Source organism: Streptomyces sp. NPDC103540, from assembly GCF_055584445.1.
On record NZ_JBVJMA010000007.1, the window covers coordinates 112,178 to 456,430 of the forward strand.

Genomic DNA, 344,253 nt, shown 5'->3' on the forward strand with positions numbered 1-344,253 from the left:
ACCTCGCCGGTGGAGCGCATCTCCGGGCCGAGGACGGTGTCGACGCCGCGGCCGTGGATGTCGCGGAAGCGCGACCACGGCATGACGGCCTCCTTGACGGAGATCGGCGCGTCGAGCGGCAGGGTGCCGCCGTCGCCGGTCTTCGGGAGGAGGCCCTCCTCGCGCAGTTCGGCGATGGTGGCGCCGAGCGAGATGCGGGCGGCGGCCTTCGCGAGCGGGACCGCGGTCGCCTTCGAGGTGAAGGGGACGGTGCGGGAGGCGCGCGGGTTGGCCTCCAGGACGTAGAGGATGTCACCCGCCATCGCGAACTGGATGTTGATCAGGCCGCGGACGCCGACGCCGTCGGCGATGGCCTCGGTGGAGGCGCGCAGCCGCTTGATGTCGAAGCCGCCGAGGGTGATCGGGGGCAGGGCGCAGGCCGAGTCGCCGGAGTGGATGCCGGCTTCCTCGATGTGCTCCATGACGCCGCCGAGGTAGAGCTCGGTGCCGTCGTAGAGGGCGTCCACGTCGATCTCGATCGCGTCGTCGAGGAAGCGGTCGACCAGCACGGGGCGGGTCGGGGAGATCTCCGTCGACTCCGCGATGTACGACTCCAGGCGGGTCTCGTCGTAGACGATCTCCATGCCGCGGCCGCCGAGCACGTAGGACGGGCGCACCAGGACCGGGTAGCCGATCTCGTCGGCGATGGCCTTGGCGCCGGCGAAGGTGGTGGCGGTGCCGTGCTTGGGGGCGGGCAGGCCGGCTTCGGCGAGGACCCGGCCGAAGGCGCCGCGGTCCTCGGCGGCGTGGATGGCCTCGGGCGAGGTGCCGACGACCGGGACGCCGTTGTCCTTGAGGGCCTGGGCGAGACCGAGGGGGGTCTGGCCGCCGAGCTGGACGACGACGCCGGCGATGGGGCCGGCGAGGGACTCGGCGTGGACGATCTCCAGCACGTCTTCGAGCGTCAGCGGCTCGAAGTACAGGCGGTCGGAGGTGTCGTAGTCCGTCGAGACGGTCTCGGGGTTGCAGTTGACCATCACGGTCTCGTAGCCGGCGTCGCTGAGGGCGAAGGAGGCGTGGACGCAGGAGTAGTCGAACTCGATGCCCTGGCCGATGCGGTTCGGGCCGGAGCCCAGGATGATCACCGCGGGCTTGGTGCGGGGGGCGACCTCGGACTCCTCGTCGTAGGACGAGTAGAAGTACGGGGTCTTCGCGGCGAACTCGGCGGCGCAGGTGTCGACCGTCTTGTAGACCGGGCGGACGCCGAGCGCGTGGCGGACCTCGCGGACGACGTCCTCGCGCAGGCCGCGGATCTCGGCGATCTGGGCGTCGGAGAAGCCGTGGCGCTTGGCCTCGGCGAGCAGCTCGGGGTGGAGCTTCTCGGCGGCGGCCAGCTCGTCGGCGATCTCCTTGATCAGGAAGAGCTGGTCGACGAACCAGGGGTCGATCTTCGTGGACTCGAAGACCTCCTCCTGGGTGGCGCCGGCGCGGATGGCCTGCATCACGGTGTTGATGCGCCCGTCGGTGGGGCGGACCGCGGTGGCCAGCAGCTCCTCCTTGTCGCCGGGCTCGCCGACGAAGGTGAACTGGGAGCCCTTCTTCTCCAGGGAGCGCAGGGCCTTCTGGAGGGCCTCGGTGAAGTTGCGGCCGATGGCCATGGCCTCGCCCACCGACTTCATGGTGGTGGTGAGGGTGGCGTCGGCGGCCGGGAACTTCTCGAAGGCGAAGCGCGGGGCCTTGACGACGACGTAGTCGAGGGTCGGCTCGAAGGAGGCCGGCGTCTTCTCGGTGATGTCGTTCGGGACCTCGTCCAGCGTGTAGCCGATGGCCAGCTTCGCGGCGATCTTGGCGATCGGGAAGCCGGTGGCCTTCGAGGCGAGCGCCGAGGAGCGCGAGACGCGGGGGTTCATCTCGATGACGATGACGCGGCCGTCGACCGGGTCGATCGCGAACTGGATGTTGCAGCCGCCGGTGTCGACGCCGACCTCGCGGATGATCGCGATGCCGACGTCGCGCAGCCGCTGGTACTCGCGGTCGGTCAGCGTCATCGCCGGGGCGACGGTGATGGAGTCGCCGGTGTGGACGCCCATCGGGTCGAAGTTCTCGATGGAGCAGACGACGACCACGTTGTCCTTGGTGTCGCGCATCAGCTCCAGCTCGTACTCCTTCCAGCCGAGGATGGACTCCTCCAGGAGCACCTCGGTGGTCGGGGAGAGCGTGAGGCCCTGGCCGGCGATGCGGCGCAGCTCGTCCTCGTCGTGGGCGAAGCCGGAGCCGGCGCCGCCCATGGTGAAGGAGGGGCGCACGACGACGGGGTAGCCGCCGAGGGTGTCGACGCCCGCGAGGACGTCCTCCATCGAGTGGCAGATCACCGAGCGGGCGGACTCGCCGTAACCGATCTTGGCCTTGACGGCCTCGACGACGCCCTTGAAGAGGTCGCGGTCCTCGCCCTTGTTGATGGCCTCGACGTTGGCGCCGATCAGCTCGACGCCGTACTTCTCCAGCACACCCTGCTCGTGCATGGAGATGGCGGTGTTCAGCGCGGTCTGGCCGCCGAGGGTCGGCAGGAGCGCGTCGGGGCGCTCCTTGGCGATGATCTTCTCGACGAACTCGGGGGTGATCGGCTCGACGTACGTGGCGTCGGCGATCTCCGGGTCGGTCATGATCGTCGCCGGGTTCGAGTTGACCAGGATGACCCGCAGGCCCTCGGCCTTCAGGACACGGCAGGCCTGGGTGCCGGAGTAGTCGAACTCCGCGGCCTGGCCGATGACGATCGGGCCGGAGCCGATGACCAGGACGGACTGGATATCGGTGCGCTTAGGCACGCTCGGCCTCCATCAGGGCGGTTTCCATCAAAGACGTGAAGCGGTCGAAGAGGTACGCGGCGTCGTGCGGGCCGGCGGCAGCCTCGGGGTGGTACTGGACGGAGAAGGCCGGCTGGTCGAGCAGCTGGAGGCCTTCCACCACGTTGTCGTTCAGGCAGACGTGGGAGACCTCGGCGCGGCCGAAGGGGGTCTCGGAGACCGTGTCTAGGGGCGCGTCGACGGCGAAGCCGTGGTTGTGCGCGGTGATCTCGACCTTGCCGGTGGTCCGGTCCTGGACGGGCTGGTTGATGCCGCGGTGGCCGTACTTCAGCTTGTAGGTGCCGAAGCCGAGCGCGCGGCCCAGGATCTGGTTGCCGAAGCAGATGCCGAAGAGCGGGGTCTTGCGGGCGAGGACGCCCTGCATGACGGAGACCGCGTGGTCGGCGGTGGCCGGGTCGCCCGGGCCGTTGGAGAAGAACACGCCGTCGGGCCGGACCGCGTAGACGTCCTCGACGGTCGCCGTGGCGGGCAGGACGTGCACCTCGATGCCGCGCTCGGCCATGCGGTGCGGGGTCATGCCCTTGATGCCGAGGTCCACGGCGGCGACGGTGAACTTCTTCTCGCCGATCGCGGGGACCACGTAGGCCTCCTTGGTGGCGACCTCGGCGGACAGGTCGGCGCCCTTCATCTGCGGGGCCTCCTGGACGCGGGCCAGCAGGGCGGCGTCGTCGGCCACGTGCTCGCCGGAGAAGATGCCGACGCGCATGGCGCCGCGCTCGCGCAGGTGGCGGGTCAGGGCCCGGGTGTCGACGCCGGAGATGCCGACGACGCCCTGCTTGACGAGCTCCTCGTCCAGCGACCGCCGCGAGCGCCAGTTCGAGGGGACGCGGGCGGGGTCGCGCACGACGTAGCCGGCGACCCAGATGCGCGAGGACTCGGGGTCCTCGTCGTTGACGCCGGTGTTGCCCACGTGCGGGGCGGTCATCACGACGACCTGTCGGTGGTACGACGGGTCGGTGAGGGTCTCCTGGTAGCCGGTCATGCCGGTGGAGAACACGGCCTCGCCGAAGGTCTCCCCCACAGCGCCGTAGGCGCGGCCGCGGAAGATCCGACCGTCCTCCAGGACGAGTACGGCGGGAGCTTTGGCTGCTCCCCTGGTGGAGGTCGTCATCGTTCGGCGCCTTCCGTCGTGATGGATGGGTTCATGTGGTTGATCGCTTCGACCCAGGCGGCGTGTTCGGCCGCCCGGTCGGAGCGGAATCCGGAGTCGATCAGCTTGTCGCCGTGCGCCCAGGTGACGACGAGCAGACCGCCCTCGGTGAGTACCTTGCCCGCGATTCCCTTGTCGAGGCGGGCGCCGCGCAGCTGCGCGGCCGGTACGAAGAAGTCGGTGGCACCCGGTCGGACCACGTCGAGGCCCGCGTCCGTGAGCGTGAGCTCGACCCGGCTGCGCACCCCCAGACCGTGGGCCACGATCCGGTCGAGCCACTGTCCGGCGGTGGTGGACCCGTGGTACCGGCCGGTGAGCGCCAGCCGGTGTTCGGGCAGTCCGTCGGGGGTGGCGGGCAGCTCCGGCAGGTCGTCCTGCAGGGCGCCGCGCCATTTCCAGCCCTGCCGCATCAGCCAGTAGACGAAGGCGATGAAGACGATCAGTCCGATCACCCAGGCGATGCGGGCACCGAAGTTCGTCACCTCCGCCGACTGTCGTTCGGCGGCCTCGACGGCCAGTTGGATTACTGCAGGTGTCACGCCAGATTCCCGTCCACGACCGTTGCCCGGCCCCGCAGGAAGGTGTGAGTGACGCGACCCGGCAGCTCGCGGCCCTCGTAGGGCGTGTTGCGGCTGCGGGAGGCGAAGTGCGCGGGGTCCACGACACCACGGTACGAGGTCTCGACCAAGGTCAGGTTCGCGGGTTCACCTGCCGAGACGGGCCGGCCGTGGTTCCCCAGGCCGCCGATGCGCGCCGGGGCGAAGGACATGCGCTCGGCGACGCCCGCCCAGTCGAGCAGTCCCGTCTCCACCATCGTCTGCTGGACGACGGACAGCGCGGTCTCCAGGCCGACCATGCCCATGGCCGCCGCGGCCCACTCGCAGTCCTTGTCCTCGTGCGGGTGCGGGGCGTGGTCGGTGGCGACGATGTCGATCGTGCCGTCGGCGAGCGCCTCGCGCAGGGCCATGACGTCGCGCTCGGTGCGCAGGGGCGGGTTCACCTTGTAGACCGCGTTGTACGAGCGGACCAGCTCGTCGGTGAGGAGCAGGTGGTGCGGGGTGACCTCGGCGGTGACGTCGATGCCGCGGGACTTGGCCCAGCGGACGATCTCGACGGAGCCGGCGGTGGAGAGGTGGCAGATGTGGACGCGGGAGCCGACGTGCTCGGCGAGGAGGACGTCACGGGCGATGATCGACTCCTCCGCGACGGCCGGCCAGCCGCCGAGGCCGAGCTCGGCGGAGACGACGCCCTCGTTCATCTGGGCGCCCTCGGTCAGGCGGGGCTCCTGGGCGTGCTGGGCGACGACGCCGCCGAAGGCCTTCACGTACTCCAGGGCGCGGCGCATGATCACGGCGTCGTCGACGCACTTGCCGTCGTCGGAGAAGACGGTGACGCGGGCGGCGGAGTCGTGCATGGCGCCCAGCTCGGAGAGCTGCTTGCCCTCCAGGCCGACGGTGACGGCGCCGATGGGCTGGACGTCGCAGTAGCCGGACTCCTTGCCCAGGCGCCAGACCTGCTCGACCACGCCGGCGGTGTCGGCGACCGGGAAGGTGTTCGCCATGGCGAAGACGGCGGTGTAGCCGCCGGAGGCGGCGGCGCGGGTGCCGGTGAGGACCGTCTCGCTGTCCTCCCGGCCGGGCTCGCGCAGGTGGGTGTGCAGGTCGACCAGGCCCGGCAGGAGGACCTTGCCCTCGGCCTCGATGACGGTCGCGCCCTCGGCGGACAGTCCGGTGCCGACCTCGGCGATGGTCTCGCCGTCGATCAGGACGTCCTGCGCCTCGCCACCGAGTACCTTCGCGCCACGGATCAGGATCTTGCTCATGGTTACTTGTTCTCCTCGGTGCGCGCGGCGGCGGGGGCGGGGGTGGTGGCGACGGCGGGCTCGGATCCGCCGAGCAGCAGGTACAGGACGGCCATCCGGGTGGAGACGCCGTTGGCGACCTGCTCGACGGCCGTGCAGCGGTCGGAGTCGGCGACCTCGGCGGTGATCTCCATGCCGCGGTTCATCGGGCCGGGGTGCATCACGATGGCGTGCTCGGGCATCTTGGCCATGCGCTCGCCGTTCAGCCCGTAGCGGCGGGAGTACTCGCGCTCGGTCGGGAAGAAGGCGGCGTTCATGCGTTCGCGCTGCACACGCAGCATCATGACCGCGTCGGACTTCGGCAGCACCTTGTCGAGGTCGTAGCTGACCTCGCAGGGCCAGGTCTCGACGCCGATGGGGACGAGGGTGGGCGGGGCCACCAGGGTGACCTCGGCGCCGAGGGTGTGCAGCAGGTGCACGTTGGAGCGGGCCACGCGGCTGTGCAGGACGTCGCCGACGATCGTGATCCGGCGGCCCGCGAGGTCCTTGCCGAGTCCGGCGTCGCGGCCCACCAGGCGGCGGCGCATGGTGAAGGCGTCGAGCAGGGCCTGCGTGGGGTGCTCGTGGGTGCCGTCGCCGGCGTTGACGACGGCGGAGTCGATCCAGCCGGAGGTCGCGAGCCGGTAGGGGGCGCCGGAGGCGTGGTGGCGGATGACCACCGCGTCCGCGCCCATGGCCTCCAGGGTCAGCGCCGTGTCCTTCAGGGATTCGCCCTTGGAAACGGAGGAGCCCTTGGCGGAGAAGTTGATGACGTCGGCGGACAGCCGCTTGGCGGCCGCCTCGAAGGAGATCCGGGTGCGGGTCGAGTCCTCGAAGAAGAGGTTGACGACCGTGAGGCCGCGCAGGGTGGGCAGCTTCTTGATCGGCCGGTCGGCGACCCGGGCCATCTCCTCGGCGGTGTCGAGGATCAGGACGGCGTCGTCGCGCGTGAGGTCGGCGGCCGAGATGAGGTGGCGCTTCATCTGGATGGCTCCGTAGGTCTGGAGGGCAGGCAGGCTGGGGGCGTGCTGGAGGTGCGGGCGGGCAGGCCTCGGCGCGGACCCCGCGGGTGCGGGATCCGGGTGCGGGAGGGTCTACTGGCCGCCGGCCCGGTCGGTCCGCTGGCCGAGCAGCACGGCGTCCCGGCCGTCCTCCTCCTGGAGCTGGACCTTGACGGTCTCGCGCAGCGACGTCGGGAGGTTCTTGCCCACGTAGTCGGCGCGGATCGGGAGCTCGCGGTGGCCCCGGTCGACGAGGACGGCGAGCTGGACGGCGCGGGGTCGGCCGATGGCGCCGAGCGCGTCGAGGGCGGCGCGGATGGTGCGGCCGGAGAAGAGCACGTCGTCGACGAGGACCACGAGACGGCCGTCGATGTCGTCGCCGGGGATCTCGGTGCGGCCGATGGCCCGCGCGGGCTTCAGGCGCAGGTCGTCGCGGTACATGGTGATGTCGAGGGAGCCGACGGGGATCTTCGCGCCGGTGATCTCTTCGAGCTTGGCCGCCAGCCGGCGGGCGAGGAAGACGCCGCGGGTGGGGATGCCGAGCAGCACCACGTCGTCGGCGCCCTTGGCGCGTTCGACGATCTCGTGGGCGATGCGGGTGAGGACCCGGGCGATGTCCTGCGCCTCCAACACGGGGCGCGCGGCGCCGCCGTCCTGGAACGCGGCGGCCTCGGGGGAAACCTGGCTGTCCATGAAAAGGACCTCCTTCTCCGCCTCACGGGACGGACCTTAAAGGACGTCTGATGTACGCCGACCACGTTACCAGGGCGGCCGGGCCGACCTCGCACGGGGGCCGGTCCGGGGCCCTCGAAGGGGGAGGTCGGTGACCATTCGGCTTGACGCATCCACGTAACGCTGCGTAACCTCACAGTGAGTTACCAGCCGCGCGGCGAAGCCGCATGTCGTAAGCGGCACAGCGTCCATGTCGTCACGGCGTCCATGTCGTCACAGCGTCACAGCGTCCGGGAGCGTTATGTCCAGCGAATACGCCAAACAGCTCGGGGCCAAGCTCCGCGCCATCCGCACCCAGCAGGGCCTCTCCCTCCACGGTGTCGAGGAGAAGTCCCAGGGCCGGTGGAAGGCCGTGGTGGTCGGGTCCTACGAGCGCGGGGACCGCGCCGTGACCGTCCAGCGCCTCGCCGAGCTGGCGGACTTCTACGGGGTTCCGGTCCAGGAACTGCTGCCGGGCACGACCCCCGGCGGAGCGGCCGAGCCGCCGCCGAAGCTGCGCCTCGACCTGGAGCGCCTCGCGGGCGTCCCCGCCGAGAAGGCCGGTCCGCTCCAGCGTTACGCCGCCACCATCCAGAGCCAGCGCGGCGACTACAACGGCAAGGTGCTGTCGATCCGCCAGGACGACCTGCGCACCCTCGCCGTCATCTACGACCAGTCCCCCTCGGTCCTGACCGAGCAGCTGATCAGCTGGGGCGTCCTGGACGCCGACGCGCGTCGCGCCGTGGCCCACGAGGACATCTAGTCCCCGGGGCCCCAGGGCCCGAGCAGAAACGTTACCGGCGGGTGCCGGTGCCCTCGTGGGCGCCGGCACCCGCCGTTCGCGTTCCCGGGGACCGCTCCCCCGTTCGCGGACACACGGAAGGGCCCGCAGCGCGATGCCGCGGGCCCTTCCGTACGGCGTTCGGCCTGCCGGCCGCGCCGGTCAGCTCTCGCTGCGGCGCAGGTTCGGCTTCAGGTCCTTGAAGCGACCCAGCAGCCCGTTCACGAACGACGGCGAGTCGTCCGTGGAGAACTCCTTGGCCAGCTGGACGGCCTCGTCGATCGCCACGGCGTCCGGGGTCTCGTCGACCCAGATCAGCTCGTAGGCGCCCAGCCGCAGGATGTTCCGGTCGACGACCGGCATGCGGTCGAGCTCCCAGTCCACGGCGTAGGTGACGATCAGGTCGTCGATGCGGTTCACCTTGTCGGCGTACCCCTCGACAAGATCCATCGTGAAGGCGCTGACCGGCGGCTGCCGGTCGTCGGACCGCGCGTGGCGGATCCAGTCCGCGAGGACCTCGCGCACGGGGACCCCGCGCTGGTCGGCCTCGAAGAGGATCTGGAAAGCGCGCTTGCGCGCGTTGCTCCGGGCAGCCACGGTTAGCTGTTCACCCGGCCGAGGTAGTCGCTGGTGCGGGTGTCGACCTTGATCTTCTCGCCGGTGGTGACGAAGAGCGGGACCTGGATCTCGTGACCGGTCTCCAGGCGGGCCGGCTTGGTGCCACCGGTGGAGCGGTCGCCCTGGACACCCGGGTCGGTGTGCTCGATGGTCAGCTCGACGGCGGCCGGGAGCTCGACGTAGAGCACCTCGCCCTCGTGCTGGGCCACGGAGGCGGTGAAGCCCTCGATGAGGAAGTTGGCGGCGTCGCCGACAGCCTTGCGGTCGACCATGAGCTGGTCGAAGGTGCTCATGTCCATGAAGACGAAGTAGTCGCCGTCCATGTACGAGAACTGCATGTCACGGCGGTCGATGGTGGCCGTCTCGACCTTCACACCGGCGTTGAAGGTCTTGTCGACGACCTTGCCCGACAGCACGTTCTTGAGCTTGGTACGCACGAAGGCCGGGCCCTTGCCGGGCTTGACGTGCTGGAACTCGACGACGGACCAGAGCTGGCCCCCGTCGAGCTTCAGCACCATGCCGTTCTTGAGGTCGTTCGTGGAAGCCACGGTTGCGGAATCTCCTGCACTGGAAGACCACGGGTGCGCGCCCACAGCCCGGCGAAGGGCTAGAGCGCGAGCAGCTCCTTGGTCGTAATGGTGAGTAGCTCGGGACCGCCGTCCGCCTCGGGGCGCACGACGAGCGTGTCATCGATCCGGACACCTCCCCGGCCCGGGAGGTGAACCCCCGGTTCGACGGTGACCGGCACGCAAGCGTCCAGTTTACCCATTGCCGTAGGTGCAAGCTGCGGGTCCTCGTCGATTTCGAGTCCGATCCCGTGTCCCATCCATCCGGCCAGCGCTTCCGCGTGCCCGGCGGAGTCCAGTACGGACCGCGCGGCACGGTCCACGTCGCGGTACGCGGCACCCGGCAGCAGGGCCTCGCGGCCCGCCCGCTGGGCGGCGAAGACGAGGTCGTACAGCTCGATCTGCCAGTCGGCGGGAGTGGTGCCGATCACGAAGGTGCGGCCGATCTCGCAGCGGTAGCCCCGGTAGTTGGCGCCCAGGCACACCGAGAGGAAGTCGCCCTCCTCCACCCGTCGGTCGGAGGGCCGGTGCCGGCCGCGGCCCGAATGCGGGCCGGTGCCCACGGAGGTGGGGAACGCCGGTCCGTCGGCGCCGTGGTCGACGAGGCGGCGTTCCAGCTCCAGGGCGAGGTGCCGCTCGGTGCGTCCGACCAGGATCGACTCCAGCAGCTCCCCGAGGGCCTGGTCGGCGATCTCGGCGGCGATCCGCAGGCAGGCGATCTCCTCCTCGTCCTTGACGAGGCGCTGCTGTTCGACGGCCGGCCCCAGGTCGATCAGGCGCAGCCGCGGCGCGACCGAGTGCAGGGCCCGGTGCCGGGCGACCGTGAGGTGGTGCTCCTCGACGGCGAGGGACTCCGCCCGGGCTGCCGCCGCGAGGTCGGCGGCGGCCACGGCCGGGTCGGCGCCCGGGCCGGGCAGCACCGACAGGCGCAGGTGCTCGTCGAGGCGCCCCTCGTCGGCTTCGCCGGACGGGGCGCAGGCGCTGAACAGCACGTCCTCCTGCGGCCCGACGAGCAGGACGGCGGACGGCGGGAACGCCCCGGCGAGGTAGCGGACGTTCGCCGGACGCGTGATCAGCGCCGCCGAACCGCCGGCGGCGGCGCAACGGTCGCGGAGCAGGCCCCTGCGGGTCGCGTACACGTCTGACATGTATTCGAGCCTACGAGCGCCCCGCGCATCCGGCCCGGCGAGCGCGTCCGGACGGGGCGGAGCGGGAACGGAGCGGGCGCGGGAACGGGGCGCCGCGCGCGGGTCCGGGCCGGGTCCGCGCCGGTGGTCCGGGCGCCCCGCCGGCGGACGGCACGCCGGCGCCGTACCGGCCCGTCCGGCCCCTTCAGCCGGCGGGGGCGGCCAGGACCCGGGCGAGGGCCTCGTCGAGGGCGCGGGCGGTCCCCTCCACGTCGAGGTGGGAGTTGTCGATGATCGGCAGGCCGGAGCCGTACCAGCCGGCCATCCGGCCGTGGATCCGGGCGACTTCCTCGTCGGACAGGCGCCGGTTGCCGGAGCGGGCCGCGTTGCGCTCCAGGACGATCTCCAGGCCGGGCAGCAGGACGACGGGGAGCAGTCCGGGGCCGACGTGCCGCTTCCAGCCCCCCAGGCCCACCACGGGGCGGTCGGGGAAGACCGCGTCGTCGAGGATGCAGGAGATGCCGTTGGCGAGGAAGTTGCGGGCGGCGAAGCCGCAGGTGCGGCGGGCGAGGCGGTACTGGGCCTCGGAGTGTTCGTTCCAACCGGTCTGCGGGTCGGCGAACCCGGACCGGACCCACTCGCGCACGTCGTCGAGGCTGATGTGCGCGGTGGCCACCGGTCGGCTCGCCGCCCAGTGGCGGGCCACGGTGGTCTTGCCGGCGCCCGCCGGGCCGATGAGGAGCACGGCCAGGGTGGCGCCACCGGTGGCCGGCGCGGGGGGCTGGTGCGGCGCGGGGACCGCGGGCGGCAGGGGGATGTGCCCCGTCGCCTCCGGGACCGGTGTCACCGGCCAGCCCTGCGCCGGGGGTATAGGCGGTTGCGGGGGCGCCGCCGGGTGGTGTCCCGGCGGGCCCCAACCCCCCACTCCGTGCTGCATCCGCGCCACTCCGTCTCGTTCAGGCGACTGATGCGAGAACGTTATCTCAGGAGCCGACCTCTTCCGCCAGCGCGCGCAGCGCCAGGCGGTAGGAGCCCAGTCCGAAGCCCGCCACGGTCCCGGTGGCCACGGCCGCGATGACCGAGGTGTGCCGGAACTCCTCGCGGGCGTACGGGTTCGAGATGTGCACCTCGATCAGCGGCGCGGTGCGCTGGGCCGCCGCGTCGCGCATGGCGTACGAGTAGTGCGTGAAGGCGCCCGGGTTGATGACGACCGGGATCCGGCCGTCGGCCGCCTCGTGCAGCCAGCGCACGATCTCGCCCTCGTCGTTGGTCTCGCGGACCTCCACGTCGAAGCCGAGCTCCGCGCCCAGGGCGCGGCAGCTCTCGACGAGTCCGGCGTACGAGGTGGCCCCGTAGACGTCGGGCTCGCGCGAGCCGAGCCGGCCCAGGTTGGGGCCGTTGAGGACGAGCACCCTGCGGCTCACGCCGACACCTCGCCGTAGGCGGCGACCAGGTGGGCCGGGTCGGGGCCCTCCAGGACGGTCGGCTTGCCCAGGCCGTCGAGGACGATGAAGCGCAGCAGGTTGCCGCGGGACTTCTTGTCGACCTGCATGGTCTGGAGCAGCTTGGGCCACTGGTCGCCGCGGTAGGTCAGCGGCAGGCCGACGGAGGCGAGGACCGCCCGGTGCCGGTCGGCCGTCTCGTCGTCGAGCCGGCCGGCGAGCCGACCCAGTTCGGCGGCGAAGACCATGCCCACGGAGACGGCGGCGCCGTGGCGCCACTTGTAGCGCTCGTTCTTCTCGATGGCGTGGGCGAGGGTGTGCCCGTAGTTCAGGAACTCCCGGATCCCGGATTCCTTCAGGTCGTTGGAGACCACGTCGGCCTTGACCCGGATGGAGCGCACGATCAGCTCGGCCGTGTGCGGGCCCTGCGCGGTGCGGGCCGCGGCCGGGTCCTCCTCGATCAGGTCGAGGATCACCGGGTCGGCGATGAAGCCGGCCTTGATGACCTCGGCGAGACCGCTGACGTAGTCGTTGACCGGCAGGGAGTCCAGCGCGGCGAGGTCGCACAGGACGCCGGCGGGCGGGTGGAAGGCGCCGACGAGGTTCTTGCCCTCGGCGGTGTTGATGCCGGTCTTGCCGCCGACGGCTGCGTCGACCATCGCGAGGACCGTGGTCGGGACCGCGATCCAGCGCACCCCGCGCAGCCAGGAGGCCGCGACGAAGCCGGCGAGGTCGGTGGTGGCGCCTCCGCCGACGCCGACGATCACGTCGGTGCGGGTGAAGTTGGACTGCCCGAGCGCCTTCCAGCAGTACGCCGCGACCTCGACGGTCTTGGCCTCCTCGGCGTTGGGCACCTGGATGGCGACGGCCTCGTAGCCCTGCGCCGCCAGGTCGTCCCGCAGCGCCTCACCGGTCGAGGCCAGGGCCTCGGGGTGGATGACGGCGACCCGCTGGGCCTTGGTGCCGATCAGGCCGCCCAGCTCGCCGAGCAGCTGCCGGCCGACCAGCACGTCGTACGGGTCGTGACCGGCGTTCCCGCCGACGTGGATCCGCGTCACCTGGTCTGTCATACGTCCTTCAACTCCAGTGCGTCGAGGACCGCCTGGGCGACCTCTTCGGGGGTGCGGTCGTCGGTGGCCACCACGACGCGCGCGACTTCGGTGTACAGGTGGCGCCGTGCCTCCATCAGCTCGCGCCACTGACGGCGCGGGTTGACCGCGAGCAGCGGGCGCGCGGCGCCGAGGCCGACGCGGCGCACGGCCTCCTCGACGTCCATCGACAGGTAGGCCACCGGACGCCCGGTGAGCAGGGCGCGGGTGCCCTCGTCGAGGACGGCGCCGCCGCCGAGGGCGAGGACTCCGGTGTGCCCGGAGACGGCGTCCGCGACGGCCCGCCGTTCCAGCTCACGGAAGTACGGCTCGCCCTCGTCGACGAAGATGTCGGAGATCTCGCGGCCCTGGGCCGCGACGATGTCCGCGTCGGTGTCCCGGTAGGCGACCCCGAGCCGTTCGGCGAGGAGGGCGCCCACCGTGGACTTGCCGGAGCCCATGGGCCCGACGAGCACGACCAGGGGACCGCCGGTCACCGGATCTGCAGGTTGTCGAGGTACGACCGGACGTTGCGACGGGTCTCGGGGACGGAGTCGCCGCCGAACTTCTCGACGAGCGCGTCCGCGAGGACGAGCGCGACCATGGCCTCGGCGACGATGCCCGCGGCGGGCACGGCGCACACGTCGGAACGCTGGTGGTGCGCGGCGGCGGCCTCGCCGGTCGCCACGTCCACGGTGGCGAGGGCCTTCGGGACGGTGGCGATGGGCTTCATGGCGGCGCGGACGCGCAGCAGCTCACCGGTGGTCAGACCGCCCTCGGTACCGCCGGAGCGGCCGGAGGTGCGCCGGATGCCCTCGGGGGTGGAGACGATCTCGTCGTGGGCCTGGGAGCCGGGCACGCGGGCCAGGTCGAAGCCGTCGCCGACCTCCACGCCCTTGATGGCCTGGATGCCCATGAGGGCCGCTGCGAGGCGGGCGTCGAGGCGGCGGTCCCAGTGGACGTGCGAGCCGAGGCCGACGGGCACGCCGTAGGCCAGGACCTCGACGACGCCGCCGAGGGTGTCGCCGTCCTTGTGGGCCTGGTCGATCTCGGCGACCATCGCCTTCGAGGCGTCGGCGTCCAGGCAGCGCACCGGGTCGGCGTCGAGCCGCTCGACGTCGGCGGGGGTCGGGTACACGCCGTGGGGGGCCTTGGCCGAGGCCAGCTCCACCACGTGGGAGACGATCTCGATGCCCGCGGCCTCCTTGATGAAGGACCGGGCGATGGCGCCGAGGGCGACGCGGGCGGCCGTCTCGCGGGCGCTGGCGCGCTCCAGGATCGGGCGGGCCTCGGAGAAGCCGTACTTCTGCATGCCCGCGAGGTCGGCGTGGCCGGGGCGCGGACGGGTCAGCGCCGCGTTGCGGCCGGTCTCCTTGAGCAGCGAGGGGTCCACCGGGTCGGCCGACATGACCGTCTCCCACTTGGGCCACTCGGTGTTGCCGATCATGACGGCGACCGGGGATCCCTGCGACAGCCCGTGGCGGACGCCGCCGAGGAAGGTGATCTCGTCCTGCTCGAACTTCATCCGGGCGCCGCGGCCGTAGCCGAGCCGACGCCGGGCGAGGTGGTCGGCCACCAGCTCGGTGGTGACCGGGACGCCGGCGGGAAGGCCCTCCAGCGTCGCAACCAGCGCCGGTCCGTGCGACTCTCCGGCGGTCAGCCAACGCAACCTGCTCAACGATGCTCCTCATGCTCGCGCCTGGCACTGCGACGGGCGCGACCGGGTGCGCTGCCCGGACCCGCCATGCCCTGATCCTCCCACGTCCGGGCGGGTGAACCGGCGCCCGGTCCAGCTATCGGACGCCGGATCCGTCAGGTACGGCGCGGGATCCGTCAGTGGCGGGCCGCGAGCGCCCGCTCACCGGCCGTCCGCATGGCGGCCAGCGGACCCGGGGCGCGGCCCGTCATCCGCTCGACCTGGAGCACCGCCTGGTGCACGAGGAGGTCGAGGCCGCCGACCAGGGCGCCGCCCCGACCGGACCAGGCCGCGGCGAGGGCGGTGGGCCAGGGGTCGTAGAGGACGTCGAAGAGGGTTCCGGGGGCCTCGGGCACGGCCGCCGCGAGCCCGTCGGTGGCACCGGCCGGGGTGGTGGCGATGACCAGCGGGGCCTCCAGGGCCGCGGCCGCCTCGCTCCAGTCGGCGGTGCGGACGGCGACGCCGAGCCGCTCGCCCCACCCGCGCATCTCGTCGGCCCGGGCCCGGGAGCGGACGTACGCGGTGACCTCGCCGGTGCAGATCCGCGCGAGGGCGGCCAGCGCCGAGGAGGCGGTGGCGCCCGCGCCGAGGACGGCCGCGGACGGCACCTTCTCCACGCCGCGCTCGTGCAGGGCGGCGACGATCCCGGGGATGTCGGTGTTGTCGCCGAGCCGCCGGCCGTCCTCGGTGAGGACGACCGTGTTGACGGCCTCGACGGAGGCGGCCGTGTCGCTGATCCCGTCCAGCAGCGGGATGATCGCCCGCTTGAGCGGCATCGTCAGCGACAGCCCCGCCCACTCGGGCCCCAGGTCGGCCACGAACCCGGGGAGCGCGGCCTCGTCGATCTCGAACCGGTCGTAGGACCATTCGAGGAGGCCGAGCTCCCGGTAGGCGGCGCGGTGCAGCACCGGCGAGAGGGAGTGCTCGATGGGCGAACCCAGCACCGCGGCCCGTATCCGTGACATGTCCTGCTACCCGCCGTTCTTCTGCTTCTGCCGCTCTTGGAACTCGTCCGCGAGCTTCTGGTGCTCCTCGTAGGTCTTGGTGAAGGTCGTCTTGTTGCCGTCGACCGACACGAAGAACATCCAGCCGCCGTGGTCGGGGTTGAGCGTAGCGGTCAGGGCGTCCGTCCCCGGGTTGCCGATCGGGCCCGGAGGCAGTCCCTTGACGAAGTGCGTGTTGTACGGGTTGTCGAACACCCGCGCTTCCTTCAGGGAGAAGTTGAGGTTGTTCGTGCCCTTGACGTAGTTGTACGTGGAGTCGAACTCCAGCTTCTGGTTCGTGACCGTGTTGGTCTTCTTGAGGCGGTTGTAGACCACCTCGGACATCTTCCGGAAGTCGTCGTGGTCCTTGCCCTCGGCGTTGACGAGGCTGGCCACGGTGACGACCTGGAGCGGGTTCTCCAGCCCCAGCTCCTTGGCCTTGGCCTCGATGCCGAGCTCGGCGTACTTGCCGCTCGCCCGCTGGACCATTTGCTTCAGCAGGGACTCGGGGGTGACGTCCTTGCCGAGGTCGTAGCGCGCGGGGAAGAGGAAGCCCTCCAACGGGTCCATGAGCTTCGGGTCGTTGCCCACCCAGGCCGGCAGGCCGAGGTTGCGGCCCTCGCGCAGGGCGATGTCGCGGGTGGTGCCGGCGGGCTTCTCCAGCTTCTTGTCGATCAGGTCGTAGATCTCGACGTTGCGCCTGCCCTCGGGAACGATCAGGACGTGCAGCTTGGAGGGGTCGAGCATGAGCGCGACCGCCGCGGCCGCCGACATGCGCTTGTGCAGCGGGTAGACGCCCGGCTGGATGGTCTTGCCCTTGCCCGTGGCGGTGGCGGCGTCCACGAAGGCCTGGGCGCTCGCGACGACGCCGGCCTCCTTGAGGATGCGGCCCATCTGGCCGAGTCCCGCGCCGGTGGGGATCTGCACGTCGACGGTCTCCTCCGAGCCGGAGCCCGCGAAGTCCTCGGCCGCGCCGAAGCGCGCCTTCAGGTAGCCGTAGCCGTAGTAGCCGCCACCGCCGACGACGCCGACGATGACCAGCGCGGCGATCAGACAGGCCGCGCCGCTGCGCTGTTTGCCCTTGCCACCCTTCGAACGGCCCGAGCGGCCTCCTCGGCCCCCGCGTCGACCGGAGCCGTCCTCGTCGCCGGAGCCGCCGCCGGCGGCCGCGAGAGCGGCCTCCTCGGCCTCGTCCGGGTCCAAGGACTCCGGTTCCGCTTCGGGTTCCGTTTCGGTTTCGAGGTGCCGCAGGCCGGGGGGCGTGGGAGGCGGGTAGGCGTCCTCGGTGGTGTACAGGTCGGGGGTGTCGGCGGGGTAGGCGCCGACCGCCTGCTGGGCGTACGGATCCGTGCCCGCGTACGGGTCGGTCTGCACGTCGGCCACCATGTACGGGCCCTGGCCCTGGCCCTGTCCCTGTCCATGGACGTGACCCTGACCCGTGTCCCAGCCCTGGCCGTCGTACACCGGCTGCTGGGGCTGGGGCTGGGCGTGCGTCTGCTGCGGGGCGTAGCCCTGCTGTTGTTCGACGTACTGCGGGTACTGCCCGGGGTACTGCGGGTGTTGCTGGTGCTGCTGCACGTACTGCTGCTGCGCGTACTGCTGTTCGGGGTACTGCTGTTCGGAGTACTGCTGGTACTGCGGCTCCTGCGGGTACTGCTGCTGCGGGTCAACGCCGTAGGGCACCTGGCCCTGCTGGGTCTGGGACGCGGTCCACCCCTGGTCCCCGTAGAGGGGATCAGCAGGGTGCCACGGTTCGGAGCCACCGCCCCGGCCATACTCAGTCATCGGTCCCCTAGAGCCGCGAGACGAAGGCCACGGCTTTTCGTCGGCCGCGACACCCGGTACCGCCTCTTTGGTGGTGGGCGACGGCTGTTCGAATGCCGTCTCATCGCGCGGAACGTTACCGTATCGCGATCAGACAACCACTTCGACGCACTCACCAGGCGGATTACCTGATACCCGTTCGGTCTCCAGAGCGTTCTGGAGGATGACCACAGCGGCCGCCTGGTCGATCACCGAACGCCCCTTCTTGGCGTTCTTGCCCGAGGCCCGCAGGCCCTGGGCCGCGGTGACCGTGGTCATCCGCTCGTCCACCAGGCGGACCGTCACCGGCTTGATGCCCTTGGCCAGTTCGTTCGCGAAGGCACGCACCTTGGCCGCGGCCGGCCCCTCCCGCCCGCTGAGCGAACGCGGGAGGCCGACCACGACTTCGAGGGGCTCGTACTCCTCGACGAGCTGCCGCAACCGCCGGTGGGCGAACGGGATGTCCCGGCCCGGGACGGTCTCGACCGGTGTGGCCAGCACCCCGTCGGGGTCGCAGGACGCGACCCCGATCCGGGCGTCGCCCACGTCGATGGCCAGTCGGCGGCCGCGGCGCAACGTCATCGTCAGACCGTCTCCACTACGAGGCGCTCGACGGCGCTGATGGCCTCCGGGACGGCGCCCGGGTTCTGGCCGCCGCCCTGGGCCACGTCGGGCTTGCCGCCACCGCCGCCGCCGAGGGTCTTGGCCGCGGTGCGGACCAGGTCACCGGCCTTGAGGCCGCGCTCGCGGGCCGCCTCGTTGGTGGCGATCACGGTCAGCGGGCGGTCGTTCGCCACGGTGAACAGCGCGACGACGGCCGGCCGGTCGCCCTGGATGCGGCCGCGGACGTCGAGGACCAGCTTGCGCAGGTCGTCGGCGCCGACGCCGTCCGCCACCCGGCCGACGACGAGGGCCACGCCGCGGATGTCCTGGGCACCGGCGGCGAGACCGGCGGCGGCCTGGAGCACCTTCTCCGCGCGGAACTTCTCGATCTCCTTCTCGGCGTCCTTCAGCTTGCCGAGCATGGAGGCGATCTTCTCCGGCAGCTCCTCCGGACGGCCCTTGACCAGCTCCTGGAGCTGGGCGACGACCGTGTGCTCCTTGGCGAGGAAGTTGTACGCGTCCACCCCCACCAGGGCCTCGACGCGGCGCACGCCGGAGCCGATGGAGGACTCGCCGAGCAGCTTCACCAGACCGAGCTGGGCGGTGTTGCCGACGTGCGTGCCGCCGCACAGCTCCTTGGAGAAGTCGCCGATGGTGACGACGCGGACCTGCTCGCCGTACTTCTCGCCGAACTCGGCGATGGCGCCCTGCTTCTTCGCCTCGTCGATGCTCATGATCTCGGCGGTCACTTCGAGCTCGCGCGAGAGCACGTCGTTGATCTTCTGCTCGACGTCGGTCAGGACCGAGCCGGGGACGGCGTTCGGGGAGCCGAAGTCGAAGCGGAAGCGGCCGGGGCTGTTCTCGGAGCCGGCCTGGGCGGCCGTCGGGCCGAGGGCGTCGCGCAGCGCCTGGTGCGTCAGGTGCGTGGCGGAGTGGGCGCGGGCGATGGCCCGGCGGCGGTTGACGTCGATGGCGGCGTACGCGGAGGCGCCCACCGTCACCTCGCCGACCTGGACGGATCCCTTGTGGACGGAGACGCCGGGCACCGGCTGCTGCACGTCGCGGATCTCGATGACGGCGCCGGTGTCGAGCCTGATGCGGCCCTGGTCGGCGAGCTGGCCGCCGCCCTCGGCGTAGAACGGGGTGCGGTCGAGGACGACCTCGACCTCGTCGCCCTCGGAGGCCGCCGGCGAGGAGAGGCCGTTGACCAGCAGGCCGACGATCGTGGACTCGCCCTGGGTGGTGGCGTAGCCGGTGAACTCGGTGGCGCCGGAGCCGTCGGCGATCTCGCGGTAGGCGGACATGTCCGCGTGACCGGTCTTCTTGGCCTTGGCGTCGGCCTTGGCGCGGTCGCGCTGCTCCTGCATCAGACGGCGGAAGCCCGGCTCGTCCACGGAGAGGCCCTGTTCGGCGGCCATCTCCAGGGTGAGGTCGATCGGGAAGCCCCAGGTGTCGTGGAGCAGGAACGCCTTGTCGCCGGAGAGGACCGTGCCGCCGGCGGCCTTGGTCTCGGTGACGGCGGTGTCGAGGATGTTCGTGCCGCCCTTGATGGCCTTGAGGAAGGCGGCCTCTTCGGCGAGCGCGACGGTCTCGATGCGCTTGCGGTCGGTGACCAGCTCCGGGTACTGCTGCCCCATCGTCTCGATCACGACGTCGACGAGGTCCTTGACCACCGGGCCGGTGGCGCCCATGAGGCGCATGTTGCGGATGGCGCGGCGCATGATGCGGCGCAGCACGTAGCCGCGGCCCTCGTTGCCGGGGGTCACGCCGTCGCCGATGAGCATCACGGAGGTGCGGACGTGGTCGGCGACCACGCGCAGCGAGACGTCCGTGTTCTGGGCGGCGCCGTAGCGCACGCCGGTCAGCTCGGTGGCCTTGTCCATGACCACGCGCAGGGTGTCGGTCTCGTACATGTTCCGCACGCCCTGCAGGATCATCGCGAGGCGTTCGAGGCCGAGGCCGGTGTCGATGTTCTTCGAGGGCAGGTCGCCGAGGATCGGGAAGTCTTCCTTCCCGTCGCCCGCGCCGCGCTCGTACTGCATGAAGACCAGGTTCCAGATCTCCACGTAGCGCTCGTCGTTGACGGCGGGGCCGCCCTCGACGCCGAACTCGGGGCCGCGGTCGTAGTTGATCTCGGAGCACGGACCGCAGGGGCCCGGGACGCCCATGGACCAGAAGTTGTCCTTCTTGCCCAGGCGCTGGATGCGCTCCTGCGGGACGCCGATCTTGTCGCGCCAGATGGCCTCGGCCTCGTCGTCGTCGAGGTAGACCGTGATCCAGAGCTTCTCCGGCTCCAGGCCGTAGCCGCCGTCCGCCACGGAGCCGGTGAGCAGCTCCCAGGCGTAGCGGATGGCGCCTTCCTTGAAGTAGTCGCCGAAGGAGAAGTTGCCGCACATCTGGAAGAACGTGCCGTGGCGGGTGGTCTTGCCGACCTCTTCGATGTCCGGCGTGCGGACGCACTTCTGCACGCTGGTGAGCGTGGACGCCGGCGGCTTGACCTCGCCCAGGAAGTAGGGCTTGAAGGGCACCATGCCGGCGGGCACCAGCAGCAGAGTCGGGTCGTCCGCGATGAGCGACGCCGAAGGGACAACGGTGTGACCGCGCTCCTCGAAGAAGCTCAGCCAGCGGCGGCGGATTTCAGCCGACTCCATCAGTGGTCCTCATTCCGGTTGTACGTGACCGCCGAGCGGTTCGGGCGGTGTGTCGTCTTGTCGTTCTGGTGGTACGCGATGGCCCGCAGGCGCCGCGGCCCGGGGAGGGCGGTGACGTTGTCGGGCCGATCGGGGTCCTGGGTGAGCCCCAGTGCGTCGTTCAGCTCGTCCTCGCGCTGCGTCATTCCCGCCTTGACGTCGAGGGCGAAGTCCTTGAGGCGGTGCCCCGCCTCCACGGCCTTGTCTGCGGCCTGGGCGGCGAGGCTCTCCGGCGTCAGCTTCTTCAGCTGCCGGTTGACCTTGGTGGTGGCCCACACGCCTGCGGCGGCGCCTGCGGTGAACCAGAAGGCTCGGCGGAACATCGGCGGTCTCAGCCCTTCTGCTTGCGGCGTCGCGGCGCCGGCACGGTACGGCCGACGATCACGGAGCGGCGCGGGGTCTTCGCGGGCGCCTGCTCGCCCCGGCCCAGCGCCTTGCGGACGCCGTAGCCGAAGGCCGCCACCTTGACCAGCGGGCCGCCGAAGGTGGAGGCCACGGTCGAGGAGAGGGCGGAGGCGTTGGAGGTGACTTCCTGGACGTCGCTCGCGATGGCGTCGACCCGGTCGAGCTGGGTGCGCGCGGAGCGGACGGTGGTGGAGGCGTCGGCGAGCAGGGGGACGGCCTGCTCGGTCACGTCGGCCACCAGCTTGGTGGTCGCCCTGAGCACCTGGGCGAGCCTCACCAGCACCACGGCGAGGAAGGAGACCAGGATGGCCCAGAAGACGGCCACGAGGATCCCGGCCACCTCTCCACCGGACACTTTGCACCGCTTCCTGAACTGGGGAACCCTACGAGAAAAAGTCTCCTCCGACCCTATCGCGCCGGAGATCCGCCGCAGTACCTGAATTCGGAGGTCGACGCCCACGCGGCCCGTGCCGCCGGACGCCCGCCTTGTACCGAGCGCGTCCGGGTCTGTACTCTCCGTGTCCCATGCGACACGGACCCCTCCCGAATGCGACCCGGGGCAATCTTCCCTCGGAACTGAGTTCCTTCGTCGGGCGGGGTGACGAACTGGCCGGGCTCGGGCGCCTGCTGGAGTCCTCGCGGCTGGTGACGGTGACCGGGACGGGCGGGGTGGGCAAGTCCCGGCTGGCGCTCGCGGCGGCCCGCGCGTGGGCCCGGGGGACGGAGGAACGCTCCTGCGACGGGGTCTGGACGGCCGACCTGTCCTCCGTGCGCGATCCGGCCCTGCTCGAGTTCACGCTGGCCGAGGCCCTCGGGCTCACCGACCACACCACGCGGCCGCCCCGCACGGTCCTCGCGGAGCACCTGGCCGACCGGCGGCTCCTGCTGCTCGTGGACGGCTTCGAGCAGCTGGTCGAGGAGAGCGCCGAGCTGCTGCGGGAGCTGCTCCGCCGCTCCCCCGGCCTGCGGGTGCTCGCGGCGGGCCGGCGGCCGCTGGGCCTGGACGGGGAGGCGGTGTTCCCGTTGGCCCCGCCGGCGCCGGAGCAGGCCCTGGAGCTGTTGGTCGCGCGGGCGACGGAGGCGGATCCCGCCTTCGCGGCGACGGCGACGGAGGCGGGCCGGGCGGCCCTGGTCGAGCTGTGCGCGCGCCTCGACGGGATCCCGTTGGCGCTGGAGCTGGCGGCGGGCCGGTTGCGCACGCTCTCCCCGGAGCAGGTGCTGGCCCGACTGGAGGACCGTTTCGCGCTGCTGACCGGCGGCGCGCGCGGGGCCCTGCCCCGGCACCGGGCGCTGCGGACCGCGATCGGCTGGAGCCACGAGCTGTGCACCCCGCGGGAGCGCCTGCTGTGGGCCCGGCTGTCGGTGTTCGCCGGGCGCTTCGACCTGGACGCCGCCGAGTACGTGTGCGCCGGCGAGGGCCTGCCGGTGGACGAGGTGCTCGACCTGGTCGGGGAGTTGCTGGCGCAGTCGGTGTTGTCCCGGGAGGAGACGCCGGCCGGGGTCCGCTACCGGATGCTGGAGACCGTACGGATGTACGGGGCGGGGTGGCTGGAGTCGACGGGTGACGCGACGCGGCTGCGGCGTCGCCACCGGGACTGGTACGTGGGCCTGGCGACCTGGTGCGAGCTGGACTGGTTCAGCCCGCGCCAGCGGGAGGTGGCGGCCCTGGTCGAAGGGGAGCTGGGCAACCTCCGACTGGCCCTGGAGTGCTGCCTGGACGATCCGCGGGAGGCGCACCTGGCGCAGTACCTGGCGGGCACCCTCTGGTTCTTCTGGGCCGGCTGCGGGCGGCTGACCGAGGGCCGGCACTGGCTGGAGCGGGCCAGGGAGGCGGGCCGGGCGGAGGAGGAGTACGAGGGGTCGCGGCTGAAGACGCTGTGGGTGCTCGGCTACGTGGCGGCGCTCCAGGGCGACGCGGTGGCCTCGATGGGCGCGCTGCACGAGTGCCGGGACGGCGCCGAGCGGACCGGGAACCGGGTGGCCTCCGCCTACGCCGTGCACCGGCTGGGCTGCCTGGCGCTGGTCTCGGACGACATGGCGCGGGCCGGGCGGCTGCTGGGGGCGGCGCTGGAGCTGTACCGGGAGGCCGGGGAGCTGAACAGCAACGTCCTGATGTGCCAGGTGGAGCTGGGGATGGCGCTGGCCTTCCAGGGGGACCTGGCGGGCGCGGTCTCGCTGAGCGAGGAGGTCCGCGAGATCTGCCAGGAGCGCGGGGAGCTCTGGACCAAGGCGTACGCGCTCTACGTCCTCGCGTACGCGGCCCTGGACTCCGGGGACACCGGGGCGGCGCGCCGGCTGCTGACCGAGTGCGTGGGCGTCAACCACGCCTTCCGCGATCTGGTGGGGCTGGTGCTGGCACTGGAGCTGTTGGCGCTGGTCACGGCGGTGGAGGGGCGGCCGGCCGAGGCGGCGGTGCTCCAGGGCGGGGCGGAGCGGATGTGGGACGGGGTGGGGCTGCGCCTCTTCGGCTCGGGGTACTTCAACGCCCCGCGGCTGATGTGCCGGGAGCGGGCGGGCGAGGTGTTGGGCGCGGAGCGGTACGAGGCCTGCGCGCGGCACGGACGGGGCCTGTCGGCGGAGGAGCTGGTCGAGCGGGCGCTGCGGGCCCCCGAGCCGGAGCCGGAACCGCGGCCCGAGCCCGCGCGGCCCGCGGGGCGGCTGCCGAGGCCCCGCGACGGGGAGGCGGCGGGCGCCGGCGCGGCGGCGGGCGCGGTGGAGCGTCCGGACAGCAGGAAGCCCGCCGGCTCCCCCAAGGGGGAACCGACGGGCTGACCAGCCTGTGAGGCTACGTCCGCCGAATCAGCGGGCGTAGTACTCGACGACGAGCTGCTCGTCGCAGATGACCGGGATTTCCTTGCGGTTCGGGTCACGGTCCAGGCGGAAGGCCAGGGCCTTCAGGTTGACCTGCAGGTAGCGCGGGGTCTCGCCCTCGCCTGCGTAGCCACCCTCACGGGCGACCTGGAACGGAACCTTCTCGCGGCTGCGCTCGCGAACGGTGATGACGTCGTCCGGGCGGACACGGAACGACGGCTTGTCGACCTTGGCGCCGTTGACCTCGATGTGGCCGTGGACGACCATCTGGCGGGCCTGGTAGATGGTCCGGGCGATGCCCGAACGCAGCACCAGGGCGTCGAGACGACGCTCGAGCTCGACGACCAGCGCCTCGCCCGTCTTGCCCTCGGCCTTCTTCGCGCGGTCGTACGCGCGGGCCATCTGACGCTCGGAGATGTCGTACTGCGCGCGCAGACGCTGCTTCTCCAGCAGACGGACCTTGTAGTCCGAGTTCTGCTTGCGGCCACGGCCGTGCTCGCCCGGCGGGTAGGGGCGGGCCTCGAAGTACTTGACGGCCTTCGGCGTCAGGGCGATGCCGAGAGCGCGAGACTTCTTGACCTTGGGTCGCTTCTGGTTCACGTGGAACCTACCTCCATGTAAGTTAGGTGAGGCTTACCTTAGCGAGGAGGACGTAATGTCTCGACCACATGGGATCCCCCTGCCCAGTGCGCAGCGCAGTTCGAATTCCAACGAAACGGAATCCGCTTGCGCCGACGATAAGCAAGGTCAGCCGCGTCCCAGGGAAGGCGTTCGGCAGCTCACCGGAGCCGAACGCGTACGAACCCTCGTAGAGTCCAACGCCTCAGTATCCCTCACGCTGCCGGGTGCTCTTGACCAGGCGGAGTTCGGGACGGGGATGCCGGTCGCACGGACCGTCACCCCGGACGGGGACGTGATCCTCCTCGTTTCCGGGGAATCCGCGGCTGCCAGGGCGGCCGCTCACGCCCAGGACGACGACCTCACGGCCGTGATCGAGATCACGGACGTGGCGCCGGTGTCCGTGCCCCATCGTATACGGGGTCGCGCCTGGCTGGCCGGGTGGCTGACGCCCGTACGCGGGGACGACCGCGCCCCCTGCGCCGCCCTCCTCGCCGAGCGCCAACCGGTGGGCGAGCTGCTCGGCATGTCCGAGTCCCTCGACGCCCCCCACACCGGCCGCCCCGCCTGGATGATGCTGCGCCTGGAGGTCGGCGAGATCTCCGTGGACGACCTGTGGGGCGCCGAGCGCGTGGACCCGGAGGAGCTGGCGGCCGTCGAACCCGACCCCGTCTCGGCCCACGAGGCGGAGCTGCTCCAGCACCTGCACTCCGCCCACGCCGAGCGGATCGCCGACCTGTGCGCGCTGCTGGGCGCCCGCGACACCGCCGGCATGACCGCCGTACCCCTCGCCCTGGACCGCCTCGGCCTGCGCGTGCGCTTCACCGGCGCACCCGGCGGCGCCTCCTTCGACGCCCGCTTCGACTTCCCGGAGCCCGTGAAGGACATCTGCGGACTGCGCCGGGCCATGCACACCCTCTTCGCGGCCGCCGCGCATCAGCCGTACGGCGCCACGGACGGGCACTAGGGAGGGCAGGTGGCCAGCAGTGCCCGGAGCGCCGACTGCTCCGGCGGGGTGACGGACAGCGCGTACTTCGCCTTGATGCCGACGTAGCGGCGCCCGTACTCGCACCGGTACGCCTGCCGGGGCGGCACCCACTTGTCCGCGGTCCTGCTGCCCTTGTCCTGGTTCGTCTGCTTGTCCACCGCGAGCAGGACGTCGAGGTCGTTCGCGTACTCCAGCCTGCGCCGCGGGGTCCAGGCGTACGCGCCGGCCCGCCAGGCCGCGCCGAGCGCCACCACGTGGTCCGTCTGGATCTGCGAGGCGCGCCGGTAGGAGTAGGGCAGCGCCTTGCCGGTGTACGGATCGTGCAGCACCCCGGAGAGCACCACGCACGGGTTGCGGTCGCCCTCGCGCAGCTCGGCCAGGTCCCGCCGCAGCACGTCGTCCCGGGTGTCGCAGCCGTTGCGGCCCCCGATCGCGTCGGTCTCGTCCGACCAGGTGCGGCCGAACTCCTCCCGCCGGTACGTCTGCCAGTTCCGGCCCCACTCCACCTTCAGCCCCGCCAGCAGCCGCCCCGCCGTCGCCGCGTCCGGCGGGAATCCCGCGCTCGCGAGCGGCACCCGCGCCACGAGTCCCGCGGCGCTGGCCCGCGCCCGCGCGACCTCGTCGTCGTGGTGGCATCCGGTGAGCGCCGCCACCACCGTCAGGGCCAGGAGCACGGCACGACGTCCCATGCCCGGAGCCTAGGTGCTCCCTCCCCGATCCCGCCCGACCCGCGCCGGTCAGGAACCCGAACCGCCCCGCAGGCGCTCGCGGACCTTGTCCACCACGTCCGCGTACCGCGCCTCGGCGCCGTAGCGGGTGGGTTCGTAATACCGCTTGCCGTGCAGCTCGTCGGGGGCGTACTGCTGCGCCGCGATGGCGCCCGGCACGTCGTGCGGGTAGACGTAGCCCACCGCGTGCCCCAGCTTGGCCGCGCCCTTGTAGTGCCCGTCGCGCAGATGCGTCGGCACGGGACCGGTGAGCCCGGCCCGTACGTCGGCCAGGGCCGCGCCGATCGCCGTCGTGGCGGTGTTCGACTTGGGGGCCAGCGCGAGCGCGATCGTGGCGTGCGACAGGGTCAGGGCGGCCTCGGGGAAGCCGATCATCGCCACCGCCTGGGCCGCCGCCACCGCGAGCGGCAGGGCCGTCGGGTCGGCGAGGCCGATGTCCTCGCTCGCGGAGATCATCAGGCGGCGCGCGATGAACCGCGGGTCCTCCCCCGCCTCGATCATCCGGGCCAGGTAGTGCAGCGCGGCGTCCACGTCGGAGCCGCGGATGGACTTGATGAGGGCGCTCGCCACGTCGTAGTGCTGGTCGCCGTCCCGGTCGTACTTGACGGCGGCCCGGTCGACGGCCTCCTCCAGGGTCCGGAGGGTGATCTCCGCCTCGCCCTTGGCGAGGGCCGAGCCCGCCCCGGCCTCCAGGGCCGTCAGCGCCCGGCGGGCGTCGCCGCCGGCGATCCGCAGCAGGTGCGCCTCGGCGTCGGCCGGCAGGGTCACCGCCCCGCCCAGGCCCCGCTCCTCCGTCAGCGCGCGCCCCATCAGGGCGCTGAGGTCCTCGTCGGTGAGCGGTTCGAGGGTGAGCAGCAGCGAGCGCGACAGCAGCGGGGAGATGATCGAGAAGTACGGGTTCTCGGTGGTCGCCGCGATCAGGGTGACCCAGCGGTTCTCCACGGCCGGCAGCAGGGAGTCCTGCTGCGCCTTGCTGAAGCGGTGGATCTCGTCGAGGAAGAGGACGGTCTCCTTGCCGTAACCGCCGGCGGCCCGCTTGGCGCCCTCGATGACCGCCCTGACCTCCTTGACCCCGGCGGTGATCGCCGACAGCTCGACGAACCGCTTGCGCGTGGCCTGGCTGACCACGTAGGCGAGGGTGGTCTTGCCGATCCCGGGCGGACCCCAGAGGATCACCGACGAGGCCCCGGCCGGACCCCCGGCCCCCTCCCCCACCAGGCGGCGCAGCGGGGAGCCGGGCTTCAGCAGGTGCTGCTGGCCGACCACCTCGTCCAGGGTGCGGGGGCGCATGCGGACGGCGAGCGGGGAGCTCGCGGGGTCCTTCTCCCGGCGTTCCTCGGCGGCGGCGGTGAAGAGGTCTGGTTCCACACCGGAAGCCTATGCGAGGCCACCGACAGCGTTGCCCCGGGCGACGGCCGCGGCCCCGGACGACGGGGTCGCCCGGGGCCGCGGTCGCGCGCGATCGGCTCAGGAGGTCCAGAAGTCCCACCAGCGGGTCAGGATCAGCATGCCGATGATCCCGACGTGGAGCACGGGCAGGACCCAGGTGAACTCGTCGAGGAAGCCGCGCAGCCAACCGGGGGCGGGCAGCAGGCCCTGGCGCACGTTGTGGGAGGTCACGTACCAGAACATGACGATCGTGGCGACCCAGGCCAGGCAGCACCACAGGCACAGGGAGTTGATGTTGTACAGCGACTGGTACATCAGCCAGGCGCAGAAGACGACGCCGAAGAGCATGCCCGCGTTGAGGGTGAGCCAGTACCAGCGGCCGAAGCGGGCGCCGGCCAGCAGGCTCATGCCGACGCAGATCACGATCCCGTAGGCGACGAGCCCCATCATCGGGTTCGGGAAGCCGAAGGCCGCCGCCTGCTCGCTCTTCATGATGTTGCCGCAGGAGACGATCGGGTTCAGGCTGCAACCCGGCGTGAAGTTCGGGTCCTCCAGCAACTTGAACTTGTCGATGGTGATCACCCACGCCGCGAGCAGTCCCGCCGCTCCGGTGATCACGAGCAGCAGGGCCAGGGCCCGGCCGCCGCCGTACGTCCGCGGTGCGGTGTCCGCCCCGGCAACCGTTGTCGTCATACCCGCCCGCTCCACATCTGCAAGGTCATCAAGCACCGGCCATTGTGCCGTACATGCCCGCTCCTCCACCGTTCGGTGGGGATAAGGAAGCGGGGCGGGGCCGGGGATCGCTCCCCCGCCCCGCCCCGTTCCGGGACGGCCTCGATCAGACCAGACGGGCCTTGACCACCTCGACCAGGTCGGCCACGGCGACCGGGGTCTGTTCCCCGGCCTCCATGTCCTTGAGCTGGACGACGCCCTCGGCGAGGTCGCGCTCGCCGGCCACGACGGCGAAGCGGGCGCCGGAGCGGTTCGCGTCCTTCATGGCGCCCTTGAGGCCCTTGCCGCCGTACGAGAAGTCCGCCGCGATCCCGGCCCGGCGCAGCTCGGTCACCTTGCCGAACAGCACCCGGCGGGCCTCCTCGCCCAGCGCCACCGCGAACACGGAGGTGGCGGCCGGGATGTCCAGCTCCACGCCCTCGGCCTCCAGGGCCAGGACGGTGCGGTCCACGCCGAGCGCCCAGCCGACGGAGGGCAGCGCCGGGCCGCCGATCATCTCGGACAGGCCGTCGTAGCGGCCGCCGCCGCCGACCGCGGACTGCGAGCCCAGGCCGTCGTGGACGAACTCGAAGGTGGTGCGGGTGTAGTAGTCGAGGCCGCGCACGAGCTTCTCGTCGTCCTCGAAGGCGACCCCGGCGGCCGTGATCAGCGCCCGGACCTCCTCGTGGTACGCCTTGCACGCGTCGCACAGGTAGTCCCGCAGCATCGGGGCGCCGACCAGCTGCTTCTGGACGTCGGCCCGCTTGTCGTCGAGGACGCGCAGCGGGTTGATCTCGGCCCGGCGGATGGTCTCGGCGTCGAGGTCGAGGCCGCGCAGGAAGGTCTGGAGGGCCTCGCGGTAGACGGGGCGGCACTCCTTGTCGCCGAGCGAGTTCAGCAGGATGCGGAAGTTCCGCAGGCCCAGCGAGCGGTACGCCTGGTCGGCCAGGATGATCAGCTCGGCGTCCAGCGCCGGGTCCTCGGCGCCGATCGCCTCGGCGCCGACCTGCGAGAAGTGGCGGTAGCGGCCCTTCTGGGGGCGCTCGTAGCGGTAGTAGGAGCCGGAGTACCAGAGCTTGACCGGCAGGTTGCCCTGCTTGTGGAGGCTGGCCTCCAGCGCGGCGCGCAGGACGGAGGCGGTGCCCTCGGGGCGCAGGGCGAGCTGGTCGCCGCCCTTGGTCTCGAAGGCGTACATCTCCTTGGAGACGATGTCGGTGGACTCGCCGACGCCGCGCGCGAACAGGCCCACGTCCTCGAAGCCGGGGGTCTCGATGTAGCCGTAGCCGGAGTTGCGCAGCGGGGCGGAGATGGCCTCGCGCACCGCCAGGTACTTGACGGAGACCGGCGGGATCAGGTCGTACGTGCCCTTGGGGGCCTTGAAGGTGCTCACGAAACTCTCGTCACATTCCTCGTCGTGGGGCGGCGGTGCCGTTCCCCAGGCCGGCGGCGACCTCCCGCAGGTACGGGTTGGTCGCGCGCTCGCGGCCGATGGTGGTCTGGGAACCGTGGCCGGACAGCACCACCGTCGAGTCGTCCAGGGGCAGGCACACGCGGGCCAGCGACTGGAGCATCTCGGCGTGGGAGCCGCCGGGCAGGTCGGTGCGTCCGATGGAGCCGGCGAAGAGCAGGTCGCCCGAGAAGAAGACGGGCGGGATGTCGGCCCGCTCGGGCATCCTGAAGGTCACCGACCCCTTGGTATGACCGGGCGCGTGCGCCACCGAGAACTCCATCCCGGCGAGCTTCAGGGTGCTTCCGTCGGTCAGCTCGCGGACGTCGTCCGGCTCGCCCACGGTCAGTTCCCCCATGAGCGGCTGCCCGATGGAGCGGCCGAGGGCCTTCTCCGGGTCGCTCATCATGTAGCGGTCCTCGGGGTGGATCCAGGCCGGTACGTCGTGTGCTCCGCACACCGGGACCACGGAGGCCACATGATCGATGTGGCCGTGGGTCAGGACGACCGCGACGGGCTTGAGCCGATGCTTCTTCAGCGTCTCCTCGACACCCTGGGTGGCCTGGTGGCCCGGGTCGATGATGACGCACTCCTCACCGGCGGCGGGGGCGACCAGGTAGCAATTGGTCCCCCAGGCCCCGGCGGGGAACCCGGCAATCAGCACGTTCGTCCTCAATCGTCGTCCGGCGGGAGGCAGCGGATCGGAATCTGCTGCTCAGAGCCTACCGGCGCCGCTCATTACACAGCGAACCCATATACGGTACGGCCTAACCGAGCCCGGACAGCGGTACCAGAGACGTACAAGGAGACGACCCGGTGGTCACGAGCGATCAGCGGCGGCGACAGCTCGCCAAGGAGAAATTCGAGCGCCAGCAGAAGCGCCGGGCGGAGGCCCGCCGCAAGGCGCGGCAGCGCTGGGCGATCGCGGGGGCCGCCGGGGCCGTGGTGGTGGCGACCCTGGTCGGCCTCGTCGTGGGCGGCGTCTTCGACTCGAAGGACACGAAGGACGCGGCGGCCGAGCCCTCGCCCTCGGCGTCCGCGCCCACCCCCAAGCAGTCGCCGTCCCCGGCGATGGCGATCGACGACAAGGCGAAGTACTCCTTCGACCTGAAGACGAGCGCGGGCGACGTCCGCTTCGAGATGGACGCGGCGAAGACCCCGCAGACGGTGAACTCCTTCAAGGCGCTGGCCGACAAGGGGTTCTTCGACAAGACGAAGTGCCACCGCCTGGTGACCGGCGGGATCAAGGTGCTCCAGTGCGGTGACCCGGAGGGCACCGGTCGGGGCGGTCCGGGCTACAACATCCCGGACGAGAACCTGGATTCCCTGGGCAAGCCGAACGAGCAGGGCCAGGTGGTGTACCCGGCCGGCACGGTCGCGATGGCCAACACCGGTCAGCCCGGCACGGGCGGCAGCCAGTTCTTCCTCGTCTACGAGGACAGCCCGCTGGCCCCCACCTACACCCCGTTCGGCAGGATCGACGCGGCCGGGCTGAAGGTCGTCCAGGACATCGCCAAGGCGGGTACCGCCGACGGCGCCCCGGACGGCGCCCCCAAGACCCCCGTGACCATCGAGAAGGGCACCGTCACCAAGAACTAGACCGGGACCGGCGCCCCGGGCCCGGCGGGCCGCGTGCCCGTACGTCGATATTGCGTCGTGCGGGATGCGGACAGCCGGCCCGGCGGTCGCCTATGTTGGCGTTGTGCAGGGCGGGCGGTGCCCGCCCCAGGAAACTGTGGACGATGCCCGGGGGCGAACCCCTCACGGGCATCAGGTGGAGGAGGCGCTGTGAGCAGCGACCCGTGGGGCCGAGTCGACGAGACCGGCACCGTGTACGTGCGTACTTCCGAGGGCGAGCAGGTCGTCGGCTCGTGGCAGGCGGGCACCCCTGAGGAGGCCCTGGCCTACTTCGAGCGCAAGTACGAGGGCCTGGTGGTCGAGATCGGCCTCCTCGAACGACGGGTGCGGACCACCGACCTGTCCGCCAAGGACGCCCAGACGGCCATCGACCACCTGCGCACGCAGGTGGACGAGCACCACGCCGTGGGTGACCTGGAGGCGCTGCGCGTCCGGCTCGACAAGCTGGTGGCGACGGTGGACTCGCGCCGTGAGGAGCGCAAGGTCCAGAAGGCCAAGCAGGCGGACGAGGCGCGGACCGCGAAGGACGCCCTGGTCACCGAGGCCGAGCAGCTGGCGCAGAGCGACCAGTGGCGCAGTGCCGGTGAGCGGCTGCGGGCCCTGGTGGACATCTGGAAGGGTCTGCCCCGGCTCGACCGCAAGTCGGACGACGAGCTGTGGCACCGCTTCTCGCACGCCCGTTCCGCCTTCTCCAAGCGGCGCAAGGCCCACTTCGCCGCCCTGGACGCCCAGCGCGAGGACGCCCGCAAGGCGAAGGAGAAGCTGGTCGCCGAGGCGGAGTCGCTGTCGAAGTCGACGGACTGGGGTCCGACGGCGGCCCGCTACCGCGAGCTGATGGACAGCTGGAAGGCCGCGGGCCGGGCGCAGCGCGAGGCCGAGGACGACCTGTGGAACCGTTTCCGCGGTGCGCAGGACGTGTTCTTCGCGGCGCGCGGCGAGGTCTTCGCGGAGCGCGACGCCGAGCAGGTCGAGAACCTGAAGCTGAAGGAGGAGCTCGCCGTCGAGGCGGAGAAGCTCGTCCCGGTGACGGACCTGAAGGCGGCCCGTGCCGCGTTCCGCTCCCTCAACGAGCGCTGGGAGGCCATCGGGCACGTACCGCGGGACGCCCGTCCCAAGGTCGAGGGCCGGATGCACGCCGTGGAGCGGGCCATCCAGGAGGCCGAGGAGGGCGAGTGGCGGCGTACGAACCCGGAGGCGCGGGCCCGTGCGGCCGGTCTGACGGGTCAGCTGCAGGCGGCCGTCGACAAGCTGCGTGAGCAGATCGACGCGGCGCGCGCCGCGGGCAACAACACGAAGGCCGACAAGCTGGCCCGGGAGCTGGAGGGCCGGCAGGCCCTGCTGGACCAGGCGCTGAAGGGTCTTGAGGAGTTCGGCGGCTGACGCCGGCCGCCTCGCGCCGCGGGCACCGTCGGACCTCTCCGGCGGTGCCCGTTCGCTTGTGCGGCGCGTCCGGCGGACGCAGCACCCGTATCCCGTACCCCATTTGTTACGTGGTCCGAACACAGGGTGCGCGCCGGCGGCACCTGACACCTGTGTACCGTTGTACGGTGCCGCAGGTGGCGGCCTTCTGCCGGGCGACGACCAGGATTGAATGTGACGCATACCCAGATACGCGCTGATGTCCCAGACGCACTACTCGTTGCCGAGCCGCTCACCAGCAAGAAGGACTCCGGGCTCCGAGGTGTCGGACGGCGCGTACGCGACAGCCTGGTGCGGGCCCGGAAGGCGCTGCTGATCCACATCGCGCTGCGCGCCACCGGACTGGCGGTCATGGCGGTCTGGGCGGAGCGCAAGGACGTGCGGCCGCTGGAGATCCTCGGCGGTCGCTGGGACGCGATCTACTACCTGCACATCGCCGAGAACGGTCTGACCACTCCGCTGGCGACCCCGTCGCCGTGCGCCTTCGCGGGGCCGAGCTGCCAGATGGCGTTCTTCCCCGTCTATCCGATGCTGACGCGCTGGACCTCGTACGCCACCGGGCTGCCCATGAACTGGGTGGGCATGGGGCTGGCCCTGCTCGCGTCGGTGGTCGCGGCCTGGGGCATCTTCGCGGTCACCGACAAGATCTACGGTCGTCGCGTCGCGCTCTTCACCTGCGCGCTGTTCGCGATCGTGCCGGCCGCGCTGGTCCAGTCGATGGCGTACACCGAGCCGCTGTTCCTGGCCCTGTCGGTGTGGGCGATGTACGCGGTGATGACGAAGTCCTGGTTGACGGCGGGCGTGCTGGCCTTCTTCGCGGGAGCCACCCGACCGTCGGGTTCGGCCATCGTCGCGGCCGTGGTGCTGGCGGGCGTCTGGGAGTTCGTCCAGTGGCGGCGCGGCCGTCGTGCGCAGCGGCCGCCGGTGGGCCGGATCGTGGCGGCCTCGCTGATCGCCCCGCTGGGATGGTTCGGCTACGTCGGCTACGTCGGCTGGCACTTCGGGCGTTGGGACGGGTACTTCGAGCTCCAGCGCCGTTGGGGTTCGGTCTACGACGGCGGCTTCGACACCCTGATCGAGCTGAAGAAGACCTTCACCGAGGTGCACACCACCCTCAACCACGTGGTGGTCTCGCTCACGGTGGTCACCGCGGTGGTGCTGTTCGTCCTGATGACGCGCAAGCGGCGGCCCCCGATGGTCGTGTGGATCTTCGCCGCGATGATCATGCTGATGGCGCTGGGCGGCGCGGGCTTCTACTTCTCGAAGATGCGTTTCATCATGCCCGCGTTCCCGCTGTTGTTCCCGTTCGCGCTGGCGCTGGCACGGGCCCGCCGGAGCACCGTGGTGTGGATCATCGGCTCCGCGACGGTGGTCTCGGCCCTCTTCGGCGGCAACCTGAACTTCGTCTGGTGGGGTTGTCCCTGATCCGACCCGGACGCCACCTGTCCTCGTGACGAAGGGCGCCACCCCCGAGGGGGTGGCGCCCTTCGCCGTTCCGGGGCCGGGCCCGGGGCCGAGGCCGGGGTGCCCGGGGCCCGCGGCCCCGGGCGTCGGTCCCTACGGCCTGCGGGCCGAGGTGACGCGGTAGACGTCGTAGACGCCCTCGACGCCCCGGACGGCCTTCAGGACGTGGCCCAGGTGCTTCGGGTCGCCCATCTCGAAGGTGAACCGGGAGGTGGCGACCCGGTCCCGCGAGGTCTGCACGGCCGCCGAGAGGATGTTGACGTGCTGGTCCGACAGGACCCGGGTGACGTCCGACAGCAGCCGGGACCGGTCCAGCGCCTCGACCTGGATGGCCACCAGGAAGACGGAGGACTGGGTCGGCGCCCACTCCACCTCCAGCATCCGCTCGGGCTGCTGCGAGAGGGAGTCCACGTTCACGCAGTCGGCGCGGTGAACCGATACGCCACTGCCGCGGGTGACGAACCCGATGATCGGGTCGCCCGGCACCGGGGTGCAGCAACGGGCCAGCTTCACCCAGACGTCGTCGACGCCCTTGACCACCACGCCGGGGTCGGCGCTGCCGCGCCGCTTGCTTCGCCCGCGCGCCGGCGGAATGCTCTCCTCGATGTCCTCGTTCGCGGCCTCCTCGCCGCCGAGGGCCTGCACGAGCTTCTGCACGACGCCCTGCGCGGCCACGTGGCCCTCGCCGATCGCCGCGTACAGGGAGGAGATGTCGGGGTAGCGCATCTCGTGCGCGAGGGTGACGAGCGAGTCGCCGGTCAGGATGCGCTGGATCGGCAGGTTCTGCTTGCGCATGGCCCGCGCGATGGCGTCCTTGCCGTGCTCGATGGCCTCGTCGCGGCGCTCCTTGGAGAACCAGGCGCGGATCTTGTTGCGGGCCCGGGGCGATTTGACGAAGCCGAGCCAGTCGCGGGACGGGCCCGCGCCCTCGGCCTTGGAGGTGAAGACCTCGACGAGGTCACCGTTGTCGAGGGTCGATTCCAGCGGTACGAGGCGCCCGTTGACCCGCGCCCCTATGGTGCGGTGACCGACCTCGGTGTGGACGGCGTAGGCGAAGTCCACGGAGGTCGCCCCGGCGGGCAGCGCGATGACGTCGCCCTTGGGGGTGAAGACGAAGACCTCGTTGCGGGAGAGGTCGAAGCGCAGCGAGTCCAGGAACTCGCCCGGGTCCTCGGTCTCCTTCTGCCAGTCGAGCAACTGGCGCAGCCAGGCCATGTCGTTGACGGTGTCCTGACCGGCGCTGCCCTTGGCGGCCTGCGGGACGTCCGTGCGGACCTTGGAGGTGCCGGCGACGGTCTGCTGCTTGTACTTCCAGTGCGCGGCGATGCCGTACTCGGCGCGGCGGTGCATGTCGAAGGTGCGGATCTGGAGTTCGACCGGCTTGCCGCTGGGTCCGATGACCGTCGTGTGGAGCGACTGGTACATGTTGAACTTGGGCATCGCGATGTAGTCCTTGAACCGGCCGGGGACCGGGTTCCAGCGCGCGTGCACCGTGCCGAGGGCCGCGTAGCAGTCCCGGACGGTGTCCACGAGGACGCGGATGCCCACCAGGTCGTAGATCTCCGCGAAGTCACGGCCGCGGACGATCATCTTCTGGTAGACGCTGTAGTAGTGCTTGGGCCGACCGGTGACCGTGGCCTTGATCCGGGCGGCTCTGAGGTCGGTCTGCACCTCGTCGGTGACGACGGCCAGGTACTCGTCGCGCTTGGGGGCGCGCTCGGCGACGAGCCGGACGATCTCGTCGTACATCTTGGGGTAGAGGATCGCGAAGGCGAGATCCTCCAGCTCCCACTTGATGGTGTTCATGCCGAGGCGGTGGGCCAGCGGCGCGTAGATCTCGAGGGTCTCGCGGGCCTTCTTCTCCTGCTTCTCCCGCTTGAGGTAGCGCATGGTGCGCATGTTGTGCAGGCGGTCGGCGAGCTTGATGACGAGGACCCGGGGGTCCTTCGCCATGGCCACGACCATCTTGCGGACGGTCTCGGCCTGCGCCGCCTCGCCGAACTTGACCCGGTCGAGCTTGGTGACGCCGTCGACGAGCAGGGCCACGGCGTCGCCGAAGTCGCGGCGCAGCTGTTCGAGGCCGTACTCGGTGTCCTCGACGGTGTCGTGCAGCAGGCCCGCCATGAGGGTGGCGGGGTCCATGCCCAGCTCGGCGAGGATGGTGGTCACCGCGAGCGGGTGGGTGATGTACGGGTCGCCGCTCTTGCGCTTCTGACCGCGGTGCCAGCGCTCGGCGACCTGGTACGCCTGTTCGATCTGGCGCAGCGTCTCCGTGGAGATCTTCGGGTCGTTGCCGCGGACTATGCGGAGCAGGGGTTCCAGTACCGGGTTGTACGGGTTGGAACGCTGTACGCCGAGGCGTGCCAGCCTGGCGCGCACCCGGTTGGAGGACCCGGCCGGCTTCGCCGGAGCGGGCTTGACCGGCGGCGCCGGCGGGGGCGTGGCTGCGGCCGCCGCGGCCGCTTCGGCCTGCGGGTCGGGCTGCGCGGCGGAGAGTGGCTGGACCTCGTCTGGCAAGAGCGCTCCTCACGGGGGTCCCCCCAGACGGAGTCAGGGGGAGGATCCGGGGCCCCGGTCAGGTCCGGATAACCCATGGTAGCGAGGGTTCCGCCGGCCCGTTCCCCCGTGCCCGCCCCGCGGGACGGCGCCCTTGGCGCGGGGCCCGTACGACGAAGCGGCGGTCACCCGGGAGTCCCGGATGCCCGCCGCTTCGCGGTGCGTGGGGTCAGACCACGATGAGCGCGTCCAGCGGGGCGCCGGCGAGGGCGCCCGTGAGCTTCTCGCGGCCGGGGAGGAAGGACAGCTCCATCAGGACCGCCACTCCCGCGACCTCGGCGCCGGCCCGTCGGATCAGCTCCAGGGAGGCCTCGGCGGTGCCGCCGGTGGCCAGGACGTCGTCGATGACCATGACCTTGTCACCGGCCGACAGGTCCTCCGCGTGGACCTCGATCTCCGCGGTGCCGTACTCCAGCTCGTAGGCCTGGGAGAGCGTGGCTCCCGGGAGCTTGCCGGCCTTGCGGACCGGAACGAAGCCGATGCCCGCCTGGACGGCGACCGGGGCGGCGAGGATGAACCCGCGCGCCTCCAGGCCGACGATCTTCGTCGCGCCGTAGCGGCCCGCGAGGTCCACCAGCGCCCCCGTGAGGGCGGCGAAGGCCTTCGGGTCGGCCAGCAGCGGGGTGATGTCCTTGAACATCACCCCCGGCTTCGGGTAGTCCGGGACGTCCTTGATCCGGCCGAGCAGCAGCTCGCGGACCTCGGGGGAACAGGGCGCGGTGGTCACCGGCGACGCCTCCCCTGACCGCCCTGGCCCACGACCTCCGGCGAGTCCTCGCCGGTCTCGTCGACCTCGTCGGTGGACTCGCCCTTGGCACCGGCGGCCGCGCGCTTGGCGAGGACGCGCTTCTTCAGCGCCTTCATCGCCGGCTCGCGCTCCTTCAGGTCCGCCACCAGCGGGGTCGCGATGAAGATCGAGGAGTACGCACCGGCCGCGAGGCCGACGAACAGCGACAGCGAGATGTCGTTCAGCATGCCCGCGCCCAGGAAGCCGCCGCCGATGAACAGCAGGCCGGCGACCGGCAGCAGGGCGACGACGGTGGTGTTGATCGAGCGGACCAGCGTGCCGTTGATGCTGCGGTTGGCGATCTCGCTGTACGTGAAGCGGGTCTGCTTGGTGATGTCCTTCGAGCCCTCCTTCAGACCGTCGAAGACTACGACGGTGTCGTAGAGGGAGTAACCGAGGATCGTGAGCAGACCGATCACCGTGCCCGGGGTGACCTCGAAGCCCACCAGCGCGTACACGCCGACGGTGATCGTGAGGTCGTGGATCAGCGCGACCAGCGCGGCGACGGCCATGCGCCACTCGAAGGCGATGGCCAGGTAGATCACCACGAGGATCATGAAGATCCCGAGGCCCATCCACGCCTTGTTGGCGATCTGCTCGCCCCAGCTCGGACCGACCAGGTCGGCGTTGATGTCGCCGGCGGGGACCTTGAGCTCGGTGGCGAGCTTCGCCTTGACGTCGGCCGCGGCCGACGTGTCCAGACCGGAGATCTGGATGCGCAGGGCGCCGGTACCCAGCTCCTGCACGATCGCGTCGTGCCCCGAGACCTCCTCGGCGGTCTCCGTGGCCTTCGCCACCGAGACGGCCGTCTTCGGGGTGGTGAAGACGGCACCGCCCTTGAACTCGATGCCCATGTTGAGACCCTGGACGGCCAGGGCCACGATCGCCGTGATGGTGATCAGGATGGAAACGCCGTACCAGAGAAAGCGCTTGCCGACGAAGTCGTACCCGACCTCACCTCGGTACAGCTTGGCGCCGAGATCTCCCAGCTTCGACATCTCTCACGCCTCCTTTGCGTCGACGGGGGCGGGGACGGGACCGGTGCGGCGGGACCGGCGCAGCGGCGGCTTCGCGCCGAGACGCTCGGGGTCCAGCCCGGACCACGGGTGACCGCTCGAGAAGAACTTCGTACGCGCCAGCAGCGTCATGATCGGCTTGGTGAAGAGGAACACCACGACCACGTCGAGCAGGGTCGTCAGACCCAGCGTGAAGGCGAAGCCCTGGACCTTGCCGACGGTGACGATGAAGAGCACCGCGGCGGCGAGGAAGGACACGAAGTCGGAGACCAGGATGGTGCGGCGGGCGCGCGGCCAGGCGCGCTCGACGGCCGGACGCAGGGTGCGGCCCTCGCGGATCTCGTCGCGGATGCGCTCGAAGTAGACGATGAACGAGTCCGCGGTGATGCCGATGGCGACGATGGCGCCACAGACGGCGGGCAGGTTCAGGGCGAAGCCGATGCCCTTGCCGAGCAGCGACATGATCGTGTACGTGAGGATCGCGGACACCATGAGGCTGACGATCGCGATGAACGCCAGACCGCGGTAGTAGACCAGCAGGTAGATCACGACGAGGATCAGGCCGATGGCACCGGCGATCAGACCGGCCTTCAGCTGCTCGCCGCCGAGGGCGGCGGTGACGGTGGTGACGCTGTCCTCGCTGAAGGAGAGCGGCAGGGCGCCGTAGGAGAGCATGTTGCCCAGGTCCTGGGCGCTCTGCTGGGTGAAGCCGCCGGAGATCTCGGCGTTGCCGCCGGTCAGCGCCTGGCTGACGGAGGGGTCGGAGATGACCTTGCCGTCGAGGACGATCGCGAACTGGTTCTGCGGGGCCTGCTTGGTGGCGAGCTCACCGGTGATCTTGGCGAACTTGTCGGCGCCCTTGTCGGTGAACTGCATCGTGACGATCCACATGCCGCGCTGCGGGTCGATGACGCCCTTGGCGTCCTTCACGTCCTGGCCGTTGACCTGGGCCGGGCCGAGGACCCACTTGCCCCAGACGTCGCCGCGCTGGCCACAGGCCAGGACCGGGTCCTCGGGCTTGGCGCCCTTGCCCACGGCGGCGCGCTGGTCCTCCTTGGTGCAGTCCAGGGCGACGAAGCGGGCCTGGAGGTCGGCGACGGCGGGGTCCACGGGCGGCGCGCTCGGAGCGGGCGCGGACGCGGAGGGGGTCGCCTTGTTGTCGTCTGCCTTCTTCGACTCGCTCGCCGAGGGCGAGGGAGTGGGGGTGCTCGGGGCCTTGAGGGCCTCGCTGAGCACACGGCCCTGGGAAGTGGCGCTGGACGACGGGGTGGCCTGGCCGGAGGGCTTCGCGCCGCCTTCGGCCTTGGGGGCTCCGGACCCGCTCGCGGAGGGGGTCGGGGACGCGGAGGTGCTCGGCTTCGGCTCGGGCGCCGCGGGGGCGCCGTCGGCGAAGGCCAGCACGGGGCGGAAGTACAGCTGGGCGGTGGTGCCGACCTGCTCGCGCGCCTGCTGCTCGTTCACGCCCTTGGGGATGTTCACGATGATGTGGTCGCGGCCCTGGGTCTGGACCTCGGCCTCCGAGACGCCGAGACCGTTGACGCGGCGGTCGATGATGCCGACCGCCGTGTTCATGTTGGTCTCGTTGATCGCGTCCGGTTTGCCGGGCTCGCTCTTGGCCTTGAGCGTGATGCTCGTACCGCCCGCGAGGTCGATCCCCAGACGCGGGGTCGTCTGCTTCGTGAGGAACATCCCCGCGGTGAGCGCCACCATCGCGATCAGGATGATGGCCAGGGCACGCCCCGGCCTCCCCTGAGCCCCCGTGGGCCGCCGGCCCTTCTTCGGTGCTGCCACCTTGTCGTTTCTCCCTGTCCAACCGTCCCGCGCCGGGTCAGCGCGCGGACGGCCACGAAATGTGTGGTGGGGACCCCTGCCCCCCGCAGAAGTTCACTGCGGGTACCGCGACGCCGCCGGTCGGACGTCGCCGCGGTCCCCGACCGGCCGCTACTTGGCGCCGGTCTCGCCGTCGGACTTGCCGTCCTTGGGCTCGTCGTCCTTGCCCAGGTCGAGCTTGGGGGTCTCGTCCGTGCCGGAGTCCTTCGACAGGTCCGTCTTCGGGGACTCGGCGTCGGTCAGCGAGGAGGCGTCGTCCGGGACGACCGGCGCGTCGCCGGTCAGGACGTCGGGCGTGCCGTGGACGATGCGGTTGTACTCCTCGTCCTCCAGCACGGCGCCGATGGCGTTCTTCGCGAAGATGGCGTGGACGCCGGGCGCCACCTCGAGGGTGACGGTGTCGTCACCGATCTCCTTCACCGTGGCGTACATGCCGCCGATGGTGCGGACACCGGTGCCGGGCGTCATTTCGTCGCGCATCTGCGCGGCCGCCTGCTGCTTCTTCTTGGCGGATCGGGTCATCAGGAACATCGCCCCGATGAGCACGATGAACGGGAGGAGTGTCACGAGATTCACGGGACGGAGATCCTTCGCACGACCGCACGGGAGACGGCCTTTTTCTACGGGGGTGGGCACGCCGACCCGAAGGGTCGGCATCGGCGGAGTCTAGGCGAGTCCGCACCGATGGAACAACGCCCAGCATGTCACCGCAGTTCCTGACCCGGGAAACGCCCGCGCCGTCAGGCCCCGAACAAGCCCTGTTGTCCGCTTGATCCACTCCCGGGGGCGGTGGGCGGGACGAGCCCCAGGTGGGCCCATGCCGCCGGGGTCGCGACCCGACCTCGGGGGGTACGGGCGAGCAGCCCCTCCCGGACCAGGAACGGCTCGGCGACCTCCTCGACGGTCTCGCGCTCCTCGCCGACGGCCACGGCGAGCGTCGACAGGCCGACGGGACCCCCGCCGAACAGCTTCAGCAGGGCCTCCAGCACGGCGCGGTCCAGCCGGTCCAGACCGCGGGCGTCGACCTCGTAGACCTGGAGGGCGGTACCGGCCACCTCGCGGGTGATCACCCCGTCGGCCCTGACCTGGGCGTAGTCGCGGACGCGGCGCAGCAGGCGGTTGGCGATGCGGGGGGTGCCGCGCGAACGGCCCGCGATCTCGGCGGCGCCGGCGGTGTCGATCTCCACGTCGAGGAGGCGGGCGGAGCGGTGGACGACGCGCTCCAGCTCCTCGGGGGCGTAGAACTCCATGTGCCCGGTGAAGCCGAAGCGGTCGCGCAGGGGCGGGGGCAGCAGGCCGGCCCGGGTGGTGGCGCCGACCAGGGTGAAGGGCGGCAGCTCCAGGGGGATGGCGGTGGCCCCGGGGCCCTTGCCGACGATGACGTCGACCCGGAAGTCCTCCATGGCCATGTACAGCATCTCCTCGGCGGGCCGCGACATGCGGTGGATCTCGTCGAGGAAGAGGACCTCGCCCTCCTGGAGGGAGGACAGGATCGCGGCGAGGTCGCCGGCGTGCTGGATGGCGGGGCCGGAGGTGATCCGGATCGGGGCCCCCATCTCCGCCGCGATGATCATGGAGAGGGTGGTCTTGCCGAGGCCCGGGGCACCGGAGAGCAGGACGTGGTCGGCGGTGGCGCCGCGTTGACGCGCCGCCTTCAGGACGAGGTCGAGCTGTTGGCGGACTTTCTCCTGGCCGACGAACTCGCCGAGGTCCTTCGGACGCAGCGCCGCCTCGACGGCGGTGTCCTCGCCGTCCGCGGCGGGCGCCACGATCCGGTCCTCGCTCGCGTCATCCCAATTCACGGTGTCAGTCTGCCTTCTCGGTGCGTACGGGGGTCCCTGCGGCGGCGGCGCGCTCAGCGGGCCCGGTTCAGGGACTGGAGGGCGGCGCGCAGCAGCTGCGGCACGGGGGCGGAGCCGCCGGCGGCGATGGCCTCCTCGGCCTGCGGGGCGACGGCCGCGACCGCCTCGTCCGCGTCCCGGGGGGCGTAGCCGAGGCCGATCAGCGCGGCCTGGAGCTGTTCCGTCCACGGCGCGGGGCCGGTGGCGGCGGCCCGCTGGGCGCCCACGAGGCCGCTCGTGCCCTGGGGGGAGCCGAGTTTGCCCTTGAGTTCCAGGAGCAGCTTCTGGGCGCCCTTCTTGCCGATGCCGGGCACCGCCATGAGGGCCTTCTCGTCGCCCGTGGAGACCGCGAGGCGCAGCGCGTCGGGGCTGTGGGCGCCGAGCATGGCCTGGGCGAGGCGCGGGCCGACCCCGCTCGCGGTCTGGAGGAGCTCGAAGACCTGGCGTTCGTCGTCGTCGGCGAAGCCGTACAGGGTCAGCGAGTCCTCCCGGACGACCAGGGAGGTGGCCAGTCGGGCGGGCTCGCCGGTGCGCAGGGCGGCGAGGGTGTTCGGGGTGCAGTGGACGGCCATGCCCACGCCGCCGACCTCGATGACGGCCTGGGTGGGGGCGAGGGCGGCCACCTGGCCGCTGACGAAGGCGATCATCGGGTACGGCCTTTCGAGGCGTGCTGGGCGACCGCCTGCTGGAGGCGGCTCTGGGCGGGGGCCCGCCAGATGTGGCAGATGGCCAGGGCGAGGGCGTCGGCGGCGTCGGCCGGTTTGGGCGGCGCGGCCAGCCGCAGGAGTCGGGTGACCATGGCCCCGACCTGTGCCTTGTCCGCGCGGCCGGAGCCGGTGACGGCGGCCTTGACCTCGCTGGGGGTGTGCAGGGCGACCGGTATGCCCCGGCGGGCGGCGCACAGCATGGCGACGGCGCTGGCCTGGGCGGTGCCCATGACGGTGCTGACGTTGTGCTGGCTGAAGACCCGTTCGACGGCGACCACCTCGGGGCGGTGGGTCTCGATCCACTCCTCGATGCCGCGTTCGATGGCGACGAGCCGGTCGCCGAGCTCGGCCTCCACGGGCGTGCGCACCACGCCGACGCCGATCATCGTCAGGGGTCGGCCGGCGACTCCCTCGACGACCCCGACACCGCATCGGGTCAGTCCCGGGTCCACACCGAGTACGCGCACCGCCCACCCCCTTCGTCGATCGCCTGTGCGTGTGCGTGCAGGCTATCGGGCGCCACCGACAACGGGCGCCACCGACAGAGCGACGGGCCGACAGGGTGTGCCCTGTCGGCCCGTCGCGTCGATCCGGGGAGGTCAGGCGTCGACCTTCTCCATGACCTCGTCCGAGACGTCGAAGTTGGCGAAGACGTTCTGGACGTCGTCGCTGTCCTCCAGCGCGTCGATCAGCTTGAAGATCTTGCGCGCGCCCTCTTCGTCGAGCTCGACCTGCATGGTCGGCAGGAAGTTGGAGTCGGCCGAGTCGTAGTCGATGCCCGCCTGCTGGAGCGCGGTGCGGACCGCGACCATGTCGGTGGCCTCGCTGATGATCTCGAAGCTGTCACCGAGGTCGTTGACCTCTTCGGCACCGGCTTCGAGCACCGTCTCCAGGACGTCGTCCTCGGAGAGCTCGCCCTTGGGCAGCAGGACGACGCCCTTGCGGTTGAACAGGTACGAGACCGAGCCCGGGTCGGCCATGGAACCGCCGTTGCGGGTCATGGCGACGCGGACGTCGGAGGCGGCGCGGTTGCGGTTGTCGGTGAGGCACTCGATGAGCACCGCGACGCCGTTCGGACCGTAGCCCTCGTACATGATCGTCTCGTAGTCGGCGCCGCCGGCTTCGAGACCGCCGCCGCGCTTGACCGCGGAGTCGATGTTCTTGTTCGGGACCGAGCTCTTCTTGGCCTTCTGAATGGCGTCGAAGAGCGTCGGGTTGCCGTCGATGTCGGCGCCGCCCATGCGGGCCGCGACCTCGATGTTCTTGATCAGCTTCGCGAAGAGCTTGCCGCGCTTGGCATCGATCACGGCCTTCTTGTGCTTCGTCGTAGCCCATTTAGAGTGGCCGGACATCCGCCTGTCTCCTTCGCGTAACCAACAGTGTTCGTCTCCGATCCTACCGGGAGCTCGTCAGAGCCCCGCGCGCACCATGTCGACGAAGTACGCGTGGACGCGGTCGTCGCCGGTCAGCTCGGGGTGGAAGGACGTCGCCAGCACGTTGCCCTGGCGTACGGCGACGGTGTGGCCGTCGTACGTCGCGAGCACCTCGGCGGCGGCGCCGACCGACTCGACCCAGGGGGCGCGGATGAAGACGCCCTCGACGGGGCCGCCCTCTATGCCGGCGAAGTCGATCCTCGCCTCGAAGGACTCGTTCTGCCGACCGAAGGCGTTGCGGCGCACGATCATGTCGATGCCGCCGAGCGTCTCCTGGTCCTCACGGCCGTCGAGCAGCTTGTCGGCGAGCATGATCATGCCGGCGCAGGTGCCGTAGACCGGCATGCCGGCCTTCACGCGCTCGCGCAGGGGCTCCAGCATGCCGAAGAGCACGGCGAGCTTCGACATCGTCGTGGACTCGCCACCGGGGATCACCAGGGCGTCGACCTCGGCGAGTTCCTCGGGGCGCCGGACCGGCCTGGCCACGGCGTCCGCCGCGGCCAGGGCGATCAGGTGCTCCCGGACGTCGCCCTGGAGGGCCAGGACACCGATCACGGGGGTGTTCGTCATGTCCGTACTACCAGCCGCGGTTGGCGTAGCGCTCGGACTCGGGGAGGGTGTCGCAGTTGATGCCGACCATGGCCTCGCCCAGGTTGCGGGAGGCGTCCGCGATGACCTTCGGGTCGTCGTAGAAGGTGGTGGCCTTCACGATGGCGGCGGCGCGCTTGGCCGGGTCGCCCGACTTGAAGATGCCGGAGCCGACGAAGACGCCCTCGGCGCCGAGCTGGCGCATGAGCGCGGCGTCGGCCGGGGTGGCGACGCCACCGGCGGAGAACAGCACGACCGGGAGCTTGCCGAGCTCGGCGACCTCCTTGACCAGCTCGTACGGGGCGCGCAGCTCCTTGGCGGCGGCGAACAGCTCGTTGTTGTCGTAGCCGCGCAGGCGGGCGATCTCGTTCTTGATCTGGCGCAGGTGACGGACGGCCTCGACGACGTTGCCGGTGCCGGCCTCGCCCTTCGAACGGATCATGGCCGCGCCCTCGGCGATGCGGCGCAGGGCCTCGCCCAGGTTGGTGGCGCCACAGACGAAGGGGGTGGTGAAGGCCCACTTGTCGGAGTGGTTGACCTCGTCGGCCGGGGTCAGGACCTCGGACTCGTCGATGTAGTCGACGCCGAGGGACTGGAGGACCTGGGCCTCGACGAAGTGGCCGATGCGGGACTTGGCCATGACCGGGATGGAGACGGCGCCGATGATCTCTTCGATCATGTTCGGGTCGGACATGCGGGCCACGCCGCCGTCCTTGCGGATGTCGGCCGGAACCCGCTCCAGGGCCATGACGGCCACGGCGCCGGCGTCCTCGGCGATCTTCGCCTGCTCGGCGTTGACCACGTCCATGATCACGCCGCCCTTGAGCTGCTCGGCCATGCCGCGCTTGACGCGGGAGGTGCCGATGGCCGACTCAGCGGACGGGGAAGAGGTGGGAAGCGTGCTCACGGGTTGACCTCACTCGAAAGGAAGACGGCGGTACCACCGGTCTGACGGGTGGCACGGGTTCTACCTGGCCGAGAAAACCTCACCGACCAGTCCACTGCAAGGGCCAATGTGGAGCCGGTGGCTCTTTGACTTGTCCCCCGTGGCCCTGGACCCCGCTCCCGGCCCTCAGGCGGGCCGGTCCGCCAGGTCTACCGGAGGCTCGTCGTCCATTTCGAAGGCGAGCGGGAACGGGGCGTGTCCCGCCAGCCTGAACCACCGCACCTTGCGGTGCCGGCGGAGCGCGCGCGCGGCCCGGACGGCGTCGTTCAGGAACCGGCGGGCCATCGGGACCCGGCGCACGGCGGCCGCCAGCTCCTCGGCGGCGGCCTCTCCCCCGGGCGCCGCCTTGAGTACCTCGACCTGGTCGGCGTCGGCGAACACCGCGCGCAGGGCCTGGCTCAGCTCGCTCTCGGCGACCTCGCGGTGTTCCTCCTCGGCCTGCCGGGCCGCGTGCGCGGCCTCGTACAGCACCAGCGAGGAGGCGGGGTCGAGAGCCCCGGAGGTCGCCACCTCCAGCACCACCGACGCCCGCCGCACGAGCTGCGCGTCCAGCGCCGCCCGCGCGGCGTCCATCCGCGTGTGCAGCCGGTCGAGGCGCCCGGCGGTCCAACTCAGATAGACCCCGACGACGCCCAGCGCCACCGCGATCCAGACAAGGTTTTCGATCACGGGCGGCGACACTACCCGGCCGGCCCCGCGCCCCGCTCACCCCGTCCGCCCGCGCGACCCCGCGGGCGGGCGGGCCGGCGGGTCGTCAGTCCCGGGAGAAGCCCAGGCGGGTGCGGAGCGGGACGCGTTCGTCGGTGGCGACGGCGGCCGCGCCGTCCGTGACCGTCTCGTACACCGCGAGGATGTCCGCGCCGACCGTCGACCAGTCGAAGCGGCGTACGTGCGCGGAGCCGCGCTCCCCGAGCTCCGCGCGCCGGTCCGGGTCGCGCAGCAGGGCCACGGCCGCCGCCGCGAGCGAGACGGGGTCCTCGTTCGCGAACAGGTCGCCCGCCGCGCCCTGGTCGAGGACCTGGGCGAAGGCGTCGAGGTCGGAGGCCAGGACGGCGGCGCCCGCCGAGAGGGCCTCCACCAGGATGATGCCGAAGCTCTCCCCGCCGGTGTTGGGGGCGACGTAGACGTCGACGCTGCGCAGCAGCCGCGCCTTGTCCTCGTCCGAGACCATGCCGAGGAACTCGACGCGGGAGCGCAGGTCTTCGGGCAGGGAGGCCACCGCCTCCTCCTCGTCGCCCCGGCCGGCGACGAGCAGGCGTACGTCGGGGCAGGCCTCGACGATGGCGGGGAAGGCGGCCATGAGCACCGGCAGGCCCTTGCGGGGTTCGTCGATGCGGCCGATGAAGCCGAGGGTCTGCCCGCCCCATTCGGGCTTCGGGTCGGCCTTGGCGAAGAAGTCCACGTCCACGCCGTTGGGGATGACCACGGCGTCGCCGCCGAGGTGCTCGACGAGCGTGCGGCGCGCGTACTCGCTGACCGCGATCCGCGCGCTGATCTTCTCCAGCGCGGGCTGGAGGATCGGGTACGCCGCGATCATGGCCCGGGAGCGGGGGTTCGAGGTGTGGAACGTCGCCACGATCGGCCCCTGGGCCGCCCAGCAGGACAGCAGCCCGAGCGAGGGCGAGGCGGGTTCGTGGATGTGGATCACGTCGAAGACCCCGTCGTGCAGCCAGCGGCGCACCCGGGCGGCGGAGAGGAAGCCGAAGTTCAGGCGGGCGACGGACCCGTTGTACGGCACCGGCACCGCCCGTCCCGCCGAGACCACGTAGGGCGGCAGCGGGGTCTCGTCGTCGGCCGGGGCCAGCACCGACACCTCGTGGCCCAGGCGGATCAGGTGTTCCGCCAGGTCACGGATGTGGAACTGGACGCCGCCCGGGACGTCCCACGAGTACGGGCACACGATGCCGATCTTCACTACGGGCGTTCCTCCAGGTCGTCGAGCCACAGGCGCTGCAACATGTGCCAGTCCTGGGGGTGCTCCGCGATCCCCAGGGCGAAGGCGTCGGCCACCGTCTGGGTCATGGCGGCGGTCTTCTCCGCGCGCGTGCCCGTCTTCGGCACCTCCACCTCGGGGTGGACGCGGCCGTACATGTGCGGCGTGTCTCCGTAGTACAGGGTGACCGGGAGCAGGATCGCCCCGGTCTGCTGGGCGAGGAGCGCGGGCCCGGCCGGCATCCGCGCCGCGGCGCCGAAGAAGTCCACCTCGACGCCGGAGGCCGACAGGTCCCGGTCGGCGACCAGGCAGACCAGGCCGCCGGAGCGCAGCCGGCGCGCGAGGGTGCCGAAGGCGGCGCCGCCGTTGTGCGGCAGGACCTCCATGCCCAGGCTCTCGCGGTAGGCCACGAAGCGGTCGTAGAGGGATTCGGGCTTGAGGCGCTCGGCGACCGTGGTGAAGGGGACGCCGAGGTGGCTCGTGACCCAGGCGCCGGCCAGGTCCCAGTTCGCCAGGTGCGGCAGGGCCGCGACGACCCCCCTGCCCGAGGCTATGGCCTCGCGCAGGATGTGGTCGTCCTGGAGGCGGACCTCCCGGGCGAAGCGGGCGGGGTCCATCGCCGGCAGGCGGAAGGACTCCATCCAGTAGCGCATGTACGAGCGCATGCCCGCGTGCGACAGCTCGCGCAGCCGTTCGGGCGAGGCGTCCGGCACGACCCGCGCCAGGTTCGACTCCAGGCGCAGCACGCTCTTGCCGCGCCGCTTCCAGGCCACGTCCGCGATCTTGCGGCCGAGGGCCACGGCGGCCGGCTCGGGGAGCTTCTTCACCCCGGCCCAGCCGAGCCCGTAGACCCCGTCGATCAGTCTGTCGCGTGCCGTCCCCATCAGCGGGAACCCCCTTCGGTGCCGGTCGCGGCGGCGTCGGCCTCGGCGGCCTCGCGGCGTACGGTGACCACGCGCTGGATCAGCGTGACGAGCGAGCCCACCGCGACGATCCACAGGGCGGCGGGGAGCAGCACCCCGATCCACGAGGGGACGCCGAAGGTCTGGAGGCCGGAGAGGCCGGCGGCGACCAGCGAGATCACCAGGCGTTCGGCGCGTTCGATGAGCCCGTTGACGGCGACCGGCAGTCCGATCGACTCGCCGCGGGCCTTGGTGTAGGAGACGACCTGGCCGCTGGCCAGGCAGAAGATGGCGACGGCGCACAGGGCGTTGTCGTTGCCGGAGCCCGCGTACCAGAGCGCGAGGCCGCCGAAGATGGCGGCGTCGGCGACCCGGTCGAGCGTGGAGTCGAGGAAGGCACCCCACCGGCTGGAGGTTCCGGCCTGGCGGGCCATGTTGCCGTCCACCAGGTCGGAGAAGACGAAGAGGGTGATGGTGATCGTGCCCCAGAAGAACTCGCCCCGGGGGAAGAAGACCAGCGCTCCCGCCACCACTCCGGCGGTGCCGATGAGGGTGACCGCGTCCGGGCTCACCCCCCGACGGAGCAGAAATGCGGCGAACGGCGTGAGAACACGCGTGAAGAACGCACGCGCGTACTTGTTCAGCATGGCCTTCCCGGAGGGTCGCTGGGCCGTACGGCCACCACGGCCACCGGCTGGCCCATCGTAGCCGGCAGCCCCGGCCCCGGGCGCCGCACACCCACCGGTTCGCCCCCGGCAACCCCCGCACGCCCCACATGTAAGGGCGACGTAAGGCCCGCGTCGCCCCCGCGGCGCGCTCCGGCCGGTGGCCGGTACGCCGTATGGACGCGCTGTGACGCCGGTGCAAAGCTCGAAGGACCCCGAATCACCCTCCTCACCGCGACACCGGGAGGCACGAGCACCATGGGAGCCACATCACACCAAGCCGGGGCCGCCGGCAGGGCACTGACGGCCGACCGCCCCGCTTCCGTACGGAACGTCGTGCTGGTCGGCCACAGCGGCGCCGGCAAGACCACGCTCGTCGAGGCCCTGGCCCTCACCGCGGGGGCGGTGAAGCGGGCCGGCCGGGTCGAGGACGGCACCTCCGTCTCCGACTACGACGACATCGAGCACCGCCGCCGGCGCTCGGTCCAGCTCTCGCTGGTCCCCGTCGAGTGGGACGGCATCAAGATCAACATCTTGGACACCCCCGGATACGCCGACTTCGTCGGGGAGCTCAGGGCCGGTCTGCGCGCCGCGGACGCGGCCCTCTTCGTCGTCTCGGCCGCCGACGGAATCGACGGGTCCACCCGGATGGTCTGGGACGAGTGCGAGGCCGTCGGCATGCCCCGGGCCATCGTCGTCACCCATGTGGAGGCGGCCCGCGCCGACTACGCGCAGATGACGAACATCTGCGGACAGGCCTTCGGCTCCGACGACCCCGACGCCGTCGTCCCGCTCCACCTGCCCCTCCACGGCCCCGCCGGACCCGACGGCCACGCCCCCGTCGTCGGCCTGCTGGCCCTGCTCTCCCGCCGCGTCCACGACTACTCCACCGGCGAGCGCGTCGAACGCGACCCCGACCCCGCCGAGCTGGCCCTCATCGACGGCGCACGCTCCCGGCTGATCGAGGGGATCATCGCCGAGAGCGAGGACGAGAGCCTCATGGACCGCTACCTCGGCGGCGAGGACATCGACCTCCGGACCCTCGTCGACGACCTGGAGCGGGCCGTCGCGCGCGGCACCTTCCACCCCGTCCTGATGGCCTCCCCCGCCGCGGACGGCGCCCGTCAGGGCCTGGGCACCGTCGAGCTCCTCGAACTCGTCACCGGCGGCTTCCCCACCCCCCTGGAGCGCGCCCCCGTCGCCGTCACCTCCCCCGACGGCGCCGCCCGACCCGCCCTGGGCTGCGACCCCGCCGGACCGCTCCTCGCCGAGGTGGTCAAGACCTCCTCCGACCCCTACGTCGGCCGCGTCTCCCTCGTCCGCGTCTTCTCCGGCACCCTGCGCCCCGAGGCGACCGTCCACGTCAGCGGGCACGGCCTGGCGGACCGCGGCCACGAGGACCACGACGTGGACGAGCGCGTCGGCGCCCTGACCGGCCCCTTCGGCAAACAGCAGCACCCGCTCGGCCAGTGCGTCGCCGGCGACCTGGCCTGCGTGGCGAAACTCACCCGCGCCGAGACCGGCGACACCCTCTCCGACAAGGACGCCCCGCTCCTGATGGAGCCCTGGGCCATGCCCGAGCCGCTGCTGCCGCTGGCCATCGAGGCCCACAGCAAGGCCGACGAGGACAAGCTCTCGCAGGGCCTGGCCCGCCTCGTCGCCGAGGACCCGACCATGCGCCTGGAGCAGAACCCCCACACCCACCAACTGGTGCTGTGGTGTCTGGGCGAGGCCCACCAGGACCTCGCGCTGGAGCGCCTGCGGACCCGCTACGGAGTCCAGGTCGACCCGGTCCCCCACAAGGTCAGCCTCCGCGAGACCTTCGGGGCGGCCTCCGGGGGCCGCGGCCGGCACGTCAAGCAGTCCGGCGGCCACGGCCAGTACGCCATCTGCGAGATCGAGGTCGAGCCCCTGCCGCCCGGCAGCGGCATCGAGTTCGTCGACAAGGTGGTCGGCGGCGCGGTGCCCCGCCAGTTCATCCCGTCCGTGGAGAAGGGCGTACGGGCGCAGGCCGCCCGCGGCATCGCGGCCGGCCATCCGCTGGTCGACGTACGGATCACCCTGCGCGACGGCAAGGCGCACTCGGTGGACTCCTCCGACGCCGCCTTCCAGACCGCGGGCGCCCTCGCCCTGCGCGAGGCGGCCGCCGGGACCCCCATCCACCTGCTGGAACCCGTCGCCGAACTCGACGTCCTGGTCCCCGACGAGTACGTCGGGGCGGTCATGAGCGACCTCGCGGGCCGCCGGGGTCGCGTCGTCGGCACCGAACAGGCGGGCGCGGGCCGCACCCGGGTGCGCGCCGAGGTCCCGGAGATCGAGATCGGCCGCTACGCCGTGGACCTGCGCTCGGTGTCCCACGGCACCGGCCGCTTCGGCCGGGCCTACGCCCGCCACGAGCCGATGCCCCCGCACCTGGCGGACAAGATGCGCGAACAGGCCGAGAAGGGAAGCAAGTTGACATAGCGCCACGGGGAGCCGCCCACCCAACCCGCTTGCGGTGGGCGGTATTTCCCTGTCCCATGACCATGGGGCAGGCTGCGCGGATAGGCTTTTCGGCGCGACGGAACAGGGCGGCACGGCAGGCACGGCACGCACGGCACGGCGACGCGCCGGGCGGCACCGCACGGCGCGAGACGGCACGGCAAAAGCACAGGGGCACGGCGATGGGGGCAGCGGTGGCGGACGACGGCTTCGACTTCAGGCCCGGCGCACAGATTCCACTCCAGGGGGGTGGCGGCCAGACCGCGGCGACCAACGCGCTCGCGTCCGCCGCCTACCGCGACGGCGGCAAGGACACCAAACTCTCCTCCATACTCACGGCCAACACCGACAACCACCCGGCCTCCGTCAAGGAGCCGAGGATCTCCCTCTTCGAGCCCAGCCTCGGCGAGGCCTTCTGCCGCGCCGTCGAGGCCCGCACCCTGGGCGCCGGCCGCAAGCCGCTCATCCAGTCCTTCGGCGCCGACCCCCAGGCGGTCGTGGAGCACTGCCTGGCCGCCTCGCGCATCCGCAAGGAACGCGACCGCAGGCTGCGCCTGATCACCCTGGTCTGCGGCGTGCTGTTCCTGCCCGGCCTGCTGCTGTGGCTCGGCCTCTTCCAGCTCCGCAGGACCCTGTCCGGCGGCGAGGCAAAGAAGAACTCCTGGATCGGCACCGCCCTGCTGGTCGGCGTCGCGGGCATCACGGCCGTGCTGCTCTACCGGGTGCTCCACCGGGAGCCCGGCAGCGGGGTCCTGGAGCTCTACCTGCTCGGCTCGATCATCGCCCCCGTCCTAGGGTGGTACCTGGCCCGGCGCATCTGCGAGCGGACCGCCGCCGACATGCGCTCCCGCTGGGACGGCCTCCTCGGCGGAGGCGGCGCGGTGACCGCGAAGATCCCCGAGGCGGTCCCCGGCAACCCCGACGAGAAGGCCCGCGAGGACCTGCGCCACCAGCTGGCGAAGCTGACCGCCGAGGACCGCAGCAACTCCGTGTTCTACGCCGGCCCCAAGGGCATCCTCGGCATGGGCACCCGCTGGGGCAGCTGGCAGCTCGCGGAGGAGCTCACGCCCAAGAACGAGGGCGCCGAGATCCACCCGTTCCGCAGCTGGGACGTCATACGCGCGATCGACACCCAGCTGCGCAAGCTGGAGCGCGGCCCCCTGCACACCGGGGGCTTCCCGGCGGCCTCGATCCAGCACTGGATCGTCACCCCGGTCGGCGAGGGCGCGGGCGAGGTGGCCCGCCCCACCGGCGAGGACGTGGACACGTTCGTCATCAAGCCGCACGAGATCACCCGGATCTGCAACGAGCAGCAGTTCAGCGCGGGCAACCGGCACTACCTGGGCATCCAGTACCCGCTGTGGGACGGCCAGCTGGTCATCACCATGCTGGTGACCGTCACCGTGCTCTACAAGACGCTGCGCGTGGACGTCACCGCCCACGCCCTCGGCCCGGTGGCCGGCCTCTTCACCACGAAGTCCAAGGCGCCCGTGATCGAGGTCCCCAAGTCGATCCGCTTCTGGGAGACCGTAGAACGCCCGCTCCCCCTGGTGGACGCGCAGGAGGTGGTGCGGCTCGCCGTGCGCGCCCCCCTGACCTGGTACCCGCCGCTGCTGGAGTACTTCGGCGGCAAGCTGGTGCTGCCCGAGCCGTTCGGCCTGCGCCACGTGTGGGCCGGCTCGATGTGGCGCCACCGCTTCATGGCGGACGACGCCCTGCGCACGGTGGCCCCGGTCCTGCGCGCGGTGCACACCGCGGCCTTCAGGGTGCTGGACGAGAACGGCGTGGACACCGCCGCCTTCACCAACCGCTCGTCGATCATGAGCGGCATGATCCAGGAGCCTTCCCCGCGCAAGGCCGACATGTACGACGCCTGAGCCGGCCGCCTCGGTAGGCTGGAAGGGCCGGAGCGTACGGCGCGCGGACGTCGGGCGTCGCCGTACGGGTGGGGAACGAACCGAGGAGGCACCGACCGTGACCGAGCGCAAACCGCCGGGCGTCAGCTTCGAGTCCTTCGTGGACCGCCAGATCAAGGAGGCGGGCGAGCGCGGTGACTTCGCGCGGCTGCCGGGCTTCGGCAAGCCGCTGGCCTCCCTGGACGCGCCGTACGACGAGATGTGGTGGATCAAGGGGAAGATGCACCGCGAGGGCTTCTCCTCCCTGCCCCCGGCCCTGGCGCTGCGCAAGGCCGCCGAGGACGCGCACGAGGCCGCCCTGACCGCCCGGAACGAACGTCAGGTGCGGGAGATCCTCACGGAGGTCAACGAGAAGATCGCGGCGGCCCTGCGCATGCCGCCGCCGGGCCCGCCGCTGAACCTCACCGAGTTCGACGTCGAGGCCGTGCTGGAGCAGTGGCGGGCGGGCCGGCCGGACCGGACGGCCTGATCAGTCGTTCGGCCAGGCGTCGGCGAGCATCTGGCGGGTGTCCGCGAGCAGTTGCGGCAGCACCTTGGTGTGCCCGACGACCGGCATGAAGTTCGTGTCCCCGCCCCAGCGGGGCACGATGTGCTGGTGCAGGTGCGCGGCGATGCCGGCGCCGGCCGCCACGCCCTGGTTGAGCCCGATGTTGAAACCGTGCGCGCCGGAGGCCTTGCGCAGCGCGACCATGGCCCGCTTGGTCAGGTCCGCCAGCTCCGCCGTCTCCGGCCCGTCGAGCTCCGTGTAGTCGGCGACGTGCCGGTACGGGACGATCATGGTGTGGCCGCCGTTGTAGGGGTAGAGGTTCAGCACGGCGAAGACGTGCTTGCCCCGCGCCACGACCAGCCCGTCCTGGTCGGACATCTCCGGAATCCCGCAGAAGGGACAGCCGTCGCCGGCCTCCGGGCCGGTCGGCTTGTTCTCGCCCTGGATGTAGGCCATCCGATGAGGGGTCCACAGCCGTTGGAACCCGTCGTGCGTGCCCACACCGTTCTGCCGCTCCGGCTCAATCGTCATAGGACGCAGCATATGACCTCGTCCGTACGAACGAGGAAGGCCCCCGGAAAGTGATCACTTCCCGGGGGCCCGCACCGTACGCGGCGGCCCGGATCGGGCCCGCGCTCAGACCTGGACGCGACGCTCCACGACGTCGGCCAGCTTCGCCAGCGCCTGGTCGCGCGGGATGCCGTTCTCCTGCGAACCGTCGCGGTAGCGGAAGGAGACGGTGCCCGCCGCCATGTCCTCGTCACCGACGATGATCATGAAGGGGACCTTGAGCTTCTGGTGGTTGCGGATCTTCTTCTGCATGCGGTCGGAGGAGGCGTCCACCTCGACCCGCAGGCCCTTCTTCTTCGCCTCGGCGGCGAACTCCTGGAGGTACTCCACGTGTCCGTCGCCGATCGGGATGCCGACGGCCTGGACCGGCGCCAGCCACGGCGGCATGGCGCCCGCGTAGTGCTCCAGCAGCACGGCGAAGAACCGCTCGATGGAACCGAACAGGGCGCGGTGGATCATGACCGGCCGCTGACGGGAACCGTCGGGGGCGGTGTACTCCAGGTTGAAGCGCTCCGGCAGGTTGAAGTCGAGCTGCACGGTCGACATCTGCCAGGTGCGCCCGATGGCGTCGCGCGCCTGTACGGAGATCTTCGGGCCGTAGAAGGCCGCGCCGCCCGGGTCGGGGGTCAGCGGGAGGCCCTGCTTCTCGGCCACCTGCTGGAGGACCGCGGTGGCCTCCTCCCAGACCTCGTCCGAGCCGACGAACTTCTCCGGATCCTTGGTGGACAGCTCCAGGTAGAAGTCGGTCAGACCGTAGTCGCGCAGCAGGTTCAGCACGAAGGTGAGCGTGCGGTCGAGTTCCTCGGCCATCTGCTCGCGGGTGCAGTAGATGTGCGCGTCGTCCTGGGTGAAGCCGCGGGCCCGGGTCAGGCCGTGGACCACGCCGGACTTCTCGTACCGGTACACGGTGCCGAACTCGAACAGGCGCAGCGGCAGCTCACGGTAGGAGCGCCCGCGCGCGTCGAAGATCAGGTTGTGCATCGGGCAGTTCATGGGCTTGAGGTAGTAGTCGGTACCACCGTCGAGCTGCATGGGGGGGTACATGCCCTCCGCGTACCAGTCCAGGTGGCCGCTCTTCTCGAAGAGGGCGCCCTTGGTGGCGTGCGGGGAGTAGACGAACTCGTAGCCCTCCTCCTCGTGCCGGCGGCGCGAGTAGTCCTCCATGACCCGGCGGATGATGCCGCCGCGCGGGTGGAAGACGGCGAGGCCGGAGCCGATCTCGTCCGGGATGGAGAAGAGGTCGAGCTCGTTGCCGAGCTTGCGGTGGTCGCGCTTCTCGGCCTCGGCGAGGAAGTCGAGGTGGGCCTTCAGCTCGTCCTTCGAGGGCCAGGCGGTGCCGTAGATGCGCTGGAGCATCGGGTTCTTCTCGCTGCCGCGCCAGTAGGCGGCCGCGTTGCGCATCAGCTTGAACGCCGGGATGTTGCGGGTGGTGGGCAGGTGGGGACCGCGGCAGAGGTCCTTCCAGCACAGCTCGCCGGTCTTCGCGTCGAGGTTGTCGTAGATGGTCAGCTCGCCGGCGCCCACCTCGACGTTCGCGCCGTCGTCGGTCGACGCGGAGCCCTTGATGCCGATGAGCTCCAGCTTGTACGGCTCGTCCGCGAGCTCCTCGCGGGCCGCCTCGTCGCTGACCACGCGGCGGGAGAAGCGCTGGCCCCGCTTCTGGATCTCCTGCATCTTCTTCTCGATGGCCTTGAGGTCATCGGGGGTGAAGGGCCGCGCGACGTCGAAGTCGTAGTAGAAGCCGTTCTGGACCGGCGGGCCGATGCCCAGCTTGGCCTCGGGGAACAGCTCCTGCACGGCCTGCGCCATGACGTGCGCGGTCGAGTGGCGCAGGATGTCGAGCCCGTCCGGGGAGGAGATCTCCACCGGCTCGACGGTCTCGCCGTCCTTCACCTCGTACGCGAGGTCCTTGAGCTCGCCGGCGACGCGCGCGGCGACGATGGTGCGCTCGCCGGCGAAGAGCTCCGCCGCCGTAGTGCCCGTGGCCACCACGCGCTCGTCCCGCTCGGAATCGCGTTGGATGATCACACGGACGTCTGACACCGGTCTCTCCTGACTCAGGGGGTGCGCGAGCGATCACTGCGCGCCTGAATCGTACCGAGCCGAGTGCCCCCGCCGCGAAACGGTTGTGCCCGACGCCGTCCCGGCCCGTAGCGTGAGGGGCCCGAACCGCCCCTTCCCGAGGTGAGGAACCCGCCCGTGACCGGCCCGCACGCCCTCCGTGTCCTCCCGCTCGACCTGACCGACGACGCGACCGCCGCCGCCGTGCACCGGATCGGCAGGGCCGCGTACGCCGTGGAGGCGCAGCTGATCGGCTTCGACGGCATCCCCGCCCTCGCGGAGGACCTCGCCGGGATGCGGGCGGCGCCGCTGCGCTGGTCGGGCGCCGTCCTCGGGGAGGGCTCGATCGCCGGGTTCCTGGCCTGGGAGGAGGCGGCCGACGGGGTCGTCACGATCGACCGGCTCTGCGTGGACCCGGCCGCCTTCCGCCGGGGCGTGGCCTCGCTGCTGCTGCGCCACGCGCTGTCGGAGCTGTTCCCGGGCCGCGCGGTGGAGGTCACCACGGGCGCGGACAACGCCCCCGCCGTGGCCCTGTACGCACGCCACGGTTTCCTGCGCGGCCCGGACTTCTCCCCCGCGCCGGACCTGCTGATGGCCTCCTTCCGACACCCGGGCGGCAACCTCCCCGCGCCGACGGACGTGGCTTCCCAATGGAGAAGTCAAGCAGCTCGGGAGTCTTCTGCGGCTGGTGGAGTCGTTCCTCGGATGGCTTCACCATGGCCCCACTGGGCGTCGGGACCCACTCACAATCAGGCGAGTGGGGATGAAGGGTGACTGCGGAGCATTCGGGGATGCCTCTTCACCAGTACGTCTACTTCGCTCTGTCCAGCCGAAGCATTACCGCGCAGGAGATAACTGATGCGCTGGGTATCGAGCCTGATGAGACGAGAGTGGTCAACCCGCGCCGCCTCCCTGTTGATCCGGCGAATCCGTTCTGTCAGATCTGGAAGGTCGTATGCAAGGAACCGGGCTTGTGCGTGGACGAACAGATCGCGCACGTCCTGGGCCGTCTCCGGCCGCAGACTGAGCGTATAGCGGAGCTCATGAAGCAATACAACAGTGCAGACGACGAAGACGGGCCGTACCTCGAAGCCCGGCTGGAGGTGGTGCGCTACTTCAACGACGCAGAGCAGCAGGACGAGGCCGAGCAGCCGCAGGATAGAGACAAATACAACCTTTTCGGCTGGGCGCTCGACCACGAAGCAATCGCCTTTCTTGCCGCTACCGGCACTCTTCTGGACGTCGATGAGTACGACATGACCCCTTCACCGCCGTCGGCCTGAGCGCCCACGAGATGCCCGCCTGCTCCTTTCGTTCTTGGCGCCTTGAAGACACCACCACCAGGGCTTCGGGCCAGGTCAGTACAGCGTGGCCGGTGGCGGTGCGACTTCGTGGAGCCGCCGGTCACGGATGATGTCCCAGAGGACGTTGACGCGGCGTCGGGCGAGGGCGATCACTGCCTGGGTATGGCGTTTCCCCTCGACTCGTTTGCGGTCGTAGAAGATCCGGGAGTCGGGGTCATAGCGGACGCTGGTCAGCGCAGACATGTAGAAGACACGCTGGAGGCCGCGGTGGTGGTGACGGGGCCGGTGAAGGTTGCCGCTCTTCTTTCCTGAGTCGTGCGGTGCTGGAGCGAGGCCGGCGAAGGCGGCCAGCCGATCCGGGGTCGCGAGCTCCTCCGGGGTGCGGACACCCCGAGCGCGGAGCCGGCGGGTCAGCCGGGCGGTACCCATACGGCGGATGGCGGCCGGGGTCTGGTAGCCGTCGAGGAAGATGAGCGGGCCGGTGCTGGTGAGGACGAAAGCCCGTTCCAGTGCGGGGAACATGCCGGTCAGCGCGGAACGCAGGCGGTTGATGGCACGGGTGCGGTCACGGACGAGGTCCGTGCGGCGGCTGGTGAGGATCTTCAGTTCGATGGTGGCCTCGTCGGTGGGCCGCATCGGTTTGGGGTCGCGGCGGATGCATGCCTGGTCGGCGATGACCAGGGCGTCGCGGGCGTCGGTCTCGCCCTCGCCGCGGTAGCCGTCGCCGGCTCGATTGACGACCCGGCCGGGGATGTAGCGGAGCTCCTGGTCGTGGCCGGTGAGCAGGGTCAGGAGGAGGGCTACGTGATCGTGCGCGTCGAGCTGGTGGGAGATCCGGCGGGTGACGAGCTGCGCCGCCCCGAATGGTTCCCGGCCCGTCGCCCGGTAGCCGGCACCGCACCCGGCCCCTCGTGCCCTCTCGACCCTCTCAGTCCTCTCCGTCCTCCGACGGCAGCACCTCGGAGGGGTCGAAGGAGGAGTCGAGGGACTTCAACAGCCGGTCCCGCTCCACCTCGTCCAGCGGGACCGGGGTGACGTCCGCGGCGTCGGTGAGCCGGCGGAATCCGCCCCGGCGTTGCAGCCGGCCGGCCACCCGCACGGGCAGTCCGGCCAGGTGGGCGTGGACGGCGGTGCGGTACGCCTCCTCGTCGAGGGCGACCCGTACGCGCGGCACCTCCGCGCCCGCCAGCACCCGCAGCCGCACGGTGCCCCCGCCGCCGGCCCCGGCGCGCCGCATCCGGACCACCGCCCCCACGATCCGGACGGGGACGGCCGGCTCGTTGTGCGTGTAGCGCTGGGCGGCGTCCCGCAGCACCGGCAGGTCGCCGGGCGAGAACTCCACCGGTTCGGGCCGGGCGGCGCAGCCCGCCGGGACCCCGGCCGCCGGCGCCCAGGCCAGCGTGATCCGGGCCCCTTCGGAACCCTGGACGAGCGCGATCAGGGCGTCGGCGAGTTCCCGGCTGACCCCGGCGGCCACGGCCGCGTCGAACGCCTCCATCCCGCCGGTCGCCCGCCGGTAGTCGACGGCCTCCCGCGCCGCGTGCAGCGCGTGGTGCAGCCGGGTGACCGGGCCCCGCCCGCCGTCGACGGGGACGTACGCGGTCAACCGGCGCCCGTCCGGGGAGGGTCCGACGAGGACGCCGTCCAGGGTGCGTTCGGCCTGGGCCTGGTGGCGGGCCCCGTAGTACCCGGCGCGGGCCCGGTCGGCGAGGGCCCCGGCGAGCAGCGTCCGGCGGGCGGCCGAGCGCAGCCGCTCCTGAACGGGCCAGGCGGCCTCGCCCCGGAACCCGTAGGGCCCTCGCGGCACTTCGCGTTCCCAACGGATCTCGTCGGCGGGCACGCCGAGGCCGAAGAGGACCTCCCGCGCGGAGGGCAGGCCGCTGCGGGCGAGGGCGGTGATCGCCTCCTCCAGCAGGTCGACGCAGTCGGGGAAGGACCGGTTCTCGGGGACGAGCAGGCTGGTCCCGCCGGGTCCGGGCGGGGTCCAACGTCCGTAGCGGCCCGCCGCTCCCCCGCGCCGGAGCCAGCCGTGCCGGTGCAGGAGCGCGCCCAGGACCTGCGGGTCGACCCGCGCGGGGTCGGGGGCGTCCGGCGCGAACCCCGGGGACGGCAGGGGCTCGAGGCGGTGCGGATGCCGGTTCATCAGGGTGTCCCTCCCGACCCGACCCGGGTCATGATCTCGCACAGCGCCCGGTCGTCGAAGATCCGCGTGGTGGGGATCCGTACGGTGGTCCGGCGCCTGCCGGTCACGGGGTGTCCGGCGAGGTTGGTCCAGTAGCAGCAGTGGCGCAGGTCGAGCCGGTCGTGCCCGGCGCCGATCCACTGGTCCCTCTCCCTCGGCACGAGCATCACGACGAGGATCTTGTGCACGGCGACGGGGGTGCGGGCCAGCTTCACGAGGTGCTCGTTGTCGAGGGTGAAGCCGAAGGTGGCACCGGTCGGGTGCGGCGGTATCTGGTAGGTGGCCTTCAGCTGCACCTTGACGGTCACCTCGTCGTCGACGACGTGCTCGGGGGCGCCGTGGCTGACGTGCCAGTCGATGCCGTTGTCGGGGAAGGGTTGGGACAGCGAGCAGCCCGCCGCGGCGGCGACGGCGTGCAGGTAGCCCACCTGGAGCGTCTCCATGCAGGCGGTGGTGGCGAGCGTGCCGCGCAGCGGACCGGTCGACGGACCCGTCCGTTCCTGGAGCACCCCGTCCGGTTCGGACCGTGCGAGCGCCATGGCCGGCTCCCCGTGCCTTCCGGCTCCGCGATGAGGATGGAGGAGTGGGGTGACGACCGGTCATCCGTGCGACCCCCCAGGGAAGTTGTCTCCGTACCGGAGTGCCCGCAAACGGCGTACGGGGCAAACGGCACGGGTATCACCGCTTCGGGCAGGGGCTGCGCGGACCGGGGCATCGGCGCCCGGGTGGGCCCCATCTGCCGATCGGGGACGAGGAGTTCGCCATGACGCGCTGGTACGAGGGCCCGCTGGCCGCATTCGACACGGAGACGACCGGGGTGGACGTCGAGCAGGACCGGATCGTGTCCGCCGCGCTCGTCGTGCAGGAGTGTGCGGGCGGCCGGGTCCGCACCACCCGTTGGCTGGTCAATCCCGGGATCCCGGTGCCGCCGGGGGCCACGGAAGTGCACGGCCTGACCGACGAGCACCTCCAGCGCAACGGCCGTTGGCCGGCGCCGGTGGTGGAGGAGATAGCCCGCGCGCTCGGGGAGCAGCAGGTGGCCGGGCGGCCGTTGGTGGTGATGAACGCGCCGTTCGATCTGACGCTGCTGGACCGGGAGTTGCGGCGCCACCGGGCCTCGACGCTGTCCCGCTACCTGGACAACCGGCCGTTGACGGTGCTGGACCCGCGGGTGTTGGACAAGCACCTGGACCGCTACCGCAAGGGCCGCCGCACCCTGACGGACCTGTGCGCGCACTACGGGATAGAGCTGGAGGGCGCGCACGACGCGTCGGCGGACGCGATGGCCTCGCTGGAGGTCGTGCGCGCGGTGGGCCGCCGCTTCGCGGGGCGGCTGGAGCGGTTGACGCCGGCCGAGCTGCACACGCTCCAGGCGGTGTGGCACGCGGCGCAGGCGCGCGGGCTCCAGGCGTGGTTCACGCGGCAGGGCACGCCGGAGGCGGTGGACCCGCACTGGCCGCTGCGGCCGGAACTGCCGCAGGCGGCCTGAGGGGAGCACCGCGCCGAGGGCCCGTACATGCGGAAGGCCGGTCCGTCGATGACGGACCGGCCTGTCCCGGTGGGCGATACTGGGATCGAACCAGTGACCCCTTCGGTGTGAACGAAGTGCTCTCCCGCTGAGCTAATCGCCCGGGAACGCACTGAACAATACAAGAGGCGTGGGGTCTGTTCAAACCGCTTCCCGCGGGGCGGCCAGGAGGGCCGAGAGTCCCCGCTGTCCGGCGCGCATCATCAGGGCGTGGTTGAGCCGCAGGAGGGGGCGGGCCGGGAGGGACATCCGCCGCAACGGGTCGGCGCGGACCTCGACCTCCTGTTCGTACAGGGCCCGCGTCCCGGGGCCGGCGGGTCCGCGCCGGGCGCGTACGGTCCAGCGCGCCCAACCGTCGATGTCACCGCGCAGGGCCACTTCCAGGACCCCCCGGGCGGGGTCGCGCAGCAGGCCGGTGAGGGTGACGTGGATCCCGTAGGGCAGGACCGAGCGGATCAGCGCGGTCGCGGCGCGGCCGCCCGGCCCGTCCCGCCCTTCGAGGGGTCGGACCTCGCGGACCTGCGGCCACCAGGCCGGGTAGCGTCCGGGGTCTTCGAGCAGGGCGTAGACGCGGGCGGGCGGGGCGTCGAGGTCCCACACGCTGCGGAAGCGGTAGTGCGGTCGGCGCGGCATGGGGCCAGTGTGCTCCGGGGCGGTCCGGCGGCGCAGGGGGTTCGCCACATCGCCACCCTCCCGGGTACGACCCTCCCCCGCGCCCGCCCGCCCACTCCCCTACTCGTCTACTCATCACGGCCGTCGCGCACCTGAGTGCCGATCTGAGTACGCGCACCCATGTCCTGATGGCGTGACGGGCGCCACACTCCGGACATGGACTCCCCCCTGCCCCCGGCCGAGGAACTGGCGCTCATCGACCGCGAGCTCCACCAAATCGACGTCCGACGCGCCCACTTGCTGGCCCGTCGGGACTGGCTGCTGCGCTTCGCCCTCGGCTCCGCGCCCGCGTGGCCCGCACCCGCACCCGCGCCGCCGGCCGCCGCGACGGGCGGGAAGGCGGCGGGCGCGGCGGGCGCGAAGGCGGGTGCGGCCGGCGCGCAGACGGTGCTGCTGACGGCGGGGGCGGTGCTGCTCGCGGTGGCCGCGCTGGCCTTCACGCTGCTGAGCTGGGGCTCGCTCGGGATCGGCGGCCGGGCCGCCGTCCTGGCCGTGGTGACGGCCGCCGCCCTCGGCGCGCCCGTCGTGCTGTCGCGCCGGGGCCTGCGCTCCACGGCGGAGGCGGTGGCGGCGGTGGGGTTGTCGCTGACGGTCCTCGACGCGTACGCGCTGCACGCCGTCGTCCTGCCCGACACCGACGGCCTGGCCTACGCGGCGTGGGCGGCCGCCGTGCTCGCCGCGCTGTGGGCGGCGTACGGGGCGGCGGCGGGCCGGCTCCGGTCGCCGGCGCTCGCCGCGGTGGCCGCCGGGCAGCTTCCGCTGTCGCTGGCGGCGGCCGCCTCGGGTACGGACGCGGTGGGGGGCGGTTGGGCGCTGCTGGCGACGGCCGCGCTGGACGCGGCCCTGGCGGTGACGGTCTCCCGGCGGGCGGTGCGCGTCTGCGCGTGGGCGGCGGCCGGCGTGGTGGGCGGCGCGGCCCTGCTCCTGGGGCTCGGGGCCTCCCTGGCGGCGCCCGGGGCGCTCGCCCCGGCCCCGCTGCTCGGCGCGGGCGCCGCCCTGGGGGTGGCGGTGGCCGTGCGCGAGCCGCGGGCCTGGCCGGCCGCCCTGGTCGGGGGTCTGGCCGCGGTGGCGGCGGTCGGGGCGCTCGCTCCGCAGGGGTGGGGGCCCGGCTGGTCGGTGGCGCTGCGGGTGGCCGCCGCCGCGGCCCTGGCGGCGGTGCCGGCCGCGGCGCTCGCGCCGCCGCGGGCTGCCGGGCCGGGGGCGCGGGCGGCGGCGCGCGGGCTGCTGTGGGCCGCGGCGGGGGTGGCGGCCCTCGCGGCGGTGACGGGGGTGCCGGGCGCGCTGGTGTCGGCGCTCTCGCGGTGGCGGGTGCTGTCCGAGGTGTGGGCGCCGACGAGCCCGGCCCCGCCGGTCGGCGTTCCGGTGGCCGCCCTGGCGGTGACCCTGCTGCTGACGGCGGTGGCCGGATGGTCGGTGGCCCGGGCCCTGCCGGGGCGGGCGCGGGCTTCGGTGGCGTCCGCGGTGGCGGTGGTGTGCGCCTGGGCGGGGCTGTTCGTGGCCCCGCTCGCCGCCGGGACGGCCCCCGCGGTGACGCTCGGGGCGCAGCTCGCGGTGACGCTCGCGTTCGGGGTGTGCGCGCTGCGGGCTCCGGCGCGGTCCGCCGGGGCGGGTGCGACGGCGGCGGTGTGCGCCCTCGTCGGGGGCGTGAACGTGTCCGTGGCCGCCCTGGACGGCCGTCTGGCCACCTTCGCGGTGCTCGGGGCGCTGGGCGTCGCGGGGGCGCTGGGAGCGGCGTACAGGACCGCCCCGGTGCCGGTGCGGGCCGGTGCGGCGGCGTGGGCCGTGGGGTGCGCGGCGGCGACGGTGGTGGCGCTGGGCGCGCTGGTCGGGCTCGGGGTCGCCTGGACGGGGGTGATCGTGCTCGCGGTACCGGCCGCGGCGGTGGCGGTGGCCCCGCGGACGGGTCGGGTGCGCGTGGCCGTCGAGGCCGCCGCGGTGGGGGTCGGGGTGCTCGCGGTGCTGCTCGCCTCGGGCGACCGGCCGCTCCTGGCGCTGGTGCTCGCGCTGGGCGGGGTGCTGTGCGCGGGCGCGGCGCTGCGGGCGGACCGGCGGGCCGCGGGGTGGGCGGCCGGCGCCTTGGGCGTGGCGGCGACCTGGGTGCGCCTCGGCGCCTCGGGGGTGACGGTTCCGGAGGCGTACACGCTGGCCGTGACGGTTCCGGCCCTGGTGGTGGGCCTGCTGCGGCGGCGCCGGGATCCGGGTGCCTCCTCCTGGGCGGCGTACGGTCCCGGGCTCGCGGTGACGCTGCTGCCGAGCCTGTTGGCGGTGTGGGGGGATCCGTACTGGCCGCGCCCTCTGCTGCTGGGGACGGCCGCCCTGGTCGTGACCCTGCTCGGCGCGCACCGCCGGCTCCAGGCCCCGCTGCTGCTGGGCGGCGCGACCCTGGTGGCGGTGGCGGTGCACGAGCTGGCCCCGTACGTGGTGCAGGTGGTGGGCGTGCTGCCGCGCTGGCTGCCGCCGGCGCTGGCGGGGGTGCTGCTGCTGGCGGTGGGGGCGACGTACGAGAAGCGCCTGCGCGACGCCCGCCGGCTGCGGGAGGCCCTCGGCCGCCTGGGGTGAACCCCGGGTGGGCCCCGGGTGGGCCCCGGGTACGACGGAGGCCCGGAGACTCTGACGAGTCTCCGGGCCTCTGCTCCGGGTGGGCGATACTGGGTTCGAACCAGTGACCCCTTCGGTGTGAACGAAGTGCTCTCCCACTGAGCTAATCGCCCGGACGCACCGCAAACATTACCGCATGTCAGCGGTGCTCCATGACCACCCCCGGCGGGCTACTGGTCCTTGAGGTCCCACGGCAGCGTCAGGCCGTACTTCCACAGGTAGAAGCCGATCAGCGCGGCCGCGATGGCGAGGCCCACGCTGGTCAGGATGATGTTGCGGCGGCGGACCTTGGGGTCCAGCGCCTTCTGCGCGGCCTCGCTCACCTTGCGCTTGGTCCAGCGCAGGACGAGGTGGGCCCAGGCGAACTCGGTCGCCCAGATCGCGAGGCCGGCGAAGATCGCCACCCAGCCCGGTCCCGGCAGGACGAGCATGGCGACGCCGGCGCCGATGACGGCCAGGCCGACGATGAAGACGCCGACCTGCCAGCTGAGGTGCAGGCTGCGGTTGGCCTTGATGAAGGCGGGCGCCTTCGAGACGTGCGGCGTCTCTTCGGCGTCCGGTCCGGTGGTCGCGGACGCGTCGGTTCCGTGGTCACTCCCCGTATTCATGGAGCCGAATCTACCGGAGCCCGAAGCACACGTGAATGCCGGTTTGGATCCGCCGTCCGAGGGACCCAGAGGTCCGCAAAACGGTCAGAGGGGTTTACAACGGCACCGTAGGTGGCATGTCGATTTCGCCGACGTGCGAATCCCCGAGCGCACACTGAGCGAAAGGCCCTGGCGCTTATGAACACCACGGTCAGCTGCGAGCTGCACCTGCGCCTCGTTGTGTCGAGCGAGTCCTCACTGCCTGTTCCGGCGGGCCTGCGGTATGACACGGCCGACCCCTACGCCGTGCACGCCACCTTCCACACCGGCGCCGAGGAGACGGTCGAGTGGGTATTCGCCCGCGACCTCCTCGCGGAGGGTCTCCACCGGCCCACCGGTACCGGCGACGTCCGCGTCTGGCCGTCCCGCAGCCACGGTCAGGGCGTCGTCTGCATCGCCCTGAGCTCACCGGAGGGAGAAGCGCTGCTCGAAGCACCCGCCCGAGCACTCGAATCGTTCCTCAAGCGGACGGACGCGGCGGTCCCACCCGGGACCGAGCACCGGCACTTCGACCTGGACAAGGAGCTCTCCCACATCCTGGCCGAAAGCTGAGCCGGCCCCCACGAGTGCCTGACCGCTCGACACCGTCCGACTCGGGGCGACGGTGCGACGCGGACAACCACATACGGCTGTGCCGGCGCTGTCCTCACGGGAGCCACCCGCGAGGGCGGCGCCGGTGCGCTCGGCTCCCCCCGCGGCGGCAGGCGCTAGAGTCGGGCAACCGGTGGCGGCGACACGCCGCCGCAGGTCCGGCCTCCAGGGAGCGACTAGTGCAGATCCCCCACGACACCCGTCGCGCGCTCGACGTCGTCGTCGCGCTGGTGAACACGGCCGCCGAGCCGGACCAGCCCGACGGACTGTCCGACATCGGCGCGCTGCGCGGGTTCGTCCAGGAACACGCGATCAGCGACGTCGGCGAGCTGGGCGCCCGCGACCTCGCCGGGGTGCGCGCGGTCCGCGGGAAGTTCGCCCAGGTCTTCGCGGCGCCCACGTCGCGCGCCGCGGCCTCGCTGATCAACGAGCTGGTCGCCACGGCCGGCACCACCCCCCAGCTGACCGATCACGACGGCTACGACTGGCACGTCCACTACTTCGCGCCGGGCGCCTCGGTGGGCGACCACCTCGCCGCGGACGGCGGGATGGCCCTGGCCTTCATCGTGGTCTCCGGAGAACAGGAACGGCTCCGCCGCTGCGAGGCCCCCGACTGCCGGCGGGCCTTCGTGGACCTGTCGCGCAACCGTTCGCGGCGCTACTGCGACAGCCGCACCTGCGGGAACCGGCTGCACGTGGCGGCGTACCGGGCCCGCCGCAAGGAGGCCGACGCCCACGAGGCGGACGTGCCCGCGGAGGGCTCAGAGCAGGTACAGGTCGTGCACGGCGGCGAGCAGCAGCAGGGTCCCGATCACCCCTAGGAAGATCATCAGGGGCGGCTGGGAGAGCGCGAAGAGACAGCCCCGCCCTTCGTGGGCCAAAGGGGTCTCGGCGACGGGTACGGAAGCGGGAGCGGGGGCCGGCGGCTCACCCTGCGATGTGTCGAGCATGTCGGGGCGATGATCGCGCAGCCCGTGCCCGATCTCGCCCCAACACGCCATTTACGGGGCGGTAGTTCGCCTTCTCTCGTCGGTTCGGGTGGTTTCGCGCGGCTTCCCTTCCCGGGCGGCGCCCCGGTCGGCTATGGCAGCGGCTCCCGGCCTCAGATGCCGTGCTTCTTGAGGATGGCCTCGATGTCGGAGAAGTCGTCCGCCGGAGCCGTCGGGGCGGCCTTCGGCGCGGCGGCCGGCCGGCCTCCGAGGGAGGGGGCGGAGGCGGCCGGAGCCACGGCCTCGCGACCCCGCCCGCGCCGGGCCGCCCCGGCCGCCGGGGCCTCCTTCGGCGCCCTGCCCAGGGCGCGGCGCTCGACGGTCCGGGCACCCGTGAAGAGGAGCCAGGCCACGCCCAGCAGGCCGAAGCCGATCCACACGGTCGGCTTGAAGACGATCCCGGAGACCCACTCCACCAGGCCCGTCAGCACCAGGGCGACGGGGACGAGCGAGTAGGCGGCGATCCGCGTCGCGGCGAGGAACCGCCTGCGGTACGCGGTCACGGCGGCGATGCCCAGGCCCGCCGCGGACACCGCGGAACATATGGTCTCGGCGAGCATGCGGTCCTCCGGGGCTGGGCGGCGGGTGGTCGATCTGTCCCCATCCATCCTGCACCGGTCGCACCCGCCGCGGCCATGCCCGGGAGCGTCCCGGAGCGGATCTCCGGGAGATCTCGGGGTCGGGCCTCCTCCCCAGGTCCCGGTCGGTGCGCCGACCCGGGCCCTGGGAGACTGTCCGCATGACCGATTCCCTGATCCTCGACGTCTGGTGCGAACTCCAGTGCCCGGACTGCCACAGCGCCCTGGACGACGTACGCGCCCTGCGGGCCCGCTACGGCGACCGGCTGGACATCCGGCTGCGCCACTTCCCGCTGGAGAAGCACAAGCACGCCTTCGCCGCCGCGCAGGCCGCCGAGGAGGCGCTGGAGCAGGGGCAGGGCTGGCCCTACGCGGAGGCCGTCCTGGCCAGGACGGCCGAACTCGGCGAGCGGGGCGAGGCCGTCCTGCTGGACGTCGCCCGTGAACTCGGCCTGGACGTCGAGGAGTTCGACACCGCCCTGATCGACGGCCGGCACATCCTGATCGTGGACGCCGACCAGGCCGAGGGCAAGGCCATCGGGGTGACCGGCACCCCGACCTACGTGATCGACGGCGAGCGTCTGGACGGCGGCAAGAGCCAGGAGGGCCTGCGCGCCCGCGTCGAGGAGATCGCCGACCGCCTTCTCGCGGGTTAGGACCCCTCGCGCGCCGCCCGCCGGGGCCCGACCGGGGCGGCCGTCAGATGAGTTCCTTGGCGTAGTTGAAGCCGGTCGGGCGGTAACCCAGCGCTTCGTAAAGGCGCAGCGCCGGGGTGTTGCCGGCGAAGACGTGCAGGCCGAGGCGGCGCCGACCCGCGGCCAGGGCGACCCCTTCCGCGAGGAGCATCAGGGCGCGGCCGTGCCCCCGTCCCCGGTGCTCCTCGGCGACCGCCACGTCGTAGACGTACGCGTCCTCCCCCCGCGGCCCGGTCCAGACGTGGCCGACGGGCACCCCGGACACCTCCAGGACGGTGAAGTCCGTCCCGGGGGTGTCCAGGCCGTGCGCCAGCCGTTCGAGGTGGTCCGCGGCGGCCTTGGCGCGGGCGGCCCCGGGTTCCATCCCGCGGGCGATCCAGCTGTCCGCGTACTCCGCCCGGGAGCGCGCCTCCCACGCCGCGTACTCGGCCGGGGTCATCGCCCGCCCCCGCGACCCGGCGGCGGGCGCGGGCGGCTCCCCCGCGAGGTCCTTGGCGAGGTTGCGGCTCTGTTCGACGTACCCCAGGGCGGTCGCCAGCCGCAGCCCGCCCGGCGAGTCGGCCGGTACGGAGATCCGTACGCGGCGACAGCCCCAGCCGCGCAGCACCTCCTCGGCGGCCAGCGCGGCGACCGTGGCCCGGCCGCGGCGCCGGTCCCCCTCGTCCACGGCCAGCTCGCGGATCTCCCCGACCGTGGGGCCGAAGGGCGTGTCGGAGGCGATCAGCAGCCCTCCGACGCGGCGGCTGTTGACGCGCACCTCGTAGGGGCGTGAACGCGCGCCGCCCTCGCTCTGCTGAAGCGGCCCGCTGGGCCGCAGGGTGGTGGTCATCCGTCGAGTTCTACCCGCCCGGGGGCCTCCTGACCACGGTGCGGGCGCTCACGGGTCGAGGTCGGAGCCCGCGCGCTCGTCGAAGACCCGCATCGCCTTGGCGGTGACGGGGCCGGGGGCGGCGTCCAGGTCCCGCCCGTCGACCCGGTGCACGGCCTGGACGTCGCGCAGCGTGGAGGTCAGGAAGACCTCCTCGGCCCGCAGGAGGGCGTCGAAGGGCAGGTCGGTCTCCTTGGCTCCGGTCCATTCGACGGCCAGGGCCCGGGTGATGCCGGCGAGGCAGCCGGAGGCGACGGGCGGGGTGTGGAGTTCTCCGTCGAGGACGACGAAGACGTTGGAGCCGGTGCCCTCGCAGAGCCTGCCGAGGGTGTTGGCGAACAGCGCCTCCGAGGCCCCGGCCCGGTTCGCGCGGTCCAGGGCGACCACGTTCTCGGCGTAGGAGGTGGTCTTCAGGCCCGTCAGCGGCGAGCGCTCGTTGCGCACCCAGGGGACGGTGATCACGGAGGTGGAGTCGGGTCGCCGGGTGGTCTCGCCGACGGCGACGACGAGCGTGGGGCCGGTGTCGCCGCGGTCGGAGCCGAGGGGGGAGGTGCCGCCCGTGTAGGTGATCCGCAACCGACCGAGCGGCATCGGGTTGGCCTCCAGGACGGCCGCGCAGGCACGGCGCACCTCGTCGAGGTCCGGGTCGGGCAGGCCGAGGCCCCGCGCGGAGCGGGTGAGGCGGTCCAGGTGGCGGGTGAGGGCGAAGGCGGCCCCGTCCCGGGCCTTGAGCGTCTCGAAGACCCCGTCGCCCACGGTGAGCCCGTGGTCCAGGACCGAGACCTTCGCGTCCGCGGCGTCCCGCAGTGTTCCGTCGAGCCAGATCCTCACCGTACGGTTCCTCCACTCAGGTCGCGGGCCCCGTTCGGGCCCGGCTCACGTATACCGGATGCCAGGGCGAGCAGCCGGGAGGCCTTCAGCTCGGTTTCCGCCCATTCCCGCTCGGGGTCGGAGCCCCAGGTGATGCCGGCGCCGGTGCCGAAGCACAGCCGGGGGCCGCCGGGGGCCTCCCGGTCGATCCAGAAGGTGCGGATCCCCACGGCGAGCGCGGCGGTGCCCCGGTCGGCGTCGACCCAGCCCACGCCCCCGCAGTAGGGGCCGCGCGGGCCGACCTCCAGCTCCTCGATGATCCGCAGGGCGGAGGACTTGGGGGCACCGGTGACGGAGCCCGGCGGGAAGGTGGCGTCCAGCAGCTCGGGCCAGCCGGCGCCGTCGGCCAGCTCCCCGCTGACGGTGGAGACGAGGTGGACCAGCCCGGGGTGCTCCTCGAGGGCGCACAGTTCGGGGACCGTGACGGAGCCGGTGGCGCAGACGCGGCCGAGGTCGTTGCGGACGAGGTCCACGATCATCACGTTCTCGGCGTGGTCCTTGGGCAGCAGGTCGGCCGCGGTGCGGCCGGTGCCCTTGATGGGCCCGGACTCGACGTGCCGGCCGTCGCGGCTGAGGAACAGCTCGGGGGAGGCGGTGGCGATCTCGACGCCGTGGGCGGGGAGCCGAATCGTTCCTGCGTAGGGGGCCGGGTTGCCGCGCGCGAGCAGCGCGGTCAGGGCGTCGACGTCGGCCCCGTCCGGATCGGGCAGGGGCGCGGACACCACGCGGCAGAGGTTGGCCTGGTAGACCTCGCCGGCCGCGATGTACGCCCGGACGCGGCGTACGCCGTCCTCGTAGGCGGCGCGGTCGAGGGAGGTGGACCACCGGTCGGCGGCCGGGCCGCGCCAGGCTCCGGGGACGGGCGCCGGGACGGGGTCCGGGCGTATGTCCCCGAAGCGCGCGCAGACCAGTCGGCCTTCGAAGTCCGCGCTCACCGCCCAGAACCCGGTGGAGTCGAGGGCGGAGGGGTCGCTGGTGACATCTCGGAGGTCGGTCGCGAGAAGGCCGCCGAAGCGGGCCAGGGGAGGCAGGTCGTGCACGGCTGCGAGTCTATGACCGGTGGCGCGTCGGCGCCGGTGAGGTGACGGTCGGGTGACCTCCGGTGATCGGGTGGCAGCACGCTGCGGAAACGCGTTTTTGAGCTGGCCCGGGAATCCGCTAGAGTTCAACACGTCGCCAGGGAGCGAAGGGGAAAAACCCCGGAGCGAACACGGTGACACTGCGGACGTAGCTCAGTTGGTAGAGCACCACCTTGCCAAGGTGGATGTCGCGAGTTCGAGTCTCGTCGTCCGCTCGAAGTGGGGGATTTCTTCCCGGGAACCCCCCGCAGCTCCATGGTGGAGTGGCCGAGAGGCGAGGCAACGGCCTGCAAAGCCGTCTACACGGGTTCAAATCCCGTCTCCACCTCCAAGGACGATTAGCTCAGCGGGAGAGCGCTTCCCTGACACGGAAGAGGTCACTGGTTCAATCCCAGTATCGTCCACTGGTCCGCAAGGACCCCCGCGCGATTAGCTCAGCGGGAGAGCGCTTCCCTGACACGGAAGAGGTCACTGGTTCAATCCCAGTATCGCGCACGCAGTACAGTTCCACCCCGTACCACCTGCGGTTTCGCACCGTGGTCCCGCGCGATTAGCTCAGCGGGAGAGCGCTTCCCTGACACGGAAGAGGTCACTGGTTCAATCCCAGTATCGCGCACAGTCCGAAAGCCCCGGCCGTCTCCACGGCCGGGGCTTTCGCGTTGCCGGGACCCGTCGGGCCCCTCGGGTCGAACCGAGGTGCGGTGCGCGGGCGACCGAGGCGCGGTGTGCGGGCGTACGAAATGGGTGTTGCCCGTCCGACTCCCCAGCCGTACGGGCAACACCCTTCACCTGCCGTCCGTCCGCCACTCCCCCGTCCCCACGGGGTGTGGCAGGCCGATGTGTCCCGGTCCGGGCCGCTCTCCCGGACCCGGGGCGCCGCTCAGCGCCCCAGCATCACGCCCACGGACGACGCCTGTGCCGCCACCTGATCGAATCCTCCGAAGAGGAAGAGCAGGAGGGCGGCCAGGGGGAGCACCATGGCCGCGGCCACCAGCGGGTGACGCGTGCCGGACTCATGGCCGTGGAACGCGAATGCCTTGCGTCCGTGCCGTGCGATGTCCGCCATGGTCCTCTCCCTGTCGTCTGGCAGCGGCGGGCTCGTGACCTCGGGGGACGAGTGCGCCACCCGCCGCTTGTCTTCAACACTAGGCCGCCGGGGGGCCGCCGGCCTCATGCCCTCGTACCCATTGCCGGGCCTACGGGAGGATGAGGAGGCCACCCCCGGAGTACTCCCCTGGGTGGAGATCCCTCCCCCGGGATGGGGGTCTTCCCGGAGGGGATGACCGGAGGGTAGTGACTTCCCTCACTTCCGTCACTCCCCGCACACGCGTGTCCTGGTACCGGTGTTGACGCGGAGGACGGACCGCCCCTGCGGGCGACCGCCGGCCGCGGTCGCGCTCCGGGGCGCGCGCGGGGCTCCGACGGGCCCAATCACCTTGATCACAAAGGTCTTTGGGTGCGACGGGCACCGGGGGTGCGGACCGGGTCACAGGCCGCGAAACCCCCAAGTGGCCTGCCCCGCACTGACAATCGATTCCCCGGACGAGGGCGCGGCCTCTGAGCACGCGTGCCGGATGGTCCGTAAGCTGTGCCAGGTCAGCAGGACGACCGGGCAGCGGGGTGGACATGGCGATGATGCGGCTCCGGCGCGAGGACCCGCGTGTCGTCGGCTCGTTCAGGCTGCACCGGCGGCTCGGCGCGGGCGGCATGGGCGTCGTCTACCTGGGCTCCGACCGGCGCGGGCAGCGCGTGGCGCTCAAGGTGATCCGGCCCGACCTGGCCGAGGACCAGGAGTTCCGCTCCCGTTTCGCCCGCGAGGTGTCGGCCGCGCGACGGATCCGCGGCGGCTGCACCGCGCGGCTCGTGGCCGCCGATCTGGACGCCGAGCGTCCGTGGTTCGCCACGCAGTACGTCCCCGGGCCGTCGCTGCACGACAAGGTCGCCGAGGAGGGCCCGCTGACGGCCGCGCAGATCGCCGCCATCGGGGCGGCGCTGTCCGAGGGCCTGGTCGCCGTGCACGAGGCGGGGGTGGTCCACCGCGACCTCAAGCCCTCGAACATCCTGCTCTCCCCCAAGGGCCCCCGGATCATCGACTTCGGGATCGCCTGGGCCACCGGGGCGAGCACCCTCACCCATGTGGGTACGGCCGTGGGCTCCCCCGGCTTCCTGGCGCCCGAGCAGGTGCGCGGGGCCGCCGTCACCCCGGCCACGGACGTCTTCGCGCTCGGCGCGACCCTCGCCTACGCGGCGACCGCCGATTCGCCCTTCGGGCACGGCAGTTCCGAGGTGATGCTGTACCGCGTCGTCCACGAGGAGCCGCACCTCGTCGGGGTGCCCGACGCCCTCGCGCCGCTGGTGCGGGCCTGTCTGGAGAAGGACCCCGAGGAGCGGCCCACCACCCTCCAGCTGTCGATGCGGCTCAAGGAGATCGCCGCGCGCGAGGCGCAGGGGCTGGGCGACGGGCGCCCGCCGGCGCAGCGGGCGCGGACGGAGCGGCCCGCCGAGCGGGCGCAGGCGTACGCCGACCAGCGCACGGAGCGGCGCAGGCCCCCGGGGGCCGCGCCGACCCCGCGGGCCCAGGCGGCGCACAGTGGCCCGCACGCGCGGCCGTCCGGGACCCGCAACCCGGGGTCCACGGCGGGCCGCACGGGCGGCCGTCAGGCCCCGCGCACGACCGGGGCGGGGCGTCGGCCCTCCCGGCCGGACCCGAGGCTGATGCGCCAGCGGCTGATCGTGTTCGTGGTGGTCACGCTGCTGGTGGCCCTGGGCATCGCGCTGGCGCAGCGGCTCTGAGCCCCGTACCGGGGTACGGGGCTCCGCGGCGGTCTCAGCCGGCGCCGCCGGCCACCGCGTAGAAGGCGACGGCGGCGGCCGCGCCGACGTTCAGGGAGTCCACGCCGTGGGCCATCGGGATGCGGACCCACTCGTCGGCGGCGACGAGCGCCTGGGTGGACAGGCCGTCCCCCTCGGCGCCGAGCATCAGGGCGACGCGCTCCAGGCCGCGCGGGGCGGCCACCTCGATCGGGGAGGCCTTCTCGTGCGGGGTCAGGGCGAGGAGCCTGAAGCCCGCCTCCCGGACCGTGTCGAGGCTCTTGGGCCAGGCGTCGAGGCGGGCGTAGGGGACCGAGAACACGGCGCCCATGGAGACCTTCACCGACCGGCGGTAGAGGGGGTCGGCGCAGTCCGGCGACAGCAGGACCGCGTCCATGCCGAGGGCGGCGGCGCTGCGGAAGATGGCGCCGATGTTGGTGTGGTCGTTGACCGCCTCCATGACGGCCACCCGGCGGGCCGAGGCCAGCAGTTCCCGCGCGTCGGGCAGCGGCTTGCGCTGCATGGAGGCGAGGGCACCGCGGTGGACGTGGTAGCCGGTGACGCGTTCGGCGAGCTCCGGGGTGACGGCGTAGACCGGGGCCGGGAGCTCGTCGATCACGTCGCGCATGACGTCGACCCACTTGGCGGAGAGCAGCATCGAGCGCATCTCGTACCCGGCGTCCTTGGCCCGTCTGATGACCTTCTCGCCCTCGGCGATGAAGAGGCCTTCGGCGGGTTCGCGGCGGCGCCGCAGTTCGACGTCGGTCAGGCCCGTGTAGTCGCGCAGGCGCGGGTCGTCGGGGTCGTCGACGGTGATGAGATCAGCCACAGGGTGATACTGCCTTGTCCGGGGTGTGGTGCCAACGGCCTGTCAGGCGCCGGCGGTGGGAAGGGCGCTCGGGGGGTTCACGCGGACGACCTCGCCGATCACGATGACGGCGGGCGGGCGGACCTCCCGGTCACGGACGGTCTCGCCGACGGTGGCCAGGGTGGCGTCCACGCGGCGCTGGGCGGCGGTGGTGCCCTCCTGGATCACGGCGACGGGGGTGTCGGCGGAGCGACCGTGGCCGACCAGGGCCTCGGCGATCAGGCCGATCTTGTCGACGCCCATGAGGATGACCAGGGTGCCGGTGAGCTTGGCGAGGGAGGACCAGTCCACGAGGGAGCGCGGGTCGTCGGGGCCGACGTGGCCGCTGACGACGGTGAACTCGTGCGCCACCCCGCGGTGGGTGACGGGGATGCCGGCGGCGCCGGGCACCGAGATGGAGCTGGAGATGCCGGGGACCACCGTGCAGGGGATGCCGTGCTCGGCGAGGGCCTGGAGCTCCTCCATGCCGCGGCCGAAGACGTACGGGTCGCCGCCCTTGAGGCGGACGACGGCCTTGCCGGCCTTGGCGTGCTCGATCAGCGCGTTGTTGATGGCCTCCTGGGCCATGAAACGGCCGTACGGGATCTTCGCGGCGTCGATGACCTCGACGTGCGGCGGGAGTTCGTCGAGGAGGTCGCGGGGGCCCAGCCGGTCGGCGATGACCACGTCGGCCTCGGCCAGCAGGCGCCGGCCGCGGACGGTGATCAGGTCCGGGTCGCCGGGGCCGCCGCCCACGAGGGCGACGCCGGGGGTGCGGGGGCGGGCGGCCGTCAGGGAGCCGTCGCGCAGCCCCTCGACGACGGCGTCGCGGACGGCCGCGGAACGCCGGGGGTCGTTGCCGCTCAGGACGGCGACGGTGACGCCCTCGACGCGGCCGGTGGCCGGGGTCCAGGCGGTGGCCGCCTCGGCGTCGTCGGCGCGCACGCACCACACCCGGCGGGCCTCGGCCTCGGCGGAGGCGGCGTCGTTCGCGGCGCGGTCGCGGGTGGCGATCAGGGCGTACCAGGCGCCGTCCAGGTCGCCGTCCCGGTAGTGCCGGCGCTCCCAGCGGATCTCGCCGGTCTCGGCCATGGCGTCCACGGAGGGGGTCGCGGAGGGGGAGACCAGCAGGACGTCGGCGCCGGCCGCGACGAGGGCGGGGAGGCGGCGCTGGGCCACCTGGCCGCCGCCGATGACGACGACGCGGCGACCGGTGAGGCGGAGTCCTACGGGGTAGGCGGGGTGTGCCGGGTGTGCCATGGCGGTTGCGGCTCCTGATGCGGCGGTGTCTACGGGCCGCTGCTGCGCTGGAGCGGCTGTGTCGGGGGGTGACGTGCGGTTTCCCTGTTCGGGTCCACGATACGACCCGGGGCCCGCGGCCGACCCCGGACCCCCGCGGGGTCGGGACCGTCCGGGCGGTGCCCCGGCCGACCGGGCCGTGGCCGATCGTCCCCGCATGCCGGTCCGGCCCCGCGCCGCCCGTCGGGGCGGGACGGGGCCGGAGGGCGGGGCCTGATGCCCGGCCCGGGGTCGTGCGGGGCCGGGCCGGGGTGCTGCTACTTCTCGGTGACGCCCGCGGCGTCGAAGGTGGCCACCTCGTGCATCGCGCGGGCCGCGCTCTGCACCAGGGGGAGGGCCAGGAGGGCGCCCGTGCCCTCGCCGAGGCGGAGGTCCAGGTCGACCAGCGGGCGCAGGCCGAGCTTGTTGAGGGCGGCGACGTGGCCGGGTTCCGCGCTGCGGTGGCCGGCGATGCAGGCCGACAGGGCCTCGGGGGCGATGGCCCGGGCCACCAGGGCGGCGGCTCCGGCGCTCACCCCGTCGAGGATGACCGGGGTGCGCAGGGAGGCCCCGCCGAGGAGCAGGCCGACGATCGCCGCGTGCTCCAGGCCGCCGATGGCCGCGAGGACGCCGATCGGGTCGGCCGGGTCGGGTCGGTGCAGCTCCAGGGCGCGGCGTACGACGTCCACCTTGCGGGCGTGCGTCTCGTCGTTGATGCCGGTGCCGCGGCCGGTGACCTCCGCCGGGTCGACTCCGGTGAACACCGAGATCAGGGCGGCGGAGACGGTGGTGTTGGCGATGCCCATCTCGCCCGTGAGGAGCGCCTTGTTGCCGGCGGCGACCAGGTCGCGGGCCGTCTCGATGCCGACCTCGATGGCCGCGATCGCTTCCTCGCGGGTCATGGCGGGGCCGACGGAGAGGTCGGCGGTGCCCGGACGGACCTTGCGCGGGAGCAGGCCCGGGGTGGCCGGGAGGTCGCCCGCGACGCCGACGTCGATGACGCAGACCTCGGCGCCGACCTGGTTGGCGAAGGCGTTGCAGACCGCGCCGCCGCCCAGGAAGTTGGCCACCATCTGCGTGGTGACCTCCTGCGGCCACGGCGTGACGCCCTGGGCGTGCACCCCGTGGTCACCGGCGAAGATCGCGACGGCCGCGGGCTCGGGGATCGGCGGCGGGCAGACCCGGGAGAGTCCGGCGAGCTGCGCGGAGATGATCTCCAGCATGCCCAGGGCCCCGGCGGGCTTGGTCATGCGCTTCTGCCGCTCCCAGGCCTCGCCGAGGGCCTTCGCGTCCAGCGGGCGGATGCCGGCGACGGTCTCGGAGAGCAGGTCGTGCGGCTCCTCGCCGGGCAGCGCGCGGCGCCCGTACGTCTCCTCGTGGACCACCCAGGCCAGCGGGCGGCGCTGGGACCAGCCGGCCTGCGCCAGCTCCGGCTCCTCGGGGAACTCGTCGACGTAGCCGACGCACAGGTAGGCGACGACCTCCAGGTGCTCGGGCAGGCCGAGCTCGCGGACCATCTCGCGCTCGTCGAAGAAGCTGACCCAGCCGACGCCGAGGCCTTCGGCGCGGGCGGCGAGCCAGAGGTTCTCGACGGCCAGGGCGGAGGAGTACGGGGCCATCTGCGGCTGGGTGTGCCGGCCGAGGGTGTGGCGTCCGCCGCGCGTGGGGTCGGCGGTGACGACGATGTTCACCGGGGTGTCGAGGATGGCCTCGATCTTCAGTTCCTTGAACTGCTTCGCCCGGCCCTTGGGCAGCGACTTCGCGTAGGCCTCGCGCTGGCGCTGGGCGAGCTCGTGCATCGTGCGGCGGGTCTCGGCCGAGCGGATGACGACGAAGTCCCAGGGCTGGGAGTGGCCGACGCTGGGGGCGTGGTGCGCGGCCTCCAGGACGCGCAGCAGCACCTCGTGCGGGATCGGGTCGGTGCGGAAGCCGTTGCGGATGTCGCGGCGCTCGCGCATGACGCGCAGGACGGCCTCGCGCTCGGCGTCGGCGTAGCCGGGGGCGGGCTCGCCCGGGGAGACGAACTCCACGGACTCGTCGGCCTCGACCGACTCGGCGGCCTCCGGGGCGGGGTCGACGACCTCGGCGGTGGGCCCGGCGGGGTCGACCGCCCCGGCGGGCTCGGCGGGCGCTTCGTCGAGGGCCTCGACGACCGGCTGGTCGGCGGCCTCGGGCGCCGGCTCCGCCACGGGGGCCGGGGCTTGCGGTGCCTCGGCGGCGGCGACGATCTCGGCGGCGTCCGTCGCCGGCTCGGCCGCGGGGGCCTCGGCGGCCTCGGGCAGCTGCTCGGGGGCGCTCTCGCCGGCGGGCTCCGCGACCGGTTCCTCGGCGGCCTGCACCACCGTTTCTGCGGGGACGGCCTCGGGGACGGCCTCCGCGACCGGCTCCGGGGCGGGGGTCGCCGGGGCGGCCTCGGTGGCCGGGGCGGCGTCCACGGCCGGGGCGACCGGCAGGGCCTCGGGCGCGGGCACGGGCTCCGGCTGCGGCTGCGGCTCGTCGGCGGCCGGGGCCACCGCGACGGGCTCCGGCGCGGCCTCCGGCTCCGGCGCGGGCGCCACGACGGGCTCGGCGACCGCCTCGACGGGGGCGGCGGGGGCGGCGGCCTCGGCCGGGGCGCCGGCTTCGGCGGGGGCGCCGGCTTCGGCCGGGGCGCCGGCTTCGGCGGGGGCGGCCGGGTCGGCGGGCGCGCCGGCCTCGGCCGGGGCGGCCTGGACCGGCTCCGCCGGCCAGGGGGCCCCGACCTGCGGGGTCTCACCGGGCTGCGGGGCCTGGACGGCCACGGGGGCCCCGGCCGGCGGGAAGTCGAGGTACTCGGGCTCGGGCGTGGCCGCCACGGGCTGCGGGGCTGCCGCGGGGGCCGGCTCCGCGGGCATGCCGGGCAGGTCCTGCGCGGCCTCCGGGACGAGGGGCACCGGCTGCGGCGCGACCTCCGGGGCGGGCTCCGGCGACGGCGCCGGCGCGGCGACCGCCTCGGGCGCGGGAGCGGCCACGGGGACCTGGCCGGGCTCGGCGCCCGGGACGGGGACGGCCGGGGCGGCCTGTACGGGCACGGCCACGGGCTCGCCGGCCGGGGCGGCGGCGGGCGGCGCCGGGGCCAAGACGGGGGCCGCCACGGGCGCCGGGGCGGCGGGCGCGGCGGCCGGGCCGCGGTCCGCGAGGGAACGTACGACTCCCCCGGTGGCGTCGGGCACGGGCGGACCCATGTGCAGCGGCCTGCGCGCCGGAGCCGGCTGCGCCACGGGCGCGGCCTGCTGCGGGACGACGAGCCCGCCGAGGTCGAGCGCGCCGGAGTCACGGCCGCCGGTCTCGTGGGCCCCGGCGCTGTAGGCGGCCGGGTCGAAGGCCTCGGGGGCGAGGGGCTGCTCGGCGTAGGGGGCCTCGGGGAAACCGGGGGCGGCGTAGCCGGGGTCGGGGAAGGCGAGGTGACCGGTGTCGGTGTAGCCGACCTGGTGCTGGGGGTACTCGGTGTAGCCGGGCTCGGCCGGGAAGTCCGTCGGGTAGGTCGGGACCGGGGGGACCACCTGCGGGTCGCTCCAGGAGCCCTGCCCGCTCGGCATCAGCAGCAGTTCCTCGTCCTCGGCCTCGGCCGGGTCGTCGACGAGGTCCTGGAAGGCGTAGCCGGCCGGAACCTGCGGCGGCACGGGCGGCAGCGGCGGGAGGGGCGGGATCGGCGCGGGAATGCCGTGCTGGTCCACCATGCCCGTGTTGTCCGGGTGACCCTCGCCCGGGACCTGGCCGGTGTCAGTCATGCGTACCCCTCGCCCATCGGTGTTGCCTCTTCGGTCGCCCGGTCGCCCACTGGGCCGCCGGGCGGAGTGTGCCGTGCGGGGTCGTCGTGCGGCGTCACGCCTCGCGTGCCCCCGCACAACAACTCCTGAGCATTGTCGCGCTCGTCGGTCGCGGTGTCGGCCATAAACCGGCACGGCCCCCTGTGGACTGCGCCACGTCGCGCGTCGGCCGGGGCGGTACGACGATCGGCCAGCCTACCCCGGGCTCCGCGTCAGCGGTTCACGGGGCGTTCGGCTGCCAGGAGGAACACCACGGAACGGTCCTGTTCCGCCCAGCTGCGGGTGTCGAGGCCGACCGACTGGAGGAGCGCGCATTCGACCGCGTACCCGTGTTCGGTGAGGGTGCGTCCGATGGCCTCGGCCTCGTCGCGGGTGGAGGCGTGGCTGACGATCCGTTCGGGGCGCCGGTCGGCGACGGCCGCGACGACGGGGGCGCCGCCGCCGCCGACGCGCACGACGTCGGGCTCGGGCAGGTTCTCCAGGACGTGCGGCGCCCGGCCGGCGACGACCTGGATCTGCACACCGCGCGCGCGGGCGGCGGCCGTTACGCGTTCGCAGGCGCGCGGGTCGGCATCGACGGCGATGACGGCGGCGCCGAAGGCGGCGGCGTCCACCGCGAGCGCTCCGGAGCCGGCGCCGATGTCCCAGACGAGGTCGCCGGGGCGCGGGCCGAGGCGGGCGAGTTGGGCGGCGCGCAGCGTCGCGGACTCCCCTTCCCCGGTGGGCGGTGCGGCGAGGTCGGTGTGCGGCCGGGCCCAGCCGCGGTCGACCGCGGGGCCCTGGCCCTGGCCGAGCCGCCAGACGGGGTCGGCGCCGGCGGCTTGCTGCCCGGCGCCGCCGATGACGATGACCACGTTGGGATCGCGCCAGCTGTGGTCGGCGGCCTTGTCGGAGGTGAGGACGGTGACGCGTTCGCGGTCGGTGCCGAGTTCCTCGCAGATGACGAACGTGCGGTGGACCCGGTCGAGCAGCAGGGCGAGTTCGGCGGGGCCGGCGCCGGGCGAGGTGAGGACGGCGACCTTGGGGTGGGCGCGGCAGACGTTGACGGCGCGGCGCAGGGTCCGGGGGTGGGCGACGACGACCTGGGCGTCGTCCCAGGGCATCCCGGCGCGCGCGAAGGCCGCGGCCACGGCCGAGACGGCGGGGACGACCTCGACCTCCAGGCCGTGTTCGGGGGCGCGCAGGGTCCGTACGACGCCGAAGAAACCGGGGTCGCCGTCGGCGAGGACCACGGCGGTGCCGCGGTGGCCGGCGATGCGGCGTGCGGCGAGGCCGAGGCTGCCGAGGCGGACGCGTTCGGCGCCGGGCGGGACCTCGGGGAGGGCGAGGTGGTGGGCGGCTCCGGCCACGAGGGTGGCGGCGGAGAGCGCGGACCGGGCGGCCGCGGTCAGCGGAGAGCCGTCCCAGCCGATCACCGTGACCCGGTCGGCCATCGTCGTCAGTCTCCTGGGGTGGGGGCAGGCGCGGTTTCGTCGGGAGGGTCGGGCACGGTGAGACTACCTGGTCATCGGCTCAGTACCGGTCGGCGCCGACGGCGCGGGAGGCGCCCGCGTCGGCCCGCCGGCCGTAGGGGCGCGGGCCGTCGTGGTCCGGGCGGGCCTCGTGGGTGGCGGGGCCGGTGCGGCCGGTTTGGTCCCGCGGGGCCGAGGGGTGGCGGGGGTCCGCGTGGTCGCGGTACTCGTCGCGGGGATCGCGGTACTCGTCGCGGGGGCCGTACTCGTACTCGTACTCGTACTCGCCGAAGGCGTCGGCGTCCTCGTCGAGGTCCTCGGGGAGCAGGCTCCAGACGATGACGTCGGTGCGGTTCTGCGTCCAGTCGCCGTCGGCCGCCTGGACGCGCACTATCCACGCGTTGCGCAGGACGCCTTCACTGATGCAACCGATCTTCTGCGCCACCTGCTGGGAGGCGGTGTTGTCGGCGGCGGTGCGCAGTTCGAGGCGCTCGAAGCGCTGTTCGCCGAAGAGCCACCGCGCGACGGCGCGCACGGACTCACTGGCGTAGCCCTCGCCGCGGGCCCAGGGCGCGGTGACGTACCGGGCCTCGGTGGCGCGGGTGCGCCAGTCGGTGTGGTGGAGGTGGACGAGTCCGACGAGGCGGTGCGTGAGGAACTCGGTCACCGCGAAAACGATCCCGCGGCCCTCGGTGCGCTCCTTGTGGGAGAGCCGGGTGGCCCAGGCGTGGGCGTCGGCGAGGGTGTAGGGGTGCGGGACGGTGGTCCAGGCGGTGACCTGCTCGTCGTTCATCATCTCGGCGAGCGCGGTGACGTCCTCTTCCTCGAACGGGCGCAGCACCAGCCGGTCCGTGCTGATGGTGACGTCCGGGAAGGTGGTAGTCATGCGCAGCTCCATGCCTGAGACCGTGGTGCGACCGTGGTGCGGGACCGTCTGTGCGGGTCGTAGGCCACAGCATGCAGCATCGGCCGGGCGATGTGCAGGGCCGGGCCGACCGAAGGCGGGCGGACCGCGGCCCCGCACGCCCGAATGGGTGCGCGGGGCCTGCGATCCGGCGTCCTACCAGGCCGTTTCGGCCTGTTGGCGAACCGTCAGTTCCGTCGGGCCCGTCGGACGGTCCGTCAGGGAGGTCCGCCGGTGGTGGTCCGTCAGGCGTTCTCGCGGGTGGTTCAGGAGGCGGCCGGGGCACCGAAGGCGGGGATGACCGAGCCCTGGTACTTCTCCTCGATGAACTTCTTGACCTCGTCGGAGTTCAGGAGCTTGGCGAGCTTCTGGACGCGGGGGTCGTTCTGCTTGCCCTCCTTGACCGCGAGGAAGTTGGCGTACGGGTTGCCCTCGGCCTTCTCCAGGACGAGCGCGTCCTTCGCGGGCGAGAGGTTGGCCTCCAGGGCGTAGTTGCCGTTGATGATCGCGGCGTCCACGTCGTTCAGGGCGCGGGGGACCGTGGCGGCCTCCAGCTCCTTGAACTCCAGGCCCTTCTTGTCGGTGATGTCGGAGAGCTTCGCGCTGGTGCCGACGCCGTCCTTGAGGGTGATGAGGTTGTTCGCGGCGAGCAGCTGGAGCGCGCGGCCCTCGTTGGTGGTGTCGTTGGGGACCGCGATGGTCTGGCCGGGCTTGATGTCGCCGATGGCCTTGACCTTCTTGGAGTAGAGGCCGAGCGGCTCCAGGTGCACGTTCACGACGGGCACGATGTGGGTGCCGTTCTTCTTGTTGAAGTCGTCGAGGTACGGCTTGTGCTGGAAGTAGTTGCCGTCGACCTGGCCCTGCTCGGTGGCGGTGTTGGGCAGGACGTAGTCCGTGAACTCCTTCACCTCCAGCTTGAGGCCGTCCTTCGCCGCGAGCTTGTCCTTGACGAAGTTCAGGATGTCGGCGTGCGGGCTCGGGGAGGCCGCGATGACCAGCGGCTTGCTCTCGTCGACCTTGCCGCCGTCGGTCTTGGCGGACGAGGACGGGTCCGAGGAGCTGCCGCAGGCGGTGAGGCCGAGGGCGAGCGCGGCGGAGGCGGCGGCGAAAGCGGTGAGCTTGATGTTCTTGCGCACGAAGAGTGCCTTTCTTGCGGTCCGGGTCCTCGTGGGACCCGTTGGTGGTGGCCCAAGCACGACAAGTGCGGGCTCTCGGGGGGGGTGAACCGCGGTGGCGGTTCGGGGGGGTGGTTCAGGGGGTTGCGGGTGGTTCGGCTCAGGCTGTCCGGCCGCGGCGGGCGAGGACGCGTACCACGCCGTCGCCGATCAGCTGGATCACCGTGACGAGGGCGATCAGCACGATGACGGTGGCGACCATGAAGCCGGTCTCGAAGCGCTGGAAGCCGTAGGTGATGGCCTTGGAGCCGAGGCCCTCTCCGCCGACCGCGCCGGCCATGGCGGAGTAGCCGACCAGGGTGATGACGGTCGTGGTGACGGCGGCGACCAGTGAGGGCAGCGCCTGCGGGAGGAGCACCTTGCCGACGAGGGTGGGGATGCCGCCGCCCATGGACTCGACCGCTTCGATGAGACCGTGGTCCACCTCGCGGACGGCCGTCTCGACGAGGCGGGCGAAGAAGGGGATGGCGCCGATGGCCAGCGGGACGATCATGGCGGTGGGGCCGATGAAGGTGCCGACGACGGCCGTGGTGACCGGGATGAGGGCGATCAGCAGGATGATGAACGGCAGCGAGCGGCCGACGTTCACGATCACGCCGAGGACCTTGTTCAGCGGCCGGTTCCGCAGGAGTCCGCCCTTGTCGGTGAGGACGAGCAGGATGCCGATGGGCAGTCCGCCGAGGACCGTCACCAGGGTGGACCACAGCACCATGTAGAGGGTGTCGTAGGTGCCCTGGGTGAGCAGGGGCTGCATCTCGGACCAGGTCACTTGGCACCATCCTTGACCAGTGCGGCCAGTTCGTTGTCGATCGCGTCGTCGGCGTCGGCCTCGTCGACCACGTCCACCTGGAGGCCCTGCTCGCGCAGGAAGCCGACGGGCACGACGTTGTCCTCGTAGCGGCCGGGCAGCTCGATGCGCATGCGGCCGATCTGGCGGCCGGCGACGGTGTCCATCGCGGCGCCCAGGATCGAGATGTCGACGTTGTAGGTGCGCGACAGCTGCGAGATGACGGGGCGCGTCGCGGCCTCGCCGTGGAAGGTGACGTCGACGACGGTGCGGTCGGGGCCGGTGGCGGTCCCGCTGACCGGGAAGAGTTCGCCGGCCAGCTCGGAGCCGGGGGTGGCGAGCAGTTCGGCGACGGTCCCGGACTCGACGATCCGGCCCCGCTTCATCAGCGCGGCGGAGTCGCAGACGGACTTGACGACGTCCATCTCGTGCGTGATGAGCAGGACGGTCAGGCCGAGCTGCCGGTTGAGGTCGCGCAGCAGCTGGAGGATCGAGCGGGTGGTCTCGGGGTCGAGGGCGCTGGTGGCCTCGTCGGAGAGCAGCACCTTGGGGTCGCCGGCCAGGGCGCGGGCGATGCCGACGCGCTGCTTCTGGCCGCCGGAGAGCTGGGTGGGGTAGGCCTTGGCCTTGTCGGCGAGGCCGACGAGGTCGAGGAGTTCCAGGGCCTTGCGGGAGCGCTCGCGGCCGGAGACGCCGAGGATCTCCAGGGGCAGCTCGACGTTGGCCTGGACGGTCCGCGACGACAGCAGGTTGAAGTGCTGGAAGACCATGCCGATGCGGCTGCGGGCCTCGCGGAGTTCCTTGCCGGCGCGGCGGCCCCGACCGGCGAGCGCGGTGAGGTCGACGCCGTCGACGGTCACGGTGCCGGTGGTGGGGCGCTCCAGCAGGTTCACGCAGCGGATGAGGGAGGACTTGCCGGCGCCGCTCTGGCCGATGACTCCGTAGACCTCGCCCTCACGGACGTGCAGGTCGACGCCGTCCAGGGCGGTGACCTCACGGCCACGGGACTGGTAGACCTTCGTGAGGCCCGATGTGGTGATCACAGGGAATTCCGTCGCTGTCGAGTGCACGGCGCAGCGGGTGCCGGGCACGGGGCATACATCTGGGACGCGATACGGGTCGAACCGTCACAAAAAGATGGCATCGACACATGCGCGGGGCAGGAGCGGTCCGGGTTGCGCGGACGGGCTCGGGCCGGTCTCGCTTCGGGGCGCGAGATAGCGGGGAGAGGGCCCTCAGAAGGCGCACATTCGACACATACAACGAGCACCGGGCGTCATCGTCGCCTCGGTCGCAAGGGTGCGGCTGCTCGTCGTGGTCATGGGCCCAGTAAAGCAGACAGTACGACTCACCGATCAACGTCGTCCGAATAGCGGACGGATTACGGCCGCATTCCGGACAGGGCGGGTCACTCCCGACCGTGCGTCCGGAGGGTCACTCCGGCGCCTTCGACCAGCGCGGACACGGCCGAGAGGTCCTTCACGACCACGTCCGCGTCGAGCTCCTCGGCGGGGTGGGTTGTGGCCAAGGCCACGGTCCGCATGCCGGCCGCGCGCCCCGCGGCGAGGCCCGCGGGAGCGTCCTCGAACACCACGCAGCGGGCCGGGTCGACCCCCAGGCGGCGGGCGGCGAGGAGGAACGGCTCGGGGTCCGGCTTGCCGCGCGTGACGTCGTCGGCGGCGACCAGCTCGGGGAAGTCGATGCCGGCCTCGCGCAGCCGGGCCTCGGCCAGCCGGCGGCCCGCGGAGGTGACCACCGCCCAGCGGCCCGCCGGCAGGGCGCCGAGCAGCTCCTTGGCGCCGGGCAGCAGGACCACTCCCCCGGGCACGTCCGCCAGCTCCAGGGCGTCGATGCGGGCCCGCGCGCCCGCCCGTACGGGTTCGGGCAGCAGGTCGGCGATGATCTCGGCGGCGGGGCGGCCGTGCAGCTCCACCCGCGCGAAGGCCTCCTCGGTGATCCCGTACTCCCGGGCCCAGCGGGTCCAGCAGCGGTGCACCGATTCCATGGACGAGACGAGGGTGCCGTCGTTGTCGAACAGCAGGGCTTCGGCGTGCAGCTTCATGCACTCCAGGAAAGCCCGCGCCGAGGGGTGAGCGCATCGGGTCTTTCGGCCCGTAATACCCTCGCTGCATGCTCGACGCCCTGACGGTCGCCATCGGCGCGGCCGCCCTCGCCCTCGCCGCCTGGTGCGGTCACGCCGCCTGGCGGGACCAGCCGACCAAGGACTGGCACTTCATCGGCATGGCCGTGGTGACCGTCCTGGTCCTGGCCCAGCTGGTGGTCGGCCTGGTCCAGCTGGCCCGCGGCGAGAAGCCCGCGCAGGGCACGGTGATCTTCGTGGCGTACCTGCTGGGCGCGTTCGCGGCGGTCCCGGCCGCCGGCCTGCTCTCGCTGAGCGAGCGGACCAAGTGGGGATCGGTGACGGTGGCCGCCGGCGCGGTCGTCCTGGCCGTCCTCGAAGTACGCCTCTACGACATCTGGGGAAACACCGGTGCCTGACACGACGACCGCCGAGCCCGAGGGACGGGGGCGCCTGGTCTCCGGACCGGGGCTGCTGCTGGTGTGGGTCTACGGCGTGATGGTGGTCGGCGCCGTCTCGCGCTCGGCCTACCAGATCTCCACCGAGTTCGACCGGGCCCCGCTGGCGTACGCGCTGTCCGCCGCGGCGGCCCTGGCCTACGCCTTCATCACCTACTCGCTGGTGCGCGGCGGGGAGAGGGCCCGCAGGATCGCGCTGCTGTGCTGCGGTGTCGAGCTGGCCGGTGTGCTGGCCGTCGGCACCTGGACGCTGGTGCGCCCCGAGGCCTTCCCCGACGCGACCGTGTGGTCCGACTTCGGGATGGGCTACCTGTTCATCCCGGTGATCCTGCCGATCACCGGGATGCTCTGGCTGCGCGCCCGGCGCTGATCGTCGGGCGCCGGCGTTCCGGCGCCGAACGTCAGATGCCGAACGTCAGGTGGCCGACCGTCAGGCGCTGACCGCGAAGTCGGTCGCGTCCTTGGCCTCCTTCTCCAGGATGACCAGGCGCACGCCGTCCGAGGCCGTGCGGTTGCCGACGGCCAGGTAGCCGGCCTTCCGGTACATCCGCAGGTTGGCCTCGCTCTTGACTCCGGTGTGCAGGCGGAAGCGGGTGGTCCCGGCGTGGCCGGCCAGCGAACCCTCCACCGCGCGCAGCAGCCGGGCCCCGAGGCCGTGACCCTGGAGGCGCGGGTGCACGCACAGCTTGGCGATGCTCGCCGTGCCGTCCTCGCCGGTGCTCCCGCGCACCGCCCCGACCACCTCGTCGCCGAGCCGGGCGACCAGGACGGTGTCGTCGGCCAGCTCCGCCTTCAGGGAGTCCAGGGACTGGGTGAGCGGCTGGATGAGGTAGTTGCCGTAGATCTCGGCCTCCCGCTGGAACGCCAGATACTGGAGCTTGAAGATCTGCTCGGCGTCCTCGGCGGTCGCCGCCGAAATGGTCACGCTCGTACCCATGTGCGCATGCCTCCCGCTCACCCGGAACCCCTGTGGTCTACCGCTCCCTTCCCCGCAGGCCAGGAGCCGCAACCTCTGCAGCCAGCATTCTGCGCAGACATCCCAGGCAACGGGAACGGACGGGCCCCAAACTTCCTTGTGAGATACCCAACTCTCCTGCGATTTCACGGTAGGTGAGGTCCCTGGGCGAAAGAAGTGCCCCCATCAGTTCCGGGCAACGCCCCGGCAATCGGGCGACCGCCGATCGGAGGGCACGGTTGTCCTCCCCGTGCAGCAGCGCCCCCTCGGGCCGGTCCTCCGGCGCGTCCGCCGCGTCCTCCGAGGTGGCTCCGTAGGGGATCTCGCGTCGCGCCCGCCGCCGGGCGAGCCGGGCCTCCGCGCGCACCGCGCGCCGTATCCACCGGGCCCGGCCCGTGGGATCGGCCTCGCGCGGGTCGCGCTCCAGCAGCCTGACCCAGACGGCTTGTTCCAGGTCGGCGGGGTCCACCCCGGCGGCCGGCGCCTCGGCCGCCGCCTCGGCGGACAGCAGCGGGCCCAGCTCGTCGACGAGTTCGGCCTTCACCTTCAGCAGGTCCATGCCGGGCGGGACGCGGACCCCGGGCCGGGCGGTTTCCCCGCCGCGCCCGGCCCACCCGTACGGGGACGCGTGCCTAGCCGTTGACGCGGCGACCGGGGCGGAAGTCCTCGGCGGCGAGCAGGCCCGTGTCCGGGTTGTCGGTGAAGATGCCGTCGATGCCCAGCTCGAAGTACCGGCGCAGGGCGCCGAGGGAGTCCCCGTACGCGGCCGGATCGGCGCCCTTGCGGTACTCGGCGGGCAGGAAGCTGTTCTCGTTGCGCGCCGTGTAGGGGTGCAGGACCAGGCCCCGGGCGTGGGCGTCGCGCACCAGGGTGGTGGGGGTGCCGAGGGCGCCGGAGGCGTCGCGGGGGACGACGAGGTCGAGGGTGGGGCCGATGCCCTGGGCGAAGCCGGCGATCCACTTCAGGCCCTCGGGCCTGACCAGGTCGGCGACCGTGCGCGGGTCCTTGGCCACCTCGAAGTCCCAGGGCCGGGTGTGCGCGGCCGAGAGCAGCACCACGCGCGGCGCGGACACCAGGCGGGACAGCCGCTGGATGCTGGAGGGCTCGAAGGACTGGAGGAAGACGGCGGCGTCGCGGCCGTCGCGGCGGAACCGGCGCAGGAGCTTGGCCAAGGGCTCCTCCAGGCCGAGGCCGAGGCCCCGGAAGTAGGTGGGGTGCTTGGTCTCGACGTGCAGCCAGACGCGCCGGTCGCGCCGGCGGCCCTCGCGTTCGGCCCAGCGCAGCACCTCCTCGAAGGTGGGGACGGCCCAGCGGCCGTCGTAGAGCGTGTTGCGCTGGCGGACGGCGGGGATGCGCTCCTTGGCGCGCAGGGTCTTCAGCTCGGCGAGGGTGAAGTCCTCGGTGAACCAGCCGGTGACCGCGACCCCGTCGATGGTCTTGGTGGTGCGGCGGGAGGCGAAGGCGGGGTGGTCGGCGACGTCGGTGGTGCCGCCGATCTCGTTCTCGTGCCGGCAGACCAGGTGCCCGTCCTTGGTGGGGACGAGGTCCTGCTCGATCACGTCGGCGCCGAGGTCGAGGGCGAGCTGGTACGAGCCGAGGGTGTGCTCGGGGCGGTAGCCGCTCGCGCCCCGGTGGCCGATCACCGTCGGGGAGGGCAGGTCCCGGAAGCCGCCCTCGCGCCCGACCGCGCGAGCGTCGGGCGCGTCGGCGGCCTCGGCCGCGTCCACGCCGCGCGCGGAGGCGCTCGTGGCCGTCATCGCGGTCATGCCGGCCCCGGCGGCCAGGACGGCCGCCCCCAGCACCGTGCGCCGTGCTGCCCCACCCTGTGTCATGAGTGCCACTCCTTGTTCGCGAGGGCCCCGGCCCCGGGATCTCCGGCCACCGTCCGGCCCGGATCGGGGTGCGATCGTAGGCAGCGGGAGGTGACCCGGGGGCGGGCTGCGACGGAACATGGCGGAAACACGCGTCAACACTGCGTATCCAGTGCGTGAACCCGATGTGCGATCAGTGGTGACCCGCGAGTATCGTCCTCACCTGCACTACCACCGTGTGGTGCGAAAGCCGCTTTTCGATGCCGGAGGGCTCACGTTGTTCCGTACCGCGCTCATCAAAGCCACTGTCGGACCGGTCATGCGCATGATGTTCCGTACCCGGGTGGAGGGCATCGAGAACATCCCGGGCACCGGTCCGGTGATCCTCGCGGGCAACCACCTCACCTTCATCGACTCGATGATCCTGCCCCTGGTCTGCGACCGCACGGTCCACTTCATCGGCAAGGACGAGTACGTGACGGGCAAGGGCCTCAAGGGCCGCCTGATGGCGTGGTTCTTCACCGGCGCCGGCATGATCCCCGTGGACCGCGACGGGGCCAACGGCGGGGTCGCCGCGCTGATGACGGGCCGGCGGATCCTGGAGGAGGGCAAGATCTTCGGGATCTACCCCGAGGGCACCCGCTCCCCCGACGGCCGCCTCTACCGGGGTCGCACCGGCATCGCCCGCCTCACCCTGATGACCGGCGCCCCCGTGGTGCCGTTCGCGATGATCGGCACCGACAAGCTCCAGCCCGGCGGCGCCGGCATGCCGCGCCCGGGCCGGGTCACCGTCCGCTTCGGCGAGCCGATGGAGTTCTCCCGCTACGAGGGCATGGACCGCGACCGCTACGTGCTGCGGGCCGTCACGGACTCGGTGATGGCGGAGGTCATGCGGCTCTCGGGCCAGGAGTACGTGGACATGTACGCGACCAAGGCCAAGGCGGCCTGAGCGGGCGTCACCGCCTCACTGTCGGCTCAATGACCGGCTGATCCCCGCCGCCGTCGTGGTGGCGAGGATCCAGCCGGTCACGATCAGCAGGTACGACAGCCACTGGTACCAGCCGCTCGGCGCGAAGGCGGTCTCCTGCCCGAAGCCGACGATGGGCACCAGCAGGTCGATGGTGTAGAAGACCGGGTTGAAGTCGGGGGCCTCCCCGGCCTTCATCGCGCGCGGCGGCCGCAGCCCGTAGGCGATCGTGCCCGTCACCAGCAGCGCCAGCAGCCAGCCCGCGGCGCGCAGCGGGCGGAACCCGTAGCCGACGGTGGTGTCCTGGAGCAGGCCCCAGACCCGGCTGTGCCGGGGTCGGGTGCGTCGGTGGCGGCGCAGTTTGGCGAGCTGGACGGTCCGGGCGGAGGTCTCGTCCCCGACGGTGCGGTACGCGGCGGCCAACTGCTCGTAGGCGTACGGGAGGTAGCCGTCCTCCTCGCGCTCCAGCAGCGGCACCCGTTCCTCTGCCGGCAGGTGGGGTTGCAGCAGCCGGTAGGTGAGCCCGTCCATGCGGACCACGGGCGGCCAGACGCTCGGCTCGACCCACAGGATGTCGAACTGGCCGCGGCGCAGGTTGACGATCCCGTCGACGGTGGGGCACTTGCGCAGCCAGAACTCGCCGATGACGGAGGAGCTGGCGCGCAGGGCCACGCCGCCGGGGTTCGACAGGCCGGCCCGGCTCAGGACGAGCTGGCCGGGGATCCGGGCTCCGGTGAGGTTGACCATGCCCTCGGCGCGCAGCCCGTTGCCGCGTACGTCGCTGCCGACGGTCAGGGTCTCGGCGTGCAGGGCGGTGCCGCCGGGGTTGATGAGGCGGGCGCCGTCGAGGTTGACCTGACCGGTGACGGTGGAGCCGTTGAGGCGGAACTCGCCGTGCACGGCGAGGCCGTCGGCGATGACGTCCGTACCTATCTCGGCGTGGTTGAGCTGGAGCGGCGGCTCGTCGAGCTCGTCGGCCTGGTCGCCGGGCGTGACGGTGGCCCCCTGGAGGAAGAGCCCGCCGGCGATCCGCGCGCCCGCGAGCCGGACGGGCCCCTCGACGCGGCAGCCGGAGAGCCGGAGCACCACCTCGACGCGGACGGTCGCCGCGGTCAGGCCCGGCAGGGTGGAGTCGCCGAGGACGACGGCGCGCAGTTGGGCGCCGTACATCATGGGTTTGCGTTCGAACCAGCAGCCCCGCAGCCGGATCGGGTGGTCGACGACCGCGTACTTGAGGTCGAGCTTGCCGACGATCCGCGCCCCGTAGACCTTGAGCCCGGCGACCCGGCCCGCTTCGGCGGAGCCGCCGACGAGCAGCGCGCGCAGCACCTCCGCGCGCAGGGTGCGCTCGGGCCCCCAGGAGGCTCCGTCGTGGGAGGTCTCCCCGGGGCTCGCGCGGAAGTCGACGCCCTCCCCGCGCGGGAAGGCGTCGACGACGCGGCGTTCGGCCGGGGTGAGGTCGGTGATCTCCATCGCCGGGATGGTGTCCCGGCGTCGAACGCACTGTCAACTCCGTTCGGGGCCCGACCGCCTGTCGGCACGTCAGTGCTCGACGCCCTCCTGGAGCTCCTGCCCCTTGAGCAGGAACCAGGCCGCGACCGCGGTGGCGATCAGGACGGCGGCGCCGACCCCGGAGGCGAGCCGCAGACCGTCCACGAAGGCGTCCTGGGCGGCGGTGACCATGGTGTGGGCGGTCTGCGGGTCCAGGGCCCGGGCGGCCTCCACCGCGCCGCCGAGGGACTCGTGGGCGGCGTCGGCCACCGGGGCGGGGACCGAGGCGGGGGCGGTGAAGCTCTGGTAGACGCCGGTGACGACCGAGCCGAGCAGGGCGATGCCGAGGGCGGCGCCGAGCTCGTACGCGGTCTCGGAGACGGCGGAGGCCGAGCCGGCCTGTTCCTTGGGGACGCTGGAGAGGATCACGTCGGCGGTGACGGTGAAGGAGAAGCCGGCGCCGAGTCCGACGACGAGGAGGGCGACGCCGAGCAGCGGGTAGCCCGTCTCGCGGTGGATCACGGTGAGCACGCCGAGCGCCAGGCCGATGGCGGCGAGGCCCCCGGAGACGATGACGCGCACCGAGTACCTGCGGGCGTACCGGCCCGCGACCAGGCCGGTGGCCACCGCGCCGATGGCGGCGGGCAGTTCGGCGAGGCCGGCCTCCAGCGGGTCGCGGCCCTGGACGAGCTGGAAGAACTGGGAGAGGAAGAAGACCAGGCCGGAGAGGCCGAAGACGGTCAGGAGGTCGGCGAGGACCGCGCCGGAGAAGCCGCGGTGGCGGAAGAGGCGCATGTCGAGCAGCGGGGAGGTGAGGGCGAACTGGCGGCGCACGAAGGCGTACAGGCAGGCGGCGCCGAGGACGGCGGACAGCCAGACGGCCGGGGTGGGGCCGTGGGTGGCCACCTCCTTGATGGCGTACACGACGCTGATGACGCCGACGAGGGACAGGCCGACGCTGACCAGGTCCCAGGGGCCGGCGACCGGGTTCTTGGACTCGGGGAGCAGCCGGATGCCGACGAGGACCAGGGCGATCATCACGGGCAGGTTGATGAGGAAGACCGAGCCCCACCAGAAGTGCTGGAGCAGGGCTCCGCCGACGACGGGCCCGACGGCCGCGCCGGCCGAGGCGGTGGCGCCCCAGATGCCGATGGCGAGGCTGCGTTCGCGCGGGTCGGAGAAGATGTTGCGGATCAGCGCGAGGGTGGAGGGCATGAGGGTGGCGCCGGCCACGCCGAGCAGGGCGCGGGCGACGATCATCATCTCGGGGCTGGTCGCGTAGGCGTTGAGGACCGAGACGGCGCCGAAGGCGGTGGCGCCGACGAGGAGGAGCTTCTTGCGGCCTATCCGGTCGCCGAGGGAGCCCATGGAGACGAGCAGGCCGGCGATGACGAACGAGTAGATGTCGCCGATCCACAGCAGTTGGGTGCCGGACGGCTTGAGGTCCTCACTGAGGGCGGGGGTGGCGAGGCCGAGTACGGTGGCGTCGACCGCGACCAGCAGGACGGCCAGGACCAGCACGGAGAGCGCCAGCCAGCGTCCTCGACCGGTCCCCTCCGCCCCGGTGTGCCGGTTCAGCTGTTCGGTACGGCTCATCACTCCACACTCCGTCGTGCTCCACCGAGCAGCAACTCGGTGATCATGTACTGGAAGTCCTTGGCGGCGACCCGCCCGTCCATCACGGCCCAGGCGCAGCTGCCGATGAGGCCGTAGAGGGCCTCGGTGAGCCATGCGGGGCTCAGGTCGATGCGGATGTCCCCCTCGTTCTGGCCCCGCTTGAAGAGCGCGAGGACGCGGGCGTCGAGGCGGGCCCAGCCCTCGTTGACCTGGTCGCCCTCGAAGAGCTGGTTCTCGGTGACGAGGAAGGCCAGCAGTTCGGCGTTGGGCTCCGCCTCGGCGATGAGCCGCCTCAGCGCCTCCACCGCCGTGTCCTCGTCGAGGCGGGCGGCGTCGAAGGCCTGCTCGAAGGCCCGGATCCCGAGATCCTCCAGGGCCCGTACGAGGGCGTCGCGCCCGGCGAAGTGTCGGTGGAGGGTCGCCCTGCCGATGCCGGCGGCGCGCGCCACCTCGTCCATCGTGGCGGTCGATTTGCGGGAGAGCAGGGCCGCCGCGTCGCGGAGCACCTGGTCACGATCCATGGCCATGAGACGAGCATACCCCAAATGAGACGCCAATGTCTCATTCGAAGAAAAACAGGCTGCCGGAGAGGCCGCCGGAGAGAAAGGCTGATCACATGAAGCCACTGCTGCTGATCGACGTCGACGGCCCGCTGAACCCCTACGCGGCCAAGGCCCAACGCCGACCCGAGGGCTACGGCACCCACCGGATGCGCCCGACGGGCTTCACGGAGGGCCGACCGCTGCGGGTCTGGCTCAACCCCGGGCACGGCGCCGAGCTGCTCGCCCTCGCGGACCTCTACGACCTCGTGTGGGCCACCACCTGGAAGGACGAGGCCAACGACTGGATAGGCCCGCGCCTGGGCCTGCCGCGACTGCCCTTCGTCGACTGGCCGGTGATGCACGGCCGCTCCCCGCGCGGCACGTTCTGGAAGACGCAGTACATCCTCCCGTACGCGGCCGGCCGACCCTTCGCCTGGATCGACGACGACATCACGACCATGGACCACGAGTACGTCGACCGGACGTACCCGGCGCGGACGCTGCTGATGCGGGTGGACGAACGGATCGGGCTGATCCGGCCGGACTTCGACGCGCTGGCGGACTGGGCGGCGTAGACGCGGCAGGGGCGGCCGGGGCGCGGGCGGGGCCGCGGGCGCGGACGGGGCCACGGGCGCGGGCGCGGGCGGGGCAACGGGCGCGGACCCGGCGGCCGGGCATTCGGGGCCCCTTACCCAGGGCGTGGACGATCATGCGCGACCGTCAACGGGCGCCGGAGCGCATTCCACCGTCGAGCGAATGTGCGCATTCGAGGGGGGTTTGATCATTTGGGGTGAGCATCGCCGTCCCCCCTTCTGCCGGCGGGTCCGAGGGGAGGAGAGTCCTCCCCGGTGAGCCCTTGCCCGGGGTGGGCCACCTGCACCGATCCATCACACGCAGGGAGAGAACCATGAACGGATCCAGGAAGCTCACCTTCGCGGCGGCCGCGCTCGCCCTCACGGTCGGCGGCGCGGTCGCGGTGTCCTCCGCCTCCGCCGAACCGACGGTCACGTCCCGCACCGCCATGACCACCACCACGGCCTGGGCCAAGATCGCCGCCAACGGCCAGGTCCTCGGCGGCCAGGGCATCACCGGGATCAACAAGTTCGGCATCGGCCGCTACAACATCACCACGGCCGCGGGCCTCAACGGGTGCGCCCTCCTCGGCACCATCAACACCAACGGGGGCAACGACCCCGGCCCCGGCAGCTCGTCCATCCTGGTCGGCCAGGTGAACGGGAACACGCTGTTCATCCGGACCGCGACGCCGTCCGCCGGCGGCAGCGCCGCCGTGGACAGCGACCGACCGTTCTCGATCACCGTGGTCTGCCCCTCCCGTCCCGTCGACTACTGCTTGTGGATCGCCCAGGCGTGCTGGATGACCAGGTCGGCCTTCAGCTCGGTGAGCTGGACGGCGACCGCCGAGGGGGCCGTGCCGCCCCGGCCGTCGCGGGACGCCAGGGCGCCTTCGACGTTGAGGACGGTGCGGACCTCGGGGGTCAGGTGCTCCGAGATCTTCACGAACTGCTCGTCGGTGAGCTGGTCCAGTTCGATGCCCTCGGCCTCGCAGACCTTGACGCACTCGCCGGCCACCTCGTGCGCCACCCGGAACGGCACGCCCTGCTTGACCAGCCACTCCGCGATGTCGGTGGCCAGCGAGAAGCCCGCCGGGGCCAGCTCCCGCATCCGCTCCGCGTTGATCGTGAGGGTGGCCATCATGCCGGTGAAGGCCGGCAGCAGGACTTCGAGGGTGTCGCAGGAGTCGAAGACGGGCTCCTTGTCCTCCTGGAGGTCCCGGTTGTAGGCCAGCGGCAGCGCCTTGAGGGTGGCCAGCAGGCCGGTCAGGTTGCCGATGAGCCGGCCCGACTTGCCGCGCGCCAGCTCCGCGATGTCGGGGTTCTTCTTCTGCGGCATGATCGAGGAGCCGGTGGAGAAGGCGTCGTGGAGGGTGACGAAGGAGAACTCCTTCGTGTTCCACAGGATGATCTCCTCCGCGATCCGGGACAGGTTGATCCCGATCATCGCGGTGACGAAGGCGAACTCGGCGACGAAGTCCCGCGAGGCCGTGCCGTCGATGGAGTTGCCGACCGAACCCCGCTCGAAGCCCAGGTCGGCGGCGACCGCCTCCGGGTCCAGGCCGAGGGAGGAACCGGCGAGCGCGCCCGAACCGTACGGGGAGACCGCCGTGCGGGTGTCCCACTGCCGCAGCCGCTCGGCGTCCCGGGACAGGGACTGCACGTGGGCCAGCACGTGGTGGGCGAACAGGACGGGCTGCGCGTGCTGGAGGTGGGTCCGGCCGGGCATGGCCACGTCCGGGTGCGCCTCCGCGAGTCCGACCAGGGCGTCCTGGAGGTCGGCGATCAGACCGCCGATGGTCCGCGCGTGGTCGCGCAGGTACATCCGGAAGAGGGTGGCCACCTGGTCGTTGCGCGAACGGCCGGCCCGCAGCTTGCCGCCGAGGTCGGCGCCGAGGCGCTCCAGCAGTCCCCGCTCCAGGGCGGTGTGGACGTCCTCGTCGGCGATGGTGCCGACGAAGGAGCCGTCGGCCACGTCGGCTTCGAGCCGGTCGAGGCCGTCGATCATGCGGTCGAGTTCCTCGGCCGTGAGCAGGCCCGCCTTGTGCAGCACGCGGGCGTGGGCGCGCGAGCCGGCGATGTCGTACGGCGCCAGGCGCCAGTCGAAGTGGACCGACGCGGACAGCTTCGCGAGGGCCTCCGAAGGCCCGTCGGCGAACCGGCCGCCCCAGAGCCGGACGTCACCGTTGTTGCTGCTCACAGCTACTGCTCCTCATGAGGGTGGGTGTGCGACGGCCTCCCCGCCGCGGAGGTAACGGGGAGGCCGTCTCGGTACTGCCGTACTGCGCGTGGCGCGCTCCTGCGTGACGACCGGGGGTCAGGCGAGGTCGCGGCGCGCGGCGATCTTCGCGGAGAGGGCGAAGATGTCGATGAAGCCCTGGGCCTTGGACTGGTCGAAGGTGTCGCCCGAGTCGTAGGTGGCCAGGTTGAAGTCGTAGAGGGACTCGTCCGACTTCCGGCCGGTGACGACGGCGCGACCGCCGTGCAGGGTCATCCGGATGTCACCGGTGACGTGCTGGTTGGCCTCGTTGATGAAGCCGTCCAGGGCCCGCTTGAGCGGGGAGAACCACAGGCCGTCGTAGACCATCTCGCCCCAGCGCTGCTCGACCTGCCGCTTGTAGCGGGCCAGCTCGCGCTCGACGGTGACGTTCTCCAGCTCCTGGTGGGCGGTGATCAGCGCGATCGCGCCCGGGGCCTCGTACACCTCGCGGGACTTGATGCCGACGAGACGGTCCTCGACCATGTCGATCCGGCCGATGCCCTGGGCGCCGGCGCGCTCGTTGAGCTGCTGGATGGCCTGGAGGACGGTGACGGGCTTGCCGTCGATGGCGACCGGGACGCCCTCCTTGAAGGAGATGACGACCTCGTCGGCCTCGCGGGGGGTCGCCGGGTTCGAGGTGTACTCGTAGATGTCCTCGATAGGGGCGTTCCAGATGTCCTCCAGGAAGCCCGTCTCGACGGCGCGACCGAAGACGTTCTGGTCGATGGAGTACGGGGACTTCTTGGTGGTGGCGATGGGGAGCTCGGCCCGCTCCGCGAAGGCGATGGCCTTGTCGCGGGTCATCGCGTAGTCACGGACCGGGGCGATGCACTTGAGGTCCGGGCCGAGGGCCTGGATGCCCGCCTCGAAGCGGACCTGGTCGTTGCCCTTGCCGGTGCAGCCGTGGGCGACGATGCCGGCGCCGTGCTTCTTCGCGGCGGCGACGAGGTGCTTGACGATCGTCGGCCGGGAGAGGGCGGAGACCAGCGGGTAGCGGTCCATGTAGAGGGCGTTCGCCTTGATCGCCGGGAGGCAGTACTCGTTGGCGAACTCGTCCTTGGCGTCCGCGACCTCGGCTTCCACGGCACCGCAGGCGAGCGCGCGCTTGCGGATGACGTCCAGGTCCTCGCCGCCCTGGCCGACGTCCACGGCAACGGCGATGACCTCGGCGCCCGTCTCCTCGGCGATCCAGCCGATGGCGACGGAGGTGTCCAGGCCGCCCGAGTAGGCGAGTACGACGCGCTCGGTCACGGGTTTCTCCTTACGGTGCATTCAACGACAGGCATAACTATGCACTACTCCGTATGTTTCGTCAATCGAGCCCCCGGGCCGTGTCGACACCACCCCTGACCTGCGCGAATAACCGGAGGCGCCGGCCCCCTCCCGCCGCCTACGCTCGACCGACGAACACGGGAGGGGCGAAAGATGGCCGCGACGAGGCGGGACCAGGTAGGGATCGGGCGGGCGGCGGCGGCAGCCGCGGAGCGGGGCGAGGCGGTGCGGGAGCACCTGGCCGCCCTCGACGGGCCCCACGCGTGGATCGAGTTCGACCAGGCCGTGCGCGCCACCTGGCGGTACGCCCGCGTCCCCGACGGCGCCCCCCTGGAGGTGCTCCTGTGCCACCCCGACGGGCGGGTCCGCGAGGCCTCCCTCGGCCTCGCGCACGCCACGCCGGAACCGGTGGCGATCCGCTGCGCCGACTGGGCCCCGCCGGTACGGGAACGGGCCCGACGGGTGCTGGAGGAGTTCCTGGAGCGGGACCCGCTCGCCACCCTCGTGACCCTGACCCCGCTCGTGCTGCGGCTCGGGCTGCGCGAACACGGCCGCTGGGCGGTGCTCCGCTTCGAGGAGGCGCTGCGGACGGCGGGTCCGGCGGCGTCGGCCGCGGTGCGGGCCTCGGCGGACCACTCGACCCGCCGGTTCGGCGTGCGCGCGGAGATCGCCGCGGGCCGGTTCGGCGTACGGGACCTCGCGCGCGAGGCCGCCGCCGAACGGGATCCGCTCACGGCCGCCCTGTGGGCCGACGCGGCACTGGCCGCCCGGTCCGCCGCCCCGGGGGCGCCCGACGAGGGCGCCGTCGACCTGCTGCTCGGCGGGCGCGTGGCGATGGTCCGGGCCTCGGGGGTGACGGCGCTGCGCGGCGCCGGGCGGGCCGCGGAGGCGCAGTCCTACCTCGGCGACCGCTCCGCGATGGTCCGGGCCTGCGCCCGGTGGGCGTCGCGGCAGGCCGGAGTGGACCCGGTGGTCCTCCTGCGCGCGCGGGTCGCGGATCGGGAGCGGGTCACCCCGGGCGAGGTCGGCGGCTTCGTCGAATGCGCCCGGCGGGACGACGCCGCGCCCGTCCTGCGGGAGCTGCTCGACCACCCCGAGGCGGGGGTGCGGGCGGCGGCCGTCGCCGGGCTCGCCGGCCTGGAGGCGGTCGAGCCCGCGCTGCTGTTCCCGCTGCTCGACGACCCGTCGGCGACCGTGGTCCGCCGGGTCGCACGCGCCCTGGACCCCGACGCCCCGCGCCTGGACGCCACCGCGCTCATGGTGCGGACGGGCCCGGACCGGCCGGCGGCCACCCGCCGGGCGGCGTTCCGGCTGCTGCTCGCGCGGGGCGGCCTCGACGGGATCCGGGCGGCCGTCGACCTCCTGGACGACGGGGACCCGGACCTGCGCGGCCTCGCCGAGGCGACGGTGCGCTCGTGGGAGCCGACGCACTTCACGGCCGCGGCGCCCCGCGAGGTGCTGGGCGGTCTCCTGTTGCGCTCCGCGCACGTCCTCGACCCGTACCGACTGGCCCTGCGGCTGGGTCGGTTGGGGCTCGGGGAGTGGAACCGCACTCCCCCGACCCGACCGCCGCACGGATAATCCGACCATGGGAAAACTCCACGACCGTATCGACGGCCGGCTGCGCGCTTTCATCGAGGAGCAGCCGATCTTCTTCACCGCGACCGCCCCGCTCTCCGGGGACGGTCACGTCAACCTCTCCCCCAAGGGCCGCGCGGGCACGCTCGTCGTCGTCGACGAGCACACCCTGGCGTACCTGGACTTCGGGGGCAGCGGCGCCGAGACCATCGCGCACGTCCGTGAGAACGGCCGCATCACGCTCGTGTGGTGCGCCTTCTCCGGCCCGCCCAACATCGTGCGCGTGCACGGCGAGGGCGAGGCGGTCTTCCGCGACGACCCGCGCTGGGCGGATCTGATCGCCCTGTTCGGGGAGGCGGACGGGCCGGCCGCCCGCGCCGTGATCGTGGTCCGCACCCGCCGGATCGCCGACGTGTGCGGGTACGCCGTCCCCTTCATGGAGTACCGGGGCGAACGCACCCTCCACGCGGAGCACTTCGGCCGCAAGAGCGACGAGGAGTTCGCCGAGTACTGCGAGCGCAAGGAACACGTCGGCAGCAGCCTCGACGGCCTGCCTGCGCTGCCGCTGCCCCTTCCGCCCCGTACCGTCTGACATGTGCTGCGTACCGCCCTGCTGACCGGCTCGCTGGTCCTCGCCGCCCTGCTCCCCTCCGGCCCCGCCGCCTTCGACCCCTTCCCCCTCGGCCCGCCGCCGTTGCCGCACCGCCTCGCCGACACCGGCGGCGGCAGCCAGCTGATCACCGCCGTCGCGCCCTCGCCCGGGGCCACGACGGGCCGGCTCACCTGGTGGGACCGCCGCGCCGGCCGCTGGTACGAGGCCGGCGGCGCGCCCGCCCGCTTCGGCGCGAAGGGGCTGGCCGAGGGGACGGGCCGGGTGCAGGGGACGAGCACCACCCCGACGGGCCTGTACGCACTGCCGTACGCCTTCGGCATCGCTCCGGCGCCGGCCGGGACGCGGTACGCCTACCGGCGGGTGACCCGGGATTCCTGGTGGTGCCAGGACAACGCCTCCGCGAGCTACAACCGCTGGGTGGAACCGCTGCCCTCCGACTGCGCGCCCGGCGAGGCCGAGCACCTGGTGACCTACCGGCGGCAGTACGCGCACGCGCTGGTCGTCGCCTTCAACTACGACCGGCCCGTACGCGGCCGGGGCGCGGGCATCTTCCTGCACGTCGACGGCAAGGGGGCGACGGCCGGTTGCGTCTCCGTCCCCGAACGGGCGATGCGCGCCCTGCTGCGCTGGGCCGACCCGCGCCGCCGCCCCCACCTGGCGATCGGCACCGAGGACGGCCCGTTGGCCGTGACCCGCTACTGAAGCCGGCGCGCCACGCGCGAAGGGCCCGCTCCGATCGGAGCGGGCCCTTCGTCGTGTCCTGGGCGTCCGGGCGGCGTGCCGCCGCGTCAGCCCTCCTTCTGCGCCAGCCTCAGCAGGTGGTCGGCCAGGGCCTGACCGCCCGCCGGATCACGGCTGATCAGCATCAGCGTGTCGTCGCCGGCGATCGTGCCGAGGATCTCGCGGAGTTCGGCCTGGTCGATCGCGGAGGCGAGGAACTGGGCCGCCCCCGGAGGGGTGCGCAGGACCACGAGGTTCGCGGAGGCCTCGGCGGAGATCAGCAGCTCCCCGGAGAGGCGTCGCATGCGCTCCTCCTTCGCCGACTCCCCGAGCGGGGCCTGCGGGGTGCGGAAGCCGCCCTCGCTGGGCACCGCGTAGATCAGCTCGCCGCCGGTGTTGCGGATCTTCACCGCCCCCAGCTCGTCGAGGTCGCGCGAGAGCGTCGCCTGGGTGACGCTCAACCCGTCGTCGGCGAGGAGCTTGGCCAGCTGGCTCTGGGAGCGGACCGGCTGCCGGTTGAGGATGTCCACGATCCGGCGGTGGCGGGCGGTGCGGGTCTGCGGAACGGACGGCCCGTTCTGCTCGTGTTCCTGCGCCTGACTCATCGTCGTCTCATTCTCCGGATCGTCCCGCCGCGTCGAGGATGCCGGGCAGCGCCCCGACGAACGCGTCGACCTCGGCCTCGGTGATGACGAACGGGGGCATCAGCCGCAGGACGTCGGGGGCGGGCGCGTTGACCAGGAATCCGGCTTCCTGAGCCGCCGACTGCGCCTTCTGCGCGAGCGGCTCCGTCAGCACGATACCCAGCAGCAGTCCGGAACCGCGGACGTGGGAGACCAGCGGATGACCGGAGCCCTCGATTCCGGAGCGCAGCCGTTCGCCGCGCGCCTTGACCCGCTCCAGCAGGCCGTCGGCCTCGATGGTGTCGATCACGGCGAGGCCGGCGGCGCAGGCGACCGGGTTCCCGCCGAAGGTGGTGCCGTGCTGGCCGGGCCGCAGCAGGTCGGCGGTCGGGCCGAAGGCGACCACGGCGCCGATCGGCAGGCCGCCGCCGAGGCCCTTGGCGAGGGTGACGAGATCGGGCTCGACGCCCTCGTGGGCCTGGTGCTCGAACCACTGGCCGCAGCGGCCGATGCCGGTCTGTACCTCGTCGAGGGCCAGCAGGGTCCCGGTGGCCCGGGTGATCTCGCGGGCGGCCTCCAGGTAGCCGGCGGGCGGGACGACGACGCCGTTCTCGCCCTGGATCGGCTCGATGAGGACGAGGGCCGTCTCCTCGGTGACGGCGGCCCGCAGGGCCTCCACGTCGCCGTACGGGACGTGGGTGACGTCACCGGGCAGCGGCAGGAAGGGGGTCTGCTTGGCCGGCTGGCCGGTGAGCGCGAGGGCGCCCATGGTCCGGCCGTGGAAGCCGCCTTGAGTGGCGACCATGTGGGTCCGCCCCGTCAGCCTGCCGATCTTGAAGGCGGCCTCGACGGCCTCCGCGCCGGAGTTGCAGAAGAACACCCGGCCCTCGCGGTCGAAGAGTTCGAGCAGCCGCTCGCCGAGCGCGAGGACGGGCTCGGAGGCGTAGAGGTTGGAGACGTGGCCGAGGGTGGCGACCTGCGCCGAGACGGCCTCGACGATCGCCGGGTGGGCGTGGCCGAGGGCGTTGACCGCGATGCCGCCGACGTAGTCGGTGTACTGCCTGCCGTCCGCGTCCCAGACCTGGGCGCCCGCGCCGCGGACGAGGGCCAGGGCCGGGGTGCCGTAGTTGTCGGTGAGCGCGCCGCGCCAGCGGGCGGCGTAGTCCTGGTTTCCGGTCATGCTCCGTCGCCTCCCTGTGCGTTCGGGTCCTGCGTGGTCGGGTCCTGTGCGGTCGGGCCCTGGTCGTCGGGCACGACCATGGTGCCGATGCCCTCGTCGGTGAAGATCTCCAGCAGGATCGAGTGCTGCACCCGGCCGTCGATGACGCGGGCGGTGCCGACGCCGCCGCGCACGGCGTGCAGGCAGCCCTCCATCTTGGGGACCATGCCGCTGGACAGCTCGGGCAGCAGCTTCTCCAGCTCGCTCACGGTGAGCCGGCTGATGACCTCGTCGCTGTCGGGCCAGTCCGCGTAGAGGCCCTCGACGTCGGTGAGGACCATCAGCGTCTCGGCGCCGAGCGCGGCGGCGAGCGCCGCGGCGGCGGTGTCGGCGTTCACGTTGTAGACGTGGCCGTCGTCCGCGCTGCGGGCGATCGAGGAGATGACCGGGATGCGGCCGTCCGCGAGGAGGGCCTCGATCGCGCCGGTGTCGATGGCGGTGATCTCGCCGACCCGCCCGATGTCGACGCGCTCGCCCTCGATCTCCGGGGTGTGCTTGGTCGCGGTGATGGTGTGGGCGTCCTCGCCGGTCAGGCCGACCGCGAGGGGGCCGTGCTGGTTGAGCAGGCCGACCAGCTCGCGCTGGACCTGCCCCGCCAGGACCATCCGTACGACGTCCATGGCCTCCGGGGTGGTGACCCGCAGCCCGGCCTTGAACTCGCTGACCAGGCCCTGCTTGTCGAGCTGGGCGTTGATCTGCGGGCCGCCGCCGTGGACCACGACGGGCCGCAGGCCGGCCTGCCGCAGGAAGACCACGTCCTGGGCGAAGGCCGCCTTCAGGTCCTCGTCGATCATGGCGTTGCCGCCGAACTTGATGACGACGATCTTTCCGTTGTGCCGGGTGAGCCAGGGCAGCGCCTCGATGAGGATCTCGGCCTTGGGCAGCGCGGTGTGCTTCCTCGCGGCGGTCACGAGCTGTACGCGCTGTTCTCGTGGACGTACTCGGCGGTCAGGTCGTTCGCCCAGATCACGGCGGACGCGGAGCCGGTCGACAGGTCGGCGGTGATGCGCACCTCGCGGTCCTTCATCGAGACGAGGTCGCGGTCCTCGCCGACCGAGCCGTTGCGGCAGACCCAGACGTCGTTGATGGCGACGTTCAGTCGGTCCGGGTCGAAGGCGGCCCGGGTGGTGCCGATCGCCGAGAGCACGCGGCCCCAGTTGGGGTCCTCGCCGTGGATGGCGCACTTGAGCAGGTTGTTGCGGGCGATGGAACGACCGACCTCGACGGCGTCGTCCTCGCTCGCCGCGCCGATCACCTCGATGCGGATGTCCTTGCTCGCCCCCTCGGCGTCGCCGATGAGCTGACGGGCGAGGTCGTCGCAGACGGTCCGGACGGCCTCCGCGAACTCCTCGTACACCGGTACGTGGCCGGAGGCGCCGGAGGCGAGCAGCAGCACGGTGTCGTTGGTGGACATGCAGCCGTCGGAGTCGACCCGGTCGAAGGTGGTGCGGGTGGCGTCGCGCAGGGCCTTGTCGAGGTCGGCCGCGTCCAGGTCCGCGTCCGTGGTGAGGACGACCAGCATGGTGGCCAGGCCCGGGGCGAGCATGCCCGCGCCCTTGGCCATGCCGCCCACCGTCCAGCCGCCGCGCGAGACGGTGGCGGTCTTGTGGACGGTGTCGGTGGTCTTGATGGCAATGGCCGCGGCCTCGCCGCCGTCGGCGCTCAGGGCGGCGGCGGCCGTCTCGACGCCGGGCAGCAGCCTGTCCATGGGGAGCAGGACGCCGATCAGCCCGGTGGAGGCCACCGCGATCTCGCCGGCGTTGTGCTCGGCGCCGTCGCCCCGACCGCTCAGGACCTCGGCGACCTTCTCGGCCGTGGCGTGGGTGTCCTGGAAGCCCTTGGGGCCGGTGCAGGCGTTGGCGCCGCCGGAGTTGAGGACGACCGCGCTGACGGTTCCGCCGCGCAGGACCTGCTCGGACCAGTGGACGGGAGCGGCCTTGACGCGGTTGGAGGTGAAGACGCCCGCGGCGGCCAGTCGCGGGCCGTGGTTGACCACGAGGGCCAGGTCCGGGTTGCCGTTCGCCTTGATCCCGGCGGCGATGCCCGCCGCCGTGAATCCCTGTGCTGCCGTGACGCTCACGACGACTCCTTGTTCGCTTCTCCGCCCGCGCGGCGTGCCGGTGCGGTCCTCATCGTCGTCCGCGGCCCGGTGGCCGCGCGTGCGACGCTCACGGGGCCACTCCGATCGAGGAGAGACCCAGCGCCTCGGGCAGCCCGAGGGCGATGTTCATGCTCTGCACCGCGCCGCCCGCGGTGCCCTTGGTGAGGTTGTCGATCGCGCTGATGGCGATGATCCGCCCGACGGACTCGTCGTAGGCGACCTGGAGGTGCACGGCGTTCGAGCCGTACACGGCCTTGGTGGTGGGCCACGTGCCCGCCGGCAGCAGCCGGACGAACGGCTCGTCGGCGTACGCCTTCTCGTACGCGGCGCGCAGCGATTCGGCGGTGGTGCCGGGGCGGGCCTTGGCCGAGCAGGTGGCGAGGATGCCGCGCGGCATGGGCACGAGGTTCGCGGTGAAGGAGACGGCGACCCGCTCCCCGGCGAGCGGGGAGAGGTTCTGCACCATCTCCGGGGTGTGGCGGTGGACGCCGCCGACGCCGTACGGGGTGACGGTGCCCATGACCTCGGAGCCGAGCAGGTGCGGCTTGAGGGACTTGCCCGCGCCGGAGGTGCCGGTGGCCGCGACGATGACGGCCTCGGGTTCGGCGAGGCCGGCCTGGTAGGCGGGGTAGAGCGCCAGGGAGACGGCGGTCGGGAAGCAGCCGGGTACGGCGACGCGCCTGGAGCCCTCCAGCGCGGCGCGCCCGCCGGGCAGCTCGGGCAGGCCGTAGGGCCAGGTCCCGGCGTGCGGGGCGCCGTAGAATGCGTCCCAGTCGGCGGAGTCCTTCAGCCGGTGGTCGGCGCCCATGTCGATGACGAGGACCTCGTCGCCCAGCCGGGCCGCGACGGCCGCGGACTGCCCGTGGGGCAGTGCGAGGAAGACCACGTCGTGTCCGGCGAGGACCTCGGGGGTGGTCGCCTCCAGCGTGCGGTCCGCGAGGGGGACCAGGTGCGGCTGGAGTTCGCCGAAGGGCTGGCCCGCGTTGGAGTGGCCGGTGAGCGCGCCGATCTCCACCTCGGGGTGCGAGAGCAGCAGGCGCAGGACCTCACCGCCCGCGTATCCGCTCGCTCCGGCCACCGCTACACGTACCACCATCGGACCTCCTCCTCGATGGCATGACTATACGTATCTCTGCACTTTTATGCAAAGCCCTGTTCCTCGGAATCCCCCCGGGCACACCCGCCGACGGCTCCGCTCGACGGCAGTCAGCCGGCGGCGTTCCTGCGGGCGCGGAAGGTCGCGGCCTTGGTGCGATTCTGACAGGCCGTGGAGCAGAACTGGCGCGCGGTGTTGCGGGAGTTGTCGACGTAGACGCGATCGCACCGGTGCGCCTGGCAGACGCCGAGCCGGCTCGCGAGGCCCCCGCCGACCGCCAGGGCCAGCGCGGTGGCGCAGCCCGCGCCGACCCCCGCCGCGAAGGAGTCGTCGGGGCCGTGGAAGTGCAGGTTCCAGCCCACGCCGCCGGCGCGGTCGAGCCTCGGCCGGGCCGCGGTGTCGCGCAGCAGGTCGTTGACCACCTCGGCGGCGGCGTCCACCCGCCCCTCCTGCACGGCCCGGAAGACCTCGCGCATGCTCCGCGCCGTCACCGCCAGACGGTCGGCCTGTTCGGTGTCGACGGCGCGCGCCAGGGCGGCCGTGCCGGTGTGCGGCACGGCCGCGTCGACGGCCATCACCCGCTCGGGCCCGCGCGGCGCGAGGTAGTCGCGCCCCCGGGCCTCACCGTCGGTGAGCGCGTTCACCAGCGCGACGGCGTGTTCCAACAACACCGCCACGTGACTGTCGAACATCACTTGACCAGTCACCCCTTCGAAGAATAGTTTCCGTACCTGACATTAGCCGATTCGACAGTTACGGGAGAGGTGGCCGGCATGCCGCGGACCGTATGGCTGCTGGTGGTGGCGCGGGCGATCAACCGGCTCGGCGCCTTCTCCCTGTCCTTCCTGACCGTCCTGATCACCACGGAGCACGGGGCGAGCGCCACGACCGCCGGGGCGCTCTCGGCGGCCTTCGGGCTCGCGACGATCCCCTCCCGGCTCCTCGGCGGTCGCCTCGCCGCCCGGCTCGGGCGCCGCCGCACGATCGTGCTCGGTCTCGCGGGGTGCGGCCTCGCGCAGCTGGGCATCGCCGCCGCCGACTCCCTGGCCGCCGTGGCGGCGTACGCGGTCCTGCTCGGCCTGGCCTTCGAGCTGTACGAACCGCCGAGCCAGGCGATCATCGCCGACACCGTCGCCCCCGAGGAGCGGGTGCGGGCGTACGGCCTCCTCAACGCCGCGCTCGCCGTCGGCGGAACGGGAGCCGGACTGATCGCGGCGGGCGTGGGCCGGTGGGACCTGCGGTGGCTGTTCGTCGTCGACGCGCTGACCTGCCTGCTCTGCGCGCTGGTGGTCCGCCTCGCGCTGCCCGCCGACCCCACCCGCCGCCCGGTCGACCTCCGCGGCGCGGACGCCCGACCCGTCCGCCCGTGGCGGGACCGCGCCCTGTGGGCCATGTTCCTCTCGGGCACCGTCTTCGCCCTCGTCGCGATGCAGATCGTGATGGCGCTTCCGCTCACCCTCGACCGCCGCGGCCTGGCGCCCGCGGACGCCGGGCTGCTGTTCACCGCCTCGGCCCTGACCATCGTCGCGGCGCAACCGGCCCTGCGCCTGCGCCGCGTCGCCGCGCTGGGCACCCCCGCCGCCCTCGCCCTCGGGCACGCGCTGATCGCGATCGGCCTGGCCGGCTACGCCGCCGCGCGCACCCTGCCGGTGTTCGTGATCGCCACCGCCGTCTGGAGCCTGGGCGACGTGCTCGTCATGGGCCGCGTCCTCGGCGTGGTGGCCGATCTGGCGCCACCCGGGGGCACCGACCGCTACCTCGCCGCGTACGGCGTCACCTGGGGCGTCGCCACCGTGGCCGCCCCCGTCACCGCGACGCAGCTGCTGGAACGCGCGGGCGTCGCCCCCCTGTGGGGGGTCACGGCCCTGCTGTGCCTGGCCCTGGCCGCCGCGCACCTCCTCCTCGTCGGACCCGTGGTCGGCGCGCGCACCGGGGCGCCGCGCCCGACCCCGAGCGCGGCGTGAGCCGATCCCCGCTCAGCGCCACCACCAGAAGCCGGGCAGGGCCACGATCGCCGCCGTCAGCAGGACCCCCGCCCCGAAGACCACCGGGGCCGCCGCCGGACGTCGACGCGGATCGGCGCAGGCCGCGGCCCACAGCAACGGCACCGACGGGGCGAAGGTCCACAGGCCGATCAGGCTCCCGACGAGGATCCACGGCACGAGCGCGGCTCCCGCGACCGCGGCGGCCCCCACGAACGCCGCCCGGCGGCGGTGGAGGAACAGCGGCAGCGCCACGACGGCCGCGGTGCACGCGATCAGCACCCCGTACCCGCGACCGTCCACGAACCGGGCGAAGCCGATCGCGGGCGGCAGCGGAGCCAGGACGGCGGCGACCACCAGGGCGAGCTGCCAGGGGTGGGCCCGGCCGCGGGGCCACACGCGCGCGCCGCGTCCCGCCCTCGACCGTCGGCGCGCGCCGATCGACACGACGGATTCCATGGCCACCCCCTCCACCCCGCCCGATTGAACGCGTTCAACCTACCTCAGGCGGTGGCGGACCCATACGTTCGGCTCCACGTAGACCGCGTAGCCGCGCTCCGGTTCGCAGTGCACCGGCACGAGCGCCCCCGGCACGCGCACCGGTCCCGCCGTGTCGAAGGGCAGTCCGGTCCATTCCCGCCACTGCGCGAGCGAGCCGCTGACCGTCATCGACACCGGGGCCACCGAGTCGATGACGCCCCCGGCGCGCACGTGGACCCGTAGCCACGGGTCGTGGGGAAGGCCGTCCCCGCGGGTGCGGTACGCGTACTCCTCCATCGGCGCGTCCGGCTCGGCGGGCTTGCCGTTGGGCCGGACCGGGGCGACCAGCTCCGCGAACCCGGCCGCGCGGACGCTCTCGCGCATGGCGGCGAGCATCCGCCCCGAGAGCCCCCGACCCTGCCGGTCGGTGGCGACGCTGATCTCGATGGCGCTGACCGTGTCCGGCAGCACCCCGCGCCGTCGGTCGGAGAACGCCCACATCAAGACCGCGTCCCAGCCGTTCGCCGGCAGCGTCCCGCCCCGCTCCTCGGTGTGCAGGGCGAAGGGCAGGGCGAAGCCCCGGGCCACGACCGCGTCCCCGTCGGTCGCGATCCAGACGTACTCCGGGAACTCGGCGACGATGCGGGGGTAGAGCAGCCAGGCGAGCGCGTCCTCGCCGGAGAACGCCGGCCAGGAGTCCCGCATGTCCCAGATCCGGGAGGCCAGTTCGGGGCGGTCCGCGAGGGTGGTGATCACCGGGTCGCCGCCGGCGGTCGGGGTGGTGGGGACGGTCGGCATGATCATGGCCGCAGGCTAGCCGGCGCCCCTCGACGGCCTCAACCGGGTTTACGGGCCCCCGCGTCGACGGCCGGCCGGGCCCGACGCGCGGGCCCCGACACCCGGGTCCGGCGCCCGGCGTCCGGCGTCCGGATCAGGCCTCCGGATCAGGCCTCCGCCGTGGCGCGCAGCCGCTGGACGGCCTCCACCAGGTCGGCCGGGCCGGCCACCCCGGCGAAGCTCAGCCGCACGTGGGGGGCGGGCGGCTCCGCGCAGAAGTAGGGGCGGCCGGGCGTGACCGCGACGCCGGCGCGCAGGGCGGCCGCGGCGAACGTCGCGTCGTCCCCGCCCCCGCCCGGCCTGACCCACAACTGGTAGCCGCCGCAGGGCAGGTGGGGCAGCTCCACCCCGGGCAGTTCCCGGCGCAGGGCCCCCGCCAGCACGTCGCGGCGGTGACGCAGTTCGGCGGCCACGGCCCGCAGGTGGCGCGGCCAGGCGGGACTTCCCACCAGTTCGAGGGCGGCCTCCTGGAGCGGCCGGGGCACGAAGAAGAAGTCGACGACCTGGATGGCGCGCAGCCGGTCCAGCACCGGCCCCCGGGCGGCGAGGGCTCCGACCCGCAGGCTGGGCGAGGTGGCCTTGGTGAGCGAGCGGACGTGCACGACGACTCCGTCGGTGTCCTCGGCGGCGAGGGTGGCGGGCAGCGGTCCCGCGTCCTCGTGGGCCAGGGAGCGCGCGTAGTCGTCCTCGACGACGAAGGCCCCGGCGGCGCGGGCGATCCTCAGCACCTCGGTCCGGCGCGCGGCGGAGAGCACCGCGCCGGTCGGGTTCTGGAACAGCGGCTGGCACACGAAGACCCGCGCCCCCGTGGCCTCGAAGGCGGCGGCCAGCAGTTCCGGCCGGACCCCCTCGGAGTCCACCGGCACCGGGACCGGGCGACAGCCGGAGGCACGGGCGATGGAGAGCAGTCCGGGGTACGTGGGGGACTCGACCAGGATCGGGGCCCCCGGCGGGGCCAGCGCCCGTACGGCGGTGGTGAGGGCGCTCTGGCCGCCCGCGGCGATGAGGACGTCGGCGGCCCCCAGGGAACCCGCGGGTCCGCCGATCTCCCGGGCGAACCAGTCCCGCAGCTCCGTCAGCCCCTCCATGGGCGGCCGCCCCCAGGCCCCGGGACGGCGGCCGGCCCGGGCCAGGGCGGCGGCCATCGCCCGCTCGGGCTGGAGGGAGGGGTGCAGGTAGCCGCCGTTGAGCTCGATCACCCCGGGGGGCGGCGCGGTCAGGGAGGCGAGGACGCCGGTGGCGTCCACGGAGCGCGGGACGACCTCGCCGACGCCTTCGGCGCTGAGGGCGACCTCCTGCCAGGACGTGTCCCCGCGGTCGGGATCCGCCGTGCGCGGCCGGGCCCGGTAGACGCCGGCGCCGGGCCGGGTGACGACCAGCCCCTCGGCGGCGAGCTGCGCGAGGGCCCGCGAGACGGTCACCGGACTCACCCGGTAGCGCTCCACCAGGGCCCGGCTGGAGGGGAGCTTTCCATCCACCGGATAGCGGTCCAGTTCGGACCGCAGAGATTCTGCCAGCTCCGCCACACTGCTACGCTCGTACATGACAGCACAGAATAGCGCTACTCCCTCCGGCACGATAGCGGTGCGGGGACGGTCCGCGACCGCCCTCCCGCTCGGCGGGACCTCGGCCGCCGCCGCGCGGACCGACGCCACGGGGTCCGACGCCGCCGGGACCAGCGCCCGCGGCGGCACCCTCCTCGCCGCGCTCGGCGTCGTCGCCTTCTCGCTGACCTTCCCCGCCACCGCCTGGGGCCTGGAGAGCTTCGGCCCCTGGTCGCTGGTCTCCCTGCGCAGCGTGCTCGCCGCCGCCATCGCGGCCGGGTTCCTGCTCGCCGCGCGGGTGGCACCGCCGCGCCGCGAGCACCGCCTGGGGCTGGCCGTCGTCGCCGGCGGGGTGGTGGTCGGCTTCCCCCTGCTGACCACTCTCGCCCTGCGCACCTCGACGACCTCGCACGCGGCCGTCGTCGTCGGCCTGTTGCCGCTCACCACCGCCGCGCTCTCCGCCCTGCGCACCGGCGTGCGCCCGTCGGGCCGCTTCTGGGCGGCGGCCGTCGCCGGGGCGGTGGTCGTGCTGGCCTTCGCGCTCCACCAGAGCGGCGGCGCCCCGTCGGTGGGCGACCTCTACCTCCTCGGCGCGCTCCTGGTGTGCGCGGCCGGCTACACCGAGGGCGCCCGGCTGGCCCGGGAGATGCCGGGCTGGCAGGTGATCGGCTGGGCCCTGGTGGGGTGCCTGCCGCTGACGGTGGCCGGCTCCGCGCTCGGGCTCGCGTACGAGCCGGTGCACCTGACCGCCCACGGGGTGATCGGCCTGGTGTGGGCGGCGGCCGGGTCCACCTTCCTCGGGCTCTACGTCTGGTACCGCGGGATGGCCGCCATCGGGGCCCCGCGCGCCAGCCAGCTCCAGCTGGCCCAGCCCCTGCTGACCCTGGTCTGGTCGGTGGCGCTGCTCGGCGAGCACCTGACCCCGGCGGCCCCGGCCGCCGCCTGCGCGGTCCTCGTCTGCATCGCCGTGACCCAGCGGGTCAAATAAGGGCGAACGGCCCTAAACTGCTATCACCGGATCGGACCGGATCGGACCGTCACCGAGGAGGCCAGTCATGCGCGCGACCGAGGGCGACCAGCTGGTGCAGCACGGCCGGATCGTCGGCCAACACGACAAGGTGGGCGAGATCACCCAGGTCCTGGGCGAGAACGGAACACCCCCGTACCGGGTCCGCTTCGAGGACGGCCACGAAGCCCTGATGGCGCCCGGACCCGACTGCGTGGTCCGGCACCCCTCCGAGCCCCGGCACTGAACGCCCGGACCCCGGCACCGGACGCCGGTCCCCGACCCTTCCCCGGGCCGGGGACCGCGCGCCGCACCCCCGACGCCGCGCCCCCGTCGTGACGGGGCCCTCGGCGTGACGGGCCTTCAGCGCGGCGGGGCCGTCGCCCGGTAGTGGTCGGCGACCACCCGGTCCATCGCGCCGTTGCGGTCCGCCGCCAGGTGCGACGCCGAGAAGTAGGAGTGCCCGCGGACCTCCGGGTACCGCTTGGCGAAGGTCAGGTGCCGGGACAGCTCCGCCGGGTCGCGCCAGGCGGCCGTCGGGCTCTGCGCGTCGCAGCGGTACAGGGCCTCCCCCACGTAGAGGTCGACGCCCGTGCCGCGCACCGTCTTCGCCCACCACGGCACGATCGCCGCGTAGTCGGCGGTCGGGTGGCCGATGTGCCAGTACGCCTGGGGGGCGATGTAGTCGAGCCAGCCCTCCTTGACCCACTTGCGGGTGTCCGCGTAGAGGTCGTCGTACGTGGACACGCCCGCCCGGGTCGGGGATCCGTTCGGGTCCACGTCGTCGCCCCGCCACACCGCGAAGGGACTGACGCCGAACCGGGCCGTCGGCCGGATGCGGCGGACCTCGGCGGACATCTCCCGCACGAGCGCGTCGATGTTGGCGCGCCGCCAGTGCGCCCGGGAGGCGTACGCGCCGCCGTGACGCGCGTACGCCGCGTCGTCGTCGAAGCGCGCGCCGCCGACCGGGTACGGGTAGAAGTAGTCGTCCAGGTGGGCCCCGTCGATCGGGTAGCGGGAGACCGCGTCGAGCATCGCGCGCTGCACGAAGGCGCGGACCTCCGGCAGTCCGGGGTTGTAGTAGAGCTTGCCGCCGTAGGGCACGGTCCAGTCGCGGTTCCTGCGCGCCGGGTGGGAGGCGACCAGCCGTCCGGGATCGGTGTGGTTGGCCACGCGGTACGGGTTGAACCAGGCGTGCAGCTCCAGACCCCGACGGTGCGCCTCCTCGACCGCCACGCCCAGCGGGTCCCAGCCCGGGTCGCGGCCCTGCGTCCCGCTGAGCCACTGCGACCAGGGCTCGTGCGGGGAGGGCCACAGCGCGTCGGCCGCCGGGCGCACCTGGAGGATCACCGCGTTGAGCCGGCGCTCCACGGCGGCGTCGAGGAAGGCCGTCAGCTCGTCGCGCTGCTGCCGCGCGGAGCGTCCGGCCTGGGAGGGCCAGTCCACGTTCTGTACGGTGGCGATCCACATCGCCCTGAATTCCGGCGTCGTCGCCCCGGCCGGACCCGCCCGTTCCGGGGCCGCGGCCGGACCCTCCGACGCGGAGGCCTCCCCGCCGAGCCCCGCGACCGCCGTCGCCGCCAACGCTCCCGCCGCTCCGGCCAGCAGCCCACGCCGTCCGATGTACGTCATGTGACGAATCAACTCCGCTCCGTGACAATGCCTCGCGTGGGCCCAGCATGCCCGCCCCGGCCCGCCCGACACGCCGAGGACGGGGGTAACGTCGGGGGGCGTGGCGGGCGCCGGAACGCAGTTACCACTGCACAGCACGGGGGACCCGCGATGGATGAGCTGCGAAAGGCACGACGTGACGGACCTCTCTACCCTCCCGACCGACATCGCACGGGTCGGCGTGGTGGGCTGCGGCCAGATGGGCGCGGGCATCGCCGAGGTGTGCGCCCGCAGCGGTCTGGAGGTGAAGGTCGCCGAGACCACCGGCGAGGCGCTGGAGATCGGGCGCACCCGCCTGCACAACTCGCTGACCAAGGCCGCCGAACGCGGCAAGATCACCGAAGAGGAGCGGGACGCCACCCTGGCCCGCCTCACCTTCACCACCGACCTCGGCGAGTTCGCCGACCGTGACCTCGTCATCGAGGCGGTCGTCGAGAACGAACAGGTCAAGACGGAGATCTTCCAGGTTCTCGACCAGGTGATCACCCGCCCGGACGCGATCCTCGCCTCCAACACCTCCTCGATCCCGCTGGTCAAGCTGGCCGTCGCGACCTCGCGGCCGGACCAGGTCATCGGCATCCACTTCTTCAACCCGGCCCCGGTGCAGAAGCTCGTCGAGCTGATCCCGGCGCTGACCACCGGCGAGGAGACCGTCAAGCGGGCCGAGGCCCTGGTGCGGGACGTGCTGGGCAAGCACGCCGTCCGCGCCCAGGACCGGTCCGGGTTCGTCGTCAACGCGCTCCTCGTCCCGTACCTGCTGTCCGCGATCCGGATGTTCGAGTCCGGCATCGCGAGCCGCGAGGACATCGACAACGGCATGGAGCTGGGCTGCGCCCACCCGATGGGCCCGCTCAAGCTGTCGGACCTGATCGGACTGGACACCATCGTCTCGATCGCCGACTCCATGTACGCCGAGTACAAGGAGCCGCTGTACGCCGCTCCCCCGCTGCTCCAGCGCATGGTCGACGCCGGCCGCCTGGGCCGCAAGACGGGCTCGGGCTTCTACCCGTACGGCTGACACCCCCGGAGCCCGGGCCCGCTCCGGGCCTAGCCGAGCCGCAGGTGACGCAGCAGGAGCAGCCCGGCCGCCATGTTGGCGGCCGGGACCTCCCCGCGCGCGATCAGGTCGGGCACCGACTTGAGCGGCACCCACGCCCGCCGCGAGGACTCGAACGCGTCCTCGGGCGGGCCGACGTACGTCGCCTCCTCGGACCAGTAGAGGTGGTGGCGGGCGTCGGTCAACCCGTTCGAGGGTTCCACCGTCATCAGCCGGCGCAGCGGGCCCGGCCGCCAGCCGGACTCCTCCTCCATCTCCCGGGCCGCCGCCGCCTCGACGGACTCGCCGTCCTCGACCACCCCGGCGGGCAACTCCCAGCCCCAGCTGTCGGTGATGAACCGGTGGCGCCACAGCAGCAGCACCTCGTCGGCCTCGTTGACGGCCGTGGCGACGGCGACCGGCCGCAGCCGGATCACGAAGTGGTCCAGGTGCCGCCCGTCGGGAAGCTCCACGTCCGCCAGGTTCACGTCGAACCAGCGGTTCTTGTACACGGTCTGCTCACTCAGGTTCATCCACTGCACGGTCGTGCCACCTTCCGCATCCGTTGGTGGCAACATGGCAGCAGTCCGAGCCCTCAGAGGGGAACGCGCAGCGCCTCGTCGATGAGCCGCGCGGTCTCCTCCGCGCCCGCCCGACCGCTGGTCAGCACCTGTTCGCGGACCGTCCGGAGCCGGTCGCGCAGGCGCAGCGACTCCATCCCCTTGGCCCGTTCCGCCATCTCCGCCGCCGACACCGCCGCCCGGTCCGCCTCGCCCTGGCGCAGCTGGATCTCGCAGAGCATCGCCAACCGGTGCACCCGGCCCCGGTCGTGCGCCGGGGCCGAGGCCGCCTCGGCGGCCTGCGCGTGCGCGGCGTCCAACTCGCCGAGGCTGAGCAGCGCCTCGGCCACCTGGACGTTGACCAGCCCGGGTTGTACGTAGCCCGTCTCGTCGGGCTCGGCGCCGGGCCGGATCCGCGCGGCCGCGGCCTCGGCGCTGCGGATGCAGGCCAACGCGGCCGCGGTGTCGCCGAGTCGGGCGTACGCCTTGGCCTGCATCGCGTACAGGTCCGCGGCCAGCGCCGGGGTGGTGTGCCGGCCGGCGGCCCGCAGCGCGGCCTCGGCGAAGGCGACGGCCTGGCGGAACTCCCGCAGGTGCAGGGACTGGTTGACCAACAGGGCGATCACGTAGGCGCCGAGGCCCCGGTCCCCGCTGGCCTTGGCCAGGCGCAGGGCCTGGTGGAAGTAGCGCTGGGCGAGACCGTGGGCGTCGGAGTCGTAGGCGCAGATCCCCGCGACGGCCACCAGGGAGCCCGTGGCCCGGTGCAACAGCCGGCCGAGGTCGTCGGGGTAGCTGCCGCGCAGCAGCGGCGCGGTCTCGCTGCCGAGGAAGCGCACGATGCGGGCGCGGGTGGCCACGCCGCCGGCGCGGCGGTACATCAGCTCGTAGTGGGCCCGGGCGGCGCGCAGGATCTCGATGTGCTCGGGGCCGACGCGCAGCGGGCCGGCGCGGGACACGTCGGCGTCCTCGGGCGGGTTCTCCCACTCCCACACGGGGATCACGGCCGGGGTGCCCGTGACCGCCTCGGCGGTGAGCCGGTCGGAGCGGCCGAGTTCGTCGGAGCGCCACAGGGCGGTCGCCCGGTCGACGAAGCCGCCGATCCGGTTGGCGTGCGCGCCCGTCTGGCCGGGGATCCCGAGGCCGATGTCGTCGAGGGCGACGGTCCGGCGCAGGCGTCCGCCCAGCACCTCGCAGATCAGGTCGGGGACCTGGCCGCGCGGGCGTTGGCCCTTCAACCAGCGGGATACCGCGGTGTGTTCGTAGCGCAGTGCCAGTCCGCGGGTGCGGCCCGCCTGGTTCACGTGCGCGGCGAGTCCGGCGTGGGACATGCCCGCCTCGGCGAGGAGGGCGTCGAGCAGGGCGTTGGGCTGCATGGGCCCCTCCAAGGGCTCGTCGGAATCAGGCTAGTGGGTGCGCGCTTCACACGGGGTGTGAATGCAGTACGCGCATAAATGCGATCCGCACCCTGCCCGGGGAGGGCCTTGCGGCGGTTCACTGAAGAGCCTCGCCAATGAGGCCGCTCGGGTCGTCGGCTCCCCCTCGTACAGTGCGACGACCCGGCACACCGCGCCGCCCGCCTTGCTGTCTGCCCGACACTCCATGGCAGGCGGGCGGCGCGCGCAGCGGCTCCCTCGGGCCCCGGTTGGTCGCCGGGACCCGACCGGAGCCGGGCCACGTCCGCACCGGGTCCGTCCACCGGCCCGGTGCGGACCGGCACCCGCCGGACCGGGCGGGTACGGCCGGACCGGTTCAGGGCCGGCGCGGCCGTACCGGGCCCCCGCACCGGATCCCCACCGGAGCGGACGGTCAGGGGCGGTCGTTGCGCAGCACGAGCAGGGCGACGTCGTCGGTGATCCTGCCCCCCGTGTGGCGCAGCAACGCGGCGTGCACGCCCGCCACCAGCCGGGCGGGCGTGGACGCCGGCGTCCGGGCCAGGACCCGGCCCAGCGGGAAGAACCGGCCGTGGCGGTCGCGGGCGTCCTCCGCCCCGTCGGTGTGCAGCACCAGCACCTCGCCCGCGGCGAGTTCCCCGCAGGGCCGCGGTCGCAGGTCGTGCGGCAGGGGCAGCACCCCCAGCGGCGGCAACACCTCGCCGCCCACCAGCCGGCTCACCCCCACCGGCTCGCCGGGGCCCGGGGCCGCGGAGCCCCCGGGCCCCGGAGCCCCGTACGGTTCGCCGACGGGCGCGCGCCACCCGCTCCAGGGCCCCGCCAGACGCGCGGCCCCGGCCCCGCAGGGTTCGCGGTGCGGCAGCGGGGCCGGCGGCGGGGAGACCGGTGCCGGCGCGTGAGGCGGGCGCGGGCCGATCCGGTACGGCCAGGGGTGGCCGCAGTTGAGGGCGGACACGGAGCCGTCCGCGCCGATCTGGAGCAGCAGCAGCGTCACGAACTCCTCGCCCGCCGGGGGCTCCGGCTCGCCGGGCCGGAGCGCCGGCTGCTCGGTGCGGGCCCGCTCGCGCAGGTACCGCTGGAGGGAGCGCTCCATGCGGCGCAGCACCCCGGCCGGCGAGGGTTCGTCGTACGCCGCCTCGCGGAAGGATCCGAGGACGGCGGCGGCGGCCCCCAGCGCGGGGAGCCCGTGGCCCCGCACGTCGCCGATGAGCACCCGCACCCCGTACGCCGTCGACACGGCCTCGTACAGGTCCCCGCCGACCGAGGCGCCCCGGCTCGCCGACAGCTGGGCGGCGGAGACGGTGAGGCCCTCGATCCGGGCGGGCAACGGCCGCAGCAGCACGCGTTGGGTGGCTGCGGCGATCTCCCGCGAGCGCCGCAGTTCGACGGCCAGGCCCCGACGGACGTGCAGGGCGCACCCCGTGGCGAACAGCAGGAACGCCGCGCAGGTGGCCAGGCCGGACCCCAGCGACCCGGAGGAGGACAGCTCCCAGGACACCGCGGCGCCGCCCCAGGCGAGGACGCACACCCGGCGCAGCCGGTGCCTCCGCCCGCGCGTGATCATCCGTAGGACACTCCCCTTCCGGCCGTACGGCCGGAACGATTGTGTCGACCTCACGACGTACCGGACACGGGTCGTCGGCGTTCTCACCCGAACGAGTGAGGGGGCACGCCCGGTGGTCCGGGCGTGCCCCCTCGTCAGGGCTCTACGGCGGGATCCTCACGGCCCGCCGCCGGGCGCTCACGCGCCCCGCAGCACCGCCCCGGTCCGCTCGCCGGCCAGGGCCACCGCCGCGTCGCGGGCGGCCGTGGACTCCTCGGCCGTCAGCGTGCGGTCGGGCGCCCGGAAGCGCAGCGCGTAGGCCAGGGACTTCTTGCCCTCGCCGACCTGCTCGCCGGTGAACACGTCGAACAGCCGCAGGGACTCCAGCAGTTCGCCCGCGCCGGCGCGCAGCGCGGACTCGACGGAGGCCGCCGGGACGGAGGCGTCGACGATCAGCGCGACGTCCTGGGTCGCCACCGGGAAGGAGGAGATCCGGGGCGCCCGCAGGGCCTCGCCGCCGGCCGCCGCGAGGAGGTCGAGGTCGAGCTCCATGGCGCTGGTCCGGGCGGGCAGGCCCAGGGCCTTGACCACGCGGGGGTGCAGCTCGCCGGCGTGGCCGACGACCGTCTCCGCCCCGTCCAGGGTGACGACGAGCTCGGCGCACCGGCCCGGGTGCCAGGGACCGTACTGCCCCTGGCGCACGACCAGTTCGGCGCCGGCCTCGGCGGCCAGGTCGCGGGCGGCCTGGATCGCGTCGGCCCAGTCGGCCGGGCGGCCCTTGCCCCACCAACCGGCCTGCTCGCGGGCACCGGCCAGCACGACCGCGGCGTACCGCGGCTGCGCGGGCAGGGCCGCGTCCAGGCCGGCGATCTCCTCGTCCGTGGGACGCCGGTCGACGGGCAGGCGTACGGCGACGCCCGGCTGCCCGGCGGCCCGGAAGACCGAACCGGTCTCGAAGAGCGCGAGGTCGTGGCTGCCCCGGCTGTCGTTGCGGCGCAGCGCGCCGAGCAGACCCGGCAGCAGCGTGGTGCGCAGCGCCGGCTCCTCGTCGGAGAGCGGGTTGACGAGGCGCACGACCCGGCGGGCGGCGTCGTCGGCGGGCAGCTGGAGCTGGTCGAAGACGCCCTCCCCGATGAAGGGGTAGCTGAGCGCCTCGACGTAGCCGGCGCCGGCGAGCGCGCGGCCGACCCGGCGGTGCAGCTGCTGGCGGGCGGTCAGACCGCGACCGGAGGGCACCTGCGGGAGGGTGGACGGGAGGTTCCCGTAGCCCTCCAGGCGGATGACCTCCTCGGCGAGGTCGTTGGGCTCGGCGAGGTCGGGCCGCCACGAGGGGACGGTGACGACGAGCTCGTCCTGGCCGTAGACGTCGCAGCCGATCTCCTGGAGGCGGCGCACGACGGTCTCGCGGCCGTACTCCATGCCCGCGACGCGGTCCGGGTGGTCCGCGCGCATGGCGATGCTGCGCGGGGCGCCCGGGGCGATCAGCTCGGTGACGCCCGCCTCGGCGGTACCGCCGGCGAGGAGCACGAGGAGGTCGACGGTGCGCTGCGCGGCGGCGGCCGCGGCCTGCGGGTCGACGCCCCGCTCGAAGCGCTTGGAGGCCTCGGAGGAGAGCTTCAGGCGACGGGCGGTGCGCGAGATCGACACGGAGTCGAAGTGCGCGGCCTCGATGACGACGTCCGTGGTGCCCGTGACCAGACCGGTCTCGGGGTCGGTCACGGAGTCGGCGATCTCGGTGTTCGCGCCGCCCATGACACCGGCGAGCCCGATCGGGCCGCTGTTGTCGGTGATCACCAGGTCCTCGGCGTCGAGCGTGCGCTTGACCCCGTCGAGGGTGGTGAACTTCTCGCCCTGCTCCGCGCGCCGGACGCCGATCGCGCCGTCGAGGCGGGAGCGGTCGTAGGCGTGCAGCGGCTGGCCGAGCTCCAGCATCACGTAGTTGGTGACGTCGACGGCCAGCGAGATCGGGCGCATGCCCGCCTTCTGGAGGCGGCGCGTGAGCCAGATCGGGGAGCGGGCCTCGGGGTCGAGACCGGTCACGGTGCGGGCGGTGAAGCGGTCGCAACCGGCCGGGTCGTCGACCTTGACGAGGTAGCCGTAGGAGTTGGGCGCCGGGACGTCGATCAGCGCCGGGTCGCGCAGCGGCAGGCCGTAGGCGGTGGCGGCCTCGCGGGCCACACCGCGCAGGGACATGCAGTAGCCGCGGTCCGGGGTGATGTCGATGTCGAGGACCTCGTCGACGAGCTGGAGCAGCTCGATCGCGTCGGTGCCGACCTCGTACTCCGGCGGCAGCACGATGATGCCGTGCGTGCCGTCGTCGCCCATGCCCAGCTCCTCGCCGGAGCAGATCATGCCGTGCGAGGTCTTGCCGTAGGTCTTGCGCGAGGCGATCGCGAAGTCGCCGGGCAGGACGGCGCCGGGCAGGACCACGACGACCTTGTCGCCGACGGCGAAGTTCCGGGCGCCGCAGACGATCTCCTGCGGCTCGCCGGTGCCGTTGGCCGCGCCGACGTCGACGGTGCAGAAACGGATCGGCTTGCGGAAGCCCTCGAGCTCCTCGATGGTCAGCACCTGGCCGACGACGAGGGGGCCCTTCAGGCCGGCGCCGAGCGTCTCGACGGTCTCGACCTCCAGGCCGGCGTCGACCAGCTTGGCGGCCACGTCGCGGCCGGTCTCACCCGCGGGCAGGTCGACGTACTCCCGCAGCCAGGAAAGCGGGACGCGCATCAGATCTCACTCCCGAACGGCCGGGTGAAACGCACGTCACCCTCGACCATGTCTCGCATGTCTTCAACGTTGTGACGGAACATCAGCATCCGCTCGATGCCGAAGCCGAAGGCGAAGCCGCTGTACTTCTCCGGGTCGACGCCGCAGGCGACGAGCACCTTCGGGTTGACCATGCCGCAGCCGCCGAGCTCGATCCAGCCCTCGCTGGAGCAGGTGCGGCAGGGGCGGTCGGGGTTGCCCACCGAGGCGCCGCGGCAGACGTAGCACTGCATGTCCATCTCGGCGGACGGCTCGGTGAAGGGGAAGAAGTGCGGGCGCAGGCGCGTGGTGGTGCCCTCGCCGAACAGCTCCTGGACCATGTGGTCCATGGTGCCCTTGAGGTCCGCCATGGTCAGGCCCTCGTCCACGGCGAGCAGCTCGACCTGGTGGAAGACGGGCGTGTGCGTCGCGTCGAGCTCGTCCGTGCGGTACACGCGGCCGGGGCAGACGATGTACACGGGGGGCTTGCGCTCCAGCAGCGAGCGCGCCTGCACCGGGGAGGTGTGGGTGCGCAGCACGACGCCGGACTCGTCGCCCTCGGTGCCCTCGGGGCCCTTGACGAAGAACGTGTCCTGCATCTGGCGCGCCGGGTGGTCGGGCGTGAAGTTGAGGGCGTCGAAGTTGAACCACTCCGCCTCGACCTCGGGGCCTTCCGCGACCTCGTAGCCCATGGCCACGAAGATGTCCGCGATGCGGTCCATCAGCGTGGTCAGGGGGTGGCGGGCGCCGGCGGGCACGCGGTCGTGGGGCAGCGTGACGTCCACGGCCTCCTCGACCAGCACCCGCTCGTCGCGCTCGGCCTCCAGCTCGACCGTGCGGGCCCCGAAGGCCTTGTTCACGGCGCCGCGGGCCTGTCCGACGCGCTTGCCCGCCTCGGCCTTGGCCTGGGGCGGCAGGGCGCCGATCTCGCGGTTGGCGAGCGCCAGGGGCGAGCGGTCGCCCATGTGCGCGGTCTTCGCCTCGCGGAGCTCGTCGAGGTCACCCGCGGAGGCGAAGGCGGCGAGCGCCTCGTCCCGCATGCGCTCGATCTCTTCCGGTTTCAGTGCCTCGACCTCGACAGGGTCGTACGACTTGTTCGGTGCCGACATCTCTTCCCGTACTTCCGATGGCTGGCTGGTGGGTCCCCGTACGACTCGGCACGCGGACACAAAGGTGCCAAAGGACGAGTCTAAAGGTCGACGGGGGTGGAGGAGCCCGTGGGCCGCCTGGCGAGACTCTCCGCAGGGTTACTGGGTGAGGTAGGCCGGCGCGCTCACGGGCAGGATAAATCGGAATTCGGCGCCGCCTCCGGGGCCCCGGCCGACGGTGATGGTGCCGCCGTGGGCCTCCACGATGCCCTTGACGATGTACAGGCCCAGGCCGGTGCCGCCGCGCTTGCTCCCCCGCCAGAAGCGGGTGAAGACGCGGGCCATCGACTCCTCGGGGATCCCGGGGCCTTCGTCGGTCACGGTGACGGCGGTTCCCTTCTCGTGCGGCGACACGTCGATGGTGACCGTTCCGTCCCCGTGGCGCACCGCATTTTCGAGCAGGTTGCCCAGGATCTGGTCGATCTTGTCCGGGTCGGCCCAGCAGTCCGGCAGCGGCCTGCTGACCCGTACGAGGAACCGCTCGGGGGCCTGGCCGTTGGCGGTGAGCGCCTGGACGTGCCGGCCCACGGCCGCGGCGAGGTCCACCGGCTGCCGGCGCACCTCCAGGCGACCGGAGTCGATGCGGGAGATGTCGAGGAGTTCGGCGATCAGCCGCGTGACGCGGTTGGCGTCGGCGTCGACGGTCTCCAGCATCAGCCGTTTCTGGTCGTCGGTGAACCGCTCCCACTTCGCGAGGAGGGTCGCGGTGAACCCCTTCACGGAGGTCAGCGGCGAGCGCAGCTCGTGGGCGACCGTCGCGATCAGTTCGGCGTGGCTGCGCTCGGTGCGGCGGCGGGCCTCGGTGCCGCGCAGCGTGACCACGAGGCGGCGCACCGGGCCGGTGGGGTGGGCGCGCACGTACCGGGCGGAGACCAGGACCTCGCGGCCCCCGGGGAGCAGCAGGTTGCGCTCGGGCTGGCCGCGTCGGGTGGCGAGCCCCCCGTAGGGGTCCGTCAGCGCCCACCAGCGGCGGCCTTCGAGGTCCTCCAGCGGCAGGGCCCGGTCGATGCGGGCGCCGAGGGCCCGCGCGGGGTCGGTGGCGGTCATCCGGGCGGCGGCCCGGTTGAAGCAGATGACCCGGCCGTCGTGGTCGGCGATGACGAGCCCGTCGGGCAGGTCGTCGGGGTCGATCAGCCCGAGGTCGGCCGGCGACGTACGACCGGACCCGTCCTCGGCGGCGACCGTACGGGTCCGCGCGCCCGCGCCGCGGCCGCGCGGGGCCCCCTCGCCGCCCGGGGCGCGCCGGGCCGCGGCCGGGGCCTGCGGCGGGACACCGCGCAGGGCGTCGGGAACGGTGGCCGGGTCCGGTGCGGGCGGCACGGGGAACCCTGCGTCGAGGGGCCCGGGGGTGTCCCGGAGTCCTTCCCCGGCCGCGTCCGCGGCTCCCGCGGCCCCCGGCGAGCTGTTCGTACCGACGGTCATGTCCCCGTACCCCACATCTCCGAGGAGCGCAGTGACTCCCGGGCGGACACCCTACTAGCTGGGGGTCACGGAGCGGCACCCTCCGGGCGCCCGCTGTGCACGGGCGGACGCGTAGAGGCACACGGCGGCGGCCGTCGCGAGGTTCAGGCTCTCCGCCTTGCCGTGGATCGGGACGCGCACGACGGCGTCGGCGAGCGCCCGGGTCTCCTCGGGCAGGCCCCAGGCCTCGTTGCCGAAGACCCAGGCCGAGGGGCCGCCCATCGTGCCCGCGTCCAGCTCGGCGTCGAGGTCGTCCGTGCCGGCCCCGTCGGCGGCGAGGATGCGCACGCCGGCCGCCCGCAGCCCCGCCACGGCCTGCTCGACCGGGACGCCGACGGCCACCGGGAGGTGGAAGAGGGAACCGACGGAGGCGCGCACCGACTTGGGGTTGTACAGGTCGACGGAGGCGTCGGTGAGCACGACCGCGTCGGCGCCGGCGGCGTCCGCGCAGCGCAGGACCGTACCGGCGTTGCCGGGGTCGCGGACGTGCGCGAGGACGGCCACCAGCTTCGGGCCGGCCTTGAGGATCTCCTCGAACGGCGAGTCCAGGAAGTGGCAGACGCCGACCAGGCCCTGGGGGGTCACGGTCTGCGAGACCTCGGCGAGGACCTCGTCGGAGGCGTGGTGGACGCGGGCGCCGGCCAGCAGCGCGGCCTCGACGATGTCGGCGTAGCGCTCGGCTGCCTCGACGGTGGCGAACAGCTCGATCAGGGTCGCGCCCTGCGCCCCGCGGTGCTCGACGGCCTCCCGGACGGCCTGCGGGCCCTCGGCGATGAACCGCCGCTCCTTGGTGCGGAAGTTGCGCCGCGCGAGGCGCCTGGCGGCGGCCACCCGCGGGGATCGGGGGGAGATCAGCTCGTCGGCGTAACCCATGTGTCTGCGGTTCTCTTTCGAAGGTTCCGGGGCCCGGGGGCGCGGCGGGGCCGGGTGGGGCCGGGCGTGGGGCGTGAAGCACACCGGGGGTGGGGCGCAAAGCACACGGACCCGCAGGCGAATCGCCTGCGGGTCCGTGGGGGCCGGCCGCGTGGAGCGGGCCGGCTAGCCCTTAGGCAGCGGCCTTGGGGGCGTTGACGTCTGCCGGAAGCGCCTTCTGGGCGACCTCGACGAGCGCGGCGAAGGCGTTGGCGTCGTTGACGGCCAGCTCCGCGAGGATCTTGCGGTCCACCTCGATGTTGGCGGCCTTCAGACCCTGGATGAGGCGGTTGTACGTCATGCCGTTCTGGCGGGCAGCGGCGTTGATGCGCTGGATCCACAGCTGACGGAAGTCGCCCTTGCGCTTCTTGCGGTCGTTGAAGTTGTAGACCAGCGAGTGGGTGACCTGCTCCTTGGCCTTGCGGTACAGGCGCGAACGCTGACCACGGTAGCCGGAGGCAGCCTCGAGGATCGCCCGGCGCTTCTTGTGGGCGTTTACCGCCCGCTTGACGCGTGCCACTTTTTACTCCTTGTAGCGGGGCCGCGGTTGTCTTCACACGGCCCGAATTCGATGGGGTCCCGGTCTTGAACCGTCCGCTCCGACGGGCGGAGCGGAAGCGGATCAGATGCCGAGAAGCTTCTTGATCTTCGCGGCGTCGCCGGGGGCCATCTCCGCGGTGCCGGTGAGGCGGCGGGTGACACGGGACGACTTGTGCTCGAGCAGGTGGCGCTTGCCGGCGCGCTCGCGGAGCACCTTGCCGGAGCCGGTGACCTTGAAGCGCTTCTTGGTACCGCTGTGCGTCTTGTTCTTCGGCATGGCGCCGTTATCTCCTCGTCGGTGGCGCTCCCACCCGGTCCGGGGAAGGACCGGACGGCGGGAGCGTCATGTTGTGTAGGTGATCCGAGACGGGCTGCCTCGGGATCAGGCCTCGGTGTTCGCCTCGGTGGAGGGAGCCTCCGGGGAGACCTCCTCGGTGGCCTCGACCTCGACCGGGGCGGCCTCCTGAGCGGGAGCCTCCTCGCCGGTGGCCGCGACACCCTGGCGCTCGGCCTTGCGGGCGGCCTGCGCCTCGCGGGCTTCGGCCATCGCCTCGGTCTTCTTCTTGTGCGGACCGAGAACCATGATCATGTTTCGGCCGTCCTGCTTCGGGTTCGACTCGATGAAGCCGAGCTCCTCGACGTCCGAAGCGAGACGCTGCAGCAGTCGGTAGCCGAGTTCCGGCCGGGACTGCTCGCGACCACGGAACATGATCGTGATCTTGACCTTGTCGCCCTGCTTGAGGAACCGAACGACGTGACCCTTCTTGGTGTCATAGTCGTGCGGGTCGATCTTCGGCCGGAGCTTCATTTCCTTGATGACCGTGTGCGCCTGGTTCTTGCGCGCCTCACGGGCCTTCATGGCCGACTCGTACTTGAACTTGCCGTAGTCCATGAGCTTGCAGACCGGCGGGCGGGCAGACGCGGCGACCTCGACCAGGTCGAGGTCGTACTCCTGCGCGAGCTCAAGCGCCTTCGCAAGCGGGACGATGCCCACCTGTTCGCCGCTGGGACCGACGAGTCGCACCTCAGGGACACGAATCCGATCGTTGATGCGGGGCTCGGTGCTGATGGATCCTCCTCGGTAGCACCACACGGATGTCTGGCAGACAGCCGCTGACGTCTTTCTGTCGTCAGACCTACCGCGGCGGAAACGAAAAAAGCCCCGCCGGGCACAGGCAGGGGCTCCAAAACAACCGGAGCACCGCCGCGTGCGAACCGCGGGGCGCAGACTCGGGCGACTTTCCATCGTCCGTACGGAACGATGGATACCGCCTGACCGGATGACCCGCCTCCCCGGAGGGTGGTCGGGTGGGAGAACGGAGCCTCCACTTGTGGGCCGGGCACAGCAGTGTCCGGCCGGTCGATGTACATACTAGCACCCGCGAAACAAGCCCGCCGCACGGCATATCGTGGGACGCATGACTGACGCGACGCCCTCCGATTCCGCTCTCGACTCCGCCACCGCCCCCGACTACGACGACATGACCCGCGACATCGCGGACGTGCCGGCCGTGGAGGTCATCACCACGGTGGCCGTCCACCTGCTGAGCGCGGCGGCCGTCAACCTCGGCCTGGACAAGCCGGACTCCGAACACAAGGACCTCGACGAGGCCCGCAAGCTGATCACCGCCCTCGCCGGCCTGGTCACCGCCAGCGCCACCGAGATCAGCTCCTTCCACGCCGCGCCGCTGCGCGACGGCCTGAAGTCCCTCCAGCTCGCCTTCCGCGAGGCCTCCCTCGTCCAGGACGAGCCGGGCCAGGGCCCGGGCGAGAAGTTCACGGGTCCCGTCTACGCGTAACGCGCGGGGCGGTACGGCGGACCCGACGGGGGCCGCGGGGTCGAGCACCCCGCGGCCCCCGTCCGCGTTCTCGGCCGCGTCCGCGTCCGCTGCGGCGTCCGCGCTCAGCGCGTGAAGAGGGCCTCCCCCGGCGGGGCCGGGGAGTCGGCCGGGAGCAGGGCCAGGTCCAGGCCCCGGACGAGGCGGGCGCGCAGGGTCTCGTCGGCGGCGAGGGCCCCCGCCACGCGGCGGGCCGCCGGCGCGGGCTCGGCGTCGGGGGCCAGGACCACCGCGAGGGTTCCGTCGGAGCCCGAGCCGGAGCGGCCGGGTACCAGGTGGGCCCGCAGCACCGCCGGCTCGGCCGCCACGGCGGCCCGTACGGCCTCCCGCACGGCCGGCGCGGCCAGCGGGTCGGCGTCCGTACGCCCCTCCGCGAGGGCCAGCAGGGCGGAACCGGTCAGCTGGTAGGGGACGGGTCCGGCCAGGTCGACGACGATCGTGTCGGCCTTCTCGTGCGCGGCCGCGGCCAGCGCCTGGTGCAGCGGGACGGCCACCGGGCGGGCCGCCGGGTCCCACAGCGCCAGCGAGGCGATCGAGGTGAACGCGGGCAGGGCCCGCCGGTCGCCCGCCGTGAGGGTGGGCACCGCCATGTCGCTGGTCTTCTCGCGCTTGAGGCCCGTCTCGGGGTCCGTCTCGACCTCGCCGAGCATCGCCACCACGGGCACCAGCAGCCGCGCGTCCTTCAGGGCCGCGAGCACCTGCGGTTCGGCCGACCGGTCCGCCGCCCACGCGGCGAGGGCCGCGCTCAGTCGGGGATCGGCGGTGCCGTCGTCGTCGGAGAAACCGGGGTCGGGAATGTTCTTGGTCGCCACAGTTACCCGACCCTATCCCGCCGGGCGACGCGGGGCCGCCGCGCCAGTACGGCGGCCAGCACCAGCAGGCCCGCTCCCCCGGCGGCGGCCAGGGCGGTTCCCGGGCGGGAGTCCTTCCCCCGGGCCGGCGCCGGCTCGGGGCCGGGCCCGAAGTACTGCCGTCCGGCGGCGACGGCGGCCGGTGCGGGGGCCTCGGGGCGCAGCGCCTCGGCGGCCTGGAGGGCCGCGACGGGGTCCACCGTGCCGTGGCCCCGGGCGTCGTCGCGGCCGCCGGCCGGGCGGTCACCGGCGGTGTCCTCCAGGAGCTTCTTGATCTGCGCCGGGGACAGGCCGGGGTGGGCGGCCTTGACGAGGGCCACGGCGCCGGAGACGAAGGCGGCGGCGGCGCTGGTGCCCCAGCCCTCGTAGTAGGAGCGGTCGGGGTCGGCGATGACCACGTCCACGCCGGGCGCGCTCACGGTCGCGTACCAGTGCCTGGTGGAGAAGGGCGCCTTGCGGCCCTTGCGGTCGACGGCGGCGACGGCGATGACACCGGGGTAGGCGGCGGGGTAGGAGGTGTGGTCGCCGCGTTCGCCGCCGTTGCCGGAGGAGGCGACGACGACCGCGCCCTTGCCGAGGGCGTACTGGACGGCCTCGTCCTCGGCGGCCTCGTGGTGGGCGGAGTCGCTGTCGTCGCCGAGCGAGAGGTTGATGACGTCGGCGCCGTGGTCGGCGGCCCAGCGGATGCCCTCGGCGAGGGCGCCGGACTTGCTGTCGCGGGCCTTGGCCCGGCCCGGGTCGCCCTCTTCGAGGATCACCCGGACCGGCAGGATCCGGGCGTGCGGGGCGATGCCGAGGACTCCCTGGGAGCGGTCGGGGCCGTGGCCGTGGCCCGCGATGATGCTCGCCATCGCGGTGCCGTGGCGGGCCCAGGCGCGGTCGCCGCGGCCGGCGCCCATGCCGACGAGGTCGGTGCCCTCCAGGACCTGCCCGGCGAGGTCGGGATGGGTGGGGTCGACGCCGGTGTCGAGGACGGCGACGGTGATCCCGTCCCCCTGGGTGGTGCCCCAGGCCTCCTCGGCGCGCAGGGCGAGCAGGCCCCACTGGCGGTCGCGGATGGTGTCGGCGGCGGCGGGATCGGCCGTCGCGGTGCCGGCGGCCAGCAGCGCCAGCGCCGCGAGCAGACCGGTGGCGGTACGGGCGGCGGCGCGGCCGGCCGGCCGTCCGGCGGCAGGGGCGGCGGTGGCGGTGCGACCGGCGGTGGTGGCGGTGGCCGTCGCGGTGGTGCGGGTCGGGCTCATCGGCGGTGCTCCGGGGTGTCCGGTACGGAGGTGCCCGCGGGGGCGGGCGGGGCCGCGAGGGCGCCCACGTCCAGGCCGATCCGGGTCGCGACGGCCCGCGCGGCGTGGCCGAGGCCCGCTTCGGCGACGACGCCCTCGGCGTCCTCGCGGGCCGCCTCCTCGGCGGGGACCGGGGCGTCCATGGCACGGCCGTCGGCGAGGGCGGAGACGGCGTAGACGACGACCGGGGCCCCGGGGAGGGCCGTCGCCGTCCAGGCGGCGCGGCGGGAGTCGGCGTACCCGAAGGCGGGCGGGACGCCGAGGCGGGGGGCCAGACCGGCCAGGGTCGCGGCGTCGGCGGCGGTGAAGACGAGGCCGACGCTGACGAGGCTGCTGCGGGTGGCGTCCGTGTACGTGGCGCGCAGCACGCGGGTGCAGTCGGTGGCGGCGAACGCGGTCCGCCAGTCGGCGGCCAGGCCGGCCGGGCAGTCGGCGTCCGGGGCCAGGGCGGTGCGGGTCCAGGTGCGGTCGGCGCCGCCGGGGCCGCTGCGCTCGGCGTCGATGACGGGCGGGAACAACCGGTCCACGGGGGCCTCGCGCCACAGCGAAGCGGCCTTGCGGTAGGCGGCGTCGGGGGGCAACGGGCGGTGCGCGGCGCGGTGTTCGCTCCAGGCGGTGGCGGCGGCGCCGGCGAGGAGGCCGCTGCCGAGGAGTGCGCTCAGGACGGCGGTGACCACCCGCAGGGGGTGGCGGCGCGGGCGCCTTGGCGGGGGCGGGCCGGGTTCGTCCAGGATCGTGGGCCCTGGTGTCGACGTGGTCATCCGGCGGCTCCGCCCCCCGATTCCGTACGGCTGCCTGCCCGTACTCTACGGGGCCCGGGGAGCGGGGCCGTCCCCGGTCCGCCCGGGATCGAGCCCGGTCCGCGCCGGTCCGGCGCGGTCGGCGGTGGGTGCGCGTGCGCCTCTACCCACCGGTAGAGGTGTCTGGCAAGCTGCGGGCCATGACTTCCGACCGGGCCCGGTACGACCGGGCGACCGCGCACCTGGACGCTCCGCTGGCCCTCGTGGATCTGGAGGCGTTCGACGCCAACGCCGACGATCTGGTGCGTCGGGCGGGCGGGAAGCCGATCCGCGTCGCGAGCAAGTCCGTGCGGTGCCGGGCGCTGCTGGAGCGGGTGCTGGCGCGGCCGGGGTTCGCCGGGATCATGTCGTACACGCTGGCCGAGTCGTTGTGGCTGGCCCGTTCGGGCTTCGAGGACGTGCTGCTCGCGTATCCGTCCGCCGACCGGGCGGCGTTCGCGGAGCTGGCGGACGACCCGAAACTGGCCGCGGCCGTCACGGTCATGGTGGACGATCCGGCCCAGTTGGACCTGATCGACCGTTCCCGCGCGGGCGGCGCGGAGGAGGTGCGGGTCTGTCTGGAGCTGGACACGGCGCTGCGCCTGCTCGGCGGCCGGGTGCGGGTCGGGGCCCGGCGCTCCCCCCTGCGGGAGCCGGCGCAACTGGCGGAGCTGGCCCGTGCGGTGGCCGCGCGGCCCGGGTTCCGGGTGGTGGGCCTGATGGGCTACGAGGGACACGTGGCCGGGGTCGGTGACGCGCTCACGGGCCGGCCGTTGCGTTCGCGGGCGATCCGGCTGATGCAGTCGGCGGCCCGCAGGGAGCTGGCGGTGCGGCGGGCCGAGGCGGTCGCGGCGGTGCGCGCGGTGGTGCCGGACCTGGAGTTCGTCAACGGTGGCGGCACGGGCAGCGTCGCCGAGACGGCGGCCGAGGCCGCGGTGACGGAGATCGCCGCCGGGTCGGGGCTGTACGTGCCGCGGCTGTTCGACAACTACACCTCGTTCCGGGGGCGTCCGGCCGCCCTGTTCGCGCAGCCGGTGGTGCGCCGGCCGGGCGTCGGGGTGGTGACCGTGCTGGGCGGGGGCTATCCGGCGTCCGGGGCGCCGGGTGCGGACCGCCTGCCGGTGCCGTACCTGCCGGCGGGCCTGCGCTACGACCCGCAGGAGGGCGCCGGTGAGGTGCAGACCCCGCTGCTCGGCGCCCCGGCAGACGATCTGCTGATCGGGGACCGGGTGTGGTTCCGGCACGCGAAGGCCGGTGAACTGTGCGAGCGCTTCGACGTGTTGCACCTGGTCGAGGGGGACCGGGTGACGGCCTCCGCCCCGACGTACCGGGGCGAGGGGCGCACCTTCCTCTAGGGCTTGTCGTCGAACTCCTGTCGTCGCCCGGAGGCGGGAGTTCGACGACAGGCCCTGGTCGCCGCCGCCGGGCGGGCGGGGCGTCAGGGGAAGACGGTGTCCGTCTGGTCGGGAACGACGGCGCCGTCGGACCGGCGGACGGGGCCCGGGGTGCCGTCGTGGTCGACGTAGCCGGTGGTGGAGCAGGGGTAGGGGGTGGTCCTGCGCGGCTTCGGCTCGATGAACATCGGGTTCACGATCCACTTGCCGTCGGCGTCGTCGTAGGCCCGGCACATGAGTTCGTTCTTGTTGCGGTTCACGACGAGTCGCAGCGCGGTCGCGTCCCGCAGGAACGAGACGTCGGTGTCGGAGTCGCCCGCGGCGAAGACCTGGCGGCGGGAGGCGGGCTGGATCCGCTCGGCCGCGGCGCCGCGCACGCCGAAGACCTCCTGGTTGATCCAGCAGCGTTTGCCGTCGATGTAGGTGATCATCGTGTCGGCGCCGTCGCGCACCGTTCCGCACCCCCGGACGTGCGGGGTGTGCCGGCCGTCGCGCGTGGTCGTGTTGCGGATGCCGATGACGTGGTCGGCGTCGATGCCGACGTCGTCGGCCCACACCTCGACGACGGGCTGCGGGGAGGCGGAGCTGATCCAGACGTCGAAGCCGGCCTTCCGCAGGGTCGCGACGAGGTCCCGCTGCTGCTCGTAGTAGCGGACCCAGCCGGTGACCGTGCCGCTGCCGACGCGTTGGGTGGCGCCGACGGGGGCCGCCAGGTTCTCGGCCCGGGCGGCCGCCGCGAAGCCGCGTACCTCACGCGCGGTCCAGCCCTGGGTGAGTTGCGCGAGCCAGGCGTAGCCGGGTTCGGTCGTCCGCCGGTCCCAGCCGGCGAAGGCGGCGGCTCCGGCGCGGGTCGTGGCGCTCCCGTAGACGGCGTTGATCTCGTCGGCGCAGGCCGTGCCGGCCGGGGTGCCGGTGGGCAGCGGTGTGCCGGGGCGGGCGAGCGGGCCGCAGGCGTCGGCCAGCGCGCGGGCGGCGGCCGGGGTGAGGAAACGGCTGGTGGTGGACCAGTCGCGGGCGGCGGGTTGGCGGATCTTCCCGTGGCGCAGCAGCCAGAACATGGTGGCGTCGCCGACGTCGTTCCTGACGACGGTGTTGTCCCAGTCGAAGACGGCGACGGGCTTGTTCCGGTGCGGCCGGTACGGGCCGCAGCGGCCGTACTCGTCGATCAGTCGCTGGAGGCGGGCCCGGTTGTCCCCGTGCCAGCCGGCCCCGAGGCGCGGGGTGACGCAGGGTGCGCCGTCGGTGGTGGCGTGGGCGGGGGCGGAGGCGGCGAGGGTGCCGGCGGATATAGCGAGGGCGGCGCCCACGGCCTGGATCCGTCGCACGGTGCGGCGGTGGGTCACGGGGCGGGGCACGGTTCGGGGCACGGGTGGGAACGCTCCCTTGTCTCCTGGAGGTCGTGACGGGCGGCGGTGCGGCGTGTGCGGCGGTGCGCGACAGCCGGGCGTCGTGCGACGCCCGGCTGTCGGGAGGGGTGGAGCGGGGGTGGCGGGCCCTCGGGGCCGCGCGGGGGCCTACAGGGGGGTGACGTACGCGCCGGAGATGCCGCCGTCGACGAGGAAGTCGGTGGCGTTGATGAAGGAGGAGTCGTCGCTGGCGAGGAACGCGACGGCGGCGGCGATCTCGGTGGGTTCGGCGAAACGGCCGAGCGGGATGTGCACCAGGCGGCGGGCCGCCCGCTCGGGGTCCTTGGCGAACAGTTCCTGGAGGAGGGGGGTGTTGACCGGTCCCGGGCACAGGGCGTTGACGCGGATGCCCTCGCGGGCGAACTGCACGCCGAGCTCGCGGGACATGGCGAGCACGCCGCCCTTGGAGGCGGTGTAGGAGATCTGGGAGGTCGCGGCGCCCATGATCGCCACGAAGGAGGCGGTGTTGATGATCGAGCCCCGGCCCTGGCGCCGCATGTACGGCAGGGCCGCCTTGCAGCACAGGTAGACGGAGGTCAGGTTGACGTCCTGGACGCGCTTCCAGGCCTCCAGGCCGGTGGTGAGGATCGAGTCGTCGTCCGGGGGCGAGATGCCCGCGTTGTTGAAGGCGATGTCGACCGAGCCGTAGGTGTCGAAGGCGGTCTTGAACAGCGCCTCGACCTCCTCGGGGCTGGTGACGTCGACCTTGACGAACAGACCGCCCACCTCCTCGGCGGCGGCCTTGCCGGCGGTCTCGTCGATGTCCGCGCACACCACGTTGGCGCCTTCGGAGGCGAGCCGGCGGGCGGTGGCGAGGCCGATGCCGCTGCCGGCTCCGGTGATGACAGCGGTCCGGCCGACCAGGCGGCGGCAGACGATCTCTTCGCGGGACGCAGTGCTCATGGTGTTTCAGGCCTCCGTGCTGATGAAGACGTTCTTGGTCTCGGTGAAAGCGGTGAGGGCGTCGGGTCCGAGCTCGCGGCCGAGTCCGGACTGCTTGTAGCCGCCGAAGGGGGTCCAGTAGCGGACGCTGCTGTGGGAGTTGACGGACAGGTTGCCCGCGGCGACGGCGCGCGAGACGCGCAGGGCGCGGCCGACGTCGCGGGTCCACAGGGAGCCGGACAGTCCGTAGGAGGTGGCGTTGGCCAGGCGTACGGCGTCCTCCTCGTCCTCGAAGGGCAGGACGACGGCGACGGGTCCGAAGACCTCCTCGGCGGCGACGGGCGCGGTGGGCGCGACGTCGGTGACGAGGGTGGGCGGGAACCAGAAGCCGGGGCCGTCGGGGGCGGTGCCGCGGATCGCGGTGAGGTCGTCGGTGACGTACGAGCGGACCCGCTCCAGCTGGGTGCGGGAGATGAGGGGGCCCATCTGGGTCTTCTCGTCGAGCGGGTCGCCGACGCGGACGGCCTCGACGGCGGGGGCGACGAGCTCCAGGAACCGGTCGTAGACGGTGCGCTGCACGAGGATCCGGGTGCGGGCGCAGCAGTCCTGGCCGGTGTTGTCGAGGTAGGCCATGGGGGCGGCCGCGGCGGCGGCTTCGAGGTCGGCGTCGGCGAAGACGATGTTGGGGCTCTTGCCGCCGAGTTCGAGGGTGACCCGCTTCACGCGGTCGGCGCACTTGGCCATGATCCGCTTGCCGACCGGGGTGGAGCCGGTGAAGACGATCTTGGCGACTCCGGGGTGCTCTACCAGGGCGTCGCCGGTGACGGACCCGTGGCCGGGGAGCACCTGGAAGAGGTGTTCGGGGATCCCGGCTTCGAGGGCGAGTTCGGCGAGGCGCAGGGCGGTGAGCGGGGTGGTCTCGGCGGGCTTGAGGAGGACGGCGTTGCCGGCGGCGAGGGCGGGGGCCAGGCCCCAGGCGGCGATCGGCATGGGGAAGTTCCAGGGGGCGATCACGCCGATGACGCCGAGGGGTTCGAGGAAGGTGACGTCGATGCCGCCGGCGACGGGAATCTGGCGGCCGGAGAGGCGTTCCACTCCCCCGGCGGCGAACTCCAGCAGGTCGCGGACGTTGCCGGCTTCCCAGCGGGCGTTGCCGAGGGTGTGGCCGGCTTCGCGGACCTCCAGCAGGGCCAGTTCCTCGATGTGCCCGTCGACGACGGCCGCGAAGCGGCGCAGTGCTCTGGCCCGGTCCGCGGGGGCGAGGGCCGCCCAGCGGCGCTGGGCCGCGGTGGCCCGTACGACGGCTGCGTCGACGTCGTCCCGTGTGGCGGCCGGGACGGTGGCGACGAGTTCCTCGGTGGCCGGGTTCAGTACGGCCAGGTCGGCGGGGGCCGGCGCGTCGGACACGTGATGCCTTTCGGGGTGCGGGTGCGGATCGGGGGTGCGGGTCGAAACCGCGGATCGGGGGTGCGGTCGTGCCGCGGGGCGGTCAGAGGCGTTCGAAGGAGCGGCGCAGCTCCCAGTCGGTGACGGCGGAGTCGTAGGCGTCGAGTTCGACGCGGGCCATGTTGCGGTAGTGCGCGACGACCTCGGGGCCGAAGGCCGCCTTGGCGATCTCGCTGTTCTCCCACAGTTCGGCGGCCTCGCGCAGCGTGGTGGGGACGTGCGCGAAGTCGGCGGTGTAGGCGTTGCCGGGGCAGGCCTCGGGGAGTTCGAGGCGGTTCTCGATGCCGTAGAGACCGGCCGCGACCAGGCCGGACACCGCGAGGTAGGGGTTGACGTCGCCACCGGGGAGGCGGTTCTCGAAGCGCATGGAACGTCCGTGGCCGACCACGCGCAGGGCGCAGGTGCGGTTGTCGACGCCCCAGGCGACGGCGGTCGGTGCGAAGGATCCGGGGCGGAAACGCTTGTACGAGTTGATGTTCGGGGCGTAGAGAAGGGAGAAGTCGCGCAGTGCGGCGAGTTGTCCGGCCAGGAAGTGGCGCATCACGGGGGACATCCCGTGGTCCCGGTCGGCCTCGCCGGCCATGGCGTTGCGTCCGTCGGTGTCGGTGAGTGAGAGGTGGATGTGACAGGAGTTGCCCTCGCGCTCGTCGTACTTGGCCATGAAGGTCAGGGAGACGCCCTCCTGGGAGGCGATCTCCTTGGCCCCCGTCTTGTAGACGGCGTGCTGGTCGCAGGTGGTGAGCGCCTCGTCGTAGCGGAAGGCGATCTCGTGCTGGCCGAGGTTGCACTCGCCCTTGGCCGACTCGACGACCAGGCCGGCGGCCTGCATCTCGTTGCGGATGCGGCGCAGCAGGGGTTCGACCCGGCCGGTGCCGAGGACGGAGTAGTCGATGTTGTACTGGTTGGCCGGGGTCAGGCCCCGGTAGTTGGTGTTCCAGGCCTGCTCGTAGGTGTCCTGGAAGACCATGAACTCCAGCTCGGTGCCGACCATGGCGGTGTAGCCGAGTTCGCCGAGGCGTTCCAGCTGTCGGCGCAGGATCTGGCGGGGCGCGGCGACGACGGGCGTGCCGTCGTTCCAGGCGAGGTCGGCCATGACGAAGGCGCTGCCGGGGTTCCAGGGGATGCGGCGCAGGGTGGCGAGGTCGGGGTGCATGGCGAAGTCGCCGTAGCCCCGGTCCCAGGAGGACATCTCGTAGCCGTCGACGGTGTTCATGTCGGTGTCGACGGCGAGGAGGTAGTTGCATCCCTCGGTGCCGTGGGCGAGGACCTCGTCGAGGAAGAAGCGTGCGGCGAACCGCTTGCCCTGGAGCCGTCCCTGCATGTCGGGGAAGGCCAGGACCACGGTGTCGATCTCACCGCTCTCCACGAGGGCACGGAGCGCCTCGGGGGTGAGCGGGGGCTTGCGGTCTACCACTGGAATCTCTCCTTCGGTGAGCCGAGTGCGCCTAAGGTATTGAACAGAACCATTGCTTGGGAAGGGGAGGGGCCGAGATGACCGACATCACGGACGAGGGTGGCGCGATCGCGCGGCTGAATCCCGTACTGCGCCAGGTGCGGGCGGGCAACGGGTTCGAGGAGGCGCTGGAGCAGATCCTCCAGGTGGTCCGGCTGGGTCTGGTGCCCGGCGGGGAACGCCTTCCGCCGGAGCGCGAGTTGGCGGAGCGGATGGGCATCAGCCGGGTCACCCTGCGCGAGGTGCTGAAGGTGCTCCAGGACCAGGGCCTGGTGGAGGCCCGGCGCGGGCGCTACGGCGGGACGTTCGTCCTGGCCCGCCCGGACACGCCGGCCGGCGGCGCCGAGGAGGAGCTGCGCCGGCGCGTGGCGGGGGTGGACATCGAGGACGTGCTGCGGTTCCGCGAGGTCCTGGAGGTGGGGGCGGCCGGACTGTGCGCCTCCCAGGGGCTCTCCGAGGAGGGCGCCGAGCGGCTGCTGCGGGCGCTGACGGCCACGCACGACGCCCCGCTGCCCGACTACCGCCGCCAGGACACCCTCTTCCACCTCACCCTGTGCGAACTGGCGGGCTCCGCCAGCCTGACGGCCCAGTACGCCGCCGTCCGCGCGACCGTGAACGACCTGCTGGACTGCATCCCGCTGCTGGTGCGCAACCTGGAGCACTCGCAGCAGCAGCACACCGCGCTCGTCGAGGCGGTGCTGGAGCGGGACGCGGAGGGCGCCCGGCGGGCGATGCGGGAGCACTGCTGCGGCACGGCGGCCCTGCTGCGGGGGTTCCTCGCCTGACCGGGCGCCCCGCGGCGGCCGTTTCGTAACCGGTGTTTAACGCAAGGGTCTTGCGCGCTCCACACCCTTGACGCAAAGGTACGCCTCACAACCATTGCATTGCCCTAGGCAGGAGCGCACATGGCCGACGACATCGCACCGCTGCCCGTATCCGCACCACCCGCCGAGAAGGGCGACGCCGACGCGGCCTATCTGGAGCGCCGCACCCTGCGCCGCGGCAGCGCCGGCTGGCTGCTGCTGACCGGCCTCGGCGTCGCCTACGTCGTCTCCGGGGACTTCTCCGGCTGGAACGTCGGCCTGGACAAGGGCGGCTTCGGCGGCCTGGCCATCGCCACCGTGCTCATGGGCACGATGTACGCCTGCCTGGTCTTCTCCCTGGCCGAGCTGTCCACGATCCTGCCGACGGCGGGCGGCGGCTACGGCTTCGCCCGCCGGGCGCTGGGCCCCTGGGGCGGCTTCCTCACCGGCACCGCCATCCTCATCGAGTACATCCTGGCCCCCGCGGCCATCGTCATCTTCATCGGCGACTACGTCGAGTCCCTGGGCCTGTTCGGGCTGACCTCCGGGTGGCCCGTCTACCTCGGCTGCTTCGTCCTCTTCATCGGGGTGCACCTGTGGGGCGTGGGCGAGGCCCTGCGCTTCAGCCTGATCGTCACGGCCGTGGCGGTGGCCGCGCTGCTGATCTTCGCGGTCGGCGCCCTGACCGAGTTCGACGCCTCCTCGCTCGACGACATCCCCGTGGACACGAGCGCGTTCGGCTCCGGCTCCTGGCTGCCCTTCGGGATCCTCGGCATCTGGGCGGCCTTCCCGTTCGGCATGTGGTTCTTCCTCGGCGTCGAGGGCGTACCGCTCGCCGCCGAGGAGGCCAAGGACCCGGTCCGCTCGATGCCGAAGGCGCTGGCCATCTCCATGGGCGTCCTCGCGCTGCTCGCCCTGATCACCTTCTTCGCCGCGACCGGCGCCCAGGGCGCCGACGCCGTCAAGAGCGCCGGCAACCCGCTCGTCGTCGCCCTGGAGGGGGAGGACGGGCCGACCGCGCTGAGCCGGTTCGTCAACTACGCCGGGCTGGCCGGACTGGTCGCCTCCTTCTTCTCCCTCATCTACGCGGGCTCGCGCCAGCTGTTCGCCCTGTCCCGCGCCGGCTACCTCCCGCGGTTCCTCTCCCTCACCTCCAAGCGCAAGGCCCCGTACCTCGGACTGGTGATTCCCGGCGCCATCGGATTCGCCCTCGCGGCGGCCACCGGCAACGGCGCGCGCATGCTGAACATCGCCGTGTTCGGGGCGACGATCTCGTACGCCCTGATGGCCCTGTCCCACATCGTGCTGCGCCGCCGCGAGCCCGGCCTGGAGCGGCCGTACCGCACCCCGGGCGGCGTCCTGACCTCGTCCGTGGCCTTCGTCCTCGCCCTTTCGGCCCTGGTCGCCACCTTCCTGGTGGACCGGGACGCCGCGTTCATCGCCCTCGCCGTGTACGCCGTCGCCCTGGCCTACTTCGCGATCTACAGTCGGCACCACCTGGTGGCCTCGGCACCCGAGGAGGAGTTCGCCGCGCTGGCGGAAGCCGAGGCCGAGTTGACCCGCGACTGAAATCCTTGCCCCTGTCGTCTCCGAGCACCACCGTCCGGCACCACCCTGGAGGTAACACCGTGCCCAGGCCGCTCATCGGCATCAGCACCTACGTCGAGGAATCCACCCGCTACAACGTGTGGGACCTGCCCACGGCCCTGGTGCCGAGCGGGTACTACGAACTGGTCCAGGCGGCGGGCGGCACGGCCGTCCTGCTGCCGCCGGACGAACCGGAGCGGGCGGCGGAGGTGCTGGACCGGCTGGACGGCCTGATCGTCTCGGGCGGCCCCGACGTGGACCCGGTCCGCTACGGGGCCCCGCGCGACCCCCGTACGGGGCCGGCGGCGACGGTGCGCGACGAGTGGGAGCTCGCGCTGATCGCGGCGGCCCTGGAGGCGGGCACCCCGCTGCTGGGCATCTGCCGGGGCATGCAGGCGCTGAACGTGGCCCTGGGCGGCACGCTGATCCAGCACATCGACGGCCACGTCCACACCCCCGGGGTCACGTCCTGGCACCCGGTCAGCCCCGTGGCGGGCACCCGGTACGGGGAGTTGGTCCCGGAGGTGGCGGACGTGCCGACGTACCACCACCAGGCGGTCGAGCGGCTCGGGCGCGGCCTGGTCGTCTCCGCGTACGCCGAGGACGGCACGGTGGAGGCCGTGGAACTGCCGGAGCGCGACCGGTGGGTGGTGGGGGTCCAGTGGCACCCCGAGCGGGACAAGGACACCCGCGTGATGGCCTCGTTCCTGGAGGCCGCCGCCGAGCGCTCGGCGGTACCGGTGGCCTGACCCGGCCGTCCGGGGCAGGCTGGAGGGGTGCGGTCCGAAGCCTATGGAGCGGCCTCCCGGTCGATGGCCGGGTTCCTGGAGAACCCGGTCATCGGGATGGCGCCGTGGATCGTCTTCTCCCTGCTGGTCGGCCCGGGGCGCTTCGAGATCGCGGTCGGGCTCGCCCTGGCCGCGGCCGTCGCCCTGGTCGTGCTGGGCCGGGTGGTCCACCGGGGCAGCTCGTGGAAGCTGCTGGAAGTGGCGGACGTCGTGTTCTTCGCCGCGATGACCGTCGTGGGGATCCTGGCGAGCGCGGGCACGCTGCGCTGGTTGGAGACGTACGCCGGCGAGGTCGCGAACATCACCCTGACCCTGATCGCCTTCGGCTCGATCGCCGTCGGGATGCCCTTCACCCTCCAGTACGCCCGTGAACAGGTGGATCCCGCCCTGTGGCACGAGCCCGGTTTCCTGCGGGCCAACCGGGTCATCACGGCCGTGTGGGGCCTGGCCTTCCTGGTGGCGGCCCTCGCGGGCGCCTTCGGGGACCTGGTCCTGCGCAACCCGAACAACATCTGGACCGGCTGGATCATCCAGATCCTCGCGATCGTGGCCGCGCTGCGGTTCACCGTCTGGTACCCGGAGGTCGTGCGCGCCCGCGCCGTCCGCGCGGCCGGTGGCGGCGCCCCCGAGGGCGGCCGGCTCGCCGGTCTGCTGCTGCCGCTGGCGGGCCTGCTCGTCCCGATCGGCATCGCGGTGCTGGTCTTCGACGGGAACGTGTGGTGGCTGGGCGTGGCCCTGATCGTCGCCGGCGCCCTCCTGACCAAGGCCCTGCGCGCGCACGACGACACGCCGAGCGAACCGGCCTGATGCGCCCCGACCCGCCCCGATCCGGCCGGAACCGGGCTCAGGCGGAGACGGGCGGGGTGCGGCGGCGCGTCAGGGAGAGCAGGTCGCGGGCCGGACCGGCGGGGCGGGCGCCCATGGGCCACACCGCCCGCAGCGCGCGGTCGAGCGCGGTCCCCTCCACCGGCACCCCCACCAGGCGGCGGGCCGCCAGTTCGTCCCCCAGGGCCAGCTCGGACAGGACGCACGGGCCCGCTCCGCTCACCGCGGCGCCCTTGACGGCGGTGGTCGACGCCAGTTCGAGCAGCGGCTCCGCCAGTCCTCCGGCGGAGGCCAAGGCGGCGTCGAGCACCTGTCGGGTGCCCGAGCCCCGCTCGCGCAGGATCAGCGGGGTCGCCGCCAGTTCCGCCGCCAGGACCCCGCGCGAGCGGCGCGCCCAGGGGTGCGAGGGGGCCACCGCCACCACGAGGCGGTCCTGGGCGATGACCACCGAGTCCAGGCCGTCGGGGACCGACAACCCCTCGACGAAGCCGAGGTCCGCCTCGTGGGCCAGTACGCGCTGGGCGACGTCGGCCGAGTTGCCCGCGTGCAGGGAGACCGCGGTCCCGGGGCGTTCCCCGCGCAGGGCGATGAGCCAGCCGGGCAGCAGGTACTCCGCGATGGTCATGCTGGCCGCCACCCGCAGCCGGGAGTCGCGGCGGCCCCGTAGCGCCTGGGCCCCGGCGTCGAAGGCCTCGGCGGCCTCCACCACGCGCCGGGCCCAGTCCGTGACCAGCGCGCCCTCCGCCGTGAGCGTCGAGCCGCGCGGCGATCGGTCCACCAGGGCCACCCCGAGGCGGGTCTCCATCGCGCGGATCCGGCTGCTCGCGGCGGGCTGCGTGATGCCCAGCCGGCGGGCCGCGCCGCTCAGACTGCCGACACGGGCGACCGCGAGCAGCAGCTCCAGCGCGCCCAGGTCCGGTACGCGGTGCGCGAGCGGAACCCACTCCTCATTACCCATAACATCAGTTTATGGCCTCATAGGGAGGTGATCCCTGCCGTCCGGGTAGGCCCCGCCGCAGGCTGGACCCATGGCCACCACGCTCGTGCACCCCCGCACCACACCCCGCACCGCCCGCACCGCGCCCCGGACCCACAAGCTCCCGGCGCTGCGCCACCTCGGCCCCAACTGGTACGCGTCCGTCATGGGCACGGCGATCATCGCCAACGCCGGCGCCGGTCTCCCCTACCAGCTCCCGGGACAGCGCGTGGCCTGCCAGGTCTTCTGGGCGCTGTCCCTCGCGGCCCTCCTCGTCCTGCTCACCGCCCGCGCCGGCCACTGGCTCCACCACCGCGACCAGGCCCGCGCCCACCTCCTCGACCCGGCCGTGGCCCCCTTCTACGGGTGCCTGTCCATGGCCCTGCTGGCCGTCGGCGGCGGCACCATGATCGTCGGAAAGGACCTGATCGGGGAGCGGGCGGCCGTGGCCGTCGACACCGTCCTGTTCACCGCCGGCACCGCCGTCGGCCTGCTGATGGCGGTGGTGGTGCCCTACCTGATGGTGGTCCGGCACAAGGTCGAGGCCTCCCAGGCCACCCCCGTCTGGCTGCTGCCCGTGGTCGCCCCGATGGTCTCCGCCGCCCTCGGCCCCCTGCTGGTCCCCCACCTGCCCGCCGGCCAGCCCCGCGAGGCCCTGCTGCTGGCCTGCTACGCCATGTTCGGCGTCAGCCTGCTCGCCACCCTGCTGATGCTCCCCCTGGTCTTCGGCCGGCTGATCGTCAGCGGCCCCCTGCCCCTGGCGCTGACCCCCGCCCTGTTCCTGGTGCTGGGCCCCCTCGGCCAGTCCACCACCGCCGTGAACCAGCTCGCCGACGTCGCCGGGGGCGCCATCGCGGCCCCCTACGCCGGCGCCCTGGGCGCCTTCGCGGTGGTCTACGGGGTCCCCGTGATGGGCTTCGCCCTGCTGTGGCTGGCCCTGGCCGCGGCGATGCTGGTCCGGGCCGCCCGCGCCGGCATGGGATTCGCGATGACCTGGTGGGCCCTGACCTTCCCCGTCGGCACCTGTGTCACCGGCGCCGCGGGCCTGGCCCGGCACACCGGGCTCACCGCCTTCTCCTGGCTGGCCGCGGCCCTGTTCCTGGCCCTGGTCACCGCCTGGGTGCTCGCCGCCGGGCACACCCTGCGCGGCCTGTTCGACGGCCGCCTCCTGGCCGCGCCCCGCTAGGGTCTGTCGTCACGCTCCTGTCGTCGCCCGGAGGGCGGCCCCGCGGCGTCCGGTGCGTGCTCTCGGCGTGCCGGGCGGAAGCCCGCGTACCGGTCGTACTCGGTCTTTCGCCCGGTACGGCGAGAGCGCGTGCCAGGCGTCGCGGGGCAGGCGGGAGTGTGACGACAGGCCCTAGCGGCGCGCCGCCGCCAGCGCCTGCGCCAGCACCCGCGGGGCCTCCTCCAGGGAGGGCCCGTACCAGGTCAGATGACGACCGCTCACCAGCGCGGCCCGGATGCCTGGGAAGGCCTCCGGGCCGTCCCCCTCGGTGAAGCGGTACGGCTCGTCGGGGAGCACCACCAGCTCGCAGCCGCTCGCCGCGAGCTCCTCGGCGGGTACCCGCGGGTACCGCTCCGCGTGCCCGGCGTAGACGTTGCGCACGCCCAGTCGGGCCAGCAGGTCCCCCGCGAAGGTGTCGCGGCCGAGCACCATCCAGGGCCGCCGCCAGACGGGGACGAAGGCGCGCGCCGGCGGACCGCCGGCAGCCACCGGGCCGTCCCAGGCGGCCTCCGCCCGCGACAGCCAGGCGGGCCTGCGCAGCCCCAGCGCGTCCACCAGCACCCGGTCCAGCTCGGTCCAGGCCTGCGGCAGGGTGCGGACCTCGGTGACCAGCACCTCCACCCCGGCCGCGCGCAGCTCCGCGAGGTCGGGGGCCCGGTTCTCCTCCTCGTTGGCGATCACCAGGTCGGGGCGCAGCCCCACGATCGCCCGTACGTCGGGGTTCTTCGTACCTCCGATCCGAACCGCGCCCCCGAGGTCGGCCGGGTGCGTGCACCAGTCGGTGACGCCGACCAGCCGTCCGGGCGCGGACACGGCGACGGCCTCCGTCAGGGACGGGACCAGCGAGACGACGCGCACCGGCTCAGCGGCCCGGCGCGGGCGGCTCGGAGGTGGCGTGGATGTGCTCGCCGACGGCGACGACCAGCAGCCGGGTGTCCTCGCTGACGGCCCTCCAACGGTGGCGCACCCCGCCGGAGAGGAACAGCGCGTCCCCGCTCTCCAGCCGGTAGGCCCGCCCCTCCGCCTCCACCTGACAGGCGCCCGAGACCACGTACATCAGCTCGTCGTTGCGGTGCTGGTACTCGCGGCCCGCGTCCTGGTCCCCGCTGAACTCCAACGCGTGCAGCTGGTGGTGGCCGCGCACCAGGGGCCGTACGCCCTTGATCGGCGCGAGCCCCGAATCGTCGCCGGCCCGTACGAGGTCCACGGTGCGCGCGGTGTCGGAGGCGGCCAGCAGGTCGACGGCGGTGGTCTCCAGCGCGTCCGCGACCCGCTCCAGGGAGCGCATGCTGGGGCGGGCCCGTTCGTTCTCTATCTGACTCAGGAAGGGCACGGACAGGCCGCTGCGGGCCGACACCGCGGCCAGGGTCAGGTGCAGGGCGCGGCGCCGCTTGCGCACGGCCACGCCCACCCGCAGCGGCTCCTTGGAGTCCTTCTCCTTGTCTCCGCCGTCCATGCCGCCGGCGCCGTCCTCCGCGATCTTCCTGTCGTCCTTCTCGTTCATGGCGGGGCTGCCCTCCCCTGTCCTCGTCGCACGTCGATGTGCTGTAAGCACCTTACGCAGCATCCCGCCCCGGATTCGCGCCCAAGGGCCTCACCCGATCGCACCCGGGCAGGTTTCCGCGGCGCGGCGGTCACCCTGCGTGCGCGCGCCGGTCCTGGGGTGCGCTCCAGACCACCCGGTCCCCGTCGACGATCACCACGTCGCCCTCGGGCCTGACCAGCAACCTCGCCCCGGGGTGCCCCTCGGTGCCGCTGCTCCAGACCCGTTCGCCCGAGGCGTCGCGCACGGTGAGCTCCCCGTCGCGGTCGAACAGGGCGTCGTGACCGGATCCGGCGGTACCGGCGCTCCAGGTCCTCGCCCCGCCGCGGTCGAGGGCGACGAGGTCCCCGTCGGCGCCCAGGACCAGACGCACCGCGCCCGCGTCGATGACGTCGCCGGCGCGCAGCACGGTGGCGGGGTGGACCTCGACGGAGTCGTCGAGGGTGCCGCGGGCCAGGTCGCGCAGGGTCGTCAGGGAGGGGGTGAAGGCGTAGAGGGCACCCTCGGTGCGGACGAACCGGCCGAAGCGCAGGGTGGCGGCCCGGCTGCCCGTGTCGGAGGGGTTCTCGAAGGTGACCGGGGTGTCCGGGCCGATCACCGGGTCGGCGCCGACGCGGGGGTTGCGGCCTGCCGGGAAGTCCTGCTCGTTGATCCAGCGCTTCGCGACGAACTCGAACTGCTGGACGAGGTCGGCCTGGTAGCCGACGAAGACCAGCCCGCGCGGCACGTCCGCGCCCGAGCGGGCGCCGCCCTTCGGGTCGTACGCGGGACCGTAGGGGATGCCGCGGCGGATGATCCGGCGGCTGTCGAGTTCGGCGGCGTCCACCGGGGGCCGGCCCGGGGCGGGGTTCAGTCCGTCGCGCGGGTTGCCCTTGCGGATGTGCGCGAACAGCGGGGTGTGCCAGCCCTGCGGGTCGTCGGCGTAGGTGAGGTCGGCGTCGGGGTCCCTGCCGAGGGGGCCCGGCTTCTCGACGAGCGGGCAGCCCGCGATGGGGGTGCCGCCCGGCCACCGCCCCACCAGTCGGGCCGCGAGCCAGGTGTCGCCGGCCTCGGCGGGCGCGGCCCCGGCCCGCTTCAGCTCGACGAGCCGCGCCCGGACCTGCTCCCACCATCCGGGCACGTCCTGCGCGAGGCGCCGGACGACCTGGAAGGAGCCGCCCGTGGCCCACGCCGGGAGCCCGGCGGGCCGCTGTCCGATCCGCTCCTGTCCCACGAGGAACTCCCCGGCCGGGACCAGCCGCGTGCCGGGCTTGCCCTCGACGGTGGTGCCGGTGGCCGCGTCGGGCGCGTGGAAGCCGCGCACGCCGGGCTGGCTGATGCCGTCGGTGAAGCCGAAGTGTTCGTGGCCGCGCAGGGCGCCGGTCAGGGTGGCGGCGTCCTGCCGGAAGACGACGGTCCCGGAGGCGGGCCCAAGCGCCTCGCGGTGGCGGGCGACGGCGGCGGCGAGCTTGGCGGGTTCGTCCGCGGAGAGGCTGAGCACCGCGTGGACCGGTCCCCCCGACGCGGCGGAGCGCCCCGGCCGCTCGGACTGCCCGGCCCCGAACAGCCAGGAGTCGGGGGCGCTGTCACCGGTGTCCCCCAGGGCCTCGGCCCGTTCGGCCGCGCCCTGGGCGAAGGCCTCGGCGGTGCCGCCCGGCGGCAGGGCGGGGAAGGGCTCGCGTCCGGCGAACAACCGCAGGCCGGGGTGGGTCAGGGACAGACCCGTCCAGGTGGCGGAGAGGGCGGCGGGATCGACGCCTCCCGCCTTGACGCGGGCCGCGCTGAAGGCGGCGTTGAAGCGGGCCATCTCCTCGGTGGTGGACAGCTGCGGGAGCAGGTCCGCGAGCCAACGCCTGGCCTTGACGGGGTCGGTGAAGCGCAGGAGCAGCAGGCAGGCGTGGTCCTTGCGGGAGCCGGCGAGGATGTCGCCCTGGGTGGTGCGGTCGGTGCGCAGGGGCAGGTCGTCCGCGTCGGCGCGGGGGGCCGCGGGCCTCGCGGGCGGCGCGGCGGGGGCGGGGGCGGCCGCGGCGGCGTGGGGGCACATCGCGAGCGCGACGGCGCCCGCCCCGGCGGCCCCGGCCCGGAGCACGGTCCGGCGGTCGGGGGCGGATTGCTGGGCGGCGACATCCATCGTGGGGGCTCCTGGGTCGGGGTGCGGACGGGTACGCCGAAGGGGCCGGGGCGCAGGGGGGCGCGGCGCCGGCACACGACGACGGGGGCTCGAACGACGGGAACGGCCGTACGGAACCGGGCGGGCGGGACGTCCCGCCGGTGATCCACACCCTCCGCGAAAGATCGCGTACGCGCGCGCCGGACGAACTGTTGGAGTGACGGCCGCGTCGCCCCGAGTGACGCCGCGTCACGATCCGCCGTCGGACCGGTGCGGCATCATCGACCCGTGACGACACGACGCCTGATGCTCCTGGACACCGCCTCCCTCTACTACCGCGCCTACTTCGGGGTGCCGGACTCCGTGAAGGCCCCCGACGGCACGCCCGTCAACGCCGTGCGCGGACTGCTCGACTTCATCGGACGGTTGGTCCAGGACCACCGCCCCGACGACCTGGTGGCCTGCATGGACGCCGACTGGCGGCCGCACTGGCGGGTGGAGTTGATCCCCTCCTACAAGGCGCACCGGGTCGCCGTGGAGACGCCGACCGGGCCCGACGTCGAGGAGACCCCCGACACCCTGACGCCGCAGGTCCCGATCATCGAGGCGGCGCTCGACGCCTTCGGGATCGCCCGGGTGGGGGTCGACGGCTACGAGGCGGACGACGTGATCGGCACCCTCACGGCCCGCGCCGACGGACCGGTGGACATCGTCACCGGCGACCGCGACCTCTTCCAGCTGGTGGACGACGCCCTCGGGCGCCGCGTGCTGTACCCCCTCAAGGGCGTGGGCACCCTCCAGGTGACCGACGAGGCCTGGCTCCGGGAGAAGTACGGGGTCGACGGCTCCGGGTACGCGGACCTCGCGCTGCTGCGCGGCGACCCGAGCGACGGCCTGCCGGGGGTTCCCGGGATCGGCGAGAAGACGGCCGCCAAGCTGCTGGAGGCGTTCGGGGACCTCGCGGGGATCGTCGCCGCGATCGACGACCCGAAGGCGAAGCTGACCCCCACCCAGCGCAAGCGGCTCGACGAATCCCGCGCGTACCTCGCGGTGGCCCCCAAGGTCGTCCGAGTCGCCTCCGACGTGCCCGTTCCGGCCTTCGACCCGGTGCGCCCCCATGCCCCGAAGCACCCCGAAGCGGTGGACGCACTCGTCCATCAGTGGGGTCTGGGAGGAGCCGTGGCACGTCTGAGCAGCGCGCTGCGCCCATGAGGTGCTAACTTAGGTAATCCTAAGCTTGCTAAGTTCAGGGGAGTCACCGTGGCTGAAGGACGCGCCCGCTCTGTCGGCACCGCCGTCGTCGTACGTACCGAGCGGCTCACGCCGCACATGGTCCGGGTCGTGCTGGGCGGTGACGGGCTGGCCGACTTCGGTGCGGGCGTGTACACCGACCACTACGTGAAACTCCTGTTCGCCCCCGAGGGCGTGCGCTACGCGGAGCCCTGGGACCTGGACGTGATCCGCGCGACCCACCGCCGCGAGGAGTGGCCGCGCCAGCGCGCGTACACGGTCCGCGCCTGGGACCCGACCCGCCGGGAGCTGACCCTCGACTTCGTGGTCCACGGCGACGAGGGCCTCGCCGGACCGTGGGCCGCCCGCGTCCAGCCGGGTGAGGCGGTACGTTTCCTCGGCCCGGGCGGCGCCTACGCCCCGGACCCGCTCGCCGGCTGGCACCTCCTCGTCGGCGACGAGAGCGCCCTGCCGGCCATCGCCGCGGCCATGGAGCGGATGCCGCGCGGCGCGACCGTACGGGCCATCGTCGAGGTCGAGGGACCGGCGGACGAGCACCCCCTCCTCAGCACCCCGGACGGGATCGCCCCGATGTGGCTGCACCGCGGGGACCGGCCGGTGGGCTCGACCCTGCTGCCCGCCGTCACCTCGATGGTGTTCCCCTCCGCCGACGTCCACGCCTTCGTCCACGGCGAGGCCGGCTTCGTCAAGGAGCTCCGCCGCCACCTGCGCCTGGACCGCGGCATCACCCGCGAACGCCTGTCCATCTCGGGCTACTGGCGCCACGGCGAGACCGACGAGGGCTGGCGCGCGATCAAGCGCGACTGGAACGCCACCGTCGAGGCCGAGCAGGAACTGCGCACCCCCGCCGCCGCCTGACCCGCGGCGCCCGCGCGGGCGCCGCGGGCGGCGGACGCCGACGGGCGGGACCCCGGTCCCGCCCCCGCGCCGCCTACCCTGGTCTGCGATGAGCCGCAGATCCCACATCCCGCCCGCACCCCTGCCCCAGCAGTCCGGCATCGACCCGGTCCGCATGCGGCTGCCCCCCGACCCCGAGGGCCGCTGGCCCGTCCTCGGCGCCTACCTCACCGAGCGCTACGCCGGCACGCGCGGCGCCGAGTCCATGGCGCGCCTGCTCGCCGCGGGCCGGGTGCTGGGGGTCGGCGGCCGGGTCCTGGGCGCCGGGGACCCCTACGAGCCCGGCGGCTGGCTCTGGTTCCACCGGGACATGCCGCCCGAGCCCCCGGTGCCGTTCCCGATCCGCGTCGTCCACCGCGACGACCGGCTCCTGGTGGTGGACAAGCCGCACTTCCTGGCGACCACCCCGCGCGGCAGCCACGTCACCGAGACCGCGCTGGCCCGACTGCGCCGCGAGCTGGACCTGCCCGCCCTCAGTCCGGCGCACCGCCTCGACCGGATGACGGCCGGACTGGTGATGTTCAGCATCCGCCCCGAGGACCGCGGCGCCTACCAGCTGCTGTTCCAGCAGCGCCGCGTCCACAAGGAGTACGAGGCGATCGCCGCGCACGATCCGGCCGTGGAGCTGCCCCGACTGGTCCGCAGCAACATCGAGAAGGTGCGCGGGGTGATGGCGGTGGTCGAGGACCCGGACGCCGAACCGAACGCCGAGAGCCTGGTCGAACTCGCCGACGTGCGCGAGGGCCTGGGCCGCTACCGGCTGACCCCGCACACCGGACGCACCCACCAGCTGCGGGTGCACATGAGCGGCCTCGGCCTGCCCATCCTCGGCGACCCCGTCTACCCGGTCGTCGCCGGCGAGGTCGACCCGACGGACTTCCGCCGCCCCCTCCAACTGCTGGCCAGGCGCCTGGCCTTCACCGACCCGGTCACCGGCGGGGAACACCGCCTGGAGTCCGGTCTCACCCTCCAGGCCTGGGAGGACCGGGCGGGCTGGGAGGCGGGCCGACCGCCGCGCGACCACTGACCCCGGCGAGGCCCGCGATCCGCAGCGCGGCGTCGGCGGCCGCCTCCGCGAAGGCGGCCACCGGCCGGGCCGGATCGGAGCGGTGGACGAGGCTGACGCCCTCGATCAGGCCGAAGAGCAGGTCGTTGCGGAGCGTCAGCCCGGCCCCGTCGCCGTCGAGTTCGTCACCGACGTCCGTGGCGTACAGCAACGAGCGGTAGTTGTCGCGCAGTTCCTCGCGCATCCGGTGGAAGCGCCCGAACCGCGGCCCCCTCAGTTCGGGCAGCAGGTAGAGGGCGCCCAGGTTGTACGGGCCCCCGCACAGCAGTTGCACGTCGAAGCGGCACAGCTCCCACAGCCGCAGCGCCGCCGCCCGGCCGGCGTCGGCCAGGAGCCGGCGCGACAGGGCCAACGAGGGCCCCACCGTGGACTCCAGCAGCTCGGCGAGGAGCTCCTCCTTGCCGGCGAAGTAGTGGTACATCGTGGCCTGGCGCATCCCGGCCCGTTCGGCCACCTCCCGCGTGGTGGTGGCCGCGTATCCCCGGGCCGCGAACAGTTCGGCCGCCGCGCAGAGGAGTTCCTCGCGCGGCGGCCGGTCGCTCGGCACCCTCATCCGATCGGCGCGCGGCCGACCGACGCGTCTCGGTCCTTCGTCCGTTCCCCCACTCATGCGCCGATCGTCGCACAGGACACGCCCGAAGGATCATGGCAAGAGATGAGATCCGGCCACGCCACGGTTCGGAGGAAGCCCCAAAACCGCCTATCCGAGCGAACTGTAGGCCACTACACCCCGCAACAGCGCGTCGACGGCCTTGCGCGCGTTGCGCGCCACCGTGCTCCCGCTGCCCGAGGAGGCCGGCGCCGTGTTCACCGGCGCCGCCGCCGCGATCTGCCCGAGGACGTCGATGACCTGCTTGCACCAGCGCACGAAGTCACCGGCCGGCATCTCCGCCTCGCGCAACACCTCGTCGAGGCTCTTGTCCGAGGCCCACTGGTACGCGGCCCACGCGAAACCGAGGTCCGGCTCCCGCTGTCCCACGCCCTCGGCCTGGTTGATGCGGTGCTCCTCCTCCAGCGCGTCGAGCCGACCCCAGATGCGGACCATCTCGCCGAGCGCGGCCTTCGCCGGCCCGTTCGGCACCTTCGGCGCCACCGCGTCGTCCGACTGCCGCGCCTCGAAGACCAACGCCGAGACGCAGGCCGCCAGTTCGGCGGGGCTCAGGCCCTCCCAGACACCCTCGCGCAGACACTCCGAGGCCAGCAGGTCCAGCTCCCCGTAGAGCCGGGCGAGCCGCTTGCCGTGCACGGTGACCTCGTCCTCGCGCAGGTAGTCCAGCTCGGTGAGCAGCGCGTGGATCCGGTCGAACGTCCGGGCGATGGTGTTGGTGCGGCCCTCGATGCGCCGCTCCAGCTGCTGCGTGTCGCGCCTCAGCCGGTGGTAGCGCTCCGCCCAACGGGCGTGGTCCTCGCGCTCGTCACAGCCGTGGCAGGGGTGCGCGCGCAGCGCGGTGCGCAGCCGGGCGATCTCGCGGTCGTCGGCCGCGGCGGCCCGGCCGGGCCGGTGCCGCTCGGGGGTGAGGTGCCCGGCCTTGTTGCGCAGCGCGGTCGCCAGGTCCCGGCGAGACTGCGGCGAGCGGGCGTTGAACGTCTTCGGGATCCGCATCCGGTCCAGGGGCTCGACGGGGACCGGGAAGTCGATCGCGGCGAGTCGCTTGACCTGCCGCTCGGCGGTCAGCACCAGCGGGCGCGGGCCCTCGTGGTACTCGTACCCGCGGTGGCCGTGGACGCGGCCGGCGGGCACGCCCGGGTCCAGGACCAGCGCGAGACCGGCGAACTTGCCCGTGGGCACGTGGATGACGTCGCCCGGCTTGAGCCGCTCCAGCGCCGAGGCGGCCTGCGCCCGACGCTGGGCGGCGCCCTGCTTGGCCAGGTCGTTCTCGCGGTCCTTCAGCTCGCGGCGCAGTCGCGCGTACTCCTCGAAGTCCCCGAGGTGACAGGTCATGCCCTCCCGGTAGCCGTCGAGGCCCTCCTCGTTGCGCTGGACCTGCTTGGAGATGCCGACGACGCTGCGGTCGGCCTGGAACTGCGCGAAGGAGGTCTCCAGGAGCTCGCGGGAGCGGTGGCGCCCGAACTGCGAGACCAGGTTGACGGCCATGTTGTACGAGGGCTTGAAGCTGGACCGCAGCGGATACGTACGGGTGCCCGCGAGTCCGGCGAGCTGCACCGGGTCCATGCCCCGCTGCCACAGCACCACCGCGTGGCCCTCGACGTCGATGCCGCGCCGCCCGGCCCGGCCGGTGAGCTGCGTGTACTCGCCGGGGGTGATGTCGGCGTGCTGCTCGCCGTTCCACTTGACGAGCTTCTCCAGGATGACCGTGCGCGCGGGCATGTTGATGCCCAGGGCGAGGGTCTCGGTGGCGAAGACGGCCTTGACGAGGCCGCGGACGAACAGCTCCTCCACGACCTCCTTGAAGGTGGGCAGCATGCCGGCGTGGTGCGCGGCGATGCCCCGCTCCAGGCCTTCGAGCCATTCGTAGTAGCCGAGGACGTGCAGGTCCTCGGCGGGGATGGAGGCGGTGCGTTCCTCGACGATCTCGCGGACCTTCAGGCGGGCGGCGTCGTCGTTCAGGCGCAGGCCCGCGTACAGGCACTGCTGGACGGCGGCCTCGCAACCGGCCCGGCTGAAGATGAAGTTGATGGCCGGGAGCAGGTCGTCGCCCTCCAGACGGGCGATGACCTCGGGGCGGGCGGGGGTCCACACGCGGCTGCGGGAGCGGCGTTCGCGCTCGCGGTCGGCCTCGCGGACCATCTTGCCGCGCCGCCGGTCCTTGGGGCTGTAGCCGCGGCTGTTCTCCTCGCGGGCCATGCGCAGCAGGTCGGGGTTGACCTCGCGGCGGGCGGAGCCGCGGCCGCCGTGGTCGGACTCCTCCTCGAAGAGGTCGTAGATCCGCCGGCCCGCCATGACGTGCTGCCACAGCGGTACGGGCCGCTCCTCGGAGACGATCACCTCGGTGTCGCCGCGCACGGTGTCGAGCCAGTCGCCGAACTCCTCGGCGTTGGAGACGGTCGCGGACAGCGAGACGAGGGTGACGGACTCGGGGAGGTGGATGATCACTTCCTCCCAGACGGCGCCGCGGAAGCGGTCGGAGAGGTAGTGCACCTCGTCCATGACCACGTAGCCGAGGCCGCCGAGCGCCTGGGAGCCCGCGTAGAGCATGTTGCGCAGGACCTCGGTGGTCATCACGACCACCGGGGCGTCGCCGTTGACGCTGTTGTCGCCGGTCAGCAGGCCCACGCGGTCCGCGCCGTAGCGCTTGACGAGGTCCGCGTACTTCTGGTTCGACAGGGCCTTGATGGGTGTCGTGTAGAAGCACTTGCGGCCCTGTTGCAGGGCGAGGTGCACGGCGAACTCGCCGACGATGGTCTTGCCCGAGCCGGTCGGGGCGGCGACGAGGACGCCCTTGCCGGCCTCCAGTGCCTTGCAGGCCTCGATCTGGTACGGGTCCAGGTCGAATTCGTACATCTCGCGGAAGGGGGCCAGGGCGGTGGCCTCTTCGGCGGCGCGGATCCGGGCAGCGGCGTACCGCTCGGCGGGGGAGAGTTCTTCGGTCATCTTGCGTCGAGCCTACCCGCCGCCTCCGACAACAGTCGCGGGCATTTAAACGATCAGCCCGGGCGCGCCGGGAACGCGGAAGCGGCCGGTCGCGCGGTGTGCGCGCCCCGGCCGCTTCGGCGGTGCGTTCGACGCGGAAGACGGCTCGGCGGCCGTCCCCCCGGGCGTCACCGGTCAGGTGGCGTCGTCGTAACCGTTGATCTGTCGCCGTCCGCCGTCGGCCTGCTCGGGCAGGCTGGAGGCGGAGGGGGCCGCGTCGGGCGCGCCGACGGGTGCCGGGGTGAGGTCCACCTCGGAGGCCTCGTTGTCGTCGAGGTCGGCGTCGGGGTTGTTGCGCCGGCGCCGCCGGTCGTTGAGGAGGCAGATCCCGAGGGCGATGAAGTACAGGGCCACGATTGGGGAGGCCAGCGTCAGCATGGTCAGCGGGTCGCCGGTGGGCGTCGCGAAGGCCGCGAAGACGGTGATGCCGAGCACCATGGCGCGCCACCAGCTGCCGAGGCGCTTGGCCGTGAGGACCCCGGTGAAGTTCAGCAGGACCAGCATCAGCGGCAGCTCGAAGGCGATGCCGAAGACCACGACCATGCGCGTGACCAGGTCGAGGTAGTCGTCGACCGGCAGCAGGTTCTTGACGTGGTCGGGGGTGAAGCCGAGGAGGATCTCCGCCGTCTGCGGCAGGATCTTGTAGGCCAGGACCGCGCCCGCGAGGAAGAGGGGGGCGCCGATCGCGACGAAGCTCAGCGCGTACTTCTTCTCGCTGCGGTGCAGGCCGGGGGCGGCGAAGGCCCACAGCTGGTAGAGCCAGATCGGGGCGGAGAACACGATGCCCGAGGACAGGCCGACCTTCAGCGCGATGGAGAACGGCGCGGTGAGCCCGTTGGTGGTCATCTCGGCACAAGGGGCACCGTTGCGCTGGTGCGTGGCGCCGTTGGTGCACCCGACGGACGACAGCATCGGTTCCAGCAGGAAGTCGATGATGTCCCGGTAGAAGTAGGCCGCGACCACGGTGATGACCATGATCCCCAGGACCGACTTCAGCAGGCGGTTTCTCAGCTCACGCAGGTGCTCGACCAGCGGCATGCGCCCTTCGGCGTCCTTCGCCTGCTGGTCCTTGTTCCCCTGCTTGCGGGCAGACTTGAGCAACCCACGTCCCTTGTCTCGTTGCAGATGACTGGTGTGACGGGTGTGACCGCCGGCCGTCAGCCCTGGGTGGTGCGGTTCGGCTCGCCGACGGGACGGGCGCTGGTGACGTCACCGGGAGCGGCCTGGATGGTGCGCGGGGCGACGGGCTGCTGCGCGGCCTGGTCGGCGGCCGGAGCGGGCGCCGCGGCGTCCTCCGCCTCGCCGTCCTTCTTCATCGCCTTGGCCTCGCTCTTGAGGATGCGGGCCGACTTGCCGAGGGAGCGGGCCATCTCGGGAAGCTTCTTGGCGCCGAACAGCAGCACGATGACAGCGATGATCAGAAGGATCTCAAGGGGCTTCAGATTGCCGATCATGTAAGTCTTCCTTCTCACCGAAGCGGCTGGTTGTGGTGGCCTCGCGTAACGGACAAAGATCCGATACGCCTGACAAGGATCGTAACCCCCGAGGGTTAACGCCCGGCAATCCCCTGGGGTCCGCGCGCTTGCGCACGCCTCCTGACGGTACGGGTAGAGGCCGCCAGTTTCCATGGACGGACCATGACGGGCCTATATCCTACGGCCGCGCCGCCCGCCCCGACCGGGCCAGATCGGCGGCCGCCCGCTCCAGGTCCCCCGAGGCCTCGGTGATCCGGCGGCTGGCCTCGGCCACCTGGCCGGACAGCCGCCGCACCTCCAGGAAGACCCGTACGGCCAGTACGGAGAGGACGGCGAGCCCCAGGAACCCCAGGGCGATTGCGAGCATCGGCCACAGCATGGGAGGAGCCTAACCGGCCCGCCCTCACACGCTGCGCAGGGTGCTCACCCCGCCCCCCGTCAGCAGCTCCACGATGCGCTCACCGGCGGGTTTGCGGACGGCGGCCGCGCACCGCGGGCAGGTGAAGGAGTAGAAGGTGCTCCGTCTGCTGCCACCGATCACGAGGCGCAGCGCGTTCGCCGCCAGCTCGAAGCGGGCCCTGCACTGCGGACAGGCGGCTTTGAAGGTGACCTCGTGCGCCATCGCTCCCTCTCTCCCCGGACCCGTTCCCTGCCCTAGATCTGTTCCCCGTATCCCGCGAGTGCCTCTCGAGCGGCCTTCCGCGCGCTCTCGGCCGGCTCCGGCGGGGACACGATCCGTCCCTCGCGCCCCAGGCGCAGCGCCAGGCGGCGCAGCGAGGCGGGGTCCGGGCTGCGCAGGGTGATGCGCAGACCGCCGTCGGTCAGCTCCTCGGCGCTGTCGTGCGGGTAGTACTCGGCCACCCAGCGTCCGCCGGGCGCGACCTCGATCACCACCTGCGGGTCCTCGGCGGCCGGCTGGACCAGGCCCTCGGACAGGTCGCGGGGCTCGATCGCGGGCGGCTCGGCCCGCTCGTCCAGCAGCCGGATCTCCGCGACCCGGTCGAGGCGGAAGGTGCGCCGGGCCTCGGAGAGGTGGCACCACCCCTCCATGTAGGTGTGGCCCACCGCGAAGAGCCGGATCGGGTCGACGGTGCGCTCGGTCAGCTCGTCGCGCGCCGGGGAGTAGTAGCGCAGCCACAGCCGGCGCCGCTCGGCGATGGCCCGGTCCACGTCGGCGAAGACCCCGCCCTCCGACTCGAACGTCACCGAGAGCCGGGCGCTGGCCCCGGCCGCCTCGCCGGCGGCCGCCTCCAGCTTGGCGGTGGCGCGCAGCAGCGCGTCCCGGTCGCTCTCGCGCAGCCCCGGCAGGGTGGCCACCGCGCGGGCGGCCACCAGCAGCGCCGTCGCCTCGTCGGCGGCCAGGCGCAGCGGTTCGGCGGTGGACTCCCCCGAGGCGTCGGGGTTGCGCCACCAGATGCGCTCCCCGTCGGTGTCGATGTCGAGCAGGTCCCCGCCGCGGAAGCTGGTGCCGCACATGGGCAGCACGTCGAGGTCCGAGATCAGCTCGTCCTCGCTGATCCCGAAGGCCCGGGCGACGTCGGCGACGTGCGCACCGGGGCGCTCGCGCAGGTAGGTCACCAGGGACAGCATGCGGCGGGTCTGGTCGATGGCGTTGGCGGCCATGCTGGTACGTCTCCCCCTCGGGGCGTCGCTGTTGTTGTTCCGGTCAGCCCTGCGCGACGGCGCGCAGCCGGTCCACCACGTCGGAGCGCAGGTCGGCGGGCTCCACCACCACCACGTCCGGGCCGAACTCCACGAGCCAGGCGTCGAGCCCGTGCCCGTAGGGGATCTCCAGCTCGTCCCAGCCGTCGACGCCCTCGCGCACGGTCGTGGCCTTGGCCCGCAGCGGGTACCCGGCCCCGGCCCGCAGCCGGATCAGCGCCGAGCGCTGCGCGCCCTCCCCGGCCCAGCTCGCCACGGTCTCCCGTACGGTCACCACGTCCGGCACCTCGGCCGTGTAGCGGCCCGCCCGGGAGCGGACCTTGCCGGTGATCCGCGAGAGGCGGAACACCCGCTCCGCCCCGCGGTCGCGGTCGTAGCCCGCCAGGTACCAGTGGCCGCGCCAGCACTCCAGCGCCCACGGCTCGACCTGTCGGGTCTCGGGGCGGGCCGCGTTGGAGCGGCGGTAGTCGAAGACCACGGGCCGGCGGTCGCGGCAGGCCAGCATGAGGGGCTCGAACGCCGCCTCGTGGACGGGGATGCGCGGCTCGATGGCGCTGTGCTGGCCCTCGTAGGGGTCCCCGGCCTCCGGCATCCCGCCGGCCCGCAGCTTCTGCAGGGCGCCGCTGGCCGCGCCCGCCAGCCGGGCCTGCTGCCACACCTTGGCCGCCAGCCCCAGGGCGGCGGCCTCCTCCGCGTCCAGGGAGACCGGCGGCAGCCGGTTGCTGTCCCGGCGCGCCAGGTAGCCGGTCTCGCCCTCCAGGTTCTCCACGGTCTCGATCACCAGACCGAGCTCCCGCAGATCGTCCTTGTCCCGCTCGAACATGCGGTTGAAGGACTCGTCGTTGCCGGCTTCCATGTAGGCCTCGATGGATCCGCGCAGCTCGCGCTTGCTGAGGGGACGACGGGTCCCCAACAGACACAGCGCCAGATTCATCAGCCGCTCGGCCTTGGCAATCGCCATCGACGCCATTCCCCCCGCTTCTCGACGCACACGCTCGTTGACCGTTGACCGTACCGCCCCCGCGGTCCCCGACAAAAGCGAGGGCCCCCGCCTCACGGCGGGGGCCCTCGACGCACGGCGGCCCTGGATCAGGCGGCCATCAGGTCACAGACGAAGATCAGCGTCTCGCCCGGGGCGATCGCGCCGCCCGCGCCGCGGTCGCCGTAGGCGAGGTGGGCCGGGATCGTCAGCTTGCGACGGCCGCCGACCTTCATGCCCTGGATGCCCTGGTCCCAGCCCGCGATGACGCGGCCGGCACCGAGCGGGAACTGCAGCGCGGAGCCGCGGTTCCAGGAGGCGTCGAACTCCTCGCCGGTGGAGAACGCGACACCCACGTAGTGGACGGAGACCATGGCACCGGCCTTGGCCTCGGCGCCGTCACCCACCCAGATGTCCTCGATGACCAGGTCGGTGGGGACCGGACCCTCGGGGAAGTCGATCTCGGGCTTCTCGAGCTTGTCGCTCACGGAACTGCTCCTCAAAACTGATGGGACAACCGGGACAGTCTTACATCACCGTGAGGATGTCGAGGCTGAAGACCAGCGTGGAGTTCGCCGGGATCGTGCCCTGCTCCTTGTCCCCGAAGCCCTGGTCCGGCGGGATGACCAGCAGGATCCGGCTGCCGGCCTTCTTGCCGAGCATGCCCTCCTTGAGGCCCTTCACCGACAGCTCCGCCATCGGCCAGGTCACCGTCGTGTCGGTGGCGTACGTGCTCTCGAAGGTCTTGTCGTCCTTCCACGTCTTGCCGTTGAACTTGACCACGACGTTGTCGGTGTCCTTGATCACCGGGCCGTCGCCCTCGATCACGTAGTTCGAGACCAGCTTGGTCGGCGCCGCCGTGTCCTTCGGAACCTCGACGGAGACCTCCTTGCCGTCCGTGTTGGTGCCGACCTTCGGCAGCGCCTTGTCGTCCTGCGGGACCTCCTTGCCCTTGGCCGAGGCCGGGATGGTGGCACCCTTGACGATGTCGACGACGAACACCAGCGTCGCGTTCGGCTTGATCTTGTCGCCGGAACCCTGCGCTCCGTAACCCAGCTCCGGCGGGATCACCAGCTCCAGGCGGCTGCCGACCTTCTGGCCCTCCAGGCCCTGGTCCCACCCCTTGATGACGGCGCCCGCGCCGATCGTCACGTCGAAGGTCTTGCCCCGTCCGAAGCTGGCGTCGAACGGCTCCTTGCCGTCCCACACCTGACCCGAGTAGTTGACCTGGGCGACGTCGCCCTTCTTCAGCACCGGGCCGCTGCCCTCGCTGATGACCTCCACCTTCAGTTCCTTGGGAGGCTCGCCCTTGCCCTGCGACAGGGTCGGGGTCTCCCCGAACTTGGCGCCCTTCGTGATCGCGGGCACCCCGTTCTTCATCTGGGCGGAGTCGGAGCCGCTGTCGTCACCGCACGCCGCCGTGGACAGCAGCAGAAGGGGGACGACAATCAGGCCGGCAAGTCGGCGCACGTGTTCCTCAGATCTCAGACGGCAAGACGGTCCTCGCCACTCTAAGGCGTGACAAGGGCCCCGTACGAGATACGAACGGGGCCCCGGCCGAGATCCACACCGTGTCACGCGCCCGCGGGCACGTTCACGGCTACATGCCCGCGATCAACTTCTCCACCCGGTCGTCGACCGACCGGAACGGGTCCTTGCACAGCACCGTGCGCTGCGCCTGGTCGTTCAGCTTCAGGTGCACCCAGTCGACGGTGAAGTCCCGCCGCTGCTCCTGCGCCCGCCGGATGAAGTCACCGCGCAGCCTGGCCCGTGTCGTCTGCGGGGGCACCGACTTGCCCTCGAAGATCTTCAGGTCGTTGCAGATCCGCGCCGCCTGCCCCTTGCGCTCCAGCAGGTAGTACAGCCCGCGCCGGCGGTGGATGTCGTGGTAGGCGAGGTCTATCTGCGCGACGCGCGGATTGGACATCGTCATGTTGTGCTTGGCCCGGTACCGCTCGATCAGCTGGTACTTCATCACCCAGTCGATCTCCGTGCCGATCCGGTCCAGGTCCTCCGCCTCGACCGCGTCGAGGGTGCGGCCCCACAGCTCCAGCACCTGCTCGACGACCCCGGTACGGATCCCCCGCCGCTCGGCGAAGTCCAGGGCCTTCTCGTAGTACTCCCGCTGGATCTCCAGCGCGGACGCCTCGCGCCCGCTGGCCAGGCGCACCTTGCGCTGCCCCGTGATGTCGTGGCTGACCTCCCGGATCGCCCGGATCGGGTTCTCCAGCGTCAGGTCGCGCATCACCGTGCCCGCCTCGATCATGCGCAGCACGAGGTCGGTGGCGCCGACCTTCAGCAGCATCGTGGTCTCGGACATGTTCGAGTCCCCCACGATGACGTGGAGGCGCCGGTAGCGCTCCGCGTCCGCGTGCGGCTCGTCGCGCGTGTTGATGATCGGCCGCGACCGGGTCGTCGCGGAGCTCACGCCCTCCCAGATGTGCTCGGCCCGCTGGCTGACGCAGTAGACCGCGCCCCGGGGGGTCTGGAGCACCTTGCCCGCGCCGCAGATCAGCTGCCGCGTGACGAGGAAGGGGATCAGGATGTCCGCCAGACGGGAGAATTCACCGTGCCGCGCCACGAGGTAGTTCTCGTGGCAGCCGTACGAATTCCCCGCCGAGTCGGTGTTGTTCTTGAACAGGTAGACGTCGCCCGCGATTCCCTCCTCGTGCAGGCGACGTTCGGCGTCGACCAGCAGGCCTTCGAGAATGCGCTCGCCGGCCTTGTCGTGGGTGACCAGTTCGGTCAGGTTGTCGCATTCGGGAGTTGCGTATTCCGGATGCGATCCCACGTCCAGGTACAGGCGGGCGCCGTTCCGCAGGAAGACATTGCTGCTGCGGCCCCATGACACGACACGGCGGAAGAGGTAGCGCGCCACTTCGTCAGGAGACAGTCGGCGCTGTCCCCTGAACGTGCACGTGACGCCGTACTCGTTCTCCAGCCCGAAAATGCGGCGGTCCATGACTGAACATTACGCCTTCTGCCCTCTTCTGAAACCGGGTTCGAGAAGGCGTTCCGATCGGATTCCGCGCGTCGGCCGCGCGCGGGCCCCCGCGGACCCGCGCCCGGACCCCCGCGGACCCGCCGCGCCGAGCCCTACGAACCCTCCGCGACGGCCGCCTTCGAGCCCTGCGCGGCCGCGTCCGACGGCGCCCCCGCACCGCCCGCGACGGCCACGCCGCGCCCACCGCCGGACAGCGCCCGCTGAGTCCCCATCAGGACCGCCCACGCCGCCACGCCCGCGCCGACCGCCACCGCGAAACCGGCCGGGACCCCGCCCAGTTCCACCGCGGGGCCCGCCGCCGCCGTACCGATGGCCGCGCCCACGCCGAAGAAGGTCACCAGCCAGGAGAAGGCCTCGGTCACCGTCCCCACCGGGGCGTGCCGGTCCACCACGATGAAGGCGCACGCCAACGAGGGAGCCAGGAACACGCCCGCCAACGAGCCCAGCAGCACCATCGCCACCGGACCCACCGTCAGCACAAGCGGCACGTAACACACCGCCAGCAGACCCACGAGCACCCGCAGGCGCCGCTCCGGCGCGCCCGCCCACTGCCGCGCGCCGTAGGTCACGCCGCCCAGCAGCGCGCCCAGCCCCAGCGCCGCCATCAGCCAGCCGTACACCGCCTGGCCGCCGTTGCGGTCCGCGTAGGCCACACCGGCGACCGTGATCGAGCCCAGCGCCATGCCCACGAAGAAGAACGCGCCCAGCAGCGCCAGCAGACCCCGCGAGCGCAGCGCGCCCAGCCAGTGCGCCTCGCGCGGCGCGGAACGCCACGTGCGCGAGGGCTCCGACACCACCACCGACAGCGCGCCCAGCACCCCGAGCGCGTTCAGCGCGAGCAGGGCCACCGCGGGCGACCACAGGGCCACGAAGAGCGTCACCAGCAGCGGACCGACCGTGTACATGATCTCCTGGGCCACCGCGTCCATCGCGTACGCGGCGTGCACCCGCTCCTGCTTCCCGCCCAGCACGCTCGGCCACAGCGCCCGCAGGCCGCCCTCCAGGGGAGGCGTGAACAGGCCCGCGACCAGCACGGCCGCGTAGGCCACGCCGACCGAGTCCGTCCCCGCCAGCGCCAGCCACACCATGCCCAGCGCCGAGATCACCGCGGACGGCAGCTGCACCCGCGGCTGCCCGTACAGGTCCACCGCCCGGCCCAGCAGCGGCTGACCCACCGCGTTCGCCAGCCCGTACGCCGCCGCGAGCGCGCCCGCGAGGGTGTAGGAGCCGCCCTCCGCGCGGGTGAACAGCACGATCGCCACCGGGCCCGTGCCGTTCGGCAGCCGCCCGATCAGCGTGCCCGCCAACAAGCGCGCGGCGTGCCGGGTCCTGAGCAGCTCCGCGTATCCCGCGGCCATGTCCCGCCCCTTTCTGCCCGGACCAGCCGGAGTAATACGTATAACGTGACCCGTCATACGTACCATGGCGACAGCCCACCGTCCACCCGGCCCGACCGCCACACCCCCTCCCACCTCGGACTTCAGGAGCACGCTGTGACGAGACCCACCAGCCGCGACGTCGCCGGCGCCGCCGGAGTCTCCCAGGCCACCGTCTCCCTCGTCCTCGGCGACAAATGGCGCGGCCGCGTCTCCGAACGCACCGCCGCCCTCGTCCGCGAAGCCGCCGCCGACCTCGGCTACCGCCCCAACCTCGCCGCCCGCAACCTGCGCCTGGGCAGCACCCGCACCGCCCTCCTCGTCGTCCCCGCCCTCACCAACGAGTTCTTCGCCCGCGTCTACACCGGCGCTGCCCGCGTCGCCGCGGAACACGGCTTCGGCGTCGTCCTCTACCCCTCCCCCGACGGCACCGGCCCCGCCCGCGACCCCTTCGCCTCAGCCCGCGCAGCCCTCGACGGAGTCATCGCCTCCTCCATGGCCGCCGCCGCCCTCGACGCCATCGGCGGCGACGACCTCCCCCTCGTCATGCTCGACAGCGACCCCGCCGCCCCCGGCCCCGCCGCCCACGTCAACCTCGACATGCCCGACGGCGTGCGCCAGACCGCCCACCACCTCCTCGACCTCGGCCACCGCGACTTCCTCCACCTCGCCTCGGCCGTCGACACCTGGACCTTCCACATCCGCGCCCGCGCCCTCGCCGAACTCCTCGACACCACCGCGCGGCTGCGCACCGTCCGCTCCGCCCTCACCGTCGACGCCGCCCGCACCGCCATGGAGAGCGCCCTCGCCGACCCGGCGACCCGCCCCACCGCCGTCGTCTGCGACGACGACATCCTCGCCGCCGGCGCCTGCAAGGCGGCCCGCCGCCTCGGCCTGCGCATCCCCGAGGACCTCTCCGTCACCGGCATCGACGACCTGGCCCTCGCCACCGCCGTCGAACCCGAGCTCACCACCGTGCGCCTCCCCGCCGAACACGTCGGCGAACAGGGCATGAGGGCCCTCCTGACCGTCCTGGACGGCTCCCCCTGGACCGCCCCCGACCTCCCCGTCGAGCTCGTCGTCCGCGGCTCCACCGGCCCCGCCCCGACCCCCTGAGCCCCCGGCCCCCGCCGACCGCCCACGGGCACGCGAGAGCCCCGGCCCGCACACGGCGGACCGGGGCTCCCCCGACACACGGGCGGACGCGCGGCTACTGCGCGTCGTCCTCCGGGACCTCGTCGTTCGAGACGGCATCGGCCTGCGCCGCCGCCGGCACGTCCGCCTCCAGCAGCCGCGACAGCTGCCGACCCCGGATCCGCTTGAACTTGCGCTGCTGCGCGCGCGTGCGGTCCAGCACCGCGACCTCCAGCCGCTCCGCCGGGATCGTCTTGTCCGCCCCGTTGGCCTGGCTGGACAGCGCCTGCACCGCCAGCTTCAGGGCCTCCGACAGCGTCATCCCGTCCTGGTGGCGCTGGTCGAGGTAGGTGCTGATCTGCTCGGCGTTGCCGCCGACCGCGACCGAACCGTGCTCGTCCACGATCGACCCGTCGTGCGGGAGCCGGTAGATCTGGTCCCCGGCCGCCGTCGCGCCGACCTCCGCCACGACCAGCTCCACCTCGTACGGCTTCTCGCCGGCCGAGGAGAAGATCGTGCCGAGGGTCTGCGCGTAGACGTTGGCCAGACCGCGGGCCGTCACGTCGTCACGGTCGTAGGTGTATCCGCGCAGATCGGCGTAGCGCACGCCGCCGATCCGCAGGTTCTCGTACTCGTTGTACTTGCCGGCGGCCGCGAAGCCGATCCGGTCGTAGATCTCGCTGAACTTGTGCAGCGCGCGGGACGGGTTCTCGCCGACGAACACGATGCCGTCGGCGTACTGGAGCACGACGAGGCTGCGGCCTCGGGCGATGCCCTTCCGGGCGTATTCCGCCCGGTCGGCCATGGCCTGTTGGGGTGAAACGTAGAACGGAGTCGACACCGGCTTTCCGTCCCTTTCTTCTGGGCGACGAGAGGAGTGGTCAGAGCAGGGCGGCGCGCGGTCCGTCGGGCTCCTGGAGCCGACGGTCCGTCACCTTGCGGGCGAGCGCCTGCGACTCGTCCTCGTCCAGCCTGCGGAAGCCCTCGTCGGTGATGACGGTGACGATGGGGTAGATGTGGCGGTACAGGTCCGGCCCACCGGTCGCCGAGTCGTCGTCGGCCGCGTCGTACAGCGCCTGCACGACGAGGGTGGTGGCCTGGTCCTCCGTCAGGTCGGGGCGGTACAGCTTCTTCATCGAGCCCCGGGCGAAGATCGAGCCGGAACCGGTGGCGGCGTAACCGTGCTCCTCGGAGCGGCCGCCGGTCACGTCGTAGGAGAAGATCCGGCCCTTCTCCTTGGCCTCGTCGTAGCCCGCGAAGAGCGGGACCACGGCCAGGCCCTGCATCGCCATCCCCAGATTGCTCCGGATCATGGTCGACAGGCGGTTCGCCTTGCCCTCCAGTGAAAGGGTCGCCCCCTCCACCTTCTCGAAGTGCTCCAGCTCCAGCTGGAACAGCTTCACCATCTCCACCGCCAGACCGGCGGTGCCCGCGATGCCGACGGCGGAGTACTCGTCGGCCGGGAACACCTTCTCGATGTCCCGCTGCGCGATCATGTTGCCCATGGTCGCGCGCCGGTCACCGGCGAGCACGACGCCGCCGGGGAAGGTCGCGGCGACGATGGTCGTCCCGTGCGGCGCCTCGACGATCCCGTCCGGCAGCCTGCGGTTGCCGGGCAGCATCTCGGGCGCGTGCGCGCCCAGGAAGTCCATGAAGGACGACGATCCCGGCGTCAGGAAGGCTGCCGGTAGACGCCCTGTGCCACGAGTGTTGGGTTCCACAGGTTTCCTTCCACGTAAGCGGCTGCACGCCGGATGACGTCCTGCCGATCTTGAACTACGCCCCGGACCCTACCGCCCGACGACCGTGACCCACAGGGCTCGCCCGACGGCGTACGGCGACGCTCGTCGTCGTACGCCGCGACGCGATCACGACATCGGGCCGGGGCCCGTCCCGGCGGTTGCGGTCCGCCGGAAACCCGCTTCGAGATGAAGCCGGACCTTCGATCCGAAGGCCGTATGGCCTTACTGGCCACCCTTTTGCACGAAGGAGCGCACGAAGTCCTCGGCGTTCTCCTCGAGTACGTCATCGATTTCGTCGAGAACCGAGTCGACGTCGTCCGAGAGCTTCTCCTGCCGCTCCTTGAGGTCGGACTGCGCCTCGGCGGCCTGCTCCTCGACCTCTTCGGTCGAGCGCGTCGCCTTCTGCTGTCCGCCGCCGGTGTCCTTGGTCGCCATGTCTACCTCACCCCGCTCGGTTCGCACGCTCACGTGGAAGGACCCCGGGATTCGGGATCCCTCAAGATCAGACCCTACTTCGGACCCTACAAGGAGGGCCCGACATTCGTCCCCGCAGTTGTTCAAAAACGACCGGTGCGAAGTCCGGTCCTCCTCATGATTCCCGGGCCGGGGCCCTTTCAGGCCCCGAAGGCGGCGCTCACTGTCCCGAAAGCACCCGCACCAGGTCCTCGGCCGTGCGACAGCGGTCCAGGAGCTCCTTGACGTGGTTGCGGGTGCCCCGCAGCGGCTCCAGCGTCGGGACCCGCTGGAGCGAGTCGCGGCCCGGCAGGTCGAAGATCACCGAGTCCCAGGAGGCCGCGGCCACGTCGTCCGCGTACTGCTCCAGGCAGCGGCCCCGGAAGTACGCCCGGGTGTCCTCCGGGGGCTTGCTCTCGGCCCGCTCGACCGCCGACTCCTCCAGGAGCCTGCGCATCTTCCCGCGGGCCACCAGACGGTTGTACAGCCCCTTCTCGGGCCGTACGTCGGAGTACTGCAGGTCCACGAGGTGCAGCCGGGCCGCGTCCCACTCCAGCCCGTCCCGCCTCCGGTAGCCCTCCAGGATCTCCCGCTTCGCGATCCAGTCGAGCTCTCCCGACAGGCTCATCGGGTCGGTCTCCAGCCGGCCGAGCACGTCCTCCCAGCGGGACAGCACGTCCTTGGTCTGCTCGTCCGCGTCGGCGCCGAAACGCTCGTCGACGTACTTCCTGGCCAGCTCGAAGTACTCCATCTGGAGTTGTACGGCGGTCAGGGTGCGCCCGCTGCGCAGCGTGATCAGGTGCTGGAGGTCGGGGTCGTGGGAGACCTGGTGCAGGGTGCGCACCGGCTGGTCGACGGCGAGGTCGACGTTGATGAACCCGTCCTCGATCATCGACAGGACGAGCGCGGTGGTGCCCAGCTTGAGGTAGGTCGAGATCTCGGAGAGGTTGGCGTCTCCGATGATCACGTGGAGGCGCCGGTACTTCTCGGCGTCGGAGTGGGGCTCGTCGCGGGTGTTGATGATGGGGCGCTTGAGGGTGGTCTCCAGACCGACCTCGACCTCGAAGTAGTCGGCGCGCTGGCTGATCTGGAAGCCGTGCTCGCGGCCGTCCTGGCCGATGCCGACGCGGCCGGCGCCGGTGACGACCTGGCGGGAGACGAAGAAGGGCGTCAGGTGGCGCACGATGTCCGAGAAGGGGGTCTCCCGCTTCATCAGGTAGTTCTCGTGCGTGCCGTAGGAGGCGCCCTTGTTGTCGGTGTTGTTCTTGTAGAGGTGGATCGGCTGGGCCCCGGGCAGCTGGGCGGCCCGTTCGGCGGCCTCGGCCATGATCCGTTCGCCGGCCTTGTCCCAGAGGACGGCGTCCAGCGGGTTGGTGATCTCCGGCGAGCTGTACTCGGGGTGGGCGTGGTCGACGTAGAGCCGGGCTCCGTTGGTCAGGATGACGTTGGCGAGGCCGATGTCCTCGTCGGTGAGCTGACTGCTGTCGGCGGCCTCGCGGGCGAGGTCGAAGCCGCGGGCGTCCCGCAGCGGATTCTCCTCCTCGAAGTCCCAGCGGGCGCGTCGCGCCCGGTGCATCGCCGCCGCGTAGGCGTTGACGATCTGGGACGAGGTGAGCATGGCATTGGCGTTCGGGTGTCCCGGGACGGAGATCCCGTACTCCGTCTCGATTCCCATTACTCGCCGTACGGTCATGCGGCCCTCCTTGCCCGGCGGCGCTCCCGTTCGGGGCGGCGCTCAAGTACCGCTGGTGCTCCGGTGCGTCGTGTGCGGTGCCCGTCCCCGCGCTGCGCGACCGGCGGTACGCAAGAGCCTAGAACCACTCCGCGCTGGTGGGGAGATCATTTCAGTCATTGCCTTGGACCGCCGTCCGGCCGAAAAGCGCGGGGCGGTTTCGCGGTGGTCGGGGGCGGTAAAGCAAGCGGCTGCGGGTGCCCGGTGTGGGCATCCGCAGCCGCCCGGCCTCGTCAGAGGTACTGACCGGTATTCGCCACCGTGTCGATGGAACGTCCGGTGTCCGCTCCCTGCTTTCCGGTGACGAGCGTGCGGATGAATACGATCCGCTCGCCCTTCTTGCCGGAGATGCGGGCCCAGTCGTCCGGGTTGGTGGTGTTGGGCAGGTCCTCGTTCTCCTTGAACTCGTCCACGCACGCCTGGAGGAGGTGGGAGACCCGAAGGCCCTTCTGGTTGTGTTCGAGGAAGGCCTTGATGGCCATCTTCTTGGCCCGGTCGACGATGTTCTGGATCATCGCTCCGGAGTTGAAGTCCTTGAAGTAGAGGACTTCCTTGTCGCCGTTGGCGTACGTGACCTCGAGGAAGCGGTTCTCCTCGGTTTCGGCGTACATCTGCTCGACGACGGTCTGGATCATGCTGTGCACGGTGCCGGCCGTGGAGCCCTGGTGTTCGGACAGGTCGTCCGTGTGCAGGGGCAGGGTGGCCTTGAGGTACTTCGCGAAGATGTCCTTCGCGGCCTCCGCGTCCGGGCGCTCGATCTTGATCTTCACGTCGAGGCGGCCGGGGCGCAGGATGGCCGGGTCGATCATGTCCTCGCGGTTGGAGGCGCCGATGACGATGACGTTCTCCAGGCCCTCCACGCCGTCGATCTCGGCGAGGAGCTGCGGGACGATGGTGTTCTCCACGTCCGAGCTGACGCCGGATCCGCGGGTGCGGAAGAGGGATTCCATCTCGTCGAAGAAGACGATGACGGGGGTGCCCTCACTGGCCTTCTCGCGGGCACGCTGGAAGACGAGGCGGATGTGCCGCTCGGTCTCGCCGACGTACTTGTTGAGGAGCTCGGGTCCCTTGATGTTCAGGAAGTACGACTTCCCGGCCGCCTGTCCGGTCACCTCGGCGACCTTCTTGGCAAGGGAGTTGGCCACGGCCTTGGCGATGAGCGTCTTGCCGCATCCGGGCGGGCCGTAGAGCAGGATGCCCTTCGGCGGCCGCAGTTCGTGCTCCTTGAAGAGGTCCGGGTAGAGGTAGGGGAGCTCGACGGCGTCGCGGATCAGCTCGATCTGGTCGCCCAGGCCGCCGATCTTGTCGTAGTCGATGTCCGGGACCTCTTCGAGGACGAGGTCCTCGACCTCGCTCTTGGGGACCACTTCGTAGACGTAGCCGGAGCGCGGTTCGAGCAGCAGGGCGTCGCCGGGGCGGATGGTGATGTCCAGGAGCGGCTCGGCGAGCCTCACCACCCTTTCCTCGTCGGTGTGCCCGACCACCAGGGCCCGCTCGCCGTCCTCGAGGATCTCCTTGAGGGTGACGATGTCCCCGGCCCGCTCGAATTCCATGGCCTCGACCACGTTGAGCGCTTCGTTGAGCATGACCTCCTGGCCGCGCCGGAGGTCTTCCGGGTCGACGCTGGGGCTGACGTTCACGCGGAGTTTGCGGCCTCCGGTGAAGATGTCGACGGTGCCGTCCTCGTTCGCCTGCAGGAAGACACCGAATCCGGCCGGCGGCTGCGCGAGCCGGTCGACCTCCTCCTTCAGCGCGACGATCTGGTCGCGTGCTTCACGGAGGGTGTTCGCCAGTCGTTCGTTCTGCGCGGAGACGCCTGCCAGATTCGTCTGGAGCTCTACGATCCGCTCTTCGAGAATCCTCGTGTGTCGCGGAGAGTCGGCGAGCTTGCGTCGCAGGACGGCGATTTCCTGCTCGAGATAGGCAACCTGGCCGGCGGGGTCCTCAGACCCTCGCCCGGGCCGGATGCCGCGGTTGATGTCGTCGTCGTGGGCTGCCACGGTCCTCACCTCCTCCAAGGGGAGCTGGACGCTTCCTGACCCTACCTGGGCTGGTGGTGATTGAAACCCCTAGATCACAAAGACGGTAGGGGTGTGTCCGATCTTCACCCTTGCGTACTCCCTCACGCCAAGGAAATACCCACCCTTCAACATCGGAAAGCAGCCGGTTGTAAGGTCGAACTGTTCAACACCCGCCAGAGCTCGCGCGACTTGCCGCGAGTTGTGTCCGGGACGGATCACCGAGCGCAGGAAACGGCAGGAGATATGACCGTGCAGCAGGAGGCCCCGGCGGGCGGTGCCGGCGAGTCCGGAGAGCCGCTGGAGGTCTGGATCGACCAGGACCTCTGCACCGGGGACGGCATCTGCGTGCAGTACGCCCCGGAGGTGTTCGAGCTGGACATCGACGGTTTGGCGTACGTGAAGAGCGCCGATGACGAGCTGCTCCAGGAGCCGGGGGCGACCACTCCGGTTCCGCTGACGCTCCTGGTGGACGTGGTCGATTCGGCGAAGGAATGTCCGGGTGACTGCATCCACGTGAGGCGGGTTTCGGACAGGGTCGAGGTGTACGGTCCCGACGCCGAGTGACGGCTCAAACACGTCCGGCGGTCGAGTCCGTAAGCTCCTGGCGGAATTTTCCGCCGCTCCAGCGCCACTTGGCGAGCTGTTTCACGTCGGGTGCGTAGCGCGGCACCTCGGGTGAGGAGTACCCGAGGAGGGTGGCCGTGATCGCCGCGTCGCGGACCGTGAGATCGGTGGCGGTCCGGCGGGCCGCAGCGTCGAGGAGCGTGGCGACGACGCGGGGCGCGCCGTCGGGCGTCCGGGCGTGGGTGAGTACGTAGAGCGCGTGGGGCGGGGTGCCGGAGCCGGCGTCGCAGCGGACGGCCGCGACCGTCTCGGGGCGGCCGTCCCCGTCGAGGTCTCCCCGGGCGGTGTCCGTGACGGTGTGCGGGGCGCCCTTGCAGTCGAGGGGGTACGCGACCGCGTGCGCGTCGGGGGCGTCGGCCTGCCGGGCGTCCGGACCGGAGCCCGAGGCGGGTCCGGTGGCGGTCACGGCGGTCGCCCCGCCGGCCGGGGCTCCCTGGAGCAGCCCGGCGGCGGCCACGACGGCGGCCAGGGCCGCGGCGGTGACGACCCAGTGCCGGGGGCGGGTGTGCCCGTGGGCCGGGCTGTGGGGTGCGGGCGCGGCGGGGCTGTGCGGCACGCGGGGGGTCTCCTGTGCGCGGGGTGACGGGGAGCCAGCATCGTGCCACACCTCACACGGAGGGGGAACGGCCGGGTCCGGACCGGTGGGGCGGGGTGTCGTGGTCCCCTGCCCGTGACAACGAAAAGGCGCTGTGCCGCAGTTCCCCCGGGGCCGGGGGAACTGCGGCACAGCGCCTTGGTGTTGGGCCGTGCCCGGATCCGCGGTGGCGGGTCCGGTGGTGCGGGGGTCAGGCGGAGCGGTCGCTGCCGGGGCCGTCGTAGTCCTCGCCGTAGGCGCCCTTGGAGGGGCGGCGGCGGCGCATGGGGGGCTCGACGCCGTCCGCGAGGCGGCGGGCGGTGACGAGGAAGCCGGTGTGGCCGATCATGCGGTGGTCCGGACGGACGGCGAGGCCCTCGACGTGCCAGTTGCGGATCATCGATTCCCACGGCTGCGGTTCGGCGTAGCAGCCGAATTCGCGGATGGACTCGACGGTGCGCGAGAGCTGCGTGGTGGTGGCCACGTAGCAGCACAGGATGCCGCCGGGGACCAGGGCCTTGGAGACGGCCTCCAGGCACTCCCAGGGGGCGAGCATGTCGAGGATGACGCGGTCGACGTCGGTGTCGGACAGGTTGTCCTGGAGGTCGCCGACGGTGAGGGTCCACGCGGGGTGGGGACCGCCGAAGTAGCGCTCGACGTTGGCCGTGGCGATCTCGGCGAAGTCCGCGCGGCGCTCGTAGCTGTGGAGCATGCCCTGGTCGCCGATGGCGCGCAGCAGGAAGCTGCTGAGCGAGCCGGAGCCGACGCCCGCCTCCACGACGCGGGCGCCGGGGAAGATGTCGGCGAAGGCCAGGATCTGGCCGGCGTCCTTGGGGTAGACCACGGCGGCACCGCGGGGCATGGACAGGACATAGTCGGGGAGCAGGGGGCGCAGCGCGAGGTACGCGACGTTGCCCGTGGTACGGACAACGCTTCCTTCGGGGGCGCCGATCAGCTCGTCGTGGGGGAAGGAACCCTTGTGGGTGTGGAAATTCTTCCCGGCTTCGAGCGTGAACGTGTAGTGGCGGCCCTTGGGGTCGGTGAGCTGAACCTGGTCCCCGACCTCGAAGGGCCCGCGTCGGCGGGCGGCACCGGTCGGTTCGGACATGTGACCAGTGTATTGGCTTCAGGACTGGGGGCGTGCCATGGCCTTCACGAAGGCCTTCTCGACGTCGAGGGTGGACAGGACGCCGTAGATGCGGCCTTCGGGTTCGAGGACGAGGTACTCGGTGGCGGGGGTGGCGCGCAGGTGGTCGAGGAGTTCCTCGCCGGCGAGTTCGGCGGAGACCCTCATGCCGTCGGTGAGGTCCTGGGCGAGGGTGCTGACGGCGACCCAGGGGCGTCGGTGTTCGGGGACGGAGGCGATGGCGCTCTCGCGGACGATGGCGGTGGCGTCGCCCAGGCCGTCGACGACGACGAGGGCGCGGGCTCCGGCCTCGTTGGCGCGGCGGAGCGCCTCGGAGAGGGGCGTGGTGTGTTCGACGGGGATGGCCCGGCGGGTGAGGGTGCGGGCGCGCAGTTCGGGGAGGTGTTCGCGCAGGCGGGCCAGGCGCAGGCTGTTGCCGGCGCCGGTCCAGATGATGCCGGCGAGGATCGCGGCGAGGAGGGCGTCCATGACGGTGTTCATGCCGCCGATCTCCTGGGCGGGGTTGCCGAGGAGTCCGGTGTGGGTGAGGAGCGGCAGGCCGAGGAGGACGGCGACGGCGAGGCCGCGGCCGACCCAGGCGGCGGCGATGGTGCCGGCCATGGGTTTGCCGGTGATGCCCCAGATGACGGCGCGGAGCATGCGTCCGCCGTCGAGGGGGAGGCCGGGCAGGAGGTTGAAGGCGGCGACGAGGAGGTTGGAGATCATCAGCCCGGCGAGGAGGACGCCGGGGACGGTGGCGGGGTCGACGACCTTCATGCCGAGGTGGAAGACGCCGGCGAGGGCGAGGGAGAGCAGGGGGCCGACGAAGGCGAGGACGAATTCGCGGCCGGGGGTCTCGGACTCCTTCTCGATCTCGGAGACTCCGCCGAAGAACTGGAGCTGGATGCGGCGCACGGGCAGCTTGAAGCGGAGCGCGGCGATGGTGTGCGCGAGCTCGTGGACGAGCACGGAGGCGTAGAAGGCGACGGCGAAGAAGAGCGAGACGAGGTAACGGGCGGGTCCGAGGTCGGGCAGGACGCGGTCGAGCTGGTCGCCGAAGACCCAGGTGATGAGGGCGGCGACGAGGAACCAGCTGGGCGAGACGTAGACGGGTACGCCGAAGGGGCGGCCCATGAGGATGCCGCCGCCCGGATCGGAGCGCTTGGTGCGGCGCGCGCCGGTTTCGTCGGTGTCTGCCACAGGTTTCCTTCGTTCGGGGGTCCCCCGGGGGTGGGGTCCGGCGGGGGGTCTGTCTCCAGTGTGGTGCCTGGTGCCGGGGTGGTGTCGCGGCGGGGGGTGGTCGCGCGGTGTGATGCTCCGATCATGCAGGGCGAGGGTCCCCGCAGTCGATGGTATGCGCGTGCTGTCGGCGTGGGGCCGTAGGGTTTCGCGCATGACGACGATCCCCGGTCCCGTGCCCGGTGCGCGGGGCGATGACACCTCCGCCGGCGCTTCCGCCGACGTACCCGCGGTCGCGGCCGACGTCGCGCCCGCCGAGGCCGGCGCCGGTGTGGCCCCGGGTGCCGCCCGGCCGACGTCGCTGTCCCCTTCGCGGGCCGGCGATTTCATGCAGTGCCCGTTGCTGTACCGGTTCCGGGTGATCGACCGGTTGCCGGAGAAGCCCAGTACGGCGGCGACGCGCGGGACGCTGGTGCACGCGGTGCTGGAGCGTCTCTTCGATCATCCGGCGGTGGAGCGGACGGCGCCGCGGGCGAAGGCGTTGATCCCGGCGCAGTGGGACCGGTTGCTGGAGTCGAAGCCGGAGCTGGCGGAGCTGTTCCCGGCGGACGACGGGGGCGAGGGGCTGGCGCGGTGGCTTTCGGAGGCCGAGGCGCTGGTGGACCGGTGGTTCACGTTGGAGGACCCGACGCGGCTGGAGCCGGTGGAGCGGGAGTTCTTCGTGGAGACGGAGCTGGAGTCGGGGCTGCGGCTGCGCGGGATCATCGACCGGGTGGACGTGGCGCCGACGGGTGAGGTGCGGATCGTCGACTACAAGACGGGCAAGGCGCCGAGGCCGCAGTACGCGGAGGGCGCCCTGTTCCAGATGAAGTTCTACGCGCTGGTGGTGTGGCGGCTGAAGGGGGTCGTGCCGCGGCGCCTCCAGCTGGTGTACCTGGGCAGCGGGGACGTGCTGACGTACGACCCGGTGCCGGCGGATCTGGAGCGGGTGGAGCGCAAGCTGCACGCGCTGTGGGAGGCGATCCGGGAGGCGACGGAGACGGGTGACTGGCGTCCTCGTCCGACGAAGCTGTGCGGCTGGTGCGATCACCAGGCGGTGTGTCCCGAGTTCGGCGGCACTCCCCCGGTGTACCCGTTGACGGTGGTCGGCCGGGGGGATCTCCCGGCTGGGTCGTGATCTTCGGGTCAGGGCAGAATGGGGCGGGTCCGCCGAAGTCGTCCGACGAATACGAGGTACCCCGTGGCGATCCGCGTCCTGCTGGTCGACGACCAGCCACTGCTGCGCACCGGTTTCCGGATGATCCTGGAGGCCGAGCCGGAGCTGGTGGTGGTGGGTGAGGCCGGGGACGGTCTGCAGGCGCTGGACCAGGTGCGGGCGCTTCAGCCCGACGTGGTGCTGATGGACATCCGGATGCCGCGGATGGACGGGGTGGAGGCGACGCGTCGGATCACGGGCCCGGAGCGGGACGGGCCGGCGAAGGTGCTGGTGCTGACCACCTTCGACCTGGACGAGTACGTGGTGGAGGCGTTGCGGGCGGGGGCGAGCGGATTCCTGTTGAAGGACGCCCCGGCGAACGAGTTGGTGCAGGCGATCCGGGTGGTCGCGGGCGGTGAGGCGATGCTCGCGCCGAGCATCACGCGGCGGCTGTTGGACAAGTACGCGGTGCACCTGCCGTCGGGCGAGGAGCGGGTCCCGGACACGCTGGGGACGCTGACCGAGCGCGAGGTCGAGGTGTTGAAGCTGGTGGCGCGGGGTCTGTCGAACGCGGAGATCGCGGCGGACCTGTTCGTCAGCGAGACGACGGTGAAGACGCACGTCGGGCACGTGCTGACAAAGCTGGGCCTGCGGGACCGGGTGCAGGCGGCGGTGTACGCGTACGAGAGCGGCCTGGTCCGCCCGGGCGCGCTGTAGGGCCCGCGGGCCCGGGCGGCCCCGGGGACACCACCGCCCGTACGCCCTCCGAGGGGGGGCCGTACGGGCGAGTGGTTTCCGCGGGATCCGGAGGGCCTAGCCCTTGCTGATCTCCCAGAAGCGGAAGACCGTGGAGGCGTCCAGGGACCACTGGAGGCCGGTGACGTTCTGGCGGGTGACGGCGTACTGCTTGCCCTGCCAGAGCGGGAGGATCGGCAGCTCGTCGGCGACGATGTCCTGGAGCCGGTTGTAGTCCATGTTGGCCGAGGTGCGGTCCGACTTCGCGGAGGTCGAGGGGATGATGGTCCCGCTGATCTCCTTGTTGTCGTAGTTGTTGTGCAGGACGTTGTCCGGGCCGAAGAACGGCTGCGTGAAGTTGTCGGCGTCCGGGTAGTCCGGGACCCAGCCCTTCACGTAGACGCCGTACTTGCCGGCCTCGATGTCCTTCTCGTACTGCTCGTACTCGACGGACTTCATGTCGGCCTCGAAGAGGCCGCTGTCGTTGAGCTGCTTGGCGATCACCTGGAACTGCTGGTCCGTGGAGGGGCCGTAGCGGGACGGCGTGGACCACAGGGTCAGCTTGATCTTGCCGGTGATGTTGGCGGCCTTGAGGACGGCCTTGGCCTTCTCCACGTTCGGGCTGCCGCCGTAGCGGTCGAAGAACGGGGTGGTGTGGCCCGCGATGCCCGCCGGGACGATGGAGTAGAGCGGGGCGGCGGTGCCGGCGTAGACGTCCTTGACGAGGGCTTCGCGGTCCACGAGGTAGGCGATGGCCTTGCGCACGGGGAGCTTGCCGACGACGGGGTCGTTGACGTTGAAGACCATGTGCTCGACCTCGGCGCCGGTGCCCTCGACGACGTCGATCTTCTGGTCGCCGGTCTTGGTGGCGGAGAGGGCGGCGATGTCCTTGGCGGCGAGACCGCGGAAGGCGAAGTCGACGTCGCCGCTCTGGAGGGTGTTCTTCAGGGCGGCCTGGTCGCCGTTGAAGAACTTGAGCGTGACGCCGGTGTTCTTGGCCTTGGCCTTGCCGGTGTAGGACTCGTTGACGGAGAAGCTCGCGCTCTTGTCGTTGATCGAGTCGAGCTTGTAGACGCCGGAGCCGACGGCCTTGCCGTCGGTGCGGAGCTTGTCGGCCGGGTATTCGGCGTGGTCGACGATGGAGCCCGCACCCGAGGCGATCTTGCTGGGGAAGGTCGCGTCGGAGGTCTTCAGGCGGAAGACGACGGTCTTCTCGTCGGGGGTGTCGATGCCGGCGATCGACGAGAGCATGACGGCGGGGCCGTTGGCGTCGTTGATCTTCAGCGTGCGCTCGAAGGAGAACTTGACGTCCTTCGAGGTGAGGCTGTGGCCGTTGCTGAACTTCAGGTTGGGGCGCAGCACGCACTTGAACTGCTTGCTGTCGCCGCCCTCGAAGTTGCAGGTCTGCGCGGCGTCGGGCTCCGGGCTGGTGCCGCCCTTGGGGAAGCTGAGCAGCGACTGGAAGACGTTGTTGAAGAGGAGCCAGGAGCCCGGGTCGTAGCCGGAGGCCGGGTCCACGGACTTCACCTTGTCGGATATGCCCATGACCACGCCCTTGCCGCTGCCGGCGTTGGCACCGTCGGTCGAACCGCAACCGCTGAGCAGCGCGGCCGCAGTGGCCGCGCCGAGCGGGGCCGCCAACCACTGGTTACGTCTCTTCACGCGAAAGTCCTTCACAGTCTTGTCTGGTCGTTGCGCCGGCCTGCGACGTCCGCCGCCGGATGCTGCCGGTACTGCCGGTCTCAGCCGCTGACACCTCGGCCGAGTTCCCACAGCTGGAGGTCGGAGATGGCGTTGACCGACCACTCCACCCCGGTGATCCCGTCGCGTGCGGCGACGTACTGCTTGCCCTGCCACAGGGGCAGGACGGGTACGTCCTCGGCGACGATGTCCTGCATCTCCGTGATCGCGGGCGAGGTGACCGTACGGTCGGCCGCGCGCCGGGCCTCGGGGATGAGCCTGGTGCGCACCGCGTTGTTGGCGTACGGCGTGCCCAGGAAGTTGTCCTGCTCCAGGAAGGGAGCGAGGAAGTTGTCGGCGTCCGGGTAGTCGGGGAACCAGCCGAGCCCGTAGGCGGCGTAGTCGCCCTTCTTCTGCGCGGGACGGAAGTCGCTCCACTCCTTGCCCTGGACGGTGATGTCGAAGAGCTGGGTGGAGTTGAGCTGGGTCTTGAGGGCCTCGAACTCGGCGGCGGTGCCGTCGCCGTAGTGGTCCGTGGTGTAGTTCAGGGTCAGCTTGACGGGGGTCTTGATCCCGGCTTCCTTCAGGATGCTCGCGGCCTTGGCGGTGTTGGCCTCGCCGTAGCGGTTGTAGAAGGAGTTGACGTGGCCGCCGACGGCGGTGGGGACCAGTGAGTACAGGGGCTGCGCGGACTTGCCGTAGACCTTGGAGATGACGTTGTTGCGGTCGACGGCGGCGGCGAGGGCCTGGCGTACGGCCTTGTCCTTGACGACGGGGGCGTCGGTGTTGAAGCCGAGGTAGCGGATCTCCAGGCCGGGCAGGGGGACGAGCTTGACGCCCTTGGGGGGCTTGGCGGAGAACTCGGTGATCTGGGCGGGCGACAGGGTGCGCGAGACCATGTGGACGGCGCCGTCGGCGAGGGCCTTGCCCATGGCGGCGGAGTCGTTGAAGGAGCGCAGCTCGACCTTGTCGTTCTGGACCTTGATGTCGCCCTTGTAGTTCGGGTTCTTGGTGAAGACGGCGCGGACGAGGTGGTTGTCCTTGACCTCGGCCTTCATCGTGTAGGGGCCGGAGCCGTCGACGGCGAAGCCGGGGCGCAGCTTCCTGGCCTCGTAGTTCTTCTCGCTGACGATGCCGGCGGCCGGGGTCGAGAGCTTGTACGGGAAGGTGGCGTCGGCGGTCTTCAGGTGGAAGACGACGGTGTCGGTGCCCTTGGTCTCGACGGTGTCGAGGGTGGAGAGCAGCGAGGAGGGGCCGTTCTCGTCCTTGATCGCGAGGACGCGGTCGATGGAGAACTTGACGTCCTTGGCGGTGAGCGGGTCGCCGCTCGCGAACTTCAGGCCCGGGCGCAGGGTGCAGCGGTAGCTCTCGTTGCCGGTGTCGGTGAAGCGGCAGTCGGAGGCCGCTTCGGGCACGGGCTGGCCGCCGCCGCGCGGGGTGTGCATCAGGGTCTGGACGGTCTGGCGCAGTACGTTCCAGGCGCCGGCGTCGTAGGCGTAGGCGGGGTCGAACGGGGCGGGGGCGTAGTCGGCGGCTTCGAACCGGTCGGTGGTGCCGACGACGATCGCTCCGGACGCTGCTCCTCCGCCGCTCGCGCTGCCGCAGGCGGACAGCGCGGGGGTGAGCAGGCCGATCGCGGCCGTCAGCACCATGGTCTTGCGGTTCATGCTGGACGTACTCCCTCACCCGGCACTTGTTCAAAGCGGCGTAGAGGGCACTTCGCGGCGTCGCCCGTTCAGGGCGGAACGATCGGGCCGGTGTTTGACGATCGGTCCACGCGGTGCCGGCACAGGGGTGTGTGTCCGGTACGGCAGAGGTGCGTGCGTAGTGCCCGCGTCGACATTAGTGGCCCGGGACGGGATGGCTGGAACCGTCAGGAGTTGGGGCGTAATCGGACGGTGATGGGCGCGGACTGACCGCTCATACGGGTGTCTTCGCAGATGGGGTCAGGAGATGATCAATCCGGACACATGGGAAGGCCCTGGGGGTGCGGGGCGGCCCCTCGGAGGGGTTCACGGGTGACCAAGGTCACCCGGTTTCACCCCCTTGGGGAGGATGGAATTTCGGCCTCCGGTGCCGGGCGCGGAAGATCCTCCCGCGATACCTGGGGCCCGCCCCTTTTCCGTTCGGTACGCAGCGTGCGCGCTCAGTTCAGGGGAGTGATGAGGGAGCGCAGGAACGGCAGGTCCACGTCCTCCAGGGAGCGGACCACGGTGCGGCCGGGCGCCGGTTCGATGCGGCCGACGGAGGGAATGGCGACGACCCGGCAACCCGCGGCCTCGGCGGCGGCGACGCCGGTGGCGGTGTCCTCGATGACGGCGCAGCGCGAGGGGTGCGCGCCGAGGGCCCGGGCGGCGAGGAGGTAGGGGTCGGGGTGGGGCTTGGTACGGGGGACCTCGTCGCCGGCGACGGTGAGGCTGAAGCGGTCGCGACCGAGGGTGAGCAGCACCTGGTCGATGACGCGGCGGTGGGAGGCGGAGACGAGGGCCGTGGGCACGTTGTGCCGGGCGAGCTCGCTCAGCAGTCGTTCGGCGCCGGGCATCAGGGGGACCTGGCCGGCGATGCGGGCCTCGAAGCGCTCGTTGAGCAGGACGCTGAGTTCGGCGAGGCCGATGTCGGCGCCGGTGGCCTCGATGAGGAAGCCGGCGCTGCGGCTCATGGGGCCGCCGACGACGACGTCGCGCCAGGCCTCGTCGAGGGTGTGGCCGAGCTCCTGGAAGATCTCCGCCTCGATCTCCCACCAGAACCCCTCGGTGTCGACGAGGGTGCCGTCCATGTCGAGGAGCACCGCCTGCAGGGCGTGACCGTCGGCCGTGCGGGCGACGGGGGCGGGGACGGTGCTGGTCATGCGTACGCCTCTCTGGGGGACGACGAGGCCGGTCACCTCGACCCGCGGGGGGCATCCCTCCGGGGAACAGGTGACCGGCCTGTATGGGACCGACCAGTGTACGCCGCTACGCGTCAGCGTGCGTTGAAATACTTCGCTTCGGGGTGGTGGATGACCAGAGCGTCGGTGGACTGCTCGGGGTGGAGCTGGAACTCCTCCGAGAGGTGGACGCCGATCCGCTCCGGGCGCAGGAGGTCGGCGATCTTCGCGCGGTCCTCCAGGTCGGGGCAGGCCCCGTAGCCCAGCGAGAAGCGGGCGCCGCGGTACTTGAGGTCGAACATGTCCTCGACGGAGGCGGGGTCCTCGCCGCCGAATCCGAGCTCGGCGCGGACCCGGGCGTGCCAGTACTCGGCCATGGCCTCGGCGAGCTGGACGGACAGGCCGTGCAGCTCCAGGTACTCGCGGTAGGAGTCGGACTCGAACAGCTTGGCGGTGGCCTCGCCGATCCTCGAACCGACGGTGACGACCTGGAGGCCGATGACGTCGGTCTCGCCGGACTCCTCCGGGCGGAAGAAGTCGGCGAGGCACAGGCGGCGGCCGCGGCGCTGGCGCGGGAAGGTGAAGCGGGTCCGCTCGTTGCCCTGCTCGTCGAGGATGATCAGGTCCTCGCCCTTGGAGACGCAGGGGAAGTAGCCGTAGACGACGGCCGCCTCCAGCAGGTTCTCGGTGTGCAGCTTGTCCAGCAGGCCGCGCAGGCGCGGTCGGCCCTCGCTCTCGACGAGCTCCTCGTACGTGGCCCCGCCGGCGCGGGCCTGCTTGAGCCCCCACTGGCCCTTGAAGAGGGCGCCCTCGTCCAGCCAGGAGGCGTAGTCCTTGAGCGGGATGCCCTTGACCACGCGGGTGCCCCAGAACGGCGGGGTGGGCACGGGGTTGTCGACGGCGACGTCCGAGCGGGCGCCGGGCTCCTCGGGCTCCTCCACCTGGAGGGCGGGCGTGTCGCGCTTGGGCACGCGGCGCTGCTTGAGCTCGGGCAGGGTGGCGCCGGGGACGCCGCGCTTGACGGCGATGAGGGCGTCCATCAGGCGCAGACCCTCGAAGGCGTCGCGGGCGTAGCGGACCTCGCCCTCGTAGATCTCGTGGAGGTCCTGTTCCACGTAGGCGCGGGTGAGGGCGGCGCCGCCGAGGATGACGGGGTAGTCCGCGGCCAGCTTGCGCTGGTTGAGCTCCTCCAGGTTCTCCTTCATGATCACGGTCGACTTGACGAGGAGCCCGGACATGCCGATGACGTCGGCCTTGTGTTCCTGCGCGGCTTCGAGGATCGCGGAGACCGGCTGCTTGATGCCGATGTTGACGACGTTGTAGCCGTTGTTGGTGAGGATGATGTCGACGAGGTTCTTGCCGATGTCGTGGACGTCGCCGCGGACGGTGGCGAGGACGATGGTGCCCTTGCCCTCGTCGTCGCTCTTCTCCATGTGGGGTTCGAGGTGGGCGACGGCCGTCTTCATGACCTCGGCGGACTGGAGGACGAAGGGGAGCTGCATCTGGCCGGAGCCGAACAGCTCGCCGACGACCTTCATGCCCTCCAGGAGGGTGTCGTTGACGATCTCCAGGGCGGGGCGTTCGCGGAGGGCCTCGTCGAGGTCGGCCTCCAGGCCGTTCTTCTCGCCGTCGATGATCCGCCGCCGCAGGCGCTCCTCCAGGGGCAGGGCGAGCAGTTCCTCGGCGCGGCCGGCCTTGAGGGACTTGGTGTTGACACCCTCGAAGAGGGCCATCAGCTTCTGGAGGGGGTCGTAGTCGCCCTCGCGGCGGTCGTAGATGAGGTCGAGGGCGGTGGTGACCTGTTCGTCGTCGAACCGGGCGATCGGAAGGATCTTGGAGGCGTGGACGATCGCGGAGTCCAGCCCGGCCTTGACGCACTCGTCGAGGAAGACGGAGTTGAGCAGGACGCGGGCGGCCGGGTTGAGCCCGAAGGAGATGTTGGACAGGCCGAGGGTGGTCTGCACGTCGGGGTGGCGGCGCTTGAGTTCGCGGATCGACTCGATGGTGGCGATGCCGTCGCCGCGGGACTCCTCCTGACCGGTGCAGATGGTGAAGGTCAGGGTGTCGATGAGGATGTCCGACTCGCGGATGCCCCAGTTGGTGGTGAGGTCCTCGATGAGGCGCTCGGCGATGGCCACCTTGTGTTCGACGGTGCGGGCCTGGCCCTCCTCGTCGATGGTCAGGGCGATCAGCGCGGCGCCGTGCTCGCGGGCCAGTCGGGTGACCTTGGCGAAGCGGGAGTCGGGGCCGTCGCCGTCCTCGTAGTTGACGGAGTTGATGACGGCGCGGCCGCCCAGCATCTCCAGGCCGGCCTGGAGGACGGGCACCTCGGTGGAGTCCAGGACGATGGGCAGGGTGGAGGCGGTCGCGAAGCGGCCGGCGAGCTCGCGCATGTCGGCGACGCCGTCGCGGCCGACGTAGTCGACGCACAGGTCGAGCATGTGCGCGCCCTCGCGGATCTGGTCGCGGGCCATCTCCACGCAGTCGTCCCAGCGGGCCTCCAGCATGGCCTCGCGGAACTTCTTCGAACCGTTGGCGTTCGTCCGCTCGCCGATGGCCATGTACGAGGTGTCCTGCCGGAACGGCACGGTCTGGTACAGGGAAGCGGCGCCGGGCTCGGGCCGGGGGTCGCGCGGGGCGAGGGCGAGGCCCTGGACCCGCTCGACGACCTGGCGCAGGTGCTCGGGGGTGGAGCCGCAGCAGCCGCCGACGAGGGAGAGCCCGTACTCGCGGACGAAGGTCTCCTGGGCGTCGGCCATCTCGGGCGCGGTCAGCGGGTAGTGCGCGCCGTCCTTGGTCAGGACGGGCAGACCGGCGTTGGGCATGCAGGAGATCGGGATGCGGGAGTGGCGCGCGAGGTAGCGCAGGTGCTCGCTCATCTCGGCGGGGCCGGTGGCGCAGTTCAGGCCGATCATGTCGATGCCGAGGGGCTCCAGCGCGGTGAGGGCCGCGCCGATCTCGGAGCCGAGCAGCATGGTGCCGGTGGTCTCGACGGTGACGGAGCAGATCAGCGGGACCTTGACGCCGAGGGCCGCCATGGCGCGGTGGGCGCCGATGATGGAGGACTTGGTCTGCAGGAGGTCCTGGGTGGTCTCGACGAGCAGCGCGTCGGCGCCGCCGGAGATCAGGCCTTCGGCGTTGGTCTGGTAGGCGTCGCGGATCCGGTCGTAGGTGATGTGACCGAGGGTGGGCAGCTTGGTGCCGGGGCCGATGGAGCCCAGGACCCAGCGCTGCCGGCCGGTGGAGGCGGTGAACTCGTCGGCGACCTCGCGGGCGATGCGGGCACCGGCCTCGGACAGCTCGAAGTTGCGTTCGGGAATGTCGTACTCGCCGAGCGCGGAGAAGTTCGCGCCGAAGGTGTTGGTCTCCACGCAGTCCACTCCGACGGCGAAGTACGCCTCGTGGACGGAGCGCACGATGTCGGGGCGGGTGACGTTGAGGACCTCGTTGCAGCCTTCGAGCTGCTGGAAGTCCTCCATGCTGGGGTCCTGTGCCTGGAGCATCGTCCCCATGGCCCCGTCGGCGACGACCACGCGGGTCGCGAGTGCCTCTCGGAGGGCGTCGGCCCGGGTCTGGGTGTCGGCGGACGGGTTCGGCAACGAGGCCATGGTGGGGCTCCCTGGAGTGCGACGGCTGTCGGCTTTGCACTCCTGCCTGTGTCAGGGGTGCACGCGGTCAGGGTAACCGTGCCGGGCCCCACCCGGTGAGGGCGTCCCACGGAACGGACTGCATTCTGTGCGGCGGGGGCTGCGCACGGGAGGGTGGGTGCGCCGCACCGGGTGACCGCCCAAGCATGCACAAGGTCGGCATCGACCGATACTGTTCAGCATTGTCGAACTACGTCAGCAGGAGGCTGCGCGATGGCACGGAACATCCAGTCGCTCGAACGAGCCGCTGCGATGCTGCGACTCCTGGCGGGCGGGGAGCGCCGGCTGGGCCTGTCGGACGTGGCGTCCTCGTTGGGCCTGGCCAAGGGCACGGCGCACGGGATCCTGCGCACGCTACAGGCCGAGGGCTTCGTGGAACAGGACCCGGCCTCGGGCCGCTACCAGCTGGGCGCGGAGCTGCTGCGCCTGGGCAACAGCTACCTGGACGTGCACGAGCTGCGCGCCCGGGCGCTGGTCTGGACGGACGACCTGGCCCGGGCGAGCGGGGAGAGCGTGTACGTGGGGGTACTGCACAAGAGCGGGGTGCTGATCATGCACCACGTGTTCCGCCCGGACGACAGCCGTCAAGTGCTGGAGGTGGGGGCCATGCAGCCGCTGCACTCCACGGCACTGGGCAAGGTGCTGTCGGCCTACGACCCGGTGGCGCACTCCGAGGTCATGGAGCTCGACCGGGAGGCGTTCACGCCCCGTACGGTCACGGACGCGGTGGGCTTCGAGGAGGTCCTGGACCTGACGCGGGCGCGCGGCTGGGCCGCCGACGTCGAGGAGACCTGGGAGGGCATCGCCTCGGTCGCGGCGCCGATCCACGACCGTCGCCGGATGCCGGTGGGGGCCGTGGCGGTCGCGGGGGCGGTGGAGCGGGTCTGCGGGGAGTCCGGTGAGCCGCGGGCGGCCCTGGTGGCCTCCGTGCGCGACTGCGCGCGGTCGGTTTCGCGCGACCTCGGCGCGGGCCGGTTCTGAGCTTGACCTGAAGGTTTCGATCCACCCGATGGCGCCTGCGGGCGCCATTTGGGTGGATTTTGTCTTTTAGCGATCGATCGTTGGCTTGATTTGGGCGATCGTACTGCGGGGTAACGATCCGGTTCTTTGACCTGGTCAGCCCTTGACGCGTTCTTCACTCAGGCGGAAAACTGCCGTTCATCGGTCGGCATTGTCGAACACCTACCGGCAATACGCGTTAGGGTATGGCGAGGCCAAGGACCGGTGCAGCACTCACCGAGTGCGTGGACCACCGGAGGGACCCGGTGTCCGCCCACCCCTGGACGTAAGACAAAGGAGTCGCGGGTGTCCAGCTCCGACATCTTCATCGGCGAGACCATCGGTACCGCCCTGCTCACACTGCTCGGCGGCGGCGTGTGCGCCGCCCTCACGCTCAAGAGCTCCAAGGCCCGCGGCGCGGGTTGGCTCTCGATCACCTTCGGGTGGGGCTTCGCGGTCCTGATCGCCGCCTACGTCTCCGCGCCGCTGTCCGGCGCGCACCTCAACCCGGCGGTCACCGTCGGCATCGCCGTCAAGACCGGCGAGTGGGGTGACGTCCCCGTCTACTTCGCGGGCCAGCTCCTCGGCGCCATGCTCGGCGCGGTCCTGATGTGGATCACGTACTACGGCCAGTTCCGCGTGCACCTGGCGGACCCGGAGAACATCAAGGACGCCAAGCTCGGCCCCGAGGACCCGCACCCGCACGACGTCGCCGGCCCGGTGCTCGGCATCTTCTCGACCGGCCCCGAGATCCGCAACGTCGTCCAGAACCTGGCGACGGAGATCATCGGCACCTTCGTCCTGGTCCTGGCGATCCTCACCCAGGGCCTCCAGGACGACGGCAAGGGCCTCGGCGTCATCGGCGTCCTGATCACCTCCTTCGTGGTCGTCGGCATCGGCCTCTCGCTCGGCGGTCCGACCGGCTACGCCATCAACCCGGTCCGCGACCTCGGTCCCCGCATCGTCCACGCCCTGCTCCCGCTGCCCAACAAGGGCGGCTCGGACTGGGGGTACTCCTGGATCCCCGTCGTCGGCCCGCTCGTCGGTGCCGCCGTCGCCGGTGGTCTGTACAACATCGCGTTCGCCTGATCAGCATCTGCAGCGCTCGTAAGATCCGCACCGCGTTCCTGATTCCGCCAACTCACCAGACCTGCCAGGAGCAGCCATCATGACCAGCAGCACCGGCCCGTTCATCGCCGCGATCGACCAGGGCACCACCTCCTCCCGTTGCATCGTCTTCGACCGCGACGGCCGCATCGTCGCCGTCGACCAGAAGGAGCACGAGCAGATCTTCCCGAAGCCGGGCTGGGTCGAGCACGACGCCACCGAGATCTGGACCAACGTCCAGGAGGTCGTCGCCGGGGCCATCGCCAAGGCCGAGATCACCGCCGCCGACGTCAAGGCCGTCGGCATCACCAACCAGCGCGAGACCACCGTCCTGTGGGACCGGCACACCGGCGAGCCGGTGCACAACGCGCTGGTCTGGCAGGACACCCGCACCGACGCCCTGTGCAAGGAGCTCGGCCGCAACGTCGGCCAGGACCGCTTCCGCCGCGAGACCGGCCTGCCGCTGGCGAGCTACTTCGCCGGCCCGAAGGTCCGCTGGCTGCTGGACAACGTCGAGGGCCTGCGCGAGCGCGCCGCGGCCGGCGACATCCTCTTCGGCACCATGGACTCCTGGGTCATCTGGAACCTCACGGGCGGCGCCGAGGGCGGCGTGCACGTCACCGACGTCACCAACGCCTCGCGCACCATGCTCATGAACCTGCACACCCTCGCGTGGGACGAGAAGATCGCGGAGTCCATGGACGTCCCGCTGGGCGTCCTCCCCGAGATCAAGTCCTCCGCCGAGGTCTACGGCCACGTCAAGGAAGGCGTCCTCGCCGGCGTCCCGGTCGCCTCGGCGCTCGGTGACCAGCAGGCCGCCCTCTTCGGCCAGACCTGCTTCGCCGAGGGCGAGGCGAAGTCCACCTACGGCACCGGCACGTTCATGCTCATGAACACCGGCGACAAGATCATCAACTCCTACAGCGGCCTGCTGACCACCGTCGGCTACCAGATCGGCGACCAGAAGCCGGTCTACGCGCTGGAGGGCTCCATCGCCGTCACCGGCTCGCTCGTCCAGTGGATGCGCGACCAGATGGGCATGATCAAGACCGCGGCCGAGATCGAGACCCTCGCGCTCTCCGTCGAGGACAACGGCGGCGCCTACTTCGTGCCGGCCTTCTCCGGCCTGTTCGCCCCGTACTGGCGCTCCGACGCCCGCGGCGTGATCGCCGGCCTCACCCGGTACGTCACCAAGGCGCACATCGCCCGTGCCGTCCTGGAGGCCACCGCCTGGCAGACCCGCGAGATCACCGACGCCATGACCAAGGACTCCGGCGTCGAGCTGGCGGCCCTCAAGGTCGACGGTGGTATGACCTCCAACAACCTGCTGATGCAGACGCTCTCGGACTTCCTGGACGCCCCCGTGGTGCGCCCGATGGTCGCCGAGACCACCTGTCTCGGCGCCGCCTACGCCGCCGGCCTGGCCGTCGGCTTCTGGCCCGACACCGACGCCCTGCGCGCCAACTGGCGCCGCGCGGCGGAGTGGACCCCGCGGATGCCCGCCGACCAGCGGGACCGCGAGTACAAGAACTGGCTCAAGGCCGTAGAGCGGTCCATGGGCTGGATCGACGACGAAGACGCCAGCTGACCGCACCGGCTGAGTCAATCGACGAGGAGCTGAAAGAGATATGAGCACCCTGCAGAGCGTTCCCACGCTGGGTACGCACCCCAACGCCGGCTCGAACGCGAGCCGCGCCGAGACCCGTGAGCAGCTGTCGAAGGCCACCTACGACCTGCTCGTCATCGGCGGTGGCATCCTGGGCACCTCGGTGGCCTGGCACGCCGCGCAGTCGGGTCTGCGGGTTGCCATGGTGGACGCCGGCGACTTCGCCGGCGCCACCTCCTCCGCCTCCTCCAAGCTGGTCCACGGCGGTCTGCGCTACCTGCAGACCGGCGCGGTCAAGCTGGTCGCCGAGAACCACCACGAGCGCCGGGTGCTGGCCAAGGACGTGGCCCCGCACCTGGTCAACCCGCTGACCTTCTACCTGCCCGTGTACAAGGGCGGTCCGGTCGGCGCGGCGAAGCTGGGCGCGGGCGTGTTCGCGTACTCGGCGCTCTCGGCCTTCGGCGACGGCATCGGCAAGGTCATCTCGCCCGCCCGCGCCGTGGCCGACAACCCCGGTCTGAAGACGGACAACCTGAAGGCCGTCGCCGTCTACTACGACCACCAGATGAACGACTCGCGGGTCGCCGTGATGACGGTCCGCGCCGCGGTCGAGTCCGGTGCGGTCGTCCTCAACCACGCCGAGGTCACCGGCCTGCGCACCACGCGCGGCCGGGTCTCCGGCGCCGAGCTCAAGGACCGCCTCGACGGCACCGAGTTCGGGGTCGACGCGCGCGTCGTGCTCAACGCCACCGGCCCGTGGGTGGACCACCTGCGGCGCATGGAAGACAAGCACGCGATGCCGTCGATCCGCCTCTCCAAGGGCGCGCACATCGTCATGAAGCGCAAGTCGCCGTGGAAGGCCGCCATGGCCACCCCGATCGACAAGTACCGCATCACCTTCGCCCTGCCGTGGGAGGACCAGCTCCTGCTCGGCACCACCGACGAGGTCTACGAGGGCGACCCGGCGGACGTGCGCGCCACCGAGTCCGACATCCAGCAGATCCTCGACGAGGCGGCCTTCTCCGTGAAGGACGCCGACCTCGACCGGTCCCTGATGACGTACGCCTTCGCCGGCCTGCGGGTGCTGCCCGGCGGCCCCGGCGGCGTCGAGAAGGCCAAGCGCGAGACCGTGGTCTCCGAGGGCGCCGGCGGCATGCTGTCGGTGGCCGGCGGCAAGTGGACGACGTACCGTCACATCGGCCGTGTGGTGATGGAGAAGCTCGCCAAGCTCCCGGGCAGCCCGCTGACCGAGGACATGGAGCCGGTCAAGTCCCTCGTGCGGCGCGTCCCGCTGCCCGGTGTCGCCAACCCGAACGCGGTCGCGCACCGTCTGCTGGTGGACCGCGAGCCCGGAGCCCGCATGGACCCGCTGACCGCCCGTCACCTGGCCTCGCACTACGGCTCGCTGGCCTTCGACGTCGCCCGTCTGGCGAACGAGGACCCGGCGCTGGCCGAGCGCATCCACCCGGACGGTCCGGAGATCTGGGCGCAGGTCGCGTACGCCCGTGACTTCGAGTGGGCCGAGACCGTCGACGACGTGCTGCGTCGCCGTACGACGGTGACGGTCCGCGGCCTGGACGACGAGGCCGTGCGCACCCGCGTCGAGGAGATGCTGGGCCGCCAGGCATAGGTGTCACGCAGGTGGGGAAGAGGGGCGGTTCCGAGGGGAACCGCCCCTCTGTCGTGGGCTGTGGCCCGCGAGCCGCCAAGGCTTAGGCTGGCCCTTGTACACAAGGGGAACTTCGGAAGGAGACCTGGGTGATCGAGCTTGAGGGCGTGCCCGAGCTGATCGACCCGGTCATGGTGGCCGCGTTCGAGGGCTGGAACGACGCGGGTGACGCCGCCTCCGGTGCGGTGGCGCACCTGGACCGGGAGTGGAAGGGCGAGGTCTTCGCGGCGCTGGACGCCGAGGACTACTACGACTTCCAGGTCAACCGGCCGACGGTGTGGCTGGACAACGGGGTCAGGAAGATCACCTGGCCGACGACGCGGCTGTCGGTGGTCCGGATCGGCGGCGCGAAGCCGCGCGACCTGGTGTTGGTGCGCGGCATCGAGCCGTCGATGCGCTGGCGGTCGTTCTGCAACGAACTGCTGGGCTTCGCGCACGAGCTGGGCGTGGAGATGGTCGTCATCCTGGGCGCGTTGCTCGGGGACACCCCGCACACCCGGCCGGTGCCGGTGAGCGGTGTCACCTCGGACGCGGACCTGGCGCGGACGATGGACCTGGAGGAGACGAAGTACGAGGGCCCGACGGGCATCGTGGGCGTGCTCCAGGAGGCGTGCACCCACGCGGGCGTGCCGGCGGTGTCGCTGTGGGCGGCGGTGCCGCACTACGTGTCGCAGCCGCCGAACCCGAAGGCGACGCTCGCGCTGCTGAACCGGCTGGAGGACCTGATCGACCTGCGGATCCCGCTGGGCGAGCTGCCGGAGGACGCGCGGGCCTGGCAGCTGGGCGTGGACCAGCTGGCCGCCGAGGACAGCGAGGTCGCCGAGTACGTCCAGACGCTGGAGGAGGCCCGGGACACGGCCGACCTGCCGGAGGCCTCGGGCGACGCTATCGCCCGGGAGTTCGAACGGTACCTGCGGCGTCGGGATCCGTCGGCGACCGCCGAGCCGGGTGACGGCTCGTACCTGCGCGACACCTCCAGCGGGCTGACCCGCCCGCCGAAGCGCAGGCCGGACGTCTCCGGGACCGGCGCGGGCCCGGGGGCCGGGGAGGAGCCGACGGAACCGCCGGCCTCGGCCGCGGAGCCGTCGGGGCCGGCGGACCTGACGGAGTCGGCGGAGGCGACGGAGGCGTCCGAGCCGTCGGAGGCGTCGGGGCCGTCGGAGGCGTCGGGGCCGTCGGAACCTGCCGAGCCGACGCAGGAGCCGGGGGACGACGCCCCGCGGGCGTAGGCCGCCGGCCGCGACACCGGGAAACGACGACGGCGGGGCCGGAGATGATCTCCGGCCCCGCCGTCGTCGTTGTCGTGAGCGCGCGGGCGCCGCGCTGCTACAGGGCCACGCCCAGCAGGGCGTCCACCGTGCGGGAGACCAGGCCGGGGGCCGATTCGTCGTCCCCGTCCGAGGCGTTCTGGAGCTCCACCCAGCGGTCCACGGCCGCCAGTGCGGCCGGGGCGTCCAGGTCGCGGGAGAGGGCCTCGCGGACCTCTTCGACCAGGGCCTCGGCCGGGAGCCCGTCCGGGCGCGAGACGGCCGCGCGCCAGCGCTCCAGGCGGGCCACGGCCTCCTGGAGGACCTCGTCGGTCCACTCCCAGTCGGCGCGGTAGTGGTGCGCCAGCAGGGCGAGGCGGATGGCCGCCGGGTCGACCCCGGCGCGGCGCAGCGCGGACACGAAGACCAGGTTCCCCTTGGACTTCGACATCTTCTCGCCGTGCAGCGCGACCATGCCCGCGTGGACGTAGGCCTTGGCCATCGGGAACTCGCCCGTCAGGGCCTGCGCGTGCGAGGCGCCCATCTCGTGGTGCGGGAAGGCCAGGTCGGAACCGCCGCCCTGGATGTCGAAGCCCATGCCGAGGTGGTCCAGGGCGATGGCCACGCACTCGATGTGCCAGCCCGGCCGGCCGCGGCCCAGCGAGCCGCCGTCCCAGCTGGGCTCGCCCTCGCGCGCCGCCATCCACAGCATCGGGTCGAGCGGGTTCTTCTTCCCCGGGCGTTCCGGGTCCCCGCCGCGCTCCGCGGACAGCAGGCGCATCGCCTGGACGTCCAGGTGGGCGACGCCGCCGAAGTGCGGGTCCGCCTCCACCGAGAAGTAGACGTCGCCGTCGAGCTCGTAGGCGGCGCCCGCGTCCCGCAGTCGTTCGACCAGCGGCACGATGCCCGGTATGGCCTCGACGGCGCCGATGTAGTGCTGCGGCGGCAGCATCCGCAGGGCGGTCATGTCCTCGCGGAAGAGGGCCGTCTCGCGCACCGCGAGCTCGGTCCAGTCGAGTCCGTCGCGCTGCGCCCGCACCAGGAGGGGATCGTCGACGTCCGTGACGTTCTGGACGTAGTGGACCTGCCGCTTGTTGTCGAGCCACACGCGCTGCACGAGGTCGAACGCGTTGTAGGTCGCCGCGTGACCGATGTGGGTCGCGTCGTACGGGGTGATCCCACAGACGTAGAGGCGGGCGACGGGACCGGGGTCGAGGGTGATCGTCCCCTGGGTCGCGGTGTCGTGGATCTGGAGGTCGCGGCCCTTGCCGGGCAGGGCGGGGACCTCAGAAGCGGGCCAGGCATGCATGCTTCGAGCCTAACCGGACGGGTGTTCCGGAAACGAACCGGACCAGCACTGTTGGCCGGATACCCCCTCTTGCGATCCGGCTGGATCCGTGCGTTCGGCGTCCTGCCCGGTCAGACCGGCGGCCAGGGGATCGCGGGCCACTGCCCCGAGGGCTTCGGGTGCGTGCCCTCCCGCAGCAACTGCGCCACACGGGCCCGTACGGCGGCCAGTTCCACCGGTGTGATCAGTTCGGCCAGGCGGGTGGCGAGCGGCTCCGGCTCGGCCAGCCGCGCCTCCAGGGAGACCAGGACGGCGCGCGCCTCGTCGGTGAGCGGCTCCCCGGCCCACCCCCACAACAGGGTGCGCAGCTTGTCCTCGGTGTGGAAGGTCACGCCGTGGTCGATGCCGTAGAGCCTGCCGTCGGGGCCGGGCAGGAGGTGGCCGCCCTTGCGGTCACCGTTGTTGATCACCGCGTCCAGGACGGCCATGCGGCGCAGCCTGGGGTCGTCCGCGTGGACGAGGAGGGCGGTGCGCCCCTCCCCCACCTCGGCGAAGGCGACCGGTTTCCACCCCTCCCCGGCCTCCTCGCCCTCGACCAGCGCGAGCAGCCCGTCCTCCGGGGATCCTCCGGCGTCGATCCAGTGCTGGACCATGCCCTCCCCGTACGGGCCGTCGCGCAGCACCGTCGTGGGGACGAGCCCCCAGCCGGTGGCCTCGGAGACCAGGTAGGCGGCGCGCTCGCGCCGGGCGAGGTTGCCGTCGGGGAAGTCCCACAGCGGCCGCTCGCCCTTGACGGGCTTGTAGACGCACTCCGCGGTGTGCCCCTCGTGGGTCACGGTGCACCGCAGTACGGCGTTGGACGCCTCGGCGATCCGGCCGTGGACGGTGAGCTCACCGCGGGTGAGCAGCTCTTCGACGGGGGGCGGGGTCACGGCGTTCACACCTGGCGCCGGTAGCCGTTCTGGCGCGGGCACACGTGTCCCTCGGGGTCGAGCGGCAGGCTGCACAGCGGGCACGGCGGACGGCCCGCGTTGACGACGTCCAGGGCCCGCTTGGCGAAGGCGCGGGCCTGCGCGCCGGACAGCCGTACCCGCAGCATGGGCGGGCCGTTCTCCTCGTCCTGGAGCAGGCGTTCCTCCGCCTCGGCGAGATCCTCTTCCGAGTCGGCGTCGAGTTCGACGAGGGCCTGTGCCTCGACGATCATCCGCTGCTCCTCGCCGTCCCAGGCGAGCGCCATGGTGCCGACGCGGAACTCCTCCTCGACGGGGACGTCGAGCGGGGCGGTGTCGGCGGCCTCGGTGGAGGCGACGGCCGGGACGGGGGCGTTGCCCCCGGTGCGGCGCACGACCTCGTCCAGCAGCTCGTCCATCCGCTCGGCCAAGGCCGCGACCTGCGTCTTCTCCAGGGAGACGCTGGTGACGCGGCTGCCTGAGGACGCCTGGAGGAAGAACGTACGGCGCCCAGGCAAACCGACCGTGCCGGCCACGAAGCGGTCCGGCGGGTCGTAAAGGAACACCTGACGGGGCACGTCCAGTCTCCAAGTCTGAGGCGGGGCAGGGCTGCGCGCTTGTGTTGGCCCTGCCACCCTACTGCGCCGTTCGATCAGGCCGCGCCCGCGCCGCCCCCCACGACGGCGTTGCCGTCGCCCTCGCTCTCGCGCTCGGCCTCCCGCTCCGCGTCGGGCGCGGGCCGGGGGGCGAGGGCGGAGAGGTCCCCGGTGTCGCCGAGGCGCAGCAGGAAGGGCCTGGTGGGGGTGTAGCGGATCGCCGTGACCGAGCAGGGGTCGACGTGGACGCGCTGGAAGAGGTCGAGGTGCATGCCGAGGGCGTCCGCGACGAGGGACTTGATGATGTCGCCGTGGGAGCAGACGAGGAAGACGGCGTCGGCGCCGTGCTCCTCCTCGACGCGGTCGTTCCACTCGCGTACGGCGTCCACGGCGCGGGCCTGCATGGCGCGCATGGACTCGCCGCCGGGGAACGCGGCGGCCGAGGGGTGCTGCTGGACGACGCGCATGAGGGGTTCGTCGGCGAGCTCGGAGAGCTTGCGGCCCGACCAGTCGCCGTAGTGGCACTCGCCGACCCGCTCGTCGGTGTGCTCCCGCAGCCCGGGACGGGAGGCGAGCAGCGGCGCGAGGGTCTCCCGGCAGCGCTGGAGGGGGCTGCTGACCACGGCCGCGAGGGGGATGCCCTCCAGGCGCGCGGGCAGGGCGGCGGCCTGTTCGGCGCCGCGTTCGTCAAGGGCTACCCCCGGCGTCCAGCCGGCGAGCAATCCCGCGGTGTTGGCGGTGGACCGCCCGTGTCGTACGAGGATCAGCGTGGCCATGGAAGCACCCTATGCGGTGGCGACGGCGTGCGGGCGGGCGCCGATGGGGGAAGAATGCCCGGCGTGATTGTCGACTGCGCGATGTACCGGGACGGCCGCCGCTCCCCGGCGCCCGGGGACTTCTCGGACGCCCTCGACGAGGCGCGGGCCCACGGCGACGCGTTCGTCTGGATCGGGATCCACGAGCCGACGGCGGCGGAGTTCGACCACGTGAGCCGGGAGTTCGGTCTGCACGCGCTGGCGGTGGAGGACGCGTTGACGGCGCACCAGCGGCCGAAGCTGGAGGTGTACGACGATTCGCTGTTCGTGGTCCTGAAGCCGGTGGTCTACGACGAGGCCGCGGACACGGTGACGGCGAACGAGCTGATGGTCTTCATCGGCGACTCCTTCGTGGTGACCGTCCGCCACGGCGAGGGGGCGGCGCTGACCGCCGTGCGCCACCGGCTGGAGCAGGAGCCGGAGGTGCTGCGGCACGGTCCGACGGCGGTGCTGTACGCGGTGTCCGACGCGGTGGTGGACCACTACATCGAGGTGGCGGCCGAGCTCCAGGGCGACCTGGAGGGGCTGGAGGCGGAGGTGTTCGCGCCGAACGCCCCGGACTTCAAGAACACGGCGGCGCGCATCTACGCGGCGAAGCGGCAGGTCCTGGAGTTCCGTCGGGCGACCAGTCCGCTGCTCCAGCCGATGGACCGACTGGCCTTCGGGCGGGTGCCGTTCGTGGACGAACACTCCCAGCCCTTCTTCCGGGACGTCGCCGACCACCTGACCAAGGCCAACGAGTACATCGAGGGCCTGGACCGGCTGCTGTCGGACGCCCTGGCCGCGCACCTGGCGCAGATGGGCGTGCGGCAGAACGACGACATGCGCAAGATCTCCGCCTGGGCCGCCATGGCGGCCGTCCCGACGATGGTCGCCGGGATCTACGGGATGAACTTCGAGCACATGCCGGAACTCACGTGGGGCTTCGGCTATCCGGCGGTGGTGGTGCTGATGGTGGTCGTGTGTCTGGGCCTGCACCGGATGTTCAAGCGCCGCGGCTGGCTCTGACCCGCGGCCCACGGCCCGCGACCCACGCCCACGGCCGACCGGGCCGGAGCCGGGCCGGAGCCGGGCCGCCCGCGCGTGCGCCTACGCCTGGGCGAAACCGGGCGCGGCGGTGGGCCGGCCCCCGAGGGCGTCGCGCCGCTCCGGGGGGCGCAGGTCGATCATGCGGTGCCAGCCGCTGAAACGCTCGTACGCGTACACCGCGCGGATCCCCGCGGCGAGCGCGGCGGCCTTGGGCGCGGGCCAGCGCAGCAGCCGGCCCATGTGGTCCATGACGGCGAGGCCGACGTCGCGGTAGACGGCGATCTCGGCGAGCGCGCTCTCGCGCAGCACCCGCTGGATGGTCCGGCCGTGTCCGGCGCGGGCCAGGCGCAGCAGTTCCTCGTGGCAGTAGGCGAGGTGGTTCTCCTCGTCGTCGCTGATCATGCGGACGGCCCGACCCAGTTCCGGGTTGCGGCCGAAGAGGCGCACGAGCAGGGCCATCTGGTCCGCGGCGCGCTGTTCGGTGACCCGGCTGTGCGCGAGGTAGACGACGACGTCCTCCTCGGTCAGCGGCCGGTCGCGGCGCAGCTTGTCGTGCGCGAGGCCGATGCCGCGCCGTTCCAGCAGCATCGTGTAGTCGGTCTCGGGAGGGACGGGGACCACGGGCAGGCCGCGGTTGCGCAGCAGGGCGCGGAAGATGCGGCCGTGCTTGTCCTCGTCGGCGCCGTGCCGGGTGATCTTGGGCGCGAGGTCGCGCATGCCCTCGGGGACGAGGGCGGCGATCCGGGCGTTCTCCCAGCCGCCCTGGGACTCCCCGCTGGCGGCGATGGAGCAGAACAGCTGGAAGGAGTCGTCGTGGTCGACGATCTCCTGGAACAGGCTGCGGGCAGAGAGCATGGAACGAGTCAAATGCGGATGTTCCGGGCCGGCAACCGTGCGGTGGCCCCACTCGCCCGAACGAACGAACCGAGCCGTCGGCCCCCGGGGCGTAACCCCGGGGGCCACCCGCGCGTTGTGCGGGGTGTCGGCCGTGGCGGGGAAGACCCCCCGAGCCCCCACCACGGCCGCAGGACCCCTTCCCGGAGCTTCCGGGCCGGCGTTACGCCAGGCCCGCCAGCTCCAGGGCCTCCGTACCCGCCCTCAGGGCCGCCAGCCGCTCGTCGCGGGTGAAGCCGGCCGGGGCCAGCGTCAGGGTGGTGACCCCGGCGTCGGCGTAGGCCCGCATCCCGTCCGCGATCCGCTCGACCGAGCCCAGCAGGGTGGTCGAGTCGATCAGCGAGTGCGGGACGGCGGCGGCCGCGCCCGTCTTGTCGCCGGCCAGGTACTTGGACTGGATCTCGGCGGCTTCCTTCTCATAGCCCATGCGACAGGCGAGCTGGTTGTAGAAGTTCTGCTTGGCGCTGCCCATGCCGCCGACGTACAGGGCGGTGTACGGACGGAACACGTCCGCCAGCGCGTTCACATCCTCGCCGAGGGCCAGCGGCACGGTCGGGCAGACGTCGAAGCCCTCCATCGTCAGCCCGACCTTCTCGCGGCCCGCGCGGATGTGGCGCAGGGCCGTCTCCTCCAGGTGCTCGGCGGCGGGGAAGATCAGCAGGGCGCCGTCGGCGATCTCGCCCGTCTGCTCCAGGTTCTTCGGGCCGATGGCGGCGATGTAGAGCGGGATGTGCTCGCGCTCCGGGTGCACGGTCAGCTTGAGCGGCTTGCCGGGGCCGCCGGGCAGCGGCAGGGTCCAGTGCGCGCCGTCGTACGAGAGGCGCTCGCGGGTCATCGCCTTGCGGACGATCTCCACGTACTCGCGGGTGCGTGCGAGCGGCTTGTCGAACTTCACCCCGTACCAGCCCTCGGAGACCTGGGGGCCGGAGACGCCCAGGCCCAGGCGGAAACGGCCCTTGGTGAGCGAGTCGAGGGTGGCGGCGGTCATGGCGGTCATCGCCGGCTGGCGGGCCGGGATCTGGAAGATGGCCGAGCCGACGTCGATGCGCTCGGTCTGCGCGGCGACCCAGGCCAGCACGGTCGCGGCGTCGGACCCGTACGCCTCGGCCGCCCAGCAGACGTCGTAGCCGAGGCGGTCCGCCTCCTGCGCGACGGCGAGGTTGTCGGCGTCCATGCCCGCACCCCAGTAGCCGAGATTGATGCCGAGCCTCATGTGTCGTCCCCTTACGATGCGCGGTTCACGCGGTGCGTCTTACCCATCAGTAACGTGAGTCTGCGGGGACTGTAGCGCGCCCGACGGCGCTGCGGCAGTGCCCCAGTAGTCTCAGCGCTCATGGAGCAGAGGCATCTCGGCCGCACCGGACTGCGCGTCTCCCGGATCGGCCTCGGCACCCTGACCTGGGGCCGTGACACCGGCGAGGAAGCCGCCGCCGAGCAGTTGAAGACCTTCTGGGAGGCCGGGGGCACGCTCGTCGACACCGCCGACGTGTACGGCGGCGGGGAGGCCGAGTACCTGCTCGGGCAACTGGTGGGTTCCCTCGTCCCGCGCCGGGACCTGGTCATCGCGACGAAGGCCGGCAGCGTGCCGGATCCCGACCGACGGTTCAACGGCTCGCGCGGACACCTGCTCGGCGCCCTCGACGACTCCCTCGACCGCCTCGGCACCGACTACGTGGACCTGTGGCAGGTGCACGCCTTCGACCCGGCGACCCCGCTGGAGGAGACCCTCCAGGCGCTGGACCTCGCCGTCGCCAGCGGCCGGGCCCGCTACGCCGGCGTGTCCAACTTCAGCGGCTGGCAACTGGCGAAGGCCGGCACCTGGCAGCTGGCGGCGCCCGGGACGCGGACGCGGCTCGCCTCGACGCAGATGGAGTACTCGCTCCTGCAACGCGGGGTGGAGCGGGAGGTGTTGCCGGCCGCCCTCGACCTGGGCGTGGGGCTGCTGCCCTCGTCGCCCCTGGGACGCGGGGTGCTCACCGGCAAGTACCGCGACGGCACCCCCGCCGACTCGCGGGGCGCCTCGGAGTCCTTGGCCGCCTTCGTGGACCCGTACCTGGACGAGGCCGCGGGCCGGATCGTGGACGCGGTGGTGACCGCCGCGCAGGGGCTGGCCGTGACCCCGCTCCAGGTGGCCCTGGCGTGGGTCCGGGACCGCCCGGGGGTGGTCGCGCCGATCGTCGGGGCCCGGACGTCCGCGCAGCTCGGGGCGGCGCTGTCGGTGGAGGCCCTTACCCTTCCGGAGGAGATCCGCCGGGCGCTGGACGACGTGTCGGCGCCCGTGCACCGCTACCCCGATCAGGACTGGAGCACGTTGTGAGCACGGACCCCGAGGCCACCGACCCGGACGGCCCCGCCGCCGCCCCCGAGGCAACCGCCGGGGCGCCCGGGGCCGTCGACCCGGCCACCGCTCCCGCGACCGCCCCCGAGGCGGACCCCGCGGACGCCGACGCCGCGGACGCGGACGCGGAGGACGGCGACGGCGACGGCAGCGAGACCGACGAGCACGCCGGGACCGACGCTCCGGCGGCGGACGACGAGGCCGACGCTTCGGCGGAGGACGCCGCGGAGGGCGACGGCACCGAGGGGGAGCCGGCCGCAGCCGATGCCGCCGACGCACCCCCGGGGCTCAGCGAGGCACAGGCCGAACTGGCCGCGCAGAAGGTCGAGCGAGAGCGCATCGCCCGCCGCAAGGCCGAGCGCGAGGCCCCGGTCGAGGCCGGCGCGAAGCTCAGCGGCAAGGCCGCCGACCTGCTCGCCGCCGTACGGGCCGTCGAGGCCGGCGGCAAGCCGTCCCCCGTCTTCTTCGACGAGGCCCCGGCCGCCCCCCGCAGGCCGGCCCCCGCTCCCCCGGCCCCGCCCCGTCCGGCCGCGGTCCCGACCACCCCGGAGCCCGCCGAGGCCGACGTGGCCTCCGTACGGGCCGTCCTGGCCCGCGGCGGCGCCCCCGAGGCCCTGGCCGCCCAGGCCGCCTCGACGCTGGGCGAGGGCGCCGCGGAGAGGCTCGCGGAGGACCCCTGGCGGCTGCTCGCCCTGCCCGGAGTGCGCCCCGCGCAGGCCGACGGCTTCGCGCAGGCCCTGCTGGGCCCGCAGGCCGGTCCCGCCGACGAACGCCGCGGGGCCGCGCTGGTGACCTGGCTGCTCGCGCAGGCCGCCCTCAAGGGGCACACCGCCCTTGAGTCCCCGCTGCTGGAGAAGGCCCTGGCTCAGTACGGGGTGCCGGCCCCCGACGCGGCCGTGGAGGCCGCCGTCGGGGACGGCGCGGTGCTGGCGTTCCACGAGCCGCTCGGCGAGCCCGTCGGGGAGGACGAGGAGCAGCCCGTACGCGTCCTCGTGGGCCTGGAGGAGTACGCGCTCGCCGAGGAGAGCCTCGCCGACGGCCTGGCCCGACTGTCCGCGACCTTCACCGGCGGGGCGGACCCGGGGCCGGCGGCCGAAGCCCCCGGCGCCGAGCTGGCCGCCGCCGTCGCCGCCCACGGCCTGGTCCTGCACACCGGCGGCGAGGCGGCCCGCGCCGAGCCGCTCGCCCTGGTCGCGAGCGCCCGCGAGCGGGGGCTGCGGGTCTGTCTGGCCGCGCACGTCCCGGCCCCGGGCCTCGTCACCGTCGCGGGGCTCCTCGCGGGCGCGGAAGGCCCCGGGCGGGACGCCGAGGGCCGCTTCGACCTCGACCTGCTGGTCGTCCTGGACGCCCCGCAGCTCGATGTGGAGACGGCCGCGGCCCTGGTGGAGTCCGTGCCGGACGGGGCCCGTCTGGTGCTGTCCGGCGATCCCGGCGTGCTCGGATCGGCCGGTCCCGGCCGGGTGTTCGCGGACGTCCTGGCGGCGGGGGCGCACCCCCGGGTGGTGTCGCGCACGCCGGACCCCGGCCCGCTCGGCGAGCTGGTCTCGGGGATCGGGATCGGGGAGCTGAACCAGGTCGACGCCCCCGGCAAGGAGATCGTCATCGTTCCCGTGCGGGACGCCGGCGAGGCCGTGCACCGCACCGTGCAGTTGGTCGCCGAGTCGGTGCCGCGCGCCTTCGGGATCCCGCCGGAGGCCGTGCGCGTGATCACCCCGGGCCACGGCGGCGCCGCCGGCACCCGGGCGCTGAACGCGGCCCTCAAGGAGCGGCTGAACCCCGGCCCCGGCCGGTTCGGCGGCTTCGACCCCGGCGACCTGGTGGTCCACGTACCGTCTCCCGGGCGGGCGCTGCCGGCCCGGGTGGTGTCGGCCGACGAGCGGGGCCTGCACCTGGAGGACCCCGCGGGCGAGCGGATCCTCGTACCGCGGGACCGGGTGGAGGCGCACGTGCGGCACGGTCGGGCGCTGACCGCGCACCAGGCCGCCGGAGCCCGGTGGCCGGCGGCCGTGGTCGTGCTCCCGGGGGACGCGGCGCAGGCGCTGTCCCGGGACTGGGTGTACACGGCCTTCGGTCGGGCGGAGCGGCACCTGTCGGTGGTGCACGGCGTCGACCAGGCGTTGGCGCACGCGGTGGCCCAGGTGCCGCCGAAGCCGCGGACGACCCGCCTGACGGGGCTGCTGCGGTCCCTGACGGCGGCCCAGGAGGAGCCTGGGGCGTAGGGCGGGGCCGTTCCGTGCCCCCTGCCCGGTCGGGCGGGGGCACGGCGGCGTCAGGCGGGGGTCAGTCCGGGCGCGGCGGTGCCCTCGTCCGCCCCGTCGGGGGCGTCGTCGAAGAACTCCCCCTCGTCGTCGAAGACGGCGCTCACGTCGAAGCGGTGCAGGACGTCCTGCGGGTCGGTCTGCCCGAAGGGCGCGCCGAGCCACTCCCCCGGTTCGGCCGTCTCCTCCAGGGCGGCGATCCACAGGGTGGAGTCGCCCTCCTCCAGCCCGAACTCCTTGTAGCGGGAGGCGATCTCGTCGGGCTCGTACTCCCCGAAGAGCACCCCGAGGGCGCCGGCGGTGCCGCCGTCGTCGACGAGTTCGGCGTCACGGTCGTGGGCGGCGACCCGTTCGGCCTGGGCGACCAGTCGGGCCGGCTCGACGACGGCGTAGTCGCGGCGGATGAGCACGCTGAACGCGACGGGCTCGGCGGGGCCGGTGTACGGGACTCCGTCCTCGGGGGTGGGGATCTCGAAGGGGGTGACCTCGTCGTAGCGGTCGTAGAGGAGTTCGTCGTACTCCTCGGCGGCGGCGGCGAGTTCGTTGAACGCGGCGTAGACGGCCGGATCCTCGTCCCCGATCCTGCTCTCGACCGCGGCGAGGTGACGGTCGAGAGCGGCCTTGACCGCCTCGGCGGCGGCGCGTACCTCGGCAACAGTGGGCAGAGCGGCATCAGACATAGTGCAGACGCTATCCGTAGCGGGCCGGTGCCCGCACAATAGATGCGATGCCGGAATACGAATTCGTCGACGTGTACGTGCCCCGCGGGACCCCCCGCCAGGAGGCCACCCGACTGTTGACCGACCACGCGGAGTACGGGCATTGGGAGCTCGACCGCCTGACCCTGCACCGGGACGGCAGCCGCCGCGTCCGGTTGCGACGCCGGATCATCCGCCAGGTCCGGGCGACCTGGTGACGCGGACCCCGGGGGCCGGGGTCCGCGTCGTGAGCGTGCGTCAGGCCGCGTTGCGGGCCCGGCGGTAGAGCACGGCTCCGGCCAGCAACAGTCCACCCGCGAGCGGAACCCCGGCCGTCAGGGCGTCACCGGCGCCGGTGGCGGCGAGGCCGGGGCCCCGGTCACCCGTGCCCGGCCGCGGGGCGGTGCCGTCCGGCCCCGTGCCCGGGTTCTGCGCGCCCGGCGCACCGGGAGTGCCGCCCGGGGTGCCCGGAGTCTGACCACCCGGGGCCTGCGTACCCGGAGTTCCCGGCGTCTGACCACCCGGCGTCTGACCACCCGGGGTCTGACCACCGGGGGTCTGACCACCAGGCGTCTGACCACCGGGCGTCTGACCGCCCGGGGTCTGACCACCAGGCGTCTGACCACCGGGCGTCTGACCACCGGGGGTCTGACCGCCAGGGGTCTGACCGCCAGGCGTCTGACCACCGGGGGTGTGCCCGCCCGGCGTACCCGGGTTCTGGCCGCCCGGGGTGTGCCCGCCCGGCGTGCCGGGGTTCTGGCCGCCCGGGTGACCCGGGTGACCGGGCTGCCCCGGCTCCTCCTCGCAGGGCTCGTCGTCCCCGCCGCCCGGGTGACCGGGGTGACCCGGGTGTCCGGGGTGCTGCGGCCCGCCGGGCTTGCCCGACGCGTTGGCGCAGTGGTTCCCGAAGGCCGGATTCAAGAGGCCGATCACCGAGACCGTGTTGCCGCAGACGTTCACCGGCGCGTCCACCGGAGCCTGCACGTTGTTGCCGGACAGGACGCCCGGAGAGTTCGCAGCGTGTCCGGACGCCCGGGAGTCCGCGTGCGCCTGACCACCCGCCAGCGCGAGGACACCCCCCGCGGCCGCCATCGTGATCAGTGTCTTCCTCGTGACCTGAACCGGTCGTCGCATCTGTACTCGTCCCCTGGTGTGTACGTGTTCGGCCAGGCTCCCCCGCCTGATGTGCCGAAAAGTGAGATTCCGGGCCGGAAAAGCCCGGCGGCCCCGGGACGCTGGAATGCGTCCCGGGGCCAGAACCTTCAGTCGCGTCAGGCGTTGACGCAGGTGTTGCCGAAGGCCGGGTTCAGCAGGCCGATCACGGAGATCGTGTTGCCGCAGACGTTGACCGGGATGTGGACCGGAACCTGGACGACGTTGCCGGACAGGACGCCGGGGGAGCCGATGGCCGCACCCTGGGCGCCCGCGTCGGCGACGGCCAGACCCGCACCCGCGAGAACCAGACCACCGGTGGCAGCCGCAGCGGCGACAACCTTCTTGAGCATTGTTCCTCCTAGTAGGCAAGTGCGGTCCCAGCCGCGGACCGCACCACCTGTAACGAGGAGGGATCACCAGGGCTACGAGCGTATGAGCGCATTCACTCTTCTCAGTGCAATGCGCACACCTTCGCGATTCTTCGGCGTTATGCCTCGTCGATGAAACGGTCGAGCACGCGGACGCCGAACTTCAGGCCCTCGACCGGCACCCGCTCGTCCACGCCGTGGAACATCCCGGCGAAGTCCAGCTCCGGCGGCAGCTGGAGCGGCGCGAAGCCGAAGCAGCGGATGCCGAGGTCGTCGAAGGACTTGGCGTCGGTGCCGCCGGACAGCATGTACGGCACGGCCCGCGCGATCGGGTCCTCCGCCTTCAGGGCGCCCTGCATGGCGTCGACGAGGCGGCCGTCGAAGTCCGTCTCCAGGGCCTTGTCCCCGTGGACGTCCTCGCGCTTCACGCGCGGGCCGAGGATCCGGTCGAGGTCGGCGAAGAACTCGTCCTCGTAGCCCGGCAGGAAACGGCCGTCGACGTGGGCCGTGGCCTGGCCGGGGATGACGTTGACCTTGTAGCCGGCGCCGAGCATCGTCGGGGCGGCCGAGTTGCGCAGCGTCGCGCCGACCATCTTGGCGATGCCGCCGAGCTTGGCGAGGGTGGCGTCCATGTCGTCGGGGTCGAGCGGGGTTCCGAGCGCGTCCGAGAGCTCGTCGAGGAAGGACCGTACGGTCTTCGTCACGCGCACCGGCCACTGGTGGCGGCCGAGGCGGCCCACGGCCTCGCACAGCTCGGTGATGGCGTTGTCGTTGTTGGTCATGGAGCCGTGACCGGCGGTGCCCTCCACCGTCAGGCGCATCCAGTGCATGCCCTTCTGGGCGGTCTCCACGAGGTACAGGCGCAGGTTCTCGTTCACCGTGAAGGAGAAGCCGCCGACCTCACCGATCGCCTCGGTGACGCCCTCGAAGAGGCCGGGGTGCTTGTCGACGAGGTGGCGGGCGCCGTAGACGCCACCGGCCTCCTCGTCGGCCAGGAAGGCCAGCACGATGTCGCGCGGGGGCTTGCGCCCGCTGCGCATGCGGTCGCGCACGACGGCCAGCGTCATCGCGTCCATGTCCTTCATGTCGACGGCGCCCCGGCCCCACACGCAGCCGTCGGCGATCTCGCCCGAGAAGGGGTCGTACGTCCAGTCCGCCGCGTTGGCCGGAACGACGTCCGTGTGGCCGTGGATCAGCAGCGCCGGTCGGGAGGGGTCCTCGCCCTCGATGCGGGCCACCGTGGAGGCGCGCCCCTTGTGCGACTCGAAGATCTGCGGCTCCAGCCCGACCTCGGCGAGCTTCTCGGCGACCCACTCCGCCGCCTTGCGCTCGCCGGGGCCCGAGTGGTCCCCGTAGTTGCTGGTGTCGATCCGGATGAGGTCCCGGCAGAGGTCCACGACCTCGTCCTGGCCGGAGACGGTCCTGCCCGCGCCCGTTGCGCTCACGCTGCTTCCTCCCACTGATCGGTACCGGCTGCCTCCCCCATCCTCGCGCGCCGGGCCCGTCTCCCCAAGGCCGAAGCCCGGCCGGCGGGGGTGTGATCGAGGACCCCGGACTGTTTGGTAATGTTTTCCACGTCGCCGCGGCCCGCAAGGGTGCGCGGAAGGCACCCGGTCCGGGTGGCGGAATGGCAGACGCGCTAGCTTGAGGTGCTAGTGCCCTTTATCGGGCGTGGGGGTTCAAGTCCCCCCTCGGACACAACGGAGAAGGACCCCGCTTCGGCGGGGTCCTTTTCGTCGCGCCCGCGGGGCTCCGGCCCCGGAACCGGGCGTGGACGGCGGACCTGGAATGTTTGGTAATGTTTCCCTCGTCGCAACGGCCCCGCAAGGGTCGGCGCGGACACACCCCGTCCGGGTGGCGGAATGGCAGACGCGCTAGCTTGAGGTGCTAGTGCCCTTTATCGGGCGTGGGGGTTCAAGTCCCCCCTCGGACACAACGGAGAAGGACCCCGCTTCGGCGGGGTCCTTCGCGTTTTCCACCGCGTTTTCCGCCCGGCCCCCTCCCTCGGGCACCGGGCCGTACGCCGGAACGTGCTCCCGGCCGTGCGCCGGAGCGCGGCGGCCACGACGAGGCCCCCGGGCCGGGAGGGGGTCCCGGCCCGGGGGCCTCGTCGTGCGTACGGGTGCGTCAGTCGCGGGTCGAGGCGATCTCGGCCACCCGGCGGCGGACCAGGAACCAGCCGCCGACCAGGGCGGCGGCGATGGCCGGGAGGAACATGACGGTGGTGCGTCCGACGCCGCCGTCGCTCCACATGAGCACCAGGACCGTCACGAGGAAGACCAGGGTGACGATCTGCGTGTACGGGGCCCACGGGAGGCGGTACGCGGGGCGGTCGACCAGGCCCTTGCGGGAGCGCTGCCAGAAGAACAGCGAACAGAGCATGACCATCGCCCAGGTCCCGAGGATGCCGATGGAGGCCAGGTTCAGGACGATCTCGAACGCCTCGCCCGGCATCCAGTAGTTCAGGCCGACGCCGGCGACACCGAAGGCGGCGGTGAACAGGACGCCGCCGTAGGGGACCTTGCCCTTGTTCATGACGCCCGTGAACCTGGGCGCGGAGCCGGACATCGCCATCGAGCGCAGGATGCGGCCGGTGGAGTAGAGGCCGGAGTTCAGGCTGGAGAGCGCGGCGGTCAGGACGACCAGGTTCATGACGCCGGCGGCGCCGGGGACGCCGAGCTTGTCGAAGACGGTGACGAAGGGGCTCTGGTCGGCCGAGTAGGCCGTGTACGGCAGCAGCAGGGCGAGCAGGACCACGGAGCCGACGTAGAAGAGGCCCACGCGCCACATGATCGAGTTGATCGCCTTCGGCATGATCTTCTCGGGGTTCTCGGTCTCACCGGCGGCGACGCCGCACAGCTCGACGGAGGCGTACGCGAAGACGACGCCCTGGATGACCAGGAGCATCGGCAGGACGCCGGAGGGGAAGAGGCCGCCGTTGTCGGTGATGTTGGCGAGGCCCGGGGTGTTGCCGCCGATGTCGTGGCTGGTGGCGACGAGGTAGATGCCGACGATCAGGAAGATCACCAGTGCGGCGACCTTGACCAGGGAGAACCAGAACTCCATCTCGCCGAAGTACTTCACCGAGATCAGGTTCGCGGTGAGGACGACGGCCAGGGCGATGAAGGCGAGGACCCACTGGGGGACGTCGGTGAACATCGACCAGAAGTGGGCGTAGGTCGCGGCGGCCGTGATGTCCGCCACGGTGGTGGTGGACCAGTTGAGGAAGTAGAGCCAGCCGGCGGTGTAGGCGCCCTTCTCCCCCATGAACTCGCGCGCGTAGGAGACGAAGGCTCCGGAGGACGGGCGGTAGAGGACCAGCTCGCCGAGGGCCCGGACCACGAAGAAGGCGAAGACGCCGCAGACCGCGTAGGCGATGGCCAGCGAGGGGCCGGCGCCGGCGAGGCGGCCTCCGGCGCCCAGGAACAGGCCGGTGCCTATCGCCCCGCCGATCGCGATCATGTTGATGTGGCGGGACTTGAGGTCCTTGCTGTAGCCCTCGTCACCGGCGTCGACGTGGCGGACGGACGCCTCGGCGGGGGCCTCGGTCAAGGTGCGGTCACTCATACGGGACTTCGCCTTCGTGGTTCGGACAGGCAGGTCCGGGCGCGGCGCGTGGGGAGCTGGGTGGTGTCCCCCGTGCCGCGTTCCGGTGATTTTGTCGCCCCAGGAGACCATGAGGTTCGGCCACCCGCCAAAATCGGCCCCTGACGCACGGGAGCCCCCGGCGACCATGGAAACGGTCGCCGGGGGCTTCGTACGGGCTCGGATCGCAGGCCTGCGGCCTCAATCGCGCGGGGTGGCCTCCGCTGCCTGGTCGAGGCGGAAGGCTTCGTTGCCGAGGCCGATGCGGGCGTGCGCCTCGGGGCGGCGGGACTTCAGGAGCAGGCCGTGGGCGAGGCCGGCCAGGGCGGCGACGAGGATGATCGCGGGCAGGGCCCAGGAGAGGGCGGAGCCCTCCTCGGCCCCGACGAGGACGCCGAAGTCCTTCACGGTGTAGAGGGCGATGCCCACGAGGGCGATCCCGGCGAGGCCCGCCGCGACGAGCCGCCACACCTGGGCGCCGGCGGTGCCCCTGCGGACGAAGAAGGCGATGACGGCGAAGGAGGCGGTGGCCATGAGGGAGGTCACGCCGAGGGCGCCGACGCTGCCCATCCAGGTGAACAGGTGCAGGACGGGCGCGGTGGGGTCGCCGGTCGGCAGGTCGTCGGTGAGCGCGAAGGCGAGGACGACGACGAGGGCGATGACCGTCTGGAGCAGGGAGCCGGTGGCGGGGGCGCCGGTGCCGGGGTTGGTGCGGCCGAAGCGGGCCGGGAGGAGGCCCTCGCGGCCCATGGCGAAGGCGTAGCGCGCGACGACGTTGTGGAAGCTGAGCATGGCGGCGAACATGCCCGTGACGAAGAGCACGTGCAGGACGTCGGTGAAGCCGGCTCCCAGCCGGCTCCCGGTGAGTTCGAAGAGGAGGCCGGGGCCGGCCTCGGCGGAGGCCTTGACGACGGCGCCGGGTCCGGTGGCGACGGTCAGGGCCCAGGCGCTCAGGGCGAAGAAGAGGGCGACGAAGCCGATCGCGAGGAACATCACGCGGGAGACGACGATGTGCGGCTTGCTGGTCTCCTCGGCGTAGACCGGGGACTGCTCGAAGCCGACGAAGGCGGCGATGCAGAAGCACAGGGCGGTGCCGAGGCCGGCGCCGGAGAGGGCGGCGGGGTCGAAGGCGCCCAGGGAAAGGCCCTCGGGGCCCGGCTTGCCGAGGGCGGCCACGTCGAAGATGACGACGAGGGCGCACTCGATGAGGAGCAGGACGCCGAGCACCTTGGCGTTGAGGTCGATCTTCAGCCAGCCGAGGGCGCCGGTGGCGGCGACCGCGAGGAGGGCGGGGATCCACCAGGCGAGTTCGACGTCGAGGTAGGTGGCGAAGAGGCCGGAGACCTCGAAGCCGAGGATGCCGTAGACGCCGACCTGCATGGCGCTGTAGGCGACGAGGGCGACGAGCGAGGCGGCGGCGCCGGCGGTGGGGCCCAGGCCCCGGGCGATGTACGCGTAGAAGGCGCCGGCGTTGTGGACGTGCCGGCTCATCTCGGCGTAGCCGACGCCGAAGAGAGCGAGGACGACGCCGAGGATCACGAAGAGCAGGGGCTGGCCGACGATGCCCATGACCCCGAAGATCGTGGGCATGACCCCGGCGACGACCATCAGGGGGGCGCTGGCTGCGAGTACGGAGAGCAGCAGTCCGGCGGTACCGAGGCGGTCGGCGCGAAGGGCCCGGTCCTGGCCCTTGTACGTGCGTATCTCGGCCTCGGCGGGGAGCGTGGTGGATCTGCCCGTCGGCATGGCGGGATCCTTTCGGGGGTGTCGGTCCGGGTGCGGTCCGTGCGTCGGGCCCAGGGGGCTAGGCGGTGCCGAGCGCGGCGCTGCGCGCGGCGAGGAAGGCCTTGTGGGGGTCGCGGTCCGGGTAGGACCAGGGGGCGCGGGTGGCGTGGCTGCCGATCCGGTGGAAGAGGGCGGCGGCCTCGGCGGGCCGCCCTTCGCAGAGCTTGGCGTGGGCGAGGAAGTTGAGGTCGACCCGGTTGCGCGGGTGGTCCTCGCGTTCCCACTCCAGCCACCAGTCGAAGGCGGCGCGCAGGACCTGGCGGGCGCGGCGGCCGGTCCAGTGCTCGATGGCGGCCTCGGGCAGCGCGCGGCCCCGGTCGGCGGCGAGGACCCGGTAGCGCTCGGAGTGGGCGATCACGGGCAGGACGGCGAGCGGGGAGTCGGCCGGGGACTCCTCGGCGGCCCAGGCGGCGAAGTCGTAGACCTCGTGCAGGGGGTCGCGGCCGGCGGCGGGGGTGCGCTCGGCGAGCTTGGCGACCATCAGGTGGTGGGCGTGGTGGTGCTCGCGGTGGCGGGCCCGGACCTGGTCGAAGTGGCGGCTGAACTCCTCCTCGGTGCCGAAGGTGCCGCAGAGCAGCAGCAGGCCCAGCCAGGGGGTGGGGTCGGCGGGGTGCAGGGCGGCGGCGCGCCGGCAGGCCTCGTCGGCGGCCTCGGGCGTGCCCTTGCCGCGCAGGGCGGCGAAGACGGCGGCGCAGGCCAGCAGGGTGGCGGCGTCGGCGCTCTCCGGTTCGGCGAGGAGCCATTCGCGGGCCCAGGCGGCGGCGGCCGGGGTCTCGGCGAGGACGACGACGCGGTGGCCCCGGCGGTCCCAGTCGTCGCCGGTGCCGACGAGCAGGGAGCGGGCCCGGGCCCACCGCCCCTGGGCGAACTGGGTGCGTACGTCGACCAGTTCGATGTCGCCGAGGGCGGGGTCGAAGAGTTGGGCGTCCCGCTTGCGGGCGCGGCCGAGGGGCGGCGGCGGGGACATCCGCGGGTTCCCTCCAGGACGCGGGCACGGGTGGGCGCCGTACGCGGGGGCGCACGGGGTGGTCTCGGGGCGGTGCGGCCGGTTCGTGTCTTCGTGAAACCGGATGATCACGCACAGCAAACCGGTAGGCACCGCTCCGCGTCAAGGTCCGTCCCGGCGGGTGGCGGGTTTCAACTGGTGTGGAAGGTGGACGAGTTGGGGCGGATGTGGCGACGATCTCCGGCCGTTCAAACCGATGGAGGGGGGCGGGGGGCGCCCGTAGGGTGATCACATGACGAGCTACGAGGAACTGCGCCCGTTCGAGCTGGGCTTCCCCGGGCCGCTGCGCGACCAACTGGTGGCGGCGGTGTTGAGCGGGGCGAAGACGACGACGACCGGGCTGCTGGAGGAGTACGAGGCGGTCGGGGAGCCGTTGCCCGTGCCGGGCGAGCGGGTGGCGCTGGTGGACTCCGACGAGCGGACGGTGGCCGTGCTGGAGGTGACGGAGGTGCGCGTGCTGCCGCTGGCCGAGGTGGACCTGCGGCACGCGCTGGACGAGGGCGAGGGCTACGGGTCCGTGGCCGAATGGCGTACGGCGCACGAGGGGTTCTGGCACAGCGAGCCGGTGCGGGCGGCGGTGGGCGACCCCCGGTACACGGTGGGCGACGCCACCCCGGTCGTCACCGAGCGCTTCCGCCTCGCCGAGGGCCCCTTCGCGCTCTGAGCCCTCGGCGGGTGGTCCCGTACGGGTGACCCGTGCGGGGTCCGTCGGAATCGACGTCAGGCGGTCGCCGCGGCCGCCGCCCGGCCCGCGGCGCGGCCCGAGAAGATGCAGCCGCCGAGGAAGGTCCCCTCCAGGGCGCGGTAGCCGTGGACGCCGCCGCCGCCGAAGCCGGCGGCCTCGCCGGCCGCGTAGAGCCCGGGGAGCGGCTCGCCCCCGGGGGTCAGGACGCGGGAGGAGAGGTCGGTCTCCAGGCCGCCGAGGGACTTGCGGGTCAGGATCGAGAGGCGCACGGCGATCAGGGGGCCCGCCTTCGGGTCGAGGATCCGGTGGGGGGCGGCGGTGCGGATGAGCTTGTCGCCGAGGTAACGGCGCGCGCCGTGGATGGCGGTGACCTGGAGGTCCTTGGTGAAGGGGTTGGCGATCTCGCGGTCGCGGGCCACGATCTCGCGGCGGACGGTGTCCTCGTCGAGGAGGTCCTCCTTGGTGACGGCGTTCATGCCGCGCACGAGGGAGGCGAGGTCGCGTTCGACGACGAAGTCCGCGCCCTGCTCCATGAAGGCCCTGACGGGACCGGGGACCGCCTGCCGGGCCCGCTCGACGACGCCCCGTACGGACTTGCCGGTCAGGTCGGGGTTCTGTTCGGAGCCGGAGAGCGCGAACTCCTTGCCGATGATCCGCTCGTTGAGGACGAACCAGGTGTGGTCGTGGCCGGTGCGGGTGATGTGGTCGAGGGTGCCGAGGGTGTCGAAGCCGGGGAAGAGCGGCACGGGCAGCCGCCTGCCGGTGGCGTCGAGCCACAGCGAGGAGGGGCCGGGCAGGATGCGGATGCCGTGGCGGGCCCAGATCGGGTTCCAGTTCTCGATGCCCTCGGTGTAGTGCCACATCCGGTCCTTGTTGATGTGGCTGGCGCCGGCGGCCTCGGCGATGCCGAGCATCAGCCCGTCCACGTGGGCGGGGACCCCGGACAGCAGGCGCTTGGGCGGGGTGCCGAGGCGGGCGGGCCACTGGGCGCGGACGAGGTCGTGGTTGCCGCCGATGCCGCCGCTGGTGACGACGACCGCCTGGGCGCGCAGGGTGAAGGTGCCGGTGCTCTCGCGGCCGCTGGCGGTGCCCCGTACGGCACGCGAGGGCGCCAGCACCTCGCCGGTGACGGTGTCCAGGGCGCCGGCGGTGGTGGCGAGGCCGGTGACGCGGTGACGGAAGGCGAGCCGGACCAGGCCCCGGGCGACGCCGGCGCGGACCCGGCGCTCGAAGGGTTCGACGAGGCCGGGGCCGGTGCCCCAGGTGATGTGGAAGCGGGGGACGGAGTTGCCGTGGCCGTTGGCGTCGTAGCCGCCGCGCTCGGCCCAGCCGACCACCGGGAAGAAGCGGACGCCCTGGGCGTGCAGCCAGGGCCGCTTCTCGCCGGCGGCGAAGTCCACGTAGGCCTCGGCCCAACGGCGCGGCCAGGCGTCCTCCTCGCGGTCGAAGCCGGCGGTGCCGAACCAGTCCTGGAGGGCGAGGGCACGGCTGTCCCGGACGCGCATGCGGCGCTGTTCGGGCGAGTCGACGAAGAACAGCCCGCCGAAGGACCAGTGGGCCTGGCCGCCCATCGACTGCTCGGGTTCCTGGTCGAGGAGGATCACCTTGCGCCCCGCGTCGACCAGCTCGGCGGTGGCCACGAGGCCCGCAAGGCCCGCTCCGATCACGATCACGTCAGCGTCGTACGTCATGCGTTGCCCGTCCTCCGGTCGGTGGTGGGGCAGATCCTTTGCTACGGAGCGGTAACCCGTCAACAGCGGTGCTTGGATGAGGACGTGAACGCTGCTGACGAGGTACTGGACGTGGTGGACCGGGACGACCGGGTGGTCGGGCGGGCGCCACGGGGCGAGGTGTACCGCCGGGGACTGATCCACCGGTGCGTGTTCGTGCTGGCCACGGACGGGCGGGGGCGGGTCTTCGTGCACCGGCGGACGGCGACGAAGCTGGTCTTCCCCTCGCACTACGACATGTTCGTGGGCGGGGTGCTGGGCACCGGGGAGGAGTACGGGGCGGCGGCGCTGCGGGAGGCCTCGGAGGAGCTGGGGGTGAGCGGGCTGGAAGCGCCGACCCCGCTGTTCAAGTTCCTGTACGAGGGTCCGGGCGGGGCCTGGTGGTCGTACGTGCACGAGGTGCGGTGCGGGCGGACGGTGGCTCCGCAGGCCTCGGAGGTGGACTGGCACGCGTGGCTGTCGCCCGGGGAGCTCGACCGGCGGGTCGCGGACGGGCGGTGGCCGTGGGTGCCGGACGGGCTGGAGGCGTGGCGGCGGCTGGCGGCGTGGCGGGGGTCGGGGGCGGCGCGGGGGTGAGGGCGGCGGGTCGGGGGCGGCACGGGGGTGAAGGGGGCGGGCCCGGGGCGGCGCGAGGTGAGGGCGGCGGGGTCGTTCCGGGTTCGCGCGGCGGTCCACCGTAGATTGGTCCGATGATCGGTTTCGTCAAGGACGTGCGCCTCTGGTTCGCGCCGCAGCGGCTGAGGGACGAGGGCGACACCCCGGACTACCGCTTCTCGCTCGCCAACGAGCGGACCTTCCTGGCCTGGATCCGGACCGCGCTGGCGCTGGTGGGCGGCGGGTTCGCGGTGGACCAGTTCCTGCCGGACCTGCGCTGGGGGGTGCGGGTCTCGATGGCGCTCGCCCTGCTGGCGGTGGGCGCGGCCTGCGCGCTGCGGGCGGTGAACCACTGGGCGCGGTGCGAGCGGGCGATGCGCCGGGGCGAGGACCTGCCGGTGTCCCGCTTCCCGGTGGTGTTGAGCCTGGGGGTGGGGCTGGTCGCGGTGGCGATGGTGGTGGTCGTGCTGCTGGGTTGGACGACGGGGCGGTGAGCGGCGCGCGGCCGGTTCCGGGGCTCGGGGCGGGATCCGGGGCAGGGTCGGGATCCGGGGCGGGGTCGGGCTCCGGATCGGGCGGGGCGGGCGGCGGCGAGGCGCGGGACGCCGGGTTGCAGCCCGAGCGGACGCGGCTGGCGTGGCGGCGTACGACCCTGGCCGCTTCGGTGGTGGCCGTCCTCGCGATCCGGCAGACGCTGCACGGCTCCGGCTCCCCGGTGGAGGTGGCCGGCGCGGCGGTGGTCACGTTCGTCTGGCTGGCCTTCCTCGGGGTGGCGCACCGCCGGATCCGGGCCCTGGCGGCGGCGCGTCCGCCCGGCCTGGCGCCGCGCGCCGCGTCGGCGCTGGTGGCGTGCACGGCGGCGCTCGCCCTGCTGGCGGTGGCCCTCGTCCTCTGAACCGGCGGGAGGGGCGACACGAGGGGGGACAGAGCGGACACGACGGGTGTATCGGGTCTAGCCTCGGCGCCATGACGACCCTGCACCACGAACACCCCACGCACTCCCACACGCACGGTCCGGCCTGCGGGCACCGGGAGGTGCCGCACGGCGACCACGTGGACTACGCGCACGACGGCCACCTGCACCGCGAGCACTCCGGCCACTGGGACGAGTGCGAGGCCCCGGAGCACAGCACGCACGAGGCGCACCCGCACGCGCACGGCGCGGACTGCGGCCACGAGTCCGTGGCGCACGGCGACCACGTCGACTACCTGCACGACGGACACCGGCACGCCGAGCACGACGGACACTACGACGACCACTGACAGCCGCTGACGACCCCCGGCGGGCCCCGACGGCGCCCGCCCCCGTGCCACCCGCCCTCCCCCGGGCCGGCGGCGGCCGGCAGGATGCCGACCGTCCGTCAAAACGACCCGGGGAGAGCGTCCATGACCGTCGAAGAGCCGTACCTCGTCCAGCCCGCGCCCGGCGTGTACGCGTACGTGCAGCCGGACGGCGGCTGGTGCCTGAACAACGCGGGCTTCGTCTCCGACGGCGGGCGGACGCTGCTGGTCGACACGGCCGCCACCGAGCGGCGGGCGCTGGCCCTGCGGGCGGCCGTCGAGGCGGCCGGGGCGCCGGCGCCGGACACGGTGGTGAACACCCACCACCACGGTGACCACACCTACGGCAACGGGGTGTTCGCCGACCGGGCGGTCGTCGTCGGGCACGAGAACGCGCGCGCCGAGCAGCTCGCGGCCGGTCGGCAGCTGGAGCTGATCTGGCCCGAGACGGACTTCGGGTCGGTGGAGATCACCGCCCCGACCCTCACCTACACCGACCGACTGACGCTGCACGTCGGCGGGACCGAGGTCCGGGTGATCCACCCGGGCGTCGCGCACACCACCGGGGACTCGGTGGTGTGGCTGCCGGCGCAGCGGGTGGTGTTCACCGGCGACCTGATATTCGCCGGGGGGACGCCGTTCCTGGCGATGGGCTCGCTGTCCGGTTCGCTGCGGGCGCTGGAGCTGCTGCGCGCGCTGGACGCGGAGACCGTCGTACCCGGGCACGGGCCGCTGACGGACCCCTCGGCGTACGAGGCCACGGAGAGGTACCTGCGGTACGTGGCCGAGCTGGCGCGGGAGGGACGGCAGAAGGGGCTGACCCCGCTGGAGACGGCTCGGCAGGCCGATCTCGGCGAGTTCGCCGGGTGGCGGGAGAGCGAGCGGCTGGTGGCGAACGTGCACCGGGCCTACGCGGAGCTGGCCGGGGAGCCGGAGGGCTGCGCGCTGGACATCATGGCGGTGCTGCGGGACATGACGGTGATGAACGGCGGGACGCCGATCCTGTGTCACGCGTGAGGTGACGGCGGGTGCGACCGCGGGGCGGGCCGGAAGAGTTCTCGGGCCGGAGGAGTTCTTCGGCCCGAGGAGTTCTTCGGCCCGCCCTCTGGACGGCATACCGACTGGTCGGCATGATGGCCCGGAGAGCAGCCCGGTGTCGTCCACGTCCCCAGCCCACGGAGGTGCCCCGCATGACGTCGACCCCACGGGATCCGCAGGATCCGCGCGGACTCGATCCGGTCCGCCTGCGCGCCCACCTCGACGCCGCGCGTCCGGGCCTCGTCGCCGGGCCGCTCGGCGGCCGGCTGATCGAGGGGGGCCGGTCGAACCTGACGTACGAGGTCACCGACGGCACCTCCCGCTGGGTCGTGCGCCGGCCGCCCCTCGGCCACGTCCTGGCCACCGCGCACGACATGCGGCGCGAGCACCGGGTGATCTCCGCGCTGCGCGGGACGGCGGTCCCGGTGCCGGGAACCGTGCTGCTGTGCGAGGACGAGAGCGTGCTGGGCGCGCCGTTCTACGTCATGGAGTACGTCGACGGGGTCCCCTACCGGACGGCGGAGCAGCTCGCGGAGATCGGGCCCGAGCGGACCCGGCGGGCGGTGCTCGGCCTGGTGGACACGCTGGTCGACCTGCACGCGGTCTACCCCGAGGCGGTGGGCCTGGGCGACTTCGGCCGCCCCGAGGGCTTCCTCGACCGGCAGCTGCGCCGCTGGGGCAAGCAGCTCGCGGCCTCCCGGGGCCGGGACCTGGCCGGGGTGGACGAGCTGCACGCCGCCCTCGGACGCTCGCTGCCGCCCTCCCCCGCCCCGACCGTGGTGCACGGGGACTTCCGGCTGGACAACGCCTTGATCGGCGGCCCGGACGACGCGGTCCGCGCGGTGCTGGACTGGGAGATGTCCACGCTGGGCGATCCGCTGACGGACCTGGGGCTGTTGGTCATGTACAGCTCGGACCTGGGCCTCGGCGACTCCCCCGTGAGCACCACGAGCCGCGCGCCGGGCCATCCGGCGCCGGCCGAGCTGATCGAGCGGTACGCCGCCCGCTCGGGGCGGGACACGGGCGCGATCGCCTGGTACACCGCGTTCGCCTGGTTCAAGCTCGCCGTGATCCTGGAGGGCATCCACTACCGGTACACGCTCGGACAGACCGTGGGCGCGGGCTTCGACCGGATCGGGGAACTGGTCCCGGTCTTCATCGAGCACGGCCTGACCACTTTGCAGGACCTCCAGGAAGGCTGAGGAGCCGATCAGCATGGATTTCGCATTCGACGCCCGGACCGAGGAACTCCGCGAGCGGCTGCTCGCGTTCATGGAGGAGTACGTCTACCCGGCGGAGGCCGTCGCCGCCGGGCAGCGCGCGCGGCTGGCCTCGCCCTGGGACACCCCGGCCGTGTTCGGTGAGCTGAAGGCCGAGGCGCGCCGCCGGGGGTTGTGGAACCTCTTCTTCGTGGACCCGCACGGCTCCGGGGACGGCGGGGGCCGCGCCGATCCGGCCTACGGCGCCGGGCTGACCAACCTCCAGTACGCCCCGCTCGCCGAGATCACCGGCCGCAGCCCGCACCTGGCCCCGATGGCGACCAACTGCGCGGCCCCGGACACGGGGAACATGGAGCTGCTCGCGCAGTTCGGCGACGAGGAGCAGCGCAAGCGGTGGCTGGAGCCGCTGCTGGCCGGGGAGATCCGCTCCGCCTTCGCGATGACGGAGCCGGAGGTGGCCTCCTCGGACGCGTCGAACATCGAGACGCGGATCGAGCGGGTGGGTGACGAGTACGTGGTCACGGGCCGCAAGTGGTTCATCTCCGGCGCCATGAACCCGGACTGCCGGATCCTCATCGTGATGGGCAAGACCGATCCGGACGGCGCCGACCCGCGCCGCCGGCAGTCGATGATCCTGGTCCCCCGCGACACCCCCGGCGTCGAGGTGCGCCGGGCCATGACGGTGTACGGGTACGAGGACCACGACCACGGCGGGCACGCCGAGGTGGTCTTCGACGGGGCCCGGGTGCCGGTGGCGAACCTGATCGGCGAGGAGGGCGCGGGCTTCGCCATCGCCCAGGCCCGGCTCGGGCCGGGGCGGATCCACCACTGCATGCGGTTGATCGGGATGGCCGAGCGGGCGATCGAGCTGATGTGCCGGCGCGCCGTGGACCGTACGGCCTTCGGGAAGCCGCTGGCGGCGCAGGGGGTCGTGCAGAACTGGATCGCGGACGCCCGGGTGACCATCGAGCAGCTGCGGCTGCTGGTGCTCAAGACGGCCTGGCTGATGGACACCGTCGGCAACCGGGGCGCCCACACCGAGATCCAGGCCATCAAGATCGCCACCCCGCGCGCGGTGGTGCGGATCCTGGACGACGCGGTGCAGCTGCACGGGGCGGGCGGAGTCAGCCAGGACTTCCCGCTGGCCGAGCTGTGGGCCGCGGCGCGGACGCTGCGGCTGGCCGACGGACCGGACGAGGTGCACCAGCGCTCGCTGGCCCACCGGGAGCTGAAGCGCCACCGCTGAGGGGACGGGGGCGCGGACGCGGACGGGGGCGGGGGCGGGGGCGGGGGCACGGCGGGGGTCGGAGGGGTCCCTTCCGGGTGGTTTAGACCACTCAGAAGGTCCGATATATTCGTTATACCCCCCACCGAAAGTGCACATCGCCATGCCCAGCACCACCGCGGCCCCCGCCGCGACCGCGCCGGTGACCCCGGCCGCCGTCGCCCCCGCCGTCGCCCCCGCCACCGCCCCGCAGGCCCCCCGCCTGGCGAACCCCGGTCCGTTGGGCCTGGCCGCCTTCGCGCTGACCACCTTCGTCCTCAGCCTCTTCAACTCGGGGCTGATCACGAACACCGCCCTCAGCGCCGTCGTGCTGCCGCTCGCCCTCTTCTACGGCGGGCTCGCCCAGTTCGTCGCGGGCGTCATGGAGTTCCGGCGCGGCAACACCTTCGCGACGACCGCGTTCGTCTCGTACGGCGCGTTCTGGATGTCCTTCGCCGGCTACGTGAAGTTCGTGGTCCCCGCGCTGCCGGCCGATCAGGCGCACGTCGCGACCGGCTGGTTCCTCGTCGCCTGGTTCGTCTTCACCGCCTACATGGCGATCGCCGCACTGAAGCTGGACCTGGCGCACCGACTGCTGTTCGGCGTCCTCGCGCTGACCTTCCTCTTCCTCGCGCTCGGCGACCTGTCGCAGGTCACCGCCCTGGGCCGGGTCGGCGGCCTCCTCGGCCTGCTGTGCGCCGGGATCGCCTGGTACATCTCCTTCGCCGTGGTGGCCGAGGAGACCTGGGGCCGGCGGGTCCTCCCGCTGGGCTGAGCCGGCGGGCCGAGCCCGCCGGGCCTTCCCGGCCCGCCCGCCCGGCGGGAGCGTCCCGGTTCAGGGGCGCAGGGAGCGCAGCAGGAGGTCGGCCAGGTGGTCGGCCACCTGGTGCGGGGTGAGCGGGCCGTCCGTGCGGTACCAGGTCGACAGGTGGTGGACGGAGCCGAAGTAGTAGTCCACCACCAGGTCGGCGGGGGTGGCCGTGGAGAACACCCCGGACCGCTGGCCCTCCTCCACGAGCGCCCGGAACCGTTCGTGGTAGCGGCGGCGTTCGGCCCGTACCTGCTTGTTCTTCTCGGGGCTGAGCTGGTGCATCGACCGGAAGAAGATCATCGCGTCGTCGAGGTTCTCGATCGTGGTGACCACCACGTCCGCGGCGGCGGACCTCAGCCGCTCCTCCACGGGGGCCTCGGATCCGGCCACCGCGTCGAGCCGCTGCTGCTGGAGGCGCAGCATCCGCGCGTACACCTCGTGCAGCAGGTCGTCCTTGGAACCGAAGTAGTGGTAGAGCGCGCCCTTGGTGACACCGGCCGCCTCGACGATCTCCTGCACGGAGGTGCGGTCGTAGCCCCGATCGGCGAACAGCCTGGTGGCGACGGCCAGCAGCCGCTGCGGCACCGGGATCTCGCGGTCGCCTTCCTCGGGCTCCGTGGTGCTCCTCGCGGCCATGGGCTCGCCTCCCTCTCGTGATCGCTCTACTGACGCGGACTGTACGACCGTCCGACTGTTTTCAGCCGCGCTCGCGCAGTTCCCGTCGCAGGATCTTGCCACTCGTGGTCTGGGGAAGAACAGGCAGGATCTCGACCAGGCGCGGGTACTTGTACGCGGCGAGGCGCTCGGCGCAGTACGCGGAGAGTTCGGCGGGTCGAACCGAGGCGCCCGGGCGCAGGCTCACGTACGCCTTGACGCTCTCGCCGCGGTAGGGGTCGGGTACCCCGACGACGGCCGCCTCGCGGACGGCGGGGTGGGTGTAGAGGACGTCCTCCACCTCGCGCGGCCAGACCTTGAAGCCCGAGGCGTTGATCATGTCCTTCTTGCGGTCGACGACGTACAGCCAGCCGTCCTGGTCCATGAACCCGACGTCTCCGGTGCGCAGTTCGCCGTCCGGGAAGGTCTCGGCGCTCTCCCGGGGCAGCCCCCAGTAGCCGGGGACGACCTGGGGGCCGCGGACGGCGATCTCGCCGGTCTCGCCGAGGGGCAGTTCGGCGCCGTCCTCGTCGAGGATCCGTACGAGGGTCTGCGCGCCGGGGACGCCGACCGAGAGGGTGCCGGAGGCGGGGTCGACGGGGGCTTCGAGGTGGATGGGGACCGAGGCGCAGGGGGCGGTGCACTCGGTGAGGCCGTAGCCGTTGCGGAGGTGGAAGCCGAAGTCGGCGCGCAGGCGTTCGACGAGCGCGGGCGGGAGCGGTGCCCCGCCGGAGGACAGCACCAGGAACGACGCGAAGTGGTCCCGGGACGCGGCGGGGTGCGCGGCGAGGGCCGTGAAGGCGGTGGCGGGTCCGATGGCGTAGGCGGGGCGGTGTTCGAGGAAGGCGTCGAGGACGGTGCCCGCGTCGAAGCGGTGGGCGAGGACCAGGGTGCCCGCGTTGACGAGGCAGGCGGCGAGTTCGCAGACCAGGCCGGTGATGTGGAAGAGCGGGGCGAGGGCGAAGTAGCCGGAGCCCTCGGGCAGGGGGTGGCCGGTGACCTGACGGGTGGCGTTGTAGGTGAGGGCGCCGTGGGGGTTGAGGGCGCCCTTGGGGGTGCCGGAGGTGCCGGAGGTGTAGCTGATGAGGGCGGTGTCGGAGGCGGTGAGGCGGGGGTCGGGGGGCGCGGGGTGACCCCGGCGGGCCACGGTGGCGAGGTCGGCGGGGGCGGGTCGGGGGGTGTCCGCGCGCGGGCCGGGGGTGTCCGCGCGCGGGCCGGGGACGACGGGGGCCGACGCCGGGGTCGGCGTCCGCGCGGGGGCCGGCCCCGGCGCCGGGAGGACGCGCGGGTCGTCGCGGGTCTGGAAGTCCCGGTCCCGGGCGGTCAGGGTGATCCGTACGCCCGTGTCCCGCGCGGTCTCGCGCAGGTACGCCTCCCACGCGCGCTCCTCGCAGACCAGCGCGACCGCGCCGGAGTCGCGCAGGATGTGCCCGGCCTCCGCGGCCTTGTACATCGGGTTGAGCGGGACGACGACGGCCCCCGCCTTCCACGCGGCCAGGGCGGCGAGCACGAAGTGCGGGGTGTTCTGGAGCATCACCGCGACCCGGTCGCCGCGCACGACGCCCCGCTCCGCGAGGTGGCCGGCCAGGGAGTCGGACAGCGCGTCGGCCTGCGCGTAGTCGACGCGGCCGTCGAAGTAGGCCAGGGCGGTGCGCTCCGGGGCCCGGGCCACGGCCCGCCGGAAGGCGTGCAGCACGCTGGGCGCGGGGTCGATCGGGGCGCGCTGCGCGGGGCTGAGCCGTCCCAGCCAGGGCATGGCGGCGTAGGGGGAGGCGCCGGCCGACGGCGCGGCCGGCCGGGGCGGTGTCGTCGTCACGATGCCTCCCATTTCCGCTGGAGGTGGTTCATGGAGGCCAGCCAGCGGTCGGGGTCGCTCGCGCGGGTGACGTGGTAGTCCGCCACCTCGGGGTGCGGGAGGATCAAGAACCGGCCTTTCTCCATGCCGTCGAACAGGGCGTCCGCGACCGCGTCCGGCTCGATCGCGGTCGGCGCCAGGACGAGTTCGCCCGCCGAGCCCGCGGCGGTCAGCATGTCGGTGCGCACGCCTTGCGGGCAGATGGCGTGGACCCGGACGCCGCGGTGGCGGTAGGTCAGCGACAGCCATTCGGCGTAGGCGAGGGCGCCGTGCTTGGTGACACTGTACGGGGCCGCTCCGATCATGGTCAGCAGTCCCGCCGCGGAGACGGTCGACACGAACCGGCCCTCGCCCCGCTCCAGCCAGTGGGGCAGCAGGGTGCGGACGGCACGGACGTGGGCCATGACGTTGGTGTCCCACGCCGCCTCCCAGACGTCCTCGTCCGCGAACGCGTCGCCGCCCGAGGCGAGTCCGGCGTTGGCGCAGTAGACGTCGACCGTGCCGCCGAGGGCCTCCCGGGCCCGCTCGGCGACCGTGGAGGCGTCGCCGGGCAGGGCGAGGGCCCGTTCGCCGATCGCGTCGGCGACGGCGGCGGCCCGGTCCGGGTCGAGGTCGTTGACGACGACGGTGGCGCCCTCGGCGACGAAGCGTCGGGCGAGGGCGGCTCCGATGCCGCCGCCCGCGCCCGTGACGACGACCCGTCGGTCCTGGTACGCGCCGTTCTCGCTCATGGGGTCACCTCTCGCCGGGTCCTGCCGGATGGAACGGGGTCCCGGCAGACTAACCAGTCGGTATGTCCGGCGGAAGGGGGTGCGGGCGGCGTGGGTCGGGTCGGATCCGCGGGCGAGGGCCTAGCGTGTTCGGATGACGCTGTCGCGACGCGGGGTGCTGGGACTGGCGGGGATCGTGGGTAGGGGGGTCGTGGCTGCGGGGGCCTCGGCGGGGGCGGTGGGCGCCGTGGGCGCGGCCGCGCCCGCGTGGGCCGCGCCGCCCGCCGGCGCGACGGACCGGGTGCGGACCGGCTTCGAGGAGCTGGCCGCCGGGGGGTACGCGTCGCTCGCCGGGCAGCGCGTCGGGGTCGTCACCAATCCGACGGGGATCACGGCGGACGCCCGTCACCTGGTGGACGTCCTGCACGCCGACGCACGGGTCGACCTGGTCGCGGTGTTCGGGCCCGAGCACGGGTTCCGGGGCACGGCGCAGGCCGGTGGTTCGGAGGGCGCGGGGCGCGATCCGGCGACGGGCCTGCCGGTCTACGACACGTACGGCGCGAGCGGGCAGAAGCTGGCGGACCTCTTCACGGCGGCGGGGATCGACACGGTCGTCTTCGACATCCAGGACGTGGGGGCGCGCTTCTACACCTACGTCTGGACCCTCTACGACTGCATGCGCGCGGCCGCGCTCGCCGACAAGGCGGTCGTGGTGCTGGACCGGCCCAACCCGGTCGGCGGCCGGCGGGCGGCCGGGCCCGTGCTGGAACCCGCGTACGCGAGCTTCGTGGGGCGGGAGCCGATCGCGCTCGCGCACGGGATGACGGCGGCCGAGCTGGCCCTGCTGTTCAACGGGGAGTTCCTGGGCGGGAAGCCGGCGCGGCTGCGGACGGTGCGGATGTCGGGCTGGCGGCGGGAGTCCTTCTTCGGGGCGACGGGGCTGCCGTGGCTGCCGCCGAGCCCGAACATGCCGACGCCGGACACGGCGCTCGCGTACGCGGGGACCTGTCTGTTCGAGGGGACCAACCTGTCCGAGGGGCGGGGTACGACGACCCCCTTCGAGGTGGTGGGGGCGCAGGGCGTGGACCGGCGGTGGGCGGAGGCGGCGAACGCCTTGGGGCTGCCCGGGGTGTGGTTCCGGGAGACCTGGTTCACGCCGTCCTTCTCCAAGCACGCGGGGAAGGTGTGCGGCGGGGTCCGGTTGGTCGTCCACGACCGGGAGGCGTTCGACCCGGTCCGGGCGGGGATCGGGCTGCTGGTGACGGCGCGGCGGGTGTGGAGCGGCTTCGAGTGGCGGGCGGACCACTGGATCGACCGGCTGACCGGCACGGACCGGGTACGGACCCTGGTCGACGCGGGGGCGGGGGTCGAGGAGATCGCGGCGGACTGGGCGGCGGGGCTGGCGCGGTTCGCCGCGGTGCGGGAGGAGTACCTGCTCTACCCGTGAGCGGGCCCCGAACCGGTGGTGCCGCGGGGCTGGTCGGGAAGGGCGGGCGGCGGGATGCTGCGGACGACACGGGAGGCGCGGCGCGGAGGGGGACGTCATGGCGGGGATCGGGGCCGTGGGCGGGTTCGGGTTCGGCTTCGGGTTCGGGGCGGGGCCCGGATCCGGATCGATTGCCGGGGCGGGATCGGCTGCCGGGGCGTGGGCCGGGGCCGCGGGCGGGATCGGGGTGGGTCCGTACCGGGAGCTGGTCTTCGACGCGCACGGGGACGTGGATCCGACGACGCGGGAGGCGGTGGCCCGGATCGAGGCCACGGACCTGCTGGTCTTCGCCCACGGGTGGAACAGCGACCGCGCGACCTCGATCCGCCTGTTCGACCGGTTCTTCGCCCCGTTCCCCGGACTGGTGGGAACGGGGGTACGGCTCGGATACGTGGGGGTGGTGTGGCCCTCGATCCGGTTCTCCGACGAGCCCATACCCGACTTCGACCCGCCCGGCGCCCTGGCCGATCCGGGGTACGGGACGGCCCTGGACCCGGGCACGCGCCGGGCCCTCGGGGAGTTCTGGCCGGGGCGGGAGGCGCAGCTGGACCGGGTCGCCGAACTGTTGGAGGAGCGGCCGGAGTCGGAGGCGGCGCTCGTGGAGTTCGGGGCGCTGGTACGGGAGCTGGCCGGGGTGGACGGGGCCGCGACGGCCGCCGCGGCGGAGGTGCCGGCCCTGTTCGCGCTGGACGTGCTCACGGTGTGCCGGGACCTCGCGCGGGCCCTGTCCGAGGCGGGCGCCGGGGGTGGCGGCGGGGGCGAAGAGGACGCAGGGGCCGGGGGCGAGGTGGGCGCCCGCGAGGGAGCCGGCGGCGCGGGCGCAGGGTACGCGCTCGGCGGCGGGCTGCGGGCCCTGTGGGGCGGGGCCAAGGAGCTGCTGCGCCAGGCCTCGTACTACGAGATGAAGAAGCGGGCCGGGGTGGTCGGGGAGCGGGGGCTCGGACCGCTCCTGACCGACCTGGCCCGCCGCCGGCCCGCCCTGCGGGTGCACCTGATCGGCCACAGTTTCGGGGCCCGCCTGGTCTCCTTCTCCCTGCGCGCGGCCCCGGACGGCTCCCGCCACCTCGGCTCCCTGACCCTGCTCCAGGGCGCCTTCTCGCACTACGCCTTCAGCGGCCGGCTGCCCCACGACACGCGGCGCGGCGGGGCCCTGGCGGGGCTCCAGCGCAGGGTGACCGGACCGGTGGTGGCCTGCCATTCCCCCCACGACTCCGCGCTGCGGCTCTTCTATCCGATGGCCTCCCGGATGGCGGGGGATTCGGCCGGACTGCTCGGTTTCGACGCGCGGTGGGGCGCGATCGGGCACGACGGGGTCCGGGACGTGCCGGGCGCGCCGCGGCTGACCCTCGACGCCGCCCTGCGCGGGGGGTTGCCGCCGACCGGTTGCGTCAGTGTGGACGCGGGCTCGGTGGTGCGGCGGGGCGGCGCCCCGTCGGGGGCGCACAGCGACATCTGCCACGAGGAGCTGGCCCGGATCGTGGTGGCGGCGGGGCGCATGGGGCGCTGACTTCCGGCCATGTGCCACCCGCACGCCTCGACCGCCCCCGCATGCGCCCACATCCGACAGGGCATGTTGGGCACGTCGGGGAGGGCTGCTTCGTTCGACGGGGTAGCGCGGACTCAGGTGTGGGGCAGGGGCACGGCGGAGGTGAAGGTGCGATGGCGGGTTTTCGGAGTCTGGCCTATCAGGTGCGCGACGCGCGCAACGACCGGGCCCTGCGGCGCCATTCGCTGCGCCGCTGCCTGGAACGGTTCGCCCCGTACGGGCACAGGGCCACCTGGTGGCACCTGTGCGACCGGCACGGGATCGCCCCCGAGGACCGGGGCGCCGATCCGCTCAGGCTGGTCGCGGCGTTGGAGGAGTTGGAGGACGCCCGAGCGGTCTGGTTGGAGTACGAGAGGCAGTTCGCGGCCCGGCGCAGACGGGAGAAGCACGACGGCGTGCGCAGGCCGGAGTGGGCGTGGGGCGGCAGCGGGGACGCGGTGGTGCGGTGCGCGGATCCCGGGGTGCGGCCGGAGGGGACGTTGGGCGAGGTGCTGCGGCGGCTGGTGAGGGCGCTGGAGTCGGAGCCGGGGACGGCGTGCCCGGTGTGCGGGGAGCGGGAGCTGAGCTGGCCGAGCGCCCTGTCGGGGCCCGGATCGTGGGCCGGGGCGTGGGCGTGGGACGGGCCGGTGTGCGGGGGGTGCGGGATCGTGGTGCCCAGACCGGCGCTGGCGGACGCGCCGGCGGTGCACAGGGCGTCGGCGGGCGCGGCGTGAGCGCCCGGGCGGGAGGCGTCGGGGGATACGGCGCGGGGCTCGGAGGCTTCGGGGGCCTTCCCCGGGGCGGGTCGTCGCTCCAGGTGGTGCTGAACGGCGAGCGCGGCGGCGCCGACGGGCCGGCGGTACCGATGTCGCCGCGGGACCTGGCGCGGTCGGCGTCGGCCGCGGTCGCCGCCGGGGCCGGGGAGGTGCTGGTGCACCCCAGGACCCCGTGCGGCCGGGTGAGCCTGTCGGCCCGTGTGGTGGGGCCGCTGTTGGCGGAGTTGCGCGACGCGGGGGTGCGCGTACCTCTGTCGGTTCCGACGGACGCCGACGGGGAGCCGGATCCCGGGGTGCGGATCGAGCGGGTGCGGTCGTGGACGGTGCTGCCGCAGCGGGCGACCGTACGGTTCGGCGAGCCGGGGGCCCGGGACGTGGCGGGCGCGCTGCTGGAGCGCGGGATCGCGGTGGACGCGGTGGTGCCGCTGGGCGGCGGGGCGGGCCCGGAGCCGTTGGCCCGCTTCCTGGAGTGGGCCGCGCCCGACCGGGGGCCGGTCCGGCTGGTGGCGCAACCGGCCGACGCGGCGGCGTTGGCCGGGTTGTGCGGGCTGCCGCCGGTGCGGATCATGCTGTTCGGCCGGGAGGCCGCCGCCTGGACCGTGCTGCGGTCGGCCGCGCGGTGCGGGGCGGACGCGCGGATCGGTGTGGGTGACGTGCTGCGCCTGCCGGACGGGACGCCCGCCCGCTCCAACGCCGAGCTGGTCGCGGCGGCCCGCGAGGAGATGGCCCGCGCGGGCGGCGCCGCGGGGGTCCCCTCCCCCGCGACCGGGACCCCGATCACGCACGCGACCGGGGCCACGACCGCGACCACGCCTACGACGACAGCCGGGAGCCGGTGATCCGTTCGCCGAAGACGTCGTCCGGGTTGGACAGGGCGCAGTTCTCCAGGGAGAGGCAGCCGCAGCCGATGCAGTCCGTCAGGTGGTCGCGCAGCCGCCCGAGTTGATTGATGCGCTGGTCCAGCTCGGCACGCCAGTTCTCGGACAGGCGCGCCCAGTCCTCCTTCGTGGGGGTGCGCTCCTCCGGGAGTTGGGAGAGCGCGTCCCTGATGCTGGAGAGCGGAATGCCCACGCGCTGCGCCGCCCGCACGAAGGCGACCCGGCGCAGCGCGTCACGGGTGTAGCGCCGCTGGTTTCCGGAGGTGCGGCGGCTGCTGATGAGGCCCTTGGTCTCGTAGAAGTGGAGCGCCGAGACGGCCGCTCCGCTGCGGGCGGACAGCTGGCCGACGGTGAGTTCATGGACTTTTTCGGGAATCTGCGGCACGCCACCGAGCGTAGCCGGGCGTCCGTTGACATACACATACGGCCCCAGCATGCTGAGCAAGCGCTTATTCATCCAGCTGTGGAAGACAGGGGCAGGGCATGGCCGAACCGAGGATCTTCACCTCCGCCGAGGAACTGCGCGCCGGGGTCGGCGAACCGCTGGGCCCGAGCGGGTGGTTGGAGGTGGACCAGAAGCGGATCGACCTCTTCGCGGACGCGACCGGGGACCACCAGTGGATCCACGTGGACCCGGAGCGCGCGGCCGACGGCCCCTTCGGCTCCACCATCGCGCACGGCTACCTGACGCTGTCGCTGCTGCCGAGCCTGGTGCCGCAGGTCATGCGGGTCGAGGGCATGCGGATGGGCATCAACTACGGGACGGACAAGGTCCGTTTCCCGGCCCCGGTGCCGGTCGGCTCGCGCCTGCGGGCCACGGCCGTGATCACGGCGGTCACCGAGGCGGGCGGCGGGGTGCAGGTCGCGGCGACCGTGACGGTCGAGCGCGAGGGCGGCGAGAAGCCGGTCTGCGTGGCGGAATCGGTGTCGCGGTACTACTTCTGAGTCCGGGCGCCCACCATGCGCAGCACGAGGTCGGCGTAGAGCCCGCCGACCTCGTCCGGCGTACGGGGACCCTCGGCGCTGAACCAGCGGGCCACGTCGATGCACAGGGACAACACGGCGAGGGTGGTGCCGGGCACGTCGGGGACGTCGAACTCGCCGGCCCGCACGCCGTCGGAGAGGATCCGGCGCACGGCGGCGTCGCTCTGCCGGCGCAGCGCGACGATCTCGGTGCGGTGCTCGGGGGCGAGGGCGTCGAGCTCGTACTGGACCACGCGCGCGGTGGTGTGGTGGGCGGCGTGCCAGCGGACGAAGGACCGCACGGCCTCGTCGAGCCGATCGGCGGGGCTCCCCGCCCCGTCGGCAGCGGTCTCCAGGATCTCCAGGGCCTTGTCGTGCCCGATGCGGCTGATCCGGTGGAGGAGCTCTTCCTTGGTCTTGTAGTGGATGTAGAGGGCGGCCGGGCTCATGCCCGCGCGGCCGGCGATGTCGCGCGTGGTGGTCGCGTGGTAGCCGCGCTCCGCGAAGGCCTCGACCGCGGCGACGAGCAGCCGCCGCGCGGCGTCGGGGGTGACCTCCGACCACGGCCGGTAGCCGCCGGTCTCCGCCGCGCTCTCCATCGCTCGCCCACCCTCTTCGCCGTACAGGAAGCCCCGCGAGGCCGGGCGGACCCGCGGGAAAGGAACACCCTACCCGAAGGTGAGCAAGCGCTTAGGACTCGCGGGCGGGCGGCTGCTTGCGGGTCGCCGAGTAGGGGTCGTACTCCGTCATCAGCTTCTCCATCCGCGCCTGGTCGACCCGGGAGACGATCTGCGTGACCTCCTGGCGGTCGCGGATGACCTTGGCCAGGGTGAAGGCGGAGGTGGTCAGGTAGAGGACGGCGATGCCGAGGAAGGCCCGCACCCAGGCGTCGGCGTCCAGGTTGAAGATCCCCAGGGACACCGCGCCGAGGGCGATGCCGAAGGAGGCGACGGCCTGGCCGTAGTACGCCCCCGTGTTCTGCTGCTTGACCGGTGTCTCGTTCATGGCCCCAGGATCGGCGCGCGGCGCCCCGCGCACATGGGCGCGCGTACTCACCCCGGTACTCAGCCGCCCGGCGCGCCGCACCCGGTCGGATACTCGCGGCGGATGCGCTCAGAAGGCGGAGACCCCCGTGAGGGCGCGCCCGATCAGCAGCTTCTGGATCTGGCTGGTGCCCTCGTAGAGGGTCATCACGCGGGCGTCGCGCAGCAGCTTGCCGGCCGGGTACTCGTCGACGTAGCCGTATCCGCCGTGCACCTGGAGGGCGTTGCCCGCGGCGCGCACGGCGGCCTCGGAGGCGAAGAGCTTGGCCGTGGAGGCCTCGGTGGCGAAGGGCCGGCCGCGGTCGACGAGGTCGGCGACGCGCCAAGTCAGCAGGCGGGCGGCGTCCACGTCGACGGCGATGTCCGCGATCAGCTCCTGGACCAGCTGGTGGTGGGCGATCGGCTTGCCGAACTGCTCGCGCCGCGCGGCGTACGCGACCGCCGCCTCCAGCGCCGCCTGCGCGATGCCGACGCACCCGGCCGCCACCGACATCCGCCCCTTGGCCAGGGCCGACATCGCGACGGAGAAGCCCTTGCCCTCCGGTCCGAGCATCGCCGAGGCGGGGACGCGGACGGCGTCGAGGACGAGTTCGGCGGTGGCCTGCCCGCGCAGGCCGAGCTTGCCGCGGACCTCCCGGCGGGTGAGGCCCGGGCTGTCGGCGGGGACGAGGAAGGCGGAGATCCCCCGGTGGCCGGGGGTGTCGTTCGTGCGGGCGAAGAGGAGCACGACGTCGGCCCAGGTGCCGTTGGTGATGAACATCTTGCTGCCGCTGATGACGTAGGCGTCCTTTTCGCGCACGGCGCGGGTGGTGAGGGAGGCCGCGTCGGATCCGGTGCCGGGCTCGGTCAGGCCGAAGCAGCCGAGGGCCTCGCCGGAGCACAGCCGGGGCAGCCAGGCGCGCTTCTGGTCCTCGCTCCCCCACGCGGCCAGCGTCTTGGCGACCAGACCGAGGGAGACGGAGACGATGCCGCGCACGGAGGAGTCGCCGCGGCCCAGTTCCTCCGTGACCAGGACGTAGGACAGGTGGTCGCCGCCCGAGCCGCCGTACTCCTCGGGGACGGTGAGACCGAGGAAGCCGAGGTCGCCGAGCTTCTTCACGATCGACCGGTCGACGCTTTCGGCGCGGTCCCACTCGGCGGCGTACGGGGCGATCTCGCGGTCACTGAAGGCGCGGGCGAGCCGGCGGACGGCCTCCTGCTCCTCGCTGAGCTCCAGGTTCACGGGTCCCTCCGGGGCGCGGAACCGGCACTTTAACTAGCACCGGTAGTTTATGGCGGCAGGCCTACTATGTGGCGCATGGCCAGACCGCGCAAGCCCCTCCTCAGCAGAGACCGCATCGTCGAGGCGGCGGGCGCCCTGGTGGACGGGGAAGGGCTGGAGGCCGTGTCGACGCGGCGGCTGGCGGCCGCGCTCGGGGTCAGCGGGCCCTCGCTGTACAACCACTTCCGGACGAAGGACGCGATCCTGGAGGCGGTGGCGGACGCCGTGAGCGCGCGGGTCGACCTGTCGATGTTCGAGGCCGGGGACGGCCGGAACTGGCGCGAGGCGCTGCACGACTGGGCGCACTCCTACCGGGCCGCGCTGTCGGACCACCCGAACATCGTCCCCGTGTTGGCGCGCGGTCCGGGGCGCCGCCCGGCCGGACTGCGCGTGGCCGACGCGGTGTTCGGGGCGATGACGGAGGCCGGCTGGCCGCCGGGGCACGCGACGCGGATCGGCGCGCTGATGCGGTACTTCATCCTGGGCTCGGCGGTGGGTTCCTTCGCCGAGGGGTTCGTCGACGACGAGAGCGCCTACGACCCTGCGGACTACCCCCACCTGGGGCAGGCCCACCTGCTGGCGGAGCGTCGGCGCGAGGTGGACGAGGGGGCCTTCGAGACGGGCCTGACGGCCCTGCTGGACGGCCTCGCCCTCCAGTTCGCCGCCCTGCCCGGGGAGCGGACGCAGGAGTAGGTGCGGGGCGGGCCCGACGGGCGCGCGGAGCCGGGGACGGGGACGGGCACGCCGGAGGGGCGCACGGGTCGGGCGCCGACCGGGGTGGGTCCGGCCGACGTCCGTCCGTGCGCCCGTACGCCCGTACGGCGGTCCCGTACGGCGGTCCCGTACGGCGGTCCTCCCGTACGGCGGTCCGCGCGGGGGCGGGGTCGGCGCGTCAGAAGACGATCAGGGACCGGCCGCCCTTGCCGGCGAGCATGGCGTCGAAGGCCGCCGGGATGCCGTCGAGGGTGATGCGGTCCGTGACCATCGAGCCGAGGTCGAGCCGGCCCGCGCGGACGTGTTCGGCGATGACCGGCAGGTCGCGGGCCGGATCGCTGTTGCCGTAGACGCAGCCGGTGAGGGTGCGCGCGAAGTGGAAGATCTCCAGCGCGTGGAAGGAGACCCGCTCGTCCTTGCCGCCGATGCCGACGACCGTGGTGCGCCCGCCCCGTCGGGTGGACTCCCAGGCCCCGCGGATGGTTTCCGCGCGGCCGACGCATTCGACGGCCACGTCGACGCCCGCTCCGGCGGTCAGCGCCCGGATCCGCCGGGGCGTGGCGTCGGAGGCGAGCACGAAGTCGGTGGCCCCGGCCGCGCGGGCCAGCTCCTCCTTGGCCGGGGAGACGTCCACGGCGACGATCGGCCCCGCCTGCGCGACCCGGGCGGCCTGGAGCGCGGCCAGGCCGACCCCGCCGACGCCGAACACGGCCACCGATTCCCCGGGGCGGACCTGCGCGCTGTGGTGGACGGCCCCGTACCCGGTGAGGACGGCGCAGCCGAGGAGCGCGGCCTCGACCGGCGGGATCCCGGCGGGCGCGGGCAGCACGCAGTTCGCCGCGACGACGGTCTCCTCGGCGAAGGCGGCCACGTTGAGCCCGGGGTGCAGCGGGGTCCCCTCGGCGTCGTGCGCGTGGACGGCGCCGACGCCCGTCAGGGCCTCGGCGCACAGCCAGACCTCGCCCATCAGGCAGTGCGGGCACGCCCCGCAGGAGGGCGCCCAGTTGAGCACGACGGCGTCACCCGGGGCGACGTGCGTGACGCCCTCGCCGACCGAGAGGACCGTGCCCGCGCCCTCGTGGCCGAGGACGGCGGGAACGGGCACCCGCATGGTGCCGTTGGTGAGGGAGAGGTCGGAGTGGCAGACGCCGGCTGCGGCGAGCCGCACCCGGACCTGGCCGGGGCCGGGCTCGGGAAGCACGATCTCCCTGATCTCCAGCGGGGCTCCGACTGCGGGCAGGATGGCGGCGCGGACCATGGTCGTCGTCTCCGTGTCTTCGGTGCCGGGCGGGGCGGGGCCCGGCGGACGGTGGGGTGGTGGGGCGGAACCGCGCGGGCGGGTCAGAACTGCAGGGACTTGGTCTGGAGGTACTCCCCCAGGCCGTGCGGGCCCAGCTCGCGACCCACGCCCGACTGCTTGTAGCCGCCGAAGGGTGCGAGCACGTTGAAGCGGCCGCCGTTGATGTCCACCTGGCCGGTGTCCATGCGGCGGGCGAAGGCCACCGCGCTCTCCTCGTCCGCCGCCCAGACCGCTCCGCCCAGGCCGTAGACGGTGCCGTTGGCGATGCGCAGGGCGTCGTCCTCGTCCTCGTACGGGAGGATCGCCAGCACCGGGCCGAAGATCTCCTCCTGCGCGATGGTCATGTCGGGGGTGACGTCGGCGAAGACGGTCGGCGCGACGAAGTAGCCGCGCTCCCGGGGGGCTTCGGGGCCGCCCGCGACCAGGCGCGCGCCTTCCGCGACGCCGCGCTCGATGTACGCACGCACCCGGTCGCGCTGGCCGGCGTTGACGACCGGGCCCAGGCGCGTGCCGGGGTCGAGGGGGTCGCCGAGGGAGTACTTGGCGACGGCGGTGGCCGCCAGGGCCACGGCCTCCTCGTACTGCTCGCGGTGGACGAGCATGCGGGTGAGCGCGTTGCAGCTCTGGCCGGAGTTGTTCATGACGTGGCCGACACCCACCGCGACGGCCCTGGCCAGGTCGGCGCCGGGCAGGATGACGTTCGCCGACTTGCCGCCCAGTTCGAGGGCGACGCGCTTGACGGCGGCGCCGGCGATGGCACCGATCTTCCGGCCGACGGCGGTCGAGCCGGTGAAGGAGACGAGGTCGACCCCCTCGTGTTCGGCCAGGGCCTGGCCGGCGACCGGGCCGCTGCCGGTCACGAGGTTGAAGACCCCCGCCGGGACGCCCGCCTCGTGCACGGCTTCGGCGAAGAGCCGTGCGGTCAGCGGGGTGTCCTCGGCGGGCTTGAGGACGACGGTGCAGCCGGCGACGAGTGCGGGCGCCACCTTGGCAACGACCTGGTGCAGGGGATAGTTCCAGGGGGTGATCGCCCCGACGACGCCGACCGGCTCCAGCAGCACCGTGGAGTTCCCGAGGCGCTCCTCGAAGGCGTACGAGGCCCCCAGTTCGGCGTAGGAGGCGGCCACCGCGATCGGCGAGCCGACGTGCACGGCGTCGGCGAAGCCGAGCGGCGAGCCGAGTTCGGCGGTGACGGTCTCGGCGATCTCGGCCCGGCGGGCGGCGAGCCTGTCGCGCACCGCCCCGACCAGGGCGGCCCGGTCCGCCGGAGGCGTGGCGGCCCAGGCGGGGAGGGCCGCGCGGGCGGCGCGTACGGCGGCGTCCACGTCCTCGGGGGTGCCCGCCGGGACCGAGGCCACGACCTGTTCGTCGGCCGGGTTGACGACCTCGATCCGGTCGTTTCCGGCGGCGGGGCGCCATTCCCCGCCGATGTACATCCCGTCGTGTGCCTTCATGGCATTCCTCCCGAGCACGCACGAGCGCGTTGATGACGTGGCCAACACCCTACAAACTAGCGTCGGTAGTTTTTTGCGCGCCAGGGGGTCGTCGATTCAGACGATGCCGAAAAGCATCCCCGCCCCGAGGACCACCAGAGAGGTGAGGGCCGCCCATTTCACGGTGAAGCGGGTGTGGTCGCCGAACTCGACCCTGGCCATGCCGACGAGTACGTAGACGGCCGGAACCAGCGGGCTCGACATGTGCAGGGCCTGACCGACGAGGGAGGCGCGGGCGATCTCCAGCGGGGACACGCCGTGGGCCGCGCCCGCCTCGGCGAGGACGGGCAGCACGCCGAAGTAGAAGCCGTCGTTGGACATGAAGTAGGTCAGGGGCAGGCTCAGGAGGCCGGTCACCAGGGCCATGTGCGGGCCCATGCCCTCGGGGATGGCGCCGACCAGCCAGTCGGCCATGCTCTTGACCATGCCGGTGCCGGAGAGGACGCCGGTGAAGACGGCCGCCGCGAAGACCATGCCCGCGACGTTCAGGACGTTGTCCGCGTGGGCGGCGATGCGGGCCTTCTGGTCGGGCATGTGCGGGAAGTTCACGGTGAGGGCGAGGGCCGCGCCCAGCAGGAACAGCACCGGGATCGGGAGCAGCTCCATGATCATCGCGGTGAGGAGGGCGACCGTGAGGCCCGCGTTGAACCAGTAGAGGCGGGGGCGCAGGGTGGGCCGGTGCGGGTCCAGGCCCTGGAAGCCGTCGCCGTCGTCGCCCTCCCGGTCGCCCGCGGGGGTCGCGGGGGTCGCGGCGCCGGAGGCGAGCGCTCCGCCGGCCGGAGCCGGGGCCGGGTCGACGCCGTCGCCCGCACCCGTGGCCTTGGCCGTGCCCTTGGCCTTGCCGGCGCCGGTCGTGACGAGGGCCTCCTCGGCGATCCCCTCGCCGATCCCCTCGGCGATTCCTTCGCCGGGGATCGCCAGCGCCCCCACGCGGCGGCGTTCGCGGACGCCCAGCACGTAGGCGAGGACGAAGACGAACAGCAGGCCGACGGCGAGGGCCGGGATCATCGGGACGAAGATGTCGCCGGCGTCCAGCTTGAGCGCGGTGGCGGCGCGGGCCGTGGGGCCGCCCCAGGGCAGGGTGTTCATGACGCCGTTGGCGGTGGCCGCGACGCCCGTCATGACGACCAGGCTCAGGCCGAGGCGCTTGTAGAGCGGGTACATCGCCGAGACGGTGATCATGAAGGTGGTCGAACCGTCCCCGTCGAGGGAGACGATCGCCGCGAGGACCGCCGTACCGACGACGACCCGCATCGGGTCGGCCTTGCAGAAGCGCAGGATGCCCCGGACGATCGGGTCGAACACGCCGACGTCGATCATCACGCCGAAGTAGACGATGGCGAACATCAGCATGGCGGCGGTCGGGGCCAGTTTGCCGACGCCGTCGATGACGTAGTCCCCCAGGTGCGCGCCCTTTCCGGCGAACACGCAGAAGAGCGCGGGGATGAGGACGAGCGCCGCGATGGGCGACATTTTCTTCAGCATGATCAGGACCAGGAAGGTCGCGATCATGGCGAAGCCGAGGAAGGTCAGCATGCAGGGAACGTAGGTGTCGCCTCCGGCCCCCAACAAGACGTCCACGCGTGAGCAATACGAGCAAAAACCCAGCTCAGGGCAGGGGTGCGAGGGTGACGGGGAAACCGTTGAGCACGGCGGTGCCGGAGAGCCGGTCGAGCCGGCTGCCGTCGAGGAGCTGGTTCACGTTGACCCCTGGCACGGCGCCGGCCACCGTGAGGCGGGTGCCCTCCCGGTCATGGCCCCAGCCGTGCGGCAGGCTCACCACCCCGGGGCGGACGGCCTCGGTGACCTCCACCGGCACGTCGAGGCTGCCGCCGTCGGAGGTGATCCGCGCCCGTCCGCCGTCGGCGAGGCCGAGCCGGTCCGCGTCCCGCGGGTGGACCTGGAGGGTGCACCGGTTGGAACCTCCGACCAGGGCCGGGACGTTGTGCATCCAGCTGTTGTTGGACCGCAGGTGGCGGCGGCCCACGAGCACCAGGGTGGCGGGGCGGTCGGTGATGGTCGCGGCCAGCGCCGGGAGTTCGGCCGCGATCGGGTCCGGGAGCAGCTCGATCCTGCCGCTGCGGGTCCTCAGCACGCCCGGGAGCCGGGGCCGCAGCGGCCCGAGGTCGATCCCGTGGGGGTGGGCGAGGAGCCGTTCCAGGTTCAGCCCGTGCGGCGCCGGGTCCTCCGCGCCTCGCGCCCCTTCGGGGCGGTGGGGGGCGTCGGGGTGGTCGGGGTTCGTGGCCGCGGGCGCGCCGAACAGGTCCCCGTAGGGCCCGAGTCGGAGCATGAGGTCGAGTCGACGCTCCGGCCCGTTCTCGCCGGTGAGCAGCCCGGCGAGAACGGCCGGGTCCTCGCCGTGCAGCGGCGATCGGGGGTCCGAGGTCTCCCGGACCAGGGCGCCGCGAAGGGCCGACTCGTCGACGACGGACGGCTCGTCCTCGCCGTACCGGCCGGAGACGGCGAGGACGAGACGGGCGTGGATCTCGCATTCGTCGAGCCGGTCGGCTTCGAGGGGAACGGCGGCGCGGGTGTAGCGGACCTGGTTGCGGACGGCGAAGCCGTTGAGGGCGAAGTCGTGGTGAGCGCTGCGGGAAGGCGGGGGCGGGGGCAGTACGACGTGGGCGTGGCGGGAGGTCTCGTTGAGGTACGGGTCCACGCTGACCATGAAGTCGAGGCCGGCGAGGGCGGCGTCGAGCCGGCGGCCGTCGGGCGCCGAGAGGACCGGGTTGGCGGCGATGCAGACGAGGGCGCGCAGGCGACCCTCGCCCGGGGTGTCGATCTCCTCGGCCAGTGCGGCGAGGGGCAGTTCGCTCTTCGCCTCGGGGTGGCCGCCGACGCGGCTGTGCCAGCGGCCGAGCGCGAATCCCTTGCCGGGGCCGGCGGGACGGGGGCGCGGGCCGGTCGCGGACAGGGGGAAGAGCGCCCCGCCCGGCCGGTCGAGGTTGCCGGTGAGGATGTTCAGGACGTCGACGAGCCAACCGGCGAGTGTGCCGTGCTCGACGGTGCAGCTGCCGATCCGCCCGTAGACGGCGGCGGTGGGCGCCGCCGCCAGCGCGCGGGCGAGGCCGCGGATGTCGGCCGCCGGGAGGTCGCAGGCGGGGGCCACGGCCTCGGGTGTGAAACGGGCGAGGGCGGTGGTGAGTTCCCCGAGGCCCTCCAGGTGCTCGGCGAGCGCTCCGGGGGCCGCGAGCCGTTCCGTGAGCAGGGTGTGCGCGAGCGCGGCCAGGAGCAGGGCGTCGCTCCCGGGGCGCGGGGCGAGGTGCCGGTCGGCGAGGGCCGCGGTGCGCGTACGGCGCGGGTCGACGACGACGAGCGTGCCGCCGCGGGCCCGCAGGGCCTTGAGCCGCCCGGGGAAGTCGGGGGCGGTGCACAGGGAGCCGTTGGACTCGACCGGGTTGGCCCCGATGAGCAGCAGGAAGTCGGTGCGGTCGAGGTCGGGCACGGGGATGGCGAAGGGGTCGCCGAAGAGGAGCCCGCTGGAGACGTGTTTCGGCATCTGGTCGAGGGTGCTCGCCGTGAACAGGTTGCGGGTGCCGAGGGCGCCCAGGAGGAGCGGCGGGTAGAGGGCGCCGGCCATGGTGTGGACGTTCGGGTTGCCGAGGACCACGCCCACCGCGCCGGGTCCGTGCGCGCGCACGAGGGCGGGTACCGCCTCGGCGACGGCCGCGTACGCCTCCTCCCAGCCGGCCTCGCGGAGCCGGCCGGAGCGGCGGACGAGGGGGGTGCGGAGCCGGTCGGGGTCGGCGTCGAGGGCGCCGAAGGCGGCTCCCTTGGGGCAGATGAAGCCGCGGCTGAAGAGGTCCTCGCGATCTCCCCGGGCGCCCGTGACGGTGGCGCCGTCGATGGTGAGGGTGAGGCCGCAGGTGGCTTCGCAGAGGGGGCAGATGCGCGGGGCGGTGCGGGGCATGGACCCTCCTGGTGCGGCGGACGGCACGGCACGGGGGCCCGAGCATACCGACCAGTCGGGAGGATGGGGAGGGGTGTGCGCACCCTCGACCGGACGGAGACCGGACCGGCGGGGCCTGGGGGCGGGGCCGGCGGGGCTTGAGGTCGGGGCCGGCGGGGCGGTCGGGGCGCGTGGGGTGGTCGGGGCGCGGGCGGTCAGTCGAGGACGCGGGCCAGGTAGGCGTGCATCATCGCCCGGGTCTCCGCGACGAGGTCGGGGTCTCCGGCCGGGTCGTTGCGGAAGGCCAGCTGCACCAGGGCGTCGGTCGCCTCCACGCTGACCAGCACGGCCCGCGCCAGGACCGCGTCCGGGGTCAGGCCCAGGTGGGCGCAGAGCAGCTCGGTGAGGCGGGAGGCGACGAGGTGGTTGGGGTCGGAGGCCGGACCCTCCGCGGGCGGCGCGGGCACCCCGAAGTCGACCAGCGCGAAGCCGGGCACGCTGCGCTTCATCGCCAGGTACTCGTCCAGCACGGCGTCCACGACGGGCCGCCAGTGGGTGGCCGGCAGGAGGGAGAGCCGCCTCTCGATGCCGTCGGCGTAGCGGTCCAGGTTGCGGTGGGCCAGGGCGACGGCCATGGCCCGCTTGTTCCCGAAGAAGCGGTAGACCGAGCCGATGGGCACTCCGGCGCGTACGGCGACGGCCCGGGTGCTGAGGTTCTCGTAGCCGGTCTCGTCGAGGAGTTCGGCGCAGGCGTCGAGGATCCGGGCGAGGCGGTCGGCGCTGCGTTGCTGGACGGGGGTCCGGCGCAGGGGGTGGGCGGGAGGCACGGGGTACATCATGCCGCTCCTCGCGGTGGGGTCCGAGGGGCGCGGCCCGCGGATTCGGGGCCCGCGGGATCGGGGCACCCGGCCCGCCGGCGCGGGGGCGGGCGGGGCGGGGGCGGGCGGGGCGCCGGGGCTCAGTTCAGCAGGAGGGTCAGCCCGCCGACCGTGTAGGTGATCATCAGCGCGAACAGCGGGAGCTGGCCGGCGACGGCCCGGTCGGGCGGGAACAGGCGCACGGAGCGGTCGTGCGCGGCGATCACTCCGAGTACGTGTCCACTGACGACGGCGATCACCTGGAGGGCGGCCAGGCCACCGGGACCCAAGGGGGAACCGGGCTCGGAGCCGTTGTCAGTGCCGAGTGCCATGCTTACCGTGCGTGGTCCTTCGGTGACGAAGAGGGAGAAGTAATGGGCGACGAGATAGCCGAGCGCGATCGGCACGAGTGAGTGCGCGAAGGCCGTCAGCGGGCGCGGATGCGGTCCGCTGACGAGGCGGGTGGCCGCGGCGCACAGGCAGTACAGGGTGGCGACGAGGGCGACGGAAGCGAGCAGTCCGAGGGTGGCCGTGGGGGTGCGGCCGAGGGGGGAGGTCTGGAGGGCGTTGATCCAGGAGGGGTTGTCGGAGAAGCCGTCGTAGGCGGTGGAGCCGAGGAGGACACAGACGGTGGCGACGAGTCCGGGCCGCTCGGGCGTCGCGTCGAGTCCGTGGAAGGGGTTGCGCAGGACCAGGCGGCCGTCGTCGCGGCGGCCGAGGGGGGAGAGCGAGGCCAGGAGGTCGGAGTAGACCTCGAAGGCGTCGGCCACGGCGAACCAGCCCTCGCCGTGGCGGGCGGCGAGCAGCAGGTGAACGGCGGCGTAGCAGGCGAGTGCGATCAGGAGGGTGGTGGTGGACGCGGGATCGGGAGCGACCAGTTCGAGCCAGGTGAAGCCGAACAGGCCCGCGGCGGCGGGCCACAGGCCCGTCCGGGGCGGCAGCGGGCGACCGGCCCCGGGCGGGCGGCGGCGGACGCGGGCGAGGAGGCGGTGCAGGGTGCGCAGGGGGTTGAGGAGGCGCCAGACGGGGCCGAGGAGGAGGGAGGCGGGTACGAGTCCGACCCACAACAGGACGTAGACGACGCCGGGTGCGGGGTTGCGGGCCGGGTCGTCGGGACCGAGGAGGAGGTGGGCGAGGACGGCGAGGGCTGCGGCGAGACCCAGTCCGCGCAGGGTGGTGCGGGTGGCCGGCGCGTCGGCCACCCGCTGGATCCCGGCGGGCAGGGGAAGTCCGCAGCGGTCGCCGCGGAAGCGGGAGGCGGACCAGAGCAGGCCGAGGGCCAGGAAGGAGACGAACAGCGCGGCGAAGGCTCCGGCGAAGGCGTAGAAGGGGGAGATCGGCAGGTCGTGTTGGGATCCGATCCCGTGCGCGAGGAGGGTCGACGGGTCGGCCGGGTGGAGGACCACGCCCCGGCCGAGCCCCGGGCCCGCCCCGGGCACGGGGGCGAACGCGGCGGCGTGGGCGGCGGCGTGGGGCGTCAGTGCCGGGAAGGGGGTCAGTGCCGGGAAGGGGGTCATCGGACGAGGAGTTGGGTCAGGACGAGGTCGGAGTCGTGGGTCTCCACCTCGAAGAGGCCCGTGCGGTCGGCGGTCAGGAGCAGGGTGGCCTCCCGGCCCGCGGGGAGGGCGAGTTCCCTGTCGTAGCCGTGGACGTGCAGGGTGTCGGCGCGGTCGCTGGTGACGCGCAGGGCGATCCGCTCGCCGCGCTTGACCTCGGTGCGGCCGGGGGCGGGGACCACCTTGCCGTCCCGGACGGCGATGGTGACGGTGCGGTCCGCGGGCTGCGGCGCAGCGGTCCCGGACTCGGTTCCGGTCGGGGCGCCGGTCGGGTTTCCGGTCGGCGGTTCGGCGGGATGGCTGTGGGCGGGTCGACCCGGGGGGCCCGCGGTCAGCCCGACGGACGCCTCGACCGGCTTGCCGGCCACCGCCCAGGCGGTGTGGTCGTCCGCGTAGAGGCGGACGGTCAGGGTGTGCGCGCCCTCGGGCACCTGCGCCGCCGGGAGGTGGTGCCAGGGGCCGTACAGCCGGGCCAGCTTGCGACCGTCGAGCTCCAGGTGGGCGTGGCCCGCGCCCGGGAGGGCGGCGCCGCCGACGCTGTCGGGGGTGAAGGCGAAGCGCGTGACGGCCAGGTGGAGGTTCCATCCGTCCTCGGAGTCCGGACGGGCGGTGAGCGTCACCCGGGGCGCGTTGTCGGCGGCCACCTCGCGCAGGCGGTGGCCGCTGCCGTCCCGCGCGTCCAGCAGGGTGCCCACGGCGCCGGAGGCCTGCTCGTGGGTGGTGCCGGGCTTGTGGTGGGTGGTGGCGCGCCCCCCGCAGCCGGCGACGGCGCCACCGGTGAGCAGCAGGAGCAGCGCCACCAGGGCGGCCGTACGGGCGGGCCCGCGCGGCGGACGCGGCCCGCGGGAGGAGAGGGGGGCGGGGGCGGGCGGCCGGCACGTCCCGCTCGGGGCACGGTCCTGCGCGGGGAGGGTCACTGCGGGCCTCCGGGGTCGGGCCGGTAGGCGCCACCGGCCGGGGCGGGACCCCGGGGCGCGGCGGGCGGGGGCGAAGGGGGCGAAGCGGCGGGGGCGGGGCGGGGAAGGGCCGGGCGGGGGGTCATGCGGTCGGGCCCGGGCGGGTGGGGCCGGCGGTCGGAACGGGGGTTCGGGCGGGGGGCGGGGGGTCGGCGGGGCCGGTGGGGCGGGCCGGGGCGCCCGCGTCCGGGCGGGCCGCGGCGACGACCGCCCACAGCACCCACGCCACCGCGACCAGGGCGCGTATCCAGGCGGGGCTCAGCGGGATCCAGGGGATCATCAGGACGGCCTTGTCGAAGGCGTCGAGCAGGGTCAACGCGCCCAGCAGCAGGGTGAGTCGGGCGAACCAGGGGCGTCGCGGCCGCAGGGCGATCCCGGCGCCCGTCCACCAGAGCCCGAGCAGCAGCAGGGCCAGGGCCGGGACGGGGGTGTTCATCAGGGAGGTGGTGGAGCCTGCCACGTCCAGGGCCAGTCCGCCGAGGCCGAGGAGGCAGGCCGCGGTGCCCAGGCGCGAGTGCCGCAGCCGGCGCCACCACAGGACCCCGCCGACCAGGGCGAGCACGGCGGCCACGGCCAGCGCCAGCTGCGTCTCGACGCGCTCCAGGCCGCGCGCCCCGTACCAGTCGCACCCGGCCGGGAGCCTGCGCGCCTGCACGTTGTAGTCGGCGCAGACGAGCAGTTGGGTGAGTTTGACGGGTTCGCCGACCAGGCGGGCGGAGGCCCCGCTGACGTGGCCGCGTTCCTTCCCGCACTGCGGCAGGGTGCCGGGCGAGGAGCCGGCGGGCCCGTCCTGCCAGCAGTTGCCCTTGCCCTGGCCGTCCCACCAGACGTCGGCGCCGTTGGGGCGCGGGGCGCCCGAGCGGTCCTTGCCGAGGACGTTGCCGGCGTACCGGTTGTGGTGCGAGGTGTCGGCCTGCTTGGACCAGCTTTCCTCGCCCCGGATGAAGGCGGGCACCGCGCTGAGGTAGAAGCCCGCGCGCCGGTGTCCGTAGACCCAGTTGTCCTCGTAGAGGTTCCAGTTGCCGCCGGCGGTGATGATGCCGGTGCCGGGGGGCATGGAGATCTGGGGGCAGACGACGCCCTGTTCGTAGCCGCGTTCGGCGGGCGGCTTGGCGCAGGTGCCGTCGGCGACGAAACGGTAGTAGTCCTGGTTGTTGTCGTGGATCAGGTTCCGCTCGAACCGGGCGTGGTTCTGCGGGAGTCCGGGGTGGCCGGGGAAGGCGCTGTCCATGGAGGCGCCGCCCATGTTCTGGTCGAACTCGTTGTCGTGGACCCACACCGAGTCGCCCGCCGTGCCGGAGTAGCCGACCATGTTGTGGTGGCTGCGGCAGCCGGTGATCTCGATGGAGTAGCGGGGCACGTCGTACCCGCGCCCGTCGTTGATGTTCGAGGCGCTGCCGGGGTAGATGCCGGAGTCGCCGTTGCCGTAGGACTCGCAGTTCTTGTAGAGGCCGTGGTCGCTGGCGAAGGTCAGGAAGCCGTACTCGTCGTTCCAGCGGGTCAGGACGTCGTCGATGACGAAGCCGTCGCCCGCGAGGACGTACAGCGAGTTGAAGGTGGTGCGCTGCGCGGTGAAGTTGCGGAAGTAGACGCCGTTGGAGCGGTCGGCGCGCAGGGCGTTCAGCTTCTGGTACTTGGCGTCGATGACGACGTCGAGTCGTGAGGCGCCGGTGCCCTCGATCTGGAGGTTCGTCTTGCCGAGGATCGCGACGAGGTTCTGGTTGTGGGGGCAGGCGACCTGTTGTTCCCAGGACAGGATCTGGTAGCCGAGCGAGGAGTCGGGGGCCTTGAGGGCGGCGCACTCCCCCGTCGGCTTGGGCAGGGAGGGCTCCTCCTCGTAGAGGCCGGGGAGGACGGCGATGTTCATGCCGGGTCGGTCGACGGCGTCCACGGCCTGCTGGAGGTGGCGGTAGCCGTTCCTCTCGCAGCGTTCGTAGAGGTCGAGGTTGCGTCGGCGGAGGTCCTCGGGGAAGGCGGAGACGCGGCGTTCGAACGCGGGCCGGTCGGTCTTGCAGACGATGAGGTCGGGCTCGGTCGCGCGGTAGGCCGGCACGGAGCCGGTGCCGTCGGGAAGGGCGACGGGGCGCTCCTCGTGCGCGCGGGCGGCGGGCGCGGCGGCGAGGAGGGACAGGAGGGCGAGGAGGGCGGCGAGGAGCGCCGCCGGCACGGCAGGGAACCTGCGGGTCCACGACATGCGCGTGAGAGTAGAGCAATGTTCATCTTTTGTGAGCCCCTCGCGCTCGAATCCGCGCGGCCGACCTTCCGCGCGCTTCCGCACACCGTCCGCCCACCTCCCGCGCACCTTCCAGACGGTCTCCAGGCCACCTCCAGGCCGCCTCCGGGCGGCTTCCGCGCGCGGGCCGGCGTTGACGTGGGGGCCTCGGAATCCTACTGTCGGCCATAGGATTCCTTCTACGGAGCGGGAGCAGCCCATGAGTGAGCAGGCCAGGAAGACGGCGGAGGCGCTGGAGTACCTCACCGGCTTCGGCAACGAGCACAGCTCGGAGGCGGTGCCCGGCGCACTCCCGCACGGCCGCAACTCGCCCCAGCGCGCCGCCCTCGGCCTCTACGCCGAGCAGCTCAGCGGCAGCGCCTTCACCGAGCCGCGCACCCACAACCGGCGCTCCTGGCTCTACCGGATCCGTCCCTCGGCCGCGCACCCGGCCTTCACCCGCGTCGACAACGGCGCCCTGCGCAGCGCGCCCTTCACCGAGGCCGTCCCGGACCCGAACCGGCTGCGCTGGAACCCGCTGCCGGCCCCGGCCCCCGGCACCGACTTCCTGGCCGGCCTGTGGACGCTCGGCGGCAACGGCGACGTCACGCAGCGCACCGGCATGGCCATCCACCTCTACGCCGCCAACGCCTCCATGACCGACCGCGTGTTCAGCGACTCCGACGGCGAGCTGCTGATCGTCCCGGAGCGCGGCGGCCTACTGCTGCGCACCGAGCTGGGTCTGCTGAGCGCCGGTCCCGGCGAGGTGGCGTTGATCCCGCGCGGGGTCCGCTTCCGCGTGGAGCTCCTCGACGCGGACGCGCGCGGCTACGTCTGCGAGAACTACGGGCAGCCCTTCGAACTGCCGAACCTGGGCCCGATCGGCGCCAACGGCCTGGCCGCCGCCCGCGACTTCCGGGCGCCCGTCGCGGCGTACGAGGACAGCGAGCGCCCGACCGAGGTGGTCAACAAGTTCTGCGGCAACCTCTGGTCGGCGACCTACGACCACTCGCCGCTGGACGTCGTCGCCTGGCACGGCACGCACACCCCGTACGTCTACGACCTGCGGCGCTTCAACGTCATCGGGTCGATCAGCTACGACCACCCCGACCCGTCGATCTTCACGGTGCTGACCTCGCCCTCCGACACCCCGGGGCTGGCGGGCGTGGACTTCGTGGTCTTCGCCCCGCGCTGGCTGGTCGGCGAGGACACCTTCCGGCCGCCGTACTTCCACCGCAACGTGATGAGCGAGTACATGGGCCTGATCGAGGGGGCCTACGACGCGAAGGCCGAGGGGTTCGTGCCCGGCGGCGGCTCCCTGCACAACATGATGTCCGCGCACGGGCCCGACCGGGAGACCTTCGACAGGGCGAGCGCCGCCGAGCTGAAGCCGCAGAAGATCGACGACGGTCTGGCCTTCATGTTCGAGACGCGCTGGCCGATCACCGCCACCCCGCAGGCGGCCGGCGCGGATCACCTCCAGCGGCGTTACGACGACGTATGGCAGGGTCTCGAACGCCACTTCCGCGCCTAACATGCGCATGCGCGCCCGCGCGCGCACCCACCGCGCCGCCTGAAGCCCCGCCAGCCTACGGAGAACCACCCGTGACCGCCTTCGCCCCCGACTCCCTGGTGCTGAACCGGAAGCTGCCCCTCTGGTACCAGGTGTCCCAGTCGTTGCGCGCCTCGATACTGGGTCGCACTCCGGACGCCTCGCTGCGCCTGCCGACCGAGGAGCAGCTGGCCGAGCACTACGGCGTCAGCGTGCTCACGATGCGCCAGGCGCTCAAGGAGCTGGAGGGCGAGGGGCTCATCAGCCGGCACCGTCGGCGCGGGACCTTCATCGAGCCGGGCGCGCGGCGCGGCTCGCCGGTGCGGTTGCTGGGCTCCGTGGACGCGATCGTGGCCCAGCAGTCGGGTGAGCGCACGACGATCCTGGGCCACGAGCGGACGCCGGTGTCCGGGGAGCTGCTGGAGCACTTTCCGGACATCGCCGAGGTGGTCACGTACCGCAGGCTCCGCCACGACGGGCAGAGCGGCGAGCCGACCAACTGGGCGGAGAACGCCGTGCGCCCGGAGTTCGCCGAGGCGGTGGACCTGGCCGACCTGGAGCGCTGGCCGATGACCAAGGTGCTGCGGGACGCGGTCGGGGTGCGGATCAGCCGGATCACGGACACGGTCGAGGCGCGGCTCGCGGACCCGGTCACGGCGGAGCTGCTCCAGGTTCCGTTGCTGAGCCCGATCTTGCACTACACGGGCGTGACCTACGACGAGGACGGGCGGGTGGCCGACGTGGCCCGGATCCGCTACCGCGGCGACCGCTTCTCCTTCACGGTCACGGTCGACGCGCCCTGACCGGGAGGGCGGCGGAGCGCTTCCGTCGCCGCCCCGCCCGCCCCGCGTCACCGGTCACCGGTCACCGGTCACCACCGGTCGTCTCACCGGCCCTCGTCGTCCTCCGCGCCGCGCTCGCCCTCGGCCTGGGAGGGCGTGGTGCGCATGGTCTGGGGGTGCGTCTGCTTCCTCTGCTGGTCGTCCATGTCCTCGTCGAGCCGCTCGCCCTCGGCCTGCGACGGCGTCGAGTATTCGTCGTACTGGCTCATGGCCGGCTCCTCCGTCGGTGCTCCGGCGGCGCTCCGTCGGCGCGGGTGAGGTCCGTGGTGCCGTGCGGAGCACACCGCCACGGATCCATACAAAAGGAGCGTAACCCTTCGGCCGGGACACGGCCCGACCCCGGGGCGGGCCCCGCGCCCCGTCGCTACCATCTGCCGGGTGAGCGCTGACGCACCGCTGCTGGACGAGCTGATGCCCTGGGCCGTGGACGGCCCGCGCCTGGGCCGGGACTGGGTCGTGGCACCCGATCCCGCCACCCTGCGCGCCCGCTGGACGAAGCTGACCGCGGCCGAAGGAGCGGAACGGGAGCGGCTGTTCCGGCCGAGCCGGTCCCGCAAGCCCACCTCCGGCGCGGCCGCCCTGCCGGGGCAGCGTTCGGCGACGACCCGGTTCACCGACGATCCGGGCCCCTTCCCCGAGCCCGTACGGGTGCTGCGCGCCCCCTTCGACGAGCAGTGGCTGCTGCCCGACCAGCGGCTGATCGACTCCGCCCGCCCGGAGCTGTGGCGGGTGCGCGACGGCCATCAGGTGTTCCTGGTCGAGACCCCGGAACCGCTGGTCACCGCGCACCTGCCCGTGGGCCGCCCCGCACGGATCCGCCCGCTGCACCGCCGGCCGGGCGGGGCCGAGCCGAACCTCGCGCCGGGCCTGTTGCCCCTGCTGGGTTCCCGGTACGGGGGCTGGGTGACCCCCGAGGACGTCCTGTGCTGGATCCTCGCCGCCGGGCGCCCCGGGCCGCGGGGGTACGAGGTGCCGCTCGCCGCCGATCCGGAGCGCTGGCGGGCCGGGCTGGAGCTGGGACACCGACTGCTGACCGTCCAGCTGCGCGGGGCGCGCGGCGGGGAGCCGCCCCGGCTGCCGGGCGGGCGGCGGCCCTACGTCCGCTCGGCGCTCACCGCCTGGCCCCGGGAGCTCGCGTACGACCCGGAGACCGAGACGCTCTCGCTCGGCGACGGGACCGTCTCCCCCGTCCCGGCGGGGGCCTGGGAGTACGAGGTGCAGGGGGTGCGGGTGCTGGAGGCCTGGCTGGCCGCGCGCAGCGCGCACCGGCGGGCCCCGGAAGGGGCGGAGCCGGGGTTGGAGGCGCTCGGGCCCGCGCGGTGGCCGCAGGCCTGGACCTCGGAGCTGACGGCGCTGGTCACCACCCTCGCGCTGCTCGGCGACCTGGCTCCGGAGCGGGCCGCGTTCACCCCCGGGCCGCCGCTGCCGCGGGACGGACTGGCGGCGGCCGGGGTGCTGCCGCCGCCGCGCTGGAGCCGGCGGCCCGCGTCGGTCCTGGACCACCAGGAGGAGGGCCCGGGCGGACAGTTCGCCCTGCTGTAGCCGCGCCGCGCGCGCCGGACGGTCCCGCGACGCGGTCACGCCACCGCCCGCGCGGCGCGCCCCCGGCGGTCCGGTGGCACCCGGCCCTCCGCGCCCGACACCCCCGACCGGGGGCAGGCCGACGCGGAGGCAACCCGACCCGGGCGCGCCCCGGCGGCGGTTCGCGCTCCTCAGGCCGTCGGGGTCGGGTCCCAGGCGTTCAACAGGCGGGACACCGAGCGGTCGAAGGCCTGGGCCATGTCCAGCCCCGGGACGGCGCCGGCGACGCCCTCGGCGAGCGCCGCCGCGAGTCCGGGGTACTCGCCCGTCGCCAGCCGCGAGGCGAGCCAGCCCATCCGCGCCTCCTGCTCGGCGTCCTCGCTCCAGGGCAGTGCGCGGGCCCGCTCGGCGAGGGCCAGCTCGTTGGCGACGAAGGTCGCCACCATGCCGTTGACGGAGGCGATCAGCTCCAGCTTCTCGCCCCCCGTCGCGTCCAGCGGCGCGAGGCAGGTCAGGCTGTGCTCCAGGTAGCGCAGGGCGTGCGGGCTGAAGCCGTGGACGGGGCTGAGCAGTCGGGGCAGCCAGGGGTGGCGGTGCATCAGCGACCGCGTCTGCCGGGCGAGTCCGAGCAGGTCGGCGCGCCACCGCCCGGTGGGCGGGGGCAGTTCGTACTCGGCGCTGACCGCGTCGACCATCAGCTCGTACAGGTCCTCCTTGCGCGGCACGTAGTTGTACAGGGACATCGTCCCGGCGCCGATGCCGGCCGCCACGCGCCGCATGGAGACGGCGTCGATCCCCTCCGCGTCGGCGATCCGCACCGCCTCGGCGGCGATGGACTCGCGGCTGTGCGCGGGCCTGGGCCCGCGGCCGGCCCGTTGCGGCCGGGCCCAGATCACCTCGGGTTCAGCGGGGCGCCCTCCGGCGGTCATCGCTCACCTCACCTCGCCTCACCTGATGTCGCCGGTCGCTGTCGTCCGGTCGCTGCGAGCACCATCTTAGTTACGTACACCGTACGTAGTGCGGTAGGGTGCGCCTCATGACGACTACGTACGCTGTACTTAGTGAGGGCCTGGAGAAGCGCTACGGCGCGGTGCACGCCCTGCGGGGGCTGGACCTGGCGGTGCCCGCGGGAAGCGTGTGCGGGCTGCTGGGGCCCAACGGCGCCGGCAAGACCACCGCCGTACGGATCCTCACCACCCTCACCACGCCCACCGCCGGCCGCGCGCTCGTCGCGGGCCACGACGTCACCCGCGCCCCGGACGCCGTACGCCGCGCCATCGGCGTCACCGGCCAGTACGCCTCCGTCGACGGGGACCTGACCGGCCGGGAGAACCTCCGGCTGTTCGCCCGCCTCGCCGGGCTGCGCGGCCGCCCCGGCCGGGACCGGGCCGACGGCCTGCTGGAGCGCTTCGGCCTCGCCGGGGCCGCCGACCGGACGGCGTCCACCCTCTCCGGCGGCATGCGCCGCCGCCTCGACCTCGCCGCCGGACTGATCGCCCACCCCCGGGTGCTGTTCCTGGACGAGCCCACCACCGGTCTGGACCCGGCGGCCCGCGAACACATCTGGACGGCGGTGCGGGAACTGGCCGACGAGGGCACGACCGTGCTGCTCACCACCCAGTACCTGGAGGAGGCCGACCGGCTCGCCGACGAGGTCGTGGTCGTCGACCGGGGCCGGGCCGTCGCCTCCGACAGCCCGACCGCGCTCAAGGCCCGGATCGGCTCGCACGCCCGGGTCACCGTCACCCGGGCCGAGGAACTCGGCGCCGCGGCCGCCGTCCTCGACCGGCTCACCGGCGCCGCGCCCACCCTCGACGAGGAGCGGCTCGGCGTCGGGGTGAGCGTGGCGGACCCGGGGCTCACGCTGCCCCGCCTGGTCCGCGCGCTGGACGCCGCCGGGGTGCCCGTGACCGACGCGAGCCTGCGCCCGCCCACCCTCGACGAGGTGTTCCTGCGCCTCACCGGCGCCGCCGCGCCGGGCCCGACCCGCACGACCCCGCCCACCGGCGCGCCCACCGACACCCCCACCCACCGGGAGGACGCGGCATGAGCACCCTGCTCGCGGACGGCGGCGCCGTCCTGACCCGACAGCTCCAGAAGGCCCGGCACGCCCCGGCGTTGCCCCTCCTCACCCAGACCATGCCGATCACGATGCTGTTGTTCTTCGGCTACGTCTTCGGCAGCGCGCTCGCCATGCCCGCCGCCGACTACCGCGAGTTCCTGGTGCCGGGACTGCTCGCCGCGACCGCCGCCAACGGCCTGATGACCGGCCTGTTCACCGCCGCGCAGGACGCCCACCGGGGAGTGACGGACCGCTTCCGCACGCTGCCGATGAGCCGGGCCGCCGTACCGCTCGGGCAGATCGCCGCCGACCTGCTGACGACGGCCGTGTCGATGGTGCCGCTGATGCTCGTCGGGCTCGCCATGGGATGGCGGATCGAGAACGGACCGTCCGGCGCACTGGGGGCGTTCGGGGTGCTGCTGCTGTTCCGCTTCGCCACCGCCTGGGTCGGCACCTTCCTGGGGCTGTCGGTCCCGAACGAGGAGTCGGCCGGGCAGTTGGGCGGCGCCACCTTCGTCCTGCCGATGCTCTCCTGCGCCTACCTGCCGACCGCCGGGCTGCCGTCGGGGCTGCGCGCCGTCGCCGAGTGGAACCCGATCAGCGCGGTGGCCACGGCCGTACGGGAGCTGTGCGGCAACACCGGCGGCGCGGTCCAGGCCGGCGCCGCCTGGCCCGTCGCGCATCCGGTGGCCGGGGCGCTGCTGTGGTCGCTGCTGCTCATCGCGGTGTTCGCCCCCCTGGCCACGCGCCGCTTCGCCCGCGGCCGGGGCTGAGGCCGACGTCACGGCCGGGGGGCCGGGCCGCCCCGGCCGGGAGGCGGGCCCCCCGGCCGGCGTTGACGCGCCCGCCGCCCGGCCGGTAGTGATCGGTGCCATGGAACCGATGCCCGCACCGCTGCCCCTGGACGGGATCACCGTCGTCTCCGTCGAACAGGCGGTCTCCGCCCCCTTCGCCACCCGGCAGTTGGCCGACCTCGGCGCCCGGGTGATCAAGGTCGAGCGTCCCGACGGCGGTGATTTCGCGCGCGCCTACGACACCGCCGCCAACGGGTTGGCCTCGCACTTCGTCTGGGCGAACCGCGGCAAGGAGTCCCTGGCGCTCGACCTGAAGGACCCGCGCGGCCTCGACGCGCTGCACGCGCTGCTCGACGGGGCCGACGTGTTCGTCCAGAACCTCGCCCAGGGGGCCGCCGCCCGGCTCGGCCTCGACGCCGCCACGCTGTGCGCCCGCCACCCGCGCCTGGTCGCCGTCGACGTCTCGGGTTACGGGGCCGAGGGCCCGTACGCCCACAAGCGGGCCTACGACATGCTCGTCCAGTGCGAGGCGGGCCTGGTCTCGGTGACCGGCACCCCCGAGAGCCCCGTGAAGGCGGGCATCCCGGCCGCCGACATCGCGGCGGCCATGTACGCCTTCTCGGGGGTGCTCGCCGCCTTGTTGCGGCGGGCGACGACGGGGCGCGGCGGGCCGGTGGAGGTCTCCATGCTGGACTCGCTCGCCGAGTGGATGGGGCATCCGTTGCACCACACCGTGCACGGAGGGGAGCAGCCGCCGCGGACCGGTCTCGCGCACGCGGTGATCGTTCCCTACGACGCCTACGCGACGGCCGACGGCGACCGGGTGCTGCTGTCGGTGCAGAACGACCGGGAGTGGCGGCGGCTGGCCCGGGAGGTGTTGGGCCGCCCCGAGCTGGCGGAGGATCCGGCGTACGCGACGAACGCGGCCCGCACCCGGGGCCGCGAGGCGACGGACGCGGTGGTGGCGCGGGCGTTGGGGCGGCTCGGCGCGGACGAGGCGGTCGAGCGGTTGGAGGCGGCCGGGATCGCGTGCGCGCGGCTGAACTCGGTGGCGCAGCTCGCCGCGCACCCGCAGTTGGAGGCGCGCGGGCGCTGGCGGACGGTGGATTCGCCGGTGGGGCCGTTGCGGGCGCTGCTCCCGCCGGTCGTACTACCGGGCGGTGAGGAGCCGCGGATGGGCGCGGTGCCGGCGCTCGGTGAGCACACCGACGCCCTGCTGCGCTCCCTGGGGATGTCGGGTGCGCGGATCGAGGCACTGCGTCGGGACGGTGTGATCGCCTGAGCCGGGTGGGCGTCGGGGGATCCCGGGACGGGATCCCCACCGGACGCCGGGAAGAGCCGGGAGAAGGGGACACGGGGCCGAAGGACGGGCCTGGGGCGACCGGGGACCGGCCGCGACGGGGCAGTTACGAGCGGCGGCTGCCGAAGAGCGTGCGCCGCAGCCTGCGCAACGGGGCGAAGAGCGCGACGCGCGCGCTCCGGCTCCGCTGGACGTGCGTGTGGTCGCGGGAGGTGAGCTCACGCATCAGCAGGGTCGCCTCGGCGACCTCGTGGCGCGGGACGGCGGGACCGCCCAGCACGGCGAGGTGGCGGTCGAGGCGCGAGCTGGTCGCGCTGCTGCCGCAGGTGATGGCAGGCACGCGGGGCGGCCTGCTGCGCATTGTTATCTGTTCCATGTCTCTCCCCACCCGTACGAGGGCACCCGGCCCGGGCAGGGTAACCCTATCGCCCCCGCGTCACACTCGGGTATCCCGGTGGTGTGAATTACCCCTGTAGTTACGGGTAGTTGACGATTACTCACTGGAGTCGACCGTCACTCTCCGCATCATTTGGGCGACTTGGGGGGCCGCTCGGGCGCGTTCCGGAGAGTGTCGTCACGACGGGGGCCGACCGGCGCGCTCTGCGCTAACTTGGAGTGATCGCCCGGTGACGCTTGGGGGTTCGCGTGAACGGATTCGAGGGCGCGGACGCCGCGCGTGTCGTGGCCGGCCGGTACCGGCTGCTGGGTCCGCTGGGGCGGGGCGGCATGGGGGTGGTCTGGCGGGCCCGGGACGAGGTGCTGGGTCGGGAGGTCGCCGTCAAGGAGGTTCGGGCGCCCGCCGGGCTGGACGCGGCCGGGGTGGAGCGCACCTACCGTCGGCTGGAGCGCGAGGCGTGGGCGGCGGCCCGGGTCTCCCACCGGGGCGTGGTCACGGTCTACGACGTGGCGAGCGAGGACGGCCGGCCCTGGATCGTGATGGAGCTGGTGCGCGGGCTCTCCCTGGCGGAGGTGCTGGAGGCCGAGGGGCCGATGGACCCGCGGCGGGCCGCGCACACCGGGGAGCAGGTGCTCGCCGCGCTGCGCTCCGCGCACGGGTCGGGCGTGCTGCACCGGGACGTGAAGCCCGCGAACGTCCTGGTCGCCAACGACGGGCGGGTGGTGCTGGGCGACTTCGGGATCGCCGGCCTGGCGGGCTCCTCCCCGCTCACGATGACCGGGGAGTTGCTCGGCTCCCCCGAGTTCATGGCTCCGGAGCGGGCGTTGGGGCGCGATCCGGGGCCGGAGTCGGACCTGTGGTCGCTCGGGGTGACCCTGTACGCGGCCGTCGAGGGGTTCTCGCCGTTCCGGCGGGACACGCCGCTCGCCACCCTGCGGGCGGTCGTGGAGGGGGAGTTGCCGCCGCCGCGCCGTGCCGGAGCGCTGGCGCCGGTGCTGGAGGGGCTGCTGCGCAAGGACCCCGGGGCCCGGCTCGACGCGGCGGAGGCCTCCCGGATGCTGCGCGTCGTCGGCGCCGGCGGGGCCGTACGGGATGCGGGCGGCCCCGTGTCGGGGCCCACCGCGTCCCTGGCGCACGGGCCGGGCGCGGCGGGTGCGGCCGGCGCGGGTGCGGGCGTGGGTGCGGGTGCGGGTGCGGGTGCGCCGACGGCTGCGGCGGGACCGTACGGCGCCCCGACCGTGCCGGTTCCCACCTACGGGCCGGGACCCGCGGAGGAGGAGCGGCAGGGGGCGGCCGGGTGGGTGCTGACCGTCGGGATCGTGGTGCTGCTGGTGGCGGTGGTCCTGCTGGGGTGGCTGTTGCTTCGGGACACCCCCGGTGACACGGACGACCGGGGCGGCGCGGGCGGCACGGGCCCGTCGCCGTCGGCCCCGGCGCCTCCCCCGGCCGCCTCCCCGCCCGCTTCGGGATCGTCCCCGTCGGCCTCGTCGTCCGCTTCGGCCTCGCCTTCGGGACCCGCGCCGAGGACGTACGCGTACGCCTACGCCTTGCGCCGGTCCTACGACGGCGCCTGCCCCGCGCCCGAGGCCTCCTCGCCGGCCTTCGCCGGGACGGTGGAGGTGGACCGTACGCCCGCCGTCGTGGAGTACCGCTGGATCACGCGCACGGCGTCGACCCCGGACGCGCGGACGCCCTGGCAGAGCCTCACATACGAGGCGGACGGGCCGAGGAGCCGCCAGGTCGGGCACACCGAGCCGGGCGCCCGGGCGGGTGGGACGCTGCGGGACGCGGTCCGGTTGGAGGTGCGCTCGCCGGCGGAGGCCGCCTCGCCGTGGCTGGAGTTCACGATGACCTGCCGGGAGGAGACCCCGACGCCCGGGACGCCCTCCCCCGGTTCCACCGGCTCCCCCGGCCCCTCGCCCGGCAGCCCGGGACCTTCGGGACCGATCGAGCCGGTGGACGTGACGTCCGGGCCCCCGTCCGCCGCGGCCGCGCCCTGAGGCGCCGCGACGGACGGGTGGCGCGGGCGCGCACGGCCCGGCCGCCTCACTGATTGCCTACTTGCGGACGGCCTGCGTCTTGGAGTTGAGCACCGGCAGGTAGCCGCCGGACTGGCCGGCGGCGGTGGGGTGGTAGGACTCGCCGATGTTGCCCCAGTTGACGCTGTGCAGCCACGCGTTGCCCGAGCAGATCTCGTGCCCGGTGAAGGTGCCTACCACGGAGGCGAAGGTGAAGCCGTGGGCACCGGCGCGTTGCGCGACGGCGGCGTTGAGGTGGTCGGCCGCGCCGTTGATGGCCGAGCGTTCGCCCTCGCTCAGGCCGGCGACGCAGTTCCCGCCCAGCTTGTAGAAGCGGGGGTAGCCGAGGACGACGACCTTGGCGCCGGGGGCCCGGCCGCGGATGGCGTTGTAGACCTGGTCGAGCTTGCCGGGGAGGGTGGAGTCGACGTACGCCTTGGCCTGGTTGACGCGGTTGACGCAGGTGGACTCGGACTGGAGCACACAGGTCGTCATGACGTCGGAGAATCCGGCGTCGTTGCCGCCGATGGTGATGCTGACGAGGTCGGTGCCGCTGTTGAGGGGGGCGAGCTGGCCCGACAGGACGTCGCCCGTGCGGGCGCCCGAGCAGGCGGTGAAGGCGAAGGACTGCGGGGCGTGGGCCGCGGCCCACAGGGCGGGGTAGGCGCGGGAGGTGCGCTTGCAGTCGCCGCTCCCGCCGTCGTAGGCGCCGGCGCCGAGGCCGGAGGAGTACGAGTCGCCGAGGGCGACGTAGCCGAAGTCCGCCTGGGCGGCGGCGGCCTGGCCGGCGCCGAGGAGGGCGGCGCCGGCAGCGAGGGCCAGGGTGGTGGCGAGGGAGGTGAGGGAGGCGAGGCGCGAGGGTTTCCGACTCATGGGGTGCGGCTCCTTGTGGGGGGTTACTCCTGAGTCCGTGGTACAAGCAGCCGGGCTTGGCTGGAAGTGTCCATGCCAAGAATGTTCGGGGTGGGGATGCCGGCCGAACCTTCACTCCCGCTGTGTTTGAAGAGGGAATTCGGACACTCGATCCGGCGAAACACAGGTGCGGGAGGCCGGTTCGTGCCGGATCATGGGCGCCATGCCAGCAGACCCGCAGGAAGCGCTGCCGATCCGGCTGAACGTCGACGACAGCGACTCACCGTCGGACGTCGTCGACGCCTTGTTCCTCGGACGTTTCGCGTCCGGGGAACAGCCGTACTCCCAGAGCGTGACGATCGAACGGGTGAAGGCCGAGGCGACCCTGCTGCCGCCCGCCGCGCAGGTGCTCCGCTCGGCCCGGGACACCGACCGCAGCGCCACCCTCGCCGAGGGCCCGGACTGGACGCTGCTCGTCTCCCGTTGGAGCCGCGGCGCCGACGTGACGGTCACCGCCGTCAGCGACGAGGTGGCCTCACGGGTGCTCCGCGCGGCCACCGAAGGGGCCGAGGACGAGCCCGAACCCCAGCCCGACAACGTCACGATGGGCTTCTGGTACGTCTCCCCGCGCCGCGGCCCCCACCGCACGACCCGGCAGATCTCGGCCGGCACCTGGGCGGAGGTGCGGCCCAACTACACCGCGCCCGTGGCGACGGCGATGGACCGGCTGATGAAGGTCACCCCGGACGACATCGCCGGCCGGCTGCTCCTGCTGCACGGTCCGCCGGGCACCGGCAAGACCTCCGCGCTGCGCACGCTGGCCCGGTCCTGGCGGGACTGGTGCCAGGTGGACTGCGTCCTGGACCCGGAGCGGCTGTTCAACGACGTCGGCTACCTCATGGACATCGCGATCGGCGAGGACGAGGGCACCGCCAAGGGGCGCTGGCGGCTGCTGCTCCTGGAGGACTGCGACGAGCTGATCCGCGGCGAGGCCCGGCACACCGCCGGCCAGGCGCTGTCCCGGCTGCTGAACCTGACGGACGGCCTGCTGGGCCAGGGCCGCAACGTCCTCGTCGGCGTCACCACCAACGAGGACCTGGAACGGCTCCACCCGGCCGTGGTGCGGCCGGGGCGCTGCCTGGCCCGCGTCGAGGTCGGCCGGCTGACCCACCGGGAGGCGGTGGACTGGCTCGGCACCGACGAGGGGATCTCCCGCGAGGGAGCGACGCTGGCCGAACTGTTCGCCCTGCGCCGGGGTACCGGCCCGGCGGCGGTACTGCCCGCGCAACCCACCTCGGAGGCCGGCCTCTACCTCTGAGGCCGCCGCGCGGGCCCGGTGCGCGGGCCCAGTGCGCGGGCCCGGCGTGCAGGCCCGGCGTGCGGGCCCGGCGTGCGGGCCCGGCGCCTCCCGGGCTAGAGCATGTCCCTTTGATCGGTTGGTCAGTTGATCGGATGTGTCTATCCGCTTAGTGATCACTGATGCGATGTGGGATCGGATCGAGCCTCTGCTGCCGGCCGATCCGGTCCGTGGTCGGCGGTGGGCCGACCACCGCCGCACTCTTGAGGCCATCGCGTGGAAGTACCGAACATGCTCGCCCTGGCGGGACCTGCCCGACGAACTGGGCCCGTTTCAGACCGCTCACAAGCGACTGATCAGGTGGGCCGTCGACGGCACCTGGGAACGGATCCTGACTGCGCTCCTGACAGCAGCAGACGACGCTGACGACATCGGCTGGACCGTTTCGGTGGACTCCACCGTCCGCCGCGCCCACCAGCACGCCGCCGGCGCCAGGAAAAGGGGGCGCCGGGCCGGGCCGAACCTGACGACCATGCGCTCGGACGGTCCTGCGGCGGCCTGAGCACCAAGGTTCACCTCGCCCGCGACAGCCGTGCACGGCCTCTGGCTCTCCGCGTCACCGGAGGCCAGGCGGGTGACGCGCCAGCCTTCGAGACCACCATGGCTAGCATCCGTGTTCCGCGTACCGGTCCCGGGAGACCCAGGACTCGGCCGGAGGCCGTCCTGGCGGACCGCGCGTATTCATCCCGGGCGAGATCCGCAAGCATCTCCGTCGCCGCGGGATCCGGGCTGTGATTCCTCAGCCGTCCGACCAGATCGGTCACCGTCTGAGGCGAGGCCGCACCGGCGGTCGCCCGCCCTCCTTCGATGCCGAGGCATACAAGCAACACAACGCGGTCGAGCGATGTATCAACCGGTTCAAGCAGTGGCGCGGCCTGGCCATGCGAACGGACAAACTTGCCATCGCCTACCAGGCCGCGCTCCACCTCGCCGCCATCCTTGTCTGGGCCCGGCGATAGCCCGTCCCATGGCATTCCACCGCGGGATGTTTCACTTGCTGGAAAGCTTGAGACCGCCGGGGAGGGTGTGTGGAAGAGCCAGGATTCCGAGTCCTGCTGACAGGGTCGGGAGACCGCAAAACGGAGGCGATCCGTGCGATCCGAACGGTCACCGGCCTCAGCCTCTGGAACAGCAAGCGCCTGCTGGACCGTGCGCCCGTAACGATCACTGAACCCGACTGGCTCGAAGCCGCCCATGACGCGGCCGGTGTCCTTGAGGCCGCGGGTGCCCACGCGACAGTGCTCTGCGACTGGTGCGACCGCATCATCCCGCGAGTGGCCGGCCCGCTCGACCCAGCGCCGTGTAGTGGGCCATGGCCTCCCGACACCTGTCGGGCGAGTTGTCCACCGGCAACGGACTGGGTACGGCCACTGCTTACGAACTCACAGCCAGATCCGAGAGACATGCTCTAGCGGTCGTAGCGGGCCCGCAGTGCGGCGTCGGCCGCCGCCAGGGCCTCCTCCCGCGTCAGGCCCAGCCGGTGCGCCCGCTCCGCGTACGCCTGGGCGGCCGAGGCGGCCTCCCGCGAGGAGCCCTCCCCCGCCGCGACGAAGGTGCCGTTGCGCCCCCGCGTCTCGACGACCCCGTCCTCCTCCAACGCCCGGTAGGCCTTGGCGACCGTGTTCGCGGCCAACCCCAGCTCCTGCGCCAGCCCGCGCACCGTGGGCAGTTTGAAGCCGACGGGGAGCCTGCCCGAACGGGCGCGGTCCGCGATCTGCGCGCGCAGCTGCTCGTACGGGGCCGGGGCGCCGGCCGAGTCGTCGATGCGGATCTTCAGCGGTGTCGTGGTCGAGGTCACGGGGCCGATTCTCCCCCACGGGCCGCGGGGGCCGGCGTAATTGGGAGGCGCGGGCCACGGGCCCGCCCGTACCGTCCGGTTCATGACCGTTCTGATCCGTGAGCCGCGCCCCGAGGCCCCGGCCGACCTGGAGGCCGTCGTCCGAGTACGGCGGGCCGCGATCCCCTTCCTCGTCACCACCCCCGCCGGGATCACCCACGAACTGTCCGCCGCCCCGCCCGCCGAGCGGTACCGGCTGCTGCTCGCCGAGACGCCGGACGGCGTGGTCGTCGGCACGGCCGAGGCGGGCCTCGTCCTCGACACCCCGGAGCCGGGTCACGCGTACCTCAACGTGCACGTCGACCCCGCGCACCGGGGCCTCGGCGCCGGGGGCGCGCTGCTGCGCGCGGCCGAGGAGCACCTCGCGGCGGCCGGCGCGGTGGACGCGTACGCCTGGGTGCTGGACGAGCCGGAGAGCCGGGCCTTCGCCGAGCGGCGCGGCTACCGGACCGGCCGCTCGGCGCACTTCCTGCGCCTGGACCTGGCGGCCACCGCCCTGCCCGAACTGCCGGCGCCCCTGCCCGCCGGGGTCGAACTGCGCCCGGGTTCCGCCTTCGCCGCCGATCCCCGGCCGCTGTACGAGGCCGACGCGGCGGTGTCGCGGGACGAGCCGGGCGACCTGCCGGTGGAACTGGACGACTACGAGGAGTGGTTGGAGGAGGTCTGGCGGGATCCGACGCTGGACCACGAGCTGACCACGGTGGCCCTGGTCGACGGGGTCGTGGCGGCCTTCTCCGCCGCGCGCACGGACGGGGCGGGCCGCTACTCCTCCGCCATGACCGGCACGCTGCGGGCCTTCCGGGGGCGCGGGCTGGCCAAGCTGGCCAAGACCGACTCCCTGCGCCGGGCCCGCGCGGCCGGCTACGGGCTCGCCTTCACCGGCAACGACACGGGCAACGCGCCGATGCTCGCGGTCAACGAATGGTTCGGATACGAGATCTGCGCGACCGAGACGCGCCACGTGAAGAAACTGGGAGCGAAGAAGTGACCACACCCTGGACCGTCACCCTCACCAAGGCCGGCCGCACCAAGATCAGCTATCCGGCGGTCGGGGTGGCCGACGACGGGGACCGTATCTCCGTGCGCGCGCCCTGGGCCGCCGAGGGCGTACGGGACTTCGGCTTCGTCCGCTTCGAGCCGGGCGACGTGTTCGTGGAGCACTACTGGCGCACCCGCTGGTACGCGATCAAGGAGGTGTGGAGCGGCGCGGGCGTCCTGAAGGGCTGGTACTGCGACATCACGCGGCCGGTGCTGGTGCGGTCGGGTCGGATCGTGGTGGAGGACCTGGACCTGGACCTGTGGGTGTCGGCGGACGGCGGATCGATCCTGCGGCTGGACGAGGACGAGTTCGAGGCGAGCGGCCTCAGGACGAGCGACCCGGAGGCCGCCGCCCAGGCCATCCGCGCCCTCGACGCCCTGGACGACCAGGCCCACACCCCGACCGGCCTGCACCCCCTGCTCACCTGACGCGATGCCACCCCGCGGGCACCGGCCGCCCACGGTCACTCCGTGTGGATGCCCTTCCGGCGGTCGGGTCGCGTCCGAAGCCAGTACGAGCGGGCCGCGATGGTCAGGGCGATGCCGTAGACGGCGAAGGCGATCATGCCGATCCAGCCGACCAGCAGCGCGTCGCCCGAGGAGTGGAAGTCGCCGCGCCGCATCGTCACCGCGCCGGCGGTGGCCAGGGTCAGGTACCCGACCCCCGCGACGCCGTACGGGGCGAGCGTGGCGGCGCCGAGCAGAGCCGGGGCGAGGGGGAGCAGGCGCGGCACCCGTCGGCCGCGCAGGAACAGTGTCCAGCGCGGGAAGACCTGCCCCCACGGGCGGACCAGGCCCCAGAGCAGGAAGACGCCGAGCACGGCCAGCAGCGCGGTGGGGTCCAGGCCCCAGGACTCCAGGGTGAGGAAGACCCCCGAGGCGCCGTTTCGCTCCGAGACCGCGAGCATCTCCTCACCGGTGATCCCCGCGAACGTGCCGCCGGACGCCCAGACCAGCTTCATCGCCGCGTACGGGACGAACGCCAGCGTCCCCGCACAGGCGCCGAGTTGGACGAGCCGCGGTGCGGCGGACGGCGCTCGCGCGGCGGCGCCGGCGGGCAGGCGGTCGGACCGGGCCGTGGCCGCGAGCAGGACCGCCCCGCCCGCCGCCAGGGCCTTGTTCGCGGCGGAGGCGCGGCTGTCCACGCCCTGACCGAGCATCAGCGTGATCACGTCCATCAGCAGGCTGAACGCGGTGATCCCGGCCAGGACGCAGACCACCCAGAGCAGAACCCGTAGCGCCGGCCGCAGCCCGTAGTACTCCACCGCTCCACTGACCAACGCCGCCGACACACCCACCACCACGACCGCCCAACCCAGCCCGGAAGCTCCTGAGCCACCGCCGTGGTAGAGCAAGGAGGTCCCGCTCAGCGCGCACACCAGGCCGAAGAGGGCGTACGACACCCCCCACAACACCGTCGCCCGGGCCACCCGGCGGGGCCATCGCCGCCACCAGGCCCTCCAGAGCACCTTGATCGTCCGTTCCACAGTGGTCATGGTCCGAACGTCGCATCGACCGCGCCGAGGTCGCGTCGGCCGCCCGAACGATCCACCTCCCCCATCCAGGTGAGCGCCCTCCAAGCCCGAGGTATGCGCTACGGAGCCTGACGTCCCCACCTGGCCGTACGGAGGGAATCCGGACTGACCGCTGTCACTTCACGGGGTTCACCCCGTCGGGACCATCCCCGCGGGTGCGGGGAGCAGTTGGCCGGGTCACCGAACAGGGCTGCCGCAGCGGGACCATCCCCGCGGGTGCGGGGAGCAGCTGCCGAGCTTGACCTCGCGGCCGCCGTCGGCGGGACCATCCCCGCGGGTGCGGGGAGCAGGGTTTCTGACCTGGGACTCTATCTGGGTCAGCAGGCTTCCTGGTCCATCTTCGGTGAATGGGGCAGAACAGTCATGCCGGGCAATCCGCCACGTCATCCGCTATCCGGAGGCGCCGCCGCTCAGGGAGGGCTCGCGCTCCGCCTTCTCGGCTGACGGTGGCTGGGTACTGGTCCGGGAGCGCTTCTCGCGCATCACCCTCCGATGTGAACGGTCCTGCCGGGGTGCCGAACGGAGAGCCGACCGAGGCGAACCGGGGTGGACCTGCACGGGCGGTCGGGGGCTTCCGGAACGGCGCGGCCCTCGTGGTCGGGGAGCCGAGGGGCCCGTTCCTGAGGTGCCGCTTACCCCTTCCTTAAAGGGACCCTAAGGATCCGTTCAGGGGGGTCGAAGGCGGGGGAACGGCGGTTCGGGGCGGTTAGTTTGGCGGTGCCAGGGAGGCCGGTGGCGGCGTCGGACACCCCGTCGGGGACGGCGCCGCGCGGCCCGGTTCTGGCACGCCCCTGCCCCGTGCTCGAAGGAGATCCACCCATGCCCGTACGCCGCCGCACGGCCACCCGTATCGCCGCCGTCGGACTGGCCCCGCTCGCGGTGGCCGCGTACGCCGCCGTGCCCGCGGCAGCCCACGGTTCGATGACGGACCCGGTCAGTCGGGTGGCGGCCTGCTACGCGGAGGGCCCGGAGTCGCCGAAGTCGGCGGCGTGCAAGGCGGCCGTCGCCGCGAGCGGGGCGCAGGCCTTCTACGACTGGAACGCGGTGAACATCGCCAACGCCGCCGGCAAGAGCAGGTCCCTGATCCCGGACGGGCAGCTGTGCTCGGCGGGCAACAGCAAGTACAAGGGGCTGGACCTGCCCCGTACCGACTGGCCCGCGAGCCCGATGACGGCCGGCGCGCACACCTTCCGCTACAAGGGGACCGCCCCGCACAAGGGTTCCTTCGAGCTGTACGTGACGAAGGACGGCTACGACCCGTCGAAGCCGCTGAAGTGGTCGGACCTGGAGCCGGCGCCGTTCGTGAAGGTCACCGACCCGGGGATGCAGGCCGGTGACTACGTCTTCGGCGGGACCGTGCCGAAGAAGAGCGGCCGTCACCTGATCTACAGCGTCTGGCAGCGCTCGGACAGCCCGGAGGCCTTCTACACCTGCTCGGACGTGGTCTTCGGGAAGGACAGTGGGGGAACCGGAGCGGGAACCGGAACCGGGACCGGGACCGGCTCCAAGCCGAGTGCCGCGCCGAGCACCGCCCCCGGGCGGCCGAGCGGCGCGCCGAGCACCGCGCCGAGCGGCGGGCCCACCGCCAAGGCGCCGACGGATGAGCAGATCGCCGACGGCGCCGGCAAGTCCTCGGTGGAGCACAACGGCCACGGGGACGACGACCCGAAGACGAACGGCTCGGCGGCCGGGACCCCGATCGCCGCCCCGGCCGCTCCGGGCTCCGCCGGTACCGCCGGCTCCGCCCCGTCCCCGGCGGGGGCCAAGGGCGACAACCTGGCGGAGACCGGCGGAAGCGGTGCCACCCCGATGATCGCGATCGCCGGGGCCGGGGCCCTGGCCGCCGGTGCGGCCGTGCTGTTCGCGATGGCCCGCCGCCGGGCGGCGGCGGGCCGACACGGCCGCTGACACGAGACCGGACACCGGGCCGGTCGTGCCCCCGACCGGTCTCCCCCCTCCGGTGTCCCGGACGGACGGACCGCCCGCGCGTCAGTCGAAGACCGACGCGCAGGTGGTCCGTTCCGCGCGTGCGGGGTCGAGGGCGTTGAGGGCCTCGTGCCAGGCGATCCGGTCGGTCAGGCCGATGGTGACGTGTTCGGAGAGGTCCAGCACGCACAGGTCCTGGAGCAGGACGTTGCGCACGTTCGGTCCGTCGAGGAACTGACTGCGGTACGGGGTGACCACCTCGTCGTAGCGGGTGGCGATCACCGTGTACTTCACGCCGGGGACGGTGTCGCCGCCCTCGTTCAGCTTGGTCTGGAAGGGGGATCCGGCGATCTGGTCGGCGAGGCCGGGGGTGGCGGTGCTGATCAGGTCCTCGGCTCCGGGGAAGTAGGGGAGCAGCTTGGTGAGGCCGAGCAGGGTGGTGCCGTGGTTGTCGGGGGCGAGGCCGACGAGGGCGTTGACCTTGTCGGCGCCGCCGAGGAACTTGAGGTAGTAGCGCGGCATCATGCCGCCCTGGGAGTGGCCGACGATGTCGACCTTCGGGGTGCCGGTGGCCGTCCGCACCTTGTCGACGAAGGCGGCGAGCTGGCCGGCGGACTTGTCGATGGGGCCGAGGCCGTGGAAGAAGGGGACCCCGGGCAGTTGCCCGTAGTCGAGGGAGTAGACGCAGAAGCCGCGGTTGACGAGGTAGGGGGCGAAGCCCAGCCAGTTGTCGACGGAGTTGCCGAAGGTTCCGTGGACGAGGACGACGGGCCTCGGGTGCGCGGCGGACGGCTTGCAGGACCAGTCGTTCCAGCCCCGGCTGGGCGCCGAGGCGGCCTGGGCGGCGCCGGTGGGGGCCATGACGGCCGCCGCGGCGAGGGTGAGGACGACCAGCGGGCGGAGCAGGCGTCTCCAGGGCAGCATCGTGTGATCTCCTTGCGGGTCAAGGGGAAAGACGTGGGGGTTTCATCCCGTGATCCGGATCACAAGGGGTGCCGCTGCGGCTAAATTACGGGCGAGTAGCAAGAGTTGGGAAGTTACGCGGCGGTAAAAAATCGTGTGTCGAGTCCGCTCCGAGCGGTGCTCCGCCCGATGTCGACGCCCGCCCGAGCCGACACTCGACCCGACGCCCGACCCGATGTGAGGTGAACGGCTGTGCAGAGCAACCCCGGGGCCGGTACCGCCCTGGCCACCCCGTCCGCCCTCGCGGCCGATCCGCTGGTCGCCGCCGTCACCCGGACGGCGGTGGAGGTCCTGCGGCCGGTCGCGGAGCACACCGCGCGGGCGGGGGTGCCCGCCTCCCACCTGGACGCGTTGGCGGCGTGCGGCGCGTACGGCCTCACCGGCCACGAGCCCGCTGCGGACAGCGGGCTCACGCCGCGTCAGGTGTCGCGCGAGGTGCACGAGGTGCTCGCGGCGGTGGACCCGTCGACCTGGTTCGTGTGGACCCAGCACGTGCCGCTCGCCAAGGGGCTGCTGCTGGCGACCGGCCCGGAGGGGGAGCGGCTGCGCGGGACCTGGCTGCCGGCCCTGGAACGCGGGGAGTTGCGGCCCACGGCCGGCTTCGCCTTCCTTCGGCATCCGCGACCGCCGGTGACGGCGGAGCGGGTGCCCGGCGGGTGGCGGCTCTCGGGGCGGGTGCCGTGGGTGACGGGATGGGGTCTGGCGGACAGCCTGTTCGTGGGGGCCGTCACCGTCGAGGACGAGGTGGTGTTCGCGCTCGTCGACTGTGCGCCGGGCAAGGGGTTGGAGGCCGTCGCGGGAGCCCCGTTGTGGGCGATGGACGGTACGCACACGGCCGCCGTGGAGCTGCGCGACGTGCGCGTACCGGACGCGCGGGTGTGGGGGCGCCGGCCGCGCGCCGACTGGATCCGGGCCTACGACGAGGAGAACGCGGACGCCCAGCCGGCCGTCTTCGGACAGCTCCGGGCCACCGCCGACTACCTGCTCCAGTCGACGGAGTACGAGGAGCTCGGCCTGCGGGTCGCCCGCCGGGCCGCCGCGCTGCGCGCCGAGGCCTACGGGCTGCGCGACGGACTCCCGCCGGGCGAGGGCGCCGGGGAGCGCCTGCGGTTGCGGGCGGCGGCGCTGGACCTGGCCGTTCGGGCGGCCGCGACCTGCGTGGCGGTGGCGGGCGGTCGGGCCGTCCAGTACGGGCACCCGGCGGGCCGGCTCGCGCGCGAGGCCCAGTTCCACCTGATCCAGGCCCAGACGAGCGCCCTGCGCGCCGGGACGGCCCGCCGCCTCCTGGCAGACCTGGAGGACTGAGGGCCGAGGCTCCGCTCCCCCGGCGCCCGGCGCCGCTTCAGGCGTGGGCGGGGCTCCGGAGGGGGACGGGGCTTCGGCGCGGGAACGTCGCCGCGGGGCGGACGGTGCCCGGGCCGAAGCGGGCGTTGGCCCGGTCGACGACGGCCTCGACGGTGAGGCGGGACTCGCGGACGGCGTCGAGGGTGAGCTGTCGGGTGACGGGGCCGGCGCCGGTGAGGTCCTCGGCGCGCAGGACCATGCCGGTCAGCCGGGCCCGTTGGAGGCCGGCGGCGTCCATGAGGCGGTAGGCGAGGGTGCGGAGGTCCTCGTCGTGGGCGGAGGGTTCGAGGAGGCGTCGGGTCTTCTCCCAGCGGGTGCCGTCCGCGAAGCGGAGGGTCAGGGTCAGGTCCCGGGCGGCCTGTCGCCGGCCGCGCAGTTCGGTGCCGAGCCGTACGACGAGGGTGAGCAGGGCGGCCCGGGCGTGGGGGCCGTCGAGTTCCTGGCGGCCGAAGCGGGTGCGGGCCGTGGCGGAGGCGGGCAGGGCGCGGGGGGTGACGGGCCGGGGGTCGACGCCGCGGGCGCGTTCGAGGGCGAGCCGGCCGGCGCGCGTGCCGAGGATCCGTTCGACGACCCCGGCCGGGACCGCGGTGAGGGATCCGACGGTGTGGAGCCCGTAGCCGCGCAGGGCCTTCGCCTGCCGGTCGCCGAGGCCGTGGAGGGCCTCGACGGGCAGGGGGGCGAGGAAGGCGGGCGCGGCGTCGTCGGGGACGGCGAGGATCCCGCCGGGTTCGGGGACCCGGGCGGAGGCCGTGGCCGCCACGGACCGGGTGCCTGCGACGCCGATGCGGACGTCGGTGCCGAGCCGGGCGACGGTGCGCAGTCGTACGAGTTCGGCGATGCGGGCCGGGTCCGCGTCGAAGTACCGCTGGGCGCCGCGGACCTGGATCAGGGCGGCGCGCGGTGGCAGGGCCTGGACCAGGGGGGAGAACTCGCGGAGCAGTGCGAGGACCTCGCGGTAGCCCTCTTCGGTCAGGGCGGCGGCGCAGCGGACGTGCAGGATCGCGGTCATCCGGCGCTCCCGGGGCTGGAGTGCCAGAGCTTGCGGCCGGTCGCGGCGCGGTCGCCGGGCGGCTGGAGGTCGGCCCACGGGTTCATCTCGTAGCCGGTCGGGAGGTGGATGCGGCGGCCTGTGTCGCCGGAGGCGTCCCGGGTGCGTCCGGGGTGTCCGTGGGGCGCGGGGGGTTCGGCGAGGCGGGCGGTGACGGCTTCGAGGCCGCCGCGGGTGCGCAGTTCGGCGAGTTCGGCGAGGTTCCAGGCGGCGGCTCCGACGATGCTGAGGCTCTGCGGGCCGCGCCGCTGGACGACTCCCCGTACGAGCAGCAGGAAGGAGTGGAAGACGGTGTGCGCGCAGGCCTCCTGGCTGTCGTCGAAGAAGGCAAGGTCGACCAGGCCGGTGCCGTCGTCGAGGGTGGTGAAGACGACGCGGCGGCCGGAGCGGATCGGCGGGGTCTGGGTGGCGGCCTTGGCGCCGGCGACGAGGACGGTCCTGCCGTGCGCGGTGTCGCGCAGCCGGTGGGCCGGGGTGACGCCGAGTTCGGCGAGGAAGGCGTGGTGGTCGCCCATCAGGTGGCGGGAGGCGTCCATGCCGAGGACCCCGAGCTCGGCGCTGAGCCGTTCGGCCTCGGTGAGGTCGGGCAGGCCCACGGGGGCGGTGGAGCGGCCCCCGTCGAGGGGGAGTTGGGTCGCGCCCCGACCGGCGGTGCCGTGCCCGGTGGTGCCCCGGCCGGCGGTGGCGCCCCGGCCGCCGGCGGCGCGCCGGTCGCCGTGCAGCTCGCTCAGGTGCAGCAGCAGGTCGCGGCGGTTGGCGCCGAAGGCGTCGAGGGCCCCGACCTGGGCGAGGCGTTCGGCGACGGGGCGGCCGGGGTGGGCGCGTTCCCAGAAGTCGCGCAGGGAGGCGTAGGGGCGACCGGTCTCGACGCGCAGGGCTTCGGCCTCGCCGATGCCGTGGACGTCGACGAGCCCGAGGCGCAGGCCCCAGCGCTCCGGCGGACCGGACACCAGTTCGATGCGGTGGGCGACCGCCGAGTGGTTCACGTCCAGCGGCAGCACCGGTACGCCGCGCCGGCGGGCGTCCGCCAGCAGCAGCCGCTTGGGGTACATGCCGGGGTCGTGGGTGAGCAGTCCGGCGTAGAAGGCGGCCGGGTGGTGGGTCTTGAGCCAGGCCGACTGGTAGGTGGGGACGGCGAAGGCCACGGCGTGCGCCTTGCAGAAGCCGTAGCTGCCGAAGGCCTCGACGATCTCCCAGGTGCGGGCGACGACCTCGGGGGCGTACCCCTTCGCGCGGGCGGCGGCGGCGAACCAGGCCTTGATCCGCCCCTGCGACGGCGGGTCGGACAGGCCGCGCCGGACCCGGTCCGCCTCGTCGCGCCCGCAGCCGGTCATGACGTGCACGATCTCGATGATCTGCTCGTGGAAGACGACCACCCCGTGGGTCTCGCGCAGCGCGTCGGCCAGGTCGGGGTGCGGGAAGCGTACGGGGGCGCGGCCGTGCCGGGCCTCGATGAAGGGGCGCACCATGTCGGCGGCGACCGGGCCGGGGCGGAAGAGGGAGATGTCGACGACGAGGTCGTGGAAGGTGGTCGGCAGGAGGCGGCCGATGAGGTCGCGCTGGCCCGGGGACTCGATCTGGAAGCAGCCCAGCGTCTCGGCGGAGCGGATCAGCTCGTACGTGGGCGCGTCGCCGGGCGGGACCTGCGCCGGGTCGTCGAGGTCGAGTTCCCGGCCGTCGGCGCGGCGCAGTTCGGCGACGGCGTGGGCCATCGCGGACTGCATCCGCACGCCCAGCACGTCGAGTTTGAGCAGCCCGAGGTCCTCCACGTCGTCCTTGTCGAACTGGGACATGGGCAGCCCCTCGCCGCTGGTGGGCACCACCGGGGTGCGGGCGAGCAGCGAGGCGTCGGAGAGCAGCACCCCGCACGGGTGCATGGCGACCCCGCGCGGCAGGGCGTCCAGGGCCTCGACGAGGTCCCACATCCGTGCGTACGCCTCCCCGCGCTCCCCTGCCTGTTCCTCGCGGAGCCCGCGCAGTTCGGGCAGTTCGGCCAGGGCGGCGCGGACGTCGCGGGCGCGGATGTGCGGGAAGGACTTGGCGAGGCGGTCGACGACGGCGGGGTCCATGGACAGGGCGGCGCCGACGTCGCGGACGGCGTGGCGGACGCGGTAGGTCTCGGGCATGGAGACGGTGGCGACGCGTTCGGCGCCGAAGCGGTCGAGGACGCGGCGGTAGACCTCCAGGCGGCGGGCGGATTCCACGTCGATGTCGATGTCGGGCAGGACGCGGCGGCGACGGGACAGGAAGCGTTCCATCAGCAGGCCGTTGGCGACCGGGTCGGCGTGGGCGATGCCGAGGAGGTGGTTGACGAGGGAGCCCGCGCCGGAGCCCCGGGCGGCCACCCGGATGCCCATCTCGCGCACGTCGTCGACGACCCGGGCGACCGTCAGGAAGTAGGAGGCGTAGCCGTGGAAGGCGATGACGTCGAGTTCCTCGTGCAGCCGGTCCCAGTAGGCGCGGTCGTGGGCGTGGCCGCGCAGCACCATGCCGGCCGCGGCGCGGGAGGCGAGGACCCGCTGGGCGGTGCGCCGTCCGGCGCCGACGAGGCGGGCCTCGGGGAAGTGCACGGAGCCGATGCCGAGGTCGTCCTCGGGGTCGACGCGGCAGGCCTCGGCGGTCTCGCGGGTACGGGCGAGCAGCCGGCGGGCGTCGGCGGGGCGCAGGCCGGCGGCCTCGGTGATCCGGTCGGCGGCCCGCGCCATGGCGGTGGGGTCCTTGAGCCAGCGTTCGCCGCCGTCGAGGGGGCCCCTGGGGTCCACGGGGACCAGGCGCCGGGCCGCGTCGAGGACGTCGGCGACGGGGCCCTGGCCGGGGTCGGCGTAGCGGACGGCGTTGGTGAGGACGGCCGGGACGCCCTGGTCGGCGGCGAAGCCGACGGTACGGGCGGCCAGCCGCAGGGAGCCGGGTCCGGTGCCGGGGCGACCGTGGTGGACGGCTTCGAGGCGCAGGGCGTCGCCGTAGGCCTCCCGCCAGGGCGCGAGGAGCCGGGCGGCCCGGTCGGGGCGGCCGGCGGCGAGGGCGCGGCCGACCTCGGAGGCGGGTCCGAGCAGGACGAACACGCCGTCGCCGCCCAGGGCCTCGCGGGGCAGCAGCGGCGGGCGCCGGGAGGCGAGGCCGAGCGCGGGGGCGGCGGGGTCGAAAACGGCGGGGTCGAGGGCAGTGGCGGCGGGTGTCGGGGCCGGGCGCGGGTCCCCGGCGGCGGGGGCGGTCGCGGCGGAACCCGCGCCCGGTCCGGCCCCCCGGTCGGACCGGGCGTGGGCGGCGGTGACCAGCCGGCACAGCCGCGCCCAGCCGGTGGCGCCGTCCCGGGCCAGGAACAGGGCCCGGGGGGCGGACTCGTCGACGAAGGCCCCGCCCTTGACGGGGACCCGGCGCCGGTACGAGACCTCCCCGGCCGCCCCGCGCGGCGCCGGGGACGGCTCCCCCGGCCCGACGGGGGCCACGGCCAGGTCCACGCCGAACAGGGGTCGGATCCCGGCCCCGGCGGCTGCCTTCGCGAAGCGCACCGCTCCCGCGAGGGTGTCGCGGTCGGTCAGGGCGAGCGCGTCCATGTCCCTTTCGGCGGCGCGTTGCGCCAGCCGCTCCGGGTGCGAGGCCCCGTACCGCACGGAGAACCCCGAAACGGTGTGCAGATGCGTAAAACCAGGCACCCGCGGCCTCCTGCTTCGCTCGATCATCACCTCCCCCGTCTCCACCATAGAGCAATTCGAATATCCGTGCGAAACACTTGTTCGATCATCCATTCGGCGCTCCCCTGCTGCGCCCGCCCCCCTCCGCCCGGAGCGTGGGGGGCATGACCCAGCCCCACCGGAACCCCGACGCCGGCCCGAGCGGAGGCTTCCTCGCCGAGGTCAAGGACGCCGTGACCCTCCGGGCCGCCCTGCTGGTCCTGGGCGTACTGGCCCTCCAGCTGGCCTTCGTCACCTCCTACATCGGCGCCTTCCACCATCCGAAGCCGCACGAGGTCCCCCTCGCGGTGGCGGCCCCCGTCGCCGGGGTGGCCGAGCAGACGGCGCGGCAGCTCGCGGAGCTGCCCGGCAAGCCCCTGGACCCCAGCACCGTCGCCGACGAGGCCGAGGCCACGCACCGGATCCGCGAGCGGGAGGTGGACGGGGCCCTGATCGTCGACCCGGCCGGGAAGACCGACAGGCTCCTCGTCGCGAGCGGCGGCGGGGCCTCCCTCTCCCAGGCCCTGGAGGAGGTCGTCGGCCGGGCCGAGGTGGCGCGGGGGCGCGCGGTGCGGGTCGTCGACGTGGCCCCCGCCGACCGGGGCGACAGCCGCGGACTCAGCTCCTTCTACCTGGTCGTCGGCTGGTGCGTGGGCGGCTACCTGTGCGCCGCGATCCTCGCGATCAGCGCCGGCGCCCGGCCCGCGAACTCCGCCCGCGCCGTCGTCCGGCTCGGCGCGCTGCTGCTGTACGCCCTCGTCGCCGGACTGCTCGGCGCGGTCATCGCCGGTCCGGTCCTCGGCGCGCTGCCCGGCTCCCTGCCGGCCCTGTGGGGGCTCGGCACCCTGGTCGTCTTCGCCGTCGGCGCCGTCACCCTGGCCCTCCAGGGGCTCGCGGGCGTGGTCGGCATCGGCCTGGCGATCCTGCTGATCGTGGTGTTCGGCAACCCGAGCGCGGGCGGCGCCTACGCCTACCCGCTGCTGCCGCCGTTCTGGAGCGCCATCGGGCCCGCGCTCCCGCCGGGGGCCGGAACGTACGCCGCGCGTTCCATCGCCTACTTCCGGGGCAACGGCGCGGGCGGCCCGATGCTGGTGCTGGCCGCCTGGGCGGTGGTGGGCGCCGCCGTCACCCTCGCCTGCGCCGTGTTCCGGCGCGGCCGGCCGGGGGCCGCCGTGGGCAGCGGCCTCCCCGACGACGCCCCGTCCGTCCCCCGCTTCGCCGGCGAGGGCGGCGAGGGCGGCGGGACCCGGTGAACACCCCCGCCCTGCGCAACCGACAGGGGCCCGCCGAACAGGCCGTCTCCGTCAAGCGGATGGAGCCGAGCGCCCAGGCCCAGCTGGGCGCCCTCGGCCTGACCGGCTTCATCGTGGTCACCGTCATCGCGACCGGAGTCGACGCGGGGATCCTCCCCGAAAGGCTCGGGCACCCGGTGCTGCCCCTGGTCGGATTCTTCGTCGGCGGTCTCGCCCAACTCCTCGCCGGGCTGTTCCAGGCCCAACGCGGCGACACCTGGCACGCCACCGTCTTCGGCGGCTTCGGACTCTTCTGGATGGCGAAGGCCTGCCTCCTCCAGTGGGTGCTGCCGGGCCTGGACGCGGACCTGCGCGGAGAGGTGAGCGCGGTGTTCACCCTGCCCTGGGTGTTCGTGGTGTTCGTCCTGTGGCTCGGCAGCTGGCGCATCCACCTGGTGCTGCTGTCGACCTTCACGTGCGTGCTGGTCGTCTTCGTCGGGATGACGGTCAGCGGGTTCACCGGATCCCAGACGTGGCTGCGGATCACGGGCTGGTCCGGCCTGCTCGCCGCGCTGGGGGCCACGTACCTGCTCGCCGGTCAGATCATGGCGAGCACCTGGGGGCGCCAGGTGCTGCCGATGGGCCGCTTCCTCGCCCCCGAGGAACACCCGGAGGCCTGACGCCCCGGCCCGCACCCGGCCGCGCCGGCGCGCGCCCTACGCGGTGTGGACCACCTCTCCCGCCACGACCACCGTCTCGGCGACGGTGCCGAGGATCTCCGGCGGCGGGACGCGCAGGATGTCCCGGGACAGGACCACGAAGTCGGCCGCCTTGCCGACCGTGAGGGAACCCCGCTCCCGGTCGAGGAAGTTGGCGCGGGCGGAGCCCATCGTGTAGCCGTACACCGCCGTCTCCACGTCGACCGTCTCCTGCGGCTGCCACGCCGGGCCGCCGTCCAGGGAGCGGCGGGTGACCGCCGTGTAGATGCCGATCATCGGGTCCATCTCGGCGACGTTCCAGTCGCTGGAGAAGGCGAGCGTCGCCCCCGCCTCGTGCAGGCTGCGCATCGGCCACGCCTTGTGCCAGCGCCCCTCCCCCACGTTCTCGGCCCAGTCCTTGCCGGGACCCGCGATCTCCGGCGCGCAGTGGCGGGGCTGCATGCAGGCGACCACGCCCAGCTCCGCGAAGCGCGGCACGTCCTCGGGGTCGAGGCACTCCACGTGGACGACCTGGTGGCGGGCGTCGCGCGGGCCGTTCAGCGCGCGGGCGTGCGCCACCGCGTCCAGGACGGTACGGATGCCCCGGTCCCCGGTGGCGTGGACGAAGCACTGGAAACCGCGCGCGTCCAGCTTCGCCAACAGGTCCGCGAACTCCTCCGCCGGGTAGAAGGTCTCGCCCCGGTGGCGTCCGCAGCCCGTGTACGGCTCCAGCAGGGCGGCGGTACGGGGTTCCACCACGTCGTCGATGTACAGCTTGAGCGGGCCCACGCGCAGCCGGTCGTCGGCGAAGCGGCGTGCCGCGTCGGCGAACTCGTCCAGGTCGGCGTCGTCCGTGCCGCGCGGGTGGAAGAGCGCGGCGACGACGCGGGAGCGCAGCCTGCCCTCGGCGCGGGCCCGTTCGTACAGCTCCAGGTCGTCGAGGGAGTTCTGCGGTTCCACGACGGTGGTGATGCCGAAGCCGATGGCGTCGTCGAGGCTCTTGGCGAGGCGCCCGTACTGCCGGTCGGGCGAGGCCCAGGGCACGCCCAGCTCGCGCAGGGCCCGGTGGCCGGCGCGGGAGAGGCCCTTGACGGCGAAGTCCTTGACGAAGCCGGTCGGCTCTCCGGTCTCCGGGTCCGTGGCGGCGGTGCCGAAGGGGAGGTCGGTGCGGTCGCGGGTGACGCCGAGGCGGCGCATGGCGGCGGTGTTCAGCCAGGCCGTGTGGACGTCGTACGAGAGGACGATCGCCGGCGTGTCCCCGGTGACGGGGTCCAGGTCGGCCGCGCACGGCATCCGCCCGCCGGGCAGGGCGGAGTAGTCGAAGGCCTCGGCCTCGATCCACTCGGCGTCGGGGTGCTCCACGTGCCAGGCCCATATCCGCTCGTGAATGCCCTCCAGGGTGTGCACCCCGGCCAGCTGCACGCAGTCGGCGTCGGAGCCGAGGCGGACGTGGTTGTGGGCGTCGACGAAGCCGGGCAGGACGAGTCGGCCGCCCGCGTCGAGGCGTTCGGTGTCCGGGCCGGCCCAGGCGTCGGCCTCGGCGTCGGGGCCCACCCAGACGATCAGCCCGTCGCGGACGGCGAGGGCCTGGGCCTCGGGCAGGTCGGGGTCCACGGTGTGGACGCGGGCGCCGGTGAGCAGCAGGTCGGCGGGGAGGGGGTGGTGAGGCATGGGTGGTGCTCCAGGGGTGCCGTGCGGTGTGCGGGGGGCGGTGCGGTGCGGAGGGGCGGGCGGCGCGGGGGTGCGGCGCGGGGGGGTGCGGCGCCGGGCGGGCCTCAGGCGGCCGGGGCGTAGGCGGGTACGCGGCGGCGGGCGAGGGCCCAGTAGACGAGGCCGGAGACGAGCGCGCCGAGCAGGGTGAGGTCGGCGCCGCCGAGCGGGGCGACGAGCGGCCCGGTCCACAGTTCGGAGTCGCAGGTCAGGGCGGCGAAGGTCATGCCGGCGAGCAGGGCGGCCAGGCCGGCCGGGTGGTAGCCGGAGCGGTACCAGTAGGCGCCGGCGGCGCCCGCGTGCAGGGCGTCGGCGTCGTAGTGGCAGCGCCGCAGCAGCATGTCGGCGAGGAAGACGCCGCCCCAGGGCGCGAACACGATGATCAGGAGGGAGAGGAAGGAGAGCAGGGAGGTGGTGAAGTCCGTCAGGAACAGGGCGGCGAGGGAGCCGACCGCGGTGACGGCGGCGCTGATGACGATGGCCCGGGCGCGGCTCCACGGGATGCCGAGGACCTGGAGGTTCAGGCTGGAGGAGTAGAGCGTGATGATCGAGTTGGTGACGGAGCCGCCGAGGACGAGGGCGAGGAACAGCGGCTGGAACCAGCCGGGCAGCAGGCTCTCGGCGCCGGCGACGGCGTCGGTCATGTCGGTCTGGGTGGCGGCGGCGACGCCGGCGACGCCGAGCGCGACGGAGGAGAGGAAGCCGCCGAGGGCGCCGGTCCAGGTGATGGACCTCAGGGTGGTGGTGCGGGGCAGGTAGCGGGTGTAGTCGGCGGGCATGGGCACGTACGAGAACGGCCCGGCGAACATGACCACGAAGGCCAGGCTCCAGCCGGAGAGCCCGGCGGGGGTCGCCGGGGCGGCGGTGTCGGCGCCGGGCAGGACGAACAGGAGCAGGGCGCCGAAGCCGGCGGCGAGGACGTAGGCCATCCAGCGTTCGGCGAACTGCACGGTGGCGTGGCCCCACATGGCGACGGCGAAGGTCAGCGCGAGGGTGAACCCGAGGGCGAGGGCCCGGCCCGTCGTGCCGCCCGGCCCGCCGATCCCGGCGAGGAAGACCTCCAGCGCGAGCGTGCCGACCACGGTGTTGACGATGGTGTAGCCGATGCTCACCACCCAGTTGAGGACACCGGCCGGGAAGTTGCCGCGCACGCCGAAGGCGGCCCGGGAGACGACCAGGGTGGCGGTGCCGGTCCGGATGCCGGCGAGGCCGGCGGCGCTGATGGCGAAGAAGGACAGTCCGCCGATCACGACGACGGCGGTGGCCTGCCAGAAGGAGAGCCCGAAGGCGACGGCGAGGGCGCCGTTGATCACGTAGGTGAAGGTGAGGTTGGAGCCGAACCAGAGCCAGAAGAGGTCCTTGGCGCTGCCGTGGCGTTCGGAGTCGGGGATGGGGTCGATGCCGTGTGTCTCGACCCGGAACACCTCGTCGACGTCGGCTGTCTCCTGCTGCCCCATGACGGACCCCTGACTGTGTGCGCGGTGGGCGAACTGCGATCGGGCCGCGGGTGCACCGCGAGCGATCTTGAACACCGTTCTAAGTTCTTGAATGGCATTCAAGATGAGGGTTCGACGGCGAGCCCGTCAAGACCCTGTCCGGGATAAGGTCGGGCCACGGAGATCCGGAGGGCGGGAGCGGTGGCGGGAGCAGCGCGGCGGCGCGACGGGCGGATCGCCCAGGAGCGGATGCTGGAAGAGGCCATGCGGGCCATCGCCGAGGACGGACTGGCCGCGCTCACCATGTCCGCGCTGGCCGACCGACTCGGCACCAGCGGCGGCCACATCCTGTACTACTTCGGCAGCAAGGACCGGCTCCTGCTGGAGGCCCTGCGCTGGAGCGAGGAACTGCTCACCGCGGAGCGCCGGGCCCTGCTGGCCCGCCGGGTGACGGCGGCGCGCAAGCTCGACCAGTTCATCGAGCTGTACCTGCCGCGGGGCCCCCGCGACCCGCGCTGGACGCTGTGGATCGAGCTGTGGGCGCGCACGGCGTCCAACGAGCCGCTGAAGGCCGCCCAGGAGGAGATCGACGACGGCTGGCGGCGCGATCTGGAGGCGCTGCTGACCCGGGGCGTGGAGCAGGGCCGGCTCGCGCCGGCGGACGTGCCGGCGCGGGCCTCGGAGCTGCTGGCCCTGCTGGACGGCCTGAGCACCCGGGTCGTCCTGGGCCAGCGCGGCGCGGACCGGGCCGGGGCGCTGGAGCGGGCCCGCTCGGCGGCGGCCCTGCTGGTGCCGCCCGCCTGAGGCGCCCGGCCGACCCGCCCCCGCCCCGACCCGGGTACGACGCGACGGCCCGCCCGGAGCCTGAGGACTCCGGGCGGGCCGTCGCGTCGCGCGCGTCGGGGCGGTCAGCGCCCCTCCGTCTGGGCTCCCTCCGCGTTGCCGTAGTAGGCCTGGAGCATCAGCCGGCGCATGTCGTCGATCATCGGCATCCGCGGGTTGGCCGGGGCGCACTGGTCGGCGTAGGCGTTCGCGGTCTGCTGCGGCAGGGCCTCGACGAAGGCGGCCTCGTCGACGCCCTGCTCGGCGAAGGAGGCGGGGATCCCGCAGCGCGTGCGCAGCTCCTCGACGGCCCGGGCGTAGGACTCCACGCCCTCGGCGGCGGTGTCGGCCGGCAGGCCGAGCATGCGGGCGATCTCCTGGAAGCGCTCCGGCGCCCGGTAGACCTCCGCCTTCGGCCACGGGGTGGCCTTGTGCGTGACCGTGCCGTTGTGGCGGATCACGTGCGGCAGCAGGATCGCGTTGGTGCGGCCGTGGGCCACCTTGAAGGTGTTGCCCAGGGTGTGGGCCATGGCGTGCACCAGGCCGAGGAAGGCGTTGGCGAAGGCCATGCCCGCCACCGTCGAGGCGTTGTGCATCTTCTCGCGGGCCTCGGGGTCGTTCGGGCCGTCGACCACGCACCGCTGCAGGTTCTCGAAGATCAGCTTGATCGCCTGGAGGCAGAGCCCGTCCGTGTAGTCGTTGGCGTACGCGGACACGTACGCCTCCGTGGCGTGGGTCAGGGCGTCGAAGCCGGAGTCGGCCGTCACCTCGGGCGGCAGGCCCATCGACAGGACCGGGTCGACGATGGCCACGTTCGGGGTCAACGCGTAGTCGGCGAGCGGGTACTTCTGCGCCGCGACCGGGTCGGAGATGACCGCGAAGGGGGTGACCTCCGAGCCGGTGCCGGAGGTGGTCGGGACGGCGACCAGCCGGGCCTTCTCGCCGAGCGAGGGGAAGGTGTAGGCCCGCTTGCGGATGTCGAAGAACTTCTCCTTCGTGTCGGCGAACTCCACCTCCGGGCGCTCGTACATCAGCCACATGATCTTGGCCGCGTCCATCGGGGAGCCGCCGCCGAGGGCGATGATCGTGTCGGGTCCGAACTCCCGCATCATCGCCGCGCCGGCGCGCACGGTGGCGAGCTCGGGGTTGGGCTCGACGTTGTCGATGACCTGGATGGAGACCGCGCCGGGACGGGAGTTCAGGATGTCGGTGACCCGCTGGACGAAGCCGAGGGAGACCATCGTCTTGTCGGTGACGATCGAGACGCGGCCGATGCCGTCCATCGCCCCCAGGTAGCGAAGGGAGTTGCGCTCGAAGTAGATCTTCGGCGGGACCTTGAACCACTGCATGTTGTTGTTGCGCCGTCCGATCCGCTTGACGTTGATCAGGTTGACCGCGCTGACGTTGTCGGACACCGAGTTGTGGCCGTACGAGCCGCAGCCGAGGGTGAGCGAGGGCAGGAAGGCGTTGTAGACGTCGCCGATGCCGCCGAAGGTGGAGGGCGAGTTGGCGATGACGCGGACCGCCTTGACCCGCCGGCCGAACTCCTCGACGAGTTCCTCGTCCTCGGCGTGGATGGCGGCGCTGTGCCCCAGCCCGTGGAACTCGACCATCCGCGCGGCGAGTTCGAGGCCGTGCCCGGTGTCGTCCGCCTTCAGGACGGCCAGGATCGGGGAGAGCTTCTCGCGGGTGAGCGGTTCGCCCTCGCCGACCTCGTGGCACTCGGCGAGCAGGAGGGAGGTGCCCTCGGGGACCGTGAAGCCGGCCTGCTCGGCGATCCACCGGGCGGACTTGCCGACGACCGCCGCGTTCAGGCGGGCGCCGGAGCAGTCGGCGGCGTGGGCCGTCGTACCGAAGACGTACTGCTCCAGCTTGGTCTTCTCGGCGGCGGTGACCACGTGGGCCCCGAGCCGCTCGAACTCGGCCACGCCGCGTTCGTAGATCTCGGCGTCGAGGATGACGGCCTGCTCGGAGGCGCAGATCATGCCGTTGTCGAAGGTCTTGGAGAGCGCGATGTCGTGGATCGCCCGGCCCAGCCTGGCGCTCTTGTGGACGTACGCCGGGACGTTGCCGGCGCCGACGCCCAGGGCCGGCTTCCCGCAGGAGTAGGCGGCCTTGACCATGGCGTTGCCGCCGGTGGCGAGGATGGTCGAGACGCCCGGGTGGTTCATCAGGGCCGAGGTGGCCTCCATCGAGGGCTCCTCGATCCACTGGACGCAGTCCTCGGGGGCGCCGGCGGCGACGGCGGCGTCGCGCACGGTGCGGGCGGCCTCGACGGAGCAGTTCTGCGCGGAGGGGTGGAAGGCGAAGACGATCGGGTTGCGGGTCTTCAGGGCGATCAGGGCCTTGAAGAGCGTGGTGGAGGTGGGGTTGGTGACGGGAGTCATCGCGCAGATCACGCCCACCGGCTCGGCGATCTCCGTGATGCCGGTGACCTCGTCGCGGCGGATGACGCCCGCGGTCTTCAGTCCGCGCATCGAGTTCACGACGTGCTCGCACGCGAAGAGGTTCTTGACGGCCTTGTCCTCGAACAGGCCGCGGCCGGTCTCCTCCACCGCCAGCCGGGCGAGTTCACCGTGTCGCCCCAGCGCCGCCAGGGAGGCCTTCTTCACGATGTGGTCGACCTGCTCCTGACCCAGCGCCTCGAACCGCTCCAGCGCGCCCAGCGCGCCGCGGACCAGTTCGTCCACCCTCTCGTCGGCCTGCATGACGGGAACTCCTTCATTTCGACCCGGTCCGAACCGGTGACCCGTTTTCCTGATGACTCAATTCGACACCCGAAAGCGGAAGCCGCCCCGCCGAAAAAGCCCTTTCCCGGCGGGCCGAAGGGCCGTTCACACACGTTCACCCGCCTCACAAACCAGCTCTGACCTGCGCAGGAAGATCAGGACCTTGGACCCGCGTGCGCTTGTGAAAACTTTCACAAGAATTCCGGTCGAGTGCGCCCTACCGCATTCCCCCACCCGGGAGCACAATCGGCCTGACGGGTCCGCGTCGTGACGGTCCGCGTCGTGACGGTCCACGTCGACGGACGCGAAGGTCGACGGACGCGAAGGAGGAACGCGTGCGCCGAGACGTGCGCACCGCGGAGGGACGCTCCCTCGTCGCGGAGCGCTGGGGCGACCCGGACGGCAAACCCGTCTTCCTGCTCCACGGCATGCCGGGCAGCCGCCTGGGGCCCGCCCCGCGGGGCATGGTGCTCTACCAGCGGCGCGTGCAGCTCATCGCCTACGACCGGCCCGGCTACGGCGGCTCCGACCGCCATCCCGGCCGCACCGTCGCCGACGTCGCCCGGGAGGTGGCCGCCGTCGCCGACGCCTTCGGCCTGGACACCTTCGCCGTGGCCGGCCGCTCGGGCGGCGGACCCGGCGCCCTGGCCTGCGCCGCACTGCTGCCCGAACGGGTCACGCGGACGGCCGCCCTGGTCCCCCTCGCCCCGAGGGACGCGGAGGACCTCGACTGGTTCGCCGGGATGGCCGCTTCCAACGTGGAGGCGTACAGCACGGCCGGCACCGACCCCGAGCGGCTCGCCGCCCGGATGATCCCCCGGGCCGCCGGCATCCGCCGCGACCCGGGGCGACTGCTGGACGAGCTGCGCCGGGAACTGACCGCGAACGACCGCATGATCGTCTCCGATGCCGGGTTGCGGGCGATGCTGCTGCGCAACTACCGGGAGGGCGTGCGCACCTCCGCGTGGGGGTGGATCGACGACATCCTCGCCTTCAGCGGCCCCTGGGGCTTCGACCCCGCCGACATCCGCTGCCCGGTGCTCATCTGGCACGGGGAGCTCGACGTCTTCTCCCCCGTCGGCCACTCCCGGTGGCTGGGCCGGCGCATCCCCGGCGCCACGACCACCATCGACCCGGCCGCCGCCCACTTCGCGGCGCTGCGCGCGCTGCCCGACGTCCTCACCTGGCTGCTGCGCGAGTCGCCGACCCCGCTGGGCGAACAACAGCCGGTGTAGGGCGCGCCGCCCGGCGGCATCCGCAGGACACGGCTCAGGCGGGTTCGTCGGCGGCGGTGGCGGCGGCCGCCGCCGCCTCGACCAGGGAGCCGAGCGCCGCGGAGAGGCGCTCGCGCGCCGCCGGGTCCGCGATCGTCCCGTCGGCGTCGACCGTACGGGCCTCCACCGGGATCCGCGCGCAGGCGCCGTCCACCACGGCGGCGCCCGTGTAGCCGAGCACCGTGCGCAGGGCGGCCGAGGCGCCCTCGCCCCGGCCCGGGGCCGCCGCGTTCACCCAGGCGACGGGCTTGTCGCCGATCTCGGTGCCCCCGACGGTCCAGTCCAGCAGGTTCTTGAAGGCGCCCGGCAGCGTGCCCGCGTACTCCGGGCAGCAGATCAGCAGCGCGGAGGCCCCGGCGATGGCCTCCCGCAGCCGGGCCACCGGCTCGGGCAACGGGGCGCGGTCGTCATCGGGGTTGAAGTGCGGGAGCCCGCCGAGGCCGTCGTACAGGACGGTGCGCGGCGCCCCGGGGACGCCGGGGGCCAGGGCCTGCGCGGTGCGCAGGACGGACTCGTTGGAGGAGCCGGCGCGCAGGCTTCCGGAGAGCAGGAGGATCACAGGGGGCGTGGTCATCGGCCCAACGTACCCACCGCCGGCACCCCGGGTGCACCGGGCGCCGGCCGCCCGTGCACCCACGCGGAAATGGATCTTGCATTGCGACGAACGGCCGCATGCGCCCTCCCGACGAATCCGCACCTCTTTCCATAGAACGCTTGACCAGGCGTCATGTCTCGGTTGCCAATGGGGTGTGGACGAGTAAAGTCCACGCTTGACAGCAGCGAAGTGTTGATGTCATTCCCTCCCCTTTCACATGGCCTCCCCGAGGACGGTTCCGTGAACACTCCCGCAACCCCCCAGACCAGCGCGGTCAAGGACCGTCCTGTCCCCGTCGCGAAGATCGATTTCCGTAGTGCCTCCGCCGCCGCCGCACTCGGTCGTGTCCTTCCGTCGGAATCCGGTCGTCGCGTTCAGGCACCGATCTTCAACTCCGCGCTCTGACGGCGAAGTCCGCCCCTACACTGGCGGATATGACCGGCCTGATCGCATTTCGCGAGATCGTCCTGAAGGTCCACAGCAGGTGCGACCTCGCTTGTGATCATTGCTACGTCTACGAACACGCAGATCAGAGCTGGCGAGCCCGGCCGAAGGTGATCTCCCCCGGGGTCATTTCCCAGACCGCGTCGCGGCTCGCCGAACACGCGCGTGAGCACGCGCTCCCCTCCGTCACGGTGATCCTCCACGGAGGGGAACCCCTGTTGGCGGGCCCGGACCGACTCCGCCTCGTGTGCGAGGAGTTCGCCCGCGCCCTCGCCGGGACGGCCGCGCTGGACCTGCGCATCCACACCAACGGCCTCCGGCTCGACCGTCGTTTCCTGGACCTCTTCGCCGAGTACGACGTCCGCGTCGGCATCAGCCTCGACGGGGACCGCGTCGCCAACGATCGCCACCGCCGCTTCGCGGACGGCCGCAGCAGCCACCCCCTGGTCCTGGCCGCGGTCGACCTGTTGCGCTCCGCGCCCTACCGCCGCCTCTACCAGGGCCTGTTGTGCACCGTGGACGTGGCCAACGACCCCGTCGCCGTCCTGGACGCGCTGGTCGAACTGGAGCCGCCCCGGGTGGACTTCCTCCTCCCGCACGCCACCTGGCAGACGCCGCCCCCGCGCCCCGACGGCGCCCCCGACGCGTACGCCCGCTGGCTGCTGCGCGTCTTCGACCGCTGGGAGGAGCGGGGCCGGCCGGTGCCCGTACGGCTCTTCGAGTCCCTGCTGTCGACGCTGCGCGGCGGGCCCAGCCTGACGGAGTCCCTCGGGCTCGCGCCGACCGACCTCGTGGTCGTCGAGACCGACGGGACGCTGGAGCAGGTCGACTCCCTCAAGAGCGCCTTCGACGGCGCCGCCGCCACCGGGTTCGACGTGTTCGACCACTCCTTCGACCGGGTCGCCGCCCACCCCGGGGTCCGCGCCCGGCAGCTGGGTCTGGCGGGAGTCAGCGAGACCTGCCGGCGCTGCCCCGTCGTACGTTCGTGCGGCGGCGGGCTGTACACCCACCGCTACCGGGAGGACGGACCCGCCGGGCCCGGCTTCGACCACCCGTCGGTCTACTGCTCCGACCTGCGCGAACTCGTCGACGGGGTCGAGGGCCGCACCGCCTCCCGCGCCACCTCGCCCGAGCTGGCCGACCCGGCCGAGCTGGCCCGGTCCCAGGAGGAGCTGACCCGCGTCCTGCTGGCCCGGCTGGGCGGCGACCTGGCCGCCGACCCGGACTGGGCCCGGGCCTGGGAGCTGCTGGTCGGGATCGAGGAGGCCGGGGAGGCGGGGGCGCGGGCGCTGGCCGCGGTCCTGGAGCACCCCTTCACCCGGACCTGGGTGCTGGAGGCCTTGGAGGGCGTCCGCCGGGGCCGCCCGGACGCCCCCGCGGCGGCCCGCCGGCTCGCCGCGCTGACGGCCGCGGCCGTGCTGCGCGGCGGGCTGGAACCGCGGGCCGAGGTGACCTACCGCGACGGCGAGGTGTACCTGCCGACGCTGGGGCTGCTGCGGCTCGGGGCCCCGGGCACCGACGGCCGGGCGGTCCTGCGCGCCGCCGACGGCGGGTACGCGGCGCGGGACGGGCGCACCGAGCACCGCTTCGGCCCGACGGCGGGGGACGGGCGGTGGCTGCCCGTACGGAGCTGGTCCCCGGGACCCGGTCGCGCCCCGGTGGCGCTGGAGGACCTGGACCCGTACCGCAACTGCTTCGCGCGCCCGGCCCGGCTGCGCCTGGGGGCGGCCGAGGCGGACGCCTGGCGGGGCCGGCTGGACGCGGCCTGGGCCCTGCTGCACCGCACCGTTCCCGGGTTCGCCCGGGAGGCCGCCGCCGGACTGGACACGCTGACCCCGCTGGCCGGGGGCCCCCGCGCGGGGGGTTGGGGCGAGGCCGGACGCCACGGGCCGGGCGCGCTCGGCCTCCCGTACGCCGCCGGGGTCCGCGAGACCGCCCTGGCCCTGCTGACGGGCCGGCGACGGGCCCGGCTGCGGGCCCTGACGGAGGTGGCCGACCTGTACGCGCTGGACGGGGCCTGGCAGCACCCCTCGCCGTGGCGGACCCGCCCGGTGCCGGTGTCGCGGCTGCTGGCCGACGTGCACGAGCGGGTCGCCGTCGAGGCGTACCGGCGGGCGACAGGCACCCACGAGCCGGACGGGGCGGACCGCATCCACCGGGCCCTGGACCGGCTGTCGGAGGCCGCCGAGCTGACGGTGGACGGCAAGCACCTGCTGGCCCGGCTGCGCTGGGAGCTGAAGACGGTGGACGCGTGAGCGGGCCCACCCGGCCCGACCACCCCGCCGGACCGCCGACCGCCGGACCCGTGGCCGGCCCCACCCCCGCCGGACCCGTGGCCGGCTCGGCGTTCGCCCTGGCCGTGCACCTGCGGTCGCTCGGGGTGCGGCCCCGCCGGCCGCTGCTGGTCCACGCCGCCCTCGGCGGCACCGGGCTGCGGGCCGAGGTGCTGCGCGACGCGCTGAGGGGGGTGCTGGGCCCCCACGGCACGCTGGTGGTGCCGACGTTCACCCCGGAGAACTCCCTCACCTCCACCGCCCACCTGGCCCGGGTCGAGGGCCTCACGGAGCCCGAGAGGGCCCTCTTCCGCTCCCGGATGCCCGCCTTCGACCCCGGGCGGACCCCCTCCCAGGGGATGGGCGCGTTCGCCGAGACCGTCCGCACCACCGCCGGGGCCGCGCGCAGCGCGCATCCGCAGACCTCCTTCGCGGCGCTCGGCGCGGACGCCGCGCGGCTGTGCGCGGGCCACCGACGGGAATGCCATCTGGGTGAGGAGTCGCCGCTGGGAAAGCTGTGTTGGGAGGGGGGGCAGGTACTCATGATCAATGTGGGATTTTCGGCCTGCACGGCTTTCCATCTCGCGGAGTATCGAATTCCAAAGCCCCCCTTGCGCATGTACGACTGTGTGGTGAAGGTGAATCTTCCGGGGGGCGATCAGGGGGAGGAGTGGACCGCTTTCGAGGACGTCGCCCTGGACGACGGGGATTTCGCGGAGATCGGCGCGGCCTTCCCGGCTTCACGATTGCGCGGGGGTCGGGTGGCCGGCGTGCCCGCGACCCTCTTCTCGATCGCGGACGCGGTGGATCACGCCCTCGATTGGATGACCGAAAACAGACGCTGATTGACTGAACGAGGAGGGGATGTGGCGAAGCGGCTCCGGAATGATGTTCCTTCGCTCGCATCTTCGGGACGGGGGTCGTGTGCCCGCATCAGTGCAGCCGTATTTCTTTCTCAGTTACGCGCATACGCCGAGGTTCGGGGCCGGGGGCCCCGATCCCGACATGTGGGTCGAGCGCCTCTTCCGGGACCTGTGCAGCCACGTCATGGCACTGACGGACCTGCCCGCCGGGTCCGAGGCCGGATTCATGGACCGGGAGATACGCAGCGGCGAGGGCTGGTCGGAACGGCTGGCGGCGGCGCTCGCCACCTGCCGGGTCTTCGTCCCCCTGTTCTCGCCGCGCTACTTCGCCAGTGAGATGTGCGGCAAGGAGTGGTTCGCCTTCGCGCAGCGGGCCATCCACCAGGGGGCGGTCAGCAACCAGCCGGCCGAGGCCATCGTGCCCGCCCTGTGGGTTCCGGTCCCGCCCACCCAACTCCCCGGACCCGCAGAGCGGTTGCAGTTCAACCACAACACCTTCGGCGAGCGCTACGTCACCGACGGGCTGTACGGCCTGATCAAACTGCGCAGCTACGCCGAACAGTACGAGCGGGCCGTGTACGAGCTGGCCAAACGCATCGTGCGGGTCGCCGAGACCGTACGCCTGGAACCCGTCCGGCCGGTGGACTACCGGACGGTGCCCAGCGCCTTCGGCCCCTCCGCGGGGCACGGCTCCCGGCACGGCGGACCCGGCGGAGGGACGGCCCGCACCCTGCACGTGACCGTCGCCGCCGCCTCCCGGCACGACCTGCCGGAGGGGCGCAGCCCCGAGTACTACGGGGAGAGCGCGCTCGACTGGAACCCGTACCATCCCGTCTCCCAGCGGCCGATCGCCTACGTCGCCGAGGAACTGGTCAAGAACCTCAACTACCGCACGACGATGTCCTCCTTCGACGACGAGGCCGGCCACTTCGACGGCAAGCAGCCGCCCACCCGGCCCGAGATCCTGATCGTGGACCGCTGGGCCGTGGAGGACGAGCAGCGCCGCCGCCGACTGGCCGCCTTCGACCAGGAGTCCCGTCCGTGGATCAACGTGGTCGTGCCCTGGAACCGCTACGACCACCAGAGCAAGGCCAAGGAGGACGAGCTGGCCCGCCGGCTGGAGGAGACCCTGCCGGTCAAGATGGGCCAGGGCCGGGCCGCCTGCCGGGCCGCCGCCAACGGCGTGGCCAACATGGAGACCCTCGGGCAGATCCTGCCGCAGGTCGTCGAGGCGGCGGCGCAACAGTTCCTCAGACACGCCCAGGTGTACCTGCCGGCGGGCAACACGCACACCGAACGCCCGCGCCTGCTCGGGCCGATGGGGATGAACGGGCCGCCCGCGCCGCCCGTCCCCTTCCCGCCCGACACGCTCCGGGAGCCGGGCGGGCACCGGGGCCGCCCCGGGCGCGGCGGACCCGAACGGACCGACGACAGCAGCCACAACGACCGGGGGGACGCGGATGACAGCGAGTCGTGACAACCGAGACGGACGGATCGTCACCTTCTACTCGTACAAGGGCGGCACGGGCCGCACGATGGCGCTGGCCAACACCGCCTGGATCCTGGCCGCCAACGGCAAGCGGGTCCTCGCCCTGGACTGGGACCTGGAGGCCCCCGGCCTGCACCGCTTCTTCCACCCCTTCCTGGACCCCTCCACGCTCGGCGCCACCACCGGCGTCATCGACCTGATCAGCGAGTACGCGTGGGCCGCGACCAGCCCCGTGCAGCGCGCCGACGACTGGCACAAGGACTACGCCCGGATCCAGCCGCACGCCGTCTCCCTGACCCCGGAGAACCTGGGCTGGCAGTTCCCGGACGGCGGCACCCTGGACTTCGTCTCCGCGGGCCGGCAGAACCGCGAGTACTCGGCGACCGTGTCCACCTTCGACTGGGACAACTTCTACGACCGCCTCGGCGGGGGCCTCTTCTTCGACGCCCTGCGGGCCGACATGAAGCGGAACTACGACTACGTGCTGATCGACAGCCGCACCGGACTGTCCGACATCGCCGACATCTGCACCGTCCACCTCCCCGACGTGCTCGTCGACTGCTTCACCCTGTCCGACCAGTCCATCGACGGCGCCGCCTCCGTGGCGCGGCAGATCGACGACCGGTTCAACGACCGCGGCATCAAGATCTACCCGGTGCCGATGCGCATCGACGAGGGCGAGAAGGAGAAGGCCGACGCGGGCCGGGCCCTGGCCCGCATCAAGTTCGACCGCTTCCCGAACGGCCTGGTCGGCGACGAGCTCACCTCCTACTGGGGCGCGGTGGAGATCCCCTACCGGCCCTACTACGCCTACGAGGAGACGCTGGCCACCTTCGGCGACGAGGCCGGGCTCACCAACTCCCTGCTCTCCGCCTTCGAGCGGCTGACCGCCGTGGTCACGGAGGGCGAGGTCACCTCCATGCCCGTCATCGGCGACGAGGTGCGGCTGCGGATCCGGGACGCGTTCACCCGCCGCCGCCCCGCGCTGCCCGCCGACCTGTTCCTCTCCTACGTCGCCGAGAACCGAATGTGGGCCGACTGGATCGAGTCGGTGCTGACCCGGGCCGGGTTCCGCGTCGTCCCCAAGGACGTCTCCGCCGAGCGGCCGGCGCCCACCGGCCCCGGCGACACCCTGGGCGGGGGGACGGGCGTCGCCGTCGACACCGCCGCCCGGACCGTGGTGCTGCTCTCCAGCGCCTACCTGAAGTCGGCGCGGGCCGTCGACGTGTGGAACCGGGCCGCCGCCGAGGACCCGACCGGGGGCCGCCGGCAGCTCGTGGCGCTGCGCGTGGGCGACGTACGCCTGGCCACCCCCTACATCGACCGCAACCCGGTCGACCTGTTCCGCCTCGACGAGGTCCACGCCACCACGGCCCTGCTGCGGGCGGTGGAGCGCCCGGCGGCCCTGCCGGACACCGTCGCCGGCGCCCACGGGCCGGGCCCGCGCTTCCCCGGCACGGTGCCGAAGATCTGGAACGCGCCGCCCCGCAACCCCGGCTTCACCGGGCGCGGCATCGTGCTGGAGCGGATGCGCGACCAGTTGGGCGGCGGCATGGCCGTGGTGCTGCCGCAGCCGCAGACCTTGTACGGGCTCGGGGGCGTCGGCAAGACGCAGGTCGCCCTGGAGTACGTGCACCGGTTCATGGCCGACTACGACCTGGTCTGGTGGATCTCCTCGGAGCAGACCGACGACGTGGTGGCGGCCCTCGCGGAGTTGGCCGTACGGCTGGGCGCGCAGACCGGCGAGGACATGTCGGCGGCCTCCCAGGAGGCGATCGACCTGCTGCGGCGCGGGGTCCCGACCTCGCGCTGGCTGCTGGTCTTCGACAACGCCGACGATCCCGAGGCGCTCAAGCGGTTCTTCCCGCCGAGCGGCCCCGGGCACGTGCTGGTGACCTCCCGCAACCAGTCCTGGTCGCAGTACGGGGACGCGCTGCCGGTGGACGTGTTCCTGCGCGAGGAGTCGATCGAGCACCTCCAGCGGCGGGCCCCGGGGCTGACCGACGAGGACGCCGAGCAGGTGGCCGTCGCGGTGGGCGACCTGCCGCTGGCCGTCGAGCAGGCGGGTGCCTGGATCGCGGAGACGGCGACGCCGGTGTCCGCTTACCTGGAGCAGTTGGACCGGCAGACGGCCGGCGTGCTCAGCCTGAACCAGCCGCCCGGGTACCCGCAGCCGGTCGCGGCGACGTGGAACGTGTCGATCGAGCGGCTCCAGTCCCGCTCCCCCGCCGCCGTGCGGCTCCTGCAGCTGTGCGCCTTCTTCGCGCCCGAGCCGATCTCCGCGAACCTCCTGTACAGCAAGGAGATGATCGACGCGCTCAAGCCCTACGACTCCTCCCTCCAGGAGAAGCTGGTGCTGGGCCGGGTGATCCGGGAGATCGGCCGTTTCGCGATGGCCAAGGTGGACCAGGTCGGCAACAGCATCCAGGTGCACCGGCTGGTGCAGGCCGTCATCCGGGCGCAGCTGTCGGAGGAGGAGCAGCGCGAGGCGCGGCACGCGGTGCACCGGATCCTGGCGGGTGCCCGGCCCGACGACGACGAGCCGATAGACAACCCGGAGACCTGGCCGCGGTTCAACACGATCTGGCCGCACCTCAGTCCGTCCGAGGCCCGGTTCTGCAAGGAGCCGGAGACCCGCCGGCTGTTGATCGACCGGGTGCGCTACCTGTGGAAGCGCGGCGACTTCAAGGCGGCGTACGCGCTGGGCGAGGAGCTGCGCGAGTCCTGGCGGGAGCTGCTCGGCAGTGACGACCTCCAGTACCTGTACCTGCGCTTCCACCTCTCCAACATCCTGCGCTCGCAGGGCCGCTTCGTGGAGGCGAAGGAGCTGGACGAGGTCACGCTGGAGCGCCAGCGGGCCGCGCTCGGGCCCTCGCACCCGCACACGTACATGACCACGAGCGGTCTGGCGATGGACCTGGGCGCGCTGGGCCGGTACGGGGAGGCGATGGAGCTGGCGACGGCCGCGCACGAGGGCTTCGGGCAGATCTTCCACGAGGCGCACCCGCGCACCCTGGCCGCCGCGAACAACCTGGCGCTGAACCTGCGCATGATCGGGCAGTACGCGCGCGCCCGGGAGATCGACCAGGAGGTCTTCGACCGGCGGACGGAGGTCCTGGGCCCCGACCACCCGTACACCCTGTCCTCGGCGCAGAACCTGGCCCGGGACCTGCGGGAGGTGGGGCGCTACGACGACTCGGTGCAACTGCTGAGCCGGACCTACGAGATCTACAAGCGGCAGCTGGGCCGGGCCTTCCCCGGCACGCTGTCGGCGGCGAAGAACCTCGCGGTGTCGCTGCGGCGGGCCGGGGAGCTGGAGGACGCCCTGCGGCTGACGACGGCGACCCGCAACCGCTACCGGGCCAAGTACACCTCGGTCAACCCGGACCTGCTGGCCTGCGAGCTCAACCTGGCCGCGGACCTGTTCGCGACCGGGGAGGCGGGCGCGGCGCGGGACCTGGCGCAGGAGGTGGTGGACGAGTACGTGAAGGTCCCGGGCGAGCGGCACCCGTACACCTTGGCCGCGGTGAACAACCTGGCGGTGTTCCACTGGGGCACGGGCGCCGCGGAGACGGCGGAGCCGATGCTGCGCCACACGATCCGCGCGATGCGCGAGGTCCTGGGCGACCAGCACCCGCACACCATCTTCGCCCATCTGAACCTGGCGAACGCGCGCGCCGACCTCGGTGACCCGGAGGGTGCGCTGGAGCTGGAGCGGGTCGCGGTGCGGCGGCTGCGCGAGGCCCTCGGGGCGCACCACCCGGAGACGCTGGCGAGCGCGTCGAACATGGCGGTGAGCCTGGACATGTTGGGCCGCAAGGAGGAGGCGGCCCGGGTGCGGGCGGAGACGGTGTCGGAACTGACCCGGCTCCTCGGGGAGGACCACGGTCTGACCAGGTACGCGCGCGACGAGCGGCGGGTCCACCGGGACCTGGAGCCGCTGGCGGTGTGATCCGTCCGGTCGGCGGGGCCCGCGGTGCCCCGCCGACCGGTCGGCGGACGGCCGGACAGCGGAAGGCCGGACGGCGGTGGGCGCCGGACGGCGGAAGGCCCGACAGCACCTTGGGGGCGCTGTGAGCGACAGCATGACCTTGTCCAACGAGGACCTGCCGGTCCTCTTCCACCACACCGACCGGGCGGCGATCTCCCGGCAGCGGGAGTCGACGCAGGCCACCCGTGCGCAACTGACGCTGCTGGTCGTGGCGGCGGGGGCGGCGGCCCTGCCCACCGGAGCCTCGGCGGGTCCGGTGCGCCTGTTCGGGGCGCTGAGCGCGCTGGCGTACGCGGGGGTGCTGGCGGTGGGGTTGCGGGCCGGCCGGCGCCGGGCGCGTCCGCAGTGGCAGCTCAACCGGAGCGCCGCCGAGTTCATCAAGTCGCTGGCCTGGCGGTACGCGGTGCACGGGGCGCCCTTCGGGGAGGCCGAAGCCGGGGCGGCGGAGCTGTACCGGACGCGCCTGGAGGCGGGGCTGGCGGAACTGCGCAAGATGGGGTGGCAGGACCCGCGCGCGGCGGGACTGGTGCCGCAGGGGGCGGAGATCACGGGGGCCATGGAGCGGCTGCGCGGCCGGGACTACCACGTGCGGCGCGAGACGTACGTCCGGGACCGGCTCATCGAGCAGCGGAACTGGTACCGGCGCAGGACGGAGGGGTCGCGGCGGTCGACGGCGCTGTGGTCGTGGGCGATCGTCCTGCTGACCTGTCTGGCGCTGGTGTTCGCCCTGTTCGAGGCCTTCGGGTCGGGTCCGGGGGCGCGGGTGACGGCGCTGCTGAGCGCGGCGGCGGCGGCCGGGATCGCCTGGAACGAGGTGCGGCGCCACCATCCGCTGATCGAGGCGCACACGCTGATCGAGCAGGACCTGGCGGCGATGATGGTGGTGATGCAGACGACGATCACGGAGGCGCAGTGGCCGGCCGCCGTCTACGAGACGGAGCGGTACGTCTCCCCGCAGCACACGGACTGGTTGGCCCGGCACAGCAGTTGAGGCGGTGCGGGGGGCGCGGCTCGGCCGCGGCACGACGGGCTCGGCCGCGGCACGACGGGCTCGGCCGTGGCCCGACGGGCTCAGTCGCGGGTCACGCCCTCGCGCCAGATGACGGTGACGGGCTTGCCGAGGCCCCGGGCGTAGGCGACGATCTCGGCGGTGCCGCCGTGCCCGCGGGCCGGGAGGCCGTCCCAGACGGCGACGAGCCGGTCGCAGGAGTCGGCGATGTAGGTACCGGCCGCGTAGTAGGCCTCGTCCGTGGAGCGGTCGAAGGCCATCCGGACCTCCTGGGTGGCGCGCCGCAGCAGTCGCCGGTAGCCGGCGAGGGCGTCGGGGTCCTCGAAGGTCCGCTCGTAGTCCCCGCTGGGGATGACGACGGTGAGGTCGGCGCCGCATTCCAGGGCGAGGTCGGCGAAGAGTTGGTCGGCGCCGTCGGCCAGGCTGGAGAAGGCCTCCAGCGGTCCCCGGTGGTCGCCCAGTACGGCGCGCAGCGCCTCGCGCACGTGCTCCAGCGCCTCGTCCGGGATCGAGCGGTGGCCGGTGACGCCGATGCGTTTCATGCGCAAGCCCTTCCCCGTGGACACCCTGGACATCCTCCCAGAAGCCGGGAGGACGTCCAGAGGTGCCGCGAGGGGCCGGCAGGGCCAGTAGGGCCAGTAGGGCCAGTAGGGCTAGTAGACGCTGACGCCGTACGCGTTCAGGGCCTCGACGACCGGCTGGAAGAAGGTGGTTCCGCCGGAGGAGCAGTTGCCGCTGCCGCCCGAGGTGAGGCCGACCGCGCGGCTGCCGGAGTAGAGCGGGCCGCCGCTGTCGCCCGGTTCGGCGCAGACGTTGGTGCGGATCATGCCGTAGACGACGTCGCCGCCGCCGTAGTTCACGGTGGCGTTGAGACCGGTCACGGTGCCGCTGTGGGTTCCGGTGGTGGAGCCGCGCCGGGTGACGGACATGCCGTTGGTGGCGTTGACGGCGGTCGTGATGTCCTGGCCTCCGACGGTGCCGGGGGGCACCGGGGAGTTGCTCGCGTACTTGATCAGGCCGTAGTCGTTGTTGGGGAAGCTGGAGCCGGTGGTGGAGCCGAGGACGGTGGTGCGGGCGGAGTTGCTCCACCAGGTACCGGCGCCGTCGGTGCAGTGCCCGGCGGTCAGGGCGTAGTAGTTGCTCCCGCTGCGGACGTTGAAGCCGAGCGAGCAGCGCCAGCTGTTGGCGTAGATGGCGTCGCCGCCGGAGAGCAGCTTGGTCAGCTTGCCCGGGGTGCGTTCGATGCGCAGGGCGCCGGCGTCGGGCCCGGCCTCGCGGCGGATTCTGGCGATGTCGGCGGCGCTGACCGTGGAGTCGGCGGCGACGACGAGGGTCCCGGTGGCGGGGTCCGTGTGCCAGGCGGTGCCCGCGACGTCGGCGCGCAGGACGGAGGCTCCCGCGGCGGCGAGTCGGGTCGCGCTGAAGCCGTCCTCCTCGCCGGCCGCACTGGCGGCGGTGGGGGCGGCGAGCGCGGCGACGGCGGCCAGGCCGGTGGCCACCGCGAGCAGCCGGACACGGTTGATCTTCTTGTTCCTCACTTCACGTCCTCCCGGAAGGGGGTCGGGGGGCCCGGCGTTCGTGGGGGTGCCGGGGCCGGTGAGCGGCGGTGGGGTCGCCGGGACCGCGCGGCGGGAGCCGCGTGATTCGACGTGCCCCTGACAAGTCCGCCGATGACGCTGACGGGAGTGTCGCGGCGTCAGTTCTCGGCGACAAGGGCGCCTTTCAGCCGCCGCTCCCCCGCCGCCACCGCGAAGGGCAGCGTGTTCCCGGGCGGCGGGAAAGGACAGATGAAGTGGTCGGCGAAGGCGCAGGGCGGCAACAACACGCGGTTGAGGTCGACCCGGATCGAGCCGTCGGCGGCCGGGGTGCCGGGCCTCAGGAAACGGAAGCGGTAGCTGGATCGGCCGCTCGTGGCGTCGCCGAAGACGGCCCACAGGGCGCCGTCGCCGGCGTCCACCGCCACCTGGAGGGTGTGGCGCTCTCCCGCGCGGGTGAAGCTCAGCTCCCCGCCGAGGCCCAGCCCCCGCGCCCGCCCGTCCGCGTTCTCCACCTGGACCGTCCGGTCCGCGTCGTACGGACGGAAGTGCCCCGGCAGCACGAGGTCCGGGTCGTACGGGCCGGCCTCCACCCCCCGGAACGCCGTGCGGGCGGGTGCGGCGGGATCGAAGACGCGCACCGCCCACTCCCCCTCGCGGGCGATCACCACGAGCCGCGGCCCGCCGGCGGCTCCGACGGCGATCCGCGCGTGCGCGGGAGAACCCTCGTCGGGACCCAGGCGCACCTCGCCGTCCAGGGGCGCGCCGTCCAGGACGAGGGCGTCCTCGGGCGAGGCCTTCAGCTCCACCCCGTCGTCGGTGGCGCGCCAATGCCCCGGAACGGCCGGAATTCGACCTTCCGGGTAGTCGGCGAGCCAATGGGTGCCGATCAGGGAGAGGGGGCCGTAGGGCGCGGAGACCGTGGCCTCACGGTGCTCGCGCCACTCCTGCCAGGCTTTGACCGCTTCGTCGTCACTCATGCCGCTCAACCCTTCCACACGGGCCCGGCCGGAAACCCGGGAGTACCCCGTCCGGGCCTGCGCGGAGCCGGAACTGACGCCACGTCGCCCATCGGCCCGAGGCCCCGGGAGGGCCGGCGGACGGACGCGGCCGCCGGTCCCGACCGGGGTCCGGGCCGGGGGTCCCGACCGGGGCCCGACCTCCCGACCGGGGTACCGCCGGACGGTCGGGGGCGGTCCCGGCCGCCGGACGTCCCGGGAGCGAGTCCCGGCCGGTCGGCGCGGGCGCAGGTCCCGGACGGCGGGCGCGGGCGGCAGTCCGCGCCGGCGGTCGCGCGAGCGGCTAGTCGCAGCCGCAGTTGCAGTCGCAGCAGTTGCAGTCGCAGCAACCGCCGTCGCCGCCGCCCCCGTCTGCGCCGCTGCCCTCGCTGCCGCCGGTCATCGAGGAGTTCGGCCGGCAGCAGTCGCAGCACTCGCACGCGTCGCACCAGGGGTCGCGCTTCTTGCGCGACCACGGCCCCTCGTGCTCCGCGCAGCAGATCTGGCACGTGCAGAACAGCCCGAGCGCCACCGCGCAGCCGGCCAGCAGTCCGCGGCGCGGCTTCTGCCCGAACGGGCCGCCGGGGCCGCCGTGGCCGCCACCGCCTCCCGGGCCCCAGGGGCCGCCCGGGCCGCCCGGGGGCGGGCCGGCGGGACCGCCGGGGACGGGCGGGGCGTGGGGTCCGCCGTGCTGCGGGGCGCCGTAGGCCCCGGCGGCGTACGGGCCGGGGCCGCCGTACGGGCCGGGGCCGCCGTACGGGCCGCCCCCGTACGGGCCGCCGCCCTGCTGATCGCCGCCGTACGGGCCGCCCGCGTACGGGCCCTGCCCCTGGCCGGCGGCGTTCGACACGCCGTGCCGGCAGGTGCCGACGCCGAAGGCCCGGTCCACCGAGGTCCGCAGCTCGTGCACCAGCAGCCGGTGCGCCAGCCCCGCGTCGGCGAACTCCACCTCGCCCAGGGCCAGCCGGATCCCGTGCAGCGCGTCGTCACACAGCCGCCGGGCCTCGACCAGGGAGGTTCCGGTGGCCGTGAGCGGGTTCCAGGCGCCCGCCCCGGCGTCCGCGGCCTGGTCCTCCACGGCGTCCAGCAGGTGGGCGAGGCGGCCGAAGTAGCGGCCGGCCTCGGCCAGCGCGGTCGCGTTGCCTGGCCGTCCCGCCAGGACCGCGGTATGCGCGAAGGCGGCCGCGGTGGCGGTCTCCGTCGGCTCGGTGACCACCAGCACGGGCGTGCCGATCCCGGCCAGGGTCTCGATGCCGCCCTGCCGGTCCACGGCGTCCACGAGCACCGCCGTGTCGAAGCCGAGCGAGGCGCCGGTGCGGGCGCCGGCCCGGTCCCAGCCCCGGGCCACCCGGCGGGCGGCGGCGGCTATCGGCGCGCGGGCCAACAGCCCGTCGCGGTCGGCCACGTGGTCGCGGACCTTCGCCGAGGCCAGGACGAGCGAGACGGCGGCGGCGAGCCGCGCGCCCTCCCCGTTGGCCACGGGCGCGGTGCGCATCCCGCGCAGCGGGCAGGGGCCGGCCGTGCGGCGGGAGCCGGCGAGCGGCCCCGACTGAGCCTCCGTCAGAACGGAGACGAGCAGCCCGTCGTAGTTCGTGACGATCCTCGCGAACTGTCCGTGGTCACCCCGAAGTGCCAGGCAGAGCCCGCACAGATGAGCCATCCACTCGGTCTTGAACCGTTCGCCGAGCCGGTGCGTGCAAGGTCTGACGATGCCGAACAATCCGGTCCCCCGTGTGTGAGCTGCGAGTTTCCGGGGCATCGTATCCAGCCCGATCGTTCACCCGTATGCATCGACGCCTCACCCGTACGGTGGTGGCGGTCGTATTTTCACTCAGACAGCAGCGGTAGCCACCGGGAACCTTGACGGTGCAACGGATGTTCTGCACCAGTCCCGTCACGAAACCCCTGCGCGGCGACTATCCACTTGGCGCGTTGTCAGCATCATGGACGACCATAGGGGCAGCGGAGAAGAAGACAGACTGGCCACGGTGAAAGGAGGCGTCCATGGGTTCGGTACGCAAGGCGAGTGCCTGGTTGGGTCTCGTGGAGGACAGCGACGACGAGCGGTACTACGACGACGACTACGCGGAGGCGGTGGAGCGCCAGCAGGGCACGGTCTCCGGCCCCGGCGACCAGTGGGTCACCGATCCCCGGGTCAAGGTCGCGTCGGACTCCGCGGTCGAGCGCGGCCGGCGGATCGCGACGGTCACCCCGGACGGCTTCCGCGACGCGCGCGGCATCGGCGAGCTGTTCCGCGAGGGCGTCCCGGTGATCGTGAACCTCTCCTCCATGGACCCGACCGACGCCAAGCGCGTGGTCGACTTCGCGGCGGGCCTCACCTTCGGGCTCCGCGGCTCGATCGAGCGGGTGGCGACCAGGGTCTTCCTCCTGACCCCGGCCGACACCCAGATCGTCAACGGCGAGGCGGGCGGCCGTACCCGCGACTTCTTCAACCAGAGCTGAGCGGGGCCCTCACCGGCCTACCGGAAGGCGTCCAGCCCGGTGAGCGCCTTGCCCAGCACCAGTTGGTGCATCTCGACGGTGCCCTCGTAGGTGAGGACCGATTCGAGGTTGGTGGCGTGCCGCATGACGGGGTACTCCAATGAGATCCCGTTCGCCCCGAGGATGGTCCGCGCGGTGCGGCAGATCTCGATCGCCTCGCGGACGTTATTCAGTTTGCCGAAGCTGATCTGCTCCGGACGCAGGGTGCCCGCGTCCATCCGCCGCCCCAGGTGGTGGGCGAGCAGGATGCCCTTGTGCAGTTCCAGCGCCATGTCGGCGAGCTTGGCCTGGGTGAGCTGGAAGCCGCCGATCGGCTTGCCGAACTGCTCCCGCGTCCGCGCGTAGTCGAGCGCGGCCTCGAAACTGGCGCGCGCCGCGCCCATGGAACCCCAGACGATCCCGTACCGCGCGTGGCTGAGGCAGCCCAGCGGTCCCTTGAGCCCCGTGACGCCCGGAAGCACCGCGTCCGCCGGCAGTCGTACGTCGTCCATGACGAGCTCGCTGGTCACCGAGGCGCGCAGCGACCACTTGTGCCTGATCTCCGGGGCGGAGAAGCCCGCGCTGTCCGTGGGGACGGCGAAGCCGCGGATCCCCTCGTCGGTCTGCGCCCACACCACGGCGACGGAGGCCACGGATCCGTTGGTGATCCACATCTTGCGCCCGTTGAGGACCCAGTCGCCGCCGTCGCGCTTGGCGTACGTGCGCATCGCGGCGGGGTCGGAGCCCACGTCGGGCTCGGTCAGGCCGAAGCAGCCGATCAGCTCGCCGGCCGCCATGCCGGGCAGCCAGCGCAGCTTCTGCTCCTCGGAGCCGTACTTCCAGATCGCGTACATGGCGAGCGAACCCTGTACGGAGACCAGCGAGCGGATCCCGGAGTCGGCCGCCTCCAGCTCCAGGCAGGCCAGGCCGTACTGGACGGCGCTGGCACCGGCGCACCCGTAGCCGGTCAGGGACATGCCCAGCGCACCGATGGAGCCGAGCTCGCGGGCCAGCTCGCGGATGCCGGGCAGCTCACCGTCCTCGTACCAGCCGGCGATGTGGGGCAGGACGCGGTCGGCGGCCCAGGAACGGACGGTGTCCCGGACGGCCAGGTCCTCCGGGCCGAGCAGTTCGTCGAGGCCGAGCGGATCGGTGGGCGCGAAGGGGGTCCTCGGCGCGGAGGACGCCGAGGATGCGGACGGCGCGGACAAGAGGGGCCTCCCGGCGGGCACGTGGGGCGGAAAAACTCGCGCTGCAAGTTTGTCGCCGACCCCGCTCCCGGTCCACCCCCGGATTTCCCGGAGGTGGCCGCCCGCCGGTGGCGGGGTCAGGCCGTACGGCCCGCCCGGTCGCGGTCGGCCTCGGTCGCGGGACCCGGGATCCGCGCGGTGGCCCCGGAGCGGCCGGTCGTGCCCGTGGGCTGCGCGGGCAGGCGCACGGCGGCGTCCCCTGCGCGGTCGGCGGCCTCGCGGTCGGCGGCCTCGGAGCGCTCGGCCGGTTCCATGGTGCGCGGCAGCATCAGCGCCATCGCGGCGCCCGCCAGCAGCAGGCCGGCGCTGACCAGCAGGGTGACGTGCAGGCCGTGGACGAAGGAGTGCCGGGCGGCGGCGTGGAGGGTCTCCCCGGCCGGCCCGCCCAGGTTCGCGGCGATCTGGTAGGCCTCGCCCAGCGAGTGCGCGGCTCCCGCCGAGTCCTCGGCGGACACGCCGGGGAGGTTCAGGAGGCCGGGCGCGTAGGCGGCGTTCATCACGCTGCCGAGCAGGGCGATGCCCATGCCCGCGCCGAGCTGGTACGAGGTCTCGCCTATGGAGGCCGCGCCGCCGGCCGTCTCGGCCGGGGCCTCGCTCAGCATGGACTCGTAGGCCGCGAACAGGGTCGTCTGGAGGCCGAAGCCGAGCAGGACGAAGCCGACGGTCAGCAGGACGGGCCGGTCCTGCTGCCCCATCAGCGTCAGCAGCACCACGGCGGAGGCGGTCAGCACGAAGCCGAGCGAGACCATCGCGCGCGGGCCGACCCGCTGGAGGGTGTACGAGCCGGTGGCGCCGGCGGCCATGGCCGCGAAGGTGAGCGGCAGCAGCCTCAACCCGGTCTCCAGCGGGCTGAGCTCCAACACCAGCTGGAGGTACTGGACGGCGATCAGCTCCAGCCCGACCAGGGCCAGCATGGCGAGCACGATGCAGCCGACGGAGGTGGAGAAGGCGGCCCGGGAGAACATCCGCATGTCGATCAACGGGTGCTCGCGCCGCTTCTGGCGGCGTACGAAGAGGATCAGCAGGGCCACGCCGAGGAGCAGCGGCACCACCGCCTCGGCGTCCAGGAGCCGGCGCTCCACGCCGATCCGCTTGATGCCGAGGACCGCTCCGAGGACGCCGCCGGCGGCCATCAGCGCGCCCAGCACGTCCCAGGGGCCGTCGGAGGCGCCCTTGGACTCGGGGAGCAGCCAGCGGCCGAGCGGCAGGATCAGGGCCATCAGCGGAATGTTGATGAGGAAGACCGATCCCCACCAGAAGTGCTGCACGAGGAAGCCGCCGAGCACGGGGCCGCTCGCCGCGCCGATGGCGGCCACGGCGGTCCAGATGCCGATGGCGAGGGCGCGTTCGCGCCGGTCGGGGAAGACCTGGCGCAGGATCGACAGGGTGGCCGGCATGATCATCGCGCCGCCGATGCCGAGCAGGGCGCGCGCGACGATCAGCACCTGCGCGTCGTCGGCGAGGGCGGCCAGCGCGGAGGCCGCGCCGAAGAGCCCGTAGCCGAGCAGCAGGATCCGGCGGCGGCCCACCCGGTCCCCCAGCGTGCCGAAGAGGATCAGGAGGGCGGCGCAGACCAGCGGGTAGGCGTCGACGATCCACAGGAGTTCGATCGCGCCGGGGCGCAGGTCCTCGGTGACGGAGGGGACGGCGACGTGCAGGATCGTCGCGTCGAGCGCGACGAGCACCAGGCTGACGCACAGGACGGCCAGGACGACCCAGCGGTTCGCCCCGTCGGAGGCGGCGGCGAGCCGCTGCCGAAGGGAAGGGTTCCTGTCGCCGGTCATGTTCGTCCCCGACATGCATGTACCTCCAGGTGGTCCCTCGCACTCGGCGGACAGCGTCGTGGGGCGCCGCGGGGTGGTGCGCTGAGCGGCGTCCTACGGGGTCCGGCATCGACACGCGAGTGAAGGGTCAGCGTACGCGAGTTCGTGTGTCCGACACGTGGTCAAGCTCTCATCCCGACGACGGCCCACGTGTGGTGTGTGCCACTCGCCCCGTTCCGTCCTCCCTCCTCGCACACGTCCGGTGACCATGCGTGGTTCCGCCCGGAGGGGGTGACGGGCCACGCCGACACGGAAGGGTGACGGGCCGGCGGGCCGGTCGGCGGGGGCGGTGGGGGCGGTGGCCGGGCCGGCCGGTCGGGGCGTCGATACTCGGAGCCGTGACCTCCCCGCCTTCCCCGCCTCCCCCGCCGTCCCCGCCCGCGACGCCCGGACCCGAAGGCCCCGCGCCCGCCGGGCCCGGGCCCGCGCACCGCACCGGTCTGCGGCGGGCCGCTCCCGCGCTCGCCGCCTTCGCGGCGGTCCGCCTCCTCGTGCTGGGCGTGCTCGCGGGCTGGTGCGCGGTGGCCGGCAGCAGCCCGCACACCCTGTTGTCGGCCCGGTGGGATTCGCTCTGGTACGCCCGGATCGCCGCGGAGGGGTACGGGTACGAGGTGGTCCTGCCCAGCGGGGCCGTCCATTCCAACCTGGCCTTCTTCCCGCTGCTGCCCTGGCTGGAGCGGGCGGTGGCGGCCGTCACGGGCCTGTCGTACGGCTCGGCCGGCCTGGTGGTGTCGGCGGTGGCGGGGCTCGCCGCGGCCTGGGGCGTCTTCGCCGTGGCGGACCGGCTCCACGGGCGGCGGGCCGGGGTCTGGGCGGTGGCGCTCTGGGCGGCGCTGCCCGTCGGGATCGTGCAGTCGATGGCGTACAGCGAGTCGCTGTTCACCGCCCTGGCCGCGTGGGCGCTGCACCACGCGCTGCGCGGCCAGTGGGTCGCGGCCGGGGTGCTCGCGGCGGGCGCCGGTCTGACCCGGCCCGTCGGCGCCGCCGTGGTCGCGGCGGTGTGGGTGGCGGCCGTGCTCGCGGCGCGGCGCGGGGAGCGGTCCCGGCGGATGGCGCTCGGGGTGCTGCTGGCCCCGATGGGGGCGGCGGCGTACGTCCTGTGGGTCGGCCGGCACACCGGCGGCGGGCTGCTGGGCTACCTGGACGTGCAGGCCGGCTGGGGCAACGGCTTCGACGGGGGCTGGGCGTTCGCCCGGTTCATCGGCGCCCGCCTGGCGTCGCCCGCCTTCCCGGCGGGGCTGGGGCTGCTGGTCGGCGTGGCGCTGGTGCTGTGGCTGTACGGCCTGTGCGTACGGCGCCGGCTGCCCGCCGCGCTGCTCGTCTACACCGGGATCGTGGTGGCGCTCGCGCTCTGCGCCTCGGGGTACTTCGGCTCCAAGCCCCGGTTGCTGCTGCCGGCGTTCCCCCTGCTGCTGCCGCCGGCGGTGGCCCTGGCCCGCCTGCGGACGGGCCGGGCGGTGGCCGTCGTGGGGTCCCTGGCCTTGGTGGCGGCGGTGTACGGGGCCTTCTGGCTGAACGGCTCCGGCCCGCCGTGATCACGGAATGGACCATTCCAATCCATGGTTGGGCAAAGGAATTGGGGCGCCGCAATAAGTCCGGCGTAAGTATGCGGATAATTGCCGGGTCAGGACTCCCGCAGTTGATTCCGAGAAGTTCCAACAAGAGGCGAAATCACGGGAATTAAAGTCCGCGTGAGACGCACTCCACATCACATGGTCATCACAAAGCCCGCGATTCGACCGGGCCGCGCTTCGCCGCGCGGTAACGTCGATTGAGTGCGTACTGACCAAATGCTGACCCGTCTGGAGCCGGTGTTCGCCCGGCTGGACCGGGAACCAGAGCGTCCGGCTCATCTGCAAACGCCGCGGATGAGCCGGCACCGCGTCGTGCTCCTCGCCTCGACCCTCGCGTTCTACCTCGCGATCGTCGTCGCCGTCCTGACGACGTCCTGGCTCGTCCGGCTGGACTGGCAGATCATGTTCTTCCGCCCCTACGAGCAGTGGCCGCAGCTGCACGCCTTCCTCGACTACCTCGTCGTGCTCGGCCAGCGCGGCCCCACCGCCGTGATGGTCGCGGCCTGGCTCGGCTGGCGCTCGTGGCGCCAGCACACCCTGCGCCCACTGATCACCCTCGGCGTGGCCCTGCTCCTGCTCAACGTCACCGTCGGCTCCGTCAAGCTCGGCCTCGGCCGGCTCGGCCCGCACTACGCCACGCAGATCGGCTCCGCCGAACTCTTCGCGGGCGGCGATATATTTCCGTCGGGCCACACCGCCAACGCCGTCGTGACCTGGGGAATCCTGGCCTACCTGGCCTCGACCACGGTCACCCGGCGGGTGCTGTCCATCGTCTCGGCGGTGGTCTCGCTGAGCGTCGGCGCCACCACGGTCTACCTCGGCACCCACTGGGTCTCCGACGTACTCCTCGGCTGGACCGCCGGCCTGCTCATCATGCTGGCGCTGCCCTGGTTCGAGCCGCTCATCGCCCGCGCCGAGGCCTTCGTCTTCCAGCTGCGCGAGCTGTGGCGGCGGCGCCTGGAGGAGGGTCGGGTCTCCGAGCCGGTCGCGGCCGCGCTCACACCGCTGCTCTCCGCCGGCGGCAAGTGGCAGCCCCGGAACACGGCCGACGCCCGCACCGCCGCCCCCGCGGCGACGCACTCCCCGGCCCTGCGGTCGAGCGCGCACACCGCGGGCCGACCCCACCTCATCCGCTCCGAACGCACCCCCGTCACCCCGGCCGGCAGCCGCCGCCCCGCGCACAGCGACCGCGGCACCGGGCGCGGAGCCTCGGCCCGCCCGGCCACCGGGGGCTGAGGACGACCCCGCGGGGACGGTACGCACACGCCTTCACCCCGCACGCGAAAGCGGGCCGGTCACCCGACCGGCCCGCTTTCGCCGTTCATACGCACGGCCCGTCAGCCGAGCGCCCGGAGGTTCCTCCGTACCGGGTCACGCTTGTGTCACGGGTTGTCGACGACGGCGCGCCCCGGGCCGGGCGGCCCGCAACTCCTGCGGAAGACCGCGCACGGCATTCCGCGCGGCCCGCGACACGCCCGGCTCGATATCCCTTCGAATTCCTTCGGAGAAGCGCCTAAGCCATTTCCGGATTCCCCTGATCCGCAGACGCCGAACCCTCCGCCTCTCCTTGCAGAGCGCGCCCGAGAAGGTCCCGCGCACCCCGGATCCGCTCGGTCAGCTCGGGGGGCTCCACGACCTCGAACTCACAGCCGAGCAGCATGATGTGAATCACCAGAACGTCGAGGCTGACCGCCCCGGTGCGCAGCAGGCAGCTGTGCGCGTCGAGCGGCTCCAACGACCCGTCGGACGGGCCGACGATCCGCGCGGCCTCCTCCGCCGACATCCGCAGCCGCACCACGGCCCGCGCCGCGTAGGCGTGTTGCGAGACCCCCCGGGAGACGTACCCGGCGAGGTCCTCGGCGGGCGCCGGGCGGGGTGTGAACCGGGGGCCGTGCGGCGGGCGGGGCTCGATCCGGTCCACCCGGAAGGTGCGCCAGTCCTCGCGGTCGAGGTCCCAGGCGACGAGGTACCAGCGCCGCTCGGTGCAGACGAGCCGGTGCGGCTCGACCGTGCGGCGGCTCACCTCGCCGCCGTGGTCGCGGTAGCCGAAGCGCAGCCGCTCCGCGTCCCGGCACACGGCCGCCAGCTCCGTCAGCACCGCCGGGTCCACGGTCTCGCGGCGGGCGGGGCGCAGCAGGGGGACGGTGAACTCGTTCAGCGCCGAGACCCGTCGGCGCAGCCGCGTCGGCAGGACCTGCTCCAGCTTGGTCAGGGCCCGTACGGAGGCCTCGCCGATCCCCTCGACGCCGTTGCCGGCGGCGGTGCGCAGCCCCACGGCCACGGCGACGGCCTCGTCGTCGTCGAGCAGCAACGGCGGCAGCTCGGCCCCCGCCCCGAGGCGGTACCCGCCCGCGGTGCCGGGGGTGGCGTTCACGGGGTAGCCGAGCTCCCGCAGCCGGTCCACGTCCCTGCGCACGGTCCTCGGCGTGACGCCGAGCCGTTCGGCGAGGGCGGGGCCGGTCCATTCGCGGTGGGCCTGCAAAAGGGACAGCAGGCGCAGCAGTCGTGCGGAGGTGTCGAGCATCCCCGCAGTCTCCCCCACCCCCACCGGACCGCGGCCCGCGCACCCCACCGAGGGCGGGCCGCCCCCGCCGCCGAGTCAGCCCGCCCGCTCAGGCCGGACGCCCAACCCGGCCGGGGTGGGGGTCGGGGGCGCGGTCGGCGGCGGTGAGGCGGACGGTGGCGGCGAGGCGGCCGGGGTCGACGGGGCCATCGGGGCCGTCGCGGCCGGGGGCGGGGTCGGCGGGGCGGCCGGGGTCGCGGTCGGCGGCGACGAGGCGGGACGCCCCGTCGGCGGGAGGGTCAGGAAGAGCCCGGCACGGAGCCGCTCCGGGCGGGCCCCGATCAGGCCCCGGTTCGCCTCGTACAGGGCCCGCCAGCCGCCCCGTACCGACCGCCGGCGCGCGATCCCCTCCAGCGTGTCCCCGGCCCGCACCACGTGCATCCGCCCCGCCAGCCCGTACCGCTTCGCGCACACCGGCCACGCCCCCCACCCCTGGGTGGCGAGCACCTCCTCGGCGATCAGGATCTGCTGCTCGCGACTGGCGAGGTCCGCCCGCGGCGCGTAGGCGAGCCCCCCGTGCTCCTCCCACGTCGGCTGCCAGAACTGCAACCCGCCGTAGAAGCCGTTGCCGGTGTCGACCGCCCACCGTCCGCCGCTCTCGCAGTCGGCCACGCAGTCCCACGGCCACGCGCCGCCGGGTCCGCAGTCCGGCCCGTGACGCCGCGCCGCGGGCCCCGGGGCCGGCGGGGGCGGCGCGGCCACCGCGTCGACGCCCCACGGGAGTACGAGCGCCAGCGCGGCGCCGGCCGCGACCGCGGCCCACCGGCCCCGGCGACAGAGTTCGGGCATCGGGTCACGCTACGGAGGGCCCGACGCCCGCCCGGCCCGCCACGCGGCACGCCCCCGCGCCCCACCCGGACGGCCGACCCGCGTCCGGCTCCCGAACGGCCGGTACCGGGCACCAACTGCGCACAACCAGGCAATAGTTGCCACCGAAACGAAGCCACGGTCGGACGGTTCACTCTTTCGGGTGCCCGGTTCGATTCCGTTCCCTCAAACGGCGTGACCCCGGCCGCCGCTCGGCCGTTGATCCCGGCGAGCCGGGAACCCCCCGGCGTCCGCACGAATGAGGAGCCACCCCGTGCCGCGCATGCTCGACGTCAGTCTTGAGGTACGTGCCGAGATCGGTGACGAAGAAGCCGACAGGCTGCTCACCGGCGACGACGCCCCGAGCAGTTACGACTGCACCTCCTGCCGCACCCCCGGCGACCCCGAGACCGACCCGACGAGCACGGTGCTGTTCGTCGGCGAGGAGACCGCCGTCCTCGCCTTCGCCCACGCCGGCTGCATCCCCTCGCAGGTCGTGAACGTCTCCGAGGAGCAGCTCCAGGGTGCGGTCCGCAGCATCACCGGCGACGGACCGGCCCCCGACGACGCGCAGGCCGGCGAGGTCCCCGCGGCCGTCCCCGGCGGCCAGGCCGTCCTCGGCATCACCAGCGGCCTGGTCCTGATCGGCGGCGACCTGCACCCCGCGCTGGTCGTCGAGCCGACCGCGCCGATCGCCCGCCCCGGCACCACCGGCCCCGGCGACGACTTCCTGCCGCTCCTCATCGAGCAGGGCTTCATCCCGGTCACCGACACCACCGAGCTGCCCTCCCCGCTCGGCGGCTGGTCGGTGCTGCTCGCCGGCGGCCAGCTGCACGCCGTGCTCCAGCCCGGCACCGAGGGCGGTCCCCAGGTCGCCTGGTGGCAGGCGCACCAGGCGCTCAGCGTCACCGACGGCTGGCGGGCCGCCGTCAACAAGACCCAGCGCGTCCTCATCTACGCCGCCCCGGTCGGCTCCATCGGCCAGCAGCCCCGCGAGGACCTGCTGCGCGACGCCCTCGACAAGGCCGCCATCAACGGCAAGCTGGTCGCCGCCTCGATGCCCCTCGCCGGCACCCCGGGCGCCTGACCGCCCCCGCTCCCGCTTCCCACTCCCCCACCGGAGACCGCCGTCCGCCCCTCACGAGGGGGCCGGGCGGCATGCGCCGGGGGTGCGCGGTCCGTCCCGCGCACCCCCGGCGATCTGCGTTTCGGTCCGCCTCACCCCGCATCCGCAGGGCGCCGGGTTCGTTGGCTGATACGTGCATTCATACGACCCCTCCCGCGCCCCGTCCCCTTCGAGCAGCGTCCCCCCGATGCGCCCCGCACGGGACCGGGACCTCGCTCCGGCCGCCTCGCACACCCCGATCTACGACACGCTGTACTCCGAGTACCTGCGCGCCTTCCGGGCCCTGCCGGGCGACCGCACGGGAGAGGAGGACCTCGGCTTCACGGCGTTCTCGTACGGCGGCTCGTACGGCACCGGCGCGTACGCGGGGTCCTACGGCGGCGGGTACGGCAGCGGCTGGAACGGTTCCGCGAGCGGTTCCGGATGGCAGCCGGGCGACTCCTGGCAGCCCGCGTACGCGCCCGTGCCGGCCCCGCAGCCCTCGTACGCCTACGCCGGCTCCACCGGCTCCGGATACGGCGGCGGGCGCCAGCACCAGACCGGGATGCAGCACATCCCGGCGGCCCTGCCGCCCGCTCCGCGCCGGGGTTACTGACCCCGCGCCGTCCTACTTCTTCTTCTTGTACTGCGCGCCGCGCTTCTCGCGCACCCGGACCGAGATGTGGATCGGGGTGCCCTCGAAGCCGAACTCCTCGCGCAGGCGGCGCTCGATGAAGCGGCGGTAGCCGTGCTCCAGGAAGCCCGAGGCGAAGAGGACGAACCGCGGCGGCTTGCTCCCCGCCTGGGTACCGAACAGGATGCGGGGCTGCTTGCCGCCGCGGATGGGGTGCGGGTGGGCGGCGACGACCTCACCGAGGAAGGCGTTCAGCCGGCCGGTGGGGACGCGCGTCTCCCAGCCCGCGAGCGCGGTCTCGATCGCCGGGACCAGCTTGTCCATGTGGCGGCCGGTCAGCGCGGAGACGTTGACCCGCGGCGCCCACGAGACCTGCTGCATCTCGGTCTCGATCTCGCGTTCGAGGTAGTAGCGGCGCTCCTCGTCGAGCTCGTCCCACTTGTTGTAGGCGATCACGATGGCACGGCCGGCCTCGACGGCCATGGTGATGATGCGCTGGTCCTGGACGGAGATGTTCTCGGTCGTGTCGATCAGGATGACCGCGACCTCGGCCTTCTCCACGGCGGCGGCCGTACGCAGCGAGGCGTAGTAGTCGGCGCCCTGCTGGAGGTGCACCTTCTTGCGGATGCCCGCCGTGTCGACGAACTTCCAGGTCACGCCGCCGAGCTCGATCAGCTCGTCGACCGGGTCGCGGGTGGTGCCGGCCAGCTCGTTGACGACGACCCGGTCCTCCTTCGCGACCTTGTTCAGCAGCGAGGACTTGCCGACGTTCGGGCGGCCGATGAGCGCGATGCGGCGCGGGCCGCCGATGCCGGTGCCGGCGCCGAAGGTCTGCTCGGGGGCCTCCGGCAGCGCCTCCAGCACGGCGTCGAGCATGTCGCCCGTACCGCGGCCGTGGAGGGAGGAGACGGGGTGCGGCTGGCCCAGGCCCAGGGACCACAGGGCGGCCGCGTCGGCCTCGCCGCTCTGGCCGTCGACCTTGTTGGCGCACAGCACGACGGGCTTGCCGGCGCGGCGCAGCAGCTTGACGACGGCCTCGTCGGTGTCGGTGGCGCCGACCTTGGCGTCCACGACGAAGACGACCGCGTCGGCGGCCTCGATGGCGTACTCGGCCTGGGCGGCGACGGAGGCGTCGATGCCGAGGACGTCCTGCTCCCAGCCGCCGGTGTCGACGACCTTGAAGCGGCGGCCCGCCCACTCGGCCTCGTAGGTGACGCGGTCGCGGGTGACGCCCGGCTTGTCCTCGACGACGGCCTCGCGGCGGCCGATGATGCGGTTCACCAGGGTCGACTTGCCGACGTTCGGGCGGCCGACGACGGCGAGGACGGGCAGCGGGCCACCGCTCGCCTCCTCGAGCGCGCCCTCGACCTCTTCGAGGTCGAAGCCTTCCTCCGCGGCGAGCTCCATGAACTCCGCGTACTCGGCGTCGCCAAGTGCTCCGTGGTCGTGCTGGTCGTTCATGAAGTCCGTTCCTCGTCGTTCGTGGTGATCGGTGGCACCCGCGCAGCGCGGTTCCACTACTGGGTCAAGTCTCGCTCAGCGGCCGGTGAGGCGCTTGGCGTCGGCCAGGTGGGCGGTCAGCCGGTCCTGGATGCGTACGGTGGCCGCGTCCAGCGCGGTACGCGTACGGCGTCCCGTGCCGTCCCCGGCGTCGAAGGCGGAGCCGAAGACGACGTCCACCCGGCCCCGCAGCGGGGGCAGCCCCTTGACGAGGCGGCCCTTCGCCTCGGTGCTGCCGAGGACGGCCACGGGCACGATGGGGGCGCCGCCGCGCACGGCGAAGTAGGCGAGGCCGGCCCGCAGGGAGGCGAAGTCTCCCTCGCCGCGGGTGCCCTCGGGGAAGATCCCCAGGGCGCCGCCCCGCTCCAGCACCGAGAGCGCCCGGGTGATGGCGGTGCGGTCGGTGCCCGCGCGGTCCACCTTGACCTGGCCGATCCCGTGCAGGAAGGGCCCGAGGGGGCCCACGTAGGCCTCCTTCTTGATCAGGAAGTGCAGCGGACGCGGCGCGGTGCCCATGACCATGGGGCCGTCTATGTTGTGCGCGTGGTTCACGGCCAGGATGACGGGGCCGGAGGCGGGCACCTTCCAGGCCCCCAGCACGCGCGGCTTCCACAGGCCGTACATGAGGCCGATGCCGATGCGTCTGCCGACCGCCGCACCCTTGAGGGAGGGCGTTTCGCTCACGGGCGGGCCGCCGGCTTCCGCGCCTCGCGGCCCTGCCGCTCCACCACGAGGGTGACGACGCACTCGATGACCTGGTCGAGGGTGAGGTCCGTGGTGTCGACCTCGACCGCGTCGCCGGCCTTGGCCAGCGGGGAGGTCTTGCGGCCGGAGTCGGCGGCGTCGCGCTTGATCAGCGCCTCCTTGGTGGCCGCCAGGTCGGCGGCCTCCTTGCCGCGCAGTTCGCCGTTGCGGCGGGCGGCGCGGGCCTCGGCGGAGGCGGTCAGGAAGATCTTGAGGTCGGCGTCCGGCAGGACGGTCGTACCGATGTCCCGGCCCTCGACCACGATCCCGGCGGCCTCCTGGGCCGCCTCGGCGGCGATGGAGCGCTGGAGGTCGGTGATCAGGGTACGCACCTCGGGGACGGCGCTGACGGCGCTGACCTTGGAGGTGACCTCCTGGGTGCGGATCGGACCGGAGGCGTCCAGGCCGTCCACGGTGATGGTGGGGGCGGCCGGGTCGGTGCCGGAGACGATGGCCGGCTTGCCGGCGGCGAGGGCGATGGCCTGCGGGTCGTCGGTGTCGACGCCGTTGGTGATCATCCACCAGGTGATGGCCCGGTACTGGGCACCGGTGTCCAGGTAGCGCAGCCCGAGCTTGGCGGCCACGGCCTTGGAGGTGCTGGACTTGCCCGTGCCGGAGGGACCGTCGATGGCGACGATCACGGCGGACGGAGCTGCGGTTTCCACGGTGCGGGCACCTTCCTGGTTACGCCTGAGTGTGCGGGCGCGCCAATAGCGCCCCTCCCCAGGTTACCGGGCCCGGACCACTCCCCGTCCCGCCCGCGGCCGCCGGGACGGGGAGGGGCCCGACGGAACCCGCCCGCCGGGCGCTGCGCCGGGCCCGACCGGGGCCTCCCGGGGCCTCCCGGGCCGGGTCACTGCTGGCGCAGGGCCCAGCCCCGTTCGCGCAGCTCGGTCTCCAGGACGGCCACGCTCCGCGGTTCCACCATCAGCTGCACCAGACCGGCCTGCTGGCCCGTCGCGTGCTCGATCCGCACGTCCTCGATGTTGACCCCGGCCCGTCCGGCGTCGGCGAAGATCCGGGCCAGCTCGCCCGGCTTGTCGCTGATGAACACCCCGACGGTCTCGTACGCCATGGGCGCCGCGCCGTGCTTGCCGGGGACCCGGACGCGGCCCGCGTTGCCCCGCCTGAGCACGTCTTCGATGCCGGCGGCCCCGCCGCGCCGCTTCGCCTCGTCCGCGGACTGGAGTCCGCGCAGGGCCTCGACCGTCTCGTCCAGGTCGGCGGCGATGCCCGCGAGCACGTCGGCGACGGGCCCCGGGTTCGCGGAGAGGATCTCCACCCACATCCGCGGGTCCGACGCCGCGATGCGCGTCACGTCCCGGATGCCCTGGCCGCACAGCCGCACCGCCGTCTCGTCGGCCTCCTCCAGGCGGGCCGCCACCATGCTCGACACGAGCTGCGGGGTGTGCGAGACCAGCGCCACGGCCCGGTCGTGCGCGTCCGCGTCCATCACCACCGGGACGGCCCGGCACAGCGCGACGAGTTCCAGGGCCAGGTTGAGGACCTCGTGGTCGGTGTCCCGGGTCGGGGTCAGCACCCAGGGCCTTCCCTCGAAGAGGTCGGCCGTCGCGGCCAGCGGGCCGGACCGCTCCTTGCCCGCCATCGGGTGCGTGCCGATGTAGGCGGTCGTGTCGGCGCCCAGCGCCGCCAGTTCCCGCCGGGGCCCGCCCTTGACGCTGGCGACGTCCACGTACGCCCGGGCCGCGTCCCGCCCGATGGCCTCCGCCAGCGTCGCGGCGACGTGGGCGGGCGGTACGGCCACGATCGCCAGGTCGACCTTGGACTCCGGGGCGGCGTCCGTCCCGGCGCCGAGGGAGGCCGCCGTACGGGCCTGCGCCTCGTCGTGGTCGACGAGGTGGACGGTGATGCCGCGGGCGGTCAGGGCGAGCGCCGCCGAGGTGCCGATCAGTCCGGTTCCGATGACGACGGCGGTTCTCACGGGGTGCTCCAGGGTGATCGCGTGACGGCAGGTCCTGACTCAGGGTAGCCACCGGTGCACCGGTGGGGCCCGGCGGCCGGCCCTCGGGCCGACCGCCGGGCCCCGTGGGGGTACGGACTAGAACTTCTGCTGCCGGATGATGTCCTCCAGCGAGCCCGAGGGCAGTTCGCCCGAGGGGCTCAGCTTGTCCACGGCCCGCGGCAGCGAGTCGGCGATCCGGTCGGCGGCCTCCTGGGGGCTGACGCCCGTCTGCTCCGCCACCTCCCGCAGCGTGGCGTCCGGCAGCGCTCCGGCGATCTGCTCCCCGCTGACGGGCTTGTTCTCGCCGGTGCCGAGCCAGGACTGGGCCTGGTCGGCGAGCCCGGACTTGGTCAGCATGTCCAGCAGTCCGCCGAGCGGATTGTTGCCGCCGGCCGCCTGGGCTCCGGCCGCCGGGCCGCCGCCCGCCTGGGCGCCGCCGGCGCCGCCCATCAGCGCGCCGAGGAGGGCGCCGAGGATGTTGCCGCCCCCTCCGGCGCCGCCCTGACCGCCGCCCTGGCCGCCGCCGAGGAGGGACCCGAGGAGGGAGCCGAGGTCGTTACCCGCCATGGTGATGCCTTTCGCAGAAGGACCGGGCCCCGCGGGCAGCGGCGTACCCGGCTTCGGGACACGGACAATGTCACCCGGATCGGGACGTACCGCCACTTGGCGCACGGCCCTCACGGACCGCTGCGGTAGAACGGCGGCATGATCTTCCACATCGTTCCGCTCCCCGACTGGACCGCCGACCCGGAGCGTCCCTACGCCCCGGCCTCGCTCGTCTCCGAGGGGTTCACGCACTGCTCGGCGGACCGCGCGACCGTGCGCGCCGTCGTCGAGGCCCACTACGCCGCCACCCCGGGCACCCTGCTCGCCGTGGAACTGGACGAGGCGGCGCTGACGGCGGAGGTCCGTCGGGCGGAGGGGACGGACGGCCGCTACCCGCACGTGTACGGGCCGTTGAACCGGGACGCGGTGGTGCGCGTGTGGGAGGTGGTACGCACCCCCGGCGGCCCGACGGACCTGGTCCCGTGGCCGGTCGCGGGGTGACACGGTGTGGCGGGCTTCACCCGGGGCCCGCCACGCGCCAGGATGCTCCTCGCCATCCTGGCGAACAGGCAAGGAGTCTCCATGACCGAGTCGACCCGTACGAGCGATCCCACGCCCACCGCCCGGCGCACGGTGCTGGCGGCGGGGGCGGCGGCCCTGGCGGGCGGCACGCTCGCCGCCTGCGGCGGCGGGGGCGGGCAGTCCCCCGCCGCCGAGTCCGGCGCCGCCACCCCCTCCGCCGCGTCCTCCGCCGGCGCCCCCGCCGGGGCGGCCGAGGCCCTGCTGAAGTCCTCGACCGTGCCGGTCGGCGGCGGGGTGGTCCTGAAGAAGGAGAAGGTGGTCGTGACGCAGCCGACGGCCGGGGAGTTCCGCGGCTTCAGCGCGGTCTGCACGCACTCCGGTTGCCTGGTCGACAAGGTCGCGGACGGCACCATCGACTGCCCCTGCCACGGCAGCCGCTTCAAGGTGACGGACGGCGCCGTCGTCAAGGGCCCGGCCACCCGCGCGCTGCCCGAGAAGCAGATCACCGTGGCCCCCGACGGCGGGATTTCGCTCGCCTGACCGGAGGACGGCCCCCTAGGCTCCCGGGATGGACGACCTCACCCTGGTACGGGACCACACGATCTACTCCTGCGTGATGGGCTCCCGCGCCTTCGGCCTGGCGACGGAGACGAGCGACACCGACCGGCGCGGTGTCTACCTCGCCCCCACCCCCCTCTTCTGGCGCTTCGAGAAGCCGCCGACGCATGTGGAGGGGCCCCGGGACGAGGAGTTCTCCTGGGAGCTGGAGCGCTTCTGCGATCTGGCCCTGCGCGCCAATCCGAACATCCTGGAGTGCCTGCACTCCCCCCTGGTGGAACGGACGTCCCCGGTGGGCGAGGAACTGCTGTCGCTGCGCGGGGCGTTCCTCTCCCGCCGGGCCCACGTCAGCTTCGGCCGTTACGCCGCCTCCCAGCACGGCAAGCTCCTCGCGGACGTCCGCCTGCACGGCGGCCCGCGCTGGAAGCACGCCATGCACCTGCTGCGTCTGCTGGGGTCCTGCCGCGACCTGCTGCGCACGGGCCGGCTCACGCTCGACGCGGGGGCCGACCGCGACCGGCTGCTGGCGGTCAGGCGGGGCGAGCTGACGTGGGAGGAGGTCGACGCCTGGATGACCCGCCTCACGGAGGAGACGGACGCCGCCCTCGCCGGCTCCCCCCTGCCCGCGGAGCCGGACCGCGCCCGCGTCGAGGACTTCCTCGTACGCGCCCGCCGCGCCTCGGCCGACCGCACCTCGGCCGACCGCGCGTAAGCCCCGGCGGGGTCAGACCACGGCGTCCCACAGGGCGCCGAAGGAGAGGAGCTCCTCGCGGTATTCGATGCGGCCCTCCCAGTCGCGGGGCCAGACGTCGGCGCCGAGGTGGGCGCCCGCGAAGGCGCCGGCGAGGCAGGCGATCGAGTCGGAGTCCCCGGCCGTGCAGGCGGCGCGGCGCAGGGCGAGGAGGGGCTCGTCCGGGAAGAGCAGGAAGCACTGGAGGGCGGTGGCGAGGGCCTCCTCGGCGATCCAGCCCTCGCCCGTCGTCAGGCAGGGGTCGGTCTCCGGGGACGGGTCGCGCAGGGCCGCGGCGAGCCGGTCGAGGACCCCGAGGCATTCGTCCCAGCCCCGGGCCATGAAGGAGGTCTCGGTGGCGTCGGAGGCCGTGCGCTGCCACAGGTCGCCGAGCCAGGTCTCGTGGTAGCGGGTGCGGTTCTCCAGGGCGTACGAGCGCAGCTGTCCGACCAGGCCGGTCACCTCGGTGCCGCGGGCCAGCAGGTACACGGCCCGGGCGGTGAGGTCGGAGGCGGCGAGGGCGGTGGGGTGGCCGTGGGTCAGGGCCGCCTGGAGTTGGGCGGCGCCCGCGCGTTCGGTCTCGGTCCAGCCGGGGACGAGGCCGACGGGGACGACCCGCATGTTGGCGCCGCAGCCCTTGGAGCCGATGCGGCTGGCGTCGCGCCAGTCGAGTTCGGGCCGGTCCAGCAGGGAGCAGGCCTGGAGGCAGGTGTTGCCGGGGGCGCGGTTGTTCTCCGGGGAGTGGTACCAGTCGACGAACTCCTCGCGGACCGGGCGGGCCAGGCGCAGCGGGGCGATCGGGCCGCGTTCCCCGGCGGTGCGTATGCCGCGCGCGAGGGCGAGGGTCATCTGGGTGTCGTCGGTGACGATCGCCGGGCGCGGCAGCCTCATCTCCCGCCAGGGTCCGGTCTTGGCGAGGATCGAGGGGACGTCGTTGAACTCCGTCGGGAAGCCGAGGGCGTCACCCAGGGCCAGGCCGAGGAGGGCGCCCGTCGCCGGCCGTTTGGCGGTCGTGGTCATCTCGTGGGTCCTTCCGTGGAGCGGGGGGTGCGGAGCGTGGGGCGCAGCAGGGGCGGGTGCAGGGTGGTCGCCGGCCCGGCCCGGTGGAGCGCGGCGGGTTTGCCCCGGCCGCCGGTGAGGCGGGCGGCGCCGGGCACGGCCTCGACGAACCCGGGGGTGGCGAGGACCTTGCGGCGGAAGTTGGGGCGGTCCAGGGCGGTGTCCCAGACGGTCTCGTAGACGGCCTGGAGCTCGCCGAGGGTGAATTCGGGCGGGCAGAAGGCGGTGGCCAGGCAGGTGTACTCCAGCTTGGCGCCGACCCGCTGCCGGGCGTCGGCCAGGATCGCCGCGTGGTCGAAGGCGAGCGGTCCCGTCCCCGCGACGGGAACCCACCGGGCCCGGTCGGCGTCCCCGCCGCCGTCGCGGGCGGGTTCGGGCATGTCGGGGACGAGTGCGGTGAAGGCGACGGACACCACCCGCATCCGGGGGTCGCGGTCCGGTTCGCTGTAGGTGCGCAGCTGCTCCAGGTGCAGGGAGCCGACGAGTTCGGGCGGCAGGCCGGTCTCCTCGGCCAGTTCGCGGCGGGCCGCGGTCTCGGCGGACTCCCGGGGCAGGACGAAGCCGCCGGGCAGCGCCCAGGCGCCGGCGTACGGGGCCTGGGCGCGCCGGATCAGCAGGACGTGCAGGGCTGCCGCGCGGACGGTGAGGACGGCGAGGTCGACGGTCACCGCGAACGGCGCGAAGGCGGACGGGTCGTAGCCCGGCGGGGGCCCGCTCGCGGGCGCGGCGTTCACCGGCGCTCCGGCAGCGGGGCGGCGAAGTGCCATCCCTCGGCGAGGAGGCCGTCGACGGCCGCGACGGCCGTCTCCAGGCGGGTCCGTCGGTCGCCGGTGAGGACGAGGTGGCGCCGGTCGGTCTCGGCGAGCCGCTCGCGGAACCGTCGGGTCATCCAGGGTCTGAGCCCGGGGGCGTCGCGCAGGCCGTCGTCCTCGAAGGGGACGTCGGCGTCGTCGGTCAGCAGGTAGAGGTCGCGGCGGGTCGCTTCGGCGATCTCCTCGACCTCGCGCCGGCGGCCGCCCAGGTAGCGCTCGTGCCAGACGCCGGTGGCGAAGGAGTCGGTGTCGCAGAACAGCACGGGTGAGCCGGTGCGGGCGGCCCGCTCCTCGTCCTCGTCCTGGCGGCGGGCGATCGTGGTGAACTCCGCGGAGGTGAAGGAGACGTCGCTCCAGGAGGCCGTCGGGTCGGCCGCGCGGGCCGCGGCGAGCTTCTCCTCGGAGTGGCGGCGCCCGTACTCGGCGACCCACCCGGTCTTCGCCCAGACGCCGCCCCGGCCGCGGTAGTGGGCGGCGAGGTCGCGCGAGAGGGTGGTGGTGCCGGTGGACTCGGCGCCGAGTACGACGACCCGCCGGGTCAGGGCGGCGCGGACGGCGGGCCCGAGGAACTCCCAGCAGGCGATCGGGTCGGCGCGGACGGCCGTGCCGGACACGGGGAACAGTTCGCGGGCGGGGTCCACGCAGACCTCGGCGGCGCCGAAGCGGCGGGCGAGTTCGCCGCCGTACTCCTCGGAGGTGAAGACGGCGTCGACGCGTCGGCCCACGGCCGCCCTGAAGATCTCCATGTGGGCCTCCCAGATCTCGGGGTCGTGGAGGTCGACGGGGATGTCGTCGACCGCGCCGACCACCCGCGCCCCGGGGTGCGCCTCGCGCATCCAGGCGACCCGTTCGGCGAGGGGGACGGACTCCACGGAGGCGGCGCACACCAGCACGGTGAGCCGCTCGCACTGGTCCTGGGCGGTGCGCACCAGGTGGTGGTGGCCGGCGTGCGGCGGGTAGAACTTGCCGAGCACCAGCCCGTGGCCGTGGCGCCGGCCCCGGTCCGGGGCGCTCACGCGGTCACCGCCGGGCTGTCGGTCCGGGCCGCCCCGGCCGGGAGCGTACGCCGCCAGCCGACGAGGCCGGCGACGCACAGGGCGAGGAAGCCGACGTAGAGGACGGCGGTGAGGTGGAGGCCCTTGGAGACGTACAGCGGGATGTAGACGAGGTCGGCGGCGATCCACAGCCACCAGGACTCCAGGAGCTTGCGGCACTGCCCGTAGGTGGCGGTCAGGGAGAGTCCGGTGGTGAGCGCGTCCCAGAAGGGGACGGTGGAGTCGCTGACGCGGTCCAGCAGGAGGGTGAGGGCGGCGACCCCCACCGCCCCCGCCACGAGCAGCCAGGCCCATTCGGTGCGCGTGGTGCGCCGCACCGGCAGGGCTCCGGTGGTTCCCGGTCCACCCCCGTGGGTCCAGGACCACCAGCCGTACGCGGCGAGGGCGATGAAGACGATCTGCAGACCGGCGTCGGCGTACAGGCCGGCCTGGGTGAACAGCACGATGAAGAAGATGTTGTTGGCGATGCCGATCGGCCAGTTCGCGAGGTGCTGCCGGGCCACCAGCCAGACGCACACCGCGCCGGTGGCGAAGCCGAGGACCTCGGTCCAGCTCGTACTCCAGCCCATGTGGACCTCCCCGCCCTTTAATAGTCAACCTGACTATAAACACGGGAGCGGGTCCCGGACAAGCGAAAAGCCCGCGACGCCTGTGGCGTCGCGGGCTCTTCCGCTCGATGGGGCCGGGTGACTACAGGCCGACCTCGCGCATGAGCATGCCGACCTCGGTGTTGGTCAGGCGGCGCAGCCAGCCGGACTTCTGGTCACCGAGCTCGATGGGACCGAAGGAGGTCCGCACCAGCTTCTCGACGGGGAAGCCGGCCTCGGCCAGCATCCGGCGCACGATGTGCTTGCGGCCCTCGTGGAGGGTCACCTCGACCAGGTAGTTCTTGCCGACCTGGTCCACGACGCGGAAGTGGTCGGCGCGCGCCCAACCGTCCTCCAGCTCGATGCCGTCCTTCAGGCGCTTGCCGATGTCGCGCGGCAGGGAGCCCGTGATGGCGGCGACGTAGGTCTTCTTCACGCCGTACTTCGGGTGCGTGAGGCGGTGGGCCAGCTCACCGTGGTTGGTGAGGAGGATGATGCCCTCCGTCTCGGTGTCGAGGCGGCCGACGTGGAAGAGGCGGGTCTCGCGGTTGGTGACGTAGTCGCCCAGGCACTGGCGGCCGTCCGGGTCCTCCATGGTCGAGACGACGCCGGCCGGCTTGTTCAGCGCGAAGAACAGGTACGACTGGGTGGCGACGGTCAGACCGTCCACCTTGATCTCGTCCTTGGGCTGCACGCGCTTGCCCTGCGACAGCACGATCTCGCCGTTGACCTCGACCCGGGCCTGCTCGATGAGCTCCTCGCACGCGCGCCGCGAACCCATGCCGGCGCGGGCGAGGACCTTCTGGAGGCGTTCGCCCTCCTCCTCCGCGCCCGGGAAGGTCTTCGGGGTCTTGATCACGGGCTTGTCGGTGTACCGGTCGCGCACGCGCTCCTCGATGCGCGCGTCCAGCTCGCGGGGGCGGGACTGGCCGCTGCGGCTGCCCGGACCGCTGCGCGGGCCGCCCGCGCCGCCGATGCCGGGGGTCCTGGAGGTCTTGGGGCCGCCCTTGGCGCCACCGCGCGCGGCCGCGCCGCGGGCGCCGCCACCGCCGGCCTTGGGGCCGCTGCGGCCGCTGCGCTCGCCCTCGGGGCCGACGTCGTACAGACGCTCCTCGGGACGGGGCTTGCGGATGCGCGGCGCCGGACGGTCCCGGTCACGGTCGCGGTCGGAGCCGCCGCCCTGGTAGCCGCCCCCGCCCTGGTAACCCCCGCGGGAGCCGCCGCCGCTGCCGCTGCCCCCGCGGGAACCACCGCCGGAGCCGCTGCCGCCGCGGGAACCACCGCCGGAGCCGCCGCGGTAGCCGCCGCCGGAGGAGGAGGCGCCGCGGGAGTTGCCCCGTCCGCCGCCACCGCCGCCGCTGTTCCTGTTGCCGCCACCGTTGCCGTTGCCGCTGCTTCGCATCAAAGTTCCGTCGTCTTGTCGTCGTCTACGTCAGTGTCCGGTGAGTCCGGATCGAACGACGGCACACCTTCTTGCGTCTCGGCTTCGATCGCGTCCGCCTCGGGGAGGAAGGGCGCGAGCTCCGGGAGCTCGTCCAGGCCGCGCAGGCCCATCCGCTCCAGAAAGTAGTTCGTCGTCCTGTACAGGATCGCACCTGTTTCGGGTTCCGTGCCCGCCTCGGCGACCAGACCGCGCTGGAGGAGGGTCCGCACGACCCCGTCGCAGTTGACCCCGCGCACCGCCGAGAGCCGCGATCGGCTCACCGGCTGGCGGTACGCGACGACCGCCAGGGTCTCCAGGGCCGCCTGGGTGAGACGGGCCTGCCGGCCGTCCAGGACGAATGCCTCGACGGCCGCCGCGTACGCGGGGCGGGTGTAGAAGCGCCAGCCGCCGGCGACCTGGCGCAGCTCGAAGCCGCGGCCCTGGGCGGTGTACTCGTCGGCCAGCTCGGCCAGCGCCCCGGCGACCTCGCGCGGCGCGCGTTCCAACACCTGGGCGAGGTGGTCCACCGTCGCCGGCTCGTCGACGACCATCAGGACGGCCTCCAGCGCGCCCTTGAGGGTCGGCTCCCCTGTCGTCATTCGCTCGCCTCCACGACCTGGTCGAACTCGTCGGTGATCTTCGGCATCCCGTCGCCGTCCCCGCCGCTCCAGCGCACCGTGAGCGTCCCCAGCGCCTCCTCCTGGTCCAGGGCCACCGCCTTCTCCCGGTAGAGCTCCAGGAGGGCCAGGAAGCGGGCGACGACCGTCAGGGTGTCCGGGGCGTCCTCGACGAGCTCCTCGAAGCGGGCCTCGCCCCGGGCCTTGAGCAGCCGTACGACGAGACCGGCCTGCTCCCGCACGCTGACGAGCGGGGCGTGGATGTGGTCGACGTAGACCTGCGGCTGCGCCTTGGGTTGCAGGGCGCGGGCGGCGAGGCGGGCGAAGGCCTCGGGGCCGAGGCCGAGGATCACCTCGGGCAGCAGTGCGGCGTGGTGCGGATCCAGGCCGACGGTGCGGGGCCGGCGGCGCCCCTCGTCCTCGGCCCGGGCCTCGAAGATCGCGGCGACCTGCTTGTACGCCCGGTACTGGAGCAGGCGGGCGAAGAGCAGGTCCCGGGCCTCCAGCAGGGCGAGGTCGGCCTCGTCCTCGACCTCGGCGGCGGGCAGCAGCCGGGCGGCCTTCAGGTCGAGGAGCGTGGCGGCGACGACCAGGAACTCGGTGGTCTGGTCGAGGTCCCAGTCGGGGCCCATGGCCCGGATGTGGGCCATGAACTCGTCGGTCACCTTGGACAGGGCCACCTCGGTCACGTCGAGCCGGTGCCGGGAGATGAGCTGGAGCAGGAGGTCGAAGGGGCCCTCGAAGTTGTCCAGCCGCAACGTGAACCGCCCGTCGCCGACCCCGGGACCCGAGGCATCCCCGGCGCGCGCCGCCGCAGCCTCCGCCGTCGCCGGCCGCGGCGCGGCCTCCACGACGGGCGCCGGTGCGGGAATCGCCTCGGGGCGGGCCGCCGGAGCCGCCTCGGGCGTCGTCACCGGTCGCACCGGATCCGGGAGAGCCGCCCCGGGGGGCCCTGTGGCCGCCTGTGGCTCCGCAGCCGCCTCGCGGGGCTCTTCCTCCACCGCCGTGCCCGACGGCCCCACAGGGCCCCGTACCGCCGCTCCCGGGCCGCGCCCCAGGCTCCGGCGGACCGGTCGGGGGGCTGCGTCGTCGTTCGGGGGCATCGGGGTCCAGGGTGGTGCGGGGGCGGCTGCGCGGCCCGTCGGGGCCCGCGGGGCGCCGACCGGCGCCCGGGACGCAGCCTAGGGCGTGCCGTTCGGATCAGGTCGGATCGGCGGGCCCGACATGGTCCGGGGCACGGCCCGCGGGGCGTCCCGCCGATCGGACCGGATCAGCGGCCGCGCAGGCGGCGGACCAGGATGCTCGCGTCGCCGCGGGACTCCAGGTCCGCGAGGACCACCGCGACCGCCTCGCGGACGATGCGGCCCCGGTCGACCGCGAGACCGTGCTCCCCGCGCAGGACGAGCCGGGCGTGTTCGAGGTCCATGAGTTCCTCGGCGGAGACGTAGACCGTGATCTTCTCGTCGTGCCGCTCGCGCCCGCTGGGCCTCCGGTTGGCGCCCCGGCCCTGCCCCTTGGCGGAACGGGGCGCGGTGCCCCCGGCGCCGGTGGCAGAACCTTCCTGCGCCCTGCGCTGCGGGCCCACGCCGGGATCGCCCGCCTCCCGGACCCGACCGTCGCCCGTGGTCCTGGCCGTGCCGTCCGCCGGGCCCGCCGCGTGCTCCGCACCGCCGGCCGGCGCCTCGTCGCCGCCCCGCCGGGGCGAGGACGACTGGAGGGCCGTCCCCCCGGTCGTACGGAACAGTTCGTCGGCTCCGGGCAGACTCACTCGGCGGGACACCGGGCGAGCACCTCCCTGGCCAGCTGGCGGTAGGCGGCGGCACCGACGGAGTTGGAGGCGTACGTGGTGATCGGCTCGCCGGCGACCGTGGTCTCCGGGAAGCGGACCGTGCGCCCGATGACCGTGTGGTAGACGTGGTCGTCGAAGGCCTCGACGACGCGCGCCAGCACCTCGCGGCTGTGCACCGTACGGGAGTCGTACATCGTGGCGAGGATGCCGTCGAGCTCCAACTCCGGGTTGAGCCGCTCCTGCACCTTCTCGATGGTCTCGGTCAGCAGCGCCACGCCGCGCAGGGCGAAGAACTCGCATTCCAGGGGCACGATGACCTTGTGAGCGGCCGTCAGGGCGTTCACGGTCAGCAGGCCCAGCGAGGGCTGACAGTCGATCACGATGTAGTCGTAGTCGGCCATCAGGGGCTTCAGGGCCCGCTGGAGCGTCGACTCGCGCGCGACCTCGCTGACCAACTGCACCTCTGCGGCGGACAGGTCGATGTTGCTCGGCAGCAGGTCCATGTTGGGGACCGCTGTCTTGAGCAGCACCTCGTCGGCCGACATGCCCCGCTCCATGAGCAGGTTGTAGACCGTCAGGTCGAGTTCCATCGGGTTGACCCCGAGGCCCACGGACAGGGCGCCCTGGGGGTCGAAGTCGACGAGCAGCACGCGGCGCCCGTACTCGGCGAGTGCGGCGCCCAGGTTGATGGTCGACGTGGTCTTGCCCACGCCGCCCTTCTGGTTGCACATCGCGATGATCTTCGCCGGACCGTGATCGGTCAGCGGACCCGGGATCGGGAAGTACGGCAGCGGGCGTCCGGTCGGGCCGATCCGCTCACGGCGCTGGCGGGCAGCGTCGGGGGCGAGGGTGGCCGCGTACTCGGGGTCCGGTTCGTACTCCGCGTCCGGGTCGTAGAAGTGCCCTTCGGGCAGGTTTTCGTAGTCGGCGAAACCCGTGGGCGTATCGCCGCTCGGGTCGCCGGCCCTGGAGTTCACGTCTAGGCCGTCCATGCTCTTTTGGGGCGTCGTCATGTGCTGGTGGTTTGCGAAGGTGCGGACTGCGACGGAGCCGACGGCTTCGAGCCCGGCGGGTCCTTGACCTCGCTCAGGCGTCCCTGCTCGACCACCTCCAGGAGCAAATGTCGACTCATTCACAAGTCGTCTTACCTCCTCGGACGTGACCAGGACACTTATCGATAGGTCAGCGTTGCACCATGCCGACGGTTGGCGACTCTATGGCGTGTCACCGTCCAGCGGCAACACAATCCACCGGACCCGGCACGATGTGTCGGCAAGCGAACACCACTCTGTCAAGGGCGTCCGAGCCGTCACCGCGAAGTTTCGCGGGTGTGCGAAAGGGTTAAAGGGTTACGTTCGAGGCGAGTTGAGCCGGGTCGACGGCCGGCCCGCGAACGCGGCCGGCCGGACCTTGCGGGCAAGGTCCGGCCGGATACGTGAGATTGACGTCAATCGTTGACGGTTCAGCCGAGGAGGGTGCTCAGCTCCAGGGTGGCGAGGCCGTGGGCCTCGGCGACCGGACCGTAAACGACCTGGCCGTCATGGGTGTTGAGGCCCAGCGCCAGGGCCGGGTCGCGACGCAGCGCCTCGACCCAGCCGAGGTTCGCGAGCTGCACGATGTAGGGCAGGGTCGCGTTGGTGAGCGCGTAGGTGGAGGTGTTCGGCACCGCGCCCGGCATGTTGGCGACGCAGTAGAAGACCGAGTTGTGGACCTGGAAGGTCGGCTCGGCGTGGGTGGTCGGACGGGAGTCCTCGAAGCAGCCGCCCTGGTCGATCGCAATGTCGACAAGGACACTTCCGGGCTTCATCTTGGCGACGAGCTCGTTGGTGACCAGCTTCGGGGCCTTCGCACCCGGAATCAGCACCGCGCCGATGACGAGGTCGGCCTCGATGACCGCCTTCTCCAGCTCGTAGGCGTTGGAGACGATCGTCTTGATCTTCGTGCCGAAGATCTTGTCGGCCTCGCGGAGCTTGTTGATGTCGCGGTCGAGCAGGGTCACGTGGAAGCCCATGCCGATGGCGATCTGCGCGGCGTTCCAGCCGGAGACGCCGCCGCCGATGACCACGCACTCGCCGGCGTGGGTGCCGGGGACGCCGCCGGGCAGGACGCCGCGGCCGCCGGCCGAGCGCATCAGGTGGTAGGCGCCGACCTGGGGGGCCAGGCGGCCCGCGACCTCGGACATCGGGGCGAGCAGCGGCAGCGCGCGGTTGGCGAGCTCGACCGTCTCGTACGCGATGGCGGTGGTGCCGGACTCCAGGAGGGCGTCCGTGCACTCGCGGGAGGCCGCGAGGTGCAGGTAGGTGAAGAGGGTCTGGTCCTTGCGGAGGCGGTGGTACTCCTCCGCGATCGGCTCCTTGACCTTGAGCAGCAGGTCCGCGGTGGCCCAGACCTCGTCGGCGGTGCCGAGGATCTCGGCGCCGGCGGCGACGTACTCGGCGTCCGTGATCGAGGAGCCCACACCGGCGTTCTGCTCGACGAAGACCTGGTGGCCGTTTCGGACCAGCTCATGCACGCCGGCGGGCGTGATGGCGACCCGGAACTCGTTGTTCTTGACCTCGCGGGGGATGCCGACCTTCATCGTCGATCACGGTCCTTGACTCAGGGGGAAAAACGGGGGCACTTCCATACATACCCGCCCACAAGAACGCGCAACGGGATGCACCACGGGATGCCGCGGTGAACCCAGTCTAATGAAGGATGACTCGCTGTCTAGCCTTGCAAACGAATAATCTCAGTCGGAAGTACTACGGATTTCGCAGGCTGCGGGGTCGTCTCCCAGCAATCTGTCGGCTGCGGACCGGTGCAGCCTCGCAGCCGCCGGATCCCCGAGCCGGTCCAACGTGTCGGCGAGGCGGACCTGGAGCGCGGCCTGAAGCCGCAGGTCGCCGGCCCTGCGCGCCAGCTCGATCGCCTCCCGGCAGGTGTGCAGGGATTCCTCGGGCCGCCCGGCGTACTCCTGGACCCGGGCCATCTCGCTCAACGCCTTGGCCTGTCCCGGGACATCGGCGAGCTTGCGGTACCCCGCGGCGGCCGCGCGCCAGGCGCGCAGCGCCTCGCCGTAGCGGCCCGCGTAGGTGTGCACGTTGCCCAGCCGGCCGTAGAGGCGGGCCTCGTCGGCGCGCTCCCCGCGCGCCAGCGCGTGCGACAGCGCCCGCCCGAACCAGTCGGAGGCCCGGGGCCAGTCCGCCAGCTCCTGGTAGGCACCGCCTACGGATTCCATCGCGCGGCCCGTCGCGTAAGGGTCCCGGGCCGCCTTCCCCGCGACCAGCGCCGCCCGGTAGCGCTCCAGCGCCTCACGGGTCCGCCCGGTCGCGGCGTCCAGGTCGGCCAGGTTCAGCAGTGCGGCGGCCTGCTCGCGGGGCAGGTCGCGCCGCTCGGCCACGTCGAGGACGAGCCGGTGCAGCCCGTAGAGCTCCGGGGCGGCGGCCTCGGTGCCGCGGTGCGCGGCCAGGGCCCGGACCAGGGCCGCGACCAGCCGGCGGGCCAGGGTGTCCAGCCCGCCGTCGGCCACGGCCAGCGTGGCGGCGCCGGTCAGCGCGGGCAGTCGGGTGTCGAGCCAGGTGGCGGCGGCCCGCCGGTCGGGGAAGCGCAGGGCGCGCGGCAGGCCGTCCAGCTTCTCGGGCCCGCCGATGCCCGGGTCCTCGTCGGTCTCCGCCATGGCCCGGCAGGAGGTCAGCAGGCGTACCGTGCGCTCCAGCATCCTGGCCCGGGCGAGCTCGACCTCGGCGGGCCGCTCCTTGGTCTCCAGCAGGCTCTGGAGCAGCGGCGCGAGGCAGCCCGGCAGCAGGAACATGCCGTCGTGGGCGTGCCGGACGAGGCCCAGCCCCGCGAAGTCCTCCAGGGTGGACTGCGCGGCGGCCACCGAGCAGCCCGCGAGGGCCGAGGCGGTGTGCGAGTCGAGGATCCCGGCGGGGGCCAGCGGCAGCAGCCTCAGGGTGCGCTGGGCCGGCTGCGGCAGGGACTCGTAGACGAGCCGGAAGGCGCGGCCGAGGGGGCCGTGGACGCCGGAGGGCATGTCGTGGAGCTGCTTGGCGACGTCGGCGACGGCGGCCTTGGGGTGCGCCGCGAGCCAGCCGCCGGCGAGCGCGAGCGCGGCGGGCGCTCCCCCGCAGGCCTCGGCGAGTCCCTCGGCGGCGCGCGGGTCGACGGTGACGCGGGTGTCGCCGATGAGGCGGCCGAGCAGGGCCACGGCGGAGGGGGTGTCCAGTCCGCCGAGGGTGCACGGGCGGACGTCCGGGATCCCGGTGAGCGGGCCCTCCGCGGTGACGACGACCAGGCATTCGGGGGTGTCCGGGAGCAGCGCGTCGACCTGGTACGGGTCGGCGGCGTCGTCGACGAGCAGGATGACGCGCCGCCCCGCCACGGCCTCGCGCAGCGCGGCGCTCAGGTCGTCCTCGGCGGCCCCCGGCGGGGTCGGTCGGCCGAGCCCCTCCAGGAGGGTGCGCACGGCCCGGTCGGTGGGGAGGGTGTCGCCACCGGGGGCGGTCAGCCGTACCCGGACGAGCCCGTCGGGGTACTCGTCGGCGACCTCGCGCACCAGCGCCTCGGCCAGGGCGGTGCGTCCGGAGCCGGGTCGGCCCGCGATGAGCAGCACCCGGGCCCGGGGCGCCTTGGCCTTGCGGCCCGAAAGGGTGTCGAGCCCGGTCCGTGCGATGTCCTCGCGCAGCTCCTTGAGCTCACGCCGCCGCCCGACGAAATCCGTCACGGATCCGCTCCTCTCCCTGCCTCCGGGTTGCCGAGCGTAGTTCACGCAGAGCGACGGCCCGTGTGGAGCGTGGCGGACAGATCCCCCGATCGGATCAGCAGATGGTCACCTTTTCACCCGAAGGTCCCCCGGAAGCCCTCCGGAAGGCGTCCGGAAGCCCTCCGGAGGTGTCCCGCACACCCTCCGGGCACCGCCCGGACGCCCCCGGCCGGTCCGCGCCGCCGCGGCCCGCGGGGGCCGGTCCCGGAGGTTGTGCGCGGGCCCCGGTGCCCGTCGTCGAACCCCGTCGCCGCCCGGAGGTCCGGGGCGGCCTGGGCGTTCGACGGCGGGCCCTACGAGGCCTCGTAGGGGCGGGCCGGCCAGGGCGCGAGGGCCGGCCGCAGCGCGTCCGGACCACCGTCGCGCGTCAGCGCCGCCTTCAGGGCCAGGACGCCGACCACCAGCGCGGCGTTGCCCAGCTCGCCCGCCAGGGCCCCGTCCACCAGCTCGTCCAGGGCCACCCAGGCCACCTCCATGTCGGCCTCCTCGGAGTCGGTCTCCCCGTACCGCTCCCCCTCGGCCTCCGACACGCCGCGCGCGAGGAACACCCGGACCGCCTCGTCCGAGCCGCCCGGGGAGGGGTGGAAGTCGACGAGCACCCGCCAGTCGTCGGCCGCGAGGTGCGCCTCCTCGTACAGCTCGCGCCGCGCCGCCTCCAGCGGGTTCTCCCCCGGCACGTCCAGCAGCCCGGCGGGCAGCTCCCACAGCCGGCGCCGCACCGGGTGGCGGTACTGGCTCAGCACCAGGACCCGGCCCGCCTCCTCGTCCAGGGCGACCACGCACACCGAACCGGGGTGGACCTGGTAGTCCCGGCGGGCCACCGAGCCGTCCGGCATCCGCACCTCGTCGGAGTCGACGGCGGTCTTGGCGCCCTGGAAGGGCCGCCGGGTCGACAGCGTCTCCCAGGACTCCGACGTATCGCTGATCCCCATGAACCGTGCCCTCCACAACGCGCGACAGCCGGGGTACGGATCTTCCGTACCCCGGCTGCCTACGTTATGCGCTCAGGCGCTCACGTCACTTCGCGGACTGCTGACGCTCCACGGCGGCCTTGACCAGACCGGCGAAGAGGGGGTGCGGCCGCGTCGGGCGGGAGCGGAGCTCCGGGTGGGCCTGGGTGGCCACCAGGTAGGGGTGGACCTCGCGCGGGTACTCGACGTACTCGACGAGCTTGTTGTCCGGGGAGGTGCCCGAGAAGACCAGGCCGGCCTTCTTCTCCAGCTCGGAGCGGTAGGCGTTGTTGACCTCGTAGCGGTGGCGGTGACGCTCGTCCACGTACGCCTGGTCCCCGTACACCTCGCGCACGATCGAACCCTCGGCGAGCTTGGCCGGGTACATGCCCAGACGCATGGTGCCGCCCAGGTCGCCCGCGCCCTCGACGAAGGCCAGCTGCTCCTCCATCGTGGAGATCACCGGGTTGGCGGTGGAGGCGTCGAACTCGGTGGAGTTCGCGTCCTCGATGCCCGCCAGGCTGCGCGCGGCCTCGATGACCACGCACTGCAGGCCCAGGCACAGGCCGAGCAGCGGGATCCGGTTCTCGCGGGCGTAGGTGATCGCGCCGACCTTGCCGTTCACGCCGCGGTCACCGAACCCGCCGGGCACGCAGATCGCGTCGACGTCGGACAGCTGCGCCGCGGCACCGGCCGGGGTCTTGCAGTCGTCGGAGGTGACCCACTTGATCTGCACGCGCGCCTTGTTGGCGAAACCGCCGGCGCGCAGCGCCTCGGTCACCGAAAGGTAGGCGTCGGGCAGGTCGATGTACTTGCCGACGAGCGCGACCTTGACCTCGTGGTCGGGGTTGTGGACCCGGTCCAGCAGGTCCTCCCACACCGTCCAGTCGACGTCGCGGAACGGCAGGTCGAGCTTGCGCACGACGTAGGCGTCGAGGCCCTCGGTGTGCAGCACCTTGGGGATGTCGTAGATCGACTTGGCGTCGATGGCCGCGACCACGGCCGCCTCGTCGACGTCGCACATCAGCGAGATCTTGCGCTTGATGGAGGTGGGGACGTCGCGGTCGGCGCGCAGCACGATGGCGTCGGGCTGGATGCCGATGTTGCGCAGGGCGGCGACGGAGTGCTGGGTCGGCTTGGTCTTCAGCTCGCCCGAGGGGCCGATGTAGGGCAGCAGCGAGATGTGCACGACGAAGACGTTGTCGCGGCCGACCTCGTGGCGGACCTGGCGGACGGTCTCCAGGAACGGCAGCGACTCGATGTCGCCGACCGTGCCGCCGACCTCGGTGATGACGACGTCAACGTCCTCGGTCGCCATGCGGCGGATGCGGTGCTTGATCTCGTTGGTGATGTGCGGGATGACCTGCACGGTGTCACCGAGGTACTCGCCGCGGCGCTCCTTGGCGATGACCGTGTTGTAGACCTGGCCGGTCGTCACGTTCGCCGAGCCGTCGAGGTCGACGTCGAGGAAGCGCTCGTAGTGGCCGATGTCCAGGTCGGTCTCGGCGCCGTCGTTGGTGACGAACACCTCGCCGTGCTGGAACGGGTTCATCGTGCCGGGGTCGACGTTCAGGTACGGGTCGAGCTTCTGCATCGTGACCCGCAGGCCGCGCGCCTTCAGCAGCGCACCCAGGCTGGAGGCCGTCAGCCCCTTGCCGAGGGACGAAGCGACACCCCCGGTGACGAAGATGTGCTTGGTCGTCATGGATTTGGGCGGCATCGCCAAGAGGGGGCTCCCGTGGTCGCGAGGTGAGGTGCGTCCGGCGCCGTTCCGCGGAGATCCGGAGGGGTCTCAGGGGGCGCCGAAGCTGCGGTTTCGGGGCTCCTGATTCGCACAGGCAGACCACCGGTCCACGGGGTACCAGCCTATCAGCGCCCGGGACGGTCCGCCTCCGGGCGCGCGGCGCGGCACGCTTCCCGGGGGCCTCGGACCCGCCCCGACGAGGGCGTTCTCCCAGGTCACCCGTTCAGCCGAGTCACATTGTCCCAGGACTTAAGGAGATCACTAGGGTGCCGTCATACCCTGCTCGGATACCGCTGCACATCGCCGCCGAGCAGTCCGGCAAACGGCGTAACCTCGCCCGTTCCGGCAATCTAGGACTCGACGCGGGGATCCCTGCGCACAGGAGACCGCGCGACAGCGCATTGCAAGCGCCCTACGGGGCGGACGTGGCCGTTCGACTGGAGAGCAACGTGTCCGGGCGCATCGAGGATTACGCACTGATCGGGGACATGCAGACCGCGGCGCTGGTCTGCCGGGACGGGGCGGTGGACTGGCTCTGCCTGCCACGCTTCGACTCCCATGCCGTCTTCGCGAGCCTTCTGGGCACCGAGGAACACGGGTTCTGGCGCATCGGCCCGGCCTTCGCTCCCGGTACGGAGGCCCCGCGGGCCGCGCGCAGGCGCTACCGCGGCGATTCGCTGGTGCTGGAGTCGGAGTGGGACACCCCGCGGGGGACCGTCCGCGTCATCGACTTCATGCCACCCCGCGAGGACCACGCACCGCAGCTGATCCGCATCGTGGAGGGCGTCAGCGGACGCGTCCCGATGCGCTCGGCCCTGCGCATGCGTTTCAGCTACGGACGGATCGTGCCGTGGGTGCACAAGGTCGACGGGCGCACCGTGGCCGTCGCCGGCCCCGACTCGGTGTGGCTGGACACCCGCGCGCAGACCTACGGCAAGGACCTGACGACGTACTCGGACTTCACCGTCGCCCCCGGTGACCGGGTCGCCTTCGCCATCAGCTGGCAGCCCTCCCACAAGGGCGCCCCCGAGTGCCCCGACGCCGAGGCGGCCCTGGAGGCCACCTCGGAGTTCTGGCGGGAGTGGGTCGACCACTGCACGTACCACGGGCCCTACCGGGAGGCGGTGGTCCGTTCCCTGATCACCCTCAAGGCCCTCACGTACGCCCCCACGGGCGGGATCGTCGCCGCCCCCACCACCTCTCTCCCTGAGGAGATCGGCGGGGTCCGCAACTGGGACTACCGCTACACGTGGCTGCGCGACGCCGCCATCACCCTCTCCTCGCTGCTGCGCACGGGCTACCGCGAGGAGGCCTCCGCCTGGCGGGACTGGCTGCTGCGGGCCGTGGCCGGCGACCCGGAGAACCTCCAGATCATGTACGGGATCGCGGGCGAGCGCGAGCTCGGCGAGACCGAACTGGACTGGCTCCCCGGCTACGAGAACTCCGGCCCCGTGCGCGTGGGCAACGGCGCCGCGCACCAGCTCCAGCTCGACGTGTACGGCGAGGTCACCGAGGCCCTGCACCTGGGCCACATGACCGGCCTGGCCCGCAACGACTACGCCTCGCTGCTCCAGCTCAAGCTGATCCGCTACCTGGAGACGCACTGGATGGAGCCCGACGAGGGCATCTGGGAGGTCCGCGGTCCGCGCCGGCACTTCGTGCACTCGAAGGTCATGGCGTGGGTGGCCGTGGACCGCACGATCAAGCTGATCGAGAGCGGCGACGCGGACGGCCCGCTGGAGCGCTGGCGGCGACTGCGCGACGAGATCCACGCCGACGTCTGCGAGAAGGGCTACGACAAGGACCGCAACACCTTCACGCAGTCCTACGGCTCCCGGGAGCTGGACGCCTCGCTGCTGCTGATCCCGCAGATGGGCTTCCTGCCCCCCGACGACAAGCGGGTCATCGGCACGATCGAGGCGATCCAGCGGGAGCTGTCCACCCCGGACGGCTTCATCCTGCGCTACCCGACGGCCGGCGAGGAGGCGGGCGTGGACGGCCTGGAGGGCGACGAGGGCGCCTTCCTCGCGTGCTCGTTCTGGATGGCCGACGACCTCGCGATGATCGGCCGGGTCGACGAGGCCCGCCGGCTCTTCGAGAAGCTGCTCTCGCTCCGCAACGACCTGGGGCTCCTCGCCGAGGAGTGGGACCCCAAGCTCCAGCGGCAGGTCGGCAACTTCCCGCAGGCCTTCAGCCACGTCCCGCTCATCGACACGGCGCTGCGGCTGACGGCCAGCGGGGCCTACGGCGGCTGACGCGCGACCCGTTCCGTGCCCGCCTACGCTGGAGGGGTCCCAGCCCCTCTCGCGAAAGGGGGGTGGCCATGGCGCCCCTCTCGAAGGCGGGTACGGCGCTCGTCGAACTCCGTGAGGACCTCTCCGGAGCGGTGTTCGCCCCGGGCGACCCCGGGTACGACGAGTCCCGGGTCCGCTTCAACGCGCTGATCGACCGCAGGCCCGCCGTGATCGCCGAGTGCGCGGACCCGCAGGACGTGGTCACCGCCGTCCGTTTCGCCCGGGGGCTCGACCTGCCGATCGCGGTCCGCGGCGGCGGGCACAGTGTCGCCGGCATGTCCGTCAACGACGGCGGGCTGGTCGTCGACCTGCGCCGGATGAACGAGGTGACGGTCCATCCGGCCGCGCGGGCCGTCCACGTCGGCGGCGGCGCGACGATGAGCCACCTCGACCGGGCCTGCCAACCGTACGACCTGGCCACCACCGGCGGCCGGGCCTCGACCACCGGCGTCGGCGGCTTCGTCCTGGGCGGGGGCACCGGCTGGCTCGACCGGAAGTTCGGGCTGGCCGTCGACAACCTGCTGGGCGTCGACCTGGTCACCGCCGACGGCGAACTCCTGCACGCGAACGCCGAGGACAACCCCGAACTGTTCTGGGGGCTGCACGGCGGCGGCGGCAACTTCGGGATCGCGACCTCCCTGACCCTGCGGCTGCACGAGCTGCCGCACATGTCGATCGCCATGCTCCTGTACGCGCCGGAGCGCGGGCCCGAGGCGGTCCGCGCCTACCGGGACGTCATCGAGTCCGGGCCGCCCGAGGCGAGCGGCGCCGCGCTCTACCTGACCGCGCCGCCGGAGGAGTTCGTCCCCCCGCACCTGGTGGGCACGCTGCTGGCGGGCGTCCTGCTGACCTACGCGGGCCCCGAGGAGGAGATGCGCCGGCTCGCCGCGCCCGTGCTGGCCGTCCCGCACGAGGTGGAGATCGTCACGGCCATCCCGTACGCCGACCTCCAGTGCATGATCGACGACCCGCCGGGACTGCGGAACTACTGGTCCGCGGAGTACCTCACGGGCGCCCCCGACGAGCTCGTGGACGTCTTCTGCGCCCGCGCCGACTCCATGCCCGTACCCACCCATACGCAGCACCTCCTCTTCCCGCAGGGCGGCGCCATCGCCTCGGCCCCCGGCGACCACCCGATCGCGTTCCGCGACGCGCCCTGGGGCGTGCACCCCTTCGCGATCTGGGAGGACCCCGCCGATGACGAACGGGCCCGCCAGTGGGTCAAGGACGTCCGCGCCGACGTCCGCCCGTGGAGCACCGGCGCGATCTACCTCAACTTCACCGGGGACGAGGGCGCCGAGCGGGTCGTCGCCGGCCTCGGCGAGGAGCACATGCGGCGCCTCGGCGCGCTGAAGCGGCAGTACGACCCGGACAACGTGTTCCGCTTCAACCACAACATCACCCCGACCTGAGGCACGGACCACCCCCCGTGATGCGTCCGCGACCGTCCGGAAGGTAGCGTCCCGCGACATGGACAACCAGGGCGGGATCACGGTTCAACGGGCACTGGAGCTCCCGGGACTGCGCGGCGGCCTCCCGGAGGTGGTGGCCTGCGCCGACCGGCTCGGCCGCACCGTCCGCTGGGTGCACGCCGGCGAGGTCCCCAACATCGCCTCCCTCCTCAAGGGCGGCGAGCTGCTGCTCACCACCGGCCTGGGCCTGGGCACCCGCCCCGCCGAACAGCGGGCCTTCGTACGCCGCCTCGCGGACCGGGGCATCGCCGCCCTCGTCGTCGAACTCGGCCCCCGCTTCACCCGGCTCCCGGCCACGCTCGTCGAGACCGCGCGGGCGGCGGGCCTGCCGCTGGTGCAACTGCACCGCGAGGTCCCGTTCGTCACCGTCACCGAAGAGGTCCACACCGAGATCGTCAACGGCCACTACGCGCTGCTCCAGCGCGCGGAGGAGGTCCACCGGCGCTGCACGGAGGCCCTGTTGGGCGGCGGCGGGATCCCGCAGGTGCTGCGGATCCTCGCCGACTTCACCACCAACCCGGTGTTCCTGGAGACCCCCGACGGACAACTGCTGTACGCGGCCGGCCCGGCCGCCGGCGAGGCCGCCGCCGACCCGCTCCAGGTCTGGGAGGGCCTACGGGGCCAACGCGCCGCCGAACCCCCGGGGAACGCGGTGGTCGTCGACGTGCCCGGCGGCGGCCCCGGCACCGGATCCGTCCGCGCGCGCCTCGTCCTGCTGGGCGTCGGCAACCCGCTGCTGCCGGTGCACCGGATGGCGGCGGAGCGCACGGCCGGGGTGCTGGCCGTGGTGCTGATGCAGGCGCGCCAGGAGGACGAACTGGCCGCGCGCGGCCGGGGCGACTTCCTCACCGACCTGGCCGAGGGCCGCATCTCGGCGGAGGACGCCCCGGCGCAGGCCCGCGTCCTGGGCTTCCGGCCCGGGGCCGGACCGCTGCTGCCGATCGTGATGCGGCTGTCCACCGATCTCGGCGCGGCCGGCGGGTGGGCGGTGCTGGCCCGCGCCGTGCTGGAGGAGCTGTCCTCCGTCGGGGTGCCGGTCCTCCTCGGGGTCCGGCCCGTGGAGGGTCGGGTCCCGCTGCTGGTGTCGCTGCGCGCCGAATCCGAACGCACCGCCGTCGCCGACCGGGTCGCCGCCGCGCTGCGGGCCGGCGTCGAACGCGCCGGGCTGGACCGGGCCGGGGCCCCGCCGGCGGTGGTCGTCGGCGTCTCCGGGAGCTGGGCGGCGGCCTCGGCGGGGCTGCGGCACGCGGCCGAGACCGCCACCGCCGCCCACGGCCTGCCGGCCCGGCCCTGGTACGACGCCCGCCGCCTGGACATCGACCTGCTGCTGTGGCGGCTGCGGGAACACCCTGACCTGGCGGCGTTCGTCGACCGGGCGATCGGGGCGCTGCGCGTGCACGACGCGCACTCGCGGCCGCCGTTGCTCCCGACGCTGGAGACGTACCTGGCGCACGCGGGCCGCAAGGCGGAGACGGCCCGCGAGCTCCACCTCAACCGCCAGACCCTGTACAACCGCCTGGCCCGCATCTCGGAACTCCTGGGCACGGACCTGGACGACCCCGAGACGGTCCTCTCCCTCAGCCTCGCCCTCCGCGCCCGCCGCCACGCCCAACCCTCCTGACGCACCGCGCCGTGCCGTGCCGTGCCGTGCCTCCTGGACGCGCCGCTCGCACCACTCGGCCGTGGCCGACCTCTCGGGCTTCGCATCGCCGCGCCGGGCTGTGCCTCCTGGACGCACCGCTCGCACCACTCGGCCGCAGCCGGCCTCCCGGGCATCGCGCCGCCGCGCCGGGCCGTGCCTCCTCCACGCGCCGCTCGCACCACTCGGCCGCAGCCGGCCTCCCGGGCATCGCGCCGCCGCGCCGGACTCCGTCCGGCGGCCACCGGACGGGGTACGCGGTCCGGGCCGCGGCAGGTCGTCCTGTTCCCGCCGCGCGGCGCTCGTCCCCTACCCGCCCTTCCACCGTTCCCGCCTCGAACGCCGGCGCGGCTGCCGACCATCCCGTGACCGGCCCGGCGAAGCCACCGCGCCGGCACTCGCAGCGCGGGGTCCGGGGCGGACCCCCGCAGCACCACCGGCGCTCGACACGGAGGTCCGGGGCGGACCGGCCCCCAACCCCGCCGGCTTCGACGCGCGGGGGCTCGGGGGCGGAGCCCCACCTTCCTCCGCCGGCTTCGACGCGCGGGGGCTCGGGGGCGGAGCTCCCCCGGCCCCGTCGGTGTTCGGCGCGCCGGGGTTCGGGGCGGAGCCCCACCCCCCAGCCCCGCCGGCGTTTGAGGCGCTGGGGGGGGCGGGGGCGGAGCGCCCGTGACGGGGGCCGGGGCGCAGCCCCGGGAAACGGAGAAAGGGCGGGGCGGGGAGACGGCACCGCGCGGCGGCACCCACACCCCCCGGCCCACCCCCGGCGCCCGGCAGCGGGACCGGCCCGCCGCCGGCCCGCGCCGCCCGGCAGGAACTCGGCACCGCGCCGCCGGCACCCGGCACGGGCCGGCCCGGCAGGGTCAGCGGCCGCGTTCCATCAGTTCGTCGTAGACGGCCAGGACCTGCGCCACCGTCTCGTCCTCCGACGGCCACGTCGCGGCCTGCGCCCGCCCCGCCGCCCCCAGCTCCGCGCGCCGCCCCGGATCCGTCAGCAGCGCGGCCACCGCGCCCGCCAGCGCCCCGGAATCCCCGTAGGGCACGAGCACGGCCGCGTCCCCGACCAGTTCCGGTACCGCGCCGACCTCGGTCGCCACCAGCGCCACGCCGGCCCGCAGGGCCTCCTGGGCCAGCGGTGAGCGGCCCTCCCAGCGGCTCGGCAGCACCGCCACGTCCGCCGCGGCGAGCAGCCGGTCCGCGTCCGGGCGCCGTCCCAACAGCCGCACCGGAAGCCCCTCCTCCTCGATGCGCCGCGTCAGTTCGGGCCGTAGCGGCCCCTCCCCGGCGATCACGAGCAGCGGCAGCGGTTCCATGACCCGCCACGCCCGTGCCGCGTCCAGCAGGACGGAGTAGCCGCGGCGCGGGACCAGGCTGCCGACGGCCACCACCAGCGGTCTTCCCACGGCGCCCAGTTCCGCCCGGGTCTTGTCGGCGTCCACGGCGCCGGCCGTGCTCGGTACGGCGGGCGCGGCCAGTCGCGCGTCGCGCGCCCCGCGCCGCCGGGCGAGGTCGACCTGGTCGAAGGAGGCGCCCAGGACGACGGCCGCCGCCCGGGCCACCCGACCCTCCAGGAGCCGGCTCAGCCGGCCCAGCATCCCCCGCGGCTCGGGGGCGCCGCCGTGCCAGGTGACCACGAGCGGGACCCTGCGCCCCGCCCGACGTCCGCTCAGGGCCAGCGCGGCCCGCAGACCGGCCCGTACCCCGTGGGCGTGGACGAGGTCGGCGCGTGCGCAGGCGGCCCGCAGGGCGGCCACCGCGTCCGGGGTGAACTCCGCTCCGGCTCCGGTGAAGTCGTACTCCCCCTCGGCCGCGACGGGGGCGCACACGGTGACGCTCACGCCCCTGGCGGCCAGCCCCGTGGTCAGGGACCGTACGTGCGCGCTGCTGCCCGCGCCCGCGCCGCCGAGGACCTGGACGGTGCGCAGCGGGGGTCGCCCGTACGGTTGTGCGGGGACCGGGATCGGGACCGGGGAGCTGCTCACGGGCCGAAGCTCCAGGGTGAGGCGTCAGGGACGTCGCCCAGGATGCCAGTCCGCACGCGCGTTCCGGGACCATACGGGTGCGGATCCGGTACGAGATACCGCACTCCGCCCCACAGCCTCACCCACACGGGCTACCGTCGCGTCCCGCCGGAGCCGGGTCCGCCGGCCGGCGCAGGGGCCGGGGGCCCGGGGCGGTGTCCGTCCCGGGCCTTCGGCGACCCGTCGCTCAGGCGTCGGCGCGCGCCGCCGCGAGGAGTTCCTCGGCGTGGGCCCGCGCGGTCTGGGAGTCCTCCTGGCCGGCCAGCATCCGCGACAGTTCGCGAACCCGGTCCTCGCCCTCCAGCACGGTCACCCCGGAGCGCGTGACGGATCCGTCGACGGTCTTCTCCACGAGCAGTTGGCGGTCCGCGAAGGCGGCCACCTGCGGCAGGTGCGTGACGACGACCACCTGGGCGGTCCGCGCGAGCTTGGCCAGCCGCCGCCCGACCTCGACGGCGGCCTTGCCGCCGACGCCCGCGTCGACCTCGTCGAAGAGGTAGGTGGGGACGGGGTCGGAGCCGGCGAAGACGACCTCCACCGCCAGCATGACCCGTGACAGCTCGCCGCCCGAGGCGCCCTTGGCGATGGGCCGGGGCTGGGCGCCCGGGTGCGGGGCCAGCAGCAGTTCGACGTCGTCGGCGCCGGAGGGCCCGTAGGCGACCGGTCGGCCGCCGACCTCGACGCCGTCGGGGTCCTCGCTCTGGCGGATGTCGAAGGTGACCCGGGCGTGCGGCATGGCCAGGGAGGCGAGTTCCTCGGTGACGGCGGAGGCGAAGCGTTCGGCGGCCTCCGTGCGGGCGTCGGTCAGCGCCTGTGCCAGTTGGGACAGTTCGGCCCGCAGCGCGTCGCGTTCGGCGGTGAGTTCGGTGATCCGGTCGTCGTCCCCGTCGAGTTCCAGCAGCCGCGCCGCGCCGGTCTCGGCCCAGCGCAGTACGGAGTCCAGGCCGCCTTCGGCGTCGCCGTACTTGCGCACCAGCTGGGTCAGGGCCGCCCGCCGCTCCTCCACGGCGGCCAGCCGCAGCGGATCGGCGTCCAGGTCGTCGGCGTACCCGGCGAGCTCTCCGGCCACGTCGGCGAGGAGGATGCCCAGCTCCCCGATCCGGTCGGCGAGCGCGCCGAGCGCCTTGTCGTGGGAGCGTACGGATTCCAGCGCGCGGTGCGCGCCGGCGACGAGCGTGTTGGCGTCGACGCCCTCCGGGTCCTCCATGTCCCCGGCGAGGGCGGCGTGGGCGGCCTGCGCGGCCGAGGCCAGCGATTCGGCGTGGCCCAGGCGCTCGGCCTCGGAGGCCAGCTCGGCGTCCTCGCCGGGCAGCGGTTCGACGGCGGCGATCTCGTCGAGGCCGAAGCGCAGCAGGTCCGCCTCCTGGGCGCGTTCCCGGGCCCGGGTGGTGAGGGTGTCGAGTTCCCCGGCGACGGTGCGCAGGCGGCGGTAGGCGCCCGCGTACTTCTCCAGGGGGACGGCCACGGCGTCCCCGGCGTACCGGTCGAGGGCCTGGCGCTGTCGGGCCGGCCGCAGCAGGCCCTGCTGGTCGGTCTGGCCGTGGACGGCGACGAGGTCGTCGGCGAGTTCGCCGAGCAGGCCGACGGGCACGGAGCGGCCGCCGACGTGGGCGCGCGAGCGCCCCTCGGCGGACACCGTCCGGCTGATCAGCAGGGCGCCGTCGTCGAGTTCGGCCCCGGCCTCCTCGGCGCGCAGGGCGGCGGGGGCGTCGGGGCGCATGACGAGTCGGCCCTCGACCACCGCCGCCTTGGCCCCGATCCGCACCAGGGCGGGATCGGCGCGCCCGCCGAGCAGCAGCCCGAGGCTGGTGACGACCATCGTCTTGCCCGCGCCGGTCTCGCCCGTCACCGCGGTGAATCCGGGCGACAGCTCGACCACCGCGTCGTCGATGACCCCGAGCGACCGTATCCGCATCTCCTCAAGCACGGGACGACGATACCGAGGTTTCCCGGGTGCGATGTGACGTCACCCGGCCGGATCTTCCCGAACGGGTGTGCTATTTAGGGGTTACTGGTGGGGCGCCCCGCGCCAACCGGACACGGGCAGCGCGAACTTCGCCACGAGCCGGTCCGTGAACACCGCGTGGTGCAGCCGGGCGAGTCGCACCGGCACCGAACCCCGCCGCACCTCCACCCGGGCGCCCGACGGCAGCTCCAGCGTCCGCCGCCCGTCGCACCACAGCACCCCGTGCGGGGTACCGGTCTGCACCTCCACCGCCAGCACCGAGTCCGGCGAGGTGACCAGCGGCTTCGCGAACAGCGCGTGCGCGCTGATCGGCACCATGAGCAGCGCCTCCACCTCGGGCCACACCACCGGGCCGCCCGCCGAGAAGGCGTACGCGGTCGAGCCGGTCGGCGTCGCGCACACGATGCCGTCGCAGCCGAAGCCGGTGACCGGACGCCCGTCGATCTCCAGGACGACCTCCAGCATCCGCTCGGGGGACACCTTCTGCACCGCGGCCTCGTTCAGCGCCCAGTCCCGGTGGACGATGTCACCGTTCGTCCGGACGAGTACGTCGAGCGTCATCCGCTCCTCGACCTCGTACGCCTTGGTGACCACCCGGTCGACGACCTTGTCCAGATCGTCGCGCTCCGCCTCGGCGAGGAAGCCCACCCGACCGAGGTTCACGCCCAGCATCGGCACCCCGGAGCCGCGCGCGAACTCCGCGCCGCGCAGCAGCGTCCCGTCACCGCCCAGCACGATCAGCAGCTCGCACCCGTCGAGCACCTTCGGGGTGCACTCGGCCACGAGCTCCACCTCGGGCGGCAGCGGCAGGTCCACCGCCTCGTGCTCCAGCACCCGCACCCCGAGCCCGGAGCGCAGCAGCCCCTGGACGACCAGCTCGGCGCTGCGGATCGCGGCCGGCCGGCCGGTGTGCGCGAGCAGGAAGACCGTACGCGCCCCCTGCGGTTCCGCTCCCGCCCCCGCCACGGCTCCCGACGTTGCTGACGCTGCTGACTCTGACGAATCTGTCACTGCGGCCCCTCCGCCACTGCACGATCGACGTCCCCCGGGTCGAGTGCCGGTGCGCCCGCCCGCAGCCACAGAAAGTACTCGACGTTGCCCGACGGCCCGGGCAACGGGCTCGCGGTCACCCCGAGCACCCCCAGCCCCAGCTTCCAGGCCTGCGCCGCGACCTCCCGTACGGCCTCCGCGCGCAGCTCGGGGCTGCGCACCACTCCCCCGCTGCCCAGGCGCTCCTTGCCCACCTCGAACTGCGGCTTGACCATCAGCACCAGGTCCGCGCCGGGCGCGGTGCACCCCACCAGCGCGGGCAGGACCAACCCGATCGAGATGAAGGACAGGTCGCCGACCACCAGGTCCACGGGGATCCCGTCGATCAGCTCGACCGTCAGTTCACGCACGTTCGTGCGGTCCTTGACCGTGACGCGGTCGTCGCTCTGCAACGACCAGGCGAGCTGCCCGTAGCCGACGTCGACGGCGACCACGTGGGAGACGCCCGCGCGCAGCAGGACGTCGGTGAACCCGCCGGTCGAGGCGCCCGCGTCCAGGGCCCGACGGCCCTCGACCGCCAGTCCCAGCGGGCGGAACGCCGCGAGGGCGCCCGCGAGCTTGTGGCCGCCCCGGGAGACGTAGTCGGGGTCGCTGTCGTCCTTGAGGACGACCAGGGCCGCGCTGGTCTCGACCTGGGTGGCCGGCTTGGTCGCGGTGGTACCGCCCACGGTCACCCGGCCCGCGGCGATCAGCTGGGCCGCGTGCTCGCGCGAGCGGGCCATGCTGCGGCGTACGAGTTCGGCGTCCAGGCGGCGGCGTGCCACTCCTGCCACGTTCGGTTCAGCTCCTGTTTTCGTAAGGTCCGGGGACCGGCGGTGCGTCCAGCGCGCTCAGCGCCTCACGCAGTCCCCCGTGCACATCCTCGTACACCCGCGGGTGCCCGTCGGTCGCCAGGTGGTCCGCGTCCGCGAGGCGCTCCAGGTGCGCGTCCACGCCGGGGTGCCCGGTGGGGGTCCTCTCCAGGCCCAGCGGCGCGGGCCCGACCGGCTGCCCGGGGGTCTGCGCCGGGGGCCGGTCCGTCGGCTCCTCGGGGACGTCCGGACCGCTTCCGGACACTGCGTCGGTCATGCCCCGACGCTACCCCGAAGCGCGGCCGCGACCACGCGCGGCTCTGCGGTACGGTCGTGATCACCATGGCTACGACCCAGGAGTGCCGCGAAGCACTCGACCGACTCTCCGACAACCTGAGGCGTGCCGACGGCGACGTCCGCGGCGCGGCGGCCTTCGACCGCTCGCTCAGTTGTCACATCACCGACCTCGACGAGACCTTCACCGGCCGCCTCGACGGCGGCCGGATCACGGTCCTGGCCGTCGTGCCCGGTCCGCCCCGCGCCAAGGCCGAGATCCGGCTCGCGATGACCGGCGACGACCTGGTCGCGCTGGTGGCGGGCGAGCTGAAGTTCGCGAAGGCCTGGGCCTCCGGCCGGGTCCGCCTGGAGGCCGGCTTCCGCGACCTCCTGCGGCTCAAGAGCATGCTCTAGCCGGCCCCGGCCGGCCCGGACCGTACGCACGGACGCCCGGGCGGTACGGACGGGCCCGACGGGCCGCACGGGCCCGACCGCCCGTACGGGTCCGAGGCTCCGGACCCGCTCGCCGGCGTCCTCCCCCGCCGCGGCTACGCGCTGTGGGCGACCACCGCGGTACGCGCCTGGCGCGCGGCCGGGACCACCAGCGGGGTACCGGTCTCCGGGTCGTCGATGATCCGGCAGCGCACCCCGAACACCTCCTCGACCAGCTCGGAGGTGACCACTTCGGCGGGCGGCCCCTCGGCGACGACCACGCCGCCGCGCATGGCGATCAGGTGCGTGGCGTAGCGCGCGGCCTGGTTGAGGTCGTGCAGCACCGCCACCAGCGTCCGGCCCTGGTTCTCGTGGAGTTCCGCGCACAGGTCGAGCACGTCGAGCTGGTGCTGGATGTCCAGGTACGTCGTCGGCTCGTCCAGCAGCAGCAGCGGCGTCTGCTGGGCCAGGGCCATCGCGATCCACACGCGCTGGCGCTGACCGCCCGACAGCTCGTCCACGGCCCGGTCGGCCAGCTCGGCGACCCCGGTGGACGTCATCGACTCGACGACGATCCGCTCGTCCTCCGCCGACCACTGGCGCAGCAGACCCTGGTGCGGGTACCGGCCGCGCGAGACCAGGTCGGCGACGGTGATCCCGTCCGGGGCGATCGAGCTCTGCGGGAGCAGGCCCAGTGTCTTGGCGACCTTCTTCGCGGGCATCGAGCCGATGGACTGACCGTCCAGCAGCACCCGCCCGACGGACGGCTTCAGCATCCGCGACAGCGCCCGCAGCAGCGTGGACTTGCCACAGGCGTTGGGGCCGACGATCACCGTGAAGGAGTTGTCGGGTATCTCCACCGACAGGCCCTCGGCGATGACCCGCTGGTCGTAGCCCAGGGTGACGTTCTCCGCGGACAGCCGCTGCACTCGCGTACTCCTCGTGTTGCCGTTCAAGCCGTTGTCACCGATGCGACCGCGGTCGCCTGCCCTGCCGGTCCCGCCGTGGTCGTCGGCCGTGCCGGCGACCCCGTCCCGCCCGCTCATATCCGTCCCGCCTTGCGCTCGACGACGAGCAGCCACAGCAGGTACACGCCGCCGATCAGCCCGGTCACCACGCCCACCGGCAACTGGTCCGCGCCGAAGGCCCGCTGCGAGGCCAGGTCGGAGGCCAGCAGCAGGACGGCGCCCATCAGCGCGCCCGTCAGCAGGTTCGAGCCCGGCGAGCGGGTCAGCCGGCGGGCCAGTTGGGGCGCCGCCAGCGCGACGAAGCTGATCGGACCGGCCGCCGCCGCGGCGGCGGTGGTCAGGACGATCGCCGCCAGCATCAGCAGCATCCGGGTCCGCTCCACGGGCACGCCCACGGCGTACGCCGCGTCGTCACCCATCTCGATCATGCGCAGGGCCGGGCCCTGCGCGAGGATCAGCGGGAACAGCACCGCGCAGGTCACCAGCAGCGGCCACACCTGCGCCCAGTCCCGCCCGGCCAGCGAGCCGGTCAGCCAGACCATCGCCCGGGTGGCCTCGACGAGCTGCGCCTTGGCGATCAGGTACTGGATCACGGCGACGAGCACGGCCGAGGCACCGATGCCGACCAGCACCAGCCGGTAGCCGTTGATGCCCCGCTTGTAGGCCAGCAGGTAGACGACGGCACCGGTCAGCACGCCACCGACGACCGCGCCCACCGCGACCCCGTTCGCGTCGGCCTTGAACAGGACGATCGCGACGAGCGCGCCCACCGCCGAGCCGTACGCGAAGCCCAACATGTCGGGGGAGCCGAGCGGATTGCGCGAGACGGACTGGAAGACCGCCCCCGACATGCCGAGGGCCGCGCCGACCAGCACCGCCACCAACACCCTGGGCAGGCGCAGGTCGTTGACGATGAAGTCGTTCGCGGGGGTGCCGTTGCCCAGCAGGGTCCGCACGACGTCCGGCGGGGCGATCTCGAAGTCGCCGGTGCCGATCAGGACCACGGCCAGGGCGAACGTCGCGACGGCCAGGACCAGGCCGACCAGTTGGGCGCGCGGCTCGACGCGCAGCGAGAGCCGGCCGGGGCCGCGCAGCGCCCGCAGCGCCGGCTTCGGCGCCGGCTTCGTCGGGGCGGTGGGGGTCGCGCTCACAGCTGGGCCATCCTCTTGCGCCGAACCAGGTAGATGAAGACGGGCCCGCCGATGAGCGCCGTGACGATGCCGACCTGGAGTTCACCGGGCCGGGTGATGACCCGTCCGACCACGTCGGCCCCGAGGAGCAGCACGGGCGACAGGACCGCCGAGTACGCGAGCACCCAGCGCATGTCCGGCCCGGTGATGATGCGCACCAGGTGCGGGATCATCAGGCCGATGAAGACGATCGGACCGCAGGCGGCGGTCGCGGCCCCGCACAGCAGGGTGATGGCGACCATGGCGCCGATCCGGGTCCGCGTCAGGTGCGCGCCGAGCGCCCGCGCGGTGTCGTCGCCCATCGCCATCGCGTTGAGCGGGCGGCCCAGCGCCAGCGCCAGTACGGCGCCGACCACCAGGAAGGGCGCGACCTGGCGGACGGTGTCCATGTTGGCGGAGGCCAGCGAACCGACGGTCCAGAAGCGCAGCTTGTCCAGCGCCTTGCTGTCCATCAGCTGCACGGCGTTGATGTAGCCGACCAGTGCCGCGGTGGCCGCCGTACCGGCGAGCGCGAGACGGACTGGGGTGGCGCTGCGGCTGCCGCCGAGCACGTACACGACGACGGAGACGACCGCGGCGCCCAGGAAGGCCCACCAGACGAACTCGTTCAGGGTCGCGGCGCCGAAGAAGCTGATCGCGGACACGACGGCCGCGGCGGCGCCGGCGTTGACGCCGAGGATGCCCGGCTCGGCCAGCGGGTTGCGGGTCAGCGCCTGCATCACCGCGCCGGACAGCCCGAGCCCCATGCCGACCAGCACCCCGAGGACGGTGCGCGGGACCCGCAGGTCCCGCACCACGACGTCGTCGGGGGTGCCCGCGTAGTGGAACAGGCCGTGCCACACGTGGTCGAGCGGCATGGGCTTGGCGCCCACGGCGATGCTCGCGACCGCGACCAGGGCCAGCACGACGAAGGCTGCGAGCAGACCGGCCGCGCGCGCGCCGTTCCGCGTGCAGGGGGCTACGGCCTGGGCCGCGCTCTGTTCTGGGGGACTCTCGACCAACACGCAGGTTAGGTTAGCCTACCCTCCGGCCGAAACGCCCCTCTGAACAGCCCCTCTTCCGCACGCGAAGGACCCGAACACCCCGCGCGACGCCGCGCGGGGCGGCCCGCCGCACGGCCGACGCCCCGCCCCGCGACGCGACCGGCTACAGCCCCAGCAGCGCCAGCGCCTTGCCCGCGTCCAGCCCGCAGGAGCCCTCCCCGGCCCGCGTCCACGCCGCCGCGCACAGCGCGCGCAGCCCGTCGAGCGGATCGCCCTCGCCCCGCAGCTCCAACGCCTGCGGCCCCGCGAACGCCGTCCAGCCGCCGCAGCGGAAACCCTCCCCGACCGGCGTCACCTCCGGCTGCCCGGTCAGCAACCCGCGCAGGTCCCGGTCCACGTACGTCGGCCGGTACTTCGGCTCCGCCCTCAGCAGCCGCGCCCCGTCCGTCACCCCGGTCAGCACCAGCAGCGAATCCACGTCCCCGTTGAACGCGCCCTCGATGTCGGTGTCCAGCCGGTCCCCGACCACCAGCGGCCGCTCCGCCCCGGTCCGCAGCACCGTCTCCCGGTGCATCGGCGGCAACGGCTTGCCCGCCACCCGCGGCTCGGCGCCCGTGGCGATCCGGACGACCTCCACGGCCGCCCCGTTGCCCGGAGCGATGCCCCGCGCCCCCGGGATCGTCAGGTCCGTGTTGGACGCGTACCAGGGCACCCCCCGGTTGATCGCGTACGAGGCCTCCGCGAACCGCTCCCACGCCAGCGTCGGACCGCCGTACCCCTGCACCACGGCCGCGAGCCCCTCCTCGTCGGCCGAGTCCACCGGAACCAGCCCGCGCTCGCGCAGCGCGACCCGCAGCCCCTCGCCACCGATCACCAGCACCTTGGACCCCGGCGCCACCTCCTCCGCGATCAGCCGCGCCACCGCCTGCGCCGAGGTGATCACCTCCCCGGCCTCCGTCGGGACGCCGAGCTCGCTCAAGTGCTCCGCGACCGCGTCCGGAGTGCGCAGCGCGTTGTTCGTGACGTACGCGAGGTGCATCCCCTCGGCCCGGGCCACGGCCAGGGACTCCACGGCGTGCGCGATGGCCCGCCCGCCCGCGTACACCACCCCGTCCAGGTCCAGCAGGGCCGTGTCGTACGCCTGGTGGAGACTCCGCTCGCTGCCCGCGGGACTGGTCCTGCTCTGCCGGGTCATCTGGCCACTCCTCTATACCGTTCCTACACCGCTGACGATTCTTGTGATCGATCTTGTCCGAGTTTGCACTGCCCCGGTAGCGCCCCGCTCATCCCGTATGGCGAGACGCGTCTTACCATGCACCAATGACCACACCTGGCAACGCGGAGCACGGGCTGCGCCTGATCCCCTTCCACGGACTGCGCTATGTCCCGGAGCGCGTCGGCAGTCTGGCCGCCGTCACCTCCCCGCCGTACGACGTGGTCGTGCGCCCCGACGGAGTCGACTACCTCGAATCCGCCGATCCGCACAACATCGTCCGGCTGATCCTCCCGCAGGCCGAGACCCCGGCCGCCCGCAACGAGCAGGCCGCCCGCACCCTGCGCGACTGGCTCGCCGAGGGCGTCCTGAGCGCCGACCCCCGCCCCGCGCTCTACGTGTACGAGCAGCGCAAGGCCGGGGTCCTGCAACGCGGCGTCATCGGCGCCCTGGCCCTGTCCGGCGCCGAGGCCGGCGTCGTCCTCCCCCACGAGGACGTCATGCCCGAGGTGGTCACCGACCGGGCCGGTCTGATGCGTGCCACTTCGGCCAATCTCGAACCGCTGCTGCTCACCTATCGGGGCAACGGTCCGGGCACGGGCGCCGCCGCGATCATCGAGGCCGCCGCCGCCGGCGAACCCCTGCTGTCGACGGTCACCGAGGACGGCTTCCGCCACAGCCTGTGGGCCATCACCGACCCCGACGACCTGAAGGCCGTCACCGCCGACCTCGCCACCCGCCAGGCCCTCATCGCCGACGGACACCACCGCTGGGCGACGTACCTGCGCCTCCAGGAGGAGCACGGTTCGCCGACGCCGTGGGACTTCGGACTGGTCCTCCTCGTCGACACCGTCCGCTACCCGCTCCAGGTCCGCGCCATCCACCGCATGCTGCGCCGCCTCCCCCCGGCCCGTGCCCTGGCCGCCCTGGAGGGCTCCTTCCGGGTGCGTCCCGTCGACGGCCCGCTGCCACTGGCCCTGGAGACCCTCGCGGACGCCTCGGAGCGCGGCAACGCCTTCCTCCTCACCGGCGACGGCACCTTCCACCTGGTCACCGACCCGGATCCGGCGCTCATCGCGCGCACCGTCCGCCACGACCGGCCCGAGGCCTGGCGCCGGCTGGACGCGACGGTCCTGCACGCCTCCCTGCTGGACGCCCTGTGGGAGGTCCCGGACACCCCGGACCACATCACCTACATCCACGACAGCGCCGCCACGGTGGCGATGGCCGAGCGGCACGGCGGCACGGCCGTCCTGCTGCACCCGGTCCGCGAGGACGTCGTACGGGGCCTGGCCCGCCAGGGCGTCACGATGCCCCGCAAGTCGACCTCCTTCGGCCCGAAGCCGGCCACCGGACTGGTCCTGCGCAGCCTGGACTGACCGGGCGCCGACCCGGCCCCGGACATGCGAAAGGGCGGTACCCCCGAGGGGGTACCGCCCTTTCGTCATCGGCTAGGCGCGGTCGCGCTCGTCGTCCTCGACGACGACCAGTTCGTCGGTCACGTCGACCTCGGCGTCGGCCGCGGCGACGGGCTCGTACTCCTCGTCGTCCTCGTCGTAGTACTCGGCCGTGTCGGAGGCGCGCTCGGCCGCGGCGATCTCCGCCGCGTCCTCGTCCTCGTCGTCCTCGAAGTCCACGTCGACGTCGGCCTCGGTCACGGCGGCGTCCACGAACTCCACGCCGTCGAGCTCGGCGAGTCGGTCGGAGGCGTCCGTCGCCCCGTCCTTGTCGGCCTCGAGGGTCTTGCCGAACCACTCGCGCGCCTCGTCCTCACGGCCGGCGGCCAGCAGGGCGTCGGCGTAGGCGTACCGCAGGCGCGCGGTCCACGGCTGGACGGCGTTCGAGGCCAGCTCCGGGCTCTGCAGGGTCACGATGGCGGCGTCGAGCTCGCCCATGTCCCGGCGGGCACCGGCGGCGACGAGACGCATCTCGACCTGACCGGCCTTGTCCAGCTTCTGCACCTCGGGCTCGCCGGCCATGGCCAGGGCCCGCTCCGGACGGCCGAGGCCGCGCTCGCAGTCGGCCATGACGGGCCACAGCTCGACGGAACCGGTCATGCGCTTGGCGGCACGGAACTCGGCGAGCGCCTCGCTGTACTTCTGCGTGGCGTACGCGGCGAAGCCGGCGGCCTCGCGGACGGCGGCGACGCGGGACGCCAGACGCAGGGCGATGCGGGCGTACGCGTACGCCTGCTCCGGGTCCTCGTCGATGAGCCGGGCGACCATGACCAGGTTGCGCGAGACCTCTTCGGCCAGGCCCTTGGGCAGGCTCAGGAGCTCCTGACGCACGTCGGCGTCGATCTCGTGCCCGGTGACGTCCTCGTCGATGGGCAGACGCTTGACCGGGTCACGGTCGCGGTCCGCGCGGAAGTCGCGGTCGCCGCCACGGTCGTCGCGACCGCGGTAGCCACCACGGTCATCGCGGCCGCCACGGTACCCACCACGGTCGCCGCCCCGGTCGTCACGACGCGGGTAGGACGGACGGTCGCCACCGCGGTCACCGCGGTCGTCACGGCGGAAGCCACCGCCGGAGGGACGGCCACCGCGGTCGTCGTCCCGACGGGGGTACGACGGACGGTCGTCCCGGCGCGGGTAGGAGGGACGGTCGCCACCACGGTCGTCGCGACCGCCGCGGAAACCACCACGGTCGTCATCACGACGCGGGTACGAGGGGCGGTCGCCCCGGTCGTCACGGCGGAAGCCGCCACCGGAGGGACGGCCACCGCGGTCGTCGTCCCGACGGGGGTACGACGGACGGTCGTCCCGGCGCGGGTAGGAGGGACGGTCCCCGCCACGGTCGTCGCGACCGCCGCGGAAACCACCGCGGTCGTCATCACGACGGGGGTACGAGGGACGGCCACCACGGTCGTCGTCACGGCGCGGGTACGACGGACGGTCGCCACCACGGTCGTCACGACCGCCGCGGAAACCACCACGGTCGTCATCACGACGCGGGAAGGACGGACGACCCCCACGGTCATCGTCCCGACGCGGGTACGAGGGACGGTCGTCCCGGCGGAAGCCACCACCGGAGGGACGGCCACCACGGTCGTCGTCACGGCGCGGGTACGACGGACGGTCCCCGCCACGGTCGTCACGACCGCCGCGGAAACCACCACGGTCGTCATCACGACGGGGGTACGACGGACGCCCACCACGGTCGTCATCACGACGCGGGAACGACGGACGGTCCCCACCCCGGTCATCGCGGCGGAAGCCGCCACCGGAGGGACGGCCACCACGGTCGTCATCGCGGCGCGGGTACGAGGGACGGTCGCCCCGGTCGTCCCGGCGGAAGCCACCACCGGAGGGACGGCCACCACGGTCGTCGTCACGGCGCGGGTACGACGGACGGTCCCCGCCACGGTCGTCACGACCGCCGCGGAAACCACCACGGTCGTCATCACGACGCGGGAAGGACGGACGCCCACCACGGTCATCGTCCCGACGCGGGTACGACGGACGGTCGCCCCGGTCGTCCCGACGGAAGCCACCGCCGGAGGGACGACCGCCACGGTCGTCGTCACGGCGCGGGTACGACGGACGGTCCCCGCCACGGTCGTCACGGCGGAAGCCGCCACCGGACGGCCGGCCGCCGCGGTCGTCGCGGCGGAAGCCACCACGGTCACCGCCACGGTCGTCACGGCCCCCTCGGTAGCCGCCCCTGTCACCGCCGTCGTTGCGACGAGGCTCGCGCTCCGGACGTTCGTCGGGAGAGTTGGACATGGGTGTGACTCCTGTCTTCGGGGTACCGCTAGTCATTCTCGCGCAACCAGCCCATGGCCGCGCTTCGGCGTAAAAAGGTACAAAACAAAAAGGACCCTTGGTCCAGCGTTGAACGCTGGACCAAGGGTCCTTTGAAAGATTGTTCGGCGGCGTCCTACTCTCCCACAGGGTCCCCCCTGCAGTACCATCGGCGCTGAAAGGCTTAGCTTCCGGGTTCGGAATGTAACCGGGCGTTTCCCTAACGCTATGACCACCGAAACCCTATCGGTTTCGAGCGAACAAGCACACTCTGTAGTTGTGTTCTAGCTCTAGAAACCAGCAACCGTTCGTTGCTTCAGAACTAACACAGTGGACGCGAGCAACTGAGGACAAGCCCTCGGCCTATTAGTACCAGTCAGCTCCACCCGTTACCGGGCTTCCACATCTG

The 344,253-nt window shown here is 73.2% G+C and carries 303 protein-coding genes, 9 tRNA genes, 1 rRNA gene and 5 pseudogenes (1 of these 318 running past the window's edge); 109 read left to right on the top strand and 209 right to left on the bottom strand.

Going from position 1 to position 344,253, the window contains the following annotated elements; genetic code table 11:
- The 6 genes from carB to pyrR all read right to left on the bottom strand — a co-directional run.
- Positions 1 to 2,804, bottom strand: the 5' portion of a protein-coding gene (gene carB, locus ACZ6ZI_RS18380; protein ID WP_363056134.1) for a carbamoyl-phosphate synthase large subunit. It extends 505 nt beyond the left edge of the window; 2,804 of the gene's 3,309 nt are visible here — the first part of the coding sequence; its start codon is at positions 2,802 to 2,804; the stop codon falls past the left edge of the window.
- Entirely contained in the window at positions 2,797 to 3,954 is a 1,158-nt protein-coding gene (gene carA / locus ACZ6ZI_RS18385; protein WP_469521855.1) for a glutamine-hydrolyzing carbamoyl-phosphate synthase small subunit, read from the bottom strand. Before carA ends, carB begins: the two co-directional genes overlap by 8 nt.
- On the bottom strand, positions 3,951 to 4,532 hold the full coding sequence (locus ACZ6ZI_RS18390; RefSeq protein WP_363056138.1) for a PH-like domain-containing protein: 582 nt from the start codon (positions 4,530 to 4,532) through the stop codon (positions 3,951 to 3,953). The genes carA and ACZ6ZI_RS18390 overlap by 4 nt, the downstream gene beginning before the upstream one ends.
- The gene (locus ACZ6ZI_RS18395; protein WP_363056140.1) at positions 4,529 to 5,815 is read right to left on the bottom strand and encodes a dihydroorotase; all 1,287 of its coding nucleotides are present in this window, start codon (positions 5,813 to 5,815) and stop codon (positions 4,529 to 4,531) included. Before ACZ6ZI_RS18395 ends, ACZ6ZI_RS18390 begins: the two co-directional genes overlap by 4 nt.
- Before the next feature lie 2 nt (positions 5,816 to 5,817).
- Complete coding sequence (locus tag ACZ6ZI_RS18400) at positions 5,818 to 6,816, bottom strand: aspartate carbamoyltransferase catalytic subunit (protein ID WP_363056142.1); 999 nt, start codon at positions 6,814 to 6,816, stop codon at positions 5,818 to 5,820.
- A gap of 111 nt (positions 6,817 to 6,927) precedes the next feature.
- Positions 6,928 to 7,527, bottom strand: a complete 600-nt coding sequence (gene pyrR / locus ACZ6ZI_RS18405; RefSeq protein ID WP_363056144.1) for a bifunctional pyr operon transcriptional regulator/uracil phosphoribosyltransferase PyrR — start codon at positions 7,525 to 7,527, stop codon at positions 6,928 to 6,930.
- Between the two features lie 280 nt (positions 7,528 to 7,807).
- Between pyrR and bldD the strand changes: the two genes are divergently transcribed.
- Positions 7,808 to 8,308, top strand: a complete 501-nt coding sequence (gene bldD, locus ACZ6ZI_RS18410) for a transcriptional regulator BldD (protein WP_007263032.1) — start codon at positions 7,808 to 7,810, stop codon at positions 8,306 to 8,308.
- 180 nt (positions 8,309 to 8,488) lie between these two features.
- Here the strand turns inward: bldD and nusB are convergent, their stop codons facing one another.
- The 14 genes from nusB to ACZ6ZI_RS18480 all read right to left on the bottom strand — a co-directional run bounded on the left by nusB (position 8,489) and on the right by ACZ6ZI_RS18480 (position 21,702).
- Complete coding sequence (nusB, locus tag ACZ6ZI_RS18415) at positions 8,489 to 8,923, bottom strand: transcription antitermination factor NusB (protein ID WP_363056146.1); 435 nt, start codon at positions 8,921 to 8,923, stop codon at positions 8,489 to 8,491.
- 2 nt (positions 8,924 to 8,925) lie between these two features.
- The gene (gene efp, locus ACZ6ZI_RS18420) at positions 8,926 to 9,492 is read right to left on the bottom strand and encodes an elongation factor P (protein WP_469521857.1); all 567 of its coding nucleotides are present in this window, start codon (positions 9,490 to 9,492) and stop codon (positions 8,926 to 8,928) included.
- A gap of 59 nt (positions 9,493 to 9,551) precedes the next feature.
- A complete protein-coding gene (locus tag ACZ6ZI_RS18425) occupies positions 9,552 to 10,658 on the bottom strand; it encodes an aminopeptidase P family protein (protein WP_363056150.1) in 1,107 nt (368 codons plus the stop codon).
- A 184-nt stretch (positions 10,659 to 10,842) separates the two neighbouring features.
- Positions 10,843 to 11,574 carry an AAA family ATPase gene (locus tag ACZ6ZI_RS18430; protein ID WP_469521859.1) on the bottom strand — a complete coding sequence of 244 codons (732 nt, stop codon included), beginning with the start codon at positions 11,572 to 11,574 and terminating at the stop codon, positions 10,843 to 10,845.
- Positions 11,575 to 11,620: 46 nt separating this feature from the next.
- A complete protein-coding gene (aroQ, locus tag ACZ6ZI_RS18435) occupies positions 11,621 to 12,061 on the bottom strand; it encodes a type II 3-dehydroquinate dehydratase (RefSeq protein ID WP_469521860.1) in 441 nt (146 codons plus the stop codon).
- A complete protein-coding gene (gene aroB / locus ACZ6ZI_RS18440) occupies positions 12,058 to 13,149 on the bottom strand; it encodes a 3-dehydroquinate synthase (RefSeq protein ID WP_469521862.1) in 1,092 nt (363 codons plus the stop codon). The genes aroQ and aroB overlap by 4 nt, the downstream gene beginning before the upstream one ends.
- On the bottom strand, positions 13,146 to 13,664 hold the full coding sequence (locus tag ACZ6ZI_RS18445) for a shikimate kinase (RefSeq protein WP_469521864.1): 519 nt from the start codon (positions 13,662 to 13,664) through the stop codon (positions 13,146 to 13,148). The genes aroB and ACZ6ZI_RS18445 overlap by 4 nt, the downstream gene beginning before the upstream one ends.
- A complete protein-coding gene (aroC, locus tag ACZ6ZI_RS18450) occupies positions 13,661 to 14,845 on the bottom strand; it encodes a chorismate synthase (protein WP_469521866.1) in 1,185 nt (394 codons plus the stop codon). The genes ACZ6ZI_RS18445 and aroC overlap by 4 nt, the downstream gene beginning before the upstream one ends.
- Positions 14,846 to 15,000: 155 nt before the next feature.
- On the bottom strand, positions 15,001 to 15,828 hold the full coding sequence (locus ACZ6ZI_RS18455) for a shikimate dehydrogenase (protein WP_469521868.1): 828 nt from the start codon (positions 15,826 to 15,828) through the stop codon (positions 15,001 to 15,003).
- A gap of 6 nt (positions 15,829 to 15,834) precedes the next feature.
- Entirely contained in the window at positions 15,835 to 17,631 is a 1,797-nt protein-coding gene (gene mltG / locus ACZ6ZI_RS18460) for an endolytic transglycosylase MltG (RefSeq protein ID WP_469521870.1), read from the bottom strand.
- 129 nt (positions 17,632 to 17,760) lie between these two features.
- Positions 17,761 to 18,231: a Holliday junction resolvase RuvX gene (ruvX, locus tag ACZ6ZI_RS18465; protein WP_150256582.1), complete on the bottom strand. Its 471-nt coding sequence runs from the start codon at positions 18,229 to 18,231 to the stop codon at positions 17,761 to 17,763.
- 2 nt (positions 18,232 to 18,233) lie between these two features.
- Complete coding sequence (alaS, locus tag ACZ6ZI_RS18470) at positions 18,234 to 20,903, bottom strand: alanine--tRNA ligase (protein WP_469521872.1); 2,670 nt, start codon at positions 20,901 to 20,903, stop codon at positions 18,234 to 18,236.
- Complete coding sequence (locus ACZ6ZI_RS18475) at positions 20,903 to 21,265, bottom strand: DUF6167 family protein (RefSeq protein ID WP_363056167.1); 363 nt, start codon at positions 21,263 to 21,265, stop codon at positions 20,903 to 20,905. Before ACZ6ZI_RS18475 ends, alaS begins: the two co-directional genes overlap by 1 nt.
- A gap of 8 nt (positions 21,266 to 21,273) precedes the next feature.
- A complete protein-coding gene (locus tag ACZ6ZI_RS18480) occupies positions 21,274 to 21,702 on the bottom strand; it encodes a DUF948 domain-containing protein (protein WP_469521873.1) in 429 nt (142 codons plus the stop codon).
- Positions 21,703 to 21,872: 170 nt separating this feature from the next.
- Between ACZ6ZI_RS18480 and ACZ6ZI_RS18485 the strand changes: the two genes are divergently transcribed.
- Positions 21,873 to 24,119, top strand: coding sequence for an ATP-binding protein (locus tag ACZ6ZI_RS18485; RefSeq protein ID WP_469521874.1), 2,247 nt, complete (start codon positions 21,873 to 21,875; stop codon positions 24,117 to 24,119).
- Positions 24,120 to 24,146: 27 nt separating this feature from the next.
- On the opposite strand, the gene rpsD is transcribed toward ACZ6ZI_RS18485, so the two are convergent.
- Positions 24,147 to 24,758, bottom strand: coding sequence for a 30S ribosomal protein S4 (gene rpsD / locus ACZ6ZI_RS18490; protein ID WP_030026606.1), 612 nt, complete (start codon positions 24,756 to 24,758; stop codon positions 24,147 to 24,149).
- A gap of 277 nt (positions 24,759 to 25,035) precedes the next feature.
- Between rpsD and ACZ6ZI_RS18495 the strand changes: the two genes are divergently transcribed.
- Positions 25,036 to 25,743 carry a DUF2470 domain-containing protein gene (locus ACZ6ZI_RS18495; RefSeq protein WP_469521876.1) on the top strand — a complete coding sequence of 236 codons (708 nt, stop codon included), beginning with the start codon at positions 25,036 to 25,038 and terminating at the stop codon, positions 25,741 to 25,743.
- Here ACZ6ZI_RS18495 and ACZ6ZI_RS18500 read toward each other — a convergent pair.
- The 5 genes from ACZ6ZI_RS18500 to ACZ6ZI_RS18520 form a co-directional block, all read right to left on the bottom strand.
- Positions 25,740 to 26,453, bottom strand: a complete 714-nt coding sequence (locus ACZ6ZI_RS18500) for an HNH endonuclease family protein (RefSeq protein ID WP_469521878.1) — start codon at positions 26,451 to 26,453, stop codon at positions 25,740 to 25,742. The two genes, ACZ6ZI_RS18495 and ACZ6ZI_RS18500, sit on opposite strands and share 4 nt — an antisense overlap.
- A 48-nt stretch (positions 26,454 to 26,501) precedes the next feature.
- Positions 26,502 to 27,860 (bottom strand): replication-associated recombination protein A, encoded by a 1,359-nt coding sequence (locus tag ACZ6ZI_RS18505; protein WP_469521880.1) that lies wholly within the window; start codon positions 27,858 to 27,860, stop codon positions 26,502 to 26,504.
- 99 nt (positions 27,861 to 27,959) lie between these two features.
- Positions 27,960 to 28,574, bottom strand: coding sequence for a vitamin K epoxide reductase family protein (locus ACZ6ZI_RS18510; RefSeq protein WP_469521882.1), 615 nt, complete (start codon positions 28,572 to 28,574; stop codon positions 27,960 to 27,962).
- A gap of 145 nt (positions 28,575 to 28,719) precedes the next feature.
- Positions 28,720 to 29,982: a histidine--tRNA ligase gene (gene hisS, locus ACZ6ZI_RS18515; RefSeq protein ID WP_469521884.1), complete on the bottom strand. Its 1,263-nt coding sequence runs from the start codon at positions 29,980 to 29,982 to the stop codon at positions 28,720 to 28,722.
- A 10-nt stretch (positions 29,983 to 29,992) separates the two neighbouring features.
- Positions 29,993 to 30,703: an MBL fold metallo-hydrolase gene (locus ACZ6ZI_RS18520; RefSeq protein ID WP_363056183.1), complete on the bottom strand. Its 711-nt coding sequence runs from the start codon at positions 30,701 to 30,703 to the stop codon at positions 29,993 to 29,995.
- A 152-nt stretch (positions 30,704 to 30,855) separates the two neighbouring features.
- On the opposite strand from ACZ6ZI_RS18520, the gene ACZ6ZI_RS18525 reads away from it, so the two are divergent.
- From ACZ6ZI_RS18525 to ACZ6ZI_RS18535, 3 genes are all read left to right on the top strand, one after another.
- The gene (locus ACZ6ZI_RS18525) at positions 30,856 to 31,638 is read left to right on the top strand and encodes a peptidylprolyl isomerase (RefSeq protein ID WP_469521886.1); all 783 of its coding nucleotides are present in this window, start codon (positions 30,856 to 30,858) and stop codon (positions 31,636 to 31,638) included.
- Between the two features lie 189 nt (positions 31,639 to 31,827).
- Positions 31,828 to 33,057 (top strand): DUF349 domain-containing protein, encoded by a 1,230-nt coding sequence (locus tag ACZ6ZI_RS18530; protein ID WP_469521889.1) that lies wholly within the window; start codon positions 31,828 to 31,830, stop codon positions 33,055 to 33,057.
- A 330-nt stretch (positions 33,058 to 33,387) separates the two neighbouring features.
- The gene (locus ACZ6ZI_RS18535; protein WP_363056189.1) at positions 33,388 to 34,521 is read left to right on the top strand and encodes a hypothetical protein; all 1,134 of its coding nucleotides are present in this window, start codon (positions 33,388 to 33,390) and stop codon (positions 34,519 to 34,521) included.
- 132 nt (positions 34,522 to 34,653) lie between these two features.
- Here ACZ6ZI_RS18535 and ACZ6ZI_RS18540 read toward each other — a convergent pair whose 3' ends face one another.
- The 15 genes from ACZ6ZI_RS18540 to pgsA form a co-directional block, all read right to left on the bottom strand.
- The gene (locus tag ACZ6ZI_RS18540) at positions 34,654 to 37,077 is read right to left on the bottom strand and encodes a RelA/SpoT family protein (RefSeq protein ID WP_363056191.1); all 2,424 of its coding nucleotides are present in this window, start codon (positions 37,075 to 37,077) and stop codon (positions 34,654 to 34,656) included.
- Between the two features lie 208 nt (positions 37,078 to 37,285).
- Positions 37,286 to 37,843, bottom strand: coding sequence for an adenine phosphoribosyltransferase (locus tag ACZ6ZI_RS18545; RefSeq protein WP_469521892.1), 558 nt, complete (start codon positions 37,841 to 37,843; stop codon positions 37,286 to 37,288).
- Positions 37,840 to 38,901 carry a protein translocase subunit SecF gene (secF, locus tag ACZ6ZI_RS18550; protein WP_469521895.1) on the bottom strand — a complete coding sequence of 354 codons (1,062 nt, stop codon included), beginning with the start codon at positions 38,899 to 38,901 and terminating at the stop codon, positions 37,840 to 37,842. The genes ACZ6ZI_RS18545 and secF overlap by 4 nt, the downstream gene beginning before the upstream one ends.
- A gap of 3 nt (positions 38,902 to 38,904) precedes the next feature.
- Entirely contained in the window at positions 38,905 to 40,710 is a 1,806-nt protein-coding gene (secD, locus tag ACZ6ZI_RS18555; RefSeq protein ID WP_469521898.1) for a protein translocase subunit SecD, read from the bottom strand.
- Positions 40,711 to 40,860: 150 nt separating this feature from the next.
- Positions 40,861 to 41,325: a preprotein translocase subunit YajC gene (gene yajC / locus ACZ6ZI_RS18560; protein ID WP_469521900.1), complete on the bottom strand. Its 465-nt coding sequence runs from the start codon at positions 41,323 to 41,325 to the stop codon at positions 40,861 to 40,863.
- Positions 41,326 to 41,489: 164 nt separating this feature from the next.
- Positions 41,490 to 42,551, bottom strand: coding sequence for a Holliday junction branch migration DNA helicase RuvB (gene ruvB, locus ACZ6ZI_RS18565; RefSeq protein WP_363056201.1), 1,062 nt, complete (start codon positions 42,549 to 42,551; stop codon positions 41,490 to 41,492).
- Between the two features lie 53 nt (positions 42,552 to 42,604).
- Complete coding sequence (gene ruvA / locus ACZ6ZI_RS18570; protein WP_469521903.1) at positions 42,605 to 43,237, bottom strand: Holliday junction branch migration protein RuvA; 633 nt, start codon at positions 43,235 to 43,237, stop codon at positions 42,605 to 42,607.
- Positions 43,234 to 43,764, bottom strand: coding sequence for a crossover junction endodeoxyribonuclease RuvC (ruvC, locus tag ACZ6ZI_RS18575; protein WP_363056205.1), 531 nt, complete (start codon positions 43,762 to 43,764; stop codon positions 43,234 to 43,236). Before ruvC ends, ruvA begins: the two co-directional genes overlap by 4 nt.
- A gap of 132 nt (positions 43,765 to 43,896) precedes the next feature.
- The gene (locus ACZ6ZI_RS18580; RefSeq protein ID WP_053786045.1) at positions 43,897 to 44,649 is read right to left on the bottom strand and encodes a YebC/PmpR family DNA-binding transcriptional regulator; all 753 of its coding nucleotides are present in this window, start codon (positions 44,647 to 44,649) and stop codon (positions 43,897 to 43,899) included.
- 57 nt (positions 44,650 to 44,706) lie between these two features.
- Positions 44,707 to 45,300 carry a pyridoxal 5'-phosphate synthase glutaminase subunit PdxT gene (gene pdxT, locus ACZ6ZI_RS18585; protein ID WP_469521906.1) on the bottom strand — a complete coding sequence of 198 codons (594 nt, stop codon included), beginning with the start codon at positions 45,298 to 45,300 and terminating at the stop codon, positions 44,707 to 44,709.
- 7 nt (positions 45,301 to 45,307) lie between these two features.
- Positions 45,308 to 46,225, bottom strand: a complete 918-nt coding sequence (gene pdxS / locus ACZ6ZI_RS18590; protein ID WP_363056209.1) for a pyridoxal 5'-phosphate synthase lyase subunit PdxS — start codon at positions 46,223 to 46,225, stop codon at positions 45,308 to 45,310.
- Positions 46,226 to 46,390: 165 nt separating this feature from the next.
- Positions 46,391 to 46,933, bottom strand: coding sequence for a hypothetical protein (locus ACZ6ZI_RS18595; RefSeq protein WP_363056211.1), 543 nt, complete (start codon positions 46,931 to 46,933; stop codon positions 46,391 to 46,393).
- Positions 46,934 to 47,018: 85 nt separating this feature from the next.
- Positions 47,019 to 48,179, bottom strand: a complete 1,161-nt coding sequence (locus ACZ6ZI_RS18600) for a glycosyltransferase family 4 protein (protein ID WP_363056213.1) — start codon at positions 48,177 to 48,179, stop codon at positions 47,019 to 47,021.
- Complete coding sequence (locus ACZ6ZI_RS18605) at positions 48,179 to 49,081, bottom strand: phosphatidylinositol mannoside acyltransferase (protein WP_469521909.1); 903 nt, start codon at positions 49,079 to 49,081, stop codon at positions 48,179 to 48,181. Before ACZ6ZI_RS18605 ends, ACZ6ZI_RS18600 begins: the two co-directional genes overlap by 1 nt.
- The gene (gene pgsA / locus ACZ6ZI_RS18610; RefSeq protein WP_469521913.1) at positions 49,081 to 49,746 is read right to left on the bottom strand and encodes a phosphatidylinositol phosphate synthase; all 666 of its coding nucleotides are present in this window, start codon (positions 49,744 to 49,746) and stop codon (positions 49,081 to 49,083) included. The genes ACZ6ZI_RS18605 and pgsA overlap by 1 nt, the downstream gene beginning before the upstream one ends.
- A gap of 276 nt (positions 49,747 to 50,022) precedes the next feature.
- On the opposite strand from pgsA, the gene ACZ6ZI_RS18615 reads away from it, so the two are divergent.
- From ACZ6ZI_RS18615 to ACZ6ZI_RS18625, 3 genes are all read left to right on the top strand, one after another.
- Positions 50,023 to 52,227, top strand: a complete 2,205-nt coding sequence (locus ACZ6ZI_RS18615) for an elongation factor G-like protein EF-G2 (RefSeq protein ID WP_469521915.1) — start codon at positions 50,023 to 50,025, stop codon at positions 52,225 to 52,227.
- A 200-nt stretch (positions 52,228 to 52,427) separates the two neighbouring features.
- Positions 52,428 to 54,122 carry a hypothetical protein gene (locus tag ACZ6ZI_RS18620; RefSeq protein WP_469521916.1) on the top strand — a complete coding sequence of 565 codons (1,695 nt, stop codon included), beginning with the start codon at positions 52,428 to 52,430 and terminating at the stop codon, positions 54,120 to 54,122.
- Between the two features lie 97 nt (positions 54,123 to 54,219).
- A complete protein-coding gene (locus ACZ6ZI_RS18625) occupies positions 54,220 to 54,630 on the top strand; it encodes a DnaJ family domain-containing protein (RefSeq protein WP_469521919.1) in 411 nt (136 codons plus the stop codon).
- On the opposite strand, the gene ACZ6ZI_RS18630 is transcribed toward ACZ6ZI_RS18625, so the two are convergent.
- Positions 54,631 to 55,191, bottom strand: a complete 561-nt coding sequence (locus ACZ6ZI_RS18630) for an HIT family protein (RefSeq protein WP_363056225.1) — start codon at positions 55,189 to 55,191, stop codon at positions 54,631 to 54,633.
- Between the two features lie 93 nt (positions 55,192 to 55,284).
- Positions 55,285 to 57,261 carry a threonine--tRNA ligase gene (gene thrS, locus ACZ6ZI_RS18635; RefSeq protein ID WP_363056227.1) on the bottom strand — a complete coding sequence of 659 codons (1,977 nt, stop codon included), beginning with the start codon at positions 57,259 to 57,261 and terminating at the stop codon, positions 55,285 to 55,287.
- Between the two features lie 156 nt (positions 57,262 to 57,417).
- Between thrS and ACZ6ZI_RS18640 the strand changes: the two genes are divergently transcribed.
- Positions 57,418 to 58,053 carry a GNAT family N-acetyltransferase gene (locus ACZ6ZI_RS18640; protein ID WP_469521924.1) on the top strand — a complete coding sequence of 212 codons (636 nt, stop codon included), beginning with the start codon at positions 57,418 to 57,420 and terminating at the stop codon, positions 58,051 to 58,053.
- Positions 58,054 to 58,070: 17 nt separating this feature from the next.
- The gene (locus ACZ6ZI_RS18645) at positions 58,071 to 58,562 is read left to right on the top strand and encodes a DUF4279 domain-containing protein (RefSeq protein ID WP_469521927.1); all 492 of its coding nucleotides are present in this window, start codon (positions 58,071 to 58,073) and stop codon (positions 58,560 to 58,562) included.
- A 75-nt stretch (positions 58,563 to 58,637) separates the two neighbouring features.
- On the opposite strand, the pseudogene ACZ6ZI_RS18650 reads toward ACZ6ZI_RS18645, so the two are convergent.
- From ACZ6ZI_RS18650 to ACZ6ZI_RS18660, 3 genes and pseudogenes are all read right to left on the bottom strand, one after another.
- Positions 58,638 to 59,384 (bottom strand): annotated as a pseudogene (locus ACZ6ZI_RS18650) (IS110 family transposase); the annotation flags it as partial.
- A gap of 127 nt (positions 59,385 to 59,511) precedes the next feature.
- Complete coding sequence (locus tag ACZ6ZI_RS18655; RefSeq protein ID WP_469521930.1) at positions 59,512 to 60,726, bottom strand: hypothetical protein; 1,215 nt, start codon at positions 60,724 to 60,726, stop codon at positions 59,512 to 59,514.
- Complete coding sequence (locus tag ACZ6ZI_RS18660) at positions 60,726 to 61,304, bottom strand: DUF4365 domain-containing protein (protein WP_469521933.1); 579 nt, start codon at positions 61,302 to 61,304, stop codon at positions 60,726 to 60,728. The genes ACZ6ZI_RS18655 and ACZ6ZI_RS18660 overlap by 1 nt, the downstream gene beginning before the upstream one ends.
- Before the next feature lie 224 nt (positions 61,305 to 61,528).
- Between ACZ6ZI_RS18660 and ACZ6ZI_RS18665 the strand changes: the two genes are divergently transcribed.
- The gene (locus tag ACZ6ZI_RS18665) at positions 61,529 to 62,254 is read left to right on the top strand and encodes a 3'-5' exonuclease (protein ID WP_363056239.1); all 726 of its coding nucleotides are present in this window, start codon (positions 61,529 to 61,531) and stop codon (positions 62,252 to 62,254) included.
- A gap of 70 nt (positions 62,255 to 62,324) precedes the next feature.
- Here ACZ6ZI_RS18665 and ACZ6ZI_RS18670 read toward each other — a convergent pair.
- Both ACZ6ZI_RS18670 and ACZ6ZI_RS18675 read right to left on the bottom strand, forming a co-directional pair.
- Positions 62,325 to 62,396 (bottom strand) — tRNA-Val (locus ACZ6ZI_RS18670).
- 38 nt (positions 62,397 to 62,434) lie between these two features.
- Positions 62,435 to 62,926, bottom strand: coding sequence for an SRPBCC family protein (locus ACZ6ZI_RS18675; RefSeq protein WP_469521936.1), 492 nt, complete (start codon positions 62,924 to 62,926; stop codon positions 62,435 to 62,437).
- Between the two features lie 195 nt (positions 62,927 to 63,121).
- Here ACZ6ZI_RS18675 and ACZ6ZI_RS18680 point away from each other — a divergent pair, with 195 nt between their 5' ends.
- Positions 63,122 to 65,524, top strand: a complete 2,403-nt coding sequence (locus ACZ6ZI_RS18680) for an SCO7613 C-terminal domain-containing membrane protein (RefSeq protein ID WP_469521938.1) — start codon at positions 63,122 to 63,124, stop codon at positions 65,522 to 65,524.
- Positions 65,525 to 65,604: 80 nt separating this feature from the next.
- Here the strand turns inward: ACZ6ZI_RS18680 and ACZ6ZI_RS18685 are convergent.
- Positions 65,605 to 65,676, bottom strand: a tRNA-Val gene (locus tag ACZ6ZI_RS18685).
- 57 nt (positions 65,677 to 65,733) lie between these two features.
- Positions 65,734 to 66,171 carry a TIGR02611 family protein gene (locus tag ACZ6ZI_RS18690; RefSeq protein ID WP_469521942.1) on the bottom strand — a complete coding sequence of 146 codons (438 nt, stop codon included), beginning with the start codon at positions 66,169 to 66,171 and terminating at the stop codon, positions 65,734 to 65,736.
- A gap of 177 nt (positions 66,172 to 66,348) precedes the next feature.
- Here ACZ6ZI_RS18690 and ACZ6ZI_RS18695 point away from each other — a divergent pair, with 177 nt between their 5' ends.
- Both ACZ6ZI_RS18695 and ACZ6ZI_RS18700 read left to right on the top strand, forming a co-directional pair.
- Positions 66,349 to 66,762 (top strand): SsgA family sporulation/cell division regulator, encoded by a 414-nt coding sequence (locus ACZ6ZI_RS18695; RefSeq protein WP_030011909.1) that lies wholly within the window; start codon positions 66,349 to 66,351, stop codon positions 66,760 to 66,762.
- 218 nt (positions 66,763 to 66,980) lie between these two features.
- Positions 66,981 to 67,622: a CGNR zinc finger domain-containing protein gene (locus ACZ6ZI_RS18700; protein ID WP_469521943.1), complete on the top strand. Its 642-nt coding sequence runs from the start codon at positions 66,981 to 66,983 to the stop codon at positions 67,620 to 67,622.
- Here ACZ6ZI_RS18700 and ACZ6ZI_RS18705 read toward each other — a convergent pair.
- Together ACZ6ZI_RS18705 and ACZ6ZI_RS18710 are read right to left on the bottom strand one after the other, a co-directional pair.
- On the bottom strand, positions 67,563 to 67,751 hold the full coding sequence (locus ACZ6ZI_RS18705; RefSeq protein WP_469522427.1) for a hypothetical protein: 189 nt from the start codon (positions 67,749 to 67,751) through the stop codon (positions 67,563 to 67,565). The genes ACZ6ZI_RS18700 and ACZ6ZI_RS18705 overlap by 60 nt on opposite strands.
- 152 nt (positions 67,752 to 67,903) lie before the next feature.
- Positions 67,904 to 68,350, bottom strand: coding sequence for a hypothetical protein (locus ACZ6ZI_RS18710; RefSeq protein WP_469521946.1), 447 nt, complete (start codon positions 68,348 to 68,350; stop codon positions 67,904 to 67,906).
- Between the two features lie 179 nt (positions 68,351 to 68,529).
- Here ACZ6ZI_RS18710 and ACZ6ZI_RS18715 point away from each other — a divergent pair, with 179 nt between their 5' ends.
- Positions 68,530 to 69,024 (top strand): DsbA family protein, encoded by a 495-nt coding sequence (locus tag ACZ6ZI_RS18715; RefSeq protein WP_363060976.1) that lies wholly within the window; start codon positions 68,530 to 68,532, stop codon positions 69,022 to 69,024.
- A 43-nt stretch (positions 69,025 to 69,067) separates the two neighbouring features.
- Here the strand turns inward: ACZ6ZI_RS18715 and ACZ6ZI_RS18720 are convergent, their stop codons facing one another.
- Genes ACZ6ZI_RS18720 through ACZ6ZI_RS18730 form a run of 3 tightly spaced genes read right to left on the bottom strand, consistent with a single transcriptional unit; the run spans position 69,068 to position 71,841 of the window.
- Positions 69,068 to 69,892 (bottom strand): GNAT family N-acetyltransferase, encoded by an 825-nt coding sequence (locus tag ACZ6ZI_RS18720; protein ID WP_469521950.1) that lies wholly within the window; start codon positions 69,890 to 69,892, stop codon positions 69,068 to 69,070.
- Between the two features lie 48 nt (positions 69,893 to 69,940).
- Entirely contained in the window at positions 69,941 to 70,762 is an 822-nt protein-coding gene (locus ACZ6ZI_RS18725) for an aminotransferase class IV (RefSeq protein WP_469521951.1), read from the bottom strand.
- Positions 70,759 to 71,841 (bottom strand): chorismate-binding protein, encoded by a 1,083-nt coding sequence (locus tag ACZ6ZI_RS18730; protein ID WP_469521954.1) that lies wholly within the window; start codon positions 71,839 to 71,841, stop codon positions 70,759 to 70,761. The genes ACZ6ZI_RS18725 and ACZ6ZI_RS18730 overlap by 4 nt, the downstream gene beginning before the upstream one ends.
- Before the next feature lie 181 nt (positions 71,842 to 72,022).
- Between ACZ6ZI_RS18730 and ACZ6ZI_RS18735 the strand changes: the two genes are divergently transcribed.
- The 5 genes from ACZ6ZI_RS18735 (at position 72,023) to ACZ6ZI_RS18755 (ending at position 72,496) form a co-directional block, all read left to right on the top strand.
- Positions 72,023 to 72,095, top strand: a tRNA-Gly gene (locus ACZ6ZI_RS18735).
- A 42-nt stretch (positions 72,096 to 72,137) separates the two neighbouring features.
- A tRNA-Cys gene (locus ACZ6ZI_RS18740) sits at positions 72,138 to 72,211 on the top strand.
- A gap of 1 nt (position 72,212) precedes the next feature.
- Positions 72,213 to 72,284, top strand: a tRNA-Val gene (locus ACZ6ZI_RS18745).
- 19 nt (positions 72,285 to 72,303) lie between these two features.
- Positions 72,304 to 72,375: transfer RNA gene (locus tag ACZ6ZI_RS18750), tRNA-Val, on the top strand.
- Positions 72,376 to 72,424: 49 nt separating this feature from the next.
- Positions 72,425 to 72,496: transfer RNA gene (locus ACZ6ZI_RS18755), tRNA-Val, on the top strand.
- 264 nt (positions 72,497 to 72,760) lie between these two features.
- Here the strand turns inward: ACZ6ZI_RS18755 and ACZ6ZI_RS18760 are convergent.
- Entirely contained in the window at positions 72,761 to 72,970 is a 210-nt protein-coding gene (locus ACZ6ZI_RS18760) for a hypothetical protein (RefSeq protein WP_469522431.1), read from the bottom strand.
- A gap of 536 nt (positions 72,971 to 73,506) precedes the next feature.
- Between ACZ6ZI_RS18760 and ACZ6ZI_RS18765 the strand changes: the two genes are divergently transcribed.
- Positions 73,507 to 74,673 (top strand): serine/threonine-protein kinase, encoded by a 1,167-nt coding sequence (locus tag ACZ6ZI_RS18765; RefSeq protein WP_469521957.1) that lies wholly within the window; start codon positions 73,507 to 73,509, stop codon positions 74,671 to 74,673.
- A gap of 34 nt (positions 74,674 to 74,707) precedes the next feature.
- Here the strand turns inward: ACZ6ZI_RS18765 and ACZ6ZI_RS18770 are convergent, their stop codons facing one another.
- The 9 genes and pseudogenes from ACZ6ZI_RS18770 to ACZ6ZI_RS18810 all read right to left on the bottom strand — a co-directional run bounded on the left by ACZ6ZI_RS18770 (position 74,708) and on the right by ACZ6ZI_RS18810 (position 86,983).
- Positions 74,708 to 75,520 (bottom strand): TrmH family RNA methyltransferase, encoded by an 813-nt coding sequence (locus tag ACZ6ZI_RS18770; RefSeq protein WP_469521960.1) that lies wholly within the window; start codon positions 75,518 to 75,520, stop codon positions 74,708 to 74,710.
- A 42-nt stretch (positions 75,521 to 75,562) separates the two neighbouring features.
- On the bottom strand, positions 75,563 to 76,798 hold the full coding sequence (gene cobA / locus ACZ6ZI_RS18775; RefSeq protein ID WP_469521962.1) for a uroporphyrinogen-III C-methyltransferase: 1,236 nt from the start codon (positions 76,796 to 76,798) through the stop codon (positions 75,563 to 75,565).
- Positions 76,799 to 77,094: 296 nt separating this feature from the next.
- Positions 77,095 to 80,565 (bottom strand): nicotinate-nucleotide--dimethylbenzimidazole phosphoribosyltransferase, encoded by a 3,471-nt coding sequence (gene cobT, locus ACZ6ZI_RS18780; protein ID WP_469521965.1) that lies wholly within the window; start codon positions 80,563 to 80,565, stop codon positions 77,095 to 77,097.
- Between the two features lie 251 nt (positions 80,566 to 80,816).
- Positions 80,817 to 82,037: a precorrin-6y C5,15-methyltransferase (decarboxylating) subunit CbiE gene (cbiE, locus tag ACZ6ZI_RS18785; RefSeq protein ID WP_469521967.1), complete on the bottom strand. Its 1,221-nt coding sequence runs from the start codon at positions 82,035 to 82,037 to the stop codon at positions 80,817 to 80,819.
- A 298-nt stretch (positions 82,038 to 82,335) separates the two neighbouring features.
- Positions 82,336 to 82,941, bottom strand: a pseudogene (locus tag ACZ6ZI_RS18790) (GNAT family N-acetyltransferase); the annotation flags it as partial.
- 284 nt (positions 82,942 to 83,225) lie between these two features.
- Positions 83,226 to 84,095: a MetQ/NlpA family ABC transporter substrate-binding protein gene (locus ACZ6ZI_RS18795; RefSeq protein ID WP_469521969.1), complete on the bottom strand. Its 870-nt coding sequence runs from the start codon at positions 84,093 to 84,095 to the stop codon at positions 83,226 to 83,228.
- 139 nt (positions 84,096 to 84,234) lie between these two features.
- Positions 84,235 to 84,903, bottom strand: a complete 669-nt coding sequence (locus ACZ6ZI_RS18800; protein WP_363060997.1) for a methionine ABC transporter permease — start codon at positions 84,901 to 84,903, stop codon at positions 84,235 to 84,237.
- The gene (locus ACZ6ZI_RS18805; RefSeq protein WP_469521973.1) at positions 84,900 to 85,964 is read right to left on the bottom strand and encodes a methionine ABC transporter ATP-binding protein; all 1,065 of its coding nucleotides are present in this window, start codon (positions 85,962 to 85,964) and stop codon (positions 84,900 to 84,902) included. Before ACZ6ZI_RS18805 ends, ACZ6ZI_RS18800 begins: the two co-directional genes overlap by 4 nt.
- Before the next feature lie 365 nt (positions 85,965 to 86,329).
- Positions 86,330 to 86,983: an HAD-IA family hydrolase gene (locus ACZ6ZI_RS18810; protein WP_469521974.1), complete on the bottom strand. Its 654-nt coding sequence runs from the start codon at positions 86,981 to 86,983 to the stop codon at positions 86,330 to 86,332.
- 68 nt (positions 86,984 to 87,051) lie between these two features.
- Between ACZ6ZI_RS18810 and ACZ6ZI_RS18815 the strand changes: the two genes are divergently transcribed.
- Both ACZ6ZI_RS18815 and ACZ6ZI_RS18820 read left to right on the top strand, forming a co-directional pair.
- Positions 87,052 to 87,420, top strand: a complete 369-nt coding sequence (locus ACZ6ZI_RS18815) for a hypothetical protein (RefSeq protein ID WP_363061003.1) — start codon at positions 87,052 to 87,054, stop codon at positions 87,418 to 87,420.
- Entirely contained in the window at positions 87,413 to 87,829 is a 417-nt protein-coding gene (locus tag ACZ6ZI_RS18820) for a hypothetical protein (protein WP_469521977.1), read from the top strand. The genes ACZ6ZI_RS18815 and ACZ6ZI_RS18820 overlap by 8 nt, the downstream gene beginning before the upstream one ends.
- A 60-nt stretch (positions 87,830 to 87,889) precedes the next feature.
- Here the strand turns inward: ACZ6ZI_RS18820 and ACZ6ZI_RS18825 are convergent, their stop codons facing one another.
- From ACZ6ZI_RS18825 to ACZ6ZI_RS18835, 3 genes are all read right to left on the bottom strand, one after another.
- Positions 87,890 to 88,396, bottom strand: a complete 507-nt coding sequence (locus ACZ6ZI_RS18825; RefSeq protein ID WP_469521979.1) for a GNAT family N-acetyltransferase — start codon at positions 88,394 to 88,396, stop codon at positions 87,890 to 87,892.
- 37 nt (positions 88,397 to 88,433) lie between these two features.
- Positions 88,434 to 88,973: a sigma-70 family RNA polymerase sigma factor gene (locus ACZ6ZI_RS18830; protein ID WP_469521982.1), complete on the bottom strand. Its 540-nt coding sequence runs from the start codon at positions 88,971 to 88,973 to the stop codon at positions 88,434 to 88,436.
- A 73-nt stretch (positions 88,974 to 89,046) separates the two neighbouring features.
- Positions 89,047 to 90,246, bottom strand: coding sequence for a glycerophosphodiester phosphodiesterase (locus tag ACZ6ZI_RS18835; RefSeq protein ID WP_469521985.1), 1,200 nt, complete (start codon positions 90,244 to 90,246; stop codon positions 89,047 to 89,049).
- A 298-nt stretch (positions 90,247 to 90,544) separates the two neighbouring features.
- Here ACZ6ZI_RS18835 and ACZ6ZI_RS18840 point away from each other — a divergent pair, with 298 nt between their 5' ends.
- Positions 90,545 to 91,174, top strand: coding sequence for a lysophospholipid acyltransferase family protein (locus ACZ6ZI_RS18840; protein ID WP_363061012.1), 630 nt, complete (start codon positions 90,545 to 90,547; stop codon positions 91,172 to 91,174).
- 15 nt (positions 91,175 to 91,189) lie between these two features.
- Here the strand turns inward: ACZ6ZI_RS18840 and ACZ6ZI_RS18845 are convergent, their stop codons facing one another.
- The 3 genes from ACZ6ZI_RS18845 to ACZ6ZI_RS18855 all read right to left on the bottom strand — a co-directional run bounded on the left by ACZ6ZI_RS18845 (position 91,190) and on the right by ACZ6ZI_RS18855 (position 94,827).
- On the bottom strand, positions 91,190 to 92,665 hold the full coding sequence (locus ACZ6ZI_RS18845) for a membrane-associated oxidoreductase (RefSeq protein ID WP_469521988.1): 1,476 nt from the start codon (positions 92,663 to 92,665) through the stop codon (positions 91,190 to 91,192).
- Between the two features lie 69 nt (positions 92,666 to 92,734).
- Positions 92,735 to 94,279 carry an MFS transporter gene (locus ACZ6ZI_RS18850; protein WP_469521992.1) on the bottom strand — a complete coding sequence of 515 codons (1,545 nt, stop codon included), beginning with the start codon at positions 94,277 to 94,279 and terminating at the stop codon, positions 92,735 to 92,737.
- A complete protein-coding gene (locus tag ACZ6ZI_RS18855) occupies positions 94,279 to 94,827 on the bottom strand; it encodes a TetR/AcrR family transcriptional regulator (RefSeq protein WP_363061018.1) in 549 nt (182 codons plus the stop codon). The genes ACZ6ZI_RS18850 and ACZ6ZI_RS18855 overlap by 1 nt, the downstream gene beginning before the upstream one ends.
- Positions 94,828 to 94,916: 89 nt before the next feature.
- Here ACZ6ZI_RS18855 and ACZ6ZI_RS18860 point away from each other — a divergent pair, with 89 nt between their 5' ends.
- On the top strand, positions 94,917 to 95,417 hold the full coding sequence (locus tag ACZ6ZI_RS18860; protein WP_469521995.1) for an HAD domain-containing protein: 501 nt from the start codon (positions 94,917 to 94,919) through the stop codon (positions 95,415 to 95,417).
- Between the two features lie 541 nt (positions 95,418 to 95,958).
- Here ACZ6ZI_RS18860 and ACZ6ZI_RS18865 read toward each other — a convergent pair.
- The 3 genes from ACZ6ZI_RS18865 to ACZ6ZI_RS18875 all read right to left on the bottom strand — a co-directional run bounded on the left by ACZ6ZI_RS18865 (position 95,959) and on the right by ACZ6ZI_RS18875 (position 98,925).
- A complete protein-coding gene (locus ACZ6ZI_RS18865; RefSeq protein WP_469521997.1) occupies positions 95,959 to 96,159 on the bottom strand; it encodes a hypothetical protein in 201 nt (66 codons plus the stop codon).
- A 27-nt stretch (positions 96,160 to 96,186) separates the two neighbouring features.
- On the bottom strand, positions 96,187 to 97,614 hold the full coding sequence (gene argH / locus ACZ6ZI_RS18870; RefSeq protein ID WP_363061023.1) for an argininosuccinate lyase: 1,428 nt from the start codon (positions 97,612 to 97,614) through the stop codon (positions 96,187 to 96,189).
- A 117-nt stretch (positions 97,615 to 97,731) separates the two neighbouring features.
- Positions 97,732 to 98,925, bottom strand: coding sequence for an argininosuccinate synthase (locus ACZ6ZI_RS18875; protein WP_363061025.1), 1,194 nt, complete (start codon positions 98,923 to 98,925; stop codon positions 97,732 to 97,734).
- A 174-nt stretch (positions 98,926 to 99,099) separates the two neighbouring features.
- Here ACZ6ZI_RS18875 and ACZ6ZI_RS18880 point away from each other — a divergent pair, with 174 nt between their 5' ends.
- Genes ACZ6ZI_RS18880 through ACZ6ZI_RS18890 form a run of 3 tightly spaced genes read left to right on the top strand, consistent with a single transcriptional unit; the run spans position 99,100 to position 101,839 of the window.
- Positions 99,100 to 100,527 (top strand): hypothetical protein, encoded by a 1,428-nt coding sequence (locus ACZ6ZI_RS18880; protein WP_469522002.1) that lies wholly within the window; start codon positions 99,100 to 99,102, stop codon positions 100,525 to 100,527.
- Positions 100,528 to 100,534: 7 nt separating this feature from the next.
- Entirely contained in the window at positions 100,535 to 101,116 is a 582-nt protein-coding gene (locus ACZ6ZI_RS18885; protein WP_469522005.1) for a pyridoxamine 5'-phosphate oxidase family protein, read from the top strand.
- Positions 101,117 to 101,122: 6 nt separating this feature from the next.
- A complete protein-coding gene (locus ACZ6ZI_RS18890; RefSeq protein ID WP_469522433.1) occupies positions 101,123 to 101,839 on the top strand; it encodes a L,D-transpeptidase family protein in 717 nt (238 codons plus the stop codon).
- A gap of 86 nt (positions 101,840 to 101,925) precedes the next feature.
- Here ACZ6ZI_RS18890 and ACZ6ZI_RS18895 read toward each other — a convergent pair whose 3' ends face one another.
- From ACZ6ZI_RS18895 to ACZ6ZI_RS18920, 6 genes are all read right to left on the bottom strand, one after another.
- Positions 101,926 to 102,462, bottom strand: coding sequence for an arginine repressor (locus ACZ6ZI_RS18895; RefSeq protein ID WP_030294431.1), 537 nt, complete (start codon positions 102,460 to 102,462; stop codon positions 101,926 to 101,928).
- 7 nt (positions 102,463 to 102,469) lie between these two features.
- The gene (locus ACZ6ZI_RS18900) at positions 102,470 to 103,660 is read right to left on the bottom strand and encodes an acetylornithine transaminase (RefSeq protein WP_469522008.1); all 1,191 of its coding nucleotides are present in this window, start codon (positions 103,658 to 103,660) and stop codon (positions 102,470 to 102,472) included.
- Positions 103,657 to 104,610, bottom strand: coding sequence for an acetylglutamate kinase (gene argB / locus ACZ6ZI_RS18905; RefSeq protein WP_469522010.1), 954 nt, complete (start codon positions 104,608 to 104,610; stop codon positions 103,657 to 103,659). The genes ACZ6ZI_RS18900 and argB overlap by 4 nt, the downstream gene beginning before the upstream one ends.
- Positions 104,607 to 105,779 (bottom strand): bifunctional glutamate N-acetyltransferase/amino-acid acetyltransferase ArgJ, encoded by a 1,173-nt coding sequence (gene argJ / locus ACZ6ZI_RS18910; RefSeq protein WP_469522013.1) that lies wholly within the window; start codon positions 105,777 to 105,779, stop codon positions 104,607 to 104,609. The genes argB and argJ overlap by 4 nt, the downstream gene beginning before the upstream one ends.
- A gap of 88 nt (positions 105,780 to 105,867) precedes the next feature.
- A complete protein-coding gene (gene argC / locus ACZ6ZI_RS18915) occupies positions 105,868 to 106,896 on the bottom strand; it encodes an N-acetyl-gamma-glutamyl-phosphate reductase (protein WP_469522015.1) in 1,029 nt (342 codons plus the stop codon).
- A 110-nt stretch (positions 106,897 to 107,006) separates the two neighbouring features.
- Positions 107,007 to 107,588: a CGNR zinc finger domain-containing protein gene (locus ACZ6ZI_RS18920; protein ID WP_469522018.1), complete on the bottom strand. Its 582-nt coding sequence runs from the start codon at positions 107,586 to 107,588 to the stop codon at positions 107,007 to 107,009.
- An 81-nt stretch (positions 107,589 to 107,669) separates the two neighbouring features.
- Here ACZ6ZI_RS18920 and ACZ6ZI_RS18925 point away from each other — a divergent pair, with 81 nt between their 5' ends.
- Positions 107,670 to 108,860: an MFS transporter gene (locus ACZ6ZI_RS18925; protein ID WP_469522019.1), complete on the top strand. Its 1,191-nt coding sequence runs from the start codon at positions 107,670 to 107,672 to the stop codon at positions 108,858 to 108,860.
- Positions 108,861 to 108,872: 12 nt separating this feature from the next.
- Here the strand turns inward: ACZ6ZI_RS18925 and ACZ6ZI_RS18930 are convergent, their stop codons facing one another.
- The 3 genes from ACZ6ZI_RS18930 to ACZ6ZI_RS18940 all read right to left on the bottom strand — a co-directional run bounded on the left by ACZ6ZI_RS18930 (position 108,873) and on the right by ACZ6ZI_RS18940 (position 111,739).
- On the bottom strand, positions 108,873 to 109,337 hold the full coding sequence (locus tag ACZ6ZI_RS18930; protein ID WP_469522021.1) for a hypothetical protein: 465 nt from the start codon (positions 109,335 to 109,337) through the stop codon (positions 108,873 to 108,875).
- A 39-nt stretch (positions 109,338 to 109,376) separates the two neighbouring features.
- Entirely contained in the window at positions 109,377 to 110,156 is a 780-nt protein-coding gene (locus tag ACZ6ZI_RS18935) for an N-acetyltransferase (protein WP_469522436.1), read from the bottom strand.
- 146 nt (positions 110,157 to 110,302) lie between these two features.
- Positions 110,303 to 111,739, bottom strand: coding sequence for an aminotransferase-like domain-containing protein (locus tag ACZ6ZI_RS18940; RefSeq protein WP_469522024.1), 1,437 nt, complete (start codon positions 111,737 to 111,739; stop codon positions 110,303 to 110,305).
- Here ACZ6ZI_RS18940 and ACZ6ZI_RS18945 point away from each other — a divergent pair.
- Positions 111,738 to 112,727 (top strand): DMT family transporter, encoded by a 990-nt coding sequence (locus ACZ6ZI_RS18945; protein WP_469522027.1) that lies wholly within the window; start codon positions 111,738 to 111,740, stop codon positions 112,725 to 112,727. The genes ACZ6ZI_RS18940 and ACZ6ZI_RS18945 overlap by 2 nt on opposite strands.
- Positions 112,728 to 112,794: 67 nt before the next feature.
- Entirely contained in the window at positions 112,795 to 112,992 is a 198-nt protein-coding gene (locus ACZ6ZI_RS18950) for a DUF1918 domain-containing protein (RefSeq protein WP_363061048.1), read from the top strand.
- Positions 112,993 to 113,108: 116 nt separating this feature from the next.
- Here the strand turns inward: ACZ6ZI_RS18950 and ACZ6ZI_RS18955 are convergent, their stop codons facing one another.
- The gene (locus ACZ6ZI_RS18955; protein ID WP_469522031.1) at positions 113,109 to 114,377 is read right to left on the bottom strand and encodes a glycoside hydrolase family 10-like protein; all 1,269 of its coding nucleotides are present in this window, start codon (positions 114,375 to 114,377) and stop codon (positions 113,109 to 113,111) included.
- A 154-nt stretch (positions 114,378 to 114,531) separates the two neighbouring features.
- Between ACZ6ZI_RS18955 and ACZ6ZI_RS18960 the strand changes: the two genes are divergently transcribed.
- Positions 114,532 to 115,434 (top strand): 3-hydroxybutyryl-CoA dehydrogenase, encoded by a 903-nt coding sequence (locus ACZ6ZI_RS18960; RefSeq protein WP_363061052.1) that lies wholly within the window; start codon positions 114,532 to 114,534, stop codon positions 115,432 to 115,434.
- Between the two features lie 29 nt (positions 115,435 to 115,463).
- Here ACZ6ZI_RS18960 and ACZ6ZI_RS18965 read toward each other — a convergent pair whose 3' ends face one another.
- The 10 genes from ACZ6ZI_RS18965 to infC form a co-directional block, all read right to left on the bottom strand.
- Positions 115,464 to 115,994: an NUDIX domain-containing protein gene (locus tag ACZ6ZI_RS18965; RefSeq protein ID WP_469522034.1), complete on the bottom strand. Its 531-nt coding sequence runs from the start codon at positions 115,992 to 115,994 to the stop codon at positions 115,464 to 115,466.
- A gap of 53 nt (positions 115,995 to 116,047) precedes the next feature.
- Positions 116,048 to 117,385 (bottom strand): transcriptional regulator, encoded by a 1,338-nt coding sequence (locus ACZ6ZI_RS18970; protein ID WP_469522037.1) that lies wholly within the window; start codon positions 117,383 to 117,385, stop codon positions 116,048 to 116,050.
- 433 nt (positions 117,386 to 117,818) lie between these two features.
- Positions 117,819 to 118,967: a PP2C family protein-serine/threonine phosphatase gene (locus tag ACZ6ZI_RS18975; protein ID WP_469522039.1), complete on the bottom strand. Its 1,149-nt coding sequence runs from the start codon at positions 118,965 to 118,967 to the stop codon at positions 117,819 to 117,821.
- Positions 118,968 to 119,144: 177 nt separating this feature from the next.
- On the bottom strand, positions 119,145 to 121,673 hold the full coding sequence (gene pheT, locus ACZ6ZI_RS18980) for a phenylalanine--tRNA ligase subunit beta (protein ID WP_469522042.1): 2,529 nt from the start codon (positions 121,671 to 121,673) through the stop codon (positions 119,145 to 119,147).
- On the bottom strand, positions 121,673 to 122,800 hold the full coding sequence (pheS, locus tag ACZ6ZI_RS18985) for a phenylalanine--tRNA ligase subunit alpha (protein WP_469522045.1): 1,128 nt from the start codon (positions 122,798 to 122,800) through the stop codon (positions 121,673 to 121,675). Before pheS ends, pheT begins: the two co-directional genes overlap by 1 nt.
- A 138-nt stretch (positions 122,801 to 122,938) precedes the next feature.
- Positions 122,939 to 124,261 (bottom strand): sensor histidine kinase, encoded by a 1,323-nt coding sequence (locus tag ACZ6ZI_RS18990; protein WP_469522046.1) that lies wholly within the window; start codon positions 124,259 to 124,261, stop codon positions 122,939 to 122,941.
- 54 nt (positions 124,262 to 124,315) lie between these two features.
- Complete coding sequence (locus tag ACZ6ZI_RS18995; protein ID WP_363061066.1) at positions 124,316 to 125,173, bottom strand: TrmH family RNA methyltransferase; 858 nt, start codon at positions 125,171 to 125,173, stop codon at positions 124,316 to 124,318.
- 172 nt (positions 125,174 to 125,345) lie between these two features.
- Positions 125,346 to 125,732 (bottom strand): 50S ribosomal protein L20, encoded by a 387-nt coding sequence (gene rplT, locus ACZ6ZI_RS19000; RefSeq protein ID WP_007263143.1) that lies wholly within the window; start codon positions 125,730 to 125,732, stop codon positions 125,346 to 125,348.
- A gap of 102 nt (positions 125,733 to 125,834) precedes the next feature.
- The gene (gene rpmI / locus ACZ6ZI_RS19005) at positions 125,835 to 126,029 is read right to left on the bottom strand and encodes a 50S ribosomal protein L35 (protein ID WP_266598480.1); all 195 of its coding nucleotides are present in this window, start codon (positions 126,027 to 126,029) and stop codon (positions 125,835 to 125,837) included.
- Positions 126,030 to 126,134: 105 nt separating this feature from the next.
- Positions 126,135 to 126,845: a translation initiation factor IF-3 gene (gene infC / locus ACZ6ZI_RS19010; RefSeq protein WP_469522048.1), complete on the bottom strand. Its 711-nt coding sequence runs from the start codon at positions 126,843 to 126,845 to the stop codon at positions 126,135 to 126,137.
- A gap of 325 nt (positions 126,846 to 127,170) precedes the next feature.
- On the opposite strand from infC, the gene ACZ6ZI_RS19015 reads away from it, so the two are divergent.
- Positions 127,171 to 127,551 carry a DUF1844 domain-containing protein gene (locus ACZ6ZI_RS19015; protein ID WP_363061071.1) on the top strand — a complete coding sequence of 127 codons (381 nt, stop codon included), beginning with the start codon at positions 127,171 to 127,173 and terminating at the stop codon, positions 127,549 to 127,551.
- A gap of 104 nt (positions 127,552 to 127,655) precedes the next feature.
- On the opposite strand, the gene ACZ6ZI_RS19020 is transcribed toward ACZ6ZI_RS19015, so the two are convergent.
- From ACZ6ZI_RS19020 to ACZ6ZI_RS19030, 3 genes are read right to left on the bottom strand one after another with little or no spacing between them, the layout of a single operon-like run.
- Positions 127,656 to 128,402, bottom strand: a complete 747-nt coding sequence (locus tag ACZ6ZI_RS19020) for an SseB family protein (RefSeq protein ID WP_363061073.1) — start codon at positions 128,400 to 128,402, stop codon at positions 127,656 to 127,658.
- A gap of 2 nt (positions 128,403 to 128,404) precedes the next feature.
- Complete coding sequence (gene mycP / locus ACZ6ZI_RS19025; RefSeq protein ID WP_469522051.1) at positions 128,405 to 129,682, bottom strand: type VII secretion-associated serine protease mycosin; 1,278 nt, start codon at positions 129,680 to 129,682, stop codon at positions 128,405 to 128,407.
- Positions 129,679 to 130,482 (bottom strand): hypothetical protein, encoded by an 804-nt coding sequence (locus ACZ6ZI_RS19030; RefSeq protein WP_469522053.1) that lies wholly within the window; start codon positions 130,480 to 130,482, stop codon positions 129,679 to 129,681. The genes mycP and ACZ6ZI_RS19030 overlap by 4 nt, the downstream gene beginning before the upstream one ends.
- A 179-nt stretch (positions 130,483 to 130,661) precedes the next feature.
- Between ACZ6ZI_RS19030 and ACZ6ZI_RS19035 the strand changes: the two genes are divergently transcribed.
- Positions 130,662 to 131,855 (top strand): amino acid deaminase/aldolase, encoded by a 1,194-nt coding sequence (locus tag ACZ6ZI_RS19035; RefSeq protein WP_469522056.1) that lies wholly within the window; start codon positions 130,662 to 130,664, stop codon positions 131,853 to 131,855.
- An 83-nt stretch (positions 131,856 to 131,938) separates the two neighbouring features.
- On the opposite strand, the gene ACZ6ZI_RS19040 is transcribed toward ACZ6ZI_RS19035, so the two are convergent.
- The 4 genes from ACZ6ZI_RS19040 to ACZ6ZI_RS19055 all read right to left on the bottom strand — a co-directional run bounded on the left by ACZ6ZI_RS19040 (position 131,939) and on the right by ACZ6ZI_RS19055 (position 137,042).
- On the bottom strand, positions 131,939 to 133,261 hold the full coding sequence (locus tag ACZ6ZI_RS19040; RefSeq protein WP_469522058.1) for a haloacid dehalogenase-like hydrolase: 1,323 nt from the start codon (positions 133,259 to 133,261) through the stop codon (positions 131,939 to 131,941).
- Between the two features lie 147 nt (positions 133,262 to 133,408).
- Positions 133,409 to 134,203 carry a 3-oxoacyl-ACP reductase gene (locus ACZ6ZI_RS19045; RefSeq protein ID WP_469522060.1) on the bottom strand — a complete coding sequence of 265 codons (795 nt, stop codon included), beginning with the start codon at positions 134,201 to 134,203 and terminating at the stop codon, positions 133,409 to 133,411.
- Between the two features lie 6 nt (positions 134,204 to 134,209).
- Positions 134,210 to 135,589: an aldehyde dehydrogenase family protein gene (locus ACZ6ZI_RS19050; RefSeq protein WP_469522064.1), complete on the bottom strand. Its 1,380-nt coding sequence runs from the start codon at positions 135,587 to 135,589 to the stop codon at positions 134,210 to 134,212.
- An 82-nt stretch (positions 135,590 to 135,671) separates the two neighbouring features.
- Positions 135,672 to 137,042, bottom strand: a complete 1,371-nt coding sequence (locus ACZ6ZI_RS19055; protein WP_469522067.1) for a glutamine synthetase family protein — start codon at positions 137,040 to 137,042, stop codon at positions 135,672 to 135,674.
- A gap of 77 nt (positions 137,043 to 137,119) precedes the next feature.
- Between ACZ6ZI_RS19055 and ACZ6ZI_RS19060 the strand changes: the two genes are divergently transcribed.
- The 4 genes from ACZ6ZI_RS19060 (at position 137,120) to ACZ6ZI_RS19075 (ending at position 141,066) form a co-directional block, all read left to right on the top strand.
- Complete coding sequence (locus ACZ6ZI_RS19060; RefSeq protein ID WP_363061087.1) at positions 137,120 to 137,866, top strand: FadR/GntR family transcriptional regulator; 747 nt, start codon at positions 137,120 to 137,122, stop codon at positions 137,864 to 137,866.
- Positions 137,867 to 137,986: 120 nt separating this feature from the next.
- Complete coding sequence (gene eat, locus ACZ6ZI_RS19065; RefSeq protein WP_469522070.1) at positions 137,987 to 139,453, top strand: ethanolamine permease; 1,467 nt, start codon at positions 137,987 to 137,989, stop codon at positions 139,451 to 139,453.
- A 59-nt stretch (positions 139,454 to 139,512) separates the two neighbouring features.
- A complete protein-coding gene (locus ACZ6ZI_RS19070; RefSeq protein WP_469522073.1) occupies positions 139,513 to 140,220 on the top strand; it encodes a gamma-glutamyl-gamma-aminobutyrate hydrolase family protein in 708 nt (235 codons plus the stop codon).
- 27 nt (positions 140,221 to 140,247) lie between these two features.
- Positions 140,248 to 141,066 (top strand): hypothetical protein, encoded by an 819-nt coding sequence (locus ACZ6ZI_RS19075; RefSeq protein WP_469522076.1) that lies wholly within the window; start codon positions 140,248 to 140,250, stop codon positions 141,064 to 141,066.
- Positions 141,067 to 141,103: 37 nt separating this feature from the next.
- Here the strand turns inward: ACZ6ZI_RS19075 and ACZ6ZI_RS19080 are convergent, their stop codons facing one another.
- Entirely contained in the window at positions 141,104 to 142,042 is a 939-nt protein-coding gene (locus ACZ6ZI_RS19080) for a LysR family transcriptional regulator (protein WP_363061095.1), read from the bottom strand.
- A gap of 70 nt (positions 142,043 to 142,112) precedes the next feature.
- Between ACZ6ZI_RS19080 and ACZ6ZI_RS19085 the strand changes: the two genes are divergently transcribed.
- Positions 142,113 to 143,246: a TDT family transporter gene (locus ACZ6ZI_RS19085; RefSeq protein ID WP_469522079.1), complete on the top strand. Its 1,134-nt coding sequence runs from the start codon at positions 142,113 to 142,115 to the stop codon at positions 143,244 to 143,246.
- Positions 143,247 to 143,417: 171 nt separating this feature from the next.
- Here the strand turns inward: ACZ6ZI_RS19085 and ACZ6ZI_RS19090 are convergent, their stop codons facing one another.
- The 3 genes from ACZ6ZI_RS19090 to ACZ6ZI_RS19100 form a co-directional block, all read right to left on the bottom strand.
- Positions 143,418 to 144,143: a helical backbone metal receptor gene (locus ACZ6ZI_RS19090; RefSeq protein WP_469522081.1), complete on the bottom strand. Its 726-nt coding sequence runs from the start codon at positions 144,141 to 144,143 to the stop codon at positions 143,418 to 143,420.
- Between the two features lie 4 nt (positions 144,144 to 144,147).
- Positions 144,148 to 144,741, bottom strand: a complete 594-nt coding sequence (locus ACZ6ZI_RS19095) for a helix-turn-helix domain-containing protein (protein ID WP_469522438.1) — start codon at positions 144,739 to 144,741, stop codon at positions 144,148 to 144,150.
- 178 nt (positions 144,742 to 144,919) lie between these two features.
- The gene (locus ACZ6ZI_RS19100) at positions 144,920 to 146,938 is read right to left on the bottom strand and encodes a Dyp-type peroxidase (protein WP_469522084.1); all 2,019 of its coding nucleotides are present in this window, start codon (positions 146,936 to 146,938) and stop codon (positions 144,920 to 144,922) included.
- 285 nt (positions 146,939 to 147,223) lie between these two features.
- On the opposite strand from ACZ6ZI_RS19100, the gene ACZ6ZI_RS19105 reads away from it, so the two are divergent.
- The 3 genes from ACZ6ZI_RS19105 to ACZ6ZI_RS19115 all read left to right on the top strand — a co-directional run bounded on the left by ACZ6ZI_RS19105 (position 147,224) and on the right by ACZ6ZI_RS19115 (position 150,092).
- The gene (locus tag ACZ6ZI_RS19105; RefSeq protein WP_469522440.1) at positions 147,224 to 148,129 is read left to right on the top strand and encodes a 5'-3' exonuclease; all 906 of its coding nucleotides are present in this window, start codon (positions 147,224 to 147,226) and stop codon (positions 148,127 to 148,129) included.
- A gap of 48 nt (positions 148,130 to 148,177) precedes the next feature.
- The gene (locus ACZ6ZI_RS19110; protein WP_469522086.1) at positions 148,178 to 149,026 is read left to right on the top strand and encodes a siderophore-interacting protein; all 849 of its coding nucleotides are present in this window, start codon (positions 148,178 to 148,180) and stop codon (positions 149,024 to 149,026) included.
- A gap of 88 nt (positions 149,027 to 149,114) precedes the next feature.
- Positions 149,115 to 150,092 (top strand): pseudouridine synthase, encoded by a 978-nt coding sequence (locus ACZ6ZI_RS19115; protein ID WP_469522088.1) that lies wholly within the window; start codon positions 149,115 to 149,117, stop codon positions 150,090 to 150,092.
- Here ACZ6ZI_RS19115 and ACZ6ZI_RS19120 read toward each other — a convergent pair.
- From ACZ6ZI_RS19120 to ACZ6ZI_RS19175, 12 genes are all read right to left on the bottom strand, one after another.
- The gene (locus ACZ6ZI_RS19120; protein ID WP_469522091.1) at positions 150,028 to 150,741 is read right to left on the bottom strand and encodes a TetR/AcrR family transcriptional regulator; all 714 of its coding nucleotides are present in this window, start codon (positions 150,739 to 150,741) and stop codon (positions 150,028 to 150,030) included. The genes ACZ6ZI_RS19115 and ACZ6ZI_RS19120 overlap by 65 nt on opposite strands.
- Positions 150,742 to 150,831: 90 nt before the next feature.
- Entirely contained in the window at positions 150,832 to 153,684 is a 2,853-nt protein-coding gene (locus tag ACZ6ZI_RS19125; protein ID WP_363061109.1) for a DEAD/DEAH box helicase, read from the bottom strand.
- A gap of 174 nt (positions 153,685 to 153,858) precedes the next feature.
- Positions 153,859 to 154,824, bottom strand: coding sequence for a twin-arginine translocase subunit TatC (tatC, locus tag ACZ6ZI_RS19130; protein WP_469522095.1), 966 nt, complete (start codon positions 154,822 to 154,824; stop codon positions 153,859 to 153,861).
- Between the two features lie 56 nt (positions 154,825 to 154,880).
- A complete protein-coding gene (gene tatA / locus ACZ6ZI_RS19135; RefSeq protein WP_363061113.1) occupies positions 154,881 to 155,177 on the bottom strand; it encodes a Sec-independent protein translocase subunit TatA in 297 nt (98 codons plus the stop codon).
- Positions 155,178 to 155,376: 199 nt separating this feature from the next.
- On the bottom strand, positions 155,377 to 155,577 hold the full coding sequence (locus ACZ6ZI_RS19140; protein WP_363061115.1) for a hypothetical protein: 201 nt from the start codon (positions 155,575 to 155,577) through the stop codon (positions 155,377 to 155,379).
- Between the two features lie 24 nt (positions 155,578 to 155,601).
- A complete protein-coding gene (locus ACZ6ZI_RS19145) occupies positions 155,602 to 155,820 on the bottom strand; it encodes a hypothetical protein (protein WP_469522099.1) in 219 nt (72 codons plus the stop codon).
- Positions 155,821 to 155,852: 32 nt separating this feature from the next.
- Positions 155,853 to 156,821 carry a helix-turn-helix transcriptional regulator gene (locus tag ACZ6ZI_RS19150; protein WP_363061119.1) on the bottom strand — a complete coding sequence of 323 codons (969 nt, stop codon included), beginning with the start codon at positions 156,819 to 156,821 and terminating at the stop codon, positions 155,853 to 155,855.
- Positions 156,822 to 156,864: 43 nt separating this feature from the next.
- Positions 156,865 to 157,821 carry a helix-turn-helix transcriptional regulator gene (locus ACZ6ZI_RS19155; protein ID WP_363061121.1) on the bottom strand — a complete coding sequence of 319 codons (957 nt, stop codon included), beginning with the start codon at positions 157,819 to 157,821 and terminating at the stop codon, positions 156,865 to 156,867.
- A gap of 128 nt (positions 157,822 to 157,949) precedes the next feature.
- Positions 157,950 to 158,327, bottom strand: coding sequence for an FKBP-type peptidyl-prolyl cis-trans isomerase (locus ACZ6ZI_RS19160; RefSeq protein WP_363061123.1), 378 nt, complete (start codon positions 158,325 to 158,327; stop codon positions 157,950 to 157,952).
- A 40-nt stretch (positions 158,328 to 158,367) separates the two neighbouring features.
- Positions 158,368 to 159,309 (bottom strand): FKBP-type peptidyl-prolyl cis-trans isomerase, encoded by a 942-nt coding sequence (locus ACZ6ZI_RS19165; RefSeq protein ID WP_363061125.1) that lies wholly within the window; start codon positions 159,307 to 159,309, stop codon positions 158,368 to 158,370.
- Positions 159,310 to 159,439: 130 nt separating this feature from the next.
- Entirely contained in the window at positions 159,440 to 160,801 is a 1,362-nt protein-coding gene (pafA, locus tag ACZ6ZI_RS19170) for a Pup--protein ligase (RefSeq protein WP_363061127.1), read from the bottom strand.
- A gap of 134 nt (positions 160,802 to 160,935) precedes the next feature.
- Positions 160,936 to 162,201: an MFS transporter gene (locus ACZ6ZI_RS19175; RefSeq protein WP_469522103.1), complete on the bottom strand. Its 1,266-nt coding sequence runs from the start codon at positions 162,199 to 162,201 to the stop codon at positions 160,936 to 160,938.
- Between the two features lie 135 nt (positions 162,202 to 162,336).
- On the opposite strand from ACZ6ZI_RS19175, the gene ACZ6ZI_RS19180 reads away from it, so the two are divergent.
- The gene (locus ACZ6ZI_RS19180; RefSeq protein WP_469522106.1) at positions 162,337 to 163,335 is read left to right on the top strand and encodes a LacI family DNA-binding transcriptional regulator; all 999 of its coding nucleotides are present in this window, start codon (positions 162,337 to 162,339) and stop codon (positions 163,333 to 163,335) included.
- Positions 163,336 to 163,429: 94 nt separating this feature from the next.
- On the opposite strand, the gene prcA is transcribed toward ACZ6ZI_RS19180, so the two are convergent.
- The 5 genes from prcA to arc form a co-directional block, all read right to left on the bottom strand.
- Positions 163,430 to 164,194: a proteasome subunit alpha gene (prcA, locus tag ACZ6ZI_RS19185; RefSeq protein ID WP_363061133.1), complete on the bottom strand. Its 765-nt coding sequence runs from the start codon at positions 164,192 to 164,194 to the stop codon at positions 163,430 to 163,432.
- A gap of 40 nt (positions 164,195 to 164,234) precedes the next feature.
- Positions 164,235 to 165,074 (bottom strand): proteasome subunit beta, encoded by an 840-nt coding sequence (gene prcB, locus ACZ6ZI_RS19190; RefSeq protein WP_469522109.1) that lies wholly within the window; start codon positions 165,072 to 165,074, stop codon positions 164,235 to 164,237.
- Positions 165,075 to 165,317: 243 nt separating this feature from the next.
- A complete protein-coding gene (locus tag ACZ6ZI_RS19195; RefSeq protein ID WP_042803062.1) occupies positions 165,318 to 165,530 on the bottom strand; it encodes a ubiquitin-like protein Pup in 213 nt (70 codons plus the stop codon).
- Between the two features lie 199 nt (positions 165,531 to 165,729).
- The gene (gene dop, locus ACZ6ZI_RS19200; protein ID WP_363061135.1) at positions 165,730 to 167,241 is read right to left on the bottom strand and encodes a depupylase/deamidase Dop; all 1,512 of its coding nucleotides are present in this window, start codon (positions 167,239 to 167,241) and stop codon (positions 165,730 to 165,732) included.
- A 272-nt stretch (positions 167,242 to 167,513) separates the two neighbouring features.
- Positions 167,514 to 169,280, bottom strand: coding sequence for a proteasome ATPase (arc, locus tag ACZ6ZI_RS19205; protein WP_365176652.1), 1,767 nt, complete (start codon positions 169,278 to 169,280; stop codon positions 167,514 to 167,516).
- 264 nt (positions 169,281 to 169,544) lie between these two features.
- Here arc and ACZ6ZI_RS19210 point away from each other — a divergent pair, with 264 nt between their 5' ends.
- Positions 169,545 to 169,865, top strand: a complete 321-nt coding sequence (locus ACZ6ZI_RS19210; RefSeq protein WP_363061139.1) for a ferredoxin — start codon at positions 169,545 to 169,547, stop codon at positions 169,863 to 169,865.
- A gap of 4 nt (positions 169,866 to 169,869) precedes the next feature.
- Here ACZ6ZI_RS19210 and ACZ6ZI_RS19215 read toward each other — a convergent pair whose 3' ends face one another.
- From ACZ6ZI_RS19215 to ACZ6ZI_RS19225, 3 genes are all read right to left on the bottom strand, one after another.
- A complete protein-coding gene (locus ACZ6ZI_RS19215) occupies positions 169,870 to 170,481 on the bottom strand; it encodes a hypothetical protein (RefSeq protein ID WP_469522116.1) in 612 nt (203 codons plus the stop codon).
- A gap of 229 nt (positions 170,482 to 170,710) precedes the next feature.
- Positions 170,711 to 171,607 (bottom strand): tRNA (adenine-N1)-methyltransferase, encoded by an 897-nt coding sequence (locus ACZ6ZI_RS19220; protein ID WP_073920425.1) that lies wholly within the window; start codon positions 171,605 to 171,607, stop codon positions 170,711 to 170,713.
- An 18-nt stretch (positions 171,608 to 171,625) separates the two neighbouring features.
- Entirely contained in the window at positions 171,626 to 173,194 is a 1,569-nt protein-coding gene (locus ACZ6ZI_RS19225; RefSeq protein ID WP_469522118.1) for a site-2 protease family protein, read from the bottom strand.
- Between ACZ6ZI_RS19225 and ACZ6ZI_RS19230 the strand changes: the two genes are divergently transcribed.
- Together ACZ6ZI_RS19230 and ACZ6ZI_RS19235 are read left to right on the top strand one after the other, a co-directional pair.
- Entirely contained in the window at positions 173,193 to 173,981 is a 789-nt protein-coding gene (locus ACZ6ZI_RS19230; protein WP_363056736.1) for a RecB family exonuclease, read from the top strand. The genes ACZ6ZI_RS19225 and ACZ6ZI_RS19230 overlap by 2 nt on opposite strands.
- A 63-nt stretch (positions 173,982 to 174,044) precedes the next feature.
- On the top strand, positions 174,045 to 174,716 hold the full coding sequence (locus ACZ6ZI_RS19235) for a response regulator transcription factor (protein ID WP_363056495.1): 672 nt from the start codon (positions 174,045 to 174,047) through the stop codon (positions 174,714 to 174,716).
- 96 nt (positions 174,717 to 174,812) lie between these two features.
- On the opposite strand, the gene ACZ6ZI_RS19240 is transcribed toward ACZ6ZI_RS19235, so the two are convergent.
- From ACZ6ZI_RS19240 to metH, 4 genes are all read right to left on the bottom strand, one after another.
- The gene (locus ACZ6ZI_RS19240; protein WP_363056497.1) at positions 174,813 to 176,396 is read right to left on the bottom strand and encodes an ABC transporter substrate-binding protein; all 1,584 of its coding nucleotides are present in this window, start codon (positions 176,394 to 176,396) and stop codon (positions 174,813 to 174,815) included.
- Between the two features lie 80 nt (positions 176,397 to 176,476).
- Positions 176,477 to 178,081 (bottom strand): ABC transporter substrate-binding protein, encoded by a 1,605-nt coding sequence (locus ACZ6ZI_RS19245; RefSeq protein ID WP_469522124.1) that lies wholly within the window; start codon positions 178,079 to 178,081, stop codon positions 176,477 to 176,479.
- Positions 178,082 to 178,560: 479 nt separating this feature from the next.
- On the bottom strand, positions 178,561 to 179,262 hold the full coding sequence (locus ACZ6ZI_RS19250) for an HAD family hydrolase (RefSeq protein WP_469522126.1): 702 nt from the start codon (positions 179,260 to 179,262) through the stop codon (positions 178,561 to 178,563).
- Positions 179,263 to 179,375: 113 nt separating this feature from the next.
- Positions 179,376 to 182,888, bottom strand: a complete 3,513-nt coding sequence (metH, locus tag ACZ6ZI_RS19255) for a methionine synthase (RefSeq protein ID WP_469522128.1) — start codon at positions 182,886 to 182,888, stop codon at positions 179,376 to 179,378.
- Positions 182,889 to 183,140: 252 nt separating this feature from the next.
- Between metH and ACZ6ZI_RS19260 the strand changes: the two genes are divergently transcribed.
- From ACZ6ZI_RS19260 to ACZ6ZI_RS19280, 5 genes are all read left to right on the top strand, one after another.
- A complete protein-coding gene (locus tag ACZ6ZI_RS19260) occupies positions 183,141 to 183,908 on the top strand; it encodes an IclR family transcriptional regulator (RefSeq protein ID WP_363056505.1) in 768 nt (255 codons plus the stop codon).
- A 324-nt stretch (positions 183,909 to 184,232) separates the two neighbouring features.
- Positions 184,233 to 185,015 (top strand): MIP/aquaporin family protein, encoded by a 783-nt coding sequence (locus ACZ6ZI_RS19265; protein WP_469522131.1) that lies wholly within the window; start codon positions 184,233 to 184,235, stop codon positions 185,013 to 185,015.
- 79 nt (positions 185,016 to 185,094) lie between these two features.
- Entirely contained in the window at positions 185,095 to 186,621 is a 1,527-nt protein-coding gene (gene glpK / locus ACZ6ZI_RS19270) for a glycerol kinase GlpK (protein ID WP_469522133.1), read from the top strand.
- A 40-nt stretch (positions 186,622 to 186,661) separates the two neighbouring features.
- Positions 186,662 to 188,269: a glycerol-3-phosphate dehydrogenase/oxidase gene (locus ACZ6ZI_RS19275; protein WP_363056511.1), complete on the top strand. Its 1,608-nt coding sequence runs from the start codon at positions 186,662 to 186,664 to the stop codon at positions 188,267 to 188,269.
- 128 nt (positions 188,270 to 188,397) lie between these two features.
- Positions 188,398 to 189,537 (top strand): PAC2 family protein, encoded by a 1,140-nt coding sequence (locus ACZ6ZI_RS19280; protein ID WP_469522137.1) that lies wholly within the window; start codon positions 188,398 to 188,400, stop codon positions 189,535 to 189,537.
- A gap of 97 nt (positions 189,538 to 189,634) precedes the next feature.
- Here ACZ6ZI_RS19280 and mshC read toward each other — a convergent pair whose 3' ends face one another.
- From mshC to ACZ6ZI_RS19300, 4 genes are all read right to left on the bottom strand, one after another.
- Positions 189,635 to 190,864 carry a cysteine--1-D-myo-inosityl 2-amino-2-deoxy-alpha-D-glucopyranoside ligase gene (gene mshC / locus ACZ6ZI_RS19285; protein ID WP_363056515.1) on the bottom strand — a complete coding sequence of 410 codons (1,230 nt, stop codon included), beginning with the start codon at positions 190,862 to 190,864 and terminating at the stop codon, positions 189,635 to 189,637.
- Positions 190,865 to 190,974: 110 nt separating this feature from the next.
- Positions 190,975 to 191,817 (bottom strand): SCO1664 family protein, encoded by an 843-nt coding sequence (locus ACZ6ZI_RS19290; protein WP_469522139.1) that lies wholly within the window; start codon positions 191,815 to 191,817, stop codon positions 190,975 to 190,977.
- Positions 191,781 to 192,371, bottom strand: a complete 591-nt coding sequence (locus ACZ6ZI_RS19295) for a DUF3090 domain-containing protein (protein WP_363056519.1) — start codon at positions 192,369 to 192,371, stop codon at positions 191,781 to 191,783. Before ACZ6ZI_RS19295 ends, ACZ6ZI_RS19290 begins: the two co-directional genes overlap by 37 nt.
- 74 nt (positions 192,372 to 192,445) lie before the next feature.
- The gene (locus tag ACZ6ZI_RS19300) at positions 192,446 to 193,165 is read right to left on the bottom strand and encodes a histidine phosphatase family protein (RefSeq protein WP_469522142.1); all 720 of its coding nucleotides are present in this window, start codon (positions 193,163 to 193,165) and stop codon (positions 192,446 to 192,448) included.
- 54 nt (positions 193,166 to 193,219) lie between these two features.
- Here ACZ6ZI_RS19300 and ACZ6ZI_RS19305 point away from each other — a divergent pair, with 54 nt between their 5' ends.
- Positions 193,220 to 194,212, top strand: coding sequence for a magnesium and cobalt transport protein CorA (locus ACZ6ZI_RS19305; RefSeq protein ID WP_469522144.1), 993 nt, complete (start codon positions 193,220 to 193,222; stop codon positions 194,210 to 194,212).
- An 81-nt stretch (positions 194,213 to 194,293) separates the two neighbouring features.
- Here the strand turns inward: ACZ6ZI_RS19305 and ACZ6ZI_RS19310 are convergent, their stop codons facing one another.
- Entirely contained in the window at positions 194,294 to 195,088 is a 795-nt protein-coding gene (locus ACZ6ZI_RS19310) for a ferritin-like domain-containing protein (protein ID WP_469522147.1), read from the bottom strand.
- Between the two features lie 202 nt (positions 195,089 to 195,290).
- Positions 195,291 to 196,340: an LLM class F420-dependent oxidoreductase gene (locus ACZ6ZI_RS19315; RefSeq protein ID WP_363056527.1), complete on the bottom strand. Its 1,050-nt coding sequence runs from the start codon at positions 196,338 to 196,340 to the stop codon at positions 195,291 to 195,293.
- 120 nt (positions 196,341 to 196,460) lie between these two features.
- Between ACZ6ZI_RS19315 and ACZ6ZI_RS19320 the strand changes: the two genes are divergently transcribed.
- Entirely contained in the window at positions 196,461 to 197,444 is a 984-nt protein-coding gene (locus ACZ6ZI_RS19320; RefSeq protein ID WP_469522150.1) for an aldo/keto reductase, read from the top strand.
- Positions 197,441 to 199,684, top strand: coding sequence for a helix-hairpin-helix domain-containing protein (locus ACZ6ZI_RS19325; protein ID WP_469522153.1), 2,244 nt, complete (start codon positions 197,441 to 197,443; stop codon positions 199,682 to 199,684). Before ACZ6ZI_RS19320 ends, ACZ6ZI_RS19325 begins: the two co-directional genes overlap by 4 nt.
- Before the next feature lie 50 nt (positions 199,685 to 199,734).
- On the opposite strand, the gene ACZ6ZI_RS19330 is transcribed toward ACZ6ZI_RS19325, so the two are convergent.
- The gene (locus ACZ6ZI_RS19330) at positions 199,735 to 200,403 is read right to left on the bottom strand and encodes a hypothetical protein (RefSeq protein WP_469522156.1); all 669 of its coding nucleotides are present in this window, start codon (positions 200,401 to 200,403) and stop codon (positions 199,735 to 199,737) included.
- Positions 200,404 to 200,450: 47 nt separating this feature from the next.
- On the opposite strand from ACZ6ZI_RS19330, the gene ACZ6ZI_RS19335 reads away from it, so the two are divergent.
- Positions 200,451 to 200,639: a DUF5703 family protein gene (locus ACZ6ZI_RS19335; protein ID WP_281205875.1), complete on the top strand. Its 189-nt coding sequence runs from the start codon at positions 200,451 to 200,453 to the stop codon at positions 200,637 to 200,639.
- A gap of 40 nt (positions 200,640 to 200,679) precedes the next feature.
- Here ACZ6ZI_RS19335 and ACZ6ZI_RS19340 read toward each other — a convergent pair whose 3' ends face one another.
- The 3 genes from ACZ6ZI_RS19340 to ACZ6ZI_RS19350 form a co-directional block, all read right to left on the bottom strand.
- Positions 200,680 to 201,513, bottom strand: coding sequence for a chaplin (locus tag ACZ6ZI_RS19340; RefSeq protein ID WP_469522158.1), 834 nt, complete (start codon positions 201,511 to 201,513; stop codon positions 200,680 to 200,682).
- Positions 201,514 to 201,692: 179 nt separating this feature from the next.
- Positions 201,693 to 201,926 (bottom strand): chaplin ChpH, encoded by a 234-nt coding sequence (gene chpH / locus ACZ6ZI_RS19345; RefSeq protein WP_362877285.1) that lies wholly within the window; start codon positions 201,924 to 201,926, stop codon positions 201,693 to 201,695.
- Between the two features lie 137 nt (positions 201,927 to 202,063).
- A complete protein-coding gene (locus ACZ6ZI_RS19350; protein WP_469522162.1) occupies positions 202,064 to 203,389 on the bottom strand; it encodes a M20/M25/M40 family metallo-hydrolase in 1,326 nt (441 codons plus the stop codon).
- 168 nt (positions 203,390 to 203,557) lie between these two features.
- Between ACZ6ZI_RS19350 and ACZ6ZI_RS19355 the strand changes: the two genes are divergently transcribed.
- Both ACZ6ZI_RS19355 and ACZ6ZI_RS19360 read left to right on the top strand, forming a co-directional pair.
- A tRNA-Leu gene (locus ACZ6ZI_RS19355) sits at positions 203,558 to 203,642 on the top strand.
- A gap of 150 nt (positions 203,643 to 203,792) precedes the next feature.
- Positions 203,793 to 203,877 (top strand) — tRNA-Leu (locus ACZ6ZI_RS19360).
- A 194-nt stretch (positions 203,878 to 204,071) separates the two neighbouring features.
- Here ACZ6ZI_RS19360 and ACZ6ZI_RS19365 read toward each other — a convergent pair.
- The 3 genes from ACZ6ZI_RS19365 to ACZ6ZI_RS19375 all read right to left on the bottom strand — a co-directional run bounded on the left by ACZ6ZI_RS19365 (position 204,072) and on the right by ACZ6ZI_RS19375 (position 208,281).
- A complete protein-coding gene (locus ACZ6ZI_RS19365) occupies positions 204,072 to 205,511 on the bottom strand; it encodes an amino acid permease (protein WP_363056539.1) in 1,440 nt (479 codons plus the stop codon).
- Between the two features lie 219 nt (positions 205,512 to 205,730).
- A complete protein-coding gene (locus ACZ6ZI_RS19370; protein WP_363056541.1) occupies positions 205,731 to 207,275 on the bottom strand; it encodes an APC family permease in 1,545 nt (514 codons plus the stop codon).
- Between the two features lie 58 nt (positions 207,276 to 207,333).
- A complete protein-coding gene (locus ACZ6ZI_RS19375) occupies positions 207,334 to 208,281 on the bottom strand; it encodes a hypothetical protein (protein ID WP_469522164.1) in 948 nt (315 codons plus the stop codon).
- Positions 208,282 to 208,552: 271 nt separating this feature from the next.
- On the opposite strand from ACZ6ZI_RS19375, the gene ACZ6ZI_RS19380 reads away from it, so the two are divergent.
- The gene (locus ACZ6ZI_RS19380) at positions 208,553 to 208,984 is read left to right on the top strand and encodes an ASCH domain-containing protein (protein ID WP_469522167.1); all 432 of its coding nucleotides are present in this window, start codon (positions 208,553 to 208,555) and stop codon (positions 208,982 to 208,984) included.
- Between the two features lie 56 nt (positions 208,985 to 209,040).
- Here ACZ6ZI_RS19380 and ACZ6ZI_RS19385 read toward each other — a convergent pair whose 3' ends face one another.
- On the bottom strand, positions 209,041 to 210,696 hold the full coding sequence (locus tag ACZ6ZI_RS19385; protein ID WP_469522170.1) for an FAD-binding dehydrogenase: 1,656 nt from the start codon (positions 210,694 to 210,696) through the stop codon (positions 209,041 to 209,043).
- 84 nt (positions 210,697 to 210,780) lie between these two features.
- On the opposite strand from ACZ6ZI_RS19385, the gene ACZ6ZI_RS19390 reads away from it, so the two are divergent.
- From ACZ6ZI_RS19390 to ACZ6ZI_RS19425, 8 genes are all read left to right on the top strand, one after another.
- Complete coding sequence (locus ACZ6ZI_RS19390; RefSeq protein ID WP_469522173.1) at positions 210,781 to 211,311, top strand: NUDIX hydrolase; 531 nt, start codon at positions 210,781 to 210,783, stop codon at positions 211,309 to 211,311.
- 113 nt (positions 211,312 to 211,424) lie between these two features.
- On the top strand, positions 211,425 to 211,823 hold the full coding sequence (locus ACZ6ZI_RS19395; protein WP_469522176.1) for a YidH family protein: 399 nt from the start codon (positions 211,425 to 211,427) through the stop codon (positions 211,821 to 211,823).
- Between the two features lie 116 nt (positions 211,824 to 211,939).
- Positions 211,940 to 212,224 carry a DUF202 domain-containing protein gene (locus tag ACZ6ZI_RS19400; RefSeq protein ID WP_363056738.1) on the top strand — a complete coding sequence of 95 codons (285 nt, stop codon included), beginning with the start codon at positions 211,940 to 211,942 and terminating at the stop codon, positions 212,222 to 212,224.
- Between the two features lie 71 nt (positions 212,225 to 212,295).
- The gene (locus ACZ6ZI_RS19405; protein ID WP_469522179.1) at positions 212,296 to 212,592 is read left to right on the top strand and encodes a hypothetical protein; all 297 of its coding nucleotides are present in this window, start codon (positions 212,296 to 212,298) and stop codon (positions 212,590 to 212,592) included.
- A gap of 123 nt (positions 212,593 to 212,715) precedes the next feature.
- Positions 212,716 to 213,627, top strand: a complete 912-nt coding sequence (locus tag ACZ6ZI_RS19410; protein WP_469522182.1) for an MBL fold metallo-hydrolase — start codon at positions 212,716 to 212,718, stop codon at positions 213,625 to 213,627.
- Between the two features lie 173 nt (positions 213,628 to 213,800).
- Complete coding sequence (locus tag ACZ6ZI_RS19415; protein ID WP_469522185.1) at positions 213,801 to 214,850, top strand: phosphotransferase family protein; 1,050 nt, start codon at positions 213,801 to 213,803, stop codon at positions 214,848 to 214,850.
- Positions 214,851 to 214,863: 13 nt separating this feature from the next.
- A complete protein-coding gene (locus ACZ6ZI_RS19420; RefSeq protein ID WP_469522189.1) occupies positions 214,864 to 216,114 on the top strand; it encodes an acyl-CoA dehydrogenase family protein in 1,251 nt (416 codons plus the stop codon).
- Between the two features lie 142 nt (positions 216,115 to 216,256).
- Positions 216,257 to 216,907, top strand: a complete 651-nt coding sequence (locus ACZ6ZI_RS19425; protein WP_469522192.1) for an acetate uptake transporter — start codon at positions 216,257 to 216,259, stop codon at positions 216,905 to 216,907.
- Positions 216,908 to 216,967: 60 nt separating this feature from the next.
- On the opposite strand, the gene ACZ6ZI_RS19430 is transcribed toward ACZ6ZI_RS19425, so the two are convergent.
- The 3 genes from ACZ6ZI_RS19430 to ACZ6ZI_RS19440 all read right to left on the bottom strand — a co-directional run bounded on the left by ACZ6ZI_RS19430 (position 216,968) and on the right by ACZ6ZI_RS19440 (position 220,183).
- Complete coding sequence (locus ACZ6ZI_RS19430) at positions 216,968 to 217,579, bottom strand: TetR/AcrR family transcriptional regulator (RefSeq protein WP_363056563.1); 612 nt, start codon at positions 217,577 to 217,579, stop codon at positions 216,968 to 216,970.
- Positions 217,580 to 217,640: 61 nt separating this feature from the next.
- Positions 217,641 to 219,425: an AMP-binding protein gene (locus ACZ6ZI_RS19435; RefSeq protein WP_469522195.1), complete on the bottom strand. Its 1,785-nt coding sequence runs from the start codon at positions 219,423 to 219,425 to the stop codon at positions 217,641 to 217,643.
- On the bottom strand, positions 219,410 to 220,183 hold the full coding sequence (locus tag ACZ6ZI_RS19440) for an SDR family oxidoreductase (RefSeq protein WP_469522199.1): 774 nt from the start codon (positions 220,181 to 220,183) through the stop codon (positions 219,410 to 219,412). Before ACZ6ZI_RS19440 ends, ACZ6ZI_RS19435 begins: the two co-directional genes overlap by 16 nt.
- A 133-nt stretch (positions 220,184 to 220,316) precedes the next feature.
- Here ACZ6ZI_RS19440 and ACZ6ZI_RS19445 point away from each other — a divergent pair, with 133 nt between their 5' ends.
- The 4 genes from ACZ6ZI_RS19445 (at position 220,317) to ACZ6ZI_RS19460 (ending at position 224,788) form a co-directional block, all read left to right on the top strand.
- A complete protein-coding gene (locus tag ACZ6ZI_RS19445; RefSeq protein ID WP_469522202.1) occupies positions 220,317 to 221,609 on the top strand; it encodes an exo-beta-N-acetylmuramidase NamZ family protein in 1,293 nt (430 codons plus the stop codon).
- A 97-nt stretch (positions 221,610 to 221,706) separates the two neighbouring features.
- The gene (locus ACZ6ZI_RS19450; RefSeq protein WP_469522206.1) at positions 221,707 to 223,155 is read left to right on the top strand and encodes a serine-threonine protein kinase; all 1,449 of its coding nucleotides are present in this window, start codon (positions 221,707 to 221,709) and stop codon (positions 223,153 to 223,155) included.
- 152 nt (positions 223,156 to 223,307) lie between these two features.
- The gene (locus ACZ6ZI_RS19455; protein WP_363056573.1) at positions 223,308 to 223,907 is read left to right on the top strand and encodes a hypothetical protein; all 600 of its coding nucleotides are present in this window, start codon (positions 223,308 to 223,310) and stop codon (positions 223,905 to 223,907) included.
- 86 nt (positions 223,908 to 223,993) lie between these two features.
- Positions 223,994 to 224,788 (top strand): 3-keto-5-aminohexanoate cleavage protein, encoded by a 795-nt coding sequence (locus ACZ6ZI_RS19460; RefSeq protein WP_469522209.1) that lies wholly within the window; start codon positions 223,994 to 223,996, stop codon positions 224,786 to 224,788.
- On the opposite strand, the gene soxR is transcribed toward ACZ6ZI_RS19460, so the two are convergent.
- Positions 224,763 to 225,212, bottom strand: a complete 450-nt coding sequence (soxR, locus tag ACZ6ZI_RS19465; RefSeq protein WP_363056577.1) for a redox-sensitive transcriptional activator SoxR — start codon at positions 225,210 to 225,212, stop codon at positions 224,763 to 224,765. The two genes, ACZ6ZI_RS19460 and soxR, sit on opposite strands and share 26 nt — an antisense overlap.
- Positions 225,213 to 225,310: 98 nt before the next feature.
- Between soxR and ACZ6ZI_RS19470 the strand changes: the two genes are divergently transcribed.
- On the top strand, positions 225,311 to 225,772 hold the full coding sequence (locus tag ACZ6ZI_RS19470) for a MaoC family dehydratase (RefSeq protein WP_363056579.1): 462 nt from the start codon (positions 225,311 to 225,313) through the stop codon (positions 225,770 to 225,772).
- Here the strand turns inward: ACZ6ZI_RS19470 and ACZ6ZI_RS19475 are convergent.
- From ACZ6ZI_RS19475 to ACZ6ZI_RS19485, 3 genes are all read right to left on the bottom strand, one after another.
- Positions 225,763 to 226,389 (bottom strand): TetR/AcrR family transcriptional regulator, encoded by a 627-nt coding sequence (locus tag ACZ6ZI_RS19475; protein ID WP_469522212.1) that lies wholly within the window; start codon positions 226,387 to 226,389, stop codon positions 225,763 to 225,765. The genes ACZ6ZI_RS19470 and ACZ6ZI_RS19475 overlap by 10 nt on opposite strands.
- A 91-nt stretch (positions 226,390 to 226,480) precedes the next feature.
- The gene (locus tag ACZ6ZI_RS19480; protein ID WP_363056583.1) at positions 226,481 to 226,795 is read right to left on the bottom strand and encodes a YiaA/YiaB family inner membrane protein; all 315 of its coding nucleotides are present in this window, start codon (positions 226,793 to 226,795) and stop codon (positions 226,481 to 226,483) included.
- A gap of 108 nt (positions 226,796 to 226,903) precedes the next feature.
- The gene (locus tag ACZ6ZI_RS19485; protein ID WP_469522216.1) at positions 226,904 to 228,055 is read right to left on the bottom strand and encodes an acyl-CoA dehydrogenase family protein; all 1,152 of its coding nucleotides are present in this window, start codon (positions 228,053 to 228,055) and stop codon (positions 226,904 to 226,906) included.
- Positions 228,056 to 228,130: 75 nt separating this feature from the next.
- Between ACZ6ZI_RS19485 and ACZ6ZI_RS19490 the strand changes: the two genes are divergently transcribed.
- Positions 228,131 to 228,787 (top strand): TetR/AcrR family transcriptional regulator, encoded by a 657-nt coding sequence (locus tag ACZ6ZI_RS19490; protein WP_469522218.1) that lies wholly within the window; start codon positions 228,131 to 228,133, stop codon positions 228,785 to 228,787.
- A gap of 199 nt (positions 228,788 to 228,986) precedes the next feature.
- On the opposite strand, the gene ACZ6ZI_RS19495 is transcribed toward ACZ6ZI_RS19490, so the two are convergent.
- From ACZ6ZI_RS19495 to ACZ6ZI_RS19530, 8 genes are all read right to left on the bottom strand, one after another.
- Positions 228,987 to 230,066 carry a Zn-dependent alcohol dehydrogenase gene (locus ACZ6ZI_RS19495; RefSeq protein WP_469522221.1) on the bottom strand — a complete coding sequence of 360 codons (1,080 nt, stop codon included), beginning with the start codon at positions 230,064 to 230,066 and terminating at the stop codon, positions 228,987 to 228,989.
- A gap of 83 nt (positions 230,067 to 230,149) precedes the next feature.
- The gene (locus ACZ6ZI_RS19500) at positions 230,150 to 231,562 is read right to left on the bottom strand and encodes an aldehyde dehydrogenase family protein (RefSeq protein ID WP_469522224.1); all 1,413 of its coding nucleotides are present in this window, start codon (positions 231,560 to 231,562) and stop codon (positions 230,150 to 230,152) included.
- A gap of 96 nt (positions 231,563 to 231,658) precedes the next feature.
- Positions 231,659 to 233,137 carry a CitMHS family transporter gene (locus ACZ6ZI_RS19505; RefSeq protein ID WP_469522226.1) on the bottom strand — a complete coding sequence of 493 codons (1,479 nt, stop codon included), beginning with the start codon at positions 233,135 to 233,137 and terminating at the stop codon, positions 231,659 to 231,661.
- Positions 233,138 to 233,210: 73 nt separating this feature from the next.
- Positions 233,211 to 235,511 carry a molybdopterin oxidoreductase family protein gene (locus ACZ6ZI_RS19510; RefSeq protein ID WP_469522228.1) on the bottom strand — a complete coding sequence of 767 codons (2,301 nt, stop codon included), beginning with the start codon at positions 235,509 to 235,511 and terminating at the stop codon, positions 233,211 to 233,213.
- A 194-nt stretch (positions 235,512 to 235,705) separates the two neighbouring features.
- Entirely contained in the window at positions 235,706 to 236,326 is a 621-nt protein-coding gene (locus ACZ6ZI_RS19515; RefSeq protein WP_469522443.1) for a TetR/AcrR family transcriptional regulator, read from the bottom strand.
- A 122-nt stretch (positions 236,327 to 236,448) separates the two neighbouring features.
- Positions 236,449 to 237,753, bottom strand: coding sequence for a hypothetical protein (locus tag ACZ6ZI_RS19520; RefSeq protein WP_469522447.1), 1,305 nt, complete (start codon positions 237,751 to 237,753; stop codon positions 236,449 to 236,451).
- Positions 237,754 to 237,860: 107 nt separating this feature from the next.
- A complete protein-coding gene (locus ACZ6ZI_RS19525) occupies positions 237,861 to 238,706 on the bottom strand; it encodes a hypothetical protein (RefSeq protein WP_469522450.1) in 846 nt (281 codons plus the stop codon).
- Between the two features lie 235 nt (positions 238,707 to 238,941).
- The gene (locus ACZ6ZI_RS19530) at positions 238,942 to 241,053 is read right to left on the bottom strand and encodes a right-handed parallel beta-helix repeat-containing protein (RefSeq protein WP_469522231.1); all 2,112 of its coding nucleotides are present in this window, start codon (positions 241,051 to 241,053) and stop codon (positions 238,942 to 238,944) included.
- A gap of 238 nt (positions 241,054 to 241,291) precedes the next feature.
- Here ACZ6ZI_RS19530 and hmgA point away from each other — a divergent pair, with 238 nt between their 5' ends.
- Together hmgA and ACZ6ZI_RS19540 are read left to right on the top strand one after the other, a co-directional pair.
- Positions 241,292 to 242,605 carry a homogentisate 1,2-dioxygenase gene (hmgA, locus tag ACZ6ZI_RS19535; RefSeq protein WP_469522233.1) on the top strand — a complete coding sequence of 438 codons (1,314 nt, stop codon included), beginning with the start codon at positions 241,292 to 241,294 and terminating at the stop codon, positions 242,603 to 242,605.
- A 71-nt stretch (positions 242,606 to 242,676) separates the two neighbouring features.
- Positions 242,677 to 243,426 (top strand): GntR family transcriptional regulator, encoded by a 750-nt coding sequence (locus ACZ6ZI_RS19540; RefSeq protein WP_469522235.1) that lies wholly within the window; start codon positions 242,677 to 242,679, stop codon positions 243,424 to 243,426.
- Positions 243,427 to 243,509: 83 nt separating this feature from the next.
- Here ACZ6ZI_RS19540 and ACZ6ZI_RS19545 read toward each other — a convergent pair whose 3' ends face one another.
- Positions 243,510 to 243,674 carry a hypothetical protein gene (locus ACZ6ZI_RS19545; RefSeq protein ID WP_469522238.1) on the bottom strand — a complete coding sequence of 55 codons (165 nt, stop codon included), beginning with the start codon at positions 243,672 to 243,674 and terminating at the stop codon, positions 243,510 to 243,512.
- 202 nt (positions 243,675 to 243,876) lie between these two features.
- Between ACZ6ZI_RS19545 and ACZ6ZI_RS19550 the strand changes: the two genes are divergently transcribed.
- Positions 243,877 to 245,007 (top strand): type ISP restriction/modification enzyme, encoded by a 1,131-nt coding sequence (locus ACZ6ZI_RS19550; RefSeq protein WP_469522453.1) that lies wholly within the window; start codon positions 243,877 to 243,879, stop codon positions 245,005 to 245,007.
- A 170-nt stretch (positions 245,008 to 245,177) separates the two neighbouring features.
- On the opposite strand, the gene ACZ6ZI_RS19555 is transcribed toward ACZ6ZI_RS19550, so the two are convergent.
- Entirely contained in the window at positions 245,178 to 245,915 is a 738-nt protein-coding gene (locus tag ACZ6ZI_RS19555) for a TetR/AcrR family transcriptional regulator (protein WP_469522241.1), read from the bottom strand.
- A gap of 107 nt (positions 245,916 to 246,022) precedes the next feature.
- Between ACZ6ZI_RS19555 and ACZ6ZI_RS19560 the strand changes: the two genes are divergently transcribed.
- The 3 genes from ACZ6ZI_RS19560 (at position 246,023) to ACZ6ZI_RS19570 (ending at position 249,124) form a co-directional block, all read left to right on the top strand.
- Complete coding sequence (locus ACZ6ZI_RS19560; protein WP_469522244.1) at positions 246,023 to 247,036, top strand: ATP-binding cassette domain-containing protein; 1,014 nt, start codon at positions 246,023 to 246,025, stop codon at positions 247,034 to 247,036.
- Positions 247,033 to 247,821 (top strand): ABC transporter permease, encoded by a 789-nt coding sequence (locus tag ACZ6ZI_RS19565; protein WP_469522247.1) that lies wholly within the window; start codon positions 247,033 to 247,035, stop codon positions 247,819 to 247,821. Before ACZ6ZI_RS19560 ends, ACZ6ZI_RS19565 begins: the two co-directional genes overlap by 4 nt.
- 100 nt (positions 247,822 to 247,921) lie before the next feature.
- A complete protein-coding gene (locus tag ACZ6ZI_RS19570) occupies positions 247,922 to 249,124 on the top strand; it encodes a CaiB/BaiF CoA transferase family protein (protein ID WP_469522252.1) in 1,203 nt (400 codons plus the stop codon).
- A 124-nt stretch (positions 249,125 to 249,248) separates the two neighbouring features.
- Here the strand turns inward: ACZ6ZI_RS19570 and ACZ6ZI_RS19575 are convergent, their stop codons facing one another.
- Positions 249,249 to 249,518: a hypothetical protein gene (locus ACZ6ZI_RS19575; protein WP_249765348.1), complete on the bottom strand. Its 270-nt coding sequence runs from the start codon at positions 249,516 to 249,518 to the stop codon at positions 249,249 to 249,251.
- Positions 249,519 to 249,787: 269 nt separating this feature from the next.
- Here ACZ6ZI_RS19575 and ACZ6ZI_RS19580 point away from each other — a divergent pair, with 269 nt between their 5' ends.
- The gene (locus tag ACZ6ZI_RS19580) at positions 249,788 to 251,539 is read left to right on the top strand and encodes a serine/threonine-protein kinase (RefSeq protein ID WP_469522256.1); all 1,752 of its coding nucleotides are present in this window, start codon (positions 249,788 to 249,790) and stop codon (positions 251,537 to 251,539) included.
- Positions 251,540 to 251,596: 57 nt separating this feature from the next.
- Here the strand turns inward: ACZ6ZI_RS19580 and ACZ6ZI_RS19585 are convergent, their stop codons facing one another.
- On the bottom strand, positions 251,597 to 252,430 hold the full coding sequence (locus ACZ6ZI_RS19585; RefSeq protein ID WP_469522259.1) for an SGNH/GDSL hydrolase family protein: 834 nt from the start codon (positions 252,428 to 252,430) through the stop codon (positions 251,597 to 251,599).
- Positions 252,431 to 252,632: 202 nt separating this feature from the next.
- Between ACZ6ZI_RS19585 and ACZ6ZI_RS19590 the strand changes: the two genes are divergently transcribed.
- The 3 genes and pseudogenes from ACZ6ZI_RS19590 to ACZ6ZI_RS19600 all read left to right on the top strand — a co-directional run bounded on the left by ACZ6ZI_RS19590 (position 252,633) and on the right by ACZ6ZI_RS19600 (position 255,178).
- Positions 252,633 to 253,727, top strand: a complete 1,095-nt coding sequence (locus tag ACZ6ZI_RS19590; protein ID WP_469522262.1) for a DUF5925 domain-containing protein — start codon at positions 252,633 to 252,635, stop codon at positions 253,725 to 253,727.
- A gap of 166 nt (positions 253,728 to 253,893) precedes the next feature.
- Positions 253,894 to 254,725 (top strand): annotated as a pseudogene (locus tag ACZ6ZI_RS19595) (IS5 family transposase).
- 69 nt (positions 254,726 to 254,794) lie between these two features.
- Positions 254,795 to 255,178, top strand: a complete 384-nt coding sequence (locus tag ACZ6ZI_RS19600; RefSeq protein WP_469522265.1) for a ribosomal protein L7/L12 — start codon at positions 254,795 to 254,797, stop codon at positions 255,176 to 255,178.
- Here the strand turns inward: ACZ6ZI_RS19600 and ACZ6ZI_RS19605 are convergent.
- The gene (locus tag ACZ6ZI_RS19605; protein ID WP_469522269.1) at positions 255,175 to 255,564 is read right to left on the bottom strand and encodes a GntR family transcriptional regulator; all 390 of its coding nucleotides are present in this window, start codon (positions 255,562 to 255,564) and stop codon (positions 255,175 to 255,177) included. The genes ACZ6ZI_RS19600 and ACZ6ZI_RS19605 overlap by 4 nt on opposite strands.
- Positions 255,565 to 255,646: 82 nt before the next feature.
- Here ACZ6ZI_RS19605 and ACZ6ZI_RS19610 point away from each other — a divergent pair, with 82 nt between their 5' ends.
- Together ACZ6ZI_RS19610 and ACZ6ZI_RS19615 are read left to right on the top strand one after the other, a co-directional pair.
- The gene (locus ACZ6ZI_RS19610) at positions 255,647 to 256,591 is read left to right on the top strand and encodes a GNAT family N-acetyltransferase (RefSeq protein ID WP_469522272.1); all 945 of its coding nucleotides are present in this window, start codon (positions 255,647 to 255,649) and stop codon (positions 256,589 to 256,591) included.
- Positions 256,588 to 257,070 carry a ribonuclease FAU-1 family protein gene (locus ACZ6ZI_RS19615; RefSeq protein ID WP_469522274.1) on the top strand — a complete coding sequence of 161 codons (483 nt, stop codon included), beginning with the start codon at positions 256,588 to 256,590 and terminating at the stop codon, positions 257,068 to 257,070. The genes ACZ6ZI_RS19610 and ACZ6ZI_RS19615 overlap by 4 nt, the downstream gene beginning before the upstream one ends.
- A gap of 35 nt (positions 257,071 to 257,105) precedes the next feature.
- On the opposite strand, the gene ACZ6ZI_RS19620 is transcribed toward ACZ6ZI_RS19615, so the two are convergent.
- Positions 257,106 to 258,137: a hypothetical protein gene (locus ACZ6ZI_RS19620; protein WP_469522277.1), complete on the bottom strand. Its 1,032-nt coding sequence runs from the start codon at positions 258,135 to 258,137 to the stop codon at positions 257,106 to 257,108.
- Positions 258,138 to 258,995: 858 nt separating this feature from the next.
- Between ACZ6ZI_RS19620 and ACZ6ZI_RS19625 the strand changes: the two genes are divergently transcribed.
- Entirely contained in the window at positions 258,996 to 260,084 is a 1,089-nt protein-coding gene (locus tag ACZ6ZI_RS19625; protein WP_469522279.1) for a lytic polysaccharide monooxygenase auxiliary activity family 9 protein, read from the top strand.
- Positions 260,085 to 260,165: 81 nt separating this feature from the next.
- Here the strand turns inward: ACZ6ZI_RS19625 and ACZ6ZI_RS19630 are convergent, their stop codons facing one another.
- A complete protein-coding gene (locus ACZ6ZI_RS19630; RefSeq protein WP_363056629.1) occupies positions 260,166 to 261,026 on the bottom strand; it encodes an esterase/lipase family protein in 861 nt (286 codons plus the stop codon).
- A gap of 231 nt (positions 261,027 to 261,257) precedes the next feature.
- Here ACZ6ZI_RS19630 and ACZ6ZI_RS19635 point away from each other — a divergent pair, with 231 nt between their 5' ends.
- Positions 261,258 to 262,370, top strand: a complete 1,113-nt coding sequence (locus tag ACZ6ZI_RS19635; protein WP_469522283.1) for an acyl-CoA dehydrogenase — start codon at positions 261,258 to 261,260, stop codon at positions 262,368 to 262,370.
- Positions 262,371 to 262,407: 37 nt separating this feature from the next.
- Here the strand turns inward: ACZ6ZI_RS19635 and ACZ6ZI_RS19640 are convergent, their stop codons facing one another.
- Positions 262,408 to 263,418 carry a DNA polymerase Y family protein gene (locus tag ACZ6ZI_RS19640; protein WP_469522285.1) on the bottom strand — a complete coding sequence of 337 codons (1,011 nt, stop codon included), beginning with the start codon at positions 263,416 to 263,418 and terminating at the stop codon, positions 262,408 to 262,410.
- On the bottom strand, positions 263,415 to 267,110 hold the full coding sequence (locus ACZ6ZI_RS19645) for a DNA polymerase III subunit alpha (RefSeq protein ID WP_469522288.1): 3,696 nt from the start codon (positions 267,108 to 267,110) through the stop codon (positions 263,415 to 263,417). The genes ACZ6ZI_RS19640 and ACZ6ZI_RS19645 overlap by 4 nt, the downstream gene beginning before the upstream one ends.
- Positions 267,111 to 267,253: 143 nt before the next feature.
- Between ACZ6ZI_RS19645 and ACZ6ZI_RS19650 the strand changes: the two genes are divergently transcribed.
- Together ACZ6ZI_RS19650 and ACZ6ZI_RS19655 are read left to right on the top strand one after the other, a co-directional pair.
- A complete protein-coding gene (locus tag ACZ6ZI_RS19650) occupies positions 267,254 to 268,381 on the top strand; it encodes a DUF3533 domain-containing protein (protein ID WP_469522292.1) in 1,128 nt (375 codons plus the stop codon).
- Positions 268,378 to 269,040, top strand: a complete 663-nt coding sequence (locus ACZ6ZI_RS19655; protein ID WP_469522294.1) for an acetate uptake transporter — start codon at positions 268,378 to 268,380, stop codon at positions 269,038 to 269,040. The genes ACZ6ZI_RS19650 and ACZ6ZI_RS19655 overlap by 4 nt, the downstream gene beginning before the upstream one ends.
- A gap of 36 nt (positions 269,041 to 269,076) precedes the next feature.
- Here the strand turns inward: ACZ6ZI_RS19655 and ACZ6ZI_RS19660 are convergent, their stop codons facing one another.
- Entirely contained in the window at positions 269,077 to 270,729 is a 1,653-nt protein-coding gene (locus ACZ6ZI_RS19660; RefSeq protein ID WP_469522297.1) for an amidohydrolase, read from the bottom strand.
- A 104-nt stretch (positions 270,730 to 270,833) separates the two neighbouring features.
- Complete coding sequence (locus ACZ6ZI_RS19665) at positions 270,834 to 272,225, bottom strand: purine-cytosine permease family protein (protein ID WP_469522300.1); 1,392 nt, start codon at positions 272,223 to 272,225, stop codon at positions 270,834 to 270,836.
- A 180-nt stretch (positions 272,226 to 272,405) separates the two neighbouring features.
- Between ACZ6ZI_RS19665 and ACZ6ZI_RS19670 the strand changes: the two genes are divergently transcribed.
- Positions 272,406 to 273,008 (top strand): TetR/AcrR family transcriptional regulator, encoded by a 603-nt coding sequence (locus tag ACZ6ZI_RS19670; protein WP_469522302.1) that lies wholly within the window; start codon positions 272,406 to 272,408, stop codon positions 273,006 to 273,008.
- 104 nt (positions 273,009 to 273,112) lie between these two features.
- Here ACZ6ZI_RS19670 and adhE read toward each other — a convergent pair whose 3' ends face one another.
- Positions 273,113 to 275,734: a bifunctional acetaldehyde-CoA/alcohol dehydrogenase gene (gene adhE, locus ACZ6ZI_RS19675; RefSeq protein ID WP_469522304.1), complete on the bottom strand. Its 2,622-nt coding sequence runs from the start codon at positions 275,732 to 275,734 to the stop codon at positions 273,113 to 273,115.
- Positions 275,735 to 276,090: 356 nt separating this feature from the next.
- On the opposite strand from adhE, the gene ACZ6ZI_RS19680 reads away from it, so the two are divergent.
- Entirely contained in the window at positions 276,091 to 276,990 is a 900-nt protein-coding gene (locus ACZ6ZI_RS19680; RefSeq protein WP_469522307.1) for an alpha/beta fold hydrolase, read from the top strand.
- Between the two features lie 34 nt (positions 276,991 to 277,024).
- Here ACZ6ZI_RS19680 and ACZ6ZI_RS19685 read toward each other — a convergent pair whose 3' ends face one another.
- Positions 277,025 to 277,603, bottom strand: coding sequence for an NADPH-dependent FMN reductase (locus ACZ6ZI_RS19685; RefSeq protein ID WP_469522309.1), 579 nt, complete (start codon positions 277,601 to 277,603; stop codon positions 277,025 to 277,027).
- Positions 277,604 to 278,058: 455 nt separating this feature from the next.
- On the opposite strand from ACZ6ZI_RS19685, the gene fxsBH reads away from it, so the two are divergent.
- The 5 genes from fxsBH (at position 278,059) to ACZ6ZI_RS19710 (ending at position 287,675) form a co-directional block, all read left to right on the top strand.
- Positions 278,059 to 280,323, top strand: coding sequence for a radical SAM/SPASM protein FxsBH, inactivated beta-hydroxylase extension form (fxsBH, locus tag ACZ6ZI_RS19690; RefSeq protein ID WP_469522310.1), 2,265 nt, complete (start codon positions 278,059 to 278,061; stop codon positions 280,321 to 280,323).
- Positions 280,320 to 281,186 carry an AAC(3) family N-acetyltransferase gene (locus ACZ6ZI_RS19695; RefSeq protein ID WP_469522313.1) on the top strand — a complete coding sequence of 289 codons (867 nt, stop codon included), beginning with the start codon at positions 280,320 to 280,322 and terminating at the stop codon, positions 281,184 to 281,186. The genes fxsBH and ACZ6ZI_RS19695 overlap by 4 nt, the downstream gene beginning before the upstream one ends.
- A gap of 43 nt (positions 281,187 to 281,229) precedes the next feature.
- A complete protein-coding gene (locus tag ACZ6ZI_RS19700; RefSeq protein WP_469522456.1) occupies positions 281,230 to 282,681 on the top strand; it encodes a TIR-like protein FxsC in 1,452 nt (483 codons plus the stop codon).
- Positions 282,665 to 286,645, top strand: coding sequence for an FxSxx-COOH system tetratricopeptide repeat protein (gene fxsT, locus ACZ6ZI_RS19705; RefSeq protein WP_469522315.1), 3,981 nt, complete (start codon positions 282,665 to 282,667; stop codon positions 286,643 to 286,645). The genes ACZ6ZI_RS19700 and fxsT overlap by 17 nt, the downstream gene beginning before the upstream one ends.
- Positions 286,646 to 286,778: 133 nt before the next feature.
- Complete coding sequence (locus tag ACZ6ZI_RS19710; RefSeq protein ID WP_469522317.1) at positions 286,779 to 287,675, top strand: DUF4231 domain-containing protein; 897 nt, start codon at positions 286,779 to 286,781, stop codon at positions 287,673 to 287,675.
- An 80-nt stretch (positions 287,676 to 287,755) separates the two neighbouring features.
- Here the strand turns inward: ACZ6ZI_RS19710 and ACZ6ZI_RS19715 are convergent, their stop codons facing one another.
- From ACZ6ZI_RS19715 to ACZ6ZI_RS19730, 4 genes are all read right to left on the bottom strand, one after another.
- Positions 287,756 to 288,235: a hypothetical protein gene (locus ACZ6ZI_RS19715; protein WP_469522319.1), complete on the bottom strand. Its 480-nt coding sequence runs from the start codon at positions 288,233 to 288,235 to the stop codon at positions 287,756 to 287,758.
- A gap of 111 nt (positions 288,236 to 288,346) precedes the next feature.
- Positions 288,347 to 289,231, bottom strand: coding sequence for a S1 family peptidase (locus tag ACZ6ZI_RS19720; protein WP_469522322.1), 885 nt, complete (start codon positions 289,229 to 289,231; stop codon positions 288,347 to 288,349).
- Positions 289,232 to 289,389: 158 nt separating this feature from the next.
- Positions 289,390 to 290,208 (bottom strand): DUF1684 domain-containing protein, encoded by an 819-nt coding sequence (locus ACZ6ZI_RS19725; RefSeq protein WP_363056658.1) that lies wholly within the window; start codon positions 290,206 to 290,208, stop codon positions 289,390 to 289,392.
- A 322-nt stretch (positions 290,209 to 290,530) separates the two neighbouring features.
- Entirely contained in the window at positions 290,531 to 291,946 is a 1,416-nt protein-coding gene (locus ACZ6ZI_RS19730; protein ID WP_469522325.1) for a DUF5685 family protein, read from the bottom strand.
- A gap of 284 nt (positions 291,947 to 292,230) precedes the next feature.
- On the opposite strand from ACZ6ZI_RS19730, the gene ACZ6ZI_RS19735 reads away from it, so the two are divergent.
- Positions 292,231 to 292,689, top strand: coding sequence for a cell division protein SepF (locus ACZ6ZI_RS19735; protein WP_363056662.1), 459 nt, complete (start codon positions 292,231 to 292,233; stop codon positions 292,687 to 292,689).
- 17 nt (positions 292,690 to 292,706) lie between these two features.
- Here ACZ6ZI_RS19735 and ACZ6ZI_RS19740 read toward each other — a convergent pair whose 3' ends face one another.
- Together ACZ6ZI_RS19740 and ACZ6ZI_RS19745 are read right to left on the bottom strand one after the other, a co-directional pair.
- On the bottom strand, positions 292,707 to 293,918 hold the full coding sequence (locus ACZ6ZI_RS19740; RefSeq protein WP_469522330.1) for an acyl-CoA dehydrogenase family protein: 1,212 nt from the start codon (positions 293,916 to 293,918) through the stop codon (positions 292,707 to 292,709).
- Between the two features lie 116 nt (positions 293,919 to 294,034).
- Positions 294,035 to 295,756 carry an MFS transporter gene (locus ACZ6ZI_RS19745; protein ID WP_469522332.1) on the bottom strand — a complete coding sequence of 574 codons (1,722 nt, stop codon included), beginning with the start codon at positions 295,754 to 295,756 and terminating at the stop codon, positions 294,035 to 294,037.
- Between the two features lie 464 nt (positions 295,757 to 296,220).
- Here ACZ6ZI_RS19745 and ACZ6ZI_RS19750 point away from each other — a divergent pair, with 464 nt between their 5' ends.
- Positions 296,221 to 297,315, top strand: a complete 1,095-nt coding sequence (locus tag ACZ6ZI_RS19750; protein ID WP_469522459.1) for a glycosyltransferase family 39 protein — start codon at positions 296,221 to 296,223, stop codon at positions 297,313 to 297,315.
- A 255-nt stretch (positions 297,316 to 297,570) separates the two neighbouring features.
- A complete protein-coding gene (locus tag ACZ6ZI_RS19755) occupies positions 297,571 to 298,590 on the top strand; it encodes a phosphatase PAP2 family protein (RefSeq protein ID WP_469522462.1) in 1,020 nt (339 codons plus the stop codon).
- Positions 298,591 to 298,867: 277 nt separating this feature from the next.
- Here ACZ6ZI_RS19755 and ACZ6ZI_RS19760 read toward each other — a convergent pair whose 3' ends face one another.
- Together ACZ6ZI_RS19760 and ACZ6ZI_RS19765 are read right to left on the bottom strand one after the other, a co-directional pair.
- Positions 298,868 to 299,878 (bottom strand): helix-turn-helix transcriptional regulator, encoded by a 1,011-nt coding sequence (locus tag ACZ6ZI_RS19760; protein ID WP_469522335.1) that lies wholly within the window; start codon positions 299,876 to 299,878, stop codon positions 298,868 to 298,870.
- A 75-nt stretch (positions 299,879 to 299,953) separates the two neighbouring features.
- Positions 299,954 to 300,706 carry a transglycosylase family protein gene (locus ACZ6ZI_RS19765; protein ID WP_469522338.1) on the bottom strand — a complete coding sequence of 251 codons (753 nt, stop codon included), beginning with the start codon at positions 300,704 to 300,706 and terminating at the stop codon, positions 299,954 to 299,956.
- Between the two features lie 292 nt (positions 300,707 to 300,998).
- Between ACZ6ZI_RS19765 and ACZ6ZI_RS19770 the strand changes: the two genes are divergently transcribed.
- Entirely contained in the window at positions 300,999 to 301,811 is an 813-nt protein-coding gene (locus ACZ6ZI_RS19770; RefSeq protein ID WP_469522341.1) for a hypothetical protein, read from the top strand.
- A 226-nt stretch (positions 301,812 to 302,037) separates the two neighbouring features.
- Positions 302,038 to 302,445, top strand: a complete 408-nt coding sequence (locus tag ACZ6ZI_RS19775; RefSeq protein ID WP_469522344.1) for a hypothetical protein — start codon at positions 302,038 to 302,040, stop codon at positions 302,443 to 302,445.
- 12 nt (positions 302,446 to 302,457) lie between these two features.
- Here ACZ6ZI_RS19775 and der read toward each other — a convergent pair whose 3' ends face one another.
- The 5 genes from der to ACZ6ZI_RS19800 form a co-directional block, all read right to left on the bottom strand.
- Entirely contained in the window at positions 302,458 to 303,924 is a 1,467-nt protein-coding gene (gene der / locus ACZ6ZI_RS19780) for a ribosome biogenesis GTPase Der (protein WP_469522346.1), read from the bottom strand.
- Positions 303,925 to 303,999: 75 nt separating this feature from the next.
- Positions 304,000 to 304,587 (bottom strand): lysophospholipid acyltransferase family protein, encoded by a 588-nt coding sequence (locus tag ACZ6ZI_RS19785; protein WP_363056760.1) that lies wholly within the window; start codon positions 304,585 to 304,587, stop codon positions 304,000 to 304,002.
- Positions 304,588 to 304,643: 56 nt separating this feature from the next.
- Complete coding sequence (gene cmk / locus ACZ6ZI_RS19790) at positions 304,644 to 305,372, bottom strand: (d)CMP kinase (protein WP_469522348.1); 729 nt, start codon at positions 305,370 to 305,372, stop codon at positions 304,644 to 304,646.
- Positions 305,373 to 305,560: 188 nt separating this feature from the next.
- The gene (locus ACZ6ZI_RS19795; protein ID WP_469522350.1) at positions 305,561 to 306,649 is read right to left on the bottom strand and encodes a prephenate dehydrogenase; all 1,089 of its coding nucleotides are present in this window, start codon (positions 306,647 to 306,649) and stop codon (positions 305,561 to 305,563) included.
- Between the two features lie 117 nt (positions 306,650 to 306,766).
- A complete protein-coding gene (locus ACZ6ZI_RS19800) occupies positions 306,767 to 307,237 on the bottom strand; it encodes a YidB family protein (RefSeq protein ID WP_469522353.1) in 471 nt (156 codons plus the stop codon).
- A gap of 138 nt (positions 307,238 to 307,375) precedes the next feature.
- On the opposite strand from ACZ6ZI_RS19800, the gene ACZ6ZI_RS19805 reads away from it, so the two are divergent.
- From ACZ6ZI_RS19805 to ACZ6ZI_RS19815, 3 genes and pseudogenes are all read left to right on the top strand, one after another.
- Complete coding sequence (locus tag ACZ6ZI_RS19805; protein WP_469522356.1) at positions 307,376 to 307,717, top strand: DUF952 domain-containing protein; 342 nt, start codon at positions 307,376 to 307,378, stop codon at positions 307,715 to 307,717.
- Positions 307,718 to 307,798: 81 nt separating this feature from the next.
- Complete coding sequence (locus ACZ6ZI_RS19810; protein WP_469522359.1) at positions 307,799 to 308,278, top strand: Rieske (2Fe-2S) protein; 480 nt, start codon at positions 307,799 to 307,801, stop codon at positions 308,276 to 308,278.
- Between the two features lie 28 nt (positions 308,279 to 308,306).
- A pseudogene (locus ACZ6ZI_RS19815) lies at positions 308,307 to 308,999 on the top strand (nucleotidyltransferase domain-containing protein); the annotation flags it as partial.
- A 21-nt stretch (positions 309,000 to 309,020) separates the two neighbouring features.
- Here ACZ6ZI_RS19815 and ACZ6ZI_RS19820 read toward each other — a convergent pair.
- The 13 genes from ACZ6ZI_RS19820 to ACZ6ZI_RS19880 form a co-directional block, all read right to left on the bottom strand.
- Positions 309,021 to 310,046, bottom strand: a complete 1,026-nt coding sequence (locus ACZ6ZI_RS19820; protein ID WP_469522362.1) for an ADP-ribosylglycohydrolase family protein — start codon at positions 310,044 to 310,046, stop codon at positions 309,021 to 309,023.
- Positions 310,043 to 310,852 carry an NUDIX hydrolase gene (locus ACZ6ZI_RS19825; RefSeq protein ID WP_469522365.1) on the bottom strand — a complete coding sequence of 270 codons (810 nt, stop codon included), beginning with the start codon at positions 310,850 to 310,852 and terminating at the stop codon, positions 310,043 to 310,045. Before ACZ6ZI_RS19825 ends, ACZ6ZI_RS19820 begins: the two co-directional genes overlap by 4 nt.
- Positions 310,816 to 311,913: an AAA family ATPase gene (locus ACZ6ZI_RS19830; protein ID WP_469522368.1), complete on the bottom strand. Its 1,098-nt coding sequence runs from the start codon at positions 311,911 to 311,913 to the stop codon at positions 310,816 to 310,818. The genes ACZ6ZI_RS19825 and ACZ6ZI_RS19830 overlap by 37 nt, the downstream gene beginning before the upstream one ends.
- Positions 311,910 to 312,521: a nicotinamide riboside transporter PnuC gene (pnuC, locus tag ACZ6ZI_RS19835; RefSeq protein ID WP_469522371.1), complete on the bottom strand. Its 612-nt coding sequence runs from the start codon at positions 312,519 to 312,521 to the stop codon at positions 311,910 to 311,912. The genes ACZ6ZI_RS19830 and pnuC overlap by 4 nt, the downstream gene beginning before the upstream one ends.
- A gap of 121 nt (positions 312,522 to 312,642) precedes the next feature.
- The gene (locus ACZ6ZI_RS19840) at positions 312,643 to 313,941 is read right to left on the bottom strand and encodes a pseudouridine synthase (protein ID WP_469522373.1); all 1,299 of its coding nucleotides are present in this window, start codon (positions 313,939 to 313,941) and stop codon (positions 312,643 to 312,645) included.
- Positions 313,941 to 314,561: an SMC-Scp complex subunit ScpB gene (gene scpB / locus ACZ6ZI_RS19845; protein ID WP_469522375.1), complete on the bottom strand. Its 621-nt coding sequence runs from the start codon at positions 314,559 to 314,561 to the stop codon at positions 313,941 to 313,943. Before scpB ends, ACZ6ZI_RS19840 begins: the two co-directional genes overlap by 1 nt.
- The gene (locus ACZ6ZI_RS19850; protein ID WP_469522380.1) at positions 314,558 to 315,682 is read right to left on the bottom strand and encodes a segregation and condensation protein A; all 1,125 of its coding nucleotides are present in this window, start codon (positions 315,680 to 315,682) and stop codon (positions 314,558 to 314,560) included. Before ACZ6ZI_RS19850 ends, scpB begins: the two co-directional genes overlap by 4 nt.
- A gap of 167 nt (positions 315,683 to 315,849) precedes the next feature.
- On the bottom strand, positions 315,850 to 316,359 hold the full coding sequence (locus tag ACZ6ZI_RS19855; RefSeq protein ID WP_469522382.1) for a hypothetical protein: 510 nt from the start codon (positions 316,357 to 316,359) through the stop codon (positions 315,850 to 315,852).
- Positions 316,344 to 317,504 carry a ParA family protein gene (locus ACZ6ZI_RS19860; protein WP_469522385.1) on the bottom strand — a complete coding sequence of 387 codons (1,161 nt, stop codon included), beginning with the start codon at positions 317,502 to 317,504 and terminating at the stop codon, positions 316,344 to 316,346. Before ACZ6ZI_RS19860 ends, ACZ6ZI_RS19855 begins: the two co-directional genes overlap by 16 nt.
- Positions 317,505 to 317,830: 326 nt before the next feature.
- Entirely contained in the window at positions 317,831 to 318,946 is a 1,116-nt protein-coding gene (gene ald, locus ACZ6ZI_RS19865) for an alanine dehydrogenase (protein WP_363056704.1), read from the bottom strand.
- 153 nt (positions 318,947 to 319,099) lie between these two features.
- Positions 319,100 to 321,118, bottom strand: a complete 2,019-nt coding sequence (locus tag ACZ6ZI_RS19870) for a tetratricopeptide repeat protein (RefSeq protein ID WP_469522390.1) — start codon at positions 321,116 to 321,118, stop codon at positions 319,100 to 319,102.
- A 287-nt stretch (positions 321,119 to 321,405) separates the two neighbouring features.
- Positions 321,406 to 322,044, bottom strand: coding sequence for an NUDIX domain-containing protein (locus ACZ6ZI_RS19875; protein WP_469522392.1), 639 nt, complete (start codon positions 322,042 to 322,044; stop codon positions 321,406 to 321,408).
- 85 nt (positions 322,045 to 322,129) lie between these two features.
- Complete coding sequence (locus ACZ6ZI_RS19880) at positions 322,130 to 323,782, bottom strand: CTP synthase (RefSeq protein WP_469522394.1); 1,653 nt, start codon at positions 323,780 to 323,782, stop codon at positions 322,130 to 322,132.
- Between the two features lie 449 nt (positions 323,783 to 324,231).
- On the opposite strand from ACZ6ZI_RS19880, the gene ACZ6ZI_RS19885 reads away from it, so the two are divergent.
- The 3 genes from ACZ6ZI_RS19885 (at position 324,232) to ACZ6ZI_RS19895 (ending at position 329,193) form a co-directional block, all read left to right on the top strand.
- The gene (locus ACZ6ZI_RS19885) at positions 324,232 to 326,061 is read left to right on the top strand and encodes a glycoside hydrolase family 15 protein (RefSeq protein ID WP_469522396.1); all 1,830 of its coding nucleotides are present in this window, start codon (positions 324,232 to 324,234) and stop codon (positions 326,059 to 326,061) included.
- A gap of 68 nt (positions 326,062 to 326,129) precedes the next feature.
- A complete protein-coding gene (locus tag ACZ6ZI_RS19890; protein WP_469522398.1) occupies positions 326,130 to 327,512 on the top strand; it encodes an FAD-binding protein in 1,383 nt (460 codons plus the stop codon).
- Between the two features lie 58 nt (positions 327,513 to 327,570).
- On the top strand, positions 327,571 to 329,193 hold the full coding sequence (locus ACZ6ZI_RS19895) for a PucR family transcriptional regulator (protein ID WP_469522400.1): 1,623 nt from the start codon (positions 327,571 to 327,573) through the stop codon (positions 329,191 to 329,193).
- A gap of 881 nt (positions 329,194 to 330,074) precedes the next feature.
- Here the strand turns inward: ACZ6ZI_RS19895 and ACZ6ZI_RS19900 are convergent.
- The 5 genes from ACZ6ZI_RS19900 to ACZ6ZI_RS19920 form a co-directional block, all read right to left on the bottom strand.
- A complete protein-coding gene (locus ACZ6ZI_RS19900) occupies positions 330,075 to 331,193 on the bottom strand; it encodes a glycosyltransferase family 4 protein (RefSeq protein WP_469522402.1) in 1,119 nt (372 codons plus the stop codon).
- A gap of 226 nt (positions 331,194 to 331,419) precedes the next feature.
- Positions 331,420 to 333,147 carry a DNA repair protein RecN gene (recN, locus tag ACZ6ZI_RS19905; protein WP_469522465.1) on the bottom strand — a complete coding sequence of 576 codons (1,728 nt, stop codon included), beginning with the start codon at positions 333,145 to 333,147 and terminating at the stop codon, positions 331,420 to 331,422.
- Between the two features lie 93 nt (positions 333,148 to 333,240).
- A complete protein-coding gene (locus ACZ6ZI_RS19910) occupies positions 333,241 to 334,164 on the bottom strand; it encodes an NAD kinase (protein WP_469522404.1) in 924 nt (307 codons plus the stop codon).
- A 41-nt stretch (positions 334,165 to 334,205) separates the two neighbouring features.
- Positions 334,206 to 335,021, bottom strand: coding sequence for a TlyA family RNA methyltransferase (locus ACZ6ZI_RS19915; protein WP_363056722.1), 816 nt, complete (start codon positions 335,019 to 335,021; stop codon positions 334,206 to 334,208).
- Between the two features lie 7 nt (positions 335,022 to 335,028).
- Entirely contained in the window at positions 335,029 to 335,316 is a 288-nt protein-coding gene (locus ACZ6ZI_RS19920; protein ID WP_363056724.1) for a hypothetical protein, read from the bottom strand.
- A 65-nt stretch (positions 335,317 to 335,381) separates the two neighbouring features.
- On the opposite strand from ACZ6ZI_RS19920, the gene ACZ6ZI_RS19925 reads away from it, so the two are divergent.
- Positions 335,382 to 335,729: an SCP2 sterol-binding domain-containing protein gene (locus ACZ6ZI_RS19925; protein WP_469522408.1), complete on the top strand. Its 348-nt coding sequence runs from the start codon at positions 335,382 to 335,384 to the stop codon at positions 335,727 to 335,729.
- Between the two features lie 134 nt (positions 335,730 to 335,863).
- Here ACZ6ZI_RS19925 and ACZ6ZI_RS19930 read toward each other — a convergent pair whose 3' ends face one another.
- From ACZ6ZI_RS19930 to ACZ6ZI_RS19945, 4 genes are all read right to left on the bottom strand, one after another.
- Positions 335,864 to 336,793 carry an ABC transporter ATP-binding protein gene (locus ACZ6ZI_RS19930; protein WP_469522411.1) on the bottom strand — a complete coding sequence of 310 codons (930 nt, stop codon included), beginning with the start codon at positions 336,791 to 336,793 and terminating at the stop codon, positions 335,864 to 335,866.
- Positions 336,790 to 337,866 carry a FecCD family ABC transporter permease gene (locus ACZ6ZI_RS19935; protein WP_469522414.1) on the bottom strand — a complete coding sequence of 359 codons (1,077 nt, stop codon included), beginning with the start codon at positions 337,864 to 337,866 and terminating at the stop codon, positions 336,790 to 336,792. Before ACZ6ZI_RS19935 ends, ACZ6ZI_RS19930 begins: the two co-directional genes overlap by 4 nt.
- A complete protein-coding gene (locus tag ACZ6ZI_RS19940) occupies positions 337,863 to 338,909 on the bottom strand; it encodes a FecCD family ABC transporter permease (RefSeq protein ID WP_469522416.1) in 1,047 nt (348 codons plus the stop codon). The genes ACZ6ZI_RS19935 and ACZ6ZI_RS19940 overlap by 4 nt, the downstream gene beginning before the upstream one ends.
- A 142-nt stretch (positions 338,910 to 339,051) precedes the next feature.
- Entirely contained in the window at positions 339,052 to 340,083 is a 1,032-nt protein-coding gene (locus tag ACZ6ZI_RS19945) for an HAD-IIA family hydrolase (RefSeq protein ID WP_469522418.1), read from the bottom strand.
- A 125-nt stretch (positions 340,084 to 340,208) separates the two neighbouring features.
- On the opposite strand from ACZ6ZI_RS19945, the gene ACZ6ZI_RS19950 reads away from it, so the two are divergent.
- Positions 340,209 to 341,480, top strand: a complete 1,272-nt coding sequence (locus tag ACZ6ZI_RS19950) for a DUF1015 family protein (RefSeq protein ID WP_469522422.1) — start codon at positions 340,209 to 340,211, stop codon at positions 341,478 to 341,480.
- Positions 341,481 to 341,552: 72 nt separating this feature from the next.
- On the opposite strand, the gene ACZ6ZI_RS19955 is transcribed toward ACZ6ZI_RS19950, so the two are convergent.
- The 3 genes and pseudogenes from ACZ6ZI_RS19955 to rrf all read right to left on the bottom strand — a co-directional run bounded on the left by ACZ6ZI_RS19955 (position 341,553) and on the right by rrf (position 344,084).
- Positions 341,553 to 342,389 carry a tetratricopeptide repeat protein gene (locus tag ACZ6ZI_RS19955; RefSeq protein WP_469522468.1) on the bottom strand — a complete coding sequence of 279 codons (837 nt, stop codon included), beginning with the start codon at positions 342,387 to 342,389 and terminating at the stop codon, positions 341,553 to 341,555.
- Positions 342,390 to 342,539: 150 nt separating this feature from the next.
- Positions 342,540 to 343,814 (bottom strand): annotated as a pseudogene (locus ACZ6ZI_RS19960) (hypothetical protein); the annotation flags it as partial.
- Between the two features lie 153 nt (positions 343,815 to 343,967).
- Positions 343,968 to 344,084 (bottom strand): 5S ribosomal RNA (gene rrf, locus ACZ6ZI_RS19965).
- Positions 344,085 to 344,253 lie beyond the last annotated feature (169 nt).

What these genes read in the sequence shown, in the direction of transcription:
- carA (WP_469521855.1), bottom strand. Translation starts at nt 3,954, where the DNA reads ATGACGACCTCCACCAGGGGAGCAGCCAAAGCTCCCGCCGTACTCGTC.
- ACZ6ZI_RS18395 (WP_363056140.1), bottom strand. Translation starts at nt 5,815, where the DNA reads ATGAGCAAGATCCTGATCCGTGGCGCGAAGGTACTCGGTGGCGAGGCG.
- ACZ6ZI_RS18400 (WP_363056142.1), bottom strand. Translation starts at nt 6,816, where the DNA reads ATGAAGCGCCACCTCATCTCGGCCGCCGACCTCACGCGCGACGACGCC.
- pyrR (WP_363056144.1), bottom strand. Translation starts at nt 7,527, where the DNA reads ATGGACAGCCAGGTTTCCCCCGAGGCCGCCGCGTTCCAGGACGGCGGC.
- bldD (WP_007263032.1), top strand. Translation starts at nt 7,808, where the DNA reads ATGTCCAGCGAATACGCCAAACAGCTCGGGGCCAAGCTCCGCGCCATC.
- ACZ6ZI_RS18425 (WP_363056150.1), bottom strand. Translation starts at nt 10,658, where the DNA reads ATGTCAGACGTGTACGCGACCCGCAGGGGCCTGCTCCGCGACCGTTGC.
- ACZ6ZI_RS18430 (WP_469521859.1), bottom strand. Translation starts at nt 11,574, where the DNA reads ATGCAGCACGGAGTGGGGGGTTGGGGCCCGCCGGGACACCACCCGGCG.
- aroB (WP_469521862.1), bottom strand. Translation starts at nt 13,149, where the DNA reads ATGACAGACCAGGTGACGCGGATCCACGTCGGCGGGAACGCCGGTCAC.
- ACZ6ZI_RS18455 (WP_469521868.1), bottom strand. Translation starts at nt 15,828, where the DNA reads ATGTCACGGATACGGGCCGCGGTGCTGGGTTCGCCCATCGAGCACTCC.
- mltG (WP_469521870.1), bottom strand. Translation starts at nt 17,631, where the DNA reads ATGACTGAGTATGGCCGGGGCGGTGGCTCCGAACCGTGGCACCCTGCT.
- ruvX (WP_150256582.1), bottom strand. Translation starts at nt 18,231, where the DNA reads ATGACGTTGCGCCGCGGCCGCCGACTGGCCATCGACGTGGGCGACGCC.
- alaS (WP_469521872.1), bottom strand. Translation starts at nt 20,903, where the DNA reads ATGGAGTCGGCTGAAATCCGCCGCCGCTGGCTGAGCTTCTTCGAGGAG.
- ACZ6ZI_RS18475 (WP_363056167.1), bottom strand. Translation starts at nt 21,265, where the DNA reads ATGTTCCGCCGAGCCTTCTGGTTCACCGCAGGCGCCGCCGCAGGCGTG.
- ACZ6ZI_RS18485 (WP_469521874.1), top strand. Translation starts at nt 21,873, where the DNA reads ATGCGACACGGACCCCTCCCGAATGCGACCCGGGGCAATCTTCCCTCG.
- ACZ6ZI_RS18495 (WP_469521876.1), top strand. Translation starts at nt 25,036, where the DNA reads ATGCCGGTCGCACGGACCGTCACCCCGGACGGGGACGTGATCCTCCTC.
- ACZ6ZI_RS18500 (WP_469521878.1), bottom strand. Translation starts at nt 26,453, where the DNA reads ATGGGACGTCGTGCCGTGCTCCTGGCCCTGACGGTGGTGGCGGCGCTC.
- ACZ6ZI_RS18510 (WP_469521882.1), bottom strand. Translation starts at nt 28,574, where the DNA reads ATGACGACAACGGTTGCCGGGGCGGACACCGCACCGCGGACGTACGGC.
- secF (WP_469521895.1), bottom strand. Translation starts at nt 38,901, where the DNA reads ATGTCGAAGCTGGGAGATCTCGGCGCCAAGCTGTACCGAGGTGAGGTC.
- ruvA (WP_469521903.1), bottom strand. Translation starts at nt 43,237, where the DNA reads ATGATCGCCTTCGTCAGCGGCCAGGTGGCCGCCCTCGCCCCCACCCAG.
- ACZ6ZI_RS18580 (WP_053786045.1), bottom strand. Translation starts at nt 44,649, where the DNA reads ATGTCCGGCCACTCTAAATGGGCTACGACGAAGCACAAGAAGGCCGTG.
- pdxT (WP_469521906.1), bottom strand. Translation starts at nt 45,300, where the DNA reads ATGACGAACACCCCCGTGATCGGTGTCCTGGCCCTCCAGGGCGACGTC.
- ACZ6ZI_RS18605 (WP_469521909.1), bottom strand. Translation starts at nt 49,081, where the DNA reads ATGGGGACGGCACGCGACAGACTGATCGACGGGGTCTACGGGCTCGGC.
- pgsA (WP_469521913.1), bottom strand. Translation starts at nt 49,746, where the DNA reads ATGCTGAACAAGTACGCGCGTGCGTTCTTCACGCGTGTTCTCACGCCG.
- ACZ6ZI_RS18615 (WP_469521915.1), top strand. Translation starts at nt 50,023, where the DNA reads ATGGGAGCCACATCACACCAAGCCGGGGCCGCCGGCAGGGCACTGACG.
- ACZ6ZI_RS18620 (WP_469521916.1), top strand. Translation starts at nt 52,428, where the DNA reads ATGGGGGCAGCGGTGGCGGACGACGGCTTCGACTTCAGGCCCGGCGCA.
- ACZ6ZI_RS18630 (WP_363056225.1), bottom strand. Translation starts at nt 55,191, where the DNA reads ATGCTGCGTCCTATGACGATTGAGCCGGAGCGGCAGAACGGTGTGGGC.
- ACZ6ZI_RS18645 (WP_469521927.1), top strand. Translation starts at nt 58,071, where the DNA reads ATGCCTCTTCACCAGTACGTCTACTTCGCTCTGTCCAGCCGAAGCATT.
- ACZ6ZI_RS18655 (WP_469521930.1), bottom strand. Translation starts at nt 60,726, where the DNA reads ATGAACCGGCATCCGCACCGCCTCGAGCCCCTGCCGTCCCCGGGGTTC.
- ACZ6ZI_RS18660 (WP_469521933.1), bottom strand. Translation starts at nt 61,304, where the DNA reads ATGGCGCTCGCACGGTCCGAACCGGACGGGGTGCTCCAGGAACGGACG.
- ACZ6ZI_RS18665 (WP_363056239.1), top strand. Translation starts at nt 61,529, where the DNA reads ATGACGCGCTGGTACGAGGGCCCGCTGGCCGCATTCGACACGGAGACG.
- ACZ6ZI_RS18675 (WP_469521936.1), bottom strand. Translation starts at nt 62,926, where the DNA reads ATGCCGCGCCGACCGCACTACCGCTTCCGCAGCGTGTGGGACCTCGAC.
- ACZ6ZI_RS18680 (WP_469521938.1), top strand. Translation starts at nt 63,122, where the DNA reads ATGGACTCCCCCCTGCCCCCGGCCGAGGAACTGGCGCTCATCGACCGC.
- ACZ6ZI_RS18690 (WP_469521942.1), bottom strand. Translation starts at nt 66,171, where the DNA reads ATGAATACGGGGAGTGACCACGGAACCGACGCGTCCGCGACCACCGGA.
- ACZ6ZI_RS18695 (WP_030011909.1), top strand. Translation starts at nt 66,349, where the DNA reads ATGAACACCACGGTCAGCTGCGAGCTGCACCTGCGCCTCGTTGTGTCG.
- ACZ6ZI_RS18705 (WP_469522427.1), bottom strand. Translation starts at nt 67,751, where the DNA reads ATGCTCGACACATCGCAGGGTGAGCCGCCGGCCCCCGCTCCCGCTTCC.
- ACZ6ZI_RS18710 (WP_469521946.1), bottom strand. Translation starts at nt 68,350, where the DNA reads ATGCTCGCCGAGACCATATGTTCCGCGGTGTCCGCGGCGGGCCTGGGC.
- ACZ6ZI_RS18715 (WP_363060976.1), top strand. Translation starts at nt 68,530, where the DNA reads ATGACCGATTCCCTGATCCTCGACGTCTGGTGCGAACTCCAGTGCCCG.
- ACZ6ZI_RS18720 (WP_469521950.1), bottom strand. Translation starts at nt 69,892, where the DNA reads ATGACCACCACCCTGCGGCCCAGCGGGCCGCTTCAGCAGAGCGAGGGC.
- ACZ6ZI_RS18765 (WP_469521957.1), top strand. Translation starts at nt 73,507, where the DNA reads ATGGCGATGATGCGGCTCCGGCGCGAGGACCCGCGTGTCGTCGGCTCG.
- cobA (WP_469521962.1), bottom strand. Translation starts at nt 76,798, where the DNA reads ATGGCACACCCGGCACACCCCGCCTACCCCGTAGGACTCCGCCTCACC.
- cobT (WP_469521965.1), bottom strand. Translation starts at nt 80,565, where the DNA reads ATGACTGACACCGGCCAGGTCCCGGGCGAGGGTCACCCGGACAACACG.
- cbiE (WP_469521967.1), bottom strand. Translation starts at nt 82,037, where the DNA reads ATGGCCGACCGGGTCACGGTGATCGGCTGGGACGGCTCTCCGCTGACC.
- ACZ6ZI_RS18810 (WP_469521974.1), bottom strand. Translation starts at nt 86,983, where the DNA reads ATGAAGCTGCACGCCGAAGCCCTGCTGTTCGACAACGACGGCACCCTC.
- ACZ6ZI_RS18815 (WP_363061003.1), top strand. Translation starts at nt 87,052, where the DNA reads ATGCTCGACGCCCTGACGGTCGCCATCGGCGCGGCCGCCCTCGCCCTC.
- ACZ6ZI_RS18825 (WP_469521979.1), bottom strand. Translation starts at nt 88,396, where the DNA reads ATGGGTACGAGCGTGACCATTTCGGCGGCGACCGCCGAGGACGCCGAG.
- ACZ6ZI_RS18830 (WP_469521982.1), bottom strand. Translation starts at nt 88,973, where the DNA reads ATGGACCTGCTGAAGGTGAAGGCCGAACTCGTCGACGAGCTGGGCCCG.
- ACZ6ZI_RS18835 (WP_469521985.1), bottom strand. Translation starts at nt 90,246, where the DNA reads ATGACACAGGGTGGGGCAGCACGGCGCACGGTGCTGGGGGCGGCCGTC.
- ACZ6ZI_RS18840 (WP_363061012.1), top strand. Translation starts at nt 90,545, where the DNA reads ATGCGCATGATGTTCCGTACCCGGGTGGAGGGCATCGAGAACATCCCG.
- ACZ6ZI_RS18845 (WP_469521988.1), bottom strand. Translation starts at nt 92,665, where the DNA reads ATGGAGATCACCGACCTCACCCCGGCCGAACGCCGCGTCGTCGACGCC.
- ACZ6ZI_RS18850 (WP_469521992.1), bottom strand. Translation starts at nt 94,279, where the DNA reads ATGAGCCGTACCGAACAGCTGAACCGGCACACCGGGGCGGAGGGGACC.
- ACZ6ZI_RS18855 (WP_363061018.1), bottom strand. Translation starts at nt 94,827, where the DNA reads ATGGCCATGGATCGTGACCAGGTGCTCCGCGACGCGGCGGCCCTGCTC.
- ACZ6ZI_RS18860 (WP_469521995.1), top strand. Translation starts at nt 94,917, where the DNA reads ATGAAGCCACTGCTGCTGATCGACGTCGACGGCCCGCTGAACCCCTAC.
- ACZ6ZI_RS18880 (WP_469522002.1), top strand. Translation starts at nt 99,100, where the DNA reads ATGGCCGCGACGAGGCGGGACCAGGTAGGGATCGGGCGGGCGGCGGCG.
- ACZ6ZI_RS18885 (WP_469522005.1), top strand. Translation starts at nt 100,535, where the DNA reads ATGGGAAAACTCCACGACCGTATCGACGGCCGGCTGCGCGCTTTCATC.
- ACZ6ZI_RS18895 (WP_030294431.1), bottom strand. Translation starts at nt 102,462, where the DNA reads ATGAGTCAGGCGCAGGAACACGAGCAGAACGGGCCGTCCGTTCCGCAG.
- ACZ6ZI_RS18900 (WP_469522008.1), bottom strand. Translation starts at nt 103,660, where the DNA reads ATGACCGGAAACCAGGACTACGCCGCCCGCTGGCGCGGCGCGCTCACC.
- argC (WP_469522015.1), bottom strand. Translation starts at nt 106,896, where the DNA reads ATGGTGGTACGTGTAGCGGTGGCCGGAGCGAGCGGATACGCGGGCGGT.
- ACZ6ZI_RS18920 (WP_469522018.1), bottom strand. Translation starts at nt 107,588, where the DNA reads ATGTTCGACAGTCACGTGGCGGTGTTGTTGGAACACGCCGTCGCGCTG.
- ACZ6ZI_RS18925 (WP_469522019.1), top strand. Translation starts at nt 107,670, where the DNA reads ATGCCGCGGACCGTATGGCTGCTGGTGGTGGCGCGGGCGATCAACCGG.
- ACZ6ZI_RS18930 (WP_469522021.1), bottom strand. Translation starts at nt 109,337, where the DNA reads ATGGAATCCGTCGTGTCGATCGGCGCGCGCCGACGGTCGAGGGCGGGA.
- ACZ6ZI_RS18935 (WP_469522436.1), bottom strand. Translation starts at nt 110,156, where the DNA reads ATGCCGACCGTCCCCACCACCCCGACCGCCGGCGGCGACCCGGTGATC.
- ACZ6ZI_RS18945 (WP_469522027.1), top strand. Translation starts at nt 111,738, where the DNA reads ATGACAGCACAGAATAGCGCTACTCCCTCCGGCACGATAGCGGTGCGG.
- ACZ6ZI_RS18940 (WP_469522024.1), bottom strand. Translation starts at nt 111,739, where the DNA reads ATGTACGAGCGTAGCAGTGTGGCGGAGCTGGCAGAATCTCTGCGGTCC.
- ACZ6ZI_RS18950 (WP_363061048.1), top strand. Translation starts at nt 112,795, where the DNA reads ATGCGCGCGACCGAGGGCGACCAGCTGGTGCAGCACGGCCGGATCGTC.
- ACZ6ZI_RS18955 (WP_469522031.1), bottom strand. Translation starts at nt 114,377, where the DNA reads ATGACGTACATCGGACGGCGTGGGCTGCTGGCCGGAGCGGCGGGAGCG.
- ACZ6ZI_RS18960 (WP_363061052.1), top strand. Translation starts at nt 114,532, where the DNA reads ATGAGCTGCGAAAGGCACGACGTGACGGACCTCTCTACCCTCCCGACC.
- ACZ6ZI_RS18970 (WP_469522037.1), bottom strand. Translation starts at nt 117,385, where the DNA reads ATGCAGCCCAACGCCCTGCTCGACGCCCTCCTCGCCGAGGCGGGCATG.
- ACZ6ZI_RS18975 (WP_469522039.1), bottom strand. Translation starts at nt 118,967, where the DNA reads ATGATCACGCGCGGGCGGAGGCACCGGCTGCGCCGGGTGTGCGTCCTC.
- pheT (WP_469522042.1), bottom strand. Translation starts at nt 121,673, where the DNA reads ATGCGCGTCCCGCTTTCCTGGCTGCGGGAGTACGTCGACCTGCCCGCG.
- pheS (WP_469522045.1), bottom strand. Translation starts at nt 122,800, where the DNA reads ATGTCGGCACCGAACAAGTCGTACGACCCTGTCGAGGTCGAGGCACTG.
- ACZ6ZI_RS18990 (WP_469522046.1), bottom strand. Translation starts at nt 124,261, where the DNA reads ATGACCGTCGGTACGAACAGCTCGCCGGGGGCCGCGGGAGCCGCGGAC.
- ACZ6ZI_RS18995 (WP_363061066.1), bottom strand. Translation starts at nt 125,173, where the DNA reads ATGGGTTACGCCGACGAGCTGATCTCCCCCCGATCCCCGCGGGTGGCC.
- rpmI (WP_266598480.1), bottom strand. Translation starts at nt 126,029, where the DNA reads ATGCCGAAGAACAAGACGCACAGCGGTACCAAGAAGCGCTTCAAGGTC.
- ACZ6ZI_RS19015 (WP_363061071.1), top strand. Translation starts at nt 127,171, where the DNA reads ATGACTGACGCGACGCCCTCCGATTCCGCTCTCGACTCCGCCACCGCC.
- mycP (WP_469522051.1), bottom strand. Translation starts at nt 129,682, where the DNA reads ATGAGCCCGACCCGCACCACCGCGACGGCCACCGCCACCACCGCCGGT.
- ACZ6ZI_RS19030 (WP_469522053.1), bottom strand. Translation starts at nt 130,482, where the DNA reads ATGACCACGTCGACACCAGGGCCCACGATCCTGGACGAACCCGGCCCG.
- ACZ6ZI_RS19035 (WP_469522056.1), top strand. Translation starts at nt 130,662, where the DNA reads ATGACTTCCGACCGGGCCCGGTACGACCGGGCGACCGCGCACCTGGAC.
- ACZ6ZI_RS19045 (WP_469522060.1), bottom strand. Translation starts at nt 134,203, where the DNA reads ATGAGCACTGCGTCCCGCGAAGAGATCGTCTGCCGCCGCCTGGTCGGC.
- ACZ6ZI_RS19060 (WP_363061087.1), top strand. Translation starts at nt 137,120, where the DNA reads ATGACCGACATCACGGACGAGGGTGGCGCGATCGCGCGGCTGAATCCC.
- eat (WP_469522070.1), top strand. Translation starts at nt 137,987, where the DNA reads ATGGCCGACGACATCGCACCGCTGCCCGTATCCGCACCACCCGCCGAG.
- ACZ6ZI_RS19080 (WP_363061095.1), bottom strand. Translation starts at nt 142,042, where the DNA reads ATGGGTAATGAGGAGTGGGTTCCGCTCGCGCACCGCGTACCGGACCTG.
- ACZ6ZI_RS19085 (WP_469522079.1), top strand. Translation starts at nt 142,113, where the DNA reads ATGGCCACCACGCTCGTGCACCCCCGCACCACACCCCGCACCGCCCGC.
- ACZ6ZI_RS19095 (WP_469522438.1), bottom strand. Translation starts at nt 144,741, where the DNA reads ATGGACGGCGGAGACAAGGAGAAGGACTCCAAGGAGCCGCTGCGGGTG.
- ACZ6ZI_RS19100 (WP_469522084.1), bottom strand. Translation starts at nt 146,938, where the DNA reads ATGGATGTCGCCGCCCAGCAATCCGCCCCCGACCGCCGGACCGTGCTC.
- ACZ6ZI_RS19105 (WP_469522440.1), top strand. Translation starts at nt 147,224, where the DNA reads ATGCTCCTGGACACCGCCTCCCTCTACTACCGCGCCTACTTCGGGGTG.
- ACZ6ZI_RS19115 (WP_469522088.1), top strand. Translation starts at nt 149,115, where the DNA reads ATGAGCCGCAGATCCCACATCCCGCCCGCACCCCTGCCCCAGCAGTCC.
- ACZ6ZI_RS19120 (WP_469522091.1), bottom strand. Translation starts at nt 150,741, where the DNA reads ATGAGTGGGGGAACGGACGAAGGACCGAGACGCGTCGGTCGGCCGCGC.
- ACZ6ZI_RS19125 (WP_363061109.1), bottom strand. Translation starts at nt 153,684, where the DNA reads ATGACCGAAGAACTCTCCCCCGCCGAGCGGTACGCCGCTGCCCGGATC.
- tatA (WP_363061113.1), bottom strand. Translation starts at nt 155,177, where the DNA reads ATGATCGGCAATCTGAAGCCCCTTGAGATCCTTCTGATCATCGCTGTC.
- ACZ6ZI_RS19140 (WP_363061115.1), bottom strand. Translation starts at nt 155,577, where the DNA reads ATGCTGTGGCCGATGCTCGCAATCGCCCTGGGGTTCCTGGGGCTCGCC.
- ACZ6ZI_RS19145 (WP_469522099.1), bottom strand. Translation starts at nt 155,820, where the DNA reads ATGGCGCACGAGGTCACCTTCAAAGCCGCCTGTCCGCAGTGCAGGGCC.
- ACZ6ZI_RS19150 (WP_363061119.1), bottom strand. Translation starts at nt 156,821, where the DNA reads ATGGCCGCCAACGCCATCGACCAGACCCGCCGCATGCTGTCCCTGGTG.
- ACZ6ZI_RS19155 (WP_363061121.1), bottom strand. Translation starts at nt 157,821, where the DNA reads ATGGCGATTGCCAAGGCCGAGCGGCTGATGAATCTGGCGCTGTGTCTG.
- pafA (WP_363061127.1), bottom strand. Translation starts at nt 160,801, where the DNA reads ATGGACCGCCGCATTTTCGGGCTGGAGAACGAGTACGGCGTCACGTGC.
- ACZ6ZI_RS19175 (WP_469522103.1), bottom strand. Translation starts at nt 162,201, where the DNA reads ATGGCCGCGGGATACGCGGAGCTGCTCAGGACCCGGCACGCCGCGCGC.
- ACZ6ZI_RS19195 (WP_042803062.1), bottom strand. Translation starts at nt 165,530, where the DNA reads ATGGCGACCAAGGACACCGGCGGCGGACAGCAGAAGGCGACGCGCTCG.
- dop (WP_363061135.1), bottom strand. Translation starts at nt 167,241, where the DNA reads ATGACCGTACGGCGAGTAATGGGAATCGAGACGGAGTACGGGATCTCC.
- ACZ6ZI_RS19210 (WP_363061139.1), top strand. Translation starts at nt 169,545, where the DNA reads ATGACCGTGCAGCAGGAGGCCCCGGCGGGCGGTGCCGGCGAGTCCGGA.
- ACZ6ZI_RS19220 (WP_073920425.1), bottom strand. Translation starts at nt 171,607, where the DNA reads ATGTCCGAACCGACCGGTGCCGCCCGCCGACGCGGGCCCTTCGAGGTC.
- ACZ6ZI_RS19230 (WP_363056736.1), top strand. Translation starts at nt 173,193, where the DNA reads ATGCAGTGCCCGTTGCTGTACCGGTTCCGGGTGATCGACCGGTTGCCG.
- ACZ6ZI_RS19225 (WP_469522118.1), bottom strand. Translation starts at nt 173,194, where the DNA reads ATGAAATCGCCGGCCCGCGAAGGGGACAGCGACGTCGGCCGGGCGGCA.
- ACZ6ZI_RS19245 (WP_469522124.1), bottom strand. Translation starts at nt 178,081, where the DNA reads ATGAACCGCAAGACCATGGTGCTGACGGCCGCGATCGGCCTGCTCACC.
- ACZ6ZI_RS19250 (WP_469522126.1), bottom strand. Translation starts at nt 179,262, where the DNA reads ATGACCAGCACCGTCCCCGCCCCCGTCGCCCGCACGGCCGACGGTCAC.
- metH (WP_469522128.1), bottom strand. Translation starts at nt 182,888, where the DNA reads ATGGCCTCGTTGCCGAACCCGTCCGCCGACACCCAGACCCGGGCCGAC.
- ACZ6ZI_RS19260 (WP_363056505.1), top strand. Translation starts at nt 183,141, where the DNA reads ATGGCACGGAACATCCAGTCGCTCGAACGAGCCGCTGCGATGCTGCGA.
- glpK (WP_469522133.1), top strand. Translation starts at nt 185,095, where the DNA reads ATGACCAGCAGCACCGGCCCGTTCATCGCCGCGATCGACCAGGGCACC.
- ACZ6ZI_RS19275 (WP_363056511.1), top strand. Translation starts at nt 186,662, where the DNA reads ATGAGCACCCTGCAGAGCGTTCCCACGCTGGGTACGCACCCCAACGCC.
- mshC (WP_363056515.1), bottom strand. Translation starts at nt 190,864, where the DNA reads ATGCATGCCTGGCCCGCTTCTGAGGTCCCCGCCCTGCCCGGCAAGGGC.
- ACZ6ZI_RS19300 (WP_469522142.1), bottom strand. Translation starts at nt 193,165, where the DNA reads ATGGCCACGCTGATCCTCGTACGACACGGGCGGTCCACCGCCAACACC.
- ACZ6ZI_RS19305 (WP_469522144.1), top strand. Translation starts at nt 193,220, where the DNA reads ATGCCCGGCGTGATTGTCGACTGCGCGATGTACCGGGACGGCCGCCGC.
- ACZ6ZI_RS19310 (WP_469522147.1), bottom strand. Translation starts at nt 195,088, where the DNA reads ATGCTCTCTGCCCGCAGCCTGTTCCAGGAGATCGTCGACCACGACGAC.
- ACZ6ZI_RS19315 (WP_363056527.1), bottom strand. Translation starts at nt 196,340, where the DNA reads ATGAGGCTCGGCATCAATCTCGGCTACTGGGGTGCGGGCATGGACGCC.
- ACZ6ZI_RS19320 (WP_469522150.1), top strand. Translation starts at nt 196,461, where the DNA reads ATGGAGCAGAGGCATCTCGGCCGCACCGGACTGCGCGTCTCCCGGATC.
- ACZ6ZI_RS19330 (WP_469522156.1), bottom strand. Translation starts at nt 200,403, where the DNA reads ATGTCTGATGCCGCTCTGCCCACTGTTGCCGAGGTACGCGCCGCCGCC.
- ACZ6ZI_RS19335 (WP_281205875.1), top strand. Translation starts at nt 200,451, where the DNA reads ATGCCGGAATACGAATTCGTCGACGTGTACGTGCCCCGCGGGACCCCC.
- ACZ6ZI_RS19340 (WP_469522158.1), bottom strand. Translation starts at nt 201,513, where the DNA reads ATGGCGGCCGCGGGGGGTGTCCTCGCGCTGGCGGGTGGTCAGGCGCAC.
- chpH (WP_362877285.1), bottom strand. Translation starts at nt 201,926, where the DNA reads ATGCTCAAGAAGGTTGTCGCCGCTGCGGCTGCCACCGGTGGTCTGGTT.
- ACZ6ZI_RS19365 (WP_363056539.1), bottom strand. Translation starts at nt 205,511, where the DNA reads ATGAGTGACCGCACCTTGACCGAGGCCCCCGCCGAGGCGTCCGTCCGC.
- ACZ6ZI_RS19370 (WP_363056541.1), bottom strand. Translation starts at nt 207,275, where the DNA reads ATGCCGACGGGCAGATCCACCACGCTCCCCGCCGAGGCCGAGATACGC.
- ACZ6ZI_RS19375 (WP_469522164.1), bottom strand. Translation starts at nt 208,281, where the DNA reads ATGTCCCCGCCGCCGCCCCTCGGCCGCGCCCGCAAGCGGGACGCCCAA.
- ACZ6ZI_RS19380 (WP_469522167.1), top strand. Translation starts at nt 208,553, where the DNA reads ATGACGAGCTACGAGGAACTGCGCCCGTTCGAGCTGGGCTTCCCCGGG.
- ACZ6ZI_RS19385 (WP_469522170.1), bottom strand. Translation starts at nt 210,696, where the DNA reads ATGACGTACGACGCTGACGTGATCGTGATCGGAGCGGGCCTTGCGGGC.
- ACZ6ZI_RS19395 (WP_469522176.1), top strand. Translation starts at nt 211,425, where the DNA reads ATGATCGGTTTCGTCAAGGACGTGCGCCTCTGGTTCGCGCCGCAGCGG.
- ACZ6ZI_RS19405 (WP_469522179.1), top strand. Translation starts at nt 212,296, where the DNA reads ATGACGACCCTGCACCACGAACACCCCACGCACTCCCACACGCACGGT.
- ACZ6ZI_RS19410 (WP_469522182.1), top strand. Translation starts at nt 212,716, where the DNA reads ATGACCGTCGAAGAGCCGTACCTCGTCCAGCCCGCGCCCGGCGTGTAC.
- ACZ6ZI_RS19415 (WP_469522185.1), top strand. Translation starts at nt 213,801, where the DNA reads ATGACGTCGACCCCACGGGATCCGCAGGATCCGCGCGGACTCGATCCG.
- ACZ6ZI_RS19420 (WP_469522189.1), top strand. Translation starts at nt 214,864, where the DNA reads ATGGATTTCGCATTCGACGCCCGGACCGAGGAACTCCGCGAGCGGCTG.
- ACZ6ZI_RS19425 (WP_469522192.1), top strand. Translation starts at nt 216,257, where the DNA reads ATGCCCAGCACCACCGCGGCCCCCGCCGCGACCGCGCCGGTGACCCCG.
- ACZ6ZI_RS19430 (WP_363056563.1), bottom strand. Translation starts at nt 217,579, where the DNA reads ATGGCCGCGAGGAGCACCACGGAGCCCGAGGAAGGCGACCGCGAGATC.
- ACZ6ZI_RS19435 (WP_469522195.1), bottom strand. Translation starts at nt 219,425, where the DNA reads ATGGGAGGCATCGTGACGACGACACCGCCCCGGCCGGCCGCGCCGTCG.
- ACZ6ZI_RS19440 (WP_469522199.1), bottom strand. Translation starts at nt 220,183, where the DNA reads ATGAGCGAGAACGGCGCGTACCAGGACCGACGGGTCGTCGTCACGGGC.
- ACZ6ZI_RS19445 (WP_469522202.1), top strand. Translation starts at nt 220,317, where the DNA reads ATGACGCTGTCGCGACGCGGGGTGCTGGGACTGGCGGGGATCGTGGGT.
- ACZ6ZI_RS19450 (WP_469522206.1), top strand. Translation starts at nt 221,707, where the DNA reads ATGGCGGGGATCGGGGCCGTGGGCGGGTTCGGGTTCGGCTTCGGGTTC.
- ACZ6ZI_RS19455 (WP_363056573.1), top strand. Translation starts at nt 223,308, where the DNA reads ATGGCGGGTTTTCGGAGTCTGGCCTATCAGGTGCGCGACGCGCGCAAC.
- ACZ6ZI_RS19470 (WP_363056579.1), top strand. Translation starts at nt 225,311, where the DNA reads ATGGCCGAACCGAGGATCTTCACCTCCGCCGAGGAACTGCGCGCCGGG.
- ACZ6ZI_RS19475 (WP_469522212.1), bottom strand. Translation starts at nt 226,389, where the DNA reads ATGGAGAGCGCGGCGGAGACCGGCGGCTACCGGCCGTGGTCGGAGGTC.
- ACZ6ZI_RS19480 (WP_363056583.1), bottom strand. Translation starts at nt 226,795, where the DNA reads ATGAACGAGACACCGGTCAAGCAGCAGAACACGGGGGCGTACTACGGC.
- ACZ6ZI_RS19490 (WP_469522218.1), top strand. Translation starts at nt 228,131, where the DNA reads ATGGCCAGACCGCGCAAGCCCCTCCTCAGCAGAGACCGCATCGTCGAG.
- ACZ6ZI_RS19495 (WP_469522221.1), bottom strand. Translation starts at nt 230,066, where the DNA reads ATGGTCCGCGCCGCCATCCTGCCCGCAGTCGGAGCCCCGCTGGAGATC.
- ACZ6ZI_RS19500 (WP_469522224.1), bottom strand. Translation starts at nt 231,562, where the DNA reads ATGAAGGCACACGACGGGATGTACATCGGCGGGGAATGGCGCCCCGCC.
- ACZ6ZI_RS19505 (WP_469522226.1), bottom strand. Translation starts at nt 233,137, where the DNA reads ATGCTGACCTTCCTCGGCTTCGCCATGATCGCGACCTTCCTGGTCCTG.
- ACZ6ZI_RS19510 (WP_469522228.1), bottom strand. Translation starts at nt 235,511, where the DNA reads ATGCCCCGCACCGCCCCGCGCATCTGCCCCCTCTGCGAAGCCACCTGC.
- ACZ6ZI_RS19515 (WP_469522443.1), bottom strand. Translation starts at nt 236,326, where the DNA reads ATGTACCCCGTGCCTCCCGCCCACCCCCTGCGCCGGACCCCCGTCCAG.
- ACZ6ZI_RS19530 (WP_469522231.1), bottom strand. Translation starts at nt 241,053, where the DNA reads ATGTCGTGGACCCGCAGGTTCCCTGCCGTGCCGGCGGCGCTCCTCGCC.
- hmgA (WP_469522233.1), top strand. Translation starts at nt 241,292, where the DNA reads ATGAGTGAGCAGGCCAGGAAGACGGCGGAGGCGCTGGAGTACCTCACC.
- ACZ6ZI_RS19545 (WP_469522238.1), bottom strand. Translation starts at nt 243,674, where the DNA reads ATGAGCCAGTACGACGAATACTCGACGCCGTCGCAGGCCGAGGGCGAG.
- ACZ6ZI_RS19550 (WP_469522453.1), top strand. Translation starts at nt 243,877, where the DNA reads ATGCCCTGGGCCGTGGACGGCCCGCGCCTGGGCCGGGACTGGGTCGTG.
- ACZ6ZI_RS19555 (WP_469522241.1), bottom strand. Translation starts at nt 245,915, where the DNA reads ATGACCGCCGGAGGGCGCCCCGCTGAACCCGAGGTGATCTGGGCCCGG.
- ACZ6ZI_RS19560 (WP_469522244.1), top strand. Translation starts at nt 246,023, where the DNA reads ATGACGACTACGTACGCTGTACTTAGTGAGGGCCTGGAGAAGCGCTAC.
- ACZ6ZI_RS19565 (WP_469522247.1), top strand. Translation starts at nt 247,033, where the DNA reads ATGAGCACCCTGCTCGCGGACGGCGGCGCCGTCCTGACCCGACAGCTC.
- ACZ6ZI_RS19570 (WP_469522252.1), top strand. Translation starts at nt 247,922, where the DNA reads ATGGAACCGATGCCCGCACCGCTGCCCCTGGACGGGATCACCGTCGTC.
- ACZ6ZI_RS19575 (WP_249765348.1), bottom strand. Translation starts at nt 249,518, where the DNA reads ATGGAACAGATAACAATGCGCAGCAGGCCGCCCCGCGTGCCTGCCATC.
- ACZ6ZI_RS19585 (WP_469522259.1), bottom strand. Translation starts at nt 252,430, where the DNA reads ATGAGTCGGAAACCCTCGCGCCTCGCCTCCCTCACCTCCCTCGCCACC.
- ACZ6ZI_RS19590 (WP_469522262.1), top strand. Translation starts at nt 252,633, where the DNA reads ATGCCAGCAGACCCGCAGGAAGCGCTGCCGATCCGGCTGAACGTCGAC.
- ACZ6ZI_RS19610 (WP_469522272.1), top strand. Translation starts at nt 255,647, where the DNA reads ATGACCGTTCTGATCCGTGAGCCGCGCCCCGAGGCCCCGGCCGACCTG.
- ACZ6ZI_RS19620 (WP_469522277.1), bottom strand. Translation starts at nt 258,137, where the DNA reads ATGACCACTGTGGAACGGACGATCAAGGTGCTCTGGAGGGCCTGGTGG.
- ACZ6ZI_RS19625 (WP_469522279.1), top strand. Translation starts at nt 258,996, where the DNA reads ATGCCCGTACGCCGCCGCACGGCCACCCGTATCGCCGCCGTCGGACTG.
- ACZ6ZI_RS19630 (WP_363056629.1), bottom strand. Translation starts at nt 261,026, where the DNA reads ATGCTGCCCTGGAGACGCCTGCTCCGCCCGCTGGTCGTCCTCACCCTC.
- ACZ6ZI_RS19640 (WP_469522285.1), bottom strand. Translation starts at nt 263,418, where the DNA reads ATGACCGCGATCCTGCACGTCCGCTGCGCCGCCGCCCTGACCGAAGAG.
- ACZ6ZI_RS19650 (WP_469522292.1), top strand. Translation starts at nt 267,254, where the DNA reads ATGACCCAGCCCCACCGGAACCCCGACGCCGGCCCGAGCGGAGGCTTC.
- ACZ6ZI_RS19660 (WP_469522297.1), bottom strand. Translation starts at nt 270,729, where the DNA reads ATGCCTCACCACCCCCTCCCCGCCGACCTGCTGCTCACCGGCGCCCGC.
- ACZ6ZI_RS19665 (WP_469522300.1), bottom strand. Translation starts at nt 272,225, where the DNA reads ATGGGGCAGCAGGAGACAGCCGACGTCGACGAGGTGTTCCGGGTCGAG.
- adhE (WP_469522304.1), bottom strand. Translation starts at nt 275,734, where the DNA reads ATGCAGGCCGACGAGAGGGTGGACGAACTGGTCCGCGGCGCGCTGGGC.
- ACZ6ZI_RS19685 (WP_469522309.1), bottom strand. Translation starts at nt 277,603, where the DNA reads ATGACCACGCCCCCTGTGATCCTCCTGCTCTCCGGAAGCCTGCGCGCC.
- fxsBH (WP_469522310.1), top strand. Translation starts at nt 278,059, where the DNA reads ATGACCGGCCTGATCGCATTTCGCGAGATCGTCCTGAAGGTCCACAGC.
- ACZ6ZI_RS19700 (WP_469522456.1), top strand. Translation starts at nt 281,230, where the DNA reads ATGTTCCTTCGCTCGCATCTTCGGGACGGGGGTCGTGTGCCCGCATCA.
- fxsT (WP_469522315.1), top strand. Translation starts at nt 282,665, where the DNA reads ATGACAGCGAGTCGTGACAACCGAGACGGACGGATCGTCACCTTCTAC.
- ACZ6ZI_RS19710 (WP_469522317.1), top strand. Translation starts at nt 286,779, where the DNA reads ATGACCTTGTCCAACGAGGACCTGCCGGTCCTCTTCCACCACACCGAC.
- ACZ6ZI_RS19715 (WP_469522319.1), bottom strand. Translation starts at nt 288,235, where the DNA reads ATGAAACGCATCGGCGTCACCGGCCACCGCTCGATCCCGGACGAGGCG.
- ACZ6ZI_RS19725 (WP_363056658.1), bottom strand. Translation starts at nt 290,208, where the DNA reads ATGAGTGACGACGAAGCGGTCAAAGCCTGGCAGGAGTGGCGCGAGCAC.
- ACZ6ZI_RS19735 (WP_363056662.1), top strand. Translation starts at nt 292,231, where the DNA reads ATGGGTTCGGTACGCAAGGCGAGTGCCTGGTTGGGTCTCGTGGAGGAC.
- ACZ6ZI_RS19745 (WP_469522332.1), bottom strand. Translation starts at nt 295,756, where the DNA reads ATGTCGGGGACGAACATGACCGGCGACAGGAACCCTTCCCTTCGGCAG.
- ACZ6ZI_RS19755 (WP_469522462.1), top strand. Translation starts at nt 297,571, where the DNA reads ATGCTGACCCGTCTGGAGCCGGTGTTCGCCCGGCTGGACCGGGAACCA.
- ACZ6ZI_RS19760 (WP_469522335.1), bottom strand. Translation starts at nt 299,878, where the DNA reads ATGCTCGACACCTCCGCACGACTGCTGCGCCTGCTGTCCCTTTTGCAG.
- ACZ6ZI_RS19765 (WP_469522338.1), bottom strand. Translation starts at nt 300,706, where the DNA reads ATGCCCGAACTCTGTCGCCGGGGCCGGTGGGCCGCGGTCGCGGCCGGC.
- ACZ6ZI_RS19775 (WP_469522344.1), top strand. Translation starts at nt 302,038, where the DNA reads ATGCGCCCCGCACGGGACCGGGACCTCGCTCCGGCCGCCTCGCACACC.
- der (WP_469522346.1), bottom strand. Translation starts at nt 303,924, where the DNA reads ATGAACGACCAGCACGACCACGGAGCACTTGGCGACGCCGAGTACGCG.
- ACZ6ZI_RS19785 (WP_363056760.1), bottom strand. Translation starts at nt 304,587, where the DNA reads ATGTACGGCCTGTGGAAGCCGCGCGTGCTGGGGGCCTGGAAGGTGCCC.
- ACZ6ZI_RS19800 (WP_469522353.1), bottom strand. Translation starts at nt 307,237, where the DNA reads ATGGCGGGTAACGACCTCGGCTCCCTCCTCGGGTCCCTCCTCGGCGGC.
- ACZ6ZI_RS19805 (WP_469522356.1), top strand. Translation starts at nt 307,376, where the DNA reads ATGATCTTCCACATCGTTCCGCTCCCCGACTGGACCGCCGACCCGGAG.
- ACZ6ZI_RS19810 (WP_469522359.1), top strand. Translation starts at nt 307,799, where the DNA reads ATGACCGAGTCGACCCGTACGAGCGATCCCACGCCCACCGCCCGGCGC.
- ACZ6ZI_RS19820 (WP_469522362.1), bottom strand. Translation starts at nt 310,046, where the DNA reads ATGACCACGACCGCCAAACGGCCGGCGACGGGCGCCCTCCTCGGCCTG.
- ACZ6ZI_RS19825 (WP_469522365.1), bottom strand. Translation starts at nt 310,852, where the DNA reads ATGGCACTTCGCCGCCCCGCTGCCGGAGCGCCGGTGAACGCCGCGCCC.
- pnuC (WP_469522371.1), bottom strand. Translation starts at nt 312,521, where the DNA reads ATGGGCTGGAGTACGAGCTGGACCGAGGTCCTCGGCTTCGCCACCGGC.
- ACZ6ZI_RS19840 (WP_469522373.1), bottom strand. Translation starts at nt 313,941, where the DNA reads ATGCGAAGCAGCGGCAACGGCAACGGTGGCGGCAACAGGAACAGCGGC.
- scpB (WP_469522375.1), bottom strand. Translation starts at nt 314,561, where the DNA reads ATGACGACAGGGGAGCCGACCCTCAAGGGCGCGCTGGAGGCCGTCCTG.
- ACZ6ZI_RS19850 (WP_469522380.1), bottom strand. Translation starts at nt 315,682, where the DNA reads ATGCCCCCGAACGACGACGCAGCCCCCCGACCGGTCCGCCGGAGCCTG.
- ald (WP_363056704.1), bottom strand. Translation starts at nt 318,946, where the DNA reads ATGAAGGTCGGCATCCCCCGCGAGGTCAAGAACAACGAGTTCCGGGTC.
- ACZ6ZI_RS19875 (WP_469522392.1), bottom strand. Translation starts at nt 322,044, where the DNA reads ATGGGGATCAGCGATACGTCGGAGTCCTGGGAGACGCTGTCGACCCGG.
- ACZ6ZI_RS19880 (WP_469522394.1), bottom strand. Translation starts at nt 323,782, where the DNA reads ATGCCGCCCAAATCCATGACGACCAAGCACATCTTCGTCACCGGGGGT.
- ACZ6ZI_RS19890 (WP_469522398.1), top strand. Translation starts at nt 326,130, where the DNA reads ATGGCGCCCCTCTCGAAGGCGGGTACGGCGCTCGTCGAACTCCGTGAG.
- ACZ6ZI_RS19895 (WP_469522400.1), top strand. Translation starts at nt 327,571, where the DNA reads ATGGACAACCAGGGCGGGATCACGGTTCAACGGGCACTGGAGCTCCCG.
- recN (WP_469522465.1), bottom strand. Translation starts at nt 333,147, where the DNA reads ATGCGGATACGGTCGCTCGGGGTCATCGACGACGCGGTGGTCGAGCTG.
- ACZ6ZI_RS19920 (WP_363056724.1), bottom strand. Translation starts at nt 335,316, where the DNA reads ATGACCGACGCAGTGTCCGGAAGCGGTCCGGACGTCCCCGAGGAGCCG.
- ACZ6ZI_RS19925 (WP_469522408.1), top strand. Translation starts at nt 335,382, where the DNA reads ATGGCTACGACCCAGGAGTGCCGCGAAGCACTCGACCGACTCTCCGAC.
- ACZ6ZI_RS19930 (WP_469522411.1), bottom strand. Translation starts at nt 336,793, where the DNA reads ATGAGCGGGCGGGACGGGGTCGCCGGCACGGCCGACGACCACGGCGGG.
- ACZ6ZI_RS19945 (WP_469522418.1), bottom strand. Translation starts at nt 340,083, where the DNA reads ATGACCCGGCAGAGCAGGACCAGTCCCGCGGGCAGCGAGCGGAGTCTC.
- ACZ6ZI_RS19950 (WP_469522422.1), top strand. Translation starts at nt 340,209, where the DNA reads ATGACCACACCTGGCAACGCGGAGCACGGGCTGCGCCTGATCCCCTTC.